The organism is Mesorhizobium monacense, from assembly GCF_056781675.1.
The window spans coordinates 2,988,545-3,430,230 of record NZ_CM165567.1; the positions used below are offsets into that span (position 1 = coordinate 2,988,545).

Consider the following 441,686-nt stretch of genomic DNA (forward strand, 5'->3'; position numbering starts at 1 on the left):
GGCCAACCGAACACGGCAAGTTGAGCCGTCGGTCGCAAATTCCGCCCGATTGGCTTGTTGACTAATGTAATAACATCACATATCGACATGGCCGCCTGCAGCAGCGCGGATTTCCGCGCCACGGATCGCTTTATGACAAATGCCTGCCTGACCTTTCGCGACCTGACGCTCGGCTATGGCAGCCACCCGGCGATCCATCATCTCGACGGCACGATCCGCCGGGGATCGCTGACCGCGGTCGTCGGCGCCAATGGTTCGGGCAAGTCGACGCTGATGAAGGGCATTGTCGGGGTTCTCAAGCCGATGGCCGGCAGCGTGATCCGCGCGCCCGGCGTGCGCGCCGCCTATCTGCCGCAGCAATCGGAGCTCGACCGCTCCTTTCCGGCGCGGGTGGTCGACCTGGTTTCGCTGGGCCTCTGGCCCAAGCGCGGCATGCTTGGCCGCTATACAAAAGAAGACCGCGACTCCGTCAGCCAGGCGCTGATGGCTGTCGGGTTGGGCGGCTTCGAGAAGCGCCCGATCGATACGTTGTCGGGCGGTCAGTTGCAGCGCACGCTGTTTGCCCGGGTGCTGTTGCAGGATGCCGACCTCATCCTGCTCGACGAGCCGTTCAACGCCGTCGATGCCAAGACGGTCGGCGACCTCATCGCGCTGATCAAGCGCTGGCATGGCGAGGAACGCACCATCATGGTCGTCGTGCACGATCTCGAACTGGTGCGGCAGAATTTTCCGGAGACGCTGCTGCTTGCCCGCCAGCCCGTCGCCTGGGGCGAGACCAAGGAAACGCTGCGGCCGGAGAACCTTTTGCGGGCGCGCCGCTTCCATGAAGCCTGGGAAGAGAATGCGCCGTGGTGCGAGCCGGAAGGCCATGATCACGGGCATGACCATGACCACCAACATGGCGCCGGACCGAGGGCTGCCTGATGGACGCGCTCTACGGCCTCTTCATCGCGCCTTTCGCCGATTTCGGCTTCATGCAGCGGGCTCTGATCGGCTCGCTGATGCTGTCGCTCGGTGCCTGCCCGGTCGGCGTCTTCCTGATGCTGCGGCGCATGAGCCTGTCAGGCGACGCCATGGCGCACGCCATCCTGCCGGGCGCGGCCGCCGGCTTCCTGTTCTATGGGCTGGAAATCCTGCCGATGACCATTGGCGGGCTGATCGCCGGCATCATCGTGGCGCTCGGTGCCGGCGCCGTCTCGCGCTTCACCATCCAGCGCGAGGACGCCTCGATGGCGGCCTTCTATCTGATTTCGCTGGCCATCGGCGTGCTGATGGTGTCGATCCGCGGCTCCAGCGTCGATCTCATGCATGTGCTGTTCGGTACCGTGCTGGCGCTCAACAACGAGGCGCTGGCGCTGATCGGCGGCATTGTCGCAGTGACGTTGGTCAGTCTCGCCATCTTCTGGCGGGCGCTGGTCGCGGAATGCCTCGACCCGCTGTTCCTGCGTTCGGTCAGCCGTCTCGGCAGCCCGGTGCATTTCATCTTCCTCGGCCTCGTCGTGCTCAACCTCGTCGGCGGCTTCCAGGCGCTCGGCACGCTGCTCTCGGTCGGGCTGATGATGCTGCCGGCCGCTGCTGCCCGCTTCTGGAGCGTGCGCGTCGAGCCTATGTGCATGCTGGCGGTGCTGATCGGCTTTGCCTCCTGCATTGCCGGGCTGCTTTTGTCCTATCATGCGTCGCTGCCTTCGGGGCCTGCCATCATCCTGTCGGCGGGCGTCGTCTATTTCGCCTCGATCCTGTTCGGTACCCGCGGCGTGCTGCGCGCCCGCATCGTGCATCACCGCCACCGAACCGCCTGATCCCCATCCCCGCCCCCTAAGGAGACCTTCCCAATGCTGAAATCGTTCCGTGCCGTTCTGACGATGAGCGTTATAACATTAAGCGCCTTTGGAGCCTCCCCGGCCTTCGCGGCGCCGCTGAAAGTGGTCGCCAGCTTCACGGTCATTGCCGATTTCGCGAAAAATGTCGGCGGCGACCGGGTCAACATCACCACCATCGTCGGGCCCGATGGCGACGCGCATGTCTACGAGCCGAGCCCGGCCGATGCGGTAGCGATGGCCGGCGCCGATGTGGTGCTGGTCAACGGCCTGCATTTCGAAGGTTTCCTGCAGCGCCTGGTCGACGCCAGCGCCACCAAGGCGACGATCACGGTGCTGACCAAGGGTGTGACGTCGATCGATTTCAAGCCTGAGTTCGCCGATGCCGACGCTGCCGAAGGCGCCGGCGCGGGTGGCGGCAAGACGGTCACCGACCCGCATGCCTTCCAGTCGATCGCCAACGCAAAAATCTATGTGAAGAACATCGCCGATGCCTTCTGCGCCGCCGATTCCGCGGGCTGCGTCAGCTACCAGAGCAATGCCGCCGCCTACACCAAGAAGCTCGATGCGGTCGAAGGCGAAGTGAAAGCGGCGATCCAGTCGATCCCCGAGGAAAAGCGGGTCGTCATCACCTCGCATGATGCCTTCGGCTATTTCGAACACGAATACGGCCTGACCTTCCTGGCGCCGCAGGGCGTGTCGACCGATTCTGAGCCTTCGGCCGCCGACGTCGCCAAACTGGTCCAACAGGTCAAGCAGGACAAGGCGGCGGCGATCTTCGTCGAGAACATCACCAATCCGCGCCTGATCGAGCAGATCGCCAGCGAGACCGGCATCAAGGTGGGCGGCACGCTCTACTCGGACGCGCTGTCGCAGCCCGACGGCCCGGCCTCGACCTATATCGACATGATGCACAACAATATCGCCCAGATCAAAGGCGCGATCCTCGGCAGTTGAGCGAGGCCGGTTGGATTCCTCGCCGGAAATGTCTATCTGCGCAGGGAGATTTCTTCCCTGCGCGGATTGTCGGTCCGACCGGGGAGTGGCAAGACTGCCGCCAAATCGGATTGCGAGGACACCATGGAATACCGCCAGATCAGCGAAGACTATTCGGTCGCGGGGCAGATCCAGCCCGACGATATCGTCGCCATCAAGGAAGCCGGCTTCAAGAGCGTCATCTGCAACCGGCCCGATGATGAGCAGCCCGGCCAACCTTCGGCCGACAGCGTCAAGGCAGCGGTCGAAGCGGCGGGGCTCACCTTCCGCTTCATCCCGGTTATCAGCGGCCAGATCACCATGGAGAATGTCGAGGACCAGGCCAAAGCGCTCGACGAACTTGAAGGCCCCGTCTTCGCCTATTGCCGCTCCGGCGCGCGCTGCACCAACCTTTATGGACTGATCCAGCAGCAGAAGGGTTAAATCGGCAGCGCACCGGTTTCCTTCAGTGTTTCGAGCACGATCGCCGTCTTCACGTGCTGCACGGATTCGTGCGGCAACAGCACGTCGTTGACGAATTCCGACAGCGACTTCAGGTCCGGCGTCACGACTTTCAAGATGTAGTCCATCTCGCCGGTCAGCGCGTGCGCCTCCTGCACTTCCGGCAGCCGCGCCAGCAATTCGCCGAAGCGCCTGGCATTGTCGCGGTTGTGGGTGGCCAAGGTCACCGAGATGACGTTGACCAGTGAAAAGCCCAGCCGATCGCGATCGAGCACGGCGCGGTAGCCCTTGATATAGCCGTCCTCCTCCAGTCGCTGACGGCGGCGCGAGCATTGCGACGGCGATAGATTCACCCGGTCCGACAAATCGCTGTTGGTCAGCCGCGCATCAGCCTGCAACAGCGCCAGTATCTTGCGATCAAATTGATCAATGCGCACATCATCCACGGTCGCATCTCCTCCTGTGCACGCTTTGCGCATCAGATCAGCATTTCAAGCGTTTGAATGCAAGCTCTGTGCGGTTGGTTGGCGCTATAATGGGCAAGGATGGCCAAGAGCGGCCAGAACAGCTTTTGGAGAATTGCCATGGGCCCCTTCCCGCACGACGCACCGCCCGCCAAGATCAGCAAGACCAATCCCGCCGGCACCGACGGGTTCGAGTTCGTCGAATTCGCGCATCCGGAGCCGGAGAAGCTCGCCGAGCTTTTCACCCGCATGGGCTATGTCGCGGTGGCCAAGCACCGCACCAAGGCGATCACCGTCTGGCGCCAAGGCGACATCAACTATGTCGTCAACGCCGAGCCCGGCTCGCATGCGATGAAGTTCGTCGACAAGCACGGACCATGCGCGGCCTCGATGGCGTGGCGGGTGGTCGATGCCAAGCACGCTTTCGACCATGCCGTGGCCAAGGGCGCCACGCCTTACGAAGGCAAGGACAAGGCGCTGGACGTGCCGGCCATCGTCGGCATCGGCGGATCGCTGCTTTATTTCATCGACAGCTACGGCAAGAAGGGTTCGGCCTATGACGCCGAGTTCGAATGGCTGGGCGCGCGCGACCCGCGGCCGCAAGGCGTCGGCTTCTATTATCTCGATCACCTCACCCACAATGTCTATCGCGGCCAGATGGACAAGTGGTGGGATTTCTACCGCGAACTGTTCGGCTTCAAGCAGATCCATTTCTTCGACATTGACGGTAAGATCACCGGCTTGGTCAGTCGGGCGATTACCTCGCCCTGCGGCAAGATCCGCATCCCACTCAACGAGTCCAAGGACGAGACCAGCCAGATCGCCGAGTATCTGAAGAAGTACAATGGCGAAGGCATCCAGCACATCGCGGTCGGCACAGACGAGATCTACGGCGCCACCGACAGGCTGGCGGCCAACGGGCTGAAATTCATGCCGGGACCACCGGAAACCTATTACGACATGTCCTATGACCGCGTGAACGGCCATGACGAGCCGATCGAGCGGATGAAGAAGCACGGCATCCTGATCGACGGCGAAGGCGTGGTCGATGGCGGCACGACCAAGATCCTGCTGCAGATCTTTTCGAAAACCGTGATCGGGCCGATCTTCTTCGAGTTCATCCAGAGGAAGGGCGACGAAGGCTTTGGCGAGGGCAATTTCCGCGCGCTGTTCGAGTCGATCGAGCAGGACCAGATCAAGCGCGGCGTCATCAAGGTGGATGGCAAGGCGGCGTAAGGCAGCCGCACGGCACGACGTTTATTTGGCGAGGCCAGCGGCCTTACGCAGAATGTCGTTGATCCGGCTCTGCCAGCCGTGGCCGCCGGCGCGAAAGCGGGCGACTACGTCACTGTCGAGCCGCAGCGTCACCTGCTTCTTCGGATTGTCGAGTGCCGGCCGGCCGCGCGAGCGGCGAATGCTTTCGGCAAGATCCGGAAACACTTCGGCGAAGGGACGGGCGTTTCTGAAATCCTGCTCGGTCCATTCGGGGTTGTCCGAAACGGCATCCCAATCTTCTTTGGTAAAGCCTTTGCCTGGCTGAAACTCCCTGTCAGGCTTCGTAGCGTTCAGCTTAGGTTTTGCCATCGATGCCAAGCCGCTCAACCTCCGCCCGCCTGAGCTTCAGATCATAGTCGAGCAGGAATTCGTCGAGTTGTGGCGGCGCGACCGAGGTGCCCGAAAGCATGGCGTGCACCTGGCCGCGGTGATGGATGTCGTGCAGGAAGACGTGGGCGAGGATGTCGCCGATCTTCTCCGGGATCATACCGTCCTCGCGCCGGTCGGTGATGACACGGCGATCGAGATCGGCCTCTGACAGGGCGTCGCAGAAAGCGATGAGCCTTCGGTCGGCCGCGACCTGGGCGGCAAACAGCGCCCGCGCCTCTTCGAACGGCACGTAATCGTCATAGGCCGCGGCGCCAATCCCGCCCTCCTCCAGGAAATCGAGATAGAGATAGTCGACCGCCAGTATGTGGTTGAGCGTCGCCTTGATCGATGGGAAGAAGCTGGTGCGTTCGGCTTCGAAGTCACCCGGCCCAAGCTGCAGCACGGCCCGATAAAGCCGGTCGTTCGACCAGAGATTGTTGCTGGCCATGCGGTGGAGATGATCGAGCAGGGTCACGAATTTATCCGCCTGACCAGACCGATGGCCGCCCACATGACCACGAATCCAGCGAGAACGATCAGCAGCAGCCGGTTCATGCGCCGCCGCATGGCTTGGGTTTCCGCGTCGCGCGCGACGTTCGTGTTGGTGACGGTGTGGAACATCATCGCGTTGCGCGGAAAGCCGCTGCGGTTGGTGAGGTCAGGCGAGCGCGCCTCGATGCGATAGCTCAGCCGGATCGCTTGGATGAAGATCGCCAGCATCACTAGCGCCCAGACGCCGCACAGAAGATAGAATGCCCCGCCCGCCACTCCCTTACCTCTCATATTTCTCGAGCTTCTGCTCGATGGCGCCGAAGATCGAACTTCCCGCCTTGTTCTTCATCTCGATGCGCACCGTGTCGCCGAAGCGCAGGAACGGCGTTTTGGGTTCGCCAGCTTCGATGGTCTCGATCATGCGCAGTTCGGCGATGCAGGAATAGCCGGCGCCACCTGCTGAGACAGGCTTGCCCGGCCCGCCGCCCTGCTTGTTTGACACGGTGCCGGAGCCGATGATGGTGCCGGCGACCAGCGGTCTGGTCCTGGCGGCATGGACGATCAGCGACGGAAAATCGAAGGTCATGTCGATGCCGGCGTTCGCCCGGCCGAACGGCTTGCCGTTGAGATCGGCGAGCAGCGGCAGACTGACCTTGCCGCCATCCCAGGCATCGCCCAATTCGTCCGGCGTCACCGCCACGGGCGAAAAGGCCGATGACGGTTTCGACTGGAAGAAGCCAAAACCCTTGGCGAGTTCAGGCCCCGTGAGGCCACGCAGCGTCACGTCGTTGACCAGCATGACCAGCCGGATTGCGGCTTTTGCCTCGTCGAGGCCGGCACCCATCGGCACGTCATCGACGATGACGGCGACCTCCGCCTCCATGTCGATGCCGAATTCCTCATCCGCCATGCGGATCGGATCGCGCGGGGGAACGAAGCTGTCGGAGCCACCCTGGTAGATCAGCGGATCGGTCCAGAAACTTGCCGGCATCTCGACGCCACGCGCTTTCCGCACCAGTTCGACATGGTTCACATAGGCCGAACCGTCGGCCCATTGATAGGCGCGCGGCAGCGGCGAATGGGCGTCATGCTCGTGGAAACGCGCCGATGGCACCGCATTGTTCTCCAGCGATTCCGCCATGGCGGCAAGATGCGGCGCGATGCGGCTCCAGTCGTCGAGCGCGGCCTGCAGCGTCCGCACCAGAAACGAGGCATCGGTAAAGCGCGTCAGGTCACGCGAGACGACGACAAGTTTCCCGTCGCGCGTCCCGTCCTTCAATGTGGCAAGCTTCATGCGGTTTCCTCTCCTACTGCGGCTTCGGCGCAGCTTAAGCCCACAACAAGGCCGTCGCGGGCAATCGTCAAGTCGCCAGACCAAGTTTTCCTGACGGCGGCGATCCAATCGGCTTCGCCGATCTCCGGATCGTCGGCCGGAATGAGGTGGTTGAGCACAAGTCTTTTCACACCGGCGTCGGTGGCGATGCGCCCTGCTTCCTCGGCAAACGAATGACTTGCGAGCAGGTGTTCCCTCAGCCGCGCGCCGTTGCCGGTCCTCGCGACAAGGCGCTCGACCCCTTGCTCCAGCATGGCTTCATGGACCAGGATGTCGGCTCCCCTGGCGAAACCGGCCAGCGGCGGGAAGAACGCCGTGTCGGCGGAGAAGACGACGCTTCCGCCGCCATGCTCGAAGCGCAACGCAAAACAGTCGGTCACCGGCGGATGGTCGACACGCAGCGCCGTGACCTTCAGTCCGTAGTCCTCGATAACCTTGCCCTCGCCGAACTCGACGACCGAAACCAGCTCGCGGATATCCGGCCGGCCTTCGTCGGCGATACGGATCTCGATATCGAATTCCATCGCCTGGCAGAAGCGCCGCCAGTAATGGCCGGTGCCGGGTGGTCCGAAGACGCTGACCGGGCTCGCCAGACCGGCTGTCCAGGCGGTGTGGACGAGCGGCCCGAGTTCCAGAACATGGTCGGAATGCAGATGCGTGATGAAGATCAGGTCGAGCGCCTTCAGGCTGACTCCTGCATCAACATGCGCCCGCGTCACGCCCAGCCCGCAGTCGACGACAATGGTGCGGCCGCCGAGCTCCAGCAGCGACGAACTCGGCCATGGTCCGCCCGGCCGCAGCGCCGGTCCGCCCTTCGAACCGAGAAGCACCAGCCGGTCGCTCATCGGACGAGCCTCAAGACCAGTCGCCCTCCGGCGTGCCATTGAAACGTTTCTTCAGATCGGCCCAGCAGTCGATGTAATTGTCCTGCCGGGTTTCCAGTTCGGCGCCGTAGCGGGTCAGCATCTGCGGGAATCGGGTCTCGAACATGAAGGCCATGGTGCTGTCGAGCTTGACCGGTTTCAGTTCGGTACGCGAGGCCTTTTCGAAGCCAGGGGCGTCAGGGCCGTGGGCCAGCATCAGATTGTGCAGGCTGATGCCGCCAGGGACAAAGCCTTCCTCCTTGGCGTCGTACTGGCCGTGGATCAGGCCCATGAACTCGCTCATGATGTTACGGTGGTACCAGGGCGGCCGGAACGTGTCCTCCGCCACCAGCCAGCGCGGCGGGAAGATGACGAAGTCGATGTTGGCGGTGCCCTCCTCACCGCTCGGCGCCGTCAGTACAGTGAAGATCGACGGGTCGGGGTGGTCGAACAGGATGGCGCCGACAGGCGAAAACGTCGCAAGATCATATTTATAGGGCGCGTAATTGCCGTGCCACGCCACCACGTCGAGCGGCGAGTGGCCGATCTCGGTGACATGGAAGTTTCCGCACCATTTGACGATCAGCCGGCACGGCGTCTCCTTCTCCTCGAACCAGGCGCAGGGCGTCTTGAAATCGCGTGGATTGGCCAGGCAATTGGCGCCGATCGGGCCGCGGTCGGGCATCGTCAGCTTGGCGCCGTAATTCTCGCAGACATAGCCGCGGACTTCCTTGTCGACCAGCTCGACCTTGAACACCAGACCGCGCGGCAGAACGGCGATTTCGCCCGGCCGGAGCTCGATGACGCCCATTTCGGTGACGAAGCGCAGCGCACCCACCTGCGGCACAATCAGCAATTCGCCATCGGCGTTGAAGAAATGGTCATCGACCATCGATTGGTTGGCGACATAGACGTGTGCAGCCATGCCGGTCTGGCCCAGCACGTCGCCGGCCGTGGTCATGCTGCGCATGCCCTGAATGAAATCGGTCGGCTCCTTCGGCATCGGCACCGGGTTCCAGCGATACTGGCCGAGCGCCAGTTCATGGTCGCCGACATTGGGGGCGGTCTTCCAGAGCGGATAGCTGGCCGGTTTGAAGCGCCCGGTGTGCCTGACGCTCGGCCGGATGCGATAGAGCCACGATCGCTCGTTGGTGCCGCGCGGCGCGGTGAAGGGCGAGCCCGAAAGCTGTTCGGCATAGAGACCGTAAGCCGGCCGCTGCGGAGAATTGCGTCCCTGCGGCAGCGAGCCGGGCAGTGTCTCGGTTTCAAAATCGTTGCCGAAGCCCGGCATGTAGGAAAAGGCCATCGCTTCCTCCCGGATTGACCAAATTGGTTTCATTTGTAACCATTGAAAATGTAACTATCAATGCCGCGCAGGCGCTGCCTCGGATTGTGAACCATGGAACAGGAAATACTCGAGCTCGAAAGCTTCCTGCCCTACCGGCTCTACCGTCTTGCCAATGCGGTCAGCCACGAATTCTCGAAAATCTACAAGGACCGCCACGGCCTGACCCGGCCCGAATGGCGCACGCTGGCCGGGCTCGGGCAGCGCGGCACGATGACCGCGACGGCGCTCGGCGAACAATCGGCCATGCACAAGACCAAGGTGTCGCGCGCCGTCGCCGAACTCGAACGGCGGCGCTGGCTGACGCGGAAGGCTGATGAGGGTGACCGTCGAGTCGAGCATCTGACCCTGACAAAGGCCGGGCTTGCTGCTTATCGCGAAATGGTGCCGCTGGCCAAGGCGTTCGAACGTGATTTGCTGGCGAGGTTGAGTGCGGACGAGCGCGCTGCGATTGTCACGGGCGTGGCAGCGTTGGAGTCAAAACTCACCTTGGGTTGAAATCCTCCCACAGGCTCGATCGTCGCAGAAATCAGATGGCTATGGCGGCAGGCAACGCTCCTAAACCGTAGTACGCGCGTTCGGCTTCAATGAAGCCTCTGACACGGCTTCGAAATGCTACCGGATCATCGATGTAGGCCAGGAGCGCCTGCGCTTGCGAAGCCGCGTGTCTTTGAACGCTTTTAAACAGCCGCCTTGCCGTTTCAAAATTACCAGCCAAACCAGCCGCCACCCCGGCATGAAAGGCGGCCCACTCGCCGTAGGCGCCCGGCTGCAATTCATTCACGAGGATTGTCGCTGTCGCCTGCACGGAAGGGAACATCGATCGGTGAACCTGATCGATTTCGATTGCCTTCTTGGCCATTTGATCAACCGCGAGCAGAAACTGTTCGGGGTTCTGGAACGGAACGAACCCTCCAATGCGCTCAGCACGATCGAAGGTAACTGTTTCCGGGAGCGAACCCCAAAGCCAGTGAACTGCTACGTTCAGGTAAGTGCCTTTCGACCAAGAGCTAGGTTGGAACTCGACTACACTTAGCCAGAAACCGCGATCGGCGATCCAGACTCGGGACTGCCCTTTGCGCCGAAATCCGGCGGGCTGCAATACGATCCTTGCCTGCGAGGCAATGATACGTCCGTGCTCGTTATCGGCCATCTTGAACCCACATGAACGTGCGGCGCTCCGCCTACCAATCCATCACCACCTTGCCGGAACTGCCGCTGCGCATCGCATCAAAACCCGTCTGGAAATCGTCGATGCCGATGCGGTGGGTGATCAGGCCGGAGACGTCGAGCGGGCCTTGCACCAGGGCGATCATCTTGTACCAGGTCTCGAACATCTCGCGGCCGTAGATGCCTTTGAGATGGAGCATCTTGAAGATGACCTTGTTCCAGTCGATCTCGAAGCCGGTCGGCGCGATGCCCAGAATGGCGATCTTGCCGCCATTGTTCATGGTGTCGATCATGTCGCGGAAGGCGGGAGCCGCGCCCGACATTTCGAGGCCGATGTCAAAGCCCTCGGTCATGCCGAGCGCCGGCATGACGTCGCGCAGCTTTTCCTTGGACGCATCGACGACATACTGGACACCGAGTTCTTTCGCCAGCGCCAGCCGCACCGGGTTGATGTCGGTGATGACGACTTTCCTGGCACCGACGCATTGTGCGACAAGCGCGCCCATGATGCCGATCGGCCCGGCGCCGGTGACCAGCACATCCTCGCCGACCAGGTCGAAGGACAGTGCGGTGTGGACGGCATTGCCTAGTGGATCGAAGATAGCGGCGATCTCGTCCGGCACGTCATCCGGGATCGGCACGACATTGTGCTGCGGGATCGCCAGATACTCGCCGAAGGCGCCGGGGCGATTGACGCCGACGCCGAGCGTGTTGCGGCAGAGATGCCCCCTGCCCGCCCGGCAATTGCGGCAATGGCCGCAGACGATGTGGCCTTCGCCCGACACGCGCTGGCCCACCCTGTACTCGGTGACCGCCGCACCGAAATCGGCGACGGTGCCGACGAATTCATGGCCGGTCACCATCGGCACCGGCACGGTCTTTTGCGCCCACTGGTCCCAATTGTAGATGTGGACGTCGGTGCCGCAGATCGCCGTCTTCCTGACCTTGATCAGCACGTCGTTGGGGCCGATCTCCGGCACCGGCACCTCTTCCATCCAGATGCCTGGTTCGGCCTTGGCCTTCACCAGCGCCTTCATCATGTTCGACATTCTTTGTCCCTCGAAACCCTTGATCCGGAATCGCTTTCGGCGGCTCAGGAGATGACACCCAGCTCCTTGCCGACGGCGCCGAAGGCTTCCACCGCGCGGTCGATGTCGGCGCTGGAATGGGCGGCCGATATCTGCGTGCGGATGCGCGCCTGGCCCTTCGGCACCACCGGGAACGAAAAGCCGATGACATAGATGCCGCGCTTCAGCATGCGTGCCGCCATCTCTTGCGCCAATGCTGCATCGCCCAGCATCACCGGAATGATCGGATGATCAGCGCCGGCCAGCGTGAAACCGAGCTTGCCCATCTCGGAGCGAAAGCGCGCGGCATTGTCGTAGAGGCGCCGGCGCAGCGCATCGCCGTGGCGGATCATGTCGAACACACGGATCGAGGCACCGGCGATCGCCGGCATCAGCGTGTTGGAGAATAGATAGGGCCGCGAGCGCTGGCGCAGCCAGTCGACCACTTGCCTCTTGCCCGAGGTATAGCCGCCGGAAGCGCCGCCCAGCGCCTTGCCGAGCGTGCCGGTGATGATGTCCACCCTGCCCTCGACGCCGCAATGTTCGGCCGAGCCGCGGCCGTTCTTGCCGACGAAACCGACCGCGTGGCTGTCGTCGACCATCACCATGGCGTCGTATTTGTCGGCGAGGTCACAAACGCCCTTCAGATTGGCTATGATGCCGTCCATGGAAAACACGCCGTCGGTGGCGATCAGCCGGAAACGGCAATCCTTCGCCTCCTTCAGTCGCGCCTCCAACTCGCCCATGTCGTTGTTGGCGTAGCGGAAGCGCTTTGCCTTGGACAGCCGCACGCCGTCGATGATCGAGGCGTGGTTGAGCGCATCGGAGATGATGGCATCCTCCTCGCCGAGCAGCGTCTCGAACAGGCCGCCATTGGCGTCGAAGCAGGAACCGTAGAGGATGGTGTCGTCCATGCCGAGGAAGGCGGAAATCGTGGCCTCCAGCTCCTTGTGCTCTTCCTGCGTGCCGCAGATGAAGCGCACCGAGGCCATGCCGTAGCCATAGCGGTCGAGCGCCTGCTTTGCCGCCTCGCGCAGTTCGGGACTGTCGGCGAGACCGAGATAGTTGTTGGCGCAGAAATTCAGCACCTTGTCGCCGCCGACCTCGATCTCGGCCGATTGCGTCGAGGCAATCACCCGCTCGGATTTGTAGAGGCCAGCCGATTTCAGGCCTTGAAGCTCGCTGTCGATGTGGGAAAGGAATGCCGCGCTCATGGTCAGGCCCTGTTGAGATCGATCGGGACTGTCGCCCCGCGCGGCTGAAAAATCCATCGCAAAAGCGACGGCTTCGGTGGCGCCGCGCAAGCGCGACGGCAATCCACTGTGACAATCAGGCGACGATGAACTCAAATGCAGGGCTGCCGCTAAAGAACATGATAACCATTTTGGCAGCTTTCTATCCCTGCCCTTTTGGTCAGCGTCATCGTTTCCGGACCTGTTAACCCTTTCAAGCCAATGGTCTTCTCGCCAGGTATTCACGGCAGGAATCCGTCGACCGGAGGGGGTCACCTAGAAATGTCGCAGCAGCCAGTGCATAGCGTGTCGCGCAAGCTGATACTGCTGATCAAGAGCGGCTATTGGCTGGCGCTGCTGATCATCGCCACCATGGTGATGGCCTCCTTCATCCTGCTGCAGCAGATGATGGCGGCCCAGCAGCACAACGACGCACTGCTGAACATCGTCAGCACGCAGAAGGCCCTGTCGCAGCGGATCGTCTTCCTTGCCGGCGCAACGGGCGCCGCCTCGCGCGACAAGCAGCCGGCCCTGGTCGCCGCACTCAAGCAGGCGACCGCCGAGTTCGAGACGAACTACGACCTCCTGCTTGACCAGACGGGCGCCGATCCGATGTCGCCGGCCCGCTTCGATCCGAAATCGATCGAGAATGTGCTGTTCGCCAAACCCTTCCACCTCGACTATTTCTCGGTCGGGCTGATCGCCAACGGCGAACGCCTGATCTCATCCTTCGAATCGAAGCTGGCAATCAGCGGCGAGGGCTACAAGGGCGGCGCCGAGCGCGTCAATCTCGACGCCTCCGTCGCCAATGCCACGCTGTCGGGCTATGCGGCCCTTGGCCAGCGCATCAGCGCCTATGCCAACGAGCGCTCGGGACAACTGCTCGATCTCCACCGCACCCTGTTTTTCGCCACCATCGGCGTCATCGTGCTGGTGGCGCTGTTCATCTTCCGGCCGATGTCGAACGCAATCCTGCGCAAGACGCGTGAGCTGGTCGACGCGCGCAACTCCATGGCCTTCATCGCCGTGCATGACGGGCTGACCGGCCTGCACAACCGCACTTTTCTCACCGACCATTTCGACACGCTGATCAAGGGCGCGCACCGCCGGCGCGAGCGGCTGGCCGTGATCCAGCTCGACCTCGACCGGTTCAAGCAGATCAACGACACGCTCGGCCACGCTGCTGGCGACTATGTGCTGGTGATCACCGCGCAGCGCATGCGCGATTCCTGCCGGGCATCGGATCTGTGCGCGCGCCTCGGCGGCGACGAGTTCGTGATGATCCTCAACGGCGCCGGCAGCACCGAGGACATCCATATGCTGGGCAGGCGCATCCTAGAGCAGATCAACGAGCCGATCATGTTCCAGGGCACGACCATCCTGCCGGGCGCCAGCGGCGGCATCGCCGTCTATCCCGTCGACGCCGACAATGCCGAGGACCTGCTTGTCCATGCGGATCTGGCGCTCTACTCCGCCAAGAAGCTCGGCGGCGGCAACTTCTCGTTCTTCTCCGAGGAGCTCAGGCGCGAACTCGACTACCGCAAGCAGCTCGAGCAAGATATCCGCACGGCGATTGCCGACAAGGCGTTCGAGGTCTATTTCCAGCCGCAGGTGTCGCTGACCAACGGCACGATCAGCGGCATCGAGGCGCTGGTGCGTTGGAAACACGCAGATCGAGGCATGATCTCGCCCGGCGAATTCATTCCGGTCGCGGAGAAATGTGGCTTCATGCCCGAGATCGGCCGTATCGTCATCAGCAAGGCAATCAACGAAGCGGCGGAATGGGACCGCGCCGGCATCGCCTTCGGGCGGCTTGCCGTCAACGTCTCCGGCACCGAGCTGCGCGAGCCGGACTTCGACAAGTTCCTGTTCGGCACGCTGGAGAAGGCCGGCCTGGCGCCGCAGAAACTGTCGCTGGAGATCGTCGAATCCGTCATCCTCGACGACGAGAAGACGGGCATCGCGGCGAAGCTCAGGCACATCCGCGCCGCCGGCGTCCATCTCGAGCTCGACGATTTCGGCACCGGCTATGCCTCGCTCAGCCACGTCAACCCGAACGAGATCGACCGGCTGAAGATCGACCGCCGCTTCGTCCAGAACATCAACGAGAACGGCGACAACTCCAAGATCGTGCGCGCCATCACCGAGCTGGCGCGTGGCCTCGGCATTTCGATCGTCGCCGAGGGTGCGGAGACCGAAGCCGAGCTCGACTCGCTGATGGCGATCGGCTGCGACCAGGTGCAGGGCTATTCCATCGCCTTCCCGATGCCGCAGGACAAGGCGCGCGAATGGCTGATGGCGCGCCGCCCGAAGAAGGCCCGGCTGAAGGTGCTGCAGGGCAGTCTTGCTTAGGACGCTGATGTTCCACGCTTGACAAGCCGACGTGGGCATGGCGGCCAAGGCGAAGCTGACGGCACTGATCACGGCACCGAAACTACGCCACTATGCTTTCGGCGCGATCGCCGGCTATGACGGCTGAGGCGGCAACCGGAGCGCGCTAGCCGGCTGCGTCAGCAACATTTGCCCTGAGAGCCGCCAACACCTCAGCAAACTCTGCCAGCCTGTCGTCCGGCAATCCCACTCTCAGTTGCTTGTCGAAGGCAAGTGCTGCTGTGCGCAATGTCTCGAACAGCGCTTCGCCGGCCGCGGTCAGCGCCACCTGGTGAACCCGGCGGTTCTCCGGATCGCGGCGGCGCGTCAGCAACCCTTGCGCTTCCATGGCGTTGAGATGGTGGGTCAGCGTCGCACCCTGGATGCCGATCATGCCGGCAAGCTCGCGCTGGTTGGCAAGTTCGCGCGACTTGACCGACAGTAGAGTGACCCAGACCGGCAGCGTGCCGCCGGCCTCGACAAGCGCTGCGTCAAAGGCCTGCGCCACAACCTTGGCGGTGCGGGCGAGGTTCATTCCGACGGGCGGGCGGTCAAAAGGCGTCATGATTCGACACTAGTGCATCAAACGGATAGGTGAAACTCGACTCATGCATTGACATCGAATCGTTCGATCTCTAACGTTTTGTCGACCGGCGGGGCAAAAAGAGGAAATGCGGTCATGCAATATATCTACATTGTCGTCCTCGGCCTTCACCCTGACAGCGCTGGGCGGCCGACGCATAGTCGGCGACGATGCGCTCGATGTCCCAGTCCTCGATGGTCTTGGGGAAGGCGCGATGCGCCGGCTCGCGTACCGGCGAAGCCGACAGCACCGGCAGCCAGTCGGCCTTGTTCCAGCCGGTGCGGCGGCCGAGATGGGTGATCTGGATCATCACCTTGCAATCATGCTGGTGGCAGGCATCCGCCAGCTCGGCGAGCCAGGGCACGATGCGGTCGTCATAGACATGCAAATTGCCGAAGGCGGCCGGGCTGTCGCGCGAGACGATCGCCGAACCGGCGGTCATGGTCAGCGCCATGCCTCCCTTGGCCTTTTCGGCATGGTAGAGCCGGTAGCGCTCTTTCGGCATGCCGTCCTCGGAATAGGCCGGCTCATGGCTGGTCGACATGACCCGGTTCTTCAGCGTCAGGTGCTTGAGCTGGTAGGGCTGGAGAAGCGGATCGTTGCTGGTCATCGTCTTCCTACTGATTCATTTTGTGCTAATGAGCGGCAAAATCCAACGAGGCAACCGCATGACCATCACCAAAGACCTTACCCAGCTCGGCGCGCACGTCGAGACGCCACAGAGCCCCGAAGCAGCGGTGCTGGAGACCGTGCCGTTTTCGCGCGGCGACGGCCCGCCGGCCATCGTGCGATTCGTCTGCCCGGAATTCACCTCGCTCTGTCCGGTCACCGGACAGCCGGATTTCGCCCATATCGTCATCGACTACGCACCCGATACGCTCCTGGTGGAATCGAAATCGCTGAAACTGTTCATGACCTCGTTTCGCAACCATGGCGCCTTCCATGAAGAATGCACCGTCATGATCGGCCGCCGCATTGTGGCCGCGACAAAGCCCCTGTGGTTGCGTATTGGCGGCTATTGGTATCCGCGTGGCGGCATTCCGATCGACGTGTTCTGGCAAACCGGCGCACCGCCAGAAGGCAGCTGGCTGCCCGACACGGGTGTCGCGCCCTATCGCGGGCGGGGATGAACCTGGATCAGTGCGAGGAAGCACGCCGCATCAATTCAAGGGCAAGGCGCCGGTAGCGGCCGGGATTGTTGGGGCGCCGCCATGGAGACCGGTCGTCCACCAGAATGGCGCGTCGCGGGGCGTTGACGCTGATGTTAGTGATCTTCATCGGTCCCTATTCGCACTGATACTGGCTGAGCGCCCATTCGCCGGTCACCGACAAAAGGTCCGAGATCTTCCAGCCGCCGTCGACCTTTTTCAGTTTCCATTCCAACCGATGCGCATTGCCTTCGACGACGAAGGCGACCACCACCTTGGCTTCGTCGCCTTTGACCGCCTCGATAGTCTTCAGGCTCTTGTCGATCGCCAGCTTGTCGTAATTCGCATTGTCGAGCGCCATGTTGGGATCGAGGCATTCGCCCTGCCCGGATTTGCGCAGTGCATCGCTCTTGTCGAGCACGGTCTTGGCCGGGTCGATGAAATTCTTGCGCTCGGCCGGATCGAGCTCCAGCCCGACATGCTCGTAGAAAGGCTTGACCACTGCCGTTGGCGAGCCCGGCAGCACGGGCGCCGATGCGGCCGGCGGATTTGCGGGCGATGTGTCAGCGGGCGCATTGGCAGAGTCGCCGGAAGAAGCGTTCGGCGGTGGTGCGCCGAACAGGTCCTGGGCGCAGGCGCCACCGTTCAACCCGGCAGCCAGCATCGAAATCATCGGGAATATCCGGACAAGGCGACGCAGCACGGCATCACTCCGCTGTCGAACCCGGCATGCATTCCAGCGCGCTGAGCGTCCAGCCGCTGGATTTGGAAGCGATGTCGGCTACCTTCCACTTGCCGTCGACCTTTTTCAGAGACCAGACCATTTCACGCTTGGACTCATCGCCTTCCGGGAAAAGGCTGAACGTCGCCGTCACCACGGCGCTGTCGCCATCCACCTGTTCCGACAGTTTGAGCGTCTTGGAGACGGTCTTTTCGTCATAGTCCTGTGCGTCGAGACCGGGAGCGAAGTCGATGCAAGGCACCTCGTCCGGCTTGTTCTTCTGCGCTTGGTCGTTGAGGTCAAACAGCCTGGTCACCGGCTCGGTGAAACGGTCGCGGTATTTGGCGTCGGCCTCGAATTTGACCTCGGGCATATAGAAGAACTTCACCGCATTGGATGCCGGCCCGGCCAGGGCCGCAGCGGGCGTGGCGATCGAAAGGACGGCAACGAGCACTGTCGGTCTCATGCAGAATCTCCGGATATCGGTAGCCCCAAGCTATCAATATCACGCATCCTGCGTACTGGCTTTCTTGCGGTCCATAAATCTTGCAGCGCCTCGTCCGACGGCACAGGTTACCGACCCGGCAGATCACTCTTTGTGGTTCCGTCAGGTCTTCGCCTGTCCCTATCAACTAACGCTGTCCGGCAGCGTCTCCTCGCGCCGCGCAATGAAATCCGTCAGCCCCTCGGCGATGCCCTCGTCGAGCTTCGGCTCCTCATAGTCCGCCAGCATGTTGCGCGCCTTCTCGCGACCGCGCGTGTCATGGTCTTTTGCGCCTTCAGCCTTCCACTGTTCGTACGAATTGAAGTCCATGATGCTGGGTATGAAGAAGGCCGACTCGAAATGTTCGAGCGTGTGCTGGGTGCCGAGGAAATGACCCTGCGGCCCCACCTCGCGGACGGCCGCCATGGCCTCCTTGAAATCGTCGAACGGCAGCCCGCCGGCATATTTGTACCAGCCAACGAGCTGCTCGCAGTCCGTCGCGAATTTCGAATAGCCGCAGCTCAAGCCGGCCTCGAGCCATCCGGCGGAATGCCAGATGTAGTTGGCGCCGGAAAGGATAGCGGCATGCATCAGCATGTTCGCCTCGTAGCCCGCCTGGGCGTCGTTCAGCTTCGACCCGACATGGAATCCGGACGTGCGCCACGGCAGCCGGTATTTCCGCGCCAGCGCCCCCATCAGATACATCATCTGGGCAGCTTCCGGCGTGCCGCCCATCGGCGCGCCGGTCTTCATGTCGACCGTCACCATGAACTGTCCGTAGATCTGCGGCGAACCGGGACGCAGCAGCTGCGTGAACGCGACGCCGGCCAGCGCTTCGGCATTGACCTGCGCCACCGCGCCAACGGCTGAGGCCGAAGTCGAGGCGCCGCACAGCGCGAACGGGGCCAGAATCAGCGGCTGGTTGTGGCGCGCATAGACCTTCATCGCGTCCAGCATGGTGGCGTCCCAGACCAGCGGCGAGTTGCAATTGGTGATCGACACCAGAACCGAATTATCGCGGACATAATCCTCGCCGAACACGATGCCTGCCATCGCCATCGTGTCTTCGGCTCGTTCCCTGGACGTGACGATACCCATGAACGGCTTGTCGGAATGCTTCAGCGCTGAATGGATAATGTGGAGGTGACGCTTCGGCACCGCAATTTCCATCGGCTCGCAGATGACCGAGCTCGACGTGTGCAGCGCCGGCGCCATGTAAGCGAGCTTGTGGAAATTATTGAGGTCGGCGAGCGTGCCGTAGCGCCTGTTGTTGTCGAGGTCGCGCACGTAAGGCGCGCCGTACATCGGCACGAAGATGGAGTTGTCGCCGCCAACCCGCACCGTACGCTGCGGATTCCTCGCATTGAGCGTAAACTCCGACGGGACCTTCGAGACGAGCTCCATCAGAAGCGCGCGATCGATCCGGACCCTTGTCTCCGAGACGTCCGCGCCCGCTGCCTTCCAGAGTGCAATGGCCTCGTCATCACGGAACTCGCAGCCGACCTCTTCGAGGATCGCGAGCGACTCCTGATGGATCAGCTCCACCGCCTCGTCCGGAACCATTTGATACACCGGAATTTTACGGACCAGGGTCGGAAAAGACGCCATGGGAATTCCCCGCAGCACCTTGCGCCCCAGGCGGCCACCCGCTCGACGGCTGGCAGGTTCGGTCACTTCAACGGCCGGTGAGTTCATGGCAAGTCCATCCTCCCTGAGCCCGTCAACTTAGCGAGACGAAATATGACTGTGACGCTGGAAAAACCTGATCGCTTGTATAAGCTCTGCTTATGCGAAGCCTGCGCCACCTCCTGCCCTCGGCCGGCAGCCTGATCGTCTTCGAGGCGGCCGGGCGGCTGTCGAGCTTCACCGCCGCCGGGCGCGAGCTCGGCATGACCCAAGCCGCCGTCTCCTACGCGGTGCGCGGGTTGGAGGAACAGCTCGGCGCCAAGCTGTTCCAGCGCCGCCACCGGCAGGTCAGCCTGACCGAGGCCGGCGAGCGCTTCCATGCCGACGTCTCGCTCGGCCTGTCTCACATCCGCAAATCGGCGGAAGATCTGCGCCTGCAGGCGACGGGCGGCCATGTGACGCTTGCCGCGTCGACCGCCTTCGGCTCGTTCTGGATGATGCCGCGCCTGCAGCAGTTCCGCGACGAATTGCCGGGCATCGATCTGCGCATCCAGACCGCTGACCGCGACCTCGACATCATCGCCGAGGGCATCCCGCTCGGCGTGCGCGGCGGCGAACCCAAGGAATGGCCGGAGTACCATTCGCTGCCGCTGGCCGACGAGGAGATCTTCCCGGTGGCCGGCGCCAGCTATGTGGCGAAGTTCGGCCTGCCGAGGACCGTCGCAGACCTGGCAACGCACCGTCTCATCCACCTGGAGGAGCCATATCGGGAGGCGGCGAGCTGGGACGAATGGTTCCAGTCGGCCGGCGCCAGGCTCAGCGATGCCGGGCGGGGCCTGCGCATCAACGACCACGCGTTGGTGATCCAGGCGGTCATGGAGGGGCAAGGCATCGCGCTGGGATGGCGGCACTTGGTCGAGCGGCTCCTGGCATCCGGACTGCTGGTGCCGGTGACGGATCATGTGATGAAGACCGGCACGAGCTTCCACATCATCTGGCCGAAGAACCGCGAGCTCAGCGACAACGCCCGCAAGGTAAGGGACTGGCTGGCCGCGCAGGCTTGAGGTGTATGCTGGTCCACCCAATCGCGTGAATCTCCCCTCCCGCAAGCCCCACGAATCCGCCTATAGTGCTCTGATGCCCATTCGCCAGCTCTCCGAAACGATGATCAACCAGATCGCCGCCGGCGAAGTCATCGAGCGTCCGGCGAGTGTGGTCAAGGAGCTGGTCGAGAATGCGCTCGATGCCGGTGCTTCCCGCGTCGAGATCGTCACCGCCGGCGGCGGGCTGAACCTGATCCGCGTCACCGACGACGGTTCGGGCATCCCCGAGCAGGAACTGGCGCTGGCGATCGCGCGCCACTGCACCTCCAAGCTCTCAGAAAATATCCACGACATCCGCTCGCTCGGCTTCCGCGGCGAGGCGCTGCCCTCGATCGGTTCGGTGGCGCGGCTGTCGATCCGCTCGCGCACGGCATCAGGCGACAGTGCCGCCGAGATCGGCATCGAAGGGGGCCGCGTCTCGACGGTCAGGCCGGCGGCGGCCAATCGCGGCACCACGGTCGAGGTGCGCGACCTGTTCTTCGCCACGCCCGCCCGGCTCAAATTCATGAAGGGCGAACGCGCCGAAAGCTCGGCCACCAGCGACGTGGTCAAACGCATCGCCATTGCCTTCCCGTCCGTGCGCTTCACGCTGGCCGGCTCCGACCGCTCGACACTGGAATTGCCGGCGACCGACGACAGCCCCGAGGGCCGGCTTGCCCGTGTCGCGCAAGTGATGGGCGCGGATTTTCCCGACAATGCGATCGCCATCGACGCCGAGCGGGAAGGCGTGCAGCTTTCCGGCCATGTCTCGATCCCGTCCTTCAGCCGCGCCAACGCGCTGCAGCAATATGCCTATGTCAACGGCCGGCCGGTGCGCGACAAGCTGATCGCCGGCGCCATTCGCGGCGCTTTCGCCGACGTGCTGCCGCGCGACCGCCATGCGGTGACCGTGCTGTTCCTGACGCTCGATCCGGGAACCGTCGACGTCAATGTCCACCCGGCCAAGGCCGATGTGCGCTTCCGCGATCCAGGTCTGGTGCGCGGGCTGATCGTCGGCGGCATCCGTGAGGCGCTGGCCAATGCCGGCATCCGCGCCGCGACCACCGGGGCGGCCGGCATGATGGCAGCGTTCCGGCCGGGCGCTGCCAGCTATTCGCATCCCGGCCCGGCCAACGGCCACCGCAGCTACGATGCAGCCTACCGCGCCTCGGGCTTTTCCGGTTTCGACCGCTCTGCGCAGCGGCCGCTCGACATGGGGGTTGAGGACGGTGGAAATGGGGGGTTCCGCGAGAACGATCAGGCTGCGTTCGATGCCGGGCCGCTCGCCAGCGCCGACGCGCGCGCCGGCCTGGACGAAGCGGCAGAGACGCTGCTCGGCACGGCGCTGGGGGCGGCGCGGGCGCAGGTGCATGAGAACTACATCGTCGCCCAGACCAGGGATTCACTCGTCATCGTCGACCAGCACGCCGCGCATGAGCGGCTGGTCTACGAAGCTTTGAAGAATGCGCTGCATTCGCGCGCCGTGCCGTCGCAGATGCTGCTCCTGCCGGAGATTGTCGACCTGCCGGAAGAAGATGCCGAGCGGCTGGCCATGCATTCCGAGACGCTTGCCCGCTTCGGCCTCGGCGTCGAACGCTTCGGGCCGGGCGCTGTCGCGGTGCGCGAGACGCCGTCGATGCTGGGCGAGACCAATGTCCAGCAGTTGGTGCGCGACCTTGCCGACGAGATCGCCGACAACGACACGGTGGAGACGCTGAAAGGCCGGCTGGACAGGATCGCCGCGACCATGGCCTGCCACGGCTCGGTGCGCTCCGGCCGCCTGCTGAAGCCCGAAGAGATGAATGCACTGCTGCGCCAGATGGAGGCGACGCCCGGCTCCGGTACCTGCAACCATGGCCGGCCGACCTATATCGAGCTCAAGCTTGCCGACATCGAGCGGCTGTTCGGCAGGCGGTGACGGATCAAGCTTGTGCCGCCGGCGCAGCCCCCTCTCTCGCCGCTTCGCGGCCACCCCTTCCCCTCACATCGTAGGGTGAAGAACCCAAGCTCTCCGAGGTCGCCTCGTGCAGCGGATCGTCATTCTCGGAAATGCTCGAAGCGGCAAATCAACCCTGGCAAGGGAAGTGGGCGAACGGTTGAAATTGCCGGTCGTGCATTTGGACAGGTTGTTCTGGGGGCCGGGCTGGAGCAAACCTCAAAATGAAGTCTTTCGTGAACGCGTCAGCGAGGCCATCTCTGGTGACGGCTGGGTGTGCGAGGGAAACTATTATCGGCAGACTTTCGATCTGAGGCTGCCCCGCGCCGATCTCGTCGTCTGGCTCGACACCCCACGCATGACCTGCCTGAGCCGAGTCATATTGCGTAGCGCATTGAACCAGCCTCGGCCTGACCTTGCGGCCGGATGTCGTGAGAGGCTGGACAAAGAGTTTTTGGCGTTTCTGCGCTACATCTGGAATTTCGACCGTGACAGTCGACCGCTCATCGAGCAGGAACGTCTGGCGAGGGGGCACTGGTGCCGGTGATCAACTTGCGTAGCAGCCGTCAGATATCCGACTTCGTAAGCTCACTTGCTCGCCAGCCCTAGTACAGCAACCTTCTACAACCCTCTGATTTACCTCTTCAAATTCACCACGATCACACCGCCGAGCGCTAGCACACCGCCGATGATGCCGAGCAGGGTCGGCACTTCGCCGAGCCAGAAGAAGCCGATCAGGGTCGCCACCGGCGAGACCAGATAGAGGAAGTTCGAGGCGCGGGCGGCGGGCAGACGCGACAGCGCTGTCGCCCAGGCGGCGTAGGCGATCAGGCTCGGCACGATGCCGAGGAAGATGACGGCGCCAAGACCGGCAGTGTCGGCGACCGCGGCCTGCGAGAGCGCGTTGGGCAGGAAGGGCGCCAGGCAGAGCGCGCCGAGCACCATGTTGGAGGCGGCGATGGTCAGTGGATGGTGACGGGCAAAGAGTGGCTTCTGGACGATGGTGTTGACGGCCGAGCACAGGGCCGAGCCCAGAACCAGCAGCGCGCCGGTGTTGAAATGCAGGCCCTGCCCCTCGCCCATGGCGATGATGCCGATGCCGGCGAAAGAGATCGCCGTGCCGAGCCAGGCCAGGCCGGAGAAGCGCTCGCCAAGCAGCGCCATCGCCATGATGGCGGTGAAGATCGGGCTGACATTGATGATGAAGCCGGCGGCGCCGGCCGAAACCGTCAGCTCACCGAAATTGAGCATCGCCGTATAGAGCGCGACGAAGATGGCGCCGCCAAAGCCGAAGCGCCACAATTCGTCGACCTTCGGCAGCGCCGGGCGCTTGACGGCGAGGAAGATAGCGGCCGGCACGGCGGCAATGGCGAAGCGCAGCGCGCCGAGTTCGAGCGGGTCGAAGGCGGCAAGGCCGGCGCGGATGGCCGGAAAGGCGGAGGCCCAACCCACCACGGTGAGGGCCACCGCGATGACCGCCGTGGTGTCCATGCGCTGTGTCGAATTCAACGTGCCGGTATAAGCGCTCATCTGACCGTCCTCGCGATTCAATTGCATGATGTACAGAAACGCTATTGCCGGCCGGTTGACAAACGAGCAAATCGAGGGTCACCTGTGAGCATGGATCACAGCTCAGAACCGATGCTGCCGCTCGAGACCTTGCGCGCCTTCGACGCGGCGGCGCGCACCGGGAGTTTTTCAGCCGCCGCCGAAAAACTCAACCTCACCCATGGTGCCGTCAGCCGGCAGATCGCCAAGCTGGAGGACTGGCTGGGGCTGAAAGTGTTCGATCGCGGCGCGCGCGGCGTGTCGCTGACGATCGAGGGCAATCGTCTGCATCTCAGGACCACCGAGGCCTTCGCGCTGATCGCCAGCAATTCGGACCGCTGGGTCGAACCGCGCGGCACCGCCGTGGTGCGGCTGACCTCGATCCCCTCGGTCAGCGGCCTGTGGCTGATGCCGCGCATGGCCGCGCTTGAGAGCCACCCGACCAAACTGCGCATCGTGCTCGATGTCGACAACCGCCAGGCAGATCTCGCCGACGAGGGCATCGATCTGTCGGTGCGCTGCGGGCGCGGCCGCATTCCGGGCCGTGTCTCGGTGCAGTTGTTCGAGGAGCATGTGTTCCCGGTCGCCTCGCCGGATCTGGCTAAGGAGATCGGCAGCGGCGACCCTGCCCGGCTGCTCAAATTCCCGCTGATCAACGATTCCGACGCGTCCACATGGCGCGCCTGGTTCGCGGCGCAAGGCGTCGACTATCGCCCGCGCCCGCACGACCGCCGCTTCGAGGATTACAATCTGGTGCTCGATGCCGCCGCGCATGGGCTGGGCATCGCACTGGCGCGGCCGCCGCTAACGCAGGACCAGCTGAAGTCGGGCCGTATCGTCGCGGTTGACGACCGCGTCGCGCTCAATCCGATTTCCTACTGGCTCGACCGGCCTGTCGGCCGCCCGCGCGCCGCCGCCGCCGACCTTGCCCGGCGCATCGCGGCGCAGGCCGGACTGGCGCTGGAAAAGATCGAGGCGTTCATCGAGACCGAGGGCTAGCGAAGCACCATCAGCACAAAACTGACGACAGCGCGGCCGCTACCGGCTGCGATGGCCCGGGCGCGCCGGTGCCGGCGGTGCGACCAATGCCTTGACCAGCGCTGTCCTCACCGGATCTGCCTTCGCCGACGGCAGAGCCTCCGGAGTCAAGACTTCCCGCAACAACGATGTCAGGTGGGCAGAGGAAATGTCCATGCCGGTCCCCGCTAGAGCGGTTCATCGTTTAACGGAAACGCAGAACCGCACTATCTCTTCGTTTTGACGCAATTCCGGACGGAAAACCCGTTTCACACTTTTCCTGGAATTGCTCTGGCAGTATCCGGTCGGACAATAGGGCATCAGCATTGCGTCAAGCTTGACCTTGCCGGCAATTTATGGCGATGACATCCTCATGAACCTTGGCGCCACCCCATGATGAACCGTTTCGAAGGCCCTGGTGGCAAGGAAGCCCGGATTCGCTATCTCGATGGCGACTTCCAGGTCACCAGCCCCGGCGCGTTCGTGCGCTGCTCGGTGACCGGCGAGAGCATCCCGCTCGACGAACTCAAATATTGGAGCGTCGCCAGGCAGGAGCCTTACGCAAACGCCACCGCCTCGCTGCGGCGTGAGATCGAAGCGAATCCGGATCTGCGCACCCGGCGGTAACGCTCTTAGTCGAACTCACCCTCTCAACTTCCGCTGCCGCCATGCATCCAGCGTCTCGTCGATGATGCGCTCGGGCACGTGGTCGAGCTCGAACACGGTGTCGATCTCCAGCACGTCGAGCTGATCCAGGAACCCAGCAGGCGCGGTGCCGTGGCGCAACCTTGCGGCGTCCTTGGCGGTGGTGACGAGGCGAAGCCCTTCGCGGCGTGCGGTCGCCGCCAGTTCGGCAAGCTCGTCCTCGCCATAGAAATGATGATCCGGAAAGGCCCTCGAGAGCACCGCCTCGCCGCTGGCGGCGCGAAGCGTGTCGAAGAATTTTTCGGGATGGCCGATACCGGCGAAGGCCAGGAAGCGCCCGCCGGCAAAGCGGTCCTTACCCCGAGGCTCGGTATGCGCCTCGAAGATTGGGCGGCCGGCGCGCGCTGCCTGGCGCACCACCGCATCGGCCGCTATGCCCTCGCCCATCTTGAGCAGCGCGCTGGTGAAGACCAGCTGGTCGACGATGTTTGCCCTCAGCGGCCCGCCGGGAATGACGCGGCCATTGCCGATACCGTAGCGCGTGTCGACGACGACCAGCGCAAAGTCGATATGGATGCGCGCGCTCTGGAAGCCGTCGTCCATGATGAGGAAGTTACAGCCGTGCTTCTCGATGAGCAGCCTGGCGCCCGCCGCACGGTTCGGCGTCACTGCGACCGGCGCATGTTCGGCCAGAAGCAGCGGCTCGTCACCGACATGCTTGGCAGCGTCGTGATGCGGATCGACGACATGCGGCTGCGCGAACGAGCCGCCATGGCCGCGCGACAGGAAACCGGGATTGAGCTGCATGCGTTTGGCCTGCCTGGCCAGCGCGATCGCCACCGGCGTCTTGCCGGTACCGCCGACTGTGAAATTGCCGACGCACAGCACGGGTGCCTCGACCTTTTCGCGCGGCGCACGGCGCATGCGGCGGCCGGCGACAACGGCATAGGCGGCCGACAGCGGCGACAGCGCCAGCACGCGCCAGTCCGGCTTTTCCCACCAGAAGGGCGGCGCCTCGGAGGTCACGCTACCTCCCGTTGGCGCCCTTCAGGCGCGACTTGACGACCAGCGGCTGGATGTAGGGCTCCAGCGACTTCAGCGTGCGCGCAAGCGCGCCGCGCATCTCGTCGACGGTCGCCACACCGGCCGCCATCATCTCATAGCGCGCCGCCTCGTTGGTCAGAAGGAAATTGACCGCGCCGGCCAGCATGTCGCGGTCGCGCACGAGTCTCGCGCCGCCGCTGTCGAGCAGCCGCTGATACGCCTCGCGGAAATTCTGGACGTTGCGGCCGGCGAGCACCGCCGTCTCCAGCATCGCCGGTTCCAGCGGGTTCTGGCCGCCCTCGGAGGTCAGAGAACGGCCGACGAAGGCGATCTCCGTCAGCCTGAGGTAAAGCCCCATCTCGCCGATCGTGTCGCCGAGCAGGATGTCGGTGTCGGCGGTGATCCTGTCGCCCTTGCTGCGCCGGGCGAGCTTCAGGCCCATGCCGGAAATCTGCGTGGCCAGCGCCTCGGCGCGGTCGGGATGGCGCGGAACGATAATCGTCAGCAGGCCGTGATGGCGCCTGTGCAGCATGGCGTGGACTTCGGCCGCCACCACTTCCTCGCCGTCATGGGTCGAAATCGCCGCCCAGGTCGGCCGCTCGCCGATCTGGCGCTTCAGCGAGGACAGCGCCCGTTCGTCGAACGGCGGCGGCGCGGTGTCGACCTTGAGGTTGCCCGACACGGTGACCGGCCGGGCGCCCAGCGAGCGGAAGCGCTCGCCGTCGACATCCGACTGGGCGACGACATGGGCAAGGTTCTCGAACAAGGCCTCGGCGATGTTGGCGCGTTTCTTCCAGGAGGTGAAGGAGCGGTCGGACAGCCTGCCGTTGACCAGCACCTGCGGCACGCGCCGCGCGCCGAGCTCGAGCATGGTCATCGGCCAGATTTCCGATTCGGCGATGATCGCCAGATCCGGTCGCCAATGGTCGAGGAAACGGCTGACCGCCGGCTTGAGATCGAGCGGCACATATTGGTGGATGATGCGGTCACCAAGCCGCTCGTCGGCAACTTGCGCGGAGGTGACGGTGCCGGTGGTCAGGACGATGTTGACGCCGTAGTCGAGGATGCTCTCGACCAGGGGAATGACGGCGAGGGTCTCGCCGACGCTCGCCGCGTGGATCCAGATCATCGGCCCTTCCGGACGCGAACGACCGGCGACGCCGTAGCGCTCGCGCCGGCGGACACGATCTTCCTTGCCACGGGAGGTGCGCCAGGCGACGTAGGGCCCGATCAGCGGATAGGCGGCGGCGCCCGCATAGCGGTAGGCCGACAGCATGGCGCGCGCCCAGCGCTCGCTCACTTCGGGCCGTCCACGAGGCGGTAGGCCTCGGCGGTGGCGGCGTTGAGCGAGGCGGTCAGGTCCTGGCGCTTGCGCTCCATCTCGGCATCATCGGCATTGGCCGGCACCTGTACCGGCGTGCCGAGCACGATCGCGCAACGACCGAACGGCAGGTTGATGGTGGTCTTGTCCCAGCTCTTCTCCAGCACCTTGCGGCGGCTGGTGGCGATGGCCGCAGGCATGATCGGGCGGCCCGAGAGCCGCGCCAGCAGAACGATGCCGAGCCCCGCGTCGCGCGGCGTGCCGTGGGGTATGTCTGCGATCATGGCGACGTTCTTGCCGGCCGTGAGCGACTTTTTCAGGGCAATCAGCGCCTTGGCGCCACCCTTGTCGAGATGCCTGGTGCTGTCACGTCCGCCGGAGCCGCGCACGGCCTCGATGCCAAATCTCTCGAGCATCAGCGCGTTGAGCTCGGCATCGGCACTGCGCGAGACCATGGCGACCAGCCGCCGGCCCTTGGGATAGTAGGCCGGGGTGAGCAGATGCTGGCCGTGCCAAAGCGCGATGATGCCGGGTTCCAGATGCGCATAGGCGCCCCCGGCGACATGCGCCGATCCGTCAACCATGCGATTGGTCAGGCGTACAAAGCGCACGAACTGCGCGAGCAGGCCGACAATGACGCTCTTGACGAATCGCGACTGCGCCAGCGGTTCGCGGACCCTGCGCCAGAAGGCTTTGGTGGCTCGGCTGCCGCCACGGCCCGCCTGCGCGGCCTCGGTGGCCGGCGCTTTCGCCGCATCATGGTCCATGGAAATCAACCGACGACCTTGCTGTCTGGGTCGAGCAGCCGATGCAGGTGAACGACGAAATAGCGCATATGGGCGTTATCGACACTGGCTTGCGCCTTGGCCTTCCAGGCCGTGTGCGCGGATTGATAGTCGGGGTAGATGCCGACGATGTCGAGCCCATCGAGGTCGCGGAATTCGGTTCCGCCCAGCTTTTTCAGCTCGCCGCCGAAAACCAGGTGCAAAAGCTGTTTCTTTCCGTCTTCCGCGGCCATGTCGGTCCTTCACATATCGTGAGTTTGCAGAGGTCTAGACCAAAGCCGCCGACTTTGGAACCTTTGATGATGGTTAACTGTCCAGCCCGGCAATGACACCGGCAAGCACGGCAAGCAGCGCGCCGCTGCCGGCGGCGAGCGCGCCGTGGCGAATCACCTCGCCGGCATAGCGCGGCCGCTCGCCATGCCGGTCGAGCAAGGCGCCACCCGCCTCGTGCAGGATGAGATCGGCGGCGGCGATGTCCCAGTCATGCGCGCTCGGCTTGACGAAGGTTGCATCGAGGCGGCCATTGGCGACCATCGCCAGGCGGTAGGCGAGCGACGGAATGTAGGTCACGCGGTTCAGCCGGTCCTGCCACTCCGCCGGCATCAGGTCGACCAACGGCTTCGGCCCGCCAATCTCTACCTTTGCCGCCGGCTGGCGCACGGCAATGCGACGGCCATTCAGAAACGCGCCTTCGCCAGGCAGCGCCCAATAGGTTTCTTCCATGGCCGGGCATTTGAGCACGCCGGCAAGCGTGCGGCCGTCCTCGACCACGGCAACGCTGACGCACCAGGAGCGCAGGCCTTCGAGGAAGCCCCGCGTGCCGTCGATGGGATCGACGACGAAGGTGCGGCGCGCGAGAAGCCGTGCCGGATCGTCGGCGGTTTCTTCCGACAGCCAGCCATAGTCAGGCCGTGCCGCAAGCAAGGTCTTGCGCAGATAGGCATCCGCTGCATGGTCGGCTTCGCTGACCGGCGACGTGCCGCCCTTCATCCAGACCTGCGGGTTGTTGCCGAAATAGCGCATGGCAATGAGGCCGGCCTCGCGGGCGGCGTCGCGCAGCAGGGCCAGGTCCTCGCGAGCCCCGGCCGATGTGACCGTATCAGGCGCCGGCAAGGGTCATCCCTTCGATCATCAGCGTCGGGGCCGCGGTGCCGAAATTGCGATCGAGATCGCTGGCCGGGACCATGTTGAGGAACATCGTCTTCAAATTGGAGGCGATGGTCACCTCAGCGACGGGATAGGAAAGTTCGCCATTCTCGATCCAGAATCCGGACGCGCCGCGGCTGTATTCGCCGGTGATCATATCGACGCCCTGGCCGAACACTTCGGTGACATAGAAGCCGCTTTTCAGCGACTTGATCAAATCTTCCGGCGTGCGTTCGCCCGGCTCGATGGCGAGATTGGTCGAGGATGGCGAGACGGAGGAGCCGCTGCGCGATCCGCGTCCATTGGTGGTCAGGCCGAGCTCACGCGCGGCCGAGGTCGACAGGAACCAGTGGTTGAGCACGCCCTTTTCGACCATCAGCAGCATCTTTCCCTCGACGCCTTCACCATCGAAGGGGCGCGAGGCCTGGCCGCGCCGCCGCAACGGCTCGTCGCTGACGGTGATCGCGGCCGAGGCCACCTGCTTGCCCATCATGTCGCGGAGGAAGCTGGTCTTGCGCGCCACGGCGGCGCCATTGATGGCGCCGCCGAGATGGCCAGCGATCCCGCGCGCGACGCGCGGATCGAACACGACATCGACCGGCCCGGTTGCCGCCTTGCGCGCGCCGATGCGGCGTACGGCGCGCTCACCGGCCTTGCGGCCGATATCTTCGGGTGCGTCGAGATCGGAAAAATGCTGGTGCGAGGAGTACTCGTAGTCGCGCTCCATGCCTGTGCCCTCGCCGGCAATGACGCTGGCCGAGCGCGAAAAGCGCGAGGCGACATACTGGCCGACGAACCCATGCGAGGTAGCGAGCACCAGCCCGCCGAGCCCAGCGCCGGCGCTGCTGCCGGACGAGTTGGTGACGCCCTTGACGGCAAGGGCTGCCGCTTCCGCCGCAAGCGCCGCCTCCTTCAGTTCATCGGCCGAAACCTCGGTCGGGTCGAACAGATCGAGGTCGCGCGGCTTGCCTGCCAGCAGGGCCGGATCGGCGAGCCCCTGATAGGGATCCTCCGGCGACACCTTGGCCATGGCGACCGCGCGCTCGGCCAGCGCCTTCGGATCGGACGCTGCGGTCGCCGACACGCTAGCAACCCGCTGGCCGACGAACACGCGCAGCGAGACATCCTCGCTTTCGGACAATTCGGTGGCCTCGACCTTGCCCAGCCGCACCGACACGCCGGCCGAGCGGCCGCGCACCGCGACCGCATCCGCGGCATCGGCGCCGGCGCGTTTGGCGGCCTCGACCAGGGCCGCGACGCGGTCAGTCAATTTCGCTGCGTCGAGCGTATTGGTCATGCGTATCAATCCTGCTTTTTCTGCCGGCCTGGGAGGAAGCCACTGGCCACCATCTATTGGTCCGCCGTGGCTTGTACAATGGGAAACGCGGCAATCAAAAGGCAAGGCAGCCGGTTCAGAGCGCCAGCCACGCCGATCTCGCCTTTCCGGTCTCGCCGAAAAGGTTTCGCGTCCTAGGAAGAAAGGACTATCAGAAGCGATCCGCCGCAAAAGGAGCAACGCGCGCCGCATCGCCGCGTCCGGCGATCAGATCGGCGACCAGCCGTGCCGTGATCGGCGCCAATGTCAGCCCGAGATGGCCATGGCCGAACGCGTGGACGACGCCAGGGCTGCGGCGCGAGAGCCCGATGACCGGACGCGAATCGGGTAGTGACGGCCGGAAGCCGAGCCATTCGGATGAAGGCTTGCCAAGTTCTGGAAAGAACTGGCGGACACCGCGGTCGAGCAGCGCCAGCCGGCGCGGATTTGGCGGCGCGGCAAGGCCGCCAAGCTCGACGGTGCCGGCAACACGCAGGCGGCCGGCCATCGGCGTCATGTAGAAGCCGAGATCGACGGGGCAGACTGGCCGGTTGAGCAGCGGCGCATCGGTCGAAAATTCCAGGTGATAGCCGCGCTCGGTCTCGAGCGGAACGCTGTCACCGGCTTGTGCGGCCAAGCGCGCGAGCGTGCGCCGGCGGCGATGACCACCGTCTTTGCCTTGCTCCGGAAACCCGGACCGCTGAGTTCGACGCCGCCGGCGCCGACCCGCAGGCCGGTCACTTCGGCCCTGGCCAGCGATGCGCCGCGAGCGGTTGCCGCGTCGAACAGCCGGCGCATCACGATGCTCGGATCAGTGACATTCAGCGAGTCCGGAAAGTACAGGCCACGGGCCTCGAGCGCCTGCAGGCGGGGCTCCAGCACGGCTACCTGTTGTGGTGTCAGCACCTCCTGATGGACACCAAGCTCAGCGCGCAAGGCGAGGCCCCCGGCGGCAGCGGCAAAGTCGCTCTCGCGGCGGTAGAGATAGAGGCAGCCATTGCGGCGCATAAGGTCCTGCAGGCCGGCCTCCTGCACCATCTCTCCCCAGGCCGGCAAAGCCTCGGACAGCAAACCGGCCAGAGCCAGCGCATTGGCGCGGGTGGCTCGGGGCAGCGACTGCCTTACAAAGCGGACCAGCCATGGCGCCAGCTGGAAAAGTGCGGTCCAGCGCAGCGCAAACGGGCTGTCGGGATCGAGCAGCAGTTTCGGCAAGGCGCGCAGCACGGCCGGGTTGCCGACCGGCATGCAGGCATATTCGGCGATCGTCCCGGCATTGCCGAAGGAAGCGCCGGAGCCCGGTTCGTTGGGATCGATGAGCAGGACCTCGCGCCCTTCGCCAGCAAGCCGCAGCGCCGTCGCCAACCCGACAATTCCGGCGCCGACGATGGCGATCTCGACTGTTTCGGATGCGGCCACGACCGACCCCTCAGACGAAGCCAGGCAGTTGCAGATGACCCGCCGCAAGCAGCTCAGCCATCGTGCTCAGCGCCATGCGCAAATCGTCAAGCGAGCGTGCGGCGCCAACATTGATGCGCACCCCATGCTGTACCGGCTCGCGGCCGACGGCGAAGGCATCGCCGGGCAGCACGGCAACGCCCCGCTGCAGGCAGGTGCGGGCAAAGCCGGCGCCGCGCCAGGGTTCGGGGAGCCGCAGCCAGGCATGGGTCGAGGTCGGATGGGTCTGGACATCGAAGCCGCCGAGGATATCGCCCAGCACCGCCTGACGCTGGCGCAGCTCCTGCTTCTGCGCCTCGATGATGCGCGTCGCCGTCCCCTCCTCCAGCAATTGCGTGCCGATCAGGGCCGCCATCGGGCTGATGCTCCAGCAATTGATGCGCAATGCGGCCGCAACCTGGCCGGCGATAGCGCGCGGCGCAATGACGAAGCCGAGCCTCAGCCCCGGCGCGATGCATTTCGACAGGCCGCCAATATGGACCGTCAGCTCCGGCTCGAGGCTGGCCAGCGACGGCGGCGGATTGTCGGCCAGCGGACGATAGACGTCGTCCTCGATGATCAGCACGTTGTGGCGGCGGGCGACTGCGACCAGTTCGTTGCGGCGTTCGGCGCTGAGCGTGATGGTGGTCGGGTTGTGCAGTGTCGGCACCAGGAAGACCGCGCGGGGCCGAAGTTGCCCGCAGGCGGCATCAAAGGCGTCCGGCCGCATACCGCCGCGATCCATGGCGACGCCCCTGAGATCGAGCCCATGCACCCGGCAGAGCGCATTGATGCCCTGATAGGTGACCTCGTCGGCGAGCACGACCTCGCCCTGCTTGGTCACGGCGCCAAGCACGCAGTCCAGCCCGTGCTGGGCGCCCGCCGCCAGCACGACCCGACCGGGGTCGCCGTCGCCGGCCACCGGCCGCATCCATTCGGCAATCGCCGCTCTCGCCCACAACGGTCCTTCCGGCGGATGGTAGTCCTGCAGCGTGGCGTAGTGCCGATCTTTCGGCAGGCGCGGTAGGAGCTGCGCCAGCGCGTCGAGATAGGCTGTCGTCGCCGGCCGGTTGACCGACAGATCGACGACGCCGCTGTCGTCGCTCGGGGCCGAGACAAAGCCCGGCCTTTCGCCGGCATCGCGAGCGGCGACGGTCGTGCCGCGCCCCGGCCGCGCCTCGAGCAGACCGCGTTCCTGCAGGGTCGACAGCGCCCGCGTCACCGTGGTGACGTTGATGCCCAGCGCCCGCGCGATTTCGCGCTGCGGCGGCAGCCGGTCGCCCACGGCAAGCGTGCCGGCAGCGATCCGTTCGGCGATCGCATCGGCAAGGCGGCGATAGACCGGACCTTCATCCGAGGCGAGTTGCAGGTCTTGAAGCATGCGGATTGGCGGATTCGGAATGTTTGAGACGATTGGCATCTAGCATAAGACAATGCGCCGGACAATAGCACTTGTCTGATGCAAAAATCAAAATCCGGCAGCCGAAATCTCACACAATTGCGAAAAAAGCCGCTTGACGGGGAAACTTGTCTGCATCTATGGTTCATTAACCACCAATTGTGTGAGCATACAAGTTTGGTTCGCCGCCCTTATGCGGCCAGCGCCCCGCGAGACCGAGACATGCAGCGCAAGCACCATTTCGCATCGACCAGCGGCCCTGGCGGCTACACCGCGGATTTCCGCCGGTGACCGCCGCCGCGACAACCCGGCCAGCCGGCAGCACCGCCTCGGCACCAGCAGCCAATGCCGACACCAAGGGCTTTGTCGAATTCACCGACGTCGAAAAATCCTATGACGGTCGCACCTTTGCGGTAACGCGGCTGAACCTCAGCGTGGCGCGCGGCGAATTCCTCACTTTGCTCGGCCCCTCCGGCTCGGGCAAGACGACGACACTCAACATGCTTGCCGGTTTCGAGCGCCCGACCAGGGGCGTCATCACGCTGGAAGGCCGTTCGGTCGACCGGCTGCCGCCCTATGAACGCAACATCGGCATGGTGTTCCAGAATTACGCGCTGTTCCCGCACATGACGGTGGAGGAGAACGTCGCCTTCCCGCTCTCGGTGCGCAAGATCGAGAAGGCCGACATCACCACCCGCGTCAGCCGCGCGCTGGACATGGTGCGGCTCAAGCAGTTCGGCGACCGGCGGCCGACGCAGTTGTCCGGCGGCCAGCAGCAGCGCGTGGCGCTGGCGCGCGCGCTGGTGTTCGAGCCGAGCCTGGTGCTGATGGACGAACCGCTCGGCGCGCTCGACAAGAAGCTGCGCGAGCACATGCAGCTCGAGATCAAGCAGCTGCACACGATGCTTGGCGTCACCATCGTCTATGTCACGCACGACCAGAGTGAGGCGTTGACGATGTCGGACCGCGTCGCCGTGTTCAACAATGGCGGCATCGCCCAGCTCGGCTCGCCCGACGACCTCTACAACACACCGCAAAGCTCGTTCGTGGCGAGCTTCATCGGCGAGAACAACACGCTGGCCGGCAAGGTCGAGCGCGTGGTCGGCAAGGAATGCCGCGTCGTGCTGGACGGCGGCGGCGCGATCACCGCTTTAGGCATCGGCGTCGCCGAGGGTGGCGCATGCCATGTCGCCATCCGCCCCGAGCGGCTCGGCCTGGCGGCCGCAGCGCAGGCCGGTAACAGGCTGACTGCCACGGTCGACGGCCGCATCTATCTCGGCGACCACCAGCGCCTGCTGGCCAGGCTCGAAAACGGACAGGTGCTGACCGTCAAGGTCGGCCCCGAAGCGACCATGGCGAATGGGGAGACGGTGGTGGTTTCCTGCGCGCCCGGTGATTGCCGCGCCTTTCCGGCCGATGCCGGAAAGGGCGGATCGATATCAAAAACAACAGGGGAGTAAGATCACATGAAAATCACCAAGACCTGGCTGCTCGCGCTCGCGGCGGCCACTGCCTGGATGGCGATCGGCCATGCCGCCGTCGCCGACGAGCTATCGATCATGGCCAGCGGCGGCGCCTGGCAGGACGCGCAGCGCAAGGCGTGGTTCGAGCCGTTCACCAAGGAGACCGGCACCAAGATCGTCGAGCAGGAGTATCTCGGCGATCTCGGCAAGGTCAAAGCCATGGTCGACACCGGCAACGTACCGATCGACCTGGTGACGGTGGAAACCGCAACCGTGCTGCAGGGCTGCGACGCAGGCATCCTCGAGCGGCTCGACTATTCCAAGATCGCCCCACGCGACAAATTCCTCGAGGGCTCCGCGCTCGACTGCGGCGTTGGCCTTGACGCCTATGGCGACGTGCTGGCCTATGACCCAACGGTTTTGAAGGAAGCGCCGACCTCGGTGCTCGACCTCTTCGACACCGCCAAATTCCCGGGCAAGCGCGCCATGCGCAAGTTCCCGGCGCAGAACCTCGAATGGGCGCTGATGGCCGATGGCGTCGCGCCCGCCGACGTCTACAAGGTGCTGGGCACGCCCGAGGGCGTCGATCGCGCCTTCAAGAAGCTCGACACGATCAAGAAGGACATCGTCTGGTGGGATGCCGGCGCACAGCCGCCGCAGCTCCTGGCTTCCAAGGAAGTGGTGATGACCACCGCCTGGAACGGCCGCATCCAGAACGCCATCGACAAGGACGGCGCGCCATTCAAGATCGTCTGGAACAACCAGATCTTGGAATACGACATGATCGCCATTCCGAAGGGCGCCAAAAGCCCGGATCTCGCCTACAAATACCTTGCCTATATCAGCCAGCCGGAGAACAACGCCAAGCTCGCCAGCTACATCACCTACGGACCGGTGCGCATCGATGCGGCGTCCTTTGTGGCCGCCGATGCCTTGCCGAAGCTGCCGAACGCTCCCGACCATCTGAAGGGTGCCTACCTCGTCGCCGACACCGAGTTCTGGGGCGACTATGGCGAGGACCTGGTCAAGCGCTTCAACGCCTGGCTTGCGCAGTAGAAGGCGATGACGGCGATCCCGCCCAGCGAACTTGACCGGCCCGCGCTGGCCCGCGGCCGGTCAGCCGCCGATGCCGACCTCAGGTCGGTGTCGGCGGCGATCCGGCGGGCCGAGTTCGGCGACCGGCTGCGCTCGCTGGCGCTGGCCGCACCGCTGCTGGTGCTGCTGGCACTGAGCTTCGGCATCCCGATCGTGCTGTTGCTGTCGCGCGCCGTCTATGACCCGACGATCGCCAATGCCCTGCCGCAGACGTCCCAGGCGCTCAGCGGCTGGAGCGGCAGCGGCCTGCCCGACGATGCCGCGTTCCTGGCTCTGGCCGCCGACCTCAGGGACAACCAGGCCAAGGGCACGGCCTATGAGCTTGCCAAGAGCCTGAACGCCCGCCTGCCCGGCGCGCGCAGCCAGGTGCTGAAGACGGTGCGCCAGCTCGAAGGCGCCGGCGACAAACCGCCGCTTGAGGTGGTGAAATCCGTGCCGTTCTGGTCGCAGCCGGGTACATGGCCGGCGATCGCCAACGGCACCCACGCCGTGACCTCGTTCTATCTGCTCAGCGCGCTCGACCTGCGCTGGAATGCCGATGGCTCGATCGAACGCGTGCCACGCGAACAGGCGATCTTCCTGCAGGTGTTCATGCGCACCTTCTTCGTCGCGGCGGCGGTGACGCTGGCGACACTCTTGCTGGGCTTTCCACTGGCCTACCTAATCGCCAGCGCGCCGAAGGGGCTGGCCGCCATCCTGATCGTCGCGGTGCTGCTGCCGTTCTGGACTTCAATCCTGGTGCGCACGGCGGCCTGGACGGTGCTGCTGCAGAAATTCGGCCTGGTCAACGACCTGCTCCTGTGGCTCGGCGTCGCCGACGACCGGCTCGACCTGATGTACAGCCGCATCGGCCTGATCATCGCCATGACGCATATCCAGCTGCCGTTCACGCTGCTGCCGATCTACAGCGTCATGCGCACCATCCCGCCCTCGCAGATGAAGGCCGCCTATTCGCTGGGCGGGCGGCCGTTCACCGCGTTTCGCCGCATCTACCTTCCGCAGGTCTTTCCGGGCGTCATGGCAGGATGCCTGCTCACCTTCATCCTCTGCCTCGGCTACTACATCACGCCGGCGCTGATCGGCGGCGCCAGCGACCAGCTGATCAGCAACTTCATCGCCAACTACGTCAATGTCGAGCTGAACTGGGAGATGGCGGCTGCGCTCAGCTTCATCCTGCTGGTGTTCACGCTGGCGCTGTTCGGCATCTTTGCCCGCATCCTCGGCCTCGACCGGCTGAAACTCGTATAGGAGCCTAGGCCATGATGCTGTCTCCCTATCCGACCACCGGCGAGCGCATCCGCATCGGCCTGCTTTGGCTGTGGTGCGGGCTGGTGATCCTGTTCCTGCTGGTGCCGATCCTCATCCCGGTGCCGTTGTCGTTCAACAGCGGCTCCTTCTTCATCTTCCCGCTCGAAGGGATTTCGACGCGCTGGTACGAGGTCGTGCTCGGCACGCAGCGTTGGCAGTCGGCGATCGGCAACAGCCTGCTGATCGCCTTCGGCACGACGCTGATCGCTACCATACTGGGCACGATGACGGCGATCGCACTCGCCGACGAAAAATTTCCCGGACGCCGCATCGTCATGCCGCTGCTGTTGTCGCCGCTGATCGTGCCGGTGGTGATCACCGCCGTCGGCTCGTATCTGTTCTACGCGCGTGTCGGCCTTGCAAGCACCTATGCCGGCATCATCCTGGCGCATACTGCCCTTGCCAGCCCCTTCGTCGTCGTCACCGTGGCGGCGAGCCTAACCGGCTTCGACCGCAATCTGATGCGCGCCGCCGCCATCTCGGGAGCCAAGCCGGTGCGGTCGTTCTTCAAGGTGATGCTGCCGCTGATCCTGCCTGGCGTGCTGTCAGGCGCAGCGTTCGCCTTCGTCACCTCGTTCGACGAGGTTGTGGTCGTGCAGTTCCTGGCCAGCGCCAACCAGCGCACGATGCCGCTCGAAATGTTCATTGGCTTGCGCGAAAAACTCTCCCCGGCAATCACCGCCGCCGCGACGCTGATGATGGGGCTGTCGATCGTCCTGCTGGTCGTCGCCAATATTCTGGCGCGGCGTGGCCAGAAGCGGCCAGGCTGAGGGGCGCCTAAGCTGCTAGGGCGTGGACTTATGAACCGCAGCCCGCCGAGGCACAACCTGCGGCTCTCACCGAGTAGGACCCAGACGGGTCCGCCAACCCTTCTACTCTCCGACTATGGACACGCCGGTGGGCGAGCTGAGGTGATCGGATCGGCATGACGAAGGACGATCCTCCACGCGCCTTGCTCCCGTCGGAATATGGTGGTGACCCGAAGCGCAATCGGCACCAGTTTGTCGTCACTACCGACCTTGGATCGGAACCGCTCTACCTCGATGATGTACCCCAACTCCGCCGTCGCGTACTCGGAGATGCGCTCAAAGCCGGTGGCCTCACCGCCCCGAAAATTGGTGGCAGCCCGTTCCATGGTCGTGGCGACCTTTTCCCAACCCTTCGCCGGCGGGCCGAACGGATTAGCGATAATGACGTCATCCCGTCGCGAGTAGAGATCCTTCAGAGGTTCAGGATCGCCCTTCACGAAAGCATCCAAAGCCAGATGATCCTGCTCGATAAATTTCGTTAGGTCAGAGGCTAACATCTTAGCGCCCTCAGGTGATCGGAAAGAGAAAACTTTATCCGAAAAGTCGGGTCCCCGCTCGCGCTATCTCGCTTCTTGGCGCTTCCGCCAGCCGTTGATGAGTTCACGCCCTAGCAGAACGACGCCGAACCTGCGGCGTTCTTCAGGCGACCGGAGTCCAGATCACGTCGTCGATCCTGAGCGCGCCGGTGGCGAGCATGACCAGCCGGTCGAAACCAAGTGCCGAGCCGCTCGCCTGCGGCATGATGGCGAGAGCCGCGAGAAAATCCTCGTCCAGCGGGTAGCGTTCGCCATAGACGCGCTCCTTCTCGTCCATTTCGGCGGCAAAGCGCCGCCGCTGCTCGGCCGGATCGGTGAGTTCACCAAAAGCGTTGGCGAGTTCAACGCCACAGCAATAGAGCTCGAAGCGCTCGGCAACGCGAGGGTCGGCGACGCTCGGCCGGGCGAGCGCGGCCTCCGAGATCGGATAGCCGTAAAGAATGGTGGCCCGCCCCTGCCCCAACGCCGGCTCGACCTTTTCCACCATCACCCGGCTGAACAGGTCGGCCCAGTTGTCGTCGGGCGCGGTGCGCAAGCCTGCCTTGACCAGGGCGTCATGCAGGGCGGCGCGGTCGGTGCTGCCGTCCGCGGCGACCGTGGCGAGCAGGTCGATGCCGGCATAGCGCGAAAACGCGTCGGCGACGCTCAGCCGCTCCGGCTCGGCAAATGGGTCGGCCTCGCGGCCACGAAAGCGAAAGGCTTTGGCACCAGCACGCTCGGCCGCCAGCGCCAGCAGCGCGGCGCAGTCGGCCATCAGGCTCTCATAGGTCTCGCCGACCCTGTACCATTCGAGCATGGTGAATTCGGGATGGTGCAAGGGCCCGCGCTCGCGGTTGCGCCAGACAGAGCCGAGGCTGAAGATGCGCTGCTCGCCAGCGGCCAACAACTTCTTGCAGGCGAATTCCGGCGAGGTGTGGAGGTAGAGCGGCGAGCGTACGGCGTCCGGCCCGATCGCCTGCGTGGCGAAGGCCGACAGATGCGCCTCGTTGCCGGGCGAAACCTGCAGCGCCGCGGTGGTGACTTCGATGAATTCGCGCCCGGCGAACCAGTCGCGCACGGAGGCAGCGATCGCATTGCGCTGGATCAGCCGTGGCCGGCGGTCGGCGTGGACATCTAGCGTCCACCAGGGCGAAGCTTGCGTCATCGGGATCAGGTCATGAGCGAAATTGCAGAGAAGACTGGCGGTTGCGGCCAAGATGCGCTAGGGCGCAGCGGACGGCTGCTTCAGCCGATTTTGCATCAGGCAACGCTTTCGGGCCAACGAACCCGAACGGGCCAAGAACTCGAATAGGATTGTCCCCCGTGGTGAAGGTCATCGCCAGTTCCCTACGCAAAGGCAACGTCGTCGATAAGGACGGCAAGCTTTATGTGATCCTCTTTGCCGAAAACATCCACCCTGGCAAGGGCACGCCCGTGACCCAGCTCGACATGCGCCGCATCGGCGATGGGGTGAAGGTTTCGGAGCGCTATCGCACCACCGAGCAGGTCGAGCGCGCCTATGTCGAAGAGCGCGAGCACACCTTCCTCTACAGCGACGGCGAAGGCTTCCATTTCATGAACCCCGAGAGCTACGACCAGGTCGCGGTTTCGGAAAGCGTGGTCGGCGACATGGCGCCCTACCTGCTGGAAGGCATGGCGGTGCAGATCTCGCAGTTCAACGGCATCGCGATCTCGCTGGTGCTGCCGCAGCGCGCCGCCTTCGAGGTTGTCGAGACCGAACCGGTGACCAAGGGCCAGACGGCATCCTCATCCTACAAGCCAGCCTTGCTTTCCAATGGCGTGCGCACGACCGTGCCACCGCACATCAGCGCCGGCACCCGCGTGGTGGTGATGACGGCCGACGGCGCGTATGTCGAGCGCGCCAAGGACTGAGGCGCGAGGCCACCCTTAAAGCGCGTCGCGTTGAAGCGGATTCAGTCCACGCGCTTTAGGTTATGCATGTCGTTATCCCAAAACCGCTGCGCACTTTTGGGCGACATGCATCAGGAACTCGGAAGGCCAGCTCTCGACAGCATTTCAAGGAACCTCGAGTGATGATGGTCCTTCACATAGCGTGGCACAAAGCCGGGGCAGACATTGCCCAGATTGAGATGTGGAAGTTGTGACAGGCAATGATGGATGGCCCGTGACGCTTCCTCGTTGTTTCCGGTTGCCGACGCGGCCGCGGCCCAATAAAGCGCGCCGCGAACGAACCCCGGCTTTGTCCTGACCACCCGGCGGGCGACTTCGAGCGCCCGCCGATCGTCTCCGCCGGCGAACAGTGCAACAACCAAGCCATGGTGACGCCAGAAGTCGATGACGTCATGCGCTCCGAGCCGGATTGCCTCGTTGGCCTCACGCACAGCTTCGCTGACCTGTCCGCGCAACGCAAAGAGCATCGAAATGTCGCCGTGGCCGCTCGGATAGCCTGGGTTGAGGCTGATCGCATGTTGGCATTCGGCGATCGCCTCGTCGATGCGGCCGGAACTTTCGAGAGCGAATGACAGGACGCAGCGGGCAATTTCGTCGTCAGGCACTGCCCGTACCGCTACTTGCGCAAGCTCGACCGCACGCTCGATCTGCCCCTGCTCCCGGGGCAGCGAACCAAACGCCACGCACATGGAAATTATGATCGACAGCGTCCGCTTCGCACGAGCGTTGTCGGGACCTATCGATACAGCCTTCTCGGCAAGCTCTATCCCGACCAACAGCGAGTCCCGGGTCATCTCAAAATACTTCATGAGAGCCTCGTTCACCAACCTGCGCACTTCAGGAGGACCAGGCGGGCTCTTGTCGCGGACTTTCCAGTCGGTCAGTTGAAGGTCGAGGATCACTCCCAGAACAACAGACTGTGCGATCCTGTCCTGGAATTCGAGCGCGTTCTCGGCGTGGCCGTCGAACTTCTGGGCCCAGACGTTGTGGCCGCCGGTGGCATCGACAAGCTGGATGTTCACCCTCAGTCCATTGCCGGATCTCTGGACGCTGCCGCTGAGCACATATCGCGCCCGGAGCATTCCCGGCGTTTTGGTTTCTTCGGCAGCGCCGTTCTTCTCCACGGGAGGAGGCGCAGAGAGCACGACATAGTCGGCCACCTCTGAGAGGGCCGTGGTGATGTCCTGGACGAGCCCCCTGGCAAAAAAGTCGTCGCCTCGCTTTCCCGTCAGGTTGACGAAGTCGGCGACACTGATCGATGGGCGCCCCAGGCGCTGACCGGCGGCACCATTTGCCGATGCGGTATCGGCGACAGCCAGCAGGGATTGCCAAAGCGCCCGCGTCTCGGGGCTGGCTTCGACACCAAACTCCTTTTTTAGCACGCTTTTGCAAGTCTCGTATGTTCGCAACGCCCGGTCGCGTTGGCCGCACGCAACGAGCAGTTCCATCTTCAGCCGATAGGATTCCTCGCGCGTCGGTTCCATGGCCAGAATTCGATCGGCCAGGACGAGCCCCGTTTCAGCGTCCACGACACGAGCAAGCTTTTCGAACAACTCAAGCGCTCGGTTCAGCAGCCTTTCGCGTTCCGATGCGGCCCAGTCATCGAAAGCACTGCTCCCCAGATAAAGGCCATCGAGAAAAGGCCCGGTGTAAAGTGCCAGAACCGTTTCGAGCTCCTGCGAGGAACGGGCTGAGAGGCCGGATTCGAACTCCCCGACGTCGACGCGAACCGCATCCGGCCTGAGGCCGATCAACTCCTTGCGGGAATGAATGAGATCCACCCCCGCTCGTGACAAATCCCGGCGCAGGACGCTGAGGGTTTGCCGCAGGCTGTTGCGTGAGTGCTCGCTATCGCTGTCGCCCCATAGCAGGTCAGCAAGCCTTTCCCTTGTCGCCGACATACCCGGACAGCGGGCCAGATAGGCAATGATCGCGGGGCCTCGCTTCCCGGTCAGCCAGAGTGGGCCGACAGCCTCCTTTTCAATCCGGAAACCGCCGAAAAGCGAGATTCTACTTGCAGTGACGTCATCCGCATCTTGCATTTGCTTAACAGCTTCTTCCCTCGTGACGAAATTCTAACTCAAAACTAACGCTTCGCAAACAGTAGAGCCGCGCCTCAAGCGCTCTCGTGACGGCCGGTCGATTAGACTTCGCTGAATTAGGGGTGACTGAGCCTGCGGCAGGCTTTGGCCCGAGGGGGCGGCGGATGTCAAAGCTTAGAGCCAATTTGCTGCTCCTGTTTGCCGCCGCCTTGTGGGGCTTCGGCAATGTCGCGCAAAAGACGGTGCTCGACCACCTCGATGCACTGAGTGCCGTTGGTCTGCGCTGCCTGATCGGCGGGCTGCTTGTGCTGCCCTTTGTCCTGACTGAAAGGCGACTGCCGGCCGGGGCGGGCCATCTTGCCAGCCTGGCCAGAGTGGGGGCGCTGTTTGCCATCTCCATCATGCTTCAGCAGCTTTGCTATCTCGGCGCCACCGTCACGAATGCAAGCTTTCTGATAAGCACGGCAACGGTGATGACGCCGCTGGCTGCGTGGCTGCTTATCGGCGAACGTCCGACAGCCAGTCTGACATTCGCCGCCGGGTTGACCGTAGTCGGTGCCCTGCTCTTGTCCGGTGGGATCGCCGGTTTCAGCGCTGGCGATCTCACCGCTATCCTGTCGGCTGCCTGTTATGCGCTCTGGACGGTCGAGCTTGGCCGGCATATGCAAACCCACGGGCGGCCATTCACCGCCGCGGCGACACAGTTCCTCGGCGCCGCCGCCTTCGCCCTGCCGCTCGGGGCAATGCACGGCAATTTGTCGATGGCCGCTGCATTTGCAGCCGGCCCGGAACTGGCGGTCCTCGGTATATTCTCCACCGCATTTGCTTTCGGCATACAGATTGTCGCCCTGCGCTACACCTCGGCCAGCCATGCCGCCGTGATCGTCAGTGCCGAAAGCGTCTTCGGCGCGCTGGGCGCGGCGATCTTCCTCGGCGAGCAGGCCTCGCCAGCAGGCGCATTGGGGGGCGCGATCATTCTCAGTGCGATCCTGTCGGTCGCAATGTCGAACCGAACGCCGCAGGCACATGCGCCCCTGCAGACCAATCCGATTCAACCCTTCGACGCTCCGGTGCCAGCCTTCGCCGCCGCCAATCCCGGTCAAGAGGAGGTACGCCATGCTCCTTACCGAGACCCTTCCTCGCTGCGCTCGTCTTGATTGCCGCGCATTGACCACCTCGAAAAACAGCCCGTTGTTGAAATGGAGAGTACCATGTTCGAACATGTGTCCGAGGAAGCCGGTCCCTCATTCCTGAGACTGGCAACGATGCTTGCGGCGTCGTTGTTTTGGGGGCTGCCGGCACATGCCGCCAATGTCGATGTGGCGATCGTGTTCGCCGTCGATTTCTCGTCCTCGATTGACCCGAAGATTGCCGACCTGCAGCGCGAGGGACATGCCGCGGCACTGACTTCGCCCGAGATCATTGCCGCCATCACCCGAAATTATCTTGGCTGCATCGGCGTGGCCTATTTTGAATGGTCGAGCCCCGGGCACACGCGCGTTGTGCTGCCGTGGACAAGGATCTGCGGGCTCGAGGATGCCAAGGCAGCGGCGGCGGTGATCAGCAAGAAGGGCGATACCGGCTATGCCCGCAGAGGCCGAGGCGGAACATCGGTTTCCTCGGCCATCGACGTCGGAAGTCTTCTGCTCGATCAGTTTCCTGGAAACGCGATGAAGAAAGTGATCGACATCTCTTCCAATGGCGAGAACAACGACGGGCTTCCGGTTCAGCCGAGCAGGCTGAACGCCATCACCAAGGGATACACGATCAATGCAATCGCCATTCCAACGGAAGGCGAGAACCCGGAGCAACCGTTGGCATCCTACTTTGCCCGATCGGTCATTGGCGGCTCCCAAGCCTTCGTCATGTCGCCGACGGGGCCAAACGACTACATCAGGGCCCTTCGCCGGAAGCTGGTGACGGAAGTAAGCATGAACGCACCCCTTGCCGCCACAAGTGGATGGGGACTCATCACACCCGTGGTTCCGCATATGCAAGACTAGGTCTACTCCCTCATCGGTCCGGGAGCCGGATTTGATCCTCTGCATTGCCTTCTGCGACCGCTCGCTCAATAGTCCTGCCGATGTTGCAGACCATAGCGAGTCACTGGCCTCAGCTTATCTTGATCATTTCGGTGGCGATGGCGACCGTCGGCATCGCTCATGCCATCATGACAAAGGAAGACGTGCGCGCGGCCACCGGCTGGGTGGGCGTAATGCTGCTTTCGCCATTCCTTGGCGCGATCATCTACACCGTTGCCGGCATAAACCGGATCCGCCGTGCAACGATCAGCGCGCAGCGGCCGCCCGCCGGCGAGACGGCAACTGCAAAGCGCGAGCGCGACATCGCCAGCGAAGAGCTGATCTTCGAGCGCTACGGCCAGCGTTTCGCTGGCCTGAAGACATTGGGCGACAGGGTGGCGCGGCGCGCCCTGACGCCGGGAAACGCAATTGCAATCCTGAAGACCGGTGACGAGGCCTATGCCGCGATGTGCCGGGCGATCGACGATGCTCAACGCAGCATCCTGCTCGAGACCTACATCTTCGACAATGACGATGTCGGGCGGCTTTTCGCCGAATCGCTGGCCGGAGCGGTCCGACGGGGCGTCAGCGTTCGCGTGCTGATCGATGCCGTTGGCGTCCGCTACTCGGTCCCCAGCATCCTGAAGCTCCTGCGAGAGGCCAACGTCACCGTCGATCTCTTCAACGGCAACATCGTCATAGGCTTGCGACTTCCCTATGCAAACCTGAGAACGCACAGGAAAATCCTGGTTGTCGACGGCATGGTGGCGTTCACGGGAGGCATGAACATCCGAAAGGGATTCTCAGCCGAATTCGCGGGCTCGACCAGCGCTGGGGATACGCACTTCCAGGTCACCGGACCGGTCGTGGCCGACCTCTTTTCGGTTGCCGCCGAGGATTGGCGCTTCGCCGGCAACGAGGCGCTGAAGGGCGATGCCTGGCAGGTGGACAAGCCCTTGCCGCCTCCCGATCAGCCGATGCTGGTGCGGGCGGTGGCGTCGGGGCCGGATGCCAGTATCGAGACGAACCACAAATTGCTGATGGGGGCATTTTCCGTCGCCCGCAAATCGATCCGTATCATGTCGCCCTATTTCCTGCCGGACCGGGAGCTGATCAGCGCGCTGACCACGGCGGCCAGGCGCGGCGTCGAGATCGACATCGTCGTGCCGGCGGTGAACAACCTCTTCCTCGTCGACCGCGCCATGATGGCGCAGTTCGACCAGGTGCTGAAGCACTATTGCCGCGTGTGGCGCCACTCGGGGGCGTTCGATCATTCGAAGCTGCTGTCGGTCGATGGGGTGTGGGCCTATATAGGCTCCTCCAACCTCGACGCCCGGTCGCTCAGGCTGAACTTCGAGATCGACATGGAGGTGCTCGATGCAGGCTTTGCCGCCGAGATCGAAGCGCGTATCGGATCGGCAATTCAATCCGCGACACAAGTGACGCTCGAAACCTTGAAGGCCCGGCCATTCATCGTTCGCCTGTTCGACCGGGTGCTGTGGTTGGGATCGCCTTATCTCTAGCCGGACCTATATCTGGGGAAGACGAGCAGCAGACACGATGCAGAGAACCGGACGCAACCTTCCTGAGAACATGCTCCTGTCCATTCGCCGCCGAAAATCCCGGACGACGAGGACCGAGCCGCGCGAGCCTGTGGACGGCGCCAGTGCGCTGGTCGCGTCCTACAACGTCCACAAATGTGTTGGCGTCGACAGAAAATTCGACCCCGAACGAATTGTCCGCGTCATCCGGGAAATCGCACCCGATGTCATGGCGCTGCAGGAGGCCGACAATCGTTTCGGCGACCGCGCCGGGCTTCTCGATCTTGGGCGTCTCGAAATGGAGACGGGCCTGGTGCCCGTGCCGGTGTCCGGAAACGGCAAGGGGCACGGCTGGCACGGCAATGTGCTCCTATTCAAACGCGGCACCGTTCGCGATGTCCACCAGATAAAGCTGCCGGGACTGGAGCCGCGCGGGGCGCTGGTTGCCGAAATCGACATGGACGAGAAACGGACGCTGCGGGTCATCGCCGCGCATCTCGGCCTGCTGCGCCGCTCACGCTCCGAACAGGCGCGCGTCGTGCTCGATATCATGAACAGCCCGGACGAAAAGCCGACGCTGCTGCTCGGCGACCTCAACGAATGGCGGCTTGGCAACCGGTCCGCGCTGAACACGCTGCATGCGACTTTCGGTCCTTCGCCGCCGGCGGTTCCCACCTTTCCGTCGAGCCTGCCGCTGCTCGCGCTCGACCGGATCATGGCCAATCGGCACGGGATGATCTCGTCGGTGGAAGCCCATGACACGCCGCTTTCGCGGGTCGCCTCCGATCATCTGCCGCTTACGGCTTTCGTGCACCTGTAGCTCACCCGTCCCGCAGCCAGACCAGCATCTCGCCGGGTTCTCGGTTGTTCCAGGCGAAATAAGGCACCGCCTTCAGCTTCGTCTCCTCGATTCTGGGCGCATCGGTGTGGTAGAGGCCGCTGTTCCAGTTCTCCGCCGCCTCTTTCGTGCCAATGGCCGAGAGCGTGACGACACCGCCAAGCAGGTTCGGCTCGGCATGCGCCTCGATCTCGGCCGTGCGCGGCAAGGTGATGCGGTGCAATTGGCCGGCATTGTCGGTCGCCTCGACGCAGTAGATCAGCGGACCACGGGCCAGTGCGACGCGGCCGATGTCCTGGCGCACTTCGGGGTTGGCGAAGAGCCGGGCGATCGACATGTCGAGCTCGAGCTCGACCCGGTCGCCGCGCTGCCATTCGCGCTGGATCGCGGCATAGCCGTCGCTGGTCACGCTCTCCAGATCGACAGTGGCGCCGTTGACCTTGAGCGCCGCCTTGCGGGACCAGGACGGTATGCGCAGGTGCAAGGTGAATTCGACCGGCGCCTCCGGCTCGACGCGGATCGAGATCGCGCCGTCCCAGGGACAGTTGCTGGTCTGGACCAGCTCGACCTGTCGGCCCTTGATCTCGAAACGGGCCGTCGAGTCACCATAGAGGTGGACGGCTAAGGCGTCGTCCGAGAGGCCGTAGAAATAGCTGCCGATCGACGCAACCATGCGGCCGATATTGGGCGGGCAGCACGGGCAGCGGTGCCATTTCCAGCGGTTGTGCTTGCCGCGGCTTTCCAGCGGGTTCTCGTAGAAGAACAGCGAACCGTCGAGCGACAGGCCGGAGATCGAGCCGTTGTAGAGCGCCCGCTCCATCATGTCGGCATAGCGCGCGTTCGGCCCCATGCCGAGCATGCGGCTCGCCCAGAACACCAGCCCGACCGAGGCGCAGGTCTCGGCATAGGCGGTCTCGTTGGGCAGGTCGTAGTCGGCGGTAAAACCCTCATTGTGCGCCGACGGCCCGATGCCGCCGGTAATGTAGAGGTTCTTGGTCGTCAGGTCGTCCCAGAGACGGTCGAGCGCCACCCTCAGCGTGTCGTCGCCATATTCGGTGGCGATGTCGGCCATGCCGGAAAACAGGTACATCGCCCGCACCGCATGGCCGACGACCTTGTCCTGCTCGCGCACGGGTCTGTGCGACTGATTGTATTCGTAGGTCTTGAAATGATAGGCCTTCGGATCGGCGCCGCGGGCGCGCGCCTCCTCGTCGAAATAATGCGGCTGCTGGCCGCGCTGGTCGATGAAGTACTTTGCCAAGTCCATGTATTTCTGCTGGCCGGTGACCCGCGAAAGCTTGACCAGCGCCAGCTCGATCTCCTCATGGCCGCAATAGCCCTTCTTCTTGCCCGGCTCGGGACCGAAATTGTCGGCAATATGGTCGACATAGCGGCACATGATGTCGAGCAGCTTGCGCTTGCCCGTGGCCTGGTAGTAGGCGACGGCGCCTTCGATCAGATGGCCGGCGCAATAGAGTTCGTGGCAGTCGCGCAGATTGGTCCAGCGCAGGCCGGGCTGGATGCGCTGGTACCAGCTGGACAGATAACCGTCGGGCTGCTGCAGCTTGCCGTACATGTCGATGACGGCGTCGATCTTGGCCTCAAGCGCATCATTGCGGCGGCGGTAGAGCGAATAGGCCGCGGTCTCGATCGTCTTGCCCCAGTCGGAGTCCCAGAACATCTGCGTGGTCACCGTCGAGCCGGTGAACTCGTTGCCGGTGAAGGAGACTTCGTCGGGCGACGGCGAATGGAACGGGATGACGACACCCGGCGAGGCCCGGTCTGGATCGATCTGCTCCAGCATGCGGGCCGCGACGCAGCGCTCGTAGAGGATGTCGGCGGTGCGCGAGGCCACCGCATCGACGCGGTCGCCCCAGAAGCCGCGCACATCGACCTGCGGCACCGGCAGCGGCCGGAAGGCGAGCATCGGCTTGCCCGATGTGACGGTCTGGCTGGCGGGTTGTTTGGCGGATTGCGTTGCGGTCATCAATTCAACTCCGTTCGAATGCGATTGGTCATTTCACGGCCCCTGCCATCAGGCCGCGGATGTAGAAGCGCTGCAGAGCCAAGAAGAGGATCAGGCACGGCACCATCATCACGGTGACGCCCGCCTGCACCGCGCCCCAGTCGATGGCGCCGAAGCGGCCGGACTGCAGCGCGGTCATCATGATCGGCAGCGTGAACTTCGACTGGTCGGTCATCAGCACCAGGGCGGCAAGGAATTCGTTCCAGGCGCCGAGGAAGGCGAATAGCGCGATGGTGACGATGCCCGGCCAGACCAGCGGCAGCATCACCCTGACGAGCATGGTGATGTTGTTGGCGCCGTCCATGCGCGCGGCCTCCTCGATCTCGCGCGGCACCGCGTCGAAGGCGTTGCGCATCATGAAGATCGAGAACGGCAATTGCAGCGTGACATAGACGCAGACCAGCCCGGTCAGCGTGTTGTGCAGGCCGATCTTGGTCAGCACCAGGAAGATCGGCGTCAGGATCGACTGGAACGGGATCATGATCGTCGACAGGATGACGACGAAGAGCAGGTCCTTGAAGGGAAAGCGGAAGCGCGAGAAACCGTAGCCGGCAAGCACGCTGACGATGACGGAAAACACCACCGTCATCACCGAGACGTAGATGCTGTTTTGCGCCGGCAGCCAGAGCCCGTCGCCGAAGGTGTTGAGCGTGCCGTAGTTCTCGACCGAGAAGCCAGTGGTCGGCCAGGGCGGCAGCGGCGGCAGGCGCGCCTCCTGCGAGGGCTTGAAGGCCGACAGCACCGTCCAGACAATCGGCGCCAGGAACAGCACCGAGGCGATCATGCCGGTTGCGTGCTCGGCGATGCCGAGGCGCAAGCGGCTGCTGCGGCTGCGTGCCTGCGCCATCAGTCGACCCCCTCGGGTTTGCGCAGCAGCCACAGCTGGACCATCGAGAGCGCGACCAGGATGGCGAGCAGGATCATCGACAAGGCCGCGCCGTAGCCGAGCTTGAACGACACGAAGGACTGGTTGAAGATCCAGTACACGGCGGTCAGCGTCTGGTTGCGCGGACCACCGCGCAGGATGATGTAGAACTGGTCGAAGGCAAGGATGGAGCCCGCGACCGACAGGATCAGCGCCAGCGCCAGCGTGCGGCGCATCAGCGGCAGCGTGATCGCCCGGAAGCGCGCGAACGGCCCTGCCCCGTCGATCATCGCCGCCTCCTGCAATTCGGACGGGATCGACTGCAGGCCGGTCATCAGGATGATCATGGTGAAGCCGGCGACCTTCCACACGACCATGGCGATGATCGACCAGAAGGCCGGCTGGAAGGTGGCCAGAAGGTTGACCTTCTTCTCGGTCAGGCCGAGATCGAAGGCGGCCGGGCTGAACAGGCCGGAATCGACATTCAACAGCCACGACCAGAGCAGGCTCGCCGATGCGAAGCCGATGACGGCCGGCATGAAGAAGGACGTGCGGTAGAAGCCGGTGAGCCGCCTCGGGCGCTCGATGAACAGCGCCAGCGGAAAGGCGACGGCGAAGATCGCGATCGTCACCACCAGCGTGTACCAGCCGGTGAAGCGCAGCGCGTTCCAGAACCTGGTGTCGCGCAGGATCGCCCAGTAGTTGGCGAGGCCGATATAGGAGTGCTCGCCCATCAGCGGCCAGTTGTGCAGCGACATCCACGCCGTCATGCCGAGGGGGATGATGAAGAACACGACGACCAGCGCCACCGCCGGCGCGACATAGAGCAGGCCGACCCACTGCCGGCGGCCGGCGCCGACCAGTTTCCTGGGGCGCGCGGGAGCGGAGGTTGCTGCGATGGCGGTCATGCGTGCTCTTCCGTTGGATCCAGCGAGGCGGCCCCACCTCCCCACGAGGGGGAGGGTAAGGAGCGCTCCGGCCGCCCGGCCAGGGAGACGGGGCGGGCGGCCGGGTCAGGACCTTGGACGGCAGGGCGTTGCGCCGCTCCTGCCGTCCAGCCAGTCCTTATTTCTGCGGCGCCTGGTCGATGATCGACTGCATGGTCTCCTGCGCGTTCGAAATCGCGCCGTCGACATCGTCGCCGAAGAAGACCTCGTTGACCATCTGCGTCCACGGGCCGTTGGCGGAGTTGATCAAATCGTTGAACACCACCGTATAGGGCGTGCGGCCCTTGGCCATGGCCTCGGCGGCGATCTGGTAGCGCGGGTCGAGGTCCTTCAGCGCTTCCTTGGCGATGTCGCCACGTACCGGCAGGCTGCCGTATTTGGCCAAAATAGTCTGGCCCTCGAGCGAATAGGCGAAGTCCAGGAACTCCTTCACCACGGCGAGTTTCTTGGTGCCCTTGGTGACGACGAAATTGTCGCCGCCGGCGAAGGACGACCAGCCGCCATCCTTGCCCGGCAGGAAGGTGACGCCATAGTCGACATTCGGATATTGCGTGTTCAACGCACCGATGGCGAAGGCGCCGGACGGCGTGATGCCGATGTTGCCGGCGGCAAAGGCGGCGAAGAAGTTGGAGCCGGTGTCGGTCTGCGCGCCCGCCGGCACCAGATCCTTCTTGACCATCGAGCGGTAGAGGTCGATGGCGCCGCGCAGCTGCGGGCTGTCCAGCGTTGCCTTGGAGCCGTCCTCGGAGAGGATATCGCCGCCCGAGGCCCAGATCAGCGGCGTGAAGGTGAAGATGTTGCAGCCGCCGCAATTGCCGGAGAAATAGAAGCCCTTGATGTCGCCGCCGAGCGCGTTGACCTTTTCGGCGTCGGCTTCGATCTCGGCCCAGTTGGCCGGACCCTTTTCGGGGTCAAGCCCGGCCTGCTTGAACAGTTTTTTGTTCCAGATCAGCACCGAGCTGTCGGCCGAGAACGGCAGGCCGTAGATGCGGCCCTTGTAGGTGCCGGTCTTGACATGCGCCGGCGACAGGCTGGCGAAATAGGGCAGCGACTTCGCCCAGTCGGTGATGTCTTCCAGCTGGCCGGCGGCGGAAAAAGCCGGCGTGTAGATCAGGTCGAGCGAGAGCGCGTCGGGCGCGGTGCCGCCGGCGGCCGCCGCGCCATATTTCGGAATGATCTCGGCATTGGGGATGATGTCGAGCTTGATCTGGTTCTCATGCGCCTTGTTGAAGGCATCGACGATGCGCGGCATGAAGTTCGAGCCGTCGGCGCGCACCCAGATGTTGGCGGTGTCGGCGGCCATTGCGGGCAAGGCAAAGATGCTCGCGGCGAGCGTGAGCCCGGCAATCATGGTCTTCATGGTTTTCCTCCTCATAGGTTCTCCTCCCTGTTCGGCCGCCGCCGCCCGGTTGACCGGGCCAGCCGCGGCTTTTTTGCTTCATGCATGTCGTAGTCCCAAAACCGCTGCGCACTTTTGGGCGACATGCATTGGTCTCAGCCGCCTGGCGGACGGCCGCATGACTGACGCACCACCAGCCGGCACGGCAGTTTTCGTATGCCCGGCGCGGCCGGTTGGCCGCCGACGAGCGAAAGCAGAGCAAGCCCTGCCTCGCGGCCAAGCGCTGAAAGGTTCATGTCGACCGAGGTCAGCGGCGGGCGCGTCGCCTCGGCCACGATCTCCCAATTGTCGAAGCCGATGACGCCGACATCGTCGGGCACGCGAATGCCGCGCTCGCGCAGCGCATCGATGACGCCGCGCGCGATCTGGTCGTTACCGCAGAAGACGGCATCGGGGGCTTCTCCCCTGCCCGCCTTTGCGTCGAACAGTTTGCCGACCGCCTCATGCCCCCAGGCTTCCGACCAGGCGCCGAGCAGCGGCTCAGCAACCGGCAGGCTGTGCTCGGCCAGCACCGCGCGATAGGCCTCGGCGCGGGCATGCACCACGGCAAAGCTCGCCGGACCGGTGACATGGGCAATGCGCTTGCGCCCGAGCCGGCAGAAATGCTCGACCGCCAGCCGCGCGCCGCCGGCATCGTCGGAGACGAAAGCGATGGCGTCGGGATCGGGCTGGGTGAAGGCATAGATGACGGGAATGCGCAGATTGGCGAGATCGACCGGCAGATGGCGGTCGATGCGCTTGCCGGTGGCGATGATGCCGTCGACGCGCTTGTCGAGCATCGCCTCGACATGCAGCTGCGCGAGCCGCGTGTCGTCCTCGACATTGCACAGGAACACCGAGACGCCGGCATCGACCAGCGCATCGGAAACGCCGGCCATCAGCGGCAGCGAAAAGCGGCCATAGGTATCGTTGGTGAGCAGCCCGACGGTGAAGGAGCGCTTGCGCAGCAGGCTCTGCGCCAGGCTGTTCGGCCTAAACCCCAGCCGCTGCGCCGTCTCGCGGATACGCTCGCGCGTCTCCGCCGTCATCCGCCCCTGCCCGTTCAGCGCTTTTGAGGCCGTCGCCACACTGACGCCGGCGGCCGAAGCCACCTCACGCAAGGTGACCGGGGCGGGCGCTGGCGAGGCGTCGGAAACCATGGTGCGCGGCGAATTCCCTTAGCTGGGAAAAGGTTTTCTCTTGTCGCCCTGCGAGGTGTTGATTGGTGACGTCAGCGGATGCGGGGCAATTTGGGAAAAGGTTTTCTCAGAGGAGATTAGGGGAAGGATGATGGGATGGCAAGGGGGATTGCTTTGCTTTGTGGCGTGTCCGAGGTTTCTTGCGAAGTGCCGTCATGTACGACCGCTTTTGCGTCAGAAGCAGCCTTCGGATTTGCGTTTGGAACGGCGGGAAAGGGCCACGAACCGACTGGCAGGTTTCGGGTCAGCGGATCGTCCAGAGCGGACATTTAGGTTGGGCGCGGGCATCGTCGTGACTTGACCCATAGCAGTCGTCGCGAATACGCTACCTGAACGTCGCGAAAGGATGGGAATGCGGTCGTTTGGCAGCCGGTACCTGCCAGGCCGGCACCTGTAACCCCGGCCGCACCACCGTCTGAAGGTCTAGCTCGCATCCACGGCGCTGTTTCTTCTTTGCAACAGGTCAGCCAATTCCGCGCAGCGGCGCCTCACGGCGTAAGCTTTGTGCTTTGTCTTTTGGATCTATTTGATGGAAATAATACCTGATCTGCAAGCGGGGAGGCGCCAGCATCATGTTTGATGAGGAGCGCCAAAATGAAGATCGAAGAAGCAGTTGCAGCAGCGACAGCCGAAGCGAGCGCGCTGCTGTCTTGCCTCGGCCAGCCTGTTGTCGCCTACCACGTCACGGCAATAATGAGAGAGGCAGACCTAGAACACGCTCGGGAGATGCAGCTCGCGTTGATGCGACGAAGCATTGAGGCTCTAGTCGATGATGGCCTGGAGGACGTCGCTGCCGAACATTTTGCATCTCTGTTCCACGGTCGTGTTGGCTTGACCTGGAGACTTCTGCACCTACCCGACGGCGCGTCGCACTGATATCGACCGAACCGGCCTCGCTCAGGCAGAGACATTTCTAATGTCTGCTTCTGATGCTGTGGACGGCTCTCCGACAACCGTTCAGCCTGTTTGGGCTGAAGAGGATGGAGGAGAGCCATGGAAGCAGCAGTTACGATCGGATTGGAGAACAAGGTATGGCGGTAATGAAGAAAACCTTGGATTGGGTGTCTAGGGTAGCTCCTATGCTAAGGACGCGGGGCCGAGCACCGCTCGAAGCCCTGGATCGTTCTGGCGGAGACGTTCCTCAATCCATTGCGTCGTCTGGTCGTAAGCGTCCGAAAACAACTCGGAATGCCGACTCCAATCCATGAAGCCGATCGTGCTCGAAACCTGCGGACAGACCAAGACATCCTCGTCGCCGGCGGCAATGTCCTGCGGCCCGTGTGCCAGCATACTCGCGGCAATAACCTGAAGCATGCTTGGAACCTGCGGCAAGCGGGCACGGCCGAAAGGGTTCAGCAGGGCGACCGCCAGTTCCGATCTTCCGGGGAGGCGGTCATAGTCGATGTGGTATTTTTGCGGTCCACTGGACCCAAAGCTTACGATGACATTGGGGCCGGTCTTGAGTTCCCTCATCTGTTCCAGCGGCAAATTGTTCATGATGGCGCCGTCCACCAGCATATCGCCGTCAGCCGTAAAGAACGGCGGCAGGACACCCGGGAGCGAGCCGGATGCCCGAACGGCTTGCCAGAGTTTTCCACGACGGTGGACATGGGGTTGACGGCTGCTCAGATTGGTCGAAAGCGCAAAGAACGGAAGCCAAAGATCTTCGATCAGAACGTCGCCGTATTCCTCCTGAAGGGCACGATCGAAGGCTTTGTGATCTAGAAGCGCGAAACGCGGCAAGGTGGGGCGCCGAAACGCCCAACTCTTGACAAATACGTTGTGCGTGCCGCGGTCGATCTGCTCCGCGTCCAACCCTCTTGCGAAGCCGGCCATCATCGCCGCTCCGGAACTCGTCCCGCCGAGATAGTCGAAGCGCCCGCCCGCCTCGACGAACGCCTTGTAGACGCCCAGATGGGCGCTGCCCAGGGACCCACCCCCGCCGCCACGAAGCCACGTGCCTTGCAGGAAATAAATCGGACCAGGCGCTGGATATCGGACCCGTCCTCCAGCGCAACATGATGATGCTGGCCGACATGGGGACGCTCATCGAGCCACGCAGAGGTGCCGGAGACCGCAGCCGAGCGATTGTCGTGAATTAGGACAAGCCGACCGGTCGATGGTGGATGGACCGATAGCGCCAATTCCTCGGACGTGTTCAAGCGAGGCGAGCAGGACGCGTTCGCTAGCAACAGGACGGTATCGGCCTGGCGAATGCAAACTCGTGTCCATTCATTAGGTTCTTCATCGGCGACGTAGACAACGAATTCAGCTTGCGCCTCCAGTTCGTTCAACCAGTTAAGGACCGGCTGGTCGTCGATCGGACGACCTGCGAACTTCGCGTGGACGTCAAGCCGGGAAACGAACTGAGCGCGCGTGACCGCGCCGAACTCTTGCTGTAGGTGCCCGATGAAAACCGGTGAGATGCGACTTCCGCCGGCTGCAATGATGGCAAGCGTTCGGATCTTGGCAGGTTTCTGGAGACGTGACAAAATTGGAGATTGCCTGGCGAACCGGCGCGCCAGAGATATTGTGACCGCCTCTCTCAGGTTCGGCAAAGCCTCGGCCGCCTTCTCGAAATGATTACGACTGATTTCAAGGACGATCGAATCGCGCGCTGCAAGGACAGTGGCCGTACGGGGCAGCCCTGCAAAGAAACCAATTTCGCCGACTAGTTCGCCCTGTGCGATCTCGGCGACCGAGCCAATCGGATCTCCTTTGTGTACCGTAAAGCGACCGGACAGCACGATGAAAAATGTGTCCGAGGGATCGCCTTCGCGAACCAGAACCTCACCGCGTCTCAGGACCCGACGGTCGGATTCGGCAGCCAAAGCCTCGAGCGCCAGCAACGACGCCCGATCGAACATCAATGTCGCCGACAATAATCTCGCCGCGACAGAATCGGCTGAGGACATCTAAGTCACCACTTCGCTCTCACTGTAACCTTTGCCGATTGTGTTTGCAGCTTCGCGGCGTTTGGCAAACTGTTGCGCATTGCGACCGCCGAACCCGGCTGACGCGAGGTTTGGAGCTCCAATGCGTCGCTTCAACCAGCGGCGTCAGAGTCCGTGTTCCGGTACGGTGAACAGGCTCACAGGGTCAGGGATACCTCGGATGGGGAAGTCGCCCAGTTCCTCGACGGGCTCTCCGATCAATTCAGCAACCTTGTCGGACAGGAGCAAGCGCCGCCCGGTCGTTTTCGATAGCGGTTCGATCCGCGCCGCCAGATTGACAGTGCGCCCAATGGCGGTGAAGTCGAGCCGATCCCTGGATCCGATATTGCCGAAGAATACGGGACCGCGATGCAGCGCAATTCCCATGCTGAGCGGCCGCCAGGAAAGGTCGCGCGACGGCTCGTCGGACTGAGCCTCGTTCAGGCTGTCCACCGCAACCAAACCGTTCCGAGCAGCGGCGAGTGCCGCAGCGGCGGCGGCCGGTGCCGACTGCGTGCCGAAAATGGGGAAGGCCGCCAGCATGCCGTCACCGACAAATTTCAGGACCTCACCGCCTTGTTCATGCACCGCATCCACGAGACCTTCGAAAAAGGCGTTCAGCAGCCGGATCATCTCGGCGCTATCGATGCGATCCGAGAGGCTGGTGAAGTTGCGCATGTCGGATACCCAGATGACCGCCTCGATGGTCTCGCCAAATCCGCGCCTTATGTCACCGGCGAGGACCCGCTTGCCAATGCGTCGGCCGAGATACGCATCGAGCACGTGCTCCGCAATCTTGCCACGCGAGACGATCTCGACATTGAGCGCCAGAGCCGGGCGCAACGCCTCAACGGCTTCGATGGTGGCGCGAGAAAAGCCCCCTGCTTGCCGTGTGGCAAGCGTCATCAGCGTAAACTGGCGGTCGTCCCGCTTCAGCGCGAAGCCCCAATAGTCCGTGTATCCAGCCGCCGCGAGGGTCTGCATGATCGGGTATGTCGACTGCGCCACTGGATCCTGGGGGTTCACCCGAATTGACCGGCCCTCCTCGATGATCGGCCTGAGGGGGCTGGTCAGGTAGTCGGTTGTTTCGCGGACATGCGCGTTGACTTCCACCTCATCACAGACACCGAGATCTCCGCGCCAGTTCGCCGTGATGCCCAGAAGCTGCGGATGCAGCGTCGACATGAGCAGCGTTGCCCGCTCGATCGGCTGGCCTGCCGCAACCAGTCGGGCGATGACGCCGTCCAGCAGCTCTGCCGGTCCGGCGGATGCTGCCGTCCCCGACATCAGCCAGTCGAGCGCCGTGCCGTCATCTATCGTTAATCGCGAAACAGGCCGGCGCTGAACCAGCCGGACATCAGGCGGGTATTCCAAGCCCACCGGACCAGTCGACAGCGATGCTTCAGCGAGTTCGGATCGTTGAGCCGGCATCATTCCTCGCGGCGTCATTCAAACGACGAATAGGCTTCCGAGGGGCAATCGCCAAGCTCCTATCATACGGCCTTTGAGCCCATCACTGTCTGTACAGGGTCAGGAGCTACGTCAAATCCTCACTATGGAATCTCCCTCCTGATCTACGCGGTAGCAATACATCTAATCTTCGCGATCGAGGGTTGGACCGTATGGCGGCCTTTCCTCAGTTCGTGGGCTGGCGACCGTTGGGAACACAAAAACGTTCTCGAAACGATCGTCACAATGATGCTGACGTTCATAGTGTTCACCTTTGGCTCGCTTCTCGTGGCCGTTCAGATCGCCGGAGGACAAATGACGCCGCGGATCATGGCGGCCACGCTTCTGCGCGACAACGCGATCCGATTTTCAGTTGGCGCTCGATCAGCTTCAGCGTCTGCTGAGCATGGTCGGCCAGCGGCATCTTCACCGTGAGGAGAACTGAACAAATCCGGCGAGCTGCGGGTGGTTTTCCACACACCGAACTGGAATGATTTTGTGCAAGTGATTTTTAGCGAAATCCGCCTTTATGGCGCGGAGAACTTCCAGATAGCGCGGCGTCTGCGTGCTGTGATTGAGCATCTTGCCCGGACTCTTCCGGAGCGTCGTCGCCCGGCCTTGCACGCAGAGCTTGGCCTACTTGATCGCACGATCGTGAAGCTCCATGCCCTCGCAGAAGACATTGCGTTTGCCCGTGTTCCCGATACTCAGGGGCTCGGAGGTTCATCCCCTCGATAGGCGGCTACCAAATCGGACGCCGATGTGAGCACCAGCACGCAGCACTCCACCGCAACTACGAGCAGAGTTTCGAGGTCCCCACGCGTGGGAGGGAGGATCGGCGTCAAGACGACCTGGTAGGGCGATTGGCCGGAGCTGACTGAAGGGCCGCTTCTTCAGCAAGAACCGGTCATTGCCCTCGTATTTCCTGATGGTCCTTTGATGGCGCAACCACGACCTCCACCGTGGTCGCCGGCAACGTCTGCTATCGGGCAACAGCGAAGAGCACCTCAACGGCCGACATGAGGCGCAAAGCAGCTGTTCGATCAGCGCCTCAGGAAGGTCGCCTATCGGGTCTAAGCGGCCATCGCGAACAAGCAAGCACCGACCGCCAACGTTCTCCCATGCGCTTCTCATGCCAAGTGGAGGTGACGCCAAGCATCAGGTCGACTGAGGTCGACGCTTGCCTCTGACATCGGCTGAAAACAACAATGCGCCGCGCTATCTTTCACGCCGCATGTCGCAAAAGCCCCGCGCCGCCCGTCCTCTGATCAAAGGAGAGCCCCATGCGAAAACTCATCGTCACCGAATTCATCAGCGTCGATGGCATCGCCGAGGTCGAGAAGCTGCCGGGCGTGACCTGGAACGATGAGATGCAAAGGTTCAAGGAGGACGAGCTTGCCGATAGCGGCGCCATGCTTTTGGGGCGCAAGACCTATGAGATCTTTGCCGGCTCATGGCCGAGCGAAACCGGAGATTTTGCCGAGCGGTTCAACGCACTGCCGAAATATGTCGCATGCACCAGCCTGAAGGCGCTCGACTGGAAGCCGGCCGAGTTGCTGCAAGGTCCGCTGTCGGAAGCGGTTAGGACACTGAAGCAAGGCAGCGGCGGCAACATCTATGTGCATGGCAGCCTCAGCGTCGCACAGGAATTGCTGCGCCACGGCCTGGTCGACCGCGTCAGGCTGCTCCTCTATCCCGGCGCCGTCGGCCAGGGCAAAGGGCTGTTCCCGTCCGGCGAGAAAGTGCAGCTCGAACTGATCTCGGCCACGCCCTTCAGCAACGGCGTGGTGGCGCTGGAGTATGCGCCTATGACGGAGAAGGCGTGATGCGCTGCGACTGCAGCCTCGCACCAAGGGGCGGCCGGCTGGTGTTTCAACCCGTCCGGATTTCTGTTTGAATGCGGCATTGCGGCGTGGAGTAGCGTCCCATCTCAAACGATCCATTTGGCCCTTTGCGGCTTCGTTTCCTGACCCGATGCGCCGATCAGCTCGCTGAGCTGAAGGCCATGGCGCATGAACCCCTATCAAGACGAAGTGCCGACGATCCTCTGCTCAGGATCGCTCACTCGCTGGCGGGCGCCGGCGGCACTTTCGGATTTCCTGACATCAGCGCACGCGCGTCCGAACTGGAGAGGCTGCTGATCGCGCAAGCGGATGCCACTGAGACAGGTCCTGCGCTCGATGCGCTCATCGCGGAGCTTGAGCGGGCGGTGAACTGAAGCTGGCAGCGCTGTTACTTTTTCGGGCCGGTCAGGCCGGTTCTGGTCATCTCGCCCCAGCTCTGGTCGGCCCGCAGATACTGCCACCAGCCCTTCACGCGCCAGAAATTGTTGAGCTGGCGATAGCCGAAATTCTCGAACACGGCGACCGCCGTCAGCACGGCCAGGTCCCGCGCGCGCGGAAAGCGCCGCAACTCGGCCTCTTCGAGGACCAGCGAACACACGCTCACGCAAACGCCATAGGTGAAAACCAGCGACGTGAAAGCCAGCAGATATTCGGTCGACAGGATGCCGAGCAGCCAGAAGGCCGGGATCAGCACATAGCCCAGCACCTCCGATATCGGCCCAAGCACGTCGACGACCAGTATGTGGCCAAAGCCGAGGAAGCCGACACGCCCATAGCGGGGGTTGAAGAGCATGGAGCGGTAACGGAAGAAGCATTCGAGCGCGCCGCGCTGCCAGCGCGTGCGCTGCCTTGCCAGAACGCGGAGCGTTTCCGGCGCTTCGGTCCAGCACACCGGCTCCGGAATGAACTGGATGCTGTATTTGCGCCTGGTGTCCATCATGTGGCGGTGCAGCTTGATCACGAGGTCCAAATCCTCGCCCATCGAACCACTGGTGAAGCCGCCAACCGCCACCACTTCCGCGCGCCGGAACAAACCGAAGGCGCCGGACACCAGCATCAGCGTGTTGATGCGGCTCCAGGCTAGCCGCGCCATGAGAAAGGCGCGCAGGTACTCGACCACCTGCAGCAGCGGCAGCAGCCGGTGCGGCAGCCGGACCTCGCGCACCCTGCCGCCTTCGATCCTGGAGCCATTGGCGATGCGGATCGTGCCGCCCACGGCGATGGTGCGCTCGGGATCGTCGATGAAGGGCTGGGCGGCGCGCATCAGCGCATCGGGTTCGAGGATGGAATCGCCGTCGATCACGCAGAACAGCGGCGCGCGGCAGACATTGATGCCGGCATTCTGGGCATCGGCCTTGCCGCCATTTTCCTTGTCGACCACGAACAGCCGTTCGGTCATCGGCGAGGAATAGAGGCCGCGGATCGGCTTGTGCGTGAGAGTCTCCTCATAGGGCCGGTGGAACTTCACCAGCTTGAAGCCTTCGATAAGGCGCTGCAGCGTCTGATCCTTCGAGCCGTCGTTGATGACGATCACTTCGAAATTCGGATATTCGAGCGCCAGCATCGAGTGCACGCTCTCGACCACGTTCACTTCCTCATTGTAGGCGGGCACGAGCAGCGCGATCGGCGGCGCGACGTCGCCATAACGGTGCCACAGCAGAGCCGAACGCGCGACCGGCGGGCGCTTGGACAGCGCGTAGCCGGCGATGACGAGCTGCAGCAGGTAAACGGCCGTCTGCGCCAGTCCTGTCACGATGATGAACCAGGACAGGATGGAGGCAACCAGGACGATCTCTTGGCTCCAGTCGAACATCAGGCGGCCGGCCCCTCGGCAAGGATCAGGGAGGCTGTGCGCTGGCTGCGCGAGACCTCGCTGGCGGCGATCTCGCGCAGCACCTGCTCTCCCGTTTGGCCGAACGAGCGCAGCGCGTTGGCGGCGGCATAGCGCACGGTCCATGCCTCGTCGTCCATCAGCTGCGCGAGCGGTGCGGCAAGTTCGGACAGGCCGAGGCGGCCGGCGGCGTCGGCAGCGTCGGCACGCACATCCCAGCCGCTGTTTTCCATCGCCTTGACCAGAATGGCCGGCGCGTTGGCATGCCCGGTCAGGCCGAGCCCCCGCAATGCCGCGGCGGCAACCTCCGGCGACGGATCGCCGGCCGCGCGGGCAAAGAACTCGCCGAACTGGAAGCCGCCGGCGCGGGCCAGCGCATCGATCGCGGCCGCCCTTATGAAAGGCACCGCGTCCTGACGCCCGGCATGATCCCGGAGCTCGTCGAACCGCTTCGGCGGAAAGCGCCTGAACAGCTCGATCAGGCGCCGCGAGCGCTGCCCCGCCACGCCGATCTTGCGCAGCGTTATGACGAGCGGCGGCAAGGCGCCGACATCGCAGAGCGCGATGGCGACGGCGATCCTGACCTCGCGCGAGAGGTCGCGGTCGAGCGCCGAAAGAAGGCTTGCCACCGCGTTTTCCGAACGCAGCGCCGCCAGCATCTCGGCCGCATGGATGCGTTCGGCGCCATTGCCTTTTTCCAGCTGGGTGCCGACAAGCGCCGGCAGCCCGCAGTCGTTGAAGGCGGAAATGAGCTCGTCGTGCTCCTCGCCGCGCAACAGGGAAATGAACTCGAAGCCGGCGTCGATCGCCACCCTCGCCGGCACCGAGAGCAGCGCTGCCTTCAATGCCTCGCGGTCCCGGTTTTCCGTGAAGGCGATCAGCGCCGTCAGAAGAAAGCGCCGTTGATCGGCGTCCGCCGTGCCCCGACGCTCGTGCAGCACCCGGCGCACGATCAAGAGAAGCATGATCGCCAGGGAAAGGACGCTGAGCAGGATGGACAGGTGCCAGATGTACAACATGATCAGAACCGCGTGGTTAGGCCGAGCCCGAATATGGTTCGGTCGAATGTCGGGCGTTGCTCATGGGCGAGGCTGGCGCGCAGCGTCAGCGGATCGGTGACGTCCCAGGAGATGCCGCCAAAGACGGTGCGCGTCGGCACCAGCGTGCCGTCGGAGATTTCGGGGGCATCGGCGTAGCCGCCAAACACATTGACGCTCGGCGTGACCGCAAGATCGGCCCGCAGCACATAGCCATCCGCGCGCGTGCCGGTATCGTCGGCCGCGTGCACCCATCGGACTGAAAGCCCCAGCCGGCCATCCAGGACATAGGCCTGTACCCAGGGTGAGATGGTGGTGATCTCGGCGTTGGCGAAATCGTCGTAGCGGGTATCGATGTTGAGCGAGAACGGGCCGAACGCCTTGGCGGGCGCCACGATCTGCCACGAAGCGCCGGCGCCGACCGAATAGCGCGCCAGGAAATCGGCATCCGGCGTCGCCGCCGCCAGCGCATAAGCGGAAATCGTGGGTGAAAAGGCCTGGTCGATGCGGCCTTCGATCTGAAGGTCGGTGCGGCCGAAACGGGTCGCCACGCGGGTGCGGCCCGAAATGGTCGTCTGCGGGGTCAGGCGATAGGCAAGGCCGGCCAAACTGTCGGTCCAGTCGCCAAGCCCGTCGGTCAGCGTGCTCACTTCGCTGCCGAGATCGAACCGCCATTTGCGCGGCGGCGGCGCGGCCAGCCGTTGCTCGATGTCGCGCGAGCCGGGTTCGAGGGCAAGCGCCTGCCGGTAGGCGTCGCGCGCGGCGTCGTCGTCGCCACCGGCGCGGCGGACGTCACCGATCCCCACCAGCGCCTCGGCATTGTGCGGATCGATCGCCAGCACCCGCTGAAGCGACTGCTCGGCCCGCGTGTAATTCTGCTCAAGCAGGGAAATCCGCGCGTCGAGGCCGAGCGCCTCGGCATTATCAGGCGCGGTGCCAAGCAAATCATCGATCATCGCGCGGGCGCGCGGCACGTCGCCCTGCCAGATCGCCAGGCGGACCTTGCCGACGCGGGCGTCGAGAAGGCCGGGCCTGATGGCCAGCGCCTGATCGAAGAAATGCCCGGCCTCGTCGAATTTCTGCTGGGAACCCACGACAAGGCCAAGGGCGACCAGGATGTCGGTGTTTTTCGGCGCCAGGCGGAGCGCGCGGCGATAGGCCTTTTCCGCCTCGGGCAATTGTCCCGATGCCCGCAATCTCCGGCCTTCCTCCATCAGGCCGGCCACGGGATCCGGCCGCGGAGGGCGCGGCTTCTTCCTCGCGGTCGCAGACTTCGCCTTGCTGCTACTGGCCTGCTGGGCCTTGCGGATGTTGGCGACAAGCGTGGCCGCGTCGGCATTGCCGGGCTCGGCGCGCGAGACCTTTTCGGCCAGCGGCAGCGCGGCGTCCAGATTGCCGGAGCGGAACTCGACCTGGGCCATGCCGAAGCTGGCATCCAGATAGGCTGGCGCGAGTGAAAGCGCCCCGGAAAAGGCTTCGCGCGCCGCCGGCAGATCGTTGCGGCCAAGCTCGGCGAAAGCGAGTTGCACCAGGGCGTCGGCATTGTCGGGCTTGAGCGCCAGCGCCCGCCGAAGCAGGTTCACCGCCTCGTCGAAATGCTGGGCTTGCCTGGCCTTGACGCCGGAGGCGTACAGTTCGTCAACCGTCTGGGCCAGCGTCGCGGCAGGCGCTGCGGCAACCGCCAGGAACATGCATGCGGCAATGATGGCGCGCCGGCCGCGCCGCATCAGCGTCTCCCGCTCTTCCGCGCGAGCAAACGCGCAAGCCGGGCCAGCAGCTCCTCGGGAATGAATGGCTTCACTAGGTAGTCGTCAGCTCCCTTCTCAAGGGCCGAGACGATGTCCCTTTCGCCCTTGCGGGCGGTCAGCATGACGACCGGGGTTTCGGACAGGGCCGGATCGCCCTTGATGCGGGCAAGCACCTCCAGGCCGTCGGCCTTGGGCATCATCGCGTCGAGCACGATGATGTCCGGTGCCTCCTTCTCCGCCTTCGAGAGCGCTTCCGCCCCGTCTACCGCCTTGATGACCTCGTATCCCTTTGCCCTGAGCCTGAATTCCATCAGTTCGAGCAACAAGGGATCGTCATCGCAAATCAGGACTCTTGCCTTCGCTCCGTTCACCAGCCTTGCTCCGGTTCGCGCCTCGTTTGCCGCTAGCCCCCCGGAGTGATTGATCCCATGAACCGACATCCGCCAACGCGGTTCATGCAGACAGGCAAATTCCGCTCGAATCTCTCGCCGACGTCCGCCGATGCCGCGCGGTTATGGATAACCTGATTCGAGACGGCTGCACTTCAGCACAATCAGTAGATGAATAAGGCGGCATGGTATAGGAGCCGTGAACGGCATCGCACAGGCTGCGGACAACCTACGCTCCGCCGATCGCTCGGTGCCTAAGTCGGCCTGTTATCTCCGGCGCTGAGCGCAAGCAGGTGCTTGACTTCACCGGCAAGCGCAAGCGGGTCGAACGGCTTGGCGATCACCCCTACCGCCCCCATCGTCAGATAGCGTTCGACCTCATGCGTCTGGGTGCGCGCGGTGATGAACACCACGGGTATCGACGCCGTCGGCCCGGATTCGGCCAGCCGCTTCAGCGTCTCCGGCCCGTCCATGTCCGGCATCATCACGTCGAGCAGAATGAGGTCGGGTTGCCATTCGGCGGCATCGGCCAGCGCCTGCATGCCCGAAGAACAGGACCGCACCTCGAATTCCGGCTCGAGCTCCAACGACATCTGGGCGATTTCGCGGATATCGTCCTCATCATCCACATAAAGGATCCTTGCGGGCATCAGCGTCACTCCTTGGCGTACGCGGCAGGTCGGGCGCGGGACGAAACCAACATGTTCCGGACCAGCTTTGCCACGTCGATCTCCGAAGCCCTGGTCTTGGTCATCATCGCCTGCACCCGGTCGCCGAGTTTCTCGTCTGCCTCCGCCGCCGAGAACACGATGACCCCGGTCTCCAGCGGCAGATCGATGAGCAGATCCAGCCCCGATCCGTCGGGAAGCGCGATGTCCAGGATGACCAGGTCGAAGCGATACTTCGCGACCGCCCGCCGTGCCTCCTGCAGCGTTTTCGCCGAGGTGAACGAGACGCTCGGACCCAGCCCCGCCGACATCACGGCAAGCACACCCTCGTCGTCCTCGACATGGAGTATCCTCGGCTTCCGCTCGACCTTGCCGTCAACGATCTTGGCAAGAGCGGCGTGAAGCCGCCTCGTATCCACCGGCTTCTCCAGCCAGTCGACGATGCCGACGGCGGTGCCATTCAGCGAGCGCTTGGCCTCATCGGCGACGGCGGAGATGACGATCACCGAAATGTCGGAATTCACCGGTGACGCCCTGATGTCGTGGAAGAGCTTGATGCCGGATTCCCCCGCCAGCTTGATGTCGAGCGTCAGCGCCACGTAGTCGCGAGAGCGCAGCAGCGCCTTGGCGGTGTCGATGTCGGGGGCGACGTCGCTGGAAAAGCCTTTCGCATCAAGAAGCGCCGCGATCACCGCCGCGACGTCGGCCTCGTCCTCGCAGATGAGAACACGCAGGCGGCCGTCGCGTGGCCGCGACCGGCGCTCTGGCGAAACTGGCTTCTCGGCCTGCCTGTGCGCTTCGGCAAGGTCGACGTGAAACGAGGTTCCCTTGCCTTCCTCGGTTTCGAAGGAAACGGCGCCGCCCAGCTTTTCCGCAATGGTCTTGACAATGCTCAAGCCCAGGCCAGTCCCGCCTTTCCTGCGGGTGCTGGACGCGTCCGCCTGTTCGAACTTGCCGAATATGCGGCTGCGGAAGGCCTCGGGGATACCGGCGCCCTGATCGATCACCGAGATGCGCAGCATGTCGCGATCGCGACGCTCGAGTTTCACCGTCACGGTTCCGTCGGCGTCAGAGAACTTGATCGCATTCGACAGCAGGTTCGCCATCACCTGATGCAGGCGGTCCGGGTCGATGTTGGCCTCGGCGCGCGGGGCATCGTCGACCAGGACGATGCGGATCCGGCTATCGGCCATGTAGTTGGAACTGGCGGCAATGGCCTGCTCCAGGACCTGGCGGACAGGCATCTGCTTGATCTTGAAGGCGATCACGCCCGATTCGATCTTCTCCATGTCGAGGATGTCGTTGATGAGGAGAACCAGCCTCTCGCTGTTTTTGTGGGCGATGTTGACGAGGTTGGCGGCCTTGGGCGGCAGTTCGCCGGCCACGCCGGCCGCGATCAGGCCGAGCGAGCCGCGGATGGAGGTCAAGGGGGTGCGCAATTCGTGGCTGACCGTGGAAATGAAATCGTTCTTGAGCTGGGCGGTGAGCTTCTGTTCGGTGATGTCGCGATTGTAGGTGATGACACCGGCGATCTTGCCGGACTCGTCGCGGAACGGGGCCTTGAGCGTGTAGAGCCAGCCCTGCCTGCCATCCGGTAAAAGCGCCGGCTGATCGATCCGCAGCGTCCGCCCGGCCTCCAGCGCGTCCATCTCATCCTGCCGGAAGCGCTCTGCCACCTCCTTCGGATAGAAATCGAAATCCGTCTTGCCGATGAGCTCCTCCACCGAAGCGGCGCGAATCATTTCGGCGGTGGCGGGATTGGCGGCGATGAAGCGGCCATCCACATCCTTTATGTTCAGGCAGTCCGGCAGCTCGCGAACCATGGCCCGGTAGATCATGTTGGACATCAAGAGATCGCGCCGCCGCTGCTGGCGGTCGAGCAGCACGCCGATGATGATTGTGCTGAGAAAGCGGAACACGAGGGACGGGAACGTGCTCTGTTGCACCAGACCGGCGACTTGCGCGGGGATCACCACGAGCGTGATCAGCCCGGCAAGGGCAACCGATACGCCGAGACCGAATATGTCGTACATGGTGCGCGATCGGGCCGCGACGATGTGGTGCCACGCAATGCCGACGACAGCGGTGATGAGGATGCCCATGACCCCGACGCTCGCGCCCTGCCCGCCGAGATGGATGCGATAGGCAATGGAGCCGATTGTGGCGATGAGCATTGCCGGCCATCCGCCGAAGAACGCGGCCGCAGCAATGAAGGCGGCGCGCAGATCGACGACGAAGCCGGAGACGGACAGGGCCGTCGCCATGGATATGATCGAGCCTACGCACATGACCACGCCGAGAAGCAGCGACTGCATCCGCCGCGAGAGACGCCCGGTGAAATCCGCCACAAGGTCCCAGGCGACCACGAGGATGGAGACCAGGGCAAGATTGGCGAAGAGTGAATGCCAGATCTCGGTCATGACTTTCCGGCTCCTTTTTCCGGATAGATACCGGCAAAATCTATCCCAGGTCTAAAAGAGCCGGCGCTCTGCGGCAACGGCGTACGTCGAAACTACGCAGAAACGGTGCCGACCGGCCTGGCTTCGTGACGGCTGAAACGCCAGTCGCAATGCGCTGCGATGCGTGGATCGCCTGGTGTCGATCTCGCGGGTGCTGGCCGCGTGGTGGTGGATGAAGTGGTGATGATGTCGACCTCGCGGGGCGTCGAAGGCGCTGATCCAACACAGCGATTCGTTGGTGCCGAACAGCGCCAGTGCCGACAAGGGCGCGCAGGTGGTTGCGCGGGTGCAACGAGCCTTTGCGGCTGACTTTTCCTGGGGGCAGTTCCGGAAAATGCCCATGGTTTGGGCAGTTTGCCAACCGCTGTGGCATTTATACAACCACCAATTTAGTTGCCCCCTGCTAAGACACGCTGGGCTTATTCATTGGGGGTACGGGCGATGTTCTCGCGCTTTTCTGCGAAATCTATTCTTTTGTGCGCCGTTTCGACGGTGGCTTTGATCTCTGCCGCGCATGCGGCCGATGTCGCTCAGCCGGTCGAGGCGTCCGGGTTCAACTGGAGCGGGCTCTATGTCGGCTTCGGCGTCGGCGCCGGCGCCAACGTTCATGAGATCAGCAGTGACTTCATCCCGGGGCTGTCGCTGAACGGCATCGGCGGCGAAGGCGTCTACGGCGAAGCGACCGTCGGCTACGACTATATGGTTTCGCAGCGCTTCCTGCTGGGCGGACTGATCGACGCCCATTTCGGCAATATCGAGACCTCGCTTGATGCATTCGGGCTCAGCGCCTCGATCCAGGAAACCTACGGCTTCGATGCCGGCCTGCGCGCAGGCTATCTCTTCACGCCGAACACGCTGGGCTATGTGCTGGGCGGCTATTCCTGGCAGAAGTACAAGCTGGACACGAACGCGGGCTTTGATCTCGATTGGGACCAGAGCGGTTACTTCGTCGGCGCCGGTGTCGAGACTGTTGTCGTCGGCAACTGGACGATCAAGGGCGAGTATCGCTACACGCGCTTCGGCACCAATGACGATCTGCTCTCCCAGTTCGGCGCGCCGGATGGCGCTCTCAATCTCGACACCTCGCGGCATACGTTCCAGGTGGCCGCCAACTATCGCTTTGGCGCCCAGAACGGCGGCGGCGCCGCCTTCGAGGCTCCCGCCTACAGCTGGACCGGCTTCTACGCCGGCGGCGCCTTCGGCGCGGGTGCGTCCGTGCATCAGCTCGACGTTCCGCCGGCCGGTGTGACGTTGAACGGGATCGGCGGCGAAGGCGTGTTCGGCGAGGCGAGCATCGGCTACGACCAGGATTTCGGCAGCTGGGTGGCAGGCGTCATGGTCGACGCGCGCTACTCCGGCATGACGTCGAAGGTGGAAGTCCCCGGCGGCCAGATCAACCTCGACACCGACTACGGCTTCGACGTGCTCGGCCGCCTCGGCATGAAGGTCAACGAATCGACGCTCGCCTACGCGCTCGCCGGCTACAGCTGGCAGCATTTCGACCTGAATGCTTCGGCGCCCATCGGCGATATCCTCGACTGGGGTTCCAGCGGCTTCTCGGTGGGTGGCGGCGTGGAAACGGCCGTATCGAGCAACATGACGGTCGGCCTGGAATATCGCTACTCGCAATTCGCCGAGAAGGATTTTTCTGCGGATCTGGGCGCGCCGGACGGCAGCCTCACCTCGACGCCCTCCTTCCACACCGTGCGGATCGACGCCAAGTACAAGTTCAACTAAAAGCCTTTTCAACCAAAGGCCCTCCAGGCAAACAGCTAAGCCCGCCGGCATACCGGCGGGCTTTTTTCTTTGTCGCGTAGCCATGTCGCCACGGACCGGTTACCGCCGCGGATACAAATACCCCACGCCGCGGATCGTCTTGATCAGTTCCGGTTTGGCCGGGTCCTTCTCGGTCCGGCGGCGCAGCCTGGTTATGCGGCTGTCGATGCTGCGGTCGAAGGGCTCGTCGCCTCTCGGCGGCGCAAGGTCGAGCAGTTCGTCGCGGCCAATGACCTGGCCCGGCCGCGTGGCGAAAGCCGCCACCAGGTCGAGCTCCATCGGGGTCAGCGACATGGGTCGGCCCTCGGCGTCGCTGAGTGTCCGCGCGACTGCATCGAAGACATAGGCGCCGAACGCGAAATGCCCGGCCGGCAAGGGATCGGCGCCATCAGGTCCCTTCGGCCTGCGGCGGCGCAGCACCGTGGCGATGCGCGCCACCAGTTCGGTCGGAGCGAAGGGTTTTACGAGGTAGTCGTCGGCGCCGACCTCAAGGCCCGCCACCTTGTCGAAAACCGAATCGGCGCTGGTCAGCATGACGATGCCTGCATCGTGATGCTCGCGCAGCCAGCGGGCGAGGCTGAAGCCGTTCTCGCCAGGCATGTTGAGGTCGAGAACGACAAGGTCGGCCTTTGCCGCCGTGATCGCCGCGCGCAGTTCGGCGCCGCCGGATGCGGTGCGGACGCCATAACCCTTTGCCTGCAGATAGTCGGCGATCATGAACGCCACGTCGGTCTCGTCGTCCACGACAATGATGTCGGCCATGCGTTCCCCCGATGCCGCGAGCCACCACCGGAAACGTACAGGGCATTCGCCCGGGGTCAACCGCAGGGGTTGCCCTGCCCCGCCGGCGATGTGCGGCTCCGGCTCGACCGATTGAAACAATGGCACTCTGGAAAGACCGGCGCGGCGGCATCGTCGTGAAACGTCGCCACGCCAAGGTTCGCGGCAACGCCATGAGCGATACCTAGCCACCGCGGATGGCCGGCTTGACAGGTCGAGAGCCATTCCATCCTCTGGCCATAAGGGAACGGCGCCATCGGCGCATCAGTGGAGATCTCGCCTTGCCGACCTCCTCGAACCTGCCCCGGCGCTATGCGCTGGCGATGGCCGCCTGCAGCCTGCCACTGGTGCTGCTCGTCGCCGGTCTCGGCCTGCATCAATCCTACAGCTGGCAAGCGCCGCTCCTGCCCTATGCGCTCATCCTGGCCGGCCTGCTGGTCTTCCTCGCTGCCATGCACAGGACGCTGGTGCGTGACCTTGCCCGTCCGGCAGGCTTTCAGAGCGGCGCCGATGCCGAGCAGCGGCTTGCCCTCGAGGCGCTGGAGGCCAGCGAGCAGCGCTATCGCAGCGTGGTCGAACTGCAGACCGAATTCGTCGTTCGCATGTCTCCCGACGGCTACCTGACCTTCGTCAACGATGCGTATTGCCGGGCATGCCGCAAGACCCGGGAAGAGCTTCTCAGCCCATCCTGGTGTGAACTCGACGTGCTTCCGCCTGACGAGCGGCGCCGGTTTGTCGAGTATCTCGGCCGGCTCACCCCTGAGGCCCCGAACGCCAGCATCGAATTGATCAATGCGATGCCGGGTAATATCAACCGATGGCTGGCCTGGAACGATCACGGCATCTTCGATGACGAAGGCCGGCTGATCGAGGTGCAGTCGGTCGGCCGCGACATCTCCGACCGCGTGTACGCCGAACAGGCGCGCATCGAGGCCGAGAAACTGTCGAGAGAAAGGGAGACGCAGTTTCGTGCCATCGCCGAGGGCGTGCCGTTGCCGATCACCATCTCGGCAATCGACGGCCCCGAAATCCTGTTCGTCAACGAGCCGGCGCGCAAGATACTCGGCATCGAGGTCGGCCAGGTCGGCGCGGAAGCGATATCGACCTGGGAAAGCCGCGCCCGACGCGACGATCTCATGCGGCTTTTGCTGAAAGACGGCCTCGTCGACGCATTCGAAGCCGGCATGACCACCATGCAGGGGAAGCGGATCGACACACTGGTTTCGGCTCGGCTGATCACGCAGGACGGCCGCCCGGCCATGCTTGCCGCCGTCACCGACATCACGCGTCAGCGCGAAGCCGAGGCGGAGATCGCCCGTCAGCGCGAAACGCTCTATCAGTCCGAAAAGCTCTCCGCGCTTGGTTCGCTGTTGGCGGGGGTGGCGCATGAGCTCAACAATCCGCTGTCGGTCGTCATCGGCTACAGCTCGATGCTGAAGGAGTTTTCGACCGACAGCGCGACCGTAGGGCGGGCCGACAAGATCCATGCGGCGGCCGAAAGGTGCTCGCGCATCGTGCGGACGTTCCTGGCCATGGCGCGCAAGAAGCCGCCGACGAGAGGCGCCGTCGACATCAACGAAGTCGTCATCGCCTCGCTCGAACTTGCCGCTTACAGCCTGCGCTCGGCCGGGATCGAGATCCGTACCGAACTGGAGGATGGGCTTGCCGCCATCTGGGGCGACCGGGACCAACTGCATCAGGTCATCACCAACCTGGCGGTGAATGCACAGCAGGCCTTGCTGCAGGTGCCGCATCCGCGGCGGCTGACGATCATAACCACCGGTGAAGACGGCGCCATCGAGATCGTGGTGGCCGACAACGGTCCGGGCATGCCGGAGACAGTCCGGGCGCGCGCCTTCGAACCTTTCTACACGACCAAATCGGCCGGCGAAGGCACCGGCGTCGGCCTGTCCGTCTGCCACGGCATCGTGACCGCCCATGACGGCAGCATAGAGCTGGATTCGACCGAGGGCGGCGGGGCGCGCTTCACGATCCGGCTTCCGACCGGAAAGGCCGAGGCGGTTTCGGCGCCGGCGACGGCCGGCAAGGTCCCGCCCGCGCCATCGGCCGCGCGCATTCTGGTGGTCGACGACGATGCCGATATCGCCGCGATGATCGCCGAGTTGCTCAGGCGCGATGGCCATGACGTGACCATCGCGGACGACGCCCATGCCGCCGTGAGGGCCGTGCGCCACGAAAGGGTTGACCTGCTGATCAGCGACATACGCATGCCCGGCCTCGACGGACCCGGCCTCTATCGCGCATTGGAGGAGGTGCGCCCCGGGCTCGCCAGCCGGCTGCTGTTCGTGACCGGCGACACGCTGGCCCCCGAAATCGATCGCTTCATCGGCGAGACGGGCGCGCCCGTGGTCGAAAAGCCGCTCGATCCGCAAAGTTTTCGCAGGCTGGTGACGGAGCGCCTCAGCGCAATGGAAGAGGCCAGACCGTGACCAGGCAGAAATTGCTCATCGTCGACGACGAAACGCCCTTGCGCGAGATGCTGTGCGACTACCTGCCGGTGCACGGCTTCGACGTCCGCGCCGTTGCGGATGGAGCGGGCATGCGTGCCGAAATCGACCGCTTCGGCCCCGATCTGGTCATTCTCGACGTCAATCTCATCGGCGAAAGCGGCTACGACCTCGCCCGCGAAATCACCAGACGGAGCAGCATTGGGATCCTGATGCTGACCGCCGTCGGAGATCTGCCGCACCGGCTCGAAGGCCTCGCCGCCGGTGCCGACGACTATATGGCCAAACCCTTCGAACCGCGTGAACTTCTGGCGCGAATCAGGAGCGTTATAAGGCGCCTGGGCGAGGAAGAGCGGGCGCCGGCAAACCGCATCCGTTTCGGCCGCTGCGTGCTCGATATGGATGGCCGTACGATGGTCGATCCGCACGGCGCCGACGTGGAACTCTCGCCCATGGAATTCGACCTGCTCTGCGTGTTCGCGCGCCATCCCCGGCAGATCCTGTCCCGCGACCAGCTGTGCAGGCTGGCGCACAACCGCGACCTCGAGCCGGGCGACCGCAGCATCGACATCCGCATCACGCGATTGCGCAAGAAGGTCGAGGCCGAACCCGAGGCGCCGGCGGTTCTAGTGACAGTGCGCGGCGAAGGCTATGTCTTCGAGCCCGCCCGCGATGAGGTAGGACGGCGCTAGACCGACGACTTGCGACCAGATGCAGGCGTCTGTTGCAGTGCCTCACGCCGTCCCACCCGCTTGCGAACTTCCCGGCGCAGGCTGCGCGAGGTATCGCGCACGACGGGAATGGTCCAGCGCGCGGTTGCGGTCGCGATCAGCAGCCCGGCAACCGGATCGATGAAACGGGCAATTATCGTGCCTTCCCAGACCATGGCTGTTGCCAGCGACGCGGCGATCAACAGGTTCGACGAGAGCTTGTCGGAGAACAGGCAAATCTGCGCGCGCGCCAGCGCGGACGCAGCAAGGGCGTTGCGGGCCTTCCAGCGCCGCAGGATCCAGAAATTGACCGCGACATAGACGAGATTGAGGTTCATGGCGAGGAGCACGCCGGAACCGTGCGGTTCGACGCCGCCGGCCGTGATGCGCTGGACCGCGATGCCGGCGACGACAGCCATGGAAAGACACATGCCGAGGGCAGCAAGGGCGTTAGCGAGGGTTTCGGCCAGGGCTGCCCGGCGCTTGCCGATGCCCGATTTCGTGCCACCGGCCACGACCGCGACAACGACCAGCACCAGCATGTCCATCAGCGTCAGCGCGAGATCGGCGCGGATGGTCAGTGACGTTGACGTGGCGGCCGCGTAGGCCGTCAGCAGCAGGCCAGGCGTGCCCGCCAGGACGGCCAGACGCGCCGTGCGGGCAGCGGTCGCGTCGCCATCCGATCCGCCATTGTTTGCTTGCAAGGTTTGCATCGCCAGAACCTCCTCGTTCTGGCGCCACGGATGACGCAGCGATGTTGCCTGGATTTGCCGATTTGCCGGGTGAAGGTTTCGTTTGTGTCGCCGGGAGGCTCGCGCACCACCATCGTCATCGTTTGCGGACAACAGGCGGACGTTCGGCGCAGGCGGATCGCAACAATCGAAACAAATCGGACGAATTCGGCATTCGCCTGAAACAGCCGGCAGCGAAAAGCCTGCCCATGGAGCGCACCCGGCGGGATGGCTCCCCCAAGAGAAGGAAATCAAGATGAACAGTTTTAGGATTTACGTGGCCGCTGCCTCGGCAATGGCCTGCCTCGTGGCCCCGGCCGGCGCTGCAAGCGGCAGTTCCATCGCTGGCTCGAACCTGGGCAATCTGCCTGCCGTCCAGCATAGCGGCGGCACCACCAACCTGCCGGCTGTCCAAAAGGGGGGCGTCCAGCTCTCGACCAGCGGCAAGAACATCACCGGCCTTCCGGCCGTTCAGCACGGCGGCGGCGGTGGGACCGGCCATGACCGGTCCAAATCCTCGACAAGGCGTTAAAGCGTCCCGCATCAGACTGGACGCGCAAAGGCCGCTCTAACCCTTGAATTCGCGCATGATCCTGGAACCAGTTTCCTGGGGTCATGCGCGATGGCCGTTGGCCGTCATGGCGAAATCAAACGCGGCCGACGCTCCTGGTGCGCTTCGTCTTGCCGGCCTTGCCCAGCCCCTCGACCGCCTTCTCGATCTCGCGCTTCAACTCGTCCTTGATACCGACGGTTTCGCTCATCAGGGCGTCGATCTTCATGAAGTCGAGCACGCGGTATTTCGACACTGCCGGGCGGACCAGAATGTCGGGCCGGCATTGCTTCAGCTTGTTGGCGATGATCGACTGCATCATCAATTGCGTGGCGCCGAACATCAGGTCGACCGTGGTCGGATGCTTGCGCTCGATCTCACTCGGAGCGCCGACGACGTCGATGGCGATGATGATGTCGGCTGCCTTTTCGATGAGATCGAACGGCACGGGGTTGTAGATACCGCCGTCGATCAACACCCTTCCGTCGCGTGTCACCGGGCGGAACACGGCGGGAATGGCGGCCGAGGCTGCCAATGCCGAATGCAGGTCGCCATCGTGGAACACGGCGAGTTTGTGGCCGAAATAGTCGGTCGCCGTCACCTGCAGCGGGATCTTCAGCTCGGCAAAGGTTTCGGGGATGGCGTCGGGCAGGAAGGCTTTCAGGATGCGCTCGATGTTGAACTGGCTGACGCGGATGCCGCCCTGCATCGCCTCGGCGAGGCTGCCCGGGCGCGCGCGCCACATGCGCGTCGCCACCTCGGCGCGGCGGCTGAGGATCGAGCGCGCATAATCGTGGATGTCCTTGCCGGTCATGCCCGAGGCCATGCCGGCGCCCATGATGGCGCCGATCGAGGAGCCGGCGATGGCGACCGGCTTGATGCCCAGTTCGTCCAGTGCCTCGATGGCATGGATATGCGCCAGCCCGCGCGCGCCGCCGCCGCCAAAGGCAACACCGAAGGTGGGGCTCATCCCTTGCCCCCCAAAGCCGGCCCGACGATCATGATCGCCGGCTCGGCAGACAGCAGCTTCTTCGCCGCCGCCTTGACCTGATCGAGCGTCACCGCATTGATCAGCGCCGCGCGGCGCTGCATGTAATCGATGCCGAGCTTGTCCAGTTGCAGCTCGACCAGCGTCGCGGCGATGGCGCTGGAGGAATCCAGATTGTTGATCGCATAGGCGCCGATCATGTATTTCTTGGTTGCCTCCAGCTCGGCCTCGGTCGGCCCCTGCTCCGCCATCTCCTTCACCACCTTGCGCACGATGTCGAGGGTCTCGGAAGCGCGGTCCGAACGCGTCGCCGTAGTGACGATCAGCGCGTTGGAATGCTGGTGGTCGACGAGGTTGGAATCGACGCCATAGGCCAGCCCCCGCTTCTCGCGCACCTCGTCGTGGAGGCGCGAAGTGAAGGTGCCGCCGCCGAGGATCTGGTTCATCAGCACCGCGGCGAAGAAATCCGGCGCGTTGCGCTGCACGCCGGGAAAAGCGAGCTGCAGCGAGGTCTGCGGGAGGTCGTAATTCACCTCGACCTGCTGGCCGAGTTTTAGGGCGGTGTCGGCGACTGGGGCGAGCGCCTGTTTTTGCGGCAGGTCGCCGAAGACCTGGTCGAGCTTGCCTTTCAAAGTCGCGGCATCGATGTCGCCGACCACGGCGACATGCAGGCCGTCGCGAGCGAAACTGGCCTTGTAGAAAGCCCTGATATCGTCGGGCGTGATGGTGGCGATGCTCTGCCTGGTGCCCTCGTCGGGCCGGGCATAGGGATGCTCGCCATAGATCGCGCCCAGCCATTTGCGCTGAGCGATGGCGTTGGGGTCGCGCTCATTGGCGATGATGCCGGACAGGATCTGGGCGCGGATGCGGTCGATCGGCGCCTGGTCGAAGCGCGGCCTGTTGATCGCGAGCGTGAGCAGGTCGAAGGCGGCGTCCTTCTGTTCGGAAAGCATGCGCATCGAGCCATAGGTGCCGTCGCGCTGCGCATCGAAACCCATTTCGGCGCCGGCATCATCGAGCTTCACCTGGAAAGCGTCGCTGTCGAAATCGCCGGCGCCCTCGTCGAACAGGCCGGTCATCAGATTGGCAAGCCCCTCCTTGCCGGCCGGATCCTGTGTGGACCCGCCGTCGAAGACGAAGCGGATGGTGACGATCGGCACCGAATGATCCTCGACCAGCCAGGCGGTGATACCCTTGGGCGACGTCACCTCCTGGATGTCCATCGCCCGCGCGGCGAGCGCTGGCAGGATGAGGAAGAGAATGGAGAGGAAGAGGGTGGAGAGGGCGTGCCGGGCTCTTCCTTCTCCCCGCCAGGCGCCCCCTTCTCCCCTTATGGGAGAAGGAAAGAGGCCGCTGTGCTGCATCGTCATCAAATCAATTCCCCGCCTGTTGCTGCGGCAAGAGATACCCTGTCGTCGAATGGTCCAGCACCAGATAGCGCGCCGCGACTTCCTTGACCTCGTCGGCGGTGACCTTGCGAATGCGGTCCGGCCATTCCTCGATATCCTTGACATTGCCGCCGGTGGCGAGCGTCGAGCCATACATGTTGGCCATGTCGTCCTGCTTGTCGCGGGCGAAGATCACCGAGCGGACATAGCGGTCCTTGGCCTTCTCCAACTCGTCCGGCGTGACGCCGTCCTTGGCGATGCGGGCGATCTCGGCGTCGACCGCCGCTTCCACATCGCCGAGCTTGGCGTCGCCGCGCGGCGAGCCGTAGACGGTGAAGTTGGTGGCGTCTAACATGGTGCCCTGGAACCAGGCGCCGGCTTCCCCGGCGATGCCCTGCTTCACCACGAGTTGCTGGTAGAGCCGGCTGCGGTTGCCGCCGCCAAGGATCTCGGCCAGCAGATCGAGCGCCTCGGCCTCGCCGGGCTTGGCGGTGCGATAGGACGGCACCACCCATTGCGTCGAAAAGCTCGGCACGGAAACGCGCGCGTCGGTCAGCGTCACCGTGCGCTTGGTGTTCTGCTCCGGCTCGACCGGGCGGATGCGCGGGGGTAAATCCGGGCCCCGCGCGATTTTGCCATAGGTCTTCTCGGCCAGCGCCTTCACGGTGTCCGGCTCGACATCGCCGGCCACGATCAGTACGGCGTTGTTGGGCCGGTAGTATTTGTCATAGAAGCCAATGGCGTCGGTGCGGTTCAGCTTTTCCATCTCCTGCATCCAGCCGATCACCGGGATGCGGTAGGGCTGGTTCTGCCAGAGCGTGGCGTCGACCTCCTCGTCGAGCACCGCCTGCGGGCTGTTGTCGATGCGCGAGCGGCGCTCTTCCAGGATGACATCGCGCTCGGTCTTGATGACATCGTCGGTGAGGATGAGGTTGCGCATACGGTCTGCCTCGAAGCTCATCATCTCGCCAAGGGCCGACGGCGCCACCGTCTCGTGGAAGGCGGTGTAGTCGTATGAGGTGAAGGCGTTGTTGGAACCGCCGATGGTTGAGACGGCGCGGTCGAACTCACCGGCGCCGTGGTTGGATGTCGCCTTGAACATCAAATGCTCGAAGAAATGCGCGATGCCAGATTTGCCGGGCGGCTCATCGGCGCTGCCGATCTTGTACCACACCATATGGGTGACGATCGGGGCGCGGTGATCCGGAATGACGATCACCTCCATGCCGTTGTTAAGCAGGAAGTTGGTGACCTTGCCATCGTCGGCGGCGAGCGCGGGGCCGGCCACGGCCAGCGCCGTGATGAGCACCGCACTCCGCAGCCATTCAGTATGAGGTGTCATCGACGGCTCCGGTTGTCATGTCGGGACGATAGGCGGGGTTTATAGACGAGGCAAAGTGAATTGTTCGTCATTTTCGAGGCGGCGCTTCTTCCTTCTCCCCTTGTTGTGGGAGAAGGGAGAGCCTCACTCACCCCACCTCGATAAACCGGATCACCGTCTCGCCATAGCCACGCTCGTCGACCACCGAAAATCCCGGTCCTGGCTCGAAGGACACCGAGGCCACCTCCTCGACCACGCAGAGCGCGCCAGGCAAAAGCCAGCCGCCTACCTTGGCCGAGCGCAGCGCGCGCTCGCCAAGGCCCTTGCCGTAGGGCGGGTCGGCGAAGACCAGGCCGAAAGCCGAAAGCGTGCCCGCCTCGCCCAAAGCCGTGGCATCGCGTCGAAAAATCTTGGTGCGTCCGGTCAGGCCGAAGGTCTCGACATTGGTGCGGATCAGGCCACGCCCTTCGGCTGATTCCTCGATGAAGACGCCGTAGGACGCACCGCGCGACAGCGCCTCGAGGCCGAGTGCCCCGGTACCGGCGAACAGGTCCAGCACGCGCGCGCCTTCGAGCTTTTCGGCAAAGCGGTGCGCCAGCACGTTGAACACCGCCTCGCGGGTGCGGTCGGTGGTTGGGCGGATGGCATGATCGCGCGGCGTCGCCAGCGGACGCCCGCGAAACTCACCACCGACGATTCTCATTTAGGTCTGGGCCTCATCTGGTCCTGGGACCCTTGGGACCGCCGCGCGGCCGGTCACCGCCCTTGCCGACGTCCGGACGCTCGCCACGTGGCTTGCCGAACGGCTTTGCGCCAGCCGGTTTGCCATAGGCCGGCTTGAACGAGGCCTTGCGCGCCTTGGCCTCAGCCGCCTTGGCGGCATCGGCATCCGCCCTGCCCTTGCCGATGGGACGCGCGCCCGGCGCCATCCAGACATTGGCCTTGCGCTGGCCCGGCGGCTCGATCGGCCGCTGTTCGCGCTCGGATTTCTTGCCGCCCCCCGGCTTGCCTCCAAATGCACCGCGAGGCTTGTCGCCAAAACCGCCACGCGGTTTGTCGCCGAAGCCGCCGCGCGGTTTGCCGCCAAAATCGCTGCGCTCAGGCCTGGGACCGCGCTCGCCAAAACTCTTTTCCGGCTCGGAGCCTCTCTCGGGCCTTGTCGACAGCTTGCCCAGCGCCTCGTCGCGGCTGCCTTCGCGGCGCTTGCGGTTCTTGATCAGGCCGCCCTCGCCGATCGGCCGGCGATCGACCCCGTCGCGCGCAAATTTCGGCCGCTCGGTTTCCTCATGGCGCGGCTCGGTCCGCCGCACCGGCTTGTTGGAAAACGGCTTGGTGATCTCGGCGTCGAAATTGGCGCCCAACTCTTCGACCAGCCGCTCGCCGAGCTGGTCGCGCAGCACGCGGCCCTTGATCTCCAGCACATGGCCCTCCGGCAGATCCTCGAGCTGGAACGGCCCGTAGGAAATGCGGATCAGCCGGGTCACGTCGAGGCCGAGCGAACCGAGGATGTTCTTGACCTCGCGGTTCTTGCCTTCGCGCAAGCCGATGGTCAGCCAGGCATTCGAGCCCTGCTCGCGGTCGAGGCTCGCCTCGATGGCGCCATAGAAGACGCCGTCTACGGCGATGCCTTCGCGCAAGCCGGCGAGCGCGCTTTCCTCGACCTTGCCGTGGACGCGCACGCGGTAGCGCCGCAGCCAGCCGGTGGCCGGCAGTTCGAGCACGCGCGACAGGCCGCCATCATTGGTGAGCAGCAGCAGGCCTTCCGTGTTGATGTCGAGCCGGCCGATGGTCATCAGCCTGGGCAGGTCGGCCGGCAGCACGTCGAACACGGTCTTCCGCCCCTCGGGGTCGCGGTTGGTGGTGACGACGCCGGCCGGCTTGTGGAACAGGAACAGTCTTGTGCGCTCGATCGGCGGGATCTCCATGCCGTCGAGATGGATGATGTCGCCGGGCATGACGTTGAAGGCCGGCGAGGTCAGAGCCCGGCCATTGACCTTGACGCGTCCGGCAGCGATCAGTTCCTCGGCGTCACGGCGCGAGGCAAGGCCGGCACGGGCCAGCCTCTTTGCGATGCGCTCGCCGGCTTCTTCCGCCGCCTCGGCAGGACGCGGGCGCGGCTTGAAGCCGCCACCCGACGAGCCAGCCCCCGACGCGCGCGGCCGATCGCCACCGAAATCGCGGTTGGGGCGATCGGCGAAGTCGCGCTTGGGGCGATCACTGAAGTCGCGCTTTGGACGATCACCGAAACTCGGGCGCTCGAAGCGGCGCTCGCTGCCCTCGGCCTCGGCGGCCATCGGCCGGTCGCCGCGCGGCGCGTAGGGCTTGCGCGGACCTTCGCGCTTCTCATACGGCTTGCCTTCGGGGCGTGCCCCCTTGCTGAACGGCCGGTCGCCGCTTTTGAAATCGCGCTTCGGCCGCTCGCCGTCGGCGGCCATCGGCCGATCGCCACGCGGCGCGTACGGCTTGCGCGGACCTTCACGCTTCTCATAGGGCTTGCCTTCGGGGCGCGGACCCTTGCTGAACGGCCGCTCGCCGCTCTTGAAATCGCGCTTCGGCCGCTCGCCATCGGCGGCCACCGGCCGGTCGCCACGCGGTGCGTAGGGCTTGCGCGGGCCTTCGCGCTTCTCATAGGGCTTGCCTTCGGGACGCGGACCCTTGCTGAACGGCCGGTCGCCGCTCTTGAAATCGCGCTTCGGCCGTTCGCCGTCGGCGGCCATCGGCCGGTCGCCACGCGGTGCGTAAGGTTTCTTGGCACCGAAGGACGGCTTGCCGCCCTTGCCGGCAGCGCCATCGCGGCCGCGCGGTGCCGCGGCTCTCGGGCCGCTTTTGCCCGGACCTTTTTTGGGCCGGAATTTCTTGTCGTTGTCGTCCATGTGGCCTTTGCCTGTTTGCGCTGCTACAGCGTGGCGCATCCTTTCGGACGCGCAAAGGACGCTGTAGCACTTTGATTTGGCGCATGATCGTTTCCGAAAACCTGAGTCCGATTTTCGAGGTTAGGCGCTAGATAACAGGATCACCGTCAGGTGGCGAGGAGATAATCGGAATGGAAACCGCGTGAAGCGGCTGGATTTCATGGCGCTGGCTCTGAAGGAGGCCGAGGCTGCCGCGCTGCGTGGCGAAGTGCCGGTCGGCGCGGTCATCGCCAGCGGCGGCACGGTCGTGGCAAAAGCCGGCAACCGCACCCGCGAGCTTGCCGACCCCACTGCGCACGCCGAGATGCTGGCAATCCGCGCGGCCTGCCAGGCGCTCGCGAGCGAGCGGCTGACCGGCCATGATCTTTATGTCACGCTGGAGCCCTGCGCGATGTGCGCCGGGGCCATTTCCTTCGCCAGGCTGCGGCGGCTCTATTTCGGTGCCGCCGACGAGAAGGGCGGCGCGGTGGTCAACGGCGTGCGCTTCTTCGCTTCACCCACCTGCCATCACACGCCCGACATCTACCCGGGCATGGGCGAAAGCGAAGCTTCCCTCATTCTCAAGGATTTTTTCCGGGAGCGGCGCGAAGCCTGAACAGATGCGCGCCGGAACGCTTCTTCGTGGCTTACAGGCCCATCCAGTCGAACCAGCCGCCACTCTTCTTGCCTTGCGCCTCCTTCTTGAGGCGGCGTTCCTTCTTGTATTCGTCCTCGCCGAGTTCGCCCTGTGGCGCGGTGCCGGAGGCGACGCGATAGTCCAGAGGCGGCTCGCTGAGATATTTGCGGGTGTTGGGATCGCCCTGCTTGCCTTCGGCCATGCGGCGCTGGATCTCGGCGGCGCGGCCCTTGTCCGAATCCGCCGGCGACCAGCGCGGCGGGTGGCTCGAGCCCGAATCCGCCAGCGCCTTCTTCACCGCCACCGGATCGGTCTGCACGTCGTCGACGATCTGCGACTGGTAGGCCGGATCGTCCTGGTGGGCGGTAGCGTCGGCACGCAGGCGGGCACGGCGCGCCTCGGGCGATTCGGGCCAGTCGGCGCTCGCCGTTTCGATGCTCTCCTGCGGCGGCGGCAGGTTTTCCTTCTGTCCCGGTGCCGGCTTCACCAACTCGGCACGCGGCTTGTAGTCGATCTTTTCTCCCCGCTTCGGCGAGATCGAAAAGGCGCTGGACAGGTCGCCGGCAAGCTGTTCGCCCGCGGTCTTGTCGGTTCCGTAGGTGGGCGAGCCCATGCAGCCGGACAGAGCGAGGCCTGATACGACAAGCGGCGCCAGCAGCGCAACGCGCGCAGAAGTTCTCTCGGTCATGCCAAAAAGTCCCACTTAGACAGCCTCTCGATCGCCGCCGGCCAAAGGTCCGGTCCCCATCGCTCAAGCACTTGCGACGGAAATCCGGCGACAATTTGTCGTCCGGAGTTTCGCGTGTTTATCTCAACCGGTCGTTAAGGGCAACGCGCGGGCAGCAAAGCGCTGCCCGGCGTGGTATTTCTGCACCGGCTTATAAACGGCCAAGCGCTTTCAGCTCATGCAGGACGGCCGCATCGCGCGCCGAGACATCGGGGAATGCCCGGTCCTGCCCGACATCGGCGGTGTAGCGCCATGAACGCGCGCATTTCACCAGGCCACGGTCCTCGGCCTTCTCCACCACCACGGCCACGCCCTTGACGTCGTCCAGCGTGAACGCGCCGTCAGTCGCCTTGCCATGCGTAATAACAAGGTCGCTGGTGATCGCCATCTCGGCCATGTCGACGTCCGATATCGCCGCTTCGAGCGCCGCGTCGTCGATGGTGACGACCGGAACCGCCTCGAGCGACGAGCCGATTACCTTCTGGGCACGCGCGATCTCAAGCGCGCCGGTGACGACGCGGCGAACCTGCCGCACCTTGCGCCACTTTTCCGCCAGCGCCTCGTTCCTCCAGTTTCCCGGGATCTGCGGGAACTGGTCGAGATGCACCGAAACGGCGTCGGGGTGACGGTCGAGCCAGGCCTCTTCCATGGTGAAGGGCAGCATCGGCGCCAGCCACCTGACCAGGCAGTCGAACAAATGGCGCACGACCTGTACCGAGGCTTTGCGCTTCACGCTGGACGGCGCGTCGCAGTAAAGCGCGTCCTTGCGGATGTCGAAATAGAAGGCCGACAGTTCGACCACCATGAAGTCGAGCAGCGTGCGGGTGACGCGCTTGAACTCGAAGGCGTCGTAGCCGGAGCGTACGACATCATCCAGTTCGGCCAGCCGGTGCAGCATCAGCCGCTCCAACTCCGGCATCTTCTCCAGGGCGACCTCCTCGCCATCGTCATGGGCGAGCGTACCCAGCATCCAGCGGATGGTGTTCCTGAGCTTGCGGTAGGCGTCGATGTTGGTCTGCAGCACGTTCTTGCCGAGCCGCTGGTCTTCCCAGTAGTCGGTCGTCACCACCCAGAGCCGCAAGATGTCGGCGCCGGACTGCTTGATCACGTCCTGCGGCACGACGGTGTTGCCGAGCGATTTCGACATTTTTCGCCCCTCCTCATCCATGGTGAAGCCATGGGTGACGACGGTGTCATAGGGCGCCCTGCCCCTGGTGCCGCAGCTTTCGAGCAGCGAGGAGTGGAACCAGCCGCGATGCTGGTCGGAGCCTTCGAGATAGACGTCGGCCGGCCATTTCAGGTCCGGGCGGTCCTCGAGCGTGAAGACATGGGTCGAACCCGAATCGAACCAGACGTCGAGGATGTCCATGACCTGCTTCCATTTAGAAGCGTCATGATTGCCGAGGAAACGCTCCTTGGCGCCGGCCGCGAACCAGGCGTCGGCGCCCTCGGTCTCGAAGGCCTCCATGATGCGCTGGTTGACCGCTTCGTCCTTCAGCACATTGCCGTCCTCGTCGGCGAAGACGGCGATCGGCACACCCCAGGCGCGCTGGCGCGACAGCACCCAATCCGGGCGCTCCTCGATCATGGCGCGGATGCGGTTCTGGCCGGCCGCCGGCACGAAGCGGGTGTCGTCGATCGCCTTCAGCGCGCGGCTGCGCAGCGTCGTGCCGTCGCCGAGTTCCTTGTCCATATAGACGAACCATTGCGGCGTGTTGCGGAAGATGATCGGCTTCTTCGACCGCCACGAATGCGGGTAGCTGTGCTTCAGCCGGCCGCGCGCGAACAGCTCGTTGCGCTTGATCAGTTCGTCGATAACGGCCTGGTTGGCGTTGCCCTTCTTGCCATTGTCGTCAATGACGCGCGCGGCACCGCCCTCGCGGTCCGGCCCGAAGCCCGGCGCGTCCTTGGTGAAGAAGCCGGCATCGTCGACGGGGAACGGGATCGCCGTGTCGATGCCACGCTTGAGCAACTCAGCCACCGCATCCGTCCAGGCGTCGAAGTCCTCGCGGCCGTGGCTGGGCGCGGTATGCACGAAGCCGGTGCCGGCATCGTCGGTGACATGTTCGCCGGCGATCATCGGCACGGGGTATTCATACCCGCCATCGAGTCCCCTGAACGGGTGCGAAAGCGTAAGGCTGCCAAGCTGTTCGACCGAAACGTTGTGAAGGCGGTTCAAGGCGATCTTGGCCTTGGCCGCCGAGTCTTCGGCGAGCGCGTCGGCGAAGATCAGCTTCTCGCCCGGCTGCGGGCCGAATGCGTTCTCCGCTGCCGTGACGTCATAGAGCCCATAGGCTACGCGCGGCGAATAGCTGACGGCGCGGTTGCCGGGGATGGTCCAAGGTGTCGTCGTCCAGATGACGACATGGGCTTCGAGCAGGTCCAGCGAGGATTCGGACAATGCCGCCGGCTGTTCGCCTTCGGCGCCGGACACGGGGCGGGCAAGGCTTGCGACAGGGAATTTCACCCAGATCATATCGCTCTCATAGTCCTGGTACTCGACCTCGGCCTCGGCCAGCGCGGTGCGCTCGACCACGCTCCACATCACCGGCTTGGAGCCGCGGTAGAGCTGGCCCGACATGGCGAACTTCAGCAATTCGCCGGCGATGCGCGCCTCGGCATGGAAGGCCATCGTCGTATAGGGGTTCTTGAAATCGCCGACGACGCCGAGCCGCTGGAACTCGCCGCCCTGCACCGAGATCCAGTGCGCGGCGAATTCCCGGCATTCCTTGCGGAATTCGTTGACCGGCACCTCGTCCTTGTTCTTGCCCTTGGCGCGGTACTGCTCCTCGATCTTCCATTCGATGGGCAGGCCGTGGCAGTCCCAGCCGGGCACGTAGTTGGAGTCGTAGCCGCGCATCTGGAACGAGCGGGTGATGACGTCCTTGAGGATCTTGTTCAGCGCATGGCCGATATGGATGTTGCCGTTGGCGTAGGGTGGGCCGTCGTGCAGCACGTATTTGGTGCGGCCGGCGGCGTCCTGCCTGAGCTTGCTGTAGAGGTCCATGTCCTGCCAGCGCTTGACCAGCAGCGGCTCCTTCTCGGGCAAGCCGGCGCGCATCGGGAAATCCGTCTGCGGCAGGTAAAGCGTCTTGGAGTAGTCGATCGTTTCAGCGGTATCGGTCATTGGGGTGTCGGTCATCGGTCTGCCATGTGCACTGCCCGGCGGCAAAAGAGCTCGGGCGTTGAAGTCTTTGCTTTGACGCATATCGTTTCCCCAAAACCGGAGCCACTTTTGGGCGATATGCGTTGATGATCTGGAAAAAGCGCGAGAGGCGCACGCCAAGGTTCCCGGCGGCTCCGGCGGCTCTCAGGCCACCCGGAACACCGGGCTCGTAATTCGTATCGCAATCGCAAAAAGGCGCGAAAAGCTCGTCATGGCCGGGCTTTTAGCGGATTAGGCGTCAGGAATAAAGCACGCAGTTCAAATCGCTACATCGAAAAGTCGAAGCGATAGGTGGTCGACACGCCGACCGTCAACTGGTTGCGGTCGCCGCGCTCCTTGACCAGGCTGGAATCGGCCGCCGGGCCCATCAGGCGCGAATATTCGCCGAACAGGCTGGCTGTCATCGGCTCGGTCACCTTCCAGGTCACCGCGCCGCCAAGCCCGGTCGACTTCAGCCCGCCGCCGGGATGGTATTCGCTGAGGCCGGACGCCGCCGCCTCCGTAGCGTTGACGCCGTAGTAGACGTCGAAATAGTCCGCCGAGGCGAAGGAAATGCGCGGGCCGCCCGAAATGCGGATCGTGGGCGTCACGTCGTAAAAGGCATCCGCCGCGATGTCGGCGACAAAGCCGTTGTGGGCGCGGATGCCGTGCCTGAGCTCGGCCCGGGCGCGTACCCAGTCCATCGGATAGAATTCGAAGAAGCCGCCGGCCTCGCCGCCCAGCGCACGGGGTCGAGGCCCTTCAGCTCATCGTCGCTGTCGCGGGAAAACAGGATTTTTCCGGTCAGGCCGGCCCGCACGCTGCCGTCGTCGATCAGCGCCAGCGAGATATTGTCGTTGCGCGAGGTGAAGCGCGCCTGAGGACCGGCCTTGCCGAGCGAGATGATCGGCTGGGCGCTGAGCATGTACCTCTTGCCGCCCTCGAAATCCGGCGCGACCAGACCCGTGGCTCCGAGCGTCAGATACCAGTCGCCGGAGAGCCAGCTCCCCTTGCCGGCATTCGCGGCGGACACGGTGAGCAGCCCGGAGGCGAGAAGCAGCGGAATCGTCCTGACAATACGCATCATCACCCTTTGCGCGAAACGCACTGGAGAGAACGGCCGGCAGGGCTCAAGCCATGGCGCCGGTTCAGTAAAATTTGACTTAAGATCTGTAACATCGCGGCCGAACTGTTTGACATTGTAGCCAATTGATCGAGGCGCCGTGATCGCAGCACGCATTGGCAGCAGGCGGACAAGCGCCGAACTCGATCAACCGCTCCGGTGACGCAGGACGTCTATCAGCAGGGATAGAGCCGGCGACGTGTGACGCCGGCTTGGGTAGTACAGGTGATAGCCGGGGAAGTATGGACACCATTCCTCCAGCACCCGCACGAGCCGCCCCTGCGCAACGTGCGGAAGCACCTGGTCCTCAGGCATGTAGGCGACCCCCAACCCGTCCAATGCTGAACTCAGGCGCATGCCAAGATTGTTGAAGACCAGTTGGCCGTCGCCCCGCACCTTCACCTCGCGGCCGTCCTTCTCGAGACCCCACGGGAACAGTCCCCCGTAAGTCGGCAGCCGCATGTTGATGCATTTGTGCGCGGTTAGGTCCTGCGGGGTTTGCGGGGCTGGGAAGCGCTTGAAGTATTGCGGCGAACCGACCACGGCCATGCGGATGTCCGGCCCGATACGGACAGCCACCATGTCCTTCGCCACCTGCTCGCCCATGCGGACGCCGGCATCATAACCCTCGGCGACGATATCCGTCAGGCCGTAGTCGACGATGATCTCAACCTGGACGTCGGGATAGCCCGGCAAGAACCGCTTGAGCGCGGGCTGCAGTACGGAAATCGCCGGGTGCTCACCGGTGGTGATGCGGACCGTTCCGGCCGGTTTCTCGCGCAGCGCGTTCAAGGTGGCCAGTTCTGCCTCGATCTCCTCGAACCTCGGGCCAACGGTGCGCAAAAGGCGATCACCGGCTTCGGTCGGTGCCACGCTCCGCGTGGTCCGGGTCAGAAGCCTGAGCCCGACCCGCTCCTCAAGGTTGCGGATGGTCTGACTGAGTGCCGAGGGCGACACCCCCAACCTGGCTGCCGCGCGCGTGAAGCTCCGCTCTCGGGCGACGGCCGCAAATGCGGCGAGATCGTTGAAGTTCTGCATGGTGTATTTGTTAGTCCAGCTAACAGGCTCATGTGGATTATAGCAGGTTATCGCATGATGCCGCAGCCCCTATCTTCTTCGCAGCATTAACGGAGAAGGAGAGCAGGCATGGCAAACGAACGCAGTCTAAGCATGGGGCGGCGTGGCTTTCTGAGCGCGGCGGGAAGTTTCGCGGCGACGCCGCTTCTCTTGGCCACCGGTTCCCAGGCGCCAGCCCAGGAGACGGCTCAAGCGACAGGCGTCAACAGCGCTGCGGCACTGGGCGGGCGGCGGAAGCTGGGCTCGCTGGAAGTCTCCAGCCTCGGCATCGGCGTCCAGAACATGAGCCGGACCTATCAGACGACAATCCCAACCCGGTCCGAGATGATCAACATCATCCGGACCGCCTTCGATCGAGGCGTGACTTTCTTCGACGCCGCCGAGGCCTACGGCCCGCATGAGGTCGAGCGGATCCTTGGCGAGGGAGTGGCGCCGTTTCGCGACCGCGTCGTGATCACCTCGAAGTTCGGTTGGAACATCGACCTGGAGACCGGCGAGCGGCGCCCGGGGCGAAACAGCCGCCCGGACCGCATAAAGCTGGCGGTCGAGGGCATGCTCAAGCGCCTGCGCACCGATCGCGTTGACCTGCTCTACCAGCATCGGGTCGACCCGGATGTGCCGATCGAGGACGTCGCCGGCGCGGTCAAGGATCTCATGGACCAGGGCAAGGTCCTGCACTGGGGGCTGTCCGAGATGGGACTGAACACCCTCCGCCGCGCTCACACCGCGCTGCCGGTCACCGTCGTCCAGAGTGAATACTCAATGCTATGGCGCGGGCCGGAAAGCGAAGTGCTTCCGCTTTGCGCGGAGCTCGGCATCGGCTTCGTCCCATGGAGCCCGCTTGGCGTAGGCTTCCTCACCGGTGCCCTCGACGCCAGAACCCGGTTCGCCGACGGTGATATCCGCAAGATCGAGGGCCGGTTCTCGGCGGAGAACCTGCCGCACAATCTAGCGCTCGTCGAGCTGATCAAGAACTGGGCCAAGCGCAAGCAAGCTACCGCCGCGCAGATCGCGCTCGCCTGGCTGATGGCGCAGAAGCCGTGGATCGTTCCCATACCCGGGACAACCCAGATGCCGCACCTGCTCGAAAATATCGGCGCGGCTTCGGTCCGGTTCACGGCGGAGGAACTTGCGGAACTCAATGCCGCGGTCGGCGCAATCCAGGTTCAGGGCGCGCGCCTGCCCGACGCCGTGCTGGTCTATTCAGGCGTCGAAGCGGCGGAAAAGAGCTGAGCCGGTCGTCCCACAACGATCGCATAGGAGTTCGTTATGAAAATCAGAAAGCTTGGCAACCTTCGCGTCTCTGCCCTTGGCCTGGGTTGCATGAGCATGACCTCCGCTTACGGACCGCCAGCCAACAAGGCGGAGATGGTCGGGCTCGTCCGCCTCGCGCACGAGCGCGGCGTGACGCTCTTCGACACCGCCGAGGCCTATGGACCTTTCGCCAACGAGGAGCTACTCGGCGAGGCGCTCGCGCCGATCCGCGATCAGGTCGTCATTGCCACGAAATTCGGCTTTGATATCGATCTTGAGACCGGTGCCCGCAGCGGCGGTACCAACAGCCGGCCCGAGCATATCAAGCGTGTCGCGGACGCAAGCCTCAAGCGCCTGAAAACCGATCGTATCGACCTGTTCTACCAGCACAGGGTCGATCCGAACGTTCCGATCGAAGACGTCGCCGGCGCCATCAAGGACCTGATCGCCGAAGGCAAGGTCAACCATTGGGGGCTTTCTGAAGCGGGCGTCCAGACCATCCGCCGCGCACACGCCGTCCAGCCTGTCACGGCGGTGCAGAACGAGTACTCGCTATTCTACCGGGGCGTCGAAGCGGACGTATTGCCGGTCTGTGATGAGCTTGGCATCGGCTTCGTGCCATTCAGCCCATTGGGCGCGGGGTTCCTGACCGGCAAGATCGACGAGAACACCAAGTTCGACCCGACCGACTTCCGCAACAATGTGCCTCGCTTCTCGCCGGAGGCGCGCAAGGCCAACATGGCCCTGGTCGATGTCGTGAAGAGCGTGGCCGGGCGCAAAGGCGTTACGCTCGCCCAGGTCGCGCTCGCCTGGCTGCTCGCCCTGAAGCCCTGGATCGTGCCGATTCCGGGCACCACCAAGCGTGACCGTCTTGAGGAGAACCTTGGCGCGGTCGACGTGACGCTGACCGTGCAAGATCTGCAGGAACTCGCCGACGCCCTGGCGAAGATCGAAGTCCAGGGCGAACGCCTACCCGAAGCCGCACTCAAGATGACCGGGCTCTGATTGGGATCCGCACCGTGACCGATGCTCAAAAGCCGACCAGGCGCAAGATCCTCATGTCATCCATGCTGCTGCCGCTCGCTGCCAGAAGCGCATCGGTCACGCCGGCCGATGCCGCCCCGCGCGCGGACGGCAAGTCACTGGTGGCGTTCTTTTCGCGGAGCGGCAACACCCGCGTCATCGCCGGGCAGCTCAGCCGGGCGCTGCCGGCCGATCTCTTCGAGATCGTGCCGGCGACACCTTACCCGGCCGACTACTTCGAAACCGTCGAGCAGGCGCGGCAGGAGCGCGATCGCGGCGACCGACCGCCACTCAAAGCCCAGCTTCCAAGCACCGCCCCTTATGCGACGGTGTTTCTGGGATTCCCCATCTGGGGTGAAACCGCGCCGCCCGTAATCCGCACTTTCCTCACGCTCCACGACCTTGCGGGCAAGGCCATCATTCCGTTTATCACGCATGGCGGCTTCGGACCCAGCAACAGCCAGGCCGTTCTGGCCAACCACGCCCCTCAGGCGCGCCTGATGGAAGGGTTTTCGATGCAGGCGCCACAAGAGCGCCAGACCATCGAACGGGTCACCCAGTGGTTGGACACGCTAAAGGTCAAATAGTCGGTTATTCGTCACGGGACTACGACGGTCCCTTTGGAGTCAATTCCTACGCCGCCTGAACGATTTCAACCAGTTCGACGTCGAACACCAGATCCTTTCCAGCCAACGGATGATTGCCGTCGAGCTTGACGCTGGCGTCGTTCACGCCGACGACCGTTACCGGCATGGGGCGCCCCTCGCGGGTTCTGACCTGCAATCGAGTATCGATATCGACGTTGATGTTATCAGGCACGCGAGCGCGGTCGATGGTCATGACCGCTTCGGGGCGGTGGGGGCCATAGGCGGCTTCGGCGGGAACGGTGACGGTGCTTTTCGCACCGACCTCCATGCCCTCGACATGCGTTTCGAGGCCGGGGATCACCTGCCCTTCACCCAGCGTGAATTGCAGCGGCTCGCCGCCGGAAGAGTCGAATTGAGTGCCGTCAGCCAGACGTCCAGTATAATTGATGCGCACGGTGTCGCCATTCTTGGCCTGTGTCATAGCGTCATCCTTTGGGAGTTTTTGAGGGACCGGCCAGAGTTCACGGTCCCGTTTTCGATCATCCACGCACTAAGGTGCACGGTGCGAAACCCTAAAACTAGGGCCTTGGCTGCCGATGTAAACCCACAGATTGAGCGATGAGGGCATGACCCGCCCGGCCTCGCGTTCCAGCGGCTGGACTGCACCCGGTCAACGTAGCTGTAGATATGGAGCTTGAGCGGTACGGAGGGTGGTACGCCGGCCGGCCCGTGTTCGCCGGCATCGCGCCGGCTGTGGGCTCAAAAAGCGATCGCGCCATCCAGCTCCGACAGCGGCCTGACGCCGGCCAAGAGCGCCCTCGCCTCGGCCTCGTCGCGCTTCATCTGTGCGACCAGCGCGTCGAGCCCGTCGAACTTCACCTCCGTGCGCAGGAAGCCGAAGAACGACACCTCGCAGGTCTCGCCATACAGATCGCCGGAGAAATCGAAGACGAAGGTTTCCAGCAGCGGCGCGCCGTTGTCGTCGACCGTCGGCCGGCGCCCGAAGCTGGCGACGCCATCATGCAGCGTGCCGTCGGCGCGGCGGAAGCGGACGGCATAAATCCCTTCCTTCAGAGTGGCTTCCGGCGAAAGCCTCATATTGGCGGTTGGGAAGCCCAGCGTCCGGCCAAGCCGCTGGCCGCCGATCACTTCGCTTTCGACGGTGAAGCGATAGCCGAGCAGGCCGGCGGCCTCGGCCACCTCGCCTTCGCAAAGGAGCGCGCGGATGCGGCTCGACGACACCACCTCGGCGCCCTCGTCGCGAAAGGCATCGACCAGGGTAACGCCGAAGCCATGGCGCTCGCCTGCGGCCATCAGGAAGGCGGGGCCGCCCTGGCGGTCCTTGCCGAAGTGGAAGTCGAAGCCGGTGACGGCATGGGTTATGCCGAGGTTTTCTTCCAGGATACCGGTCACGAAGGCTTCTGCTGACAGTGAAGCAAACTCGCGCGTAAAGGGCTGTTCGACCAGAGCGGCGAAGCCCAGATGCGACAGGAGCCGCGCTTTCATCGGCGGCGGCGTCAGCACGAACAGCGGGATATCGGGCCTGAACACCTTTCGCGGATGGGGCTCGAAGCTCAGCACCAGTGGCGGCGCGCCGCGACGCCGCGCTTCGGCAAGAGCGCGGTCGAGCACCGCCTGGTGGCCGCGATGGACGCCGTCGAAATTGCCGATCGCCACCACGCCGCCACGCAAATGGGCCGGCAGCGGCGATGTTGCGGTAATACGTTCGAAGGCTTCGGTCATTCTGAGGCTTCCGTCATCGGGGCGATCCTACTCCCCTATTGCAGTCTCGGAATGACCGCGACCGGCCGATAGCCATGCTTTTCGAGAAAGGCCGCGAGCCTGGCAGGGTCGGGCTGCAGCGCATCGCCATAGTCGCGCGCATGGATGCCGCCGGAGACATAGAGCACGTCGAAGCCGTTGTCGGCCGCGCCCTTTATGTCGGTCATCATGCCGTCGCCGATGGCCAGCACCTTTGAGCGCTCGACCGAACGGCCGAGCAGCAGGGCGACCTCGCGCATCGCGACCTCATAGACCGGCGCGTAGGGTTTGCCGGCGATCAGCGTGCGTCCGCCGAGCTGGGCATAGTCGCGGGCCAGCGCACCCGCACACCAGATCATGCGCTCGCCGCGCTCGACCATGATGTCGGGATTGGCGCAGATGAAGGGCAGGTTCCTGGCCCGCAGCCGCCGCAGCAACTCGGCGTAGTCCTCAGGCTTCTCCACCTCGTCGTCGAACAGGCCGGTGCAGACCACGCCGGAGGCCTCGAACTCCTCGACAAGATCGACGTCGAGGCCGTCATAGAGGGTGAAATCGCGGTCGGCGCCGATATGGAAGATCTTTCTGGGACCCTCGGCGATCAGGTCGCGGGTGACGTCGCCCGAGGTTACGACGCGGTCATAGGCGGTCTGCGGGACACCTATCGCGTTCATCTGCGCCACCACGTCGGCGCTGCGGCGCGGCGAATTGGTGATCAGGACGACCGGCAGCTTCGCCGCGCGCGCCGTGGCCAGCGCCGCGGCCGCCGCTGGGAAATGCCATTCGCCATTGTGCACCACGCCCCAGACATCGCAGAGGATGGCCGCATAGGCCGCCGTCAAATCCGCGAGCGAGCCGATAATGTCGGGCGAATCCGCCATGCCGTTTCCCAAATCGTGTTCGTTGCGAAGCTGCCGCCGACGGTCCGCCGCAGCCGGTCCCGCATTAGCGGAAGCGCTCCGTCCTGTCACCAGCTTTTGCCATCGGCGGCGGGACTGGCGGCCAAGGGCGCGGCATCCCCCCCTCGAAGGCTGATCCGGCACCACAGGGTTAACGCGCAGTCAAAAAGGCGGTGCGACCTTGATGCTTTCGAGCAACGTGAAATTTAACGGTCTGTGACCATGGTCGTAGATCGACTGCGACTATGGTCGTACATTGGTGGGGGCTAAAGACGATGATCCGCAGGTTTGCGCGCGACAGGCGCGGCAATTATGCCTTGATGACCGTTATCACCATGGTGCCGCTGATGGGCGGCGTGGCGCTCGCCATCGATTATTCGGAACTGGTGCGGCAGCGGCAGGAAACGCTGAACGCGCTCGACGCGGCCGGCCTAGCCACGGCCCAGCAGATTGTCTCCGGCGCGACCGATGACGCAGCCAAGGCCTACGCCAAGGACTTCTTCGAAGCCAATCTGAACCACGTCAAGCCTGCCAATACGACGCTGACCGTCACGCTGCCCAAGAACAATACCGGTGGCGGCACGCTGGTGCTCCAGGCTGCGCTGAAATATCAGCCATACTTCCTGCCGGCTGCGGCCAGTTTGCTCGGCAAGACCGCCGGCGCCAGCGAAATCGACTTCAGCGCCAGATCGGAGATCCGCCTCAGGAACTCACTGGAAGTCGCGCTTGTGCTCGACAATTCCGGCTCGATGGCGGAACTCGGCAACGGTTCGAGCACCGTCAGGTTCGACCTTCTCAAGAGCGCCGCCAAGCAGTTGGTCGACCAGCTTGCCGCCCACGCCCAGGCGATGAAGCAGGTCACCAAACCGGTCCAGTTCAGCCTGGTGCCTTTCGCCGCCTCGGTCAATGTCGGCTCGGCAAACGCTGGCGCGACGTGGATGGACACGACAGGCGTCTCGCCCGTCGACCAGGAGAACCTCGATTGGTCGACGCTTACCCAGGCTGTCAGCTCGACCCAATATGCCCAGAAGGTTGGCAGCATCTATTACGCCCGAGGCACGGCCTGGGACGCGACGCAGAAAGATCAGCCGCTGACGCGCTTTTCGCTCTACAAATGGATGAAGCGCATTTCGGCATGCACGGCCTCGAACGGCACCTGCACGTCCAACATAACCTATGCGCCTATCGCGAGCTGGGGCGGCTGCGTGGAATCCCGCCCCTATCCCTACAACATCCAGGATACGGCTGCTTCGACCTCGACACCGGCAACCATGTTCGTGCCGATGTTCGCGCCCGACGAGACCGACAGAACCGACACCAACAATCCAGCGCGCCCGGCCAACAACAACTGGCATCTTGATGTCTCCAGCGGCACCGACGCGGTACGCCAGAAATTCATGCCGAAATACTTTAACTACGGCACCAAGGTGACCCCAGCCTACGGCTCGAATGCGGGGCCGAACGCAGGCTGAAGCACAACCGCGATCACGCCGCTGACCGACGTGTCGGACCCGGACGGCGCAACGGCCGTCAAGAAGGCCATCGACGACATGGTTGACGTCGGCGCCACCAACGTGCCGGAAGGCATGGCCTGGGGCTGGAGAACGCTTTCCAACGCGGCGCCGTTCACTGGGGGCAGGCCCGAGACCGAAAGGGGCAACGACAAGATCCTGATCGTGCTGACGGATGGCGCCAACACCTACTACACGCCGACATCAGTGGTAGCGCAGACTTACTCGGGCACCAACTACAAGTATGGCGGCAACGACCTTGCCGGCGCCAAGTCGATCTACTCGGCCTTGGGATATCTTGCCTACCCCAATCAGACCAAGCCGTTTAACAGCCCCTACACCTATGGCCGCCCGTTCCTGGGCACCAGCGACAAGGTCGCCAAGGACGACTACTCGAACGCCAACTACACCAAGGCGATGAACGAGCATTTCGCCACGCTATGCAACAATGCAAAAGCGGCCGGGGTGATCGTCATGACGATCGCGCTTGACCTGGACGCGCGTGATCGTCATGACGATCGCGCTTGACCTGGACGCGGCCAATACGACCGAGGCGGCACAGATGACCGCCTTGAAGACCTGCTCGTCGGACTCGCGCTTCCGCACGGATCCGACCGACCCGAGCAAGGCCGCCAAGCTGTTCTGGAATTCGACCGGCGCAACGCTGTCGGACGATTTCAAGGAAATCGGCAACGAACTGTCAAACATGCGCATCGTCAGCTGATCGACTGGCAATCATGGAGCGCCATCCTTGCCCCCTTCCCAGTTGGTTAGAAACGCCAAGCCCGCAATCGAGCGGTTTCCCAAATCCGTCCTTCAGCGTTTTGTGAAACTTGTGGCCGCATTGAAGAATCCGCAGGCGAGCCCCTTACATAAAATGCGTGAACTCTGGCGTGACTTCTGCCGCGACCGGCGCGGCAACTATGCCCTCATGACCGTGCTCGCCATGGTGCCGCTGATGGGCGGCGTGGCGCTAGCCGTCGACTTCGCGGGAATGACCAACGAGAAGCAGAGGGTGGTGAACGCGCTCGACGCCGCCAACTTCGCCACCGCCCGCCGCCTGGCCGAAGGCGCAACCGACGACCAGTTGAGGGCCTATGCGCTGGACTTCTTCAAGGCCAATCTCGACAGTGTCGATCAGGCCAACACGACGCTCGATGTGACGCTGCCCAGCAGCACGACGGGTGGCGGCCTGGTGAAGCTCTGCGCGGCGCTGGTGTACAAACCCCATTTCCTGCCGGCGGCGGCGATGCTGATCGGCAAGACCTCCACCGATGTCGACTCTTCCGTCTGCTCGGAAGTCCGGCTGAAGAACACGCTGGAAGTCGCCATGGTGCTCGACAATTCCGGCTCGATGAGCACAGCCGGCACTGGCTCGGGGCAAAAGCGCATCGACCTGCTCAAGCAGGCCGCCAAGCAGCTTGTCGATACGCTGGCCTTGCAGGCGGCGGCGATCAAGCAGATCGACAAGCCGGTCCAGTTCAGCCTCGTGCCCTTCGCCGCCTCGGTCAATGTCGGGCCGGACAACGACAATGCCTCCTGGATCGACGCCTATGGTCTGTCGCCGGTCCACAACGAGAATTTCGACTGGTCGACGCTCAATGCCGCCGACAAATATGCCGAGAAGATCAACGGCATCTGGTACAAGAAGGGCGCCGGCTGGGGCGAGGAAGAAGGTCAGATGCTGACCCGGTTCTCGCTCTATCGCGACATGAAGGTGGTGACCAGCCACGAGCGCATTGTCGGCAGCAAGCGCGTCGTCTGCGACGAGTACCGCGACAACCACACCTGCAAGCGCAGCCACGATGAATACGATTACAACGACACCTATGGCCCGTTCGCCAGTTGGCAAGGCTGCGTCGAGGTCCGGCCCTACCCTTACAACGTGAACGACGAACCGGCCTCCGGCGGCCCCAACAACACCGGCACCAGCGTCGGCGACCCGGCCACCATGTTCGTGCCGATGTTCGCTCCGGACGAGCCGGGTAACCATTGGTACCTGACGCAGGATCCCGATGAGGCGAAGCCTGTTACCTATGGGGCGGCAAACAGCTGGTGGAACGACGACCCGACAAGCACGACCGGCAAGACGCGGCAGTCCAACATGGCCAAGTATTTCCAGCCGCGGCCGATCGATGCGCCGGTGCTGTCGAAGGGCGCCGGCCCCAATTACAGCTGCACCACAACGCCGATCACGCCGCTGACCGATGTCACCAAGCTGGAAGGGCTGACCGCGATCAAGGCGGCGATCGACCTGATGGCACCCAACGGCAACACCAACGTGCCGGAAGGCATGGCCTGGGGCTGGCGCACCGTGTCGAGCACCGAACCCTTCACCGAAGGGCGGCTGGAGACGGAGCGCGGCAACGACAAGGTCGTCATCGTGCTGACCGACGGCGAGAACACCTATTCGACGGTAAGCAGCGACCCGGCCGGCAACAAATCGACCTATGCCGCCTATGGCTATACCAGCCTCGCCTATTACGGCACGGCGGTGACCCGGCTGTTCGGCGGCACGTCGAGCGACGTTGGCGAGTTCAACTACACTTCGAGCAACTACACCAAAGCGCTCAACGAGCAGATGGCAACGCTGTGCAACAACGCCAAGGCGGCCAACATCATGGTGATGACTGTCGCGCTCGACATGTCGGCGACCGATGCCGGCGACAAGAAGGCGATGGACGCGCTGAAGACCTGCTCTTCCGACTCGCGCTTCCGCAAGGACCCGACTGACGCCAGCAAGCCGGCCAAGCTGTCCTGGAATGCGACCGGCGCCACGCTGTCGGACAATTTCAAGGAAATCGCCAACGAGCTGTCGAACCTGCGCGTGGTGAGCTGAGGCAGCTTCGATCCCTTCGCCAATTGTCAGCGCTGGCGCAACCGCTCCCTCTCATCATGCCCTTGCGGTTGTTGAATGCACATGGTGAGTGTTCCCGCCACCACCCGGAGACTCCCTGATGCCCGACGCCGCCAACCATCTTGCCTTTGCGCTGGTCTGCCTCGGCATGGTGCTGACGCCTGGGCCGAATATGATCTACCTGATCTCGCGCTCGCTCTCGCAAGGTCCGAAGGCCGGGCTGATCTCGCTCGGCGGCGCGGCGCTGGGCTTCCTGTTCTACGTGCTTTCGGCGGCCCTCGGTATCACCGCATTGTTGCTTGCGGTGCCCTTCGCCTATGACGCGCTGCGTCTTGCCGGCGCGCTCTATCTGCTGTGGCTTGCCTGGCAGGCTGTGAGGCCCGGCGGACGCTCGCCGTTCCAGGTCCGCGAATTGCCCAAGGACAGGCCGCGCAAGCTGTTCGCCATGGGTCTGATGACCAATCTGCTCAACCCGAAAGTGGCGGTGCTTTACCTGTCGCTGCTGCCGCAGTTCATCAGTCCCGGCAAGGGTCATGTGCTGTCGCAGCTTCTGGTGCTCGGCGTGACGCAGATATCGATCAGCCTTACCGTCAACGCCATCATCGCGGTGACGGCAGGGTCGATCGCCACCTTCCTCGCCGGACGGCCGTTATGGCTGGTCGTCCAGCGCTGGATGATGGGCACCGTACTGACGGCACTGGCGTTCAGGATGGCGACCGACGCCCAGCGCTAGGGTGCGTTGATATCCAGGTGATGCCGACCTGCGAGCGGCGGCTTCCTGCGCTTCCGGTGCTCACGTACTTTAAGTACGCTCCGCTCCGGTTCTCGGAAGCCACCATTCTCGGCTCGGCCTGACCTGGATCTCAACACACCCTACAGCTGAGCGCCCGCTACATCGGCCGGCGGACCGGCCGGATCTGCTGCGGCTCGACCACCCTGCGGTAGAGATGCCAGGTCGCATGGCCGAGGATCGGCATGACGACGGCGAGCCCGGCAAACAGCGGGATCGAGCCGACGACCAGAAGCACGGCGACGATCAGGCCCCACAGCGCCATCTGCAGCGGATTGGCCATCACCGCGCGCGCCGAGGTCTCGATGGCCGAGACGGCGCCGACATCGCGATCGAGCAGCAACGGAAAGGCGATCACGGTGGTTGCCAGCACGATCACGGCAAAGACGAAGCCCGCCGCATTGCCCAGCAGGATCAGCGTCCAGCCCTTGCTGGTCGTGAGAACCTCGCGGATGAAGGCGCCGATCGAGGCCGGCGGCTGGTCGCCGAACAGGCCGGTGTAGATCGCCTGCGCGGTGTATAGCCACAGCAGGAACAGCGCCAGCAGCATGAAGCCGATCACCGTGATCGCGGGCAGCGCCGGCGAGCGGCGCACGTCGAGCGCATGCCGCCAGGAGGTGTTCATGCCGAGCTCGCGCCGGCGGCTGATCTCATAGAGGCCGATGGCGGCAAACGGCCCGACCAGGGCGAAGCCCGACATCAGGGGATAGACGAGCTGGATGGCGTTGGAACCGGACGACCATTGCGTCAGGATCAGGCCGACGATCGGATAGATCAGGCACAGGAACACGTAGTGCGAAGGCTTGGCCCAGAAATCGTCGACGCCGAGCCGCAGCGCATCCAGAAGATCGGCATTGGTGATGCGGCGCACCGTTGGCTGTACGTGCATTCCACGTGCGTCCGCCATGACATGAAAGCCGGCCATAACCTTCCTCCCGTGTGTCGGGGCGGCCACCGCCTGGATGGCCACCCGCAGCTGCCACGTCAAGAACGAAATCACGGTAACAAATCTGGTGGCGATTGTCGCCGCGTCAATGGCTTGGAGCGGCTGTCGTCATGTACATTCCTTGGCTCATGTGACCGTGCTGGCAGGCCTTTTTTTTGGTCAACATTGAGCGGCATTTTAGCATTCGGCCTTTTAGTGTTTTCTTAAATGGCCCGTAGATTCCCCTCGCGTACCACGTAAGCCTGACAAACTTTGGCATGGGGCAATGTTCACGTTCAAAGCCTTCTGGTTATCGGAGCGCGGCAACTTTGCCATAGCGACCGCCATAGCGATGCTGCCGGTAATGATTGGCGTGGCCAGCGCCATCGATCTGGTGGGCACGAGCGACGACGCCGCGCAATTGCAGAATTCGCTGGACGCGGCTGGGCTGGCCGTCGGCACGAAGTATTCTCCCGACATGACGGCTGGCGAAGTCCAGGAGCTTGGGCTGACATTCTTCGCGGCCAACCTGCGCGACGTCGACCAGGAAAAGTATTCGGGCAGCGTCTCGGCCTTTTCGGCAACCGCCAGCGGAGTCTCGGGCGCCTATTACATCTCGCTTTCGTCCAACATCAGCCGACCTGGCTTCATCAGCGGCTCAGCCCCCTGGCGGGCGCACCGCTCGGCCTCGGTCAAGATTGAGCCCGGAGCGCAGGCCTGCGTGCTGGCGCTTGATCCGCATGCATCCGCCGCCGTGAACCTGCAGGGCTCGACCAATGTCTCGATGAGCAGCTGCGTGATCGCGTCAAACTCGGATGCGTCCGATTCCGTCAACAGAGGCGGTTCCGCGCTTGTTTCTGCGGGCTGCGTCTCGACCGTCGGCGGCACTTCCGGGCTTTCGCTGCCCAACGCCAGTCTCACCTGCGGAACGCCACTCGAAGATCAATATGCATCCATCGATCCTCTGGCCGAAGTCGTCCCTCCCCCCTACACATTGTGTCTGCCCGTCCCGAACGGCAAAACCTACACGCTGTCGCCCGGCACCTATTGCGACAAGACATTGTCGGGAAAGATCACGCTGGATCCGGGCATCTACATCCTGCGCGGCACCACCATAAAGCCCGGGGGGAACGGCAGCCTGACCGGCCAGGGCGTGACCCTGTTCCTGATGGAGGGCGCGCAGATCTACCTAAATGCCAATGAGACGGTGAACCTCTCCCCGCCCACCAGCGGTCCCTATGCCGGTATCACCATTTTCCAGGACCACGGGAACACGTCCGCCTTGACGTTGAATGGCGGCGCAAATTCCGTGATCAGCGGTTTCGTTTACTCGCCCGACGCGCCCGTTTCCTACGCCGGCAACTCTGATATGAGCGGCCAGGGCGACTGTCTGAGGCTTGTCGGCAAGACCGTGCAGATGACGGGAAACTCCTCCGTCAGAACGGACTGTGCGGCCCTGCTTGGAGATCGCGAGATGTATGCCGGCCGCTTCATCACTCTCGCGAAATGAGCGAGTATTTCACGCCGCGCGGGTAGCGATTTTCATCGCTGCCCGGATGCCGATTTGTTGGCGGTTGTCGCCATCGGGCGGCGCCTGGCGCTGGCGCCGCCCAGCTAACAGTTCTAGGCCGCGAAGCGTTCGATCACCTCGGCCAGCGGGACGTGCCCCAGGGAGGCACCCAAGCCGACAGGCTTTTCGCCATCCTCGACGGCCTGGGCGTATCGCACAGCCGGATCGGCCTCGATGCGGCGGCGCAAGGCGGCGAGCTTCGGATAGGCGGCACCGTCGATCGCCTGGTGGTACTCGGCCCAGCGCGCCACGCCGATCAGCGTGGTGTCGGCCAGTGTCAGCCGGTCGCCGACCAGGAAGTCGGTATCGGTGATCATGGCCTCGAGCCGGTCGTGGCGCTCGGTCACCGCGTTGCGGCCGAAGTCGCGCAAGGTCGCCTGCAGCACCGGATCGGGCGACGCCATTTCCAACGCCACCCAGAGCGGGCTGAAGGCGGCGGTGAAGCCGGTGTTCACGAAAGCCATGAGCTGGTGCATCCGGTCGGCTTCCGGCGTGCGCGGCTCGAAGCTGATGCGACGCTCACTGTCGCGGGCTTCGAGCCATGCGGCGATGGCCATGGTCTCGGTGACCACTTTGCCTTCGTCAGTGATCAGCACCGGCGTTTCCTGACGGCCGTTGATGCTGGCGTAGGCATCGTTCTTCATCTCGGCCAGCATATCGACGCGACACAGGCGGTAGGGTTGCCCGACGCGCTCGAAGGCAGCGACGAGCCCCATCGAGCTTCCCGCCGGGAAGCCGTAAAGGAGGATAGGTTCCATTTTGTTGTCTCTTCCATGTTTAGGGGATCACGCCGCGCAGCGAAACTTGACCCTAAACGCTGGTCGCCCCATGTAAATTACGCACTATTCTGTAACCAGTCCGCCACAGGCCCCCCATGAAAGACGTCGTCTCGCGCTGCCCGATCGAAGAGACCATGCGCGTGCTCAGCGGTCGCTGGCCGACCTTGCTGCTCTACTATCTGAAGGACGGGACCAAGCGCTTCAGTGAGCTCAGGCGCGACAATCCGACCGTGTCGCACCGCATCCTGGCGCTGGAACTGCGCAAGCTGGAGGACGCCGGCATCGTGCGTCGGACAGCGCATCCGGGCTACCCGCTGCGCGTCGACTACGACCTCACTGCGCCCGGCCGCAGCTTGTGCCGCTGATCGATGCGCTCGGCGCCTGGTGGGTGCATACGGAAGACGATCGGACCGGCCGTTCTCCAATCTCGGAAACAAATCTCGATACGGCCGCCTAGGACTATCCGTTCGACCGGAGATTTTCGTCCCCCTGCCCGGCAAAAGCCATGATCGCGCTTATGTCAGGCAGGCATGACAATTGCAAAAATTGACAATCGACAAGCCCAATCGAAACTGAACAGGCGCCTGCTGCTAAAGGGAGCCGGCCTAGCTGCTTTGGTTGGGCTTGCGGCCTGCAGCACCGTTTCGCAGCCGACCGGCGAAGGCTCCGGCGTCTCCTCATCCGCCACTGGCACGCTGGCCGGCATCCGGGCTTCGGCCGGGCTCGGCCCGCTGGTTCCCGATGGACAGCTCGAACAGGCGGCGCTGCAGCAGGCCGGCTATATGGCCGGGGCACGCCGCATGAGCCATGCAACCGGCTGGGGCAAGAGCTTTTCCTCGCGCGTCAGGGGCAATGGCATTGCCGGTGCGGCCGCCGAAAACATTGCCGAGGGTCGCTTCGACCAGCAGAAACTGTTCGACATCTGGGTGCATTCGCCCGGCCATCGCCGCAACATGCTCGACCCGCGTTTCACCCGCTTCGGCCTTGCCTATGTGCGCGACGGCCGCGACTCCAGCCTGCGCTACTGGAGCCTGGTGCTCGGCAGGTAACCGCGACCGATCAGTCGCGCCAATCTGCAGAGATTGCGCTCGCCGTCATCCATCACGCTTGCCGTCGAGCAATTTCTCGATGCCCTGAGCCGAGACCGGTTTGCTGAAATGATAGCCCTGCATTTCATCGCAATTGTTCTTGCGCAGGAAGGCCACCTGATCGTCTGTCTCGACACCTTCGGCAATGACCCTCAGATGCAGATTTGACCCAATGAAATCACGGCGCTGGCGACCGCCTGATCGTTCTCGTCGACGGCGAGATCTTTGATGAATGACTTGTCGATCTTCAGCCGTGCCACGGGAAAGGTCTTGAGTGCACTGAGGCTGGAATAGCCTGTTCCGAAATCGTCGATCGATATCTGGACGCCCAGGTTCTGCAATGCGTTCATCGTTGCGACCGCCAGTTCAACGTCCTGCATGATAAGGCTTTCGGTCACCTCAAGCTCGAGATACCTGGCCTCCAGACCGCTGTCCTTCAGTGCATTCACCACACGGCCAATCAGGTTCGGTTCCCTGAATTGCCGCGCCGAGACGTTTACGCAGACGGTCAGGGGTGGCACGCCGGCGTCCTGCCAGGCTTTGTTCTGCCGACACGCCTCGTGCAGAACCCAGTCGCCGATCGGCACGATCAGGCCGGTCTCCTCGGCGGTCGGAATGAATGTGTTCGGCACCACGATGCCTCGTGTCGGATGCTTCCAGCGCAGCAGCGCTTCGACCGCAAAGACCTCCCCTGAACGAAGATCGACCTGCGGCTGATAGAGCAGAATGAACTCCGAATGAGCGAGTGCGTTTCGCAACTCCTCCTGAAGCACGAATTTCTCATGCGCTCTGGTGTTGAATTCGGGAGCATAGAACTGGAAATTGTCGCGGCCGAATTCCTCCGCGCGGTACATGGCCGCATCGGCATTGGCCAGCAGGATATCCGGGCTCGTCCCGTCCTTGGGGTAGTTGGCGATGCCAATGCTGGCCGTCGCCCTCAGCCGATGCCTTCCCAGATGAACCGGCTCCGCCATCGCCGCCCGGATCTTTTGCAGCGTCTCGGAGATGAGATCGACGTTCGTCGGCTGGTCGAACAGAACTATGACAAACTCGTCGCCGCCAAGCCGCACGACGGTGTCGGTTGACCTTACGCATTCGACCATACGGTTGGCGACGGTCTTCAGCAGCACGTCACCGGCATTGTGGCCGAGCGTATCATTGACGAGTTTGAAATTGTCGAGGTCGATGAACACCACCGTGACCCAGCGATCGTATCGCTGTGCATACAGCAGCGCCTGCGAGAGCCGGTCCTCGAGCAGAGCGCGATTTGGAAGCCCGGTCAGCACATCATGGTTGGCCATGAAGTGAATCTGGTCTTCAGCCAATTTGCGCTCGATGGCGATCCCTGCAATGCGTGTCGTGAACTCGATCAGCCGTGTTTCGGCCTCGGTCGGTTCACGCACCGTCATCGAATACATCGCGAAGACGCCCAGCACAGCGCCTTGATGCGACAGGATCGGGGTCGACCAACAAGAACGATAGCCGAAAGGCGCCACCACCTCACGGTAATCCTCCCAAAGCGGATCCTGCATGATGTCTGCGACGATGACTGGCTCGCGCCGATAGACGGCGGTGCCACATGATCCAACCTTAGGGCCGACAGCGATCCCGTCGATTGCATTGGTATAGTCTTTCGCCAAGCTCGGCGCACCGCCGTGCCGCAGATGGCTGCCGTCCTTGTCCAGAAGCAAGACGGAACCGAATATGCCCGTCAACTGCAACTCGACGAGGCGCATCAGGCGGTCGAGCACGTCTTCGAGCAGGGCGCTCATCGCTATCATTTCCAGGATATGCGCCTGCCCCTCCCGAAGGATGTCCGCTTGCCTGCGGGCGGTGATATCGTGAGCGATGCCGACCAGACCGATGATGTCATTGCGGGCATTGCGCAGCGGCACCTTCGTCGATGAAAGCCACTTGCCGGCGCCCGACACATCGACAACATACTCTTCTTTGTCGATCATTGGTTGGCCGCTGCTGAGCACGTTCCGCTCCACCGCGAGAAATTTCTGCGCAAGTTCCGGAGCATGCAGATCGAAATCGGTCAGACCGATCATGTCACTGGTCTTTTCCCGTCCGCTATCGACCGCAACAGCCCTATTCGCCACGACGAAACGGCTTTCTGTGTCCTTGACCCAGAGATAATCGGGCACCCAGTCGATCAGCGTTTGCAGCGAGATGCGCTCGTCGACGATCTGTCGGTTGGCAGCGAGCGCCGTAATGTCCTCATGCGTGGCCACCCAGCTGCCGTCGGGCATCGGCTGATGGCAGACCTGAATTGTCCGACCGTCGGTGAGCTTGGCGGTCCAGACCTTTGGAGCCATGCCCGAATTGACCGATCGGGCCAATGCGAGATAGGCGTCGGCACCGGTCGCGGATGTCCCTGCAGCGACGCGACGTTCGACGATTTCCCGGAGCATCAGCCCCGGCTGCAATTGCTCGGGCGCAATGTGGTAGATTTCCGCATAGCGGCGGTTGCACAGGATCAGCCGTTCTCCGGCGTCGAAAAAGCAGATGCCCTGCGAAACATTGTCGATCGCCGTCTCAAATCGCAGCGCCTGCCCTTCGAGCGTCGCGATCTTGGCTCGAAGGTCGCGTTCGAGCGTTTCGTATGAAGCGATCGTCAGCTTTGCCAGCGCGGCCAGATTGGCCGACTCCGGTGCTTCGGCGGCTTTCCTGGATGATTTCGTGCCCAAACAGAGTTCCTCCGGTTTGGTGCCGGCGCAAAGCAACACGGCTGGCTTTCAACCCAAAAGCGACCGCATCGTGATCGATATATACTAATGGTAGGCGAACCAGCTCGAAGTCAGGAGCAGCCGGATGTGGATATCTGAAAATCCTGGCGCTGTTCCCGGGCCACGATTTTGAGTCCCGGATGCAGGCGCGACCGCTACGTCGCGCCAATCCACAAACCTCAGTCCATATGCGCGGCGGGTGCACCGCCGGCGGTCGGGCCAGCCTTTGGCTTGCGCAGCAGGAAAACAAACGGGACGGCAAGCAGCGTCATCATCATCAACAGCTTGAAGTCATTGACGTAAGAGATCATCATCGCTTGTATATTGACCAGCCCGTCCACCTCCGAAAGTGCCGTTGGATCGCCGCTCGCCGCAGCTGGCGAGAGCGCCCACAGATTGGGATTGAACGGGTTGATAAAGGCAGAGAGCTCGCTGTGGTTGACCTGAATGTTGCGCACCAGGAGAACCGACACGACCGACACGCCGATCGACGAGCCAAGATTGCGCACCAGGCTGAACAGCGACGTGGCATCGGTACGGTAGCGTGGGTCGAGCGTGGCGAAAGCCACGGTCGACAGCGGCACGAACACCATTCCCATTCCCAGGCCCTGGATGATACCGGAGCTGAGGATCAGCCAGTTGTCCATCTGCGGCGTGAAATTCGCCATGGTGTGGAGCGACTGCGCGGTCAAGAGGAAGCCGATGACGACGAGGATGCGGGCATCGATCCTGTGCATGATGCGGCCGACCAAAAGCATCGAAATCATCGTGCCGATACCGCGGGGACCTATGACGACACCGATGGTCATGGTCGGATAGCCGAAGATGGTCGCCAGCATTGGCGGCAGCAGCGACATGCTCGCCAGGATCAGCACGCCCATGACGAAGATGAACGCCAGCCCGGTCACGAAATTGCGGTCGAGGAAGATCTTGGGATCGATGAAGGGATGTTCCGCCGTCACCGTGTGAATGATGAACACCCAGAAGCCGGTCAGCGAAAGGCCGAGCTCGATCCAGATCTCGACCGAGGAAAACCAGTCGACCTCGCCGCCGCGATCGAGCATCAGCTGCAGCGCGCCGACGCCGAGCGAGATCATGGCGAAACCGAAGAAATCGAAGCTGCGTATCCGCCGGGCAACGGCCGGCAAATAGGCGGCCATGCCGAGGAAGGCGGCGATGCCGACCGGCAGGTTGATGAAGAACACCCAGCGCCAGTTGAAATTCTCGGTCAGCCAGCCACCCAGCGTCGGGCCCAGGATCGGCCCCAGCATGATGCCGGCGCCCCAGATGGCCATTGCCTGGCCGTGGCGTTCCTTCGGGTTGATGTCGAGCAGGAAGGTCTGCGACAGCGGCACGATCGCGGCGCCGAACACGCCCTGCATCAGCCGGAAGAACACCATCGTCTCCAGGCTCCACGCCAGGCCGCACAGCATGGAAAAGATGGTGAAGCCGACCACCGCCGTCAGGAACAGTTCCTTGCGGCCGAGCCTGTCGGCCAGCCAGCCGGTGACCGGTGTCATGATCGCGGCGGCAACGATGTAGGACGTCAGCACCCAGTTGATGTTGTCCGGGGAAGCGCCGAGATCGCCGGTCATGGTCGGCAGCGCCACGTTGGCGATCGTGGTGTCGAGCGCCTGCATGACCGTCGCCAGCATGAGCGCAACCGTGATCAGGCCGCGGTGCGGCACTTCCTTGAAGGGTTCTGGGGTGCTCATGATGCGGAACTTCCAGTGCGTAACAAAAACGTGTTAGACAGGGTTTCCGGGCGGCGAGGCCGTCCCGTGTGGAGAGACCCTCATCGCGGTGGGACGCGACCATCGATGTGGGGGTTACATCGACCAGAGCGTCTCGAATTTCGCGGGCGCCAGCCGCCCGGAACCCTGTGGACCGCGGGTCCGATGCCGAATGTCGAGGCTGGCCGGCAGTGCCGCCGCAATCCTCGTCCTTCGCATTTCTCCCGCCGGCCTGTCTCCTGTCTTTTGCTTGTCATGCCGGCAGTCCCGGCAGAGCTTTCACAACATTCGCGAGGCAGCTCCGCCGCCTCGCGCGAACCAGCTACTGCGCCTCGCCAGCCGTGGCGTGGCCGAAGATCTTCGGCAGCCCGCGCGCCACACCGGTGTCGACGGTGGCGGTCACGCTCATGCCTGTGCGCAGCGCCATCTTGGCGTCGGGGTCAGTCAGCTCGAGCCGCACCGGAATGCGCTGGGTGACCTTGACCCAGTTGCCGGTGGCGTTCTGGGCAGGCAGCAGCGAGAACTCCGCACCGGTGCCGGCGCCGATCGCCTTTACGGTCGCCTCGAAGGTCCTGCCCGGATAGGTGTCGACGACGATCTCGGCCTTCTGTCCCGGCTTCATGTGGGTAAGCTGGGTTTCCTTGAAATTGGCATCGATCCAGGTGTCGCCGGTCTCGACCAGCGAGAACAGCGGCGTGCCGGAGCCGACATACTGGCCGACCTTGAACGAGGAGGCCTGGCTGATGACGCCATCGGCGGGCGCCTTGACCGTGGTCTGCGCCAGATCGTAGGCGGCCTTGTCGCGCGCGGCGAGCGCCGCCATCACAGTCGGGTGCTTGTCGGTCTCGATGTCGGGATTGCCGCCAAGCGCTGCCTTGGCGCTGATGATGCCCTGTTCGGCGACCGCCAGCTGCTGCTTGGCCTTGTCGAGATCGTTCTTGGCCTGATCGAGCGACGACTTGGCGTTGATGCCCTTCTGGGCCAGATCGGCCGCACGGTCATACTGCGACTGCGCGAAATCGACCTCGCTGGTGTCGGACTTCTCCTGCGCCATCGACTGGCTGTAGGCAGCGCGCAACTGCTCGACATTGAGGCGTGCGCCGGCCACCGCCGCGTCCGCCTGGGCGAGCGCGATCCGGTAAGGCTCGGGATCGATGGCAAACAGCACGTCGCCCTGCTTGACGAGCTGGTTGTCGGCTATGTCGACCGTCACGATGCGGCCCGCAGTATCCGAGGCGATCGAAACCTTGGCCTGCTCCAGATTGGCGTTCTCGGTCTCCTGATAACGGCCGCCGGTCACCCAGACATAGCTGCCGCCGGCAATCAGCGCCGCGGGCAGCGCGATCATCAACAGCGAGCGGCCGAGGCGGCGCTTCTTCTTCGGGGCGACGGGCGCCGGCTGTACCGGTGGCGCGACTGCCACGGGCGCCGCCGCCGGCTGCGCCGGCGCTTCAGCGATCGGCTGCGCCGGCGCATCCAATTCCAGCTTGGTGATCTTTTCGTCTATCTTGGCTACCGCGTTCATGCTGCTGCGCCTTCCGTATTCCTGACTTTTTCCAGGGACGACGTCTCGCCGTCCGCAAGATTCTGCACGATCGCATCCAGCGCCCTGATCAGGACGCGGCGATCTTCCGGCGAAACGCCGACAAGCGATTCCTCATAGACCTCACCGGCGAGGCTCTTGACGTGGGCATAGGCCGCGCTCGCCTTGGCCGTCGGGAAGATCATGCGCACGCGGCGGTCGGTCGCGTCGGAACGGCGTTCGATCCAGCCGCCCTCCTCCATGCGGTCGACCAGGCGCGAGACGCTGATCGGCTCGATTTCGAGAAGCTCGGCGAGCCGCGCCTGCGCGACACCCTCTTCCTTGGCGACGCGGACCAGAAGCCGCCATTGCGCCGAGGAAAGGCCGAGGCCGCTGGCGCGCGCCTCGAAGCGCTTGCGCATCAGGCGCTGCACGTCGTGGATCAAAAAGCCCAATCTGTCGATGCCGTCGGAAACCATGAGCGGCATATATAATAAGCGTGCTTACTATTCAACGTGGGCAGCCATGCAAATACGGTCACGACGCCGTGATCGGGAGCGGAGACCATCGCTTGTGGCCGTCACAGTCGGTTGCGGATCAGCATGGTGACGACGAAGAAGGCGCCGAGCGAGCTGGTGATGATGCCGATCGGCAGCTCCTGCGGCGGCAGCAGCGTGCGGGCGAGAAGGTCGCTGGCCAAAAGCAGCACAGCCCCGAACAGTGCGGAGCTTGCGATCAGCCGCAGATGCAACGGACCGGCCAATGGCCGGCACAGATGCGGGATCATCAGGCCGACGAAGCCGATGACGCCGGCAACCGACACGAGGATCGCGGTCGACAGGGCGGCGACGAGAAAGGTCGTGCGGCGCATGCGCGCCACCAGCACGCCAAGACTTTCGGCAGCGTTTTCACCGGCGAGGAAAGCGTCGAACCTGCGGTGGTTCCACAGCCCATAGGCAAGGATGATGCCCGCGCCAAGTGCTGCCAGGCCGATATTGTCCCAGCGCGCCAGGCCGAGCCCGCCCATGGTCCAGAACAGCACCGAATGGGCGGCGCGCTGGTCGCCGGCGAAGACGAGATAATTGGTGAGCGCGGTGAACATGAAAGAGACGGCAAGCCCGGCGAGGATCAGCCGCTCGGGGCCCTGCCCCTTCACCCGCGACACCAGCAACGGCACCACGGCCGCAGCCAGCATGCCGCCGGTGAAAGCGGCGACCGGCAAGGTCCAGATGCCGAAACTGTCGCCGAAAACGGTGATGACGGAGACGGCGCCGGCGGCGGCACCCGAGGAGAGACCGAACAGGAACGGATCGGCGAGATCGTTGCGGGTCACGGTCTGCAGCAGCGTGCCGACGACGCCCAACCCGGCGCCGACCGCGATTGCCAGCAGCGTGCGCGGCAGCCGGAGGTCGACGACGATCTTGCCGACCGGGCCGGAGACCGAATGCGCATCGAGCCCGATTGCATGCGCCAGGGCGCCGACGACATCCGGCAGCGCGATCACCGTCGAGCCATAGGCGATCGACAGCAAGGCGAGCGCGGCGACCAGCGCTGCACCCGTTATCATCATCAAAGCAAAGGATTTTCGCTGCAAGCTCAGAACGCTTCCGGATGCATCGCCCTGGCGATCTTGCCGATCGCCTCGATGTTGGCGGGTCCGGGCGTCAGCTCGGCATAGCGCAGCGCGACGAAGCGCTCGTTCTTGACGGCGTCCGTTTCCTTCATCGCCGGATGCGCCTTGAGGAAGTCGAGCAGCTTCCTGTAGCCGCCGCCATCCTGGTAATCGAGCAGGATCAGGAATTGCGGGTTGCGCGCCGCCACCGTTTCCCAGTCCGTCGTGCCCCAGCTTGTCTCCATGTCAGCCATGACGTTGTCGCCGCCGGCAGCCGCGATCATGGCGTTCGGTATGGCGAACTTGCCGGCGGTGAAAGGCTTGTCCTCGCCGGAATCATAGAGGAACACCCGCGTGCCCTTGGCGCTGCCGACCTTGGCGGTGATCGCTGCCAGTTGCGCCCTCCAGGCCGATACGAGCTTGTCGGCCTCCGCCTCCTTGCCAAAGATCTTGCCCAGCTTCTCGACGTCGCCATAGAGCAGGTCCATCGAGGCGGCGGGACGGTTCTTGTCTAGATGGACGCAGCTTTCCGTCAGCACCAGCGTCTTGATGCCGTGCGGGGCGAGCGTGTCGGGGGTCACCTCGCCGCCCGGCTTCATGCCGTAGTACCAGCCGGCGAAGAAGAAATCCGGCTCGACGGCGACGAGGCTTTCCAGCGTCGGATACTTTGGCGCCAGTTCCGGGATCGAGCCTTGCTCGGCCTTGAATTCGGGGCCGACCTTGTACCAGCCGGTGATGCCGGTCAGGCCGACGATCGAGGGCTGCAGCTTCAGCGCGAAGGCCATCTCGGCCATGTTGAGATCTTGGATGACGGCGCGCTTCGGCGGCGCTTCGAAGGTGAGCTTCTTGCCGCAGCTGTCGACGGTGACCGGGAAGGCAAAGGACGCCGAAGCGACGAGCGACAAGGCAAGCGAGAGGGCGAGGCGTTTCACGAGGTATGGCTCCTTGGGTTGAGGGAATGTCGGTTCAGGACGGCGAGGCGGCGCGGTTGGGGACGTCGAAGACGGTGAGCTCGCGGTCTTCGGTCGGGTGGCGCAGGCGGAACACGTCGATGCCGAACACCTCCTGGACCAGTTGCTGGGTCAGCGCCTCGCGCGGTGCGCCCAGCGCATGCAGCCGGGCATCGTTCATCACCGCGACCCTGGTGGCGAAAGGCGCCACCAGCGCCAGGTCGTGCAGCACCGCGACCACGCTCATGCCGAAGCCGGCGACCAGTTCGAGAAGCTCGCCTCGGGCGCGCGGATCGAGGTGATTGGTCGGCTCGTCGAGGAACAGGATTTTTGGCTCCTGGGCGATGGCTCTGGCCAGTTGCGCGCGCTGGCGTTCGCCGCCGGAGAGCGAGCCGATGCTGCGGCCGAGCAAAGGCAGCAGCCCGGTCCGGCGCAGCGCCTCGACGACGATGTCGCGATCTTCGCGCATGCGCCTCATGCCGGCATGCGGGACGCGGCCAAGCTCGACATAGTCGATCAAGGCGAGCCGCGGATCCGGCTGGTCGGTCTGGCCGACGACGGCCATGTTGAGCGCCCGCTCGGCCGTCGTGATCCGGTCGAGACGGCGCCCCGACAGACGCACCTCGCCGGCGCTTGGCCGCAACGCGCCGCACAGCATGCGCAAGAGCGTGGTCTTGCCGGCGCCGTTGGGACCGATGATGGCCAGGCGATCGCCTGCTGCGACCGACAGGCTTACGCCATCCACCAGGCGGCGGCCATTCGCCGTCGCGCTCACGTCGCGGGCTTCGAGCAGCATCATCGGCCTCGCTCCGGCCTCGAAGCTGAGACGCGGGCCAAGCCCGTGGCGGCGCCGACGCAAAGCGCGCACGCGATGATGCGATGGATGGAGGCTTCCAAATTTCCGTCACTTTCCAAAACTGGCGACGGAAGGAAGCTGGCCGATCGGTCGACAGACCGACGGCTACGTCTCCTCCCGGCACACCCCGTCCGGTCAACTCATGCTGATGGCAGGTCTCCTGGCTCGCGGGTCTCGGCTTCATCCTGCCTTCCCAGCCTTGCCGGCCAGTGGCATTCGCGGATGTTGCTCGCCGCTTACAGTTGCGGGGGCAGCCACGGCCTCGACCCGAAAACGGTCTCACCGTGTTCCCTTTTCACCCCTCGCCTTTCGACTCGGGGACCATCATTTTTCTACCGTAGGTTTCCGCCGATCGCGCTGCAACGGTTTTTTGATTGCAGGCATCGGCTCGCCTTGGGCAGGCTGCATATGTAATAACATTACGTATCAAACGCAGCCATATGATGTCAACACCGGCGGCTGCGTGCGCACCAAGGTCAACGGCTTTGCCGTCTGGCGTTGCGGCGGCACCGGGCCTATCAGGGCGCTATATCGTCGTGGTCGTCGTTTGACCTGCCTGCTCGCCAAGCGCCAGCCGGATGCCGTCGGCCAGATGCGCGGCGTCGGCCGGGCTCTCGAACGGCATGGCCTTGGTCGCATAGTCGATCGGCGAGAAACCGGGGTCGCCCTCGTTGATGAGGGCGGCCTGCCGGCGCGCTTCGTCCATCGCGCCGAGCTGGGCGTAGCAGGCGGCCAGCCGCGTCCTGATCCACGGCGTCGGCCGTGTCGCAAGCTCAAGCGCCTCGGCCGCCGGCTTGTAGTCGCCCATCATGTAGAGCGCCATCGAGCGGTCGAACTGATACCAGTGCGGGACCATCGGATCGATGCGGATGGCGCGCGCCAGCCAACCCAGCGCCTCGAACGGGCGCCCGCGCATGGTCAGCACAAGGCCCATCTGCTCGATGCAGTCGGCATCGCATTGGTTGAGCTCGAGCGCGGTCCTCAGATGATGCTCGGCCGCGTCGTGCTCGCGCATATAGAGGCGCACCAGCGACTGGATGCGGTGGCCGGTCGCCTGGTCGGGCGACAGCGCCAGGCCCCGGGCGACGTGGTCGCGCGCCTCGACCAGATCGGCATGGCTGGATTCTTCGAACTCGCCCTTCAGCGCGCAGGTCAGGCCGACATAGATATGCGCGAGCCCATAGGCCGGGTCCTTGGCGACGGCGGCCTCGAAGAAGGCTCTGGCGCCCTCGATGTCGGTCTGGGCGGGGTCGCGCAGCAAAGCCACGCCGCGCAGCACCAGCTCATAGGCGGCAAGGCTGGTGACCAGTTTGCGCGACGCCTGCTGCAGGCCGGCATTCGAAACCCGCCTTGCCAGCCGCCCGACGATCTCCTCGACGATATCCTGCTGGACGGCGAAGAAGCCGCTGTCGGCCGCCTGGTAGCGGTCACCCCAGAGCTGGCTGGCATTGGCCGCGTCGACAAGGTTGACGGCGGCCAGGATCTGGTCGCCCTGGCGGCGCACCGAGCCTTCGACGAGATAGTCCGCACCGATGCGCGAGCGGATCTGCGGCCATTCCGAGCGCGCGAAGGACGCGAAGGAAAAGCTGGAATTGCGGGCCAGTACCGTGACCGTGCCGAAGCGCGCCAGGCCGTTGATGATATCCTCGGCAAAGCCGTCGACGATCGGATCGTCGGCCCCGCCTTCATTACGAAAGCGCAACACCGCCACGATCGGCTGCGAGCCGATTTCAGGCGCCGGCTCGACCTCGGCCGCCAGCATGTAGCCGCGCTTCGACACGGTGCGCACGAGATCGTCGCCCAGCACCTTGCGGATCTCGCGAACCGACTGCGTCAGCGAATCCTCGGTGACGTAGACACCCGGCCACACCGCATCCATGATCTCCGATTTGGGCACGACGCGGCCCATCTGCCGGGCCAGCAGCGTCAACAGCGCATAGGCCTTCGGCCGCAGGAACGCCGGCCCATCGGCATGGCGCAGCGTGCCCTTGCCGAGGTCGAGCGTGTAGCCGCCGAAGTGAAACACCTGATCGACTGTGGCGATCTCCACCGGGAGCCTCCCCTGAGGGGGGCATTGGACATGCGGGATGGAGGGGACGTCAAGGGGCGGGTGGGATGGGGTGGCAACAGCGCTTATCGTCATAGGGGGAATTCGAGCAGCTGTTTTAGAACGGCCGGACTCGGGCCGACAGCGGACTGGCAGCTTCAGGCTGCGGAAGCTTCAAGAGCGGACATTCAGGTCGGCGGGGGCATCGTCGTGAGCTGGCCCAATCCGGACCTCGCAGGCGCCATGGAAGAAAGTCCGAGTATCCGAAGAGCGACGGTATGACGGTAGGATTCTCATGCATCCATGAGGACGCAAACCCCGGCTATCTACAAGTGAGTTATGTCGTGAACAGCAGAACTCTCCTCCAGGGCGGAAGGGCGTACAACGGACCGAAATCGGAATGCCGCAGGACTCACGCTTTCGTTTCGTGGTTGGCTCGCGGCATCACCAACAGGACAATTGCTACTCGATCAGTTTCAACAGATCCTTGTAGCGCGGATGGCTGCGGATGGGATCGAAATCCGAATCGTTCTTGAACCATGATTTCATGTGGTCCCCTACCAGCCGCAAATAAGGCTCCAGCAGGTCGATGGCATGGTCGGCCTCGCCGAGCAGCGAATAGACGCAGGCGATATTGTACATGGCATTGTTGTCGTCCGGATCGATCGCCAGAGCGCGATCGGCCCATTCCTTGGCCCGGTCGTGCTGGCCGAGAGCGATGAGCGCGATGGCGCCCAGTTGCGCGGGATCGGAATTCTCCGGGTGCAGCTTCAGCGCCCGCTCCGCCCGCTCGAGTCCCACCTCGGCAAGCCTGGCCTCCTCGTCGCGACGTCCAAGGGAATGCAGGGCGTTCATGACCAGCAGCGGCGACCGGTAGTCGTCGGGATTGATCTCGGCGCAACGATCATAGAGCTCGACCGCCTTTTCAAAATCTCCTTCCGCAAACGAGTGGCGGGCGTAGAAATAGTGGCCTTCGTAGGAATTTGCATCGAGCGCGATCGCGCGTTCGAATTCAGCGACTGCCTCCGCGTGACGGCCATTGGTCGACAGGGCAAGGCCATGCGAGGCGTGCACTTCGGCGAGATTGGGATCAAGCGCCAGCGCCTTGGCGCAAGTCGAAAAAAGCGACTCCAGCGATATTTCGGCACCGTGCCAGGCGTGCAGAACCGAATCGCAATCAGCGATGCCGGCATAAGCGCGCGCATAGTTGGGATCGAGATCCGTCGCCCGAGAGAACAACCGTCGCGCAAGTTGCAATGAGCCCTTGGTGCGCGTGTGGAAAAATTCCCGTCCCCTCAAATAGTTGGTATAGGCCTCGACGTTTTCTGTTGGCACCTGCGCGATGGCCTCGCTTTCCTCCGGCAGCAGCTTGACCTTGAGCTGATCGACGATGGTGTTGGTGATCTCGTCCTGGATCGCAAAAATATCGGTGAGGTCGCGGTCATAGCGATCAGCCCAAAGATGGCCGCCGGTCGCGCCATCGATGAGCTGGCCGGTGATGCGCACGCGCTGGCCAGCCTTGCGGACGCTGCCTTCGAGAAGAAACTTCACGCCAAGCTCTTGTGCCGCCTGCTGCAGCTTCACCGACTTGCCCTTGTAGGTGAACACCGTGTTGCGGCCGACCACAAACAGGCCGGAGATTTTCGAGAGATCGGTGATGATGTCCTCGGTGATGCCGTCGGAGAAGTATTCCTGCTCAGGGTCGCCGCTCATGTTGTTGAACGGCAGCACAGCGATCGACGGCTTTTCCTTCGCCGGCGCTGGCTTGGGCGACGCCGCGCCGTTCGTCACGCACGGCGGCGGAACGCCGGCGAAGAGGTCGACATTGTAGACTCGAACCGGCCGGTCGATGTTCTTCAGCGTCTGCTCGCCGGTGTCCTCGAAGGAGAGGTCGAGCCGATTGCCGACATTGTCGCGGACGGAACCGGACACGGCGACGCCGCCAGGCTTGGCAATGCTCTCGATGCGCGCCGCGATGTTGACGCCGTCGCCATAGATGTCGTTGTCGTCGAAGATGATGTCGCCGAGATGGACGCCGATGCGGAACTCGATGCGGCGGTCCTCCGGCACGTCGACATTGCGTTCGCGCATCCGGCGCTGGATGTCGGCGGCACAGGCGACCGCGTTCACCACGCTTGGGAATTCGACCAGCATGCCATCTCCCGTGAGCTTGACGATGCGGCCCTGGTGCTCGGCGATCTTGCCGTCAGCCATTTCACGGCGATGGGTTTTCAACGCCGACAGCGTGCCGGCTTCGTCAAGCCCCATCAGCCTGGAATAGCCGACCACGTCGGCGGCAAGGATGGCGGTAAGCCGGCGTTCCATTGCTATCTCGCAAGCTCCAGCACCGTCTGCCAGCGCGGCAGGCTGTGCAGCAGATCAAAATCCGAGTCTTGCAGAACCCACGCTTTCATTTCGTGGTTGGCGCGCGGCATCACCCTTTCGAGCATGTCGAACACCCGGTCGAAATCACCGAGGAAGCAGTGGAAGCAGGCAAGGTTGTATTGGGTCAGGACATCGTCGGGGTCGATCGCGAAAGCGCGCGCGGCCCACTCCTTCGCCCGATCGAACTCGCCAAGTCCGGCGAGCGCATTGGCGCCGAGGTAGGCAGGGCGGGGATTTTCCGGATTCCTTGCAAACTCGCGCTCGGCTCGTTCAACACCCCTGCGAGCCGTCTCCCCTTGTTCCTCATGCCGTCCCAACGTGCGATAGATCTGAATCAGCAGAAGCAGGGATTGGTAGTCGTTGGGGTCTATCTCGGCGGCGCGCTCCCAGTGGACGGCGGCCTTTTCGAGCTTTCCCCGCGCATAACAGCTGCGGGCGTAGAAATAGTGGGCTTCGAACAGGTTGGGATTGCCCGCGATCGCCTGCTCGAATTCTCGGTCCGCTTCGTCGTACCGCTGGCCGACCGAGAGGGCCAGTCCGCGCGAGGCATGCGCTTCGGCCAGTCCGCTTTCGATCTCGAGCGCCTTGGCGGCGTTGGCCAGTATGCCGTCGAGCGACACCTCTTCGCTGTAGTCGAGGAACAGGAAGGAGTCGCAATCGGCGCTGCCCGCATAGGCGCGCGCATAGAGCGGGTCGAGCTCGATCGCCATCGTGAACATCCGTCTGGCGAGCCGGTAGTTCAGCTTTGTGCCGCGGTGGAAAAACTCACGGCCCCTCAGATAGTAGGTGTAAGCCTCGACACTCTCGGTCGGCGACGCCTCGATCGCCTTCTTTTCTTCCGGCAGCAGCCTGACCTTGAGCTGGTCGACGATCGTTTTTGTGATCTCGTCCTGAATAGCGAAGATGTCAGTCAGGTCGCGGTCGTAACGATCGGCCCACAGATGCGTGCCGTCCTTGCCGTCGATCAGCTGCGCGGTGATGCGCACGCGCTGGCCGGCCTTGCGGACGCTGCCTTCAAGCACCGTTGCGACATTGAAGCGCCGGCTGACCTCCTGCACGTCGACGGACTTGCTCTTGTAGGTGAACACCGAATTGCGGGCGATCACCGACAGGCCGGAGATCTTCGAGAGATCGGTGATGATGTCTTCGGTGATGCCGTCGGAGAAGTATTCCTGCTCGGGGTCGCCGCTCATGTTGTTGAACGGCAGCACAGCGATCGAAGGCTTTGCCTTGGCAGCAGGCTCAGCCTTGACCTGCACTGCCGTTGCAGCGGGCAGCGGCGGTCGCGCGCCTGCAAAGAGGTCGACGTTGTAGACTCTGACCGGCCGCTCGATGTTCTTCAGCGTCTGCTCGCCGGTGTCCTCGAAGGAGAGATCGAGCCGGTTGCCAACATTGTCGCGAACCGAGCCGGACACCGCGACGCCGCCGGGCTTGGCGATGGTTTCGATGCGCGCCGCGATGTTGACGCCGTCGCCATAGATGTCGTTGTCCTCGAAGATGATGTCACCGAGATGGACGCCGATGCGGAATTCGATGCGGCGCTCCTCCGGCACGTCGACATTGCGCTCGCGCATCCGGCGCTGGATGTCAGCGGCGCATGCCACTGCGTTCACCACGCTCGGGAACTCGACAAGCATGCCGTCGCCGGTGAGCTTGACGATGCGGCCCTGGTGTTCGGCGATCTTGCCGTCAGCCATTTCACGGCGATGGGTTTTCAACGCCGACAGCGTGCCGGCCTCGTCAAGGCCCATAAGGCGGCTGTAACCGACGACGTCGGCGGCCAATATTGCGGTCAGGCGGCGTTCCATAGTCGGTTGGCCCGCTTGTTTCGGAGATATACCTTAGCAGTTCTCCCGCGTCGCAAGCGGTTTTTCGTCGACCAGAGGAAGAATACCGGCTTCCGCACAAGGGCAAGCAGATCAAGCACAGCTCGAATGTCCGTTCATGCCGCGATCCGGCCTGTCGCGAACGCGAACTTTTGACCCCAAAGCCGCCATTTGGCGGCGAACCCATAGACGGCCGCTCCTGGCGAACATGACCTCCAGCATTGTCACCCACGATGTCCGCTTCCGCCGTATCACGAACGTTCTGGCAAGAGCTGAATATCGCGAGGCCGACCGGCGGCCGGTCTGCCGGCTGACCGACTTCGGCGACTCCTCGCTGAACTTCGTCCTGCGCTTCTGGATCCGCGACCCCCAGCAAGGTCTGACCAACGTGCGCGGCAAGGTGCTGCTGGCGCCATGCCTACCGGAAATCGGCGGCAGTCAAAGTGTAGGAACTGCGGCGGTCGCGGGAATAGGCTTTACCGGCAACCTTGTGGATGGATGATCGCAAGGTGTCGAAGGCCGACAGGTATTTTGTTTCCGACGCCGCTGTCCCGGCCAAGGCGCTGTCGGATTTTGCCAGCGCCTCGATCTCGACGAAGAAGCGCACTTCGAACATGCCGTCATGGCCAGTGAAGCGGACGGCGTTGCGGGCTTCGTCGAAGCTGCGGCTGGGGTTGGGGAATGAGAGCGTCATGACTGGCCCGCCGCTGTCTCGTGCGGGACAATTGGCGGCGCGGCAAGTCGCGCCCTGCGGCGCTCGGCATTGCGCAGGTTGAGGGACAACATGCCGTGCGTCGCGTCCGATCGGCTGAGGCCGGTCATGGCGCTGCCGTCGCTCTGCGCCGGAATTCCGGTGAAGACGTGATAGACCGTCCAGGAACGATCGGCTTCGACGCGGCGGCCATATTGACGGTCGGCGAAATCGCATCCCGACGCGCCAGCCTCGTTGTCCCAGGCCCCGGCGGCATTGCGGCGCCGATCGGCTTCGTTGCTATGGGCATTCATGATGCTGGCCTTTCCTCATTGACCGCTTGCGTGGCGAGAGCGCCGGAATAGAGCGCTGCGCCATTCGTGTCGGCGATCGTCATGGCGTCCGGCCGCTGCGGCATGTTCAGGGTCCTGGCCAGAAGCCTGGCGATTTCGATCGCATCGTCGAGGTCGGCCGCTTCCACGGTCTCGCGGCCGATCAGGGCATGCGCATCGTCCGCTTCCCGGGTGCGATAGAATTCGATCAGGATCTTCATCGTCATCAGAGCCCGTAGCGTCAGGTCTTGCCCTTGCCGCGCAGGGAACTGATGTTGGCGGCAAGCCTGGTCTGGGTGCCGAACACGCTTTCAGCTTTGGGCAGGACCTTTTCCTGCTTCGGCTTCCTGATCTCCCGGCTCGAGCGTTTTTGTCCCTTTGACATGGTCGAACGTCCTTTCGATGAGCGTTATGGTGTCACCGGGCGACGTGGCGACCGGTTCGAGACTGTCCTGCGTCGCCACCCTTTCATGAAGTTCGCCGTCGCTGCGGATGCGGTATTGCAGCGAATCTCCTCGGGGCGGCAGCGTGGCCGTGATGCGGTAGATTTCCGCGGTCTTTGGAAATGTGCCGAAGCCGCCCTTCAGCCGGACAGCCTGTCCGACGGCAAACAGATGCGTTGCGGCTTCGCGGCGGACCGGGCGTGCGTTGCGTTGCATCAGGGTGGTGGTTCTCATCATTGTCTCTGGTCCTGCTCCAGTGCGGCTTCAAGCGATGCCGGTTCGATCGGCACCATCTGCCGCGTGGCTCCGCTGGCGGAGATCGCCGGCAGGTGAATGAAGGTGGCGACGCGGCGCCATGCGGTCAGCGAAGCCCCTTCGAGGGCTTCCTCGTCATGATCGACGCGATACTCTCCGGGTGGTTGCGGCGTATCGAAGCCGGGCAGCGAAAACGCCGACCTGAAGCGAACGACTGATGGTGTGGTGCGGCTGGTCATGAATTGCGGCTTTCCGCGGAAACGCGCGGCTGCGCCTTTCCGTATCATTCCCACTCGAACCGCCAGGACGATGCCCGACGCTGCCAGTACATCCGTGGTCAGCGTCGGTTTCATTCCAGGGTTCGAACGGAACGAAATGTGCGCCGGACCGGCGCATGCACTCGTTTTCGAGAATTCGGTGGTGAATGGCGGGGCTCTGACACAAAGCCAACTCGACCAAATCAACGAGCTTTACATATGCGCCTCAATTGAGTTGCAAACAAGGTCGCGGCGCCCTTTTATTTATCCTTTTAAATAACAAATCAGCGTCCGCGAAAATCACGGCGGCAGAAAGTTTTCCTCCGATGCGAATGATTTTCTGCGCGCCTCGAATTATTTCATTCGATTTCTTGGGCATTCGCGAGAATTAATTCTGGCACTCCTATCTATCGAGTGCCAACGCGCCTATATCAGGGGTAGCGGCCGCCTATGCCGGCCCCAGAAGGAAGCTCCCCATGAAATTCCGGCCACTCCACGACCGCGTCGTCATTCGCCGCGCCGAAGGCGACACCAAATCCAAGGGCGGCATCATCATTCCCGACAATGCCAAGGAAAAACCCCAGGAAGGCGAAGTGATCGCCGTTGGCCCGGGCGCACGCGACGAAAGCGGCGCGCTGATCGTGCCCGATGTGAAAGCCGGCGACTTCATCCTGTTCGGCAAATGGTCGGGCACCGAGGTCAAGATCGACGGCGAAGACCTTCTGATCATGAAGGAAGCCGATATCATGGGCATTCTCGAGAAGATCGAGATCATCGACAAGAGCGAGATCGGGATCATCGACAAGACAGTGGCCGTCAAGAACGCCGCCTGACCAGTCTGGCTTCACGGCAAACCGCCCACTCCAATATTCGAACGGGATGAACAATCATGTCTGCCAAGGAAATCAAATTCTCCACCGATGCCCGCGACCGCATGCTGCGCGGCGTCGAACTCCTCAACAACGCCGTCAAGGTGACGCTCGGCCCCAAGGGCCGCAACGTCATCATCGACAAGGCCTATGGCGCGCCGCGCATCACCAAGGACGGGGTGACGGTGGCCAAGGAAATCGAACTCACCGACAAGTTCGAGAACATGGGCGCGCAGATGGTGCGCGAAGTGGCCTCGAAGACCAACGATCTTGCCGGTGACGGCACCACCACCGCCACGGTGCTGGCCGCCTCGATCCTGCGCGAAGGCGCCAAGCTGGTCGCCGCCGGCATGAACCCGATGGACCTCAAGCGCGGCATCGACCAGGCCGTTGCCGCCGTGGTCAAGGAAGTCAAGGCGCGGTCCAAGAAGGTCAAGTCCTCGGCCGAGATCGCGCAGGTCGGCACCATCGCCGCCAATGGCGACGCCACCGTCGGCGCGATGATCGCCAAGGCGATGGACAAGGTCGGCAATGACGGCGTCATCACCGTCGAGGAAGCCAAGACTGCCGACACCGAACTCGACGTCGTCGAGGGCATGCAGTTCGACCGCGGCTACCTCTCGCCCTATTTCGTCACCAATGCCGACAAGATGCGCGCCGAACTGGAGGACGCCTACGTCCTCATTCACGAAAAGAAACTCGGCAATCTGCAGGCGCTGCTGCCGATCCTCGAAGCCGTCGTGCAAAGCGGCAGGCCGCTGCTGATCATCTCGGAGGACGTCGAGGGCGAAGCGCTGGCGACGCTGGTCGTCAACAAGCTGCGCGGCGGCCTCAAGGTCGCGGCCGTCAAGGCGCCGGGCTTCGGCGACCGCCGCAAGGCGATGTTGGAAGACATCGCCGTGCTGACCGCCGGCCAGATGATTTCCGAGGATCTCGGCATCAAGCTCGACAACGTCACCATCGAGATGCTCGGCCGCGCCAAGCGCGTGCTGATCGAGAAGGACACCACCACAATCATCGACGGCGCCGGCACCAAGGCGACCATCCAGGCGCGCATCGCCCAGATCAAGGGCCAGATCGAGGAAACCACCTCCGACTATGACAAGGAAAAGCTGCAGGAGCGGCTGGCCAAGCTCGCCGGCGGTGTTGCGGTGATCCGCGTCGGCGGCGCCACCGAATCGGAAGTCAAGGAAAAGAAGGACCGCATCGACGATGCGCTGAACGCAACGCGCGCGGCTGTCGAAGAAGGCATCGTTCCGGGCGGCGGCGTGGCGCTGCTGCGCGCCAGGTCGGCGCTCAAGGGCCTGACCGGCGCCAATGCCGATGTGACGGCCGGCATTTCGATCGTGCTCAGGGCACTCGAGGCACCGATCCGCCAGATCGCCGAGAATTCCGGCGTCGAGGGTTCGATCGTCGTCGGCAAGCTCTCCGACAGCAAGGATCACAATCAGGGCTTCGATGCCCAGAACGAGGTTTATGTCGACATGATCAAGGCCGGCATCGTCGACCCGGCAAAGGTGGTGCGCACGGCACTGCAGGATGCCGGCTCAATCGCCGCGCTCTTGATCACCGCCGAAGCCATGATCACCGACATTCCGGCCAAGGATGCCGCGCCCTCACCCGGCGGCGGCGGCATGGGCGGAATGGGATACTGAGGCCTTGGAGCCAGGAGAAACCCGTGCGTGAACCGACACTGCTTCCGGTATTCGGCAGGCTTGGGGTCAAGCCGCCGGTCGCCGTTGCTGCGACGCCGACCACATCCAGGAGCATGAAGAACGTGGTTGCCAGCATGCGGGAGCGTCTCTCCTCACACGGGGGCCTGGCTTTGAAGCTGGGCGTGGTGCTGTGGACAGTCGTTGTCCTGGCGGCAGTGTTTTTCATTGTGCAGGCCTGAACCGGTCGGTGGCGGGCGAGAACGAAAGGACGCGGACTATGGCAAACCGCTACGCGCTTCGCATGGACCATCCGGACAGCTGGACCGTTTTCGACGTCTTCACCGGCCAGCCCGCCGAGTCCGATCACAAGGTCATGGTCGGCATCAATGCCGGCGAAGCGGACGAGATGGTCGGCCGGCTGAACGATCAGGACGCCAAGCGGCGGGAACAGGCCGGCCGCTGACTTGTGCCGGTGTGCCAGCGGGCAAATCTGCCGGAATGATTCGCTAACCACCTCTCGGGGGCGTACAGTCCCGCCGTCGCCGGCCAGAACAAGGGCACCGGCGCTTGAGAGCGTCCACCGTACTCCCGCCCCCTAAATGGGAGCTGCATCATGGACAATGATCATTCGGACGATGTGATCTCGACTTTCGACTGCAATATCCTGCGCGACGCCTTCAGGACATCTGTCATCGAAAATGGGATCCCCGAGGATCAGTGGCAAGGATACGCCGCGCTTTTGATCCGCGACTATACCGGCAATTCCGATTTTGAATCGGCGCTGCTGGCCTGGATCGTACGAAAGTAACTCTGTCGCCGTGCATAAGGTGCCGGAGCGGACAGCCGCTCCGCGCTTGCTTCTTATTTTTTGCCAGAAGGACAATAAGCATGAGGTTCATGAAAACCCCGGACGCCCCTGTCGTAACGGTCGAGCCGATCGTCGAAGCCGCAAAAGTCCTGTCGAAGCGACTGACGATCAGAAGCGACGAAGCCGCAAGACGAAAGCTCGCCGACACCGACGGCACGGTGCGCCGGGCGCGTCAACTTGCGGAAAGCAACCGCCTTATTTGATATGCCTGCGTCCCGCCGGCGGCGGGTCGTCGGATGATCTCGACGTCCCTGCCGGCGCCCTTGGCGGCCCGCCCGCCTCTCTCATGATGATCTCGCGATGCGGATAGGGGATGCTTATGCCGTTTGCCTTGAATGTGTCCCACAGCGCCAGCAACACCTTGCCGCGCACGTTGGTCAGGCCTTGCTGGGGGTCGCGGATCCAGAAGCGCAGGACGAAGTTCAGCGAGGAGTCGCCGAAGTCGGTCAGCCAGCAGACCGGCCGCCGGTCGGCCTCGACCCGGCCGACGCTGATGGCGGCCTCTATCGCCAGCTCGCTCACCTTGTGCGGATCGGCGTCGTAGGAGACGCCGAAGTTCACGTCGAGGCGCACGAGGTTGTCGCTGAACGACCAGTTGATGACCCGCTGGGTGATGAAGTCCTCGTTGGGGATCAGGAATTCGCGGCCGTCGCGCGTCACCACCGAGACGAAGCGCGCCCGCAATTCGCGGATCCAGCCGAAGGTGCCTTCGAGCGAAATGGTGTCGCCCGGCTTGATCGACTTGTCGAGCAGGATGATGACGCCGGAGACGAAATTCGAGACGACCTTCTGCAGCCCGAATGCGAGACCGACACCGACGGCGCCGGAAAACACCGTCAGCGCCGTCAGGTCGAGACCGACGGCGGAGAGTGCGACGGCGCCGGCCACCAGCACGAGGCCGATCTTGGCGACCTTGCCGACGAGGACGCGGATCGACGGCGTCAGCTCCTCCGAGATGCGGACGCGCTCATCGATGTAATTGCCGGTGACCACCGCAAGCCAGACAGTAGCGACCAGCAGCAGCGCCGCCTTCAGAACCATGAGCGCCGAAAGGCGCACCGCGCCCAGCGGGATTGCGAGGCTGTCGAGGAAAGCGGCTGCCTCGTCACCGACGCCCAGTATGACAAGGGCCGCGTAGATCCATGCTAGCCAGCCGAGCGTGCGCGCGACGAGGCGGTTGCGGATGATGCGCGACAGCACGGTCGCGAACAGCCACGCCAGCGAGAGCAATAACACGACGAGGAGGAGATGGGTGCGGCTCGGCCAGGTGATGGCGCGCAAGAGGTTGAGCGCGGCAAACAGCAGAACCGTGAACAGGATCCAGTCGGTGCGCCGCAACAGCGCGATGACGAGCCTCAGCAGTCCGGGATGGCCCTTGATCTGGCGCGCCTGGTTCTCGACGAGCGGCTCGACCCGCAGCGCCGCGAGCTTCGCCACCAGGAAGAGCGAGACGATAATGGCGGCCTGATAGACAAACCACGGCGTGGCGGCATAGTCGAACCATCCGCCGGCCCAGGCCAGCGATCTATCGATGGCGTCGCGAAAATCCATTGCCACACGACCACTTGGCTACGAACTGCAACTTCGCGGTCCACAATGTCGTCGGCCTTGTGATTGGTCAAGCCGACCTTCGGGGCGGCCTTGTGAGCGGCAGCGGCGGAACAAAAACGCAGCAAGGGCCACTGACGGCCGGCGACGAGGTTGGCAGGCCTTTCTGCAGCGCCACACCCGCATGTACAAGCGCATCGTCTTGCCCGACGCTTGCAGGTATCGCCGGCTCGCCGCCGCCCGACCAGTCTCGCGAAAAAATGTGTAAAATCATCCATCGAAGCGCTTGCGCAAGCGCTTCGATTGGATTAATTCAATCTCCGTGACGAATTTGGCGCTGCAGACCCGCATAGCCGTATTCGCCTTCGGAGGATCAGCAACAGCCCTTGCCGGCACACGTCGCGCCCCGCGCTTCGTGGCGGCCTGATGCTGCCTGTGAATTGTCAAACCGAACGGGAGGAACCGATGAACTTCAAGCAGAACGGACTGTCTCGCCGCACCTTCGTGAAGGCTTCGGCGGCACTTGGCGCCACCGCCGTGGCGGCTGCGTCAGGGGTCAAGATGGCGCGGGCAGCACCCGCCGAACTCAGGTATTTCTACCGGGCGCCATGGCCGTCTTCGGAGGTCTACGCCAATTGGCTGATCGACGAATGGAACAAGAAGAACGGCGACCGGGTTCATGTCACCGGCGCCAGCGTCGACGGCGAGACCTACAAGACCAAGCAGACCATCGAACTGTCCTCGAGCAATCCGCCGGATCTTTTCTATTCCTGGGAAGGCGGACGCGGCAAGGAGATCGTCGACAACGGTTTCTCCGCAGATCTGACCCCCTATTACGAGAAATATGGCTGGGACAAGAAACTGAATCCGGCCGGCGTGACGCTGTCGGTCTACAACGGCAAGAAGCATTTCGTCCCGACCGAGATGTGCGCCTCGGTGGTCTGGTACCGCAAGGACATCTACGAGAAGCTCGGCCTCAAGGTTCCGACCACATGGGACGAACTCATGGCCAATGCCCAGAAGGGCAAGGAAGCCGGCCTTGCCGCCTTCATGCTGGCCAACCAGAAGAAATGGCCCTCGCAGTTCATGTGGTCGGCGATCCTGGTCAACAAGCATGGTCTGGACGTCTATGACGGGCTGATCAACGGCACCATTCCGTGGACCGACCCGCGCGCCGTCGATGTCACCGCGATGATGCAGAAACTGGCCGAGGACGGGATGTTCGAGCCGTCGTTCAACTCGATCGATCTCGGGCCCGCCATGGTGCCGTGGACGCAAGGCCACGGCCTGCACTGGTATCAGGGCTCGTTCAATCTCGGCCGCTTCCGCGGCGACCAGCCGCAATGCTGCGTCGTGCCAATGGACTTCTTCCCGATGCCGGCCTTCCCGGGCAAGAAGCCGGTGATGTCGGTGTTCGCCGAGGACACAATCATGATCCATGCGAACAGCCCGAACAAGGATGCCGCGGCTGAGTTCCTCGACTGGATGGTGTCCGACGCAGCGATGAGCAAGAAGCTTGAGATCGACAAGCCTTTCCCGTCGAACGTCAATTCCGACCTGTCGCGGCTGAGCGAGATGGAGCAGCGCCTCGGCAAGGCGATGGCGGAGTCCGGCTCGTTCACCTTCATGCATGTCGACCATGCCACGCCGCCGGCGATCTCGGACAAGTTCCTCGACGGCGTCCAGGGGGTGCTGGCCGGCGCCATGTCGCCCGAAGACGCCATGAAGCTGACCGAGGACGAGGCGGCGCGCGTCAAGAAATCCTAGGCGATGACCGAGCGGGAGAGGTGCAACGCGCTTCTTCCGCGTCCTCCCCGGCGGCGGTGCGCTTCGGTGCGCCGCCGCAACGGCGGGAGCCCGCGTGCCGACGAAACGCGACGCGGACGCCACCCGTCCATTTCCGCAATCAATCGAAAGGCGTAACCATGGCCAGCAGCGCAAGCCGCTTCGATGACGGCACCTTCATCGGCTTCGCCCGCCGGCATGTGTTCGTGACCGTATTCGGGGTCGCCGTGCCCTTGCTGGTGTTCGCCTGCTTCATCGGCTACCCGATCGTCTACACGATCTGCCTCAGCTTCTTCGAATGGAACGGCATGGCGCCGCAGAAGAAATTCATCGGCCTGGCCAACTACGCCTACCTCCTCCACGACAAGTATTTCTACATAGCGCTGGTCAACAACGCCAAGTGGCTGGTCGTGTCGCTGGTGTTTCCGGTCTCGCTCGGCTTCCTGATCGCCTATGTGATGAAGGCGCGGCTGGTGTTTGCGCCATCGCTCCTGCGCACGATCGTCTTCTTTCCGGTGACCATGTCGCTGATCGCGGTCGGGCTGATGTTCCTGCTCATCCTCAATCCGGTGTTCGGCGCCTTCGACACCTTGCTGCGCTCGGTCGGGCTCGGCTTCCTGGTGCATGAATGGTTCGGCGACTACCGCATCGCACTTTACACGCTGGCGGTCATTTCGGGCTGGGCCTTCACCGGCATGCCAATGATCTTCTACTTCGCCGGCCTTGGCGATGTTCCGAAGGAAACCTTCGACGCCGCGCGCATCGAGGGCGCCGGACATTGGCGCATGATCCGCAGCGTCGCCCTGCCCCAGCTGCGCCCCGTCACCGCGATCATCGTCATGCTGACGCTGTTTGAATCGCTGCGCGCCTTCGACCTGATCGCCGTGCTGACCAAGGGCGCCCCTTTCGGCATGACCAACGTGCTCGGCTATCTCGTCTACATGGAGAGTTTCTGGAACTCCCGCTTCGGCTACGGCGCGGCACTCAGCGTCGTCATCCTGGTGATTGCCGGGTCGCTGGCAGCCGTCCTGCTCGGCAAGGTCCTGAAGGGTGCCTTCGATGTCTGACGCGACCCTGAACGCCGGCGCAACGCGCCGCGGCAACCTCGCCTCGGTCCTGCCCAAACTCGCCGCGACCCTGCTCATGCTGGTGCTGGCGGCGGTGTGGCTCGGACCGCTGCTTTTGATCGTGATGACGTCGATCAAGTCGAACGCCGAGTTCCTGGCCGGGCCGTTCGCCTTGCCCAGGTCGCCGACCATCCAGCCCTATATCGACGTCTGGTTCGGGCTCGGTTTCGGCACGCTTTTGAGGAACAGCCTGATCTATGCCACGGCCGGGTCGGCGCTGGCGGTGACACTGGCGCTGGTCCCGGCCTTTGCGCTCAGCCGCATGAACGTGCCTGGCCGCAAGTGGATCTTCGGCCTGCTGCTGACCGGCCTCATGCTGCCGCAGCAGACGGTGCTGATCCCGCTTTACGACACGCTGCGCACATTCCACCTGCTGGACACCAAGATCGGCCTGGTCATCGTCCACGGCGTCTATGGAATGCCGCTGCAAGTGCTGATCCTGCGCGGCTTCATGACGACCATCCCGCCGGAAATCGAGAAGGCCGCCTATGTCGAGGGCGCGACCGACTTCCAGGTTTTCTGGAAGGTGATCCTGCCGCTGTCGGTTCCCGGCATCCTGGTCGGCTACACGCTGAACTTCATCGCCATCTGGAAGGAGTTCGTGTTCGGGCTGGTGTTCCTCAACAGCGAGGAGAACTTTCCGGTGACGGTCGGCATGCTGAAGCTGAACAGCGACCGCTACCTTGCCGTCTTCAACCTGCCGGCCGCGGGCCTCGTCATCTCGCAACTGCCGATCGTCATCCTGTTCATCCTGACCTACCGGCAGATCTCGGGCGGCAATCTCTCCGGCGCCGTGAAGGGCTGATTTCGATGACTGTGGAACAAGGACTTTGTAATGGCTGAAGTGTCCCTGAAGGACGTCGAGAAGCGCTATGCGATGGTGCCGGTTCTGTCCGGGCTGAACCTGGACATTGCCGATGGCGAATTCACCGTGCTGGTGGGACCGTCCGGCTGCGGCAAGACGACGACGCTGAACATGATCGCAGGTCTTGAATCGATCACCGGCGGCACGCTGCGCATCGGCGCGCGCGACGTGACCACGCTGCCGCCGAAGGACCGCGACATCGCCATGGTGTTCCAGTCCTACGCGCTGTTTCCGCACATGACGGTGCGCGACAACATCGCGTTCGGCATGAAGATCCGGAAAACCCCGAAAGCCGAGATCGAAACGCAGATACGGCAGGTGGCGCAGCGGCTGCGCATCGATGACCTGCTCGACAGACTGCCCAAGGCGCTGTCCGGCGGCCAGCGGCAGCGCGTCGCGCTCGGGCGGGCGCTGGTGCGCCGGCCCGGCGTGTTCCTCATGGACGAGCCGCTGTCCAACCTCGACGCAAAGATGCGCATCGAGGCGCGCAGTTTCCTGACCAAGATGCATCAGGAGGTCGGAACCACGACCGTCTATGTCACGCACGATCAGGCCGAGGCGATGACCATGGGCAGCAAGATCGTGGTCATGAACGGCGGCAAGATCCAGCAGGCGGCGGCCCCGCTCGAGGTCTACAACCGGCCGGCCAACCAGTTCGTCGCCGGCTTCATCGGATCGCCCGCCATGAACTTCCTGCGCCTGGTCTACGACGGCAAAGCCCTCCTGGACCAGGCTTGCCGGTTGCGGATAGAGGTTCCGGAGTGCCGGCGCGCGGCGCTTGCCGGCCAGCAGGGAAAAACGGTCACGCTGGGGGTGCGGCCGGAGCATTTCAGGATCCTGCAGCCCGGCGCCACCCCGGGGGCCGATTCGATCGCGTTCAATGTCGACGTGGTCCAGCATCTCGGCCACGAAATTCTTCTCGACCTCAGCGCCGGCGATCACAGATGCATCGCGCGGCTGCCGCCCAGCGACCGTTCAAAGCTTGGGGAAAGCCGGCTGTTTTCCATCGATATGGACCACGTCCATTACTTCAACGGCGACAGCGGCGAAAACCTCATTGATTATGCCCGGCAACAATGAATAGTCGGCTGCGGACCGGCGATTGGGGACCGGTTCCCGGCAGGCGGGTGCCGCATCGAGGGTAAAGGGATGGCGAGAGCGACTGCAACGATCAGCGACGTCGCCCGCCGCGCCGGAGTGTCCACCTCCACCGTGTCGCACGTCATCAACGGCACGCGCCTCGTCAGCCCCGAGAAAACCGCTCTCGTCAACGAGGCGATCACTGCGACGGGATATCAGCCGAACGCGCTGGCGCGCTCGCTGGCACGCAAGGTCAGCAACTATGTCGGCATCGCCATATCGGCGATCACCAATCCCTATTTCAGCGACATCATCTGCGCCATCGAGAACGAGTGCGCCCGGCTTGGCCTGCTGGTTTTCCTCGCCGACACGCGCGACGAGCCTGGCCATGAGCTGGCCGTCGTCCAGGCGCTGCAGGAACGACGGGTGGACGGCATCATCCTGGCCCCGTGCGGCGATCCTGAAAGCACGACCGTGCGCTATCTGGAAAGGAGCGGCATCCCGACCGTACTCGTCGACAGGTACACGGCGTCGGCCTTCGACCATGTCGGCGTCGAGAACAAGCAGGCCGTCGCCAATCTGGTTTCGCATATGGCCGAATTCGGCCACAGGCGGATCGGCATGATCGGCGGCCATGCCGGTTTCAGTACCACCACCGAGCGCATCGAAGGCTACAGGCTCGGCCTGAAGCGTCACGGGATCGCCTTCGATCCGGCGTTGGTGCAACCATCGAACCAGACTTTCGAAGCCGCCCAAAGTTCGACCGCTGCCCTGCTGGCGCTGGCAAACCGGCCGACCGGCATCATTACCGGAAACAACCAGACGACGATCGGCGCCGTGGCCGCGATCCGCAATGCGGGCCTCAGAATACCGCAGGACATATCGCTTGCGGGCTTCGACGACTTCGAGTGGGCGAACTACTTCGACCCGCGGCTGACCCTGGTGGCGCAGCCCTGCGACGAGATTGGCCGCAGGGCCGCGCAGATGCTTGTCGAGCGGATCGGCGGATTGCACACGGCACCCCGTTCCGTCAGGTTGAAATCGACCCTCGTCACAAGGAACTCTTGCGCGGCTCCGGCTGTTTCCTGAACCGCCTGGCGGATCGCGCCGAGATGCGAGCGCGATTTTGCGCGCTGCGCAATTTCGATCAAACTGGCCGCGCCAGGAAACGGCAGCATCATCCGGCCAATGCGAGGAGAAACATGAACCCGACCGAGAAGGCGCTGTGGTTCGTCGAAAGCCATCTGCCGGAAGCGGTCTCGCTCGACGATGTCGCGCAAAGCAGCGGCGTGTCGCGCTTCCACGTGACGCGCGCTTTCGGCGCTGCGACCGGCCGCTCGGTGATGGGCTACATGCGGGCGCGCCGGCTGAGCGAAGCGGCGCGCAAGCTAGCCTCCGGCGCGCCCGACATCCTCTCGGTCGCGCTCGACGCCGGCTATAACTCGCATGAGGCCTTCACCCGCGCCTTCCGCGACCAGTTCGCCACCACACCGGAACTGGTGCGCGCAAAAGGCAGCCTCGACAATCTCGATCTCGTGGAGCCGATCCTGATGGACCAGTCCCTGCTTGCCAGCCTCGAGCCGCCGCGCTTCGAGACCAGCCGCCCCTTCCTCATCGCCGGCCTCGGCGAACGCTACAGCTGCGAGAGCAGCGCGGCGATCCCGATGCAGTGGCAGCGTTTCGGCCCCTTTATCGGCAACATTCCGGGTGAGATCCGCGACGTCGCCTACGGCGTCTGCGTCAACGGCGACGATGCCGGCAATTTCGATTACATTGCAGGCGTCGAGGTGACCGATTTCTCCGACCTGCCGAAGGACTTCTTCCGCGTCCGCGTGCCGGCGCAGAAGTACGCGGTATTTTCGCATCGCGAGCACATCTCGACTATCCGCCGCACCGTCAACACGATCTGGAACAAATGGCTGCCGGTCTCCGGCCACGAGATCGCGGATGCGTCGGAGTTCGAGCGCTACGGCCCCGAATTCGATCCGCGCAGCGGCAATGGCGGGCTGGAGATCTGGATCCCTGTGAAGGGGTGAGGAGCGGTCGGCCGTAGGCCGATCAATCGACAACGTTTTGTCGATTGAAGCGACGAACGCCCGAAGCCATAGCGAAGGGCCGGACCAACGCTAAAACTCCAAATTCCAGTCCTAGTCGACTAGATCCTTGCCGAAGGAATGGTGTGCACGCATCCACCAGCCGCTTGGCTACGCCGAGGCCGCGCGCCGACGCGTCCAGTCAAGGCGAATTCACAAAAACCGAATGCGCTCGTCATCTGGCAAGAAACGTTTCTGGGCGAGAGTCTGAAGGCCTAGGTCCCGAGGGTCAAAGAAATCGAAGAGAGGATACTATGTCGAATCTGGTAAACTCTTTAAATGCAAGTTACTTAATAGAAATGGCTCGGAAATTGAAGTCCAGGAGATTATCGCTGCAATGACGCAGTCTCAAAACGCACGGGTCTGGGCCAGCCGCGCCTTCATGGACTCGTCACGCATCAAGGGATTCACCGCTGATCCGTTGCCGACGGGAATGAACCTCGGCCAGATGGCTGAATTGAACGAAACAGGCGAACGAATGTCGGCAGAGCATTTCCCGAAGGAGATATTCGCCAAGTACCCGGACAAGAAAGAAAAGAAGCAGGCGGATCTCGTGCTTGCTGCGGGCGCAGTGGTGGTCTCGGCGGCCTGCGCCGATGTGCTGCGGCAATTCGATCTCGGCCATTCGTCGCTCTACCCGATCAAGCTTTTCCAGCATGACCGCAACACGCCGGTCGAAGGTGAGTATTTTTGCCTCAACATCGGCGAGCGCAAGGATGCTTTCCTGCGCGAACATTCAAAGAGGGTCATTGAGTACGGTATCGGCGGTTTCAGAATGTGGCCAAATCTTCTTGACGACGAGGTGGCCGTTGGGCGGGCTGCCCTTGAAGGCCCCGATCTGTGGGTGAGTCCGCCGTTGAAACGCATTTTCTTCCTGAGCGACCGGCTGACCCAAGCGCTACGGGCGGCAAAGATGAGCAGGGTCTTTGGTTTCCGCGCCTGCCGCATTGTCGAAGCTGACTAGGAACGGCTCGGAGTCGAAGACGGCGCGAAGCGAGCAAGCAGGTGGTTTCCGAGCCGGCCTCTCCTGAACATCAGCGGGCTTTACAGGTCCAGGTTCCAGTTCTGGCCGACCAGATCCTTGCCGAAGGAATGGTGGCGCTCTTCCTCGGCGAGCTTGAAGCCTGCCGCCTCGTAGATGCGGCGCGCCGAGACGAGGATGTCGTTGGTCCACAGCGTCAGCGTCTTGTAGCCCTTCGCACGAGCAAAACTCACGCACTCATCGACCAGCCGCCTGCCGATGCCGAGACCACGCGCCGAGGGCTCGACATAGAGCAGGCGAAGCTTCGCCACCTCGTCCGACTTGCGCACGACAAAGACCGAGCCGACAACCTCGCCTTCCCGCTCGGCGACCCAGCCGCGCTCCCATTTCGGATCGAAGGATTTGACGAAGGCCGCGAGGATCTCGGCGACCAAGGCCTCGTAGGTCTCGTCCCAGCCATAATCCTGCGCGTAGAGCATGCCCTGGCGTCTGACGATCCAGCCGATATCGCCGACCTGCAGCGGCCGCAGCATGTAGGGAATTTTAGGCTCGGCACCGTCGCCGCCCAGCAGGCGCTGCACCGTCTGCATGGCCTTGACCAGTCTGTCCTGGTCGGATGCCGGCAGCCGATCGAGCAAGGCCGCGACCTGATCGTGCGAATCCCAATTCAGCGGCGCGAAGGCCTGCCTTCCGGCCGGCGTCAGCGCGATCGACGAGCGCCGCGCATCGGCCTCGGTGGCGGCGCGCTCGACCAGGCCGCGCTCCTCGAACTTCTTCAGCAGCCGGCTGAGATAGCCGGGGTCAAGCGCAAGGTCGCGGACAAGGTCGGTGGCGGTCAGGCCGTCGCGATGCGCCAGCTCGTAGAGCACCCGCGCTTCGGTCAGCGAGAACGCGCTTTTTAGGAGCCCTTCTTCGAGCAGCCCGATCTGGCGGGTGTAGAAGCGATTGAAGGCCCGCACCGCGTCGATCCGTTCCTTACCGGGTTGGTGATGAAGGGTCATGGCGTTTCTCCTGTCGGGGACAGGATCGATCATTTAGTTGACTTAGTCAAGTAAATAGCTGCTGCCTATCTGACGGCCTGGCGGATCAGCCCCTCGAAGCCATCGGCCAGATTCGCCGTGCCGGCGGCGATGATCTTCGACAGGGCCCTCGCCCGGCCGGGGGTCTTGTTGGCGTCGAGCAGCACCGCCCTGCCCTCATGCATGACGAAGTCGAACTTGCCGTAGTCGAAGCCGAGCTTCTGGCGCAACGCCCGCAATTCGTCGGGGACCGGAACCGGCTCGCGGCGAATGGTGTCGTCGCCCTTGACCAGACTTTGCGGCGAGACGTAGCGGGTGCAGCGCTCGCGCTCGCCGCAGAAGATCCAGAACCGCGCCGCGAAGCCGTCCGGCTCCGCTTCGGGGATGAATTTCTCGACGACCAGATTGGTGCGCGCAAAAACTTCCGCAGGAACATCCGCCAGCGAAGCACGGATCTGGTACTGTTCGAAGGCCTCGCTACCCGGAAAGGGAATTGCCTTGCCGGCGCGCACGGAGTGCCGGTTGAGCTGTTGCTCGGGCGTTCCCTGGTGGTTGAGATTGCTCTTGACGATGACCGGACCGGACCAGTCGTCATCCTGATCGATGACAGCGCCGCTGATGCGGCGCTTGGAGATGTCGCTTGCACCGAGATTGAGGCAAAAGGGAAAGCCTCGCGCATAGTCGACATAGTCGGCCGGCGTCAACGTCGCGTCGACATGGAGAACGGCGATATCGGCATCATGTCTGGTCGAAGGCCCGGGCAGGATGCGAACGGAATGGCCGCGCCTTTTCAGCTCCGCCAGTATGTCGAACAGCATATAGGGGCTGCCCCAACGCCGCAGCATGCCGCGCCGGTGCTGGAACCGGTCGTATTCATGCGTTATCACCGCGATGCGGACCACGATCTCTCCAACCGCGCGAAGCAGGCATTCAGCGGGACCTATCCAGTGCACCACCAGCCAACGAGCCGTTTTGCATGACTAGCCACTGGGATGCAATTCGCCGCCACTGGCAGTTGCTCGGCCCGCCGCTGCGGCCGCCGCCGGTGGCGGTCGAGACCTATGAGCGCGAACTCCAACTGCAATCGGCGGATGTGCTGCTTTTGGGCGTGACGCCGGAATTGGCCGGCCTCGGCAAGACGATGCTGGCTGTCGATGAATCCGCAGCCATGATCTCCGGCATCTGGCCCGGCGACACCGACACGCGCAAGGCGGTGATCGGCAACTGGCTGGACCTGCCGATTGCCTCCAATAGCGTCGATGCCGTCATTGGCGACGGCTGCCTGTCGGCGCTTGATTCATCTACCGCGAGACTTCACCTGCTTGCCGAAATCGGGCGCGTGCTGAAACCGGGCGGACGGGCCGGGCTGCGCCTGTTCGCCGGCCCCGAGGCGCCGGACGATCTAGGGGCCGTGCGGGAACTCACCATGGCCGGCGGCGTCGCCACCTTCCACGAACTCAAATGGCGGATCGCCATGAGTTGCACCGGCGGCGACCCGGACCGCGCCATCAAGGTGAAGGCGATCCTCGAGGCGTTCGACACACTGTTTGCCGACCGCGAGGAGCTTGCCCTGGCCACCGGCTGGGACATGGCCGTCATCGGCACCATCGATGTCTATACGACGTCGCAGGCCAGCTACAGCTTCGCCACCGCGGCAATGCTGGTTGAGGAGGCAAGCCGCCATTTCAGCCGTGTCCGCCTCGCCCCGACCGGGACCTACGGCATGGCCGAACGCTGCCCGCTGCTGGTGCTGGAGCAGCCGCGCCGATAGATACTCACCCCATCGGCAAAGCCTGCCAGCGGTCGACAATCTTGCCGCCGGAAAGCACGGCAATAGAACCGAAATGCTGCAGTACCGCCTCGCTCTGCGTCGGCCTCAGAAACGCGTAGTCGCCCGGTTTGACCATTGCATCCCCGGGCAGGCCCATGAACTGCTGGTTGGAGGACAGGCCGATCAGGCCGTTGGTCTTCATGCCGTCGGGAAACACCGGCTCGGCCATCCATTTGCCGCCATAGAGGTAGCAGCCCTTGCGCGGAAACAGGCCGAGCGTTTGCAGTATCCGCGACAGGGCTGCCGGGCCGGGCAGCACCGGCTCGACCGCCTTCAGGATCGGCGTCGCGATGAAGGCGGCCGGTTGGAAGCCGGAGAGCCCCGGCTTGTCGAAATCGCTGGGCAGCACGAAGGCGGAGCCGATCGACACTTCATTGGCCACCCCGCCATTATGCAGCAGCGCCGTCTTCGAACCGCCGATGTTGAGGATGCGGCGCTGGTCCTCGCCAAGGCAATCGGCGAACTCCTTGGTCAGTGCCGAGGCCTTTTTCAGCGCTCCGTCCTGGCCTCCGAACAGGCCGGGAATCTCGGGCGCATGCGCCTCATAAGCCATGATGCCCTGACAATGCAGCCGTTCGGGAATCGATAGCCCCTTCAAGGCTTCCGGGCTCGCGAACCCACCACGGTGCAGCCCGACATCGACCTCGTAAGCGAAGCGCAGTTCGATGCCGAGTTCGGCCGCCTGCGCGCCGTATTCGGCCAGCCGCTCTTTCGTATCGATCAGCCAGCAGACGCGCGACCACTCCACTCGGCCTTTCGTCAGCATGGCTCTCGCCGCACCGACCGGCATCGGCTTGCCATAGAGCATGTCGGCGTCCGGAAAGGCATCGAGCACGGCCTGCGTCACCGGCGGATGAAAGGTCATGAAGCGGTTCGTGCCGAGCGCCCTGGCGATGTGCGACAGCAACGGCACGCAAGCCAGCGATTTGTCGACCAGCCGCACGGCAAGGCCAGGGTCCAGTCTCTCCTTCACCAGAGCGATATTGCGGTCCAGCCTGTCGCGGTCGAGCAGCAGGCAGGGCTGGAAGATGCCGGCCTCCTTCAACGCCTGCGACAGCGCGGCGAAATAGGCGCTCATGTCTCGATGCCGAACAGGCCGGCCATATAGGGCGACACGAAACGGTTTTGCGGATCGATGTCGCGGCGCACCGCCATCGCCTCGTCCCAGCGCGGATAGAGTTTCTTCAAATCCGCCGCCTTCAGGCTGTGCATCTTGCCCCAATGCGGCCTGCCGCCATATTTGCGGAAGATCGGTTCGGCCGCGCGCATGAACGGCAATGGATCGTTCGCCGCATCGTGGTGGATGGCGATCGAGCAGGTGGGCCTTTTGTAGAACGGCGAGAGCCAGAATTCGTCTGCTGCCACCGAGCGCACCTCCATCGGGAAATAGACTGCGGGAAAGTGCGTCTCGGTCAGCGCGATGATTTCGGCCAGCGCCTTCGGCCCCTCCTCGAAGGGCAGATGATATTCCATCTCGTTGAAGCGGGTTTGTCGGTCGCTGGCATAGACGTTGAGCCAGTCCTGCACGTAATCCTCGGCCGGCAGTTTGGCGATGGCGCCCAGGATCAGCCGGCGGCGCAGCGACGGCAGCCAGCGGAGTGCGGTGCGCAGCCGGCGTAGCGTCTGCAGCCCCGCCTCGTCGCCCTCGGTCGGCCGCAGCGTCGTCGCTGCATCGCTCAGGTCACTGGCGATGAACTGCGCGTAGCCGGAAAACGGAATGTAGTAGAACTCGGCCGAGCGATGCGCGCTCATCATCTTTTCGAAGTCGCGCAGCATGTCGGCGATCGGCAGCACCCATTTGCGGCGGCGCAGCCGATAGGTCGGCATGTTGTTCACTGTCACTTCGGTCAGGAGGCCGAAGGCGCCGAGCGCGACGCCGATGGCATGGATCGTCTCTTGATCCCCTGCCTTGGAGTATTCGCGCAGCTTGCCCAGCCCGTCGACGATCTGCACCGTCTCCAGCTGCGTGTGATAGGCGCCAAGCGTCGGACCGGAGCCATGGGTGGCGGTGCCGAGCGCGCCGCCGATTGCCTGGCGGTCGATGTCGCCCATGTTGGGCAGGCCCTGGCCGATGCCTTGCAGCAGCTGCATCAGCGGGCCGAGCCTGGTCCCTGCCCGCACACGCGCCTGATGTTTCTGCGCGTCGTGCGACACCAGCCCCTCGATCTTCTCCAGCGAGACGATCGTGCCTTCGGATTTCACCAGCGGCGTGAAGGAATGGCCGGCACCGACGACGCGCAGCGGGCCGGGTGCGCCGCGCACCAGATCGGCAAGCTCATTGGTGTCGGCCGGGCTGGCGATCAGTTTCGGCTCGGCGCGAACGAAGCCGGACCAGTTGCTCCAGGTGGTCGACAAGGCGCCCTCCTCCCGCTTAGGCGACGGCGCGGCGCCGCCGCGACACGAGGATGAACAGGCCGAGCAGCATAACGCTGGCAAGCGCGCTGGCGGCGGCGAATTCCGGCACCGGCCGGAAGTCCTTGCCGTCGATGAGCAGCGATGCCGCGATCGGGCCGATGGCCAGGCCGAAGAGCTGGGCGGCCGGCACCAGCAGCACGGCGGTGCGCGTCTCGTCAGCGGTGATGGCCAGCCGGATCTGGTAGGGCACGATGAATAAGAGGATAAAACCCATGACCAAGGCTGAGACCCAGAATGTCGTCAGGCCCGGTCCGCCGGCGAGAACCAGGGAACTGACAAGCGCGACAGTACCGATCGCCGCGATGGCGTGGCGATAATCGATGCGCGCCTCGAACACGGTCGCCGTCATCGCGCCCAGAACCTGAACCGCGAGGCTGGCCGAGACGATCAGGCCGACGGTGCGCCCGTCGATGCCGTACTGCACGCCAAGCGGCTCCAGAAAAGCCCAGACCGCGCCGAAGAACATGAAGTAGCAGAAGACCGACAACAGCGCGCTCATCGAAGGGAGCGTCAGCACATTGGCCAGGTTCTCTTCCTTGGGCAGGTCGGCATAGTTGCCCGGCACCTTCCAGGCGACCACCAGGGACGCCAGGCAAACCAAGGCGAGCGCAATGAAGCCGCCGGCCGACCCGGCTGCCGGAATCACATAGAGGGCGAGCACCAGCGCCAACGCGCATTGCATCAGCGTCTGGATGGTGACGAAATAGCCGCCGATGCGCTCGGCCCGCCGCGAGCGGGCGATGAGCTCGGTGGCGATCGCGACCAGGCCGCCCTCGGCGAGCCCGGCCATGGCGCGTGCGGCGATCAGCGTATTCGCGGAGGCGGCATAGGCCGTCCACCAATTGGCCAGCGCAAGCAGGATCAGCAGGACAGCACTTTTCCAGCGCATGTTGCGGGCTGCAAGCAGCATCGCCACGACGCCTGAGCCGACGGCAATGGCGATCATCTCCGCCGTCGCGACCAAAGCAAGTTCGTCGCCGCTGACATGGCCCTCGGTGTAGAGGGCGCCGAGGAGCACCGGCTGCAGGCCGAGGATGAGCAGGCCAACCGAACCGATCCACAGGGCCGAGGCAAGCTCGGCGCCGGTCGGATTGCCAACCAGCCAATCGCCATTCCCCTGATGTCCGGCATTCGATGCCAAAGGCGCCTCCCCCAACGTCCTTGCCGCACGGCGAAAAAACTGACAATCTGTCAGCAATTCTGGAAACTGATACTTGATCATATTTATTGTCAACCGGGAATTTGGACTTTCTGGCGAGAGATCCGACGCATGACGGAAGCAAGGCGATTGGCGACCGAGCCGCGGCGCAGACCCAAGCAGGAGCGCAGCCGCGAGCGCATCGACGCGATCCTGTCGACGACCATGCGGCTGATCGGCGAGAAGGGCATCGACGCCGTCACGATGAAGGAAGTGGGCGCGCTGGCCGGCGGGCCGATCGCCACCGTCTATCACTATTTTCCCAACAAATCGGCGATCCTGGCGATGCTCTATGAGCGCTTCTCCGAGGTCAGCCGCACCCGCTTCGGCGCGATCATCGCTGAAATCCGTGGCCTGGACGACGTGACGGCAGCGGCTGATCGCCTGCTCGACGACTATTATGAGCGCGTTGCCGAAGACCCGGCCATTCAGGATCTGCAGAACGCGATCCAGGCCGACAAGGCGCTGCAGAATCTCGACATCGCCGAGACAAGACAGCAGGCGAGCACGTTCTGCGAGCATGTCGGCCCGCTCATCGATCCGGAGCGGCGCGAGCAGTTCGCCCGCGTGGTCTTCCTGATCTTCCAGCTTGCCGGCGGGGTGGTGCGGCTTGCGCTGACGCAGGACGAGGAAGAAGGCCGACGGACGATCGATGACTACAGGTCGATTATTCACGCGCAGCTGCGGTTGTTTCTTTAATCGACCTCAGGGATCCAGCTTCGGCGCCAAGATGTCGACCAGCCAGTCGACGAACACCCGCACCCGCGGCGACAGTTGCCGGCTGCGTGGATAGAGCACCGAGATCGGCGTCGCGGTCGGCGGATAGTCGCCCAGCAGCTCGACCAGCCGGCCGGCGGCAAGATCATCGGTAAAACGAAGCCGCGGTGCCTGGTAGAGGCCGAAGCCGAGCCGTACCAGAGTGGCGCTGGTGTCGGAATTGGCCACGGTGACCAGCGACGGCAGGACGATCTCGCGGACCTTGCCGTCGACCATGAACTCCAGCGGCATCACCTGTCCGGTGCGCGAGGAGACGAAGCCGATCATCATATGCCCGGCAAGATCGTCGAGAGAGCGCGGCAGGCCGTGGCGCTCGAGATAGGCAGGGCTGGCGACGGTGATTTCGCGCGCCGTGCCCAGCCGGCGCACGATCATGTCGCTGTCGGGAAGCACGCCGGCGCGGATGACGCAGTCGACACCTTCGCGCACGAGGTCGACCAGCCGGTCCCCCTCGCCTATGTGCACGCTCAGACCCGGATGGCGGGCGAGCAGCGCCGGCAGTTCCGGCAGGATGAAGGTGCGCGCCATGTGGCCGTTGACGTCGATGCGCAACCGCCCGCGAACCTCATTGGCGGCAAAGCTGCCTTCGGCATCCTCGATGTCGGCCAGGATGCCGGTGCAGCGCTGATAATAGGCCTCGCCGTCGAGTGTCGTCGTGACGTGGCGGGTGGTCCGCCGCAGGAGTTGCGCGCCCAGCCGTTCCTCGAGCTGCTTGATCGCGGAGGTGGCGCTGGAGCGCGGCAGTCCGAGATCGGCGGCGGCCGCAGTGAAACTGCGCCGCTCCACGACGCGGGCGAAGAGGCGCATGCTGTCGAGCCTGTCCATGTTCCGATTGTTCGTCTTTCCTGAATAGAGAAGGCAATTTTTGCCTGATTATATCCGCCAGGCGGGAGAATAAATAGAGGCCATCGCAAATCGATGGAGACGACCATGACCAAGACCAATCGCCCGATAGCCCTGATCACCGGCGGCAGCCGTGGATTGGGACGCAACACCGCGCTCAGCCTCACCCGCAGGGGCGTCGACCTGGTGATTACCTACCGGTCCCGCGCGGACGAGGCCCAGGCGGCCATCGCGGAGATCGAGGCGGCGGGCGGCCGCGCCGCGGCGCTGCAACTCGATACGGGCGCGGTCGCGACCTTCCCGGCCTTCGTCGAGGCATTGAAGCGGACGCTCAGCGAGACCTGGCAGCGCGACCAGTTCGACTTCCTCGTCAACAATGCCGGTACCGGCCTGCGCAAGACCATCGCCGAGACGACCGAAGAGGAATTCGACACGCTGATGAACATCCACCTCAAGGGCGTGTTCTTCCTGACCCAGGCGCTGCTGCCGCTGATCGCCGATGACGGCCGCATCATCAATATTTCGAGCGGACTGGCGCGCTTCTCGGTCCCGGGCTCGGCGGCCTATGCGATGATGAAGGGCGGCATCGAGGTGTTTACGCGCTATCTGGCCAAGGAACTCGGCTCCCGCCGCATCACCGCCAACACGGTGGCACCCGGCGCGATCGCGACCGACTTCAATGGCGGCCATGTGCGCGACGACGCCGACATCAACCGCATGGTGGCAGGCGTCACCGCGCTCGGCCGCGCCGGCGTGCCCGACGATATCGGCCCGATGATCGCCTCGCTGCTGTCGGACGACAGCCGCTGGGTCAACGCCCAACGCATCGAGGTGTCGGGCGGCATGAACATCTAGCCTCCAAGCGTCTCGACTTTCCCGCTGCGCCGTGTTTCACAGCTCCCACCCGGCGCAGCGGATGCATTTCGCGGCCGATACCGGCGGCGATCATCGCGTTCCATGAACGGGCGATCGCGAAAAACAAAATTTCGCGCGACCAGGTGGCTCGGCGCGCCTTGACTCCGACAGACCAGCAGCCTATTTCACCGGCACGTTAGCACTCGCCATTGGTGAGTGCTAACCAAGTCCGGCATCACCGGGCTGCATTGGTTGTCCGGCTTCGCCGGGCAGCATTGGTTTGTCCGGCTTCGCCGGACGGAGGAACAGTTCTCACCGTTCTCATTCGAGGAAGAAAAAATGGCAAAGTCGAAGTTCCGCCCGCTTCATGACCGCGTGGTCGTTCGCCGGGTTGAATCCGAATCCAAGACCGCCGGCGGGATCATCATCCCGGATACGGCGAAGGAAAAGCCGCAGGAAGGCGAGATCATCGCCGTCGGTTCCGGCGCCCGCGACGAAGCCGGCAAGCTCGTCCCCCTGGACGTCAAGGCTGGCGACCGCATCCTGTTCGGCAAGTGGTCGGGCACCGAAGTCAAGCTCAATGGCGAAGACCTTCTGATCATGAAGGAATCCGACATCATGGGCATCATCGGCTGAATATCGGCCTCACCGTCATCTAAATCTGCGGGCTCGATCAAAGCCCCTGCCAGGAGCTAAACATGGCTGCCAAAGAAGTAAAATTCTCCCGCGACGCCCGTGAGCGCATGCTGCGCGGCGTCAACATCCTCGCCGACGCGGTGAAGGTCACGCTCGGCCCCAAGGGCCGCAACGTCGTCATCGACAAGTCGTTCGGCGCCCCGCGCATCACCAAGGACGGCGTCACCGTCGCCAAGGAAATCGAGCTTGAAGACAAGTTCGAGAACATGGGCGCGCAGATGGTCCGCGAAGTTGCTTCGAAGACCAACGACATCGCCGGCGACGGCACCACGACCGCGACGGTTCTGGCGCAGTCGATCGTCCAGGAAGGCCACAAGGCGGTTGCCGCCGGCATGAACCCGATGGACCTGAAGCGCGGTATCGATCTGGCCGTGACCGAAGTCGTCGTGGCGCTCGGTAAGGCCGCCAAGAAGATCAAGACCTCCGAGGAAGTCGCCCAGGTCGGCACGATCTCGGCCAATGGCGACGAGTCGGTCGGCGCCATGATCGCGGAAGCGATGCAGAAGGTCGGCAACGAGGGCGTCATCACGGTCGAGGAAGCCAAGACCGCCGAGACCGAACTCGAAGTCGTCGAAGGCATGCAGTTCGACCGCGGCTACCTGTCGCCCTACTTCGTCACCAACGCCGACAAGATGGTTGCCGATCTCGAGGACGCCTACATCCTGCTCCACGAGAAGAAGCTCTCCAACCTGCAGGCCATGCTGCCGGTCCTCGAGGCCGTCGTGCAGACTTCGAAGCCGCTGCTCATCATCTCGGAAGACGTCGAAGGCGAGGCCCTGGCCACGCTGGTCGTCAACAAGCTGCGTGGCGGCCTGAAGATCGCCGCCGTCAAGGCGCCGGGCTTCGGTGATCGCCGCAAGGCCATGCTGGAAGACATCGCCATCCTGACCGGTGGCCAGGTCATCTCCGAAGACCTCGGCATCAAGCTCGAGAACGTCGGCCTCAACATGCTCGGCCGCGCCAAGAAGGTGTCGATCTCCAAGGAGAACACCACCATCGTCGACGGCGCCGGCAAGAAGGCCGAGATCCAGGGCCGCGTTGCCCAGATCAAGCAGCAGATCGAGGAGACCACCTCGGACTACGACAAGGAGAAGCTGCAGGAGCGTCTCGCCAAGCTGGCGGGCGGCGTTGCGGTGATCCGCGTCGGCGGTGCGACGGAAGTCGAAGTCAAGGAAAAGAAGGACCGCGTCGATGACGCCCTCAACGCGACCCGCGCGGCCGTGGAAGAAGGCATTGTCGCTGGCGGTGGCGTGGCCCTGCTGCGCGCTTCGGCCAACCTCAAGGCCACCGGCGCCAACTCCGACCAGGCCGCCGGCATCAACATCGTGCGTCGCGCGCTGCAGGCTCCGGCCCGCCAGATCGCGGCCAACGCCGGTGCGGAAGCTTCGATCGTTGCCGGCAAGATCCTCGACAACAAGGGCGCGACCTTCGGCTACAACGCCCAGACCGGCGAATATGGCGACATGATCGCCATGGGTATCGTCGATCCGGTCAAGGTCGTGCGCACGGCTCTGCAGGACGCGGCCTCGGTCGCCGGCCTGCTCGTCACCACCGAAGCCATGATCGCCGAGGCTCCGAAGAAGGAGTCGGCTGGCGGCGGCATGCCTGGCGGCATGGGCGGCGGCGGCATGGGCGGCATGGGCGGCATGGATTTCTAATTGCCGAATGATCCCGAAAAGTTGCAGACTTTTCGGACAAGATCATTCGCAATGGGAACTCCATAAAGCACGCCCATGAATCCAAGTTACTCAAGCCCGCAAGCGGGCTTGAGTGGCGGCATGGACTTCTAATTGCCGAATGATCCCGAAAAGTTGCAGACTTTTCGGACAAGATCATTCGCAATGGGAACTCCATAAAGCACGCCCATCAACCAAGAATGCTCAAGCCCGCAAGCGGGCTTGAGTGGCGGCATGGACTTCTAATCCAGCGCCTATCAGCCTTCAGATACGAAAAGGGCGGCAGCAATGCCGCCCTTTTTCATGGCCCATTGGCTCTGCTGCACCGACCGGCTCTGAGCGCGCGACCATGCGCACCTGGCCAAAAACCCAACAGATGTCGGCCTTTAGCCGCAGCCACCTTTCGCAGCTGACCTTTCCCAGGCAATTTGCCAACAAAATTCCGGTCGGGAAACCGACGCCCTGGACTCGCGCCTCAGACGGCTATCTCCGCGCGTTGCCGCACTTCGCCGGCCAGCACGGCCGACTCGACCAGCGCCGCGACTTCGTCGGCCACGGCCAGCAGCGGGGCGCGATCACGGGTGGCGCGCGCAATCACCATCAGCCCTTCCAGCGAGGATTCGACCAGCAGCGCCAAGGCATGTGCACGGCGTTCGGGCACCCCTGCCCTGACGAAGGCCTGTCGCAGCAGGCCGATCCACTGCTCGAAGGCCGAGCGGCACAGTTCGGCCAGTTCCGGCACGTTCGCCGGTGAATCCAGCACCACGGGCGCGATCGGGCAGCCGAGCGTGAATTCATTGTCCTCCAGCATGCGGGCAACCGACTGGTAGATGTGGTGGACGGCCACCGCCGGGTTCGTTTCGGCGGCAAGGTCCTCGCCCAACCTTTCGGTCACCTTGGCGACGCTGTCGCGCGTCACCTCGATGACCAGTTGGTCCTTGCCGCCCGGAAAATGGAAATACAGCGAACCGCGCGGTGCGCCGCTGGCGCTCAATATGTCGTTGAGCGAGGTGCCGTGATAGCCGCGCTGCCCAATCAGCAGCGCCGTCGCCTCGATCATGCGGGTGCGGGTGTCGTTCGCCATGTCAGCCTCTGTCAGGAGAGAGCCATTATAGGCCTTGCCGGCAATATGACAATCGGTCTACATAATATGTAGATCGGTCTACATATTATGTAGGCTGATAGAAAGCTGTCGATACCCGTTCCAACACCCATCGAACCCATGGAGGAACCCAATGACAATTCGTGAGGCTTCGGCCGAGTGGCAAGGTGCGCTGAAGGAAGGTTCGGGCCGGCTTCGGCTGGGCAGCGGCGTCTTCGAAGGCGCCTACTCCTTCCCGTCGCGTTTCGACAACGGTCCGGGCACCAATCCGGAAGAACTGATCGCGGCGGCCCATGCCGGCTGCTTCTCGATGGCCCTGACCGCCATCCTCGGCCAGCACGGCCACGTCCCCCGGAACATCCGCACCACGGCGAAAGTGCATCTCGGCGCGACCGCGGCCGGACCGACGATCACCCGCATCGAACTCGAAACGCAGGCGGAGGTCGCGGAACTCGGGGCAGAGGAATTCGAGCGGCTTGCGCAGTCCGCCAAGGCGAGTTGCCTGGTCTCGCGCGCGCTTGCCGGCGTGGCCAACATCACCCTCAAGGCCGTGCTCGTCGACGCCGTCGATGACCGATGAAACCAGGAGAATGACGATGACACAGGAGCTTATCATGGACATCGCCGCGAAAGATTTGTCCCGCCAGACGGCCGAGATCATGCGGCGCTTCAACGACGTGTTCCAACGGCATGATCCGATGCCGCTTGCCGAACTGGTGGCCGAGGATTGCGTGATCGAAAACACGGTGCCGGCGCCGGACGGCGCGCGCCATGCCGGCAAGGCGGCGTGCGTCGGGCTGTGGTCGGCGATCGCCACCCAGCCAGGCACCCGCTTCGAGATCGAGGAGACCTTCGTCGCCGGCGAGCGGGCGACGATCCGCTGGCGCTACTTCATGGCCGACGGCAATTCGCTGCGCGGCGTCAATTTGATGCGTGTAGACGGCGGGCGGATCGTCGAGGCGATGGGCTACGTCAAGGGGTAGCGCCGAGGGGCGCTACCGGTCCGCCAGCGCCAGCTTGGCGCCGAGCATGACGAAGGCGCCGGCGAAGGTGCGGCGCATCCAGGTCAGCACCCTCGGCCGCGACACGACGTGGCTGCGGATCGAGGCGGCGAAGATGCCATAGCCGACGAAGACGACGAAGGTGAGCAGCATGAAGACGCTCGACAGTTCCAGCATCTTCGACAGCGCGTGCGGTTCGGTGGTGCTGACGAATTGCGGCAGGAAGGCGAAGAAGAAGATCGACAGTTTCGGGTTGAGGATGTTGACCAGGATGCCGGAGGTGATCACCTTGCCGGCCGAGCGCGGCGCGACGTCCTGGTCGACGCTCAGGCCGCCCTTCTCCTTCAGCGTGTTCCAGGCCATGTAAAGCAGATAGGCGACGCCGAGATATTTCAGCGTCTCGAAGGCGACGGCGCTGGTGTGCAGCAGCGCCGCCAGTCCGGTGATGGCCGCGGCCATATGCGGGATGATGCCCAGCGTGCAGCCGAAGGCGGCGATGATCGAGGCACGCGCGCCGCGCGACAGGCCGGCACTCAGCGTGTAGAGAACGCCGGTGCCGGGCGAGGCCACGACGATCAGCGACGTCAACAGGAATTCGATGCTCACGACTTGCTCCTCCGGCACCCGGCCCGCCGGCAAGGTATCCAGCAAGGGGCCGGGGCACAAGCCGGGGCGATGAGCGAAGGCGGAGGCAGGCTTGCCAGAGTCCGCTATGCCCCGATAGCGACCAAATTTCGCTGCGCAGCGAAATGACGCGACGGGCCATGGGCGAAGGTCGCTGCGTTTATGCTCGGACTTCTGGCCGTCGGGGCCAACATGCGCGGTTCCTACAGGAAGCGAGCCTAACTAGCGGCGATCAGCTTCTGGACTTGGTCCCGGTCCTCTTTCGACCATTGCTTTGGGTCCTCGCCGTGGGCAACTTCGGCGTGAAGCTCGGCGTGTTTCATGACCTCTGACGCGCGCTCTGCCGTGAAGCTCGCGGGACAAGCCTCCATCCCCGGAAAGTCCCTGCACCGATACGTGTAAGCCATCACTGCCTCCATTTTTTAGAAACCCCTCATGCAGGCGAGTGACGGCAATCTTTGTCAACTAGATTTCAAACTGACCCACCACCCGGGCCACTGCGGGATCCGGCACCCCACGGCGATGTTCTTGCAGCTCTGGAGCAGGCGGGGCTAGTCACTGAAGTGCTGCGGCCGCAGCGGGAACCCGTCTTGCTGCTTGCTCGAAAGCCTTAGCCCAACTGTCGGGCAGATCCTTCAACCGGATATCCAGGAGCTCGCCACTCCGGAAGGCCTTAATCCTTGCGCACGCAGCAGGGCCGCGGCTCGAATGACATAACGCAATGGCCCCGCTGCAGTAGGCCACGACCTCGCGGTTGAGATCGAATTCGGAGAGTCGCGCTTCCAGTTCGCTGAGCGGCACGCTAATCGCGCCTCCGCGCAATGACCAGAAACTCCCTGAACTTCCCAAGCTCGCCGATGATGTCTTCGGTAATCCCGTCACTGAAATAGTCTGCTCCGGGTCGCCGCTCATGTTGTCGAAGGGTAGAACGGCGAGGGAGGGTTTTTCGTTATGTGCGCGGCCCCCTCCGGCAGGCCGGCCTTGCGGAGATTCTTGCGAAAATGCTCAAGGTAAGCGGCATCACCATAGGGCGCGAGCTTCGGATCGGTCCATTGTTCCAGCGTGGCGCCGGCATCGAGTTCGAGAGCGCGTTTCACCGATTTCTGGGCCTGCTGCAGGTTCCCGGCGGCAGCGAAGCTGGCGGCCTGATAGATACGCATGATGGCGCTATCTAGCGAACGTAGGCTGGCGAAGGCGGCGATGGCCTTGTCATATTGGCGGGCATCGAAATAGATCTGGCCCAGTTGGGAAGTGTACCATTCGTAGTGAAACGGATTGAGGCGCATGGCCTTTCGTGCGTGCTCGATGGCCTCTTCCGCCCTGCCCGCATAGCTCAGGCAAAGAGCGTAGTCGGTCGTCACGTCGGCGTCGTTGGGATTGCATTCGAGGGCCTTCCGGAAGGCCTCAAGTGCCGCGCCATGATTCAATGTATACAAATGATAGTTAGCGAAAGCCCAATAGGACCAGGAATCGCCGTCGTCGCAGGCAATCGCCTCCACTGCCCATCGGCGGGCCAGCTCCATCGAGACGTCATAGTCATCGGCCCAGCCGCAACAGGCGTCAACCGTGTGACTCAATGCCATTTTGCTATAGGCCTTGGCAAGTCTCGGATCACATTCGATTGCCCTGGTCAGATGCTCCCTGGCAAGGCTCTCTCCTTCCTTGGTGAGACGGCACGCATCAATGGCGCGCTGGAGATGGTCCAGGGCGACGAAACTCTCGAGTCCGGCGGACTTGCTTCGGTCACGCCAGGCCTTGCCGAGCCTGCCGCCATAGCCGGACGCAAGCGTGCCGATGATCGTCCCGGTGATTTCGTCCTGGACCGAGAAGATATCCGTCAGTTGCCGGTCGTAGGTCTCGCTCCAAAGCTGCCGGCTCTCGGCTCCGTCGACAAGTTGGACCGAGACGCGGATGCGATCCCCAGCTTTCTGAACACTTCCCTCCAGAATATAGCGGACCGAAAGTTCACGCGCGGCCTCAGCCGATGTCACCGGCCGGTTCCGGTAGGCCAGAGTCGAAAGCCTGTCGATGACGAACAACTCGTGAAAGCGCCCCAGGCTGGCGACGATGTTGAGCGCCAATCCTTCGCAGAAAATGTCCTGCTCCGGGTCGCCGCTCATGTTGTCGAAGGGAAGAACGGCTATGGAGGGTCTGGGCGGCGCCGGAGCTTCTGTGGCAGCCACGAAGGGCTTGGGGCCGGCATATTTATAGCCGCGACCATGCACGGTTACGATCATCTCGGCGGGCAGCAGTTTTCGCAGCGCCGAAATGTGGACCTGCAGCGTGTTCTCCTCCACCACCAGGCCGGGCCAGACCGCATCGAAGAGTTCGGTCTTGCCGATCACCTCGTCCGGCCTCTCCAGCAACATGGCGAGGATGTCGAAGGATCGCGCCGAAAGCACCATCGGCCCCTTGGGCCCAAGCAGCAGCCGTTCGGCGCGTTTCAGGCGATAGTTCCCGAACTCCAAGTCCATTTGCCAAGAACCCTTCCCTCGGGGGCTAGGATAACCCAAGACGGTCCTGAAGGCGAACTTCAGGGCTGTTCAGGACTATTCAGGTCCGAGCCAAGGACCTGAGTGGGAAGCGGTGTCATTCTCACCGTCGCAGGAGGACACCATGACCGACATCTCCACCGCCGCCCCGATCACCATCCGCCGCCTTGACCTGCCACGGCTAAGCTTCCCGAGGTTCGAAATCGGCGCATCGCTTGCCGCCATATCCGGTTTGGTGGCTGATGCGCTCAACATGACCTACGTGGCCCCCTACACCAGTCTCCGTCGCCAGCCGCAGGTCGTCCCGGACGATGATCTCGAAGGTCGGGATCCCACCTGGTGAGCTGCTCTATTTGAGGGTTCGAAACTTGCTCTAGCGCGTCTTGGATACTGGTTCATAGCCTGGCGGGACAGCGCCGCGCTCTGGCCTGCCGGGCCATCGTCATTCGAAAGCCAAGCAAAAGGCTTTCCGTCCGCTACGCGTACCACTCCTCAGCCCCCACATTGGGCATTGGGGGGAGATCGGCAGTTACAGCGGCAGCCCGTGCGCCTTGCGCGCCATCAGGCAATCGTCGCCGCCGGGCATGCAGGCGCGGCAGACATCGGGGCGGACGTCATAGATGCCGCAAGCAGTATGCTTGCCGACCTCGCCGGACAGAGCAGAACAGCGCACGCCGTCGCAGCGCATGCCGGATTCGTCGGTCGCGACGAATTTCTGCGGGATGCGGTCGAGCTGCGCGTCGTCCTCGGTGGAAAAGCGCGGCCATTCTGCCGAATAGGAACAGCAGGCGCCGCAGGCCTGGCAGTCGAACAGGGCCGGACCGGTCCCTTCCTCGGCCGCGGCAAAGCCCGCGGCAGCCGCCAGGGCAAGCAGGCCCGGCGCGACGGGATTGCGGTCGGTGTCGTGCGGCAAGACGCTATTTCTTCTTGGCCGTCTTCCGGGGCGCATCCGCTGGCGATTTGAACAGATCGGTTGCGACCGGTTCGTCGGTCTTCGGCGCTGCAGCCGGCTTGGCCGGCTTGGCGGTGGCGGCCGGCGCTGCCGGCTGGTCCTTGGCGGAAAATTTTATGGCCATGTCAGTCCTCGTCAGAGAAACGCGATGACGGCGCGCGCGGATTGCGCAGGCGGCCGATCAGCGCCGAAACCGCCGTGATGTTCATTTCCTCGGGCGACCAGTTCCTGGCCTCCTCGATGTGATGCGGCGCCAATTCGCGATGCGTGCTGCCGCTATAGGCTGCGTCCTGATAAGTCACCCGTTCGCGCGTCTTGCTGTCCTCGCGCACATATTCGATCAGATAGTTCGGGGCTTCGGCGCGGCCACGCACACCGACGCGCACCTGGGCATCGCCATGGGCGCGCTTGCAGCGTTCCAGCTTTTCCAGCACGCGCCGGACAAATTCGACCGGCTTGTCGAGGAGTTCGACCATGTCGGCAATGGTCGCGTCGCCGGCGATCGGCGTTGGCGGCACGCGCTTAGTGGCCATCAGCGCTTGCCCGCCCGCTTCGGCATGGCGGCCAGAACGAGGGCAGCCGCCCTGTCGTCGGCCTCCTTTTCCAGGCGCAGTTCGCGCAGCCGCGCGGTCTTGGCCTCCCGGGCCTCGCTGACTGCATCCCGTTCGGAGATGATGCGATTGAGTGACATCGACTGCGTCCGGGTCTTGCTGAAAAGCTGCTCGGCCTCGTCGCCGGATGCCTTCGGAGTAAGGGACATCTTCTTCTTCCTGGTTCGGGGGATCCACCTTGGCGCGTGCTTTAGCACATACCAAGGGACCTGCGGCGCACAATTAACTGCCAGAAACGAAAAAGGTCAGGCATGCGCCTGACCCTCCTCTCGCCATCTACCGATGCCAGTACATCCGTGGTCACCGGGAAGGCTGAATTCCGTTTTTACGCAGCCTTGAGCTGATCGGCGGACATCTTGCCCGACTTGTTGTCACGAACCATCTCGTAGCCAAGCTTCTGGCCTTCGACGATGGTGCGCATTCCGGCACGCTCGACGGCCGAAACATGGACGAAAACGTCGGCCGAACCGTCGTCAGGCTGAATAAAGCCAAAGCCCTTGGTGGCGTTGAACCATTTTACTGTGCCAGTGCTCATAACGAACCCTTTCCATGGCAAATATTCGTTCACCGTCATGCGAATGCACAACAGCGTTTGTCTCGATTTTTGATGGGAGGAAGTTCGTCAAAGGCGCGCTTGGCGCGCGGATAACAAAAGTCGGGCAAACAAATATCGACGAACTTCTAGTAGACTTCTTTTGCCGCCATGTCAAATTTCTTGTTCTGGTGACGGCAGCCGCAAGGTCGTCGGTCGGTCGCAATCCGAAGTCAAGGCCCGAGCGCCGGCTAAAAAAAATCGCAAGAAGGTGGGAACCATCCTGGCCCTCACGCATTTTGATACGGTCAGCAGTTCATAAGAGCAATCTTGGAAAGGCTGGCAAAAAAGGACGCCTCCCGCGCGATAAAAGGCGCGAGGGGCGTTCATGTATTTTGGGCCTTCACATTGCCGTGCGACGTCACATTATCGCTGACATCAGCGGCAGGATCTCATAGCGAAAGCCCTGCCCCGAACGCACGGTCGGGTCGGCATCGGTCAACGCCCTTGCCTCGGCCTCGGTGCCGACGCGCAGGATGGCGAGTCCCCAGGGGCCGGCCGGGTCGGCGACCGGACCAGCCAGCATCATGGTGCCCTCCTCCAGCTTGCCGCGCAGATAGTCGGCATGCCGGTCCATCAGCGCCCGCTCCTCGTGCGTCAGGGTAAAGGCGAAATCCGGGCGCGGCGGGATCAGCCGGCAGTGGAACACGCTTGGCGGCTTGCTGCCCGCCTCGCCGGCAAGGAACGCGCCCAGCCAGCCGAGCACACGCTCCCAGCCGGAGCCGTGATCGCGGCAGGAGTCATGGCGCGCGCCAAAGCCCTCGTGGCGCAGCGTCAGCCGCGTTCCAGTCTCGACGGCTTCAAGCGTGTAGGTGACGGTGGTGACATTGTCGCCGTCCCACGGCGCCTTCCAGGTCATCACCAGACGATGCGGCGGCTCGACCTCGAGATATTCGCCCTGGACATGAAATTCATTGCCATCGGCGCCCTTGCCTTCCGAGTACCAGGCGCCACCCGGCCTGACGTCGGCAGTGTGTTTCGTCGTCCGGTAAAGCGCGTCCGAGCCCCACCAGAGCGGGATCTGGTCCTCGGCGGTAAGCGCCCGAAACACACGCTCGGGCGGCACCGCAATCGTCACCGTGGCAAGGATGGTGCCCACCGAGACGTCGGCGATCGCACGCGCTCTGTCGTTGCTGGCCATCATTCGTTCTCCAGATAGGATTTCAGATTGCCGAGGCTTGCCTGCCAGAAATCGCGATAGGGCAGAATCCAGTCGGCGACGTCCTTCAGTTCCGCCGGCTCCAGCCTGTAGAGCCGCTCGCGGCCATGCTTCTGCTCGGAGACGACGCGCAATTCGCGCAGGATCCTGAGGTGCTTGGAGATCGCCGGCCGGCTCTGCGAAAAGGCCGAGGCCAGTTCGTTGACCGGCGCCGGCCCTTGCCGCAAGCGGTCGAGGATGGCGCGGCGCGTCGGATCGGCGATGGCGCGGAAAACGGAACGATCGGGATCAGCCTGCGGCATAATGCGTATCCATTTGGTTACGTATTTATGCCGATCGCGAGTGCTCGTCAACAACTCCGCAGCGGGATGGGGATCAGTGCTCCTGCTGCGGCGATGTTCTGTTGGTCAGTCCTGTTCGTGGGGACCTGGCTCCGGCCATGTTTCCTTGGCCGCTTCCGCGTACCAGTGCCGCATCGCCGGGGTCGCCAGCACGGCGTCGACATAAGCGCGCGTATCGGGCGCCAGCTCGCCGCCATAGGTGTCGAAGCGGGCGACGATGGGTGCGTACATCGCATCGGCCGCGGTGAAGTGGCCGAACAGGAACGGGCCGCCCTTGCCATGTTCGGAGCGGCACTGCCGCCAGATCGCCTCGATGCGTGCCCGCTGCAGCTCGCCCTCGGCGTCGAGCGATTTGTGGCCCTTGGGCCGGCGCAAATTCATCGGCCAGCCATAGCGAACCTCGCGAAAGCCGGAATGCATCTCGGTCGCCACGGACCGGGCCAGCGCGCGGGCGCCGATATCATCGGGCCAGAGTTTTTTCTCCGGGAAGAGGTCGGCCAGATACTCAAGGATGGCAAGGGTTTCCCAGACGATCCTGCCACCTCCCTTCAACGGCTTGTGATTCAGGACCGGTACCAGGCCGGTCGGCGACACCTTGGCCAGGCTGGCGGCGGTTTCCGGCGTGCGCAGGCGCACAAAACCCTCCTCGAACGGGATCTCCAGATGCCGCATCGCCACCCAGGGCCGGAGCGACCAGGACGAAAAGCATTTGTTGCCGATGAAGAGCGTGAATTCAGCCATGGTTTCTCCCGCGGAGCCCGCACAAATAGAGGCGCACCCTAGCTTGCCTGTTTAGCCCCGGAGAAGCCGGGCCGATCCCGAAAAAACGACCACGGCCGCCGTCAGCGCCTCAGAAGCTCAGGCTCTTCGAAAAGGCGTTGGTGAACATCACTTCGCCATGGTCGCCGGCCGCCTCGCCCAGCACGGCATCCATGCCGCCACTGGTCACTCGCACCAGCGCGAAGCCGCCCATATAGGCGGCCTTGGGCTTGATGAGGTCGAGACCGTCGCGCTGGTAGATCATCGGCACCTCGTGCTGGTGGCCATGGAAGACGGCGATGACATTGTAGCCTTTCAGCGCCGACAGCAGCGCCTGGCGGTCGGCCTCGCTCCACCAGTGCGGCGCGCCGATGCCGTCATCGTCATAGGTACGCCTGGCCGGATCCCATTTCTCGGTCGAAAAAGTATCCCAGCCATAGTGCTGAAACAGGATGACCGGGCGGCCGTCGCCGGCATAGGTCGCCAGATCCTGCTTCAGCCACGGCAGGCTGGAGATGGCGCCGTGGCCCGTATCGCCGGCGAAACGATGGGTCTGGACGAGATGCAGGCCGCCCCAATCCCAAGAGTAGCAGTCTGTGTCGACATCATATTCGGTGGCCGGCACCGGCGGCTTGAAGAACACGCCGGGGCGGTGATTGGCCTCGACATAGTCGCGCATCTCGCGGCGGTACCAGTCGACATGATGCGGCGGCCCGTTCTGGTCGAGGTCGTGATTGCCGAGCCCGACATAGACGGGCATGTGGACGCGGTCGGGGCCGATCCCTTGCTGGTAGCGCTGGCTGAACTGCAGAAGCTGCGTGCCTTCGCTGGGCTCGGTGATCTGGCCGCCGCCGTCGTCGGTGATGTCGCCACCGACGACGAGACCGAGCGGCGTGCCGATGCGGCTGCCGGCCGAGCGCAGGCCGGTGGCGACGCCGTCGATCTCGGTCGGCCAATCCTTGTCACCAATGCCGTTCAGCGCAGCAACGTTGCGCAGCAAGGCGGCGTCGGTCTTGCCTTCCTGCTGGCAGTTGGGGCTGAGGCCACTCGCCATGCGGCAGGCATGGACGTCGGCGATGAACAGGAAGGTGGCGTCGATGGGCTGGATACGCTGCCCGGTCTGGCCGAGCGCCGGACGCGCAAGGGCACCAGCGGCAGCAACCCCCAGCGCCTGCGCCAAAAAGTTGCGCCGGGACAGCAGGCGGGGCGGAAGGCGATTCATCATGCGCCGAAATTCAGCACAGCCGGCGCCCGGCCGTCCAGTTCTCCGGCAACACTTCTCGTCCAAACCATCCATCGACATGTTGCCGCAGGTCTGGCATGTCTTGCCCCTTCAACTTGCGCGAGCAGAGGAGGACGCCATGAAAGCTGCACCGATCGTCATGATGCTGGCCGCGTTGCTGCCGGCGGGTGTTGCCCATGCTGCCGATTGCATCGACGCGAAATCCGCCAAGGCCGGTTTCGCGCTGGAAAAGCCCGGCATCCACAGCGAGTTTCGCCCAGTGGCCGGCGGCATGGTTTCCGTCGTCAACAAATACGAATCCGAATCGCCGCAGACACAGTTCCTGTTCGGCGGCTTGATCGAGGTGTTTCGCGACAGCGATACCGGTCGGCTGGCGATAATCCCGTTTTCCGATCTGCGAAAACTGTTTCCGCTGAAGACGGGCGCAAAGAGCACGATCGAATTCGTCGAGCTATCGCCGAACAAGCAGCCGAAGAGCACCAAGACGCTGACTTTGGTCGTCAAGGGCAAGGAGACGTTCAGCCTGGGCGACTGCAAATACAGCGTACTGGCGGTCAAAGAGACCTTCAAGAATGGGGCCGGCGAGACACTGGATGCGTTCACTGCGCTCTACGCACCCGATCTGCAGGCAGCTCTCGCCCGGCGCTACGACGAAGGCACCAGCACGGAATCGGTGAACGGTTACAAGGCTATCAAACCGCTGGCGAATTAGAGCGGCTCCTTCTGCCCCTCCGGCTTTAGGGCTTAACCGGCCGCAGCAGCACCCTGCGGCGTCGCTTCACCGCCAGTCGGCTCTGCGATGACGACGGCGCAGCCCCCTGTAGCGCCTCAAGGCAATCGCGCAGTGGGCCGACATCCTGCGCTGCCTTGGCCATCGACATGGCGCCGGAATAAGCGGCGACCGCGAGCGCCGCGAAGCGATCCGGGTCGGTGCCCTCTTCCCTGCCCGTTTGCTGGTCGGCCCTGATCCTGTCGGCGATCGCCTGGCGCCAAGCGGCAAAGATGCCGGCAAGGGCAGCGCGGAAATCCGGATCGGCAAGCGAAAGCTCATGCGCCAGATTGTTGAGCGGGCAGCCGCGCACGAAGCCCTGCTGCTCGAGTTCGGCCGCCACCGCCTCGAACACGGCGCGTATGCCCTCGCGGGCCGAGCCCGCCGCCTGCACCGGCGCGATCCAGGTCTCTCCGACAGCGGCGGCGACCCGCTCCTCGATCACCGCCAGGGCCAGTGCCTTCTTGGTCGGGAAATGGTGATGCAGCGCGCCGCCGGTGACGCCGGCCGCCGCCATCAGGTCGCCGATGCTGGAAGCCTGATAGCCGCGCTCCTGAAACGACGCTTCGGCGACATCGAGCACGCGTTTGCGCATGCCTTCGGGGTCGTTGGTGCGTTTGCTAGACCGTGATCTTGGGCGAGCGGAAATCTCTGCCGACATTTTCAAACGATAGCAGATTGACAAAACAGGACAACCGGTCTGTTTTACAAACAGGACGATCATCCTGTTTTGGAGAGTGCGCGATGAACCTGCCCGTGAATGCCCCTGCAACAGCCGGCCTGCTCGCCTCGCCCGTGGTCGAACTGCGGCAGTACACACTAAAATCCGGCCGGCGTGACACGCTGATCGAAATCTTCGACAGCCATCTGATCGAGGGCCAGGAAGCGGCTGGGATGACCATCATCGGCCAGTTCCGCGACCTCGACCGGCCCGACATGTTCGTCTGGATGCGCGGCTTTGACGGCATGGCCGCGAGGAAAGAAGCGCTCACCGCCTTCTATGACGGACCGGTATGGGCCGCATGGCGCGACGCCGCCAACGCCACGATGATCGATTCCGACGACGTGTTGCTGCTGAAACCGGCATGGCCGGGTGCCGGCTTCGACCTATCGGGCTCGCGAAGAGCTGATGCGGCGGATCAGGAAAAGCCAAGCGATGACAGTCGCTTGAAGGAAATCGTTGTGATTGAGATTCATCATCTGCGGCCCGGCAGCGAGGCTGGCTTTGCCGAAAACTTCGAAACCGGAGCCGTTCCGCTGCTCAAGACGCTCGGCGCAAGACTGCTCGGCGCCTTCATCACCGAACACGCCGAAAACAGCTTTCCGCGCTTGCCGGTGCGATCAGGCCAAAACGTCTTCATCGGCGTCATCGGGTTCGACAGCGACGAGGCGCATGACCGCCACAAAACAGCGCTCGCCGGTTCGCCGGCATGGCAGGCGTTCCAACAGGCAGCGGAGCCGAACCGCGCCAGACCGACACAGACCCTGCGGCTTTCACCAACCGCGCAATCGTTGCTGAGGTAACTCTCGTCAGGCCGCTGCCCCGAATTTTCCGACGATGGCCGAAGCAACAAGTGCCGGATCCTCCCAGTGCGGATTGTGGCCGCAGCCCTCCGCCTGAACAAAGGAGGCATAAGGAAGGGTACGCAGCAGCGCCTGCTGGTGCGCCTCGCCGAACAGCGGGTCGCAGGCACCGGCGATGATCTGCGTTGGGATTCGCACGGTCCGCGCCGCTTCGGTCAGATCGGCCGAGCGGATCTCTTCCAGAACCGCGCGCCAGCGCGCGGCAGGCATCGCCGAAGCGTCCTTCGCCAGGCCGGCGAGAAAGGGGTGGGGCACGCCAGGCCGGCAGGCATGCCACCAGTCATAGAACGGATCGGCCGGCGAGATCGGATCGCGCAGTGCCTCAACACCAGCGACCAGTGGATGATCCCGCCCGAAACCAGGCCTCAACGTGCCGGCGAGGACGACCAGCCCGCCGATGAGCTCCGGGTGCCGAGCGGCCAGTTCCATGGCCACCATGGCGCCGAGCGAATGGCCGACGACGACCGGCCGGTCGAGCCGCAAGCGCTGGATCAGTCCGGCCATATCACCGGCGAAATCAGCGACGCCGCAGCCCCTGCCCGCTTGCGAGGCGCCGTGGCCGCGCAGGTCCGGAATGACCAGGTGCCGGCAGGCCAGATGCGGCGCCAGCAGCGAAAAGCTGCGGCTGGTGTCGGTGAAGCCGTGGACCAGCAGTAGCGCCGGCCCGTCTCCGGCGATCTCGACATAGGCGATCTCGATGCCGCCAATGTCGACGAACTGCTTGCGACCGGCCCAGGCGTCCTGTTCCTTGAGCGTGTCCTGCTCCGCCAAGGCATCCATTGTGGTCACAGGCCGAGCTTTTCCTTCACCGCGGCGAGCCCGGGCTTGCCGTCAAAGGTGGTGACGCCGGCGAGCCAGGCGTCGAGACGGTCCTTGTTCAGCGTGATCGCCTTCAGTCCCGCCTCTTCAGGCTTCATGCCGTCATTGATCAGATAGCTCATGCCGACATTCTCGAAATCGATGTCGAAGGCGAGGTTCTTCAACAGTTGCCCGGCATTCGGGCACTGTGCGAGATAGCCCTTGCGGACCTGCGTGGTCACCGTGGCTGCGCCGAGGTTCGGGCCGTAGAACTTGTCGCCGCCGGTCAGATATTTGAAGTCGTACATCGTGTTCATCGGATGCGGCGCCCAGCCCTGGAAGACGATGAACTGCTTTTCCTTTATCTCGTAACCAACCTCGGAGAGCATGCCGGCTTCGCTCGATTCGACGACCTGCCAGCCATCGAGGCCGAGCGACGGATCGGCGATGGCGTCCATCATCAGCTGGTTCGAGCCGGGCTCGATGCCGTACATCTTCTTGCCGAACTTGTCGGCGAACTTGTGCAGGTCGGCGAAATCCTTGACGCCAGCCTCCCAGACATAAGTCGGAACCGCAAAGGTGTATTTGGCGCCTTCCAGATTGACGCGCACGTCCTCGACCGATCCGTCCTTCTTGTAGGGTTCGTAGTAGGTGACCATGGCCGGGTCCCAGTAGCCGAGGAACAGGTCGAGATCGTTGTTCTTCATGCCTTCGTAGATGACGTTGATGCCCAGCACCGAACTCTGCGGCTGGTAGCCGAGCGCGCCGAACAGGACATTGGCGACGCCGGTGGTGAAGGCCAGATCGTTCCATCCGGGTTCGGCCATGCGGACAGCTTTGCACTGCTCGGCCTCGGCGGCGCGAGCGCCATTCGCGGCCAGCGCCAGCGCGGCCATGCAGACCCCGGTTGCCAGAATGCGATGCATGCGATGTCTCCTCTTGTCCGCTTGGACTAATAATTGTCCCATGGGTCAATTCTTGATCTGAATGGATAAGAATGTCAATCTGCAATCGTGAACAGGTGGATTCTCCGGTGAAGCTCAGCCGCATAAGCGATATCAGGCGCAGGGAATTGCGGCAGGCGGCCTTCGCGGTCCTGGAGCGCGAAGGCATAGCCGGCGCGACGCTGGAAAAGGTTGCCGCCCAAGCCGGCGCCTCCAAAGGCATCGTGCTGCACTATTTCCGCAACAAGCAGGAGTTGTTCGAGCACGCAATGCGCGAGGCGAACGCAGTCCTGTGCCACGCAGTGGTCGCGCGGCTTCGGCGGGCGCGCACGCCAATGGAGCGCCTGGATGCGGTTATCGAAGGCAATTTCGAGGAGCATCTGTTCCTGCCGCCTCTCTGCCACGCCTGGCTTTCGCTCTGCGCGGAGGTGCCGCGCGACGACAAGCTCGCCCGCATCCAGAAGGTCATACATGCACGCATGCGCTCGAACCTGTTGTCCGGTCTGCGCGGTCTTGCATCGCCCGAAGAGGCCGACGATATCGCGCTTGGCGTCACCGCCCTGATCGACGGGCTGTGGCTGCGACTTGGCCTGCAGCCGGGCAGCGTCTCGCGCGAGCAGGCCGTCCGTCAGGTCAAGGACTATGTCGCCGGGCAACTCGCCATGCCGCGGCCTGCGCCGGTCGGGTTGGTTTCGGCCGGATAAAGTTCATACTGCGGGATAGGCTTTTGGGTTGACCAACAAAGCCGATCGGCGTGCTCTCTGCCGATGGCATAGGCAGGATCATTCCCATGCGACTTCACGGCAAGCGGGCGCTGGTGACGGGCGGTTCGGACGGGATCGGCCTGGCGATGTCGGAGGCATTTGCAAGCGAGGGCGCCGATGTGCTGATCGTCGGCCGCGACGCCGGCAAGCTGGAGGCAGCGCGCCAGACGCTGGCCTCCGAGGCGAAAGGCAGCGCCGGCGTCGAAACCCTGTCGGCCGATCTTTCGGCTTCAGCCGGCATCGATGCCGTCGCCGCCCATGTGAAACAGGGCCGGCCGCTCGACATCCTCGTCAACAATGCCGGCGTCGCCTTCCTGGTGCCGTTCGAGAGCGTCACAGAAGAGCAGTTCCAGCAATCCTTCGCGCTCAATGTGACGGCGGCGTTCTTCCTGACACAGCGCCTGCTGCCGCATCTCGGCGTCAACGCCTCTGTCATCAACATCTCGTCCTACTTCGCCAACAAGATGATCCCGAAGCGGCCGTCGAGCCTCTATTCGCTGTCGAAGGGCGCCCTCAATTCGCTGACCAAGTCGCTGGCCTTCGAGCTTGGCCCGCGCGGCATCAGGGTCAACGCGATCGCGCCCGGCACGGTCGACACCGCCATGCGGCGCAAATCCATCGTCAACCTGCCGGCGGAAGCGCAGGCGGAGCTGAAAGCCTATGTCGAGCGCAGCTATCCGCTCGGCCGCATCGGCCAGACCAGCGATCTCGCCGGCATCGCCGTCTATCTCGCCAGCGACGAGGCCGCCTGGACCAGCGGTGGTATCTTTGCCATCGATGGCGGATACACCGCTGGATGAAACGCCGACGTGTGCCCCACCCTCTCCCCTTGTGGAGAAAAGCGGGACGAGCCTGCATCAGCCGTGTTGTGACTTCCTGGCTCTGAAGATCAAACGCAGCAGAAACATGAGACCGAGATAGAGGGCGATGAACAGGAAGAACCCGCGCGCCACTGTGACCGCGCTATTATCGGGTTGCCAGATCGCTATTGTCAGCCAACACGAAAGCAAGAGGGCATCCAGAAACTGCCTTTCCCAAAACGCCAGATTCAATTGATTGCCGTTTGGCAGCGGGCAAAGCATCGAAATGGCCCGGCCAGCCAACAGATAAAGCGGAACCGCGGTCAATTTCAAAAAGAGCAGGTTGGGTGCGTCGCCCAGGAAATACGAGAAGGCAGCCGTGGCAGCGACGAGCAGAACAAGCGGGCCAAATACGAGCCTACGTGTTTCCATGAAAAACTGATCAGCCATAGGATTCTCCCCAGGGTTGCATCAAGGTTATCACGACAAGCAGTCATCGCAAGTCAAAACCGGCAGGCGTGCCAACTTCCAGTTTTTGGGCGCCCACGCCTTCAACCGATTTGCATCCTCACCGGCTGCAATCTCCGCTTGAAGCGATTTGTGCAACGCGATACGCCGTTGCCGAATTTCGAAAACCGGAGACCTCCAGTGAGCGCTGAGACGACCAGAACCGAAACCGACACGTTTGGTCCCATCGAGGTCGCCACGGACCGTTACTGGGGGGCGCAGGCGCAGCGTTCGCTTGGCAATTTCAAGATCGGCTGGGAAAAGCAGCCGGCTTCGATCGTCCGGGCGCTGGGCATCGTCAAGCGGGCGGCGGCCGAAGCCAATATGGATTTGAAGCGGCTCGACCCGGCGATCGGCAAGGCGATCATCGAAGCGGCGCAAGAGGTCATCGACGGCAAGCTCAACGACCACTTCCCGCTGGTCGTCTGGCAGACCGGCTCGGGCACGCAGTCCAACATGAACGCCAATGAGGTGATCTCCAACCGGGCGATCGAACTTCTGGGCGGCGTCATGGGCTCGAAGAAGCCGGTGCACCCGAACGACCACGTCAATATGAGCCAGTCGTCGAACGACACCTATCCGACGGCCATGCATATCGCCTGCGCCGAGCGCATCGTCCACGATCTGCTGCCGGCGCTGAAGCACCTGCATGCAGCGCTGGAAGCCAAGACCAAGGCGTTCGCCCATATCATTAAGATCGGCCGCACCCATACCCAGGATGCGACCCCGCTGACGCTGGGTCAGGAATTCTCCGGCTATGCGGCGCAGGTCGCCTCGTCGATCAAGCGCATCGAGATGACCCTGCCCGGCCTGCAGGAGCTGGCGCAAGGCGGCACCGCCGTCGGCACCGGCCTCAACGCCCCGGTCGGCTTCGCCGAAAAGGTGGCCGAACGCATCGCTGATATCACCGACATCGGCTTCGTCACCGCGCCGAACAAGTTCGAGGCGCTGGCGGCCCACGATTCCATGGTGTTCTCGCACGGCGCCATCAACGCGGCGGCTGCGGCGCTGTTCAAGATCGCCAACGACATCCGCTTCCTCGGCTCCGGCCCGCGTTCGGGCCTCGGCGAACTGTCGCTGCCCGAGAACGAGCCGGGTTCCTCGATCATGCCGGGCAAGGTCAACCCGACCCAGTGCGAGGCGCTGACGCAGGTCTGCGTGCAGGTGTTCGGCAACAACGCCGCACTGACCTTCGCCGGCAGCCAGGGCCATTTCGAGCTCAATGTCTACAACCCGCTGATGGCCTATAATTTCCTGCAATCGGTGCAGTTGCTCGCCGATGCCTCGGTCTCCTTCACCGACAATTGCGTGGTCGGCATCGAGGCGCGCGAGGACAACATCAAGGCGGCGCTCGACCGGTCGCTGATGCTGGTGACGGCGCTCGCCCCCACCATCGGCTACGACAATGCCGCCAAGATCGCCAAGACCGCGCACAAGAAGGGCACCACGCTGCGCGAGGAAGCCCTGGCCACCGGGCTGGTCAGCGAGGCCGACTACGACCGGCTGGTGCGGCCGGAAGACATGACGCATCCTGGCTGAAGCCACGCTCGATCACAAAAACGTTATCCTGGTGAACGAACTGTCGCCGAATAGGCATCTTTGGTGAACAGTCGGTGTGGACTATCTGATCAGGTATTCCAACCCCGGAGAGTCCGCCATGTCCATCAACACTTCCGCCGCCGGTTCCGGCGCTGCTTCCAACGCCTCTGCCTCGATCCTCCTCGGCCGCGTTCTGCTCGCGGCAATCTTCCTCCTGTCCGGTTTCGGCAAGCTGACCGCGATCGCAGGTACCGCCGGCTATTTCGGCAGCCTCGGCCTGCCGCTGCCGACCGTAACCGCCATTGTCGTTGGCCTCATCGAACTGCTCGGCGGCCTTGCCATCCTCGTCGGTTTCCAGACCCGCATCGTCGCCTGGGTGCTGGCGGTCTTCACCGTCGCCACCGGGCTGGTCGCCCATATGAATTGGGCCGATCAGATGCAGATGATCAGCTTCCTGAAGAATCTGGCGATTGCCGGCGGCTTCATTGCGCTGGCTTCCTCGGGCGCCGGCGCCTATTCGGTCGACGCCAAGCGCGGCTGAACCTCCTACCGGATGCGCATGAAAGAAGCGGCGCGGAATTTTCCGCGCCGCTTTTTCGTTGTCGATCCAGGCGCCCCGATTTGCCGATTTCTGCTAGGATCAGGACATCGGGCGACCAACCGGCCGCCGACGACGGAGGTGACCATGCCCCGCAACGCGCTGCTTCTCTTGTCCCGATTGTTGCTCGCCGCTTTGTTCGTGCCATCCGGCTTCCAGGCGCTGGCCAACATTTCCGGCACAACAGACTATTTCGCCAGTCTCGGCCTGCCGTTGCCGTCGCTCGCCGCCTGGGGCACGGGCCTGTTCGAACTGATCGCTGGGCTCGCGATCCTCATCGGCTTGCAGACGCGGATCGCGGCACTGCTGCTCGCCGCTTTTTGCATCGCGGCCGGCTTCATCGGCCACTACGGCCAGGGTGGCGACGATCCGATGCTCGCTTTCCTGCACCAGCAGATGCTGATGAAGGACATTGCGATTGCTGGCGGCTTCCTGGCGCTGGCGATGGCCGGCGCAGGCGCCTGGGCGATCGACGGGAGGAGCTTCGGGATCGGCGCTGACGCCACCTGAGCCTATTGTTCAGACCGGAGCAGGCTATTTCACCGATACACTCGGCCCGCCTTCGACCGCCAGCACCAGCCGGCGGCCGGTGACCCTTGCCAGTTGTGCCAGCCGCCCGGCCGGCCGTTCGCCATAGAGATCGGCGAGCGCGGCCGGCAGCATCAGCGCCAGCGAGCCGTTGGGGCGGGGTTCCCATTTTAGCCTGGGCATGACGCCCGGCATCGCCGCCGTCAGCAAATAGACGACGCGCAGCATCGCCGCCAGCACGCGGGCGCGCTCGAGATAGCGGGGCGTCGCCAGCCCGCGGATTTCCGGGACAGCCTCGTTGAACACGCCCTCGTGGCGGAACAGGCCGACCAGCGCCAGAAAGGCGCGGCCGGGATGATCGACGCCGATGAAGGAGGCGTGCGCGATGATGTTGAGCGACTGCTTGCCGCGATACTCGGGATGGGCGCGCCAGCCGATGTCGGCCAGCAGGCAGGCGGCCTGGCGATAGCGCGCCTCGTCCTCGGTTTCATCGATGCCGAAGGCGGCGAAGGCCTTGCCGGTCCATTCGACCAGCTCATGCGCGTGGGTGACCGAGCGCGAGCGCAGCCGGGCAAGTTCCTCGGCCGCTGAGATCAGCGGATCGGCCTTCTTCTCGGCCTCGTCCAGCAGCGAATAGAGAAACCCCTCGCGCACGCCGAGCGCCGAGACGACGATCTTCGAGGGCTGCATCGCCGCCATGATCTCCTGCAGCACGATGGCGCCATAGGGCAGCAGCGAGCGGCGGTTCTTGGAGACGCCCTCGATGCCCCTGACCTTCTCGATCTCGGCCTTCGTCACCTGCTTGAGGAAGTTCTGGGCGCTGTCGGCGCTGATCTCGTAGTGATGCATGACGCCGAGCGGGTAGTTGGTCATCTCCATGTGCAGCCGGGCGAGGTTTCGCCAGGTGCCGCCGACCGCATAGAAGGCCCTGCCCTGTCCGCCCTTGAGCAGCTTTGCCCGTGCCAGGTGCTCGCGCACGATCTTTGCTGCCTGGGCAAGCGAGTTCTTCGCCATGTCCTGCAGGCGCAGGCCGCCGAGCGGCAGCGTGATGCCATCGCCGATCGCCTCGCCATTGATGTCGATCAGCTCCAGGCTGCCGCCGCCAAGGTCCCCGGCAACACCATTGGCCGGATGGAAGCCGCAGATGACGCCTAGCGCCGAATAATGCGCCTCCTGGCGGCCGGAGAGCACCCGGATCTCGGTCTTCAGCACGTCCTCGGCGCGGTGGATGAAGTCGGGGCCGTTTATCGCCTCGCGGGCGGCGGCGGTCGCCAGCACATACATGTGCTCGGCGCCGGCCTGGTTCGAGAGCGCGCGGAAGCGGCGGAATTCCTCCATCGAGCGGGTGACCGCCTCGGGGTCGAGCTTGCCGGTCGAAACGATGCCGCGGCCGAGGCCGGCCAGCATCTTTTCGTTGAACAGCAAGGTCGGCGAGCGTGCCAGCCCTTCATAGACGACAAGACGGATCGAGTTCGAGCCGATGTCGATGATGGATAGCGGTCGGCGATCCTGGAGCCGGCCCTGGGATGTAGAAATCATCCGCCGGTCGCTGCGTTCTTCTTGCGGCGCTTGAACTGTGCGATGCGCTTGGGCGCGTGCGACTTCAGCGCGTCACCCCGTCCGGAAAGGCTCGGATTGGTCATGAAATATTCCTGCGCGTTGAACGGTTCCTCGCCCTCCTCCAGCACGACGCGCCGGGAGGTTCCGTCAGCCAATACGTCGAAACTTTGCTGGTTGTCCATAATGTTGCCCAGCATGATCTGGCCAAGAATCTGTTCATGCACAGTTGGATTGGTAATCGGCACCATGGTCTCGACGCGGCGGTCGAGATTGCGCGGCATCAGGTCGGCCGAGGAGATGTAGATGACCGCCCCGTCCGAGGGCAGACCATGGCCGTTGCCGAAGCAGTAGATGCGGCTGTGTTCGAGGAAGCGGCCGACGATCGACTTCACCCTGATGTTCTCGGAAAGGCCGGGCACCTGCGGCCGCAGGCAGCAGATGCCGCGCACGACGAGATCGATCTCGACGCCGGCACGGCTGGCATCGTAGAGCGCGTCGATGATGATCGGGTCGACGAGCGAATTCATCTTCATCCAGATGCGGGCCGGACGGCCCTCCAGCGCATGCTGAACCTCGTCCGAGATGTGTTTCAAGATGCGCTTGCGCAGCGTGAAGGGCGAGATCGCCAGCCGCATCTCCTCGGCGGGCTCGGCATAGCCGGTGATGAAATTGAACAGCTGGGCGACATCGCGGGCGATCGTCGGGTCGGTGGTGAAGAAGGACAGGTCGGTGTAGATGCGCGCGGTGACCGGATGGTAATTGCCGGTGCCGAGATGCACGTAGTTGCGCAGCTTGCCGTCCTCGCGCCGCACCACCAGCGACATCTTGGCGTGGGTCTTCAGCTCGAGGAAGCCGAACACCACCTGGACGCCGGCGCGCTCCAGGTCGCGGGCCCAGCGGATATTGGCTTCCTCGTCGAAGCGCGCCTTGAGCTCGACAAGTGCGGTCACCGACTTGCCGGCCTCGGCCGCGTCGACCAGCGCGCGCACGATCGGGCTGTCGTTGGAGGTGCGGTAGAGCGTCTGCTTGATCGCCACCACTTCCGGGTCGGCCATCGCCTGGCGCAGGAACTGCACCACCACGTCGAAGGATTCATAAGGATGGTGGACGACGATGTCCTTCTCGCGAATGGCGGCGAAACAGTCGCCGCCATGTTCGCGGATGCGCTCGGGAAAGCGCGGATTGTAGGGCATGAATTTGAGATCGTCGCGGGCCACCGCCACGATCTCTGAGATCTGGCTGAGCGCCAGCGGCCCGGTAAGCACGCTGATGCGGCTCGACGAGACGCCAAGCTCGCCGGCGACGAAGTCGCGCAGCGCCGGCGGCATCGACATGTCGAACTCGATGCGGATGACCGAGCCGCGGCGGCGGCGCTTCAGCGCCGTCTCGAACAGGCGCACCAGATCTTCGGACTCCTCCTCAACCTCGATATCGCTGTCGCGGATGAGGCGGAACGTACCGGAGCCCTTGACCTCGTAGCCGGGGAATAGCTTGCCGATATAGAGGCCGACCGCCTCTTCCAGCGGAATGAAGCGGACATGGTTCTTGCGGTCCGGCAGGCGGATGAAGCGCTTCAGCGCCACCGGCAGGCGCAGCAGCGCGCTCATCTCCTCGCCATTCTTGCGGTGGCGCAATTGCAGCGCCATCGAGAAGCCGAGGTTGGGGATGAACGGGAACGGGTGCGCCGGGTCGATCGATAGCGGGGTGAGCACCGGAAACACCTGGTCCTGGAAATGCTCTTCCAGCCAGGTCCTCTCGTCCTTGGTCAGGGCGTCGCGGGTGATGCTCTCGATGCCTTCCTTGTTGAGCAGAAGCATCAGCGCCGAAAGGCTCTTCTGCTGGTCCTCCTGCAGGCGCTCGACCTCGCGCAGCAGCTGTTCGAGCTGCTGCTCAGGCGTGCGGCCGTCAGGGCTCTTCAGCGCGATGCCCTCGCGCACCTGGCCGGCGAGGCCGGCGACGCGGACCATGAAGAACTCGTCGAGATTGGCGGCCGAGATCGACAGGAAGCGAACCCGCTCGAGCAGCGGGTGATGCACATTCAGCGATTCCTCGAGGACGCGCCGGTTGAACTGCAGCCAGGAGAACTCGCGGTTGACGAAACGGTCCGGGTTGCCACCCTGGGGGCTGGCCTTTTCCACCGTGGTGAATTCGCTCTGCACCGGCTTCAGTTCGTTCATGGTTCCTGCTCTTCCCGTGCCACATTGTTTTAGTCGCATTTGTGCGACGCCAAGCGATTCCGCTTGACTGCAAAAGGCTCAAGCCGGTTAACCGGCTTAACTTATCCTCTGACAGGCTTTTACGACAGTTTCATTTCATCGATCTTGCAAACAGGCGGGTTATGATCCAGATGCAGACGAGACCGAGTTAAGGAGACGACGATGGCAGGCGGTTCCATTCCCCATTTCCAGAACGATGCGGGCCATTCGGCGATCGACATCGGGGTCCGGGAATTCATGTGCACCGGCGCCAATCCGCCTTTCGACCATCCGCATGTGTTCCTCGACATGGGCGACGACAATGAAAAAGTCTGCCCCTATTGCTCGACGCTCTACCGCTATTCGCCGAAGCTGAAGGCAACGGAAACGCAGCCCGCCGGCTGCTTCTATATCGACCAGGCTGCCTGATTCCCTCGCCGCCATGAGTGACACGCGGTCCCGGCAAATTGTCATCGCCGGGGCTGGCATCGCCGGGCTGACCGCAGCCCTTGCCTTTGCCGCACGCGGCTATCCGGTAAAGCTGTTCGAACAGGCCAGACAGCTCGAAGCGACCGGCGCCGGCATCCAGCTTTCCCCCAACGCAACACGCATCCTGCGCCAGCTTGGCGTGCTCGACCGGCTCTCGCCACACGCGGTGCGGCCGGAAGCGGTCGTGCTGAAGGATGCCGCGACGCTCAGCGAACTTGCCCGCGTGCCGCTCGGGCAGGCAGCCGAGAGCCGCTGGGGCGCGCCCTATCTCGTCGCTCATCGCGCCGACCTGCAGGCCGCGCTGACGGCGCAGGTGGCGGAGCGGCCGGGGATCGATCTCGTCACCGGCGCCCGCGTCAGCAGCGTCGCCACCGGACCGCACGGCATCGCCGTGACGGCCGAAGCCGACGGCAAGACCGTCGAAGTCGAAGGATCGCTGTTGGTCGGCGCCGACGGCGTCTGGTCGCGGGTCCGGGAGCGGTTCTCTGACCAAAGGGCAATTTCCGGCAAAAGCCGTTTTTCGGGCGAGCTGGCCTGGCGTACCACGGTTCCAGCCGACTGTGCCGCCGGCAAGGCTTTTGCCGCCGTCGGCGTCGTGAACGCAGTCACCACCTTCCTGCATCCCGGTTTCCACATGGTCGCGTATCCGGTCAGCCGGGGTACTGCCTTCAACCTCGCCGCCTTCACCAAAGGCGAGCGCATCGCCGAGGCGTGGTCGGGCCATGCCGATACCAGCATCCTCACCGAGGCCATGCGCGGCACCGCGCCTGCACTTGCCCGCCTGGCCGAGGAAGCCAGCCCGTGGATGGCCTGGCCGATCCATACGGTCGACCCGAAGCAGCCCTGGACGACGCCGGACGGCATCGCGCTGATCGGCGACGCCGCGCATGCGATGACGCCCTTCGCGGCACAGGGCGCGGCGATGGCGATCGAAGACGCAGCGACACTTGCCGACGTCATTGCCGCCTCCCCTGCCGACCTGGCCGGAAGTCTTCAAATCTGGGAAGGCTTGCGACGGCCGCGTGTCGCCAAGGCCGCACGTCGCGGCGCCGTCAACCGCCTTGCCTGGCATGCTGCAGGTCCGGTGGCGTTGGCGCGCAACCTGTTCCTGAAGATGCGGGCGCCGGAGAAGCTCGCGGCGGATTTGGACTGGCTTTATGGGTGGCGGGCTGACGAAACGTGAAACCCGCGACAGGCCGGCGAGCGAAACCCTCAGCTCTCAGTTGTAAAGCCGCATCGACAGGCTGAGCGTGGCTGGCAGCGGGTTCCACCAGCCGGTGCGCAGGCCGGCGGTGCGCAAGGCTGCCGCCGTCCAGGTGTTGCAGCCGACCAGCGCATTGAAATGGCCGTTGGCCGCATAGAAACGATCGAAGCGGGAATAGGCGGCGTTCTCGATTGCGATGGGGCCGTTCGGCCCTTGCTGGAAACTCGTGGCAATGTAATCGAGCAGCGCGGAAAAACGCTCCGCGCTGATGTCGAAGCCGGCGACGTCAGGATGCGGCTCCGCGATGTTGCCTGCGATATCGACATGCATCACGGATGCGTCCAGCGTCAGCGCCTTGAGCACCGGCACCGCCTTCAGCTCGGACCAGGTCGGCGTCTCCAGGTAGAAGGCGCGGCCGCCCCAGCCGAAGACGATGTAGCGCACCTCCGGAGCGTCGGCCGGAATGCCGCCATCGGCCAGGAAACGGAAGCGCTGGCGCACATCGTCGTCGACCGGAATGGCGATGTCCGTGTGGATCGGGCTGCTCAGCACCAGGATGTGGCGCGTGCCGGCGGGCGCGGCGGCCGCCGCTCTCCACAGTGGCCGAGGCACCAGAGTGCCGAGCGCCGCGGCGAGCACAACCGCGGCAACCAACATGGCCAGAAAGCGCTGGAGGTTTCTCATCGGGCTTTGCGGTCCCGTCGCGTTTCAACGCAGGCGATCGCTACCTGCCCGCCCAAACGCAAAAAAAGCCCGGCCGCGATGCGGCCGGGCTCTCTTGATCTGTGTCGGACCGGTCAGTGCAGGATCTGCGACAGGAACAGCTTCGTGCGCTCATGGCGCGGATGGTCGAAGAATTCGGCCGGCGTGTTCTGCTCGACGATCTGGCCCTGGTCCATGAAGATCACCCGGTTGGCGACCTTGCGGGCAAAGCCCATCTCGTGGGTGACGCATAGCATGGTCATGCCTTCTTCGGCCAAGCCCACCATTGTCTCCAGCACTTCCTTGATCATTTCGGGATCCAGCGCCGAGGTCGGCTCGTCGAACAGCATGATGCGCGGGTTCATGCACAGCGAGCGCGCGATCGCCACGCGCTGCTGCTGGCCGCCGGAAAGCTGGCCAGGATATTTGTTGGCCTGCTCGGGAATTTTCACGCGCTTGAGGAAGTGCATGGCGATTTCCTCGGCCTGCTTCTTCGGCGTCTTGCGCACCCAGATCGGCGCCAGCGTGCAGTTTTCCAGGATGGTCAGATGCGGGAACAGGTTGAAGTGCTGGAACACCATGCCGACCTCGCGGCGCACCTCGTCGATCTTCTTGAGATCGTTGGTCAGTTCCTTGCCGTCGACGATGATCTTGCCCTTCTGGTGCTCCTCCAGCCGGTTGATGCAGCGGATCATGGTCGACTTGCCGGAGCCGGACGGACCGCAGATGACGATGCGCTCGCCGCGCATCACCTTGAGGTTGATGTCCTTCAGCACATGGAATTCGCCGTACCATTTGTGCATGCCGATGATGTCGATGGCGACATCGGTGTCCGAGATATGCATCTTGGCGGCATTGACCTTGATTTCTTCCGCGCTAACGGCGTTTTCGGTGGTCATGGCAGGTTCCCTTTTTTGTTCTTAGCGTTTGTGGCCGGTGTCGAGCCGGCGTTCGGTGTACATTGAATAGCGCGACATGCCGAAGCAGAACAGCCAGAACACGAAGGCGGCAAACACCAGGCCGGACCGAGCGGTCTGTGGCGTTGCCCAGTTGGCGTCCGAGAAGTTCTGCTTCACCACGCCGAGCAGGTCGAACATCGAGATGATCGAGACCAGGCTGGTGTCCTTGAACATGCCGATGAAGGTGTTGACGATGCCCGGAATGACCAGCTTCAACGCCTGCGGCAGCACGATCAGCCCCATCTTCTGCCAGTAGCCGAGGCCGAGCGAATCGGCGCCCTCATACTGACCCTTCGGGATCGCCTGCAGGCCGCCGCGCACCACTTCGGCCATATAGGCTGCGGCAAACAGCGACACGCCGATCAGCGCCCTCAGGAACTTGTCGAAGGTGACCCCCTCCGGCAAGAACAGCGGTAGCATGACGCTGGCCATGAACAGCACGGTGATCAGCGGAATGCCGCGCACCGTCTCGATGAAGATCACGCACAGCATCTTGACGATCGGCATCTTCGAGCGCCGCCCAAGCGCGAGCACGATGCCGAGCGGCAGCGACACGGCAATACCGACGAAGGAGAGGCTGAGCGTCACCAGCAACCCGCCCCACAGCGTGGTTTCGACATGCGGCAGGCCGAACATGCCGCCGATGAGCAGGATGAACGCAACGACCGGCAAGGCGCCGAAGAAAAGAAGGGCGTTCAGCCCCTTGCGCGGCACGCGCGGGATGAGCAGCGGCACCAGCAGCGCCACGAACAAGATAGCGACCAGGATCGGCCGCCAGCGCTCTTCGATCGGATAGCGGCCGAACATGAACTGGCCGAACTTGGCATTGACGAAGGCCCAGCAGGCACCGGACCAGCCGTCCGGCTGGATGCCGCCTTGCGCAACCGTCGCGCAGACAGTGCGGTCAGGTCCGGTCCACTGGGCACTGAGGAAGGCCCAGTTGATGACCTGCGGCAGGATCATGACCACCAGTGCGATGCCGACGACGGTCAAGATGGCGTCGCCAGCTGAACCTATAAGGTTCTTGCGCACCCAGGCACCGGGTCCGCGCACGCCGGCTGGCGCCGGCTGCGCCAACGTCATTTCCGTCCTGACCCAAGAGGTGTCGTGTTCCTGCATGGCCCTACCTCTCCACCAGCGCCATCCTGGCGTTGACCACGTTCATGACCGCTGAGGTGACCAGACTGAGCACAAGGTAAACCACCATCATGATCAGCACGCATTCGATCGCCTGACCGGTCTGATTGAGCACCGTGCCGGTAGTCGCCGTCAGGTCCGGATAGCCGATGGCGATGGCCAGCGAGGAGTTCTTGGTCAGGTTGAGATACTGGCTGGTCAGCGGCGGAATGACGATGCGCATGGCTTGCGGAACGACGACGAGCCGCAGGATCGACCCTGGCCTTACGCCCAGCGCGCCGGCCGCCTCTGTCTGGCCCTTGCTGACGCCCATAATGCCGGCGCGCACGATCTCGGCGATGAAGGCCGCCGTATAGCAGGACAGCGCCAGATAGAGCGACAGGAACTCCGGCTTGACCTGGAAGCCACCGGTCAGGTTGAAGGTCGATTGCTTTGGAAAATCAAATGTCAGCGGAAAGCCGCTCAGCGCGTAGGCGAGTAGCGGCAAGCCAACGATCAGCGCCAGCGATGTCCAGAACACCGGAAATTGCTGGCCGGTCGCCATCTGCCGCTGACGCGCCTTGTGGGCGACGAACCACGCCATGGCAATGCCGACAACGAGCGCAACCAGGATCAGCCAGGAGCCATCGCCCCACACGGGGCGCGGGAAATAGAAGCCGCGCTGGTTGAGGAAGGAACCGAATGGCAGGTTGTAGCTGTCACGCGGCGCCGGCAGCACGGCCAGCACGCCGGAATACCAGAAGAAGATGACCAGCAGTGGCGGGATGTTGCGGAAGACCTCGACGTAGACCATGCAGATCTTGCGGATCAGCCAATTGCGCGATAGCCGGCCGATACCGACGATGAAGCCGATGATGGTTGCCGTGACGATGCCTGCTGCGGCCACGATAAGCGTGTTTATGAAGCCGACGACGATCGCCCGGCCATAGGTCGAATCCGACGTATAGGCGATGGCGCTGTCGGAGATGTCGAAGCCGGCGCGTCCCCTGAGGAAGCCGAAGCCGGATGCAATGTGCAGGCGCTGCAGATTGTCGATGGTATTCTGGACGATCCACCAGACAAGCGCACCCAGTACGACGACCACCACAGCCTGGAAGACAAGACTGCGGACTTTCGGATCATTGATGAAGGAAGCCCGACTTGGCTCCTCGCGAAGAATTTCCTGCGATGCCATGCGACCCGTCCCCTGGAAAGAGAAACCGGAAGGCAGAGGATCTGCCTTCCGGATCACATTTCGATCAGCGGATCGGCGGAGCGTATTGCAGGCCGCCCTTGGTCCACAGCGCGTTGATGCCGCGCGCGATCTTGAGCGGGCTGCCCGAGCCGACATTGTGCTCGAACATTTCGCCGTAATTGCCAACCGCCTTAACGATGTTGACGACCCAATCGTTGGACACGCCGAGATCGGTACCGATCTTGGTGTCGGCTTCCTGGCCGAGGACACGCTTGATCTCGGGATTGTCCGAGGTCTTCATCTCCTCGACATTGGCCTTGGTGATGCCGAGTTCCTCTGCCTGCAGGAGCGCGAAATAGGTCCACTTGACGATGTGGTACCACTGGTCGTCGCCCTGGCGCACGGCCGGTCCGAGCGGCTCCTTGGAGATGATCTCGGGCAGCACGACATGGTCGGCCGGCGCGCCCAGCGTCAGGCGGATGCCGTAGAGGCCCGACTGGTCCGTGGTGTAGACGTCGCAACGGCCGGCGTCATAGGCAGCGTTGACCTCTTCCAGCTTCTCGAAGACGACCGGGTTGTACTCCATCTTGTTCGACTTGAAGTAGTCGGCAAGGTTGAGCTCGGTCGTGGTGCCGCTCTGCACGCAGACGGCGGCGCCCGAAAGCTGCAGCGCCGAATTGACGCCCGGCAGCTTCTTGGCGTTGATCATGAAACCCTGGCCGTCATAGTAGGTGACGCCGATGAAGTTCAGGCCGAGCGCCGTATCGCGGTTGATGGTCCAGGTGGTGTTGCGCGACAGGATGTCGACTTCGCCCGACTGCAGCGCGGTGAAGCGTTCCTTGGCGCTGAGCGGCGTGAACTTCACCTTGGTGCCGTCACCGAAGACAGCCCCCGCGACGGCGCGGCAGAAGTCCGCGTCGATGCCTTGCCAGTCACCCTTGTCGTCGGGCGCCGAGAAGCCGGCCAGGCCGGTCGACACGCCGCACTGGATGAAGCCCTTCTGCTTGACGGTGTCGAGCGTGCCGGCCGAAGCGGCCGTAGCCGTCAATCCAAGCGCGGCGGCGCCGAGAATGCCGATTGCAATGTGTTTCATAACCCACAGACCCTTTTCTGTTTTACAGGTGCCCCTGTTTCTCAGGCAAATCCTGAATCTTTTTCCCGTGCGTGAATACAGCTCCCATTCCGGCCCACTACCGGAACCCCGCGTCGCAACCGACGCGCTGCCTCCCATTCACGAACTGCATCGAAGGCGATTATTCCTGTGAGGTCAAGGGAAATGACCGAATCCGAATGCGTTTGAAAACCAATTGCCGGAAATGCCTGAATTGCATACAAGGCCGCCCGCAAATTAGTCAGCACCGCAAACAAAGTCGGCAAAGGTCGATCCGCGCAAGTCCGCGCCGCAACAGCGAAATCCGAGGTCTGGATTTACCTTGCGTCGCTGGCTCGATCACGCGATGAACCGGAGGACGGGAAACGCCTGTTCAAAGCGCCCGTACGAGCAGCCACGCACCGATTGCCGCCATCAGCGCGCCGGAGATGCGCGGAATCAATTGCCCGGTGGGCATGGTCTTTTCGAGAAGGACGAGGATTGCGATGCCGGCAATCCACAGGACGTTCATGACACCGCCGACGAAGAGGAGCGCCATCAGCGCCCAGCAGCAGCCGAGGCAATAGGCGCCGTGCTCGACGCCGAGCCGAAGCGCGCCGAGCGGATAGGAGCGGAACCCGCCATGGCTGCTCAAAAACGCGATAGGCGCCTGGCATTGCCGCAGGCAGACGCCCTTCATCGGCGTCCATTGATAGAGGCCGGCAGCGATGAGAATCACGCCGCCGAAAACCGCACTGTTGGCTTCCATCATCGGACTGAGCAATGCGAGGCGAGCAAGCAGCCATTGCGCACCGGTCGCGGCAACGCTGAAGGCAATCCAGACGAGAAGGTAGCCGGTAAAGAACCATGCGGTCGATGCGATCGGCCGGCCATCCGCCTCAGCCTTGCGGCCGACACCGGCGTAGAGCAGCAACATCGGCGCAACCGACGGCGTCATCATGCCGACCATCATCACGGCCCACATGGTGAAGATGAAGGCGAAGTCGGCCGGCGCCCAGGCGCGGAAGCCCGGTGCCACCGTGGCGCCGATATCCATGCCCGACATATCCATGCCAGACATGTCCATACCGGCCATGTCGCCACCCTCGGCCGGCGCAGTCGCGGCAGGCATAGCCATATCGGCGGCAAGCCACAAGACGTAAGCCCAGGCGAGCCCGGCGACCAGGACGAGCGCGATCGTCACCACCGCACGATCACGCCGCAGCACCGCCTCGAGGGCCGTATCGCTCATTGGATCAGATCAATGCACGATGCCGCTTTGCGAGAGATGCAGATTGGCGAAATGGCTGTGGGAATCGGCCAACTCGAACTTGATCGGGCCGGTTGCCTTGGTCCAGCCGCGCCCGACTTCGGCGAGCGAATATTCGAAACCGTGCGTGAGGTCGATGCGCGCACGATGCTCCTTGCCGGTGACGGGATTCTTGATCGGTTCGCCATGGCCCTTGGTTACGCCAGGCACATGTAATTGGCCGGTCCGGGCATCGACGTCGACCTCGAAGTCTATTGCCGCGAAGATCGGATCGTGGACCGTCTCCAGCGTGGTCGAAAAGACCTGGAATATGGTCGCGCCGGGTTCGGTGTCCTCACCGCTGAGAATGCGAAGCAGCGCTCTGCGTTGCGCCTCTGTGGCCCGCTCGTCGATGACCACCGCCGCCTCGCCCTTGCCGTGGTGGATCGCACCAGGCCAGCGGAAGACCCCGGCAAAGCGCAAGCCATCGAGCTTGGTGTCGCCGTGATAGCCGCTTTCGATTTCCACGCCGACCACCGCCTGGCAGGATCCATGCGTCGGCAAGGCGTTGAACTGACAGGGGCAGCCATAGGCGCAGTTGCAGTTGACGAATTCGCGCGCCTTGATCATCCATTTGATGTCGGCCATGACATTCCTCCCCTGTTGCCGCGCTCACGCTCTGTGAGCGCGATGTCCGGATTGGGGACCAGGAAAGTAACCGGCTACGTCCGGCAGCTCTGATCGAGGCAATCCGGCGATAAATGTTAGAATTCAAGTATATGCCTTTCGCGGTCACCGACAATAGGCCGATCGACGGAGGCCGGCGCAGCAACCAGCGAGGCACTGGCACCTGCAGGAATCGCGCGCGGGATCTGTCTTGCCACTTTTGCCGCCCTGAATTGGCATATTCGAAGACTGCCGGCTGGCGGGTCTAGGCCGGTTGCACCGCCAGTGCAGCCGCACTATGGCTAGCGCCTCCTCACGAGACCAAGGACGGCAAGAACAATGGCGAAGGACGGCAGCGAAATGGGCATCAACACGCGGCTTGCCCATTCGGGCAACAACCCGCGCGACTATTTCGGCTTCGTCAATCCGCCGGTCGTGCATGCCTCGACGGTGCTTTATCCCGATGCCGCCTCGATGGCGGCGCGCAGCCAGAAATACACCTATGGCCTACGCGGCACACCGACCACCGACGCGTTGGCGCTGGCCGTCGATGCGCTGGAAGGCTCGGCCGGCACGATCGCCGTGCCGTCGGGATTGGCGGCCGTGACGATACCGCTGCTCACCTTCGTCTCGGCGGGCGATCACCTCCTGATCGTCGATTCGGTCTATCACCCGACCCGCAATTTTGCCGACACGATGCTGAAGCGGCTGGGCGTCGAGGTCGAGTATTACGATCCGCATATCGGCGCCGGCATCGCCGCGCTGATCAAGCCCAACACAAAAGTGGTGTTCACGGAATCGCCTGCCTCCAACACGTTCGAGGTGCAGGACATCCCGGCGATCGCCAAGGCGGCGCGGGCGGCCGGCGCCATCGTCATGATGGACAACACCTGGGCGACGCCTCTGTATTTCAAGCCGCTCGACCACGGCGTCGACATCTCGATCCACGCGGCGACCAAATACCCGGCCGGCCATTCCGACGTGCTGCTCGGCACCGTCTCGGCCAACGAGGCGTGCTGGAAACAGCTCTATGAAGGCTTCTGCACGCTGGGTTGCTGTTCCGGACCGGACGACGTCTACCAGGTGCTGCGCGGCCTGCGCACGATGGGGGTCAGGCTGGAGCATCACCAGAAAAGCGCGCTTGCCATCGCCGCCTGGCTGGAGGGCCAGCCAGGAGTCGCGCGGGTGCTGCATCCGGCGCTGCCCAGCCATCCCGACTACGCTCTGTGGAAGCGCGACTTTTGCGGCTCGAGCGGCATCTTCTCCGTCGTGCTCAAAGGTGGCGGCCAGAGGCAGCAGCACGCCTTCCTCGACGCGCTCAAGATTTTCGGCCTCGGCTATTCCTGGGGCGGCTATGAGAGCCTTGCCGTGCCGGTGTTCCTCGGCGACCGCAAGATCGCCAAGGGCCCCTATGACGGGCCGCTGATCCGGCTGCAGATCGGGCTCGAGGATGTCGAGGACCTCAAGGCCGATATTATGCGCGGGCTGGAGGCGGCTGCCGCTGCCTGATCCCCCACCTGCTACGGTGAATCGGAAAACCGGCGCAACATCCTGAAAGGAATGGGGAAGGCTTTGGCGAGATGGTCCATGTCGCAAAGCCGCGGTTTGCGGACCTTGCGCAATGCTATTTCCCGAATCCGTGATTTTTCGGATTGATTTGGCTTCCAACTTCACCTGCCAGGCACCATTGCGGGCATTTCGAGCAGTGCCGCACCCTTTCCAGAGCTTGCCATGGCCTTTCGCCTCTTCGTTCCCATTCTCGCCGGCGCGACGCTGCGCGAACGCCTCATCGCCTGTATCGGCGCGACGATCGGCATTGCTCTGACCGGCGCTATCGGCGGCCTGGTGCTCGGCAACGGTCCGCATGTGCCGCTGCTGGTGGCGCCGATGGGCGCTTCCGCCGTGCTTTTGTTCGCAGTGCCGGCAAGCCCGCTCGCGCAGCCCTGGTCGATCATCGGTGGCAACACCATTTCGGCGCTGGTCGGCGTCATCGTGGCGCATTTCATCCATGAACCGGCGCTTGCTACCGGCATTGCAGTGGCGCTGGCCATCGCCGCCATGTCGTTCGCGCGCTGCCTGCATCCGCCGGGCGGGGCCGCTGCGCTGACCGCGGTGTTCGGCGGACCAGCGGTCACCGCCGCCGGTTTTCTGTTCCCCTTCGTTCCGGTGGCGCTGAACTCGATCGTGCTGGTGGCGCTCGGCTACGGCTTCCACAAGCTGTCGCGGCGCAGCTATCCGCATGTGCCGGCCCCTGCCCCGAAAAGCGCGCATGGGACCGTTGATCCGCCGCCGCAGGAGCGTGTCGGCTTTTGATGCGGTGGACGGCTCTCCACCCCCTTGCGGCTATAGTCGCGGGGTTAGAGCTGGAGGAGAGCTGCCATGGGCATTGCTACGACGATTGGTCTGGATATCGCGAAGTCGGTCTTTCAAGTGCACGGCGTGGATGCGGCTGGCGAGGTTGTCATCCGCAGGAAACTGACCCGTGGGCGGGTCCTGGGGTTCTTCGAGAATCTGCCCCGATGCCTCGTCGGGATCGAGGCATGCAGCTCCTCGCACTATTGGGCTAGAGAACTGATTGCACGAGGCCATGATGTGCGGCTGCTTCCTGCGCAGTATGTGAAGCCCTACTTGAAGCGGCAGAAGAACGATGCGGCCGATGCTGAGGCCATCTGCGAGGCCGTGACCCGGCCGACCATGCGCTTCGTGCCGGTGAAGACGCCCGAGCAGCAGAGTGTGATGATGTTGCACCGCGTTCGGTTGATGCTCAACCGCCAGCGCACCCAGCTATCGAACGCGTTGCGGGCGCATCTCTCGGAGTTCGGTATCGTGGCGCCGATCGGGCGGGGCGGCATCGAGCAACTGCTTGCCGTCATCAACGACGAGAACGACCCGAGGGTGCCAGCTGACGCACGGCTCTGCCTGCAGATGCTCGAGGCGCAGCTCAGGGTCGTGAAGGCGCAGATACTCGAGAATGATCGAAGGGTCCGGGCGAGTGCGAGAGAGACCGAGCTTGGTCGCAGGTTGATGGAGATACCAGGCGTGGGCCCGTTGCTGGCGAGTGCGTTCGTGGCGACCGTCGCCGATGCGCACGCTTTCAAGTCGGGGCGCTGCCTCTCGGCCTGGATCGGGCTCGTGCCGAAGCAAAACTCAAGCGGGGGCAAGGAGAAGCTCGGCAGCATCTCCAAAGCCGGCAATCGTTACTTGCGCCAGATGCTCGTGGTCGGCGCGATGGCGGTCATCCGATATGCCGAGCGGAACGGGACTAGGCGGCCATGGCTCGTGCAACTGATGACCCGGCGAACGGCCAAGGTTGCAGCGGTAGCGCTCGCCAACAAGACCGCCCGGATGGTCTGGGCGTTGATGACAAGCGGCGAGCGCTACAGGGAGCCGGTCATCGCATAGAACGAGACAAGGCGAGCGAACGCCGACGAGGTTGGAAAGGGCGGACAGGAGCTAATGCACAAAGCCGGTTGATACCGCCGGATCAGGAGAACCCAATTGGGCCGTGCACCTTCGAGTGCGAGCTTTCGATCGGGACCTGAGCCGCGCGAATGGCATTATGGCCAGCGGCATATGAAGAGCCGCACCTACAGGTCGGATACATGGCCGCACCAACCAGCAACTGCAGAGCGCTCAAATAGAACCCTTGCCAACGGAGAGCCGTCCATACACGGCCCGAAGACATCGACGCCGCGCTGGGCGCGCTCCACGAGACCTTCGACATCGACCGCAACGACCTCGAAAGGCTGCTGCGGCAGGTCGAACTGCAGGCGATGGTGCGCACGCACCGGACCTTGCTGTGCGAGGACATCATGTCGCGCGACGTGGTCTCGGTGCATGAGCATGACACCGCCGATCAGGCGCGTCAGCAGCTGCTGGACCACAACATCCGCACCTTGCCGGTGGTCGACGCCGAGACAAGGCTGGTCGGCGCTGTCGGCCTGCGCGAGCTGACAAAAGACACCGATTCGGTGAAGGGCGTGATGTCCAGCGCCGGCACGGCTTCGCCCGATACACCGGCGATGAGCCTGCTTCCCGTGCTCACCGACGGCCGCAGCCATGCCGTGGTCATCGTCGACGGCGAACGGCATATTCTCGGCCTGATCACGCAGACCGACCTGCTGGCGGCGGCCGCGCGGGTGCAGCCGGCAGACAAGGCGCAGGCGGCAGCATAAAATAGCGATGCCGTTGAAAGTCCGGGAACCTTTTGCCGGCAGCAGCATCCAATGTCCCGATCAAGCGTTGGAGATCGGGGCCGATGAGGAAATTCGCAATGCCAGCTGCCGCGGCTTCCGCGCCTGACGTCCTGTCCAGCGACATGCAATTGGTGCGCCGGTCGCTGGCGCGCGAGGCGGATGCGTTCCGCACCATCATCAAGACGCATAACCAGAAGCTCTACCGGATCGCGCGCGGCGTGGTGCGCAACGATGCCGAGGCGGAGGACATCGTCCAGGAGGCCTATGTCAGCGCCTTTGCCAGTCTCGGCGCGTTTCGCGGCGACGCCTCTTTAGCCACCTGGCTGTCGCGCATCGTCATCAACGAGGCGCTCGGACGCCTGCGCAAAAGGCGGCGCACCGTGGCGATGCCGGAAAACCTGGAAGCACAGATCATCCGGTTTCCTCTCAACCCAAGCGACGATCCGGAGCGGACGATGGCGCAGCGGCAGATCCTCGGGCTTGTCGAACGGGCGACCGACAGCCTGCCCGACGTCTATCGCACCGTCTTCGTGGCGCGCGTCATCGAGGGACTGAGCATCGAGGAAACAGCCGATCTGCTCGGCGTGCGACCCGAGACCGTCAAGACCAGGCTGCACCGGGCGCGTGCTTTGGTGCGCAAGGCGCTGGACGACGAAATCGGCCCGGTGCTGCTCGACGCTTTCCCCTTCGCCGGCCGACGCTGCGAGCGGCTGACCGAGGCGGTGATGAGAAGGCTCGGCCTGGAAGGCTGAGCCTGCTCGCCTGACCTGGGCCGGCTGATTTTCGCCTGTTTCGCGGGAACGTTTGCCACTGCCCCGCATCCAATCAGCGTCAACTGAAAACGAAGTCCGATGCGAATGCGCACCCGGGCAAAAGGAGATGCCATGTCTATCAAACACACTGCCGCCCTGGCCGCGCTGCTTCTGGTTTCCGCAACCCCGTTCGCAGGGGCCGCCGACAAGCCGACCGACCCGCAGATCGCCCACATCGCCTACACGGCCGGCGTGATCGACGTCGAGGCGGCCAAGCAGGCGATCGAGAAGTCGAAGACCAAGGAGGTCGTCGATTTCGCCAACGACATGGTGCGCGACCATGAAGCGGTGAACGTGCAGGCACTCGACCTGGTCAAGAAGCTCAACGTCACCCCCGAAGACAACGCCACCAGCCAGACGCTGAGCAAGGCAGCGGAAGAGGAACGCGCCAAGCTCGCCAAGCTTGAGGGAGCTGCCTTCGACAAGGCCTATGTCGCCAACGAGATTGCCTACCACAAGCAGGTCAACGGCGCGCTCGAAACCCTGCTGATCCCCTCGGCCGAGAATGCCGAACTAAAGAGCCTGCTGGAGACCGGCCTGAAGATTTTCCAGGGCCATCAGCAGCATGCCGAGCACGTCGCCGGCATGCTGAAATGAAGGCCGGCATGCTGATACGATCGCTCGCGGGTGCTCTGGCTCTGGCGCTGGCGCTCGTCGCCAGCCCAGCTCTGACTGCCACAATCGAGGTGACGATCGACAAGCTCGTCTTCACGCCGGCAAGCATTGAGGCGAAGGTCGGCGACACGATCGAATGGCTGAACAAGGATGCGTTCGCCCACACGGCCACGGTTAAGGGCGGCTGGGAGGTGATGATCCCGCCAAAATCGAATGGGCGGATCACCCTCAAGAAGGCGGAAGCAGTCGACTATTTCTGCCGATTCCACCCCAACATGAAGGGCCATCTGGACGTGACGCCCTGATGAGTTTGGAACCGGCGGCGAAGCCATCGCTTGTTGCCGCCGGTTGCCATCAAATCAGCCGTGGCTTGCAGCGCCCTGCGCAAGCAGCCAGTCGATCATTTGCGCGACCTGCGCGGGTGGTCGGTCCGGCGCAAGGATCGAGAGGCTGAGGCCGGTGGGCACGCGCCGCTCCGGGAACGGCGCCACCAGCGAACCGGCAGAAAGCGCGCGCGACACCAGGGCTTCATGCCCCATCAGCACTCCGGCGCCATCGATGGCCGCCTGCAGCGCCATGCTGTAGAGCGAAAACTCGGAGCCTGACTCGATCGACGGACCCTTCAGCCCGGCAGCCTCGAACCACAGGCTCCAGTCGCCGGTCCAGGTGGTGTCCCACAGCAGAAGCTGCGATGAGAGATCGGCCGGTGTTTTCAGCAACCCGGCCAATGCGGGCGCGCAGACCGGAAAGATGACATCGTCGCAGAGCTTGAACGCACGGCTGCCGGCTGGGGCATTCCTGGTCAGGAAGATGGCGAGGTCGAAGGGCTCGCGCCTGAAATCCGGCGGCTCCTCCAGCGCATGGATGGATGGACGCAGCGCTGGATGTGCGGCACGCAGCGCCGGCAGGCGCGGCGCCAGCCAAAGCTGGGCGATCGACGGCAATGCGGCGATGCTGACCTGGGGCCTCGGCGCCGAGATGCGTAGCTCCTGGACGGCAAGGCCCATGGCGTCGAAAGCGGTGGAGAAGGCCGGCAGGGCGGCGCGGCCGGCTTCGGTCAGATGCAGCCCCTGGGGGTGGCGGACAAACAGCGTCGAGCCCAGCCACACCTCCAGCGCCTTGACCTGATGCGACACCGCCGCCGGTGTCACGCCAAGCTCGTCCGCCGCCTTGGCGAAGCTTTCGTGGCGGGCGGCCGCCTCGAAGGCCCGCAAGGCGTTGAGCGGCGGCATTCGAGGTCGCGGCGGATTGACGGCCATCGTCCGTTCCCGGAAAACGTCGGCGGCCGTGTGCGGCCGCCGACGCGGTGTTTCTATTTGAGGGCCACCGGGGTCAGCCTGCCGTCGACCTTCTGCCACTCAAATACGACGAACCCCGGCTGCTTGATATCCCCCTTGTCGTCATAGGAAATCGAACCGAGCACCGTCGAGATGCTGGCACCGGAATGAAGGTAATCGGACACCGCCTTGGGATCGTCGGGCTTGGCCTTGGCGATGGCCTCGGTAAGGATCTGCGTTGCCGCGTAAGCGTAGAGGGTCACCGCCTCGGTGGGCACATTCTTGGCCTTCAGATCGGCGACGGCATCCTTGGCTTCCGCGAACGTTGCCGGGTCGGGGAACGATGTCATCAGGGTTCCAGCGGCACCGTCACCGCCGATGGCGCCGAATTCGCTGTTGGAGATGCCGTCGCCACCCATCAGGATCGTGGTGACGCCCTGGTCGTGCATCTGCCGCACGATCAGGCCGGCCTCGGTGTGCTGGCCGCCGTAATAGACGAGGTCGGCGCCTGACTGTTTGATCTTGGCGACGAGCGGGCTGTAGTCCTTCTCGCCGGGGTTGATCTCCTCGTGTAGCACTTCCTTGCCGCCGCCGGCATTGTAGGCCTTGGCCATCTCGTCAGCGAGGCCCTTGCCCGCCGTCGACTTGTCGTCGACGATCGCGATCTTCTTGTCCTTGAAGCGGGCGAGGATGAATTTGGCGGCAATGATGCCTTGCTGGTCATCGCGGCCGCAGGCGCGGAAGGCATTCCACAGGCCACGCTCCGTCACCATCGGGTTGGTAGCCGTCGGCGTGACGAACAGGACCCCGTTCTCGGCATAGACCTCGGAAGCCGGAATGGTGACGCCGGAATTATAGTGGCCGACGACATAGCGTACGCCGTCGGCGACGAATTTGTTGGCGACCGAGACGCCCTGTTTCGGGTCCGAGACATCGTCACCGACCGACACGGCAAGCTTTTGTCCGAGGACGCCGCCATTGGCGTTGATGCGTTCAACCGCGGTTTCGACACCGACGCGGTACTGTTCTCCATAAGCGGCATTCGGTCCCGACATCGGACCGGCGACGCCGAACACGATATCCGCCCTCGCGACATCGACAGTCGCGGCAGTCACTAGGGCAGCAGTCATCATCTGCACGATCATGCGCATTTTCATTCCCCTGTTTTTTAGAGAAAGGCGGGCTTTTCCCGCCGCTTCAGGCGTCAGTTCACAAAATGAAGCTTGTTGAACCGGCGCCGGAATGCCGTGACATCCGCCGCGACCTGTTCGCTGGCGTCATTGCCGCGCAGCGCTCTAGCAATGAGGGCCGCGAGTTCCGACATGTCGTCTTCGGTCATGCCCCAGCGGACGATCTCGGGCGTGCCGAGGCGCAACCCGTTCATGTCGCCGTCGACAGCGTCGATGGGCAGGCCGATGCCGCAGGTCAGAATGTTGGCCTGCCGCAGCTTCTTCGCCGCCGCCTGGCCGCCGCCGAACTCGGCCGCCTTAATGGCGAATTGATGCGATGTCGTGTAGCCCTTGCCGGTCGAAAACACCGGCAGGCCGCGATCGGCAAGACCATCCGCCAGCGCTCTGGCGGTTCGTGCCATCGTCGCGGCGTAGGCCCTGCCGTGGTCCTTCCAGTCCAGAAGCGTGATCGCCAGGGCGGCCGACTTGGCGGCATCGAAATTGGCGGTCATGCCGGGAAAGGCGATCCTGTCGAGCTTTTCGGCGATATCGGCGTCATTGGTGACGATCAGGCCCGAAGGCGGTCCACCAAGGCTCTTGTAGGTGCTCATCGTCATCAGATGGGCGCCTTCCTGGAGGGGTTGCTGCCAGGCGTTTCCGGCAATCATGCCGCACAGATGCGCCGCATCGAAGAGAACCAGCGCGCCGACCTCGTCGGCTATCGCCCGAATCTCGCGAATGGGATGCGGCAAAAGATTGAGGCTGCTGCCGATGGTTATCATCTTCGGCCTCACCGATCTGGCCATGTCGCGCAACTTGCCGACGTCGACGGTGTAGCCGTCGGCATCGACCGGAGCGGTGTGGATGTCGAGCCCGTAAAGCCCGGCGCAGCCGGCCATATGGTGGGTTATATGGCCGCCGATCGCCGGCGACGGAACGATGATCCTGTCGCCCGGCCGAGCCGCAACCATGAAGGCATAAAGATTGGCGATGGCGCCGGACGGCACCCTGATCTCGGCATAGCTGGCGCCGAAAACTTCGGCCGCCAGTTCGGCGGCGATCACCTCGATCTGCTCGACACCCTCCAATCCCATTTCATATTTGTCGCCGGGATAGCCCAGTGACGGGCGCGACCCCAGGCCGGAAGCGAGTGCGGCTTCGGCCTTCGGGTTCATCACATTGGTCGCCGGGTTGAGGTTGATGCAGACCGCATCGTGGATCGAACGGTTCAGCTCGATCCCCCTGTTGATTGTCGCCATCACGGCATCGGTCTTCTGGCCGCTCGTCTTCTGCGCCAGCTGCTGGGCAAATTCGTCGCAATGCGATGGAACCCAGGGCCTGCGAGCGAGAGCGACCATCGATGCCTCCTTTGCCGCCGCCGATAACCCGGCTGCGAATGGAGCCTAAGGTGGAGCCGTCGGTCGCCCTGACGCAAGCGAGTAGTTCTAGCGCCTAGGCTTAGGAAAATTAGGTCTACCACGCCTATTTGACGGCCGGCTGTTTTTACCGTTTCCGTCCCCACGTGAAAGGCCACGTGCCGGCGACGCTACCCTGATCCTGTTCCGCCGCCTCATCCAGTTGCCGTGATGCCCTCCTTGCTTCGTCCGGCCGCGTGACATGGGTCCACGAACCGCCATAGGCCGGCGTGCGGCGGGCGATCCAGGCGTCCAGCCCTTCGCGCAGGTCAGCGGTCGGGACCATGCGCGCGAACTGTTCGGCCTCAACCAGCAAGCCTTCCGCGATGCTCTGGTTAAGGCCGCGCGTCACTGCGGCCAGGATGCTGGCGACCGCCAGTGGCGAATGCCGCATCACACGCTGAGCGAGATCGAAGGCGGCCGGCATCAGGTCGCCATGCGGCACCACCTGGTTGACGAGGCCGAGTTCGAGCGCGCGTTGCGGCGAGAACGTTTCGCCGGTCAGCAGCAGTTCGAGTGCCCGCTTGCGCCCGGCCAGCCTCGGCAGGCGCTGCGTTCCACCGAAGGTCGGCGGCATTGCGAGATTGATTTCGGGCTTGGCGAACAAGGCGCGCTCGCTGGCGATGGCGAGCGGCACGGCCTCGGTGATTTCGCAACCGCCGCCAAAGGCAATGCCGTTGACGGCGGCGATGACCGGCTTGCGGAATGCTTCCAGCCTCGCCGTCAATCGCTGCCCGCGCATGACGAAATCGCGAATGGCGACATCGGCGCCCTGCGCCACGCTTGCCGAGAATTCGTGGATGTCGCCACCCGCCGAGAAGGCGCGGTCGCCCGCGCCAGTAAGAATGACCGCGCGGACGGAGCCATCGATCTCGAAGGCGTCGAGAATCCCCAGCAGGCGGTCGATCAGGGCGTAGTTCAGCGCATTGAGTTTTTCGGGTCGATTGAGAGTGAGGACGGCGACCCCGTTGCGGGTCTCGGTCAGGACAAGATCGGTCATTTGGCTTCCTTTCCAGAATGCACCGGCGGGAAAGGATCAGGCTTTCGATTGCTTGTATATTCACTAGGCGGTATACTTGGCGTCATGCCTGAAGCATCCAGCCCCACCCGCAAACGCATTGTCGATGCCGCGACAAAGCTCTTTTATGCCGAAGGGATCGGCCGCGTCAGCGTCGACGCCGTCGCCGAAAAAGCGGGGCTGACCAAGCGGACGCTCTACTATCACTTCAAAAGCAAGGACGACCTGATCGCCGCCTATCTCGATGGCCGCGACCAGCCGAACATCAAGCAGATGGCCGGCTGGTTCGAGGCGGCGGAAGGCGGCGTTGAGCGCAAGGTCGAAGCGATCTTCACCAATCTGGCGCGCGTCGCCCGCCACCCCAAATGGAAGGGATGCGGGTTCCTGCGCACGGCAGCGGAACTTGCCGCGATGCCCGGACACCCGGCGGTCAAGGCCGGATCGCGGCACAAGACAAAGTTCGAAAAATGGCTCGCCGCCGAACTGTCGGCCCACAACGTCGCAGCGCCGCATATGCTGGCGCGCGAGATCGTGCTGCTCATGGACGGCGCCTTCTCGAGCATGCTGATCCACCACAACCCCGATTATATCAAGGCGGCAGGGCACGCGGCCGCAACGCTCGTTCGGGCGCGATCGGGAGCGGGAACTAGCTGTTAGAACCCGAACGCCAGCCAGGCGGTGCCGGCAACAAGCGTGAGCAGCGTCAGGGGCAGGCCAACCCTGAAGAAGGCGCCGAACGACAGAGGCGTGCCGGCGCGCCGCGCCTGTTCGGCAACAATCAGATTGGCGACGGATCCAAGCAGCGTGAAATTGCCGGCCAGCGTCGAGCTCATCGCGACCACCAGCCAGGCGCGCTCGGGGTTTTCCAGGCCCGGGATGAACGGCCGCAGTGCCAGAACGGCCGGCACATTGCTCATGATGTTGGACAGCACCGCGGTGAAGCCGGAGAGCCGCCAGACGTCGTCCAGACCAAGGTCTTTGGCCGAGGCGATCATGTCTGATGTCAGCAGCGTCTTTTCGGCACCGGCAACGACGATGAACAGGCCAGCGAACATGAACAGCAGCGGCCCGTCGATCTCGCGGTAGATGCGGGCCGGCTTGATGGCGCGGGTGAGCAGCAGGATGGCGCCGCCGATCAGTGCCGCTTTGGCAACGGGCACGCCGGCGAAGAAGGCGATCGCCAGGCCGATGCAGACGATCACCGCCTTCAGCACCTGCCCCGGCAGCATGCGGCCACGATAGACTTCGGGGCTGAGTTCGGCCGTGCGTGCGAATTCGGCCCGGTAGACTATGCGTACGATAACGATGACGGCGACAAGGCCGAACAGGGCGACCGGCGCCAGTGCAGCCGAAAAGGCCGGGTAGGAAATGCCCGACAGCGCGCCGATGACCATGTTCTGTGGATTGCCGGTGATGGTGGCGACGCTGCCGCAGTTGGAGGCCGTTGCGGTGGCGATCAAATAGGGGATCGGATTGCGGTTGATGACGCGGGTGACGTGGACGACGATCGGCGCCATCACCAGGCAGATCGCGTCATTAACCAGGAACGCCGAGAGCACACCGGTCAGAAGCGTCAGAATCACCAGGAGCATGAACGGCGCGTGCGCGTGCTCGATGGCGAAGCCGCCGAGAGCGCGAAAGGCACCCGAGACCTTCAGATGCGCCACCACGATCATCATGCCGAGCAGCAGCGTGATGGTGTCGAAATTGATGGCGCGATAGGCGTCCTCCATGCTGAGCGCGCCGACGGCGATCATCGCCGCGCCGCCAAGCAGCGCGATCCCTGCCCGGTCGAGGCGAAGGCCGGGGATGCGGCCTATGGCGACGCCGGCATAGGTCAGGACCAGGATCAAAAGTGCCGCCGCGCCCGTCAATGTCATTGGCAGAAGTTCCGTCCAACTCGTCAGTCCCCTGCCTCGACAAACTCGGCCCGACAGACATCTCGCTCCACCTTTAGCAAGCATCCGGCAAAGCGAAAGCGCCGGACGCGCTTTGCGCCCTTGAAACTTGCACGCGCCAGCGCCGGACGACGCAGGCTCGGCCAATCCCGGCCCGATACGGGCGTCCACGACGCCTTTCGAGCCCATTTTCATCACGCAAGGGGGAAAATTGTGAGGGAAGCTTCGTCAGCGGGAGCGGTTCCCCCATCAGTCGCCAAGCGACGAATTTCACAAGGAATGGAGACAAATCATGATCATGAAGATCCTCGCAGCTTCCGTGCTTGTGCTTGGCCTGGGTGCATCGGCGATGGCCCAGAATGCCGACGACGGCATGGCCGGATCAGGCGTCAGTGACGGTAGCGGCAAGTCGATCGTTGTCGACCCCAACGTTCCCAACGCCGTCGACCCGAACGCCACCTACAGCATAGACGGCATGTCCAATCCGTATGGGACGAGTTCGACCCCCGATCAGAACTGCGCGGCCAGCCCGCAGGGCGGCCAACCGGACGCCAACGGCACGTCGCCGGGGACGATCTCGCCGACGGTGAACGACAACCACTGTGGCAAGTAGCCAGCCTGTGGCCGATCAGAGACCCCGAAGCATCGCTTTGCGGCCTCTGCCGTTCTCGAACAGCGCGCATTTCCAGCGACTGCAAGGCGCCCGACGACCACATCGCAGGCTCGAGTTGAATTGTCCGAGAGGAACCAACCGGACAGCCGCGGCGTTTTCCACCACGTATTTGATTTTGATTTACTTTAGAGGCGTGGGAGAGAAGACGTGGCGTCATCGGCCCTTATCGGCATTCTGATCACCTTCCTGGTGATCATTCTGGTGCTCTATCTCGTCCAGCGGCTGCCTCTCGATGGCCGCACCCGGCAGATCGCACAGATCGTCGTCATTCTCATCGGCATCATTTCGCTGTTGAACTATCTTGCGGTTTTCTAGGACCGATCCATATTCATGGATCGGGAGTTCATGTGTTGGCCATGAAAAGTCTGTCGATCGCCTTTCTTGCCGGGATGGCAGTCTGTGCCACGAGCGTCGCCGATGCGCGACCGGACACGCGCGCGATGACCTGCGCGGCCACGCAGGCCCTGATCCAGAGTAATCACGCCGCAGTGCTGACCACGGGTCCCAACACCTATGACCGGTATGTGCGCCAGTTCGGCAATGAGTGCGACTGGCCCGACGTGCCGATGTCCGTCGCCGTTCCAACCCGCGACGGCCGATGCCGCGTCTATCACTGTGAGGAACCGCCCTTCAATCGATCGCCTTGAGGATCGCTTCGCCCTCGTGCATGGCGTGGAACCGTAGTGCCCCTGTGTGAATTGTAACCGGCAGCGGTCCGCAGCGATCTTGTGTCGAGACTTTGGCTGCGGCGCAGAGGCAGGAGGAACAGCATGTCCAGCGATATCAAGCGAAGCGGCAGCTGCCTGTGCGGCGGCGTCCAGTTCTCGGTGACCGGAGAGCCGCTGCGGGTTGGCCTTTGCCATTGCAAGGACTGCCGCAAGACCAGCGGATCGGCCTATTCGGCTTTCGCGGTGTGGCCGCTCGAAGCGTTCGAGACGGCCGGGATCGTCGGCACTTACGGCGGCAGGAGCTTTTGTCCGACCTGCGGCGGGCGCGTCACCTCGGTCGGCGAGGACGAGGTCGAAGTGATGATCGGCAGCCTCGACATAGCGCCGACCGAACTGCAGCCGGACTACGAACTCTGGATCAGCCGGCGCGAGCACTGGTTGCAGCCCCTGCCCGACGCCCCGCAGTTCGAGCATGACCGCATCGACGAGGAGAGCGGCGTTGACGGCCCGACGGGCAGGCCGGACGCCGGCGAGCCGCTGTCAGGCGGCATCCAGCTGCTCAAGTCGGCCTAGCGTGCAGCAGCTCTAACCGAGCACCGCAGGCCGATGCCGTATTTTGCAACCGGCGGTCGCTTTGCCGAGGTGGCGATGGTCAGCTAAGACTCATCTTGCGGTGGACCTTTTGGAACCCGCTTTGGCCGGCGCGGTTCAGGCAACACTCGCAACATTGCCGCGTCGGCCTCGCAAAACCGAAGAATGCTCGAACCTATTCTTGACGGACGATCGATACAACTTTTAGTATTATTTTGCGACTCAAGCGTTTTAGTTATCTGGTGAAGTACCAAGTTATGGTTGCACTACCAGATCATATATTCTTTAATGAAAGAAAATTCTCCCGCGTTCATATTTCTGATTATGTCAACTATCCATCCAAGTACGCGGTCAAATTTGGCGGAAGTCTTGCTGGTCTTGTACAAAAGGCCACCTTTGTTTCTTCCGGCTTTTGCTACATAGTGTTGCGAATCTTGAAACCCGAACGGGGCGGTTTCATGGAGTCGGCACGTGAACGTGGTCGCGGTATTCATCTGCGATATCCACCGATCGACGGGTTCTGGACCTGGGACATCAAGCGTGACCGGGTTTACGGTGACGCCAATCTTTCCGACTATTTCGGGCTGACGCTTGAGGAATTTTCCCATGGCACATCCCTCGAAAGATGCATGCAAAGCATCGAGGCTGGAGCCCGTCTGAGGGTCCATACGGCGATCCGCAGGGCGGTGGAGCGGAGATCGAGCTTCCGGGAGGTCTATATGGTGCGCTCGGAAAAGATGGGCCTCCGCAAGATCCTCCTGGACAATGCCCAGGACGAAGTGCAGCAACGCCTTGGCGGTGGCGGATCCAGGAGGCGCAAATCGTCCTAGCGCAAACCTTGCTAGCTTCTGGGCGGGACCTTGCCGTGCCTGCTGACTTCGGCGGTCACCATGCGCGCGAAATGGGACAGGGGCGAGCGGCTCTCCAGCAGCCTGGCACGTTCCAGGGCCGTGTCGCCGTAAAATTCGACCAACACCGCGGCCGCTGTAGCGGCATCCGCCTTCAGCCTGCCGACGTCGGCCTGCGCACTCTGATTCGAGTGACCGCTTCTGGCGATCACATCGAGCATGGCCTGCAACTTATCGGGAGTACTACCCTCGTCTTCGTGCATGGTCGCGGTCCGATTGGTCGCGCAAAATATCGACATTTCCGAAAAATGTCCAACAGCTTCGCTGATCAGCCGCCGTTGCAACCGAGTGGAGCTTCACCGTGAGTTCTGCTACAATCTTCATGCAAGCACAGTCAGCCAGAATTCATTTGCAGACTTTGGGGGCACCGATGGACCAGCCTAGCAAAATGGAAAACCTGCAGTTCGCGCAGGGAATATTGCGGGAATTGCGCCAGAAGGCCGAGGCCGACGGCGAGAAGCTGCTGACCTATCTGATCGACATGGCTTACCTCGAAACCAGCGACCGCATCCGCGCGCACTGGATCGGCAGCCACGAGACCGAAGGCCGCCGAGCCAAAGGCTGAGGCCAACAGCGCATCCAATGCATGTCGCGCAAAGGTGCGCAGCGGTTTTGCGACAACGACATGCATAAAACAAAGAACCTAAAGCGCGTCGCATGAATCCCGTTTGGATGCGACGCGCTTTAGGCGAGCAGTCCGCGGCCGCCGCGGAGCGTTGCCGAAACCCTTGAAACGCAAAAAGCCCGCCGTGCCTTTCAGCACGACGGGCGGGATCCTGGTGGTATCGGCGGTCGGAATCTGATCGTCGACACAGAGCAAGCCCGCGCCTCTCGCAGTAGACGCGGGCCGACCGGGATGCCGGTCCCGATAAGGCAGCATACCGTTGCGCGCTGCCGAAAAAAGAACTCTTAGCATCGTCTAATGTTCCCGCGCGGGCGGGAAAATTCGCCGCGCACCGATCGGACCTATGAAGCGGCCTTTTCACGAACCGGAAGCTTCCAGCCCGGCCTGACGAAATGGCAGGTGTAGCCGCTGGGATATTTCACCAGATAGTCCTGATGCTCTGGCTCGGCCTCCCAGAAGTCACCCACGGGAGCGAGTTCGGTGACGACCTTGCCCGGCCACAGCCCCGAGGCCTCGACGTCGGCGATGGTGTCCTCGGCGATCCGCTTCTGATCGTCGCTGGTGTAGTAGATCGCCGAACGGTAGCTCATGCCGGCATCATTGCCCTGGCGGTTCCTGGTCGTCGGATCATGGATCTGGAAGAAGAATTCGAGCAGGGTCCGGAAGTCGATTCGGGCGGGATCGAAAATGATCTCGATCGCCTCGGCATGGCTGCCGTGGTTGCGGTAGGTGGCGTTGGGCACGTCGCCGCCGCTGTAGCCGACGCGGGTCGAGATGACGCCCGGATAGCGCCGTATCAGGTCCTGCATGCCCCAGAAGCAGCCGCCGGCAAGGACTGCGCGTTCGGTGGAAGTCGCCATAGCATGTCTCCTTAGAATTTTCCTAAGGTGGGCACTGTCGCGGCTTTCGTCCAGTCGCGAATGTCGGGGTACCATCGACGCGCGTGTCACTCCTCCCTGGTCGCCGCCTTGAACCTTCGCACGATGACCTCGAAAAGGATGTCGGAGATCCACATCGCCGAGACGCCGATGAGGAAGGCGGCGGCCAGCGTGGTGGTGTCGTCGGCCGGATCGGGGATCGGCAGGCCGGTGGCCTTGAAATACGATACGACCGGCAGCGTGAGATAGGCTGCCGCCAGCGCGCCGCAGATCGGCGAGGCGACCATCTCGCGCAGCTTGTAGCGATGGCGCGACAGTGCCCTGAGCGCGCCGCCAGCGAGGCCGGCGGCCACGACCGGGCCCTTGATCCCGAGGAGATCGAACAGATCGTGCATCACGGCCTCCAGTCGCAGAGCTTCTGGCCCTTGCGGTTGTGCGAAAGCAGCGCCCTCGCCTCCTCGTCCGACAACGCATCGACGGCCTTGGCCGACAGGCGCAGCGGCGAGGAGACTGCGCAGAAGCCGCCCGAGGCGGTCGTGCAGCCGGCGGCGACAAGCGCGACAAGCACCGGCAGTGCGAGGCTCAGTCCCTTGCCCATGATTTCAGCTCCTTTCGGGCCGTATCGGCGCTCAGCGCACCGATATCGTTGTCGACCTGGTCGGCGATGTCGCGCGCCGCAGCCTCCTTGGCCGACTGCCGGGCGCGCTCGGCACTGGCGCCGGCCAGGCGTTGGTGGAAACCCCAGCCAAGTGCCGCAACCACCGACGCCAGCAGAGCAGATATCGTCGGGTTGCCGAGGAAGAAGGAGAGCAACGCCGTCATGACAGCCACCACACGACAAGCGCGCCGGCGACGAGCAACGCGCCGATAGCCCAGGGCAGCGCCTGGCGGATGAGCTCGGTGAAGATCTCGACCATTTTCGCGTCTCCTCACTTCGACCAGTGGAATTTTCGCGCCAGCACGTACCAGGCTTCGGCGGCAATGCTCAGCGCCAGGCCGACGCCGGTCTCGAGCGCCATCTGGATGTCGGGATCGCTGGACAGGGCGGCGGCATCGCCGGCGCCAAGCAGGCCGCGTGCGACGAGGACGCCGGCGCCGTAGCGCAGCGCAATGCGGATGATGACGGCAATCATGCGGGTTTGCCTCCAAGAATGATTTTGAAAATCGCCGTCAACAGGCGCCAAAACGCATTGCGCCGGGCAGCCACGCCTGGAACGGCCGGAGCAGCGGCGGGTGCTGGCGACGCGGCGGACGGCGCGGCCCGCTTGGGTGCCGGAGGCGGATCATCTGAGGCGGGCGCGGCCGCCGACAGCAACAGCGCCTGCGCGCGGACCGAGCCGACCCGCTCGCTCCAGCCCCTGCCGAAGGTCGGCCAGGTCGGCAGCCGCTTCAGGAAGGCAAGCCGGGCATCGCAGAGCGCGTCGATGACCGCGCCGGCGGGCCTCGCCTTCACGGCGCTCAGCGTCGCCGGACCGATCCTGCCGTCCTGGTCGGCACCGACGATCGCCTGCAGGTATTTCGCCGCCCTGCCCGGCCCGCTGTTCACGGCAAAATCGAACACCGCGTAGTCGAGACCGCCCGGAAGCTCGGCACCGGCAACGGCATCCCAGTAGAAGCGGCGATAGACGGTCCCGATCTGCTCGTCGCTGATCTTCCTGAGGTCGGCCTTGGTGGCGTCCGCCTTCACGTAGCGGCGGAAATTGGCAAGCGTGACGCCTTTCATGGTGGCGCCGCCCGGATCGGCCGGATTGTCCGACCAGCCGCCTTCGGATTTCAAGACGAGCGCGAGCGCCCGCGCAAAGTTGCGGTCCATGGGAAAACCTCTTGAGGTTGTGGGGGGAGAAATGGCCGCTCAGTGGTGGCCGAAAATTGTTGGCAAACGGGCTGTTCGATAGGCCGCGCCGCGCCAGCCGGTGGATGGATCTCCCGGCCCCGGAAAAGGGCGTTTTAGAAAAGCCTTAACTGCCTTATACTAAGCTTGCCGAACGGCGAGTGGGGCTCGTCGCACTATCGGCTTGGGGTTTGGCGCTTGGGAGACGGCGCCGGGGTTGGGCGAAATGCGTTTGTTATCTTCCGAGGCGCGTGAGTGCCAGGGCTGCGGCGGCACCGGCAGGGCCTTCGAGTGTCCGCGATGGCGCGCCTCGAACGGCCATTGCTGCCCCGCAGGCACGCATCGCCATATATGCCCTGGTGCGACCGTCCACTGTTCGGAGTGCGCAGGCACCGGCGGGACAGTCCGCAGGCAGCCGCTTGAAGCGCGTGGTCTGGATCCCTTCAGCCGCGACGCGCCCTAGCGGTATCGGCCTGACATAAGAGTCCGGCTTGGAATTCCCTTTTGGCGAAAGTGCATGCGAGTCTGGCGCATGCGCACGGGAATATCCTTCATTGCGCGAATTACGCAGACAGCTCGTCAGACGGTCGGCTATTAAGGCTTGACACTGGCGGCTTTCATCAGTCGCGCCGCGCCTTCACTCTCGCTCTGCACGAAGCGCACGAACTTGGGCTGCGTCATGCTCATTGGCTCGCCCCCGTGTTTAGCGATCCATTCGCGCAAATCCGGCCCGGCGAGCACGCGCCCGATGTCATTCGCAAGCTGGTCAACCACGCCGGTCGGAGAGCCGGCCGGCACCCATATTCCATACCAGATCGGGAAGTCGAATCCGGCGATGCTCGCCTCCGCGATTGTCGGTACCTCCGGGAGCAAGGTCGAGCGCCGCGCGGTACTCACGCCCAGCGCAACGAGTGTGCCGTCGCGAATGTGCGGTAGGGCAAGAGAGATTGGCACCAAATAGTAAGTGAAGCGCGCCGCTATCGCGCTGGCGATCGTATCGGCGTTCGAATCGTTCGGCGAGGGAGGCACATGCAGCGCCTTGATTCCCGCCGCTTGATTGAATTTCTCGACTCCAACATGTGTGCCGGTGCCTATACCGGTGGATCCAAACTTGAGCTCACCTGGCTTCGCCTTCGCCGCCGCAATGAGCCCGCCGACGGTGGTGACACCAGTCGCCTTGGCTGCCACGAGTACGTAGGCTTGCCTCGTGAGCGGAATGATCGGAATGAAATCCTTCAACGGGTCATACGGGAGGTCCTTCAAGAGCGCCGCACTGTACGCCTGAGCGTTGGTGTTTATCAGCAGCGTGTAGCCGTCAGCTGGTGACTTCGCGACCTGGGCAGGGCCGGCAGTAGCTCCCGCACCTGAGATATTCTCCACTGCCACGGGTTGGCCCCACAGCTCAGAAAGCTTCGGGGCCAGGGCACGGGCTAACAGATCGGGCCCGCCGCCCGCCCCGAACGGGTCAATTATGCGTACCGGCTTGGCCGGATAGTCTCGTGCGGACGCGGCCAGATTTGTTGCGCTTTTCATCGTGTCCTCATGCGCCGTCAAACGTGGGCACCAAGTGTTAGATCCCATCCACTAGCGGACAAGTCGCCGCCAAAGCGAAACCTTCGCCGAGATTCCCGCCGCTTTCAGGCCGTAACCTTCTTCCTCCATTTGCGCAGCCGCGTCCTGACGTAGGACTGCAGGCCGAAGGGAAGCCGCGGCCGCCCCGCTTGTGACGCGGGATGGCGCTCCATCTGTTCATGCACGAGCTTCATCAGCCGTTGGAACGCCGATGTTTCCGCCTCTTCCAGGCGCGCGACAAGGCGGTCGGGCAGCGGCTTCGAGCGCCAGGCGAAATAGGCCTCGTAGGCGTCCGGCGTTTCGACCAGATGGCGCAGGTAGGCAGCCAGATCGGCCACATCGCTGAACGCGGCCGCGTTGATGTAGGAATTCGGCGGCACGTATTCGTCGACATTCGGGGCGCCCAGATAGACCGGCACCGTGCCGGCCCTGAAGGCATCGAAAATCTTTTCGGTGACGTAATCCGCCTCGCTCGAGTTCTCCAGCGCCAGGCAGAATCTGTAGCGCGCAACGGTCTCGATCTTCGTCTGCAGGCCGAGATCGGGGCCTTCGATCGTCCGGTTGCGGAAATGCCGTCCGTAGGAATCGACGCCGATGTGCCGGGCAAGCTCGCTTACCAGGTCGACGCGCCCGCTATGGTTCAGCGGCGCCGATTGGAAAAGCACGAGCGGAGCCGCTTCGGTCTTGGCCGCGACTGGCGTTGCCCGAACCTCCTCCCACCAGCGCGCGTGGGGGAGATAGGGCATCCAGACATCCGATCGGCGCTCATGCGTCATGGTGAAGTCGAAATGGCGCATGTAGTTCGGGTCGGCGAAGCGCTTGTAGTTCTGCCGGCTTTCCATCGTCCAGCCGATCCAAGACTGGCCGGGATATTTCCAGGCGTCGCCGATCTCACGATGGTCCGGGATGTGGAAGACGACCGCCGCCGCCTCGGCAATGCGACGCTTGTCCAGTGTCCAGCGCCCGGGGAGGTCGCACTGGATGGAGGCGATGTCGACGGGCTTGCCGAAGACCGTCGTATAAAAAAGGATCAGCGGCTCTGTGGCGTCATGGTCGGCGGGCATCTTAGATTCCGCAGCCGAAATTGCCGCGCCGGACCCGGGACAGCTGCCCGGCTGTCGGCAAGTCCCGGCCGTGCGCGATGACATGGCAGACCGCGGCGAAGCCTCGCGGCATGTCTATCATCGGGAATGTCCGCCGGGGCTCCATGGCCGTCGGAGTTACCCGTTCGTCTCTGCGGCATCAAGCAACATTTCAGCCGGGCCGCGGACTTCGAGCGACCAGCGGCCAGCTCAGCGGATTCAGTGGATCGGTCTTCGGAGCCACCGCCTTTGGATTTGACGACGAGCGCAAGCAAGCGCGCGACGTTGCGGTCCATGCGGAGCCGCTCGGTGGCGGCCGGGAGATTTGCTAGGTGAGTGACGGCTGATTACTGGGGAGCCGACGGCACGGTGCCGCCAATTCCTTTGTCTCTCGCCCGACGCGCGACACCGGTCGTTGTTGAGATGGTGACGATCTGATATCCGTCAGCGCATTGCGGCTTTTTATAACGGTAACTGTCGAGGTCTACGATTTCGCTAATGAACGGACAGCGGCATTGGGGCTCAGGATCGAGCCCATCGTGAAGGACGCTCTAGAGAACGCCGCCAAGGCAGACAGGCGCACGGTCGCTGCCTACGTCGAGAAACTCATCGTGGACGATTTGGAGGCCAAGGGCTTCCTACCGAAGGGCGCGGCGGAGTAGTTTGCGCCCTTGCGGGCAGATCTTGAGGTTGTGGGGATTGCGACGGCTGGTTGCCGCTATTGCAGTTCTCGGCTAACGGTTGTGAACTCCGGGAGTGAACTGATCATGATAAGAGCGATCGCGCGAAACACTCTGCCGCTTGGACTAAGAATTGCCGTGCGAAAATATTTCCCCGCCACACCGCCAGAAATAGCTTCTTTCCCATACTTCGTAGAAAAACCGTGGCCGGTTCCGATGGCCGATCGATGCACGTTTTACCACGCGATTGATCTTCCCGACGGCGAGACTCTTCAGGGTGTATGGGACATTCGAGGCGGCTTCGATCAATACATCGGCAACTATCCGATCGCTGGGAAATCTGTCCTCGATGTTGGCACGGCGTCAGGTTTTCTTGCGTTTGAAGCGGAAAAGGCTGGTGCCATTGTCACCGCGACAGATGCAAACTCTGCCATCGATTTCCGCCAAATACAGTTCAGCGATACGGCGTTTCATAGTCAGCGCGACGAATGGGTAACCGCATACGATGATTATATCGTCACACTCAAGAATTCATTTTGGTACGCACACCGCAAACTAGGTAGCAAGGTCGAAGTCGTCTATGCGCCCATCGAAAAATACCCCTATTGGGGCAGGCGTTTTGACGTTGTTATCGCAGGCGCGATCATAGAACACCTGTCCGATCCGGTCACCGCAATCGGGAATATGGCCTGCCTCGCCAAGGAAGCGGTCATTTTGCCGTTTACGCTAATCGAAATGACGGACGAACAGATCATGAGAACGGCCAACGATTGGGGAACCCGTCAATATTGCTATACTTGGTGGGTTCTTTCGCGAGGCCTTTTTAAGCGCATTTTCGACAATCTTGGGTTTTCCGTCGAGTTTGTCCCGGCGACCGCAAAAGTGCGCACGGCAGACGGGCAGTGGATTACTGAAGAACGTCAAACCATCATTGCAGTGCGTAGTTAGGCTCGCAGCGGCTATCTGATCCGATACCGGAGGCTGAACCGCCCTGCAAAGCCATCACCACCCGGATAGGTGCCATCACTTTTCACGAGGGTGATGCTGTTAGTTCCCGGTATGGTGGCGAGAAGCATATTAGACGCGCCGCCCGTCTGCCGCCCAACGCCGTAGGCTGTTCCCGCCGCCGCGATGGGTGCGGTCATCAATAGGACCGTAGCGCGTTCTACGCGGCTCTTCGCGCGCGCCGTTCCTTTGCGACGGTGCTGAACATCAACGACCGGCACCATGGGGAGCCCTCTTGAGGTTGTGGGTAAGAAAAAGGCCGCTCAGTGGCGGCCGGGAGAATTCTGATAGGCGGAAACGTTCAGTGCTTGCGGATCACTGCATAGTGTGGCGCGTAGACGACATCGTAGCCGGGCATCGCGTCGATCTGGCGCGCTATCGGCTCCAAATCGTTCTTATCGTCATCGGCGACTGGCCAGTAGTGCGGCGCCCACAGCATGTCGATGTACGGGAACACGACAGCATCAACCTTCCCACTGTCGAGTAGGGCTTGCACATTCTTGGCGAAGTCCTGCCCCTGCTGCCCAAAAGGGAAGGCATTCATTTCGGCAGGCCACGATCTCTGTGCCGCCTGCTGGTTCTTGTCGCCGCCAATATTGTAGGTGCGGATGTCGATCTCGTTCGCCGCCACGTTGGCCAAGAAGTCGTTGCCGTAGGGCAAGAATGCCACCAACTCCCCACGGTGGAAGTCAGATTGCCAGGACGAAACTTCCGCTACCATCACCTCGACGATGTCCTTTGACGCCCTGTAGATCACAAACTGTGACGGCGCCGGAATGTTGAAGGCAAACAGAGCGATCAGCAATCCGGCTCGTGCCCTCATGGAAACTCTGCCGCTGGCGATCATCGAGACCACGAGCGCCCAGCATGCAAAGAAGGCCAGCGCTGACCACCGGTACGCTGCACGCATACTTTTAAAACCGGGCAAGTTTATCAGCCAACTGTTGCCGGTAGGGAACCATCCATACCCAGCCGGCATCATAACATCGAGACCTTGGGGGCGATGCGTGAACAGTTTGACGGTCGGTCCCAAGGCCATCCAGAATGCGAAGACGGCGACTAGCGCGAGCAATGCCCTGTGCTCAGGTTTAACTCTTCCTGTGCCATAGGCAAAAACCGCAAGCACGACGAGCGCGCCGGCGAATGTCGCCGTGTACACGGACGGATCGCCGAAATACATTGACGCCGCACGATCCTTGCCCCAGCCGATCAGGTCGGGAGCCGCCAGCATCCCCTTTGTTGGAGTGAAGAAGAATTCGATGTTTGCGCCAAATGCCCGAAAGAACTCGATCGGGGCACCGCCAAAGTCCGCTCTGCCTTCATACAAGGCGTACGCGAGGTAGGCAGCGCCGAGCCCGAGGCCTATCGCCATAAAGCGCAGGAGCGTCTGGCGCCAATTCCTCCGATCACGGACGCCTTGCCAAGCCAATGCTATGGCGGAGGCTGCGGCCATCATCATGAAGGAGTAGCCATCCATGAAGACCTCGATCAGGCAGGCCCCCACAAAGCTGGCGCAAGTGACTAAACGATTGTCCCCGTGGATGATTCGAAACGCAAAGAGCAACGTGAACGGCAGAAGGACCATGCCTGACGCTACCGCCGAAAAACCCTGATGAAACCAGATGACCGGCAAGGTGCACCAAACGACAGCGCTCATGATCGATGAGGGGCGACCTGCCCCTAGCCATCTGGCAAACTGATATGCGCCCCAATAGCCGACAGCGAGCCAGGCGGCGACAATGACCACATAAGCGGTCGTAGGTCTGATTCCGAGGTCAATCAGGATTGCCTGTGGAAAGGCAATGGACAGCCCGAACGCCATCGCCGCCGGCTCCGGCAGGCCGAAGTTATGAACGTAAAGCGACGTATCTCTTGCAAACGATTGAGCGAATCCGGTTACCCAAAGCAGTTGGCCGGTCGTTGGGGCCATAAATCCAGGCACTGCCCCATTGATCAGGAGCACGATAGGAAACAGGCAGGCGGCCCATACAAAAGTTAGCGATCGCATAGGGCCGCTTAACACTTAAAAGTCTGGGCAGGCAGCAGACGGAACCACAGCCGGCGGCGCACTCTTGAGCGCAGAGGCCATGCAGGCCGTCACCCCGTGGATCGGGGCGCCTGAGACGTCGATTGAAAGCTTTTTGGTCATGCCCTTCTCTACAAAAACCCCGAAGGGAACGCAACGCGCCTATGAGTAGTTTCCAACAGCGGCGTCAGTATCCGCCATGACTTCCTCAACTTCGAAAAAGCTGTTGATCGCAGTTTCGCACGTTCCGGCCGGCCCGGCCGAGAAGGTGATTTGAGGGATGACCGTGCCGCCTGCATTCGTGCGAATGATGCCCTCTAGGGAAATGTCGGACGTGACGCCAGTCCCAGCCGGGAGAATGGTCGATGCCGTGGCGACTTCCGAGCGGCGCAGAACTGGCGCTGTTGGCGTCCCTGCCGGACCTTGCGCCGAAACGGCCTTGTACCCCACGGAAGTAAACGTGGCCGTGCCGCCAAGGCTGAACTGCGTTGTATGCGAGGTCGCCCCGGTGTTGAGACTGATCTTAGCCCGGAAACGATAAGTCCGATTTGCCCGCAAAGTCAGCGTGTCATTAGCGGCGGCGAAGATCGCTTGGGCCGCTGTCGAACTGTTCGACAAGGCCACGGCCGCACCGGCAACAGTCAATATCTGCTTGTCGACCACAACACCGCGCGGGGAAATGGTGCCTGTCGAGCTATAGACAACAGCGGCCGACGTAATTGGCTTAGAACCAAGCGTCAGCGAATTGCCGGCTGCGACGCTGAACTCTGGTGACCCGCTTGCGTCATGGTCGATGCCAAAACTGCGCGAATGACCAATGAACAGGTCATTGCCTCCACCGCCGATGCTAACCAGGCTCCCGTCCGTATTGGCCCCGTACAGGGTCTTGATGGACGCACGCATATTGTTAGCTGCAAAACTAAGCATGTGGCCCGCAGCGTAGACGGTGTTCGTCGCGTACATGTGATCGATGTCAAACGTCGTGCCGTCCGCGCCGGCTTCGACAACAAGGCCGGCTTCGCAGTTATCAACACCGAGGCTTCCCAGCGACATCGCGGTTGTAGTGCCACCCGGCAGGCCGCCAACCGTGACCTGATTGACGATGCGCAATCCGAACTTGAGGCCCCACGAGAAGATGCGTCCGATCATCGGCCAGTCAACACGGCCCAGTAGAATAGCGGTCGCATTGGCCTTCATGTACGCAAGAACGTTGGCATCGAAGGACCAGTAGGGCCACCAATGCACGTCATCTATGTAGATCACATCGTACACGTTGCCGATATTGAGGCCGTACAGCATCGGTTGCCCGCGAATGTGGCGGATCGTAACACGGCTGCTTCCGATATTGTTGGAGGTGTCGCCGGTCAGCTGGATTGCGCGATTGGCGTTGTAGAAGAACAAATCCTCTAGCGTCACGTCGATTGCACCAGTCAGGATCACATCCGCCGCCGCAGCGGCAGGCACCCAACCGGGGCCGAAAGCAGGGTGATCGCGGTATGTGCCGAAACCGGCCAGCCTCCGAGACCCGCCAGAGCTAGACGGACCTGCTATGCCCGTGAGGTTAAAGCCCGCACCGAGGTGCGCGAGGTGGAAATAGGCGTTGAACGCACTGAATGCGCTATTGCGGTCAGTAGGCAAGCCGGGGCCTTCTATGTTGGCACCTTCTGGAACTGTGATCGTCGAGCCAAGTTTGATGATGCCTGCCGGTATGTTGAGTGTGACGCCGGCCGCAGCGGTCGCGTTGATTGCTGATTGCACCAGCGCCGCCATGTCGGCCGCACCGGTCAGATCGAGCCCAGCCCAATCACGCAGATCAACAACGTCCGCTGCCTTGTTATTCCATGTCCTGGTGGCAGGGCTGGCGCTGGTTGGCTGTGAAAATCCGCTCCATGTAGGATCGGTGCCGGCCCCGTTGGTCTGGAGGTGGTAGCCAGCAGTCGAAGCGGCGAGGCGCGCGGCCGTCGTTGCATTGCGGAAAATGATATCGCCCCGCGTCGTCAGCGGTGAGATGATATCGAACGTCTCCGCTGGCGTCTTGGCGACATAGGCAATATTGCCGGAATTGCGCTGCAGGAAGGTATTCGCAACCGCTGGGTTCGGCAGACCTGCCGCTGCAATCCTTACGTCGATCTCGGTAAGACCGGCCGCGACGGCGTCGTTTACATCGCCGACAACATCGTCCGAGATATAGAAATTGATTACGATATCGCTGTCGCCAATCACTGGGTCGAGCGTACTGAACACGAAGGTCTTGCCGGCGTGAACGGTGCCCTCCTGAACATGAACCGTCGTCCCCTTCTGCATGGTGCGGGCGGTGCGAGCGTCGGCGGCGCGGTACCATTGGGCCTCGGAGGCCGTGCGGATGCCGTTTTCGGAACCATCGGTCTGGGCGATGAGCAGGATGCGGTCGCCAACTTCGGTCTGGATGCCGTCGACCATAACAAGGCCGCCTGCATCGACATCGATGTTGGACGTGGCACAAAGGCGCACGGGTTCGCGTTCGCCGGTCAACAGGCGAACGGCGGCAGTTGCAGGTCGGGCCATAAGGCTTGCTCCATGAAAAAAGCCCCGCGAAAGCGAGGCTTGGGATTTTCGATCCAGCGCGAGGGCCGGCAGAGTGTTTATGAGGAACGAGCGCTCAGGCCGCTTTGCCTAGTGCGCCGCGGCAGCACTGGCAGCGGCGGCGCTATCCGCGCCCACCGCGTCGCCCAGCGTGTTGTCTAAGAGGTAGAAAGCGAGCGCGATGGCATCGGCGCCGATCACAAGATCAAATGTTTCGAAGACATAGACGAAATGGGCCGAGACCGAGCCTTCCTGCACGTGCACCGTGGTGCCCCTCTGCAAGGTGCGCGCGCTGCGCGCGTCGGCGGCGCGATACCAATGGCCTTCGCTCGCCGTATAGATGCCGTTCTGCGTGGCATCCGTCTGGTCCTTGACCAGCACCCGGTCGCCTACTTCGACCGGCACGCCGTCGATGGTCTGCAGTCCATAGAGCGCGATGCTGCCCGTGGTCGCCAGGCGCACGGGTTCTCGTTCGCCGGCCAACAGACGAGCGGCGGCAGTTGCAGGTCGAGCCATGAGGCTTGCTCCATGAAAAAAGCCCGCGAAGCGAGGCTTGAAAGGTCGGGCTTTTGGCATTCGCAGCGCCATCAGGCGACGTAAGCGCTGTACTTATCCAGCCAGATATAGGAGTATTGTCCTAAGTGGGGCGATTTCTCAAACGGAGGTCGCAATGGCTAGGCACAAACATCCCAAGCAGCTTTCACAGGCGGACCTAGACCGCTTTCTGGCGGATGCGGAACGGCTGCATAAGAGCATCGTAGGCCCGCTGATATCGCATACCTGCGATCACTATCGGTCGCTCCAGGTACTGCATGAAACCTTGCTGAAGACGGTGAAGGAAATCACCGGCAAGGATCCAGCCTTCACTAGATGGCACCTAACAGGGCCGGTGAACTAGGCTCCATCTGGACTCCAAACGGCAAGAGTCGCATTCTGACCTTGGGGAAGAGGATTATGGGCCTCCAAGGGCAGAAGGGATCACCTAGAAGGCGGCGCAAACGCTCGCTGTTGGAACAGCGCGCGCTAATTCCTGTCTTGCTATGCAGCGTTGCCGCAGCCAGCTATTTCATCCCGCAGAATGATCGGCATGCGCTTCCGGTTGTGCATCGGCACAGCTCTGACAATTCCAGCGTGAGAGCAGTCGGGTCGTCCGGCAGCTGCGACATCAAGGGCAACATTAGCGTCGAAACCGGCGAGCGTATTTATCACATTCCAGGCCAAAAATATTACAGCCAAACGGTCGTCAATCCAGCAAAGGGCGAGCGCTGGTTCTGCTCTCAATGGGAGGCATGGTTGGCCGGTTGGCGCAAATCCAAGGTGTGAGCCGCCTATCGGTCCGCATTATCCTTTGTATTGCCGAGGGCGCGGGTCTTGTCTCGGGCGATCACCGCCCGGTCAAGCGCTTTGGCCGTGTTGCTGCGCCAGGCAGCTTCGGCCGCTTGCCTGGCAAGTGGGTTGCCCATCTTGGCGATCAAATCGAACCCGTCCTGACGGATCGCTTCGAACGTTTCGGTGTCCGCCGGATCGCTCTGGGCAATGACGCTCAGCGAAGCGTCCTGCACTTCACTCCACTGGGTCAGCTCATAGTCATCGCGACGCGCCTGCTGCCTGACGGCCATACGGGCCGAGCCGGCCGCGCGCAGGGCTTCCTTTTGGCTCATGAAATTGGCGCGTTGGCTCTCGGGCACCTTCTGCAGAATGCCGCCGAACAGCGTGTCGAACAGGCCGGGCTTGACCATCTGGCCGGTGCGCGGATCGACCTGGCCATACATGGTGTCGTGCAGGCCGCTGCCGTCGGCCGGCGCGTTCGCCACCGCGTCGTCTTCGGTCTTCGCGATCTGACCGTTGAGTTGCCGGCGGATGATCTCGGCGTCGAAGGCTTCCTGCTGCTCTTTCTGCTGCCGGTAGCGCTCGGCGACGGCCGAAAGCTCGTTGCCAAGGTTCTGCATGGCGCTGCCGACGGGTGAGCCGTTGGGATATTGCACCCCATTGCCGGTATCGAGCCGGCGCTGGGCAAGCTGGAGGGGAATGGTCGCCATTCTAATTGTTCCCTGCCCACGAAGCTCTGAAGATGGGGGAAGCCCGGAAGGGTGAGGTGCCGAACAACACGGCATTGCCCGAGGCGCTCGAGGCCGGGCCTTTGCTCGGGTCGTAGATTTTGGAGAGGCCGCCAACCAGGGCATTGCCGGCGTTGAAGATCGAGGCGGTTGCTGCCTGCCTGCCGGAAAAGCGCGCGATGGCGGCCTGCGTGGCCAGGTTGTTCTGGCGCAGCTGCGAGCCGTACTGGATCGCCTTGATGTCGAGCTGGCCCTGCCTGGCATTGGCCGCCAGCACCTCGGTCGGCGAGCCGGCGATGCCGACGCCGGAAGCGCCGGCCTGGGCGCGCGCCTGCGCCTGCAGGAGATCCTGCTTGTGGCGTTCCTGGCCTTGTTCGAAGGCGGCACTTTGCGCGTCGGCCTGCGCCTGCTGCTCATAGGCCCTGGCCTGATGGTCGGCCATCTGCTTCTGCTGCTGGCCCTCGGCCAGCGCGCCGCCGACGGAAAGAACGGTGCCGAGAAGAGCAAGTGTGCACATGGTCAGCCTCGCGCGCCGGCAAAGGGGATGAACTTGCTCTTGATGCCGTCGACCGGCGCGCCAAGCGCCGGGCGCGGGTCGAGCGCGCCGCCGGGGCTGAGGAACGACAGAAGCCTCCTGTCGGCCTGGATCGCCGGGCGGCTGAGGCGGGCGGGTGCGGCCGCCCGCGCGCCGGCCATGGCGACGCGACGGGTGGTGGTCAGGTTGACCTTCAGGTCGGGCACGCCGGCGGCGTCGAACAGGCCGTTGGCGGTGGCAATGGCGCGGGCGAGCGCATCGGCCTCGAACAGCTCCTGGCGCAGCAGTTCGACCAGGCGGGCAACATTGCGCCAGCGCGCGGCGAGCGCTTCGGCCTTCGCGCTGATCTCTTCGCCGAGCGCCGCGATGTCGGCGCGGGCCTCGCCCTCGGCGGCGGCGGCGCGGCGCTTGTCGGCCGCCCCCATGGTCTTTTCGATGAGCGCGATTGTCGCGTTGCAGGCGTCGAGCGCGGCGCGTGCCTCGCTGAGGACGCCATCGCCGAAGATGGCGCGGTCCTCGGCCTGCTGCAGCTCGCGCCTGCGGGCGAGCGCGTCGTTGAGGTCAGTGTCGAGCAAGGCGATGACAGCCGCGAAATCGGCAGCCGTCCGCGCCCTGCCGAGGGCATCGGCAAGGATGTGGGTCACAGGTGGGTCCTTCTTCGGAGAACGAGAATGATTTGCGCAGAGGAGCGAGGCGGCGAAGTTGCCAATCTCCCTCCTCGTGGGGGTTGAGGAGTGGTCCGCGAAGCGGATGGAAAGCCAATTGCTTGGCTTTCCGAACGACGAGCGCCCGGCAGGGCAGAGGGGGGCGCGAAGGATCGCTGCGGTGAGTTAACTCAGATGTGCCGGCGACCTGCCGGAGGGATTTCGATCGTCCGAGAGGCCGGCGGGACAGCGCCCCGCCCTAGGCCGTAGTGACGATTCTCTTCCTGAAAAAGGCAGGTATCCAACCTATCCCTGCCCCTAGGAAGAATCCGTACTCACCGATCGCGTAGATCCAGCCGATGATGAATGCGATGGTACTTATGAATGAGGCCAAATTCCCCGCCTCATGACAAAGATGACGGGGCCAAAACGCCCCAGAACAAACCCGCCGACATCAAGCCGCCAAACCCAACATCCAGATCCAACCGCCACCTCATGAGCGAGCCTATCGTCATGCCCGAAACGCGCTCCCCACAACCGTTGGACCACAACAACCGGCACGGCCGTTATCGGCGTGAATTAAGCGGGCTAATTGCTTCCAGCCCAGGACGCGCGGCGTGGTATACCATCACTATCCGGGGAAACATTGGATACGCAGCCGCTCAGCGCTATCAAAATCAACACCAAAAATAGTCGCATCTTTCCCTCCGAATTGGGGGCACTTAGCGCGGATGTCATGCTGGTGCCTGGCCGCCGACCGAAAGCGAGGCCCGTTCAGAAACTTATGGAGGCCGACATTCCGCGGATAAACCCGGTTTCTGGCGACACAGTAGGCCTCACGGCCGCCCCAGGCAAGGTTGAGCGCGGTGCGGGAGGGTATTCGCCTTGCTGTGCTGCCAAATCCGCCTGAGCCAAGCCTTCCCAGGCCGTTGATGGCGCCGATTCTCGTCCTCAAGGCGCACCTCTCCCGTTGTCTGTCTGCGGCATCGACCTTGCTCCTCAAGCTGGAGCCGGTGGCGCCCGGAGTTGAGCTGTCAGCCGCAGAATTTCCTCGAACAGGCCACGAGACACCGCGACCTCAGCCATCTGGAACGTGACGTATCGGCCGTGCGTGACGATCCTGGCGCCGATCTTGACGAGCTTCTCCTGGAGGCTGGTCAGCGACCAGTGTTTGACCGCCTCCGGCAGTGCCAGCGTCCGCATGAAGTTACCGAGATTGTAGGCGAGCGCATGAAGCTGAAGCTGCACGGCATTGTTCTGGAATTTCCGGCATGACAGCCGGGTCCATAGAATCGCGTTCTTGCCTTCCTTGATGTGCTGCTCGGCTGTGCCGCGCTGGTTGTAGAACGCGACCACGCGCTTGGCCGGCCGGGTCAGGTTGGTGACGATGAAGCCGACGCGGGGACAGAGTTCCCCCGGATGCCATTCCACCTTGGCGACCACGCGGCGCTTCGGATCAGCGACATTCTTTAGCTGCCGCCAGCGCCATTATTAGATACCGAGCGAAACAGGCTACTATGAGAATCAATAGCTTATGAGGTTCCCAGAGACACTCTTAAGTGCCGTTCCCACGATTTAACTATTTGAGCCAGATAGCGATAGCGGCGAGTTTGACGAAGCCCATGAAGTTGGCGAGCAGCTTGTCGTAGCGTGTTGCGACACGGCGGAACTGCTTGAGCTTGTTGAAGAAGCGCTCGATGACATTGCGCTCCTTGTAGAGGTGAGTGTTGTAGGGCCGCTGGACCTTGCGGTTGCGCTTCGGCGGGATGATGATTTCGGCTCCCATTCCAGCGATCTTTTCGTGCAGATGGTCGGCGTCATAGCCCTTGTCGGCGATCATGACGCCAGCCTCGAAGCCATCGACGAGATCATGAGCAAAGGCGATGTCGTTGCGTTGTCCGGGGCTGGCGATCAGGCGGACCGGGTTGCCGAGCGCATCGCCGGCGGCATGGATCTTGGTGCTGAGCCCGCCCAGGCCTTGGGCATCCGCCCCCCCTTTTCCTTGCGGGCGCCGGCGGCATGCTGATGCGCCCGCACGATGGTCGAGTTGATCATCAGCCATTCCAGATCGGCTTCGCGGGCCAGGACCGCCAACATGTCGTCGAGCACGCCCCTCTCGATCCAGCGATAATAGCGTCGCTTCACGATAGTGTGGTCGCCAAGCCTTTCTGGCAGGTCGCGCCAGCGGCCACCCGAACGGGCCATCCACAACAGCGCATCCAAAAATAGCCGGTTGTTCGTCCGAGGACCCCGCTTGCCTTTCGTTCCTCCCGGAACAAATCCTTTGATCCGATCCCATTGATCGTCTCGAAGTGCATCACAATCCATCGCTGACCTCCAAAAGTCAGCGTTGAATCTGATTTGCAACCAAAGGGGAATCCCTAAACCTTAAATCGTCACCACGCCCCAGGGTCAAAACTCAATCACTCTGAACGACCGAGTTCCACCCATGGCGGCCATCCGAACTTATCCGGCCGCATAACTCACGCAATGCCTCTGGTAATGTGGTTCTCATTCTGCCGCACTTGTCTATGATCGGGGATGGACGCAAGTTTCGAAGCCTTTGCCAGAGCAACACTTTTGACAGTCATCCTTACCGTTGGCGGACCGGCGGTCGCGAGCGAACGGGCCGCGACGGCTTCCAAGCGGATCTCCATATGCCACGGCTATGGTTGCAACTATCGCACCATGCTTGTGCTTGGGTCCGGCGACTACGTTCGTTTCCGCTCCATCTTGCATGCGGGCGCGGGTTCAGCCCGTGCCGAACGTTCCGCCATTTCGAAGGCTGTCCGCTATTTCGACCAGCGCATTTTCCGGGCCACCGGTGTCCGCGACCTGCCGCAGTCGGAATTCGGTGCATCGCGTATCAGGGGCCAGATGGATTGTGTCGACGAATCGACCAATACGCATACGCTGCTGGTCTATCTTGCCGAGCGAAAACTGCTCAGGTTTCACAAGGTCGAGGACAAGGCCTCGCGCGGCCTGTTTGTCGACGGGCGCTATCCCCATTGGACGGCGGTGATAAGCGATCACGGCGGAACCCAATGGGTGGTGGACTCCTGGTATGCGGCGATGGGCGGCGCACCGGACATTTTTCCTCTGAGCCAGTGGAAGGAACGTGGCGTGTTGAAAAGCGGTGCGCTGGACTGACGACGGGGCGCCTTAACTCAGGTCGGAAAAAAGTTAGCGGGCGTGCAGAGTGCATTACCGCTCTCATTAGCTGCGGGGGCCGATCAGATGAACAATCATGGAGTAAGTCCGAGATCGCTGGCGCATACCATTGCCACTTACAATTCCCGTCAGTTTTTTGCTTAAAGGCAATGTCTGTCTTCCACCCATCCCGGCCATTGGCGACCGCCTGCTGATTGAGTTTTGACCCTACGGCTCGCCATCAAACACCGGCGTGAACGCCCTGATCGTACAGGGTGTCGGGTTGACGTGGCGGATCCTGACCCTGCCCTGCCCCTCCCAGCTGTCGTCGATCGGCACCTCGACATTGCCGGTGTAAAGCGTCGCCTTGCCGTCCGGCGCGACGATGCTCGGCATGCGCACGCTCTCCCAGCGGCCGCGGATCAGCGACTGCACTTCGAGCCCGGTGGTGTCGGTCTCGAGCAGCGACAGGATCACTTTCGCCACCTTCTTGCGGCGGCCGATGATCGAGCCGTCCCGGCCGCCGACATCGAGCTCCAGCGTGTCGGCCTGCGCCTGGCAGGGAAGCCCGACCTGCCATTTCGTTGCGGTGGCGCCGCCGGGCAGCGTCACCTGGCCGGCGGTCACGGTGAGGCTCCTGTAGACCTTTCCCGACGCCAGCACGTCGACCGACTGGCCGTTGAGATGGCCGAGGCCCGAGACGACGTTGACGGCGGTGCCCGAATAGGTCAGCCCGCAATCGACCTGGAAGGCGTCTTCCAGCGCGCCATATTCGAAGGGCGGCGTCATGATCTCGATGTAGCGTCTGGTCACGCCCGCGATGGTGCGCTTGACGAACAGCCAGATGTCGTCGACGCCGTTCTGGCCGGGCGTCACCACGGCGCTTTCAACCACCGCCCAAGTGGAGTCACCGGGGCTGGAGCCGGCGGAGGCGCCGCCGAAGCGGTGGCGGTGCATGCCGCGCACCTCCTGGCTTGGCTGGTGCGTGTAGCCGCCAAGCTCGCCATTCTCGAGCGGAAACCACAGCATCGGGTCGGGGTCGGTCTGGAAGGCGAGTTCGACCACGCCCTGCTTGGCGATATGCTCGGAGATCTGGCCGATGTCGTCGGACGAGAACCTGCCGGCCGAGGTCTGCACCAGCTCGGCGATCGATTTGCGGCTGCGGGTGACATAGAGGAACGACTGGCCGGCATCGACCGGACGGATGCGGGCGCAGCCGAAGGTGCGCGAGCGCCGATTCTTGAAGGATGATGGCGTCAAGGCCTCGTCGATGCCGGAGCCGGATAGAGCACGCACCCCGCCCAACGTCCCGATCAGCAGCGCACCATCGGACTCCGCGATCCAGACGATGTCGTTGGCCTGGCCGCCGCCGGCCTGAATGAACTCGAGCGCGTCGTCGTCTTCCTCGCCAAGCGCGAAGTTGTCGAAGTCACCGGTGGCCGAGGCATAGACCGAGAATTTCCGGCTGAAAGCCAGCCGCTCCTCGTAGAGCGAGCCGCTCTCGACATATTTGCCCGGCACAAAGGTGCCGAGGCGCCAGCGCGTGATCGGGCTGAGATCCGGCAGAGCGAAGCCGTAGAGTTGGATCGTGACGACAGTCGTGCTGGTTCGCGTAATGATCTTGGCCCAACGCCAGCGGCCATCAGAGCCCAGCAAGCGAATGGCGCGGCCGACATCGGAGGTCTGAAACCCGGTGTCGTTGTTGATGCCGGTTGTCGATGATGCGGTCAGATCGAATGGCGTCTGACTGACGGCAGCCTTGTTCATCGTCAATTCGGCAAAGGAACTGTCGACCGCGCCATTGACGCCTGTCCAGCTGAGCCGGTGATATTCGAACGGCGATTTGTTGAAGAATTCGTAGTAGCGGGTTTCGCCGGCAGTCCACCCGCCCTGCCCCGTCTGGCTGTCCAGGGTTGTCCATGACGAGCCGTTGTTTGACCCCTCGAGCTTCCATGAGACAGGTATCTTGTCGAGACCACCCGCGGTGATTGCTGTGAAATAATAGTTCTCGACAATAGCCTGGGCGCCGCCAGGCAGCCGGTACTGGACCGATCCCGTTGTCCCGCCGCTGCCTACACCGGTGCCGACCTCTTTATCAAAGACTCGCCATGCATCCGCCGCGCCACCGAAACCTGACACCGTGCCCGATGGCGCCGTGTTCGAAGTCATCTCTGGCGTAAGCGAGCCATAATCCGCGGGGGTCAGCGTCGTGCTGGTGTCGTTGATGTCATCGTAGGGACCATCCTCGAAAGGATAGTCCTCCAGCGTCCACGTCGCGTGCGCGGTGCGGGTGAGAACCTTGAGTGGATAATCCTTGTGGCTGATCCACATCTGGTCGGCCGACTGCACATAGGCAAGGTCGAACAGGTCGGCCTCGAGGTAGGGCGAGGCCACCTCCACCGTGCCGACGCGGACGCCATAGGCATAGACGCGGATATAGAGGTCGCCGAACTCCAGGCAGTAGGCCTGGTCGGCGCTGAAGATGAACGGGATGGCACGCGTCCTGCCGGCCGAATTCTTCACCTCGCCGACGAAATAGCTGCCGCCGCGCTTACGGATGCCGCCATGCGGCAAGGTGACGAAGTTTTCGCACTTCGACAGTGCGGCCCGATAGAGATCGAGCGAGGCGCGCGCGTGCAGGCGCGGCGAGATCTCGCCGCGGGTGAAGACGTCCTGGACCGGAAAGAGCGTCGCCATCAGCGCACATACCTGTTGTCGCCGCGCTGGATCGCCCAGGACGCGCTGTAGGTGCGGCCGCCGCGCTGGATGGCGTTGGCCGAGAAGGCAGCGTCGAGCGCCCGGTCATAGGCCGCGCGGGCGATGTCGATCATGCCGGTCTTGTGGGTCAGCGGATGCGCGATCTTGACGGCAAGGGCCGCCACCAGCACTTCGGTGAACAGCGCGTCCCAATCGTTCGGGTCGGTGAGGTTGGCGATGTAGCGGATGGCGAGCGGGCCGCGCCGATCGGAATAGATGATCCCAGCCTCCTGGCGCCAGGAGACCGGCACGCCGTCCGGCTGGCCATTGCGGGTCGGCGGCAGCGGGCGCAGGCAATCGGCCGGCAGTTCATAAGCAAAGTTCAAGGTGCAGCCGCCGCTGCCGATGTCAGACCCGGGAACGCTTGCCGACAGGATGGCGAACACCCAGGCGTGCTTGCTTAGTTCGGCTTCGCGCGTCAGGTCGAAATGCAAATTGAGCAGGCGCGCCGCCTTGATGTCCTGGTCGAGTGAATCGATCGGCGCCTCGTCGAGCACGGCGACCGCCATGTTGGCGATGTCGAGCGGGGTGATGGCCATGGGTCAGCGCCCCCTCGGGGAGATGGGTCGAGCAAGGGTCATGGTGTCTCCGGGCATGAAAAAGGCCGCTGCGAAGCGGCTGGGGACTTTTGGGGCGGGCGGGCAAGCGGAGCCGGCGGCAAAGCTGCCAATCCTTCTTGGAGGGCCGGCAGGACAAGGGTGCGCGAAGACGTGCCCGAGAGGCCGGGCGCGAATGACGGCGATGGATTCCTAGGTCGGAATTGGTAGTACCCTATCGACCTATCGGATCAGCACACCGCTCGCTTCACGAACGTCGCGGTTTCGCCATTCCCAGCCCTTTATCCAGAGCTTCCTCCAAGCTTGTCGTGTAGAGCGCGGTGTCTTCCAGTCCACCAAAGAAGTTTATGCGGTGGACTTCACCTTTCTTGCTCATGACAATTCCTGCTTCTCTGAGCAGTTCCTGAACTGATTTGTAAGTCATCTCCACGATTACCTCTGCCACCACAGGTATATGCTCGCTCCTTTGTGTAACCGATTGGTGCCGTTGACTGTGAAGCCCGCAACATTGGCCGCAACCTGATCCTAGGCCTATCGAGCTAAGGCCTATCGGACTAATTGTGCGGAACGCGAAACGCGCTCACACTCCATTTTCCGAAGCCCAGTAAGCCTCCAAAGCGTGCTGATCCAGCTATCGGAATGTTTGCCGGCACCCAACTTCCCCCCGAAGCCCGTCGGCAGGCAAAGGCGGACCCACTGTCCCCCGGGTCCGCCTTTTTCTTGTGCAAAACGATAGAGCTGTCCGGAGCGATCGCGTCAGCCGTCGAACACGGCTTCGGTGTTCAGCTGTGGGCAGCAGCCTCCGGCTTGTCAGAATACCCACTTGCGCCAGATGGGACTGGAGAACATCGCCAAGACCATCAGCATACCCAGTACGAGCCCGAGGCCGGCCGAAAGGAGCGACCACCAAGCAAGACGGTCACCTTGATCTGCACGGCGCTTCAAGGCGTCGTATTTCGCGAAATTGGAGTTGGCATAGAGCGAGGAACGCTTGACGCGTCCAGCTTTTATGTCCGCATCCAGCAGATTGCCTCCATACCAGTTGAAGGGCAACGAAAGTGAACCGATGGTCATGATGACCAGGAACAACCAGCTGAAAGTATTCATTGTCGTGCTACCCGAAAACTTCCAGTTCTCTATCCGCCTCGATAGCAAGGAACAGTTACCCAACCAAATACAATTCGACGCTTTTGGTCGTGGGGCGGGCGCTGAGCCCCCGCCCCCCTCCTCAGCGCGCTCAGGCCTCGCTGGTCTTCAGCGCGATGAAGGTCATGTTCTTGACGCTCGACGCGGTGCGGTCCCAGTTCGCCGCCAGCGCCAGTTCGGCATCGGTGGCGAATTCGCCGGCCGAGGAGGCGTCGAGGAAGCGGGTGCCGGGCACGTGCGGCACGAAGTGCCGGCGGCCGACCATTTCGGTGACGCCGCCGCCATGGCCCTGGCGCGGCTTGCGGTCGAACTCCAGCGGCCCGCCCTCGGTGTTGACCGGCAGCTCGTTCCACAGGATCGCCTTGTCCTTGAACATGAAGGCGGTGTAGACGCCGGTCGCGACCGGGATGTCGTCGTCGACCACGCAGCGCAGCCCCATGTAGTAGGGGATGAGCGGCCCGCCCTGCTCGGAGGACGGCACGTAGTCGATGAGGTCGGCGAGCTTCAGCGCCTTCATCTGCTTGGAATGCATCCAGATCGTCTTGAACTTGTCGGCGCGGTCGCCCATCAGATAGGCGGCCTCGATGATGTCGGTGTCGACGATGGAAGCGCCGGTGACGCGCACCAGATCGCCGGCGTCATTGGCGATGTTGTCGGCGACGACGCCTTTCAGCATGCCGAGCAAGGTCAGCTTGTTGGCGCGCTGCCAGTATTCGGTCTGGCGCTTGACGATCAGCTTCTGCGGATCGTCGCCGGCCAGGATCGAGGTCAGGTCCGGAACGCCCCACGCCTGGGCGCGGACATTGCGGGCGGCGACCTCGCGGCGCGAGCCAATCTTCTTCATCTCGATCGAATCGGCCGGATCGTCATTGACCGGCTCGGACGGATCGTTGCCGAGATCCTTCCAGCCGGGCATGTCGACGGAGCGGCCGCCCATCGACAGTTTCGAGGCGATCGACGGGTCGGAAAACAGGATCCCGGCCTGGTAGATCTCGAGCGACTGGACATGCTCCTCGAACGAGTATTGCGCATAGACGGACGGAACGATCGCGTCCGCGATACGGGTATAGGCGTCTGCCATTTTTTCTCTTCCTTCAGGGGTTGATTGGCGGCGAACTCTTGGAGGCCGTTTCGAAACTCGCTCCGGCGAGCCAGGTGGTGGGGGTTTCGAGAACCGGAGCGCAGCGGACATTCAGGTCCGTGAGCACCGGAAGCGCAGAAAACGCCGCCAGATGGCCGCCGGAGTAGAGTTTCCAAACGGACTAGAGAGGGTTGTTCGGCATCCAGAGATCCGGGTTCTCGCCGGCCTCGCGTGCCAGCCGCCGGGCGCGGGCCGGGTCGCTTTTGACGAGGGCTGAAATCGCCGAGATGTTGCGGTCGCCGGCGGCGCTGCGCCTGAAGGGATTGCCTCCCCTCAAGGCCGCGCCGCCGTCGATCGTGTCTTCGGTAAACATCGCTTCGCCGATGGCCTGGAAGGCCCTGGCGATCTGCGGATCGGTCAACGCCCCGTCAGGCAGAAGGATGCCCTTCGCCTTGTAGGCGTCGACCAGGCCGAGCTTCTTCATCGCCCGGTTGGCGACCTCGAGTTTCTGGTGAAAGCCGTCGCTGTCGGTCGGCCCCCAGTCACGCACCAGTTCGTCATGGGTGGCCTCGACCGAGCGGGCAAGCGCGATCTCCTGGCGCACCGCCTGCTCGGCCATGTAGCCGACGAACCTGTCGTGATAGGCCTGCGCGATCTTCGGCGAAGCACCGGCTTCGACCGCCCAGGCCTTGGACGCATTGGCGAGTTCGTCCGAATAGGCGAAGTTTTCGGGCAACCCTTCCGGGCGCCTGTATTCGACCTTCTCGGACGAGGTGAGCGGACGCATCGCTTCGGGCAGCCGGGCATGGAACCTGTCCCAGTCTTCCCTCGAGGCGTCGGCGGCCGGAACGCGCAGGCTTTCACCCTGCTGCCGCTCCAGCTCCGCATAGGATGTGAAAACCCGATCGAGGCTTTCAGGCTTGGTCCAGCCCTTGGTTTCAGCGAGCTTGCGGTTGCCTTCGGAAAGACCGTCAAACCAACTTTTGGCCGTAAGCGGGGCGGACCCGTTGTCCCCGCTTGCCGGTGGCCGTACTGGGTTGCCCGCCGACTGCACCTGTGCAGCCACGGACCCGGCGTCTGCCAGATCTGTCATGAGAGATTCCTTTGTGTTGTTTGCAAGAAGAAAGGCGCCGGCTGGTTCAACCGGACTTGGAGCTTGTCTGTCCGAAGCCTTCGAGCGAAAAGAAGCGCATGACCGGAAAGAACGAGGCTACAGATTTCACATTCAATCGCTCGAACATGTTCGAGCCGCTCCTGCTGGCCGATCCCGCGTTTCGCGGGGAATGGGACAAATTCCTGGGCGAATGGCGCGACAACGGCGAGGAACTCCCGCTGCACCTGGCCTTGTCAGAGTTGGCGCTCCACCTGATCCGTAATCTCGAAGCCGGGGAAACAGACCGCTTCGGCGACATTTTCGACGTCGCCGAGCGCTGAATCGTCGAAGGCAATCGCTACGTGCGGGAAGCGGCCATCGTCGGGCTGCTCGAGGACATGCAGAACAAGGCCCTGCATCGCACCACCAATCCCGACGACTTCACGCCATGGCTGCGGCCACAGTCCGCCCTCTGGTGGACGAAACTCTACGCATTCTGGTCCGTCGGAACGCCATTGATCTGATGCCAATCGGCTCAGACATTGTCGCCCCAGTTCTCCCACAGCAGCGTGATCGTGCCGGTCACCGCGATGGTGCCGTCGGCGTCGATGTCGGTGCCCGTTGCGAGAGCGAGGTTGAGATAGAGGTCGACCGGCGTCGCCGTGCCGTCGAGCGTCAGCGCCGAGGCGATATCGGCGGTCGAGGCGCTGGACAAAGCAGCGCCCGCCCCGTCCAGCGTGCGGCCGGTCGAGGCCAGCACGTTGATCATGGTGCCGGCCAGCGTCGCGCTCGATGCCGCCACTGAGCCCAGCGACCAGGTGAGCGCGGCATTGTCGTTGATGGTCGCCGCACGGGTGGTCAGCACGGCGAACTGCAGCCGCGCCGTGCCGCCCTTGATGCGCACTTTGCCGTCGGAAAAGTCGAAGATCTTCTGGCTGGCATAGGCGAGCGCATCGGTGACCGGCACCTGCATGCCGGCGAAGGTGAAGACTGTGCGGTACGAGCCGCCCTGCCCCGTGGTGACGGCTTTCAGGCCGAGCCTGGGCGGGGCAAGGCCGGCCTCGCGGGCAGCGGCGCGGACAAGCGTCCGCTGAAGACCTCGGGTCATGGCATTTCTCCATTCTTGGGGGGAATTCAGGACGGGAAGACTGTCGACATGCCTATGGACGCGCTCTTGAATTGTGTGTATCAATACACAACATGAAGAGTGCCGATGTCATCGACAGACTGTTGGCTGATGGCTGGTTCGAGGTGGCTCGGAAGGGCAGTCACGCTCAGTTCAAGCACAGGTCGAAACCCGGCCGAGTGACGGTCCCGCATCCCAAGCGCGACATCCCGATCGGCACGCAAAATCAAAGTGTTACAGCGTCCTTTGCGCGCCTGTAGGCGCGCGGCGCTGTAATGAGTATAGAAAAGCAATCCGGTCTGAAGCTGAGGTAGAGAAATGCGTCACTATATCGGACTGATCCACAAGGAAGCGGACAGCGATTTCGGCGTGTCCTTCCCCGATTTCCCGGGCGTGGTCACGGCCGGCACCAGCCTCGACGATGCACGCGGCATGGCGGAGGAGGCTTTGGCCTTTCACGTCGACGGCCTTGTCGAGGATGGTGAAGCCATTCCCGAACCGTCTTCCCTCGAAGAGGTGATGGCCGACAAGGACAATCTGACGGGCGTCGCCATACTTGTCGCCTTGAAAACCGACTCGACGAAGGTGGTGCGCGTCAACGTCACCATTCCGGAAGACGTCCTTCACCAGATCGATCAGTACGCGGAACGCCACGGCTACAGCCGCTCCGGATTTCTGACCGCGGCCGCAAAAAAGGCGATGCGGACCGAAGCGGCGTAGTGGGCTCGCAACCTGATTCAAGCCAAGGCGTTATCGTGCTGTTCGTTCAGGTCTTTCCGGTTTGGCGACCATGATCTTCAAGAGCCGAGAAACCATGTCTCATTTCGTGAGGTACGGCGCCTACCTTCCGCCGCAATGCGCCAGCACTTGGCACCCATTCGCCCCTTTCTTCAGTCTCGGGGCTTCAAAGGAGGTTCTCCAGATGATCATCAAGAAAGCCATTTTGGCCGTGCTCATGACTGCAGCACTTGCAGGCTGCGAGACGCAGACCGAGGGGCAGCAGAGAGCCACCACGGGTGCGCTGCTCGGCGGCGCCGGCGGCGCTCTCGTCGGCCAGGCGATCGGCGGCAACACCGAGAGCACGGTGATCGGTGCGGCCGGCGGCGCCCTGCTCGGCGCGGTCGTCGGCAGCGCCACCACGCCGCAGCGGCGCGGCGAACAGCTCTGCCGCTACCAGGACCGCTACGGCCGCATCTACACCGCACCCTGCGACGACCGGTATTACAACGGCGATTATTGATCGTTAGCCCCCTTCTCCCCGTTCACGGGGAGAAGGTCCCGGCAGGGGATGAGGGGCAGTGCGACTTTCCGAGATGCTGGCGCCGCCCCTCACCTGCCTGCCGGCATCCTCTCCCCGTAAACGGGGCGAGGGACGCAGCTTCGGCCTCGGCGCGATCTCATCTTACCCGATGGTTTGATCCCTTACCCTGATCCGCGATCGACGCTATCGTCTGCCATCCAAGGGGGGCGACGATGCGACTTTTGATGACTTTGCTTCTGTTGGTTTGTTCGGTCTCTGCACACGCCAGCGAGGCTGGTCGTGTTGAAACGCAGATCGGAAGTTGCCTTCCGTTGCCGGTAGCCGCTGTCGACAATCACCTCAAAGCCATTTTCGAGGTGACATTGGACAAGGCCGGCAAGGTCAAGTCGGTTACTGTCGTATCCTACGAACCTCATTCGGAAGCGGCGGCGGAAGCCGCCCGGCAACTTTCGAAATTGGTCCAGAGGTGTTGGCCGCCGGGCGTCAAAACCAGCCCGATGCAGCTCACCGTGGATTTGAGCAAATTTTAGCTATAGGGCAACATCGCCGCCTCACCTACCCCTCCGCCCTTGCCGCCTTCTCCAGCGCCACCAACTGCGCCTCGTCCAGCGTCAGAAACCCCATGATGTGCTGCACCACCTCTGCCCGCGCATTGCTGAGCGCGCTGTGCAACTCGAAGCCGTTCGGCGTTTTGGTCCGTGCCATCCACTCGCCGTAGGACGGGCGCCGGTAGTAGCCGGTCACTGCCACGAGATCGGCCAGCACCATTTCGCCGTCCTCGCCGGAGAAGACCCTGAGATAGGCCTTGGCCAGCGCGTCTCGCGCCTTGGCCGGGCCGCCTGCCTGCATGGAATGGGCGAAGCGTTTGCGGTTCATGCGCCGCCTGCTCCGCCCGGGGCGCCAGAGCCAGGTCCGCCAGTACCAGCCGCCGCCAGGACCTGACCGCCCGTTGCGTCGACCGGTGCACCCTGCCCGCCCTGCAGCATGCCTTGCAGGCTGTCGAGCAGGCCACTGTCGCGCGCTTGCACCGCGGCGGGCACGGCGTCCTTGGCGACCTTGCCGGCGGTGGCGATCGCCGCCATGCCGGCCTGCGCTTGCTGCGCTTTCGCCCTGGCATCGCGCATGCCGGCGACCTCTTGCCTGCGGCGAAAAATGCGCTGCGGGCTGCGGCCAGCGCTCTGCACGACCTTCAGCGCTTCGTCGGCGTCGATATTGTCCATGATGCTCGCGTCGAACTGCGCCATCTGCATGGCCGTCGTCACCACCTGGATGGTGTCGCGGGCTTCCGCCGAGCGCCTCAGCACATCGAGCGGGCCGGTGAAGGTCGGCCGCACCGCCTTGCCGGCAAGGCTCGCCGGCGGCAAGAAGCGGCTGTCCTCGTCATAGAGGCCCTTGTCCTCCAGAATGCCGAGCTCACGGTCGAGATTGGTGGCAAAGCCGGCCTGGATGATCGAGCCGGAGGGGCCGAGCAGCGCGCCCTTCTCTTCTTGCCTTATCAGCGCCTCGGTCGCCGTCATCTGCGGGTTCTGCACCAGCGTCTGGAACAGATTGACGAACATCATGTCGCGGATTTCCTCGGCCCGGCTCGCCGCGTAGTTGAAAGCGTATGTCGGGTTCTGCCCGGTCGAGATCGGCGCGATCAACGGCCGGCCATTGTCGTCGATCAGGCCGGGATAGTTCTCGCCGGGATTGAGCACCGGCACATAGTCGAGCCGGGCTTTCGAGGCGGTCGCCGGATCGGTGATCTGCTGCAAAGCGCGCAGGCCGGAGCGGCGCACCGCATTCTCCTCGCGCACGGTCGTCAAGGCCTCGATGGTCGGCGAGATGCCGTAGGCGTCGCCCTCATAGCGGCGCCAGTTGAAGCACGAGACCGGGAAGGTGCGAAACCCGCTTTCCCTGACGATCGCCTCCTCGTCCTCGATGACGTGATAGGAAGCAAAGGCCGCGTCGAGATACTGGTAGGCGCCGCCGCTGCGGTACATGCGGCGCTCGTCGCGCGGCTTTATGCACTGGATCAGCGAGATTTTTTCGTCGCATTTGGCGGGATCGTCGACCAGCATCTTGATGCGCGCCGGCAGTTTTTCGTAGCCGAGCAGCTGCGCCGCCTGCCTTGCCGTGCGCTCGTAGCGGCGATGAAAAATGTCGACCTGGCCCCAGCGGTTGCGCGCGAGATAACCCTCGGCCACGGGAATGGAGGCATAGCGGATCAGGGTGCCGCCAAAACCTTCCTCGGCATAGAGATAGGCCGGGCCGTAGCGCACGACGTTGCGCAGGCAGGCCTGCGTTGCCGGCACGAAGTTGGAATTGGCGGAGTAGCGCAATGAGAACAGGAAATCGCGCAAAGCTTCCGCCCATTCCTTTTCCTCGTCGGTCTCCTCGTCGTTCATCTCAGCGGTCGACAGACCATGCCATTTTTCCGACTGCGGGATGATCAGGCTTTCCAACCCCGCGGCCAGCCGGTTGGCGGCCGAGTTGATGGTGTTGGCATAGACGCGGGCGCCGCGCCGCTCCTGCCGCTCGGCCTGCGAGGCCCGGCCGGATTGCCTGCGGCCACTCCAGACGTCGGGCGCGTCGGGATCGCAGAATTCCGAGACCGCCTCCCAGACGTGCTCGTATTCGGCGCGTTCGCTCTCGAGTTCGGCCTGGCGCGACAGGATATCGCGGGCGCGGGAATCGGTCATGGTGGGAATCTTTCTTCGCTGTCGTTCACTTGCGCGCGAGCGGTCAAATTTCTTGCGCTTTGCGATGTTAAGGAGGCAGCGCGGCGGGGCATTGGAGGAGGTCGATTGTGACGACTGTGACGACAAGCCTTGCCGGTACCCTGACAAACCAAAGCAAACGTGCCGTGAAGCGGCTGATCGGCTATGATTCGCGCAACTGGCTGCGCATCCGCCAGATCGAGGCGTTCACCGAGTTCCTGCAGGCGGGCGGCCGCAAATCCTCCGATGTGATCGAGATCTCGCCGGGCTGGAACCGCTACTGGAAGGCGCTGTGCCCCAACTATACCTCGGTCGATTTCCCCGACTTCGACATCTGCAAGGACCGCACCGACGAGCAGTATTCCATCGTCATCGCCGACCAGGTGCTGGAGCATGTGCAGCGGCCGCTGGCGGCAGCGGAGAACATCCACGCCATGACCCGGCCGGGCGGCTGGGCGATGGTGGCCACACCCTTCCTGTTCCGCGTGCATGCCAGGCCGCACGACTACAATCGCTGGACGCCGGCCGGCCTGAAGCAGCTGATGGTCGAGGGCGGTTTTCCCGAAGCGAACATCAAGGTCCAGGGCTGGGGCAACAAGGCGTGCGCCAAGGCCCATATTGGCGGGCCGGTGCGCGCCTACGGCCTGTGGCGCGACCTCAGCAACGACGAGGAATACCCGCTGATGGTCTGGGCCTTCGCCCGCAAACCAAGCTGATCCGGCTTTCGGGCGCGGCAGGCAGCCGCAGCCGGACAATCGACGTCGATCCTGTCCTCCTCAATCAGGCCGTGCTAATATTGGCGGGCTTGGGAGGACCGTCAGATCGACTTCATCGGAAACCTGTTCGCCGGCCTCTGGGCCGCCGGCGTGCTCGCCGCCCTCTGGTACGTCTGGAGGCGGCGCACCCCGCCTGTTGTCGAAAGCGAAGAGGACAAGGCCCTGCGCGAGTGGCTGGACGGGCAGATGTAGGGGCTTTTTTGACCTTCTCCCCCTGTGGGAGAAGGTGGATCGGCGCGATAGCGCCGAGACGGATGAGGGGTGCTGGAAGAAATGAGGCGATGGCGATTTCAAACAAATTGCCAAGCTGGAACACCCCTCATCCGACCGAGCTTCGCTCGGCCACCTTCTCCCACAGGGGGAGAAGGAAGAGCCTTCACCCGCCCCGCCGCTTCACCAACCGCGCATGCCTTCTCCAATACCACCACGCCAGCACGCGCTTCCTGAAACTGCGCTTCATCGCGGTCATCGCGTCACACGCCCAGCAGAACGCGGCGGCGGCTGGTGAGATCGCCGGGCGCAAGGTCGGTTTTCACCGTGCTCAAGCTTCCCTGGCGCTGTTCGAGCTCAGCCCGCAAGGCGGCTTCGCGCGCCTGCACGTCCTTGTCCTCGACCGTCGGTGTCGGCGGCAGCGGCTTCAGTTCCGGTGGCTTTTGAAACAGGCACATGGCTTTCCCCGAGTTGAGAGGTTCTTGTCCAGTCGTAGAGAAAAAAGTCCTCGCCGTTCCTGCCGTAGCCCGGCAGACGGCAGCGTTGCGTGGCGCCGAGCCGGCCGAGCCAGCCCAGCGCCAGATCGTTGGCGGCGAGCGCCCGCGCCTCGACCCGCCAGGCGCCGCGCGCCGCGACCTGGCGGGCGAGCACACCGTGGAAGAACCGCGTGATCTGGGGCACGCAGCGCCGCATGCGCCGAGTGCCCCAGCTCCAGGCAATCCACAACCCGCTACGTTGTTCGGCGGCACCGAAGCCGGCCTCCGGATTGCCGTCCAGCTCGGCGACATAGGCAAAGCCCTGCAGCGCCGTCAGCGCCAGCAGGGCCGGCGACCAGTGGTCCAACTGGCAGTCGATCTCGGCCCGGTCTTCGGGGCGCAGATTGGCGGCGATGTAGGAGAGATCGCGCAGGGTTGCGGGGATGATGCGAAGGGTCATGCAAGGGCCAGAGCCATAGGGATGCGCCTCGCCTTGGGATCGGAGCCCCGCGGCCTTGACCAGCGCAAGCGCTGGTGAACTAACTTCGGACGTCGAACGCGCGCGAACAGAACCATAATGCCGAGTGCCGGATTATGCCGCGCTGGAGAGCTGGAACCCGCAGTTTGCCGGGACTTTCCGGCGCGGTATGTCGGCATGAAATATGCCAATCTCGGATCGATCCATTGGAGGCAATGATGCCCCTGCCCAACGGCGCGATGAGCCGGGCAAATTTCCCGGAGATGTACGAGCGGTGGCTCGCAGGCCCTCTCTTCCAGCCGTGGGCCGAAATGACTCTCGAAGAGGTGGCGTTGTCTCCAGGCGATCGTGTCCTCGACATCGCTTGCGGAACAGGAATAGTGGCCCGCGTTGCAAGCGAGCGGCTCGGTGACGCCGGATACGTCGTCGGCATCGACGTCAGTTCGGGTATGCTTGCCGTTGCGCGCGCCGTGGCACCGGGCATCGACTGGCGCCAAGGCAATGCCAGCGCCCTGCCTCTCCATGACGGAGAGCAGTTCGACGTTGTCGTCTGCCAGCAGGGCCTGCAGTTCTTTCCTGACAAGCCCGCGGCGGCAGCGCAGATGCGGCGGGCGCTGGCGAAGGGCGGCAGGCTGGCGGTAGCCACATGGCGATCCGACGATGAAATCCCGTTCTTTCGGGACCTGCGCCGCGTGGCGGAGCGCCACCTTGGCGCCATCACGGATAAGCGGTACAGCTTTGGCGACGCGGCCCCCGTTGAGGCGCTGCTCCGGGACGCCGGCTTCCACGAAGTCCGGTCAACGACGATATCGCGCACAATACGCTTCCAGGACGGCGCACCCCTCCTGCGATTGAACACGATGGCGCTCGTCGGCATGAGTGGCAGGGAAATGGGCGATCAGGAACGCAAGCGCGTCGTGGAGGCCATCGTGAGTGAAAGTGCGCCCGCGCTGCACCCCTACGCCGATGGATCGGGACTCGCTTTCGAGCTCAGCACCAATTTGGCGACAGCCGAAGGCTAAGGTGTTCCGGCATAATGGTCATGCGACTGGACGGGGACGGGCGAATGGACATTCGATCGACACTGACCGAGCTATGCGAGGCCTTCAACGCGCACGATCTCGATCGCATCAAGGCGTGCTTTTCCGACGATTGCGTCCTGGAGATGCCGAGGGGAAGCAAACCCTGGGGTTCTCGTTTCGAGGGCAAAACAAGCGTACGAGAAGCGCTGGCAACACGCTTTGAGGGCTTGCCCGATGTCCACTACGGCAACGATGAGCATTTCGTGGATTCGGCTGCCAAAACCGGCATCTCGAAATGGACACTCACCGGCACCACCCGCGAGAGGGCGAAAAAGGAGGTCCGGGGTTGTGACTTCTACACGTTTCGTGACGGCAAGGTGATCCGCAAGGATTCGTATTGGAAAATCGTGGAGTAGGCGCTGCTCCATGGGGTCAATTCGCCGACATTGAGATCAGACTATTCCAGCTTGCCGCAACGCATCCGCTGCCTGCAAGGCCTTGCGTATGGAAGCACCCAGTTCGCCATGCTCGAGCCCAGCGGTGACCTGCACGCAGACGTCGCCATGAAGACTGCGGACGGGTGCGGCTTCCAACTGCAAGATGAGATTGATGGTCTGCACCGTCACTCTCGAGCTCTTGCTGTTGAAGCCGGAAACGGACCTGTCGCCCGATACCTTGAACACGGCCCAGTCGGTCAGCTTGGCATGGCGCTGATTGGGCGGCTCCCGGGTATCGTGCCTGAGCAAATGCTCGCAAACAATACGACCAAGGTCCTCATCGCTGGCATCGATTGGCAAGACCGAAGGCTGTCCCGCTTCAAGGGACAACGAGCCAGGAATCGACATCACCGAGGTCACCAAGAATTTGCGGTCAGCGTAACGGTAGATGACAGCTTCGAGTTCGCCGCCGTTCAAATTGCGTTGCCGCTTTATCGCCAGCAGCGATGAGCCTGGCAGGTCCAAAAGGTTCATTTGGGTCCTAGCCCTCTCAGATTACCCTCAAATGGCAAGGGGTCGCATCAGCTTAGAGTGTCTGGCCTTCGGGCCAGGCGGTTGTCCATGTCAGTCAGCTTAGCAAGAATGCCTTCTTGCGCCCGTACCATCGCCTGCTGAACGCGGATGAGCTTGAATGTGAGCCAGATCGAAACCAGGAGATAAATCAGGAATGGCAGCCAGGAAATGAAGTACCCGAGCAATGAGTTTTCCGATTCCATAATACCCCCAGACTATAGTGTTGCCGCGTTGTCCTTTATTGCCGCCGGGCACGCATGAAAGCAAGCTGCGGGGCTTCCAATATTTCCAATATTGACGTACTGGGCCGTCGCCTTGTTCAGGCGCTGTACGAATTCGCTCACCGGAACGCCCCCAGCGGATCGCTCTGCCCCGCCGACCGTTTTCGCCCCACCTTGAACTCCGCCGGATCCACCACTGCCTCCCGCAGCATCATCACACCGTAGCGGGTCGCGGCCATCAGATCATCGCGCAGCTTCACCACCTGGCCGTCCTTGCGGTGGTAGAGGCGGAATTCCTCGAACCAGGGCAGCAGCGTCGAAAACACCTTGAAGCGGCCGGACTGCATGCGGTCGAGCATCTCCATCAGCCCGGCCTCGACCGACACCGCGCCGTCTGCAAACTGGGCGTGGCGCGACAGCATGTTCAGCCCGTGCGCGGCATATTGCTTGGCCAGCGCCACGCCGGCGCCTTCCAGCGTTTCGCGGCGGCCGTCGCGCGGCCAGGCAAAGGGCAGCCACTCGCCCCAGGGTTTCAGGGTCAGCGCCTGCATGGCCGGCGTCTGCTGCGCGGCGCGGGCTGCCTTGGTGACATAGACGACATCGGCCTCGGTATCCCAGGCGAGCTCGACCGCGGCGGAGGGATGGTCCCAGCCGAAATCCAGCGCGCCGAGCCTCGGCCAATAGCGCGGCAGCCGGAACGGCTCGCAGGCAACCAGTTGCTCGGCCACCGGAAAGATGCGGCCGGAGCCCAGCACTGGAATGCCCTTTGCCCTGGCTTCGCGCTCGTGCGCGGGATAGGCGGCAACGACCGCGGCGCGTTCGCCGGGTGTGTAGTGCTCGGCATCGTCGATGGTCATGAAGGTGACGTGACGGGTCATGGGCTTTCCGGAGTGATTCAGGAAGCGGAGGCACCGCGTTGTTCGGGCGGGATTTTTCATGTCCAGAGTCGGCGCCGCCCCTCACCTGCCTGCCGGCATCCTCTCCCCGTACAATGACGGGGAGAGGGGCGCTCTCATCGGCGGTTTCGCCAATCACCAGCGTCGCAAACAGGGCGCGCCAAGATTGCGGCAAGCGCCCTTCTCCCCGTCACTATACGGGGAGAAGGTGCCGGCAGGCGGATGAGGGGCAGCGCAACCGCAGATGAATTGAGCTCAACTGCTTGATCTCATCTCCACTTCACCCGCCGACAAAAACAACAGCACCACATCCGACATGCCCAAGAGCGGCGCGCCATTGACTAATTCACTGGCGCCAGCCGTTGGATCGCTTTGATCCAGACCCAGAGCGACCCTGATCCGTAGCGGACGAGACCGAACGAGGCCTTGCTCTTGTAGCGGCGCGTAATGGCGTTGGTCGCCGGATCGATCTGCAATGCCGCGATGCTGCGAGGAATGGATAGCCAGACATAACCACCCCCGAAGGAAATTTCGCCGGTGTTGCTGAAAGCGCCTGTGTCGATCGTCGCCTGAATCCTGGGATTGTGTGCATCGATCCGCTGGACCGTGCCATCGCCGAGATTAACCACCCAGATCGAATTGGCGCCGGAGGTCAGCATTTTTGGAGACTGGTTAAGCTTCGTCGTCGACACGATCGCATTGGTCTTGGGGTCGATCTGGTAGAGTTCGCCTTTGACCGGGCCTGTCACCCAGACGCTGCCGTAGGCTACGACCACACCAGCCGAAGATGAAGGGAGCGATATTTTCGCTTCGACCGCACCGTTTCCTGCATTAAGCCGCGTCAGCGTCTTTTCCAGGTTCTCCGCCGTGACTGCCCAGACCGCACCCTCGCCTACACCGATAGTGCCCTGTGTCGAAAGCATTTGCGCCGAGAATGCCGCGACTGCAGCGTTGGTCGCGGGATCAACCTTGAAGATCACGCCCTTGCCGACGTCTGGAACCCAAACGGCACCTTCGCCCACGGCCATGCCGCGCTGTTTCGCAGTCCCGCCATCGAGGCTGATTTCAGTGATCGAATTGTCCGCTGCGTCTACTCGAAGCAGTGTGCTGCCGTGGGTCGCCCAAAATGAACCGAAGCCAAACTCCGTGGTGCTGGTGTAACTGGCCTGGAACGGGAATTCGGCTTCGACGGTCAGGGTTTCGATCGGCACATCTTCAAGGGCCCAGCACCCGCTCGACGAGAGCCAGTAGAACAGCGCCGCAGCGAAGAATCCGCCCGTTCTCATCTCCCTCTCATACATAACGGCCATGAGCACAACGGCAATATGATCAGTTCAGCGCTTCAGTTTTTCCCGAGTCAATCATCATTCGACACCGCTCATTTCCGAGCACCGCCTGGCTGCACAAAGGCGTGGCGCCATGCTTGCGAGTCGTAGCCGTTGCGTGAAGCGGGCCCAAGTCCCGAAAGGTCAACCCCTCGCCAGCATCTCCACCTCGCCCGCCGACAAAAACAGCAGCACCACATCCGACATGCCCAACAGCGGCGTAAACGTCACGATCGTAATGCCGCCTGTCGCGTTGGTGCGCGTCAGGCCTTCGGAGTAGACATCGAGCGGCGGCTCCTCGTCGAACCAGACGCCGTCAAGCGTTTCGCCCTGCCACTTCTCGCGGCCCTTTTCGTAGCTCTTGAACGACAGCACGCTCTCGTCGGCCTGGACATCGCCGCCGCCGCCCCAGCGCACCACGATGCTGTCAAGCGCGGCCAGCGCTTCACTTAGCCATACTACTGTTGAAAGACATCGGGCCAAGGTACTCCTCGGAAGGCAAGCACTTTACCTTGACACCAACGATATCGTCCCACCCGTTGGTTATGATGTCTCTCGCCTTCTCCTGGTCCTTGAGTGTCGGAAATACCGGGTCGACATCGTACTGTTTGTGGTCGAGCTGTTGGGGGCGCTCCTGCAATTCGGCAGGGACCTTGCCACTGCGCACGAGGTTCGCGAACCGGATCGGCAAATGGCCTTTCAACCAGGCGAGCTGTGCCTCGTCTGAACAAAGATACTCCATCCATAGCCGAGCAGCGTTTGGATGCGGCGCATTGGCGCTGATCGCCCGGGCATAGGCGCCCGCAACGACGCCGGTCTTTGGCCTGATGACTTCGATCCTCGTTGTCCCTCCAAGGCGGTCGCGGTCGCCGAGCGCGAGGTAATCCCAGCGAACGAGGATCGGCGTGCGGCCGTCAGCAAGCGAGTTGGCATCACCGATGATGGGAACGAAATTGCCCTTTTCATTGAGATTGGCGAAGAACTTCAGACCCTGATCAGCGGCTTCTTCGACGTTGCCCTTTGCCGCCGACAAGCCCGCGGCGTACACGCTCTGGATCGCCTGATTTGAAGAAATATTGCCGGCGAGGCCGACCGAGTTCCTATACTCCGGCGCAGCAAGATCCGCCCAATCCCGCGGCATTTTGGCTACCAGGTCAGCGTTGATCTCGAACGCAAGGACTCCGTAACAGCCGCCATACCAATACCCTTGCGCATCCTTGGCCGCTTCCGGAATTGTGTCCCACGTTGACACCTTGTACGGCTGCAACAAGCCATCCTTCCTTGCCGATGAAGCGAAGGACATGCCAACGTCGACTACGTCAGGGGTTTGAGCTTCGGCCTTGCCTCTGATCGCCTCAATCTGATCGGCTGAGCTGGCACTGGGCCGGAGTTCGTTGATTGCCAGACCGTATCTCGCCTTGAACCTGTCTATCACGACGCCGTATTCGCACCAGTCGTGAGGCAGCCCCATGACGGTAAGCTGCCCTTCTGCTTTGGCGGCCGCAACCAGGTCTTCCATTGGGCTGGCGGACGCCGCAACGGCGCAGACCGACACGGCACCCGTTGATAGGGCCGCGGCTCCAGCCAGACCTGCGGCCTTGAGCGCATCGCGGCGACTCATCGGTCGCTGACCAGCGGCAGGTTCAACCCTCACTGTGTGTTGGTCTGTTGATCCATGTTTCATGGTTCGTTTCCTCCGTTGGCCAGCGTTCGTGATCGCGGTCCTGAAGGTGGGAGCGAACAAAGCTGGTTCGCGACGTCCTCACTATGGCATGTTGGGGGCGTGGGCGATATGCGGATTGGTTTTGGCAAGCCCCTTCTCCCCGTTCACGGGAGATAGGCGGCGACAATCGCGGCGCGTTCGCCGGGTGTGTAGTGCTCGGCATCGTCGATGGTCATGAAGGTGACGTGACGGGTCATGGGCACCTTCTCCGAGTTTGATTCAGGATGCGGCAGTAGGGCCTTGTTCGGGCGGGATTTTTCATGTCCAGAGTCGGCGCCGCCCCTCACCTGCCTGCCGGCATCCTCTCCCCGTATAGTGACGGGGAGAGGGGACGCTCCCATCGGCGGTTTCGCCAATCACCAGCGTCGCAAACAGGGCGCGCCAAGATTGCGGCAAGCCCCCTTCTCCCCGTCACTATACGGGGAGAAGGTGCCGGCAGGCGGATGAGGGGCAGCGCAAACTTACGAGGATCAAACGTTACTGCCCGCCCGCATCTCCACTTCACCCGCCGACAGAAACAACAGCACCACATCCGACATGCCGAGCAGCGGTGTGAAGGTTACGATGGTGATGCCGCCTGTCGCGTTGGTGCGCGTCAGGCCTTCGGAATAGACATCGAGCGGCGGCTCCTCGTCGAACCAGACGCCGTCAAGCGTTTCGCCCTGCCATTTTTCGCGGCCCTTTTCGTAGCTCTTGAACGACAGCACGCTCTCGTCGGCCTGGACATCGCCGCCGCCGCCCCAGCGCACCACGACGCTGTCTAGCGCGCCCGGCGCGCCGCGTCCCATGGTGGTGTGGACGATGGCATCGGCCGGGATCATGCCGGTGCCCCAGGCCGCCTGTTGCTGCGGCGGGCCGACCAGCACGCGCTGCGGGTTGTCGCGCGTGCCTTCGCCGGTGACGCCAGCCGCCCACAGCCGCACCGCCCTGTCGAAAATCTTGCCCTGCCACCAGTCGGGGTAGCGGCCGGTGAGGTGCATCGCCCATTCCGCGCCGCCGGCCCGGGTCTTGCCGAGCTGGTTGCCGGCCATGAACAGGCGCTCGCGGTTGGCCGCGCCCGCGGCGTGGAACTCGGCCTGCCGGGGATAGGGCCGGTAGGCGGCCAGCTGGTTAGCGCGGCGCCTGCGGTCCAGCTCCTTCAGCAGCGCCAGATAGTCCTTGCGCGCCGCGCTCAGCGCTGCCCGGCTTTTCGAGGCCAAGTCTTTCGAGGCCCGGTCTGTCGAGGCCCGGTCTGTCGAGGAAAGGCTTGATGACGGCTTCGAGGCCGCGGATTCGGCTCCGGATCTCGTCATCGCTCAGTGCGTCCAGTTCATTGATGTTGACATGCAAATCCTTGGGCAGCACCGACAGCACGATCTTCAGATACTGGTCGGGCTTGTCAGCCCGCACCGCGGCGATGACGCCGGCGCCATGGGTCTTGAAATCGGCGCGCACGGCAGCCACGAAATCGTCGCCAAGTGTCTTCTTCGGCCGCTTCGGGCGGGGCGCATCGGGGCTGACCGGCGCCCTGGCGTTGCGGCGCCGACGCGGCATGGCATCAGCCATGCGTCGCCCCGTCGAGCCCCGCCCTGCCCGCCTGCCGCTTCACTGTGTTCGCCTGCCTTGCACGCGCCGCCTTGGCCTTGCCGGGCTTCCGGCGCCCCTTGGCTTTTGCGGCTTTGCGCGCGGGCCTGGCCGTCTCGGGTTTTGCCATCTCGGGTTTTGCGGGGGCCGATGTCGCCGCCGGTGCGGCCTCGGGCTGAACGGCATCGGCTCTTGCCAGGCCGGCCTTGGCCTTCTGGATCGCGGCGACGCCGATTGCCCTGTCGCCCGCGCCTTGCGAGCCCAGGGGAAAACCAAAGCCGCCGATAGCATCGACCGGACCGCCGCGAACCATGCCGATCAGCACGCCCGGGGCAATTTGCTCGAAGCGGCCGACGCGCGCCTGCGGCGCGGCTTCGAATTCGCCGATGGCACTGACGACGTCCTGGCCGTCATCGTCGGTGATGATGGTTGCGTAGCGTGGCATGGGGGTGTCTCTTGATGCTTGCAGATGAGAGGCGAGCCGTTGACTGCGAGGCCGCGTTCCTTCGCGCCCGGTATTATGGCGCAAGCGCCGACCTAGCGAATCCACATCATGTCGGGGAGCTGACGGCGCTTGCACCAATATGGCGGAGGAACATTTCAGCCGCATACGCCGCGCCGAATTTGGCCACCACCACCATATCGCTGGCGTCTATCTCCTCCGCTACGCTCAGGAAGCAGCATGGCGCGAAGACAACCGCCGCAACACCAACGGCGATCAGGTCCAACTCATCGCCGGGAAGCCTTGAGCGAAAGTCCTCAGTCGATTTTAACGGCTACAGGCAGCGTCGCAAGGTGGCTTAGTCGTCATCCTCGACACGAGCTATGACCCCTTTAAGCGTCGCGATCCTCCTAAGATTGTCAGCTATGATTTCCTCACTGAGGTTCACACACTTGTCGTTATCGATGGCGCGAATCTCGTCAGGATGTTCCTGCACGGATTGAATATCTTCGTGCAACCGGCCAATCTCGTCCTTGTGCCTTGCGATCAGGTCATCGCGCGTACTCATTGGACAATCTCCGCTATGTTGCTATAGCGCAGTACCTAGTTCCATTTTTGCGGTTGCCAAGGTCCAGGGGCGCGGACGGCCCTCATGCACGGTCACGTCACCGGCCAAGATGCACTTTCGTTCGAAGGGAAGCCGAAAACAAAAACCCGCCTCGGCGACGGGTCGTTGGCGCAAATCAGCACCATGGACAAGATACTAGCATAGCTGCCGTCACCTGGCAAGGTATTTTTTCCTATCTTCCTCCGTTGCGCTCGTTTCGCCGCGTCGCCGCAGCCCGCCGGCCCGGGTATTCACAACAAGCTTTTCCAGCCGTCTGGCCATTAGCCGGCGCCTATGGAATCATTCCGCCGGGGACTCGGGGAGAGCGGCATGGACAAACCTGCCATGGCATCCGTCTTCAGGATGCGGCATCTGCCAGCAACCATTTCGGGCATCCGCAGCCTTGGCAGGGGCCAGGCGGATCCGATCTTCCATTCAAGGCCGCTCGGCGAGGCGATCCGCTTCGTCGTCCAGGCCGACGGCCAGTACGACCTCAGCGCCGTCGCCATCTCCTACGGCGACCGCTCGACGCCGCCGCTTGGCGGCCGTGAGATCAAGACGCTATGGGCCGAATATGGCCAACGCTGGATGGAGGCGTAGGCGCGATACGCATTGTCCGCAGGCAGTCGATCCGCGCCGCCATCGGATCGTATCAGGCCTTCGCGCGTTGAACCCTGACCAATGGAGACAGAGCCATGAACGTCGCCAATCTGCAACTTGAGGGCCTGCTGATGGCCGTCGCGTCGATCAACCAGGTGCTGGTCCGCAAGGGGCTGCTTTCGGTCGAGGAGATCGACATCGCCTTGCGCAAGGCGGAAGCCTGCGAAACCGGCGAGGAACGCTCCGGGGGCATGTCGGCATCGAGCCGCGATGCCGTCAATTTTCCGATCCGGCTGCTGGAACTCGCCAACCAGTGCCAGCCGGAAGCCGACATGCCGTCCTTCTCAAAACTGGCGCGCATAGTCGGCCAGATGAAGGAACCTTACAACGACCAGATGTGAGGCCCTCACACCCTGCCGAGCTTCGACGCCAGCACGCTGCCCGCCCCATGCACCGCGGCAAACAGCAGGCCGGCGATGAAGGTGAAATGGTTGACGAAGGAGCCGAACTCGGCCTGGTTGCCGGCCCAGTGCGACGGCCCGTGGAAGGCAAAGGCCAGGAACAGCACATAGGCCGCGGCAATGAGAGCGGCCGGCGTGAAGAAGGCGCCGGTGAGGAAGGCGATGACCAGAAGCGTTTCGAGGATCGCCGCGCACCAGGCAAGGAACAGCGGGAACGGGAAGCCGACGCTGGCGATGTAGCCGGCGGTCGCGCCCATATCCATGAATTTGAAGGCCACCGCCATCAGGAAGGCGCCGGCGAAAATCAGCCGGCCAATGAGGATGGCAGCGGTCTGCCACGGCGCTTGAACGGTTTCCATGATGTCCTCCGGGTTTGCTGCGGTTCGCGTCCCAAGGACGGGCGAAGGGCGACGGTGCCGACATCACGGGTGAAATAGTTTTGATGGGGAGAGTGGCAAGGTTGGGCGCCTCCTTCTCCCCTTGTGGGAGAAGGTGGATCGGCGCGCAGCGCCGAGACGGATGAGGGGTGGCGGAAGGAACGGGGCGTAGAAAACATCGAAGGATTTGAGGCGCTTACGCCGCAGACGTAGCGATCCTTCCAACACCCCTCATCCGACCGAGCTTCGCTCGGCCACCTTCTCCCACAAGGGGAGAAGGGAAGACGCTGCATCTACCCCGCCTTCGCCTCCGGGTGGCTGATCGAGTCCCTCACCCTGCCGTACTCCGCCCCCCAGCGGTCGGTCATGTCGCAGCGTATGTCCCAGAGCTCGGGGAAGAAGCGGTGGCGGGCGCCGCCTTCCAGCATTTCCACCGGCCGGCCTTTCAGCGATTTCGAGCCGAGCCCGATCGAACGGTGTATGAGGTAGAGGTGGTTGGCGCGGAATTTCTGGAACAGTTCGTCGAACTCGATCAGCGCCTCGGCCACGACGTAAGAGTCGCCATGGTCGTACCGGGCATCGTAGACGTCCTCGACCGTCAGGCCGCGGCCGTCGAGGTATGAAGCCTTGAAGGCTCGCCACAGGTCCGGCGGCAGGCGCAAAAGAAGCTTGAAGCCCGGCGATTCCTGGCCGCTGCCATTGCCGAGCTGCAGGCGGATCTGCTGGTACTCCTTGGGCGACATGGTCTCGAGCAGGTCGAGCTGCGCCGTCATCATGCGCATGAGACGGTGCACCCTGCCCATCAGCGTGACGATGCGGTGGGTGTCCTGTTTCTCCAGATAGTCGAGGACATCGATCAGCGTGTAGGCGATCAGCTTCATCCACAGCTCCTCGACCTGGTGCACGATCTGGAACTGCAATTCGTCGGCGTTGACCATCTCGGCCAGCGGCTTCTGGCATTGCAGAAGCTTGTCGCATTTGAGGTAGACGCCATAGTCGCGCATCTCCGGCGCTTCGATACGGGCGTGATAATCGGGCTTGTGCATGGTGTTCTCCCCTGCCCGGCCTGTGGCTCGGGGCATCCATTCGGTTCAGGTCGCCATGATAGACGCTTTCGGCTCGAACATTGTTCCTTTCTGTTATCCGAATAAGAGGAAATGGAGTACGATGATCGTCTGTTTTGAAAATCAGGAGAACGATCTGTGCTGGATGCTCTCGACCGAAGGATCGTCGCGGCGCTGGAGCGCGATGCGCGAATCTCCTTTGCCGTGCTCGCCGACGAGGTGGGCTTAAGCAAGACGCCATGCTGGAAGCGGGTCAAGGCGCTGGAGGACGCCGGCATCATCCGCGGCTACACCACGCAGATCGACCCGGCGCGCATCGGCTTCGGCATCGAGGCCTTCATCCAGGTGTCGATTGACTTCGAGGTGTCGGACGCCTTCGAGGCGGCAGTGAAAAGACATCCGCTGATCCGCCGCTGCCACGCCACGACAGGCGAGGCCGACTATCTGCTGCAGATCGTCACCGTCGACATGATGGCGCTGGACAGGATGCTGCGCGAAGAGCTCAGCCGCCTGCCCGGCGTGCGCCGAACGATCACCTCGATGGCGATGCGCGAGATCAAGGGCGATATCTCGTTCGCCGATGCGGTGGGGCATGCGCTGAGGGGGTAGTGGCCGGCGGCGCCGACTGCATGGGACTAAGCGCTCAGTTCAGCGGAGATCTGCCATCGGCCGGCTGCGGTTCCCGCGGTGTCGGCACCTGCTTCTCGATGTCTGCCTTGCGCTTCGGGCAGTCCTCGTAATCGTGGTCTCGCCCGCCGCAGTAGGAGCAGCATTTTGCCGGGGTGTCGGAACGCAGCATCGAGGCCATTCCCAAGAATGCACGAGAAGCTTTCCGGTTGCAGCAATTCGTGAAGCCGCACCGGTCGCCCCTGTGCCCCGATAGTCCAATGAGCCCGCCGCTCCCGCGCCGGGCCCCGCCTAGCCTGCCGTCACCGCTCACGCATGCGCGTGCGGGTGGCGGAAGTCCCAGACCGCCCAGGCCGACGCGGCAACCACCAGCACGCCGAGGACGACATGCGTCGCCATCGTGTTGGTGCTGGCCATGAAGCCAAGCAGCCAGGGCGAAACGATCAGCCAAAGCCCGATAACGAGGTTCGCCCACTCTTCCCATTCGGCGAACGCCGAAAGCGTCGCGAGGGCCAGGGCGCCGAGCACGAAGCCGGCAACCCAGGCATTCCACGCAGGCGTGGTTTCAGCGGCAAAGCCGATGATCCAGGGTGAGATGAACAGGCAGATCGCAAGGACCAGATTGATCCAATCCTGGCCCTTTCTTCCTTCCATCAGTTTCATTGCCATGACAACCTCCATGAATGAAGCTTGACAAAAGCACTACGTTTCGCGTGCACCGCACGCTTAGTCATTGATATAATTACGCTTCAATGGGCCTTCAAGGATGGGCTGCCGGTGCCGGTGTCCGGCGGAGGTCCGGGCGGCGCGGGAACCGCCTGGCGCTGACCACCGGCAAGGCCCGCCGGATGGCGCTGCCCGCCATCGGGCATCACAATCTCCGCCTTTTGCATTGGTAAACAATGATACTATATTAGCTGACTAAAATGATTCAGCGTTGGCGATGCGATGCCCAAGAAGAAATCCAGGCCGGCAGCTTCCGGCATATCGGCGGTCTCCCAGGCGGAAGCCTATGAGGAGGCGAGCTATTTTGCGCGCAAATGCGGGCTGACCAGGGACGAAGCGCTGAAGATGATGCGCGAGGCCCAGGGCTCGCTAAGCATGGCGAAGGTGGCCGGCGGCCGGCGCAAGAAGTAGTTTCCGCGCGAGTGTTGCTCGCGCTGGAAGGGTCGCAGAAGCCCACAGCGTCCGCCAAAGCCGCAACCGTTTCCCGCCTTGGGAATTCACCCATTGTTCCCGTATTGGGAATTTGCTATATGCAGGCGTGCAGATCGTGGGTGCCGACGAATTTGATCAGCACCCGCTTGTAGGTATAGCTGACATGCACGATGACCCGATATTTGTTGCCGGCGATGTCGAAGATCGCGCGGTTGTCGCTCACGAAATCCACATTCGCCCCGAATTGGGCCTTGATGTCAGCGGGGGTCTTCCACTCGGCCTTGTCGACCACCTGATACCAGGCAGTCAGCGCCCCCTTCGACTGGGGATGTCTGGTCCAGAAGGCGACAAGGGTCTTTCTGCTGACGCCGAGTACGACAGGATCGATGCGGAGACAGTGTGATGGAAAACATTCGCCCTCTTAAAACCGAAGACGACTATGATTGGGCCATCGCAGAGATCACCAGATACTTCGAGAACGAGCCCAAGGTCGGTTCTCCCGATGGCGATCGCTTCGATGTGCTGGCCGATCTCATCGAGGCCTATGAGGCCAGGCACTACCCGATCGAGACACTCGACCCGGTTGCGGCCATTCGCGCCCACATGGAAATGGCGGGGCTCAAGCAACTGGCCCTTGCCGAGATCATCGGATCGGCTTCCCGGGCCTCGGAAATCCTGAACAGGAAGCGCTTGCTGACGATGGACATGGCGCACCGGATTCACAAGAACTGGCGCATCCCCGCGGAGGTGCTGATCCAGCCATACCACCTTGCAGGTGAGGGAGAGGCGAAAAAGGCCCGCGCGGCAGCAAGATCGCCGACTGCCTGACAATTGCGCTTGAACACCTCGCAGCCAATGACTCCTCGAAAGGGGCGCTCGTAACGCTGCGCGCGCGAGATCCTCAACGGAGTTTCGGGGAGCCCGCCTGATCGCGGACGGCGCACACTGCGCTTGCCATGCCTGCGGGCGATGGCTTCTCCCGGGTGGCGACGAGGCGGTCATGCACAGTCATGCCGACGACCATGGCGGTGACGAACAGGAAGACCGGCGCGAGGCCGAGCGTCAGGCTGGCCAGTGCGGGGCCGGGGCAGAAACCGGCGATGCCCCAGCCGATGCCGAACAGCGCCGAGCCGAGGACCAGCCGCCGGTCGATGCCGGTATCCGGCGGCAGATGGAATGCCCGGTCGAAGACCGGCCGCCTCATGCGCCTGGACAGCAACGTGCCCAGCATCGCCACCGCGACGGCCCCGGCGAGCACGAAGGCGAGGCTCGGGTCCCAGTCGCCCGCGACATCGAGGAAGCCCCTTACGCGGGCGGGATCGAGCATGCCGGAGAGCGACAGGCCGAAACCGAAGACCCCGCCGGAAACCAGGGCGGCAAGAAAACGCAATGTCTGGAGATTCACAGTCCGGCGATCCTCATCAGGGTAACGGTCGCGACGCCGGCCGACAGGAAGGTCAGCACGGCAACGAAGGAGCGCGGCGACAGGCGGGCGAGACCGGCAACGCCATGGCCGCTGGTGCAGCCGGAGCCCATGCGCGAGCCGAACCCGACCAGCAGGCCGGCGGCGGCGATCATCGGCAGCGAGGCGGTGATGGTCACCGACGGCCAGTGGCCGAAGCCGGCCAGGAACAGCAGCGGGCCGACAAGCAGGCCGATGACGAAGGCCGCGTTTGTCGCGGCGCGCGCCAGCAGCAGCCGGCCGACAATGCCGCTGATGCCGGCGACGCGGCCGTTGAGGAGCAGCAGCAGGCCGGCCGAAAGGCCGATCAGCATGCCGCCGAGAAGCGCAGCCCAGTAATGCGTCATGGCGTGACCGCCTCGGCGCAGAAGATCGTGTAAAGAGCCTCGACGAGGCGCGCGGCCCTGGCTTCCGTCAGGCGATAGAAGATCTGCTTGGCCTCGCGCCGCGTCTCGACGATGCCTGCGTCGCGCAGCACGGTGAGCTGCTGCGACAGCGACGGCTGGTGGATGCCGAGCTCCTCCTCGAGCTGGCCGACGGAGTATTCGCCTTCGACCAGCGTGCAGACGATCATCAGCCGGGCGGGATGGGACAGGGTCCGCAGCAGGCCGGCGACCTCTCCTGCCCTGTCTTCCATGTCGGCGCGAGTCATCGCGGCTTTGGCTGGCATCGTCATGATCAGCCCCAGGCCGTGCCGGCAAGCGCATCGAGCGGAAATTTCAGATAGCGCCGGCCATTGTCTTCCGGTTCCGGCAGGCACCCGCCGCGCAAGTTCACCTGCAGGGCGTGCAGGATGAGCTTGGGCATCGGCAGCGTGCGGTCGCGGGCCTGGCGAAGCGCGACGAAGGCCGCCTCGTCGATCCCGGCGATATGCGGGTTCGAGTGCTTCTGCTCGGCCACCGTGCTTTCCCAGCGCGGCTCGCGGCCGCCCGGCTGGTAGTCATGGCCGGTGAACAGGCGCGTCCCATCCGGCAGCGAAAGAATCCGCTGGACCGATGCCCACAGAACCTTCGCGCTGCCACCGGGAAAATCGGCCCGCGCCGTGCCGCTGTCCGGCATGAACAGCGTATCGTGCACGAAGGCCGCGTCACCGATCACATAGGTTATGGAGGCCAGCGTGTGGCCCGGGGAGAACAGCACATGCGCGCCGATCGAGCCGACCTTGAAGCGATCGCCGTCGGCAAACAGCCGGTCCCATTGCGAGCCGTCCGCCGGCAGCGTGGGCCAGTTGTAGATGCCTTTCCAGAGACGCTGGACATCGACGACGCGGGCGCCAATCGCGGTCGGCGCGCCCGTCCTGGCCTTCAGGTAGGAGGCCGCCGAGAAATGATCGGCGTGGGGATGGGTGTCGAGGATCCATTCGACCGTCAGGCCATTGTCCGTGACATAGGTAAGGATCGCATCGGCATTGCCGGTGTCCGTGGCGCCGGATTTCTCATCGAAGTCGAGAACCGGATCGACGATGGCGCAGCGCCTGGTCGCCGGGTCGGACACGACATACTGGATGCTCGAACTGCGCGGATCGAACAGGCCCCAGACAGTAGGTCGCGCAGGCGGCGCCCCATTGACCGAGTGCATATTGGTGATCCTGACTGGCTGCATCGCCGCGCTTCCTCTTTTCAATATACAATTGCATATAATGTATAATGACGAGGAGTCAACAGGCGCCGCCAACTACCCCGCGTTGCGGTGTCAGCGCTATGGAACGTTCGAAAAAGCAGACAAAAAGCGCTTACGCTTGCCGCCTCTTCGGCAAAACCACCGGAGCCGTCGCTCGCGAAACAATCGCTTCCAGCGGCTCCGGCCGGTGCAGCAAGAAGCCCTGGCCGTAGGCGACGCCCATGCTTTCGAGGATTTCGAGCGCGGCTTGCTGTTCGATCTTCTCGGCCACCACGGAGCAGCCGAGGCTTCTGGCAATGCCTGATATCGCCGAGACGATCTCGCGGTCAAAACTGTTCTGGGCGATGTTCTCGATGAAGGAGCCGTCGATCTTGATGGCGTCGACTGGAAAGCGCCGCAGATATTCGAACGAGCTCATGCCGGCGCCGAAATCGTCGAGGCTGACGCGGCAGCGGCGCTCGCGTGCCTTGCGCACGAACTGTTCGGCGGCGTCGAAATTGGTGACGGCGGCGGTCTCGGTGATCTCGAAGCCGATGCCCGAATGCGGCGCGCCGGTCTGCTCGATGGCGGTGTCGACGAAGTCCCACAGCTGCGGGTCGCTCAGCGTCTGCGCCGACAGGTTAAAGCCGAGCGAAATCGCGCCCGAGCGCATTGCCGGACCGTGCAGCGAAAGCGCCGTCCTGATGATCCAGCGGTCGAGCCGGGAAGCGAGGCCGAAGCGCTCGGCCACCGGGATGAATTCGCCCGGCGGGATCATCCGACCATTGCGCCCGATCAGCCGTGCCAGCACCTCGACATGGCGGCTCTCCTGCCAGGGTTTGCCGAGCAGATGGATCTGCTGGCCGAACAGCTTCAGCCTGCCGTCCTCCATGGCGTCGACCAGGTCGGCGGCGAGCCGTGCTGCGTTGAGGCCGCCGGAGCCCGACGCCGTCTCCGGCGAAAACACCGCGAAGCGGTTGCGCCCGGCGGCCTTGGCCGCGTAGCAGGCGTCGTCGGCGCAGGCCAGCGCGTCGGCCACGCGGGTGTTGTGGTCGGCGACAAAGGCAATGCCGACGCTGGCCGCCAGCTTGCGCGAAGTCATCGTGCCGAGATCGGCGTCGCGGACGGCGGCGAGAATGGCGGCGGCCAGCCGCTCCGCCTGCTTCGTTGCGCAATTCGGCACCAGCAGCGCGAACTCGTCGCCGCCCAGGCGCGCGGCATGCGCGGATGGCGGCAGGCTGCCGACGATGCCGGCGGCAACGCTTTTCAACGCGAGGTCGCCGGCGGCATGGCCGGCGTAATCGTTGAGCGCCTTGAAGTAGTCGAGATCGACATAGAACACCGCCAGCGGCAGCCGGCGCGCCGTGCCGATATGGTCGGCCAGCAGCCTGTCGAAGGCGGCGCGATTCAAGAGCCCGGTCAGCGCATCGTGGTTGGCGGCATAGGCCAGTTCCTGCGCGCGCTTCTTCTCCTCGGTGATGTCGCGCACGGTGCCGAGGATCTGGCCCGCTGAGCCGGTGGCGATGAAGCGCACCAGGGATTCCACATGGCGGATTTCGCCGTCGCGCTTGACGATGCGGTATTGCGAAGCAATGACGGTATCCGAGCCGACAGGCACCTGATGGGCGTGCTCGGTGGCAACCTTGTCGTCCGGATGCAGGTAGGTGTGCCAGAGATCGGCCGTCACCTCGTCGGTATCGGCGACAAGACCAAAAATCTCGCGGGTGCGGGCATCCCAATAGCTCTTGTGGGTGCCGATATCATGGTGCCAGATGCCGGTGCCGCTGGCGGCGAGCGCCAACCGGAAGCGGACATTGACCTGCTCGAGCGCGGCTTCCGCCTCTTTCTGCCTGGTGATGTCGGTCTGCACCCCCATCAGCCTGACGGGCCGGTCGTCCGCATCGTGCTCGACAATGCCGCCGCGATCCAGCACCCAGACCCAGTGGCCATCCTTGTGCTTGAGGCGCAATTCGGTCTCGATAGAGGGGGTCAGGCCGGCAATGTGGCGGTCGCCGCTGGCCTTCGCCCGCTCGCGATCGTCGGGATGCGTCAACTGCAGCCAGAGGTCGGCCGCGTCGGCAAGCTCGCCCTCGTCATAGCCGAGCATCTTCGACCAGATCGGCGAATAATAGCAGGCGCCACTCTTGAGATCCCAGTCCCAGACGCCGAGATGGGCGCGCTCGAGCGCCAGCGCCCAGAACTCCTCATTGCGTGTCTTGTCGTCTGCCATGCCCGGTTTTTGTCCACCCTGTCGCGGACAATGTGCACAAAAGCAGAGAAGAATCCGTTACTACGAGGTCAGCTCGGGCGCCGCCAGCGATAGGCTTCGTCGACGAGGCGCAGCGTGCCGAGATTGTCGGCGGGGCTGTTTTCGAGGATGCGGCCCGCCGCCAGACCGTCGATAAAGCACGCGATCGTGTCGCGATAGGATGCGGCGTAGTTCGCCGCCAGATCGATCGTCACCGCTTCAGACCGTTCGCCGTCGTGCGTCAGCCGGTCGCGCTCGAGCAGGATGCGGCCGCGCTCGCAGAAGATCTCCAGCCGGTCGAACACCTCGCCGGGATAGCCGCGGGTGGAGATTGCCTTGCAGGATCACTGATGTTCCATCGCTGGCGACCATCGACAGCAGCGCGTGGTCGTCACCGATCACCGCATCGCTCAGCCGGCCGACGGCGGCGGAGCGCAGGCTGAGCTCGCCGAACAGGAAGCGCAGCGTGTCGATGTGGTGTATCAGGATCTCCTTGACCAGCATCTGGTCGAGCGAAACAAGCATCGGCTGGCGCTTCAGTGCCGGAAGCTGACCCTCGATGCCCTTGTAATAGAAGGGCGGCAGAAGCAGTGCTCCCGCGAAACCCAGCTCCCGCGCCGCCCTGGTCAGCGCCACCGCGTCGGCCAGCGCCGAAGCGCCGGTGCCGACCATCATGCGCCGCAGCGGAATACCGGATTGCGCCACCGCCCGCATGGCGGCGATGCGCTGCTCGACCGAGAACGACGTCGCCTCGCCGGTGGTGCCGAGCAAATTGATGCCGTCGCAGCCGCCCTCGCCGAGCAGCCAGCGGCAGTGGCCGATCAGGCGGTCGGTGCCGATCGAAAGATCGGCGTTGAGCGGCGTGGGCGTGGCGGCGATGACGCCTTTCAGGGTCTTCATGCTGTGGGTCCAGCAGCTTTGGTTGAATCGGGCTCGCCATCGGCAAAGAACAGCCGGTGCGGGTTATCGACGAGCACCTGCCGGCGCAATTCCTCCGAAGGCAGCCAATCCCAGACGAGGTCGAGAATGGCGTCGTCGTCGGGCACCGCCTCGAAGCATTCGGTGTGCGGCCAGTCGAGCGCCCAGATCAGCGAGGCGGGTGCGCGTTCGACGAGGCGTTCGACGAAAGGCTTGAGCGCAGCGTAGCGATCCGGGGCGACGCGATAGGGCGCCGACATCTTGACCATGCATTGGCCGGCGGCCGCCAGTTCGACCAGTTCGGCGAGGGCGCGGCCATCGGGGCCGCGCGCCAGGTCGGGGAAACCGAAATGGTCGATGATGACCGGCACGTCCGCAGCGGCGACGACGTGGCCCAGATCGGAAAAGTCCTCGATATCGACCTGCAGCTGGATGTGCCAGCCAAACGGCTTGATGCGCTCGGCGACGCCTGGAAAATCCTTCATCGTCAGGCCGGCCGGGTTGCGCGGGTTGATGCGCAGGCCGCGCACGCCGAGCCGATGCGCCCAGGCGAACAGGGTCTGCGGCGCCCTGGGCGAAATCACCGCCACGCCGCGCAGCCTGTCGGGCATCGTCTCCAGCGCTTCGAACAGCACGCTGTTGTCGAAGCCGTAGACGCTCGGATGCACCAGCACAGCGCGCTCGATGCCATAGGCATCCATGACCCGGCGGTAGTCGATGATGGTGACCAGCGACGGCGTGTAGCCGCGGCCAGGGTCGAGCGGGAAGCGCGCGACCGGCCCGAAGACATGGGCGTGCGTGTCGCAGGTTCCTGGCGGCAGGCGGTTGGCATTGCGCCGCACCGCCGCATTGGGCGGCAGGCAGAGCCGTGGTTCTGTGCTGATCGGCTGTGCTGCGTTCATTCGCCGGCCTCCTCGCGGTGCGCCGGCCCGGCGACGAGGAAATCGAAGTCGCAGCCCTGGTCGGCCTGCAGCACATGGTCGTGGTAGAGCTGGGCATAGCCGCGTTCGGGTCGCTCGACGGTGGGCCGTGCCGCGGCGGCGCGCCTGACCAGTTCCGCGTCGTCGACGAGAACGTCGATCCGCCGCCCGGCGACGTCCAGCTTGATCCGGTCGCCGTTGCGCACCAGGGCGAGCGGACCACCGGCAGCGGCTTCCGGCGATACATGCAGGATGACGGTGCCGAAGGCGGTGCCGCTCATGCGCGCGTCCGACAGGCGGACCATGTCCTTGACGCCTTCGGCGGCGAGCTTCTTCGGGATCGGAATGTAGCCGGCCTCCGGCATGCCGGGCGCGCCCTTCGGCCCCGCATTGCGCAGCACCAGCACATCGTCGGCCGCGACGTCGAGATCGGGATCGTCGATGCGCTCGGCAAGATCGGCGACCGATTCGAAGACCACGGCGCGGCCGGTGTGCTGCATCAGCGCCGGCGACGCCGCCGAATGCTTGATGACGGCGCCGCGCGGGCAGAGATTGCCCGACAGCACGGCCATGGCGCCTTGCGCTTTCAACGGCCGGCCGAGCGGCCGGATGACATGCTGGTCGTGCATGTGCTCGCGCTTCATCACCCTGTCGGCCAGCGTGCCGCCGCCAATGACGGGAACGTTGAGATCGAGGAAGCCGGTGAGTTCGGCGAGCAGCTGCGGCACGCCGCCCGCCTCGTGGAAATGCTCCATGTAGTGCTCGCCGGACGGCTTCAGGTCGACCAGCACCGGCACCTCGCGGCCGATCCGGTCGAACTCGGCGAGATCGATCGCGTGCCCTGCCCGGCCGGCGATCGCGGCAAGGTGGATGATGCCGTTGGTCGAGCCGCCGATCGCCTGCAAGACGACCATGGCGTTGCGCAGCGCTGCCGGGGCGACGAGTTCGCTGGGAAACGGCCTGCCGCTGACGGCAAGCGCGGCGGCGACCCGGCCCGACGCTTCGGCCGAACGAACCCGTTCGGCCAGCGGCGCCGGAATGGAAGCGGCAAAGGGCACGGTGAGGCCAATCGTCTCGGCGATGATGGCCATGGTGCTGGCGGTGCCCATCACCATGCAGGTGCCGACGGACGGGGCCAGCCGGCCGTTGACCAGCTCGATCTCGGCAGCGTCGATCTCGCCGGCGCGATGCCCCGACCAGAGCCGGCGGCAGTCGGTGCAGGCGCCGAGCGTCTCGCCCTTGTGGTGGCCGACCACCATCGGCCCGACCGGAACCACGACCGTCGGCAGGTCGGCGCTGATCGCGCCCATGATCTGCGCCGGCAACGTCTTGTCACAGCCGCCGACGACGACGACCGCATCCATCGGCTGCGCCCGGATCATCTCCTCGGTGTCCATCGCCATCAGATTGCGCAGCACCATGCTGGTCGGGTGGGCGAAGGATTCGTGGATCGAGATGGTCGGGAACACCATCGGCAGCGCGCCTGAAAGCATGACGCCGCGCTTGACCGCCTCGATCAGCTGCGGCGCGTTGCCGTGGCAGGGATTGTAGTCGCTGGTCGTGTTGACGACGCCAACGATCGGCCGGTCCAGCGCATCGTCGGAGTAGCCGGCGGCCTTGATGAAGGCCTTGCGCAAAAACAGCGAAAAGGTCGCGTCGCCGTAGCTGGTCACTCCCTTTCTGAGGCCGCGATAGACCAATCGACACCTGTGGACTCAATTTGCGCTGACATCGGGACCGCGTCGCCGGAGCGAGGGCCACCGCTGACGTCGCACCATAGGCGCGCGGTTAAGATTGTCAATAATCCTCGCTTCCGATTTCTACAAGATGCGCAAAATCAGGCAATCTCTTTGCTTACGCACGCCATATTATCGATTATATTGGGCGTTTGCTCCAGTTGCGGGAAGGCTCGGTCTGCGGCTAGATTGGCCCACAAGACGGCGCGAGGACGACACAATGCTCAACATGGCAGACTATGGCGGCAAGGAAGCTGACGTCGTTAAGGCGCTGGAGGAAGACATCATCTTCGGAAAGCTGGCGCCGGGCACGCGGCTGGTCGAGGACGTCCTGCTCGCCCGCTTCCCGGTCTCGCGCCACACCATCCGCCAGGCGCTCTACCAGCTGGAAAAGCTCGGCGTCGTCACCCGCGAGCGCAACAAAGGCGCGATGGTGCGGCGGCTTTCACCGGACGAGGTGCGGCAGATCTACGAAGTGCGCGAACTCTTGCAGCGGCAGGCGGCGCTGATGATCCCGCTGCCGGCGAGCGACGCATTGATCGCCGAGCTGATGGAAATCCATCGCGTCTATAGCGCCCATGTCGACGCCCATTATCTGCGCGGCATCCATGAGGCCAATGACCGCTTCCACCTGACCATGTTCTCGGCCTGCGGCAACGACTATCTGGTGTCGTCGATCGACCACTACATGCGGCTCAGCCTGCCGGTGCGGGCGAATTCGCTTGCCGACCGCGACAAGCTCGAAGTCTCGCGCCAGCACCACTGGTTCATGATCGAGGCGATGAAGCGCAAGGACAATTGGGTGCTGGCGCAGCTCTGTGTCGACCATCTGCAGCCAAGCAAGATCTTCTACCTGCAGGAGATCGAGAAGGTCGGCGACGGGGTCGAGACTAGGTAAGACGCTTCACTGGTATTTCCTACCTTGTAGCCACGGCAAGAAACGAGGCGACCGGATTTGAAATTCGGGCCTGCTTTCCTTTGCCAATCCTTCGCTCGCTGGGAGGAGATCACCCCGGCAGTCGCCGCCGCACAACCGCCGCATGAAAACGGGCGCCGTGCAGCAGGCCCTCGTCGTTGAAGTCGTAGGCCGGATTGTGCAGCGGGGCGGAATTGCCGTTGCCGAGGAAGACGAAGCATCCCGGCACGTGCTCGAGGAAACGGGCGAAATCTTCCGAGCCGGTCATCGGCTCCGCCGCCACCCCGACAGCGTCGTTTTCCATCACGCTCCTGGCCGCCACGAAGGCCTCGTCGACCAGTGCGGCATCGTTGACCAGCGGCACGAATTCGCGCGTGTAGGTCACCTCGGCCGAGACATTGTGCGCCAGCGCCGTGCCTTCGGCGATCCTGCGCATCTGCTTTTCGATCGCCGCGCTGACCTCCGGCCGAAAACTCCTGGCGTCGCCGAGGATGCGGGCGAGGCCCGGCAGTGCGTTGCGGGTGCCGTCGGTGATCAGCTCGGTGACAGAGACGACGCCGATGTCGGCCGGGCTCAGCCGGCGCGAGACGATGGTCTGCAGGGCGGTGACCAAAGCGCAGGCGGCGACCAGCGTCTCGCTGCCCGAATGCGGCCGCGCCGCATGGCCGCCGACGCCTTTCAGCACGATCTCGAAATTGTCCTCGGCCGACATGATCGGCCCGGCGCGGGTCTCGAAATGGCCGACCGGGAGGCCCGGCATGTTGTGCAGGCCAAAAATCTCCTCGAAGGGGAAGCGCTCGAGCAGGCCGTCGTTCAGCATGGCGAGCGCGCCCCTGCCCCATTCCTCGGCCGGCTGGAAGATGAAGCGGACCGTGCCGTCGAAGCCGCCTTCGCCGGCCAGCAGCTTGGCAGCACCGAGCAGCATCGAGGTGTGCCCGTCATGACCGCAGGCGTGCATGGTGCCAGGCGCCTGCGAGCGGTAGGTCATCGTGCCCTGTTCGGCGATGCGCAAGGCATCCATGTCGGCACGCAGCGCGATCGCGCGGTTGCCGCTGCCTTTGGTCAGCGTGCCGACGACGCCGGTGCCGCCGATGCCCTCGGCAACCTCGAGGCCGAATTCGCGCAGCTTTTGCGCGACGAAGGCGGAGGTGCGCTTCTCCTCGAAGCCGAATTCGGGATGGGCGTGCAATTCATGCCGCCATGCGGTCATGTCACGGTGAAGGCTTTCCTGATCGAGCTCGGCCATCGTCGTCTCCCTATGCAGTTTGCAGCAGGACATCCTTTGGCGCCATGCCGACCAGCTCGGCATAGCGGCCGGGATCGGTGGCGCCCTCGGTGTTGACGACGAGCACGCGGGAGCCCGCATCGAGGCCGAGGGCTGCTCGCGTATCCGGCGATGCCGCGGCACGGATCAGCCCCGCCAGCCCGGCGCCGCCGCTTTCGCCGGAGACGATGGCCGGATCGTCGCCCGCCGGCCGCGCCAGCCGGTTCATCACCGCTACTGCGTCTTCCTCCTCGACCGTCATGAAGGCATCGCCGACCCTGGACAGCACGCGCCAGGCCACCGGCGAGGCCTCGTAGCATTCGAGCATCGCCATCACCGTCGGCTCCTCATGCGGGATTTTCACCGGACGCCCGGCTGCGGCGGTGGCGTAGATGCAGGAAGCCCGCGCGGGCTCGACCACCGTCACCGTCGGCCTGTCCTCGCCGAGCACGATGGCGAGATGGCCTGCTATGGCCGCAGCGAAACCGCCGACGCCGGCCTGCAGGAAGACATGGGTGGGTGGCTTGGGCAGGTGTCGCAGCGCCTCGCGCACGATCACCGTGTAGCCTTGCATGACCAGGCCGGGGATGCGCTCATAGCCCGGCCAGGACGTGTCGGAGACAACCGTCCAGCCACGCTCGGCGGCGACGCGGGCGGCTTCCCGCACCGAATGGTCATAGCCGCCGTCGACCCGCACCATCTCGGCGCCAAAGCGGGCGATCGCCGCCACGCGCTCGTCACTGACGCCGGAATGGACGAAGACCACCGAGCGGGCGCCGACCAGGCCGGCGCCCTGCGCCACCGAGCGGCCGTGATTGCCGTCCGTGGCGCAGACGAAGGTCATGCCGGCGGCAATGGCGCGCACCCCGGCTTCATCCATTTCCGTGACATCGACGCTCCGGCCGAGCCGTTTTGCAGCCTCCTCCAGCACCAGCCGGATGACGGCATAGGAGCCGCCCAGCGCCTTGAAACTGCCGAGCCCGAGCCGCAAACCTTCATCCTTGACGTGCAGCGAGCCGATGTCGAGCTCGCTCGCCAGCGCCGGCAGGGCATGCAGCGGCGTTTCGGCATGGTTCTCGCGCAAGCCGAGGAAGCGCTCGGCCTCGGTGGCCCCGGCCACGCCAAGCGATACCGCATCGGCCGGGACCAGCGGATGGCGGTGTTCGGGGTGACAGTTGAGCAGCACCATGGTTCTTTTCCCTTGAATGGCTGAAATCTATTGCAAGGCGGATGAGAATTGCGCTCTGTTTCGACCATCTGATTGCAAGTTTGTTTCGTCTGGATGTCGCGATGCCCGTTTCGCAAAACCTCGACGCCTTCGACCGCGCCATCCTCGCCATCCTGCAAAAGGACAACACGACGCCGCAGCGTGTTATCGGTGAAGCGGTCAACCTGTCGGCGCCGGCCGTGCAGCGGCGCATCAGGCGCATGGAGGAGACCGGCACCATCCGCGCCAATGTCGCGCTGGTCGATCCGGCCAAGCTCGGCCACCCGATCACGCTGTTCGTCGAGGTGGAGGTGGAAAGCGAGCGGGCCGAATTGATCGACGCCGCCAAGCGCAGCTTCATCGCCGTGCCCGAGGTGCAGCAATGCTACTATGTCACGGGAGATGCCGACTTCATCCTCGTCGTCACGGTCGCCACGATGGCCGACTACGAGGCGCTGACCAGGCGGCTGTTCTTCGAGAACAACAACGTCAAACGCTTCCGCACCTTCGTCGCCATGGACCGGGTGAAAGTCGGGCTGGAAGTGCCGGTGTGAGGTGACGGAGCGTCGGAGCTGCCAATCTCCCCCCGTGTGGGGGAGATGGCCGGCAGGCCAGAGGGGGGCGCGAAGGATCGCCAGCTTTCCTGATTTAGCCCGCCAGCCGATACCTGCCGGATGGCGCGGCTGCGACTTGCCGATAGGCCGGCGGGACAGCGCCCCCCTCTGTCCTGCCGGACATCTCCCCCACAAGGGGGGAGATCGGATGTCGCCTCGGTTTTCGCCAATCCCCGAGTGATCCCAATGCGATGGATGCCGATCATCCCTTCGGCAGATACGAAATCGTGCCGGCCAGGTCGGTGTTGTCGATCAGCTGGAAACGGCTGTCGCTGCCGCCCTGACGGGCCGAGACGAAAGGCGCGTAGGCCGGATCGTTGGCGAAGGCGCGCGCCGCCGCTTCCGACGGGAACGCCATCAGCGCAATCAGCGTAGTGTCGAGCGGCTTGCCCTCAAGCGTCTTCACATTGCCGCTGCGCGCCAGATATCTGCCGCCATGCTTGTGGACGAGGTCGTGGACCGAAGCGGCATAGTCCGGTATCCACTTCGGGTCCTTCACCTTGATGTCTGCGATAACGTAAGCGGTCATGGACAGTCTCCTGGTTGCGGCGCACAGGGGTATCCCGTGCATCGGCCTAAGAGCTCGCATGGCAAGGCACTCGCCAACCAGTCCGCGATCTGTACTGGGCCGGTACAGTTTCTGTACTCGCCGCTTCAATCATGAAGGGCTAATGTTCGCCTCGGGTTCGAGGGAGAGGCACCATTCATGACCCAGCACGGATACAAGCAGTTCTGCCCGCTATCGATGGCCGCCGAGGTGCTGTGCACCCGTTGGACGATGGTGCTGATGCGCGAATTGGTGGCGGGTTCGACGCGCTTCAACGATTTGCGCCGCGGCGTCCCCAAAATGTCGCCAACCCTTCTGTCGCAACGGCTGAAGGAGCTCGAGCTGGCGGGGATCGTCGAGCGCAAGGAGATCCGGGGCGAGAAGGGTATCTTCGACTATCAGCTGACGGAAGCCGGCCGAGATTTGCGTCCCGTCGTCGAAGCGATGGGGTTCTGGGGACAGAAATGGGTCGAGTCCCGGCTGTCGTTGAAGAACCTCGATCCGTCGCTCCTGATGTGGGACATGCGGCGCAATCTGAACCCCTCGCCGCTGCCCGAGGGACGCACGGTGATACAGTTTCTGTATCAGGAGCTACCGGTCTCCAAGCGCTCCTGGTGGCTGATCGTCGAGAAGCATGGCGAGGTCGACCTGTGCTGGTACGATCCGGGCTTCGAGGTCGACCTCTATGTCTCGACCGACCTGCACACGATGACGGCGATCTGGATGGGGCTGACGACGGTCGAGAAGGCCGGCGCGAAGGTCGCACTGACCGGCGACAAAGCCATCGGCAGGAAGATGCAGACCTGGCTCGGTCTCAGCCCGTTCGCGGTCGAGCCCAAGCGCGCGGCTTAGAACCTGCTCACCGCACCGGCGCGCCGGCCTCCTGGTCGGCGTCGGTCAGCGTCTGCAGGAAGGCAACGATGCCTTCGATCCCGGCGATGATCATCTCGCCCTATGCGAAGATGGGCACCGTCGACCACACGCAATATGACACGACGTCGATCCTGCGCTTCATCACGGCGCGCTACGAATTGCCGGTGCTTCCGGGCATCGTCGCCCGCGACAAGGCGTTGCGCAACAATGACCAGCCGCCGATGGGCGACCTGACGGCGGCGCTCGATCTCAGCCGGTAGAGCCTCATTCCTGTTGCGGGCGGGCTCGGTCGAGGCCGCCCGCGATTATTTCTTCCCCTGCGGATAGATCGCCTCGCCGCGCTTCAGCATCTCGACGAAGGTCTCGATCTTCTTCCTGCGGCCGGCTTCGGTCTTCATGTTGTGGGTGCGGAAGGCCAGCGCGAAGCGGTTCTGGGCGCTGAGCTTGGCCAGCATTTCTTTCGCCTTGGGCTCGGCATCGATCGCGGCCTGCAGATCGTCGGGGATTTTCATGTCCTTGCCGCTTCCATAGGCGCGGTCCCAGCGGCCGTCGGCCTTGGCTGCCGCGACCTCCCGCAGCCCATGCTCAGTCATCCGGCCCTCCGCGATCAGGCGGGCGACGTTGTCGACATTGATCTGGCTCCAGATGCTCTTCTTGCCGCGCGGCGTGTAGCGCTGCAGGTAACTCCTGTCGTCGAGGCTCTTGCGCACCGCGTCGATCCAGCCGAAGCACAGCACGGCGTCAATGGCCTGCTTGGGCGTGATCGACGGCAGGCCTGACCCCACCTTGTGGACCTTGATCCAGATTTCCGTCTCGGTGGTGTGGTGCTTGCCAAGCCAGGCATGGAAGCTCTCCGGATCCGGGAATTCGCGTACCTTGGCGGGATCGACCTTGACCGGCGCCATCAGGCGGATTTTCCTGTTGCGACTGTCAAATGGCGTTCCTCCTCATCCTCGAATAAAGCAGCAGCGGGACCTCATAGCAAACCCTGCGAAGGTGGCTTGCGCCTCTGCCAACGCCCGTGGCAGGTTCCAGCGCGAAAGTTCGCAAAGCGCGCTGCGTTCCCGTTTGGTCGAGCTGGGCAGGCAGACTGCAATTCGGGGGGATGCCATGCGATCGCTGTTGTTCGGGCTTGCGCTGTTGCTGTCGACCTCGGCCATGGCCGAACCGATCGAAAGCCAGAAGATCATCACCGCCGCCACAGGCGACTTCAACCGCGATGGCGCCACCGACCTGGTGATGATCGTCGAGACCCAGCCCAGCGACCCGATGGACGTGCATTTCTTCCTTGGGGACAAGGAGCACAATTATCTCAAGCCGGCTGGCGTGGTGCGCGAGCAGGTCTACGGCGAATGGAACGGCTACGACCGGCCGGGCTACAAGAACTCCGACACCGAGCCGCAACTGACCGCGCTGGCGAACGGCTCGATCAAGTTCTATCTGCCGGCGATGCCGGAAGGCAGCGAGCGCACCAACCAGACGCTGACCATCGCTTGGCGCGAAGGCGCTTTCATTGTCGCCGGCTTTGCCTACGACCATGACGACGCCCTGAAGGACAATTCCAAAAGCAGCTGCGACTACAATGTGCTGACCGGCAAGGGCAAAAGCAGCAAGCAGCAGCCAGACGGCAAGACGGTGCGCAAGAAAGTGTCGGTCGAGGGCGCGATCATCCCGTTCGCCGAGTGGAACACAGGCACGGGGTTTTCGGCTTGCGGGGAGTGAGAGCGGAGCGCGGCGCCGCCAATCTCCCCCCAGCAGATCGGCTAGTCACTGCAGATGCGGCTTCTTCAGAAAACTGTTGCGATCCGCGGATTTCACCCGCAGCCAGGTTTCACGCCCGTCGCGCACCACCCTGAGCGGGATCTCGGCGCCGGCCGGGTTTTCCCATAGCTTGCGGTAAAAGTCGGCGAGACCATCCACTTCGCCGTCGCGCACGTCCGAGATGATGTCGCCCTGGCGCAGGCCGGCCTTGGCGGCGGGGCCGCCTTCGGTGACGCTCATTACCATGACGACGCCGTTCGACTCGGCCGAGAAGGCGCCGAGCCACGGGCGCGGCGGCTTGGCCACCTGGCCGCGCGTCAGGAGGTCGTCGAGGATCGGCGGCAGGAGGTCGATCGGCACGATCATGTTGATGTCGGCGACCTCGCCGGCGCGGCTCATCTGCAGGCGCAGCGATCCGACGCCAAGCAGCCGGCCATCCTCGTCGAACAGGGCCGCCCCGCCCCAGGACGGATGGGCCGGCGCGATGAAAATCGCCTCGTCCAGCAGATATTCCCAATAGCCGGCGAATTCCTGCTTGCTGACGATATGCGCATGGACCTGCTGGCCAATGCCGTCGGCGAGCACCACGGCATCGCCGGGTTTGGCCTTGTGGGCATCGCCGAGCGCCACCGCCGGCAAGCCGAGCGGCGACAGCGCCTGCACCAGGCCGAAGCCGGATTCCTGGTCGTAGGCAAGCGCATGCGCGGGGACGACGCGGCCATCCTGGTCGGTCAGCCAGACCTCCTCGGCCTCGGTGATGAGATAGCCGATGGTGAGCACCAGCCCGTCATCGCGGATGACGACACCGCTGCCTTCGCGGCGGGTTCCCAGCGCGTTGGCGGTAAAGGCGTCGTCGGGGATCGTGGCGCGGACGGCCACGACGGAGCGCGAAAGGGTATCGATGTTCATCCGTTCATCCTGGCAAGGTCGGTCTTTTCCATAGGTATGGCGGATTGAGTGAGACGCAAGGGCTGACGCCCTTCTTGCCCCCTTGTGCTTGCCCCCTTGTGGGAAGGTGGATCGGCGTCGACATCGATAGTAGTTCAACACAAGTTGAACTTTCTGCAGCCCGCGCTATCTATATCCGGGTGTAGACCGAACCCGCCCCATCCAACCTGGCGCAAGCTGACCCCTCCCCGTCGAAAACCACAAGGCCTCCCGCGATGAACCAATACACACCGCCGAAAGTATGGACCTGGAACAAGGCGAATGGCGGCACGTTCGCCAGCATCAACCGGCCGATCGCCGGCCCGACGCATGACAAGGAATTGCCGGTCGGCAAGCACCCGCTGCAGCTCTATTCGCTGGGCACGCCGAACGGCGTCAAAGTGACGATCATGCTGGAGGAGCTTCTGGCGCGTGGCCACAAGGGCGCCGAATACGACGCCTGGCTGATCCGCATCAACGATGGCGACCAGTTCGGCAGTGGCTTTGTCGAGGTCAATCCCAACTCCAAGATCCCGGCGCTGATGGACTACAGCGAACCGAAGCCGGTCCGGGTGTTCGAATCCGGCTCGATCCTGGTCTATCTCGCCGAAAAGTTCGGCGAATTCCTGCCGACCGAACGGGCGGCGCGCACCGAGGCGCTGTCCTGGCTGTTCTGGCAGATGGGCTCGGCCCCCTATCTTGGCGGCGGCTTCGGCCATTTCTACGCCTATGCGCCGGAAAAGATCGAATACGCCATCGACCGCTTCGCCATGGAGACCAAGCGGCAGATGGACGTGCTCGACCGCCGTCTGGCGGAAAGCGAATATCTCGGCGGCCCCGACTACACGATTGCCGACATGGCGGTGTGGCCCTGGTATGGCGGGCTCGCCAAGGGCCGCATGTACAATGATTCCGGCGAGTTCCTGGCCGTGCAGGAATACAAGCACGTGCAGCGCTGGGCCGACGCCATCGACGCCCGCCCGGCAGTGAAGCGCGGGCGCATGGTCAACCGCGCCTTCGGCGACCCGGCCATGCAGTTGCACGAACGCCACGACGCCAGCGACTTTGAGACGAAGACGCAGGATAGACTCGCGGCGGAATAGTGCCCGCGTTGTAGTCCTAAACTTCAACGTTGGAGATTAGCGAAGCCGGAGGCGATATCCGATCTCCCCCCTTGTGGGGGAGATGTCTGGCAAGACAGAGGGGGGCGCTGTCCCGCCAGCCTTTCAGCCTACCTTAACCGCCCTGGCTCGGTTTTCGTATCTTGAAATCTAGAGGATGGCGATCCTTCGCGCCCCCCTCTGGCCTGCCGGCCATCTCCCCCACAAGGGGGGAGATCGGCGCGTCATCCGCTCAGCCTTACTCCGCGGCGCTGCATTCCTCAGCCGGCCGAGCCGTGAGTTCCCCGACAGCTGACATCCAAAGCCGATCTATATCGGCCAGACGCGTCTCGTCGATTTCGTCGAGGTGTTTCCAGTACATGCCGTCCTCGTAGAAATAGCCGAGGTCCTGTTCGACCTTCTCGGCTTTGTCGGCTGCGTCGAGCTCGATGCCGGCCAGGATCTCGGCCTGCATCCGGGCGACGCCGGCCTGCGACAGGCCCTGCAATTCCTCGAATGTCAGGCGCGGAAAGATCAGCCGGCTCTGCGGCAGGTCGGACAGGTTGATGCACAGGCATTGCCGCTTCAGCGCCTGGACCAGCAGGCGCGCCGACTTGGCCTTGAGATCGCGCAGTGTCGGGTCGTCGCGCAGCGGGTCGGCACGGCCGATGCCGTAGAAATGCGTCCTGCCCGGCTGGTCGTAGATCATGTCGCAGCCGAGGAAAGCGAGCACGTCGGGTTTCTGGCTGTGGATGGTCCAGTAGGCCGCCGTCATCGCCATGGTGCCGCCGGCATAGACGAAGCCGCCAAAGCTGTTCTGCGCCGGCACGTAATGCGCTGCGCTGAAGATCTGCGCCTGGCGCAGCATCTGCGGCGGCGGCAGCCGGTCCGGCGGAAAATCGCCGGCATGGACGAGGAAATCCCAGTCGGGGCGCACGCGCCAGGCATTGTTGATGGCTACGATCCGGCTGAAGGCCGCCTTCGGCCAGGCCTCGCAGCGCACCACATCGGGCGCGCTGCCGATGAGCAGGATGATGCGGGGCGATGTCGACGCGGCGGCCATGGGGCGCCAACCTGTCACCTCCGGGCGGAGCGCTCAAGAGGTTCAATGGTATCGAGACAGCGTCAGCGCCGCGCTGCCCTACCCCTTCAGCAGCGCCGCCAGCCTGGGAATCCCCTCACTCACGGCGCGCTTGTCGGCGAGCGTAAAGCTCAGCCGCAGCGTGTTGCGGCCCGAACCGTCGGCGAAAAAGGCGTTGCCCGGCACGAAGGCGACGCGGGCCTCCTTGACCGAGCGGGCGAGCAGCGCGGTGGCGTCGGTGCCTTCGGGCAGCGTCACCCAGACGAACATGCCGCCATCCGGCCGGTTCCAGCTGACGCCTTTGGGCATGTGCGCGGCGAGCGCGGCAAGCAGGCCGTCGCGGCGTTCGCGGTAGGCGCCGATGAGCTTGTCCACCTGGCGGTCGAAGACGGCTTCGGCGGCGCGGTGCATGGCCACCTGGTTGATCGAGGGGCTGTGCAGGTCCGACGCCTGCTTCATCAGCACCAGCCGCTCCACGACGCGGCGCGGCGCGCAGACCCAGCCAACGCGCATGCCCGGCGACAGGATCTTGGAGAACGAGCCGCAATAGAGCGTGCGGGCGTTTTCGATGCCGCCGGAGCGGGCGCAGTCGATCGCCAGGATCGGCGACACGCCTTCGCCGTCATAGCGCAGCGCGCGATAGGCGGCGTCCTCGATGACGGCGATGTCGAGCTCGCCGGCGAGATCGAGCACCGCCTCGCGCTGCCTGAACTCAGCGTCTCGCCGGTCGGGTTGGCGAAATCCGGCACCAGATAGGCGAATTTTACCTTGCCGCCGGCGGCAGCAGCGGCTGCATGGTAGGCCGCCGGCGTCATGTTGCCGCCGTCCGGCGTCAGCCGGTCGTAGCGCGGCTCATAGGCGTTGAAAGCCTGCAGCGCGCCGAGATAGGTCGGCCAGGTGACCAAAGCGGTGTCGCCGGGCGAGAGGAACAGCTTGCCGAGATAGTCCAGCGCCTGCTGCGAGCCAGAGGTGATGAAGATGTTGTGCTCGTCGCAGGCGACGCCGAGCTTGCCCATCTGACCGGCCAGCCATTTTCTGAGCGGCAAATAGCCCTCGCTGACCTGATACTGGAGTGCCGATCCCGCTTCGGCGCCGCCGAGCACCGAAGCATAGGCTTCGGATATGGCCTCGATCGGGAACAGCGCCGGGTCGGGGATGCCGCCGGCGAAGGAGATGATGTCGGGCTGGTCGAGCAGTTTCAGCAGCTCGCGGATTTCCGACGCCTTCATGCGCGACGAACGCGACGCCAAGAGGTCCATCAATGTCACAGCCCACCTCCCCGTGGATTTTTTGAGATTTCTTCGAGCATGACCCCAATACCGGGGTCATGTTTTGGCTGGAGCATGATCTTATCCAAAAACCGGTTCCCACTTTTTGGGATCATGCTCGTATATAGGTCAATCTCACTGACCTATTATCAGGCTCTCCCTGCCGCGGGAATAGCCAGAAGGTCCTTCCGCGTGGCCCAAAGCAAAAATTCACGTTTTAGCGTTTGCGCATGGAAATTTGTTGCGCGCTTGCCGGGGTCGATGCAACCTCGTTTCGGTGGATCCGCATAAAAAGAACAGCGGTCCAGAAAATGGGGGCACGGGGAATGACGCTCAAGCTCATCGGGGCCGGATTCGGCCGCACCGGCACGTGGTCTACCTTTGCCGCGCTGAACAAGCTCGGCTTTCCGAGCTACCACATGCAGGAAGTCATCCTCAACAAGGCCAACAAGGGCCATCTCGACTTCTGGCGCAAGGTGGCGAACAGCCCACCCGGCAGCCAGCACGACTGGAACCAGGTGTTCGCCAACTACACGGCCACCGTCGACAATCCCGGCTGCTGCGTGTGGAAGGAATTGCTGGCCGCCTATCCCGACGCCAAGGTGCTGTTGACGCTGCATCCGCGCGGCGCCGAGGCCTGGTACGAGAGCACGATCGACACGATCTACTTCACCAAAAATGTCTGGCAGTTCAAGATCCTGGAATGGCTGACGCCGTTCGGCCGAAAATTCGGCGACATGTCGAGCAAGCTGGTGTGGGGCCGCACCTTGGCCGGCGTGATGGACGACCGCGCCAAGGCGATCGCGCGCTACGATGCCTACACCGAGGAGGTGAAGGCGGCGGTGCCGCCGGACAAGCTTCTGGTGTTCACGGTGACCGACGGCTGGGCGCCGCTCTGCCGCTTCCTCGGCGTCGCCGAACCGGCCGAGCCGTTCCCCAACCTCAACGACCGCGCCAGCCTCAAGAAGGTTATCAAAAGCGTGATCATCGGCTCGTACATCATGCTGGGATTGTCGATCGCCGGGGTGGTGGCGGTGATCGCGGCGCTGTGGTGGTGGCTGGGATAGAGCGCGCGGCGGGATTGTCGTTATATTAGATTAAGCGCATATTACAGTAGACCGAAGCGTAGCTCCGGTCATGAACTGCCGTTGGCCATGGCTGCCCAGGCGGTCCACAGGCCACGTCAAATGTCAGTGAAAAGACAAGCCCCTCTGTGCTGCTCAAACACTTGAGCAGCCCGAGACAACGATGTTTGGAGGAGACAGCCATGAAGGTTACCATATTGGCAAACTATGCACCTCACGCCGCCAAGGGCCTGATGCAGGGATCAGACCGGGAGGCTGCGATCAAGGCGCTGTTCGAAAGCGTTGGCGGCAAGATGGCCAGCCTGATGTTTACGCGCGGCGCTTATGATGTCGTCGTCAATGGTGAGGTACCGGACCAGACTGCCGGGATGGGCATGGCCCTCGCCGTGCGGGCAAGCGGTTCGGTGAGCGACCTCGTCATCCTCGAAGAACTCGACATGCAGGGGGTGCTCGCCGCCGCCAAAAAGGCTGCCGGCTCCTACAAGCCTGCCGGCTGATCGCCTGACCAACCAGGCAGCACGGCTCGATTGAACGCACCCGTGCTGCCGGGTCCCGAAATGAACCGCGATGAACGCTCCGGCCAGCCTGGCCTGTCAAGCTAGGCGACCCGGCCATCAACCGCGCTGGGTCTTGCCTTCATTGGCCAGATACTGGTGGACGAAGGCGATGGCCATGCTGCCCTCGCCGACCGCCGAGGCGACGCGCTTGACCGGGCTCAGCCGCACGTCGCCGCAGGCGAAGACACCGGGCGCGCTGGTCTCGAGCAGATAGGGGTCGCGGCCATGCGACCAGTGCCCGGCCTTCTTCACGTCGTCGCCGGTCAGCACATAGCCGCGCGCATCGCGCGCGACGTCTGCCGGCAGCCACTCGGTCTCGGCATTGGCGCCGATGAACACGAACAGCCCGCCGCATTCGTGCCGGCTCACTCCGTTGCCGGCCTTGTCGAGAATGTCGATCGCCGTCAGGTGCATCTCGCCGTGCACGGCCTGGACTTCGGAGCGAAGCTGGACCTTTACGTTGGATTTCGCCCTGAGCTGCTCGATCAGGTAGTGGGACATGCTGTCGGCAAGCGACGGCCCGCGCACCAGCAGCGTCACGCTGCGCGCATGGCCGGAAAAATGCATCGCCGCCTGGCCGGCCGAATTGCCGGCGCCGATCAGGTAGACATCCTGCCCATGGGTGCTGCTCGCCTCGCTGCGCGCCGCGCCATAATAGACGCCCTTGCCGATCAGCCGGTCGAACCCGTCGATGGCGAGACGGCGCCAGGCCACGCCGGTGGCAAGAATGAGGCTGCGGGCGCGCACGACATCGGCGCCGTCGAGCACCACCTCATGCATTGCCGGGTCGATGCCGGCGACCGAGCGGGTGACCAGTATTTCGGCGCCGAGCCGCTTCGCCTGCTGCAGCGCGCGGCTGGCAAGCTCGTCGCCGGAGATGCCGCTCGGAAAGCCAAGATAGTTCTCGATGCGCGACGAGGTGCCCGCCTGGCCGCCCGGCGCCTCGCGCTCGACGACGATGGTGCGCAGGCCCTCGGAAGCGCCGTAGACGGCCGCGGCAAGACCGGCCGGCCCGCCGCCGATGATCGCGACATCGTATTCGGCGCCGCGCGGGCGCGTCTGCAGCCCCAGGCGGATGGCCAGATCGCGCACGGCGGGTCTTTCGATGATCGCTCCGTCCGCCAGAAGGGCAACGGGACCATCTTGAGCCGGCCTGCCCTGGGCGGACCAGAAAGCCTCGGCATCCGACGTGTCGGGCAAAAGCCAGGTGAACGAGATCTGGTTGCGGGCGAGAAACCGGCGGAGCTCCCCGCACATTGTATCCCAGCGGTGGCCGACCAGTGTCACGCGAGGCTTCTGCGGCTCGGCGGTGACGCTCTGCAGCCCGCCCATCCGCTCGCGGGCAAGCGCGCTGACCGTCTGGGCCACGTCTTTCGAGACCGCGGCGATGGAATAGTATTGCTGGACCTCGATGCGCATGACGCGGGAGGGTTCGGCGGCGCGATAGCCGCCCGGAAAACCCGAGCCAAGCGCGATCGGCACCTCGCCGAAGATCGTTCCCGGCAGCCGCCAACCGAGCGTCCGCTCGACGCCGTCGAAGGTTTTTACCACTTCGATCTTGCCGGCGAGAACCGCAAAAAGTGCTGCCTCTCCACCCTCGTGGACCGCGAACTCTCCAGGGCTGAGATGAAGGTCGGCCGCCATCTGCGCCAGCCGCTTCAGCTCGGCCGCCGGCAGACCCGAAAACAACGGGATCGCTCCCACTTCATCAACTGTCAGCATGGCCCCTCGCAGGCATCAATTAGCGTTGTTTTTTGGCCGCGATCAACAGAAAAAGGCGGAGAGCGTTGCCCCTGGCGCAAGGATACCGACCGATGCCGATCAGCCTCTACGAGTTCGCGGTCCTGGAGGATCAGGAATGGGTTCTGCCGGTTGATGAAAGCGATTTCGAATTCTTCTTCGGCCTGGATGGACGGGTTCTCGACACATGGCATCCGCCGGTCATGCAGCGTATCGCCGACGACGACCGCGTCTATGCCTATTCGGACTTCCCCTGGCTTGGCGAGCACGCACCGCTGCTGCGCAAGCCGGCCGTCGATGTGCTGGGGGCATCACTGCAGCCGTACGGCCAGCTGCTGCCGCTTCGCGGCGAAGAGGTCTGGCTCTTCAACGTCACCAATGTGATCGACGCGCTGGACAAGGAGCGGTCGCAGATCGTCGCATTCGAGGATGGCAGCATCCTCGCAATCGAACGCTACGCGTTCCATGCGGACCGGATCGGCAACGCCGAGATCTTCAAGCTGCCGATGCGCGCGTCTTCCGTGTTCGTCAACGAGGAGTTCGTCGAGCGTGTCCGAAACGCCGGGCTGAGAACGGTGTCGTTCAAGCCGGTGTGGACATCGGATGAAGCCAGGCGGCCCTGATCCGTGGTCGCGGCGCGGCGGTGGTGGCTGGGTGAGAGGCGACCGGACTCCGCTGGCCGGATGCGTTCGACAGAGCAAGGCGTCCGGCTCGCCCGTTTAGAACGGCAGCCGAATCTCGTCGGATGCGGCCGTCTCCGACCAGCCGACGTCCTTCTGGATTTCTGGCGACAGATTGTCCAATGCGTGCTTCGTCTCCTTGCGTTTGCCGGCTCGCTTGAGAGCAGCCGCAATTCGGCCAAGGGTTTTTAACATCGACATCCTCCATATCGTAGCGGCGGAAAGAGCAGTGCTGCCCTCTCACACGGCACCCGTTTTGCGACCCGTCTGTATCCGATCGATTGCGCGGGAACGGTGAAGGGCTTCACGAAACCGTGCCAGTTCGAAACATTTGCATGCAAATCAATTTGGGAGGGGCGTGCGCCAGCGCCGAGCATGCTGCCTGCGATATCCGACACTTAGCCTTGTTGGCTGACGCGCTGATTCACCGTCCCGTTCCAGGGACAGCCTGCCAGAACATTGTCCGGAAGTGACGATCAAGACTCCAGGCGAACGGGCATCGCCCCACCAGCCAGCGAATCGCGCTCGGCCGGTGTGATCTGGCGCGGCATGGAGAGCGGCATGTTCGTGTGCTGGTCGAAGAGCGGGTTCGGCCGGCCGAGGCCGCGCAGCCACCAGAAGAGAAGTTTTGAGACGCGCAGCGCAAAGAGGCTGAACGCGGGTGGCGGCGGTGCGTTGAGCGGCAACGGGCCGACGGCGGAGAGTTCATGGATCCGGCAATGCGGCGCGCCGAGCACCGCGTCGCGGGGCTCGGCATCGTGGCACATGAAGGAATGAATAATGGCGACCACCGGGAAGCGCGGACCGGCTGAGTTGCCGATCGGGGTCCGGCAACACTCCGTGTACCAGCGCAGCACCTTGTCTGAGAATTGCAGGCAGCGCACGGCGTCCTGGCCGGTGGTAAGCGTCACGCGGCCCGCCGGCATCTGGAAGATGTCCGTTCCGCCGGCGACGTCGAGCATGTCCGGCCGCTCGAGGAAGCGCGCGAAGGCCTGGCAGTCCCGGCAGTAGCAGGTGAAGCGGAAGCCGGTGTGCGGCGCAACGGCCTTGGCGACGCCGCTGACACGGCGGCAACGGCAACGAAGCGGAATATCCTTTGCGGCCAATGCCATGCGACAAGCTCCCTGAGCCGGCGCGTCATGATTTCGGGGGCGAGGCTTGCTCCAGCGCGCCGTGTGGAATGATGTCCTCGCACATCTCTCCTGCGGGCCGAACCGGGCCGTTCATGGGCATCGTTGTTCACATTGACGGCATTGGGCTGCCGCCAGCTGTGGCGACAGCGCCGTGCTTCCGCGTCAGGACCGCATCGAAATGGCCCGTCGGTAGGGCTTGCTGCCCAGCACCTCAGAACTTGTAGTTGATCTTTCCGACGACGACATTTTCTGTGTCGCGATTGTCTACGAAGAAGCCCGTATTCACGTCGCTTTCGCCAGACTTGGTGCCAAAATCATAGTAGTTCCATTCGACGCCCGCGGTCCAATGGTCGGTAAAGGCGTATTCGGCGCCCAGGCCGGCGGTCCAGCCAACCCGAGACCCGCCCCCAAACGATTGTTGAAAGCTGTCGACTTCCGCAAATTTGTAGTTGGTGAAGGCAACACCGCCGTCGCCATAGACCAGGAACCGATCGACAGCATAACCGAGACGCCCGCGCACCGAGCCCAGATAGTCCTGCTTGGTTTCGCAGACCGTGCCGGTAACATCTGAACATTGGTTGTCGCCCTTCACAGTCGAGCCTGCAAGGTCGCCTTCAATGCCGATGACGAACTGGTTGATCTGGTAGTTGTAGCCTATCTGGCCGCCGAAAACACCGCCGGACCCATTTGTATCGAAGGGAACGAAGGTGCCCGACCAACGGCTGTCATTCCAGCCGCCGCCCGCTTGAGCGCCAACGTAGAAGCCGGTCCACGAAAAAGGCATGGCGGCGACGGGCTGGACAAGGTCCGCTGCCAGAACTGGAGAAGTGGCTGCCAGAAATGCAACCGAACAGAGCAATACCAGTTTCATGAAGCCCTCCGCGTGAATCGCCTAAGGTTGATATCGCTCGGCAAATCAGCCGCTTCAACCAAAAGTTTCAACTCTCGAAATTGTGATCGAACGCAGTTGCAAAGTAGCAACAGGCCAGTCGTGGAGAGCGAAGGCTGCAACGCGCAAATGTCTCCACGAAAGTCCTGGCGCCGCTTTCGCGTCGGCACAAGTCACCACGCCGAAGCTCGCAGCCTGTTCCCAGGCCCTCGTAGAAGCCCGGAGCGATAGCCTCAAGTCCGCGATCACAGCGACCTTTGGTGCAGACCATGGTCCGCCTTGCGGCACCAGCCGGCACAGGCGCATTGTTGCTGTCGAACCCGACGGCAAGGGCCTGGCACCACACTACCCCCCGGTGTCAGGCCCTTTGTCTATCCGCCCAAATTACGGCGGCGGGCAATTTTCTTTGCAACTTAATGTGTTGCCGCAGCGTATCTGCCGAAGACGGCAGGCCGCTTGGGTTGGGGTAGGTGCGGCGGCGCTGGCCTGCCGTCGCCAGGCGCGCTGAGCTCGGCACTTCCGAACCGAAAGGTCAGCGCGGCAAAAACCAGCGGCGCTATTTGCGCGTGATCCAGTCCAGCATGTCGGGGTCGACGTCTTCGTGGCCGGTCAAGTGGCGGATGAGGGACGCGGCGAGCATGCGCCACCGGGCTTCCGGGACATGGCCTTCCGATTTGATGAATGCGGTTCGCGGGATGTCGCAGTCGAAGGCGGATACATCCAAATGGCCGTCTGCCATGTCTGTCTCCCGTTCACAGGGGCGGGAGCTTTGCGAACTCTCAAGCACCGCGCCCGAGACATACCGGTGACACAGGATTCATATGCCGTTCAAGCCAGGGTTCAATCGGAATCTGATTGTACGAATTTAACCAAGCGGCGGTGGTCGTTGCCCGCACTTTGCCAGATGCTAGAGATGACGCGCGGTGCACCCCAAAGTAAGCCGCAGTGGCCGACGCGACTCAGGCAACGTGCCTCAACCGGGCACCCGCGTCGGTCACATCCAACACAGATGCCCTAAAGGGCTACTCAAACAGCCGGCCATAGTCGGCCTCCGCCTGGCCGTAGAACCCGTCGGCGACGCTGACCAGACCATCCCTGTCGCGAATGGTGATCTCGCCGCGTCGGGACCGGATAAGACCGCGTCCCTCCAGCATTTGAAGACCGATCGTCACGCCAGGGCGCCTGACGCCAAGCATGATCGCCAGGAATTCGTGGGTGATCAAAATTTGCTCGCCGGTTGTCCGGTCGTCACACATCAGCAGCCATCGGGCCAGCCGATCCTCCAGCTTCGCACGGGCATTGCTCAACGCCGTGGATCTGGACTGGATATGCAGATAGTGGACATAGCGCAGCAGGAAGGGGCGAAGCGTCGGGCTGTTTTGGAGCGCGTCGTTGAACGGTGCCGCGTCCATGCAGACCGCCTCGCTCGTCATCTGGATGTAGCAATCGTGAGGCGCCCAGTCGGCGCCCATCACCAAAGCAGAGCCGGACATGCCTTCGCGGCCGATGATGCCGACCTCGGTATCGAGGCCCGGCCGGTTCCTGGCCACCACCGAGGCGATGCCGCTTTCGAGGAAGCAAACCGACCTGATCGGCTCGCCCGCCGTTTCAAGCAAAACCTTCAGGTCGAGGAAACGATTGTGCAAATGAGGCGCGAGCAACGCAAAGTCGGCCGGATTCATACGGCGCAAAAGGTCGCTCCTATCCTTGCTGACTGTCTGGTCCACCGCTCTCTCCCGCGAAGGGCAAGAGCGCTTGTCATCTCCCAGCCGTCTGCGCCCAGGGTGCATGCAAACGGTCGTTGGAGGATAGCCCACTCTGTTTCAACAATCGAGCTTGGTACGAAACCGACAATTTGGGGCCGTGCCCACAAATCCATCCAACAGCTTTTTCCGGATCAACGCTACGAGCGATCGCGAGCCACGAGGCGCGCTTCCCTCAGGATGGACGCGCGATCGGTGCCGATCAGCGAAGCGATCTCTCGTATTTGCTGCTCAGTGGCCCCGGATTCGCGCGCCAGCGTCGCTACGGCCTCAGCGCCCAGACCGGACTGTCCCGGTTGCTCTGCCATTGCTCCGATGCCTCCGGTTGGGGCAGGAGTGCGATGGTCGCTCCCAAGCGTCAGCGCCCGTGAATGTGACTGGCGATCTGGTCAGTGTACGCTTTCGAACAATCTTTAGCGAGAGATATATTAGCCGGCCAACATCAAGCGCCGAGAGCGCGCACCGTGTATCGCCGGGGCAGGGTAGCGGCGAAGGATGGGAAGACGCCCAGTCGGCCTTCGCCGAATCCACCTTTTACCGCCCGCCTATTCCGCTTTCGCGGAAGTTTCGGCGGACGGGCAATGTGCGATGCTGTTATTGCGGCGGTACGAGCCGCCCTGGTCGGCGCGAGCTCAGAGCACACCCCAACATGCGCCCCCGCAGCCGCGTCGACCACGGCAGGCCCGCGCGCCCATCAAGCAATATGTGGTGGCAACCACCCCTGCTCCGTCGGCACCGGCGCGACCAAACGCGGTCAGCCGGCGGAGCCGCCCGCCGCGAAGCTTCGGGCAAACTCGGCCGTCAGCGCCTCATACTCCTCCATCGCCGGCAGCGCCGCGTAGCTGTGCACGGCCGGCGTCGTCGCCCAGGGCAGCTTCTCGCTGGTCCAGGTCTCGATGAAGGGCATGAACCAGCCTGGATCGTCGAGCATGGTCGGGCGCAGGTTGCAAGGGCGGCGCGGAAATCGTCAACCGAACGCGCCCGCAACGGCATCCGCCTTCGGCCGGCAGGGTCAGGTGTGACAAGGTGGGCCTCCTCGGGTTGGCCTCAGCCGCCCGTCAGCGCCATCGTCGTCACCAGCGTGACGCCCGCCTCCGTGAAAGCGGCGTTGTGGCGGGCGACGATCTCGGCGGCGGTCTCGCCGGGCGTGTCCACTGTCGAGTGGGCGTCGGAAACCACGGTGACGCCGAGCCCTTCGGCGAAAGCACCCTTCACCGTCGCGGCAACGCAAAAATCGGTCTGCGCGCCGACAAGCACGACCTCGCCCGCACCCTGCCCGGCCACCCATTCGCCAAGTGCTGAATTGCTGAAGGCATTGCCGACGCTCTTGGCAAAGGTCGGCTCGTCCCCGGCCTGGCCGAGCGCCGGCCACACCGGCCAGCCAGGCTCACCCGGCGCCAGCGGATCGCCCGCCGGCCCATCATGCCTGACAAAGGCCACCTTGCGCCCGCTCCGCCTCGCCCAGTCGATCAGCGCGCGCGTGCGGGCGACCATGCCGTCGGCATCATGGATCGGCGGCTCGAAGCGGCCGTCGAACATGCCGGTCTGGAGATCAATGACGATGAGGGGGGCGGTGGCGGAAGGGCTGGTGTTTGGCATGGGCGCGAAGATAGCGTGGGTGGCGGGTGGGTCAAGGTAGCTTCGGCGCTGCGCCCGGCAGTACCGTTTGCAGGCATCTGCTAACGGTTGCTCAGAACATAGAAGTTGCCAAATGAACCTGCGCAAAGGACGCACACCGCCAGCGCGAACAAGAAGAGCGCGGCGGCAATCCGCGAGACGACTGCCATCGGGTGGCGACCCTCTAGCGAGTTGCCAGGTCCGCGGAGCATTCGGCCGGCCGCTTTGAGAATTGCTACGGCAAGAATGGCTGCAATCAGCAAAGGAAGGAGGCCCAGCAACATCTTCGGTGTTGGCGGATAACTGTATAGGCCAATGATCGCCTTACCGAACTGGTAGAGAAAGATCGGTATGCCCACGAAAAATCCGCCTAGCACAAAGTACATCGCCAGACGCCAAGGCCAGTCTGAAAGCCATCGCTTGCCAGCCTGTTTGCAAGCCTGATGATCAAGCGCCGCAAAACAAAGGGTGCCAACCACCCAGCAGGATCCGATCCACCAATTCATCCGTGAATTCTATCGTTCTGCCGGTTAGCTTGGGATTAAGCTCCCAAGGCGGCGCCATCATCTCGCCCGTTGGATAAGGCGTCGGAGCGCTCGACCTCCCCCCATGTGGGGGAGATCGCCAGCCCCTCACCCGATCCCGCCCGTCACCGCATAAGCGCCGGCGGTGCGGCCGTCTGCCCGACGCACAATGGCGGTGACGATCGAACCGTAGGACCCGCGCCAGACGCTGTGGAAGCCTTGATGGGTTGAAGCAGGCACCACGATCCGGCCGACGCAGCGGTTGCCGCTTCGTTGTAACGGGACCGGCTCGCCATTGACATGAACGCTCGCGTCCTCCGCATTAGCAATATCGATGTCCAGTGTGACGACGATCTCATCATCGTTGCCAGCGCTAACCGTCTCGACGGTCAGCGCAATGGCGAGCGGTGCGTCGATGGATAGAGCGGTGGCACCCCTCCCGCGCGGCGCAAACACATCGTCCGGCAATGCCGGCGTACGCGGCGGGCTTGTCCGGCGGGCACCTGAGCGCTCGAAGTCGCCGGCCATGCGAAGCAGTTCCACATCGCAGTAAGCCTTGCCGGCGAAGGTGAGGCCGACCGGCATGCCGATATCGGCCATGGTGCCCATCGGCACGGTGACGGTCGGGATGCCCAGGTGACGCCAGACCAGATTGCCGTTGGCGACCCAGGTGCCGTTGCGCCAGGCAAGGGCTGCCGAAGCCTCGTCGACATCGGCATCGGCCGGCCCGACATCGGCCACGGCCGGCAGCACCACCGCGTCGAGGCCTTGCTCGTCGAGCCACTCCTCGAAGTCGATCCGCCGCGTCGCCTCCAGGCCCTTCAGGCCCGCTTCCAGCGTCGGGATATCGGCGAAGGGCGCGACGCCTAGCTTCGCGCGCTCGACATACTCCGCCAGATCGAAACCGTCATCGCCATAGCGATCCGGCAGCGCGCCCGGCGGCTGCGGGAAGATCTTCGGGCCGTCGACCGAGACAAGATCGGGAATGGCCGGATCGGCATTGGCGCGCAAAAAGTCGTCCCAGGCAAAGATGCAGAGATCCCAGATCTCGCGCCCGGCGAACTCTTGCGGCACCAGCCCGCGCTCGACCATGGTTTTCGCACCCGGGTGGTCGCGCTCGTAGTTGGAGACGACGGGAAAATCGACCTCGACAATCTTTGCGCCGAGCCGCTCCAGATCGCGCGCCGCCTGCTGCCACAGGTCCAGCACCGAGGCGCGTGTTTCGATCGGCTTGGTGGCCTGCGTATCGCGGCCGACATACATCTTGGGCACGCCGAGCCGCTTGCCGCGCAGTGCGCCCTCCAGCTCGAGCGCTGTGTAACTTTGCGGCCGCACGTCACTGGTCTTCGGCAGCGCCACCCAGGGCTGCGCGCGCCAGAAATCGCCGCGCGACTCCGCGTCGTCGGCGACGATCACATCGAGCAGCTCCAGCATGTCCGGCACGCTGCGTGTATGCGGCACCACCACATCCATGGTCGGCACCAAGGGCCAGTTGCCGCGCACCGAAATGACGCCGCGCGACGGCGTGTAGGCGACCAGCGCGTTGTTGGAGGCCGGCGCCCGGCCGGACGACCACGTCTCCTCGCCGAGCCCGAAAGCAGCGAAGCTCGCGGCCGTCGCCGTGCCCGAGCCGTTGGACGAACCGGAGGCGAAGGCGGCGGTCAGGTAGTCGGCATTGTAGGGGCTTTCGGCGCGGCCATAGACGCCGCGCTGCATGCCGCCATTGGCCATCGGCGGCATGTTGGTCAGCCCGATAAGCACCGCGCCGCCGGCGCGCAGCCTGGCAATGGTGAAGGCGTCCTCGCTGGCGACGAGACGCTCGAAGGCCGGCGAGCCGGCAGCCACGGTCAGGCCGGCGACCTTGTAGCTGTCCTTGGCGGTATAGGGGATGCCGTCCAGAGGGCCTAGCGTAGTGCCCTCGCGGCGGCGGCGGTCGGACGCGGCGGCTTCCTCGAACATTGCTGGGTTGAGGACAGGCACGGCGTTGAGCGCGATGCCGTGGCGATCGTAGTGCGCAATGCGCCTCAGATAGGCGCCAACCAGTTCGACGCTGGTGACGGTGCCGTCCTCCAACGCGCGGCGCAGGTCGGCGATCGAGACTTCGACGATGTGGAAATCGGACATGGGGTGGCCCAGTTGGCGTTTCTTCACACCCCTCTGGCCGGCAGGCCACAGGGGGTGTGAAAGCTCCGGCGGCGAATGTCCGATCTCACTCCGGTGCGCCGGCGAACAGCACCACGCCGTCGCCACCTGCCGCTGGCCAGTCCCTGATGGTGCGGTCGTAGCCGCCGGTGAGCAGCGTGCCGTCGGCGGCGAAGGCGACCGAATAAAGCGGCCCGGTGCCTGGATCGAACTCGGCAATCTCAACGCCGGTGTCCATGTTCCACAGCCGCGCCGTGCCGTCGAGCGAGACCGAAGCCAGCCGCTTGCCGTCGGAGGACAGTGCGATTTCATAGACGGTGCCGGAATGGCCCTCGAAGCGGCGCACTTCCTTGAAGGTGTCGAGATCCCAGAGCTTGATCGTGTAGTCGCCGCTGCCGGTCACCGCATGGCGGCCGTCGGCGGTGAAGACGGCGCCATAGGTGCCCTGCTCGTGGCCGTGCCAGCTGCGCAGCTGCTTGCCTGAAACGATGTCCCAGAGCTTCAACTCGCCGTCGATGCTGCCCGAGATGGCGCGCATGCCGTCAGGCGAGACGGCGACGGCGCTGACCGACCAGTCGTGGCCCGGCAGCACATGCAGGACACTGCCCTTGTCGATGTCCCAGACGATGACGCTGCCGGTGTCGTGGCCGCTGACGGCCAATCTGCCGTCCGGGCTGATCGCCAGGTTCCTGACGCCGCCATTCGTCCCTGAGGAAAAGACGTGCAGCACTGCCCCATCCGAAAGCTGGCGCAGCACGATCTCGCCGTCGTCGCCGGCAGTCAGTGCCCGCTTTCCGTCGGGCATGAACAGAGCCGTGCGCGCCATGTCCTTGTGGACGCCGAGATCGCGGATCAGCCGCTTGCCGTCGATGTCCCAGAGCTTGATCATGCGGTCGGTGCTGGCGCTCATGATCTCGTGCCCGTCAGTCGACACCGCCACCCAAACCACTGCGTCGCGATGGCCGTCGGGCTGGGTGGGTTGCGACGGCGCGGATGGTGGCGGGGGCGCCACGGTCTGTGGCGGCGGGGCAGCCTGCGGCGGCGCAGGTGCCAGTGCCGTCTTTGGCGGTTCTTCCGGAGCTACTGCCGGCGCAAGAGCTGGTGGCGGCGTGACCGGCGCCGGCTCTGCTGGAGGCGGTGTCTTGACGGCCTGCTCTGGTGGCGGAGTGACTGGTGCTGGAGCGACTGGCGCCGGAGCGGGCGTGGCCGGCGGCGGGTTCACCGGCTGCGGCGGAGCGCTGGCGACGTCCTTTGGCTCGCCGGGTGCCGGCACCTCCCCGCCCGTCCGCCACGGGCCGAACTGGTCGGCCAGCAGCGCCAGCACGACGAGCATCGGCAGGACAAGAAAAACCAGGCGCAGGCGCGGCCTGCCCGAGACCTGCACTTCCGCTGCCCGCCCGAACAGCGGCGCGCCGCGCTGGTGGCCCGGCCGGCCCGGCAACCGGCCTTGCCAGAACAGCAGCGCGCCGAGCGCGCAGACCAGGGCCGCCGCCAGGAATGCCGCGAGCCGCAGGGACGCCGCATCCGCCAGCGGATGCGCCAGGCGGCTCAAGACGAAAGTGCCCGGCAGCAGGTACGCATGCGCCAGGCAGGCCAAGGAAACGGCCAGCACAAGAAACGCCAGCAGCCTATCGACAGACCTGTTCATCGGTTCCCCCCGCTGCGGCGGCTTGCCTCCCCCGCGGGAAGAAAGCGGCATCACCATCCTAGCCGAGCTCGGCACGAAGGCTAAGTGCCCGAAATTGCAAGATCGGGGATAAATATGTCTCGATCAGGGATGTCCCTGTTTCGGAGAGGCTCGAATCACAGATTTATGCGGCCAGGGCGCGAATATCCGGATGCTTAGAGGGCAGCGGTGGAGCCTTTCGGGTGGCGTAAGATCGGCGGCCGCAGCACAAACACTGACTTCCCCAAGAATAAACAACAACATAGGCCAGCATGGTTGACAGGAAACAGGAGTCTGACATTATCCGGGTGGGATATTCTGGAGAGTTCGAGCGTGAAAAAGACCTATGAGAGGCCGGTGCTTGTAAAAAAGGGCAGGCTTTCCGCGATCACGGCCGCCAACGGCGCTCCCGGCCCCACCGGGCCCGCAGGCTGATTTCGACGGCCAGACGGCATGCTTGATTGAACAAAGATGGCAACCTGACTGCATAAGACCTTGGAGGACTTGGACGTGAAAAAGACCTATGAGAAGCCGGCGCTTGTCAAGAAGGGCAGACTTTCCGCGATCACGGCCGTCAACGGTGCTTCCGGCCCAACGCCACAATAATCCAAGCACACAACAAACTGAGCAGCCGTGACTAACGAAGACGGCAAGCCGATGTCGTCGGCACAAGATTTTTGGAGAGGTCAGGCATGAAAAAGACCTATGAGAAGCCAACGCTTGTCAAGAAGGACAGGCTTTCGGCGATCACCGCCAACGGCGCGCTCTCGAACCCAACGCCCTGATTGATCTCAGAAGACCAGAACCAGGTCATCCACGACAAGCTGCCAATGGTGCCTGGTCGACAGGCGAACCCGCGTCACCGCTTTGAGCAGCGGAGCATAGTGGCACGGCGCCAGCGCCGACAGGACGATCTCGTCGCTGCGCAGCAATTCCTCCCCTAGCCAGCTTTCGACCAGCGCAATCTCTCCCTCGCATGCCAGCCACGCGGCGGTCAGCATCACCGAGTGAAAACCGAAGGGGTGATCGCGGCCGAATTCGGCCGGATGGCCGCTGCTGGTGTAGGCGATGTGGTCTCCCGATACATTGCCGTTGACGTAACCCTCGCTGTTCCTGGTGTTGTCACGCGACATGGCGTTGAGATTGCGCCAGTCGAGCCCGGCATGGCCGCAGGGGACCTTGCGCAGGCTGCGCTTGGTGACGTCGTCGAAGCCGATCGTCCGCAGCGGTGCGTCCGGCGCGACGGAGCCGGGCGACAGCAGACCGAGATCGGTCGGATAGGACGATAGCGCCAGCCGCCGGTCGAGGCCGCCGCCGGAGATCTCCACCGCATCAGCCTCGCCGGCGAGATCGACGCGAAAGGACGAGCCTGGGGCCAGCGTCCGGCTTTCGAGAGCCTCGCCCTTGCCCATCACCGAAAGTGTCGCTTCTGCTGCCACCGGCATCCTGCCCGCCAGGTGTCGGCCGGGCACAAGGCCGACCGGCGTCGGCAGGCTATCGCCGGCGAGGCCAACAAGGGATTCGGGCGCGGCGTGCAGGCGTATCGACTGGTTCTCGTTGGCACCGCTGGCACGCCAGCCCGGCGGCACGGAAACCGAAAACCGGTAGAGACCTGGCGCACGCAGTGCGGTCCGGCGCCGCTTCGTCGACATGGTGAAGTTGGCGAAGCCGCCATTGTTGCTGCGCGCCGCCTTGACGAAGGCGCCCCGCTCGTCGAACAGCCGCACCATGATGCCAGCCATCGGCCGGTCCGCGAGGCCGTATTTGCCGTCGCCATCGACATCCATATAGACGAAGGACGAGAAGTTGAGCGTGCTGGTGGTGCTGGGGCTCCAGCGTGTGCGCACCGCATAGTCGTTGGCGGGATCTGCCCGGGGCCGGGCGATCTTGCGCTCACGCGCCTGCCGCAGCAGCAAGGCAAGCAGCGCGGCAGCGGTGAGGATAACGCAGGAGGTGACGAGGATTGCGGTCAGGCCGATGTCAAGCAAGCCCGGCACCTCTCGGCGGGGATGTGTCGGATTTGGCGAATAGGCTAGGCATCGTTGCGATCCGTGGTGGTGCTTTGCCCGCAACCTAACTTGGGATGTGGCTGCTGGACAGATGGCGCCTCCCCTTCTCTCCTTGTTGTGGGACAAGGGAGGCGTCTCCCTTACCGCACCTCCACCCACACCGGGGCGTGGTCGCTGGCGCCGTCTTCGCCTCGCACATCGCGGTCGATGCCGGCGGCGGTGAGCCGGCGCGCCAGCTTCTTGGAGAGCAGTATGTGATCCAGCCTGAGCCCCGCGTCGCGGGGCCAGCGGTTGCGGCGGTAATCCCAGAATGTGTAAAGCGTCTCCTTCGGATGCTTCTTGCGCAGCGCATCGAGCCAACCCTGGTCGAGCAGCCGCTGGAACGACGCCCGGCTTTCCGGCTGCACCAGCGCGTTGTCGTCATAGGAGCGGGTCGGGTAGATGTCGCGCGGTTCCGGCACGATGTTGTAGTCGCCGATCAGCGCCACGGGCAGGCCGGTGTCGAACAGCTGCTCGGCGTGCGCCTCCAGCCTTTCGTGCCAGGCCAGTTTGTACTGGAATTTCGGGCCGGGCTGCGGGTTGCCGTTCGGCGCATAGAGGCAGGCGATGACGATGCCGCCGACAGCCGCCTCGATGTAGCGGCTCTGCTTGTCGGCCTCGTCGCCGGGCAGGACATCGCGGGTCAGCACTGGTTCGGAACCGCGCGCGAGAATGGCAACGCCGTTCCAGGTCGGCTCGCCCTTCCACACCGCGCCATAGCCGGCCGCGGCAAGCGCCGAGCGCGGAAACTGCGTGTCGCGCGCTTTCAGCTCCTGCAGGCAGACTATGTCGGGTTTTGCCGCGGCGAGCCAGGCCAGCAGGTTTTCCAGCCGGCTGTTGACGTTGTTGATGTTGAAGCTGGCGAGCTTCATTGCGCGGCCAACAGCAAAGGTCGGCGCCGCCCCTCATCCGCCTGCCGGCACCTTCTCCCCGTATAAGGACGGGGAGAAGAGGGCTGACCGCGACCTCGGCGCAAGGTTTGTGGCTGGCGAAACCGGAGATGACGGCCCTTTCTCCCCGTCACTATACGGGGAGAAATGTCCGGCAGGACAATGAGGGGCAGCGCGACATCCAAAAAGAGAGCTAGGACGACGCTCACCCTACACCCTGCCCGCCCACACCTTCACCGTCTCCGCCAGCGTCTTCAGATGGTCGGCGGTGGAGAATCCGGAAATGCCCTTGCGCGGCTTGAGGTCGTGGTCGCCGTCCTCCAGCCAGATCACCTCAATTGCATCGGAAAGGCCATAGGTGGCGACCTCGTCCGGTGTGCCGAACTCATCGCGCGTGCCCTGGAAGACCAGCGTCGGCGTTTTCAGGTCCGCGAGATGCTTTGTCCGCAACTGCGTCGGCCTGGCCGGCGGATGGAAGGGATAGCCGAGGCAGACGAGGCCCGAGATCTCGCCCTTGGCAAACATCTCGTCGGCGATCATCGACGCGACGCGTCCACCCATCGACTTGCCGCCGATGATCAGCGGACCGGTCACGCCCTTTGCCCTGAGGTCGGCGATCGCCTTGACGTATTCCGGGTTCACCGTCTCGGCGCGCGGCGGCGGCTTGCGATGGCCGTAGCGGCGGGCCGCCATATAATGGAATTCGAAACGCGCAACCTGGAAGCCGGCGGCGGCCAGCGCCTTGGCGGTGGCGGTCATCGAGGGCGAGTCCATCGACGCGCCGGCGCCATGCGCGAGCAGGATGGTGACTGGGGCGGTGTCGTCGCCGTCGAAGAGAAAGTATGTCATGGGGCGCTCCAGCGTTGGTTACCCCTTCTCCCCTTGTGGGAGAAGGTGGCCGAGCGAAGCTCGGTCGGATGAGGGGTGTTCCAGCTTGGCGGAAACGCCCGTCCAGGTCCGGCGCGTGGTGACAGGTCTGCCACGCCTCATTCCTTCCAGCACCCCTCATCCGTCTCGGCGCCAACGCGCCGATCCACCTTCTCCCACAAGGGGAGAAGGGAAGAACTCACCCCGCCGTCCGCGCCAGCTGCAGATCGACGAACTGGATGCCCTTTGCTGCCATGCGCGCCCATTCGGAGTCGGCGTCGAGTTCGAGATAGCGCACCCAGCGGCGGCGGGCCTCAGTGAGATTGCCGGCGTCGAATTCCAGCCTTGCGAGATTGAACACCGGATCGGCATAATTCCTGTCGAGCGCGATCGCCTTGACGAGATGCCGGCGTGCCGAGGCCACGCGCCCCTCATCGCTCATCAGGCCCGCGAGGTTGAACCAGGCCTCGACGAAAGCCGGGTCGAGTTTTATGGCGCGGGCGTAGTCGTGTGCTGCTTCCGCCGTGCGGCCGGCACCGCGCAGGCAGTTGGCGCGGTTGAAGGCGGCGATGGCGTCGGTCGGGTCGATGGCCAGGCAGCGCTGGTAGAGGGCTGCAGCATCGTCGTGCCAGCCCTCATCTTCCGCCGCTTCGGCACCCGCAAAAAGCTCCTCAAGCGTGTCATCATCAGGAGACCCGAGATCGAACAGCAGCTGGCCGTCGAGCTCGCTTTGGCCATCCTCCAGATAGATCGCATCCGAGCGTCCGTGCTGCGAGCCGACATTGAGCGACTTGGCGGTGAGCGAGGCGACCGGGCCGGAGCGGTGCACCGAGCGCGCGATCGCGCCCCAGGACGCGCCGCCCGATATCAGCCCGGCATATTTGCGGGCGAGGATGAGGTCGCGGAAGGAATAGGGTTCGCCATCGTGCTCGAAGGCATCGAAGAGCGAAAGCAGGTCGAGATCGGCCGTGCCGAGCCTGGACTGGTCGAGGAGCGACTGCCTTGAAAGCGCGGACGCTTCCGGCGCCTTCATCAGGCCGAGCAGGCGCAAAAAGCCGTTTTCGCTGGTGAGCGCGCGGCCGGCGGCGCGCTCGGCCAGGACACGGCGCTCGATCTCGGCGTCGCCGTTCTTGGTGATCGCGGCCTTGGCGAGCAGCGCGCGGCCGAACACGACATGGGTTGTGCGCCGGGTGACGCCGCGCCGCAACTGGCCCTGCCGGCGCCCGACCTCGCGCGCGGCGAGCCTGAGCGGAAACGCCGCCAGCGCGCCGACGACGCCGAAGACGGCGCCGGGAGCGATGACAGGCGCGTTGCTTCCCGTCACGCCTTGCTCTTGCCGACGGCCTTCAGCAAATTGGCCTTCAACGGATTTTCCTTGGCAGCACCGGCCTTGGCCTTGGCCGCCGGTTTCGCCTCGTCATCGGCCTTGCTTTTCGACTTGGCCGGGGGCTTGGCCGCCTGCGAGAGGCTGGCCTTCAGCGCATCCATGAGGTTGATGACGTTGCCGCGCTCGGGGGCCGCCGCGATGATCGGCTTGTGGCCCTTCAGCTTCTCGCGGATCATCGTCATCAGCGCGACCTCATAGCGGTCCTCATAGTTCTTCGGATCGAAGGTGGTTTCCTTCTGCTTGATCAGCGCTTCGGCGAGCTGCAGCATTTCGGCATCCGGCTTGCCGGCGGGGATGTTGCCGAAATATTCAGCCGTGCCACGCACTTCGTTCGGGTTCCTCAAGGTGCAGACGAACATGCCGTTCTCGCGCGCGCCGATCGTCACCACGCGCTCGCGGCTGGACAGGACAAGGCGGGCGATCGCCAACTTGCCGGATTTGCGCATGGCTTCGCGCAGCACGGCGAAGGTTTCCTCGGCCATGGCGCCATCCGGCGCCAAATAATAGGGCGCGTCCTGGTAGATGACATCCACCTCGCCCTCGTCGACGAAGGCCTCGATGTTCATCGTGTGGTTGGATTCGATCCTGACCGCGTCGAGGTCGGCATCATCGATGATGATGTACTGCTTGTCCTCGTATTCGTAGCCCTTGACCAGGTCCGAGCGCTCGACCAGGCCGAGCTCGGGGTCGACCGGCTTCATGTTGATGCGGTTGTGGGTCTTCTTATGCAGCTGGTTGAAGCTGATGCGTTCGCTCGCGCTGGTGGCGGGGTATAGCCGCACCGGACAGCTGACGAGGCTGAGCTTGAGGTAACCTTTCCAACTTGCCCTGGGCGCCATGAAACACTCCTACGCGGCCATGCACTGACAAACTTCTTGCAGCGCTTCGTCCGAAGGACGAAGGAGGCTGCGGAAATCCTACATCGAGCCTCAAGATACCGGCAAATCCCTAGCGAAATGTTTTAGCGCGGGTTGGGTTGCCGTGTATGGGGCTGGAGGCGGAGAATAATTCAAATTGTAGGAAGCGTCGACGCCCATCCCTTCACCCCAGGATGACGAAAGACGAGAACGCTCCGCACTCACGCGTAAGCTACTTCCCCGCCATCACCGGCAAATCCCGCGCAAACTCATCAATCTCCGCCCAGGGATCACCCGACGTCGCCAGCAGGCCCGGCAGCGAGGCATAATTCAGGTCCTGCGGCGCATCGATCGACTCCAGATCGGTCCAGCTCACCGGGGTCGAGGCCGGCAGGTTGGTGCGCGCGCGTAGCGAATAGGGTGCCGCCGAAGTGTGGCCGCGGGCGTTGCGGTGGTAGTCGATGAAGATGCGGCGCTTGCGGTTTTCCTTGCCCATGGTGGTGGTGAAGGTGTCGGGCGCGGTGGCCGCCAGATGGGTGGAGATGGCGCTGGTTGCCTGGTGCAGCTTCTTCCAGTTCTGCTTTTGCGTCACCGGCACGGTGATGTGAATGCCGCTGCCGCCGGACGTCTTGGCGAAGGGCACCAGCCCCAGCGCCTCCAATCCGGCCCTTATGTGAACTGCGGCCTCGACCACCTCGCGCCACGAAATCCCCTCGCCCGGATCGAGGTCGAAGACGATCTGGTCGGGCTTGTCGAGTTTCGTGCGATGCGTGCCCCAGGTGTGGAACTCGACGACGCCGAACTGGGCGAGCGCCAGATAGCCTTTTGCATCCTCCACCGACAGGTAGGTTTTGGTCTCGCCCTCGGAATTGGTCGACTCGAAGACAGCGACCGAAGGCGGCATGCCGGTGAAGGCGTGGCGCTGGAAGAAACAGTCCTTTGGCAGGCCGGTCGGGCAGCGCACCAGCGACACCGGGCGCCCGATGATGTGCGGCAGCATGAAGTCGCCGACCAGCGCGTAGTAGACGGCGATGTCGAGCTTGGTCGGCCCGGTCTTGCCGAACAGCCGGCGTTCGGGGTTGGTCACCCAGATGGTGGCGAGGTCGGCCTCCGAAATCAGCCGCTTGCGCTTGGCCGAAACCGGCGTCGACAGGCCGACATCCCTAAGGCCACGGAAGACACCGTGGCGCAGCGCGTTATCGGCGGTGCGATTGGCATAGTGGATGCGGGCCGACAGCAGCGGACGCACCCAGTGCATTTCGCGCATGATTTCGCGCGGCACGCCCTCCGGCGGCGTGGCGCCTGCAGTGAGCGGCTCCAGCCGGGCGAGCAATTCGCGTGCGGTCTCGGCATCGAAGCCGGTACCGACCTTGCCGCGATAGTGCAGTTCGCCACCTTCGAATTCGGCCATGCCGAGCGCCGCCAAGCCTTCGGCCGCGTCGGAGACGGTGTAGCCAGCGATGACGAAATCGTCCTTCTGCAGCGCCTTGACCTTGGTCCAGCTCTTGGTGCGGCCGCTCTGATAGGTGGCGCTGGCGCGCTTGGAGACGACGCCTTCCAGCCCAAGTTCGGAGGCCTGGTCATAGAGCCCCTGCCCGTCGCCCTCGACATGGTCTGAGAACTGGATGGCGGAATTGGCGGCGAGGCCGGCAAGTAGTTGCGACAGCAGCGCCTTGCGCCTGGCGAGCGGTGCTTTCCTGAGATCCCAGCCGTCGAGATAGAGTAGATCGAAGGCGTAGAAATGCAGCTTGTTGCCGGCGCCTTCGGCCAGCGCATCCTGCAACAACGCAAAACGGCTGATGCCCTTGGCGTCGAGCACGACGATCTCGCCGTCGATGATGGCATCGCGGCACGGCAGCTTTGCGAAGGCATGCGGCAGATCGCCGTAACGCTTGGTCCAGTCGATGCCGCCGCGGGTGATCAGCCTGACCTCTCCGTCCGCCACCAGATGGGCAGCCGTGCGGTAGCCGTCGAACTTGATCTCGTGCAGCCAGGCCTCGCCGGTGCGCTCGGCGGGATCGTCGCTGCCCGGCGGTTTTGCCACCTGCGTCGCCAGCTGCGGCTCGATGCGCGATGGCGGCGGTGCTTGCACGGCGCCGGGCAGCGCGCCGGGCTTGAGTACAAGCGGCTTGGCAGGTTTTGCGGCAGGCTTCGGCGCTGCTACCAGCTCCTCGATGCGACGGCCGGATTTGACGCTTTCCGGCCGCTCGCTGAGGATGTCGAGCTTGGTGTCGGCGGCGAGGTCGCGCTCCTTGAACAGCAGCCAGTTTTTCTTGCCCTCGTCCTCGCCGGGCTTCGGCTTCAGCCTGGTCAGCATCCAGCCGCCATTGAGCTTGTCGCCGGCCAACCGGAATTTGAAGGCGCCGGTGCGCAGGCTCTTCTCGACATCATCCATCGGCGCCCAGGTGCCGGTGTCCCAGACGATTATCGGCCCGCCGCCATATTCGCCTTCGGGGATGACACCCTCGAAGTCGATATATTCGAGCGGATGGTCCTCGGTCTCGATCGCCAAGCGCTTGTCGGCGGGATTGAGCGAGGGCCCGCGCGGCACCGCCCAGCTCTTCAGGACATCGCCGACCTGCAGGCGCAGATCGTAGTGATCGGCTGTCGCATGGTGCTTGTGGACGACGAAGCGGTTGCCTTCGCCCGCGACAAGCCCGCCCGCCGGCTCCGGCGTTTTGGTGAATTCGCGCTTGGCGCGATAGGCTTTGAGTTTCGGCGGGGTGGTCATCCGAGCATGCTAGGCGGGATGCAACGGCTGCTCAATCGTCGGTGGCTCAATCGTCGGTGGCCGGCGTCAGTTCGAGTTCGGCAGGTGACAAGCCCCTTTGCAGCTGGCTCAGCCGGAACTCGTCGACCCAATAGGCCTCGCCGTCGACCAGCACGCGCGCCTGATAGGTGCCGCCGGAAAAGCTCTGCGCGGTGACGTAGACCTTGTGGCGATCGAGCGCCTTGCGCACCGCGGCGCGCTTGGATTTCTGGGCAGTGACAGGACTGGCCATCGGCTCACTCTTCACACATGGCCGCCATGGGCGGCCAGCCATAAGGATGGCGGAGAGCGGCGATTGAGTCAATTTCCGAGACGGCGACGCGCGATCTCCCCCTCGCCGCGCCTTCGGCCGGCTGGACGCCAGGCAGGCGGCCCCTATAGTTTTCATCGAGATACTTTTCTCCGGAGACAAGCAGATGACCCTCGGTACACACAAACTCGGCAGCCACGGGCTGCAGGTATCGGCGATCGGGCTCGGCTGCATGGGCATGAGCCAGTCCTACGGGCCGGCCGACGAGGCGGAGTCGATCGCGACGCTGCACCGTGCCATCGAGCTCGGCTGCACCTTCCTCGACACAGCGGAAGTCTACGGCCCCTACATCAATGAGGAGTTGCTCGGCCGCGCGCTGAAGGGCCGACGCGGCGAAGTGACGATTGCCACCAAATTCGGCTTCCGCATCGAGAACGGCAAGCAGGTCGGCACCGACCGCAACAGCCGGCCCGAACATATCCGCGAGGCGGTGGAAGGCTCGCTCGGCCGGCTCGCCACCGACCATATCGACCTGCTCTACCAGCACCGCGTCGACCCCGATGTGCCGATGGAGGATGTGGCCGGTACGATCGGCGAGCTGGTCGCCGAGGGCAAGGTGCGCTTCTTCGGCCTGTCGGAAGCGGGTGCGGCCAACATAAGCCGCGCGCACGCCGTGCATCCGGTGTCGGCGGTGCAGAGCGAGTATTCGCTGTGGGAGCGCAACCTGGAGCCGGAGATCATGCCGCTGCTCAAGGAATTCGGCATCGGCCTGGTGCCGTTCGCGCCGCTCGGCCGCGGCTTCCTGGCCGGCGACGTCAGGCGCGCCGAAGACTATCCGGAGGGTGATTTCCGGCGCGGCGACCCGCGCTACCAGGGCGCCAATTACGACGCCAACGTCGCGGCGGCCTCAACGGTGCGCGGCATCGCCGGCGTCAAAGGGGTCAAGCCCGGCCAGATCGCACTGGCCTGGCTGCTGCACAAGGGCGATGATTTCGGCATCGACATCGTGCCGATCCCCGGCACCAAGCGTCGACAATATCTGGAGGAAAACGTTGCGGCGGCGGCGATCGAACTCGATGCCACCGAAATGCTGGCACTCGATGTGGCGCTCGCGCCAGGCAAGGTCGCGGGCCCGCGCTACGGCGAGCGGACGATGTCGATGATCGATCGGTGAGGATCGGGCTGCAGTTCAAGACAGGAGTTTGCGATGGCCCAGATCAGGGCGATGAGCGGGGAGGACGTGACGCCGGTGTCGCGACTGCTGGGCGAATCCTGGCGGCGGACCTATGCGCCGATCCTGGGCGCCGAGACCACGGCACGGCTATCGGATGACAAGCACGCGCCGGAGCGGCTGGCGGCGGAACTCGAAGACGACAACAAGATGTCCTTCGTGGCGGAAATGCCCGACCGCTCGATCGCCGGCTACGCGATGGCGGCGATGGACGACAAGGGCGACGTCATGCTCGACCGGCTGCACGTCGACAAGAGCGAGTTCGGTACAGGCTTGGCGACAGACATGCTGCATGCGGTGCTTGCCGCCCATCCGGGCATTGCGAGCATTGCGCTGGAGGTGATCGAAGGCAACGACCGGGCCATCGCCTTCTACCGCAAGCACGGCTTCGAAGTGGTCGAGAAGCGGGAAGCTGCGCATGGCGTGGGCGGCCACGCCTCGCTGATCATGCGCAGGGTGCTGTCGAGAGCGTAGGGGAAAGGGGAATAGGCAGTAGGGGAGTAGGGCAGTAGGGGAGTAGGGAAAGGTGGCGCGGACCCGTGCATGCCTACTGCCCTACTGCCCTACTGCCCTACTGCCCTACTCTCCGAACCCCTGCGCCGCCGGCGCCGTCGGCCCATCCTCATCCTCCGGCACCTCGAGAATTTCGATCAGCTGCGCCACCTTGGCGCCTGGCAAGGGATGGCCCTCATTGACCAGCGCCTCGTCGGCGCCGATCCAAGCGAAGGCTTCGCGCAATTCCTCGAGGCTGGCGCCGGTCAGCGCGACGTCGGCGATGACTGTGTCGTCCACGGGCCCCAGAACCGAAATGATGTCGTTGCGTGTCATGGTGTCCTCCGTGCCCGATGCAAGGGTGCCGGTGCGACGCCATGGGGCGGTCAGCCGGAGACCGGCATCGGTAAAATCTGCCGCGGGATGGAATCTGGGTCTTGACTTCGGGCCGGCAACCTCCAGTTCGACATTTGCCGGTTTGCCGAACGGAACCGGCGCAGGGAGCGTCGGCTCTTTGGCCGCCTGCCTCGAACCCGGGGCGGCGGCACGGTTCGACTTGAGAGTCTGCGGATCCAGGCTGAACACAGGATGCGGGCCGGCATCGCCTGATGTGACCAGTCGAGAAAAGGAGACCAATGAAATGGCTATTCGTGATCTCATGCCCTGGAGCCGGGAAGGCAGTCAGGCTCCGAACTTCTATCGCGAGGGCGAGCGCGATCCCTTCATGATGCTGCATCGCGAGATGAACCGCCTGTTCGACGACGCAATGCGCGGCTTCGAAACGCGGCTGCCGTCCTTCGTCGGGGGTTTTGGCGCTCGGGCCAACTGGCCGAGCGTGGAAATCTCCGATGGCGAGACGGAGATCCGCGTCACGGCGGACATCCCAGGCATGGAGGAAAAGGATGTCGAGGTGATGCTCGACGACGGCATGCTGACGCTACGCGGCGAAAAGCGCGCCGAGACCGAGGACAAGGACAAGCAGTTCTCCGAGCGCTTCTACGGCCGCTTCGAGCGGCGCATCCCGCTCGGCACCGAGGTCGAGGAGGACAAGGTCCGCGCCGCCTTCCACAATGGCGTGCTCACCGTGACGCTGCCGAAGACCCAGCGCGCCCTGGCCAAATCCAGGCGCATTCCGATCGGTGGCAGCAACGTCGGAACCGGCAAGAGCAAACACTGACGATACTGGAACCGGGCGCCTCGCGCGCCCGGCCACTCAGCCGCCGGAATGCGGGTCGATGCTGTAAGGATGCACGGGGTAGCCGGGGCCGATGGCCTCCTGTACGCGGTCGGCCCAGGCAAGCACCGCCGGATAGTCCGTCAGCAGGAAGCCGCAGTCCTGCGCACGGTGGCTGTAGGCATAGACCGCGATGTCGGCGATGGTGAGATCGTCGCCGACAAGAAATGGAGTTGCGGGGAGGCTGCGCTCCAGTACTGCGAGCGTGCGGGCGCCGGCTTCGCGCTTGCTTGAAACCATCGCCTGGTTGCGCTCGAGCCGTCCGGTCAGCGTCCAGTAGCGCAGCGAGCCAATGACCGGCTCGACATGATATTGCTCGAAGAACAGCCACTGCATGACCTTGGCGCGCTGGTAGCGATCCTGCGGCAGAAAGGCCGTGCCCTCGGCGAGATAGCAGAGGATCGCATTCGATTCCGCGATCGCGCTGCCATCTTCGAGTTCGAGCACCGGCACGGCGCCGGCCGGGTTGAGCTTCAGGAACGCATCGGTGTGACTCTCGCCCTCGAAGATCGACACGATGCGGCTGTCATAGGCAATGCCGAGCAGCCCGAGCAGGACCCGGGCCTTCCAGCCATTTTGCGACGGCAGATAATCGTGAAGCGTGAGCATGGCGGTCCCTCGTGCAGCCGGACCGGATTTTTCACGCTGCCCGCGACACACGCCACCCGATTCCTGCAACCCGCGGGCTTCAGATCGCGCGGATGATGCCGCCGTCGACGCGGATGTTCTGGCCGGTGATGTAGCCGGCGCCGTCCGAGGCGAGGAAGGCAATCGTCGCGGCGACCTCCTCCGAAGTGCCGTAGCGCTGCATCGGCACGCTGTCGCGCCGCTCCTCGGTGGCGGGCAGGCTGTCGATCCAGCCGGGCAGCACATTGTTCATGCGCACATTGTCGGCGGCGTAGGTGTTGGCGAATATCTTGGTGTAGGCGGCAAGGCCGGCCCGGAACACGGCCGAGGTCGGGAACATCGGGCTCGGCTCGACGACCCATGCTGTCGAGATGTTGATGATGGCGCCGGCCTTCTGCTTGACCATCTGCGGCGCCACGATGCGCACCGGCCGGATGACGTTGAGAAGGTAGACGTCCATGCCGGTATGCCATTGCTCGTCGGTTATTTCGAGGATCGGCGCACGCGGCCCATGGCCGCCGCTGTTGACCAGCACGTCGATGCGGCCGAAGCGCTCGAGCGTCAGGTCGACGAGGCGCTGCAGATCGTCGTTCGACTGGTTGGACCCGGTGACGCCGAGGCCGCCAAGTTCCTTCGCCAGCGCCTCGCCCTTGCCGGAGGAGGACAGGATGGCAACCTTGAAGCCGTCACTCGCCAGGCGCTTTGCCGCCGCCGCGCCCATGCCGCTGCCGCCGGCAACGACCACTGCCACTTTTTCTACACTCATTTTTCCGTCCTTCCGGTGCGGCAAGCCACGATATCCTCGGTGTTCTTGCCATGATATATCCAGTTTTCGCCACTGATTCGAACCAGAAAGCCTGAAATCAGACTGTAGAAAAACTGCTCGATGCCCGAAGCCTTCCTCCGCCTGCCACCGCTCAATGCGCTTCGTGCCTTCGAGGCGTCGGCGCGGCACCTCAACTTCCGCCTCGCCGCGCATGAGCTCAACGTGACGCAGGGCGCGGTGGCGCAGCACATTCGCGGGCTGGAGGCCAGCCTCGGCGCAAAGCTGTTCGAGCGGCTGCCGCGCGGCCTGGCGCTGACCGACGAGGGTCGCGCCTATGTGCCCAACATCCGCCGCGCCTTCGAGCTGATCTCGGAGGCGACGGCGTTGCTGCGCCCCGAACCGGCACGGCTGACGATCAGCGTCACGCCGAGCTTCGCCACCAAATGGCTGATCCCGAAGCTGCCGGAATTCGTGGCGCACAATCCGCTGGTCGACCTGCGCATCCTCGCCAGCGAAAGCCTGTCGAGTTTTCAGGCCGACGGCGTCGACATCGCGGTGCGGCAGGGACAGCCGCCGTTCGGTCCCGGCCTCATCGTCGACCTTTTGTTCCCGCAGCAGATCGTCGCCGTGTGCAGCCCTGCCCTGCTGCCACCCGGTGTCGGCGGGATCGCGCCGGCCGACATCCAGCACCATGTCCTGATGCACGACGCGCACAATCTGTGGCCGGAATTCATGGAGCGGGCGCTCGGCCTCAAGATGACGGTCGAGGCCAAGCGCATGCGCTTCAACCAGACCGCGTTGGCGATCGACGCGGCCATCGCCGGCCAGGGCATCGCACTGGCCAGCCGCTTCCTCGTCGCGCCCGACATCGCCGCCGGCCGGCTGGTCCAGCCGGTCAGCGCGGAAATGCGCGGCACCTATGATTTCCACGTCGTGGTGCCGAGGAAGCAGCGTCACCCCGAGCCGACGCAAGCCGTGCGGCAGTGGCTGCTGAATGAAAGTGGCGAAGCGCCTTGAGGGTCTCCGCTGAAGCCGCGTCAAGACTTAAGCCGAGCTTCGCTGCATCAAATCGGCGTTGAGCAGGATGCGGCCGCTTGCCTGTCTCGCCGCCAGCGGCTTTTCATCCAGCCGCTCCAGCAGGAGTTCGATCGCGAGGCGGCCGATCTCGTTGTAGTTCTGCGCCACGGTCGTGATCGGCGGGCAGGCGTAGCGCGACAGCGGACGGTCGTCGTGTCCGGCGACCCGTATGTCGCAGTCCGCGCATGGCCGACCTTCAGGCCGAGCTGATAGGCGGCGATCACGCCGAAGGCGATGCGGCAGGGCTTACCGGCGCCGCCTCAGCCCCGCCGCTCAATGTCGGCCACCACCGCGGTCGCCTCCATCCCGATTTCCCTGAGCAGGCCGGTGACCGGATTGTGAAAGCCGACCAGATAGAGGCCGAGTTCGGAAGCGCGGGGATTGACGCCGCTTTTGGCCGGCCGCAGCTCCGCCGGCAGGAATTTGTCGTAGGCCGGCCGATAGCCGGTGGCGAGGATGACGGCCTCGAACGCCTCTTGCCGGCCGCCGGTGAAGGCGGCGCCGTGCTCGGTGAAGCCGGCGATGTCTGGCGCTACGCTGATCTTGCCGGACTTGATCGCGGCCACCGTGCCGACATCGATGACCGGGATGCGCCCGGCGTCGACCTGCTTGAGGATGCCCTCTCTCGGCCTGACGATGCCGTATTTCTCGAGCTTGCCCAGCGCAAAGTCGAGAATGATCGGGAACATCCAGTCGTTCAGCGCCTGCGGCATCGGCCGGCTGGCAATGCCGACCATCTGGATCGGCACGCCGAACAATTGCCGCGGCACAATATGGACGCCCTTGCGCACCGACAGCGTCGGATGAGCGCCGGACTCGGCAAGGTCGAGCGCGATCTCGGCGCCGGTGTTGCCCATGCCGACGATGAGCACCTTCTGACCGACAAAGGGTACTGCTTCGGTATAGTCGGCGCTGTGCAGGACCTTGCCCTTGAACGCCTCGATGCCGGCAAGGCTGGGGACGATCGGCTCGGCATTGTTGCCGGTGGCGATGACGACGTGGCGCGATGTCAGCCTGTCCGATCCGGTCTCGACGACAAAGCCGCCATTGTCGCGCCGGATCGCCGTCACCGTCTCGCCGAAGCGCGGCCGGAGCTCGAAGCGCTCGGCATAGGCGTCGAGATAGGCGACCACTTTTTCGCGTGGCACGTAGCGCGGATGATCGCGCGGGAACGGCACGAAGGGCAGCGAGGAGAACGACTTCACCGTGTGCAGATGCAGCCGCCGGTAGTGGCGGCGCCAGGCCGACGCTACCTCATGGGCCTTTTCGAGAATGATGAAGTCCACCCCCGCCCGCCTCAGGCAGGCGCCGACGGCAAGACCCGCCGGCCCGGCGCCGACAATGACGACATTGGTGTCCAAGCGATTCTCCTCCCGCCAGGCTCGGCTAGGCTATGCTGAGAGGCGCGCGCGGTACAAGTGGGGGTGGTGGTGGCCTTCCCTTCTCCCCCTGTGGGAACGGGGCTGCGGCCGCAGCGGTTTGCGGGCTGGGTGTAGTTCCCTCAACTTTCAGCTGAGCTTCGTCAGCCTCGCAGCATCGCGAATAGCCCGCACGGCGTCCGGGTTGGTCACGGGATAGCCAGAGATGAAGCCCTCGACGGAAAAGTCGGGAAACTCGGCACGCAGCCGGGCCACGAATCCGGCCGCCTCGGCGCCCTCACCCGCCGCCGCATGCGCCAACGCCAGGAACATCAGCACATTGGGGGAATCCGGCGAGCTTCTGCGCAATGCCGCAATGGCTTCCCGGTGCCTGCCGGCGCAGAACAGGACGCGGCCCTGCATGCCGAAATACCAGGGCGGGGCGAGCGGGTTGAGGCGCATGGCGCGCTCGATGAGCGGGATCGCCTCGGCCGGATCGCCGGCGACCAGCGCCTTGCTGCCGGAAAGCAACGCCAGCGTGTCGGCATGGTTGGAGCCGTACTCGTAGGCTCGTTTGTAGGCGCGCTCCGCCGCCTCGAGGTCACCGAAGCATCCCATGAGATCGCCAAGGCAGTTGCAGGCGCAGCTGTCGAACGGGTCGAGCCGGATCGCATTTTCGACCGCCGCGCGCCATTTCTCGATCGATCCCCTGGGATCGCGACCAAAACAGTTGCCGGCTTCGATCGAATAGGCGTAGGCGAGCTCGGTCCAGGCCCTGACCAGGGTCGGGTCGAGCTCCAGCGCGCGCGAAAACAGCCGGATCGCTTCCGCGTTGCCGGCGCGGCTAAAGGTGTTGTGCTGCTCGACGCCCAGCAGATAAAGATCAAAGGCGCGCAGGCTGGCCGGCGGCTTGCGGCGAACCGCGTTGCGCCCGATCGTGGCGATCGCTCCGAAACAACCGGCGAGCACATTGATGACGCTTTCGGTCAGGCTGTCCTGCAGCGCGAAGATGTCCTCGACCGGGCGGTCGTAGCGCTCGCTCCACAGGCTGACGCCATTCCTCGCATCAGCGAGCTCGATGGTCAGCCGGATGCGGGTGTCGTCGGCACGCAGCTGGCCCGACACGATATAGGTGGCGCCCAGCGCCTTGCCGTCGGCCACGAAATCGGCGGGCTTGCTGCCCAGCGACTTCATGGTGTGAAAAGCGATCACCGGTAGATCCGCGTACCGTGCGAGGTCAATGCTGATGTCCGACGACAAGCCGTCGGCGAAGCGACGCCAGCGCTCTTCGGAATTCAGGCATTCGATCGGAAATATGGCCAGCACCGGCAGGGCGTCGGGCAAGGGCGACGGCTCGTCCGGCGCTACGCCCGGGGCGCGGTTGATATACGCGGCAAGTGCTACCTTGTTGCGGACGCCGAGCTTTTCATAGATCGCGGCGAGATGGGTGCGCACCGTCGACGGCGCAATGAACAGCGCCTCGCCTATCTCGCGATAGGTCAGGCCTGCCGCAAACTTCTCCGCCACCGCGCGCTCACGCTCGGTCAGAGCCGGCAAGGACGGTGAAGACGTAGCCGGTGTCGCGTTGTGGTTCATGCTGGTCCCCTGCCCGCGGACAGGCACATTATCAACGCCTGCCGCAGCAAAATACTACAAATGCAGGACCCAAAACACCGCATCTGGCCGATCCCACCGCAGGCGCACAGGGCGCAAGCTCCCCTTGCAGCAACAGGCTGCAATCAAGGGAGGTTTCCATGCGACGTGTTTCCATAGTGCTGGTATCCGCGATCCTGAGTTTGTCCGCTGCACCGCCGCCGTCTTTCGCAAGCGGGTGCAGGCAATTGGTGGAATCGGACGTGAAAATCGCCAGCATGCGCCTCTATGCCGACATCCTGGCAAGTGCAGCCCGCAATGGCTGGGACTACACGCCTGACGCGATCGTCAGCGGCTCCAAGCGGCATTTCGATGAGATGAAATTCCAGCTGATCGCCGCCGGCTATGAGATCGTTCCCGTCGGCCCCCGACCGCATTGCCCCTCGTTGGAAAAGCTGGCGAGCGACTAGCAACCAGCGATCCATCCCTGCGACAGGCTTTGCCGAGACATCGATATGACGAAGGTGCAGGCTAACTGTCTGCCGGTGAGAGCGCGGGCCGAACCGCGATTTCAGCAAAAAATCAGCAGCCTTTCAGGACGCGGAGGTGCCGGTTCGGCGATGCTCACACAAGACAAAGCCGACGAGCATTGCCCCTGGCGCCCTTGCCGCCAACCTTGGAGGTCGATCATGCATCTAAAGGCTGACGAACCCTTTTCGCCGTCGACCATGGCGCGGGAAGAAATGCACCGGATCCTGTCGACCGGCAGCGTCGAATTCTGCGGCGGCGAGGCCACACAGATGCTGGCCTATCTCGACGGGCTGACGGCGCACGAAGCAGCCATGGCCGAGGCCGGCATGCGATCGGGACCGTGGCAACGCCTTTCGCTTATCTTTCGCACTTGACCTTGCCGGATTTCTGCCGCTCGGATGATTGCTGCGCAATGACGCGCGGCGATGGTGCAGGGGCTTGGAACTGCGGATCGGCAACTCGGTGCTCGATATCGAGCGCGGCACGCTGCGGCGCGACGGCGAGATTGTGCCGGTCAGACCGAAGACCTTCGAGCTGCTCGCCTTCCTGGTGCGCAATCCGGGCCGCGTGCTGAGCAAGGACGAACTGTTCGAGGCGGTGTGGCCGAACACCATCGTCAGCGAGGATTCGCTGACCCAGTGCATTCGCGACGTGCGCAAATGCATCGGCGACGAGACGCAGTCGCTGGTCCTCACGGTGCCCCGGCGCGGCTACATGTTGCAGGCCGCTGAAACCGGCCTGCCCCTTCCCCAACCGCCAGCCGCCGTCGCGGCGGAAGCCCGGCGCGCGGCCGAGCCGATGGTCGCCATCCTGCCGTTTCGCGTCGATCCTGCCGATGCGAAGGCAAAGCCGCTCTTTGACGGCGCGGTCGAGGAGATCACCAACGCGCTCTCCTACTTCAAGACCATCGCGGTGCTGGCGCGTCACTCGGCCTTCGCGCTTGCCGAACATTCTGCGCAGGACATTTCGGCGACCGCCGGGCGTCTCGGCGCGGACTATGTAGCGGAAGGCAGCGTCGAGAGCGCCGAGGATGGCTATAGTGCGCACGTTATGCTCACCGAGACGGCGTCCGGCTGCCGCGTCTGGGCGCAGACATATTCGTTCAGGACGAGCGAGATCTTCGCCTTTCAGAAAACGGTGGCGCAGCGGATCGCGACGGCGCTGGTCGCCAACATCGAGAGCGCGGCCATGCGGCGCGCACCGCCCGCGCCTGCCGCCAATGTCGAGGCCTATTTCCACATATTGCGCGGCATGGCGCTGCTGCGCAGCTATGGCGAGGGCGTCAACGAGCAGGCGCGCCAGCATTTCCTCAAGGCGCTGGAACGCGATCCGGGCTCGGGGCTGGCGCACGCCTATCTTGCGCTCGCCGATGTGATCATCGGCGGCTATGCCGCGGCGCCGCGCGCGGTGCTCGACGAGGCGCGCGACAGGGCGTTGCACGCAACCGCACTCAGCCCCGACGAGGCACGCTGCCACAGGATTCTCGCCGTTACTCTGCTCTACCGGGGTCGCGGCGAATACGTCGCCGCGGAAAAGCATTTCGCGCGCGCGCTCGACCTCAACCCCTATGATGCCGACACACTTGCCCAGACAGGCTTCTTCCAGGTATTGCAAGGCAATAGCGAGGCCGGGCTGGCGCTGCTCGATCAGGCCGTCCAACTCAACCCGATGCACCCCGCGTGGTACTATTTCGACCGGGGCGAGGCATTGCTTGTCCTTGGACGCTACCGGGAAGCAGCGGCCTCCTTTTCCTGCCTGCCGCGCAAGAATGTCTGGCATTGGGCGCGGCTGGCGGCATGCCATGCGCTTGATGGCGACATCGACAGGGCCAGGGCCTGCGTCAGGGAGGGGCGTCAACTGGATCCAGCTTTGACCGCGGAGGATATCGTGACGGACTTTCACATCAGACGTGCGGAGGACGGGGAGCGCCTGCGCTCCGGCCTCGAACGCGCTGGCTGGGACGATGCGGGCATTGTGGGCCCGTGAAGCCGACGCTTTTGCTCTGTTTTATCTCGGCTTTGCTCTTGTCATCGCCGGCGCGTGCCGACTGGAAACCTGTCGAGAAGGTCGAAAACTATGCCATCACCGGACAGACCGCGCCCGAACTCTACGCCTCGATCGGCGAGCGCGGACCTCTCATCGGCAAGGACGTCGTCGGCAACAAGGTCCGCGTCATCGCGCACACCAATTTCAAGCTGACCTGGACCAGGGACTACCGGCCCGAGGGCGGTGCCTGCGTGCTCAAAACGGCGCGGCCAAAGCTTATCATCACCTACACGTTGCCCAAGCCCGCCGGCCTTCTGCCGGCGGTCGAGAGCAAGGGCTGGGCGGTGTTCATCGCCGGCCTGGCAGCACACGAAAGGGTGCATGGCGACCAGATCGTCGACATGGTGCGCAAGATCGAGGCGATCAGCGTCGGCCTCACCGTCGCCGGCGACCCCGGCTGCAAGAAGATCCGTACCGAGTTGACGAACAGGCTTTCCGAACTCTCACAGGCGCAGCGGCAGGCCAGCCGCGACTTCGACCGCGTCGAATTCGGCCCCGGCGGCAATTTGCAGAGGCTGGTGCTGGCATTTGTGAACGGGGAATAGTGCAGTCGGATTCACCACATGGGGGCCGAAGTTAAGCACTTGCCACAGCGCGGGTTTACAGGCTGGTTTGGTAGCGCTACCGTCGCTGAGTCTGTCGCGTGACCAGAGGGGACTGGAGGGCTGTCGCGGCGGGACTGGAGCGGTTTCCTCGGGGGCGTCGGGAAACCGTTGGGAGGAGAATAAATGGCGTCTGTCGCAATTGGCGAAGTCTATAAGTCGTTCGGAACCGTCGAGATCCTGCACGGCGTCAGCGTCGATATAGACGACGGCGAGTTCGTCACCCTGGTCGGGCCGTCCGGTTGCGGAAAATCGACCCTTCTCAGGATGATCGCCGGCCTCGAGAAGATTTCGCGCGGCCAGATCGCGATCGGCAAGCGTGTCGTCAACAACGTCGCGCCCAAGGAACGCGACGTCGCGATGGTGTTCCAGAACTACGCGCTTTACCCGCACATGACGGTCGCCGAGAACATGGCATTCTCGCTGATGCTCAAGGGTGTCGCGAAAGCTGAGAGCGACGCCGGCGTCCAGCGTGCGGCCGAAATCCTGGGGCTGGTGCCGTTGCTGGCACGCTATCCGCGCCAGCTTTCCGGCGGCCAGCGCCAGCGTGTCGCCATGGGCCGGGCAATCGTGCGCGATCCCGCGGTTTTCCTGTTCGACGAGCCGCTCTCGAATCTCGACGCCAAGCTGAGGGTCCAGATGCGCGCCGAGATCAAGGAACTGCACCAGCGCCTGAAGACGACGACGGTCTATGTCACCCACGACCAGATCGAGGCCATGACCATGGCCGACAAGATCGTGGTCATGCATGACGGCATCGTCGAGCAGATCGGGCCGCCGCTGGAACTCTACGACCGGCCGAACAATCTGTTCGTCGCCAGTTTCATCGGGTCGCCAGCCATGAACATGCTCAAGGGCGAAATCGCGTTGGACGGCACGCCGTCCTTTCGCGGTGCCGGCGGGATTTCAGTGCCGTTGGCAAGGCTGCCTTCCACCGTCAAGGGCGAACCGGTGGTGCTGGGCATACGGCCCGAGCATCTCAGGCTGTCCGACCAGGGCATTCCGGTCACCGTCGTGGTCGTCGAGCCGACCGGCTCGGAGGTGCAGCTCATCGGCCGCACGCCCGGCGGCGAGGAGATCGTCGCGAATTTCCGGGAGCGTCATTCCTTCACGCCGGGCGAGACCGTGCGGCTCACCGCCGAGCCTGGCCTCATCCACCTGTTTCACGGCGAAACCGGGCAGCGACTGGAAACCCGCGCTGGGCAGTAGGACTTATACATCGAGGAAACATTAGAGGAGGAAACGACCATGAAATTCACCAGACGCGACGTGATCCGCACGACCGCCGGCGTGGCGGCGGGAGCCTTGGGAAGCCGGTTCGTCGGCTCGCCCGCCTTCGCCCAGGAGGGGCTGAAGTACAAGCCCGAGGACGGCGCCAAGCTCAGGCTGCTGCGCTGGTCGCCCTTCGTCCAGGGCGACGAGGACCAATGGCTGAAAAACACCAAGCGCTTCACCGAGGCGACGGGCGTCGAGGTCCGCGTCGACAAGGAAAGCTGGGAGGACATTCGCCCCAAGGCGGCGGTGGCCGCCAATGTCGGCTCCGGCCCGGACCTGATGTTCGTCTGGTTCGACGACCCGCACCAGTATCCCGACAAGCTGCACGACGTGACGGAACTGGGTGAACATCTGGGCACAAAATACGGCGGCTGGTACGACGGACCGAAGCAGTATGCGACGCGGGGAGGCAAGTTCATCGGCCTGCCGCTGGCCACCATCGGCAACGCGATCGTCTACCGGGAAAGCTGGGTGAAGGAAGCCGGCTTCTCGGAGTTTCCGAAGGACACGGCAAGCTTCCTCGAGCTTTGCAAGGCGCTGCAGGCGAAGGGCCATCCGGCCGGCTTCACGCATGGCCATGGCGTCGGCGACGGCAACAACTACGCGCATTGGCTGCTATGGAGCCATGGCGGCCAGATGGTCGACGAGAGCGGCAAGGTGACCATCAACAGCCCCGAGACGCTGAAGGCGATCGAGTACGCGCAGGCGCTCTACAAGACCTTCATTCCCGGCACCGAAAGCTGGCTCGACGTGAACAACAACCGTGCCTTCCTGGCCGGCGAACTCGGCGTCATCGCCAATGGCATTTCCGCCTACAACACCGCCAAGACCAACAAGGACAATGATCCGAAACTGGCTGAAATCGCCAAGGACATCCGCACCACCAACCTGCCGATCGGCCCGGTCGGAAAATCGGTCGAGCTGTTCCAGGTGACCACCGCCGTCATCTTCGACTACACGCCCTACCCCAACGCGGCCAAGGCCTATTTGCAGTTCATGTTCGAGGATCCGCAAATGACGGACTGGATCACCTCGTCGGCCGGCTATTGCTGCCAGACGCTCAAGGCGTTCGACAACAATCCGGTGTGGACGGCCGATCCGAACAATGCCGCCTACGCGAAAGCCTCGGCGACGCTGCGTCCCAACGGCTATGCCGGACCGCTCGGCTATGCCTCGGCGGCGACCATGGCCGACTATGTGCTGGTGGACATGTTCGCCAAGGCCGTGACCGGCCAGGCGACGCCGCAGGAGGCGATGGAGGAGGCGGAAAAGCGCGCCAACCGCTACTACCGCGTTTGAGCGCACAGCCGAGCCGGGCAGCACGATTGCTGCCCGGTCCGGTTCCTGAAATCGCTTGGCGGCCGCCCGGGCCGACCAAGGAGACCTCCCGAGGAACCTTCCCATGGCCGTGTCGTCCGTCGCCGTCCAGCCGCGTCCGTCGATCCTTTCTCGCCTGTCCGAGAGCCACAACGCGCTTGGCTTCGGCTTCATGCTGCCGGCGGCGGCGCTGCTTTTGGTTTTCCTGACCTATCCGCTCGGCCTCGGCGTCTGGCTCGGCTTCACCGACGCCCGCATCGGCCGCCCCGGCATCTTCATCGGCGTCGAGAACTACGAGTATCTGTGGAGCGACAGCGTCTTCTGGCTCTCCGTCTTCAACACGCTGCTCTACACGATCAGCGCCTCGCTGCTGAAGTTCGTGCTCGGCCTCTGGCTGGCGCTCATCCTCAACCAGAACCTGCCGTTCAAATCATTCTTCCGCGCGATCGTCCTGCTGCCATGGGTGGTGCCGACGGTGCTGTCGGCCATCGCCTTCTGGTGGATCTACGATTCGCAATTCTCGATCCTGTCCTGGGCGCTGCAGCAGATGGGCCTGATCGACCACCGCATCAATTTCCTCGGCGACCCGACAAACGCGCGTGCCTCGGTCATCGCCGCCAATGTCTGGCGCGGCATTCCTTTCGTCGCCATCACCTTGCTCGCCGGCCTGCAGACCATACCCCAGTCCCTCTACGAGGCGGCCACGCTCGACGGCGCCAGCCGCTGGCAATTGTTCCGCTATGTGACGCTGCCGCTGCTGACGCCGATCATCGCCATCACCATGACGTTTTCGGTGCTGTTCACCTTCACCGATTTCCAGCTGATCTATGTGCTGACTCGCGGTGGGCCGGTGAATGCCACCCATCTGATGGCGACGCTATCCTTCCAGCGCGGCATTTCGGGAGGCCAGCTTGGCGAGGGCGCCGCGATCGCGGTCGCCATGATCCCGTTCCTGCTGGCGGCGATCCTATTCAGCTATTTCGGCCTGCAACGCCGCAAATGGCAGCAAGGCGGTGGAGACTGACATGGCCACCAAAGCGAAACGCCCGGAAATCGACGAAGGCGGCATGGGCTACCTGCAGAGCCTGCCGCGCCGCGTCGTGACGGTCTATCTGCCGTTGCTGGTGTTCGTCATCGTGCTTTTGTTCCCGTTCTACTGGATGACGATCACCGCGGTTAAGCCCAATCTGGAGATGACCGACTATCAGAATTTCAACCCGTTCTGGGTCGTGCATCCGACACTGGAGCACATCCGCTACCTGCTTTTCGAGACATCCTATCCGGGCTGGCTGCTCAACACGATCATCATCTCGACGGCTGCCACTTTCCTGTCGCTGCTGGCATCGGTGTTTGCCGCCTACGCGATCGAAAGGCTGCGGTTCTCCGGGGCGCGGCAGGTTGGCCTGGCGGTGTTCCTCGCCTATCTGGTGCCGCCGTCGATCCTGTTCATTCCGCTGTCGGTGATGGTGTTCAACCTTGGGCTCTACGACACGCCCTTTGCGCTCATCCTCACCTACCCGACCTTCCTGGTCCCGTTCTGCACGTGGCTCCTGATGGGCTACTTCCGCTCCATTCCGTTCGAGCTGGAAGAATGCGCGCTGATCGACGGGGCGAGCCGGTGGCAGATCCTCACCAAGATCGTGCTGCCGCTATCGGTGCCGGGCCTGATTTCCGCCGGCATATTCGCGTTCACGCTGTCCTGGAACGAGTTCATCTATGCGCTGACGTTCATCCAGTCGTCGGAAAACAAGACCGTGCCGGTCGGGGTGCTCACCGAACTCGTCCGCTCCGACGTCTATGAATGGGGGGCGCTGATGGCGGGAGCGCTGATCGGCTCGCTGCCGGTCGTCGTGCTCTATTCCTTCTTCGTCGAGCACTACGTTTCCTCGATGACGGGCGCGGTGAAGGAATAAGCCTGCAAGCATGCCGCGCGACGGCGGCGACAATGGCCGCCTTGTGCCAAGATCACCGGTGGCACGGCCTAGAAATTGATCTCCACCGAAGCGGCGCTGCGCTTCGCCGGTCCATGGAAGACGGCCTCGATGTTGTTGCCGTCCGGGTCGAGCAGGAAAGCGGCGTAGTAGCCGGGGTGGTAGGGACGTTCGCCCGGCGCGCCATTGTCCCGGCCGCCGGCCGCAAGCCCGGCCTTGTAGAAGGCGTCGACCACGGCCCGGTCCTTCGCCTGGAAGGCGAGATGGTGGCGGCCGGTCAGAACTCCGCTTGCCGCACGGCTGTCGGCGCTGGAGACGAACAACTCGTCGGCCCAGAAGTAATCCTCGGCCTCGCCGCCGACCGGGATGTCCAGCACATCGAGGACCGCGCCGTAGAAACGCCGGCTCGCTTTCACGTCGCGCACAACCAGATGGACGTGGTCGATAAGACGGCCTCGATACAGCTCCATTGCCTCGCTCCTCCTGATCGCAATGGCTTGAATCTAGGTTAGCATGACGTGCGGTCAATTCGCGGAAGGCTGCGGCACCGACTGGATAAAAAATGCAACCGGATTGTAGGATCGGCACTCGCGCCGACGTCCTTCGGACGCAAGCGGCGCGACAAGGCACGAAAAACGTCGCGCCGCATCGAACTGATTTCGGGAGCAAATCATGAAGCCTTCCTATCGTTGGGTCATCGTCGCGGCCGGCGCGCTGATGAGTTGTGTCGCCATCGGCGTGATGTTTTCGCTTGCGATCTTCCTGGAGCCGATGGCGCTCGACACGCAGTGGTCGCGCGCCGGCATCTCGAGCGCGATGACGCTGAATTTTCTGGTTATGGGCCTCGGCGGCTTTGCCTGGGGCGCCATCTACGACCGCGTCGGCGCCCGCCCCGTGGTCTTCGCCGGCACGCTGCTGCTCGGGCTGGCGATGGTGCTGGCCAGCCGCGTTGGCTCGCTGCTGGCGTTCCAGATCACCTATGGCGTGTTGGTCGGGCTTGCGGCCAGCGCCTTCTTCGCGCCGATGATCGCGCTGACCACCACCTGGTTCGACACCAACCGCAGCCTTGCGGTGTCGCTGGTCTCGGCCGGCATGGGCGTGGCGCCGATGACGATCTCGCCCTTCGCGCGCTGGCTGATCACCGCCTATGACTGGCGCACCGCCATGTTCGACATTGGCGTCATGGCCTGGGTGCTGCTGTTGCCGGTCGCCTTCTTGGTGCGCCAGCCGCCTGTCCCCGTTCCTGCCGCCGACGGCGCCGCTGCCGGTCCTGCCGCCGACGATCCCGGCATGTCGGTCGGCCAGGCGCTGCGCTCGCCGCAGTTCATCGTGCTCGGCCTCACCTTCTTTGCCTGCTGCGCCGCTCACTCCGGACCGATCTTCCACATGGTGAGCTATGCCATGCTGTGCGGCGTCGCGCCGATGGCGGCGGTCACCATCTACAGCGTCGAGGGTCTTGCCGGCCTGGGCGGCAGGCTGCTCTACGGCGTGCTCGCCGACCGCCTCGGCGTCAAGCCGGTGCTGGTCGCCGGACTGGCGATCCAGGCCGTGGTGATCGCCGGCTATCTCGCCGTCAGGCAGCTTGAGCAGTTCTATGTGCTGGCCGTCATCTTCGGCGCCACCTATGGCGGCGTGATGCCGCTCTACGCGGTGCTCGCGCGCGAATATTTCGGAGGGCGCATCATCGGCACGGTGCTCGGCGCCGCCACCATGCTCTCCAGCCTCGGCATGGCCTTCGGCCCTCTCGCCGGCGGCATGGTGTTCGATGCCTATGCCAGCTATTCTTGGCTGTTCATCGGCTCGGCCCTTGTCGGGCTGGGTGCGGCGGGAATTGCCATCGCCTTCCCGCCCTTGCCGCGCAGGGCAGCGCTGCAGCCGGCGTAAGCCTGTGCCAAAACAATGGCCGCTCGCGGGAGCGGCCATTGCACTAGGATTTGTCGTCGATACCGTTGCCGGACGCCATCGAAACCGGCACGATGTGTGGTATTCTGGCCAGGCGCATCGGGAGCCACCGCATTGACCAAAAGCTTGGAAGCCGAAGACGCCAGGGGGTGGTCGAGCCTGCTGGTCGCCGCCGAGAAAGGCGATGCGGAGGCCGTTCAATCCGAGCTGGCGGCCGGCGCGGATATCAACCAGGCGGATGAAGGCGGCTGGTCGGCGCTGCATCTTTCGGCCCTCAATGCCCACACGGCGACGGTCGAAGCGTTGATCGAGCACCCCGAAATCGACGTGAACTCCAGAAACAAATGGAAAAGCACGCCGTTGAGCCTGGCGGCGGCCAAGGGCCATTACGCTTCCATCTCAGCCCTGGTGAAACATCGCGCAATCGACATCAATGCACGCGCCGACTATTACGGCCGCACTGCACTGATCGAAGCCGCCAAGAACGGGCATCTGGACATCGTGAAGCTGCTCGTGGAGCATGGCGCCGACGTCAATCTGATGGACAAGACGGGGCGCAACAATGCGCTGATCGAGGCCATCAAGGGACGGCATTTCGACATCGCCGAATATCTGCTTGAGACCAGGAAGGTGAACTTCCTCAACCGGGATATGCGACTGAACGCCATGATCTGGGCGGGAAGCTGCCACAACCCTCGCTTCATCGAAAGACTGGAAGCCGCGATCCGCAGTTTCTTCGACGGCAAGTGAGCGCGAGGCAGAGCCGCTCCGCCACCCTTCCCACAGCGCGACAGATCACAGCCTAGGTAGGCGACAAAGCGATGCCTTCGACTGCCAGGATGCGTGTCCTGGCGCTGCGAAAGCGGATCTCCTTCAAACGCTCGTATTCCGGCGAGTCATACCAGGCCGAAAGCGACGCCATGTCGGGAAATTCGATGATGACCAAGCGATGCGGGTGCCAGTCGCCCTCGAACACCTTGGTCGCGCCGCCGCGCGCGAGATAGCTTCCGCCGTAGCGCTCTTCGGTTGCCGGAACCTCACGCCTGTATTGTTCGAATACGGCCGCGTCGGTGACATCGACATCGGCAATAAGATAGGCCGCCATCTGTGTGTCCTCCCTGTTTGCCAATCGCCCCTTCTCAAATTGCCTTCATCATCAGCACCGGCACCGGCGTGCCGCCGCTGTCGTCGAAATCTTCTGATGCAGCAATCATATTAGCATGTACTCATTCAAGCAAATCCGAGGAGATAGGCCCAGTGGAACCAGGCTTTCAAACGCCGCATGCCTGCACCGTTCCTTGCGACCACCCGGCGATGCTTGCCGATCTGGCGACTGCGCGCAAAGCCCTGGCGCACGAGGGGGGAGCGGCCGTACCCGCCGTCAGTTCCTGAGCGCAATCGTCGCCGCGGCGCCGCCCATGCAGACGGCGGCGCCGCGGTTGAACAGGCGCGTGGCACGCGACGACTGCAAGGTGTGGCGGGTCCTCGCCCCGGCAATGGCGAACGGGAACTGCACCGCCGTCAGGATGATCGCGGTGACGGCTAGCAGAACAGGCACGTCGAGCGGCGACAGCGCGCCGATGTCGACAACCGTCGGCAGGATGGAAATGTAGAACAGCACGGATTTGGGATTGCCGAGCGTGACCAGGATGCCTGAGACGAACGCGCTTTTGCCACCGCCGGCCTTGCCAGCGTCAGCCACATTGAAGGTCTCGCCCGAGGTCCAGAACTGCACCGCCAGATAGCAGAGATAGGCGACACCCGCCCATTTGATGGCAATCAGCAGAAAGCTGAAAGTCTCGGCGATGACGGCCAGGCCGGCGAGCACGGCGGCGAGATAGAGCACGTCGCCCAGCACCATGCCGGCGGTCATCCAGGCCGCCTGCCGATAGCCGCTTTTCAGCGCCTGCGCGACGATGGCGACGATCTGCGGACCCGGAATGATGGCGGCGATCGCCAGCGCGCCGGAATAGGCGGCAAAGCCCGACAAAGTCATTCTTGGCTGCCTTTCGATGATCAGATGCGGAATGGAGGCACCGACAATCGGATCACCGCCCTGCCCTGTCAACCAGTGGCGGAGCGCGATGCCGCGCGGGCGGCGTCGTCGCGGGGCAGCCGCTCGTCGGAGATGAGCACCACCGGGCAGCGACAGCGCTGCAGCACGTCGCTCGTCGTCTCGCCGAACATCAGCTCCTCGCCCGGGCGCCGCGCCACGCCCATGACGATCAACGCCACCCTCCTGCCGGCCTGGCGGGCAATGGCATCGGCGGCGGCGGCCCTGCTGCGGATGGCGGTCTCGACCTCGACGCCGTAGCGGTCGGCAAGCGCGACAATGTCCTTCAGCACCGCCTCCCTGCGGCGATGCGAGACGGCGTCGCGTGGCTCGTCGCGGCCGACCCGCGCAACATAGAGCATCTTGACCGGCGCGCCGGTGACGGCGGCAACGGCAAGCGCCAGCTCGGCGCCACGGCGGGCGACCGACGTGCCGTTGACCGGCACAAGGATCCGGCCCGACTCGGGGCCGAGCCTCGGCATCTGCCGGCCGGCGGCGGCGGGTTTCAGCACCAGGCAGAGCGGACCGTCGAAGGCGCCGGCGATCTCGTCGATGCGGCGGGTGAAGCCGCCCTTGGCGGTGAGTGCGCGGCCAAGCCCGACAATCAGCATGCCGTAACCCTTGCGCGCCTCCTTCGCCACGGTCTCGGCCGAAACGGGCGTGCCATGCCGGCGGGTGACGGGAGCCCTGGCGGCGGGCTGCTCGTCGGCCACCTTCGCCGCCTCGCGGTTGTCCTCGGCGCCCTTCTCGATCTCCTCCAGATTCGGCTCCGCTCCCGGCTCGGCCTCGTTCTCGCCGCCGGCATGCAGCACCGTCATCGGCTTGCCGGCGCCGATCACGCCGGCCATGTAGGCGGCGAAGCGGCCGACGACACCTTCGTCGGCCACCACCAGCAGCCGCTCCAGATTGGCGACGAAGCCGCGCTGGTCGATCTCCTCGCGCTCCAGCCTTTTCTTCTCGGCGTCGCCGATCGACAGCCGGCCAAGCGCCCAGCGCAGCGTGGGCGGCATTGCCAGCGTGGTGACGACGGCCATGGTAACGATCATGGTGAAGAGGTTGTGCGAGAGCACGCCGACCGACAGGCCGATCGAGGCGACGATGACCTCGGTCGAGCCGCGCGCATTCATGCCGCAGCCGACAGCGATACCCTCGCTGCGGCTCATGCCGGCGATTTCGGCGCCGATGAAGGCACCGGCGAATTTGCCGAGGCTGGCAATTGCAACCAGCGCGACGGTGAGCAGTGCAAGCTGCGGATCGAGGAGCACGGTGAGGTCCGCCGAGAGACCAGCGACGCCGAAGAAGACCGGCATGAACAGCGCCGTGATGACGCCGCGCAGTTGGCCCTCGATGTGGCGCGACAGGATCGGCGACTCGCCGACAAGGATGCCGGCGACAAACGCGCCGAGTACGGTGTGGACGCCGATCAGGTCGGTGATCAAGGCCATCGTGCCCATGATGGCGAGGATCACGGTGACGACGGCGTATTCGCTGCTGAAGTTGTCGTTGGTCCAGCGGATGGCGTCGAAGACGATGCGGCGGCCAAGGGTGAAGGAAAAGGCCATGAAGGCGGCGACGCCGGCAAGCGTAAAGGCGAGGCTGCCGAGCTCGATGCGGCCCTTGGTCGCGATGCCGATGGTGATGGCGATGATGACCCAGCCGATCGTGTCCTCGATGATCGCCGAGGAGACGATGATCTGGCCGAGGTCGCGGCGCATGAAGTTCATCTCGCGCACGACCATGGCGACGATCTTGACCGAAGAGATGGAGAGCGCGGTGCCGAGGAAGAGGCCGGCGACGACGCGCTCGCTGCCTTCGGCGAGCAGCGAGGCCGGCATAGCCTGCGCCGCCGCGAAGCCGAGCACGAAGGGGATCGCTACGCCGGCGGCGGAGATGGAAAAGCACGCGCGGCCGACCCTGCGCACCAGTCTGAGGTCGGTCTCCATGCCGGTGAGCAGGAGCAGCATCAGCACGCCGAGCTGGGCGATGGCGTTGATCATGCTCTTTTGCGAGGCGTCGCCGGAGAAGATCGCCCGCTCCGCCTCCGGCCACAGCCAGCCGAGCAGCGAGGGCCCGAGCAGGATGCCGCCGATGAGCTGACCCATGACGGCCGGCTGCCCGATGCGTTCGAGCAGCTCGCCGAGACCGCGCCCGACGACCAGCAGGAGGATGATCTCGAGAACGAAGATGCCTTCGCTCGAGATTATGACGCTGGATGGGCCAGTCTTTTCCGCCGGCCAGGCCGCAGCCGGGGCCAGGAACAGGGCCGCTGCCGCGATCCCGAGTGGCCAGCGCCATTTGTGCAGGAACGAAAGAATCATGCACCCCTCATTCTGTCGGAAACAACGGTTGCGGGCGACATCGGTTGCACAGGTTGCTCGCCGTGCGGCGCGTCCGGCGACGTCAGGACAATTCGATTCAAATGCGGCTGTGGATGTTTGCTTTCGGGTAAAGCGAGTCGCGCATGTTCGTTGCACGGCGGGCAATAAGGAGAAGCTAATGAAAAGCGACTTTGCTGCCGCTCGCCTGCATCTGGAGCGGGCCTGCCACTATCTGCGCGGCGACGACGAAACGAGCAGCGAGGCCCTTTCGGCGCTCGACCTGTTGATCGAGGCGATCGTTGCCGCCCAGTACACACGGCCGGCGGCGGAAGTGGTGGATTTTCCACGGTCGGCAAGGCTGCGGTAGTCCCGCGAAGCCCGGGCGACGATACGGTCGGTGACCGGGCACTCCCAAGGCCGTCCCACACGGCTACAAGCGACATGGCAGAGTCAGGGAGGCCGCTTCGGGCGGAAGCGGCCTCGGCATGTCATAGGCTGGCTAGCTTGCATTCGCTTGTCGCATCCGACCCACGTCTCTTATATGCTTGGCGGAAAGCTTTGGAGCGGCAATGAAGCTTGAGAGCACCATTACTTGCCCTGAGTGCGGGCATCAGTCTGCGGAATCGATGCCGACCGACGCCTGCGTTCATTTCTACGAATGCAAAAACTGCAGGGTACTCTTGAAGCCTTTGGCGGGCGATTGCTGCGTTTTCTGTTCATATGCCGATCTGCCGTGCCCGCCGCTTCAGGAGAGCAGTCGTGCAAACTCTCTGGTCGGTGGATGATCGTTGCGAGAACGTCGCTCGCGGTGAAGCTCGTTCCGGCCAACCTCATGGCAGAGTTCCGAGAAGAAGCCGCTCAGCGCACAAAGCCAAACTTAGGCACTACCCCTGTTAGTACGTTAATAAGCATTTGGTAATAAAACACCGACAATGAAACACAGGCTCGATCCAGCGCATTGGATGCCGGCATTCCCGGCGGATTCGTGCCATGCGCATTAGGAGCCAGATCATCCTCAGCATGGTGAGCGCCGCGGCCCTGATCGGGCTGGTTGGCGGCGTCGCCATCTTCACGCAGATCGCGGCGACAAAATATCTGGGACTGACCGAAGCGACCAATGTCGCGCAGGAACTGGCCGACACGATTGTCTTCAAATCATCCGACGGGACGCCTTCGCTGTTCGAGCGGCCCGAGGCGCTCAAGCAATTCATGCAGCACCAGCACCGCCGCATGCATCGGGATTTCCTGGTCCTCGACCGCAACAAGATCATCGTCGCCCATGCCGCCGACGAAGAGCACCATGTCGGCGGCAAATTCGAGCACGACCCCGGCAACGAAATCGGCCAGACGCTGGAGGACGGCATCCCGCGCAGGTTTGTCGACCCGGAGGAAGTCATCGCCATACTGGCCGTGCCGATCGAATATCCCGCCGATACGATCATCGGCGCCGTGCTGCTGGAATATGACCCTGTCCTGCATGCCGCGGAGCAACGCACCAACAGCCTGCTCTGGCTGGTTGGTCTCAGCGCGGCGGCGGCCGTGCTGGCTGCGGTGGGATTTGCATGGATGCTGCTCAGCCGTTTCGGCGCCGGCCTCAACGACATGATACGCGGCATGGAAGCGCTGGCGAAAGGCAATGCCATGACGCGTATCAGCCATGCCCGCAAGGATGAATTCGGGCAGCTGGCCGATGGGTTCAACACGATGGCGGACCAGCTTGCATCGGCGCGGGCGCATGTCGAGGATATCGTCGAGACGGCGGCCGAAGGCATCGCGGTGCTGGACGGCGACGGCCGTATCGCCAGCGCCAATCCGGCGGCGGCAAGGATGGTCGGACGGCGCGCCGACAAGATCGTCGGGCAGCAATGGGATGCGGTGCTGACGGTGCGCGACCCGAGAGGCGGTGCGTTCGCGGCCGGTGCTTCTCCCGTCGAAATGGCTTTGGCCACCGGCCGCCAGCACCAGGGCGAGGTGCGCCTGACCAAATCGGACGGTTCGCATCTGCCTGTGATCGCCAGTTGCAGTCCGCTCAGCCGATCCGGCGGCGGTCTGGTCCTCACGCTCAACGACATCAGCGAGTTGCGCCGCGCCGAAGGGGTCGTCAACGAGCGTGCCGATCAGCTGGCAATCCTCAACCGCGAGCTGCACGAGAAGTCGGAAACCACGACCCGCCTGGTGAAGCTTGGCGAGCTGCTGCAGGCCTGCGTGACCTTCCCGGAAGCCTTCGCAGTGGTCGGCACCGCCATGACCGAGTTCCTGGGCGGCTTGAGCGGAACCGTGCATTTGACCAGCGCCTCGCGCAACCTGGTCGAGGAGATGGCGCATTGGGGCGACGTCCGGTCGAGCGTTACCCAGTTTGCCCCGGAGGATTGCTGGGCGCTGCGCCGCGGCCAGGAGCATGTCGCCGGCCCTGGCATGCTGACGCCGCGCTGCGCGCATATCACCGAGAACGGCAAGAAGGGCTATGTCTGCATGCCGCTGGCGGCGCAAGGCGAGACGCTGGGCATTCTGCATCTGTGCGAGCCGAATGCAGCCGACAAGCCGCAATGGCTGGCTGAAAGGCAGCAGATCCTGCGCGGTGTCGTCGACACGCTGGCATTGGCGCTGGCCAATCTGCGCCTGCGCGAGACGCTGCGGCAGCAGTCGATCCGCGATCCGAACACCGGCCTGTTCAACCGGCGCTATCTCGAGGAAACCAGCAGCCGCGAACTGCGCCGGATGGAGCGCTCGGCGCAGCCGCTGACGATCCTCATGCTCGACGTCGATCATTTCAAGCAGTTCAACGACACGTTCGGCCACGAAGCCGGCGACCTCGTGCTCAAGCAGGTCGCCGCCACATTGATCGAGCACGCCAGGGACAGTGACGTGGTGTCGCGCTACGGCGGCGAGGAATTCGCCATCGTCATGCCTGGATGCTCGCTCGAGGAAGGTGCCGAGCGGGCAGAAGCACTGCGCCAGGCCATCAGGCAGCTTCACCTGACGCATCGCGGCCGCACGCTGGGCACCGTGACGGTTTCTTTCGGGGTCGCCGCCTACCCCGAGCATGGAGCCGGCTGGGCCGAGATCACCAATGCCGCCGATCATGCGCTGTACGATGCCAAGGGCGAAGGACGCGACCGGGTCGTCGTCGCCAAGACCAGCATCCCCGGTGAGCGGCCCTCGATCCAGCTGGTATCGGCCGCCAAAGCGGGTGCGGACGTCAAGGGCTGACGCGCTCCGCCTAAGCGAGAGCGACACGAGGAAGACAAGCAGCGACTCCGAGCGGCGGCGAGCCGCGTTCAGGCGTTTTGGAACTGACCAACAGAGAAGGCTGTTCTCACAGCCATGCCAATGGCATAATGGGGTCAGGGCCTACGCTATCTTTATTCATGGCCCCCCGTCCTGGGTGACCGGCGAAACCCACCCCCGCCCCCCGATCGTCGGTCGCCTACTTTTCCACGCCAGACATTCTGAGCCGCGCTGGAACGTTTCAGCCACCCTTTGCGTTGTGGTTTTTGGGGTGTGGGTGGCGTCGTTTCGCCGAACGGGCGGATGCGTTGCGCCAGTAGATCAGAGCAGTTGCACCTGACGCATCGCGGCCGCACACTGGACACCGTGACGGTCTCGTTCGGGTCGCCGCCTACCTTGGGTCGGGCTGGGGCCGAAATCACCAATGCCACCGATCACGCGCTCCATGATGCCAGGGCGAAGGACGCACCGCGTCGTCGTCGCCAAGAGCAGCGCCCCCGGCGAACGGCCCTCGATCCAGCTGGTATCGGCCGCGAAAGCAAGTGCGGACGTCAAGGGCTGAAGGACGCGCAACGCGACCGCGCCAGCTCGGTCCAGAGCCAGAACAGCCAGATCAGCCAAGCCGCCAAGGCCAGCACGACAGGCTTGGAATATCAATCTTGCGAACCCCGGTCTGGGCAGTTGTAGCGGTAGAATGGCGTGATGGTGGCATCGCGACGGCTCTCGAACATGAATGTGCGCAATTCGACCGTCACGTGCCGCAATCCATTCATATCCTCAGTACGAACAAAGAAAATACTGGCGTCGATAGCGCATTCGCAACATCCTGCTCGCGATACGGACTAGCCACAGTGAACACAGCTGAACATCCGATCAAGCGCTCGCTCGTCTTCTTCCTGGTGCCCGATTTCACCATGGTCGCCTTTGCGACCGCGCTGGAGCCGATCCGCATCGCCAACCGGATGCTCGGCTACGAAGCCTACAGGTGGCGGCTAGCCAGTATCGACGGGCAGCCCGTGTCCGCTTCGAACGGCGTGTTGTGTGCCGTAAACACGTCGTTGGAGGACGAGCGGCGTAAGATGGCCGGCCCCGACAGGCTATCGATGGTCATCGTCTGCACCGGCATCAACATCGAACGTTATTCGAACAAGTCGGCCTTTGCCTGGTTGCGCGAGGAACATAATCGCGGCGTTGCGATCGGCGGCCTCTGCACCGGTGCGCACGTGCTTGCGGCTGCCGGATTGCTCTCGGGCAAACGCTGCGCCATCCACTGGGAAAACCTGCCGGGCTTCGCCGAGGCATTTCCGGAGGCCAAGGTTTTTGCCGACCTTTTTGAGGTCGACCAGGATATTTATACATGCGCCGGCGGCACGGCTGCTCTCGACATGATGTTGAAGCTGATCGGCGATGATTTCGACGATTCTCTGGTCAGGCACGTATGTGAGCAGGTGCTGACCGATCGAGTACGCAGCCCGAGCGATCGCCAGCGGCTTCCTCTGCGAGCACGGCTCGGCATTCAGAACTCCAAGGTGCTGACAATCATAGAACTTATGGACGCCAATCCGTCCGAACCGATATCGATTGGTGATATTGCCGACCAAGTCGGACTGTCGCGACGGCAGATCGAGCGTCTGTTCCACGTCGAGATGGGTCGCTCCCCCGCCCGCTATTATTTGGATATCCGCCTCGAGCGCGCGCGGAACCTGCTGATCCAGTCATCCTTGCCCATAGTCGAAGTGGCCGCCACGTGCGGCTTCGTTTCGGCGTCGCATTTTTCAAAATGCTACCGCGAGCTCTACGCACATACGCCGCAGCAGGAACGACTGGACAGGAAACACCCCGCCGCGGCATAAACGTCACCAGTTTTGTGACTTTCACGGCCAGTTAGCCAAGCAGTTTGCGCGCCCATGAACGTCGCGCCGCGCAAGCACAGCGACCAAATCCGGCTGACTCGACACAGGCTTCGCAAAGGACGTTTAGCCGCTCCGCAGCATGCACGGCTTGTTGCGATACCTGATACCCGCTTCTGATTGGGGAGGCTTGCCTTGCCCGGGTAGGCTTAGCCCTACCCGAGATCTACCGGGCTCCCTACTCACCTGCCGGCTTCTCCTATCCCCTCTGCTTGCCCATTCTACCCTCATGGGTGTGGTGGGAGAGCGCCAAATCCGACACTTCCAAAACGACGCCAATTGCAGAAGTTCCAAGTGCGCCGTGCGCGACCTTGGCCTCGCAAGAGGTCGGTCTTTGTCGTCCAGGGGAAGTTTTCACGAAATAGTTCCGAAATATATCTGGGAGGTCAAGCATGTCGACTGCAAGCAGACTACGAGGCGTAGACCCGGCGGTATTCTGGCCGGCCATAGCGATAACGGCCGCGTTCATCTCATGGGGAGCGGTGGCCCCAGATAGTCTCGCCTCTGTCACCCAAGCTATTCTTTCGGCGATCATCAATGGTTTCGGATGGGGCTTTGTTGTCTCGACCGCGTTATTCCTGGTCTTTGCCGGGTTCCTGGCGGTCAGCCGTTTCGGCAAGATCAGACTTGGGGCCGATGGCGAACTTCCCGAATTCCGGACGGTTTCGTGGGTATGCATGATGTTCAGCGTCGGCATGGGCATCGGCCTGATGTTCTGGGGCGTTGCCGAGCCAGTCTTCCATTTTGGCGCACCGCCTCACGGGCTGGCGGCCGCGCAAAGCAAGGAAGCTGCGCTGGTCGCGATGAAATATTCCTATTTTCATTGGGCGCTGCACCCTTGGGCGATCTACGCCATTGTCGGTCTGGCGATCGCCTACTTCACCCACCGCAAGGGCTTGCCAATCCTGATCTCGAGCGCATTCACACCCTTGCTCGGCAACGCGGTCAACGGCCCGATCGGCAAGACGATCGATATTCTCGCCGTCATCGCCACACTGTTCGGCACGGCGACATCGCTCGGCCTTGGCGCACAGCAGATCAACAGCGGGCTGAATTTTCTCTGGGGAACCGGCGAGGGGACAGCCATTGCCCTTACGATCATCGCGGTGCTGTCGGTGCTGTTCATCCTTTCGGCGGTGTCCGGAGTGGGCAAGGGCGTTCAGTTCCTGAGCAACATGAACATGGTGGTCGCCGCCGCGTTGCTGCTGTTCCTGGCCGTCGTCGGTCCGACCATCTTTATCCTCAACACCTTCACCGAAGCGCTTGGCGACTACCTGGCCGATCTCGTCACCATGTCGTTCCGCACCGCTGCCTTCAGCGACGGCAAATGGCTGGGCAGCTGGACGATCTTCTACTGGGCCTGGTGGGTTTCGTGGGCGCCTTTCGTCGGCGTCTTCATTGCGCGCATCTCCAAGGGGCGGACGATCCGCGAGTTCATCACCGGCGTTCTGCTCATTCCGAGCGGCGTGACCTTCCTCTGGTTCACCATCATGGGCGGCACCGCGTTGCACTCCGAACTGATGGGGGTCGGCGGTCTTGTCGAGGCGGTCAACAATCAGGGTGCTGCCATCTCGCTGTTTGCTTTGCTCGAACAATATCCAGCAACCGCGCTCACCTCGTTCGTCGCGATCTTCCTGGTCGCCATCTTCTTCATCTCGGGAGCGGATGCCGCCTCGATCGTGATGGGCATGCTGTCGTCGCGCGGCACGCTCGAGCCCGCGCGCATCGTCGTCGTCCTCTGGGGCGTCCTTGCGGGAGCGTCGGCCTGCGTGTTGCTGGTGATGGGAGGCCTGGAGGGTCTGCAGACCGCGTCGATCATCGCCGCAGCACCCTTCCTCGTCGTGATGCTCGGGCTGTGCATCTCGCTGTGGATGGCGCTGCTGGACGACCTCGAAGGACGGCGCGAACCCGCCTCTCCCCTGCCCGAAGCCCCGCTTCTGACCGCAGGAGTCGCGGCAGAGTAGGCTACGGTTGCCATCCAGGCGGCCAACAAGCCGCACCTGAAAATCGAACTTCAGGTGCGGCTTTGCCGGTAGTCGCCCCGCCGCGATCGTCGCTCCTCATCGCCGCCGGCAGCGCGACAAGGATCAAGCCAGAACCAAAATCCAACTGAGCGCTCGAAGGGAGCCAAGATGACAACCGACCCGCAAGTTTGGCTCAGCCTGCTGACGCTCACAGCACTCGAAATCGTCCTGAGTGTCGACAATCTGGTCGTAATCTCGGTTCTGGTCGGCAAACTTGCTCCCGAGTTGCGGCCGAAAGCGCGATTTCTCGGAATGGCGCTGGCCCTGGTTCCGCGGCTTGTCCTGCTGCTGTTCATCGGGTGGATCATCGGCTTGACCGAACCTCTGTTCGAGGTATTCGGCCACGGCTTTTCCGGAAAGGATATGATCCTGGCAGGCGGCGGTCTGTTCCTCATCTACAAGGCCACCCAAGAGATACATGCAAGTCTCGAGGGCGAAGAGGGCCACATAGGAGCCACCGTGCGCGCAGGCTTCGTAGCCGTCGTATCGCAGATTGCCCTGATCAACCTGGTATTTTCCATTGACTCGATCGTGACCGCCGTCGGCATGGCCAACGAAATCTGGGTGATGGCCGTCGCTGTCATCGCGTCGATGGTCGTCCTGATCGCAGCCGCCGGACCGGTTGGAAAATTCGTCGATCGTCACCCTACCGTGAAGATGCTGGCGCTCGGCTTCCTCATCATGATCGGCATGACATTGGTCGCGGATGCCTTCGGTGTCCATATTCCCAAAGGCTATGTCTATTCGGCGATGATTTTCTCGGTGGCTGTCGAAGGCGTGAACATGCTGCACCGCCGAAAGGCCAGGCCGGTTCATTTGCACAATCAATATGGGCCAGAGGTTGCGATTGCAGCCAACGACGGATACGCACAATCCGCGCCAGTTTCCCAAACAAGCAGACAGGCAAATGAAGCCTGACGCGCCGCGGACGGAAAGTTTGGCAGCTGATCCGCTGCCCGCATGTTTAGGGCGGTACGTTTTCTGACGCGACCTCGTGCTCAAGCAGGTCGCCGCCACATTGATCGAGCACGCCAGGGACAGCGACGTCGTGTCACGCTACGGCGGCGAGGAATTCGCCATCGTCATGCCGGGATGCTCGCTCGAGGAAGGTGCCGAGCGGGCAGAAGCACTGCGCCAGGCCATCAGGCAGCTTCACCTGACGCATCGCGGCCGCACGCTGGGCACCGTGACGGTTTCTTTCGGGGTCGCCGCCTACCCCGAGCATGGAGCCGGCTGGGCCGAGATCACAAATGCTGCCGATCATGCGCTGTACGATGCCAAGGGCGAAGGACGCGACCGGGTCGTCGTCGCCAAGAGCAGCGCTCCCGGTGAGCGACCCTCGATCCAGCTGGTATCGGCCGCCAAAGCGGGTGCGGACGTCAAGGGCTGACGCGCTCCGCCTAAGCGAGAGCGACACGACGAAGACAAGCAGCGACTCCGAGCGGCGGCGAGCCGCGTTCAGGCGTTCTGGAACTGACCAACAGAGAAGGCTGTTCTCACAGCCATCCCAATGGCATAATGGGGTCAGGGCCTACGCTTTCTTTATTCATGGCCCCCCGTCCTGGGTGACCGGCGAAACCCACCCCCGCCCCCCGATCGTCGGTCGCCTACTTTTCCACGCCAGACATTCTGAGCCGCGCTGGAACGTTTCAGCCGACCGCGCGTTGTGATCTTTGGGGTGTGACCGGTGTCTTTTCGGCCGGCCACTGCGTTCGGGAGGCGCATGGCAGGGGATGTCCCAGGTCCAGACCGTGAAGTCCACCGAGGCGGCAGCAGCGCCGCGGGCGTCGGATGCGTTCGCGATGAAGCTCACCTCATCGGAACTGGCAACGACGATGTCGCATTTCCATCGCGCCGAAATCGGCCGCATGGCTGGCTGGCGTGACAGGCTCGACCGGACCAGCAACTGGGCGATCACGGTTGTCGCCGCGATGCTGTCGGTATCGCTGTCGACGCCAAGTGCCCATCACGGCGTGCTGCTCTTCGCCATGCTTTTGATTACGCTGCTGTTGTGGATCGAGGCGCGGCGCTATCGCTTTTTCGACGTCTACCGGGCCAGGGTGCGCCAGTTCGAGCGCTACTACTTCGCGCAGATCTTCTCGCCGCAGCCGGATTACGCTTCAAACTGGCTGGCCATCGTCGGCGAAGGCCTGCGCTCGCCACGCTTCCTGATCTCGCAGCGGGCGGCGCTGGTGCGGCGGCTGCGCCGCAACTACCTCTTCATGTACACGATCCTGATCCTGGCCTGGGTGCTGAAGATCACGACGCCCAGCCTGCAACGCGACGGATCGCCGATCGGTTTCGGCGCCTCGTTCCTCGACGCGATGCGGGTAGCATCGCTCGGTCCGGTGCCCGGCATCGTCGTCGCGTGCATCGTGGGATTCTGCTATGCCGCTCTGCTCGCCGCGGCCTTCCTCCTCAGCAGCGAGGAAGGCGAACTTTCGCACGGCACCGTGCATGTCTGAGCATGATCCCGAACCGAAGGTCCGCGAAGGCAAAAAGTGGAACCCGGTTTCTGGTTTCTATTTCAGCGACAGCCATGTCGAGCGGAAGTCCTTCGTGTTGTTGCGGTTGGGATAGGGCTGGTCTGGTATGGGAACGCCGAGATGGGCGCAGAGCGGATCCCAGCCATCGCCAAGCCTGTGGACCAGCAGGCGCTCGGCCGGCACGGTGGCGATGACCGCCTCGACATTGGCCTCGTAGGCGGCGATCGCGGCCGCGCGATCCTGCGGCTGGCCGGCGAAGACCTGCTTCGCGATCAGCGCGACGCCAAGGGAATCCGGATCCAGGCTGGTGGCGATGCCGGCGACGATCGTCTTTTCGAAACTCTCCCACCAGCTTTCAGGCGAACGCCAGGTGAGGATGACGCGGGCATCGGGATAGATGCCGATCAGCTCCCGCCAGTAGTATGCCGACGGCCAGTCCATGCAGGAGACATAGCCGGAGAACAGCCTGTCCCAGTCGGGCGCCTCGCCCTTCGCCAGGGCGCGCCACAGCCGCTTCTGCTCCTCGTTGGTGTTGACCGCGACCATGTGGTGGCAGGGGCCGAAGCCGAGGATCGCCAGCGCTTCGCGCATCGAATCCGTACCGGTACGGCCGAAGCCGGTTCCTATTACCTTGATCGCCATGCCACCCCTCCCCTTGATCGAAGAAGATCAGTCTCCTGCCACCACGACCCGCAGGCGGTTGCTCTCGGGATCAGCGAGGTGCAGTGCCCCATCCGTTTGCGTCGAAGGCAGGTGCGCGTTGTCGAGTCGCCGCGTGACCGCAGCGAGATCCTCGGCCGATGGAACCACCACGGTGAAATGGTCGAGGCCGGCGGCACCGGGCGGCGGCTCGCGCAGGTCGTCGCGGGCCCAGATGTTGAAGGCGACCATGTGCGGGCGCCGGTCGGTGCCGCAGTCGAACAGGCCGAACGAGTGGGACTGGATGTGCGGCCTGAAGCCGAGTACGCCGAGATAGAATGCCATCAGCGCTTCCGGCGAGCGGGCGCGCATATGGATGTGGCCGATGAAGGCATCGGCCGCCAGCATGGGTTCGACATGGCCGGAATTACCGAGTTCGCGCAACAACAAGCCCGCGATATCCAACGGCTCGAGACCGGAATGCGCGCTGCCATCCCTGGCGAGCAGCGAGACGCGGCCGTCCGCCGCCTCCTCTCGCGAGGCATAGCGCTCGGGCGTGTCGAGGCAGATCTCGATACCGTTGCCGGACGGGTCGGAGACATAGAGGGATTCCGAGATCAGGTGATCCTGGGCGCTGTATCTCAGGCCCGATGCCTTGAGCCGGGCGGCAACGCGCGCCAACTCCTTGCGCGTCGTTACATGCACGGCGACATGGAAGAGATCGCGCGCCTTCGGCGGCAGGACCAAATCCGCCCCGGCGTGCAGCACGATCAGCGCCTTGCCGACGACGCCGAGTTCGACTGCTGCGCCATCGTCGCCAAGCACCGCCAGGCCGACCGCGTCGACCCAGACCGGCAAGGCCGCCGCGATATCGACGACACGCAGATGAACCGGACCGAGATGGGTGGCGCCGGCCAGCAATTCTTCGCTCATCGCCATTGTCCGGATTGCAGCCTCCGAACATTAGCTTTGAACGATATAGCTGTCTCGCGCAAAGTGGCCCACCGTGCGTGCCACTGGTCCTGCGAGGGAGGCGGGCGTATCCTGGGTCCAAGGGTCTGAAAATATCTCGCTAGGGAGATTGCGATGGCTCAGGCAACGCGTCACGACGCCTGGCAGGCCGGAGACAGCTACGACCTCTATATGGGGCGATGGAGCCGTCAGATCGCTCCCCTCTTCCTGGATTGGCTCGATCCGCCCGAGGGGCTGGATTGGCTGGAGGCGGGGTGCGGAACCGGAGCGCTGTCCGCGGCGATCCTTGCGCGCTGCAACCCCGCGAGCCTGGTCTCGATAGACCCATCAGAGGGCTTTCTCGCCAAGGCGCGCGCCAACGTGCCGGACGGGCGTGTCGAGTTTGTCCAGGGCGATGCGCAGGCGCTATCGGTCAAATCGGACAGCAAGGACGTGGTCGTGTCCGCGCTGGTTCTCAACTTCATTCAAGACAAGCAGAAGGCGCTCGCGGAGATGCGGCGGGTCGCCCGCGGCGGAGCGACGATCGGATTCTATGTTTGGGATTATCCCGGCGGCGGCGTGGAATTCATGCGGGCCTTCTGGACGGCAGCGACGGCCCTCGACCCCGCTGCCATCGACCTTACCGAGGACCGGCGCTTCCCATTCTGCACACCGGACGGATTGACCGACCTCGCGAGCAGGGCTGGGTTGGTTTCCGTCGACTGCACCCAGATCGAAATGCCGGCTGTGTTCAAGGACTTTGACGACTACTGGCGTCCCTTCACGCTGGGCGCAGGGCCGGCGCCGGGCTATTGCATGAGCCTCGAGCCGCACGCACGCCAGCGCCTGATGGAGAAGCTGCGCGACAGCCTGCCGCGCGGCGAGGACGGATCAATCCCCATGAAAACCAGGGCCTGGGCGGTGCAAGCCAAGGCAAGCTGACGGTTCGCTGCGCCAGACCAGGAACGATATCGCTCCCGAGCGCAAAGTTCGGGTTGACCGCTCCCGGGCACGAAGCGACTATCGGGTTCAGCCAGCCGGCGCAGACTGCAGGGAGGAAATGCAATGGACGAACCCGATCAGTGGCGTCACATGTCGAGCGCGCCACGGGACGGCAGCCGCATCCTGGTCACGGTGCGCCCATCCGAACAGGGACCGGCGGAAGTCGACATGGCCTATTGGTCGCGCGCCGACCAGTTCGGCGCCGAGGGCTGGCGCGCCTCCGACTCCTCGCCGGGACGCGTGGTCGAATATGCCGATCCGGAGCTGAAATGCTGGATGCCGCTGCCAAGGGCCAATCCGGGCCGGGCCTCGATGCCGGCGCCCTGGGAAGGCGAAGACGTGCCGCTGCTGGACGGCTCCGGCATATAAGCGGGAGCGGTCGGCGACAGCCAGGGCAACCGCATCAGGTTTGACCCTTCGGTCGTTACCTCGGCCGGCGCACCGCCCGCACCACCCCGCCGGGTCCACCGCCGCAGAAGAAGCAGTCGCTGCCGTCGGATTCGAGCCCGGACACGCCGGTGCCGGCCGGCATGTCCAGCTTCTCCAGGACCTTTCCCGTCTGCGGGTCGACGCGCCGCACGTCGCTTTGGTCGCCTTCCCAAGTGCCGTGCCACAATTCGCCGTCGACCCATGTCACGCCGGTGACAAAGCGGTTGGATTCGATGGTGCGCAGGACTGCCCCTGTCTCGGGATCGATCTGGTGGATCTTACGCTCCCGGTTCTGCCCCACCCAGAGCGTGCCCTCGGCCCAGGTGAGACCGGAATCGCCGCCGCCACCGGGTGCCGGGATGGTGGCCAGCACCTGGCCGGTGTCGGGGTCGATCTTCTGGATCCGGTCCTTGGCAAGCTGGAACAGGTGCTTGCCGTCATAGGCGGTGCCGGCATGGGCGGCGACATCGATCGAGCGCAGCGTCTCACCGCTCGCCGGGTCGAAGGCGGTCAGCTTCTCGCCCGAGGCAAACCAGACATTTTTTCCGTCAAAGCTCACCCCGTGTACGGCGTCGACGCCCGGAAAGGGTCCGTATTCGCGCAGGATTTCAGCGGCCGCATGTTTCATGTCTTTGTCCTCGCCATGTCTGGTCGTACCTTCCTAGCCGTTCGGCAGCGGCGCCGGGAGTAACAAGGTGGTCGTGAATCCCGCCACCGGCGGCGTCATCCAGCGGCGCGCCCGCCCGTGCCCGAACGACTGCACCTTGCCGGTCAAGGCGAGTTGCTCAAGAGCCCGCTGCACGCTGCGCTGTCCGGCGCCAAGCGCCAGCGCCAGCGCCGAGCTTGCCCAGGATTCGCCATCGGCAAGGAAGGCCAGCACCGCCGCGTGCCGCTCCTCGATCGGTCGCGCCAGCACCAGCACCTCGCCGGCCTGGCGCGGCGCCAACGCAAAGCCTCGCTTGGTCGCGCCGATGTCGGCCAGCATGCGCAGCTCAGCGCGCAGCCGGCCGATTTCGACCCGCAGCCTGGCGCGATGCGATTCATCGGCGTGCTTGCCGCCGAAAGCCCGCGCCACGAGTTCCTCTCTCGACACATCCGCCGGCCACGCTTCGGCGAGCGCCCGCGCCAGCGCAAACAACACCGGGCGCGTGGCCAGCGAGATTGTCGTTTCGTGCTTGCGCACCAGATAGCGCAAGGCGTCGACGACCAGGGCCGGCGAAGCCTGCAACGCCTCGACCTCCTCGAGCAGCAGCGGGCGCTCGTCACCCTGCGCGATCAGCCGCGCCGCGGGCGTCTCCAGCGCCAGGAAGGCACTGTCGACCTCCGCCATCAGCCCGGCAATGCCGGCCCGGTTCGCGGCCAGCCTCGCCCACTCCAGCGCCTCGCGCGCGGCTTTCGTCCTGAGGCGCCGCATCGCGATCCCGGCGACGGCGAGCTCGTGCGCGGCCCGCGAGGCCGGCGGAAGCGGCGCCGGGTCGAGCCCGGCCAGCACGCGCTCGGCCTCGTCGAGGCGGCCGATCAGCAGCAGGCGCCGCACCGTGAGGTGCCCGGCGTGCGCCGCATTCAGCCGGTCGCCATGCTTTTCCAGCGTTGCCCGCGCCGCGTCTAGCGTCTTCGCCGGCCAGCCGAGATCGCGCGAGACCAGCGCGATCTCGGCTTCCGCAACAACGCATCTGGCGCGCGCCACGGCCTCTTTCGGACCAAAGCCGCGCACCGCCCGCCGCAGCAGAAGCTTGGCGCGATCGAGGTCGCCGAGCTGCGCCATGGCGATACCGCGCAGCGCCAGGGCCGGCGCATCCTCGCGCAAGGCGACGCGATCGAGCGCGCCGAGCGGGTCACCGGCCGCCAGCGCCAGCCCTGCCGCGGTGATCAGCGAGTCCATTCAAATCCCGTCACACTTGTAACTCCCACCTTCCGGCGCAGCGCCCCTACTCTATCTCACCATCAGCAAGCAACAACACGTCGCAACGGCGCGACAACAGACTGGCAAAGGAGAAGACCATGACCAAGCACACCGCAATGAAGACACCACCTGTTGTTTCGCAGCAGGAATGGGAGGCCGCGCGCGAAAAACTGCTGGTGAAGGAGAAGGCCACGCTCCGCGCCAAGGACACGCTGGCCGCCGAACGCCGGCGGATGCCATGGATGAGCGTGGACAAGACATATGCGTTCGAGGGGCCTGAGGGAAAGGCCAGCCTGCTCGATTTGTTCCACGGCCGCCGTCAACTGATAGTCTACCGCGCCTTCTTCGAGCCCGGCGTTTATGGCTGGCCCGATCACGCCTGCCGCGGCTGTTCGCTGGGCGCCGACCAGGTCGGCAACCTTGCCCATCTCAACGCCCGCGACACCACGCTCGTCTACGCCTCGCGCGCCCCGCAGGCCGACATTGCGCGGCTGAAGAAGCGGATGGGCTGGGAGATGCCCTGGTACACCATCACCGACAGCTTCGACAAAGACTTCGGCGTCGACGAATGGCACGGCCACAATGTGTTCATCCGCGACGGCGAGCGCATTTTCCGCACCTACCTCATCAACAGCCGCGGCGATGAGGCGATGGGCACCGTCTGGAGCTACCTCGACGCCACGCCGCTCGGTCGGCAGGAGGTCTGGGAGGACTCGCCACAAGGCTATCCGCAAACCCCGACTTACAAATGGTGGAACTGGCACGACAATTACGACGCCGCGCCCGACAAGAAATGGGCCGAAGTGTCTGCTGCCGGAGAGGCAGCGTTCCGGGACAACGCCTAGCAGGTGGATTTGGCAGGACGCCCGATGCCGTCGGCAAGCGGGCGTCCTCCCCTGGCATGTGCCAGTGGCGCAACAGCGCTCTATCAAGGGAAAGAGACCATGAGCGAGATCCATGCAGGCGCCGGCGACGCGATCCCCGGTGAACGAGCAAACGCCCTTGGCACCGCCGGCTGGCTGTGCCTCGCCGCGGCACCGACCTTTGCGCTGATGGCGCTGCTCACCTGTGTTCAGGGCGGCGATGCGGCCATGCTGTGCATGGGCGCGAATGCCTCGCCGCTCACCGGAATGCCGGCGATGTATCTATTGATGAGCGCCTTCCACCTGGCGCCCTGGCTGCGGGTGATTTCCGGCCGGCAGGCACGCCCGGGCCCGGGAATGACCGATCTCAGCCATTTGAACCCTTTTGATCGCTGACAAGCAGACCCATCACGAAGCAGGAGACAGTCATGACCAATCGCAATTTCACCACCGCTTTCACGGTGGACCAGACTCCGGAAGCAGCCTTCGCGGCCATCAACAATGTCCGCGGATGGTGGTCGGAAGAAATCCAAGGCCGAACCGACAAATCCGGCGAAGACTTCGACTATCACTATAGCGATCTCCACCGCTGCAAGATCAAGGTGACGGAGCTCGTCCCCGGCAAGAAGGTCGCCTGGGGCGTGCTGGACAATTATTTCAGTTTTACCGAGGACAAGACCGAATGGACGGGCACGGAGATGATCTTCGATATCTCCGGCAAGGACGGCAAGACCGAGGTCCGCTTCACCCACCAGGGCCTGGTTCCGGACTATGAGTGCTACGACGCCTGCTCCGACGGATGGCGCACCTATATCAACGGCAGTCTGCGCAGCCTGATTGCATCAGGCAAAGGGCAGCCCAATGCCGGCGACCCCATGACCGACAGCGAACGGACGCTCGTTGCTTAGATGGATTCCTGAGGGGGTGGATTCGCGGCATCAATCCATCTGGTTCCTCGCCCCCACGAAAGTGGGGGCACCTCACCCCACCTCCACCATCACAGCCCCCGCCTCTACCCTGGCCGGATAGGTCCGCAAATTGATACAGGGCGGCAGGCGCTTGGCTTCGCCGGTGCGGTAGTCGAAAGCGCCGGAATGTTTCGGGCATTCGATCTCGTAGTCCATGACCAGACCGTCGGCGATGTGGACCGCTTCGTGTGTGCACAGGCCGTCGGTGCAGAACACCTCGTCATCGGGCGAGCGGAAGACGGCGTAGGTGCGGCCCTCATGATCGAAGCGGCGCGCGCCTTCCTGTTCGATGTCGTCGAGGCCGCAGGCCCTGATCCAGCAGGTCATTTTCTCTCCGGTCAATTCCGATCGGACCTCCGGAGCGGCCATGATGGCCGCCCCGGAGGCCCCAGTCTTGGGACTATTGTTGTTTGCGCATGATCTTTCCGAAAACCGGTTCCCGCTTTTTGCTTTCGCTGACCTTCGGTTCGGGATCATGCTTAGTTCTTGTTGAGATACTCAGCCGCGTTCGCCGGCGTCACCAGCTCGAATGGCACGTAGACAACGCGGTCGACCTTCTCGCCCTTGGCCAGCGCAAGGGCCGCGTCGACACCGCCACCGCCCTGCCCTTTGGCGTTCTGGAACACGGTGACCGAAAGATCGCCGGCCTTCATCGCCTGCAGGCCGTCCTGGGTGGCGTCGATGCCGCCGACGACGACGTTCTTCATGTCGACGCCGTTGGCCTTCAGCGCCAGGATGGCGCCGATGGCGGATTCGTCATTGTTGGCGATGACGGCGTCCGGCGCTCCGCCGGCGGTCAGCCAGTTGGTCATCAGATTCTGCGCATTGTCGCGCGACCATTCGGACGACTGCTTGTCGACGATCTTGATGAAGTTGCACATGTCGGTGCCGAAGATCTGCTCGACATCCTTGGTCCGCTGCAGAGCCGCCTGGTGAACCAGGCTGCCCATGACGATGTAGGCGTTGGCACCTGCCGACTTGCCTTTGGCGCGCAGAATCTTGCACACCTCGAACGCTTCCAGCGTGCCTGACTCCACCTCGTTGGAGCCGACATAGACCTGTTTCTCCGGCAGGTTCGCCATGTCTGACGGTTCGAGGTTGACGAAGACCAGTGGGATACCGGCCTTGGCAGCTTCCTCGCTGAGCGTCCTTGACGCATTGGTGTCGACCAGCGTGACGATGATGGCGTCGACGCCGCTGGCGATGAAGTTCTTCACCTGGTCGAGCTGCTTGGCGACGTCGTTCTGCGCGTCCTCGACCTGGATGCCGGCGCCCTTCTCCTTGGCGCGGGCCTGCATGCCGTCCCTTAGCAACGTCTGAAAATTGTTGTCGAAGTTGACGATGCTGACGCCGATTTTTGCAGCCATCGCATTGGTCGACATCAACGCCGCCAACGCGGTCGAAATGAAAAGTTTCTTCACGGTTTTCCTCCCTTGCGGATGGAGTGCCGGTTCACTCCTCCTTGGACTTCCGGCCCTTGCGGGATGGCTTGCGAGGACGGCCGGAACCGCCTCGCCTGGCTGTCTGGTCGGGCTTTCACTGGGCGGCGTTGGCGCGCGCCTTCTTCTTCTCGTAGCGGGCCTGCATGCGGGCTTCGCCTTCCTTGCTGCCATCGTGGAAAGTGCCCAACCATCGGTCGAACGGGATGAGCCCGTCGCCGTAGTTCACTTCGAAATATTTGTGATGGAGGTAATGGATGTAGGCGTGGCTATCGATGCTGGTGTCTTCGCCGAGCTCGACCTTGTCGAAGCCGACATGGCCGGGGATAGCGCCGAAGCCGGCATAGTGGAGTTGGTAGAGCGCGAGCAGCGGGTTCGACGGGATGATCAGGTGCCAGAATGCAACGCCGAGATAGCCGAACTGCTCGACGGGGTGCATCGACAGCGACGACCACGGCGACGGGTTGACGGAGTTGTGGTGCACCGAATGCACCCATTTGTAGAGCGGCGGCCAGTGGATCGCCCGATGCAGCAGGAAGAAATGCGTCTCGTGGATGATTGGCACCACCAGAGCCAGGCAAAACAGATAGACGGGGTGCTCGGCGACGGTCAGCCACGGCACATAGCCATTGGCATAGGCGTAGAGGATCAAGACCTCGATCGCCGTCCAGATCGGCATGCCGGTGCCAAAAGTGCGCAGCATATTGTCGAGGTTCTGGCTCTCGAAGAAGAACGCCTTGCTCTTCTGCTCCGACGGCCATTTGCCGTTGTATTTGAAGCGGTTGCCCTGGGTTCTCAAGATGTAGAGTCGGAGCTCGAAGGCGCCGAAAAACAGATGCAGCGCCGCGCAATTGACGAGGAACAGTTTTACGATCCAGCCGACGGACAGCGTCTTCATCACCTCGACGTCGGGCAGCACGTAGTGCCACCACGCGACCGCCGAAAGCGCGAACAGCAGATTGTAGGGCAGGAAATAGTGCGGCAGCCATTTCAGCAGCGCCAGCGGGCGCGGCGGCATGACGAACAGCGGCGCGGTGCCGGCCGGCTCGTCCGGTGCCCAGTCGCCGCGCTTGTTGCGTTTGCCGTATTTCAGGTCGTCCATTCTAATCTCACAGGGATTGGGAAAGGGTCAAAAAACGGTCGTAGGCGGCATCGTCCATGTCGACCTGGTGCTTCGCTTCGGGGTAGTTGCCCGCGGCCACGTCGCGCCCGAAGGCGCGGAAGGCGACGACGCGTTTTTCCTGCAGCTCCGCCTCCAGTGTGACGAAGTCGGCGTAGCGCTTGGCATGGCGCGGATAGTGGCCGGAATGGGTGCCCAGCACGTCGCTGGAAAACAAATACTGCGTGTCGCAGGCCGAACCGCAGCCCATGCCCATGGTGATCAGCGGCGTCGAGCGGGTAATGTGCTCGGCAAGCCGCACCGGCACGACTTCGACCTCGATGCAGGCGGCGCCCGCATTCTCCAGATCCTTGACGGCGCGCAGCACCTTGAGGGCTTCCTCCGCCGTGCGGCCAATGGCGCGGAAATTGGTCCAGGTGGCGCGGTTCGGCACCAGGCCGACGTGGCCGGTGACCGGGATACCCTCCGCCGCCATCGCCTCGATGAAGCGCGGCGAATGCGAGCAATAGACGGCGTCGGCGCCACGATGCATCATGGCGAAGCCGAGACGCACCGCCTCTTCCGGCGAAGCGACAGCGCCGTGCGCCATGCCTACCGAGAGGAAGGCGAAAGGCACCGCCTGGCGGATCAATTCCAGATTGTGGTCCGGCTCGCAGGAGAGGATCACGATATCGCAGGCGATGGCGGCGGCCGCCTCGGCCGGCGTGTCGACGTGAAGCTGCAGCCATTTGCGGCTGCCCTTGGCGCTCCTGAGATCGTAAGCCGTCGGCCGCCTCGTCAATGGTTGTCCTCCCCTTCGCGGAGCGCCATCGCATTTGGAAGAATGCCCCCTCACCCGGATTGCCATCCAACTTTTGGCAATCCGACCTTTCCCCGAGGGGAAAGGGAGATCGTCTGCGCTTGGCGCCAGCCTCTTCTCCCAAGGGGAAAGGCGGATGCGAAGCGGCCGGATGAGGGGGCGAACTTCATATGCGATCGCCGTCCGTTCGCAGCGAGTTAGCACCGCGACGAATGCGAAAGCTCGCTATACCTTGATCAAATCAGATCAAAGGTTCTCAGCGGTGAAGGTGACGAAGCGGATCGGCGGGTTTTCGACCGGCAGGTCGTGCAGGTTCAATCCAGCCAGCACGAGGTCGATGGCGCGCCTGGCCTGCGCCTCTGGCGCCTGGTCGAGCACGACATCCATGGTGCCCTGGCGCAGTGCCGTGGCGCTGCGCTCGGTGAGTTCATGGCCGACGAAGAACACTTCGCGCCCGCGCGAGTGGCGTAGCAGCACCTCGTTCAGCGCCGAGTTGGCGCCGCCGGCGTTGTAGAGGCCGGCAAGGTCCGGCCAGCGCTTCAGCGCCTCGTGCAGCTGTTCCGCGTTGCGGTCGCCGTCGTCATAACCGAACAGCGCGGCGACTGGTTCAAAATCACCGCCGCCGACCTCGATCAGATAATCGAAGAAGCCGCGCACGCGGTCCTGGTGGACGCGGTAGATCTGGCTGTGGCAGATCGCCGCCACCTTGCCCGGCCGCCGTTGCATGCGCGCCATCAACAGGCCAGCCATGCGGCCCGCCGCATAATTGTCGATGCCGACATAGGCGCCGCTGGTGCCGGTGATCTGGGTGACGATCTGCACCGTCGGGATCTTCTCGCCTTCGAGTTTGCGCAAAGCCGCACCGACCAGCGGATGGTCGGGAACCGCGAGGATAAGGCCGGCGCGGCGCATGTCGGGATCGAGAATGCGCCTGGCGATTGCCGCCGGGTCTGCCTCGTCAAGAAAGGTGCGGTGGACGGCAATCGTGCGGTCGAGCGTGGCGGCGATGCGCTCGAACGCGCGGGAGAGACGGGCGAAGAAGGTCGCGTCCGGACGCACCAGGATGACCTCGATGCGGATAACGCCGCGATGCGCCTCGGGGAGCCGGCGCGGATAGTCGAGCGAACGCGCCGCGGCGACGACCTTCTCGACAGTGGCGGGCCGCACCCCGCCCCTGCCGTTCAGCACGCGCTCGACGGTTGCGGTGCCGACGCCGGCGCGGCGGGCGATCTCGAGGAAAGTCGGCTTTGGAATGATGACGCTCCGCGGTGACGATGCCGGAGCCTAGACAGCGGCGGAGGGTTTTCCAAGGCGGGTAAAACAGCCAATCTCCTCCCTCGAGGGAGGAGATTGGCGCTTCGGCGCTGGCGCCCGCCTCAGTGCACTTCCGCGACAACCGTCCCCGAGACCGGGTCCGTAACGCCGAGATTGCCGCCGAGGTCTTCCAGCATATCGCGGAATGTGTCGAGAAGGCCGATCATCGATGGCCGCGCGGCGGCGAGGCTGTCCATGTCGTTCCACTCGCCGACAAAGCAGAATATTCCCTCGCCGGTCTTGATCAGGGCGCCCTTGCGAAAGCCGGCGGCGTTGAGCGCGATTTTCTCATGCGCTTCGATGAAAGCCTTTTCCTTGCCTGGCTTGGTGCGAAAACGGACGACATTGTAGGCGGTCATAACTTCCTCCCATCGGTTCAAGTCATGTGCTCCGGTCCTCATGGAACCGAAAGCTGCTCTAACCATCTGTTTTTCCATTTTTATGCGAACACCCGAAAATAGCATTCGGCTGCAGAATACTCTAGGGACGAGCACGACTGGCAAACGGCGGAATCCTGAGCCAGGCCTCACGGCCAGGCGCGCACCATTGCGTTCGTCGAAAGCCAGGCCATCAACGGCAGCGCCAGTAGGAGCGCCAGCCGCAGCCCCGCCGATCGTGCCTCACCCAGGTCGGCACGCCGGAGCCGTCGCCAAGTCTGCATGGCTGCCACAAGGGCGAACAGCGCGTAGAGGCCGGCCAGAGCCCAAACGATTTGCACGCCTGTTACCGGGACGCCGGCGTGTTTCAGCGCGTCGCCGATGGCTGCGCCAGGTATTGCCACGAAGAAGGCTACTGTGACCCCGAACAGGAAGCCGATCATCGAACCCGGAAACGCTGTCGCCGACAGGGCGACTGCCGCGGCCAGCGAGATGAGCAAGGCTATGAAGGTTCGCTGGGTCACCTGCTTGGGCCCCTGATGGACTGGGGCGTGAATAGCATCAAAGACTTAGAAATCCGTTCCCGCTCCTTGCCCGCCCTTCGCCGACCAAGGCCCAATTGACGATCCATTGGAAACGGCGCTCAATGGCTGAGTAGGTGGATCGCAGCAAGCCGGGCGATTTCGACCCGCCGGCGTCACCTCGGGAGGATGCCAATGCCAACAATTATCGGCCATCACAACATCACAAAAGACACCCAGCACTGGCTCACATCGCCGAAGCGCAAGGAGCTGTTCGGCGCGCTCGGGATCACCAACATCCGGACCTTCGTCGATCCGCAAAACCCGAAGCGGGTGGCGGTGATGATGGACGTTCCGGACATGGATGCCATGGCGGCGATGATGCAGAGCAAGGCAGCCGCCGACGCGATGGAATTCGATGGCGTGGTGCCGGAGTCGCTGGTGATCCTGGTGGAAGAGGAGGGGTAGCCGCTTCCGGCTTCTTCAAAGTTTGCACGATTTGCAGCGACGCCGGCCGGCGAGAGCGGTTGCGCCGGTATTTGGCGTTGCGCGCCAAAGGATATCGACTTTGGCGCAATGAACGCGCGCCATGCCTCAGCGCCCGACTTTCCCCCGCATCCTCTTTAATTGTCGCGAAATCTAAGCCTTTTGGAGAGCTAGTGCCCTTATACAGAAACGCTAAAGTAAATGTGTTGAAAATGAGGGTTTTAACATGGCAACGGAAAGCCCAAAACGTTCGGAGCCCGAGAGTTCTGGTTTCAGAAGCTCAGGCGCGCCGCGATTTTCTTAAGAAGGCCGGACGCTTCGCGGCAGTGACACCGCCGTCCGTAACGCTCCTGCTCGGCACAAGCCTGAGCTCGGCGGCGATCGCCAAATCAGGCGGATCGCGGCCTGGCAAAGGTGGATCGCGCCCGGGCAATGGATGGGGGGACAAGAACCACATCCACCGCGGCCCTCCCGGTCAGGTCCGCAAGGCCGATCGAGGTCGCTCCGACAACTCCGGCGGCGGGTCCCACGGGGGTTCGAGGTCCGGCGATCCTAACTAGCAGGGGTACTGGCCATTTCATTTGATGGCCCGGACTGCTGCGGCATCGCCTTCTCCCCTTGTGGAGAAGGGTGAGCCCAGCTCAACCGACTCACCCCTTCCCCGGTCCGAACCGCAGTCCATCCATCAGCGGCTTGACCAGACGGCGCGAGCGGTCGCGCCAGTCCTGTCGGGTCCGGGATCCATGCCCACACTTGGTGGCGATGCCGTCGACGAAGCGCTGTGTCCGCGGCGCGGGACGAGGATGCTTCCGATCCGCGCTGCAAGCGCCCGCAGACGGCTTGCGGTTTCCGTGAGATCGATCCCGGCGGGTCTCGTTTCCCGGCAGGCCCGTTGTTTTTCAACATAGCGCGCAAGTTCGATGTCGTGGCGTTGTGGCAGGGGCTCGTGACGCCAATAATCGTTCCGCCGGGAATCGCCATGCCAGATGGGCCATTCGACTGTGTTCGGGGGCAGCATGGCATCGCTCCTTGGCTGATCGTATCGACCAACTGTCGTCCGCAGCCGTGATGAAGGCGGTGAAGCCAGCGTGATGGAATCGTGAAAAACAGCGCTGCGGGCAGATCGCGGTTGAATAAAAGCCCGCTACACGAAAGAATTGCCGCCGAGCCATGGCTGGGGCGGAATCCAATGACGGGGCCTCATCTTCATCTGCTGGGTGGTTTCGACTTTGCCGGTGTCGGGGCCGCGGCCCCGGTCTTTAGCCGCAAGGCGCGCGCCATGGTGGCTTACCTCGCGCTGCAATCCGGGCATTCGCAATCACGCGAGAAGCTCGCGACCCTGCTTTGGGGCATCAACAGCGAGACCCAGGCCCGGATGAGCCTCAGGCAGGCAGTGTCTTCCGTCAGGAAGGCCATGCACGCATCCGGCGGGCGCTTCATGACGGACGGCGACAACGTCGCCCTCCATCTCGATGGCCTTGATTTCGACGTCGCGCGGTTCGAGGCGCTGGCCGCCAGTCCGGCGCCTGAAGACCTCGAACAGGCGCTTCTCGTCTACCGCGGCGACCTGCTCGACGGCTTCGGCCTGAAGGCGGAGCCTTTCGAGGACTGGCTGCGGGTCGAACGCGAGCGCCTGCGGGCGATGGCAATCGCGGCGCTGGACAAGCTCGTCGCACACTACTCCGCCACCAACGATCCTGCCTCCTGCGTGCTCGCGGCAACGCGGCTGCTGGCTATGGAGCCGCTGAGGGAGGATATACACCGCGCCCTGATGCGAGCCTATGCGGCCCAGGGCCGGCTCAATCTCGCGCTCAGGCAATATGAGCATTGCCGCGATGCGCTGCAGCGCGAACTCAAGCTCCAGCCCGAGCCGGAAACCCGGCATCTCCACGAAGAGCTGCGCACGCGACGCATGACGCCGCAAGCCACCTCCCGCACGGCCGCTCCGGCGTCGTCAACGTCGCCAGCCCGAGCCGGCGAACGGCCGGCGTTCGGGAGCGAGCCCACGCGCCCGCCGACCCACTATGTCAAATCGGCCGGGATCAACATCGCCTATCAGGTGACCGGCGACGGGCCGATCGACATGATCTATGTGCCGGGATGGGTCTCCAACCTCGACCATGCCTGGCAATCACCGCGGCTTTCGCATGTGCTGCAGCGTCTCGGCACCTTCTCGCGCCTGATCGGCATGGACAAGCGCGGCACCGGGCTGTCCGACCGCAATGTCGGTCTGCCGGCGCTGGAAGAGCGGATGGAAGACGTGCGGGCGGTGCTCCATGCGGTCGGTTCGAAGCGCACGGTTCTGTTCGGCAGCTCCGAGGGCGGCCCGATGTGCATGCTGTTCGCGGCGACCTATCCCGAGCGCACGGCGGCTCTCGTGCTCAACGGAGCCTATGCCAGCGGCAGATGGTCGAAAGACTATCCCTGGGCGAAGACAAGCGAGCAGGTGGAAGAAGATCTGGCGATCGTCGAGAGAGACTGGGGAGCGGCGGCGGATATGAGCAACGCGGCACCCAGCCTGATGAGCGACACGTTCGAGAGGGAATGGTTCGCCGCCTATCTCAGGAATTCGGCCTCGCCCGCCGACGCGATCGCGCTCTGGCGCTGGGGGACCGAAATCGACGTTCGCGACATTCTGCCTGCCATCCATGTTCCGACGCTGATCGTGCAGACGACGGGCGACCGCTGGGTAAAGCGGGAAGAAGGACGCTACCTGGCGACGCATATCGAGGGCGCCAGGTATGTCGAGCTTGCCGGCCGGGACCACGTCATCTGGGGCGAGAATTCCGATCGCCTCGTCGACGAGATCCAGGCTTTCGTCACCGGCGCCTTGCCGGCGGCGCCGGGCGAACGGATCCTGGTGTCGGTGCTGTCCGTGGAGATCGAGGGCTCTGGTGCCGGCGCGGATCCGATCGAGCGGCATGCCGAGGATATCCGGGCCGAACTGCTGGTTGCCGAAGGCAGGCTGATCAGGCGTTCCGCAAGCGGCTTTCTCGCCGTGTTCCAGCGGCCGACGCGGTCGATCCAGTGTGCGATCGCGATCCGTCATCGCCTGAGGCAATCCGGTCTCGACGTCCGCGCCGCAGTCCACACCGGCGAATGCGAGGAGCGTGGCGATGACTTTTCCGGCATCGCGATCGACCTGTCATCGCGGCTGCTCGACCATGCGCGGCCGGGCGAGATCATCGCGTCGCGAACCGTGCGCGATCTCGTGGTCGGCTCCGGCCTGACATTCGAGGAGCACGGTGAGATGGAAGCCAGCGGCCTGCCCGGCGTGCTTGCGTTCTTTACGGTCGACGGCGGATGATCTCCCTCCTCCCACAAGGGAGAAGGGAGAGTGCAGCTCAGAACAAAAACGCGGCCGTCGCCGGATTCGCCCCGTTGCGGCCGTCGGGTGAATCCATGCCGCCGATCGTCTCGAGGTCTTTCGCGTCGAGCTCGAAATCGAAGACGTCGAAGTTGGCGGCGATGCGGTCCTGGTGGTTCGACTTCGGAATGACGATCAACCCTTCCTGAAGGTGCCATCGGATGATGATTTGCGCCACCGACTTGCCATGCTTCCTGGCAATGCCCGTAAGCGTCGGGTCGCTCAACAGCCGGCCGCTGCCCAGCGGGCTCCAGCTTTCGATGCGGATGTTGCGCCTGGCGTGAAAATCCCTGGCGTCGCGCTGCTGGAAGCGGGGATGCAGCTCGATCTGGTTGACGACCGGGGTCACTCCGGTCTCGCCGATGATGCGCTCCAGATGGTCCTGGTTGAAATTCGAAACGCCGATCGATTTGACCCGGCCGGCCTGCCTGAGTTCGACCAGCGTCTTCCAGGCCTCGACATATTTGCCCTGGCTGGGCACCGGCCAGTGGATCAGGAACAGGTCGAGCTGCTCGATGCCGAGCTTCTCCATCGTCTCGTCGAAAGCACGCAACGCCGCGTCGCGCTGATGCGCGCCATTGCGCAGCTTCGAGGTGATGAACAGCTCGCTTCTCGGCACGCCAGTCTTGCGGATCGCCTGCCCGACCCCTTGCTCGTTCTGGTAACCTTCGGCGGTGTCGATCAGCCTGTAGCCGGCCTCGATCCCCCAGCCCACCACCTCAGCGGTGACGGACGGATCGACCTGCCACACGCCGAGGCCGAGTTGGGGAATGGCGAAGCCGTCATTGAGCGTAATCAGGTCAGGTCTATTCAGGGTCATCTGTTCAGGCATCATCAGGTCCTTCTGCAACCGCCCAGCGCAGGCCTTATCTAGGCACTGCGGCCGCCAAGGCCAGTCGCCATCAACGGAAAGTGCGGTGGACCGCCGCCGGAAGGCCGCTGCTCCCCCAGTGCCTTCCATTTCGACCGCAGCGGAACTTTTTGCATGGCTAATGTTTTCTTAACCACGCACCCGACGTTTCCACCGGGCGCGCGCTGCAATATCGTTGCGAAAATGTCCGCTTGGGAGGCGTCATGGCGATTCGCCGAAAAGCTCAGGAAGCCGGTATTTTCGATCCGTCCGAATTGGCTTTGCTGGCGAGGGTCTTCGAACGGCTGAAACTCGAAAGCGATGCGCCCGATCGTCTCGAGGGGCTGGCGTCGCGCATTCTAGCCAACTACATAGCCGGCATCCTCGACGAGGCGGAACTCGTCTCGCTGTCGAGGCAGCCGCTGGGACGATAGGCGGATCGAGCCGCATTCAACGCCCGAATGTCAGGCAGGCTCGATGCCTCTCCCTTTCGCCCCGAACCTCAGTCCATCCATCAAGAGCTTGACCAGACGGCGCGAGCGGTCGCGCCAATCCTTGGTGTCGGGGGCGGAATAGATGCCGCCGAGTGCGTGCAGCACGTCGGAGGCGTCGACGTCGCCGCGGATCGAGCCGTCGGCGACCGCTGCCTCGACCAGCCGGCGCAGGGCCAGAGTCACCCGGCCTGACATGTCGGAGAACAGAGTGGAATTGGTGGTGAGCAGGATGCGCAGGCTGGTCGAGAGCCCGCGCTTGGTGGCGATGTAGTCGACGAAGCGCTGCATCCATTGTTCGAGCGCGACATCGGGCGGATGGTGAAGCGCAAGCTCGTCGGCGGCATGGCAGAGCCCCTCCACCTCGCGGCGGTAGACGATTTCGACCAGATGCTCGCGGGTCGGGAAATGCCGGTAGAGCGTGCCGATGCCGACGCCGGCCTGGCGGGCGATCTCCTCCAGCGAGGCATCGACGCCATTTTGGGCAAAGGCGGCCGCCGCCACCTCGACCAGCCGGTCGCGGTTGCGCTGCGCATCGGCACGCAGCGGCTTTTGCGCTGCGGCGGATGCCTTGTCCTCGGCGGTTTCTGGCGGCTCTAAAGCCAATTTTGTCTCCACATGCAATTCGGGGCTTGAACCCAGGCGGGTCAGCCCCCACGTAATAAACGGAGGTGCCTCCGTTTTAGTGGAGCACCTTTATCATATAATCAGGGGAACCGGTATGTCACGTCTTTCCAACTTGCCAGCCAGATCGTCCCCTGACCGCGGGAGAGTGGCGAAGGTCGAGGATTTGCCAATCGCCAACCTCTGCCGGCTGCCAGCAATTGCAGTCGCCCCTAGCCATCTGACGCCCTTGCCGTCCCCCCGGTAGGGCGCCATTTCAATCCCCGCAGCGTCAAGCAACTGGAGCCAGACGCCATGACAAGCCAAACCACCATTCCCATCCACCTCACCATCAACGGCCATGATCATTCGCTGGAAATCGAGCCGCGCGTCACCCTGCTCGATGCATTACGTGACCGCCTCGACCTGACCGGCACCAAGAAGGGCTGCGACCAGGGCCAGTGCGGCGCCTGCACCGTGCATGTCGACGGCGAGCGCGTGCTCGCCTGCCTCACCCTCGCCGCGCAAGTCGAAGGCCGCGCGATCATCACCATCGAGGGGCTGGCGGCGGAAGACGGCACGCTCTCTGCCGTGCAGGCCGCTTTCCTTGAACAGGACGCCTTCCAGTGCGGCTATTGCACGCCGGGCCAGATCATGTCGGCGGTGGCCTGCATCCGCGAGGGCCATGCCGGCTCGGACGAGGAAATCCGCGAATACATGGCCGGCAATCTCTGCCGCTGCGGCGCCTATCCGCACATCGTCGCCGCCGTTCGCCAGGCCGCTATGGAGGTCCAGTCATGAGGGATTTTTCCTATCTTCGCGCCACGTCGCCCGACGCCGCGCGTGAAGCGGCCGCGCTGCCTGGCGCCATGCTGCTTGCCGGCGGCACGACGCTGGTCGACCTCGCCAAATGCGGCGTCGCCGAACCCGATACGCTGGTCGACATCAGCCATCTCAAGGGACTGGATGCGATCGAGGTCGACGAGCACGGCGCCAGGCTGGGCGCGCTGGCAAAAATGAGCCAGGTCGCCGGCCATGACGGCATCAAGAGCCGTTTCCCCGCCGTCTCGGAGGCGCTGTGGCAAGCTGCGTCGGCGCAGATCCGCAACATGGCGAGCATCGGCGGCAACCTGATGCAGCGCACGCGCTGCCCCTATTTCCGCGACCCGGCCAATTTTTCCGCCTGCAACAAGCGGGAGCCGGGCAGCGGCTGTTCGGCGATCGGCGGCGTCACCCGTGGCCATGCCGTGCTCGGCACCAGCGAGGCCTGCATCGCCATGTATCCCGGCGATCTCGCGGTGGCCCTCGTCGCCTTGGACGCGACCGTCCATCTCGGCGAGCGCCAGCTCTCCGTCGACGACTTTTTTCTCCTGCCGGGCAGCACCCCCGACAAGGAGCACGCGATCCAACCCGGCGAGATGATCACCGCGATCAGCATTCCGGCATTCGCCGCCGCGCGGCGTTCGACCTATCTGAAGGTCCGCGACCGCCAGTCCTACGAGTTTGCCGCGGCCAGCGCCGCCGTCGGCATCGATTTCGAGGCCGACGGCCGCACCATCAGGGATCTGCGCGTCGCGCTCGGCGGGGTAGCCACCAAACCGTGGCGGGCGCGGGCCGTGGAAGAAGCGCTCAAAGGCAAGGTGCTGGAGGAGGACGCGGTCCGCCGCGCCAGCCTGCTCGCCGTCGAGGGCGCCGTAGACCATGGCGCCAACCACTACAAGATCGAACTCGCGCCGCGCGTCGTCGCCCGCGCCATCCTCAAGACGGGAGCCATGGCATGACCATTCACGACCTCAGAACCCGGCACGGCGACGCTTCGGACGGCAGTGCCGATCAGGTCGGCGGGCGGCTGTCGCGCGTCGACGGCCCGGCCAAGATCACCGGTGCGGCAAAATACGCGGTCGAGCAGCAGCTCGAAGGGCTTGCGCATGCCGTGCTGGTCGAAAGCACGATTCCCGCCGGCAAGGTGCGCGCGATCGACACGGCAGCGGCGGAAAGCATGCCCGGCGTGCTTCTGGTGCTGACGCCGGACATCATCCCGCCGCTGAAGACGGCATCGGACTGGTTCGGCACGCCGCCGCCGGATGTGCCCTATTGCCCGCTGGCGCGCGACATTTCGTTCAGCGGCCAGCATGTCGCGGCGGTGGTCGCCGAAAGCTTCGAGCAGGCGGTTGCGGCGGCGGCATTGGTCAAGGTCAGCTATGACGAAGCACCGGCCGTGGCCGACCTCAGCGACGCCATGGCCGGCGACGGCATTCCGATCGACATGATGACCAAGGAATGGGGCGAGGCCGAAGCCGCCTTCGCGGCGGCACCCGTCCGCATCTGCGCCGCCTACAACACGCCGCGCGAATACCAGGCGCCGATGGAGCCGCATGGGCTGATCGCCGCCTGGCAAGGCGACCGGCTGACCGTCTGGGAGCCCAGCCAGTGGCTGGACGGCATGGCGCGCACCTATGCCGAATGGTTCGCCATCCCGTTCGAGAATGTGCGGCTGGTCTCGCCCTATATCGGCGGCGGTTTCGGCTCCAAGGCGTTGGCACTGTCACATGGCGCGGTGGCGGCGAGTGCCGCAAAGATGCTCGGACGGCCGGTGAGGCTTGTCATGAGCCGGCCGCAGACCTTCACCGGCTATGGCGGTCGGGCGGCGACGCGGCAGACTGTGACGCTCGGCGCCGACCGCGACGGAAAAATCCAGTCGATCGTGCATCGCGGCGTCAACGAAACCTCGATGGACGGCATGTGGGTCGAGCCGCTCGGCTCCGTCACCTCGATCATGTACGCGACGCCGAACTTTTCCTCGAAGCAGAATGTCGTGCGGGTGAATTCGGTGGTGCCAGGCGCGATGCGCGCGCCGGGCGAAAACCCAAGCGCCTTCGGCATCGAAAGCGCCATCGACGAGCTCGCCTACGAGGTCGGCATCGATCCGCTGGAGATCCGGCTCAGGAACTATGCCGAGCAGGATCCGCATGCCAGGAAGGCCTGGTCGACAAGGCAGTTGCGTGAGGCCTTCGCGGTCGGCGCAGAAGCCTTCGGCTGGTCGAAGCGCAGCGCTCAACCGCGCTCGATGCGCGACGGCAACCAGCTGATCGGCTGGGGCGTCGCCGCCGGCACCTATCCGGTGCGGCGCGCCTATGGCGAGGCTTTGGTGCGCATCCTTGCCGACGGTACGGTCGAGGTCGAAAGCTCGTCGATCGACATGGGCCAGGGCACTTACACGATCCTGGCGCAGACGGCTGCCGAGACGCTCGGCGTGCCGGCGGACAGTGTTGTGGTCAAGCTCGGCGATTCGCGCTTTGCCCGCGCCGGGGTCACCGGCGGCTCGCGGCTCGCCGGCATCATGACCGGCGCCGTGCACAAGGCGGCCGGTGCAGCACTCGACCAGTTGGTGGGCCTGGCCATCTCCGATCCGCGCTCGCCTTTCCATGCGCTGCAGGCCAACACGCTGGTGGTCAAGGGCGGTCGCATCGCCTCGCCGCGCGGCGACGGACCGGAGGTTTCGATCGCCGACCTGCTGGCCAGCGTCGGGGCCGACCAGATCGAGGCCAAGGGTGACACCATGCCGGCCAATTCGACAGCCGAGGATCGCTACAACGCCTACACCACCATCGCCACGCCGCTGTCGCACACCGATGGCGACTATTCCCGGCACAGCTGGTGCGCGCATTTCATCGAGGTGCGCGTCGACGAGGATTTCGGCACGGTGCGGGTGTCACGCGTGGTGTCGGCGCTGGATTCGGGCCGGCTCTACAATCCGAAGCTGGCGGAAAGCCAGTGGAAGGGCGGCATCATCATGGGCATCGGTCAGGCGCTGCTGGAAGAAGGCATCGTCGACCGCCGCCATGGCCGCATCGTCAACAACAACCTTGCCGACTATCTGGTGCCGACCAATGCCGACATCCCCGAAATCGAGGTGATCTCGGTCGGCATCCCCGACCTGCATTCGTCAGTGCTCGGCGGCAAGGGCGTCGGCGAGCTGGCCATTGTCGGGGTGGCGCCGGCGATCGCAAATGCGGTGTTCCACGCCACGGGGAAAAGGGTGCGGGATTTGCCGATCACGCTGGAGAAGCTGATCTAGAGGCGATGGAGCAGCCGATCTCCCCGTTGCGGGGAGATCGGCTGCCGTCTTGGCCTTCCCCAATCTTGACTACTTTGCCCCACCCTGCCCCTTCAAAAACTGGCTGAGCAAATCCACTGGCAGCGGGAACACCACCGTCGACGAGCGCTCGCCGGCGATGTCGTGCAGGGCTTCGAAATAGCGCAGCTGCATGGCTTGCGGTTCGGCGGCCAGCATCCGGCCGGCCTCGACCAGCTTGGCCGCCGCCTGCTGCTCGCCATCGGCATTGATCACCTTGGCGCGGCGCAGCCGCTCGGCCTCGGCCTGCTTGGCGATGGCGCGGACCATGCTTTCGTTCAGGTCGACATGCTTGATCTCGACATTGGAGACCTTGATGCCCCAGGCATCGGTGCGCTGGTCGAGTATCTCCTGGACGTCGTTGTTGAGCTTGTCGCGCTCGGCCAGCATTTCGTCCAGCTCGTGCTTGCCGAGCACGGAGCGCAGGGTGGTCTGCGCCAACTGGTTGGTGGCGGCCATGAAGTCCTCGACCTGGATGATCGCCCGCTCGGCATCGACGATGCGGAAATAGAGCACCGCGTTGACCTTCACCGAAACATTGTCACGCGAGATGACATCCTGCGGCGGCACGTCCTGGACCACGACGCGCAGGTCGACCCGCACCATCTGCTGGATGAAGGGGACGAGGATGATGAGGCCGGGCCCCTTGACCCCGGTGAAGCGGCCGAGCGTGAAGACCACGCCCCGCTGATATTCCCTGAGAATGCGGATGGCCGCGGACAGGAACATGACCACGACCAGAGCGAGTACCAGGTAGGCCACGTAACCAACCATCATTGTCTTGCTCCATTCTGTCCCGCATCGCGGCGCCGCACCGTCAGCACGAGGTCGCTGACACCGGTCACCTCGACGCTGTCGCCCGGTGCGATGGGCTCATTGGCCTTCGCCCGCCAGCGCTCGCCTAAAGCCAGCACATGGCCCTCACCGCCCTGCCAGTCGAGGATCTCGACGGGGAGTCCGCGCATGGCCTCGCCGCCGACACGCGGCAGGCTCCGGCGCGCCGCCCACAGATAGCTGCCGGTGAGCAGCGCAAGGCCAAGCGTCAGGGCGGCGGCGGCGCCGATGACCGCCCATGACATCTCGAAGCCGGGACCTTCGACCTTGAGCAGCATGGCGGCGCCAAGCAGAAAGGCGCTCACGCCACCCAGCCCAAGCACCACGGTGGGGTTGAAGGCCTCGACGGCAAGGAAGGCAATGCCGAGCAGCATCAGGGCAAGGCCGGCATAGTTGATCGGCAGGAGATTGAGCGCGTAGAGCCCGAGCACGAGGCAGATCGTGCCGACCACACCGGGCGCCACCGCGCCGGGGCTGGTGAACTCGAAGACGATGCCGTAGATGCCGACCAGCATCAGGATGACGGCGACGTTCGGATCGGTGATGACGGAGAGAAGCCGGATGAACCAGCCGGGCTCCAGCGTCTCGACCGGCAGCCCTTTCGTCGCCAGTGTCCTTTTGGCGCCGGCCGCCTCTACGGTGCGCCCATCCGCCAGTTGCAGCAGCTCGGTCGTGTCGCGGGCGACGAAATCGATGACATGCTCCTGCAATGCTCCGTTGGCCGACAGGCTGGCGGCTTCGCGCACGGCCTTTTCGCCCCAGTCGCCATTGCGCCCGCGCAGTTCGGCGAGCGAGCGGATCAAGGCGACCGCGTCATTGGTCACCTTGGTCGTCATCGCGTCGGTGGCCGGCGGCCCGGTGCTCTTGTCGTCCTTCTCCTTGTCGCCGCCCGGCAGCGACGGCAGCCCGCCCATCTCTACCGGTGTCGCGGCACCCAGATTGGTTCCGGGCGCCATCGCCGCCACATGGGTGGCATACAGGATATAGGTGCCAGCACTCGCCGCATGGCCGCCGGCCGGCGCGACATAGCCGATGACGGGGACCGGTGAAGCCAGGATGTCGGCGATCATCTCGCGCATCGAGGTGACCAGTCCGCCCGGCGTATCGAGCTGAAGGATGAGGACTTCGGCGTCCCGCTTGGCGGCGACGTCGAGCGCCTCCTCGAGCTGCCTTGTGCTTGCCGGCCCGATGGCGCCGTCGATCGCAACGCTCAGCGCGACTTCCTCGCTCCCGGCCGATGAGAAGGGAGAAACGACAGAAGCGGCGACGAAGGCCGCAGCAAAAAGGGCCACCCGCGCGAAGGTCACGCTCAAAGCTCCATGGATTCAATATGGGTTGTATTCTGGCGAAGTCCATGAGGGCGGTTGTGATTGGCGAAGGCGGCTGAGCAAGTGATCTCCCCCTTCGTGAGGGAGATCGGCTGTCGCTTCGGCTTTCGCCAATCTCCTTTGCGAATAATGCCAGTTCTGTATGATCGCCATGTGGCCGCAGATGCCTGCACGGCCTGGGAGGGGATCATGCGAAGCGGATTGGCGATAGTCATCGCGGCGGTCGCGCTGCAAATCGCGCAGCCGGCGTTTGCAGCACCTTGCGGCTGGACAGCGAAGATGGAGGAAGACGAGGGCGGCAGCGTGCTGACGGCGTCGGTGTGCGGCGGACCGAATGCCAGCGCGCATCTGATGCTCACCTGTTTCGGCAAGCCGACATTAAGCTATGATCTGGGCGAGAATGGTCCGCAGCTGGAACCCGGCATCAGCGCTTCGTTCGTGTTCCGGGCCGACGGCAAGGCCGTGACCAAGACGCTCGTACTCGAGGCGATGTACAATTACTTCACCGTGCAGATAGACCGCGCCGACCCGCTGCTGGCCCTGTTGCGCGCCAAGGGCGAAGTGGCCGTCGCCTCGGACAAATATGGCGAGAACAGGTTTCCGCTTACGGGCTCAACCGCCGCCATTGGCACGGTGTTGGCCGAGTGCGGCAATGCTTCTTCTGATGGAGACTGAAGCCGGCAAAACCTGGCCGCCCCGCGCCTCCTACGAGGCAACCAGCGGCACGGTGACGGTTGTCGTGTAGTTGATGGGGTACTGGTCGAAGTAGGGAAATTCGATGACGAAGGCATAGCTGGCGTTGACATGCGCCATCTTGAAGCCGCCGCTCGCCGGATCGGTGGTGATCGTGACGCTGACGTTCTTCAGGCCGAGCGCCTCAAGCTTCTGTTTCGCGATCGCCTGGATCTGGGACTCGGTCATCGTGTTGTTGAGCTGCAGGGAGCGCGCGGACGCCTCGAGCGCGTAGCGCACGCTGGACATGTTGTTCATCGACCAGCCGAAGGCGAAGATGCCGAACAGGAGCATGATCAGGAAAGGCGCGATCAGCGCGAATTCGAAAGCGGCGCCGCCCGAGGCATCGCCGGCAAACGCCCTGGCTCTCTGTTTAGCGGACACGGACCACCTGCTGATGGGAAATCGCGCTGTTGCCCGGGAAGACGCCGAAGGTGAAAGGCGGAACCCAGGTGCCCGACGCCTGGATCTGGACGAAGACCGAAGACACCTTCGGGCCCGCGCAGGTGGTCGTCGAAGTGACCACGGTCGTTCCGCACTTGTAGCTGCGGGTAACCGTGACCGCCGCATCGTCCGGTTTCTTTTCCCAGCTTGCCACCGCCGCGGCCTGGATGGCGTTGTCGTCGGTGGCGCCGGCCATCACCAGGTTCGCCGCCGTCTTCACGCCGGCCCGCATTGCCAGCGAACTGGTGACGTAGGACCAGCCGTCGGCGATGCCGAAGAGCACGGTGCACAGCACCGGCAGCACGATCGCGAATTCCACCGCGGCGGCGCCGGAGCGGTTCTTGCGGAAGCGGATCGCGAATGGCCCCATGCCGCTACTCGACGATCTGCACGGCTTGGGCAGCCGGAATATTCTTCATTCCAAGGCTCGAACAGTCCTGCTTGATGGTCGTACTGCCGGACCACTGGATCGTGTCCGCAACCACCTGGGTGCAGCCATTAATGCCCGAGAAATTGCCGAGATAGTTGACCTGCTGCCTGGGGAAATAGATGGCCCCGGTCAAAAGCGAATTCGCGGTGCCGTTGAAGGTGCTCTGCGCCGCGGTCCCCGTCCTGTCACCGTAGAACAGCATGCCGGAATAGGTGCCCGAGGTCGGCGCGCTCAGCGTCACCGTGGCATTGCCGTTCATGCTGACGGTGTTGCTGCCGGACATGAAGATGGTCACGCCGGTTCCGGAGACGACCGCGTTGGCGTTGACCTTCAAACTGCCCTCCACGACATAGACACCCGGAGAAAGCGTGACGTCGCCGTTGAGGGTCATGCCGCTGCAATAGGTGCCAGGCTGGAGCGTTTGCGAGGTTTTGTTGCCGTTGACGTTCTTGCACGGGTTCGAGGCCGTGGGCGTCGGCAGGCTGGAGAAGGGATCGGCCGCAGGCAAGGCCTGGGTAATCGGGGCCTTGCAGACCATCGTGGGTGTGTTGCCAAGCGAAACGCCGCCAACCGATATCAGGCAGTCAGTCTGGAGGGTCGCCGAGCCCTGAAGCTTGATGGCATCGCTGGCGATCGAATTCGACATGGTGACGCAGCCGGTCTGCTTGGGGCTGGTGTTGCCGGAAAAGAGCACCGCCTGCGAGGCCGACGCATTGAGCGCTATGTTGCAGGCATAGGCGCCATCGGTGATGAGCGCCACCGCCCTCGCCTTTTCGGGAACCTGCCCCTGAACGAAGATCGAGGTGAAGATCCGGTCAAGGTTCCGGTTGAGGATCACCTCGACCGCCTTGTTGGCGGTGTTCGGCCCCGAGGTGGGCGGCGTGTGGACGACGATGGTGCCGGTGCCTAGTCCGTTCGAGGTGGCCGACTGGGTGGCGGCCGTCGTGATCGCCGCGGTGTCGGATCCCGTGATCTTCTCGAGCGCACCGGCATAGGCGGCGGCGTCCGCCGTCGCCTGCAGCTTCAGGCTCGAATAGTACCAGTAGGACGTCTCGACGCCGAGCCCCGCCCCGCCGACAACGACCGGCAAAGTCAGCGCGAAAACGACGGCGACGTTGCCGCCTGCGTCGGCGCGCAGGCAGCGGGAGACAAAGGTCGAAAAGGTATGCAGAAGCAGCAGCATGGCCATATAAGCAATCATGAATAAGCTAACTTATTCCTAAGGATTTGCCTCGATTTTCGTTCATCACCCAAAATCGTCAGAGGACGACCACCCGCCATCGGGTCGGCGTTGCCGCACTTAAGCTGGCTGGCTTTTTGCCCCGCGCATCGTTTTGGTGACGTGAGAGGCTGTTATTTGCGCCTCCCCGCAGCATCGCGAGAAATTTATTCCCGCCCGTCTCGTTTATGTTGTGAAGGATCGCCGCCAGTCTGCTTCAGGTCTCCCCGACCCTGAGAGCGGCTCAGTCCAGCAATAACTATTGTTATCTCCACCTATCTATTTTATATATACCATATTCTAGAGCGCATACATTTGCAAAAATCTCCATAATATTCGAAACTTCTCTTCATACAACTCGCTTCTTCCCTGCGATCGCAACCTGGACGATCCTTTTCAAACCGGAGGAATTTACCATGAACATAAAGATGCTTTGCATGGGCGCGATGGCGCTTTCGATGGTGAGCGGCGCGGCGCTGGTCGGCGCGCTCGACAGCCCGGAGAGGATGACCCCCTTCTTCACGGATAGCGGCATGAAGACCATGAAGCCGGAAGCCGAGTTCAAGGCGGCCTGGATGGCCATGAGCGAGGAAGACCGTACCGCCATGTCGAAGGAATGCAGCGACGAGGGAATCGCCAAGGAGCACAACGACTTCTGCGCCATGACCAAGAAGCTGGGCGGCGCCAACTGAGCGCTTGTCGCAGCGGGACATTGTTCGGAAATGGCGGGCTCCGGACCGCCATTTCTGTCTTCGGTGCGCCAGCGCAGGGGCTTTGCGGCAGTGGCAACCCAAGGTCCCGGCGGCGAAGGACGCCAAAGGGAGCCGCCGGGAAAATACACCCAAAAAAAGTCAGGTTGAAAAGCCCGGCGCGGAGCGCGCCGGCCAGCGAAAAGTAAACCGGTTCAAGCGCCTGGATCAGGGCTGACGCAACGTTCCTTGCAACCGCCGAAAGGCCCGGAAAACCGGCTTTTCCAGGTCCTCAATGCCAGCAATAGCGCAATCGCGCGGCGCCCCAGGCGGATGCCTAGAGACCGAAAATCCTCTGTTTCAGCCCCCACCAGGCGGCGTTGACAGGCGGCACCGCCAATGGATATTCGCACGGTTACGGGTCACGCCATATCCGTGGCTGTTGGGGACGGACGGGGTTTCAACAGCATTGGCGGCGGCGCCGGACGGGCGGGCACTTGCGCAGTGTTCCGCCCGCTCCTGGCCAGCCTTCTCCCTCGCGGGAAACTCAAGCCTCGATCAAGCCTTAGGGTTGGCGCCTGAAACGGGCGCGCCTGCCGTCACAGCGGACAGCTTTTCGCGCCGGGCCAGCGTCGGCTTGCTGTAGGCCTTTTTCATCGGCATCCCCTCTGCCAGAAACGATCGGCGAAAGTGACGCCGCGGCGCCCGCTTTGTCAAGCATTCGCTAAAGTACGAGCATGCTTGCATTTGCGCCGCCGCGATGCTCGACAGCCACGGCGCCGTGATTTCCGGCGCCGCAACGGTACAGAAGACAGCGCACCTCCGCCCCTTGCGTCTTGTCCGCCGATTGACCATCTTCGCCGGATTGAGGCACGGGTTGGGGAATCGCAGATGCCGACGCTCTATGCGTTGAAACCGGCCTTCCAGGCGAGGCTGAGGCCGTTTGCCGACTGGCTGGCAAGAGCCAGCGTTACCGCCAACCAGATTACGCTTCTTGCCGCAGCACTCTCGCTCGCCACCGGCGTCGTGGTCGCCGTGTTTGCCGATCATCGCGCGGTCTTCCTGCTGATGCCGGCGGTGCTGTTCGCGCGCATGGCGCTCAACGCTATCGACGGCATGCTCGCCCGGGAGCATGGGCAAGCCTCCAGGCTCGGCATGTATCTCAACGAACTCTGCGACGTTGTTTCGGACCTGGCGTTGATCCTCGCCTTCGCCGTCGCCTTCCCTGTCTGGGGCGTCGTCGCTTTTGCGATTGCCGCGATCATCGTTGAATATGCCGGCGTGCTCGGCGTCGCGGCCGGCACGGGCCGCAACTATGCCGGCCCGTTCGGCAAGAGCGACCGGGCGCTGGCACTCGGTGTTATCGGCGTCCTCATCGCCTGCGGGCTGTGGGTGCAAGTCCTTACACCCTTTGTGTTTCCGGCCATGGCTACACTGTCGCTGGCGACCGCCATCAACCGGATACGCAGCGGCCTTAGAGGCGACCGATGACCAGCATCGAGGGGACCGCCATGCTTCACGAACAGAACATCACTGTCGCCGACGGGAAGCGGGTGGCCGAGGAGCGGACTTTCAGGACCCATGACGGCACGGAGATCTTCTATCGCTACTGGCCGGCCGTCGGGGAACCCGCCAAGGGCGCTATCCTGCTGTTCCATCGCGGCCACGAGCATGGCGGACGCATGGCGCATCTGGTCGACGAACTGGCCATGCCCGGCCATGCCTTCTACGCCTGGGACGCGCGCGGCAATGGCCGCTCGGCCGGCGAGCGCGGCTATGCGCCGTCCTTTGCCGCACTGGTGCGAGACATCGACTGTTTCGTGCGCGAGATCGGCAGGGATGGCTTTACCCAGCGCGACATCGCGCTGATCGCGCAATCCTTCGGCGCCGTGCTGACCGCCGCCTGGGTGCATGACTATGCACCCGACATCCGCGCGATGGTGGTGGCCTCGCCGGCCTTTTCGGTCAAGCTCTACGTGCCCTTCGCCAAGGAGGGCATCGCGCTGTGGCAGAAGCTCAAGGGCCGCTTCTTCGTCAATTCCTACGTCAAGGCGAAGTTGCTGACGCATGATGCCGAGCGCATCGCCTCCTTCGAAGCCGATCCGCTGATCACGCGGCCGATCGCCTCCAACATCCTGGTAGAGCTTTACACCCATGCCGCGCGCATCGTTTCCGACGCCAGCGCCATCACCGTGCCGACGCAGCTCCTGATCTCCGGCGCCGACTGGGTGGTACGGCACGGACCGCAGCACGAGTTCTTCGTCAACCTGGCGAGCCCCGCCAAGGAGCGGCATGTGCTGCCCGGCTTCTTCCACGACACGCTGGGCGAGCGCGACCGCAAGATGGCGCTCGACCTGATCCGGCCGTTCCTGGAAAAACAGTTCGCGGCGCCGGAGAAGGCGATAGACCTGACCGGCGCCGACCGCGCCGGCTACACGCGCGACGAGGCCGACCACCTTGCTTCGCCGCTGCCCTTGCTGTCGCCCAAGGGTCTCTACTGGGCCATGAGCCGCGCCTCGATCCGCATGGGCGCCTGGCTGTCGCCCGGCATGAAGACAGGCATCGCCACCGGCTTCGATTCCGGCTCGACGCTCGACTATGTCTATGAGAACGAGGCGCGCGGCATCGGCTTCATCGGCCGCATGATCGACCGCACCTTCCTCGACGCCATCGGCTGGCGCGGCATCCGCCAGCGCAAGCTCCACCTGGAAGAGCTGATCGGTAATGCTGTCGCAGCGCTCAAGGCGGCCGGCCGCCCTGTCAACATCGTCGACATCGCCGCCGGCCATGGCCGCTACGTGCTCGACGCCGTCGCCAAATGCGCCGAGCCGCCGGCGAGCGTGCGGCTGCAGGATTATTCCGACATCAATGTCGGGCTGGGCTCGAAGCTGATCGCCGACCGGAACTTGCCAACCAGCGTCTCTTTCCGCAAGGCCGACGCCTTCGACGCAAAAATGCTGGCCTCCCTCAAGCCGGCGCCGGACCTTGCCATCGTCTCCGGGCTCTACGAGCTGTTTGCCGACAATGCGATGATCGCGCGTTCGCTCGGCGGACTGGCCAGCGCCATGCAGCCCGGCGGCCTGCTGATCTACACCAACCAGCCCTGGCACCCGCAGTTGGAGATGATCGCGCGCAGCCTGACTTCGCATCGCGGCGGCCAGGCGTGGGTGATGCGGCGGCGCACGCAGGGCGAGATGGACCAGTTGGTGGCGGCTGCCGGCTTCGAGAAGATCGACCAACGCATCGACCAATGGGGCATCTTCACCGTCTCGGTCGCGCGGCGCGTCTGAGCATGGCCGTGCCTGCCGCAGACCCTGCCCCTGCCCCCATTGCGGCCGAGCGGCTGAAAGATCCCTTCAGCGCTATCCTGCTCAGGGCCGCGCTTTGGCTGGCACTGCTGGCGCCGCTGTTCTACTCAACCTATGGCTTCGCCAACTGGCTGGCGTCGCGGCGCGACGATGTCGGCAGCATCGTCTTCTGGTGGGAGCGCGACATCCCGTTCATGGCCTGGACGATCGTGCCTTACTGGTCGATCAATCTGTTCTACGGCCTGTCACTGCTGCTCAACGATACGAAGAACGGCGTCGACCGCCTTGCCGGCCGCTATCTGACGGCGCAAGCCGTCGCGGTCACCTGCTTCATCCTGTTCCCGCTGAAGGCGACCTTCGTGCGGCCGGAAACCTCTGGCCTGCCCGGTTTCCTGTTTGCGGTGCTCGGCGGCTTCGACAAGCCGTTCAACCAGGCGCCGTCGCTGCACATCGCGCTGCTGGTGATCATCTGGGACCACTGGCGTCAAAGATTGAGCGGCATCACCAGCGTCGTCTGGCACGTCTGGTGCTTCCTGATCGGCGCTTCGGTGCTGACAACCTGGCAGCATCATTTCATCGACATCCCGACCGGGGCGCTGCTCGGCTTTTTTGCGCTGTGGCTGTTCCCGGCCAAGGGCGAATTGCCTTTCGCCGGCTTCCGCCTGACCGCCGACCCGAAGGCCAGGCGGCTGGCGCGGTTCTATGCGCTGGGCGCGGCTCTGGCACTGGCGGGTGCTGCTTTGGGTGCTTTCGTCTCGGCCGTCGCGCTGATCCTTTTGTGGCCGGCTTTGACGTTGGCCATCGTCGCTTTCGCCTATGCCGGAGCCGGGGTCAAAGTGTTCCAGAAGGCCACCGACGGCACTGTGCCGCTGGCCAGCCGCATCGTGCTCTGGCCTTACCGGCTCGGCGCCCGGATCAATCTGTGGGCGTGGACACGAAAACTGCCGGCGCATGTGGCGGTCAGCGACGGCGTGTTCCTCGGCCGCTTTCCGACGGCCAGCGAAGCCGGTGGCTTCGGCACGGTCGTTGACCTTGCCGCCGAACTGGAACGACCGCGCGGCAGTTCCTGCCTCTGGACCAGCCTTGCCATGCTTGACCTCGTGGCGCCGCCTGCAGACAGGCTTGCCGAAGCCATGCCTGCGATCGAGGCGGCGCGCAAGCGCGGCACGGTGCTGGTCTGCTGCGCGCTCGGTTTCCAGCGTAGCGCCGGCGTCGTCGCCGAATGGCTGGTCGCCACCGGCCGCACGCACACGGCAGCACAAGCACGGAAATTGCTCGCGGCATCCGGCCGTCCGGTGCACATTCACACCGGGGTGGACGAAGCGGCATGACCAGCAATGCCTATCAGGACAAGGCCGGCGCCTTCGCCGCTGGGCTGATGGTGCAGGCGGCGTGGCCGCTGCTGGCGATCGCGGCTTGCCTGCTTGCCGCGCCCGTTATCGGGTCGACGACCGGGCCGCAGGCGATGCCGCTGTCGGCAGCGGCTTGGTTCGTGGCGGCGGTGGGCGCCCTGGCCACCCTCGCCTTCTCCATGCTCATCCTGTTCGATGCGCTGCTGTTCCGACTGATGGCGAGCCACGACAGCGAGACCGAAGGCGGAGCGGCGATCGACGATGTGCTGGCGCGCATGCGGCTGAAGCCGGCGCCTGCCGCCACCCGCTCGCTCGACCAGCGCATCGCGGGCACGCGCCGCCTGCTGATGAAGCAGCGCCTCGCCTTTGCCCTGTTTGCGGCGGCGTCGCTCGTGGCGGCATTCCTATGAGCCCTTCGATGACCAAGCTCCACCTCCGCGCCAACACGTTTACTCTGCTGCAGACGGTGACCTCGGTCGGCCTGTCGGCGCTGGCCTGGGTGGCGACGGGGGTGCGGCCGATCTGGAACGGCAGCCAGCCGTCGGAGCGGCAGCGCATCTACTTCGCCAACCATGCCAGCCATGGCGACTTCATCCTGCTCTCGGCCTGCCTCAGCGAAAAGGTGCGGGCCCGCACCCATGCGGTGGCGGCGGCGGAATACTGGGGCAAGTCGCGGCTGCGCCGCTACATCGCCGAGGACATGCTGTCGTCCGTGCTGATCCACCGGCAGTGGACCGACGAGGCGCAGAATCCGATCTCGATCATGCTCTCGGTGCTCGACCAGGGCCATTCGCTGATCCTGTTTCCCGAAGGCACCCGCAACACGTCGGACGAGAAGCTGCTGCCGTTCCGCTCCGGCCTCTACAATCTGTCGATGGCGCGACCGGAGGTCGAGTTGATCCCGTGCTGGATCGAAAACATGTCGCGCGTGCTGCCCAAGGGCCAGTTCCTGCCGGTGCCGCTGCTCTGCCGTGTCGTCTTCGGCCCGGCGGTGACCATCGCGCCTGGCGAGGACCGCCGCGCCTTCCTCGAGCGCGCCCGCCAGACGCTGCTTGCGCTCAACCCCCGCCCGGATCGAGACGATTGATGCCACTTCCGCCGATGCATGAAACCATGATCCTGGTGATCGGCCTGGTCGGCGTGCTGACCACGGCCAGCCTCGTCGCCGGCATCCTGTCGTGGCGGGCGCCGAAGCCGCTGTCCTCGACGCTGGTCAACCTCACCCAGCGCATCAATGCCTGGTGGGTGATGGTGGTGGCGATCACCGTCGCCTTCTTCTTCGGCCGCACCGGCATGACCATCCTGTTCGCGCTGATCTCGTTTGCCGCACTGCGCGAGTTCGTGACGCTGACGCACAGCCGGCGCAGCGACCACTGGGTGCTGCTCGGCATGTTCGGCATCATCATCCCGTTCCAGTACTGGCTGGTGTGGACCGCTTGGTACGGGCTCTTCACCATCTTCATCCCGGTCTACTGCTTCCTGCTGATGCCGGCGATCACCGCGCTTAACGGCGACACCGAGCGCTTCCTCGAGCGCGTCTCGGCGCAGCAATGGGCGGTGATGATCTCCGTCTACTGCGTCAGCCACGTGCCGGCGCTGCTGACGCTCAACGTACCCGGCTTCGAGGGCCGCAGCCTCTTGCTGATCGCCTTCCTGATCATCACCGTGCAAGGCAGCGACGTGCTGCAGTACATTTTCGGCAAGCTGTTCGGAAAACACCTGCTGTCGCCGGCCGTCTCGCCCTCAAAAACCTGGGAAGGGCTGCTCGGCGGGCTCGCGGCATCGAGCCTGCTCGGCGCGCTGCTGTCGTTCCTGACGCCGTTCTCGCCGCTGCAGGCGGCGGCCGTTGCCCTCGTCGCCTGCCTGATGGGATTTCTCGGCGGGCTGGTCGCCTCGGCTATCAAGCGCGACCAGGGCGTTAAGGACTGGGGGCATCTGATCGAGGGCCATGGCGGCATGATGGACCGCGCCGACAGCCTGGTCTTCGCCGCCCCGGTGTTTTTTCACACGGTACGGTATTTCTGGACGTGAGGCGCCTCTAGCCGGCGTGGCTCAGCCAATGGCGATCGAAGACGTCGAGGATGGCGCGGAACTCGATCGGCGGGATCTGGTGGACGCCGCCGTCGCTGCCCCCAACCAGGAACCGCGTGAGCTGCCGGTCGACCTGCTCCGGCTGCTCTATTGCCATGCCGAGCAATGCCAGATCCCCGGTGATCGACTGGTCGGGCAGCAGGTATCCGCCCCACGAAGCGGTGCCGGGCGCCAGGTCGCGCAGATGCACGAGGAGGATTCTTGTCAGCGACGGCTGCGCCTCCGGGCCGATGATGGCGGTGCCGCACATATAGCCGCCAAGCGCGCTTCCCGGCCGCGACTGCGGGAACAGGCTGAGGAAGAACTGGGCATCGCCGCCAACTTCCCTCAGATGCACGTAGAGACCGCGCTTGGCCGGCGTGACCGGGCCGCCAAGCACCAGCTGGCCGGTCGGCAAGGCCTCACGATAGGTGGCGGTCAGGCCATGCAGGCCAGGCCCTGCCTCGATCGACAGGATGCCTTTGATGAAGTGGCCGCGATAATAGGGCGACCAGGCGCGCGAATAGCATGCGTAGGTTCCGGCGAGCGCGAAGACGAGGCTGCGCTCTTCATGGGTGGACGAGGTCTCGAACTGAGCGCCGGCGTGGCGCTCTAGCTCCGCCCTGTCGACGCCGTGCTGGGTGCAGATTTCGGCGGTGAAGCTCGCCAGGTCGCTCTCGGCGATCCAGACGCCTGGCTGTGCCAGCCGCAGGAGCTTGGCCCAATCGTCATAGACGCTGTGATCACGCGGCTGCGCGCGGCCCTGCAGCCATTTGTCGGCGCGGCCGAGATCGAAGGCCGTCTTCGGATTGACGCGCCGGAATGCCGCCGCCAGATCCTTGCGGCTGACGGTCCCGAGCAATGCAGACGTGAGGCGCAGCTTCTGCGCGATATGCTGTGCCATACAACTGCCCCTCAATGCCCGCTGCACGCATAACACGGATGGCCAATTCCTGCCGCCGTATTTTTCCACATGCTAATATGCCTGGAATTCCAAAGAATTCCACGAAGTTCCGCACACCCGACCTGTTCGGCGCCGCGGCCAGCGCTAAGCTGATCGAGGGCAAGGGAACCATCATCAAACTCGCATTTGCGCGGGCGGGCACGCCATCCCTTCCTTCGTCGAACCCGTGACACGCTCAGTTGGAGCAATCGGCGAAAACTGAGCTTTCACGGCACTCAACAAGGAAGGAACGGATCGATGTCCCGGACTGCTTTTCCCACAATGCCCTCTATCGCGGCTGCGGCTGGATGCGCCGCGATAGTGCTGTTCCTGACCTTCGGGCCGAACGGACCATCGCGAGCAGCTGCGGGGATCAGCTCGCGCGCGGCAGCGACCTATGTCAAGCCTGCTCCTGGCATCCAGCCGACGCGCATCGAAGTCGACGGCGACGCGCATTCGATACGCTTTTACATCGACGGAAAGCAGGTCGTCCTGCTCGACGCCGCCGGTTTCAAGGAATGAATTCGGCAACCCGGTACCCGGGTCGCGGACACAAGGAGGGGAACCTGTCATGAAACGCGCGCTATCCGCACTCTTCGTCGTGCTTGCACTGTCGCAAACGGTGGAGGCCAAGACAAAGGCGCCAGTCGCCGCCGCGACGGCGCCCACGACCGAGGAAAGCCGGCCGCCGCTCGACAACACGCCGACGGGCGGCATCACGCCCGCAGGCACAAGGGCGCCGGCCACCGACGGATCGCAGTATCCGCCGGCACTGTATCTCAATTTCCAGTAGGTCGCCTGCGACGGGCGTCACGCCGCCTGTCCGCCAGGAAGGTCGGGCTCTCGATGCCCGGCAGCCTCAAGCGCGAGCTTGGCAGCCTCGACCGGATCACCGGCTCGAGGCCGAAGGTGCTGATATCGGAGTGAGGTGGTGCGCTTGACCGCACCGCCATCCGCGCGATAGGCCGGACGCCTCCACTGAACCCGATGAAAGACCAGACATGACCGACGCGATCGCCAGAGACAGCAACGGCACGCCGCTGAACGAGGGCGATTCCGTCACCCTGATCAAGGACCTCAAGGTCAAGGGCACGTCGGAAACGATCAAGCGCGGCACGCTGGTGAAGAACATCCGCCTCAACGGCAATCCCGGCGAGATCGAGTGCAACACCAAGCAAGTAAAGGGCCTGGTGTTGAAGACCGAGTTCTTGAAGAAGGCCTGATTGCCCGCGGGGCGATTTTCGCGCAGACATTCGCTCGCCTCCCGGCAATAACTCCGAGGGAGCCTCAGCTCGCTACCGCGAGCGCCGCCTTCTTCCGCGCCGGCGGGCGTCGCCGCAAGCGACGCTTGGCGGCGAGCTTGAGCTTGACCGGCGGCGCGTCGGTCAACGCGCCCAGCCCGGCATCGACCATGCCATAGGCGACGAAATCGGCGTTGAGATCGCCGGCCAGCTTGGCTGCTGCCTCGCTGTCGTTGTTGCCGGCCTCCGACCAGAACACGATGCCGACCCGCAGCGCCGGCCTGGCGCGCTTCAGCCGGCGCACGAGGAAACGAGCGTGCTTGACGGAATCGCGGTTGAGGAAGCCGACCACGACGCTGTCGACGGCGTCGAGTTCGAGGCGGCGAATGCCGGCGGGCTCCATATCGGCAAAGCTTGCCTTCGACACCGTCGCGCCCTGGACTTCCAGCACCTGCGCCAGCATGGCGGCGGCGGAATCGTCGAGCTCGCCGCGCCCGCCGGCACACAGCACCGACATGCCGGTGCCGTCGGGCAGTTCGGCCTCGGCCTCGCCGGCGGTGTCTTTGCCCCCGTTCGCAGCGGCCTCGTCGGCCACGGCCGGCTCATCGACCTCCTCGGCTTCCTCGCGTGCGCTGTCGTCGAGATTGGCGACAAGCATCAACGCGCTGGCCGCCACCTGCTGCCGCTGCTGCTCGTCCATGACGCCACGGACACGATCCTGCTCGCCGAGCAGCAAGGCGGGAATGGCGACCTTGTCGTAGAAGTCGACCAGATATTTCTCCTCCAGCATTTCCTCGGCATGGTCGGTGGCCTCGTCGGGATCGCCCGCCAGCAGCCGCTGGTAGAGCCGGGCATGCGGCTCGAGCACCGGCTCGTTGCCGAACAGGACGTCGAGAAATTCGAACTGCGGCACGTGCCGGCCGAGCACGACCAGGCAGACGGTGAGCGGCGTCGACAGGACCAGGCCGAGCGGTCCCCAGAGCCAGGTCCAGAAGATCGCCGCGACGATGATGGCGAGCGGCGACAGCCCGGTGCGCGAGCCATACAGCCAGGGTTCGATGACGTTGCCGGTGACAAGCTCCATCACCACGAACAGGCCGGCAGTCCACAAGAGCAGCGACCAGCCGGGCGCCACGGCCAGCGCCAGGAACAAAGGCAGCAGCGCGCCGATGACCGGGCCGATATAGGGAACGAAGCGCAACGCCAGCGCCAGCAGGCCCCACAGGAGCGCATTGGGTATGCCCAGGACCCAGAGGCCGATGGCGATAGGCACGGCGTAGACGATGTTCACCACCAGCTGCATCAGCAGATACTGGCCGACCCTGGTGCCGGCATCCTGCAGTGCCTGCGTCGTTCGGTGCAGGTCGCCATAGCCGACAAGGCGGATGAAGCGGTCGCGCAGGTCCTCCCGCTCCAAAAGCATGAAGATGACGACGACGACGATCAGGCCGGCCGAGGCCAGCGGGCTGATCAGCGGGCCGACCAGGTTCTGCAGCACTTCGAGCGGCCTTTCGCGGGCGACGATCTCGACCGGCAGGGGTTCGCGTTTCGGTGTCTCGGCCGCGGATGGCAGTTGCGGCTCCTGGCGCTCGATCTCCTGGCCGACGCGCTCGATCACGCGGCTCAGTCTGGAAACGATGCCGCCGCCGACCCCGGTCTCCTTGAGCGAGCGGACCTTGGTCAGGATGTTGATCTGGTAGGTCGGAATGTTCTGGGCCAGTTCGCTGACCTGGGTGGCGACGATGACGGAGAACAGAGCGAGTGCCGCGAAGGCGCCGAGCACGCTGACGATGACGGCAGGCAGGCGCGGAATGCCAATGCGCTTCAGCACCGAGACCATCGGGGCAAGCGCAAAGGTGAGCAGCAGCGCGATGGCGATCGGCAGGAAGACCTCACGCCCGAAATAGAGGGCGGCGACCGCCGTCACCACGGAAGCGACCGTGGGCAAGGCGGTGCGCGGATGCACGCTGGCCGCCGACAGGATGCCCGCCAGCCCGGAACCCGCCGGGTGTACGCCGTTTCGCCGATTGACCGCCACTCGATGCCTCCGCCCTGCGGGCACATGATCCGGCATAATTAGTTGGCGTGCAACTTGTCCTGATGGGGCATAACGAGCCGGGCGGAACGATCAGGCGTCGTCGTCAAATAAAGGCGCTGCAGCCATGGTGCGGCAGCCGTTTCTACCCGCTTGCGGGGAGAAGGCTGGCGCAGACGGACAAGGGGCGGCGCGGTCTTGGCTCAATCAACCCTGACGACGAAATGCTTGGTCACCGGCTCGACGATCTTCCAGGTGCCCTTGAAATCGGCCTCGACGACGAAGGCATCGCCGGGACCGACCTCGACCGGCGCGCCGCCGTCGGGCGTGATGATGATGCGGCCCGCGATCATGTGCACGAATTCATAGTCGGTGTAGGTGGCGTGGTAGGTGCCGGGGGTGGCCTGCCAGGTGCCCGACATCACCTTGCCGTCGGCGGTGGTGTGCTGGACGGCGGTCCTCATCGTCGGCTTGCCCTCGACCACCACCCAGCCCGCGAGATCGCCGGCCTCGGCATTGTCGACGGCGCCGAATTTGAGGATGGTGGGGTTGGTCATGGTCAGGATCCATTTTGCGCCGGCATTGGCTGGCGGGTGCATAGCCGATGCGGCGGGCGCGGGCAACGCGGGGGCCGACCGCAAATGTCGGAGATTGGCGAAAGCGGTGGTGAGAGCGTCCTTCTCCCCGTGAACGGGGGGAAGGGAGCAAACCTCCAATTATGTTGCACTGCGTTAAATATGTTGCATTGCGGTATCGGGCCATAGGCGCGAGTCTTTGACACGGGCGGGCTGTCAACGGCTGTGGCGCCGCGCGTTCGATGCGCGCGGAGGCGCTGCAGCACGTGTGATCCCCGGCGAGCTGTCTCTCGCCGGTGCGGACCATCGGTTCGGGGTCATGCACCAGCGCGAGGTTCAACAATCGTGTCAGCATCGTTCCGGCCTGATATCGAAGGCTTGCGCGCCGTGGCGGTGGTGGGCGTGATCGCCTTCCATTTCGGCCTCACGTCGCTCCCCGGCGGCTTCACCGGCGTCGACATCTTCTTCGTCATCTCCGGCTATCTGATCACAAAACACCTGCTGACCGAGATTACCGAGACCGGGCGGCTGAACCTGTGGCGCTTCTACGCGCGGCGCGCCCGGCAACTCTTGCCGGCATCGCTGTTCGTCATCCTCGCCACGCTGGTGGCCGGCGCCTTCGTGCTCTCGCCGGAGGAGCAGTCGCTCTATTCCAAGGGCGCGATGTTCGCCTCGGCCTACATGATCAATCTGTGGCTGATCCGCTGGTCGTTCGACTATTTCGCCGCGGACGCGACCAGCAACCCATTCATCCATTTCTGGTCGCTGTCGGTGGAGGAGCAGTTTTATCTGGCCTGGCCGGCGCTGCTGATGCTGGCGGCGTGGCTCGCCCCCGGCAAGCGCGCGGCGATGCTGGTGATCGGCCTTGCCGGCCTCGTCTCGTTCGCCGTCTGCGCCTGGCTGACCACGGTGGCGCAGCCCTGGGCGTTCTATTTCTCGCCGCTGCGCGCCTGGGAATTCGCCGCCGGCGGTCTCGCCACCATGGTGCCGGCCTCGTTCTGGCGTGAGCGCCCGCGGCTTGGCGCGCCGCTGGCGTGGCTGGGTCTGGCACTGATCGCCGGCGCCTATCTCAACTTCACCGAGGAGGCGCCCTTCCCCGGCTTCATGGCGCTGCTGCCGGTGGCCGGCACGGTGATGCTGCTGCTGGCAGGTGCCGCCAATGCCGAGCTGCGCGCCAACAGCGGACCGAGTGCCGCCCTGGCGCTGCCGCCGCTGCAATGGGTCGGCAAGCTGTCCTATTCGCTCTATCTCTGGCACTGGCCGGTGATCGTCTATGCAGCGATGCTGGTGCCCGAGCTGACGCCGCTGCAACGCCTCGGCTGCATGGCGCTGACCTTGGCGCTGTCCCTCTTCACCTATCATGTCATCGAGAACCCGATCCGCCGCAATGGCTGGCTTATGGCCAATGCGGCGCGGGCGCTGGTGCCGGCCGTCCTCCTGACCGGCACCGGCGTCGCAGCCGCTTATGCCAATGCGCAGCTCGCCGTCAGCGACCTCGACCCGGTGCAGCGCAACATCGCCGAGAGTGCGGCGCGCCCCTCCACCGCGCGCGCCAAGGTCGGCTGCGTGCTCGACTACGAGACGGTGACGCCAAAGCCCTGCGAGTTCGGCGACAAGAATGCGCCGCGCACGATCGCGCTGTTCGGCGATTCACATGCCGACCACTGGTCGACGCCACTGATCGCGGCGGCGAGGAAGAACGACACCAAGGTGGTCACCTTCCTCAAATCCTCCTGCCGGGCCTCGCGGCTGACGGTGTGGGTGACCAAGCTGAAGCGCGACTACACCGAGTGCGATCAATGGCGCGCGCAGTCGATCAAGGAGATCATCGCGGCGCGGCCGAGCCTGGTGGTGATCTCGGAAATCGCGCTGGCGAGTTCGCGCAAGATGTCGCCCGACGCCCAGATCCCGCCCGACCAGGACGCTCGGTGGCGCGATGGCCTGCGCGCGACGCTTTCAGCCTTCAGCCAGGCCGGGCTGAAAGTCGCCTTCATCCGCGACGTGCCGTTCAACGAGGAGCATGTCGACACCTGCGTGGCCAGAGCGCTGTGGCGGGGCGAAGCGCCCTCGCTCTGCGACCAGAAGCGGACCGACGCCGCCAACGACGCGGCAGCCGCGGTGGAGCGCGACATCGTACGCTCGGTGCCCAATGCCAACTATATCGACATGACCGACCAGTTCTGCGATCGCACCACCTGCCACGTGTACATCAACGGCAAGCTGGCCTACCGCGACCGGCATCATCTCGCGACGCCGTTTGCGGAGTCGCTGGAGCCGGAGGTGGAGAAGGCGGTGTTCAGGCAGGTGGTGGCGCAGAGGTAGGAGTGGCGGAAGGTCTTCCAACGACCCCTTCCAGACATTCGCGGAAAGCGAGAAATGCTTGCCAAAAGCGTGGGGTAGAGGCAGTTGGTTCACGGTCTCAGCAGGATCGAGCCGACGGTCGCGCCCATCTCGAGCTGCGCTTGGGCCTTGGCCGCTTCGACGAGCGGGAGCTCGATGCCGATCTTGATCTTCAGGCCTCGTCCAAGCTCCTCGAACAGGCCCGTCGCGGCGAGAGCGTAGGATTTAGGGTCGTTGGCATAGGCAAAAGAACTGGGCCGTGCAATCGACAATGACCGTCGGGGTCCCAACTCGCCAAGTGCGATCGCGGGCAGCGTTCCGCTGGCCTGGCCGACGCTCGCGATCATTCCGAAAGGCTTCACGGCATCGAGCGTGCGGGTCAGCGTTTCGCCGCCCACGCCGTCGTAAGCCACATCGACGCCGGCGCCGTCGGTCAGACGCCGCACCTGGGCGACGAAATCGGTTTCGCGATATAGGAGCGCGTGATCGAGACCATGGCTCACCGCGATTTCGGCCTTTTCGTGCGAGCCGACCGTGCCGATCACTGTTGCGCCGAGACGCTTTGCCCATTGGGTTAGAATCAATCCCAATCCACCTGCGGCGGCATGCACAAGCACCACCATACCCGGCCGCACCGGGCAAACGCGATGCAGCAACATGTGCGCGGTCACGCCGCGCAACATGGCGGCCGCCGCGACATCGTCGTCGATGCCGTCGGGAATGTGCACCAGCCTGTTCGCCGGCAAGTTGCGGGCCTCCGCATAGCTGCCCAGCGGCAGGCCTGCATAAGCGACACGGTCGCCCTTGCGAAGCATTTTCACATCGGCCCCGACGGCTTCCACAACGCCGGCGCCCTCCACGCCGAGAACGGCGGGCATGGCAGGCACGGGGTAGAGGCCCATGCGTTGGTAGATGTCGACGAAGTTAACGCCGATCGCGGTCTGGCGCAGCCGAACCTCGCCCGCAGATGGTGGCGGAAGATCCGCGCGTACCGGCTTGAGAACCTCGACGCCGCCGATGGCGGTCATGGCAATGCTGAGGGTCATGATTGATCTCCTGTAAGGTGACCCATTAGGCGCGCAGTCTCTCCGCCCGAAAATTCCTTATCCGTGCGCAGATTCTGTGCAAAAATTCGCATATGGATTGGGATGACCTTCGCTTCTTTGCCGAGCTGGTGCGCCAGGGCAATCTTTCGGCGACCGCCCGCCGGCTTCGCATCGACCACTCGACAGTTGCAAGGCGGATCGACAGCCTTGAGCGGGCGCTCAACATGAAGCTGTTCGATCGCCTGCCACGCGGTTATGTCCTCACCGTCGAAGGCGAGCGCATTGCCGAGCGCGTGGGCGTGCTCGAAGAGGCCGTTTCCTCAATTCAGCGCCTTCAAGGTGGCGAAGCAGCGATCGAAGGTCGGGTGAGGATCAGTGCGCCGCCTGCCTTCGCCAGCCTCTGGCTTGTCCCGCGGTTTGCCGCTTTGCGGAGGGATCATCCAGGTATTGTGCTCGACGTGGTCGGTGCCACCGCCTACGCAAGCCTGGTCCGGCATGAGGCCGACATCGCGTTGCGGCTCTTACGGCCACCAAACGGGGCCCTGAAGGCGCGAAAGTTGGGGCGTCTGCGCTACGGAATCTATGGTGCGTGCACCTATCTGGACGAGGTCGTTGAGGAGGATCGGGTCTTCCTCGCCTATGATGAAGCGCTTGAAGCCTCGCCGCAGCAGCGCTGGCTGCGCAAAATCACGCAAGGACGCCCGATTGTAATGCTTGCCAACGATCTGGTGTCGTTGATTTCGGCCGCCCGGGCCGGGATGGGGCTGGCGGCGCTGCCCCATCTGCTGGTCGAGGAGGCAAAAGATCTGCGATGCGTGGCTGAGAGCGAGGAAGCCACGCGCGAAATGTGGCTCATCTATCATCCCGACATCGGCCGTTCCGCCCGCATTCGTGTCGTCATTGACCATCTCATAGCCATCACCCAGTGTCTGCGGTGATTTGGCAGACTTGTCGGGGGGAACATTGGTACCGGACTAGAATTTCAGCTAAGCTCCTGATTTTTATTGAATTGTCTGCTACCGCCGTCAGGTCATCTGACGCTCCATTTCCAGCTCGGCCTCCAGGCTCTCGATGTCGCGGAAGATCGACGCGACAGCCAGCGTCCGCCCTTCGCGTTTGAAGCGCAAAAGGCAATCCCTGGCTGTGATGTCTCCATCGACCGCGATCTCGTCCCATTGCCCGGCATGGCCGACATAATTGATGGGAACATCGTAATGCTGGCTCCAAAAGAACGGCACGGCGACGAATTTCTCGCGATGGCCGAGCATGTTGAGCGCCGCTGTTTGCCCCTGCCTCTCGGCAACGATCCAATGCTCGACCCGAATGTTCCCGCCACTGTACGGATCTGGCCAGCGCGCAATGTCGCCGGCCGCGAAGATCCCCGGTGCGCTCGTTTCCAGAAACGCGTTCACCACGACACCGCGGTCGATGCCAAGCCCAGCCTGTTCGGCGAGCCCGACCCGTGGTTTCACGCCGATGCCGGCGACAACAAGGTCCGCCGGCAATGTTTTGCCGCTGTTGAGTTTCACCGTGCTGCCGTCAATGCTGCTCGCGGCGTCCTCGAGATGGAACACGACACCATGCTCCTCATGGAGGGCGCGGATGAAGTCGCCCATTTGCGGGCCCAGGATCCGCTCCATGGGCCGTTTTTCCGGCGCCACGACAAGAACTTCGATATCGCGCGAGCGCAGGGCCGCGGCAACTTCCAGGCCAATGAAACTGGCGCCAAGAACGATGATGCGGCGCGCAGTCGTGGCTTGTGCGATGATCGCCTTGCAATCTGCGAACGAGCGCAGCGTGTGAACATGAGGCTGGTCGGCGCCGGGGATGGTCAGGCGGACCGGTTCGGCTCCGGTCGCAAGCAGCAGCTTGTCGAAGGGAGCCCGCCCCCCGTCGGCGAGTACAACTTCGCCAGAGCGCGCATCGATGCTGGCGACATTCGCATTGAGACGCAGGTCGATGTCGTTCTTTGAGTAAAAGCTTTCTCCGCGAAGTGGAATCCAGTCCTCGGGTGCTTTGCCGGCGAGGTAGTCCTTGGAAAGATTGGGCCGATCAACCGGCGGCGCTGCATCGCTGCTGAACATGACGATGCTGCCTTGAAAATGCTCGCGCCGCAGCTTTTCGGCCGCTGCGAAACCCGCCGCGCCGCCGCCGACAATGACGATTTTCTCCGGTATGTGGCCGGTGCTGCCACCGCGCGGCGTCGGTGCCGCCCGCTTGCGCTTCTCGCCCACGAATATCCGATCATCGCGCAGTTCCACCGACCAGCAGGCGAGTTGATTGAAGGCAGGGGCGCGCAGGGCCTCGCCCGTGCGCAAATCGAAGCATGCGTGATGCCAGGGACACCGAACGGTATCCTCCACCACAAGACCGTCGACGAGCGGCCCGCCATAATGTGTGCAGGTCGCCGCGATGGCGAAGACCTCGGTCCCACGGCGCACCAGCAGCACCTGCTCGTCGCCGCAATGGCCTACCAGCTTTCCGCCATCGGGAAGCTCGGAGAATGCGATGCCCTGCACCAGATCCGGCCCGCTTGGTTTGGTATGACCTTCAGCCATTTCCTTCTCCCTGGCGATCCAATCGCCTGTAGAGCCAAGACGCGGGAAATCCTCTGGGTTCACCAACCTCGGACTATCTTCTGGCTCACGCGCCTTCGGGTTCTCGGTGCCACTTCTGCCCAACGTTCGGCCACATCATTCGTTGCCAATGAGCAGCATGCAGACTTCAATTTTCCGCCCTCAAGCCAGCCGCCACGACGAAACGCTCGACGCGTTCCGGCATCTGCTGGCGGAGCGGAACGCGCATCAGTCAGACTCGCCCTGCGCCAGAGGCAACCTTTCGGTCCCACCGAGGGATCGTGTGCGCTCCCGGCGGACATCTTTCGGTTGGACCGCCATATCGAGGAGGCTGCCATCTGGTCCTGCCGCTTGCTCTACGATATCGGCTGCAATCCGTCACATGAGTGAAGCCGTGAAGATTTCCAGCCAGACAGGCGCCGTTTCCCCGATGATCCCGGTGCTTGTATGCGCGCTGGCGATCTTCCTCCTGTCCGTGATGGATGCTGCGATGAAGACCCTGGTTATCGCCATAGGCGTCTACAATACGGTGCTGTGGCGCAGCATGCTCGCCACTGCAGTCGCGGGCGCAGGGTGGTCGGCAGGGCCGCGCTCGCAGCCAACCATTTCGGTGCTGAGGCTGCATGCGCTGCGCGCCGCGATTATCTGTATCGTTCTGATATCATTCTTCTGGGGGCTTGCGAGGCTGCCGCTCGCGGAGGCGATCGGACTTAGCTTCGTTGCGCCCTTGTTCGCGCTTTTCCTCGCCGCGCTATTGCTGGGCGAACGAATCCGGCGGCAGGCCATCTGGGCATCGATGGCCGGCATCGCGGGCGTCGTGATCATAATGGCCGGCCAGTTTGGGCAAGAAAGCTATTCGCAAGATGCGCTGCTTGGCACGGCAGCGGTGCTGATGTCGACGGTGTTCTACGGCTACAATCTGGTTCTCGCCCGGCAACAGGCGCTATTGGCCAAACCAAGCGAGATCATGTTCTTCCAGAGCCTTGCAATTGCAGTCGTCCTCGGCTGCGCCGCACCGTGGCTCGCCGTCGCCTTGCCGACCAATCTCTGGCTACCCTTGGCCGGCGTGACCGTCCTGTCGCTTGGCGGCCAATTCCTGATGAGCTGGTCCTACGCCCGCGCCGAAGCGCAATATCTGATCCCAACGGAATACTCGGCCTTCATCTGGGCGATCGCACTTGGCTGGTTCTTCTTCGGCGAGACGGCATCCTGGACCACGCTGGCAGGAGCATGCCTGATCGTCGCCGGCTGCCTGATCGCTGCGCGCACAAACCCGAAGCTTGCCGAGCCGATCGAGGCAGCAGTTTGAGGAAGCAAGTCTTCCTAGGCTAGAGCTCTGGCTGCGCCGTAGCGATGCTGAACGCCGCTGGCTTGGACCGAAAAGGATGTGCGCTTCAACAGATGTACGCTGCGCGCTTCACCGGCCACCGCGGCCGTAGCGCCAACGGCAAGCATGCACTAACATTCCTGCTTGCCCCCTTGGGGCTGGCCAGTGATCTGTTCAAAGGGAAGTACCCATGACCAATCATTGCTGTGGACCGGGCTATGCTTCTCCAGCCGAGGCGATGACGGCACCTCGCGAAAAGCTGCTCTATACGATTGCCATCTACACCGGCACGGGCATCCAGAAGCCGGACTATTTGTGCACCATCGATGTCGACCCGGAGAGTTCGACCTACAGCCAGGTGATTTCACGTTTGCAAATGCCGGGTATCGGCGATGAGCTTCATCACTCGGGCTGGAATGCCTGTTCGTCGTGCCATGGCGATGCGAGCATGGAGCGGAAATATCTGATTGTGCCGGGTGTGCGCTCGTCCAATCTGCATATTGTCGATTGCGGTACCGATCCGCGCAATCCGACACTGTTCAAGGTCATAGACGGCGCTGAAATCAAAGCCAGGACCAACCTGTCGGCACCACACACAGTGCATTGCCTCGGCTCGGACATCATCGTTTCCATGCTAGGCGACGCTCAAGGCAATGCCCCCGGCGGCTATTTGCAACTCAGCAAGGAGTTCGAGATTGTCGGCCGTTGGGAAAACTCCATGGGCAGTATCAAGTTTGGTTATGATTTCTGGTACCAGCCGCGACACAACGTAATGGTCAGCTCGGAGTGGGCCGCGCCTAATACCTTCATGCCTGGCTTTGACCTGGAAGAGGTTGGCCATCTGAAATATGGCCGGGAGATCCATTTCTGGGATTTTGAAAAGAAGGAGCCAAAGCATACATTCTATCTCGGTGAAGATGGCTTGATCCCGCTGGAAGTGCGGTTCCATCATAATCCCGACAGCAGCCACGGCTTTGTTGGCGCGGCCCTTTCTGCAAACATCATCCATTGGTGGAAGGATGCGGCGGGTGACTGGCAATGGGAAAAAATCGTCGATGTCGGCAATGAGCCGCATCCCGAATGGCCGATACCAATACCGGGCGTAATCTCAGTCATTCTGCTCAGCATGGACGATAGATACCTCTATCTGTGCAACTGGCTGCATGGCGACATCCGTCAGTATGATATCTCGGACCCTCACAACGCCAAGCTTACCGGACAAGTGTGGATGGGCGGACTTCTCGGCCGTGCGCCCGAGGTCAATGGCGTGAAAGTCACTGGCGGGCCGCAGATGATACAGCTCAGCCTCGACGGCAAGCGCCTCTACGTGACGACCTCATTGTTCTCGACCTGGGACAATCAGTTCTATCCGGAAATCCGCACCAATGGCGGATGCATGCTGATGGTCAATTGCGATACGGAAAAAGGCGGCATGGAAATCGATCCGCTGTTCGTCGTTGATTTTGGCAAGGAACCAAATGGACCAAGCCGCTGCCACGAAACCCGTTATCCCGGCGGTGATTGCACGAGTGACATCTGGGTATGACCAGCTTCACCATCACCCTCGCCAATCAAGGCGGCGCGACCTTTGACGTCGATCACCGCACGCCCCTCTTGCAAAGCTTGCGCGAGCAGGGCGTGGACCTGCCCTACGGGTGCAAGTATGGCGGCTGCATAAGCTGTGCGGCCAAGATGATCAGCGGCAAAGTCAATCAGAAGGCGCAGCGGGCGCTGAACAACCGCCAGATCAACAATGGCTACATAATCCTCTGCGTCGCCCGCCCGATGAGCGACTGCACGCTGGAGGTCGGCGTTGAAAGCCACGACAAGCTCTATCGCAACCCCTTCCTTGACCCCTTGGCCCCGCATGAATTGAAAGCCGATATCGCGACCCCGTTGGAAGACAAGAAATGACCCATATGAACCATGATGAGCCCTATTCGGAGGCTTATCTGCAAGACATTCTGAAATCGGTCAAAACCATCGCCATGGTGGGGGCGAGCCCCGACAAGACCAAGTTTTCCTATGGCGTTCTCAGGGTGCTGCACGAAACCGGCTATGACATGATCCCGGTCAACCCGAGTTCCGGCCTGGATGAAATTCGAGGGCTCAAGGTGTACCCGTCACTGGCGGCCATCGACCGGCCTGTCGATATGGTTGAGGTTTTTCGCCGCTCCGAAGATCTGCTGGAAGTTGCACAGGAGGCCATTGCAATCAATGCCAAGGTTCTGTGGGGTCAGATTGGGGTGCGCGATGACGCTGCCGCCCGTTTGGCGGAGGAAGCGGGCTTGAAAGTGGTGATGAACCGCTGTCCCAAGATAGAGTTGTTCCGCCCCTTCTGGAAGCCGAAGTTGCACTTGGGAATATGATTGCAGGGTCGCGGGAATTCGCCGTTGCTGGGGCAACCAGCAGGTAGTGTCTCAGTTTGAAATTCGAGAACGATCAGTCTATCAGAACGCATGAAGTCGTATTTCCTAGTGGGAACCGCAGGGAAGGCCCAGACTGAAGCGGAGCTGGATCGACTACTTCCTGGCCAGCGGCATCCCTGGCTGCTCCCAGCAATAGGTGGGCGCGATGCTATCGCCTACGTCAATTTAGAAGCAAACGGGGATGTTCAGGTTGATATCAGCGGACGCCACCTCACGAAGGATGAAGTCGTACTCAGCCTGCTGAGATTGCTGCGAGATGAGGTCGGCGGCACTATCGAAGATGACGGCTAAGGGGCGACACGCTTTCAAACTGAGACACTACCAACCAATCTGTTCCCTTGGTCTTAGATTGTTGATTCTGCTAGCCGATTGAATTTTGCCTGAGGTACGACGCCAGATGGTCGCTGAGATCACGCGCGTCGTCGCCGGCGCCGTCGATCAGCGCAGACTTGCGGCGGCGCAGAAACTGCATCCCCATCAGGTACATGCCCGGATGTTCCGCAACACCGCCGTCGTGGCGGACGTGGCCCTTGCGGTCGAGGACCGGCAGCTCCAGCCAGGAATAGTCCGGCCGGTAGCCGGTGGCCCAGATGATCGTCCTGATCGCGCCTCCGGCGAGGTCGAGGCCGAGCGGCGGGTTGTCCTCGACACGGGTCGGCGGCAGGCGATCCGGCGGGCCGACCGTAGCGTCGAGGCCGTTGGCGCGCGCCCATTCGTCAAGGAGGTCGAGCAGCCGGGCCATCTTGAGATCGGAAAGCGCGCACATGTTGCGCAACGACCCCGCAAACTGGGCCTTGCCGTCTTCGGTGATGCCAGCGAGACGGCCGACGAGCCTGACGCCGAGGTCGACCAGCGCATTGAGGTCGAGGGTGGTGCGGCCGGGGGTGCCGGCAAGCTGCAGCGAAGGAACCCGTCGCGCCCGCCTGATGTCGTCTACCTCGTCGTAGCGCTCGTCGAGCACGCCGGCGGCGTCCATCCACCATTCCAGGTCCTTGCCGCGATAGACGCGGGGCGCCCGGATGTGCTCGCCCACCGACAGGGTCACTTGGCGCCCCGAACGCTGCAGCTCCTGTGCGATCTGGGTGCCGCTGGCCGACGCGCCGGCCACCAGCACTCCACCGTCGGCGACCTGACCCGGATTGCGGTAGGACTGCGCCGTCAGCATTGCGACCGACGGCGGTACGCGCACGGCGAAATCGGGCAGGCGCGCGACGTTGCACGCGCCCGACGCCAGCACCACGGTCCGGCACCGCCACTCGCCGCGGTCGGTGCGCACGAGATATCCCGCCCCGTCGCTGCGAACCGAGGTAACGGTCGTGTTTGTCCTGACCGGAGCCGAGATCGCCTTGGCATAGTTCCCGAGGAAGTCGATCACCTCCGGCATCGTCCGGTAGCCGTCGGGGTCGTCGCCATCATAGCGGAAGCCCGGCAGCCGGCTCTGCCAGTTCGGGGTGAGCAACCGCAGCGAATCCCATCGCTCGGTGCGCCAGGTATGGGCGATCTCGCCGCGCTCCAGCAGCACATGGTCGATAGAGCGCTCCGCGAGGCAGCGGCTCATCGCGAGCCCCGCGTGCCCTGCGCCGACGATCACTGTGGTGACGGAACTAATCGCGCCCTCTTATCGGGAGAGTCTACGGCTCGAAGCGCCTTTCAATTCACCACGACCGTGACGTTCGTCGGATTGGTGACAATGTCATAGACCGCCGATCGCTTCTGCGACTGAGCGACGAGAGCCACGATGTCCTCGCGCTTGGCATCGGCGTCGATGTTGTACTTCACCGTGATACCGCTGAAGCCGTTGCGGACGTCGCTGTCGATGCCGAGTATGCCGGCGATATCCATGTCGCCTTCGATGGTCGCCTTCACCGACTTCAACTGGATGTTCCGGTTCTGGGCAACCGCGGCGATGCCGGCGGTCAGGCAACTCGCCAGCCCGACCAGCACGTATTCGACAGGCGTGGCGCCCTGATCCAAGGACGCGAAGACCTCCGGGTGGTCGGCATCGAATGCGAAGGTGGTCTTGCGATGCTGGTCCTGGCCGAGACCGTAGAAGCTCTCGACCGTCGAGTGGCTGTGGGTGCCATCCTTCCATTCGCAAGCCGCGCGCCACTTGAACTGCGCGGCCTCCGGGGCGTTGGTAAGCGCTTCGCGCGCGTCGAGCAGCGCCGCTACGTTAACGCCATTGTTTGCCTGTACTTCGGAAGCCATAATTATCCTCCCTACCTTGCACTGGCTCAAAAATCTGACCGGTTCCACTGACCTCCTGATCAGACTTCACCATGACCTGGCATGGTATGGGTCGCGAAGCGTTTCTTCAAGTTGTTTCCGCCGCGGCATGGTCGTCCCTCGTGTGCCTTTTCGAGCTAAACCGGGCAGCCTGAACAGTTCCGGAATGCATCGGACGCAGCTAATCTTTGTTGCCGTCGGTTTCCTTCGCCACCTTCACCTCAACGGTCATCCCCTGAAAACTCGAGGCGTTGCCGGAGTAGCTTCCCGAAAGTGGGATGGCCTGCCGGGGATGGCGAGCCACGGCTATCCTGATCAGATCCCGGTTGCCGACGATGCCATTGGTTGGATCGAACTCGATCCAACCGGCTCCGGGCAAATAGACCTGGCACCAGGCATGCGTGGAGCCTCCGCCGCGGATAGCATCACTGTCGCGGCTCGGCACATAGACATAGCCGGTCACGAAGCGGGCCGCAAAGCCGAGCGAGCGGACCGCTTCCATCATGAAAAGCGCGAAGTCCCGGCATGTGCCTTTGCGCAGATGCAAGGTCATGAGCGGCGGCTGCGTTCCGGTTTCGATGCGACGGGAATACACGAAGCTCTCGTGGATGGCGTAGCAGAGCGTCATCAGCAGTTTGCCGGTCTCGGTGCGCCCCGCGGCACTGACGAACTGTCGCGCCCATTTGCCGACCTCGTCGCCGTCGTCGCGATGATGGCGCTCCATTGTTTGCGCGAGGTCGGCCGCCTCGTCGGGATCGTAAGAGAACGGATAATTCAGCGCGGCCTCATCGATGCGGAAGTCTGGCGCATGCTGCGGCGTGTGATCGAGCCGAATGTCTGTCGCGAAATGGAGTTCATTGGCCGAACCCTCGAAATCGATCACCGCAACGCAGTTGCCAAAAACGTCATGGATCCAGCGAACCTCCTTCGGCTCGGGGGCCACGGACAGAGCGTGGTCGATTAGCCGCTGATCGAAACTGTCGCGCGGCCTGAACATCAGCCGGTGCTCGCCAAAGCTCACCTTCCGGCTATAGCGATAGACGGTTGTGTGCTTGACTGAAAAAATCGGCATCGGCGTCCGTCGGAAAATTGGCTCGCGGCGCAATCATACAGTGTTTTCGACGTGCATCCGAAGGGCCATGTTTGGAGGCCTGCGCGAACTGTTTGCGATGCGAGCGACCCTTCGCAATGCCGAACACCACCCCTGACTGCTCGTTTCCCCTTTGCCAGTTCCTCTGGCTACCCACGATGAGCCCTATGTCGAGAGTCTGGCGCGTGCCGTTGCCTCTTGGCGGCGAAACCTGACTGCCTCCAGCAACGCGCGCTCGCTGGTATGAGCATTCCTGAAAATCCCCACAACCATCGACGCCACCAATGCGGCTTCCTGGCCTAGAGGATCGATGAGTTCATCCGCGCAAACCCGATCGAAGACGCGTTCACAAATGGCCATATCGTGAGGGCTAAGGCAGGTGCGATTGATGCGCTGGTCCAGCATCTGTGCAGACCCTTTCCAGGCCCGCCGCCCTGCGATGCGCGGGCCTCCGGCCGGAGGAAGAAGAAACCGGCCGCGCGCAAGAAACGCCGGGCCAGGGTGTTTGTTCCCGGATGCCGGCACGCCTCGCGCAGGATTTCAGGGAGAGCGAGATGAAACCGTTTCTGGAACGCAACCGGAGCTCGCGCGTTCAATGTCTCGGCCAGCACAGTAGCCAGCGGATCTCGGAACATCGCTATGAAAAAGACCTACGAAAAGCCGACGCTCGTGAAGCGCGAGAAACTTACCGCGTTGACCGCCCAGATCGTCGCTTCGGGTGTGGTACTGGGCCAGTGATGCTGAGGTGATCTACGAGCAATCGCGGCGTTCACCGGCGGACGCTAATGGCCAGATTCAGTGCGGTTCGACCCCCTCTGTACGAAAATAACCATTGATGCGGTCGGCGGAACAAATTTCCGGCAGCCGCCGTTTAATGCGCTGGCCGGATGCCCGTAACCCATCCTGACCGGCCAATCTCTGTGTCAGAAGCCCGCCGCCACGCCTTGGCAGCGGGCTTTTTTGCTGGCACTGCCGGCAAAGGGACTGCGATAGACTACGATGCGGGCGCTGTCCGTTGCGTCATGGACAGTCGACTGCCCGCTCCCTCCTGGCGCCCTCGCGCATATCGGCCCGGCGACTGGCCCACATGGCGATTGAACGCGGTGCTGAATGTGCTGGCCGAGCCATAGCCCACTCGCCTGGCAACCTCATCGAGTGCGACGCTGTTGCTGCGCAGAAGGTCCTTCGCAATGGCCATTCGCCAGCCCAGCAGGTATTCCATCGGCCGGAGCCCGACGGAGCGGATGAAGCGGTCGAAGAAGGCCGATCGCGACATGCCCGCCTCACGCGCCAGGTCAGCCACCGTCCACGGCCGCTCGGGATCGGCATGCATCTGCCGCAACGCCCCGGCACAGCGCGCATCGGCCAGGCCTCGCAGCAATCCCGGCGGTGTGTCCTTTCCCCGGGTTGCCCGCAGCGCTTCGATCAGCAGCACCTCGACCAGACGCGCGAGCACGAGATCGCGGCCCATGCTTTGGGCGCTCGCCTCCTCGCCAACGAGCCGCACCAGAACGGAAAGCCGCGGAATGTCGCGCACGTGAAGCATTGCCGGCAAGAGCGATACCAGCAGTCCCGCATCTGGCGAGTCGAACACGAAGTAACCGCCGAGCAGCCGCACATCCGCGGGATCGTCGGGACGGCCGTGACGGACCTCGTCCGTGGGCGCAGGCGTCACCTTGGGATCGATGTGCCTCGGCGTCACATGGTCGAAGCTGGACATGGTGAAGGCCGGCGTCGCCGGCAGCAGGACAAAATCGCCTGCTTCGAGACTGATCGGCGCCTGCCCGTCGACGGCCAGCCGGCATCGTCCTTCTATCACCGCGCAAAAGCCCGGCTGGCCGAATTCGGAGTAGCGCACGCCCCAGCGCCCGGCGCCACTGATCCCCTTCGAGAACACCGTGCGCGGGCGCAGAAGCTGGATCACTTGCGAGAGTGGATCGGTCATTTCCGGACTTAAGCAGATGAAATTGAGACTCTTGATCGATGATAGTCCTGATATTGGCGGCTATTTGTCCTGCGTCAACACGAAATAGGATATCGTCATGAAAACCGTACTGATTACCGGCAGCTCATCCGGCTACGGCCTGGAGACCGCACGTCACTTCCATGCGCAGGGGTGGACCGTCGTCGCCACGATGCGAACCCCGCGCGAGGGCATACTGCCCGCTTCCGATCGCATCCGCGTGCTGCCGCTCGACGTCACCGATGCCAGCAGCATCGCGGCCGCGCTCGAGGCGAGCGGGCCTGTCGACGTGCTCGTCAACAATGCCGGCATCGGTGTCGCCGGTGTGTTCGAAGCGACGCCGATGTCGCACATCCGCAAGGTGTTCGAGACCAACACATTCGGCGTGATGGCGATGACACAGGCCATCATCCCGCAATTCCGCATCAGGGGATCAGGCGTGGTGGTCAACGTGACCTCGAGCGCGACGCTGGTCCCGATGCCTTTGGCCGCGGCTTACACGGCCAGCAAGATGGCCATCGAGGGTTTCACCGGATCGCTGGCGCACGAGCTTCAGGCATTCGGCGTGCGTGTCAAGCTGGTGGAACCCGGCTATGCGCCGAGCACCCGTTTTGCGCACAATACGGAATTGCGCGTCGAGGATATGATCCCCGAGGCCTATGCATCGTTCGCGCAGCCGATCTTTGCCGGGTTCGCCAACCCTGCCATGGTCACGAAGGAGACCGACGTTGCCGAGGCCGTCTGGCATGCCGCCAACGACACCTCCGCCCAGCTACGCTACCCGGCAGGAGCCGATGCGGTGGCATTGGCCCGCGCATGCTGAGAACTGCCGGCGCGATCAATCCAGCCGGCCTCTGCCGGCCGGGTCGACTGCGCCCTATCAGTGCAACCCGAACTCGCGCAAAAGCTCTTGGCGATAGCTGACAAACCGGCTCTCGCTGCGGTCGCGGGGGCGTGGCAGGTCGACTTCGATCAGCCGCGCCGCGCCGCCTTTTTCCTTGGGCAGGATCAGCACTCGGTCGGCAAGGTAGATTGCCTCTTCGAGGTCATGGGTGACCATGACCATGGTGACGTTCTCCTCGCTCCAGATGCGCGCCAGTTCCTCCTGCATGCCGATCTTGGTCATGGCGTCGAGCGCGCCGAGCGGCTCGTCGAGCAGCAGGATCTCGGGCTGCACGGTGAGCGCCCGGGCGATGCCGACGCGCTGCGCCATGCCGCCGGAAAGCTGGCGGGGCCAGGCATCGGCGAATTCGGCGAGGCCGACGAGCGCGATGTAGAAACGCGCCCTCTCCTCGGCTTGCTGCCTGGGCACGCCGCGCACCTCGAGGCCGAAGGCGACGTTGCCGAGCACGGTCAGCCAGGGCAGCAGGCGCGGCTCCTGGAAGATCACGGCGCGTTCGGCGCCGACGCCGTCGACAGGCTTGCCGTCGATGGCCACGCCGCCGCTGTCGGCGGCCTCCAGCCCGGCAAGGATGCGCAGCAGCGTGGTCTTGCCCGAGCCGCTGGCGCCGACGATGACCAGGCATTCGCCCGAGCGGATGTCGAGGTTGAGCGTCCTCAGCACCTGAAGCGGACGCCCGCCAAGCGTAAAGGACTTCGACAGGTCGCGTATCGAGACCTCGGCGCCGCTTGTGCTGGCCATCGCCTTCGTCTCCCTGCTCAGTTGGTCTTGGTTTCGCCCGGCCGGTAGAGGATATCCGCGGCCTTCAGCCTGCCCTTGGCGAGGCGGCCGTCGCGCTCCAGCACGGCGACCCAGAAGTCGATGTCGCGGTCGGTCGCCTCAGCGCCGTCGCGCAGGCCAAAGCCGGTCCAGTAGCGGGCGAGATCGCCATTTTCGCCGCGCTTGTTGAGGACGCTGGCCAGCACCTTGCGCGCTTCGTCAGGATTCTGCTGCGACCAATCGGCGGCGCGCGCCGATTGTTCGACGAAATTGCGGGCGGCGTCCGGATGGGCTGCGATGAAGTCGCGCCTCAGCACGACGAAGCCGCCGGCCAGTTCGCCCAGCACGTCGGTGTCGTTGAAGACGCCGCGCACGCCGCCATTGGCGACCAGCGCGCCGGCAAAGGTCGCCTGCCAGTAGCCGAGGCCGGCAATATCGACCTGGCGCGAGCGCAAGGTCTGCTCGAGCTGCGGACCGGGCACCACGACGAGGTTGGCGGCATCCGGCGGCAGGCCGACGCCGTGCAGCGCCTCGCGCACCGTATAGTCGAGATGGGCGCCGAGCGTGTTGACCGAGATGGTCTTGCCGGCAATGTCGGCGATCGATTTGATCGGGCTGTCTTCCAGCACGTAGAAGACGCTTTTGACGTCCTTGTTGATGCCGTTGCTCGGATAGGCGGCGACGAAGTCGTTGCCTCCCGAGATCGAGTTGATCACCGCGGCGGTGGCGGCCGAGCCGATGTCGACGCTGCCGGAGGACAGCGCAAACAGCGATTCCGGGCCGCCGGCGGCGTAGCCGGCATTCTCCAGTTCGACGCCGAGCCCCTTGAAGTAGCCGAGCTCGTCGGCCAGCTCATGCGCGGAGATGCTGCCACGGCTGGCGAGGTAGCGGAACTTGACGGGTGCGTCTTCGGCAAAGGCGAAGCGCGGCAGGCCGGCGGCGACGATGCCAGCGGCAAGCGGTGCGCCGGCAAGCAGGGTACGGCGGGTGATTTTCATGATCCGGTCTTTCCTTGTTCGTGAAGAAGAGCGAGAGGCGTCAATGTTCAGTTGATGCGGGTCAGTTGACGGGCTGGCTCCAGCGGCAGAGGCGCCGCTGCAGGCTGACCAGCGCCTGGTTGGCGATCAGGCCGAGGCCGGCGAGGATGACGATCGCCGCGAACATCAGCGGGATCTGGAAATTGTACTGGGCGTTCATCACCTGGAAGCCGATGCCCTTGTTGGCGCCGATCATTTCGGAGGCGATCAGCAACAGCAGTGCGGTGGTCGCGCTCAGCCGCAAGCCAACGAAGATCGAGGGCACGGCGCCCGGAAGCACGACGCGGCGAAACACGGTGAGCCGCGTGGCGCCATAGACGCGCGCCATCTCGAGCAGTTTCGGGTCGACCTCCTTGACGCCGCTGATGGTGTTGAGCAGCAGCGGAAACAGCGTCGCCCAGAAGATGACGAAGACTTTCGATGCCTCGCCCAGTCCGAGCAGCAGGATGAACACCGGATAGAGCGCCAGCGCCGAGGTCTGGCGGAACACCTGCAGGATCGGATCGAGCGCTGTTTCGACCGATCGCACCTGGCCCATGAACAGGCCGAGCGGGATCGCCACCACCACCGCCGCGACGAAGGCGATGCCGGCGCGCTGCAGGCTGATGGCGATGTCGCCGAGCAAGGTGCCGCCGGCGAGCCCCTTCCAGAGGGCTGCGACGATCATGTCGATCGGCGGCAGCACCGCGGCATTGACCCATCCGGCGCTGCTCGCGACCTGCCAGAGCGTGAGGAAGGCGATCAGGATGCCGTAGCGCGACACAAGGCGCACGGATGCCGCCTTGGCCAGGCGCCCGACATCGGCGCCGAGCCTGGTTGCGCCGTCGCCGAGGATGACCGGCTGTTCGATGTGCTGCAAACTCATCGTCTTTGCCCTTTGCTTTAGGATTGTCGGGAGCTTCGAGTGGCGTCCGGCGCTTCAGCCGATCATTCGGCCGCCAGCACCTTCGTGCGCGCGGCGGTCCAGGGGTTTTCCGGCCGCCTGAGGCCGAGGTTCTCGCGCAGCGTCCGGCCTTCGTAAGTGGTGCGGAACAGGCCGCGACGCTGCAGCTCGGGAATCACCAGGTCGACGAAATCGTCGAGCGCGCCGGGCAGCCAGGGCGGCAGGATGTTGAAGCCGTCGGCAGCCTCGTTGGCGAACCATTCCTCCAGCTGGTCGGCGACCTGGGTGGCGCTGCCGATGATGGTGTAATGGCCGCGCGCCGTTGCCACCCACTGGTAGAGCTGGCGGATGGTGAAGTTGTGCTCGTCGGCAATCTGGCGGATCAGCGCCTGGCGGCTCTTCATGCCTTCGGTTTCCTTGCTGGGCGGCAGCGGGCCGTCGAGCGGATAACCCCTGATGTCGAGCGTCTGGCCGGCCAGCCCGTTGAGCAGGGCGACGCCGTCCTCGGGCAGGATCAGGTCATTGAGCTTCCGGTACTTGGCCTGCGCTTCCTCTTCGGTGCGGCCGACGAAGGGTGCCACGCCCGGCATGATCAGCACCTGGTCGGGATCGCGGCCGACAGCGGCCACACGCGCCTTGATGTCGCGGTAGAATTCCTGCGCCGTCTCCAGCTTCTGATGGGCGGTGAAGATGACCTCGGCCGAGTGCGCGGCCAGCCCGCGTCCGTCTTCCGACTGCCCGGCCTGCACCACCACCGGGTGCCCCTGCACCGGGCGCGGCACGTTGAGCGGACCCTTGACGCTGAAATGCGCACCCTTGTGGTCGACGTCGTGCAGTCTGTCCTTGTCGTAGAAGCGGCCCGACTTCTTGTCGCGGATGAAGGCGTCGTCCTCCCAGCTGTCCCACAGCGCCTTGACGGTCTCGACATGCTCCTGCGCCCGGGCATAGCGCTCGGCGTGGTTCGGCTGGACATCGCGATTGAAATTGCGCGCCGTGTCGTCGCCGGCCGAGGTGACGACGTTCCAGCCGGCCCGGCCGTTGGACAAAAGATCGAGCGAGGCGAATTTGCGCGCCAGTGTATAGGGCTCCTCATAGGTGGTGGACGCCGTGGCGATGAAGCCGAGATGCGTGGTCAGCGGCGCAAGCGCGGCAAACAGCGTCACCGGCTCGAAGCCGGCGATCTTGGCATTGCCACCTTCGCGGGCGCCGAGGCCGACCGTCAGATTGTCGGCCAGGAAATAGGCATCGAACAGGCCGCGCTCGGCGGTCAGCGCCAGTTGCTTGTGGAACTCGAAATTGGTGGCGCCGTCGGCCGGCGCATCGGGATGCCGCCAGGCGGCGATATGCTGTCCGCCGCCGGGCAGGAAGGCGCCCAGTTTGATTTTTCGCGACTTGCTCTGACGGGATTTGCTGGTCATTTGCAGGCTTCCTTGTGGCGCTGTGCGGAAAGGGGAATCCGGTGTTTCAGGCGGCAAGGCCGACGCTGTAGGGCACACCCGCCGCCCGGCATGCTTCGGCGACGGCCTGCCGGGCACGCGCGTGGACGGCTTCGGACACCAGTTGGCCGTTGGCGAAATCCTTGTCGGAGGCGTAGATCGCGGTCGGCACGGTCAGCGCCTCGAAGAAGCCGAACAGCGGCCGCAGCTGATGTTCGACGATCAAGGCGTGCCGCTCTCCACCGCCGGTCGCCGCCAGGACGACTGGCTTGCCGCGCAGCGATGACGGGTCGAGCAGATCGAAGAAATGCTTGAAAAGCCCGGTGTAGCTGCCCTTGAAGGTCGGCGAACCGACCACGACGATATCCGCGTTGAGCAATTGCTCGACAAGATTGCGCGCCGACGGATCGAGATCGCCGATGCGCCTCGCCTGCGGGAAAGAGGGACCGAGATCCTCGATATCGAAAACGCTCGAGGCAGCGCCCGTCCTGCCGGCGATATCGCCAACGATATGGCTGATGAACGCCTTGGTCTTGGACGGACGAGTCAAGTTACCCGACACCCCCACCACCAGCTTCTTCGACATGCCAGGCTCCTTCTCGCAAAAACCGCTATCTGCATTAAGCCTACCGATTTTATAGAATTAAATGAGCGAGAAGATTTCAAAACCAGCCCGGCAAGCGGATTGAGTTTGCCGAATGCGGCCTTCGATTGGTTCATTCGACGCGGGATGTGGCCGTGGGCGATGTCAAGGAACGAGCGGCTGTCGGGGTCGATGCGCCGCCCGGAGACGGCCTTGCGATGATGAAGCAAATGCCGCTGCTCCGGCATTTTGCGACCGAGCGGGGTGGGTTTGCCCGTGATCACTTCTTGCAAAATTGTGGAACAGGGCCGCGCCTTAGGGGTTTTGTGAGATCAACTTGAAAAGGAGGTAGCTATGAAAAAGCTCCTGCTCGCCTCCGTCATCGCTATTGCGTCGGCGGCGGCCATGATCGGCCCGGCCAGTGCCGACAGCCTGCGGCTCGGCATCGGCATCGGTCCCGCCTATAACGATGATTATTATGGCGGCCCGTACTACGACGATCCTTACGACTATCGCCCGCACTATCGGTACAATGTCTACGACGATGGTTACAGGCCGCGCTACTCCATGCGCCACCACCGCAATTGCTGGACCGAGTACCGCAAGCACTGGCGCCACCACCACCGCGTGATCGAGAAGATCCGGATTTGTGAGCGGTGATGTGAGGATTGATCCCGGCCGGTGGGACCGGCCGGATCGTCCCTCGGAGGCGTCTGCAGCTGTCGCCGTTCGCGGATGGTGGCCGAAAGGCCCGGAATAAGCGCCCGGGCGCTGGTTCTCTGCAATCCCTGCCCTTCGGCTGCTGACGGCGGCTTTCGCGGGCGACTCGGCCCGGGGTTGACGACCTAATCGTGCTCAGCGAGAACGCAGCCGACCGTGGAGGGATGGACCTCGAACAGGCGGGTCGGCCTCGGACGCGCTCGCTGACATTGGTCATTCTTCGTCATTTGCCTTCGTATTGCGCTCAGCTGATTTCCTGGGCGAGTCCGATGAGAAGCCCTTCAGGCCCACGGATGTAGCAGAGCCGATACGCGTCTTTATACTGGACTACTTCGCCTACGAGCTGCGCGCCGCGCGTGCGGAGCCTTTCAAGCGTCTCGTCGATGTCGTCCACGGCGAACATGACGCGGAGGTAGCCTAGGGCGTTGACCGGGGCGTTCCGGTGATCTGCGACGACAGGCGGTGTGAGGAAGCGGGAGAGCTCGAGCCGGCTGTGGCCGTCCGGTGTGCGCATCATGGCAATCTCGACACGCTGATCGCCCAGTCCAGTGACACGTCCGGCCCATTCTCCTTCGATCGTGGCCCGCCCTTCGAGCTCGAGGCCGAGTTCGCGAAAGAAATCAATCGTCCCTCCGAGGTCTTCGACGACAATTCCTACGTTGTCCATCCGCTTGAGCGCCATGTTTCCAATCTCCAAGGTGTCGTTCCAATCTACAAGGTGTCGCCTAGTCCAACAACGGACGCTTGAGGTGCCCCAACACCATAGATGATGACATGTGGACGTGCGGTCGTGTCCACATGCCTACAATTCTGCGAGCCGTGATAGCCACCGGCCGGACAGCATCGTGACCCTGGGCGGTAGGGTTCTGATTGAGGCATGTCTACATGTGGGTATGACCGCATTACTACTCTTCTTCTCGATGGCGGCCATCCGGGCCCGAATCGCTGCTGTCCACATCTTCACCCTGCCCTCCGCCCCATCATCCCATAGTGCACGGCCAGCAGGTCCAGGCCGATCTTGAGCATTTTGCTCACTACGTCGCGCGCCTCGCCGGTCTGCTCGGCTAGACTCTTTACCGAGTCGCCAGCGCAGCAGATCTTTTGCACCACAGTTGACACCTCCCAATGTGCCAGCGCGCGGGTGGCTTCGGCATGGGCGCGGCCGGCCGACAGGATACGGTCCGGAATGCCGCCATCGCGCCGGCCGCCGTCGACGCGCTCTTCCCAGGCCATCGGCCTCAGCCCTTCGCGCGAGGCGCGCTCGAAATCCCCGCGAAAGCGCATGCCCGCCTCGCGCTGCTGACGCGACAGCGAGGTAATGCCCACCAGCGGGTCGACATTGCGCACCCGCACGATGCCGCCGGTCGAGGTATAGCCGCCGTTCGAGACTTCGTAGATGCGCGCCGCCTCCTGCGTGCCAGCCGCCAGCCGCTTGCGGCCGAAGCGGTCGTCCCTCAGCGCGAAATCATGGCCAATCTCCCTGCGGATGCGCACCTGCTCGGCCTCGCCCTTCGGCAGCTTCGGGGGCTTTGGTTTGGCCTTCTGGGCGGTTTTCTTGCTCATGGGTGTTCCTCGTGAATTGGTTGCGGGGCGGCTGGCGAAGTTGGCGATCCTTCGCGCTCTCCTCTGTCCTGGCCGGACGTCTCCCCCTGGCATCCGCGCTGCCTTCCTGCGACTTTGGTGATTGGCGAAAACCGTGGCGACATCCAATCTCCCCCTTGCGAGGGAGATTGGCAGCTCCAGCGATCGCACAATCCTCATGCTGCCCCCACTCGCCGGCCGTGGAAACGGGCGTGGTGGTGGCTGCAATAGGAGCGCGTCGCCGAGGTGCGCACGCCGCAGCACAGCATCTCCGGCCCCGGCTTGGCGCCGGGCGCGTCCTTGTCCGGGTCTTCCTCCAGCGTGAGATCGAGCGGGGCGCGGCAGCGGCCGAACAGGCAATCGACGAAGCGCATGGCGGCGACATGCGGCTGACGGCCGGGCGGCACCGGCGGCGGTGGCGCCGGCAGCTTGTAGCGAAGAGCGTCGAGCTTGTCCTCGTCGCGCAAGCCTCCGGACAGCCAGGCCGGGGGTAGAACGCGCGCCGGCTTCCTTGCGTTGCCCTGTTTTGACTTCGCTTGCGTGGGGACGCCAGCATGGCCGGCAGGGGCCAAAGGCGTACCAGCCCCGCCCCGCCCACCAGCTTGCTCGGAAGCCTTCGCCTGTCCAGCCGGCTCTGCCTGTCTGGGCTGCTCGGAATGTCCGGACAGTTTTGTCTGTCCGGACCGCTTCGCCTGTCCCGCAGCATGCCTTCCCGACGGCCTAGCTGGCCTTGCTGCATTCTTCCGGGGCCGACCACCGGCGCGGCTGCCCCTGGGGTTGGCGAAGCCGATGGCGCGCAGGCCGGTGTTGCGATGGACGATGCCGATGATGGCGTTGCGCGAGACCGGGCTGCAGCGCAGGGCGGAAAAGCGCAGAGCGATCTTGGTCGCCGACAGGCCATCCTTCAGCCAGAGCGCGATCGCGTTGAGTTCGGTGTCGGTGTAGGCAGCGGCCATAACGGAGATCCATCAATTGCGAAGGCCTCGCCCGGGGCGAGCGCCAGGGTTCGGCCCGCAGGCCGTTGCGAAATCGTTCGAAGGGGTGGTTCAGGCGGCGCCGGGCAGACACCGAAGCGCAGCTTCGGCGGCGTCGCGCGTCAGGGCGGACACCGCCCTGCCCGTCTGCCTGTCGAACAGGATGACGGTGCCGTCCTCGGTGCGGATGCAGGAGGTGGCGGCCAGTTCGCCAGTTCCTGACGGGCCGGCGAGTTGGCGCGAAAAGGGGGCCGGAACCGGGGGAGGAACGGTTCCGGCCGATCCGGCGGCCTGCGGTGATGGCAGGCGGGCCGGATCCGGGGCAGAAGCCCCGGTCTTCGTCCGGGCCGGGGAGGAGGACAGCCCGGACGATTCGAAATGGTTGGACAGGCGCAGGGTCATGCCGCCTCCCCTTGCGCGGTATCAGTGGCGGTCGCACCGGCCAGCCATTCGTAGCTGACGCCGGCGATGCCGCGCCGGCGGCTGGCGACGACGACCTGCGCCCAGTGCTGCGGCGCGATGCGCTGGCGCCGGCGCATCTGGCGCGCCGCCTCGTAGCCGCAGCCGACGTCGGCGGCGAAGTCTGTGGCGGGCCAGCGGTCGATTAGCCCCGAGATGCTCGTGGGCAGTGCGGAAATGCTTGCGGGATGCTCGATCATGCGCTAAGCGTACGATATGTACGAAAGAGTCGCAAGCAAAATCGTACACCTTGGACGATAAATTTCAGGCATTTTGTACGATGATGGATCCTCGACACAGATTGCAGCAGGCGCGGGCCGAGGCGGGCTATGCCTCGCCGAGCGATGCCGCACGGGCGTTGCGCGACATCAACAAGAACACGCTGATAAGCCACGAGAACGGCAACCGGCCGCTGTCGCGCAAGGCGGCGGAAAAGTATGGCCGCCTGTTCGGCGTCGATCCCGGCTGGCTGCTGTTCGACGGCAGTCCCGCGGGAAGCGGCGGCTTCCACGAGGCGGGTTCGGCCGCGCTTGTCCTCTCGCCGCTCACCGTCGACGTGCCGATCGTCTCGTGGATCAGCGCCGGCGAGCTCGGCAGCCAGGACAGCGTCGTCAACCTGTCGGACTATCCGACCATTCCCGCCGCCGATCTCGAGCAGGGCGAATGGATCGCGCTGCGCGTCGACGGCCCGTCGATGAACAAGATCTCGCCGCCGGATTCGATCATCTTCGTCAATCTGCGCGACAAGCGGCTGGTGACCAATGGCTGCTATGTGATCTCCGATGAAAGCGGCCGCGCTACCTACAAGCGCTACCGCCCGAACGACAAGCCACCGTTCCAGCCGGCCTCCTACATGGAAATCCCGCCGCCGGAACTGGAAGGCGCGATTACCATCATCGGCCGGGTGAAGCGGTCGATGATCGATATGTGAGGGGGTGCTTGGGTGATCTCCCTCCTTGAGGGGAGATTAGCTACCCAGATACGCATTCGTGAAATAGCCCTCGAAATCCGGACGTTGCTTCAACACCTTGCCGTCGCCGTCCAGCAGAATCCCGGCGGCGAAGAGATATTCCCCCATCGCGTCACCTTGGCCTGGTCGATGGTGCCGATGGCGCCGGCTTCGCTCCTCAGGAAATGGCCGTCGTTCAGCGCCTTCAGCGAGGCATGGACCAGCGCCGGGTTGGTGAGCGCGTCCTTGTTGGCGGCTATCACGCGCTCGACCACCTAGTTATAAGATTTTCACCGTCTTCTTATAACTCACTTGAAATTCAGTTCGGCAGCGTGCAGTTATAAGAAAAATACAGAATTCTTATAACACAAGAACTGCGGACCAGAGCGAGCCATGAAAACGATCGATCTCGCCTATCGCACGATGTATGCAGAGCTGGTGCAGCGCAGCCTGGATGCCTCGTTCGAAACCGATTTCTCGACGACGGGCAATTTCGTGCGCGTTCCCGTGAAGGGCCGCGACTACTGGTATTTCGAGGAAACCCGCCCGAGGAAGACGAGACGATATGTCGGCCCGGCCGAAGATCCCGAGATCGCAAAACGGGTGGCGGCCTTCAAGGAGATCAAGAGCGACCTCAGGAGCCGCCGCAAGCTGGTTTCCAGCCTCGTGCGCGATGCCGGCTTGACCGCGCCTGACACATTCACCGGCGCAGTGGTCGAAGCCCTGGAGAAGGCTGGACTCTTTCGCCTGCGCGCTGTTTTGGTCGGAACGGTCGCCTTCCAGACCTATGCCGGCCATCTGGGCGTGCGGCTGCCTGGCGCCTCGCTGCAGACAGGCGACGTAGACTTCGCTCAATTTCATTCCGTCTCGGCCGAAGTGGACGACAGTCTGCCGCCGGTCATTGAGGTGCTCAAGGCAATCGACCCGACATTTCGTGAAATTCCGCACCGAACGGATGCCGGACGGACCACGCAGTTCGAGAATGCTTCTCGCTACAAGGTCGAATTCCTCACTCCGAACCGGGGCAGCGACGACCATGACGATCACGCAAGCCCCATGCCGTCGTTGGGAGGCGCCTCCGCGCAGCCGCTGCGTTTTTTGGATTTTCTGATCCGTGACCCCATGAGAACGGTGCTCCTGCACCGCTCGGGCGTGCCCGTGCTGGTCCCCTCGCCTGAGCGATATGCCGTCCACAAGCTGATCGTCGCCTCTCGCCGGCAGCAAAGCGCCGCCGCCAAGCGGGAAAAGGATCTCCACCAGGCAGCCCTGCTGGTCGAAGCGCTTGACGCCACGCGCCGGCAGGACGACCTCGCCTTCGCGTTTTCGGAAGCGTGGAACAGGGGCGACAGCTGGCGCGACTCGCTCCGGAAAGGCTTGCACCTGCTCGGCCCCGACAGGGGCGACATGGTCGACCTGATCCTGGGAAAAGCGCTCGACGAAGCTCGCATAAATCTCGAAGGCTTTACGATGCGGCTCAGGTGAAGCCACCCAAATATCGTTCGAATTGTACGAAACTCGATTGACGAGATTTCGTACATAAAGTACTATCATCGATCCCACGGGAGATCCGGATGAACACCGCCAATCACGCCGCCTTCACCGATCTCTCCCGCCCGCTCATTTCTCCCGCAACGACCGACCAGAGGCAGCGCCTCGCCGCCGCCTGGCGCATGGCCAGCCAGGACATCGCCGAGGACATCCGCTTCATCCGCCAGTATCTGAAGGTCATCGCCGGGAAGGAGGAGCGGCTGTCGACCGGCACGCTGGTCCACAGCCGCGCCTATGTCGAGGCCTGTGCCGGCTGGCTGCCGCAAACCGTGGCGCGCTATCTGCGCAACCTGCGGGCAATCACCGAATGCGAACTTGCGATGACGGCGGCCGGCATCCGCTTCGCGCTCTCCAGCGATGCCTGGGACGCGTGAGATGCCACGCTTATCGCTGGCCTTGCGGAAATCCGGAACTCTATCCACAAGGAGCCCGCGCCACGGAGGGACCGATGACGCGGGCCGGCCGATGTTTGCCCACCAGCCTGCGCCGGATGCCAAGCAGCGACATCGGACGCAGGATCTCAACCATTCGAATGGGCTAATGTTCCATCCGATCGCCACCCTAGCAACAGCTAAAGGTTCCGGCGGCCGGGCCGGCGAGCTGGAAACAGCGGCCATCGGCAGCCAGCCATAGGCCCTGCCCTCTACATACTAAACCGCAGCCCGGTGTTGCCAACGCTCGGCAGAGCGCTGGGCATGGAACGCAACCGAGGCTTCACCCGACGCACGGGTGCTGTCCTTTGATGATGAAAGGAGGGCAGCTAGCCGCCGGCGCTCAGCCCTTGGCTTTTGCCTTGGCGGCCTTGGCGGGTGCCTTGGCCTTGGCGGCTGCCGGTTTGGCTGACTTGGCGGGCGCAGCCTTCTTCGGCGCAGCCTTGGCTTTCGGCTTCGCCGCTCCGTCGATCTCGGCGGTCGCCTGGTCCCAATGTTGCATGTCCGAGCCCTCGGGCCGCCCGGCCTGTTCCCAGATTTCGTGCGCCCGCTGGCGAATGCGTTCCTGCCTGTCGTCCGTCACTGTCACCTCCGTGGTTGGGTCCAAATCGGATGGGTCCAATTCCCGGCAAACATTAGCCGATATTTCGGCCGGCGTCTTGGGGCGTAGGCGCGCTCGACGCCGCGATTTCCTTTAGTGGTCGTTGGACAGGACCGCGACACCCAGCAACGCCGCCTTCTTGGTAATCAGCCCGGCGAGATCCGCGTCGGAGCGCTCTGTGCCGGTGCGCCGGCGCAGTTCGGTGATCGCCTCCTTCATCGACAGCAAGCCGGTGCTTCGCTCGGCCAGCAGCTTGTCGCAACAGGCCGCGACATTGGTTGAGTTTGGGGTCTCGACATGCGGCAACATGGGAATGCTCCTTTGAACAAACCCGTTGCCCGCCGTCTCCTCTCGAAGACGGCGGGACAGGTATCATGCATCACTCGATGACTTCGACGACCCGGCGCGTGCCGGGGTCGACCAGCACGGTGTGGTCGCCGACGACCGTGTATCTGTATCGAGTGTCGGGAATCTCCCGCAGCTCTACGGTGTCAGGCAGAGTGGAGCCGAGATTAAGCTCGACGCCTAGAAGGTTTATCGAAGCCAGCGGATGCCGGTGCACATATTTGCGGATGACCGTCCTTTCTTCGGGCGTGATCACGACCGCCTGCGGCTGAGTTGTTACAATCACGTCCTCCGCGGCAGAGACACCGACGCCTGCAAGAAGAAGCAGCGCGGCGGCGGAAGGAATCAGGATTTTCATCGTTCTCTCCTGTTTCGTGTTGGCGAGCTTCGCCCTCGCCTCCGCCTTGGCGGAAACATCCACAGGTCGATAAGTGGCGAGCTCTGAAGGCAAACGCCGCCACAACGCTGTTGTTCCGCAAGTCGGGACTAATTGATCGACCGCCATCGGCGCGGGAACCGCACCGGCATCGTCCGCATTGAATTGCCTTGAAACTCTATCCGGGAGGTTTTTCACATGAGCGACATGCCGTTCCATCCGCCTGTGGCGATCGCGGTCGGCGCCGGCTTTCGGCGCAACGTCGGATCGGTGGCCGAGATGCAGAATTTCCTGAAGGAGTGGCCGGAACCGTTGCGTGGCAAAGCTTACGCCGCTGCCATGAAGGCGTGCGATATGGCACGGAACGGGCATTTGACGGCCGACCAGGTCCGGTGCGCCTTCGTCGGCTTTGTCGAGGCAACAGGTATTGCATGGAGCGGCGTCGATCCTGTCACGGCCCTTCGCCGAGCCAAGGTGCTTCGCCGAGCAACCCGCTCTCGAGGCGCCGGCAACGGCTCCGGCACGGCGACCCCATAAAATCGGGTTACTGCTTCGGCGGTTGCGCAGGCACTTCGCCGGGCTTGATCACGGGCGTCCTGCCCTCATTCGGCGCCGGCTGGGCCATGCCCTGGTCGCCGGTGGGCGGCGGCTGCAGCACGCCGCCGCAAGGTTCGAGCTTGCCGGTCAGGCCGCCATTGCCGCCACTGGCCATCGACGGCTTCTGGCCGTCGTTCTGACCTTGTGGCTCGGCCTGGCACGGTCCGCCCGGCGCCGGGGCGTTCATCTGGTCGTCGGTCTGCGCGGCCGCCGGTCCGGCGAGCGCCAGCAGCAAGGCGCATGACAAGAGTGGTTTCATGGTCCAACTCCTTTCCTGCAAGGCTTGTCCTTCGGGAAAGGATGTCGGCGGCGATTGGTTCCGGCCTGCGGCAAAAGCGAACATAACCGAGCGCGGCCAGATCGGCCCTGACGGCCGCCCTGGTGAGGGACGGCATGCGTCCCGGCCTTTGTCGGCCACAGCTGACGGCACGCGTGCGGACGTCGGGCATCAGCGCCCTTACCTGCGCTGATACTCGACAGACCGTATGCGCGATTTTTTCGGCCGATTCAGACCGGCGGATTGTCAATTCAGGGAGTGATCGCCCGTCCCTTGGGTAACGAAGGACGCCGCAATCAGGTCGTCGGCATCGATGCGTAGGGAGCCTTCGCCATCACCCATGATGGCCGCGACCTTCTGGAAAGTTCTCATCTCATGCTCGGTGATGCTTGCGCTGCGCATCCTGGCCCTCAGGTCAGCGACCCGCATCCCCAATGCGGGGGACGTTCCTATTTCACGTTTCGACATAATGCCTTGCCTCCTCCCCAGCCCGTGCCTGTTTGCCGCCTCGCCGCTTCGCTGGCCCATGCTGCCTACTAATAAGGCAGCACGAAGTCAGACGCGTGATTCCAAGGAAGGTTCCTGCTTATACCTGCTTATATTAGTCACGAAATAATACGGCGCGGACCGGCCCACCACTCCGGCAAGCGGCGGGCCGTTCGATGCGGGTCACTGAATGATCTTCACGATCTTGCGTGTGCCGGGATCGACAAGCACGGTCTGGTTGTCGACGACGACATAGTGGTATTTCACATTGGGGACTTCATGCGAACACCACGAAAAGGCCCGCCGCGCGTTGGGCACGGCGGGCCTTCTTGCGTCCGGGCAGGCTTCTCGAAGGAAAGGCCGCGCAAACCGAAACCCGCCGCCTTTCACGGGAAAAGGCGGCGGGGTCGGCCTTCCGCCGATGAAGGGACGTTCTCGGCGGGTCGCTGGCTATTGTTCCCGGCCACTAGCCGAACAGGATTCCGGCAGTGACAAAGACGACGCCGAGCGCGAAGACAGGCGCAAGTATCCACCGCGCCTCGTGGACGCTGCGTTCCATAAGCTCCTCCTGATTGATGTGGTTGGGGAACGGTCAGGCCTGTGCTTGGTTCCTGAATTCAGAAGTCCTTGGCCAAAGGTCCCATGGCATCGACCAAAAGACCCAAAGGCCATGCACGCGCCCGATGAGGCGACCAACCTGCCCCCGCAAAGGCAGGCACGGGCCAGGGCCGTTAATCCGATGGCAATCGTTCCATATTAGCGTTGCCGCATATTTCGGAAAATTGCTGAGGGGGTCAGCGGCCGATGCCGAAGGTGTCACGTATCTTAGCGAATGCGTTCGAGGTCGCCCAGCCGTCAGGGGTCGGCCTGCCGGGCCTGGCCGAAGCGATCGGGCGGATGGGCCAGTTGATCGAGCATTCGCGCGAGCGGATCCGGCTGCTGGAGGCCGTGATCGACAATTTCCCGGGCGGCGTTTCGCTGTTCGACCAGGATCTCAACATGGTCGTCTGCAATCAGCGGCAACGCGCGCTGCTTGACTATCCCGACGACCTTTTCGCCAATGGCTACCCCTCGATGGAGACGCTGTTTCGCTTCAACGCCGAGCGTGGCGAGTATGGGCCGGGCGATATCGAGATGCATGTCGCGCGCCGCCTCGCCCTCGTCAGGCAGCGCGAGGCGCATGTCTACGAACGCACGCGGCCCAACGGAACCATCGTCGAGGTGCGCGGCATGCCGATCGAGGGTGGCGGCTTCGTCACCACCTATTTCGACGTCACCGAACAGCGCCGCAACCAGGCCACGATCGCGCATATGGCGCATCACGACGCGCTGACCGACCTGCCCAACCGCATGCTGTTTTCCGACCGGCTGCACGGCGCGCTTGCCCTTGCCAAGCGAGGCGCCCTGATGGCCGTGCACTACCTCGACCTCGACAACTTCAAACCGGTCAACGACAATTTCGGCCACAAGGCCGGCGACAGATTGCTGATCGACGTGGCTGGCCGGCTGCGTGCCGCGGTACGCAACAACGATACCGTCGCGCGTCTCGGCGGCGACGAATTCGCCATCATCCAGACCGGGATTACCGGACAGACGGATGTGTCGGCGCTTGCCCGGCGCATTATCGAGCGCTTCCAGTCGCCCTTCTCGGTCACCGACAGCCCGGTCGTCGTCGGCGTCAGCATCGGCATCGCGCTGGCGCCTGGTGATGCCCTGGGCAGCGACGAGCTGCTCCAGAAAGCCGATACCGCGCTCTACCGCAGCAAGTCCGGCGGGCGTGGACAATTCAGCTTCTTTGGGGAACCGCATCCTTCTTTGGGTGGATAGGTCAAAATATTCGCAAACGCTAATATGTCTTGCGCAAGCGAAGCACCCAACCCTTGCGCCGAGCGCCGGCGGAGTTTCCTTTAGCTGCCTCGGCCGGCGCTCGTCATCGAGTGCCGCCTTGATCGCGATCAGATGGTGAGAAGCGCGATCGCTGCGGAAACGCCGGCGCTCGCGAACTTTCGCGCATCGAGCCGACAGCGAAGCCAGCGCCGACGACCTTGCGCTGATTTCGCCCGCGGCAGAAACAATTCAGCAAAGCGCGCGATGCTCCAACGCCACACTTGCACCGAAAGGCGTATGGTCCTAAGTCCTAAGACATAGGTCGCATGCCGTAGGCCGAAAGCCCTCCGAGAGCGCGGCACAGTGCCAACTTGCGACCGCACATGAAAGGTGCAACGCTCGATCTGGGTAGAGACATGGGCGGACTTCCCGGGTTTCAATCGGTCCGGGATGTTCGATTGGGCAAATGTATTTTCCGCAATTTCTTGTGGGAATGTCAGTAACGCTTCTCGTAATCCTTGGCTGGATTTACGCGGCAACCGGATCGTTTTGGCAGTCGCTGGGCTGGACATTTGTCGCCGCCCTGGTGCTGCAGGCGGGCTACTTCATCGCCGTGCTTTTGCTCATCTATGGCCGCACCTCATCGGCGGCCAGGGCCGACAAATCGCTCCCGGCCAAGGTGCCCGGGCCGTTCGAACGCGACGGCATCATCCACACCTTGCTGTCGCGGCTTTTTTAACCGGCGGCACGGCGCACTCGTCCAAAGCTTGACTTGTTGCGCCCGCCAGCGAGGGCAGGCGCCCTGGCGTCCGTTCCGGACGCCAGGGCAAGCCTTTTCAGCCCGCGAACCAGCAGCCTGCGCCAGGGGACCCGCTACGCCATGGCATAGCAACCCACCCGGCAGCGTACCATGACTCCGGTCAGCGAGGCGCCGACTTCAAGCCGGAGACGGTAGCCACCGGTTCGGACGAGAAGACCACGAAGCCGAAAACCAGAACGGCGGCGGCGACGATCATGGAACCCGCGGCGACGAGCGGCTCGATCGCCGTGTTGCCCTTCGCCAGCATCAGGTAGAGCGCCGGCAGCATCACCACCAGGCCGAGCGTATAGAGGCCGTAGTGGACCATCGCGATTCGACGAGCGGCCTTGGCCGGATTGAGCGCGTAGTAACCACCGAATATCGCGGAGGTGACCCAGCCAAGAAGGTTGATGTGGGCATGCGCCGGGAAAGCGGCGTGATCTTCCGAGATCGCCATATGCAGGCCGACGGCGATACCCACGATGAGAAAGACGAGGGCCGTCTTGAAGAAAAGTTCCGAAACCCTAGGCATGCTGTTGTTCTCCCCAATGCCGTTTGAACCCGACTCCGGGAAGGTACACCCGCCAACGAGTATTAGCTATGCCGCACTTGAGGTTAGCAACCGTTCTGGCCTCGTTGCGTAGGTGCGCGCCGGGGCGAACCTGCCGGCGGCGAAGTTGCCGTTCTCTCCCTAAGTCGAAGATGTCCGGCAGCACAGGGGCGGGCGTGGACGGCACGGCTTTGTTCTACGTCGCGATACGCTCAAAACAATGCCGCCGGGCAAAGCCCGGCGGCATATTTCGTTTTTGCTTCGACTTCGATCGGCCTTACGGCGTTGCCGGAGTCTCCTCCGCCAGCTTGGCGGCTACCTGGTCGATCTTGTCGGCAAGCACACCCGTGGCCCAGTCCTTGACCTCGGTGTCGACGGGTTTGTTGGCCATGTCGGCAAGCGCGTCGTCGAGCGATGGGACGTCGGTAACGGCTGCGTCTGCCTCCGCCTGGGCCGTGTCAGCCGCTGTCTGGGCATCCGTGACTTTGCCCTCCAACTCAGCGATTGTTGCGGCTTGGGCATCCAGCTCCTCCTGCGTCGGAGGTGTAACCAAATTCGCCGCGTCGAACTCCGCCTGCTTGTCCAGCACCGCGTTTTGGGCGTCGACCACCGCGGCAGCGGCCGCGTCGGCCGCGGCCTGGGCGTTCTGGGCAATCGCGGATCCCATCACATAAGCCTGAATGCCAGCGAACTTCTTGCTCTTGGAGTTCATATAGGCGTTGATGTTGCGCTGCAGCGAGTTCAGCCGGCCGAGCTTGGCGTGGATGTTCTTCTCCTTGGGAACGGCGGCGACCTCCACCTCATCCACGGAGACCTGCGTCGTGGCCTTCTTGCCCGACTTTGCCGATGCCGACTTGCCGTGCGTGGTCTTGCCTGACTTGCCGTGCGTGCCGCTCTTGCCGGAATTGCCCTGCGAGCCGCTTTTGCCTGAGTTGCCGCCGCTATTCCCGTGGCCACCGCCATTGCCGTGGCCACCGCCATTGCCGCCGGCGGCGGCCAGCGCGGGAGACGCCAGAAGCGCGAATGCCGCAACCGCGGCAAAGAGAGTCTTTCGGGATGTCATGGGTATTTTCCTCCGAGAATCGCCACCACGCCCAACCGCTAAAGAGGGCAATATGAGAAATTCCTAATGGCGTCAGTAAACTTTAGATAAATGTGGTTTCAATGCGAGAGCGAAGCCGCTCGCCAGCGAACAGTTCCGATCAAAAAACCTACACAACCCATTGATATTCTTAGGTTAGGTGAAAGCCGGAAACGGGCTTGCGCCATTTGGACCGCAGAGGGCCCATGCTGGTCGGACTATGGTCCCACTACCGCCGATTCGCGCGAAAAACGGTCGTCGCGTCGTTGATGGAAGGCGCCTGAAACGACAGAATTCGACGAAGGCAGAGAGGGCGATGCAGCCGCCTGGTATAGCCGTCAAATAAGCGGGGCCGCCTCTTGGCGACGCGCTATGGTGCCCGCAAAATGTCGGCGCCTGGCTGCTCGTCGAACAGCACCGCGCAGCCGCGCTCCAGCGCCACCGCGGATAGCGCGTTGGCTACGGTCTCATCCGGCGAGACGAAATCCCCGGTGAGCACGCGCAACTCTTCGACGGCCCTCGCCATCGATACGAGCCGCCCGGCGGCGCGGTCGGTGGTGCAGGCGTCAACGACACAAACGAGATCGATGATATCGAAGCGGTCCATCTCAGGCCTCCGCAAAACAGGGTCCCTTCGAGCCAATCAACGCCGTGGCGCGCGACTATGTTCCGGTGCAGATCATGGACCTTCGTCGATGGTGCGCTGCCCGCTGACGGCGAGTAAAAAAAACGAGATTCCATCTTGAATCCCCCCTTCATCGAAAGACTTTCCACCCGCCCCCTCCGACGGCTCAAACGCAGCTTGACAAGAGACCCTGTTTGTTCTCTTTTTGTTCGGCAAAAAAGTCCTTAAAACAGGCATGGCTAATGCTGCAATGCCGTAGGGTGGAACGGGATGGAAACCAGCGCCACCATCCTGCATGCCGACCTCGATGCCTTCTATGCTTCGGTCGAGCAGTTGCTCGATCCGTCGCTACGCGGCAAGCCGATCGCCGTCGGCGGCGGTGTGGTGCTGGCCGCCTCTTATGAGGCTCGAGCCTTCGGCGTGCGCGGCGGCATGCCCGGACGCAAGGCCCGCGAACTCTGTCCGCAGCTGATCTTCGTCGGCGGCCATTTCGGCGACTATCAGCGGCTCGGCGACGCCGCCATAGAAGTGCTCGACGATTTCACGCCGCTGGTCGAGCGCATCTCCATCGACGAGGCCTTTGCCGACGTCGCCGGCTGCACGCATCTGTTCGGGCCGCCGGCCGAGATCGCCGCCATTGTACGGCGCCGCGTGCGGGCCGAGCTCGGCCTGCCGATCTCGATCGGCGTGGCGCGCACCAAGCACCTGGCCAAGATCGCCTCGCAGGTGGCCAAGCCCGACGGGCTGGTTGTGGTCGATCCCGCCGGCGAACTTGCCTTCCTGCACGATTTGCCGGTCTCCCTGATGTGGGGCGTCGGCCCGGCGACCAAGGCGCGGCTGGCCGAGATCGGCGTCGAGACCATCGGCCAGTTGGCGCAAACCCATAGCGGCGCGCTGGAGCGGCTGATCGGGCCGGCCGCCGGGCAAAAGCTTGCCGCACTGGCGTGGAACCGCGACCCCCGCCGGCTCGAGACGCATCGGCGCGCGCATTCGGCGGGCGCGCAATCGGCGTTGGGCCGCAAGCCCGCCGTGGCGGATGTGTTCGTGCCTACCTTGCTGCATCTGGCCGACCGGGTGGCGAGCCGGCTGAGGGCCAAGCACCGTCCCGGCCGCACGGTGACGGTGCGCGTGCGCTTTGCCGATCTGCGCGCGGTGAGCCGCTCGATCACGCTCGACCAGCCGATCTCGGCAACGGCGACGCTGGCCGAGACCGCCGAAGAACTTGTGCGCGGCGTGCTTGCCGCCCATCCCGGCGAGAAGGTGATTTCGCTGCTGGCGATCTCGGTCTCGCATCTCGAGGAAAGTGCCGAATTGCAGCTGGAGCTGCCGCTCGGGCTTGCCGACGAGAAGCGGAGGCCCGGCAGCAAAAGGGGACTGGCGCGCTTCGGCGCCGACCGCGCCATCGACAAGATCCGCCAGCGCTTCGGCAAGCAGGCGGTCGGCTATGGCGCCGTGGCGCTGGAGGCGGCGCGTTCGGTGCCGGACGAGTTCCGCGAGCTGGCCGAGAAGGAACTGTGAAGCGGCGGTCGCGGTTTAAGAATGTTCGGCACGGTCGGAACAGCCAAGACCCGTTCGTCCTTGGAACATAGACCGGCAATCATAGGAGAAACGATATGCCCAGCACCGTACGCTTGCACCGCGTTCTGACAACCAGCCCGGAGAAGGTCTATCGCGCATTCATCGAGGCGGACGCGCTGGCTAAATGGCTCCCGCCCAACGGTTTCACCTGCACGGTCCATCATCTGGAAGCAAAGGTCGGCGGTACATTCAAAATGTCCTTCCGAAACTTCACGACCGGCAACAGCCACTCATTTGGCGGCGATTATGTCGAGCTCGTTCCGGGTGAACGCCTTCGCTACACGGACACGTTCGATGATCCCAACCTGCCCGGCGAGATACAGGTGACGGTGATATTGAAGAAAGTCTCGGTCGGCACGGAACTGGACATCACGCAGGCAGGCATACCGGACGCCATTCCGGCCGAGGCCTGTTACCTCGGCTGGCAGGAGTCGCTGCGAAACCTGGCAAGGCTCGTCGAACCCGAGATCAATCAATAGAGGTTGATCGCCTCCATGCGGCCCGAGACTGCCAATCTCTCCCCTCGTGGAGGGGGATGTCCGGTAGGAGAGAGGGGGGCGCGAAGGGCCCCAGCATAGGTGGAAATTGGACCGATTGATACGCTGGCGGGACAGCGCCTCCCTGCCGGACCCGGCCCTTCGCTGTCGCTCCGGGCGTTCGTTGTTCGCAAAGCCAAGCAATTGGCTTTGCGTCCGCTGCGCGGACCACGCCTCACCCCATCGCCTGGCGGATGGATTTGGAAAAGCGGGCCAGGAAGGCCGGCCTCGACGAGGCGTCGAGCTTCCACGACAGCACCGCCGTCGCCATTTTGCGCGGCAGCATGCCGACGGACAGAAACCAGGCAGCAAGGATGGCGCGCCGCCTGAGCGACGCCGTTATCTGGAGGCTGGCGACGGCGCCAGCCGCACCCAGGACCAGCCTGGAATCATTGGCCACCGGGTGCCGACCCCTGTCGGCGCAGAGCGAGGCCAGCCGTTCTTCGAGGTGAACGGGATCGTGCAGGAAGGTTTTCGACGGCTCCACGGTCAGGCCGACACCGGAGACCTGGTCGGAAAGCGCCTCCAGGCGGTGGAAATCGTGCGTCACCCGCCAGCGCGCCCGCTCGGCGAGCTTTTCGCCGAAGACGGAATGGTTGGCGCCGTGGATGCGGTAGGCGCCGACGCACTCGTCGATCGACTGAACATGACCATAAAGGGGCGCCAGCGTCGCAAGATAGCCATCGGCGCCCTGGCGGAAATCCGCTTCGGGGATCGGCATGATGGTTTCCAGCGTCGTGCGGTCGAAGGCCAGCCCGCTTGTCACCGTCGTCTGGTAGCGCCCCTTGTGCAGGAGCTTCGGCATGACATCGCCGTCATCGAACGGCAGTTCCGGCGGCGGGAAGACATCCTTGATGCGCTGCCGTTCGTCGACGATGTGGAGCCTCGATTGGACCTGGGCGGTTGCCGAATCCCAAGTGTCGACGATCCTGGAGATGGCGTCCGGATAGAGATAGTCGTCGGCGTCGAGAAACAGCACGATCTTGCCCGAGCTTGCCGCAAAGCCGGTGTTGAAGGCCGCGGCATGACCGCCGTTCTTCGGCCTGAGACAAGCGCGAATCCTGTCGCCATAAGACTTTATGATCGCCGCCGACTCGTCGCTCGACCGATCGTCGACGACGATGACCTCGACATCCGCGTGGTCCTGGCCGAGCGCGCTGTCGACGGCGCGTTTCAGGAAGCGCGCGTAATTGTAGTTCGGAATGATGATGGACACCGGAATTCGGCTCGGAACGGGATGCATCGCGTTTGACCTCGCATCTTGCTTTGGTTTCGGCGGAACCCACCCCCCTTAAGGTCCGCTGGTCTCCCAGGAAAAAGCTTCCTTGAGAGAAAAAGCTTGCGCCTTCCTCGGGAAGACGAGTTGGGTCTTCCGTTGCGACTTCATCTGAGCGGCCGCTTTTTGCCTTCGAGTATCCACGCCGCCGGGATCGAACCGGCGGCGGCAAGGGTGCTGGAGTTCCCGGTCGCGGATGATGCCGCGGCTGGGCCGACGGAGCGGCGCTTCGTCAATTTGGTGTCGAAGCGGCCCGTCGCCTTGAAGGCACAACCGATAGTGACCTCGAAACGTGGCCGGCACAACCCCCGCCGCCAAGGATCCGCTCCCGCGGCCGCGGCGCTGCCGTGCTTCAAAGGCTCCGAGAGCCGCAGAAAATCCGCCCGGCGGAAGAATCCTGCGTGCACAACACGAAGGTCGATGTCGCAAATGCCGCGCTCACTCTATAATCTTCGCCAACAGGGGGAGATTGCGCGATTGCCTGGGACCTTCTTGGGGGATTATTTACAGTACTGGCGCAAGCTGTCGCTGGCCTTGCAGTTCTTCATCGCGGGCGGCATCGGGCTTCTGCTGGTGATGCTGGTGGTCGGCCTGTGGGTGACCTCGCAGATTCGGGAAGGCGTGATGCGCAATTCCGCCGCAACCACGGCACTTTACGTCGACAGCGTGATTGCGCCGCTGTTGCCCGACATGCGCACCAGCCGCGAGCTCAGCGACACGGTCAAGCGGGCACTGGACGAGACGCTCGGCCAGGGTGCGCTCGGCAAGCGGCTGGTCTCGTTCAAGCTGTGGCGGCGCGACGGCATGATCCTCTACGCCAAGGACACTACGCTGATCGGCAAGCGGTTCGAACCGAACGCCAATCTGGTCGCCGCCTTTGGCGGCAATGTCGTTGCCGAGTACAATGACCTCGACGACGATCCCGAAAGCCACGAGGAGCAAGCGGTGAACGCGCCGCTGTTCGAGATCTACAATCCGGTGCGCGAACCGTGGTCGGGCGAAGTGGTCGCGGTTTCGGAATTCTACGAGATCGCCGACGATTTCCAGTCGACGCTGAACGCCGCCTTGTGGTCGAGCTGGCTGGTGGTGGCCGGCGCCACGGCAACGGCACTGGCGCTGCTGTCCGGCATCGTCTTTCGCGGCAGCCACACCATCCAGACCCAGCGCACCGCGCTGGAGGCAAAGGTCTCCGAATTGCAGGCCGCCTTGTCGCAGAACTCGTCGCTGCGCCAGCGCGTGCAGCGTGCCTCGCGCCGCGCCACCGCAATCAACGAACGCTATCTCAGGCGCATCGGCGCCGACCTGCATGACGGGCCGGCGCAGCTCGTCGCGCTGGCGGCGCTGCGGATGGACAGCCCCGTGCTGCTCGACCCCGGCTCGTCCGGCGAGCAGCGCGAAGCCGAGATCGCCGGCATCCACAGGACGCTTGGCGAGGCGATGCGCGAGATACGCGGCATCTGCAACGGCCTGGTGCTGCCGCAGATCGAGACGCAGGCCGTGATCGACATCCTGCGGCTCGCGGTGAGCGAGCACGAACGGCGGACCTCCAGCTCGGTGGCGCTGACACTTCCGGCCCGCTTGCCGGAACTCGGCACTTCCGAGAAGATCAGCATCTACCGTTTCGTCCAGGAAGGGCTGAACAATGCCTGGCGGCATGGAAAAGGCAGGAACCAGGCGGTGAAAGCCGGGGTGAAGGGTGGCAGGTTGATGGTTGAAGTGATGGACGACGGCCCCGGCTTCGACCCCGGCAGGAGCGAAGGCCTCGGGCTTGCCGGCCTCAGAGAGCGCATCGAGAGCATCGGCGGGCAGTTCGAAACCCTGTCCGGCCCGCAAGGTACACGATTGGTGATTTCACTCTCAGTCGAGGAGCAGCCGTGACCGGCATCATCCGCATCGCCATTGTCGACGACCATCCGCTGTTTCGCGAGGGCGTGGCGCGCAGCCTCGGCGAGATCGGCGGCTTCGAGCTGGTCGGGGAAGGCGCCAGCGCCGAGGACGCCGAAAGGCTGGCCCACACGATCGCGCCCGACATATTGCTGCTCGACATCAGCATGCCCGGCGGCGGGCTCAACGCCGCGGCCAGCATCCTGTCGGGGCACCCCGGCCAGAAGATCGTCATGCTGACCGTGTCGGAAACCAATGCCGACGTTGCCCAGGCGCTCAATGCCGGCGTGCGCGGCTATGTGCTGAAGGGCGTCGGTTCGAAGACGCTGGCCGAGATCCTCGGCGACGTCGCGGCCGGCCAGAGCTATGTATCGCCGACGCTGTCGGCCAAGCTCCTGTCGAACCTGTTGCAGCCGGCGAACCGCAAGCCCGACCCGCTCAGCCAACTCACCGGCCGCGAGGCCGAGATCCTGCGGCTGGTGGCGGAAGGCTTGAGCAACAAGGAGGTCGCGGCCCGGCTGTCGCTGCAGGAAAAGACGGTCAAGCACCACATGACCAGGGTGCTGGCCAAGCTCAACGTGCGCAACCGAACGGAGGCGGCGCTGCTGATGCATGAGGCGAAGGAGCGAGGGCAATAAGGGAATAGGGCAGTAAGGCAGTAGGGGAATGGGAAACTGCCGCCCTACTGCCCTACTGCCCTACTGCCCTACTGCCCTACTGCCTTGCCAAAACGTGCCACCCCCGCCCCCGGGGGCGGGGACGGGGGTGAAGTGAGAAACAGAGAGGGGGGGTTCCCTGCCCTCACAAGGCCTGCAGGCGCGCCACATCCTCCGGCGTCGCCTCGCGTTCGATGATGGTGCGGCCGAGTGCATCCTGCATTTTGAAGCGGCCGTTCTCGATCTCCTCCTGCATGCCGTCGGGATGGATGACCGTGATTTTGTCGCCGTCGACCTCGACCGTGTCGCCGGTCACCGCATTGACGTGGGTGCCATGGTTGCCCTGGTTACCCTTGGCCTTGCCGGAGTTGCCCTGGCCGACGTTTCCGGAGCCGGAATTAGCGCCGCCGCCAGCCGAGGATGAATTGCCACCGCCGTTACCGTTGCCACCGCCATTGCCGCCGCCATGGCCGCCGCTGTTCCCGCCGGCGGCGTACGCCATCGAGGGAGCGATGCCGGTGGCGCCGTGGAGCTTGACGTGGGATAGGGCGAGCGTCATCACCAATGCCGTCGAAGTCAGCAAAGCGAGCCATCCCAAGCGGGTCAACGACAGTCTGCGCATCCTCTCCCCGTGTCGGCCTTTGGCTGTCTGGCCGAAACCGGCATGATCGAGAGGAGCATCCATGCATCGGCGCGCGCGCGAAAGCGGCCCACGACCCTTGCCTTGCCCGTTCGGACTTTTTTTGCTGCCGGTGCCGGACTTATGTCGCAACGCCGGCGCCAGGACCGGTCATCGGTCGGCACCATGCACGCGATGAAAACAACCGCAAACGAGGCCGGTTACTGGGCGTTAACCAAGCCTCTTGGAAAACAGACAGCAATTCTTTAAGATTGAAGCGCGCGAAAAAGCCGGACAGCAGCAACAAACCGCGATGCGCCAAGAGTTTCGTTTGCGGAAATGCAGCCGGAACCCCAAAAAAATACCCCCGCCAAAAGGCGGGGGCAAGGTGATAGCGGGAGTTCTGTCATACGATGATCAAGAACCGAAGAGACGAAGCAAAAGGTGGCAACCTGATTTTGCAGCGCTGACCTACGGTCCCGAAAAGATCACTTCCAGATAGAACCTCGCTCTCACAAACTCTTCAAACGCGCCATATCGGCTGCGGTTGCCGCTCTGTCGACGATGGTACGCCCAAGCGCATCCTCCATCCTGAAGCGGCCGTTTTCGATCTCTTCTTTCATCCCGTTTGGATGAGTAACCTTGATGCTCTTGCCGTTGACCTCGACCTTGTCGCCGGTCACGGTATTCACATGGTCGACAGTGGCCTTGTTCGCGCTGTTGCCCTTGCCCTTGCCGTTGCCACCGCTATTGCTGTTTCCGCTGCTGTTCCCGTTGCCGTTGCCGCCGCTGTTGCCGCCGCCGTTTCCGTTTCCGCCATTCCCATTGCCGCCCTTGCCGGCATAGGCCTTGGTGGCGACTGGGCCATCGATGGAGAGTTGAAAAGGCGCGACAACAAGGGCAAGCGCCGTTAGCGCTCGCAAGACACACCTGCTGCCCATGCGCGGATCGCGCATCCCACTCTCCCCATGCCGGTCACCCGGCCCGACTCCTAGCCGAAAACCCCAACGGCATTGTCGAAGTGAAATCATTCACAAATCGGAGCGCCTTGCGGAAGTGGCCCACGACCCTTGTCTTGTCGATTCAGACTTTTGCGGAAGTGGATTCAGACTTAAGTCCCAATTCAACCTCCGGATGTGGCCCTGCGTGCGGGCACGCGGGCGCTCTGCTATGTCTATTCCGTGCGCGGTCGGCCCCGGCCATGCCTAGCCGGCTAAGCCATTCATGGCCGTCCAGGCGATTTAAGAACAGGCCAAGGCACGGCCTAGGCCGGCAGGGCACGGTTTGAAAAACGGCCCGGGGCATGGCCAAAGCCAGCCCGGGATTACGCCGGCCCGTAGCGGCTGACCACGATGCCGCAGGCATAGGCCTTCGATCCCAGGAGGCGGAGCCTTCCGAAGCCGCCCTGATCGAAGATCCTGGTCCCCTCGCCCAGCGCCGCCGGATTGATGAACAGCTGGAACTCGTCGACCAGCCCGGCCGCGATCAGCGCCGAGGCAAAGCCCGCCCCACCAAACACGGCGATGTCGCCTCTCCCAGCCGCCTTCAGCGCCTCGACCTCGCTCGGCAGGTTGCCGCTCACGACCGTGGTGCGTTCCCACCGCGAAGCCTGCAGTCTGTCGCTCGCCACCACCTTGCGGACATCGACGATGCGCTGCGCAAACGCATAGAAGGGGTCGCGCGGATAATTCTTCGCGGCGTTGCCCCAATGGGTCAGGTACCCCTCCTCGGCCATCTTGCTGCTGAGCAGGATGGTGTCGATGCCGGCGAAGACGGCGCTGAAATCCTGTTTCAACGCCTCGTCCCAGGGGCAATCGCCGCCCCAGTTCCAGAGCTGCCAGTCATGATCCGCGTTGGTGCCGACAAAACCGTCGACCGACATCTGCATCTGCAGGATAAGCCTTCGCATCGTCATTCTCCTCGCCAACGGTTTACTTCTGGAACCATTGACGGAATGCGAAAATAGTGTCAATAGTAAAGCGATTTAAAAATGGAACCATTGAGATGTCGACCAAGGGAAAATCCGGTTGCCCGATCAATCTGTCGCTCGAACTGCTCGGCGACCGCTGGACCCTGCTGATCGTGCGCGACCTGATTTTCGCCGGAAAGAAGCACTTCCGAGAGTTCCTGCAATCCGACGAAGGCATCTCGTCGCGCACACTGGCCGAGCGGCTGCAGACACTGCAGGACGAGGGCATCCTGACCAGAAGCGATGATCCCACGCATGGGCTGAAGGCAATCTATCGGCTGACAGAGGCTGGCATCGATCTGCTGCCGGTGCTGGCAACGCTGGGCGGCTGGGGCAGCAGGCACCGCGCCGCCGACAGCGATCTGGCCAGGATCGCCGAAGAGCTTTCGGCGGGCGGAGAAGCGGCGCTGGAAGCCATGAAGGCAAGGCTGCGCGCCGAGCACATCGTGGCGGCGTCGCGCCAGACGCAAAAACCTATTGGGGCGACGGCACCGGCGGCTTTGACGTGACGGCGGCGCCGAAGGCAGCGGCAATGACCGCAGCAATGCCGAGGCACTGCAGCGCCGTCAGGTTCTCGTGCAGGAACAGGAAGCCCATCAGCGCGCCAAGCGCCGGTTCCAGGCATGTGAGCGTGCCATAGACCCTGGCCTTCATCCTGGTCAGCGCCACCATTTCCAGCCAGAACGGCAGCGCGCTGGAGAGCAGGCCGACGATGGCGGCGCTCAACAGAATCGACGGATTGCCCAGTGCCGGCGCCGCGCCGGCAAGCCCGAAGGGCAGCGACAGCACGGCGGCGATCGCCATGCCATAGGCGACGGTGCGCCCGCCGAGCTCGGCGCCGGCCTTCTGCGCAAAGACGATGTAGAGCGCCCAGCAGCCACCGGCGGCCAGCGCGAGCACCACGCCCCCAGGATCGAGCGCTTGGCGCACATCGGCAAAAGGCGACAACAGCACGATGCCGGCCACCGCCAGCGCCACCCATACAAAGTCCATTGCGCGCCGTGACGAGAGCGTGGCGACCAGCAGCGGGCCGGTGAACTCGAGTGCCACGCAAATGCCCAGCGGAATCCTGGTGATCGCGGCATAGAAGAGGAGATTCATGACGCAGAGCGTCACCCCATAAGCGGCGAGCCACGGCCAGACGGCACGCGACGGCCTGACCCGCCAGGGCCTGAGCACGGCCGCCAGCATGAGCGCGCCGGCGACAAGCCTGAGCATCGTCGTGCCCTCGGCGCCGACCAGCGGAAACAGCCCCTTGGCGAAGGCGGCGCCGATCTGCACCGACATCATGGCGCCGAGCAGCGCCACAAGAGGGATCGTGCCGGCTTCAGCCGCAGACTTGGCAATCGGTGTCAACGTCACCTTGCTTTGTTCCTCCCGTGCCCCTTGGTTCGCGCGACGGCGTACGAAGGGCATGGCTGGAGATAGGGCCAACCAGCCGGCCTGTCGTGAGGCACGGCAACCACGGTTGATGGGGCAAGGGCAAACGATTTCACGCTTGCGAAACCTCCAATTTCGGCGGGACAGAGGGGGACGAATGAACGCTACAGCTTCATTTTGCGCCATACTTCGCTGCATCGCACAATCTTGCCGTGCCTTGCTCGCTTGCTGCAGAGTAGCTCAAAATCGAAAGCTAGAAAATTTCTACTTAAATATCATATGCACATTTGCAAATATTTCTAAGCACCTGCACAGAATACACCATGATCAGTACTTTAAAACAACCAGAGCGAGCACTGGATCATTCACAAGCAGCTCCGATGCCCGGGGGCGCAGTTACCGAAAATGTCAAAATATGGGCGGTCTTTAGCCATTTTTTCGACATCGACATCACAGATGTGTTTCAACATGGTAAACATTTTGTGTTGCGCTGCAGCATAGCGTGAGACAATCGTTGCCCGATTGGACAGGCGCGGAGGAGGTTCCGGTATATTGACCAGAGTGGGCTTTCCGCTGACCGGTTTCGAGGCCGCCCCGGGCGCAAGGCGCGGGCCACCGGCGGGCGATAGCGGAGCGCTGTTGCATTCCACCGCTCGCTGGCCTGGCGCGACATTGTTTCATCGGAGACATCGCACCGGCGGACGCGGTTGATGTCAAATCAGCGCGACATACAGCTCGATGCGTTGCGCGCCATTGCCGTGATGATGGTACTGTACTCGCATTTCTTCGCCGCGGGCGGCTCCTCCTTCCTCGGTCATCTCGGCGTGCGGCTGTTCTTCGTGCTCTCCGGCTTCCTGATCACGCGGCTTCTGCTGGAAGCCCGTGCGGCCGCCGAGTTCGAAGCCGGGCCGGCGCTGCGCTCCTTCTACATCAGACGGGCGCTGCGCATATTCCCGCCCTATTTCGCCGTGCTGGGTCTCGTCTGGCTGACCGATCTCGAACAGTCGCGTGGATCGCTTCTGTGGCACGCGCTCTATCTCTCCAATTTCTGGTACGCGCTACGCAACGAGTGGACGCCCTGGCTGCTCTGCCATTTCTGGAGCCTGAGCATCGAGGAGCAGTTTTATATCGCCTGGCCGCTGATCGTGCTTCTGGCGCCGCGCCGGCGCATCGAGGCGATCACCATCGGCGTCATCGCGGTCTCGCTGGCCTACCGCTTCTACTGGCCGGTGACCGCCAACACGGCGCTCGCCCGCGACATGCTGCCGCCGGCCTCGATGGACGCGCTGGCTTGCGGCGCGCTGCTCGCCACGCGAGCGGCCAGAGGCGCCACCCTGCCACAATGGATGCAGCGCGGCTGGCCGGCCTTCGCGGCCGCGTTCCTGGCGATCCAGTGGTTTATCCCGGCGCCGGCCAATCCCATGCTGGAATGGGTCCATTGGTTGCTGCTGCAGGTGCTGCCGCTGGTGCCGCTGGTGGCCATCGTAGCCGCCTGTTCGGCCGGGTTTGGCGGCATCCTGGGCAAGCTTGCCGAACTGCCGCCGCTGCTTGTCCTGGGCCGCATCAGCTACGGCGTCTATCTCTATCACCCGATCCTTCTGGCCTATGTCGTCAAGGCGCAGCCCTGGATCCCGCTCAACGTCTCCGAGCAAGGGCCGGGGCGGTTGCTGGTCGCGGGCACCGCCACGATCGTCTTGGCGTCGATCTCCTGGCAGTTTTTCGAAAAGCCGCTCAACGGCCTCAAGCGCCATTTCCCCTATGTCGCCCGCCGTGCCGCCCACGAACGCGCAAGCGAGGCCGGCTGGTTCGGCAGGCCGGCCTATCCCACAGGATCGCCCGACGGCCGCGAGCCGCCACGCAATCTCCGACGAACGGGTGCCAGCCAATGACCGCCGCCCCGCTCGTTTCCGTTCTGCTGCCGGTCTACAATGCCGGGCCTTATCTCGCTGCTGCCGTCGGCTCGATCCTGCGGCAGGACTACGATCGCCTCGAGGTCATCGCCATCGATGACGGATCGACCGACAACTCGCTGGAGATCCTCGAGCGACACCGCCGGGCCGACAACCGCGTTACGATCATCTCGCGCGAAAACCGCGGCCTCGTCGCCACCCTGAACGAGGGCCTGGCCATTGCCCGGGGCGAGTTGGTCGCCAGGATGGATGCCGACGACATCGCCTATCCCTGGCGCCTGTCGCGCCAGGTGGCGCTGTTCGACCAGCGGCCCGAGCTCGGCTTCTGCGGCGCCGGCTTCGATACCTTGCTGCGCGGCCGTATCGCCAAGGGCAGGCTCGATCCGGTGTTCCAGTTCAGCCTGCCCATATTGTCGATGTTCTTCACGGCCTTCATGCATCCGACGGTGGTCTACAACAGGAAGGTCATCGACGAGGGCAGTCTTCACTACGATCCCGAATACAGGCACGCCGAGGATTTCGAACTCTTCGGGCGGCTTGCCCGCCGTTTCCCTGTGGCGATGATGCCGGAAAACCTGCTCGTCTACCGCATCCACCCAGGGAGCGTGACCAACCGGCATACCAGGGACATGCGCCGGACGCATTTGCGGATCGTGGCCGAGAACCTCCAGCGCGAGGGCCTGGTGGACCGCACCGAGGACCTGCGGGCCATCGGCGATGCCGTCTCGTTCGACACGGTTGCGCGCGCCGCCCAGGTCATCGTTGCGCTGGAAGAAAGGATTTCCGCGCTGCCCGATGACACGCGGCCGAGCTTCGCGGCCGGCGCGCTCAACCTGTTCTATTTCCTATACCAGCTCGTCGGCGACGAAGGGGAGCCTGCTCTGACACATGAATTGCTGACGCGGACCGCGAAGTGGAACGCCATCCGCCGCCGCGAACAATACGCGCTGCGCCCCGGACCCTGGGCGCCCCGGCTCAGCCTCGCCTCGATCGCTGCCAGCAAGAAGGCGGACCAGATGGCGCATTATTTCAGGACCAGGCCGGCCCGCGCAGTACTTGCGCCTTTTCAGCGGGGGTTGGCATGAACGACCAGCCGCATCCGCTCCTGCGATTCGATCGCCCGGCTCCTCCCCAGCCGGGACAGAGGCCGGCGTTCGCGGTCAGCTTCATCATCTGCACGCGCGACCGCCTCGCCGTGCTCGAAGCCTGCATCAAGTCGGTCCAGGCCGCCTGCCGGGCGCATCCCGGCTTCGCCGCCGAGATGGTGGTGGTCGACAATGGCTCGATCGACCGTACGGCGGAGCGCCTCGCCTGCCTGGCCAAGACCTCGGACATTCCGCTGACCGCCGTTTCGGAGCCGCGGCCCGGGCTGGCGGCGGCGCGCAACGCCGGCCTGGCGCGGGCGCGGGGCCGCATTCTGGTATTCGTCGACGATGATTGCGCGGTCGATCGCGACTACCTGCGCGACCTGATCCGCCATTATGCGAGCGGCGAGAAATGGCTGGTCCGCGGCGGCCGCGTCGAACTCGGCGATGCCAGGGACCTGCCCTTCACCATCAAGCGCTGCGAACAGCGCGAGCGGCTGACGCCTGCCGTTCATCCGGGCGGCTTCGTGCTTGGCTGTAACATGACCATGCACCGCGACGTCGCGGCCCGCATCGGACCGTTCGACGAACGCTTTGGCGCCGGCGGCCCGCTGCGCTCGGCGGAGGATACGGATTACCTCGTGCGGGCGATGCTCCTGGGCATTCCGGTCGAATACGTGCCCGACATGACGATCTTCCATCATCACGGCCGGCGCGATCGCAAGTCGATCGACAGGCTGCACCGCGACTATCATTTCGGCAATGGCGCGCTGTGCCTCAAGCATGTGCGGCGCGCGCCCTGGCTGCTGCGCCATTTCTACTGGGCGGCGCGGGCAGCCATGCGCGAGCTTGCCGGCGGCCCGCGCTTCGACCACGATCTCGGCCTGTCGCATTGGCCTGTCGTCGTCATGAACCTTGCAGGTGCCGCCAGATTTGCGCTGCTTTTGACAGTCGGACGGCGCAAGCAGCCGCGGCTGCAACCGGATCGGCAGGCCAATGAAGCCGGCGCGGAGGCCAGGGCACGACAATGAAGCTGATGCCGCCAGCCTTGCCGATGCTGCGCCGCGCGCTTGGCGGCGGGCTGCTGCGGCTTGTTCCCGCCGTGGTGGTGCTCGGCCTGGCGGGCGCGGCCCTCGAAGGCCTCGGCATCGGCCTGATCATTCCGCTGCTCGGCATCATCATGGGGCATGGCGACACGGCCGGCATGGCCGGCTTCTCCGCCCTGCTCCAGCAGGTTGGAGCGAGCCTCGGCGAACGCGAGCGGCTGATCGCCATCTCGGCCGCCATCCTCGGCTCGATCGTGCTGAAGAACGTCCTTGCCTTTGCCAACACGCTGCTCACCGCGCATATTTACGGCAAGGCAAGCTATGCGATCCGCAGCGCGCTGTCGGAGCGGCTGCTCAAGGTCGGCTACCCGTTCTTCCTGCAGCAGAGCCCCGGACGGCTGCTCAACATCATCTCCAACGAATCCTGGCGGGCCTCGGATGCGATCCAGGCCCTGCTCGGCGCGATCGTCAGCGCCTCGGCCGCCATCATCCTGCTCGCCTTCCTGCTGCTTTTATCCTGGCAGATGACGCTGCTGGTGACGCTCGGGCTGGCGCTGGTGCAGCTGGCGCACGCCCTGCTGTCGGCCAATCTGAAGGCGCCGAGCCGCGGCGTCGCCGCGCGCAACAGCGCGCTTGCCTCGCAGATGCTGCATCTGGTGCATGCCGGCCGCCTGATCCGCATCTTCGGCCAGGAAGACCGCGAGAAGGCGGTCTTCGACAGGGCGTCCGACGGGGTGCGGCGCGCCGCTTTCGTGCTCTCGACCCGCCAGGGCGTCCTGCCGCCGCTGACCGAGGTTCTGCACGCGATGCTGTTCCTGATGGTGGTGATCGGCGCCTGGCTCGCCAGTGTCAGCTTCTCGCTGACCGCCGCATTCCTCATCCTGCTCTACCGGCTGCAGCCGCATATGCGCGCCTTGCAGATGTCGTGGAGCCAGTTGCAAGGCCTCTCCGGCTCACTGGAAGAGGTGCAATGGCTGCTTGATCCCGCGGGCAAGCCGGCGCCGCCGCAAGGCAGCCGTCCCTTCGACGGGCTGCGCCAGGCGATCAGCTTCGACGATGTCAGCTTCACCTATGCGGGATCGGCCGCGACCCCCGGTCCGGACGCGCGCGGGGCGGTGCTGCACCAGGCCACGTTCACCATCCGCAGCGGCCGCTCGACGGCGCTGATCGGCCGCTCGGGCGCCGGCAAGACGACGATCGTCAACCTGCTCTGCCGCTTCGTCGAGCCCGACGGCGGCAGCATCCTGGTCGACGGGACCTCGCTTGGCGAGATCGACCCCGGCCAATGGCGCAAGAACATCGCTTTGGCCAGCCAGGAGCTGGAGCTGGTGGACGGCACGATTTTCGACAACATCGTCTACGGCCACGACACCGCTTCGGCCGATGACGCCGAACGCGCCGCGCGGCTGGCCGAGGCGCATGAATTCATCGAGCATTTGCCGCAAGGCTACAAGACGCTGGTCGGCTACCGGGGTGTCAACCTGTCGGCCGGGCAAAGGCAGCGCATCGCGCTGGCGCGCGCGCTGGTGCGCGATCCCGACATACTGATCCTCGACGAAGCCACCAATGCCGTGGACGGGCTTTCGGAAGCGGCCATCGTCGAGACGCTGAAGTCGCGCGCCGGACGCCGCACCACCATCGTCATCAGCCACCACCACAGCACCATCTCGTTCTGCGACGACGTGGTGATCCTGAGCCGCGGCCGGGTGAAGCAACAGGCGCCCTTCGCGCAACTGGCAAAGCTCAGCATGGACGAGCTTTATCGGCATGAAGCCGGGAGTGAGGGGGTTTAGGCTGCGCCCCTACCTCCTCCTTGTGGGGAGGTCGGACCGAAGGTCCGGGTGGGGTACTGGTGCCGCCGCCCCCACCCCGCTGCTTCGCAGCGACCCTCCCCACAAGGGGGAGGGTAAGAGCGAACCTACGAAGTAGCGCGCAGGTTGCGGTGGGCGCGGCGCCGGTGCGTGGCGCGCGCCTTTTCGGCGACCACGCCCTTGATCTCGACCACCACCCCGTCGTCGCGCGGCCTGGCGCCAACCGCGTCGTCGCGCGCCCTGGCCTCGGTGACCCGATGCAGCCGTTCATAGGGCAACAGCTCCTGGATGCGGGCATTGAGCGACGCGATCTCGGCGCGCAGGTCCTCGCATTCCTGCTTCTGGATATCGAGCTGTATCTGCTCGGACGCCTGTTGCAGCGTCAGCTGCGAAAGGTCCGCGCTCACGGTCGAAAGGTTCATCTTGTCGTTCTCGCTCTCGTTCATGAGGGCTGACAGTCTTTCATCGGCGATCCGCTTTTCGGCCACGGCGTCGCTCAGTTCGGTCTTGAGCCTGGCGACCTCGCCGGCGGCCCCGCCGTTCTCGTTCGCGGCAAGCTCCAGGCGTGACTGGAGGCCCTGGATCTCGGAACGCAGGCCGTTCATCTCGGCCTGGGCGCGCTCCTGCTCGGCTTGCCTGTCGGCTTCGACGATGCGGGCCGCTTCGGTCATTTCCGACAGCTTTGCCTGTGCCATCTCGAGCGCGGTCTGCAGCCGCATTTCCTCTTTCTCGCTTTTGACGAACGCGGCCACGAGGTCGGCAATCCGCGCCGCTTCGCTGCGGTGCGTGGTCAACAGTTCGTCGAGCCTGTGGCGCGCCTCGGCTTCACGTTTCTGCGCCCTGTCGAGATCGATCGACAGGTTGACCTGCTTTTCCCGCAAGGTCTTGATCTCGCGCGAGCGTCGGTTGGCCTCGACCGTCCTGTCGGAAAGCGACTTGACGGCATCGCCGAACTCCGCCTCGCGCCTGGCGCTGGCATTGGCCGCCTCGACGAGTTCCAGCCTTGCCGCGGCCAAGGCGGTGCGAAGCAACTCGCGCTCCTGGACCAGGCTTGTCTCGCGCTGCTGCAACAGCTCGACGGCGCTGTCGCGCTCGCGCTGCTTTTTGACCGCATCGTGGAGCTGTTGCGAAAGCACGCGTTGTTCCGCGGCCAGGCCGGTATTTGCAAGTTCAAGCTCGTTGGCGCGAAGGATGTCGCCGTGCAGAATGGTGAGGAATTCGCGCGTCAAATGGTGCGAGGTGCCGATCTCCGACAGTTTGGCGGTGATCTCCTCCAGATAGTCCTGCGCCTCGTGGAACAGCCCATCGACAGCACCCAATGCAGCCAGCCGGGTTTGCGTGTGGGACGTCAGCCGTTGCACGGGCTGTCCTGTGCTGTCCTCGGGCGGCCCGGCCTCGGCCACCTCGCCCTCGGCCACCTCGCCCTCGGTCACCTCGCCCTTGGCGCCCTCGATTTGCAGACTGTCGCCCTTTGCCTGGAGATCCTCATCCGGAACGTCCTCCAGCGACTCGAGACTCATTGATGGCTTCCGCCAGTTCCGTCTGCAGCTCCTGGAATACCTTGTCTACATCTTCAGCACGCTTGATCAGGCTCTTGAGGTTCATGTCATACACCTCTTACTCTGCCGCTTACGCAAATCCCTCGTACTTAATGAATTGCTAATGTTTCCCCTTTTACATCCTATGCTTTCGTAGGGGAAGCCCCTGGGCGATCTAGCACATTTGGGGGATGGAAGCTCCGAGGCAGCCATGGAAAGGCTTGGGCTTCCTCGCCCCCACGGAGTGGGGGAGAGGTGGCTCGGCGAAGCCGAGACGGAGAGGGGGAATGGCTCGGCTTTCAAAAGAATTCAGAGGGAACCCGCCGGCGTGGCGAAGCCCCTCTCCGGCCGCTTCGCGGCCACCGTTCCGGGGCGAGCCACGGATCTCGCCCGTCCTTTGGACCCTCGCCTTGCGGGGCGAGGAACTCAAGTTCTAGGTCAGCCCCTCACCCCGCCATGGCCAGCGGCACGGCGCTCTTGTTGGGGATCTGGATGTCGATCTCCAGCGTCGACATGGTCTCGCCGCGGTCCATCGAGACCTGCAGATAGTCCTGGTCGATCTGCACATGCTTGGCGATGACCGCCATGATCTCCTCGCGCAGGATGGAGACCAGATCGGGCTGGCTGCGGTTGCGGCGCTCATAGGCGAGCAGCACCTGCAGCCGCTCGCGCGCCACCGGCGCGCTGGAGCGCCGCTTGAAGAGGTCGAAAATGTTCATGCCGCCCTCCTTCCGAGCAGACGGTCGAGGAAGCCCTTGCGCTCGAAGGGCACCACGACGGGCAATTCCTCGCCTTCGAGCCGCCGTGCCGCGTCAAGATAGGCTTTGGCGGCGGCGGTCAGCGGATCGGCCAATGTCACCGGCGAGCCGAGGTTCGAGGCCCTGAGCACATCCTGGCTTTCGGGGATGATGCCCAAGAGCGGCGTCGACAGGATTTCCAGCACGTCGTCGATGGAAAGCATTTCGCCGCGCGCCGCGCGGGCCGCATCGTAGCGCGTGACCAGCACGTGCTTGGCGATCTGCTCGCCCTGCTCGGCCTTCATGGTGCGAGCGTCGAGCAGGCCGATGATGCGATCGGAATCGCGCACCGAGCTCACTTCCGGGTTGGTGACGATGACCGCCTCGTCGGCAAAGCGCATGGCCAGCTGGGCGCCGCGCTCGATGCCGGCCGGGCTGTCGCAGAAGACATAGTCGAACACCGAGCGCAGCCGCTCGATGACCTCGCCGACGCCCTCCTCGGTCAGCGCATCCTTGTCGCGCGTCTGCGAGGCCGGCAGCAGGAACAGCGTCTCGACCCGCTTGTCGCGGATCAGCGCCTGCGACAGCTTTGCCGAGCCCTGGATGACGTTGACCAGGTCGAACACGACGCGCCGCTCGGCGCCCATGATCAGGTCGAGATTCCTTAAGCCCACATCGAAGTCGACGAGCGCCACCTTCTTGCCGGTCTTGGCGACCGCCGCACCCAGTGCCGCCGTCGAGGTCGTCTTGCCGACGCCCCCCTTGCCCGACGTGACCACCACTACCTTGCCCATGAAAAGTGCCTCCGTTTTTGTTTCGTTGTCTTGTCGGTCGATCGGCGCCGCAGCCCAGCGGCAGCCGAGCGTCTGTCAGCTGAACGGCGCGATGCGCAGCATGCCGTTGTCGAGAAAGGCCTGGACCGCCTTGCCGCGCACCGACGGGTCCATCTCCTCGGCGGTGCAGTACCAGCCGTCGACCGAGAGCAGTTCGGCCTCGTTCCTGCGGCAGAAGATGCGCGCCGCGGAATTGCCGAGCCCGCCGGCCGAAGCGCGTCCGCGCAGCGTGCCGTAGACGTGGATGGAGCCGGCGGCGACGATCTCGGACCCGGAAGCGACGGAGCCCAGCACGATGACGTCGCCATGCGGATGAAAGACAAGCTGGCCCGAGCGGATCGGCGTGCGGATCATCAGCGTGCCGTCGGCCGGCAGCGCCTGCGCCGGCTTCGCCTGGGCGACTGCCCTGCCCTCGTCGACCTTGCCCTCTTCCGCCTTGCCTTCTTCCGGCTTGCTTGGGGCTGCCTTGCGGCCGGGCTGCAACAGCCCGTCGGCAGTGGCCTCCTTGGCGCCGACCAGCGCCGGCGGCAGATGCGAGCCGAGCTCACCGCTGCCGTCGAGCTCGATGGCATAGACGCGGATGCCGCGTTGACCAAGCACGCCGACCAGCGATTCGATCGCAACGACATCGGGCTTGAGCGTGTTCAAATCAAGCACCACCGGGCGGCCGGCAAAATAGCCCGGCGAATTGCCGATCCAGCGATCGAGGCTCTCCAGCCATTCGTCCAAAGGCGCCTCCGGCGTCAGCGTGAAGGCGACGAAGGAGCGGGCACGAAAGCGAATGGATTTGGCCTCGAGGGGGGCGGCAAAGGTCACTGGCGGCGATTCCTTACTGATAGGTAAACGCTAGGCCAGCCATGGTTAATGAAAGGTTAATTTTGGGCATGAAGAGGGTTAAGAACCGCCTCAGTTGCCTTGCAGCGACATGCTTAACGGGATCGGCCACGCCGGAGAAACAAACCCTGTTCTCTTTGCCACCTGGTCCGGTTGACGCGGTCCGCATGGAAAAGCCCGGCATGGGGCATCATGGTTCCAGGCAGCGACCAGAAAGCTCTTCTTCAAGGCAATTCGGAATTCTCCGCGAAACAAAGCCCGCCACCGCGCGTTGATCTTCCGCCAGTTCACTCTGGCTACTCCAGAAACTCGAGCCCGCTGGCTCAACGCCGGCGGGTTTTTTTGGCATCGCCGGAGCAATTCGGCCGGAGCGCCGGAACAATTCGTCAACAATCCGGTTCCTTCCCTGCAGCGGTCCCCTCAACTGCTGCCGATCAGGTATTCCTGATCAACCCGCGTCTCCCCATCCAGGAAGACGCGGGTGCGGTTTGGTGCAATTTCTCAAACTGCGGCGCGCAGCCGAGATGCAGACAGAGGATCGAAGCCATGAGCGTGCTCTACCGCGCGGCAAAGATCGCCGAACAGGCCCATGCCGGGCAGACGGACAAAACGGGGCAGCCCTATATCGAGCATTGCCGCCGCGTCGCCGACGCCGTCGAAACGCTGGAGCAGAAGGCTGTTGCCTACCTGCATGACGTTCTTGAGAAGAGCGAGGGTTGGAGCCGCGACCGGCTCGAACAGGCAGGCTTCGGATCATCGATCGCATCCGCGGTTGACGCGCTTACGCGACGACCCGAAGAGGACGATCTCGCTTTCGTGCGCAGGGCGGCCGCCAACCCGCTGGCACTGCCGGTCAAGCGCGCAGACCTTGCCGACAATCTCTTGCAGGCACGCCAGATTGGTGCCTCGACATCAAAATACGAGGACGGCTTGCGCGTCCTCGATGAAGAGTTCGGCGGTTGAATGCCTGCTGCATTGGAGCGGGCGGCCAAGCCGCCTTCGGCCGCGGCCCGTCACGTCACGCCGCGAGCTGGTCCTCGCGGGCGGCCGCGATCATCACACTCGCGAGCAGACCGTAGGCTGCTTCCCAGGCCTCGCGCACTGGCGGCGTAAAGGCGGTGCCGAGGCCGGCCGCCAGCGTCTCGATCAGCGCCTGCCCGACGATCGGGTAGTGATGCTCCTCGACGCCGTAGGTGACGTGCCGTTTGGCGAGTTCGCGCACGGTCGGCAGGATGGTCTCGGCACGGTCCAGCCCGTGCACGACGAAGCCCAGGCTTGCCATCAGCTTGGCGCCCTGCTTGGTCATGTCGCGCACCGGAAACAATGCCCGAAGGCTCCCGTCGATCGCAAACAGGCGTTCATAGAAAATGGCGGCGGCGGCCGTGCGGATCGGCACGACCTCGCGAAAACTCTCCTGCACAAGTCGGATCTGGTCGGGTGTCATCGGCGCGCTCCTCTGGTTTCTGGTCTGGGCGACAATCCCCCCAAGGCGTTTCGCAGGCATGTCGCCTATCGGCGTCGATGTTTCAGTCTGGTTTCAGGTTGCACTCGGTTGTTTTCAAATTGCTTGCTGTCCAGACGACCTCTTCCAAACCACCCGCCTCGCAGGCAGCCAGTCGGGTCAGCGCCGTGGCGGGTTTGCACCTCGCTGGATGACGACACGATAATCCGGGGATCGGGACCGCCGGCGTCCTACTCTGCAAACGGTGCGTGATGGAGCAGGTCGACGGCTGAAGATCGCACATAGCCTTGCACGTATTTCGTGCCGAAGTCGGCGATGAAATTGTCCCGTGTGGTAGCCGGTTGACTTCTTGCCAGATTGGACAGGCAAGTCGTCATCATTTCCTTCATTTGAAGCCGAGGATAGGCTAATAGGATGGCTTCCTTGTCCCCATCGCCGAGCTCTTGGTAGCCGAAGCCGCCGTAATCGCACCCAATGCCCATTCCGGAACAGGCGACGTCGACGCCCTTGTGCCGCCCGATCGACGCCGTGGTATGCAGTGCGATCGCGTCCCATATTGTCCCAGCGCGCCGTTCGCCCATGTCATGGGCGAGGGCGAATGCCCGGCCGGCATCCGCTCCGACAACCTCGAAACGACGGTCGGGAACACTATCTCGCGCAAGGCCTATATCGTGCAGGAGCACCGCCACCGCGACCAGCTCGGCGTCCGGGGTCAGCGCGCGAGTCCGTGCCAGCTTGGCGCCAAAGAGCCACGAGCGAACTACATGGTTGAAAAGCCAGGGCGACGATTCAGCTTGTGCTTCCGCATAGGCGTCCTGAACAGCGCGGCTGTCGGGCAAATCTAGATCCAACTTTCGGCCGACTGCCAAAGCGTGGGTAAAGGCCGGATAGTCGCTTTCACTCATATTGCGCTCCATGGACAGGGTTAGATCGGCGGCGAATGGTATCCGTCAGGCGGCGATCTGCTGAAGCGCAGCCGTCCAATTCTCGATATGGTAGGCTTTCGCCAGTTTTCCGTCGCGAACGGTGAACAGGTCGATCGCCATGGTCCGAAAGGACTTTCCGGTCGGTGCGGCACCGAAGAAACTGGCTACTGGCGTTCCCGTCGCTTCGCCTCGCACGATGATCTGATCGTCCACCACGCGGATGTCGGTAATTTCCCATGCCAGGTCGGGAACGGCGGACCCAACCCCGCGGAACACTCCGGCCAGCTGGTCCCGTGTCAGATAATCCTGATTGGTGTGATAGGACTGGTAGTCGTCATGGCAGGCCTGAGCCAGCAGCGCCGACACATCCTTTTCGCCGGGGCGATTGAGCGCGTCATAGAGAGGCGCGACGATCCGGCGCGCTTCCTCCACCGTCAAGATGGCTCCATCGGCAACAGACATGTTCCTTCCTTTCATGCGTTCACGGCCGCCGAGCGACAGGCCAGGCAAGGCCCGTCATCGCCCGCTCAGACGAGAATGGGGTTGGCGACGAGAAACTCGTTCAGCTGTTGAACCAGCGCGTGCTCGTTCGGGCCCGGATTGTCGCGCATCTGGCGGCTTGCCTCTACGACGAGTTCCGGTTCGTCGGTCGATAGCTGTTCCATGAGCTGGGCGATGAATTCGTCGAGCGGCATCGCCCGAGGATCGTCCGTTTTCTTGAACAGGTCGGTATTGACCCACGGCGGCACGATCTCCTGGACGCGCACCGACGTATCGCGAAGCATGAACCGCTGGGACAGGGAATAGCTGTGCAAGCCGGCCTTGCTGGCTGAATAGACGGCCGTCTGCGCAATGGGAGTGTAGGCCACTACCGAACTGTTGTGGATGATGGTTGCGCTCGGCTGGGCCTTCAGGTGCTCGACAAGACCCGATGTAAGTCGGATCGGCCCCAGCAGGTTGGTCGAGATGATCGCCTGCGCCTGTTCGTCGTCGATCGCTGCTGCGGCATCGTCGAACGGCATGACGCCAGCGTTGTTGATAAGGACGTTGAGATCGGGATGCTCGGCGATGAGGCGGGCTGCGGCCGCATCGATGCTGGCCGGGTCGGTGATGTCGAGCTCAATCGCCTCCATCCCGGGATTGGCGGCAACCACTTCGTCCAGGTTGGCGCGCCGGCGGCCCGAAATGATGACCTTGTTGCCGAGCTTGTGAAATGCCTCGGCGAGGCCGCGCCCGATGCCCGAACCGCCGCCCGTGATGAAAATGGTGTTGCCGGAGAGCTTCATGCTCATTCTCCCGAATTGGGTTTTGGGGAAGGATCAGGCTGGAAACTCGTCACCGAACATCGGCAGTCCGCTCTTCGACTGCTCGCGCCTTGCCTCGTCCTGGATGACGTCCCAATGCTCGGCAAGCCGGCCGTTCTCCATCCGCACGATGTCGACGACGACCCATGCCGGGTCGAGCCCGCCTCCGCTGAAACGCCCATGCAGGAGCACGTGGTCGCCCTCGGCCACGATCAGTGCATTTTCGTAGCGCAGCGAGTCCGGTGTCGACTTGACCAGGTTGAACAGGCCGTCGCGGCCCGGCTCGATATGCGCGCTATGCTGGATATAGTCGGGCGACCAGAAGGTCGCGGCCTTCTCGAAGTCCCGTCGGTTGAACAGCGTGTCGAACGCTTCCAGCACGATCCTCTTGTTTTCGTTCAGTGCGTTGCCTGTTGTCATTCCCTCGTCTCCACGATCCGAACATGCGACTTGATCGCGCCACGTCATGCGCTATTTTGTACAGCACTGCACAAAATAGGATGATCTAGGTTTTATGCAAGTCCGTACAAAACAAAAAAATCAGGGGGGTCGCCCGCGCAAGTTCGACGAGGGCGAAGCGCTCGGCAAGATGCGGCGGCAGCTGTGGACGACGGGGCTTTCCGGTACTTCGATCGAAGGGATTGCCCGCTCGGCCGGGCTCAATCGGCCTAGCCTCGCCGCGGCCTTCGGCGACAAGGACGCCATCTACGCGAAGGCTGCGGCGCAATATGGCATGATGATGGACCATCGGATGCGGGAGGCGATGGCCGATGAGGATCTGGCAACCGCGCTGATGAATGCCTTTGCGACTGCGATCGACATCTACACGGAAAACGGACCGAACGGCTGCTTCATCACCTCGACGGCCCCGGCCGAGACGCTGACCAACTCCGTCGTCCGGGACATTCTCAATCGAACGCTCCACGACATCGACGCCCTGTTCCTCGAGCGGCTGGATAAGGAAAAAGGCAGAGGGCCCGCCGATCTTCCGCTGCTCGCCGCGCAGCTTGGGGCTACGCTGCACAGCCTGTCGCTGCGTGCGCGTGCCGGCTGGACGCGTGACAAACTGCATAGTCTCGCGGAAGGGACGATACGCACAGTCCTCGCCTTTTATGGGAATCCGGATCGGCGCAGCTCTGAAGCGTCGGCCCCGTAACGCACACTCGACGCGGGTCACCAGCATGGCCTGTCATCGTCAGCCTGACGGCAAAGGGACGGTCGCCGAAAAGCAGCGCTTGGCTCGAGGCGCCGCACTAAGCCGATGGCAACGCCTACCCTTGCTTGGTGTCAAAGCACGCTATCGTGCTAAGATCGCCGGTCGGCATCCTGCTGCTAAGGGCAACGGGGGCCGGTTCGTACGCACACTACCAGGCTGACGGCAGGAAGCACTGCCAGGATTTTCTTGCCGCGGATTTTCGCAAATGCAGAGAGGCGTTCATGAGCGCACGGGGCCAATATTTCCTTAGCGTGCTTGCCGCTGTTTTTTGGGTGGATACCGCCCTGGCGCAGTCGAGCGAGGCGGGGTGCAGGTTCGAGCCGGTGGCGGGAACCTCTCGCCAGATCCTGCGGTGCCAGGAAGGCCTTACCATCATCGTCGAAGGCGGCGCCCGCTTTTCACTGGTGGACCGCGATCGGAACGGCAATGCCGATGCGGTGAGACTGCGACGCAAGGCGCTGCTGATCGAGGCTCCTGCCGGCGGGGTCCATGGCGGTGTCGTGGTCGTCACCCCGCAGGCGATCGCCGCGGTGCGCGGCACAAAATGGACGGTCGACGTCGGCCAGGGCAAGACGTCCGTCTTCGTCCTCAGAGGCCGCGTCGCCGTGCAACGGCCGGCGTCCACCGCCGGCGTGGTGCTGGCGCCGGGCGAAGGCGTCGACGTCGAGGCAGGGACAGGCAAACTAACCGTCAAGCGCTGGCCGGCCAAGCGCGTTTCCGCATTGATGGCTCGTCTGGGTCAGTGAGCGGCGATGAGCGGTCGGGCGCTTGCGACGCTGATCGCGCTCATTCTGGCCGGTCTTTGGGGCGCCGGCTTGGGATTCGCCCACTGGCGCGGCAATCTGGGGTTTCTCGATCGCGTCGAAGCGACGATGACCGATCTTCGAACGCTTGCCCGAGGACCAGCAAAGCCACCGGAGCTGATCACCATTGTCGCGATCGACGACGAAGTCGTGCGAGTTGAGGGCAGCTATCCGCTCAGCCGCGCCACGCTTGCCCGGCTTGTCGATGCGATCGCGCGCTTTCAGCCGAAAGCCATTGCGCTCGACGTTCTGCTGGTCGATCCCGGGGCAGCAGATGGAGATGAGGCGCTCGCGCGTTCGCTGAGCGGGAGTGCCAGCGTCATCGCTGCCGCGGCGGTCTACCCGGGAGGCAGACAATGGGCCGTGGCCGAGGGTGAAGGCCCCCTCGCCCGCGTGCCGAATGCCGAGCGGTTTCTGTGGCCGCTGAAGGCGTTCTCGGATGCCGCCGCCGTCGGCGTCGTCAACGTGGTCACCGACCGGACGGGAACGCCCCGGTTCGTCCCGTTGCTGTTTCGGGCAGGAGATCAGCTGGAAGCGTCCTTCTCCCTGCGTGTTGCTGCCCTGGCTGCGGGCGAGGATCCAGCCATAGCGCCCGATCATCTGTCGCTGGGCAGCCGGTGGATCAGGACGGACATCGGTCACATCCTGCCGCTGACATTCTACGGCCCGCGCGGCACCATCCGCACGATCAGTGCCGCGACGGTGCTGGAGGGCCAGCTCGACCGCCTCCTTGTCCGGGATCGAATTGTCGTGATCGGAGCGACGGCAACCGGCGCCGGCGATGTTTTCCCGACACCGTTCGATCCAGTGCTCCCGGGTGTCGAAGTCATGTCGACGGCGATCGCCCATCTGATGACCAGCGACGGAATCGTGCGGGACCAGTCCGTTCGCCTTGCGGATGCCGGCTTTGCTGTGGTGCTGCCAATGGTTCTCGTGGGGCTGCTGGCATGGCGGCGAAACGCCATCGGCCTGGCGGCGGTCGCCGGCGTGGTGTTGATCTGGTTCGTGGTCAATATGACCGCCTTCTCACACCATATCTGGCTGAGTGCAGCGCTGCCGATGGCCGCTGCCGTTCCGCCGGCTCTCCTGTTCGGGTCGGCACAACTTTGGCTGGGCAGGAACCGGGCGCAATATTTCGCCACGCAGAGCGAATTGCTGCAACGCGTCGAAGCCCCGGGCCTGGGCGAGTGGCTCGCCGGGCATAGCGACTTCCTCAAGGAACCGGTCCGCCGAGACGCCGCGATCCTGTTTATCGACCTGTCCGGCTTCACCGGACTGAGTGAAGCCCTGGGGCCGAGCGCCACCCGCGAACTTCTAAACGCGTTTCATGGGTTGGTGAACGAGGAGGTGGCAGACTGCGGTGGCGTCGTCATTGCCTTCATGGGTGACGGAGCCATGATCCTGTTCGGCCTGCCGGAACCAGCGACGGATGACGCCTTCAACGCGGCTCGCTGTTGTGTCGGGCTCGCCAGCCGCACCAACGACTGGCTCGCCTCGTTGCCGGCATCGACCGCATCCCGGCTCGGCTTCAAGATCGGGGCGCACCACGGAACGATCGTTGCCTCCCGACTCGGCGGCGAAGGCCGTCAGCACATCGCGGCCACCGGTGACACGGTCAACGTTACCAGTCGCCTGATGGAGATCGCGGCCGAGCAGAATGCCGAAGTCGCGGTGAGCGACAAGATGCTGCAAGCCGCCGGTCGCGACTGCGCACTGTTCAAATCCGGTGTTCTGAGAGGACCTGCGGAAACACCAATCCGTGGGCGATCCGGCGCGCTGGCAATCTGGTTTTGGCAGAGTACGCGGACGCTGCAGTAGGGGTTCCTCGCCCCGCCCAGGCGGAGGCGAACCCAGCCTTTTCAAGGCTGCCCTACTCGCCCACAACCTCCCGATACGTCCGCACCTCGCCATCCTGCCCGCGAATGCGCCAGGTGTCTCCGTCCCGCGCCTCGACATAGCACGGCCCGAGCGGCACCTTGCCGCCGCCGTCCGGCAGGTCCAGCACGTAGACGGGACTGCAGATGCCCGACAGGCGCCGGCGTAATGCTTCGGCCAGCGCCTGGCCCTCGGCAATGGTGGTGCGCCGGTGCGCCATGCCGCGCGCGAGGTCGCCGTGGTGCAGGTAATAGGGTTTTACGCCGAGGCGGTACATCAGCTCGCGGCAGAGCTCCTCCAGCACCTCGATCGTGTCGTTGACGCCCTTGAGCAGAACGCTCTGGTTGAGCAGCATGAAGCCTGCCTGGCGCAAGGTGCGGCAGGCCGCTTCAGTGGCTTCCGTGATCTCGCGCGGATGGTTGAAATGGGTGACGACGGTGACCATCAGCCGGCCCTGCAAGGCCTCGACCAGCCCGCCGGTGATACGCGAAGGCAGCGCGACCGGCACGCGGGTGTGGATGCGCAGCAGCCGCACATGCGGGATGGCCTCGATGCGGGCGCGGATTTCGGCCAGCGCCTTGTCCGGCAGCGAGAGCGGGTCGCCGCCGGTCAGGATCACCTCGCGGATTTCGGGGTGGGCTGCGATGTAGGCGAAAGCCGGCTCGAGCGCTTCGCGCGTGTAGCCGCGGCCGATCGAGGTCAGCGACTCCTTGCGGAAGCAGAAGCGGCAATAGACCGCGCATTGATAGGTCGGGAACAACAGCACCCGGTCAGCATGACGATGCGTCAGCCGCGGCACCGGGCTGAATTCATGGTCGCCGATCGGATCGTCGAGCTCGCCTTCCTGCTCCATCAGTTCCTGCGGCGACGGGATGACCTGCGCCCGGATGGGATCTTGCGGGTCGTTCCAGTCGATCAGGTCGAGATAGGCTTTTGGGATGCGAACCTTGTGGTTCGCGGCCGCGCTTTGAGCCGCAGCACGCTCGGCCGGCGACAACGGCAGCGACTCCAGATCGCGCACATGGCGTACGCCTGTCCGGACAGCGTCCTGCCAGGCGGCGTTGGCAGCCGCCGCATACGCGTTGCCGTCATCGGCCGTGCCCGAGGCTGCTTCCGTCGCTCCGCCGCTTGTGCCCGTCGGCGCGGCATCGTTGAAAGTCATCGAAGGCTCCTTGAATTCTTGCTGCTCGATACAGCATTGCGGCCAGCGCGCAAAAGCCTTCGATGCATGACTGAGACAAACGCCATGCCCCTGGCAACCGCGCGGGATCGGCCTTGCACATCCTACGAAACCATAAGTTTTTTACGGAATGGAAAACGATGGGTCGAAAGTCAGTACCGCGATGGTCCGTGCCGGAAGCGGAAGTGGCCGCTGCTTCCCCCGGCAAGTACGGTGGATCGACAGGAGAGATCAAGTACCGTGTATCTAAAGAGAAATTCAGCAGAATTTCAGAAATCCTCCGGTACGCGCCCGGTCTTTGGCTTCATTGTTCTTAAGAACGAACCGGATGAGGTCTAACATGTCAATGGATGAGAACACGCGCCGAGCCGCCCGGCAGGAACTCCTGGAATTTGCATCCACCGTCATGGCTGGGTCCCCTTGTGCGCCCATGCCTGGAACAATGTTCGAAATGCTGGAGATCATGGCCGTGGAGAGGCGCATGACTTCCAGCCAAGGTGAAGGCGGATCAAATTCTCCTGATCCCTTGACGTCCGCGCCGATTGAGACCCCAATCAGGCAGCGTTTGGTCGAGCTGGTCAGATCGGCATTCAATGTCGCGAGAAAACCCAGGGCACGTACCACTGGCACTTGGCAGTTGCGAGCTTGATCTTGCCCGCGGGCTGCTGTTGTGCGACGGGAAACCTGTCGCACTGCGCTCCAAGGCGTTTGACCTGTTGACCTACCTCAGCAGGAATGTCGGGCGTGTCGCGACCAAGTCTGAACTGATGTCAGCGGTGTGGCCCGATGTCTTTGTGACCGAGGATTCACTGACGCAGGCGGTCAGGGAGTTGCGAAAGGCGCTGCAGGACGAAAGCCAAACCATTATCCGCACGGTCGCCAAGCGCGGCTACGTCTTCTCTCCCCCCGACGCGCCAAAGCAGGAGCGCGCCGGACAGCCGCGCGTTGCGGTGCTGCGTTTCAGCAATGAAGGTGCGCCGGAAGACACCCCCTTGGTCGACGGTTTCGCCGAGGACATTGTCAATGCGTTGGCTCGCTTCGGAACGGTCGTCGTGCTGGCGCGCAATTCCGGATTTGCCTTTGTCTCGGATTCCGCGTCCGATTGGCGTGCCGTTGGCGACAGCCTTGGCGCAACCTACCTGGTCCGCGGCAGGGCGACGACCCGGGCAGACGGCATGCGGGTCACCGTCAGTCTCATTACTGCCTCGACGGGTGAAGTCCTCTGGAGCGATACCTTTTCCGCGTCTGGCGGCCAGATCTTCGACATGCAGGAAGAAATCGCCCGCCGTGTGGTGAACCGGCTGGTCGCTCGGCTCGACGATGCAGATCTCAAGCAGGCAAGCCCAAAGCCTCCCGAAAGCCTGGCCGCATACGAGCTTCTCCTGCGTGGACTGGCCCGGCTGCGCGGTTATGGTGATGATGACAATCAGGCTGCGCGCGGTCTCTTCCAGGCTGCGGTCGAAAAGGACCCGACCTATGCCTTGGCGCATGCCTACATCGCGCTCGCCGATCTCATTATCGGTGGTTATGCCGAGGCATCCCCGGCGTTGCTTGGTTCGGTGATCGACCGCGCGGAGTGTGCGGTGACCCTGGCGCCGGAAGAGCCACGCTGCCATCGCGTACTCGCCCAGGCTTTCATCTCCGCCCGTCGGTTCGATGCGGCTGAACATCACCTACAACGCGCGCTCGACCTCAATCCATATGACGCCGATACGATTGCGCAAATGGGGTTCTTGCTCACAATGAGAGGCAGGCCTCTTGAAGCACTCGCGGCGGTTGACAGTGCGATACGGATCAACCCGATCCATCCAGACTGGTACCACTATGATCGCGCCATCGCGCAATACTCAGTTGGAGATTACAAGGCCGCGCTTGTCAGCATGTCCAAGGTCCCCCCGAAGACCCCCTGGCGACTGACAAGGCTGGCGGGGTGCCACGCCCAACTCGGCAATCTCGGGGAAGCCCAGCGCATCATGGCAGAGGTCAAGCGGATAGCGCCTGACTATTCGCCGCTGGAGTTTGCGCAAACCGGGATCGCCTTCGAACATGCGAGCGATGTCGAACATCTCGTTGCCGGCGTCGCCAAGGCACTCGCAGCGTATGAGCAGCAACCCTAGGCGGCGCCAGCGGCGCCGTTTTCGTCCTTGGAAACAGCTTCTTGCACGGCGCGCTGGCCCAGGCTCCCGATCGTCTCTCTGCCAAGCGCGGCAGTAGGAAGGTCAGATGTTGCGATGCCCCACGCGCCCATAGGTATTTAAGCAAAATGGCATTAATCTGCGCAGCCTGGGGTTCAGGGCAGGCGAATGGATTTCGGCACGGGCCATGGCTACCTCCTCATCGGCGGCCTCATCCTGGTCGGTGCCGGGCTGCTGATTCTGTCGCTGATCGTCAATCTTCGCGTGGCGCACAGTGTGCGCGACGACGTGCGGCATCGCGAAAAGCTGCTGGAATATTATCGCAACATCTTTTCGCAGCTCGGCGTCATCCTGATCGGCATCGGCGTGTCCCTGTTCATCTTCTTCTTCCAGCAGAATTATCAGGACCAGAAAAGACGCGAGACGGAGCTGCAGCAGGTGATGGCCAAACTGGCGGCGCGCATTGCCCGCGGCGCCCCTGTCGTCGCATCGCTTGGCGAATTCGACGCACTGCTGGACAAGGGCGGGGCCTATGTCAGTCCGGACCTTGGGGGAACGAACGCCGCGGTCAGCGCCCAAGGTGCGGAACTCGGCAAGCAGGTCGCCGAGATCCTTCTGGTCGAGCGCGACGTCGACGTTCAGGCGTTCGAGACCCTCAACCTGTCGCGCGATTTCGAAACCTCGTTCGTCGTCAACGAGCTCGATCCGAGGCTGTGGTTCAACATCGTGCGGGACGAGAACGACATCAAATATGCCACCACCCAGCTCGCCCTCGACTACAAGGATTTGCTGGATGCGATCGGCGGCGAGCCGGTCGAGGCTGCGGTCGCCAATCCTGAAAAGCAGCGCAAGATCAAGCAGGAGGTGCTCGACATCTTCTACGATGCCGACCTCCTGCGCCAGCGCAGCAGGAGACATCTCGGCCGCGCCTGCTGGCTGTTCAGCAAGGGGAGCGGCTTCGTCAGCCTTGTACCGGCCGATGCGATCGAAGCCGATGCCAGATCGCACCAGGAATGGATCGACCGATCCGAACCTCTGCTGGCGCAATCGAAGTCAGGCAGCGGCGATTGCTTCAAATTGCTCCACTACGGCCAGGCATCCTGAGCCGGGAACGAGCCGGTCGCGAAAGTCCGCCGCTCCAGGGTCAAAACCCAATCACTCCCAACGACCGGTTCGACCTGTTCCCGTCGTCAATGGCACGCACGATGGATGACTGGATTGAGACCCAATGCGGCGTTTCAGCTGCGAGCCTCGCTTGCGGGAGCTGCGTTGGTCGTTGGAGACCAATGGTATTTTTAGCGGGATGCTAATATACATAGACGCCCGAACCAGCAGCGCCTGCCCAATATTTGAGGAATGTCATGCGACGGTTCATCTTCACGGCAATGTGTATCGCCGCAGCAACGGGTGCTAGCGCCCATGATTGGTACGAAGACAGGATTGACCCACTGACGAAATTCAAGTGCTGCGGTGGTTCTGATTGCCGCGCCATACCTCGGTCTTCGGTGCGGTCCAGGATTGACGGTGGTTACATTTATTTGCCGCATAATTTCATCATCCCAAAGGACCGCGTGCAGGACTCTCCAGACGACCAATACCACATCTGCGAGAATACATACGTCATAACCAATCAGCTGTATTTGCGTTGCTTTTTCGCGCCTCGGGTCAAGATCTCTCTACTTCTCCCACGTTAGCGTAAATACTGCGCGTCGCTGCCGGGATCGGCACCGGCAAGGTGCGCAGCCGTGGCAAATTCGGTCGCGCCGCTCGCTGCCCTGACCGGACGCTCGCGTTGCTGTCTACCGGCCATTCTAGTCGCCGACGCGCCGCAGCGTGCCGAGATGGTTGTCGTCGAGAAATTCTACGGTCATGGCCGACGCCTTGCCGTCGGGGCCGACGGCAAAGCTTACACCGGTGGGCCTGTCCGGCGTCTCGGCATCGGGGAAGGTCAGGAACAGGTCGCCGTCGAAATGCGTCAATGAATAGGACCGGGCGCCGGCCGGGCCGACCTTGAGCACAAGGCCGTCTCCCGCACTCGACACGACCGCGTCGCCGATGAAGTCGTTGGCGTAGCGACCGGCATAGGCGCTGGCCGGCGCGGCCGGCCGTGCCGGAGATGGCGGCGTTGCATAGGCGGCCTTGGCCGCTTCGACCGCCGGACCGAACATACCGGCATAGATCCCGTCCCATGCTTTGACCCAATCCTTCTCGATCGTGCCGTCGAAGACGAGATCGGCGAAGCTGTCGGACAGCCCCTCCGGCACGCCTGTCGGAAAGGCGTTGGCGATGATGACGATGCCAAGCTTCTCCTTGGGGAAGATCGTCACCAGGGTGCGTGCGCCGACGCTGAAGGCGCCCGCATGGCCCCAGCTCAGACCGTGGCGGCCGAATTCGACATTCCAGCCAAGGCCGTAGAAACTCTCGCCGCCGGAGACGGGGTTCTTGCCACGCGTCATCAGCGGCACATGCGTCTGGTCCAGTGCATCGGCGGCAATCAGCGTCTTGCCGGCAAAGACCCCGTTGCCGAGTATGAGGCGCGCCCATTGCGAGAGATCGCGTGCGGTGGAACTGACCCCGCCCGCGGGCGCCTGCGCATCCGGTTCGCGCTTTATCTTCGCGGCCCAGGCGCCATCGACCTTGACGTGGAGCGCGGCGCGATTGGCGTGCCTGACGAAGTCGGAATGCCGGGAGCTGGTCGAGGCCATGCCAAGCGGACGGTAGAGTTTTTCCTCGGCGACGTCCTCCCAGGGCTTGCCTGTCGGATTGGCGGCAGCAATGGCACCCTCGGTCAGTCCGAAATTGCTGTAGGAGTAGCCGGCACGAAAGCTCGACGATGGCGGCACGAACCGCAGACGATGCAGGATCTCGGCGCGGTCGTAGCCGATGTCCTCGAGGTCGTCTCCGGCGGTGCCGGGAAGCCCGCTGCGGTGCGCAAACAGGTCGCGGACGGTAAGTTGGCTGGTCGGATAGGGATCGGCCAGCCGGAAGGCCGGATCGAGATCGGCGATCTTCGAATCCCAGGACACGATCCCGTCACTGACCAGCGCCGCCACGACGGTGGCGGAGACCGGCTTGGAGAGCGAGGCGATCTGGAACACCGTTTCGGCGTCGACGGCCTCAGGCTTGCCGGCCTCGCGATGGCCGAAACCTTTGAGGAAGATCACTTCGTCGCCATGCACGACCCCGATGGCGAGACCGGGCACGGCACCGTCGGCGACGGCGGCTTCGGCGAGCGCTTCCAGCTTCGACAGGGCGGCAGCGATGCGCTCGGGCGCAATGGTGTCGGCCGACGCCATGCACGGCCAAAGCGCCATGACGGCGATGCAGGCCCAAATCCTCAAATCGCAGAGTTTTCGATCCAGCCGCACGCTCGAGCCCCCTCCCCTGCATTCACCTGGCCATAGTACAGGCCGGCGCATGCGAGGCCAATCCTCGCTCCGGCAATCGACGTTCGCCACAATCGACCGCCGCCACGATTTCAGGCAATCTGGCCGATGATGGCGCGCCATGGGGAAAAGGCGCGCCGCCGAGGGGGGACTGCCATGACCAAGGCTTCGGCCGGCTTGCCGCGCTATGAGGATGCCGTTCAGCGCTTTCGCATCGAGGATGAAGTCGCCCGGCTGCACGGCGACCTTGCGACCGGCATCAACGCCTATGTCGAATGCTGCGGCCGCTATACCGGCGAGGACCGGCTGGCGCTGCGCGCGATCTCCGCCACAGGCGATCTCAGCGAGTTCAGCTTCGACGATCTCGCCGACATGTCGGGCCGCGCCGGCAATCTGCTGAAGGACCTGGGCGTGCGTCCCGGTGATGTCGTCGCCGGCATGCTGCCGCGCATTCCCGAACTGGTGGCGCTCGTCCTCGGCACCTGGCGTATCGGCGCAGTCTACCAGCCGCTGTTCACCGCCTTCGGCCCGAAGGCCATCGAACATCGGCTGGGTTACAGCGGCGCCAGGCTGGTGGTGACCAACCCGGCCAATCGCGGCAAGCTCGACGAGGTAGAGAAGCGCCCGCAAGTCGCTACCATCCTTGGCGCCGGCGAGGCCTTGCCTGCAGGCGATATCGATTTTCGCGCGGCGATTGCCGCCGCCTCGCCCGACTGCCCGCCAATCTTACGCAAGGGCGACGACCTGTTCATGATGATGTCGACCTCGGGCACGACGGGCCTGCCGAAGGGCGTGCCGGTGCCGCTCAACGCGCTGATGGCCTTCGGCGTCTATATGCGCGACGCCATCGGGCTAAGGCCTGACGATGTGTTCTGGAACATCGCCGATCCCGGCTGGGCCTACGGCCTCTTCTACGCCATCACCGGCCCCTTGCAGCTCGGCATCGCCACGACCTTCTACGAAGGTGCCTTCAACGCCAGGAGCACCTACGACATCGTCGAACGCCTCGGCGTCACCAGCATCGCCGGCTCGCCGACCGCCTATCGGCTGCTGATGGCCGAAGGGGCGGAAGCGGCCGCCCGCATCAAGGGCTGCCTGCGCGTGGCGAGCAGCGCGGGCGAGCCGCTCAACCCTGAAGTGATCCGCTGGTTCGACGCCCATCTCGCGGCACCCATCCATGACCATTACGGCCAGACCGAGAACGGCATGATGGTGAACAACCATCATGGCCTGTCGCATGCCGTGCGGCCGGGCTCGGCGGGCTTTGCCATGCCCGGCTATCGCATGGTCGTGCTGGACGAAGCCGACCGCGAGCTTGGCCCCAACCAGCCCGGCATCCTCGCCGTCGACATCGCGAAGTCGCCGCTGCTCTGGTTCGACGGCTACCACCAGGCCGACACGCCGGCGATATCAGGCGGCTACTACCGCACCGGCGACACGGTCGAATACGAGCCGGATGGCTCGGTGAGCTTCATTGGCCGGGCCGACGAAGTTATCACCTCGGCCGGCTATCGCATCGGCCCGTTCGACGTCGAAAGCGCACTGATCGAACATCCGGCGGTCAACGAGGCAGCAGTCGTCGGCGTGCCCGATCCGCAGCGCACCGAGATCGTCAAGGCCTTCGTGGTGCTGGCGCCCGCCTATCGCGGCAGCACCGAACTCGCCGAGGAACTGGCGCAACACGTCAAGAAGCGGCTCTCGGCGCATGCCTATCCGCGCGAGGTCGATTTTGTAACCGAGCTGCCGAAGACACCGAGCGGCAAGATCCAACGCTTCCTGCTGCGCAAGGCGGAGGTGGAGAGGCGGAAGGGCGGGTGAGTGGAACCGGTGGCGCCGAGCGGCCGGGCGCGTCTCAGACCGAGCGGAGATAAAATCCAGCATGGCGGCAAGGGGCGCCGGGCTTCTCTTAAGCCGGCTGCGAAGGGCCGCACCCTCCCAGCAATCCACCAGCAGGCTCGCCATCCTGGTCGTATCGACGTCAGACGCAATGGCGCCCTTCTTGCTTCGTTGCGTCGAGGCGAGCCGACATTCAGTCTGCGGGCTGAAATGCCGACAGCAATGGGCCCGATGCTGAAACTTGCGGCCGGCCTGGAAGGTTAAATTTAAGCACTATCTACTAGGTTCGCCCAATGGGCTATTGTCCAGGAAAGGTATTCGGGTCGAATTGGCCAGAACGAGATTCAATCTCGGCCGCGTGAGACAGGCCGTTTTTTCTGCCGCCAACTTGCCGGCGGCGATAGCCTTCGTCGTGCTTCTGATCTGCGCCGTGTTTGCCGACCAGCAGAACAGAAAAGTCTCCGATCAACTGGCGCGCGCCGATGTCCTGGCCAAGGTCAACATCATCCGCGCCAAGCTCGAGGGCAACATTAACGGCAATCTTCAGCTCGTGCGCGGCCTGGTATCGGCCATCGTCACCGAGCCCTATATGGGCCAGCAGAGATTTGCCGCGCTCGCCGGCAACCTGTTCGAGCAGAAATCGCAATTGCGCAACATCGCCGGCGCGCCGGATCTCGTCATCTCGCTGATGTACCCGATGGAAGGCAACGAGAAGGCGATCGGGCTCGATTACCGCAAGAACGAGGCGCAGCGCACGGCAGCGCTTCGGGCGCGCGACGGGCGCACGCTGGTGTTCGCCGGTCCGGTCGACCTGGCGCAAGGCGGACGCGGCTTCATAGGCCGCATCCCGGTCTTCGTGCCGACGGCGGGCGGCGGCGACCGCTTCTGGGGCATCGTCTCGGCGGTGGTCGATGTCGAGCGGCTCTACACGGCGAGCGGTCTCACCGACCCCCAACTCGACATCGATGTCGCGCTGACCGGCAAGGATGCGCTGGGCGGGAGCGGCGAACGTTTCTTCGGCGGCGACAATGTCGTCGCCGGCAAACCCGTGACGGCCGAAGTGCAGCTGCCTTCAGGCTCCTGGCGGATTTCGGCCATTCCCAAGGGCGGCTGGCCAGCGGGGCCGAAGAATGAGCGGACCTTGCAGGCGCTCATGGCGCTCGCCGGCGCGCTGGTGGTGCTGCCGATCCTGGTGGCCGGGCGGCTGTTCGGCGAAAGGCAGGAAAACTATGCCGAGCTGAGACGCCTGTCGGGGCGGCTGGAACTGGCGCTGGAGGCGTCGGGCATCGGCGTGTGGGAGCACGACCTCGCTACCAACGAACTGGTGTGGGACGACCGCGTCAACGAGATCTACGGCAGGCCCGCCGACGGCAGGCCGCGCGCCTATGATGACTGGTCGGGGACGATCCATCCCGACGATATCGAGCGTGCCCGGCAGGATTTCGACCAGGCCGCGGCGACCAAGGGTCTCTACTCCTCGCAATACCGCCTCGTCCATGCTGACGGCCATATCCGTCATGTCCGCACGCGCGCGACCTTCTTCCAGGACGCAGGCGGCACGCCGAAGATGATCGGCGCCGAATGGGACGTGACCAGCGACGTGCTGCTCAACGAGAACCTCGTGCGCGAGCGGCAGCTGTCGGAATCGAAGAACGCCGAGCTGGAGGCCGCCAAGGCGCGCATCGAGCATGTGGCGCTTCACGATTCGCTGACCGGCCTGCCCAATCGCCGCTATCTCGACGAGATGCTGGCCGAGAGCGGCGAAGCCGGCCGGCGCACGGCGCTGCTGCATCTCGACCTCGACCGCTTCAAGCAGATTAACGACACGCTCGGCCACGCAGCGGGCGATGCCATGCTGTTGCATGCCTCGAAGGTGATCAACGCGAACGCCGGGGCTGCCGATTTCGTGGCGCGCATCGGCGGCGACGAGTTCGTGGTGGTGAGCCATGGACGCGGCGACGACAAGCTTGCCGAACTCGCCGACCGCATCATCGAGGAGATGCGCCAGCCGATCACCTACCAGGGCCACCAGTGCCGGTTCGGCGTCAGCATCGGCATTGCCGCCAATAGCGGCGTCGACGCCAAGCAGCTGCTCGTCAATGCCGATCTCGCGCTTTACCGGGCGAAAAGCCATGGCCGCAATCGCTACGAATTCTTCAACGAAGAGCTGCAGAGCGAGATCGTTCGGACCAAGCAGACCGCCGATGAAATCCTGGGCGGGCTGGAACGGAACGAATTCATCGCTTACTACCAGCCGCAGTTCGACGCCAAGACGCTCGAGATCGTCGGCGTCGAGGCGTTGTCGCGCTGGAAGCATCCGCGGCGCGGCATCCTCGCCCCCGCCGCCTATCTCAAGGTGGCCGAAGAGCTCAATGTCGTGGCGCTGATCGACCGCACCACCCTCAAACAGGCGCTGGAGAATTTCGAGCGCTGGTCGCACCTCAACATCCCGCGCGTGTCGGTCAACGTCTCGGCCAGGCGCCTGGAGGACCGGGACCTGATCAAGGGTTTGCGCGAGCTCGCCATCAAGGAAGGGACCGTGTCGTTCGAGCTGGTGGAGTCGATCTTCCTCGACGAGAACGACGACTTCGTTTCCTGGAACATCGAGCAGATCAAGGAACTCGGCATCGACATCGAGATCGACGATTTCGGCACCGGCCACGCCTCGATCGTCAGCCTGCTCAAGCTGCAGCCGCGCCGGCTGAAGATCGACCGCCAGTTGATCACGCCGATCATCGACTCAAAGGCGCAGCGGCGGCTGGTGTCGTCAATCATCGAGATCGGCAAGTCGCTCGGCATTGAAGTGGTGGCCGAAGGCGTCGAAACGATGGAACACGCGCGCATCCTGAAGGAATTGGGCTGCGACATCCTGCAAGGCTACGCCTTCGGCCGTCCGATGGACGCCAAGGCCTTCAAGGTGTTCGCCCAGTCGCGCAAATGGCTGGCGGCCGGGTAGCGGGCACCCTACGCCCTCAGCTCACGGCGGCTATGCGCCGCATGGCAGTCATTCCCACGGGGATCGGTGGAGTGACAGTCGATGCAGGTCCGGTTCCAGCGATAGAAGGGTCCGGTCCAGTGGTAGGTCGTGCCGGGTTTCGCCGGCGTGCCTACGCCAAGCCAGAACCATTCCCGCTTGTTCGTGTCCCAGGCGATATCGAGGGCCTGCAGCCTGCCGCGCCAATATGGACGAGATATTGCTGCAGCGGCTCGTAGGCGAAGGTGTATTTGACCTGGAACTCACCCTCCTTGCCGTCGAGCCCCTCGGTTCGGACGAAGTACTGGCTACCGCGCCTGAAGAAGGTCGTCAGTGTGCCGTCATGCTCGAAGCGGACGCCGTTGAAATTCCCACGCACCGTGCTGTCGTCAGCGACAGCCATCGCCTTCGCATGGTTCGACTTCGCGAAGGCGGCCGCCTGGTCCGCGTGGCAGGCCGCGCATTTTTTCTCGTCTACGAATCCATCGTGAATGACGACCTGCGGATCGGCCGTGGAAAGACCTGCCTCCGCCGCCGAGACGTGCCCGGGGATGGCAAATACAAGTAAAAAGCCCAGTGCCGCCAGCAAATGGCCGGCTCTGTGAGGTTCAATCATGATGGTCATGCTCGCTCAAAGCAATTCTTATGTCCTGAAGGAAACGCAGCAGTGAGCCTACCAGCAGGACCAAGGCCACGACGAACAGCACGCCTGCGCCCGGCTCGTGCCTGTAGCGAAGAAGACTTGCCACAAAACCGAAAAGAAGAAGTGCCGTGATGGCAATACCGCTCATCACCACGAGATGCAGCGACTGATTGAGAAGGAACTCTCGGCGCTTCAGCCTGGCAATGTCTGCTTTCAGCCAGACACGCGCCTCGTCGTCGTGGGCGATCTGGTTCAGGCGACGCAGCCGGTCGGTTATGCGCGTCATGCGGGCTATCAGGATGGACAACAGAGCGGCGATTGCGGTGAGCAGAAACGACGGCGCCAACGCGTGCGAGATCATGGTCGAAATCTGATCGGCGTCGAGACTTGGCATTTGCGACCTCGTGTCTGCCAGCGTTAGCGCACCTGTTACCTACCGACCACACCATCGGATCGCTATAGCATGGCCATAGGTTCGCGTTCTATGGGAGGACATTCACGGCACGCGCTGCGACGATGACAAGGGTCAGCAACGAAATCCCGCTCTCGATGATCATCAGCATCTTGGCGCGTCGGCTAAGCGGCAGGACATCTGTAGGACTGAAAGCTGTCGCTGTATTGTAGGCGAGAGAGAAGTAATCGAGAAACAGCGGCCGCCAGTCCGGCAAAGCGACATCCGGCGTCGCGACTTGCGGAAAGAGCCAGTCTGGCAGGTTTTCGCCACTCTTCCTCGCGGCAGGGCCGCCGCGATCGATCTGCCAATAAAGCAACGCGAAAGCTAACACGTTGGTGACCCAGATCGCGAGCGAGGATGAAAGCAGGGAAACCGCGCGCGTTTCCGGCGGGTGCAGCGTGATGATGCCGATCATGTCCGCAAGCTCCAGCGTCGTGTTGGCGACATAAGCCAAAGCAAACAGAATTATTACTGACCTCTCGGCGCGCAGCCAGAAGAGGACATTGCTGGTGGAGAACGTGACTGCCGCCATCGGCACGAGGATCGCCAGCGCAACGACATACGAAACCCACGCTGGCATGATCTGGACATGGTGCGGCAATGCCGCGAGTAGCCCCAGCACCAGAATTATGGCGAGCGCCGGCACCCAGCGTGGTTCATACCGAGGCGGGAGGGTCACATTGTTCATGTTAATTGCCTAGCCGCCGCTGGCACGGAGGGATCGGCATCCTCCTATTATTCCGGAAATATCTTCTTCCAGTCGTTTTTCATGTCCACGACCGTCCAATTGTTGACCTCGGCGGCGTCGAGTGCCTTCTCCAGGTGACCGAAATCACTCTTCCGGTCGTAGGCATATTCGCGTTCGGCGTCGGTGTGGTGAACGATCAGTTCGAACTGCAGGCCTTCGGCGAGGGTCGTCCATTTCAGCATTTCGAGATCGCCGTCGGAATTGCCGAAAGCGGCGATGGGCTTGCGGCCGATATGCTCATTGATGCCGACCGGCCATTGTATCGAACACCTCATCAGCAATCTTGGCCAACGTCTCGTCGGATACACTCATGAAGCCACTGTGCACTCATTTCGATCAAGCGACAACGGTCTCAGGTCATGAGTGTGAGGTGTCCCGCCGAAGAACACGCTCCTATCCTCCGTTAGTGGAGCAAGGCAGTCTGCGATATCACGCGAGGGCTCGGTCTTCTAGGCCCATCATCTCGGGAGCGGAACTTCCGGTTCCGGTCCCAGAAAGCCCTGTTCCGAAAAGCGCCGCATGGCAGCCGTAATGACCAGTTTTGCGACTTCCTGAAAGCAGACGTTCGGATTTGGGGGGCGTGCCAAATCGCCTCGCCCAGGAGGGCAGCAGCCTCCGGAGCAAGCGAATATTCACCGGACATTCCGATTGCCTGCAAAGGCAAGAGTGGTCAGAGCGGGGCGGTCATGATGCATTTGCACATTCGGCGGGACGGGCGTCAGTTTGGTCGGCGACGCCCGCCCGTTCGATTTTAAGCCAGTCCTATTTGACCAGTTCGATCTCGCTGGGCCGCCACTCCTTGGTGAAGAACGACTCAAGCGGGCTGTAGAGGCGCAGAAGCGTAAACCAGCCTTTCTTCGGGTCGGTCTGGATCCAGTTGCCGCGCGGCACGCTGTCGGGCTGGGTCGGGCCGAAGTAGATGGTCGTGGAGCCGTCCGCCGCTGCCTCGGCAGCGGGCGATGGATAGCTCTGGCTGCCGGCGCGCGGGTAGCCTTGCGGCGTGTCGAGCATCGAGCGGGTCATGTTGTCGTAGAGCGTAAATGACCAGAAGTTCGCTTCCGGAATGTCCTTCGGCAACGTCACCTTGTAGGTCTTGGCGCCGTCAAAGTAGTTCTTATCGGCATCCATCATGGCAAATAGATACTGCGATCCGATGCCGGTCAGGCGCATAGCCATGCCCGGTGTGATGCCCGTAACTCCGTAGAAGAAATTGGAGCGCGCATCCATCGTCCTGTAGCCGGTAGCTGGATGAGGCTTGACGCCCTCAGGCGTTATTTCAGGGATCGGCGTCTCGAACTCGTAACCGGTTTGGAACAAGTAATTCATCCAGGCTGAGTTCGGGATAATAGAACCAGCTCGGATCGCGCGGACTCATGAAGAGGCTGCGCGAAGTCGCGTTGGCGACCGCGAGCGCATCGGTCATGATCTTTTTCATCCGCTCGTCTGGCGCGAAAGGCTTGCCCTTGACGATGCCGATGGCGGCGACCGGACCCATCAGCTCCGGATCGAGTGAGGTGGCCGGCTCGTTCTGCACGATCTCGTTGAGAGTCTCGTAAAAGCTCCAGTCATTCGGCGGAAGGGTGTTCATGACCTTGCCGCTTCCATTGTGAAACACGGTCGGCGGAGGTGGGGTGACTTTCCCGAGCTTGACTTTCCCGGCCAGGAAGTCGGCGACGGGAGTGCCGACACCGCCGACTTCGTATGGGTACACCTTCATGAACTTCTTGATCACCTCGACCGCCGGCTTGGGATCGTTATTTTCAAGGAACGACCGACCGAACCACAGGATGGTGTTGGTGCGGGCGCGCGCGACAAAGAATCCTCCCGTTGGCAACTCTCCGGTGTAGTCCGGCCCCACGATCAGATACTTGCCGCCCTCTCCGCGGTCGGGTCCTGGCGCGCCCACGTCGATCACCCAGCGGAACCAGGCGTCCTGCACCGCGCCAAGAAACTTGGGCGGTGTCTCCATCACCACCGGTCCCTTGCTGAGATCGAGGAAACCCATGACGTAGATCGTGTCGGCGTTCGCGGTCAGGAACAGCGACTTGGCGTCCATCAACTGTTCGAAAACAACAACCTCGTTGTCCTTCATCCCAATACTCATCATGCCCCTGCGCAGAGAGGCGATGCTGACGCCTCGCATGTTGTCCATGAACGCGCGGAAAGCATAGGTGAAGTCGAGGTTGTCGTAGAGCCTCTCTGCGGTGTCCTTGCTCGGCACGCCGTCCTTGAACTCGAACTTGCCGATATTGGTCTCGACGATATCGGGCGTTACGAGCATTGGAGGGATTTCAGCCGATTGCGCGATTGCCTGGATGCTGCCGGCTAGGAAAGTGGATGCGGCGAGGAGCACCATCAATCCGGCGCGTCTGCAATAGATCGGTTTCATTGTCAGTCCCTTTCGTCTGATTGATAAGTTTGATTGTGCTTGTTGTAGGCCGGCGAGGCGGCTACGGCTTGCCGCCGAGCTGCCGGATGAAATCGATGATGTAGGACGCAGCCGTTTCGGGCTGCTCCAGTGGCAAGAGATGGGCTGCTGCGGGCACGTTGATGAGCGTCGCACGATCGCCTAGCTCCTTTTGGAGCACTTCGCCGTTTTCGGGAGGCGCGATTTGATCCTCCGCACCCTGCAGGATCAAATATTTGGTCGTCCCGGGAGGCGCCCACCAGGCTTCGAGCGGCGTAGCTTCGGCGGCCTGCTTTTCGATCGGCCCCGCTTCGGGAGCACGAGAGGGCTTGAACACCTCCCATATCTTTGCGGAATCTTCCGGCTTGGAAACAAAAAACGGCATGATCGCCAGGACCTCGGCATCGCTGGACGTCGGGTTGAGGAGAATCGCCAACGCGTGGCCGGCTGCCGGTTTGGGTTGTACCTTTCCACCCGCCGCCAGCAGGATGACACTCCGCGTCACCTCAGGATGGGACGCGGCCAACATGCGGGCCACACGATTGCCGAAGTCGTTACCGGCTGCATTGACCGGTCCTAGCTTCAGGGCCTGAATGACGCCCGCGACATCGTCCGCCAACGTCTGGAGCGTGATGCCGGTGCTTGAACCGGTACTTTTGCCCGATCCTCGGAAGTTGATGCCGACTACACGGTAGCCAGCCTTGGCAAGGGCCTCCGCCACACCATCCAGATAGCCGACTGTGAGGGTTGCGCCCGGTAGAAGCACGATCGCTTCGCCCTCGCCTCGGGTGACGTACTCGATGCTGGCGTCGGCCAGCTTGACGATACCAGTCTCGACAGTTTGCGCTTGCGCGATTGTCAGGGACGTCATCAACATAAGGACGGCGGCAGACATCGCACCAATCAAGCTTGCTGAAAGCCGCTGCCAGGGTCGAAACGGTGAGGCGTGCGCGACCTTGACCCTGGTCGATGCGACAGCAGCGGCAAAGGCGGAAGCGGTCAGGAGCAAGTTCCGTCTGGTGGTCATTTTGCGATACCCCTCTCAAAGGATGACCGGCGGCGGCCGAGCCGCTATCAGCAACGCGAGCGTCAAACCTCCGCAGTTGCAGAGATTGGCTTTATGCTACGCTGGCGCGCACTGGGCCGTCCTGTCATTTCACGACACGGCGGCCCTGGGAGAAGGCCAGCCGCGGCGTGGCGGCTTACTGGCGGCGCTCCTGCCGCAGCCGACGGAAGTCCGACGGCGAGACGCCGGTCCAGTGCCGGAATGCCCGCGTGAAGTTGGCAGAGTCGCTGTAGCCGATCTCAAAGGCGATATCGATGATCCGTCGCTTGGGGTCCTCCAGCAATCTCACCGCGGCTTCGAAACGAACTTCAGCGAGAAGCTCGGAATAGTCGTTGTGACATTCCGAGAGATTCCGCTGTAGGGTTCGAGGGTGCATTCCGAGAGATTCCGCTGTAGGGTTCGAGGGTGCATTCCGAGCGCCTCGGATATGAGGTTCAAGTGACAACGACCTTCGCCGGTCAGCGCGGCGATGATCTGCTTGACCGAGCCAACGAAATCCACTGACGGCGCGGAGGCCTCGAACGTCATCAGATCGCCATCGTGTGCGCACGCGTCGCCTCGAAACCGCTCAAGGGGCAGGCTCATTAGCTCAGCGGGAAAGACGAAGCCGCAAAACTCCGACGGACGCACATTCTCCGTTGCGAACGCTAGCTGCGCTGCGGAGACGTTGTGGTTCGGAGTCATCAGGACCTCGCTGGGCTGCCAGTCAGGTCCCGCGGCGAGCCTGATGAGGTCCCGCATCAGCAGCAGGGCGCATTGCTGGGCGACACGACTGCCCGGTCCGGTCTCGTACATGTGGCGATGAAAGAACTGGACGTTCGACCCGGAGAAGGTCCACCAAAGTTGCTCCGCTGAACTGTAGAGGCCGAACGTCGAACGGATCTTGCCCAGCGCATCATGAAGCGTAAGCGATCGCAATAGGCTGCGCCCGAAAGCACCGAGGCCCTCTACTCGCGCATCGCGGCCAACGATGTAGCCGAGATTCGGAATGCCGGAGGACCGGGCGCTTTTGTCGAGGAAAGCGTGCGCGAGATGGGTAGGAACCAGTGCTTCATAGTCCCTGCCCGTCACCGCAGGGATCAATCCATCATCCATCTCGCGCGCATATGGCGCGCCGAGCCCCTCCATGAATTGGACAAACGGAAGGTAGGCACTGGCGCGCACTTGCGGAACTGGAGTCACCGCGGGCCCTCTCGACTTTGCTAATGTATCCTATGAAAGTATTACAGGCAAACGACAGAGCAGTGTGATCGTCGCCAGCAAAGTCAAAGCGCGTCGCGCAAAACTATACCTTAACAATCAACTTCGCGGTCGCGACGATCAGTGATACGACTTCAGATTACTCCTCCGGTCCAACTGCTAGGGGCGACGCGAGTGGGTGCTGCACATCGCTGAGTTCGCATCCGGGTTGGAACGAGCCGATGGTTGAATCCAAACCCAACGGCAACCGATGGGGCGCAAAGCGGTCCGCACTGCGCTGGACGCAATGGTCAACTTATTAGCCACTTATCCCGAAAGCGGACTGTCCGCATTCGGCCAAGTCCGGCCGTTCTAAAATAGCCGCTTCGCGCCATTTTGAGACCTTCGCCGACGGAAGGGTTTCAGGTCGTTCGCCGGCAAGGCCGCGCGCAGAAGATTCGGACTGCGAATCCCATGGCCAAAGAAAACGCGGTCAGTTGTCGGGAGCCGCGCCGGTCGTTCGTCCTCTGGATGCAAAGCGCAAGAACCGGATACCCAACCATGAGAGAGATCGTCGGCGTCGAGGCGTTGTCGCGCTGGAAGCATCCGCGGCGCGGCATCCTCGCCCCCGCCGCCTATCTCAAGGTGGCCGAAGAGCTCAATGTCGTGGCGCTGATCGACCGCACCACCCTCAAACAGGCGCTGGAGAATTTCGAGCGCTGGTCGCACCTCAACATCCCGCGCGTGTCGGTCAACGTCTCGGCCAGGCGCCTGGAGGACCGGGACCTGATCAAGGGTTTGCGCGAGCTCGCCATCAAGGAAGGGACCGTATCGTTCGAGCTGGTGGAGTCGATCTTCCTCGACGAGAACGACGACTTCGTTTCCTGGAACATCGAGCAGATCAAGGAACTCGGCATCGACATCGAGATCGACGATTTCGGCACCGGCCACGCCTCGATCGTCAGCCTGCTCAAGCTGCAGCCGCGCCGGCTGAAGATCGACCGCCAGTTGATCACGCCGATCATCGACTCAAAGGCGCAGCGGCGGCTGGTGTCGTCAATCATCGAGATCGGCAAGTCGCTCGGCATCGAAGTGGTGGCCGAAGGCGTCGAAACGATGGAACACGCGCGCATCCTGAAGGAATTGGGCTGCGACATCCTGCAAGGCTACGCCTTCGGCCGTCCGATGGACGCCAAGGCCTTCAAGGTGTTCGCCCAGTCGCGCAAATGGCTGGCGGCGGGGTAGCTGGCACCCCTGCGCCCTCTGCCCACGGCGGCTTGCGCCGCATGGACGCCGTAGAGACTGTATTAAGCCTTGCTCAATAGCAGACATTCGACAACCGGATTCGGAAGTCGCCGATGCGCCAATCTCGGACGGAGTCAGTGATCGGGATGAACGTCCTTAGATGGGATCAACGCGTCATTGTCCGTTTCCCTAAAGGGCAATATCGCGGTTCGACGATCCCTGCTTAATCTTGACACCAGAGTAATGCCCAGAAAGACTGTCGTCAGGGCGTCACCGAACGACGCGTATCAATATTTTGGCTCACGCAATGACGGCGACAGATTGGTGGCAACTCGTTGGCAGCGGGTGGTAACGCCAAAAAAACACCACAGGAGAGAGCATTGAAACACGCTCGGGGGCTTTGGTTAATTCTGCTCGCACTTGGCACCATGATGGTGGTGGCTATCGCGCCGGCGTCCGCACAGCAGCTCGAAGGTCAGGTCCTCGGCGCGGGTGCCCCAATCGCCAACGCGACGGTCACGCTTTGGGCTGCAAGTGCCGACGCCCCCAAGCAGCTCGCCAGGACGGAAAGCGATGCGGATGGCCGTTTCACGCTGAACTCCGCCCAGGCGCCCAGCGGCGACAGCAACCTGTATCTCGTCGCCACCGGCGGTGAACCGACGGCCAACAAGGGAAGCGGAAACAACCCGGCCATCGCGCTCATGGCAGCGGTGGGTCCGACAGTGCCAGCCAAAGTGACTATCAACGAGATGACGACAATCGCCTCGGTGTGGACGCACGCCCAGTTTCTCGACGGCGCTGCAATCAAGGGCCATGCGCTCGGCCTCAGGATCGCTGCGGGCAACGTGCCCAATTTCGTCGATCTTGAGACGGGCGGCTGGGGCGGGCCGATCCAGGACCCTCTCAACAGTGGCCAGACGCCGACGATGGCCAACTTCGCGACGCTGGCCGACGTGCTGTCAGGGTGTGTGACGACCGTGACGCCCGACGCTTGCAGCAAGCTCTTCGCGGCCGCCACGCCTCAGCAAGGAGGCGCTCCGACCGACACGCTGGCGGCGGCGGAGAACGTGGCCCGTTATCCCTGGTATCAACCGAACCGGCTGTTCGCCCTGCTGGATGCGTTCTATCCGGTCCCCGAGGGCAAGAACCTGCGGCCGGTGCCGTACATGCCATATCTCAACCTGTCGCCCAGCGCGTGGGTTCTGCCGCTCAAGTTCGATGGCGGGGGGTATCGGGCGGGCGGCAAGGCAATGTTCGATAGTGAGGGCAACCTTTGGGTGGGCGACAACTTCAGCGTCGGCTGGCAGGCGTCGGATGCCCTTTGGCAAGGCAGCGCCACCAAGTTCGCTCCCAACGGTCGTGCGCTCTCCCCGATCACCACGGGCTTTACCGGCGGCGGCATGGAGGGTGGCACCTTTGGCGCGGCCGTCGATGCCAAAGACAATGCCTGGCTGACGAACTACGGCAGCAAGTCCATCACAGTATTTGACAAGAACGGCAAGCCGCTGACGCCGCCCGAAGGCATCACGTTCGATGGCAAACTTGGTCTTATGCAGGGTGTCATCGTCGCGCCAAGCGGAGACGTTTGGGTTCTCGGCGTCGAGAAGAGCCAGCTCGTTTACTTTCCCAAGGGGGATCTGGCTGCGGGCCGGATCGTTTGCGAGGGCGATAGCGCGGAGCCGTGCAAGTCATTCAAGGCACCGTTTTTCCTTGCCATAGACCAGCAGGACCGGATCTGGGTATCCAATAGCGCGCTCGACCACGTTACACGCTTTCCCGCCGCCGATCCTACCAAGGCGGAGAAATTCAAAACCGGATTTAACAATAGCGGCCTTGCCATCGACAGCCTGGGCAACGTTTGGATCACCGAACGGTTCGGCAGCGGGCTGCTGGGCATGGCCCATCTGTTTGACTTCGATGCACGCGTGAAGCTCGAGGGTGTTGCAAAGGCGTCTGACTACCTGACGAAGACTATGTCGGAGCAGGAGGGAGGTAGTGGCAGCGTTACGGTGCTGCGGCCGGATGGCACGCCATACCCCGGTTCGCCCTTCAAGGGCGGCGGTCTTCCCGGTCCATGGGCTGCGGTCGTGGACGGCAACGACAACGTTTGGATTTCCAACTTTGCGATGCCTAGCAGTCCAATCGTGCAGCTGTGCGGTGCTCGCACCGAGAACTGCCCTCCCGGTATGAAGACCGGCGATCAGATTTCGCCGCCTGGAGGATATGTCGGTGGGGGCCTGCAATTGCAAACCGATCTCGCCGTCGATCCGGCGGGCAACGTATGGGTGATGAACAACTGGCAGGATATCGACAGCTGTTACGCCAACCCTAGCGAGGCGCTTTCGACCCGCTGCGGGGGCCAGGGCGTTGTCATTTTCTATGGAGTAGCCAAGCCCGTCCGCGCACCGCAAATCGGGCCGGCACACGGGTACGAGTGACGAACCGGTGGCGTCTCAGGCGCTTCGTCCCAACAGCCGGAGCGACTGCACTTTGAGCAACATGCGACATTCAATGTGCGGTAGCGAACGTCTGGGTTGGGTCAGATAACGACGATGCCCACGTCTACCTGAATGTCCGGTTTTGACTGGTCCGCACCGTGAAGCTGCCAGTCCGCTGTCGGCCCCACTTTCCCGGCGATCCTTTGGCGGGCTCTGATCCATTCAGAAATCGCGGTTTGATGGACATCGCTACTGCTCACCAGTACAATCTCGGCTACTGCACTCTCTGGGACAATCGCGCCCCATGGCCGAAGAACGTGCCCAGCGCCGCCTCGCCGCCATCCTTGCGGCAGATGTGGTCGGCTACGGCCGACTCATGGAACAGGACGAGGCCGGCACGCTCGCGTCTCTGAGGGAACGTCGCAAGAGCATACTGGTACCGTTGGTCGCGGAACATCACGGCCGGATCGTCAAGTTGATGGGCGATGGCGTGCTCGTCGAGTTCGCCAGCGCGGTGAACGCGGTCGCCTGCGCAGTCGAATTGCAGAAGCGGATGGCGCTCGCAAACGAGGGGGTTGCCGAGGACCGCTGCGTCGTGCTCCGCGTCGGTGTCAATTTGGGCGATGTCGTCGTCGACGGCGGCGACCTCTTTGGCGATGGTGTCATAATCGCAGTGCGACTGCAGTCAATCGCGGAGCCAGGCGATGTCTACCTCGCGGGAAGCGTGCATGAGCAAATTGGTAGCAAGCTGGCGGTCGCGTTCGACGATCTCGGTCCCTGCAACATAAAAAACATTGCCAGACCGATCCGTGTACTACGCGTAAAATTGGGGAGCGAGAGGCCGTCACGACCTGCTGCGCAACAGCCCCCTCACGCCAAACCATCCATCGCGGTTCTACCCTTCGCCAACTTGAGCGGCGACGCTGCACAGGACTACTTTATCGACGGCATTACGGAAGACATCATAACCGAATTATCGCGCTTCAACGGCTTGCTGGTCATTGCCCGGCAGTCTTCCTTTGCTTATCGGGGCAGGTCGATCGATGCTCGGCAAGTCGGTCGAGAACTTGGCGTTCAATATCTTCTCGAGGGGAGCATCCGCATCGCGGGAGCACACGTCCGCGTAACAGCCCAGCTAATCGACACTATTGGTGGCAGCCATCTCTGGGCTGAGCGCTACGATCGGGATTTTGGCGACATTTTCGCCATTCAGGACGATATTTCCCGAGCGATCGTCAGCATGGCAGTGTTGCGCTTGCAGGACGATCGGCTTGAGCGTGTCGCCAGCAAGCCGCCACAGAGTGTCACGGCGTACGAATGGTGGCTGCGAGGCAAACGCGCTTTTTCATTACATACCATAGAGGGAATGCTTGAGGCCCGACGCCTATTCGAAAAAGCCGTCGAGGTCGATCCCAATTATGCCCGTGGCGTCGCCGGGCTCGCCTTCGTACATAATATGGCTACGTCATACATGGATTGGGGCGTCCCTTTTGATAAACCGCACGAATTGGCTCTGAATCTAGCGCGCAAGGCGGCTCAACTGGATCCAACCGACCATGTTGCGGAAATCATCCTGGGCTGGTGCCACATGTTTCCCCGCAAGTACAGCGAGGCGAAATGGCACTTTGATAGGGCGCATGCGCTCAACCCCAATGATGCAGATGGATTGATATATCGATCGAGCTACCTCGCTTACACCGCGCAATGCGAGGAGGCGGCTGAGACGCTGGGGCAAGCATTTCGTCTCAACCCCAGTTATCCCGATTGGTACCTGGCTTTCGGGATCATAGTTCACGTTCTTTGCCGCCGCTATGACCGTGCTCTTGAGCTCGGAGCCCAGGCTTCAAGAGACGTGTGGCCCGAGTTTCCAGGGTGGCTGGCAGTGGCTAACGCACATTTGGGAAACCTCGACGAGGCTCGATCTCTCGGGACGGCATTCTTGCGCAATGTCCGCGGCATTTGGCGCGGAGATCCAGGCGCTGACGACAAAGAGCTGATGCGCTGGTTCTTTTTTGACAATCCCATCCAGCACCAGGCTGACGTCGATCGTCTTCTTACGGGCTTTCGGCTAGCCGGGCTGCAAGTATTAACCGAGACGCCGCCACGACGGCCAGTTTCGGGCGTTCGGCCGTTGCGCGAGTAGATTGTCCGGCCGCCTTGCCCAACCTGATTTCTTCGATTTTGATGCCGGCGCCGCGACGTGGAACTATCGGCTCCGAAAGCGGAGGAAATAGCGATGACCAAAGACTTCGACAGCGGCGGTATCGCACGGCTAGCAGGCCGGCTTAAGGGCGAGTTGGTGCTGCCGGGCGATGCGGCCTACGAGCAGTCGCGCCGCGTCTGGAACGGAGCGGTCGACAAGCACCCCGCAGCCATCGCGTATTGCCTCTGCACTCCGGACGTCGTGACGTCCCTGTGCGAGGCACGGGAGGCGAACCTGCCCGTCTCGGTCCGCAGTGGCGGACACAACGTCGCTGGGAAAGCGGTCGCCGAGGGCGGCCTTGTGATCGACCTGTCGCGCATGAAGGGCCGCGTGATCGACGAACGGCGCCGCACGATCCGGTCCGATGCGGGCCTAACCCTGGCCGAGTTCGACGGCGCGACGCAGACCTTAGGGCTGGCCACCACCATGGGGGTGAATGGAACCACCGGGATCGCCGGGCTGACGCTGGGCGGAGGTTTCGGCAAGCTGGGGCGACGGTTCGGGTTGGCCTGTGACAACCTGATCTCGGCCGAGGTCGTCACCGCCGGCGGGCAGGTACTGCGCGTTTCCGCCGAAGAGAATCCGGACCTCTTCTGGGGTCTCAGAGGCGGCGGCGGCAACTTTGGAATCGTTACCGCATTTGAGTACCAGCTGCACCCGATCGGCACGGAGGTGGTGTCGGGTTCGATCGCTTTTCCATGGCTCCGCGCGCGCGAGGCGGTCCGATTGTTCTGGAATTTCGCGGTCACCGCGCCGGACGATTTGAACATAGACGGGGCACTATTCACATTGAACGGCGAGCGTATGTTCGGCATCTCGGTCTTCCATGTCGGACCCACGGAACGGGCGCGGCGGATGCTGGCACCGCTTCTCAGCGGGGCCGAGAAGCTGGGCGCGCAGCCGCGTCTGGCAAGGCTGCCCTACCGGCAGGTGCAGACAGGAGGCGATGCCACCTTTCCCAAGGGGCGGCGCTACTTCTGGAAGGCGCAGTTCATGCGCGCCCTCCCGGACGAGGCGATCGACGTGCTGCTAGACCACTACCCGCGAGCGTTCTCATCCGATGCCTTGACGGTGTTCCAGCAGGTTGGCGGCGCCATCTCCCGCGTGCCGGTCGGCGCGACAGCCTATGTAAACCGCGACGCACAGTTCGACTGCTTCCCGGTCGCAATTTGGGACGATCCCGCAGAAGATGCTGCGCATGCCGCCTGGGTCCGCGACATGTGCGCAGCACTTGCGCCATTCTCGACCGGGGGCGTCTATGTCAACAACCTCGGAGACGAGGGGCCGGCCCGAGTTCGCGCCGCCTATGGCGTGAACTGGACGCGGCTGTCAGAATTGAAGGCGGCTTACGATCCCGACAACGTATTCTCGGGGAACCAGAACATCCCGGCGGCGCATTTGTAACGGCCGGCGCATCTCGCCCCTGTTTGTCACCCACCCGGCATTTGCGGCGTCAGCGGACTGCGGGATTGTCGCCACGCTGCTCAATGCCCCCAACAGCGCAAGGTCAGGTTTGGGTCAGGCCACGACATCGCGCTTGGTCGGTTCAACGTCCGCTTTCGTTTTCCCTTACTCCGCAACCTAACCGACCGCTTTTGATGCGGTGGACGGCTCTCCACCCCCTTGCGGCTATAGTCGCGGGGTTAGAGCTGGAGGAGAGCTGCCATGGGCATTGCTACGACGATTGGTCTGGATATCGCGAAGTCGGTCTTTCAAGTGCACGGCGTGGATGCGGCTGGCGAGGTTGTCATCCGCAGGAAACTGACCCGTGGGCGGGTCCTGGGGTTCTTCGAGAATATGCCCCGATGCCTCGTCGGGATCGAGGCATGCAGCTCCTCGCACTATTGGGCTAGAGAACTGATTGCACGAGGCCATGATGTGCGGCTACTTCCTGCGCAGTATGTGAAACCCTACTTGAAGCGGCAGAAGAACGATGCGGCCGATGCTGAGGCCATTTGCGAGGCCGTGACCCGGCCGACCATGCGCTTCGTGCCGGTAAAGACGCCCGAGCAGCAGAGTGTGATGATGTTGCACCGCGTTCGGTTGATGCTCAACCGCCAGCGCACCCAGCTATCGAACGCGTTGCGGGCGCATCTCTCGGAGTTCGGTATCGTGGCGCCGATCGGGCGGGGCGGCATCGAGCAACTGCTTGCCGTCATCAACGACGAGAAC

Annotated in this window: 448 protein-coding genes, 22 pseudogenes and 1 riboswitch (1 of these 471 cut by a window edge); of the genes and pseudogenes, 202 read left to right on the forward strand and 268 right to left on the reverse strand. The window is 63.6% G+C overall.

Features of this window, described 5'->3' with window-relative positions:
* Positions 1–132: 132 nt before the first annotated feature.
* From aztA to AC1RUK_RS14385, 4 genes are all read left to right on the forward strand, one after another.
* A complete protein-coding gene (gene aztA / locus AC1RUK_RS14370; protein ID WP_481835095.1) occupies positions 133–924 on the forward strand; it encodes a zinc ABC transporter ATP-binding protein AztA in 792 nt (263 codons plus the stop codon).
* Positions 924–1,799 carry a zinc ABC transporter permease AztB gene (aztB, locus tag AC1RUK_RS14375; protein ID WP_481835094.1) on the forward strand — a complete coding sequence of 292 codons (876 nt, stop codon included), beginning with the start codon at positions 924–926 and terminating at the stop codon, positions 1,797–1,799. The genes aztA and aztB overlap by 1 nt, the downstream gene beginning before the upstream one ends.
* 33 nt (positions 1,800–1,832) lie before the next feature.
* Positions 1,833–2,774, forward strand: coding sequence for a zinc ABC transporter substrate-binding protein AztC (gene aztC / locus AC1RUK_RS14380; RefSeq protein WP_481835093.1), 942 nt, complete (start codon positions 1,833–1,835; stop codon positions 2,772–2,774).
* 123 nt (positions 2,775–2,897) lie between these two features.
* Positions 2,898–3,236, forward strand: coding sequence for a protein tyrosine phosphatase family protein (locus AC1RUK_RS14385; RefSeq protein WP_481835092.1), 339 nt, complete (start codon positions 2,898–2,900; stop codon positions 3,234–3,236).
* Here the strand turns inward: AC1RUK_RS14385 and AC1RUK_RS14390 are convergent.
* Complete coding sequence (locus AC1RUK_RS14390; protein ID WP_006205881.1) at positions 3,233–3,700, reverse strand: Lrp/AsnC family transcriptional regulator; 468 nt, start codon at positions 3,698–3,700, stop codon at positions 3,233–3,235. The genes AC1RUK_RS14385 and AC1RUK_RS14390 overlap by 4 nt on opposite strands.
* A 138-nt stretch (positions 3,701–3,838) precedes the next feature.
* Between AC1RUK_RS14390 and hppD the strand changes: the two genes are divergently transcribed.
* Positions 3,839–4,954 carry a 4-hydroxyphenylpyruvate dioxygenase gene (gene hppD / locus AC1RUK_RS14395; protein WP_481835091.1) on the forward strand — a complete coding sequence of 372 codons (1,116 nt, stop codon included), beginning with the start codon at positions 3,839–3,841 and terminating at the stop codon, positions 4,952–4,954.
* 21 nt (positions 4,955–4,975) lie between these two features.
* Here the strand turns inward: hppD and AC1RUK_RS14400 are convergent, their stop codons facing one another.
* The 6 genes from AC1RUK_RS14400 to hmgA are packed head-to-tail and all read right to left on the reverse strand — an operon-like array spanning position 4,976 to position 9,356.
* A complete protein-coding gene (locus AC1RUK_RS14400) occupies positions 4,976–5,302 on the reverse strand; it encodes a BrnA antitoxin family protein (RefSeq protein WP_481835090.1) in 327 nt (108 codons plus the stop codon).
* Positions 5,289–5,837, reverse strand: a complete 549-nt coding sequence (locus AC1RUK_RS14405) for a DinB family protein (protein WP_481835089.1) — start codon at positions 5,835–5,837, stop codon at positions 5,289–5,291. The genes AC1RUK_RS14400 and AC1RUK_RS14405 overlap by 14 nt, the downstream gene beginning before the upstream one ends.
* On the reverse strand, positions 5,834–6,130 hold the full coding sequence (locus tag AC1RUK_RS14410) for a hypothetical protein (RefSeq protein ID WP_481835088.1): 297 nt from the start codon (positions 6,128–6,130) through the stop codon (positions 5,834–5,836). The genes AC1RUK_RS14405 and AC1RUK_RS14410 overlap by 4 nt, the downstream gene beginning before the upstream one ends.
* A 4-nt stretch (positions 6,131–6,134) precedes the next feature.
* The gene (locus AC1RUK_RS14415) at positions 6,135–7,148 is read right to left on the reverse strand and encodes a fumarylacetoacetate hydrolase family protein (RefSeq protein WP_481835087.1); all 1,014 of its coding nucleotides are present in this window, start codon (positions 7,146–7,148) and stop codon (positions 6,135–6,137) included.
* Complete coding sequence (locus AC1RUK_RS14420) at positions 7,145–8,032, reverse strand: MBL fold metallo-hydrolase (RefSeq protein ID WP_481835086.1); 888 nt, start codon at positions 8,030–8,032, stop codon at positions 7,145–7,147. The genes AC1RUK_RS14415 and AC1RUK_RS14420 overlap by 4 nt, the downstream gene beginning before the upstream one ends.
* Before the next feature lie 10 nt (positions 8,033–8,042).
* Positions 8,043–9,356 (reverse strand): homogentisate 1,2-dioxygenase, encoded by a 1,314-nt coding sequence (hmgA, locus tag AC1RUK_RS14425; RefSeq protein ID WP_436174452.1) that lies wholly within the window; start codon positions 9,354–9,356, stop codon positions 8,043–8,045.
* Positions 9,357–9,449: 93 nt separating this feature from the next.
* Here hmgA and AC1RUK_RS14430 point away from each other — a divergent pair, with 93 nt between their 5' ends.
* Positions 9,450–9,893 (forward strand): MarR family winged helix-turn-helix transcriptional regulator, encoded by a 444-nt coding sequence (locus AC1RUK_RS14430; protein WP_481835085.1) that lies wholly within the window; start codon positions 9,450–9,452, stop codon positions 9,891–9,893.
* Positions 9,894–9,924: 31 nt separating this feature from the next.
* Here the strand turns inward: AC1RUK_RS14430 and AC1RUK_RS14435 are convergent, their stop codons facing one another.
* The 3 genes from AC1RUK_RS14435 to AC1RUK_RS14445 are packed head-to-tail and all read right to left on the reverse strand — an operon-like array spanning position 9,925 to position 12,846.
* Positions 9,925–10,548, reverse strand: a complete 624-nt coding sequence (locus AC1RUK_RS14435) for a DUF4304 domain-containing protein (RefSeq protein ID WP_481835084.1) — start codon at positions 10,546–10,548, stop codon at positions 9,925–9,927.
* Positions 10,549–10,579: 31 nt separating this feature from the next.
* Positions 10,580–11,614 (reverse strand): L-threonine 3-dehydrogenase, encoded by a 1,035-nt coding sequence (gene tdh, locus AC1RUK_RS14440; RefSeq protein WP_481835083.1) that lies wholly within the window; start codon positions 11,612–11,614, stop codon positions 10,580–10,582.
* 44 nt (positions 11,615–11,658) lie between these two features.
* On the reverse strand, positions 11,659–12,846 hold the full coding sequence (locus AC1RUK_RS14445; protein WP_481835082.1) for a glycine C-acetyltransferase: 1,188 nt from the start codon (positions 12,844–12,846) through the stop codon (positions 11,659–11,661).
* Between the two features lie 300 nt (positions 12,847–13,146).
* On the opposite strand from AC1RUK_RS14445, the gene AC1RUK_RS14450 reads away from it, so the two are divergent.
* Positions 13,147–15,216, forward strand: a complete 2,070-nt coding sequence (locus tag AC1RUK_RS14450; protein ID WP_481835081.1) for a putative bifunctional diguanylate cyclase/phosphodiesterase — start codon at positions 13,147–13,149, stop codon at positions 15,214–15,216.
* Between the two features lie 145 nt (positions 15,217–15,361).
* Here the strand turns inward: AC1RUK_RS14450 and AC1RUK_RS14455 are convergent, their stop codons facing one another.
* Together AC1RUK_RS14455 and AC1RUK_RS14460 are read right to left on the reverse strand one after the other, a co-directional pair.
* On the reverse strand, positions 15,362–15,799 hold the full coding sequence (locus tag AC1RUK_RS14455) for a MarR family winged helix-turn-helix transcriptional regulator (protein WP_481835080.1): 438 nt from the start codon (positions 15,797–15,799) through the stop codon (positions 15,362–15,364).
* 142 nt (positions 15,800–15,941) lie between these two features.
* A pseudogene (locus tag AC1RUK_RS14460) lies at positions 15,942–16,427 on the reverse strand (oxidoreductase); the annotation flags it as partial.
* A gap of 58 nt (positions 16,428–16,485) precedes the next feature.
* Between AC1RUK_RS14460 and queF the strand changes: the two are divergent.
* Positions 16,486–16,947, forward strand: a complete 462-nt coding sequence (gene queF / locus AC1RUK_RS14465; protein ID WP_436174445.1) for a preQ(1) synthase — start codon at positions 16,486–16,488, stop codon at positions 16,945–16,947.
* A gap of 154 nt (positions 16,948–17,101) precedes the next feature.
* Here queF and AC1RUK_RS14470 read toward each other — a convergent pair whose 3' ends face one another.
* The 3 genes from AC1RUK_RS14470 to AC1RUK_RS14480 form a co-directional block, all read right to left on the reverse strand.
* Positions 17,102–17,668 (reverse strand): YqhG/Tai3 family protein, encoded by a 567-nt coding sequence (locus tag AC1RUK_RS14470; protein WP_481835079.1) that lies wholly within the window; start codon positions 17,666–17,668, stop codon positions 17,102–17,104.
* A gap of 4 nt (positions 17,669–17,672) precedes the next feature.
* Positions 17,673–18,152, reverse strand: coding sequence for a DUF3828 domain-containing protein (locus tag AC1RUK_RS14475; RefSeq protein ID WP_481835078.1), 480 nt, complete (start codon positions 18,150–18,152; stop codon positions 17,673–17,675).
* Positions 18,153–18,314: 162 nt separating this feature from the next.
* Complete coding sequence (locus AC1RUK_RS14480; protein WP_481835077.1) at positions 18,315–19,865, reverse strand: trimethylamine methyltransferase family protein; 1,551 nt, start codon at positions 19,863–19,865, stop codon at positions 18,315–18,317.
* 92 nt (positions 19,866–19,957) lie between these two features.
* On the opposite strand from AC1RUK_RS14480, the gene AC1RUK_RS14485 reads away from it, so the two are divergent.
* The 3 genes from AC1RUK_RS14485 to AC1RUK_RS14495 all read left to right on the forward strand — a co-directional run bounded on the left by AC1RUK_RS14485 (position 19,958) and on the right by AC1RUK_RS14495 (position 23,361).
* On the forward strand, positions 19,958–20,860 hold the full coding sequence (locus AC1RUK_RS14485) for a LysR substrate-binding domain-containing protein (RefSeq protein WP_481835076.1): 903 nt from the start codon (positions 19,958–19,960) through the stop codon (positions 20,858–20,860).
* A gap of 73 nt (positions 20,861–20,933) precedes the next feature.
* Positions 20,934–22,796 (forward strand): DNA mismatch repair endonuclease MutL, encoded by a 1,863-nt coding sequence (mutL, locus tag AC1RUK_RS14490; RefSeq protein WP_481835075.1) that lies wholly within the window; start codon positions 20,934–20,936, stop codon positions 22,794–22,796.
* 106 nt (positions 22,797–22,902) lie between these two features.
* Entirely contained in the window at positions 22,903–23,361 is a 459-nt protein-coding gene (locus tag AC1RUK_RS14495; RefSeq protein ID WP_481835074.1) for a P-loop NTPase family protein, read from the forward strand.
* Positions 23,362–23,450: 89 nt separating this feature from the next.
* Here AC1RUK_RS14495 and AC1RUK_RS14500 read toward each other — a convergent pair whose 3' ends face one another.
* Positions 23,451–24,344, reverse strand: a complete 894-nt coding sequence (locus AC1RUK_RS14500) for a DMT family transporter (RefSeq protein ID WP_481835073.1) — start codon at positions 24,342–24,344, stop codon at positions 23,451–23,453.
* A 90-nt stretch (positions 24,345–24,434) separates the two neighbouring features.
* Here AC1RUK_RS14500 and AC1RUK_RS14505 point away from each other — a divergent pair, with 90 nt between their 5' ends.
* Positions 24,435–25,361: a LysR substrate-binding domain-containing protein gene (locus tag AC1RUK_RS14505; protein WP_481835072.1), complete on the forward strand. Its 927-nt coding sequence runs from the start codon at positions 24,435–24,437 to the stop codon at positions 25,359–25,361.
* 411 nt (positions 25,362–25,772) lie between these two features.
* Positions 25,773–26,006: a DUF2093 domain-containing protein gene (locus AC1RUK_RS14510; RefSeq protein ID WP_481835071.1), complete on the forward strand. Its 234-nt coding sequence runs from the start codon at positions 25,773–25,775 to the stop codon at positions 26,004–26,006.
* A gap of 15 nt (positions 26,007–26,021) precedes the next feature.
* Here the strand turns inward: AC1RUK_RS14510 and lpxK are convergent, their stop codons facing one another.
* The 8 genes and pseudogenes from lpxK to AC1RUK_RS14550 all read right to left on the reverse strand — a co-directional run bounded on the left by lpxK (position 26,022) and on the right by AC1RUK_RS14550 (position 34,450).
* Positions 26,022–27,050 (reverse strand): tetraacyldisaccharide 4'-kinase, encoded by a 1,029-nt coding sequence (lpxK, locus tag AC1RUK_RS14515; RefSeq protein WP_436174434.1) that lies wholly within the window; start codon positions 27,048–27,050, stop codon positions 26,022–26,024.
* 1 nt (position 27,051) lies between these two features.
* Positions 27,052–28,368 (reverse strand): lipid IV(A) 3-deoxy-D-manno-octulosonic acid transferase, encoded by a 1,317-nt coding sequence (gene waaA, locus AC1RUK_RS14520; RefSeq protein ID WP_481835070.1) that lies wholly within the window; start codon positions 28,366–28,368, stop codon positions 27,052–27,054.
* Positions 28,365–29,156, reverse strand: a complete 792-nt coding sequence (locus AC1RUK_RS14525) for a lysophospholipid acyltransferase family protein (protein WP_481835069.1) — start codon at positions 29,154–29,156, stop codon at positions 28,365–28,367. The genes waaA and AC1RUK_RS14525 overlap by 4 nt, the downstream gene beginning before the upstream one ends.
* Positions 29,157–29,161: 5 nt before the next feature.
* On the reverse strand, positions 29,162–29,407 hold the full coding sequence (locus AC1RUK_RS14530; protein ID WP_436174431.1) for a DUF4170 domain-containing protein: 246 nt from the start codon (positions 29,405–29,407) through the stop codon (positions 29,162–29,164).
* A gap of 73 nt (positions 29,408–29,480) precedes the next feature.
* Positions 29,481–30,287, reverse strand: coding sequence for a 3'(2'),5'-bisphosphate nucleotidase CysQ (locus AC1RUK_RS14535; RefSeq protein WP_436174430.1), 807 nt, complete (start codon positions 30,285–30,287; stop codon positions 29,481–29,483).
* Entirely contained in the window at positions 30,274–31,617 is a 1,344-nt protein-coding gene (locus tag AC1RUK_RS14540) for a TldD/PmbA family protein (RefSeq protein ID WP_481840282.1), read from the reverse strand. The genes AC1RUK_RS14535 and AC1RUK_RS14540 overlap by 14 nt, the downstream gene beginning before the upstream one ends.
* Positions 31,618–31,807: 190 nt before the next feature.
* Positions 31,808–33,051, reverse strand: a pseudogene (locus AC1RUK_RS14545) (NAD(P)/FAD-dependent oxidoreductase).
* A 10-nt stretch (positions 33,052–33,061) separates the two neighbouring features.
* The gene (locus tag AC1RUK_RS14550; RefSeq protein ID WP_481835067.1) at positions 33,062–34,450 is read right to left on the reverse strand and encodes an aminotransferase-like domain-containing protein; all 1,389 of its coding nucleotides are present in this window, start codon (positions 34,448–34,450) and stop codon (positions 33,062–33,064) included.
* Between the two features lie 305 nt (positions 34,451–34,755).
* Between AC1RUK_RS14550 and AC1RUK_RS14555 the strand changes: the two genes are divergently transcribed.
* The 4 genes from AC1RUK_RS14555 to AC1RUK_RS14570 are packed head-to-tail and all read left to right on the forward strand — an operon-like array spanning position 34,756 to position 39,104.
* The gene (locus tag AC1RUK_RS14555; RefSeq protein ID WP_481835066.1) at positions 34,756–35,928 is read left to right on the forward strand and encodes an ABC transporter ATP-binding protein; all 1,173 of its coding nucleotides are present in this window, start codon (positions 34,756–34,758) and stop codon (positions 35,926–35,928) included.
* A 6-nt stretch (positions 35,929–35,934) separates the two neighbouring features.
* Entirely contained in the window at positions 35,935–36,987 is a 1,053-nt protein-coding gene (locus AC1RUK_RS14560) for an ABC transporter substrate-binding protein (RefSeq protein WP_481835065.1), read from the forward strand.
* A 6-nt stretch (positions 36,988–36,993) separates the two neighbouring features.
* Positions 36,994–38,274 carry an ABC transporter permease gene (locus tag AC1RUK_RS14565; protein ID WP_481835064.1) on the forward strand — a complete coding sequence of 427 codons (1,281 nt, stop codon included), beginning with the start codon at positions 36,994–36,996 and terminating at the stop codon, positions 38,272–38,274.
* Between the two features lie 11 nt (positions 38,275–38,285).
* Positions 38,286–39,104: an ABC transporter permease gene (locus tag AC1RUK_RS14570; protein ID WP_481835063.1), complete on the forward strand. Its 819-nt coding sequence runs from the start codon at positions 38,286–38,288 to the stop codon at positions 39,102–39,104.
* Between the two features lie 113 nt (positions 39,105–39,217).
* Here AC1RUK_RS14570 and AC1RUK_RS14575 read toward each other — a convergent pair whose 3' ends face one another.
* Together AC1RUK_RS14575 and epmA are read right to left on the reverse strand one after the other, a co-directional pair.
* The gene (locus tag AC1RUK_RS14575) at positions 39,218–39,640 is read right to left on the reverse strand and encodes a YybH family protein (RefSeq protein ID WP_481835062.1); all 423 of its coding nucleotides are present in this window, start codon (positions 39,638–39,640) and stop codon (positions 39,218–39,220) included.
* 142 nt (positions 39,641–39,782) lie between these two features.
* The gene (gene epmA, locus AC1RUK_RS14580) at positions 39,783–40,823 is read right to left on the reverse strand and encodes an EF-P lysine aminoacylase EpmA (RefSeq protein WP_481835061.1); all 1,041 of its coding nucleotides are present in this window, start codon (positions 40,821–40,823) and stop codon (positions 39,783–39,785) included.
* A gap of 158 nt (positions 40,824–40,981) precedes the next feature.
* On the opposite strand from epmA, the gene efp reads away from it, so the two are divergent.
* Positions 40,982–41,551: an elongation factor P gene (gene efp, locus AC1RUK_RS14585; protein ID WP_436174426.1), complete on the forward strand. Its 570-nt coding sequence runs from the start codon at positions 40,982–40,984 to the stop codon at positions 41,549–41,551.
* Between the two features lie 110 nt (positions 41,552–41,661).
* On the opposite strand, the gene AC1RUK_RS14590 is transcribed toward efp, so the two are convergent.
* Positions 41,662–43,632 (reverse strand): BTAD domain-containing putative transcriptional regulator, encoded by a 1,971-nt coding sequence (locus tag AC1RUK_RS14590; RefSeq protein WP_481840283.1) that lies wholly within the window; start codon positions 43,630–43,632, stop codon positions 41,662–41,664.
* Positions 43,633–43,796: 164 nt separating this feature from the next.
* On the opposite strand from AC1RUK_RS14590, the gene AC1RUK_RS14595 reads away from it, so the two are divergent.
* The 4 genes from AC1RUK_RS14595 (at position 43,797) to AC1RUK_RS14610 (ending at position 48,014) form a co-directional block, all read left to right on the forward strand.
* Positions 43,797–44,789, forward strand: a complete 993-nt coding sequence (locus tag AC1RUK_RS14595) for a DMT family transporter (RefSeq protein WP_481839501.1) — start codon at positions 43,797–43,799, stop codon at positions 44,787–44,789.
* 54 nt (positions 44,790–44,843) lie between these two features.
* A complete protein-coding gene (locus tag AC1RUK_RS14600; protein WP_481839500.1) occupies positions 44,844–45,635 on the forward strand; it encodes a DUF1194 domain-containing protein in 792 nt (263 codons plus the stop codon).
* Positions 45,636–45,715: 80 nt separating this feature from the next.
* Positions 45,716–47,176: a phospholipase D-like domain-containing protein gene (locus AC1RUK_RS14605; protein ID WP_481835059.1), complete on the forward strand. Its 1,461-nt coding sequence runs from the start codon at positions 45,716–45,718 to the stop codon at positions 47,174–47,176.
* A gap of 37 nt (positions 47,177–47,213) precedes the next feature.
* Positions 47,214–48,014: an endonuclease/exonuclease/phosphatase family protein gene (locus tag AC1RUK_RS14610; RefSeq protein ID WP_481835058.1), complete on the forward strand. Its 801-nt coding sequence runs from the start codon at positions 47,214–47,216 to the stop codon at positions 48,012–48,014.
* 1 nt (position 48,015) lies between these two features.
* Here the strand turns inward: AC1RUK_RS14610 and AC1RUK_RS14615 are convergent, their stop codons facing one another.
* The 5 genes from AC1RUK_RS14615 to AC1RUK_RS14635 form a co-directional block, all read right to left on the reverse strand.
* Entirely contained in the window at positions 48,016–50,019 is a 2,004-nt protein-coding gene (locus AC1RUK_RS14615) for a glycoside hydrolase family 127 protein (protein WP_481835057.1), read from the reverse strand.
* A gap of 28 nt (positions 50,020–50,047) precedes the next feature.
* The gene (locus AC1RUK_RS14620) at positions 50,048–50,905 is read right to left on the reverse strand and encodes a carbohydrate ABC transporter permease (RefSeq protein WP_481835056.1); all 858 of its coding nucleotides are present in this window, start codon (positions 50,903–50,905) and stop codon (positions 50,048–50,050) included.
* Positions 50,905–51,831 (reverse strand): carbohydrate ABC transporter permease, encoded by a 927-nt coding sequence (locus tag AC1RUK_RS14625; protein ID WP_481835055.1) that lies wholly within the window; start codon positions 51,829–51,831, stop codon positions 50,905–50,907. The genes AC1RUK_RS14620 and AC1RUK_RS14625 overlap by 1 nt, the downstream gene beginning before the upstream one ends.
* 157 nt (positions 51,832–51,988) lie before the next feature.
* Positions 51,989–53,230 (reverse strand): ABC transporter substrate-binding protein, encoded by a 1,242-nt coding sequence (locus AC1RUK_RS14630; protein ID WP_481835054.1) that lies wholly within the window; start codon positions 53,228–53,230, stop codon positions 51,989–51,991.
* 134 nt (positions 53,231–53,364) lie between these two features.
* On the reverse strand, positions 53,365–54,408 hold the full coding sequence (locus AC1RUK_RS14635; protein WP_481835053.1) for a LacI family DNA-binding transcriptional regulator: 1,044 nt from the start codon (positions 54,406–54,408) through the stop codon (positions 53,365–53,367).
* Positions 54,409–55,041: 633 nt separating this feature from the next.
* Here AC1RUK_RS14635 and AC1RUK_RS14640 point away from each other — a divergent pair.
* Entirely contained in the window at positions 55,042–55,323 is a 282-nt protein-coding gene (locus AC1RUK_RS14640; RefSeq protein ID WP_436173460.1) for a hypothetical protein, read from the forward strand.
* 201 nt (positions 55,324–55,524) lie between these two features.
* On the opposite strand, the gene AC1RUK_RS14645 is transcribed toward AC1RUK_RS14640, so the two are convergent.
* The 3 genes from AC1RUK_RS14645 to AC1RUK_RS14655 all read right to left on the reverse strand — a co-directional run bounded on the left by AC1RUK_RS14645 (position 55,525) and on the right by AC1RUK_RS14655 (position 58,814).
* Complete coding sequence (locus AC1RUK_RS14645) at positions 55,525–56,376, reverse strand: patatin-like phospholipase family protein (RefSeq protein ID WP_481840308.1); 852 nt, start codon at positions 56,374–56,376, stop codon at positions 55,525–55,527.
* Positions 56,283–57,362 (reverse strand): cyclic nucleotide-binding domain-containing protein, encoded by a 1,080-nt coding sequence (locus AC1RUK_RS14650; RefSeq protein WP_481840284.1) that lies wholly within the window; start codon positions 57,360–57,362, stop codon positions 56,283–56,285. The genes AC1RUK_RS14645 and AC1RUK_RS14650 overlap by 94 nt, the downstream gene beginning before the upstream one ends.
* A 144-nt stretch (positions 57,363–57,506) precedes the next feature.
* Positions 57,507–58,814, reverse strand: coding sequence for an adenylate/guanylate cyclase domain-containing protein (locus tag AC1RUK_RS14655; protein WP_436173458.1), 1,308 nt, complete (start codon positions 58,812–58,814; stop codon positions 57,507–57,509).
* 252 nt (positions 58,815–59,066) lie between these two features.
* Between AC1RUK_RS14655 and AC1RUK_RS14660 the strand changes: the two genes are divergently transcribed.
* The 4 genes from AC1RUK_RS14660 (at position 59,067) to AC1RUK_RS14675 (ending at position 61,047) form a co-directional block, all read left to right on the forward strand.
* On the forward strand, positions 59,067–59,264 hold the full coding sequence (locus tag AC1RUK_RS14660) for a hypothetical protein (RefSeq protein ID WP_481840309.1): 198 nt from the start codon (positions 59,067–59,069) through the stop codon (positions 59,262–59,264).
* Positions 59,265–59,333: 69 nt separating this feature from the next.
* Positions 59,334–59,567, forward strand: coding sequence for a hypothetical protein (locus tag AC1RUK_RS14665; RefSeq protein ID WP_481840310.1), 234 nt, complete (start codon positions 59,334–59,336; stop codon positions 59,565–59,567).
* 545 nt (positions 59,568–60,112) lie between these two features.
* Positions 60,113–60,655, forward strand: coding sequence for a dihydrofolate reductase family protein (locus AC1RUK_RS14670; protein ID WP_481835050.1), 543 nt, complete (start codon positions 60,113–60,115; stop codon positions 60,653–60,655).
* A gap of 179 nt (positions 60,656–60,834) precedes the next feature.
* Positions 60,835–61,047: an Hpt domain-containing protein gene (locus tag AC1RUK_RS14675; RefSeq protein ID WP_481835049.1), complete on the forward strand. Its 213-nt coding sequence runs from the start codon at positions 60,835–60,837 to the stop codon at positions 61,045–61,047.
* 14 nt (positions 61,048–61,061) lie between these two features.
* Here AC1RUK_RS14675 and AC1RUK_RS14680 read toward each other — a convergent pair whose 3' ends face one another.
* The 6 genes from AC1RUK_RS14680 to AC1RUK_RS14705 form a co-directional block, all read right to left on the reverse strand.
* Positions 61,062–62,486, reverse strand: a complete 1,425-nt coding sequence (locus AC1RUK_RS14680; RefSeq protein ID WP_481835048.1) for a glycosyltransferase family 2 protein — start codon at positions 62,484–62,486, stop codon at positions 61,062–61,064.
* On the reverse strand, positions 62,486–63,523 hold the full coding sequence (locus AC1RUK_RS14685) for a HEAT repeat domain-containing protein (RefSeq protein WP_481835047.1): 1,038 nt from the start codon (positions 63,521–63,523) through the stop codon (positions 62,486–62,488). Before AC1RUK_RS14685 ends, AC1RUK_RS14680 begins: the two co-directional genes overlap by 1 nt.
* A 2-nt stretch (positions 63,524–63,525) precedes the next feature.
* A complete protein-coding gene (locus AC1RUK_RS14690) occupies positions 63,526–65,268 on the reverse strand; it encodes a YaiO family outer membrane beta-barrel protein (RefSeq protein WP_481840285.1) in 1,743 nt (580 codons plus the stop codon).
* Positions 65,268–65,660: a response regulator transcription factor gene (locus AC1RUK_RS14695; protein ID WP_481835045.1), complete on the reverse strand. Its 393-nt coding sequence runs from the start codon at positions 65,658–65,660 to the stop codon at positions 65,268–65,270. Before AC1RUK_RS14695 ends, AC1RUK_RS14690 begins: the two co-directional genes overlap by 1 nt.
* A gap of 272 nt (positions 65,661–65,932) precedes the next feature.
* Entirely contained in the window at positions 65,933–66,328 is a 396-nt protein-coding gene (locus tag AC1RUK_RS14700; protein ID WP_481835044.1) for a response regulator, read from the reverse strand.
* Positions 66,329–66,333: 5 nt separating this feature from the next.
* Positions 66,334–68,766, reverse strand: a complete 2,433-nt coding sequence (locus tag AC1RUK_RS14705; protein WP_481835043.1) for a hybrid sensor histidine kinase/response regulator — start codon at positions 68,764–68,766, stop codon at positions 66,334–66,336.
* 480 nt (positions 68,767–69,246) lie between these two features.
* Between AC1RUK_RS14705 and AC1RUK_RS14710 the strand changes: the two genes are divergently transcribed.
* A complete protein-coding gene (locus AC1RUK_RS14710; protein WP_481835042.1) occupies positions 69,247–70,542 on the forward strand; it encodes an outer membrane protein in 1,296 nt (431 codons plus the stop codon).
* A 99-nt stretch (positions 70,543–70,641) separates the two neighbouring features.
* Here the strand turns inward: AC1RUK_RS14710 and AC1RUK_RS14715 are convergent, their stop codons facing one another.
* A complete protein-coding gene (locus AC1RUK_RS14715) occupies positions 70,642–71,343 on the reverse strand; it encodes a response regulator (protein ID WP_481835041.1) in 702 nt (233 codons plus the stop codon).
* 299 nt (positions 71,344–71,642) lie between these two features.
* On the opposite strand from AC1RUK_RS14715, the gene AC1RUK_RS14720 reads away from it, so the two are divergent.
* Together AC1RUK_RS14720 and AC1RUK_RS14725 are read left to right on the forward strand one after the other, a co-directional pair.
* Positions 71,643–73,811 (forward strand): hybrid sensor histidine kinase/response regulator, encoded by a 2,169-nt coding sequence (locus tag AC1RUK_RS14720; RefSeq protein ID WP_481835040.1) that lies wholly within the window; start codon positions 71,643–71,645, stop codon positions 73,809–73,811.
* Positions 73,808–74,521 carry a response regulator gene (locus AC1RUK_RS14725; RefSeq protein ID WP_481835039.1) on the forward strand — a complete coding sequence of 238 codons (714 nt, stop codon included), beginning with the start codon at positions 73,808–73,810 and terminating at the stop codon, positions 74,519–74,521. The genes AC1RUK_RS14720 and AC1RUK_RS14725 overlap by 4 nt, the downstream gene beginning before the upstream one ends.
* Here AC1RUK_RS14725 and AC1RUK_RS14730 read toward each other — a convergent pair.
* Positions 74,518–75,252, reverse strand: coding sequence for a cation diffusion facilitator family transporter (locus AC1RUK_RS14730; RefSeq protein ID WP_481835038.1), 735 nt, complete (start codon positions 75,250–75,252; stop codon positions 74,518–74,520). The two genes, AC1RUK_RS14725 and AC1RUK_RS14730, sit on opposite strands and share 4 nt — an antisense overlap.
* A 274-nt stretch (positions 75,253–75,526) precedes the next feature.
* Here AC1RUK_RS14730 and AC1RUK_RS14735 point away from each other — a divergent pair, with 274 nt between their 5' ends.
* On the forward strand, positions 75,527–75,802 hold the full coding sequence (locus AC1RUK_RS14735) for a hypothetical protein (protein WP_481835037.1): 276 nt from the start codon (positions 75,527–75,529) through the stop codon (positions 75,800–75,802).
* 115 nt (positions 75,803–75,917) lie between these two features.
* Here AC1RUK_RS14735 and AC1RUK_RS14740 read toward each other — a convergent pair whose 3' ends face one another.
* The 5 genes from AC1RUK_RS14740 to AC1RUK_RS14760 form a co-directional block, all read right to left on the reverse strand.
* Positions 75,918–76,790: a patatin-like phospholipase family protein gene (locus tag AC1RUK_RS14740; protein WP_481835036.1), complete on the reverse strand. Its 873-nt coding sequence runs from the start codon at positions 76,788–76,790 to the stop codon at positions 75,918–75,920.
* A complete protein-coding gene (locus AC1RUK_RS14745; protein WP_481835035.1) occupies positions 76,787–78,178 on the reverse strand; it encodes a M16 family metallopeptidase in 1,392 nt (463 codons plus the stop codon). Before AC1RUK_RS14745 ends, AC1RUK_RS14740 begins: the two co-directional genes overlap by 4 nt.
* A 4-nt stretch (positions 78,179–78,182) precedes the next feature.
* Positions 78,183–79,538 (reverse strand): M16 family metallopeptidase, encoded by a 1,356-nt coding sequence (locus tag AC1RUK_RS14750; RefSeq protein WP_481835034.1) that lies wholly within the window; start codon positions 79,536–79,538, stop codon positions 78,183–78,185.
* A gap of 127 nt (positions 79,539–79,665) precedes the next feature.
* Entirely contained in the window at positions 79,666–80,220 is a 555-nt protein-coding gene (gene rsmD / locus AC1RUK_RS14755) for a 16S rRNA (guanine(966)-N(2))-methyltransferase RsmD (RefSeq protein WP_436174410.1), read from the reverse strand.
* 13 nt (positions 80,221–80,233) lie between these two features.
* Positions 80,234–82,390, reverse strand: coding sequence for a pseudouridine synthase (locus AC1RUK_RS14760; RefSeq protein ID WP_481840286.1), 2,157 nt, complete (start codon positions 82,388–82,390; stop codon positions 80,234–80,236).
* Between the two features lie 181 nt (positions 82,391–82,571).
* Between AC1RUK_RS14760 and AC1RUK_RS14765 the strand changes: the two genes are divergently transcribed.
* The gene (locus AC1RUK_RS14765; protein WP_481835032.1) at positions 82,572–83,024 is read left to right on the forward strand and encodes a nucleoside deaminase; all 453 of its coding nucleotides are present in this window, start codon (positions 82,572–82,574) and stop codon (positions 83,022–83,024) included.
* Positions 83,025–83,055: 31 nt separating this feature from the next.
* On the opposite strand, the gene AC1RUK_RS14770 is transcribed toward AC1RUK_RS14765, so the two are convergent.
* The 4 genes and pseudogenes from AC1RUK_RS14770 to AC1RUK_RS14785 all read right to left on the reverse strand — a co-directional run bounded on the left by AC1RUK_RS14770 (position 83,056) and on the right by AC1RUK_RS14785 (position 89,078).
* Positions 83,056–83,733 carry a hypothetical protein gene (locus tag AC1RUK_RS14770; protein WP_481835031.1) on the reverse strand — a complete coding sequence of 226 codons (678 nt, stop codon included), beginning with the start codon at positions 83,731–83,733 and terminating at the stop codon, positions 83,056–83,058.
* A 190-nt stretch (positions 83,734–83,923) separates the two neighbouring features.
* The gene (gene ileS, locus AC1RUK_RS14775; RefSeq protein ID WP_481839497.1) at positions 83,924–86,899 is read right to left on the reverse strand and encodes an isoleucine--tRNA ligase; all 2,976 of its coding nucleotides are present in this window, start codon (positions 86,897–86,899) and stop codon (positions 83,924–83,926) included.
* 305 nt (positions 86,900–87,204) lie between these two features.
* A pseudogene (locus tag AC1RUK_RS14780) lies at positions 87,205–88,001 on the reverse strand (MipA/OmpV family protein).
* Between the two features lie 186 nt (positions 88,002–88,187).
* Complete coding sequence (locus AC1RUK_RS14785) at positions 88,188–89,078, reverse strand: LysR family transcriptional regulator (protein ID WP_481835030.1); 891 nt, start codon at positions 89,076–89,078, stop codon at positions 88,188–88,190.
* 108 nt (positions 89,079–89,186) lie between these two features.
* Here AC1RUK_RS14785 and AC1RUK_RS14790 point away from each other — a divergent pair, with 108 nt between their 5' ends.
* The 3 genes from AC1RUK_RS14790 to AC1RUK_RS14800 are packed head-to-tail and all read left to right on the forward strand — an operon-like array spanning position 89,187 to position 91,981.
* Complete coding sequence (locus tag AC1RUK_RS14790; protein WP_481835029.1) at positions 89,187–90,350, forward strand: aldo/keto reductase; 1,164 nt, start codon at positions 89,187–89,189, stop codon at positions 90,348–90,350.
* A 36-nt stretch (positions 90,351–90,386) separates the two neighbouring features.
* Positions 90,387–91,376 (forward strand): aldo/keto reductase, encoded by a 990-nt coding sequence (locus tag AC1RUK_RS14795; RefSeq protein WP_481835028.1) that lies wholly within the window; start codon positions 90,387–90,389, stop codon positions 91,374–91,376.
* A gap of 14 nt (positions 91,377–91,390) precedes the next feature.
* Complete coding sequence (locus tag AC1RUK_RS14800; protein WP_481835027.1) at positions 91,391–91,981, forward strand: flavodoxin; 591 nt, start codon at positions 91,391–91,393, stop codon at positions 91,979–91,981.
* Between the two features lie 46 nt (positions 91,982–92,027).
* Here AC1RUK_RS14800 and AC1RUK_RS14805 read toward each other — a convergent pair whose 3' ends face one another.
* From AC1RUK_RS14805 to AC1RUK_RS14815, 3 genes are all read right to left on the reverse strand, one after another.
* Positions 92,028–92,462 carry an FKBP-type peptidyl-prolyl cis-trans isomerase gene (locus tag AC1RUK_RS14805; RefSeq protein WP_481835026.1) on the reverse strand — a complete coding sequence of 145 codons (435 nt, stop codon included), beginning with the start codon at positions 92,460–92,462 and terminating at the stop codon, positions 92,028–92,030.
* Between the two features lie 278 nt (positions 92,463–92,740).
* Positions 92,741–93,724, reverse strand: coding sequence for a bifunctional riboflavin kinase/FAD synthetase (locus AC1RUK_RS14810; protein ID WP_481835025.1), 984 nt, complete (start codon positions 93,722–93,724; stop codon positions 92,741–92,743).
* Positions 93,725–93,759: 35 nt separating this feature from the next.
* Positions 93,760–94,620, reverse strand: coding sequence for a TIGR01459 family HAD-type hydrolase (locus AC1RUK_RS14815; protein ID WP_481835024.1), 861 nt, complete (start codon positions 94,618–94,620; stop codon positions 93,760–93,762).
* A 293-nt stretch (positions 94,621–94,913) separates the two neighbouring features.
* On the opposite strand from AC1RUK_RS14815, the gene AC1RUK_RS14820 reads away from it, so the two are divergent.
* The 5 genes from AC1RUK_RS14820 (at position 94,914) to AC1RUK_RS14840 (ending at position 99,739) form a co-directional block, all read left to right on the forward strand.
* Entirely contained in the window at positions 94,914–96,110 is a 1,197-nt protein-coding gene (locus tag AC1RUK_RS14820) for a TadE/TadG family type IV pilus assembly protein (protein ID WP_481835023.1), read from the forward strand.
* A 30-nt stretch (positions 96,111–96,140) separates the two neighbouring features.
* The gene (locus AC1RUK_RS14825) at positions 96,141–96,677 is read left to right on the forward strand and encodes a hypothetical protein (protein WP_481835022.1); all 537 of its coding nucleotides are present in this window, start codon (positions 96,141–96,143) and stop codon (positions 96,675–96,677) included.
* Complete coding sequence (locus tag AC1RUK_RS14830) at positions 96,661–96,873, forward strand: hypothetical protein (RefSeq protein WP_481835021.1); 213 nt, start codon at positions 96,661–96,663, stop codon at positions 96,871–96,873. Before AC1RUK_RS14825 ends, AC1RUK_RS14830 begins: the two co-directional genes overlap by 17 nt.
* Before the next feature lie 153 nt (positions 96,874–97,026).
* The gene (locus AC1RUK_RS14835) at positions 97,027–98,988 is read left to right on the forward strand and encodes a TadE/TadG family type IV pilus assembly protein (RefSeq protein ID WP_481835020.1); all 1,962 of its coding nucleotides are present in this window, start codon (positions 97,027–97,029) and stop codon (positions 98,986–98,988) included.
* A 118-nt stretch (positions 98,989–99,106) separates the two neighbouring features.
* Complete coding sequence (locus tag AC1RUK_RS14840; protein WP_481835019.1) at positions 99,107–99,739, forward strand: LysE family translocator; 633 nt, start codon at positions 99,107–99,109, stop codon at positions 99,737–99,739.
* Between the two features lie 157 nt (positions 99,740–99,896).
* On the opposite strand, the gene AC1RUK_RS14845 is transcribed toward AC1RUK_RS14840, so the two are convergent.
* A complete protein-coding gene (locus tag AC1RUK_RS14845) occupies positions 99,897–100,721 on the reverse strand; it encodes a DUF2189 domain-containing protein (RefSeq protein WP_481835018.1) in 825 nt (274 codons plus the stop codon).
* Between the two features lie 286 nt (positions 100,722–101,007).
* Between AC1RUK_RS14845 and AC1RUK_RS14850 the strand changes: the two genes are divergently transcribed.
* A complete protein-coding gene (locus tag AC1RUK_RS14850) occupies positions 101,008–102,231 on the forward strand; it encodes a TadE/TadG family type IV pilus assembly protein (protein WP_481835017.1) in 1,224 nt (407 codons plus the stop codon).
* A 113-nt stretch (positions 102,232–102,344) separates the two neighbouring features.
* Here the strand turns inward: AC1RUK_RS14850 and AC1RUK_RS14855 are convergent, their stop codons facing one another.
* On the reverse strand, positions 102,345–103,049 hold the full coding sequence (locus AC1RUK_RS14855) for a glutathione S-transferase family protein (RefSeq protein ID WP_481835016.1): 705 nt from the start codon (positions 103,047–103,049) through the stop codon (positions 102,345–102,347).
* Positions 103,050–103,165: 116 nt separating this feature from the next.
* Here AC1RUK_RS14855 and AC1RUK_RS14860 point away from each other — a divergent pair.
* Positions 103,166–103,527: pseudogene (locus AC1RUK_RS14860) on the forward strand (winged helix-turn-helix transcriptional regulator).
* Between the two features lie 73 nt (positions 103,528–103,600).
* Entirely contained in the window at positions 103,601–104,119 is a 519-nt protein-coding gene (locus AC1RUK_RS14865) for a CAP domain-containing protein (protein ID WP_481835015.1), read from the forward strand.
* A gap of 45 nt (positions 104,120–104,164) precedes the next feature.
* Here AC1RUK_RS14865 and AC1RUK_RS14870 read toward each other — a convergent pair.
* From AC1RUK_RS14870 to AC1RUK_RS14915, 10 genes and pseudogenes are all read right to left on the reverse strand, one after another.
* Positions 104,165–106,890 (reverse strand): annotated as a pseudogene (locus AC1RUK_RS14870) (EAL domain-containing protein).
* A gap of 179 nt (positions 106,891–107,069) precedes the next feature.
* Entirely contained in the window at positions 107,070–108,605 is a 1,536-nt protein-coding gene (locus AC1RUK_RS14875) for a DHA2 family efflux MFS transporter permease subunit (protein WP_481835014.1), read from the reverse strand.
* Positions 108,606–108,945: 340 nt separating this feature from the next.
* Positions 108,946–110,148: an HlyD family secretion protein gene (locus AC1RUK_RS14880; protein WP_481835013.1), complete on the reverse strand. Its 1,203-nt coding sequence runs from the start codon at positions 110,146–110,148 to the stop codon at positions 108,946–108,948.
* A complete protein-coding gene (locus AC1RUK_RS14885; protein WP_481839496.1) occupies positions 110,145–110,624 on the reverse strand; it encodes a MarR family winged helix-turn-helix transcriptional regulator in 480 nt (159 codons plus the stop codon). The genes AC1RUK_RS14880 and AC1RUK_RS14885 overlap by 4 nt, the downstream gene beginning before the upstream one ends.
* 101 nt (positions 110,625–110,725) lie before the next feature.
* On the reverse strand, positions 110,726–111,712 hold the full coding sequence (locus tag AC1RUK_RS14890; RefSeq protein ID WP_481839495.1) for a FecCD family ABC transporter permease: 987 nt from the start codon (positions 111,710–111,712) through the stop codon (positions 110,726–110,728).
* Positions 111,713–111,741: 29 nt separating this feature from the next.
* Positions 111,742–112,689, reverse strand: a complete 948-nt coding sequence (locus tag AC1RUK_RS14895) for an ABC transporter substrate-binding protein (RefSeq protein WP_481835012.1) — start codon at positions 112,687–112,689, stop codon at positions 111,742–111,744.
* 34 nt (positions 112,690–112,723) lie between these two features.
* Positions 112,724–113,506, reverse strand: coding sequence for an ABC transporter ATP-binding protein (locus AC1RUK_RS14900; protein WP_481835011.1), 783 nt, complete (start codon positions 113,504–113,506; stop codon positions 112,724–112,726).
* A gap of 190 nt (positions 113,507–113,696) precedes the next feature.
* A riboswitch (cobalamin riboswitch) is annotated at positions 113,697–113,904 on the reverse strand.
* Positions 113,905–114,089: 185 nt separating this feature from the next.
* Positions 114,090–115,613, reverse strand: a complete 1,524-nt coding sequence (locus tag AC1RUK_RS14905; protein ID WP_481835010.1) for a winged helix-turn-helix domain-containing tetratricopeptide repeat protein — start codon at positions 115,611–115,613, stop codon at positions 114,090–114,092.
* Between the two features lie 459 nt (positions 115,614–116,072).
* Positions 116,073–117,935, reverse strand: a complete 1,863-nt coding sequence (locus tag AC1RUK_RS14910) for a TPR end-of-group domain-containing protein (protein WP_481835009.1) — start codon at positions 117,933–117,935, stop codon at positions 116,073–116,075.
* A gap of 2 nt (positions 117,936–117,937) precedes the next feature.
* Complete coding sequence (locus AC1RUK_RS14915; RefSeq protein ID WP_481840287.1) at positions 117,938–119,803, reverse strand: tetratricopeptide repeat protein; 1,866 nt, start codon at positions 119,801–119,803, stop codon at positions 117,938–117,940.
* Between the two features lie 301 nt (positions 119,804–120,104).
* Between AC1RUK_RS14915 and AC1RUK_RS14920 the strand changes: the two are divergent.
* A pseudogene (locus AC1RUK_RS14920) lies at positions 120,105–120,233 on the forward strand (mechanosensitive ion channel family protein); the annotation flags it as partial.
* 6 nt (positions 120,234–120,239) lie between these two features.
* Here AC1RUK_RS14920 and AC1RUK_RS14925 read toward each other — a convergent pair.
* The 5 genes from AC1RUK_RS14925 to AC1RUK_RS14945 all read right to left on the reverse strand — a co-directional run bounded on the left by AC1RUK_RS14925 (position 120,240) and on the right by AC1RUK_RS14945 (position 121,781).
* On the reverse strand, positions 120,240–120,515 hold the full coding sequence (locus AC1RUK_RS14925) for a DUF1488 family protein (protein WP_436174386.1): 276 nt from the start codon (positions 120,513–120,515) through the stop codon (positions 120,240–120,242).
* A complete protein-coding gene (locus AC1RUK_RS14930) occupies positions 120,512–120,826 on the reverse strand; it encodes a hypothetical protein (RefSeq protein ID WP_481835007.1) in 315 nt (104 codons plus the stop codon). The genes AC1RUK_RS14925 and AC1RUK_RS14930 overlap by 4 nt, the downstream gene beginning before the upstream one ends.
* A complete protein-coding gene (locus AC1RUK_RS14935; RefSeq protein WP_481839494.1) occupies positions 120,823–121,065 on the reverse strand; it encodes a hypothetical protein in 243 nt (80 codons plus the stop codon). The genes AC1RUK_RS14930 and AC1RUK_RS14935 overlap by 4 nt, the downstream gene beginning before the upstream one ends.
* Positions 121,066–121,155: 90 nt before the next feature.
* The gene (locus AC1RUK_RS14940; RefSeq protein WP_481839493.1) at positions 121,156–121,521 is read right to left on the reverse strand and encodes a hypothetical protein; all 366 of its coding nucleotides are present in this window, start codon (positions 121,519–121,521) and stop codon (positions 121,156–121,158) included.
* Complete coding sequence (locus tag AC1RUK_RS14945; protein WP_481835006.1) at positions 121,521–121,781, reverse strand: hypothetical protein; 261 nt, start codon at positions 121,779–121,781, stop codon at positions 121,521–121,523. The genes AC1RUK_RS14940 and AC1RUK_RS14945 overlap by 1 nt, the downstream gene beginning before the upstream one ends.
* 494 nt (positions 121,782–122,275) lie before the next feature.
* Here AC1RUK_RS14945 and AC1RUK_RS14950 point away from each other — a divergent pair, with 494 nt between their 5' ends.
* The 6 genes from AC1RUK_RS14950 to AC1RUK_RS14975 all read left to right on the forward strand — a co-directional run bounded on the left by AC1RUK_RS14950 (position 122,276) and on the right by AC1RUK_RS14975 (position 125,394).
* Positions 122,276–122,632, forward strand: a complete 357-nt coding sequence (locus tag AC1RUK_RS14950; RefSeq protein WP_481835005.1) for a co-chaperone GroES — start codon at positions 122,276–122,278, stop codon at positions 122,630–122,632.
* Positions 122,633–122,688: 56 nt separating this feature from the next.
* Entirely contained in the window at positions 122,689–124,323 is a 1,635-nt protein-coding gene (gene groL / locus AC1RUK_RS14955) for a chaperonin GroEL (protein ID WP_436174382.1), read from the forward strand.
* A gap of 23 nt (positions 124,324–124,346) precedes the next feature.
* The gene (locus AC1RUK_RS14960; protein ID WP_481835004.1) at positions 124,347–124,562 is read left to right on the forward strand and encodes a hypothetical protein; all 216 of its coding nucleotides are present in this window, start codon (positions 124,347–124,349) and stop codon (positions 124,560–124,562) included.
* A gap of 38 nt (positions 124,563–124,600) precedes the next feature.
* On the forward strand, positions 124,601–124,786 hold the full coding sequence (locus AC1RUK_RS14965) for a hypothetical protein (protein WP_481835003.1): 186 nt from the start codon (positions 124,601–124,603) through the stop codon (positions 124,784–124,786).
* Between the two features lie 150 nt (positions 124,787–124,936).
* Positions 124,937–125,131, forward strand: a complete 195-nt coding sequence (locus AC1RUK_RS14970) for a hypothetical protein (RefSeq protein WP_436174379.1) — start codon at positions 124,937–124,939, stop codon at positions 125,129–125,131.
* A gap of 80 nt (positions 125,132–125,211) precedes the next feature.
* Positions 125,212–125,394, forward strand: a complete 183-nt coding sequence (locus AC1RUK_RS14975; RefSeq protein WP_481835002.1) for a hypothetical protein — start codon at positions 125,212–125,214, stop codon at positions 125,392–125,394.
* Here AC1RUK_RS14975 and AC1RUK_RS14980 read toward each other — a convergent pair.
* Complete coding sequence (locus AC1RUK_RS14980; RefSeq protein ID WP_481835001.1) at positions 125,387–126,742, reverse strand: mechanosensitive ion channel family protein; 1,356 nt, start codon at positions 126,740–126,742, stop codon at positions 125,387–125,389. The two genes, AC1RUK_RS14975 and AC1RUK_RS14980, sit on opposite strands and share 8 nt — an antisense overlap.
* A gap of 462 nt (positions 126,743–127,204) precedes the next feature.
* Between AC1RUK_RS14980 and AC1RUK_RS14985 the strand changes: the two genes are divergently transcribed.
* The 7 genes from AC1RUK_RS14985 (at position 127,205) to AC1RUK_RS15015 (ending at position 134,653) form a co-directional block, all read left to right on the forward strand.
* Positions 127,205–128,506 (forward strand): ABC transporter substrate-binding protein, encoded by a 1,302-nt coding sequence (locus AC1RUK_RS14985; protein ID WP_436174377.1) that lies wholly within the window; start codon positions 127,205–127,207, stop codon positions 128,504–128,506.
* A gap of 158 nt (positions 128,507–128,664) precedes the next feature.
* Complete coding sequence (locus AC1RUK_RS14990; RefSeq protein ID WP_481835000.1) at positions 128,665–129,591, forward strand: carbohydrate ABC transporter permease; 927 nt, start codon at positions 128,665–128,667, stop codon at positions 129,589–129,591.
* Positions 129,584–130,456, forward strand: a complete 873-nt coding sequence (locus AC1RUK_RS14995; RefSeq protein ID WP_481834999.1) for a carbohydrate ABC transporter permease — start codon at positions 129,584–129,586, stop codon at positions 130,454–130,456. Before AC1RUK_RS14990 ends, AC1RUK_RS14995 begins: the two co-directional genes overlap by 8 nt.
* A gap of 30 nt (positions 130,457–130,486) precedes the next feature.
* Positions 130,487–131,596, forward strand: coding sequence for an ABC transporter ATP-binding protein (locus tag AC1RUK_RS15000; RefSeq protein ID WP_436174374.1), 1,110 nt, complete (start codon positions 130,487–130,489; stop codon positions 131,594–131,596).
* Between the two features lie 69 nt (positions 131,597–131,665).
* Positions 131,666–132,685: a LacI family DNA-binding transcriptional regulator gene (locus AC1RUK_RS15005; RefSeq protein WP_481834998.1), complete on the forward strand. Its 1,020-nt coding sequence runs from the start codon at positions 131,666–131,668 to the stop codon at positions 132,683–132,685.
* Between the two features lie 113 nt (positions 132,686–132,798).
* A complete protein-coding gene (locus AC1RUK_RS15010; RefSeq protein ID WP_481834997.1) occupies positions 132,799–133,632 on the forward strand; it encodes a GyrI-like domain-containing protein in 834 nt (277 codons plus the stop codon).
* A gap of 394 nt (positions 133,633–134,026) precedes the next feature.
* On the forward strand, positions 134,027–134,653 hold the full coding sequence (locus tag AC1RUK_RS15015) for an imm11 family protein (protein WP_481834996.1): 627 nt from the start codon (positions 134,027–134,029) through the stop codon (positions 134,651–134,653).
* Positions 134,654–134,733: 80 nt separating this feature from the next.
* Here AC1RUK_RS15015 and AC1RUK_RS15020 read toward each other — a convergent pair whose 3' ends face one another.
* Positions 134,734–135,672: a bifunctional helix-turn-helix transcriptional regulator/GNAT family N-acetyltransferase gene (locus AC1RUK_RS15020; protein ID WP_481840288.1), complete on the reverse strand. Its 939-nt coding sequence runs from the start codon at positions 135,670–135,672 to the stop codon at positions 134,734–134,736.
* A gap of 65 nt (positions 135,673–135,737) precedes the next feature.
* Entirely contained in the window at positions 135,738–136,592 is an 855-nt protein-coding gene (locus tag AC1RUK_RS15025; RefSeq protein WP_481834994.1) for an ATP-grasp domain-containing protein, read from the reverse strand.
* Between the two features lie 74 nt (positions 136,593–136,666).
* Between AC1RUK_RS15025 and AC1RUK_RS15030 the strand changes: the two genes are divergently transcribed.
* Positions 136,667–137,461: a class I SAM-dependent methyltransferase gene (locus AC1RUK_RS15030; RefSeq protein ID WP_481834993.1), complete on the forward strand. Its 795-nt coding sequence runs from the start codon at positions 136,667–136,669 to the stop codon at positions 137,459–137,461.
* Positions 137,462–137,465: 4 nt separating this feature from the next.
* Here the strand turns inward: AC1RUK_RS15030 and AC1RUK_RS15035 are convergent, their stop codons facing one another.
* Genes AC1RUK_RS15035 through AC1RUK_RS15045 form a run of 3 tightly spaced genes read right to left on the reverse strand, consistent with a single transcriptional unit; the run spans position 137,466 to position 141,077 of the window.
* A complete protein-coding gene (locus AC1RUK_RS15035; protein WP_481834992.1) occupies positions 137,466–138,599 on the reverse strand; it encodes an alanine racemase in 1,134 nt (377 codons plus the stop codon).
* Positions 138,596–139,876 carry a D-arabinono-1,4-lactone oxidase gene (locus AC1RUK_RS15040; RefSeq protein WP_481834991.1) on the reverse strand — a complete coding sequence of 427 codons (1,281 nt, stop codon included), beginning with the start codon at positions 139,874–139,876 and terminating at the stop codon, positions 138,596–138,598. The genes AC1RUK_RS15035 and AC1RUK_RS15040 overlap by 4 nt, the downstream gene beginning before the upstream one ends.
* Before the next feature lie 16 nt (positions 139,877–139,892).
* Positions 139,893–141,077 (reverse strand): MFS transporter, encoded by a 1,185-nt coding sequence (locus tag AC1RUK_RS15045; protein ID WP_481834990.1) that lies wholly within the window; start codon positions 141,075–141,077, stop codon positions 139,893–139,895.
* 129 nt (positions 141,078–141,206) lie between these two features.
* Here AC1RUK_RS15045 and AC1RUK_RS15050 point away from each other — a divergent pair, with 129 nt between their 5' ends.
* Positions 141,207–141,833, forward strand: coding sequence for a TetR/AcrR family transcriptional regulator (locus AC1RUK_RS15050; RefSeq protein WP_481834989.1), 627 nt, complete (start codon positions 141,207–141,209; stop codon positions 141,831–141,833).
* A gap of 6 nt (positions 141,834–141,839) precedes the next feature.
* Here AC1RUK_RS15050 and AC1RUK_RS15055 read toward each other — a convergent pair whose 3' ends face one another.
* On the reverse strand, positions 141,840–142,736 hold the full coding sequence (locus AC1RUK_RS15055) for a LysR family transcriptional regulator (RefSeq protein ID WP_481834988.1): 897 nt from the start codon (positions 142,734–142,736) through the stop codon (positions 141,840–141,842).
* 93 nt (positions 142,737–142,829) lie between these two features.
* On the opposite strand from AC1RUK_RS15055, the gene AC1RUK_RS15060 reads away from it, so the two are divergent.
* The 3 genes from AC1RUK_RS15060 to groL (AC1RUK_RS15070) all read left to right on the forward strand — a co-directional run bounded on the left by AC1RUK_RS15060 (position 142,830) and on the right by groL (AC1RUK_RS15070) (position 145,963).
* On the forward strand, positions 142,830–143,609 hold the full coding sequence (locus tag AC1RUK_RS15060; protein ID WP_481834987.1) for an SDR family NAD(P)-dependent oxidoreductase: 780 nt from the start codon (positions 142,830–142,832) through the stop codon (positions 143,607–143,609).
* A 339-nt stretch (positions 143,610–143,948) separates the two neighbouring features.
* A complete protein-coding gene (gene groES, locus AC1RUK_RS15065; protein ID WP_006203049.1) occupies positions 143,949–144,245 on the forward strand; it encodes a co-chaperone GroES in 297 nt (98 codons plus the stop codon).
* A 62-nt stretch (positions 144,246–144,307) separates the two neighbouring features.
* Positions 144,308–145,963, forward strand: coding sequence for a chaperonin GroEL (gene groL / locus AC1RUK_RS15070; protein ID WP_006203047.1), 1,656 nt, complete (start codon positions 144,308–144,310; stop codon positions 145,961–145,963).
* A 493-nt stretch (positions 145,964–146,456) separates the two neighbouring features.
* Here the strand turns inward: groL (AC1RUK_RS15070) and AC1RUK_RS15075 are convergent, their stop codons facing one another.
* Positions 146,457–147,065, reverse strand: coding sequence for a TetR/AcrR family transcriptional regulator (locus AC1RUK_RS15075; RefSeq protein ID WP_481834986.1), 609 nt, complete (start codon positions 147,063–147,065; stop codon positions 146,457–146,459).
* Positions 147,066–147,216: 151 nt separating this feature from the next.
* Here AC1RUK_RS15075 and AC1RUK_RS15080 point away from each other — a divergent pair, with 151 nt between their 5' ends.
* Together AC1RUK_RS15080 and AC1RUK_RS15085 are read left to right on the forward strand one after the other, a co-directional pair.
* Positions 147,217–147,663 (forward strand): OsmC family protein, encoded by a 447-nt coding sequence (locus AC1RUK_RS15080; protein ID WP_481834985.1) that lies wholly within the window; start codon positions 147,217–147,219, stop codon positions 147,661–147,663.
* A 16-nt stretch (positions 147,664–147,679) separates the two neighbouring features.
* The gene (locus tag AC1RUK_RS15085; RefSeq protein WP_481834984.1) at positions 147,680–148,066 is read left to right on the forward strand and encodes a nuclear transport factor 2 family protein; all 387 of its coding nucleotides are present in this window, start codon (positions 147,680–147,682) and stop codon (positions 148,064–148,066) included.
* A 12-nt stretch (positions 148,067–148,078) separates the two neighbouring features.
* Here AC1RUK_RS15085 and AC1RUK_RS15090 read toward each other — a convergent pair whose 3' ends face one another.
* The 3 genes from AC1RUK_RS15090 to AC1RUK_RS15100 all read right to left on the reverse strand — a co-directional run bounded on the left by AC1RUK_RS15090 (position 148,079) and on the right by AC1RUK_RS15100 (position 151,053).
* On the reverse strand, positions 148,079–148,690 hold the full coding sequence (locus AC1RUK_RS15090) for a LysE family translocator (RefSeq protein ID WP_481834983.1): 612 nt from the start codon (positions 148,688–148,690) through the stop codon (positions 148,079–148,081).
* A gap of 236 nt (positions 148,691–148,926) precedes the next feature.
* Positions 148,927–149,127, reverse strand: a complete 201-nt coding sequence (locus AC1RUK_RS15095; protein ID WP_481840289.1) for a DUF1059 domain-containing protein — start codon at positions 149,125–149,127, stop codon at positions 148,927–148,929.
* A 489-nt stretch (positions 149,128–149,616) separates the two neighbouring features.
* Positions 149,617–151,053, reverse strand: a complete 1,437-nt coding sequence (locus AC1RUK_RS15100; RefSeq protein WP_481834982.1) for a winged helix-turn-helix domain-containing tetratricopeptide repeat protein — start codon at positions 151,051–151,053, stop codon at positions 149,617–149,619.
* Positions 151,054–151,324: 271 nt separating this feature from the next.
* Here AC1RUK_RS15100 and AC1RUK_RS15105 point away from each other — a divergent pair, with 271 nt between their 5' ends.
* Positions 151,325–151,543 carry a hypothetical protein gene (locus tag AC1RUK_RS15105; protein WP_481834981.1) on the forward strand — a complete coding sequence of 73 codons (219 nt, stop codon included), beginning with the start codon at positions 151,325–151,327 and terminating at the stop codon, positions 151,541–151,543.
* 186 nt (positions 151,544–151,729) lie between these two features.
* Here AC1RUK_RS15105 and AC1RUK_RS15110 read toward each other — a convergent pair whose 3' ends face one another.
* From AC1RUK_RS15110 to AC1RUK_RS15150, 9 genes are all read right to left on the reverse strand, one after another.
* The gene (locus AC1RUK_RS15110; protein WP_436174353.1) at positions 151,730–152,113 is read right to left on the reverse strand and encodes a YkgJ family cysteine cluster protein; all 384 of its coding nucleotides are present in this window, start codon (positions 152,111–152,113) and stop codon (positions 151,730–151,732) included.
* Between the two features lie 4 nt (positions 152,114–152,117).
* Positions 152,118–152,276 (reverse strand): hypothetical protein, encoded by a 159-nt coding sequence (locus AC1RUK_RS15115; RefSeq protein WP_436174352.1) that lies wholly within the window; start codon positions 152,274–152,276, stop codon positions 152,118–152,120.
* Position 152,277: 1 nt separating this feature from the next.
* Complete coding sequence (locus AC1RUK_RS15120) at positions 152,278–152,685, reverse strand: hypothetical protein (RefSeq protein ID WP_436174351.1); 408 nt, start codon at positions 152,683–152,685, stop codon at positions 152,278–152,280.
* The gene (locus tag AC1RUK_RS15125; protein WP_120016079.1) at positions 152,685–152,912 is read right to left on the reverse strand and encodes a hypothetical protein; all 228 of its coding nucleotides are present in this window, start codon (positions 152,910–152,912) and stop codon (positions 152,685–152,687) included. Before AC1RUK_RS15125 ends, AC1RUK_RS15120 begins: the two co-directional genes overlap by 1 nt.
* 176 nt (positions 152,913–153,088) lie before the next feature.
* Complete coding sequence (locus tag AC1RUK_RS15130; protein WP_006203031.1) at positions 153,089–153,298, reverse strand: cold-shock protein; 210 nt, start codon at positions 153,296–153,298, stop codon at positions 153,089–153,091.
* Between the two features lie 418 nt (positions 153,299–153,716).
* The gene (locus AC1RUK_RS15135; RefSeq protein ID WP_481834980.1) at positions 153,717–154,499 is read right to left on the reverse strand and encodes an SRPBCC domain-containing protein; all 783 of its coding nucleotides are present in this window, start codon (positions 154,497–154,499) and stop codon (positions 153,717–153,719) included.
* Complete coding sequence (locus AC1RUK_RS15140) at positions 154,496–154,816, reverse strand: ArsR/SmtB family transcription factor (protein ID WP_006203028.1); 321 nt, start codon at positions 154,814–154,816, stop codon at positions 154,496–154,498. The genes AC1RUK_RS15135 and AC1RUK_RS15140 overlap by 4 nt, the downstream gene beginning before the upstream one ends.
* Before the next feature lie 105 nt (positions 154,817–154,921).
* Positions 154,922–155,596: a glutathione S-transferase family protein gene (locus AC1RUK_RS15145; RefSeq protein ID WP_481834979.1), complete on the reverse strand. Its 675-nt coding sequence runs from the start codon at positions 155,594–155,596 to the stop codon at positions 154,922–154,924.
* A 109-nt stretch (positions 155,597–155,705) separates the two neighbouring features.
* Positions 155,706–156,839 carry a metallophosphoesterase gene (locus AC1RUK_RS15150; RefSeq protein WP_481834978.1) on the reverse strand — a complete coding sequence of 378 codons (1,134 nt, stop codon included), beginning with the start codon at positions 156,837–156,839 and terminating at the stop codon, positions 155,706–155,708.
* Between the two features lie 136 nt (positions 156,840–156,975).
* On the opposite strand from AC1RUK_RS15150, the gene AC1RUK_RS15155 reads away from it, so the two are divergent.
* The gene (locus AC1RUK_RS15155; protein ID WP_481834977.1) at positions 156,976–157,569 is read left to right on the forward strand and encodes a hypothetical protein; all 594 of its coding nucleotides are present in this window, start codon (positions 156,976–156,978) and stop codon (positions 157,567–157,569) included.
* A 25-nt stretch (positions 157,570–157,594) separates the two neighbouring features.
* Here the strand turns inward: AC1RUK_RS15155 and AC1RUK_RS15160 are convergent, their stop codons facing one another.
* Positions 157,595–158,221 (reverse strand): LmrA/YxaF family transcription factor, encoded by a 627-nt coding sequence (locus AC1RUK_RS15160; RefSeq protein ID WP_481834976.1) that lies wholly within the window; start codon positions 158,219–158,221, stop codon positions 157,595–157,597.
* A gap of 149 nt (positions 158,222–158,370) precedes the next feature.
* On the opposite strand from AC1RUK_RS15160, the gene AC1RUK_RS15165 reads away from it, so the two are divergent.
* The gene (locus AC1RUK_RS15165) at positions 158,371–159,150 is read left to right on the forward strand and encodes an NIPSNAP family protein (protein WP_481839491.1); all 780 of its coding nucleotides are present in this window, start codon (positions 158,371–158,373) and stop codon (positions 159,148–159,150) included.
* A 6-nt stretch (positions 159,151–159,156) separates the two neighbouring features.
* Here the strand turns inward: AC1RUK_RS15165 and AC1RUK_RS15170 are convergent, their stop codons facing one another.
* A complete protein-coding gene (locus AC1RUK_RS15170; protein ID WP_481839490.1) occupies positions 159,157–159,990 on the reverse strand; it encodes an alpha/beta fold hydrolase in 834 nt (277 codons plus the stop codon).
* A gap of 5 nt (positions 159,991–159,995) precedes the next feature.
* Positions 159,996–160,934 (reverse strand): choline ABC transporter substrate-binding protein, encoded by a 939-nt coding sequence (choX, locus tag AC1RUK_RS15175; RefSeq protein ID WP_481834975.1) that lies wholly within the window; start codon positions 160,932–160,934, stop codon positions 159,996–159,998.
* Positions 160,935–161,041: 107 nt separating this feature from the next.
* On the opposite strand from choX, the gene betI reads away from it, so the two are divergent.
* Together betI and AC1RUK_RS15185 are read left to right on the forward strand one after the other, a co-directional pair.
* Positions 161,042–161,656 (forward strand): choline-binding transcriptional repressor BetI, encoded by a 615-nt coding sequence (betI, locus tag AC1RUK_RS15180; protein WP_481834974.1) that lies wholly within the window; start codon positions 161,042–161,044, stop codon positions 161,654–161,656.
* An 86-nt stretch (positions 161,657–161,742) separates the two neighbouring features.
* Entirely contained in the window at positions 161,743–162,516 is a 774-nt protein-coding gene (locus tag AC1RUK_RS15185; RefSeq protein WP_481834973.1) for an SDR family NAD(P)-dependent oxidoreductase, read from the forward strand.
* Between the two features lie 57 nt (positions 162,517–162,573).
* On the opposite strand, the gene AC1RUK_RS15190 is transcribed toward AC1RUK_RS15185, so the two are convergent.
* The gene (locus tag AC1RUK_RS15190) at positions 162,574–162,966 is read right to left on the reverse strand and encodes a hypothetical protein (RefSeq protein ID WP_481834972.1); all 393 of its coding nucleotides are present in this window, start codon (positions 162,964–162,966) and stop codon (positions 162,574–162,576) included.
* Between the two features lie 198 nt (positions 162,967–163,164).
* Between AC1RUK_RS15190 and fumC the strand changes: the two genes are divergently transcribed.
* The 3 genes from fumC (at position 163,165) to AC1RUK_RS15205 (ending at position 165,670) form a co-directional block, all read left to right on the forward strand.
* Complete coding sequence (fumC, locus tag AC1RUK_RS15195; protein WP_481834971.1) at positions 163,165–164,562, forward strand: class II fumarate hydratase; 1,398 nt, start codon at positions 163,165–163,167, stop codon at positions 164,560–164,562.
* A gap of 118 nt (positions 164,563–164,680) precedes the next feature.
* Positions 164,681–165,103: a DoxX family protein gene (locus tag AC1RUK_RS15200; RefSeq protein WP_436174337.1), complete on the forward strand. Its 423-nt coding sequence runs from the start codon at positions 164,681–164,683 to the stop codon at positions 165,101–165,103.
* A 144-nt stretch (positions 165,104–165,247) separates the two neighbouring features.
* A complete protein-coding gene (locus AC1RUK_RS15205) occupies positions 165,248–165,670 on the forward strand; it encodes a DoxX family protein (protein ID WP_481834970.1) in 423 nt (140 codons plus the stop codon).
* Between the two features lie 24 nt (positions 165,671–165,694).
* Here the strand turns inward: AC1RUK_RS15205 and ppx are convergent, their stop codons facing one another.
* Together ppx and AC1RUK_RS15215 are read right to left on the reverse strand one after the other, a co-directional pair.
* Positions 165,695–167,227: an exopolyphosphatase gene (ppx, locus tag AC1RUK_RS15210; RefSeq protein ID WP_481834969.1), complete on the reverse strand. Its 1,533-nt coding sequence runs from the start codon at positions 167,225–167,227 to the stop codon at positions 165,695–165,697.
* Positions 167,224–169,425: an RNA degradosome polyphosphate kinase gene (locus AC1RUK_RS15215; protein ID WP_481834968.1), complete on the reverse strand. Its 2,202-nt coding sequence runs from the start codon at positions 169,423–169,425 to the stop codon at positions 167,224–167,226. Before AC1RUK_RS15215 ends, ppx begins: the two co-directional genes overlap by 4 nt.
* 201 nt (positions 169,426–169,626) lie before the next feature.
* On the opposite strand from AC1RUK_RS15215, the gene AC1RUK_RS15220 reads away from it, so the two are divergent.
* Together AC1RUK_RS15220 and AC1RUK_RS15225 are read left to right on the forward strand one after the other, a co-directional pair.
* Positions 169,627–169,872, forward strand: a complete 246-nt coding sequence (locus AC1RUK_RS15220) for a zinc-finger domain-containing protein (protein ID WP_481834967.1) — start codon at positions 169,627–169,629, stop codon at positions 169,870–169,872.
* Between the two features lie 13 nt (positions 169,873–169,885).
* Positions 169,886–171,115, forward strand: a complete 1,230-nt coding sequence (locus tag AC1RUK_RS15225; protein ID WP_481834966.1) for an FAD-dependent monooxygenase — start codon at positions 169,886–169,888, stop codon at positions 171,113–171,115.
* A gap of 36 nt (positions 171,116–171,151) precedes the next feature.
* Here AC1RUK_RS15225 and AC1RUK_RS15230 read toward each other — a convergent pair whose 3' ends face one another.
* The 7 genes from AC1RUK_RS15230 to AC1RUK_RS15260 all read right to left on the reverse strand — a co-directional run bounded on the left by AC1RUK_RS15230 (position 171,152) and on the right by AC1RUK_RS15260 (position 178,095).
* Positions 171,152–171,820 (reverse strand): TIGR02117 family protein, encoded by a 669-nt coding sequence (locus tag AC1RUK_RS15230; RefSeq protein WP_481834965.1) that lies wholly within the window; start codon positions 171,818–171,820, stop codon positions 171,152–171,154.
* A gap of 113 nt (positions 171,821–171,933) precedes the next feature.
* Complete coding sequence (locus tag AC1RUK_RS15235; protein ID WP_436175156.1) at positions 171,934–172,683, reverse strand: amino acid ABC transporter ATP-binding protein; 750 nt, start codon at positions 172,681–172,683, stop codon at positions 171,934–171,936.
* A gap of 75 nt (positions 172,684–172,758) precedes the next feature.
* Entirely contained in the window at positions 172,759–173,916 is a 1,158-nt protein-coding gene (locus tag AC1RUK_RS15240; RefSeq protein ID WP_481834964.1) for an amino acid ABC transporter permease, read from the reverse strand.
* A 4-nt stretch (positions 173,917–173,920) separates the two neighbouring features.
* Positions 173,921–175,108, reverse strand: coding sequence for an amino acid ABC transporter permease (locus AC1RUK_RS15245; protein ID WP_436174329.1), 1,188 nt, complete (start codon positions 175,106–175,108; stop codon positions 173,921–173,923).
* Positions 175,109–175,172: 64 nt separating this feature from the next.
* Positions 175,173–176,201 carry an amino acid ABC transporter substrate-binding protein gene (locus tag AC1RUK_RS15250; protein ID WP_481834963.1) on the reverse strand — a complete coding sequence of 343 codons (1,029 nt, stop codon included), beginning with the start codon at positions 176,199–176,201 and terminating at the stop codon, positions 175,173–175,175.
* A 391-nt stretch (positions 176,202–176,592) separates the two neighbouring features.
* The gene (locus AC1RUK_RS15255; protein WP_481834962.1) at positions 176,593–177,450 is read right to left on the reverse strand and encodes a DUF2182 domain-containing protein; all 858 of its coding nucleotides are present in this window, start codon (positions 177,448–177,450) and stop codon (positions 176,593–176,595) included.
* A 9-nt stretch (positions 177,451–177,459) separates the two neighbouring features.
* Complete coding sequence (locus AC1RUK_RS15260) at positions 177,460–178,095, reverse strand: DUF1326 domain-containing protein (protein WP_481834961.1); 636 nt, start codon at positions 178,093–178,095, stop codon at positions 177,460–177,462.
* A 357-nt stretch (positions 178,096–178,452) separates the two neighbouring features.
* On the opposite strand from AC1RUK_RS15260, the gene AC1RUK_RS15265 reads away from it, so the two are divergent.
* The 7 genes and pseudogenes from AC1RUK_RS15265 (at position 178,453) to AC1RUK_RS15295 (ending at position 184,041) form a co-directional block, all read left to right on the forward strand.
* Positions 178,453–179,622 carry a cystathionine beta-lyase gene (locus AC1RUK_RS15265; protein ID WP_481834960.1) on the forward strand — a complete coding sequence of 390 codons (1,170 nt, stop codon included), beginning with the start codon at positions 178,453–178,455 and terminating at the stop codon, positions 179,620–179,622.
* 222 nt (positions 179,623–179,844) lie between these two features.
* Positions 179,845–180,423, forward strand: a pseudogene (locus AC1RUK_RS15270) (HPP family protein); the annotation flags it as partial.
* 69 nt (positions 180,424–180,492) lie between these two features.
* Positions 180,493–181,515: an IS110 family RNA-guided transposase gene (locus AC1RUK_RS15275; RefSeq protein WP_481834959.1), complete on the forward strand. Its 1,023-nt coding sequence runs from the start codon at positions 180,493–180,495 to the stop codon at positions 181,513–181,515.
* A gap of 260 nt (positions 181,516–181,775) precedes the next feature.
* Positions 181,776–182,288 (forward strand): annotated as a pseudogene (locus AC1RUK_RS15280) (CBS domain-containing protein); the annotation flags it as partial.
* Between the two features lie 98 nt (positions 182,289–182,386).
* Positions 182,387–183,061, forward strand: a complete 675-nt coding sequence (locus AC1RUK_RS15285) for an RNA polymerase sigma factor (RefSeq protein ID WP_481834958.1) — start codon at positions 182,387–182,389, stop codon at positions 183,059–183,061.
* Positions 183,062–183,193: 132 nt separating this feature from the next.
* Complete coding sequence (locus AC1RUK_RS15290; protein ID WP_481834957.1) at positions 183,194–183,718, forward strand: DUF4142 domain-containing protein; 525 nt, start codon at positions 183,194–183,196, stop codon at positions 183,716–183,718.
* Positions 183,715–184,041, forward strand: a complete 327-nt coding sequence (locus AC1RUK_RS15295; RefSeq protein WP_481834956.1) for a cupredoxin domain-containing protein — start codon at positions 183,715–183,717, stop codon at positions 184,039–184,041. The genes AC1RUK_RS15290 and AC1RUK_RS15295 overlap by 4 nt, the downstream gene beginning before the upstream one ends.
* Before the next feature lie 54 nt (positions 184,042–184,095).
* Here AC1RUK_RS15295 and AC1RUK_RS15300 read toward each other — a convergent pair whose 3' ends face one another.
* The 4 genes from AC1RUK_RS15300 to AC1RUK_RS15315 all read right to left on the reverse strand — a co-directional run bounded on the left by AC1RUK_RS15300 (position 184,096) and on the right by AC1RUK_RS15315 (position 188,597).
* Entirely contained in the window at positions 184,096–184,995 is a 900-nt protein-coding gene (locus AC1RUK_RS15300; protein WP_481834955.1) for a LysR substrate-binding domain-containing protein, read from the reverse strand.
* A 53-nt stretch (positions 184,996–185,048) separates the two neighbouring features.
* Complete coding sequence (locus AC1RUK_RS15305) at positions 185,049–186,170, reverse strand: branched-chain amino acid ABC transporter substrate-binding protein (protein WP_481834954.1); 1,122 nt, start codon at positions 186,168–186,170, stop codon at positions 185,049–185,051.
* Positions 186,171–186,217: 47 nt separating this feature from the next.
* Positions 186,218–187,540: a serine hydroxymethyltransferase gene (locus AC1RUK_RS15310; protein ID WP_481834953.1), complete on the reverse strand. Its 1,323-nt coding sequence runs from the start codon at positions 187,538–187,540 to the stop codon at positions 186,218–186,220.
* 145 nt (positions 187,541–187,685) lie between these two features.
* Positions 187,686–188,597 carry a crotonase/enoyl-CoA hydratase family protein gene (locus AC1RUK_RS15315; RefSeq protein WP_481834952.1) on the reverse strand — a complete coding sequence of 304 codons (912 nt, stop codon included), beginning with the start codon at positions 188,595–188,597 and terminating at the stop codon, positions 187,686–187,688.
* A gap of 84 nt (positions 188,598–188,681) precedes the next feature.
* Here AC1RUK_RS15315 and AC1RUK_RS15320 point away from each other — a divergent pair, with 84 nt between their 5' ends.
* Positions 188,682–189,272, forward strand: coding sequence for a TetR/AcrR family transcriptional regulator (locus AC1RUK_RS15320; protein WP_481834951.1), 591 nt, complete (start codon positions 188,682–188,684; stop codon positions 189,270–189,272).
* On the opposite strand, the gene AC1RUK_RS15325 is transcribed toward AC1RUK_RS15320, so the two are convergent.
* A complete protein-coding gene (locus AC1RUK_RS15325) occupies positions 189,269–190,495 on the reverse strand; it encodes an anion transporter (RefSeq protein WP_436174315.1) in 1,227 nt (408 codons plus the stop codon). The genes AC1RUK_RS15320 and AC1RUK_RS15325 overlap by 4 nt on opposite strands.
* A 310-nt stretch (positions 190,496–190,805) precedes the next feature.
* On the opposite strand from AC1RUK_RS15325, the gene AC1RUK_RS15330 reads away from it, so the two are divergent.
* The 5 genes from AC1RUK_RS15330 to AC1RUK_RS15350 all read left to right on the forward strand — a co-directional run bounded on the left by AC1RUK_RS15330 (position 190,806) and on the right by AC1RUK_RS15350 (position 193,275).
* Entirely contained in the window at positions 190,806–191,126 is a 321-nt protein-coding gene (locus tag AC1RUK_RS15330; RefSeq protein WP_481834950.1) for a hypothetical protein, read from the forward strand.
* A 207-nt stretch (positions 191,127–191,333) separates the two neighbouring features.
* Positions 191,334–191,501, forward strand: coding sequence for a Thivi_2564 family membrane protein (locus tag AC1RUK_RS15335; protein WP_436174313.1), 168 nt, complete (start codon positions 191,334–191,336; stop codon positions 191,499–191,501).
* Positions 191,502–191,542: 41 nt separating this feature from the next.
* Entirely contained in the window at positions 191,543–191,833 is a 291-nt protein-coding gene (locus tag AC1RUK_RS15340; protein WP_436175155.1) for a hypothetical protein, read from the forward strand.
* Positions 191,834–191,956: 123 nt separating this feature from the next.
* A complete protein-coding gene (locus tag AC1RUK_RS15345; protein WP_436174312.1) occupies positions 191,957–192,427 on the forward strand; it encodes a GFA family protein in 471 nt (156 codons plus the stop codon).
* A 275-nt stretch (positions 192,428–192,702) separates the two neighbouring features.
* Entirely contained in the window at positions 192,703–193,275 is a 573-nt protein-coding gene (locus AC1RUK_RS15350; RefSeq protein WP_481840290.1) for a hypothetical protein, read from the forward strand.
* Positions 193,276–193,286: 11 nt separating this feature from the next.
* Here AC1RUK_RS15350 and AC1RUK_RS15355 read toward each other — a convergent pair whose 3' ends face one another.
* A complete protein-coding gene (locus AC1RUK_RS15355) occupies positions 193,287–193,556 on the reverse strand; it encodes a hypothetical protein (RefSeq protein ID WP_436174310.1) in 270 nt (89 codons plus the stop codon).
* Between the two features lie 167 nt (positions 193,557–193,723).
* On the opposite strand from AC1RUK_RS15355, the gene AC1RUK_RS15360 reads away from it, so the two are divergent.
* Positions 193,724–193,918: a hypothetical protein gene (locus AC1RUK_RS15360; protein ID WP_436174309.1), complete on the forward strand. Its 195-nt coding sequence runs from the start codon at positions 193,724–193,726 to the stop codon at positions 193,916–193,918.
* Between the two features lie 401 nt (positions 193,919–194,319).
* Here AC1RUK_RS15360 and msrA read toward each other — a convergent pair whose 3' ends face one another.
* From msrA to AC1RUK_RS15400, 8 genes are all read right to left on the reverse strand, one after another.
* The gene (gene msrA / locus AC1RUK_RS15365; protein WP_481834948.1) at positions 194,320–194,838 is read right to left on the reverse strand and encodes a peptide-methionine (S)-S-oxide reductase MsrA; all 519 of its coding nucleotides are present in this window, start codon (positions 194,836–194,838) and stop codon (positions 194,320–194,322) included.
* An 86-nt stretch (positions 194,839–194,924) separates the two neighbouring features.
* Positions 194,925–195,251, reverse strand: a complete 327-nt coding sequence (locus AC1RUK_RS15370; RefSeq protein WP_436174307.1) for a hypothetical protein — start codon at positions 195,249–195,251, stop codon at positions 194,925–194,927.
* On the reverse strand, positions 195,251–195,454 hold the full coding sequence (locus tag AC1RUK_RS15375) for a hypothetical protein (RefSeq protein ID WP_436174306.1): 204 nt from the start codon (positions 195,452–195,454) through the stop codon (positions 195,251–195,253). The genes AC1RUK_RS15370 and AC1RUK_RS15375 overlap by 1 nt, the downstream gene beginning before the upstream one ends.
* Positions 195,439–195,678 carry an ABC transporter permease gene (locus tag AC1RUK_RS15380; RefSeq protein WP_481834947.1) on the reverse strand — a complete coding sequence of 80 codons (240 nt, stop codon included), beginning with the start codon at positions 195,676–195,678 and terminating at the stop codon, positions 195,439–195,441. The genes AC1RUK_RS15375 and AC1RUK_RS15380 overlap by 16 nt, the downstream gene beginning before the upstream one ends.
* 107 nt (positions 195,679–195,785) lie before the next feature.
* Positions 195,786–195,989, reverse strand: coding sequence for a Pam3-gp28 family putative phage holin (locus AC1RUK_RS15385; protein WP_481834946.1), 204 nt, complete (start codon positions 195,987–195,989; stop codon positions 195,786–195,788).
* Entirely contained in the window at positions 195,986–196,669 is a 684-nt protein-coding gene (locus AC1RUK_RS15390) for a glycoside hydrolase family 108 protein (protein ID WP_481834945.1), read from the reverse strand. Before AC1RUK_RS15390 ends, AC1RUK_RS15385 begins: the two co-directional genes overlap by 4 nt.
* Positions 196,670–197,281: 612 nt before the next feature.
* On the reverse strand, positions 197,282–198,220 hold the full coding sequence (locus tag AC1RUK_RS15395; protein ID WP_481834944.1) for a Bug family tripartite tricarboxylate transporter substrate binding protein: 939 nt from the start codon (positions 198,218–198,220) through the stop codon (positions 197,282–197,284).
* A gap of 104 nt (positions 198,221–198,324) precedes the next feature.
* Entirely contained in the window at positions 198,325–199,323 is a 999-nt protein-coding gene (locus AC1RUK_RS15400; RefSeq protein ID WP_481834943.1) for a glycosyltransferase family 10 domain-containing protein, read from the reverse strand.
* 557 nt (positions 199,324–199,880) lie between these two features.
* Here AC1RUK_RS15400 and AC1RUK_RS15405 point away from each other — a divergent pair.
* Together AC1RUK_RS15405 and AC1RUK_RS15410 are read left to right on the forward strand one after the other, a co-directional pair.
* Positions 199,881–200,003 carry a hypothetical protein gene (locus AC1RUK_RS15405; RefSeq protein ID WP_481834942.1) on the forward strand — a complete coding sequence of 41 codons (123 nt, stop codon included), beginning with the start codon at positions 199,881–199,883 and terminating at the stop codon, positions 200,001–200,003.
* A gap of 105 nt (positions 200,004–200,108) precedes the next feature.
* Positions 200,109–200,969: a class I SAM-dependent methyltransferase gene (locus AC1RUK_RS15410; protein WP_481834941.1), complete on the forward strand. Its 861-nt coding sequence runs from the start codon at positions 200,109–200,111 to the stop codon at positions 200,967–200,969.
* A gap of 358 nt (positions 200,970–201,327) precedes the next feature.
* Here the strand turns inward: AC1RUK_RS15410 and AC1RUK_RS15415 are convergent, their stop codons facing one another.
* The 3 genes from AC1RUK_RS15415 to AC1RUK_RS15425 form a co-directional block, all read right to left on the reverse strand.
* Positions 201,328–202,956, reverse strand: a complete 1,629-nt coding sequence (locus tag AC1RUK_RS15415) for a hypothetical protein (protein ID WP_481834940.1) — start codon at positions 202,954–202,956, stop codon at positions 201,328–201,330.
* A 258-nt stretch (positions 202,957–203,214) separates the two neighbouring features.
* A complete protein-coding gene (locus tag AC1RUK_RS15420; RefSeq protein ID WP_481834939.1) occupies positions 203,215–205,596 on the reverse strand; it encodes a hypothetical protein in 2,382 nt (793 codons plus the stop codon).
* 108 nt (positions 205,597–205,704) lie between these two features.
* The gene (locus AC1RUK_RS15425; protein WP_481834938.1) at positions 205,705–206,130 is read right to left on the reverse strand and encodes a hypothetical protein; all 426 of its coding nucleotides are present in this window, start codon (positions 206,128–206,130) and stop codon (positions 205,705–205,707) included.
* A gap of 154 nt (positions 206,131–206,284) precedes the next feature.
* On the opposite strand from AC1RUK_RS15425, the gene AC1RUK_RS15430 reads away from it, so the two are divergent.
* The gene (locus tag AC1RUK_RS15430) at positions 206,285–206,512 is read left to right on the forward strand and encodes a hypothetical protein (RefSeq protein ID WP_481834937.1); all 228 of its coding nucleotides are present in this window, start codon (positions 206,285–206,287) and stop codon (positions 206,510–206,512) included.
* 56 nt (positions 206,513–206,568) lie between these two features.
* Positions 206,569–206,937, forward strand: coding sequence for a sunset domain-containing protein (locus tag AC1RUK_RS15435; protein ID WP_481834936.1), 369 nt, complete (start codon positions 206,569–206,571; stop codon positions 206,935–206,937).
* A 5-nt stretch (positions 206,938–206,942) separates the two neighbouring features.
* Here the strand turns inward: AC1RUK_RS15435 and AC1RUK_RS15440 are convergent, their stop codons facing one another.
* From AC1RUK_RS15440 to AC1RUK_RS15460, 5 genes and pseudogenes are all read right to left on the reverse strand, one after another.
* A complete protein-coding gene (locus AC1RUK_RS15440; RefSeq protein ID WP_481834935.1) occupies positions 206,943–207,653 on the reverse strand; it encodes a hypothetical protein in 711 nt (236 codons plus the stop codon).
* Position 207,654: 1 nt separating this feature from the next.
* Positions 207,655–208,188: a hypothetical protein gene (locus AC1RUK_RS15445; RefSeq protein ID WP_481834934.1), complete on the reverse strand. Its 534-nt coding sequence runs from the start codon at positions 208,186–208,188 to the stop codon at positions 207,655–207,657.
* A 2-nt stretch (positions 208,189–208,190) separates the two neighbouring features.
* Positions 208,191–208,850: a hypothetical protein gene (locus AC1RUK_RS15450; protein ID WP_481834933.1), complete on the reverse strand. Its 660-nt coding sequence runs from the start codon at positions 208,848–208,850 to the stop codon at positions 208,191–208,193.
* A 999-nt stretch (positions 208,851–209,849) separates the two neighbouring features.
* Positions 209,850–210,308: pseudogene (locus AC1RUK_RS15455) on the reverse strand (transposase); the annotation flags it as partial.
* Between the two features lie 121 nt (positions 210,309–210,429).
* Positions 210,430–211,178, reverse strand: a protein-coding gene (locus AC1RUK_RS15460) for an IS5 family transposase (protein ID WP_481840291.1) whose coding sequence is annotated in 2 segments (ribosomal slippage) — positions 210,430–210,851 and positions 210,851–211,178 — 750 coding nt in all. Because the reading frame shifts where the segments join, the coding sequence is not laid out codon by codon here.
* A gap of 360 nt (positions 211,179–211,538) precedes the next feature.
* Between AC1RUK_RS15460 and AC1RUK_RS15465 the strand changes: the two genes are divergently transcribed.
* Complete coding sequence (locus tag AC1RUK_RS15465) at positions 211,539–212,000, forward strand: hypothetical protein (protein WP_436175154.1); 462 nt, start codon at positions 211,539–211,541, stop codon at positions 211,998–212,000.
* Between the two features lie 228 nt (positions 212,001–212,228).
* On the opposite strand, the gene AC1RUK_RS15470 is transcribed toward AC1RUK_RS15465, so the two are convergent.
* From AC1RUK_RS15470 to AC1RUK_RS15495, 6 genes are all read right to left on the reverse strand, one after another.
* Positions 212,229–214,697, reverse strand: coding sequence for a phage tail protein (locus AC1RUK_RS15470; protein ID WP_481834931.1), 2,469 nt, complete (start codon positions 214,695–214,697; stop codon positions 212,229–212,231).
* Positions 214,697–215,296 (reverse strand): phage connector family protein, encoded by a 600-nt coding sequence (locus tag AC1RUK_RS15475; protein WP_481840292.1) that lies wholly within the window; start codon positions 215,294–215,296, stop codon positions 214,697–214,699. The genes AC1RUK_RS15470 and AC1RUK_RS15475 overlap by 1 nt, the downstream gene beginning before the upstream one ends.
* A gap of 265 nt (positions 215,297–215,561) precedes the next feature.
* Complete coding sequence (locus tag AC1RUK_RS15480) at positions 215,562–215,744, reverse strand: hypothetical protein (RefSeq protein ID WP_436175197.1); 183 nt, start codon at positions 215,742–215,744, stop codon at positions 215,562–215,564.
* A 380-nt stretch (positions 215,745–216,124) separates the two neighbouring features.
* A complete protein-coding gene (locus tag AC1RUK_RS15485) occupies positions 216,125–216,421 on the reverse strand; it encodes a hypothetical protein (RefSeq protein WP_481834929.1) in 297 nt (98 codons plus the stop codon).
* Between the two features lie 130 nt (positions 216,422–216,551).
* On the reverse strand, positions 216,552–217,541 hold the full coding sequence (locus AC1RUK_RS15490) for a Coat protein (RefSeq protein ID WP_481834928.1): 990 nt from the start codon (positions 217,539–217,541) through the stop codon (positions 216,552–216,554).
* A gap of 181 nt (positions 217,542–217,722) precedes the next feature.
* The gene (locus tag AC1RUK_RS15495; RefSeq protein WP_481834927.1) at positions 217,723–218,634 is read right to left on the reverse strand and encodes a hypothetical protein; all 912 of its coding nucleotides are present in this window, start codon (positions 218,632–218,634) and stop codon (positions 217,723–217,725) included.
* Positions 218,635–218,780: 146 nt separating this feature from the next.
* Between AC1RUK_RS15495 and AC1RUK_RS15500 the strand changes: the two are divergent.
* Positions 218,781–219,158, forward strand: a pseudogene (locus AC1RUK_RS15500) (DUF7674 family protein).
* A gap of 11 nt (positions 219,159–219,169) precedes the next feature.
* Here AC1RUK_RS15500 and AC1RUK_RS15505 read toward each other — a convergent pair.
* On the reverse strand, positions 219,170–219,742 hold the full coding sequence (locus AC1RUK_RS15505) for a hypothetical protein (protein ID WP_481834926.1): 573 nt from the start codon (positions 219,740–219,742) through the stop codon (positions 219,170–219,172).
* Positions 219,743–219,834: 92 nt separating this feature from the next.
* On the opposite strand from AC1RUK_RS15505, the gene AC1RUK_RS15510 reads away from it, so the two are divergent.
* The 4 genes from AC1RUK_RS15510 (at position 219,835) to AC1RUK_RS15525 (ending at position 221,551) form a co-directional block, all read left to right on the forward strand.
* On the forward strand, positions 219,835–220,020 hold the full coding sequence (locus AC1RUK_RS15510) for a type II toxin-antitoxin system HicA family toxin (protein WP_481834925.1): 186 nt from the start codon (positions 219,835–219,837) through the stop codon (positions 220,018–220,020).
* Positions 220,021–220,078: 58 nt separating this feature from the next.
* On the forward strand, positions 220,079–220,480 hold the full coding sequence (locus tag AC1RUK_RS15515; protein ID WP_481834924.1) for a type II toxin-antitoxin system HicB family antitoxin: 402 nt from the start codon (positions 220,079–220,081) through the stop codon (positions 220,478–220,480).
* A gap of 202 nt (positions 220,481–220,682) precedes the next feature.
* Positions 220,683–221,000, forward strand: a complete 318-nt coding sequence (locus AC1RUK_RS15520) for a YMGG-like glycine zipper-containing protein (protein ID WP_436174285.1) — start codon at positions 220,683–220,685, stop codon at positions 220,998–221,000.
* 245 nt (positions 221,001–221,245) lie between these two features.
* Positions 221,246–221,551, forward strand: a complete 306-nt coding sequence (locus AC1RUK_RS15525) for an energy transducer TonB (protein ID WP_481834923.1) — start codon at positions 221,246–221,248, stop codon at positions 221,549–221,551.
* Between the two features lie 25 nt (positions 221,552–221,576).
* On the opposite strand, the gene AC1RUK_RS15530 is transcribed toward AC1RUK_RS15525, so the two are convergent.
* Both AC1RUK_RS15530 and AC1RUK_RS15535 read right to left on the reverse strand, forming a co-directional pair.
* Complete coding sequence (locus AC1RUK_RS15530) at positions 221,577–221,897, reverse strand: Bbp19 family protein (RefSeq protein ID WP_481834922.1); 321 nt, start codon at positions 221,895–221,897, stop codon at positions 221,577–221,579.
* Positions 221,894–223,702: a portal protein gene (locus AC1RUK_RS15535; protein WP_481834921.1), complete on the reverse strand. Its 1,809-nt coding sequence runs from the start codon at positions 223,700–223,702 to the stop codon at positions 221,894–221,896. The genes AC1RUK_RS15530 and AC1RUK_RS15535 overlap by 4 nt, the downstream gene beginning before the upstream one ends.
* Before the next feature lie 116 nt (positions 223,703–223,818).
* Between AC1RUK_RS15535 and AC1RUK_RS15540 the strand changes: the two genes are divergently transcribed.
* Positions 223,819–224,436: a methyltransferase domain-containing protein gene (locus AC1RUK_RS15540; RefSeq protein WP_481839489.1), complete on the forward strand. Its 618-nt coding sequence runs from the start codon at positions 223,819–223,821 to the stop codon at positions 224,434–224,436.
* Between the two features lie 627 nt (positions 224,437–225,063).
* On the opposite strand, the gene AC1RUK_RS15545 is transcribed toward AC1RUK_RS15540, so the two are convergent.
* Positions 225,064–225,642, reverse strand: coding sequence for a hypothetical protein (locus AC1RUK_RS15545; protein ID WP_481834920.1), 579 nt, complete (start codon positions 225,640–225,642; stop codon positions 225,064–225,066).
* Positions 225,643–225,875: 233 nt separating this feature from the next.
* Between AC1RUK_RS15545 and AC1RUK_RS15550 the strand changes: the two genes are divergently transcribed.
* Positions 225,876–226,682: a class I SAM-dependent methyltransferase gene (locus tag AC1RUK_RS15550; protein ID WP_481834919.1), complete on the forward strand. Its 807-nt coding sequence runs from the start codon at positions 225,876–225,878 to the stop codon at positions 226,680–226,682.
* A gap of 44 nt (positions 226,683–226,726) precedes the next feature.
* The gene (locus AC1RUK_RS15555; protein WP_481834918.1) at positions 226,727–227,098 is read left to right on the forward strand and encodes a nuclear transport factor 2 family protein; all 372 of its coding nucleotides are present in this window, start codon (positions 226,727–226,729) and stop codon (positions 227,096–227,098) included.
* A gap of 36 nt (positions 227,099–227,134) precedes the next feature.
* Here the strand turns inward: AC1RUK_RS15555 and AC1RUK_RS15560 are convergent, their stop codons facing one another.
* From AC1RUK_RS15560 to AC1RUK_RS15595, 8 genes and pseudogenes are all read right to left on the reverse strand, one after another.
* Positions 227,135–227,653 (reverse strand): hypothetical protein, encoded by a 519-nt coding sequence (locus AC1RUK_RS15560; RefSeq protein WP_481834917.1) that lies wholly within the window; start codon positions 227,651–227,653, stop codon positions 227,135–227,137.
* Positions 227,654–228,032: 379 nt separating this feature from the next.
* Positions 228,033–228,791: a phage terminase large subunit family protein gene (locus AC1RUK_RS15565; protein WP_481834915.1), complete on the reverse strand. Its 759-nt coding sequence runs from the start codon at positions 228,789–228,791 to the stop codon at positions 228,033–228,035.
* Positions 228,792–229,150: 359 nt separating this feature from the next.
* Complete coding sequence (locus AC1RUK_RS15570; RefSeq protein ID WP_481834914.1) at positions 229,151–230,095, reverse strand: Vgb family protein; 945 nt, start codon at positions 230,093–230,095, stop codon at positions 229,151–229,153.
* A 183-nt stretch (positions 230,096–230,278) separates the two neighbouring features.
* Positions 230,279–230,554 carry a terminase large subunit domain-containing protein gene (locus tag AC1RUK_RS15575; RefSeq protein ID WP_481834913.1) on the reverse strand — a complete coding sequence of 92 codons (276 nt, stop codon included), beginning with the start codon at positions 230,552–230,554 and terminating at the stop codon, positions 230,279–230,281.
* A 25-nt stretch (positions 230,555–230,579) separates the two neighbouring features.
* Complete coding sequence (locus AC1RUK_RS15580; RefSeq protein WP_481834912.1) at positions 230,580–231,755, reverse strand: ABC transporter substrate-binding protein; 1,176 nt, start codon at positions 231,753–231,755, stop codon at positions 230,580–230,582.
* Between the two features lie 614 nt (positions 231,756–232,369).
* Positions 232,370–233,056 (reverse strand): annotated as a pseudogene (locus AC1RUK_RS15585) (terminase large subunit domain-containing protein); the annotation flags it as partial.
* Positions 232,968–233,402, reverse strand: coding sequence for a hypothetical protein (locus AC1RUK_RS15590; protein ID WP_481834911.1), 435 nt, complete (start codon positions 233,400–233,402; stop codon positions 232,968–232,970). The pseudogene AC1RUK_RS15585 and the gene AC1RUK_RS15590, both read right to left, overlap by 89 nt.
* Entirely contained in the window at positions 233,395–233,865 is a 471-nt protein-coding gene (locus AC1RUK_RS15595) for a hypothetical protein (RefSeq protein ID WP_481834910.1), read from the reverse strand. The genes AC1RUK_RS15590 and AC1RUK_RS15595 overlap by 8 nt, the downstream gene beginning before the upstream one ends.
* A 139-nt stretch (positions 233,866–234,004) precedes the next feature.
* Between AC1RUK_RS15595 and AC1RUK_RS15600 the strand changes: the two genes are divergently transcribed.
* The gene (locus tag AC1RUK_RS15600) at positions 234,005–234,169 is read left to right on the forward strand and encodes a transposase (protein WP_481834909.1); all 165 of its coding nucleotides are present in this window, start codon (positions 234,005–234,007) and stop codon (positions 234,167–234,169) included.
* Positions 234,170–234,220: 51 nt separating this feature from the next.
* Here the strand turns inward: AC1RUK_RS15600 and AC1RUK_RS15605 are convergent, their stop codons facing one another.
* On the reverse strand, positions 234,221–234,430 hold the full coding sequence (locus AC1RUK_RS15605) for a hypothetical protein (protein ID WP_481834908.1): 210 nt from the start codon (positions 234,428–234,430) through the stop codon (positions 234,221–234,223).
* A 369-nt stretch (positions 234,431–234,799) separates the two neighbouring features.
* Here AC1RUK_RS15605 and AC1RUK_RS15610 point away from each other — a divergent pair, with 369 nt between their 5' ends.
* Together AC1RUK_RS15610 and AC1RUK_RS15615 are read left to right on the forward strand one after the other, a co-directional pair.
* The gene (locus AC1RUK_RS15610; protein ID WP_481834907.1) at positions 234,800–235,069 is read left to right on the forward strand and encodes a hypothetical protein; all 270 of its coding nucleotides are present in this window, start codon (positions 234,800–234,802) and stop codon (positions 235,067–235,069) included.
* A 95-nt stretch (positions 235,070–235,164) separates the two neighbouring features.
* Positions 235,165–235,470 carry a hypothetical protein gene (locus AC1RUK_RS15615; RefSeq protein WP_481840293.1) on the forward strand — a complete coding sequence of 102 codons (306 nt, stop codon included), beginning with the start codon at positions 235,165–235,167 and terminating at the stop codon, positions 235,468–235,470.
* A 5-nt stretch (positions 235,471–235,475) separates the two neighbouring features.
* Here the strand turns inward: AC1RUK_RS15615 and AC1RUK_RS15620 are convergent, their stop codons facing one another.
* The gene (locus AC1RUK_RS15620; protein ID WP_481834906.1) at positions 235,476–235,889 is read right to left on the reverse strand and encodes a DoxX family protein; all 414 of its coding nucleotides are present in this window, start codon (positions 235,887–235,889) and stop codon (positions 235,476–235,478) included.
* A gap of 311 nt (positions 235,890–236,200) precedes the next feature.
* The gene (locus tag AC1RUK_RS15625; protein WP_481834905.1) at positions 236,201–236,953 is read right to left on the reverse strand and encodes a tryptophan 2,3-dioxygenase family protein; all 753 of its coding nucleotides are present in this window, start codon (positions 236,951–236,953) and stop codon (positions 236,201–236,203) included.
* A 156-nt stretch (positions 236,954–237,109) separates the two neighbouring features.
* Between AC1RUK_RS15625 and AC1RUK_RS15630 the strand changes: the two genes are divergently transcribed.
* Positions 237,110–237,580 carry an Lrp/AsnC family transcriptional regulator gene (locus AC1RUK_RS15630; protein WP_481834904.1) on the forward strand — a complete coding sequence of 157 codons (471 nt, stop codon included), beginning with the start codon at positions 237,110–237,112 and terminating at the stop codon, positions 237,578–237,580.
* Positions 237,581–237,907: 327 nt separating this feature from the next.
* Here the strand turns inward: AC1RUK_RS15630 and AC1RUK_RS15635 are convergent, their stop codons facing one another.
* A complete protein-coding gene (locus AC1RUK_RS15635) occupies positions 237,908–238,267 on the reverse strand; it encodes an SPW repeat protein (protein WP_436174268.1) in 360 nt (119 codons plus the stop codon).
* Between the two features lie 279 nt (positions 238,268–238,546).
* Between AC1RUK_RS15635 and AC1RUK_RS15640 the strand changes: the two genes are divergently transcribed.
* Positions 238,547–238,735: a hypothetical protein gene (locus tag AC1RUK_RS15640; protein ID WP_481834903.1), complete on the forward strand. Its 189-nt coding sequence runs from the start codon at positions 238,547–238,549 to the stop codon at positions 238,733–238,735.
* Positions 238,736–238,850: 115 nt separating this feature from the next.
* Here AC1RUK_RS15640 and AC1RUK_RS15645 read toward each other — a convergent pair whose 3' ends face one another.
* Entirely contained in the window at positions 238,851–239,144 is a 294-nt protein-coding gene (locus AC1RUK_RS15645; protein WP_481839488.1) for a type II toxin-antitoxin system HigB family toxin, read from the reverse strand.
* A gap of 14 nt (positions 239,145–239,158) precedes the next feature.
* On the opposite strand from AC1RUK_RS15645, the gene AC1RUK_RS15650 reads away from it, so the two are divergent.
* A complete protein-coding gene (locus AC1RUK_RS15650; protein WP_481834902.1) occupies positions 239,159–239,584 on the forward strand; it encodes a helix-turn-helix domain-containing protein in 426 nt (141 codons plus the stop codon).
* A 73-nt stretch (positions 239,585–239,657) separates the two neighbouring features.
* Here the strand turns inward: AC1RUK_RS15650 and AC1RUK_RS15655 are convergent, their stop codons facing one another.
* The 9 genes and pseudogenes from AC1RUK_RS15655 to AC1RUK_RS15695 all read right to left on the reverse strand — a co-directional run bounded on the left by AC1RUK_RS15655 (position 239,658) and on the right by AC1RUK_RS15695 (position 247,576).
* A complete protein-coding gene (locus tag AC1RUK_RS15655; RefSeq protein WP_481834901.1) occupies positions 239,658–240,161 on the reverse strand; it encodes a DUF6691 family protein in 504 nt (167 codons plus the stop codon).
* A complete protein-coding gene (locus AC1RUK_RS15660; RefSeq protein ID WP_481834900.1) occupies positions 240,158–240,565 on the reverse strand; it encodes a YeeE/YedE family protein in 408 nt (135 codons plus the stop codon). Before AC1RUK_RS15660 ends, AC1RUK_RS15655 begins: the two co-directional genes overlap by 4 nt.
* Complete coding sequence (bigR, locus tag AC1RUK_RS15665; RefSeq protein ID WP_481834899.1) at positions 240,562–240,894, reverse strand: sulfite-sensing transcriptional repressor BigR; 333 nt, start codon at positions 240,892–240,894, stop codon at positions 240,562–240,564. Before bigR ends, AC1RUK_RS15660 begins: the two co-directional genes overlap by 4 nt.
* Before the next feature lie 2 nt (positions 240,895–240,896).
* Positions 240,897–241,766 (reverse strand): annotated as a pseudogene (locus AC1RUK_RS15670) (MBL fold metallo-hydrolase); the annotation flags it as partial.
* A gap of 184 nt (positions 241,767–241,950) precedes the next feature.
* The gene (locus AC1RUK_RS15675) at positions 241,951–244,047 is read right to left on the reverse strand and encodes an EAL domain-containing protein (RefSeq protein ID WP_481834898.1); all 2,097 of its coding nucleotides are present in this window, start codon (positions 244,045–244,047) and stop codon (positions 241,951–241,953) included.
* Between the two features lie 68 nt (positions 244,048–244,115).
* Entirely contained in the window at positions 244,116–244,280 is a 165-nt protein-coding gene (locus AC1RUK_RS15680; protein ID WP_481834897.1) for a hypothetical protein, read from the reverse strand.
* A gap of 4 nt (positions 244,281–244,284) precedes the next feature.
* Positions 244,285–244,965: a dihydrodipicolinate synthase family protein gene (locus AC1RUK_RS15685; RefSeq protein WP_481834896.1), complete on the reverse strand. Its 681-nt coding sequence runs from the start codon at positions 244,963–244,965 to the stop codon at positions 244,285–244,287.
* Positions 244,962–245,885 carry an amidohydrolase family protein gene (locus tag AC1RUK_RS15690; protein ID WP_481834895.1) on the reverse strand — a complete coding sequence of 308 codons (924 nt, stop codon included), beginning with the start codon at positions 245,883–245,885 and terminating at the stop codon, positions 244,962–244,964. Before AC1RUK_RS15690 ends, AC1RUK_RS15685 begins: the two co-directional genes overlap by 4 nt.
* Positions 245,882–247,576: an IlvD/Edd family dehydratase gene (locus AC1RUK_RS15695; protein ID WP_481834894.1), complete on the reverse strand. Its 1,695-nt coding sequence runs from the start codon at positions 247,574–247,576 to the stop codon at positions 245,882–245,884. The genes AC1RUK_RS15690 and AC1RUK_RS15695 overlap by 4 nt, the downstream gene beginning before the upstream one ends.
* A 283-nt stretch (positions 247,577–247,859) precedes the next feature.
* Here AC1RUK_RS15695 and AC1RUK_RS15700 point away from each other — a divergent pair, with 283 nt between their 5' ends.
* Complete coding sequence (locus AC1RUK_RS15700; RefSeq protein ID WP_436174252.1) at positions 247,860–248,537, forward strand: GntR family transcriptional regulator; 678 nt, start codon at positions 247,860–247,862, stop codon at positions 248,535–248,537.
* A gap of 109 nt (positions 248,538–248,646) precedes the next feature.
* Here AC1RUK_RS15700 and AC1RUK_RS15705 read toward each other — a convergent pair whose 3' ends face one another.
* Together AC1RUK_RS15705 and AC1RUK_RS15710 are read right to left on the reverse strand one after the other, a co-directional pair.
* Positions 248,647–249,801: a M20 aminoacylase family protein gene (locus AC1RUK_RS15705; protein WP_481834893.1), complete on the reverse strand. Its 1,155-nt coding sequence runs from the start codon at positions 249,799–249,801 to the stop codon at positions 248,647–248,649.
* 10 nt (positions 249,802–249,811) lie between these two features.
* Positions 249,812–251,008: a diaminopropionate ammonia-lyase gene (locus tag AC1RUK_RS15710; RefSeq protein ID WP_481834892.1), complete on the reverse strand. Its 1,197-nt coding sequence runs from the start codon at positions 251,006–251,008 to the stop codon at positions 249,812–249,814.
* Positions 251,009–251,109: 101 nt separating this feature from the next.
* On the opposite strand from AC1RUK_RS15710, the gene AC1RUK_RS15715 reads away from it, so the two are divergent.
* Positions 251,110–251,580 carry an Lrp/AsnC family transcriptional regulator gene (locus tag AC1RUK_RS15715; RefSeq protein WP_481834891.1) on the forward strand — a complete coding sequence of 157 codons (471 nt, stop codon included), beginning with the start codon at positions 251,110–251,112 and terminating at the stop codon, positions 251,578–251,580.
* Between the two features lie 262 nt (positions 251,581–251,842).
* On the opposite strand, the gene AC1RUK_RS15720 is transcribed toward AC1RUK_RS15715, so the two are convergent.
* Positions 251,843–252,169, reverse strand: coding sequence for a DUF1330 domain-containing protein (locus AC1RUK_RS15720; RefSeq protein WP_481834890.1), 327 nt, complete (start codon positions 252,167–252,169; stop codon positions 251,843–251,845).
* 177 nt (positions 252,170–252,346) lie between these two features.
* Here AC1RUK_RS15720 and AC1RUK_RS15725 point away from each other — a divergent pair, with 177 nt between their 5' ends.
* Both AC1RUK_RS15725 and AC1RUK_RS15730 read left to right on the forward strand, forming a co-directional pair.
* Positions 252,347–253,039 carry a winged helix-turn-helix transcriptional regulator gene (locus tag AC1RUK_RS15725; RefSeq protein WP_481834889.1) on the forward strand — a complete coding sequence of 231 codons (693 nt, stop codon included), beginning with the start codon at positions 252,347–252,349 and terminating at the stop codon, positions 253,037–253,039.
* A gap of 77 nt (positions 253,040–253,116) precedes the next feature.
* Positions 253,117–253,320: pseudogene (locus tag AC1RUK_RS15730) on the forward strand (alkaline phosphatase family protein); the annotation flags it as partial.
* 45 nt (positions 253,321–253,365) lie between these two features.
* On the opposite strand, the gene AC1RUK_RS15735 reads toward AC1RUK_RS15730, so the two are convergent.
* Complete coding sequence (locus AC1RUK_RS15735) at positions 253,366–253,965, reverse strand: YdeI/OmpD-associated family protein (protein ID WP_481834888.1); 600 nt, start codon at positions 253,963–253,965, stop codon at positions 253,366–253,368.
* Positions 253,966–254,170: 205 nt separating this feature from the next.
* Here AC1RUK_RS15735 and AC1RUK_RS15740 point away from each other — a divergent pair, with 205 nt between their 5' ends.
* A complete protein-coding gene (locus tag AC1RUK_RS15740) occupies positions 254,171–254,782 on the forward strand; it encodes a hypothetical protein (RefSeq protein ID WP_481834887.1) in 612 nt (203 codons plus the stop codon).
* A 45-nt stretch (positions 254,783–254,827) separates the two neighbouring features.
* On the opposite strand, the gene AC1RUK_RS15745 is transcribed toward AC1RUK_RS15740, so the two are convergent.
* Positions 254,828–255,730, reverse strand: a complete 903-nt coding sequence (locus AC1RUK_RS15745) for a S1C family serine protease (RefSeq protein ID WP_436174244.1) — start codon at positions 255,728–255,730, stop codon at positions 254,828–254,830.
* Positions 255,731–255,984: 254 nt separating this feature from the next.
* On the opposite strand from AC1RUK_RS15745, the gene yghU reads away from it, so the two are divergent.
* Complete coding sequence (gene yghU / locus AC1RUK_RS15750; RefSeq protein ID WP_481834886.1) at positions 255,985–256,851, forward strand: glutathione-dependent disulfide-bond oxidoreductase; 867 nt, start codon at positions 255,985–255,987, stop codon at positions 256,849–256,851.
* A 256-nt stretch (positions 256,852–257,107) separates the two neighbouring features.
* On the opposite strand, the gene AC1RUK_RS15755 is transcribed toward yghU, so the two are convergent.
* On the reverse strand, positions 257,108–257,911 hold the full coding sequence (locus AC1RUK_RS15755) for a hypothetical protein (RefSeq protein ID WP_481834885.1): 804 nt from the start codon (positions 257,909–257,911) through the stop codon (positions 257,108–257,110).
* A 78-nt stretch (positions 257,912–257,989) separates the two neighbouring features.
* Positions 257,990–259,188: pseudogene (locus AC1RUK_RS15760) on the reverse strand (aminotransferase-like domain-containing protein).
* Positions 259,189–259,523: 335 nt separating this feature from the next.
* Here AC1RUK_RS15760 and AC1RUK_RS15765 point away from each other — a divergent pair.
* Complete coding sequence (locus AC1RUK_RS15765) at positions 259,524–260,264, forward strand: sulfotransferase family protein (RefSeq protein ID WP_436174241.1); 741 nt, start codon at positions 259,524–259,526, stop codon at positions 260,262–260,264.
* 200 nt (positions 260,265–260,464) lie between these two features.
* Positions 260,465–260,779: a GYD domain-containing protein gene (locus AC1RUK_RS15770; RefSeq protein ID WP_481834884.1), complete on the forward strand. Its 315-nt coding sequence runs from the start codon at positions 260,465–260,467 to the stop codon at positions 260,777–260,779.
* A gap of 117 nt (positions 260,780–260,896) precedes the next feature.
* Here the strand turns inward: AC1RUK_RS15770 and AC1RUK_RS15775 are convergent, their stop codons facing one another.
* Positions 260,897–262,561, reverse strand: a complete 1,665-nt coding sequence (locus AC1RUK_RS15775; protein ID WP_481834883.1) for an FAD-dependent oxidoreductase — start codon at positions 262,559–262,561, stop codon at positions 260,897–260,899.
* Between the two features lie 92 nt (positions 262,562–262,653).
* Here AC1RUK_RS15775 and AC1RUK_RS15780 point away from each other — a divergent pair, with 92 nt between their 5' ends.
* On the forward strand, positions 262,654–263,202 hold the full coding sequence (locus AC1RUK_RS15780) for an imm11 family protein (protein WP_481834882.1): 549 nt from the start codon (positions 262,654–262,656) through the stop codon (positions 263,200–263,202).
* A gap of 96 nt (positions 263,203–263,298) precedes the next feature.
* Here the strand turns inward: AC1RUK_RS15780 and AC1RUK_RS15785 are convergent, their stop codons facing one another.
* The 10 genes and pseudogenes from AC1RUK_RS15785 to AC1RUK_RS15830 all read right to left on the reverse strand — a co-directional run bounded on the left by AC1RUK_RS15785 (position 263,299) and on the right by AC1RUK_RS15830 (position 272,975).
* Positions 263,299–263,454 (reverse strand): hypothetical protein, encoded by a 156-nt coding sequence (locus AC1RUK_RS15785; RefSeq protein ID WP_481834881.1) that lies wholly within the window; start codon positions 263,452–263,454, stop codon positions 263,299–263,301.
* A 281-nt stretch (positions 263,455–263,735) separates the two neighbouring features.
* Positions 263,736–264,371 carry a DUF6151 family protein gene (locus AC1RUK_RS15790; protein WP_481834880.1) on the reverse strand — a complete coding sequence of 212 codons (636 nt, stop codon included), beginning with the start codon at positions 264,369–264,371 and terminating at the stop codon, positions 263,736–263,738.
* A 232-nt stretch (positions 264,372–264,603) separates the two neighbouring features.
* Positions 264,604–265,263 (reverse strand): outer membrane protein, encoded by a 660-nt coding sequence (locus AC1RUK_RS15795; RefSeq protein WP_481834879.1) that lies wholly within the window; start codon positions 265,261–265,263, stop codon positions 264,604–264,606.
* A gap of 574 nt (positions 265,264–265,837) precedes the next feature.
* Positions 265,838–266,020, reverse strand: coding sequence for a hypothetical protein (locus AC1RUK_RS15800; RefSeq protein WP_481834878.1), 183 nt, complete (start codon positions 266,018–266,020; stop codon positions 265,838–265,840).
* A 283-nt stretch (positions 266,021–266,303) separates the two neighbouring features.
* Positions 266,304–267,008: a Crp/Fnr family transcriptional regulator gene (locus AC1RUK_RS15805; protein WP_481834877.1), complete on the reverse strand. Its 705-nt coding sequence runs from the start codon at positions 267,006–267,008 to the stop codon at positions 266,304–266,306.
* Positions 267,009–267,798: 790 nt separating this feature from the next.
* Positions 267,799–267,990 (reverse strand): annotated as a pseudogene (locus tag AC1RUK_RS15810) (GFA family protein); the annotation flags it as partial.
* A gap of 101 nt (positions 267,991–268,091) precedes the next feature.
* The gene (locus tag AC1RUK_RS15815) at positions 268,092–268,643 is read right to left on the reverse strand and encodes a cysteine hydrolase family protein (protein ID WP_481834876.1); all 552 of its coding nucleotides are present in this window, start codon (positions 268,641–268,643) and stop codon (positions 268,092–268,094) included.
* A gap of 80 nt (positions 268,644–268,723) precedes the next feature.
* A complete protein-coding gene (locus tag AC1RUK_RS15820) occupies positions 268,724–269,140 on the reverse strand; it encodes a hypothetical protein (protein WP_481834875.1) in 417 nt (138 codons plus the stop codon).
* A 153-nt stretch (positions 269,141–269,293) separates the two neighbouring features.
* Positions 269,294–271,309 (reverse strand): amidase, encoded by a 2,016-nt coding sequence (locus tag AC1RUK_RS15825; protein ID WP_481834874.1) that lies wholly within the window; start codon positions 271,307–271,309, stop codon positions 269,294–269,296.
* A gap of 85 nt (positions 271,310–271,394) precedes the next feature.
* Positions 271,395–272,975 (reverse strand): WD40 repeat domain-containing protein, encoded by a 1,581-nt coding sequence (locus AC1RUK_RS15830; protein ID WP_481834873.1) that lies wholly within the window; start codon positions 272,973–272,975, stop codon positions 271,395–271,397.
* 528 nt (positions 272,976–273,503) lie between these two features.
* Here AC1RUK_RS15830 and AC1RUK_RS15835 point away from each other — a divergent pair.
* Both AC1RUK_RS15835 and AC1RUK_RS15840 read left to right on the forward strand, forming a co-directional pair.
* Positions 273,504–273,599 (forward strand): lasso RiPP family leader peptide-containing protein, encoded by a 96-nt coding sequence (locus AC1RUK_RS15835; protein ID WP_481834872.1) that lies wholly within the window; start codon positions 273,504–273,506, stop codon positions 273,597–273,599.
* 86 nt (positions 273,600–273,685) lie between these two features.
* Positions 273,686–273,778 (forward strand): putative RiPP precursor, encoded by a 93-nt coding sequence (locus tag AC1RUK_RS15840; protein WP_120016031.1) that lies wholly within the window; start codon positions 273,686–273,688, stop codon positions 273,776–273,778.
* A 6-nt stretch (positions 273,779–273,784) separates the two neighbouring features.
* Here AC1RUK_RS15840 and AC1RUK_RS15845 read toward each other — a convergent pair whose 3' ends face one another.
* The 7 genes from AC1RUK_RS15845 to AC1RUK_RS15875 form a co-directional block, all read right to left on the reverse strand.
* On the reverse strand, positions 273,785–274,981 hold the full coding sequence (locus tag AC1RUK_RS15845; RefSeq protein WP_481840294.1) for a hypothetical protein: 1,197 nt from the start codon (positions 274,979–274,981) through the stop codon (positions 273,785–273,787).
* A gap of 161 nt (positions 274,982–275,142) precedes the next feature.
* Entirely contained in the window at positions 275,143–275,913 is a 771-nt protein-coding gene (locus AC1RUK_RS15850; protein WP_481834870.1) for an exodeoxyribonuclease III, read from the reverse strand.
* A 228-nt stretch (positions 275,914–276,141) separates the two neighbouring features.
* Positions 276,142–276,780, reverse strand: a complete 639-nt coding sequence (locus tag AC1RUK_RS15855) for an alpha/beta hydrolase family protein (protein ID WP_481834869.1) — start codon at positions 276,778–276,780, stop codon at positions 276,142–276,144.
* A 217-nt stretch (positions 276,781–276,997) separates the two neighbouring features.
* Positions 276,998–278,122: a tetratricopeptide repeat protein gene (locus AC1RUK_RS15860; protein WP_481834868.1), complete on the reverse strand. Its 1,125-nt coding sequence runs from the start codon at positions 278,120–278,122 to the stop codon at positions 276,998–277,000.
* Positions 278,119–279,024 (reverse strand): non-homologous end joining protein Ku, encoded by a 906-nt coding sequence (gene ku, locus AC1RUK_RS15865; protein ID WP_481834867.1) that lies wholly within the window; start codon positions 279,022–279,024, stop codon positions 278,119–278,121. The genes AC1RUK_RS15860 and ku overlap by 4 nt, the downstream gene beginning before the upstream one ends.
* Before the next feature lie 250 nt (positions 279,025–279,274).
* On the reverse strand, positions 279,275–281,773 hold the full coding sequence (gene ligD, locus AC1RUK_RS15870; protein ID WP_481834866.1) for a DNA ligase D: 2,499 nt from the start codon (positions 281,771–281,773) through the stop codon (positions 279,275–279,277).
* 46 nt (positions 281,774–281,819) lie between these two features.
* On the reverse strand, positions 281,820–282,044 hold the full coding sequence (locus AC1RUK_RS15875) for a hypothetical protein (protein WP_120016037.1): 225 nt from the start codon (positions 282,042–282,044) through the stop codon (positions 281,820–281,822).
* A 184-nt stretch (positions 282,045–282,228) separates the two neighbouring features.
* Between AC1RUK_RS15875 and AC1RUK_RS15880 the strand changes: the two genes are divergently transcribed.
* Both AC1RUK_RS15880 and AC1RUK_RS15885 read left to right on the forward strand, forming a co-directional pair.
* Positions 282,229–283,236, forward strand: coding sequence for an aldo/keto reductase (locus AC1RUK_RS15880; protein ID WP_481834865.1), 1,008 nt, complete (start codon positions 282,229–282,231; stop codon positions 283,234–283,236).
* Between the two features lie 33 nt (positions 283,237–283,269).
* Positions 283,270–283,767: a GNAT family N-acetyltransferase gene (locus tag AC1RUK_RS15885; protein ID WP_481834864.1), complete on the forward strand. Its 498-nt coding sequence runs from the start codon at positions 283,270–283,272 to the stop codon at positions 283,765–283,767.
* Between the two features lie 105 nt (positions 283,768–283,872).
* Here the strand turns inward: AC1RUK_RS15885 and AC1RUK_RS15890 are convergent, their stop codons facing one another.
* Positions 283,873–284,121 carry a hypothetical protein gene (locus AC1RUK_RS15890; protein WP_481834863.1) on the reverse strand — a complete coding sequence of 83 codons (249 nt, stop codon included), beginning with the start codon at positions 284,119–284,121 and terminating at the stop codon, positions 283,873–283,875.
* Between the two features lie 304 nt (positions 284,122–284,425).
* Here AC1RUK_RS15890 and AC1RUK_RS15895 point away from each other — a divergent pair, with 304 nt between their 5' ends.
* Positions 284,426–284,962, forward strand: coding sequence for an Hsp20/alpha crystallin family protein (locus AC1RUK_RS15895; RefSeq protein WP_481834862.1), 537 nt, complete (start codon positions 284,426–284,428; stop codon positions 284,960–284,962).
* Positions 284,963–284,998: 36 nt separating this feature from the next.
* On the opposite strand, the gene AC1RUK_RS15900 is transcribed toward AC1RUK_RS15895, so the two are convergent.
* Positions 284,999–285,628 carry a glutathione S-transferase family protein gene (locus tag AC1RUK_RS15900; RefSeq protein ID WP_481834861.1) on the reverse strand — a complete coding sequence of 210 codons (630 nt, stop codon included), beginning with the start codon at positions 285,626–285,628 and terminating at the stop codon, positions 284,999–285,001.
* A gap of 79 nt (positions 285,629–285,707) precedes the next feature.
* Positions 285,708–286,412 carry an SDR family oxidoreductase gene (locus AC1RUK_RS15905; RefSeq protein WP_481834860.1) on the reverse strand — a complete coding sequence of 235 codons (705 nt, stop codon included), beginning with the start codon at positions 286,410–286,412 and terminating at the stop codon, positions 285,708–285,710.
* 120 nt (positions 286,413–286,532) lie between these two features.
* Between AC1RUK_RS15905 and gcvA the strand changes: the two genes are divergently transcribed.
* Positions 286,533–287,429 (forward strand): transcriptional regulator GcvA, encoded by an 897-nt coding sequence (gene gcvA / locus AC1RUK_RS15910; RefSeq protein ID WP_481834859.1) that lies wholly within the window; start codon positions 286,533–286,535, stop codon positions 287,427–287,429.
* A 27-nt stretch (positions 287,430–287,456) separates the two neighbouring features.
* Here the strand turns inward: gcvA and AC1RUK_RS15915 are convergent.
* The 3 genes and pseudogenes from AC1RUK_RS15915 to AC1RUK_RS15925 form a co-directional block, all read right to left on the reverse strand.
* Positions 287,457–287,728 (reverse strand): annotated as a pseudogene (locus AC1RUK_RS15915) (substrate-binding domain-containing protein); the annotation flags it as partial.
* Between the two features lie 21 nt (positions 287,729–287,749).
* The gene (locus AC1RUK_RS15920; RefSeq protein ID WP_481834858.1) at positions 287,750–288,850 is read right to left on the reverse strand and encodes a flavin-containing monooxygenase; all 1,101 of its coding nucleotides are present in this window, start codon (positions 288,848–288,850) and stop codon (positions 287,750–287,752) included.
* A 147-nt stretch (positions 288,851–288,997) separates the two neighbouring features.
* Positions 288,998–290,443, reverse strand: a complete 1,446-nt coding sequence (locus tag AC1RUK_RS15925) for a LuxR C-terminal-related transcriptional regulator (RefSeq protein ID WP_481834857.1) — start codon at positions 290,441–290,443, stop codon at positions 288,998–289,000.
* Positions 290,444–290,703: 260 nt separating this feature from the next.
* On the opposite strand from AC1RUK_RS15925, the gene AC1RUK_RS15930 reads away from it, so the two are divergent.
* The 8 genes from AC1RUK_RS15930 to AC1RUK_RS15965 all read left to right on the forward strand — a co-directional run bounded on the left by AC1RUK_RS15930 (position 290,704) and on the right by AC1RUK_RS15965 (position 298,124).
* Positions 290,704–290,910 carry a hypothetical protein gene (locus AC1RUK_RS15930; protein ID WP_436174207.1) on the forward strand — a complete coding sequence of 69 codons (207 nt, stop codon included), beginning with the start codon at positions 290,704–290,706 and terminating at the stop codon, positions 290,908–290,910.
* A gap of 45 nt (positions 290,911–290,955) precedes the next feature.
* On the forward strand, positions 290,956–291,345 hold the full coding sequence (locus AC1RUK_RS15935; RefSeq protein WP_481834856.1) for a hypothetical protein: 390 nt from the start codon (positions 290,956–290,958) through the stop codon (positions 291,343–291,345).
* 64 nt (positions 291,346–291,409) lie between these two features.
* Positions 291,410–292,957, forward strand: coding sequence for a winged helix-turn-helix domain-containing tetratricopeptide repeat protein (locus AC1RUK_RS15940; protein ID WP_481834855.1), 1,548 nt, complete (start codon positions 291,410–291,412; stop codon positions 292,955–292,957).
* Positions 292,954–293,562 (forward strand): DUF922 domain-containing Zn-dependent protease, encoded by a 609-nt coding sequence (locus AC1RUK_RS15945; protein ID WP_481834854.1) that lies wholly within the window; start codon positions 292,954–292,956, stop codon positions 293,560–293,562. Before AC1RUK_RS15940 ends, AC1RUK_RS15945 begins: the two co-directional genes overlap by 4 nt.
* Before the next feature lie 183 nt (positions 293,563–293,745).
* The gene (locus AC1RUK_RS15950) at positions 293,746–294,828 is read left to right on the forward strand and encodes an ABC transporter ATP-binding protein (RefSeq protein ID WP_481834853.1); all 1,083 of its coding nucleotides are present in this window, start codon (positions 293,746–293,748) and stop codon (positions 294,826–294,828) included.
* Between the two features lie 39 nt (positions 294,829–294,867).
* Positions 294,868–296,193 (forward strand): ABC transporter substrate-binding protein, encoded by a 1,326-nt coding sequence (locus AC1RUK_RS15955; protein ID WP_481834852.1) that lies wholly within the window; start codon positions 294,868–294,870, stop codon positions 296,191–296,193.
* 190 nt (positions 296,194–296,383) lie between these two features.
* Entirely contained in the window at positions 296,384–297,235 is an 852-nt protein-coding gene (locus AC1RUK_RS15960) for a carbohydrate ABC transporter permease (RefSeq protein ID WP_436175146.1), read from the forward strand.
* 1 nt (position 297,236) lies between these two features.
* On the forward strand, positions 297,237–298,124 hold the full coding sequence (locus AC1RUK_RS15965; protein ID WP_120016059.1) for a carbohydrate ABC transporter permease: 888 nt from the start codon (positions 297,237–297,239) through the stop codon (positions 298,122–298,124).
* A 68-nt stretch (positions 298,125–298,192) separates the two neighbouring features.
* Here AC1RUK_RS15965 and AC1RUK_RS15970 read toward each other — a convergent pair whose 3' ends face one another.
* The gene (locus AC1RUK_RS15970) at positions 298,193–298,612 is read right to left on the reverse strand and encodes a VOC family protein (protein WP_481834851.1); all 420 of its coding nucleotides are present in this window, start codon (positions 298,610–298,612) and stop codon (positions 298,193–298,195) included.
* Between the two features lie 202 nt (positions 298,613–298,814).
* Between AC1RUK_RS15970 and AC1RUK_RS15975 the strand changes: the two genes are divergently transcribed.
* Together AC1RUK_RS15975 and AC1RUK_RS15980 are read left to right on the forward strand one after the other, a co-directional pair.
* Positions 298,815–300,026 carry an MFS transporter gene (locus AC1RUK_RS15975; protein ID WP_481834850.1) on the forward strand — a complete coding sequence of 404 codons (1,212 nt, stop codon included), beginning with the start codon at positions 298,815–298,817 and terminating at the stop codon, positions 300,024–300,026.
* Between the two features lie 132 nt (positions 300,027–300,158).
* Positions 300,159–300,794: an ankyrin repeat domain-containing protein gene (locus AC1RUK_RS15980; RefSeq protein ID WP_436174198.1), complete on the forward strand. Its 636-nt coding sequence runs from the start codon at positions 300,159–300,161 to the stop codon at positions 300,792–300,794.
* Positions 300,795–300,846: 52 nt separating this feature from the next.
* Here the strand turns inward: AC1RUK_RS15980 and AC1RUK_RS15985 are convergent, their stop codons facing one another.
* The 3 genes from AC1RUK_RS15985 to AC1RUK_RS15995 all read right to left on the reverse strand — a co-directional run bounded on the left by AC1RUK_RS15985 (position 300,847) and on the right by AC1RUK_RS15995 (position 304,415).
* Positions 300,847–301,149 carry a DUF1330 domain-containing protein gene (locus tag AC1RUK_RS15985; protein WP_481834849.1) on the reverse strand — a complete coding sequence of 101 codons (303 nt, stop codon included), beginning with the start codon at positions 301,147–301,149 and terminating at the stop codon, positions 300,847–300,849.
* 276 nt (positions 301,150–301,425) lie between these two features.
* Positions 301,426–302,040: a LysE family translocator gene (locus tag AC1RUK_RS15990; RefSeq protein WP_481834848.1), complete on the reverse strand. Its 615-nt coding sequence runs from the start codon at positions 302,038–302,040 to the stop codon at positions 301,426–301,428.
* Between the two features lie 68 nt (positions 302,041–302,108).
* Entirely contained in the window at positions 302,109–304,415 is a 2,307-nt protein-coding gene (locus AC1RUK_RS15995; protein ID WP_481834847.1) for a cation:proton antiporter domain-containing protein, read from the reverse strand.
* A 178-nt stretch (positions 304,416–304,593) separates the two neighbouring features.
* Here AC1RUK_RS15995 and AC1RUK_RS16000 point away from each other — a divergent pair, with 178 nt between their 5' ends.
* The 8 genes from AC1RUK_RS16000 to AC1RUK_RS16035 all read left to right on the forward strand — a co-directional run bounded on the left by AC1RUK_RS16000 (position 304,594) and on the right by AC1RUK_RS16035 (position 314,042).
* Complete coding sequence (locus tag AC1RUK_RS16000; protein ID WP_192181579.1) at positions 304,594–304,782, forward strand: hypothetical protein; 189 nt, start codon at positions 304,594–304,596, stop codon at positions 304,780–304,782.
* A 259-nt stretch (positions 304,783–305,041) separates the two neighbouring features.
* Positions 305,042–305,200: a GDCCVxC domain-containing (seleno)protein gene (locus tag AC1RUK_RS16005; protein ID WP_481840311.1), complete on the forward strand. Its 159-nt coding sequence runs from the start codon at positions 305,042–305,044 to the stop codon at positions 305,198–305,200.
* Positions 305,201–305,405: 205 nt separating this feature from the next.
* Positions 305,406–307,625 carry a sensor domain-containing diguanylate cyclase gene (locus AC1RUK_RS16010; RefSeq protein ID WP_481834845.1) on the forward strand — a complete coding sequence of 740 codons (2,220 nt, stop codon included), beginning with the start codon at positions 305,406–305,408 and terminating at the stop codon, positions 307,623–307,625.
* Between the two features lie 932 nt (positions 307,626–308,557).
* Positions 308,558–309,496, forward strand: coding sequence for a GlxA family transcriptional regulator (locus AC1RUK_RS16015; RefSeq protein ID WP_481839487.1), 939 nt, complete (start codon positions 308,558–308,560; stop codon positions 309,494–309,496).
* A 449-nt stretch (positions 309,497–309,945) separates the two neighbouring features.
* Positions 309,946–311,517 (forward strand): BCCT family transporter, encoded by a 1,572-nt coding sequence (locus AC1RUK_RS16020; protein WP_481834844.1) that lies wholly within the window; start codon positions 309,946–309,948, stop codon positions 311,515–311,517.
* A gap of 168 nt (positions 311,518–311,685) precedes the next feature.
* Positions 311,686–312,495: a TerC family protein gene (locus AC1RUK_RS16025; protein WP_481834843.1), complete on the forward strand. Its 810-nt coding sequence runs from the start codon at positions 311,686–311,688 to the stop codon at positions 312,493–312,495.
* A gap of 76 nt (positions 312,496–312,571) precedes the next feature.
* Positions 312,572–312,967: a GGDEF domain-containing protein gene (locus AC1RUK_RS16030; protein WP_481834842.1), complete on the forward strand. Its 396-nt coding sequence runs from the start codon at positions 312,572–312,574 to the stop codon at positions 312,965–312,967.
* Between the two features lie 412 nt (positions 312,968–313,379).
* Positions 313,380–314,042: a DUF2270 domain-containing protein gene (locus AC1RUK_RS16035; RefSeq protein WP_481839486.1), complete on the forward strand. Its 663-nt coding sequence runs from the start codon at positions 313,380–313,382 to the stop codon at positions 314,040–314,042.
* Positions 314,043–314,099: 57 nt separating this feature from the next.
* Here AC1RUK_RS16035 and AC1RUK_RS16040 read toward each other — a convergent pair whose 3' ends face one another.
* Positions 314,100–314,705 carry a sulfotransferase family protein gene (locus tag AC1RUK_RS16040; protein WP_481834841.1) on the reverse strand — a complete coding sequence of 202 codons (606 nt, stop codon included), beginning with the start codon at positions 314,703–314,705 and terminating at the stop codon, positions 314,100–314,102.
* A gap of 27 nt (positions 314,706–314,732) precedes the next feature.
* A complete protein-coding gene (locus AC1RUK_RS16045; RefSeq protein WP_481834840.1) occupies positions 314,733–315,635 on the reverse strand; it encodes a VOC family protein in 903 nt (300 codons plus the stop codon).
* A gap of 153 nt (positions 315,636–315,788) precedes the next feature.
* Here AC1RUK_RS16045 and AC1RUK_RS16050 point away from each other — a divergent pair, with 153 nt between their 5' ends.
* Both AC1RUK_RS16050 and AC1RUK_RS16055 read left to right on the forward strand, forming a co-directional pair.
* Entirely contained in the window at positions 315,789–316,595 is an 807-nt protein-coding gene (locus AC1RUK_RS16050) for a class I SAM-dependent methyltransferase (protein ID WP_481834839.1), read from the forward strand.
* Positions 316,596–316,718: 123 nt separating this feature from the next.
* Positions 316,719–317,024 carry a hypothetical protein gene (locus tag AC1RUK_RS16055; protein WP_192181564.1) on the forward strand — a complete coding sequence of 102 codons (306 nt, stop codon included), beginning with the start codon at positions 316,719–316,721 and terminating at the stop codon, positions 317,022–317,024.
* Positions 317,025–317,079: 55 nt separating this feature from the next.
* Here AC1RUK_RS16055 and AC1RUK_RS16060 read toward each other — a convergent pair whose 3' ends face one another.
* Together AC1RUK_RS16060 and AC1RUK_RS16065 are read right to left on the reverse strand one after the other, a co-directional pair.
* Positions 317,080–317,712, reverse strand: a complete 633-nt coding sequence (locus tag AC1RUK_RS16060) for a Vgb family protein (protein ID WP_481834838.1) — start codon at positions 317,710–317,712, stop codon at positions 317,080–317,082.
* A 33-nt stretch (positions 317,713–317,745) separates the two neighbouring features.
* Entirely contained in the window at positions 317,746–318,966 is a 1,221-nt protein-coding gene (locus AC1RUK_RS16065) for a helix-turn-helix domain-containing protein (protein ID WP_481834837.1), read from the reverse strand.
* 119 nt (positions 318,967–319,085) lie between these two features.
* Here AC1RUK_RS16065 and AC1RUK_RS16070 point away from each other — a divergent pair, with 119 nt between their 5' ends.
* From AC1RUK_RS16070 to AC1RUK_RS16080, 3 genes are all read left to right on the forward strand, one after another.
* A complete protein-coding gene (locus AC1RUK_RS16070) occupies positions 319,086–319,832 on the forward strand; it encodes a DUF899 domain-containing protein (protein WP_481834836.1) in 747 nt (248 codons plus the stop codon).
* Between the two features lie 99 nt (positions 319,833–319,931).
* On the forward strand, positions 319,932–320,246 hold the full coding sequence (locus tag AC1RUK_RS16075; protein WP_481834835.1) for a hypothetical protein: 315 nt from the start codon (positions 319,932–319,934) through the stop codon (positions 320,244–320,246).
* A 32-nt stretch (positions 320,247–320,278) separates the two neighbouring features.
* Positions 320,279–320,758, forward strand: a complete 480-nt coding sequence (locus AC1RUK_RS16080; protein ID WP_481834834.1) for an SRPBCC family protein — start codon at positions 320,279–320,281, stop codon at positions 320,756–320,758.
* Positions 320,759–320,830: 72 nt separating this feature from the next.
* Here AC1RUK_RS16080 and AC1RUK_RS16085 read toward each other — a convergent pair whose 3' ends face one another.
* From AC1RUK_RS16085 to AC1RUK_RS16115, 7 genes are all read right to left on the reverse strand, one after another.
* Positions 320,831–321,145 (reverse strand): MocE family 2Fe-2S type ferredoxin, encoded by a 315-nt coding sequence (locus AC1RUK_RS16085; protein WP_481834833.1) that lies wholly within the window; start codon positions 321,143–321,145, stop codon positions 320,831–320,833.
* 152 nt (positions 321,146–321,297) lie between these two features.
* Positions 321,298–322,239, reverse strand: a complete 942-nt coding sequence (locus AC1RUK_RS16090; protein WP_436174179.1) for a sugar ABC transporter substrate-binding protein — start codon at positions 322,237–322,239, stop codon at positions 321,298–321,300.
* 115 nt (positions 322,240–322,354) lie between these two features.
* On the reverse strand, positions 322,355–323,359 hold the full coding sequence (locus AC1RUK_RS16095) for a sterol desaturase family protein (protein ID WP_481834832.1): 1,005 nt from the start codon (positions 323,357–323,359) through the stop codon (positions 322,355–322,357).
* Between the two features lie 7 nt (positions 323,360–323,366).
* Entirely contained in the window at positions 323,367–324,158 is a 792-nt protein-coding gene (locus tag AC1RUK_RS16100; protein WP_481834831.1) for a 3-methyl-2-oxobutanoate hydroxymethyltransferase, read from the reverse strand.
* A 264-nt stretch (positions 324,159–324,422) separates the two neighbouring features.
* Positions 324,423–325,430, reverse strand: coding sequence for a LacI family DNA-binding transcriptional regulator (locus AC1RUK_RS16105; protein ID WP_481839485.1), 1,008 nt, complete (start codon positions 325,428–325,430; stop codon positions 324,423–324,425).
* A 122-nt stretch (positions 325,431–325,552) separates the two neighbouring features.
* Positions 325,553–325,849 (reverse strand): putative quinol monooxygenase, encoded by a 297-nt coding sequence (locus AC1RUK_RS16110; RefSeq protein WP_481834830.1) that lies wholly within the window; start codon positions 325,847–325,849, stop codon positions 325,553–325,555.
* Positions 325,850–326,016: 167 nt separating this feature from the next.
* The gene (locus AC1RUK_RS16115; protein WP_481834829.1) at positions 326,017–326,391 is read right to left on the reverse strand and encodes a hypothetical protein; all 375 of its coding nucleotides are present in this window, start codon (positions 326,389–326,391) and stop codon (positions 326,017–326,019) included.
* A 192-nt stretch (positions 326,392–326,583) separates the two neighbouring features.
* On the opposite strand from AC1RUK_RS16115, the gene AC1RUK_RS16120 reads away from it, so the two are divergent.
* The 3 genes from AC1RUK_RS16120 to AC1RUK_RS16130 all read left to right on the forward strand — a co-directional run bounded on the left by AC1RUK_RS16120 (position 326,584) and on the right by AC1RUK_RS16130 (position 330,181).
* On the forward strand, positions 326,584–326,856 hold the full coding sequence (locus AC1RUK_RS16120; RefSeq protein ID WP_481834828.1) for a hypothetical protein: 273 nt from the start codon (positions 326,584–326,586) through the stop codon (positions 326,854–326,856).
* 230 nt (positions 326,857–327,086) lie between these two features.
* Complete coding sequence (locus AC1RUK_RS16125; protein WP_481840312.1) at positions 327,087–327,434, forward strand: hypothetical protein; 348 nt, start codon at positions 327,087–327,089, stop codon at positions 327,432–327,434.
* A 629-nt stretch (positions 327,435–328,063) separates the two neighbouring features.
* Positions 328,064–330,181 (forward strand): alpha/beta fold hydrolase, encoded by a 2,118-nt coding sequence (locus AC1RUK_RS16130; protein WP_481834826.1) that lies wholly within the window; start codon positions 328,064–328,066, stop codon positions 330,179–330,181.
* Between the two features lie 37 nt (positions 330,182–330,218).
* Here AC1RUK_RS16130 and AC1RUK_RS16135 read toward each other — a convergent pair whose 3' ends face one another.
* The gene (locus tag AC1RUK_RS16135) at positions 330,219–331,073 is read right to left on the reverse strand and encodes an aldo/keto reductase (RefSeq protein WP_481839484.1); all 855 of its coding nucleotides are present in this window, start codon (positions 331,071–331,073) and stop codon (positions 330,219–330,221) included.
* 242 nt (positions 331,074–331,315) lie between these two features.
* Between AC1RUK_RS16135 and AC1RUK_RS16140 the strand changes: the two genes are divergently transcribed.
* Positions 331,316–331,525, forward strand: coding sequence for a hypothetical protein (locus tag AC1RUK_RS16140; protein WP_481834825.1), 210 nt, complete (start codon positions 331,316–331,318; stop codon positions 331,523–331,525).
* A 30-nt stretch (positions 331,526–331,555) separates the two neighbouring features.
* Here the strand turns inward: AC1RUK_RS16140 and AC1RUK_RS16145 are convergent, their stop codons facing one another.
* On the reverse strand, positions 331,556–332,188 hold the full coding sequence (locus tag AC1RUK_RS16145) for a TetR/AcrR family transcriptional regulator (RefSeq protein ID WP_481834824.1): 633 nt from the start codon (positions 332,186–332,188) through the stop codon (positions 331,556–331,558).
* A gap of 312 nt (positions 332,189–332,500) precedes the next feature.
* On the opposite strand from AC1RUK_RS16145, the gene AC1RUK_RS16150 reads away from it, so the two are divergent.
* Genes AC1RUK_RS16150 through AC1RUK_RS16160 form a run of 3 tightly spaced genes read left to right on the forward strand, consistent with a single transcriptional unit; the run spans position 332,501 to position 336,263 of the window.
* Entirely contained in the window at positions 332,501–332,986 is a 486-nt protein-coding gene (locus AC1RUK_RS16150) for a (2Fe-2S)-binding protein (RefSeq protein WP_481834823.1), read from the forward strand.
* Entirely contained in the window at positions 332,983–333,966 is a 984-nt protein-coding gene (locus tag AC1RUK_RS16155) for an FAD binding domain-containing protein (protein WP_481834822.1), read from the forward strand. The genes AC1RUK_RS16150 and AC1RUK_RS16155 overlap by 4 nt, the downstream gene beginning before the upstream one ends.
* Positions 333,963–336,263, forward strand: a complete 2,301-nt coding sequence (locus tag AC1RUK_RS16160; protein WP_481834821.1) for a xanthine dehydrogenase family protein molybdopterin-binding subunit — start codon at positions 333,963–333,965, stop codon at positions 336,261–336,263. The genes AC1RUK_RS16155 and AC1RUK_RS16160 overlap by 4 nt, the downstream gene beginning before the upstream one ends.
* A 69-nt stretch (positions 336,264–336,332) precedes the next feature.
* On the opposite strand, the gene AC1RUK_RS16165 is transcribed toward AC1RUK_RS16160, so the two are convergent.
* Both AC1RUK_RS16165 and AC1RUK_RS16170 read right to left on the reverse strand, forming a co-directional pair.
* Positions 336,333–337,097, reverse strand: coding sequence for a slipin family protein (locus AC1RUK_RS16165; RefSeq protein WP_481834820.1), 765 nt, complete (start codon positions 337,095–337,097; stop codon positions 336,333–336,335).
* Entirely contained in the window at positions 337,094–338,461 is a 1,368-nt protein-coding gene (locus AC1RUK_RS16170; RefSeq protein WP_481834819.1) for an NfeD family protein, read from the reverse strand. The genes AC1RUK_RS16165 and AC1RUK_RS16170 overlap by 4 nt, the downstream gene beginning before the upstream one ends.
* 63 nt (positions 338,462–338,524) lie before the next feature.
* Between AC1RUK_RS16170 and AC1RUK_RS16175 the strand changes: the two genes are divergently transcribed.
* Positions 338,525–339,157: a hypothetical protein gene (locus tag AC1RUK_RS16175; protein ID WP_481834818.1), complete on the forward strand. Its 633-nt coding sequence runs from the start codon at positions 338,525–338,527 to the stop codon at positions 339,155–339,157.
* Positions 339,158–339,187: 30 nt separating this feature from the next.
* Here AC1RUK_RS16175 and AC1RUK_RS16180 read toward each other — a convergent pair whose 3' ends face one another.
* From AC1RUK_RS16180 to AC1RUK_RS16190, 3 genes are read right to left on the reverse strand one after another with little or no spacing between them, the layout of a single operon-like run.
* Positions 339,188–339,598, reverse strand: a complete 411-nt coding sequence (locus tag AC1RUK_RS16180; protein ID WP_481834817.1) for a TadE/TadG family type IV pilus assembly protein — start codon at positions 339,596–339,598, stop codon at positions 339,188–339,190.
* Positions 339,588–340,028 carry a TadE/TadG family type IV pilus assembly protein gene (locus tag AC1RUK_RS16185; protein ID WP_436174159.1) on the reverse strand — a complete coding sequence of 147 codons (441 nt, stop codon included), beginning with the start codon at positions 340,026–340,028 and terminating at the stop codon, positions 339,588–339,590. Before AC1RUK_RS16185 ends, AC1RUK_RS16180 begins: the two co-directional genes overlap by 11 nt.
* Positions 340,029–340,032: 4 nt before the next feature.
* Positions 340,033–341,289, reverse strand: a complete 1,257-nt coding sequence (locus AC1RUK_RS16190; RefSeq protein ID WP_481834816.1) for a pilus assembly protein TadG-related protein — start codon at positions 341,287–341,289, stop codon at positions 340,033–340,035.
* A 434-nt stretch (positions 341,290–341,723) separates the two neighbouring features.
* Between AC1RUK_RS16190 and AC1RUK_RS16195 the strand changes: the two genes are divergently transcribed.
* Complete coding sequence (locus AC1RUK_RS16195; RefSeq protein WP_481834815.1) at positions 341,724–341,999, forward strand: hypothetical protein; 276 nt, start codon at positions 341,724–341,726, stop codon at positions 341,997–341,999.
* A gap of 555 nt (positions 342,000–342,554) precedes the next feature.
* Here AC1RUK_RS16195 and AC1RUK_RS16200 read toward each other — a convergent pair.
* On the reverse strand, positions 342,555–342,653 hold the full coding sequence (locus AC1RUK_RS16200) for a putative RiPP precursor (RefSeq protein ID WP_481834814.1): 99 nt from the start codon (positions 342,651–342,653) through the stop codon (positions 342,555–342,557).
* Positions 342,654–342,887: 234 nt separating this feature from the next.
* On the opposite strand from AC1RUK_RS16200, the gene AC1RUK_RS16205 reads away from it, so the two are divergent.
* The 6 genes from AC1RUK_RS16205 to AC1RUK_RS16230 are packed head-to-tail and all read left to right on the forward strand — an operon-like array spanning position 342,888 to position 348,687.
* A complete protein-coding gene (locus tag AC1RUK_RS16205) occupies positions 342,888–343,487 on the forward strand; it encodes a CDP-alcohol phosphatidyltransferase family protein (RefSeq protein WP_481834813.1) in 600 nt (199 codons plus the stop codon).
* A 20-nt stretch (positions 343,488–343,507) separates the two neighbouring features.
* Positions 343,508–345,286, forward strand: coding sequence for a bifunctional alpha/beta hydrolase/class I SAM-dependent methyltransferase (locus AC1RUK_RS16210; RefSeq protein WP_481839483.1), 1,779 nt, complete (start codon positions 343,508–343,510; stop codon positions 345,284–345,286).
* 2 nt (positions 345,287–345,288) lie between these two features.
* Complete coding sequence (locus tag AC1RUK_RS16215; RefSeq protein ID WP_481834812.1) at positions 345,289–346,635, forward strand: phosphatase PAP2/dual specificity phosphatase family protein; 1,347 nt, start codon at positions 345,289–345,291, stop codon at positions 346,633–346,635.
* Complete coding sequence (locus tag AC1RUK_RS16220) at positions 346,632–347,066, forward strand: hypothetical protein (RefSeq protein ID WP_481834811.1); 435 nt, start codon at positions 346,632–346,634, stop codon at positions 347,064–347,066. The genes AC1RUK_RS16215 and AC1RUK_RS16220 overlap by 4 nt, the downstream gene beginning before the upstream one ends.
* Before the next feature lie 8 nt (positions 347,067–347,074).
* A complete protein-coding gene (locus tag AC1RUK_RS16225; protein ID WP_481834810.1) occupies positions 347,075–347,743 on the forward strand; it encodes a lysophospholipid acyltransferase family protein in 669 nt (222 codons plus the stop codon).
* Positions 347,744–347,757: 14 nt separating this feature from the next.
* Positions 347,758–348,687, forward strand: coding sequence for a phosphatidate cytidylyltransferase (locus tag AC1RUK_RS16230; protein WP_436175141.1), 930 nt, complete (start codon positions 347,758–347,760; stop codon positions 348,685–348,687).
* A 7-nt stretch (positions 348,688–348,694) separates the two neighbouring features.
* Here the strand turns inward: AC1RUK_RS16230 and AC1RUK_RS16235 are convergent, their stop codons facing one another.
* Positions 348,695–349,630 carry a hypothetical protein gene (locus AC1RUK_RS16235; RefSeq protein WP_481840295.1) on the reverse strand — a complete coding sequence of 312 codons (936 nt, stop codon included), beginning with the start codon at positions 349,628–349,630 and terminating at the stop codon, positions 348,695–348,697.
* 38 nt (positions 349,631–349,668) lie between these two features.
* Between AC1RUK_RS16235 and AC1RUK_RS16240 the strand changes: the two genes are divergently transcribed.
* The 4 genes from AC1RUK_RS16240 (at position 349,669) to AC1RUK_RS16255 (ending at position 350,892) form a co-directional block, all read left to right on the forward strand.
* Entirely contained in the window at positions 349,669–349,860 is a 192-nt protein-coding gene (locus AC1RUK_RS16240; protein ID WP_436174151.1) for a hypothetical protein, read from the forward strand.
* Positions 349,861–349,927: 67 nt separating this feature from the next.
* Positions 349,928–350,191, forward strand: coding sequence for a hypothetical protein (locus AC1RUK_RS16245; protein WP_436174150.1), 264 nt, complete (start codon positions 349,928–349,930; stop codon positions 350,189–350,191).
* 49 nt (positions 350,192–350,240) lie between these two features.
* Positions 350,241–350,462, forward strand: a complete 222-nt coding sequence (locus AC1RUK_RS16250; protein ID WP_481834809.1) for a hypothetical protein — start codon at positions 350,241–350,243, stop codon at positions 350,460–350,462.
* A gap of 208 nt (positions 350,463–350,670) precedes the next feature.
* Positions 350,671–350,892: an alkylphosphonate utilization protein gene (locus AC1RUK_RS16255; protein WP_436174148.1), complete on the forward strand. Its 222-nt coding sequence runs from the start codon at positions 350,671–350,673 to the stop codon at positions 350,890–350,892.
* 64 nt (positions 350,893–350,956) lie between these two features.
* Here the strand turns inward: AC1RUK_RS16255 and AC1RUK_RS16260 are convergent, their stop codons facing one another.
* Together AC1RUK_RS16260 and AC1RUK_RS16265 are read right to left on the reverse strand one after the other, a co-directional pair.
* Complete coding sequence (locus AC1RUK_RS16260) at positions 350,957–352,948, reverse strand: AI-2E family transporter (RefSeq protein ID WP_481834808.1); 1,992 nt, start codon at positions 352,946–352,948, stop codon at positions 350,957–350,959.
* A gap of 200 nt (positions 352,949–353,148) precedes the next feature.
* Positions 353,149–353,502, reverse strand: a complete 354-nt coding sequence (locus tag AC1RUK_RS16265) for a cupin domain-containing protein (protein ID WP_481834807.1) — start codon at positions 353,500–353,502, stop codon at positions 353,149–353,151.
* A gap of 363 nt (positions 353,503–353,865) precedes the next feature.
* Here AC1RUK_RS16265 and AC1RUK_RS16270 point away from each other — a divergent pair, with 363 nt between their 5' ends.
* Complete coding sequence (locus AC1RUK_RS16270; protein ID WP_481840296.1) at positions 353,866–355,842, forward strand: acyltransferase family protein; 1,977 nt, start codon at positions 353,866–353,868, stop codon at positions 355,840–355,842.
* An 89-nt stretch (positions 355,843–355,931) separates the two neighbouring features.
* Here AC1RUK_RS16270 and AC1RUK_RS16275 read toward each other — a convergent pair whose 3' ends face one another.
* Complete coding sequence (locus AC1RUK_RS16275) at positions 355,932–356,888, reverse strand: quinone oxidoreductase family protein (RefSeq protein WP_481834805.1); 957 nt, start codon at positions 356,886–356,888, stop codon at positions 355,932–355,934.
* 110 nt (positions 356,889–356,998) lie between these two features.
* Between AC1RUK_RS16275 and AC1RUK_RS16280 the strand changes: the two genes are divergently transcribed.
* Entirely contained in the window at positions 356,999–357,844 is an 846-nt protein-coding gene (locus AC1RUK_RS16280; protein ID WP_481834804.1) for a LysR family transcriptional regulator, read from the forward strand.
* An 87-nt stretch (positions 357,845–357,931) separates the two neighbouring features.
* Here AC1RUK_RS16280 and AC1RUK_RS16285 read toward each other — a convergent pair whose 3' ends face one another.
* Entirely contained in the window at positions 357,932–359,464 is a 1,533-nt protein-coding gene (locus tag AC1RUK_RS16285; protein WP_481834803.1) for an FAD-dependent oxidoreductase, read from the reverse strand.
* A 400-nt stretch (positions 359,465–359,864) separates the two neighbouring features.
* On the opposite strand from AC1RUK_RS16285, the gene AC1RUK_RS16290 reads away from it, so the two are divergent.
* The 5 genes from AC1RUK_RS16290 to AC1RUK_RS16310 all read left to right on the forward strand — a co-directional run bounded on the left by AC1RUK_RS16290 (position 359,865) and on the right by AC1RUK_RS16310 (position 363,529).
* A complete protein-coding gene (locus tag AC1RUK_RS16290; RefSeq protein WP_481834802.1) occupies positions 359,865–360,791 on the forward strand; it encodes a DMT family transporter in 927 nt (308 codons plus the stop codon).
* Positions 360,792–360,999: 208 nt separating this feature from the next.
* Positions 361,000–362,355 carry a selenium-binding family protein gene (locus AC1RUK_RS16295; RefSeq protein ID WP_481834801.1) on the forward strand — a complete coding sequence of 452 codons (1,356 nt, stop codon included), beginning with the start codon at positions 361,000–361,002 and terminating at the stop codon, positions 362,353–362,355.
* Positions 362,352–362,723, forward strand: coding sequence for a 2Fe-2S iron-sulfur cluster-binding protein (locus tag AC1RUK_RS16300; RefSeq protein WP_481834800.1), 372 nt, complete (start codon positions 362,352–362,354; stop codon positions 362,721–362,723). The genes AC1RUK_RS16295 and AC1RUK_RS16300 overlap by 4 nt, the downstream gene beginning before the upstream one ends.
* A gap of 5 nt (positions 362,724–362,728) precedes the next feature.
* Positions 362,729–363,178: a CoA-binding protein gene (locus AC1RUK_RS16305; protein WP_181060517.1), complete on the forward strand. Its 450-nt coding sequence runs from the start codon at positions 362,729–362,731 to the stop codon at positions 363,176–363,178.
* Between the two features lie 90 nt (positions 363,179–363,268).
* Positions 363,269–363,529: a hypothetical protein gene (locus AC1RUK_RS16310; RefSeq protein ID WP_481834799.1), complete on the forward strand. Its 261-nt coding sequence runs from the start codon at positions 363,269–363,271 to the stop codon at positions 363,527–363,529.
* A 70-nt stretch (positions 363,530–363,599) separates the two neighbouring features.
* Here the strand turns inward: AC1RUK_RS16310 and AC1RUK_RS16315 are convergent, their stop codons facing one another.
* The 4 genes from AC1RUK_RS16315 to AC1RUK_RS16330 form a co-directional block, all read right to left on the reverse strand.
* Positions 363,600–364,829: an NAD(P)-binding domain-containing protein gene (locus AC1RUK_RS16315; protein WP_481840297.1), complete on the reverse strand. Its 1,230-nt coding sequence runs from the start codon at positions 364,827–364,829 to the stop codon at positions 363,600–363,602.
* Positions 364,830–364,888: 59 nt separating this feature from the next.
* Positions 364,889–365,446: an OsmC family protein gene (locus AC1RUK_RS16320; RefSeq protein WP_481834797.1), complete on the reverse strand. Its 558-nt coding sequence runs from the start codon at positions 365,444–365,446 to the stop codon at positions 364,889–364,891.
* 199 nt (positions 365,447–365,645) lie between these two features.
* Positions 365,646–366,536 (reverse strand): transglutaminase family protein, encoded by an 891-nt coding sequence (locus AC1RUK_RS16325; RefSeq protein ID WP_481839482.1) that lies wholly within the window; start codon positions 366,534–366,536, stop codon positions 365,646–365,648.
* 183 nt (positions 366,537–366,719) lie between these two features.
* Positions 366,720–366,959 (reverse strand): hypothetical protein, encoded by a 240-nt coding sequence (locus AC1RUK_RS16330; protein WP_481834796.1) that lies wholly within the window; start codon positions 366,957–366,959, stop codon positions 366,720–366,722.
* Between the two features lie 234 nt (positions 366,960–367,193).
* Here AC1RUK_RS16330 and AC1RUK_RS16335 point away from each other — a divergent pair, with 234 nt between their 5' ends.
* Positions 367,194–367,292 carry a putative RiPP precursor gene (locus AC1RUK_RS16335; RefSeq protein ID WP_481834795.1) on the forward strand — a complete coding sequence of 33 codons (99 nt, stop codon included), beginning with the start codon at positions 367,194–367,196 and terminating at the stop codon, positions 367,290–367,292.
* Positions 367,293–367,548: 256 nt separating this feature from the next.
* On the opposite strand, the gene AC1RUK_RS16340 is transcribed toward AC1RUK_RS16335, so the two are convergent.
* Positions 367,549–368,499 (reverse strand): AraC family transcriptional regulator, encoded by a 951-nt coding sequence (locus tag AC1RUK_RS16340; protein WP_481834794.1) that lies wholly within the window; start codon positions 368,497–368,499, stop codon positions 367,549–367,551.
* A gap of 97 nt (positions 368,500–368,596) precedes the next feature.
* Between AC1RUK_RS16340 and AC1RUK_RS16345 the strand changes: the two genes are divergently transcribed.
* Complete coding sequence (locus tag AC1RUK_RS16345; protein WP_481834793.1) at positions 368,597–369,340, forward strand: SDR family oxidoreductase; 744 nt, start codon at positions 368,597–368,599, stop codon at positions 369,338–369,340.
* Positions 369,341–369,397: 57 nt separating this feature from the next.
* Here the strand turns inward: AC1RUK_RS16345 and AC1RUK_RS16350 are convergent, their stop codons facing one another.
* The 5 genes from AC1RUK_RS16350 to msuE form a co-directional block, all read right to left on the reverse strand.
* Positions 369,398–370,159, reverse strand: a complete 762-nt coding sequence (locus AC1RUK_RS16350) for an ABC transporter ATP-binding protein (RefSeq protein WP_481834792.1) — start codon at positions 370,157–370,159, stop codon at positions 369,398–369,400.
* A 17-nt stretch (positions 370,160–370,176) separates the two neighbouring features.
* Positions 370,177–371,175, reverse strand: coding sequence for an ABC transporter substrate-binding protein (locus AC1RUK_RS16355; RefSeq protein WP_481834791.1), 999 nt, complete (start codon positions 371,173–371,175; stop codon positions 370,177–370,179).
* A 61-nt stretch (positions 371,176–371,236) separates the two neighbouring features.
* Positions 371,237–372,079 carry an ABC transporter permease gene (locus AC1RUK_RS16360; RefSeq protein ID WP_481834790.1) on the reverse strand — a complete coding sequence of 281 codons (843 nt, stop codon included), beginning with the start codon at positions 372,077–372,079 and terminating at the stop codon, positions 371,237–371,239.
* A 62-nt stretch (positions 372,080–372,141) separates the two neighbouring features.
* Entirely contained in the window at positions 372,142–373,515 is a 1,374-nt protein-coding gene (locus tag AC1RUK_RS16365; RefSeq protein ID WP_481834789.1) for an LLM class flavin-dependent oxidoreductase, read from the reverse strand.
* Between the two features lie 46 nt (positions 373,516–373,561).
* The gene (gene msuE, locus AC1RUK_RS16370; RefSeq protein ID WP_481834788.1) at positions 373,562–374,119 is read right to left on the reverse strand and encodes an FMN reductase; all 558 of its coding nucleotides are present in this window, start codon (positions 374,117–374,119) and stop codon (positions 373,562–373,564) included.
* 351 nt (positions 374,120–374,470) lie between these two features.
* On the opposite strand from msuE, the gene AC1RUK_RS16375 reads away from it, so the two are divergent.
* Entirely contained in the window at positions 374,471–374,776 is a 306-nt protein-coding gene (locus AC1RUK_RS16375) for a hypothetical protein (RefSeq protein WP_481834787.1), read from the forward strand.
* Positions 374,777–375,080: 304 nt separating this feature from the next.
* Here AC1RUK_RS16375 and AC1RUK_RS16380 read toward each other — a convergent pair whose 3' ends face one another.
* From AC1RUK_RS16380 to AC1RUK_RS16400, 5 genes are all read right to left on the reverse strand, one after another.
* Entirely contained in the window at positions 375,081–375,518 is a 438-nt protein-coding gene (locus AC1RUK_RS16380; RefSeq protein WP_481834786.1) for a VOC family protein, read from the reverse strand.
* 278 nt (positions 375,519–375,796) lie between these two features.
* A complete protein-coding gene (locus AC1RUK_RS16385) occupies positions 375,797–376,399 on the reverse strand; it encodes a DUF6456 domain-containing protein (RefSeq protein ID WP_481834785.1) in 603 nt (200 codons plus the stop codon).
* Positions 376,400–376,593: 194 nt separating this feature from the next.
* Positions 376,594–377,373, reverse strand: a complete 780-nt coding sequence (locus AC1RUK_RS16390) for a GcrA cell cycle regulator (protein WP_481834784.1) — start codon at positions 377,371–377,373, stop codon at positions 376,594–376,596.
* Between the two features lie 90 nt (positions 377,374–377,463).
* A complete protein-coding gene (locus AC1RUK_RS16395) occupies positions 377,464–377,793 on the reverse strand; it encodes a hypothetical protein (protein WP_481834783.1) in 330 nt (109 codons plus the stop codon).
* The gene (locus AC1RUK_RS16400; RefSeq protein WP_481834782.1) at positions 377,790–378,050 is read right to left on the reverse strand and encodes a hypothetical protein; all 261 of its coding nucleotides are present in this window, start codon (positions 378,048–378,050) and stop codon (positions 377,790–377,792) included. The genes AC1RUK_RS16395 and AC1RUK_RS16400 overlap by 4 nt, the downstream gene beginning before the upstream one ends.
* Positions 378,051–378,130: 80 nt before the next feature.
* Here AC1RUK_RS16400 and AC1RUK_RS16405 point away from each other — a divergent pair, with 80 nt between their 5' ends.
* Positions 378,131–378,781, forward strand: coding sequence for a LexA family transcriptional regulator (locus AC1RUK_RS16405; RefSeq protein WP_481834781.1), 651 nt, complete (start codon positions 378,131–378,133; stop codon positions 378,779–378,781).
* 36 nt (positions 378,782–378,817) lie between these two features.
* On the opposite strand, the pseudogene AC1RUK_RS16410 reads toward AC1RUK_RS16405, so the two are convergent.
* A pseudogene (locus AC1RUK_RS16410) lies at positions 378,818–379,062 on the reverse strand (ABC transporter substrate-binding protein); the annotation flags it as partial.
* A 130-nt stretch (positions 379,063–379,192) separates the two neighbouring features.
* On the opposite strand from AC1RUK_RS16410, the gene AC1RUK_RS16415 reads away from it, so the two are divergent.
* Entirely contained in the window at positions 379,193–380,281 is a 1,089-nt protein-coding gene (locus AC1RUK_RS16415; protein WP_481834780.1) for a nucleotidyltransferase family protein, read from the forward strand.
* Between the two features lie 89 nt (positions 380,282–380,370).
* On the forward strand, positions 380,371–380,721 hold the full coding sequence (locus AC1RUK_RS16420; protein WP_481834779.1) for a hypothetical protein: 351 nt from the start codon (positions 380,371–380,373) through the stop codon (positions 380,719–380,721).
* Between the two features lie 400 nt (positions 380,722–381,121).
* On the opposite strand, the gene AC1RUK_RS16425 is transcribed toward AC1RUK_RS16420, so the two are convergent.
* The 3 genes from AC1RUK_RS16425 to AC1RUK_RS16435 form a co-directional block, all read right to left on the reverse strand.
* The gene (locus AC1RUK_RS16425) at positions 381,122–381,361 is read right to left on the reverse strand and encodes a DUF2934 domain-containing protein (RefSeq protein ID WP_436174113.1); all 240 of its coding nucleotides are present in this window, start codon (positions 381,359–381,361) and stop codon (positions 381,122–381,124) included.
* Between the two features lie 111 nt (positions 381,362–381,472).
* Positions 381,473–381,688: a hypothetical protein gene (locus AC1RUK_RS16430; RefSeq protein ID WP_436174112.1), complete on the reverse strand. Its 216-nt coding sequence runs from the start codon at positions 381,686–381,688 to the stop codon at positions 381,473–381,475.
* A 70-nt stretch (positions 381,689–381,758) separates the two neighbouring features.
* Positions 381,759–382,082 (reverse strand): DUF1236 domain-containing protein, encoded by a 324-nt coding sequence (locus AC1RUK_RS16435; protein WP_436174111.1) that lies wholly within the window; start codon positions 382,080–382,082, stop codon positions 381,759–381,761.
* A 216-nt stretch (positions 382,083–382,298) separates the two neighbouring features.
* Between AC1RUK_RS16435 and AC1RUK_RS16440 the strand changes: the two genes are divergently transcribed.
* Positions 382,299–382,637 carry a DUF982 domain-containing protein gene (locus AC1RUK_RS16440; protein WP_481834778.1) on the forward strand — a complete coding sequence of 113 codons (339 nt, stop codon included), beginning with the start codon at positions 382,299–382,301 and terminating at the stop codon, positions 382,635–382,637.
* Positions 382,638–382,644: 7 nt separating this feature from the next.
* Here AC1RUK_RS16440 and AC1RUK_RS16445 read toward each other — a convergent pair whose 3' ends face one another.
* From AC1RUK_RS16445 to AC1RUK_RS16455, 3 genes and pseudogenes are all read right to left on the reverse strand, one after another.
* Positions 382,645–382,956 (reverse strand): hypothetical protein, encoded by a 312-nt coding sequence (locus tag AC1RUK_RS16445; protein WP_481834777.1) that lies wholly within the window; start codon positions 382,954–382,956, stop codon positions 382,645–382,647.
* 264 nt (positions 382,957–383,220) lie between these two features.
* A complete protein-coding gene (locus tag AC1RUK_RS16450; RefSeq protein ID WP_481834776.1) occupies positions 383,221–383,442 on the reverse strand; it encodes a hypothetical protein in 222 nt (73 codons plus the stop codon).
* 201 nt (positions 383,443–383,643) lie between these two features.
* A pseudogene (locus tag AC1RUK_RS16455) lies at positions 383,644–383,742 on the reverse strand (DUF1236 domain-containing protein); the annotation flags it as partial.
* A gap of 531 nt (positions 383,743–384,273) precedes the next feature.
* Between AC1RUK_RS16455 and AC1RUK_RS16460 the strand changes: the two are divergent.
* Complete coding sequence (locus AC1RUK_RS16460; protein WP_481840298.1) at positions 384,274–385,287, forward strand: diguanylate cyclase domain-containing protein; 1,014 nt, start codon at positions 384,274–384,276, stop codon at positions 385,285–385,287.
* Between the two features lie 493 nt (positions 385,288–385,780).
* The gene (locus AC1RUK_RS16465) at positions 385,781–386,026 is read left to right on the forward strand and encodes an exopolysaccharide production repressor protein (protein WP_481834774.1); all 246 of its coding nucleotides are present in this window, start codon (positions 385,781–385,783) and stop codon (positions 386,024–386,026) included.
* A gap of 181 nt (positions 386,027–386,207) precedes the next feature.
* Here the strand turns inward: AC1RUK_RS16465 and AC1RUK_RS16470 are convergent, their stop codons facing one another.
* From AC1RUK_RS16470 to AC1RUK_RS16480, 3 genes are all read right to left on the reverse strand, one after another.
* Positions 386,208–386,618, reverse strand: a complete 411-nt coding sequence (locus tag AC1RUK_RS16470; protein WP_436174105.1) for a hypothetical protein — start codon at positions 386,616–386,618, stop codon at positions 386,208–386,210.
* A 295-nt stretch (positions 386,619–386,913) separates the two neighbouring features.
* Complete coding sequence (locus tag AC1RUK_RS16475) at positions 386,914–387,699, reverse strand: hypothetical protein (RefSeq protein WP_436174104.1); 786 nt, start codon at positions 387,697–387,699, stop codon at positions 386,914–386,916.
* Positions 387,700–388,087: 388 nt separating this feature from the next.
* Positions 388,088–388,324, reverse strand: coding sequence for a hypothetical protein (locus AC1RUK_RS16480; RefSeq protein ID WP_481834773.1), 237 nt, complete (start codon positions 388,322–388,324; stop codon positions 388,088–388,090).
* Positions 388,325–388,612: 288 nt separating this feature from the next.
* Here AC1RUK_RS16480 and dinB point away from each other — a divergent pair, with 288 nt between their 5' ends.
* Positions 388,613–389,860, forward strand: coding sequence for a DNA polymerase IV (gene dinB / locus AC1RUK_RS16485; RefSeq protein WP_481834772.1), 1,248 nt, complete (start codon positions 388,613–388,615; stop codon positions 389,858–389,860).
* Between the two features lie 95 nt (positions 389,861–389,955).
* Positions 389,956–390,399, forward strand: a complete 444-nt coding sequence (locus AC1RUK_RS16490) for an SRPBCC family protein (protein ID WP_192181491.1) — start codon at positions 389,956–389,958, stop codon at positions 390,397–390,399.
* A 232-nt stretch (positions 390,400–390,631) separates the two neighbouring features.
* Here AC1RUK_RS16490 and AC1RUK_RS16495 read toward each other — a convergent pair whose 3' ends face one another.
* A complete protein-coding gene (locus AC1RUK_RS16495; RefSeq protein ID WP_481834771.1) occupies positions 390,632–391,699 on the reverse strand; it encodes a glycosyltransferase family 2 protein in 1,068 nt (355 codons plus the stop codon).
* A gap of 555 nt (positions 391,700–392,254) precedes the next feature.
* On the opposite strand from AC1RUK_RS16495, the gene AC1RUK_RS16500 reads away from it, so the two are divergent.
* Together AC1RUK_RS16500 and AC1RUK_RS16505 are read left to right on the forward strand one after the other, a co-directional pair.
* Positions 392,255–393,610 carry a sensor histidine kinase gene (locus tag AC1RUK_RS16500; RefSeq protein ID WP_481839481.1) on the forward strand — a complete coding sequence of 452 codons (1,356 nt, stop codon included), beginning with the start codon at positions 392,255–392,257 and terminating at the stop codon, positions 393,608–393,610.
* Entirely contained in the window at positions 393,607–394,254 is a 648-nt protein-coding gene (locus AC1RUK_RS16505) for a LuxR C-terminal-related transcriptional regulator (RefSeq protein WP_481834770.1), read from the forward strand. Before AC1RUK_RS16500 ends, AC1RUK_RS16505 begins: the two co-directional genes overlap by 4 nt.
* Before the next feature lie 163 nt (positions 394,255–394,417).
* On the opposite strand, the gene AC1RUK_RS16510 is transcribed toward AC1RUK_RS16505, so the two are convergent.
* From AC1RUK_RS16510 to AC1RUK_RS16520, 3 genes are all read right to left on the reverse strand, one after another.
* Positions 394,418–394,894 carry a hypothetical protein gene (locus tag AC1RUK_RS16510; RefSeq protein ID WP_481834769.1) on the reverse strand — a complete coding sequence of 159 codons (477 nt, stop codon included), beginning with the start codon at positions 394,892–394,894 and terminating at the stop codon, positions 394,418–394,420.
* Between the two features lie 509 nt (positions 394,895–395,403).
* On the reverse strand, positions 395,404–395,847 hold the full coding sequence (locus AC1RUK_RS16515; RefSeq protein WP_481834768.1) for a hypothetical protein: 444 nt from the start codon (positions 395,845–395,847) through the stop codon (positions 395,404–395,406).
* A gap of 368 nt (positions 395,848–396,215) precedes the next feature.
* Positions 396,216–396,800, reverse strand: a complete 585-nt coding sequence (locus tag AC1RUK_RS16520; protein ID WP_481834767.1) for a dihydrofolate reductase family protein — start codon at positions 396,798–396,800, stop codon at positions 396,216–396,218.
* A 95-nt stretch (positions 396,801–396,895) separates the two neighbouring features.
* On the opposite strand from AC1RUK_RS16520, the gene AC1RUK_RS16525 reads away from it, so the two are divergent.
* Positions 396,896–397,369, forward strand: coding sequence for a winged helix-turn-helix transcriptional regulator (locus AC1RUK_RS16525; protein ID WP_481834766.1), 474 nt, complete (start codon positions 396,896–396,898; stop codon positions 397,367–397,369).
* Here AC1RUK_RS16525 and AC1RUK_RS16530 read toward each other — a convergent pair.
* Positions 397,335–398,222 (reverse strand): EamA family transporter, encoded by an 888-nt coding sequence (locus AC1RUK_RS16530; RefSeq protein WP_481834765.1) that lies wholly within the window; start codon positions 398,220–398,222, stop codon positions 397,335–397,337. The genes AC1RUK_RS16525 and AC1RUK_RS16530 overlap by 35 nt on opposite strands.
* 728 nt (positions 398,223–398,950) lie before the next feature.
* Here AC1RUK_RS16530 and AC1RUK_RS16535 point away from each other — a divergent pair.
* Genes AC1RUK_RS16535 through AC1RUK_RS16550 form a run of 4 tightly spaced genes read left to right on the forward strand, consistent with a single transcriptional unit; the run spans position 398,951 to position 404,074 of the window.
* Entirely contained in the window at positions 398,951–400,129 is a 1,179-nt protein-coding gene (locus tag AC1RUK_RS16535) for an acyltransferase family protein (protein ID WP_481834764.1), read from the forward strand.
* Positions 400,126–401,235, forward strand: a complete 1,110-nt coding sequence (locus AC1RUK_RS16540; RefSeq protein ID WP_481834763.1) for a glycosyltransferase family 2 protein — start codon at positions 400,126–400,128, stop codon at positions 401,233–401,235. Before AC1RUK_RS16535 ends, AC1RUK_RS16540 begins: the two co-directional genes overlap by 4 nt.
* On the forward strand, positions 401,232–402,266 hold the full coding sequence (locus tag AC1RUK_RS16545) for a glycosyltransferase family 2 protein (RefSeq protein ID WP_481834762.1): 1,035 nt from the start codon (positions 401,232–401,234) through the stop codon (positions 402,264–402,266). The genes AC1RUK_RS16540 and AC1RUK_RS16545 overlap by 4 nt, the downstream gene beginning before the upstream one ends.
* On the forward strand, positions 402,263–404,074 hold the full coding sequence (locus AC1RUK_RS16550; RefSeq protein ID WP_481834761.1) for an ABC transporter ATP-binding protein: 1,812 nt from the start codon (positions 402,263–402,265) through the stop codon (positions 404,072–404,074). Before AC1RUK_RS16545 ends, AC1RUK_RS16550 begins: the two co-directional genes overlap by 4 nt.
* Before the next feature lie 125 nt (positions 404,075–404,199).
* Here the strand turns inward: AC1RUK_RS16550 and AC1RUK_RS16555 are convergent, their stop codons facing one another.
* The 4 genes from AC1RUK_RS16555 to minC all read right to left on the reverse strand — a co-directional run bounded on the left by AC1RUK_RS16555 (position 404,200) and on the right by minC (position 408,016).
* A complete protein-coding gene (locus AC1RUK_RS16555; protein WP_481840299.1) occupies positions 404,200–405,612 on the reverse strand; it encodes a coiled-coil domain-containing protein in 1,413 nt (470 codons plus the stop codon).
* A 464-nt stretch (positions 405,613–406,076) separates the two neighbouring features.
* Positions 406,077–406,349 carry a cell division topological specificity factor MinE gene (gene minE / locus AC1RUK_RS16560; RefSeq protein ID WP_006201441.1) on the reverse strand — a complete coding sequence of 91 codons (273 nt, stop codon included), beginning with the start codon at positions 406,347–406,349 and terminating at the stop codon, positions 406,077–406,079.
* Positions 406,346–407,161: a septum site-determining protein MinD gene (gene minD / locus AC1RUK_RS16565; RefSeq protein WP_006201442.1), complete on the reverse strand. Its 816-nt coding sequence runs from the start codon at positions 407,159–407,161 to the stop codon at positions 406,346–406,348. The genes minE and minD overlap by 4 nt, the downstream gene beginning before the upstream one ends.
* 75 nt (positions 407,162–407,236) lie before the next feature.
* Positions 407,237–408,016: a septum site-determining protein MinC gene (minC, locus tag AC1RUK_RS16570; RefSeq protein WP_481834759.1), complete on the reverse strand. Its 780-nt coding sequence runs from the start codon at positions 408,014–408,016 to the stop codon at positions 407,237–407,239.
* A gap of 564 nt (positions 408,017–408,580) precedes the next feature.
* On the opposite strand from minC, the gene AC1RUK_RS16575 reads away from it, so the two are divergent.
* On the forward strand, positions 408,581–408,997 hold the full coding sequence (locus AC1RUK_RS16575) for an HD domain-containing protein (protein ID WP_481839480.1): 417 nt from the start codon (positions 408,581–408,583) through the stop codon (positions 408,995–408,997).
* Between the two features lie 55 nt (positions 408,998–409,052).
* On the opposite strand, the gene AC1RUK_RS16580 is transcribed toward AC1RUK_RS16575, so the two are convergent.
* From AC1RUK_RS16580 to AC1RUK_RS16600, 5 genes are all read right to left on the reverse strand, one after another.
* Positions 409,053–409,478, reverse strand: a complete 426-nt coding sequence (locus AC1RUK_RS16580; protein ID WP_481834758.1) for a globin family protein — start codon at positions 409,476–409,478, stop codon at positions 409,053–409,055.
* Positions 409,479–409,726: 248 nt separating this feature from the next.
* Positions 409,727–410,401 carry an HD domain-containing protein gene (locus AC1RUK_RS16585; RefSeq protein WP_481834757.1) on the reverse strand — a complete coding sequence of 225 codons (675 nt, stop codon included), beginning with the start codon at positions 410,399–410,401 and terminating at the stop codon, positions 409,727–409,729.
* 45 nt (positions 410,402–410,446) lie between these two features.
* Positions 410,447–410,884 (reverse strand): ester cyclase, encoded by a 438-nt coding sequence (locus tag AC1RUK_RS16590; protein ID WP_481834756.1) that lies wholly within the window; start codon positions 410,882–410,884, stop codon positions 410,447–410,449.
* Positions 410,885–410,949: 65 nt separating this feature from the next.
* Complete coding sequence (locus tag AC1RUK_RS16595; protein WP_481834755.1) at positions 410,950–411,708, reverse strand: SDR family oxidoreductase; 759 nt, start codon at positions 411,706–411,708, stop codon at positions 410,950–410,952.
* Positions 411,709–411,741: 33 nt separating this feature from the next.
* On the reverse strand, positions 411,742–412,146 hold the full coding sequence (locus AC1RUK_RS16600; protein WP_481834754.1) for a nuclear transport factor 2 family protein: 405 nt from the start codon (positions 412,144–412,146) through the stop codon (positions 411,742–411,744).
* Between the two features lie 94 nt (positions 412,147–412,240).
* Between AC1RUK_RS16600 and AC1RUK_RS16605 the strand changes: the two genes are divergently transcribed.
* From AC1RUK_RS16605 to AC1RUK_RS16615, 3 genes are all read left to right on the forward strand, one after another.
* A complete protein-coding gene (locus AC1RUK_RS16605) occupies positions 412,241–412,882 on the forward strand; it encodes a TetR/AcrR family transcriptional regulator (protein ID WP_481834753.1) in 642 nt (213 codons plus the stop codon).
* Between the two features lie 281 nt (positions 412,883–413,163).
* A complete protein-coding gene (locus AC1RUK_RS16610; protein WP_481834752.1) occupies positions 413,164–413,688 on the forward strand; it encodes a FecR domain-containing protein in 525 nt (174 codons plus the stop codon).
* A gap of 6 nt (positions 413,689–413,694) precedes the next feature.
* A complete protein-coding gene (locus AC1RUK_RS16615) occupies positions 413,695–415,563 on the forward strand; it encodes a CHASE2 domain-containing protein (protein ID WP_481834751.1) in 1,869 nt (622 codons plus the stop codon).
* 52 nt (positions 415,564–415,615) lie between these two features.
* On the opposite strand, the gene AC1RUK_RS16620 is transcribed toward AC1RUK_RS16615, so the two are convergent.
* Both AC1RUK_RS16620 and AC1RUK_RS16625 read right to left on the reverse strand, forming a co-directional pair.
* Positions 415,616–416,782 (reverse strand): KamA family radical SAM protein, encoded by a 1,167-nt coding sequence (locus tag AC1RUK_RS16620; RefSeq protein ID WP_481834750.1) that lies wholly within the window; start codon positions 416,780–416,782, stop codon positions 415,616–415,618.
* A 276-nt stretch (positions 416,783–417,058) separates the two neighbouring features.
* Complete coding sequence (locus tag AC1RUK_RS16625) at positions 417,059–417,424, reverse strand: hypothetical protein (RefSeq protein ID WP_481840300.1); 366 nt, start codon at positions 417,422–417,424, stop codon at positions 417,059–417,061.
* 92 nt (positions 417,425–417,516) lie between these two features.
* Here AC1RUK_RS16625 and AC1RUK_RS16630 point away from each other — a divergent pair, with 92 nt between their 5' ends.
* A complete protein-coding gene (locus tag AC1RUK_RS16630; protein WP_481834749.1) occupies positions 417,517–418,917 on the forward strand; it encodes a winged helix-turn-helix domain-containing tetratricopeptide repeat protein in 1,401 nt (466 codons plus the stop codon).
* Positions 418,918–419,103: 186 nt separating this feature from the next.
* Positions 419,104–420,039, forward strand: coding sequence for a hypothetical protein (locus tag AC1RUK_RS16635; RefSeq protein ID WP_481834748.1), 936 nt, complete (start codon positions 419,104–419,106; stop codon positions 420,037–420,039).
* A 707-nt stretch (positions 420,040–420,746) separates the two neighbouring features.
* Here AC1RUK_RS16635 and AC1RUK_RS16640 read toward each other — a convergent pair.
* Positions 420,747–422,249: a serine hydrolase gene (locus AC1RUK_RS16640; protein ID WP_481834747.1), complete on the reverse strand. Its 1,503-nt coding sequence runs from the start codon at positions 422,247–422,249 to the stop codon at positions 420,747–420,749.
* A 228-nt stretch (positions 422,250–422,477) separates the two neighbouring features.
* Here AC1RUK_RS16640 and AC1RUK_RS16645 point away from each other — a divergent pair, with 228 nt between their 5' ends.
* Positions 422,478–424,139, forward strand: a complete 1,662-nt coding sequence (locus AC1RUK_RS16645) for an acyl-CoA synthetase (RefSeq protein WP_481834746.1) — start codon at positions 422,478–422,480, stop codon at positions 424,137–424,139.
* Between the two features lie 376 nt (positions 424,140–424,515).
* Positions 424,516–427,113: a bifunctional diguanylate cyclase/phosphodiesterase gene (locus tag AC1RUK_RS16650; protein ID WP_481834745.1), complete on the forward strand. Its 2,598-nt coding sequence runs from the start codon at positions 424,516–424,518 to the stop codon at positions 427,111–427,113.
* A gap of 56 nt (positions 427,114–427,169) precedes the next feature.
* Here the strand turns inward: AC1RUK_RS16650 and AC1RUK_RS16655 are convergent.
* The 8 genes and pseudogenes from AC1RUK_RS16655 to AC1RUK_RS16690 all read right to left on the reverse strand — a co-directional run.
* Positions 427,170–427,747, reverse strand: a pseudogene (locus AC1RUK_RS16655) (multiheme c-type cytochrome); the annotation flags it as partial.
* Entirely contained in the window at positions 427,740–428,168 is a 429-nt protein-coding gene (locus tag AC1RUK_RS16660; protein ID WP_481834744.1) for a DUF2721 domain-containing protein, read from the reverse strand. The pseudogene AC1RUK_RS16655 and the gene AC1RUK_RS16660, both read right to left, overlap by 8 nt.
* Positions 428,169–428,256: 88 nt before the next feature.
* The gene (locus AC1RUK_RS16665) at positions 428,257–428,916 is read right to left on the reverse strand and encodes a hypothetical protein (RefSeq protein ID WP_481834743.1); all 660 of its coding nucleotides are present in this window, start codon (positions 428,914–428,916) and stop codon (positions 428,257–428,259) included.
* 47 nt (positions 428,917–428,963) lie between these two features.
* A pseudogene (locus AC1RUK_RS16670) lies at positions 428,964–429,230 on the reverse strand (haloacid dehalogenase-like hydrolase); the annotation flags it as partial.
* A 508-nt stretch (positions 429,231–429,738) separates the two neighbouring features.
* Positions 429,739–431,332: pseudogene (locus tag AC1RUK_RS16675) on the reverse strand (DUF1254 domain-containing protein).
* 94 nt (positions 431,333–431,426) lie between these two features.
* Entirely contained in the window at positions 431,427–432,410 is a 984-nt protein-coding gene (locus tag AC1RUK_RS16680; RefSeq protein ID WP_481834741.1) for an alpha/beta fold hydrolase, read from the reverse strand.
* A gap of 175 nt (positions 432,411–432,585) precedes the next feature.
* Positions 432,586–432,825 (reverse strand): helix-turn-helix transcriptional regulator, encoded by a 240-nt coding sequence (locus tag AC1RUK_RS16685; RefSeq protein ID WP_481834740.1) that lies wholly within the window; start codon positions 432,823–432,825, stop codon positions 432,586–432,588.
* Positions 432,735–433,631 (reverse strand): AraC family transcriptional regulator ligand-binding domain-containing protein, encoded by an 897-nt coding sequence (locus tag AC1RUK_RS16690; RefSeq protein WP_481834739.1) that lies wholly within the window; start codon positions 433,629–433,631, stop codon positions 432,735–432,737. Before AC1RUK_RS16690 ends, AC1RUK_RS16685 begins: the two co-directional genes overlap by 91 nt.
* Before the next feature lie 564 nt (positions 433,632–434,195).
* Between AC1RUK_RS16690 and AC1RUK_RS16695 the strand changes: the two are divergent.
* The 5 genes and pseudogenes from AC1RUK_RS16695 to AC1RUK_RS16715 form a co-directional block, all read left to right on the forward strand.
* Positions 434,196–434,873, forward strand: a pseudogene (locus AC1RUK_RS16695) (EAL domain-containing protein); the annotation flags it as partial.
* Between the two features lie 380 nt (positions 434,874–435,253).
* Positions 435,254–437,311: a hypothetical protein gene (locus AC1RUK_RS16700; protein WP_481834738.1), complete on the forward strand. Its 2,058-nt coding sequence runs from the start codon at positions 435,254–435,256 to the stop codon at positions 437,309–437,311.
* Positions 437,312–437,615: 304 nt separating this feature from the next.
* Positions 437,616–439,454 (forward strand): adenylate/guanylate cyclase domain-containing protein, encoded by a 1,839-nt coding sequence (locus AC1RUK_RS16705; RefSeq protein ID WP_481834737.1) that lies wholly within the window; start codon positions 437,616–437,618, stop codon positions 439,452–439,454.
* Between the two features lie 93 nt (positions 439,455–439,547).
* Entirely contained in the window at positions 439,548–440,918 is a 1,371-nt protein-coding gene (locus AC1RUK_RS16710; RefSeq protein WP_481834736.1) for an FAD-binding oxidoreductase, read from the forward strand.
* 261 nt (positions 440,919–441,179) lie between these two features.
* Positions 441,180–441,686, forward strand: the 5' end (the start) of a protein-coding gene (locus tag AC1RUK_RS16715) for an IS110 family RNA-guided transposase (RefSeq protein WP_481834735.1). It continues 516 nt past the right edge of the window; the window shows 507 of its 1,023 coding nt (coding positions 1–507); its start codon is at positions 441,180–441,182; its stop codon lies beyond the right edge, outside the window.

What these genes read in the sequence shown, in the direction of transcription:
- AC1RUK_RS15140 (WP_006203028.1), bottom strand. Translation starts at nt 154,816, where the DNA reads ATGCCGCAGGCTGATCCCGATCGTTCCGTTTTCCGCGCCATCGCCGAT.
- AC1RUK_RS15115 (WP_436174352.1), bottom strand. Translation starts at nt 152,276, where the DNA reads ATGGCCATAAAATTTTCCGCCAAGGACCAGCCGGCAGCGCCGGCCGCC.
- AC1RUK_RS15990 (WP_481834848.1), bottom strand. Translation starts at nt 302,040, where the DNA reads ATGACTTTGTCGGGCTTTGCCGCCTATTCCGGCGCGCTGGCGATCGCC.
- AC1RUK_RS16605 (WP_481834753.1), top strand. Translation starts at nt 412,241, where the DNA reads ATGCAAGTCCGTACAAAACAAAAAAATCAGGGGGGTCGCCCGCGCAAG.
- AC1RUK_RS14875 (WP_481835014.1), bottom strand. Translation starts at nt 108,605, where the DNA reads ATGAGCACCCCAGAACCCTTCAAGGAAGTGCCGCACCGCGGCCTGATC.
- AC1RUK_RS16070 (WP_481834836.1), top strand. Translation starts at nt 319,086, where the DNA reads ATGACCAAGCACACCGCAATGAAGACACCACCTGTTGTTTCGCAGCAG.
- AC1RUK_RS14650 (WP_481840284.1), bottom strand. Translation starts at nt 57,362, where the DNA reads ATGTCCTCAGCCGATTCTGTCGCGGCGAGATTATTGTCGGCGACATTG.
- AC1RUK_RS15850 (WP_481834870.1), bottom strand. Translation starts at nt 275,913, where the DNA reads ATGAAGCTCGCCAGCTTCAACATCAACAACGTCAACAGCCGGCTGGAA.
- AC1RUK_RS15445 (WP_481834934.1), bottom strand. Translation starts at nt 208,188, where the DNA reads ATGTGCACACTTGCTCTTCTCGGCACCGTTCTTTCCGTCGGCGGCGCG.
- AC1RUK_RS15020 (WP_481840288.1), bottom strand. Translation starts at nt 135,672, where the DNA reads ATGACCCTTCATCACCAACCCGGTAAGGAACGGATCGACGCGGTGCGG.
- AC1RUK_RS15255 (WP_481834962.1), bottom strand. Translation starts at nt 177,450, where the DNA reads ATGAGCGATACGGCCCTCGAGGCGGTGCTGCGGCGTGATCGTGCGGTG.
- AC1RUK_RS15290 (WP_481834957.1), top strand. Translation starts at nt 183,194, where the DNA reads ATGTCTATCAAACACACTGCCGCCCTGGCCGCGCTGCTTCTGGTTTCC.
- AC1RUK_RS15830 (WP_481834873.1), bottom strand. Translation starts at nt 272,975, where the DNA reads ATGAACAGGTCTGTCGATAGGCTGCTGGCGTTTCTTGTGCTGGCCGTT.
- AC1RUK_RS15160 (WP_481834976.1), bottom strand. Translation starts at nt 158,221, where the DNA reads ATGCGCAAACGCGTGCTCGATGTCGCCGAAGCGTCGTTTCAGGAGCGC.
- AC1RUK_RS14880 (WP_481835013.1), bottom strand. Translation starts at nt 110,148, where the DNA reads ATGAACGCGGTAGCCAAGATAGACGAAAAGATCACCAAGCTGGAATTG.
- AC1RUK_RS15300 (WP_481834955.1), bottom strand. Translation starts at nt 184,995, where the DNA reads ATGGCCGTCAATCCGCCGCGACCTCGAATGCCGCCGCTCAACGCCTTG.
- AC1RUK_RS16160 (WP_481834821.1), top strand. Translation starts at nt 333,963, where the DNA reads ATGACCATTCACGACCTCAGAACCCGGCACGGCGACGCTTCGGACGGC.
- ku (WP_481834867.1), bottom strand. Translation starts at nt 279,024, where the DNA reads ATGGCGCCCAGGGCAAGTTGGAAAGGTTACCTCAAGCTCAGCCTCGTC.
- AC1RUK_RS15260 (WP_481834961.1), bottom strand. Translation starts at nt 178,095, where the DNA reads ATGGCCGACATCAAATGGATGATCAAGGCGCGCGAATTCGTCAACTGC.
- AC1RUK_RS14540 (WP_481840282.1), bottom strand. Translation starts at nt 31,617, where the DNA reads ATGACCAATACGCTCGACGCAGCGAAATTGACTGACCGCGTCGCGGCC.
- AC1RUK_RS15580 (WP_481834912.1), bottom strand. Translation starts at nt 231,755, where the DNA reads ATGAGTCGCCGCGATGCGCTCAAGGCCGCAGGTCTGGCTGGAGCCGCG.
- AC1RUK_RS15155 (WP_481834977.1), top strand. Translation starts at nt 156,976, where the DNA reads ATGAAAGCTGCACCGATCGTCATGATGCTGGCCGCGTTGCTGCCGGCG.
- AC1RUK_RS14565 (WP_481835064.1), top strand. Translation starts at nt 36,994, where the DNA reads ATGACGGCGATCCCGCCCAGCGAACTTGACCGGCCCGCGCTGGCCCGC.
- AC1RUK_RS16680 (WP_481834741.1), bottom strand. Translation starts at nt 432,410, where the DNA reads ATGACCACCAGACGGAACTTGCTCCTGACCGCTTCCGCCTTTGCCGCT.
- AC1RUK_RS15320 (WP_481834951.1), top strand. Translation starts at nt 188,682, where the DNA reads ATGCCTGAAGCATCCAGCCCCACCCGCAAACGCATTGTCGATGCCGCG.
- AC1RUK_RS15505 (WP_481834926.1), bottom strand. Translation starts at nt 219,742, where the DNA reads ATGACCCGAGGTCTTCAGCGGACGCTTGTCCGCGCCGCTGCCCGCGAG.
- AC1RUK_RS15380 (WP_481834947.1), bottom strand. Translation starts at nt 195,678, where the DNA reads ATGACGGCGTTGCTCTCCTTCTTCCTCGGCAACCCGACGATATCTGCT.
- AC1RUK_RS14935 (WP_481839494.1), bottom strand. Translation starts at nt 121,065, where the DNA reads ATGAAGATCCTGATCGAATTCTATCGCACCCGGGAAGCGGACGATGCG.
- AC1RUK_RS15250 (WP_481834963.1), bottom strand. Translation starts at nt 176,201, where the DNA reads ATGAAACACATTGCAATCGGCATTCTCGGCGCCGCCGCGCTTGGATTG.
- groES (WP_006203049.1), top strand. Translation starts at nt 143,949, where the DNA reads ATGGCAAAGTCGAAGTTCCGCCCGCTTCATGACCGCGTGGTCGTTCGC.
- AC1RUK_RS16065 (WP_481834837.1), bottom strand. Translation starts at nt 318,966, where the DNA reads ATGGACTCGCTGATCACCGCGGCAGGGCTGGCGCTGGCGGCCGGTGAC.
- AC1RUK_RS16020 (WP_481834844.1), top strand. Translation starts at nt 309,946, where the DNA reads ATGTCGACTGCAAGCAGACTACGAGGCGTAGACCCGGCGGTATTCTGG.
- AC1RUK_RS16330 (WP_481834796.1), bottom strand. Translation starts at nt 366,959, where the DNA reads ATGCTGGACCAGCGCATCAATCGCACCTGCCTTAGCCCTCACGATATG.
- AC1RUK_RS14550 (WP_481835067.1), bottom strand. Translation starts at nt 34,450, where the DNA reads ATGCTTCAAGACCTGCAACTCGCCTCGGATGAAGGTCCGGTCTATCGC.
- minE (WP_006201441.1), bottom strand. Translation starts at nt 406,349, where the DNA reads ATGAACATTTTCGACCTCTTCAAGCGGCGCTCCAGCGCGCCGGTGGCG.
- AC1RUK_RS15700 (WP_436174252.1), top strand. Translation starts at nt 247,860, where the DNA reads ATGCTCAACATGGCAGACTATGGCGGCAAGGAAGCTGACGTCGTTAAG.
- AC1RUK_RS16475 (WP_436174104.1), bottom strand. Translation starts at nt 387,699, where the DNA reads ATGACATCCCGAAAGACTCTCTTTGCCGCGGTTGCGGCATTCGCGCTT.
- AC1RUK_RS14985 (WP_436174377.1), top strand. Translation starts at nt 127,205, where the DNA reads ATGAACTTCAAGCAGAACGGACTGTCTCGCCGCACCTTCGTGAAGGCT.
- AC1RUK_RS16240 (WP_436174151.1), top strand. Translation starts at nt 349,669, where the DNA reads ATGGCCAATTCCTGCCGCCGTATTTTTCCACATGCTAATATGCCTGGA.
- AC1RUK_RS15125 (WP_120016079.1), bottom strand. Translation starts at nt 152,912, where the DNA reads ATGTCCCTTACTCCGAAGGCATCCGGCGACGAGGCCGAGCAGCTTTTC.
- AC1RUK_RS15360 (WP_436174309.1), top strand. Translation starts at nt 193,724, where the DNA reads ATGGACCAGCCTAGCAAAATGGAAAACCTGCAGTTCGCGCAGGGAATA.
- AC1RUK_RS14760 (WP_481840286.1), bottom strand. Translation starts at nt 82,390, where the DNA reads ATGGACGACAACGACAAGAAATTCCGGCCCAAAAAAGGTCCGGGCAAA.
- AC1RUK_RS14835 (WP_481835020.1), top strand. Translation starts at nt 97,027, where the DNA reads ATGCGTGAACTCTGGCGTGACTTCTGCCGCGACCGGCGCGGCAACTAT.
- AC1RUK_RS16245 (WP_436174150.1), top strand. Translation starts at nt 349,928, where the DNA reads ATGTCCCGGACTGCTTTTCCCACAATGCCCTCTATCGCGGCTGCGGCT.
- AC1RUK_RS16305 (WP_181060517.1), top strand. Translation starts at nt 362,729, where the DNA reads ATGAACCATGATGAGCCCTATTCGGAGGCTTATCTGCAAGACATTCTG.
- AC1RUK_RS14430 (WP_481835085.1), top strand. Translation starts at nt 9,450, where the DNA reads ATGGAACAGGAAATACTCGAGCTCGAAAGCTTCCTGCCCTACCGGCTC.
- AC1RUK_RS15740 (WP_481834887.1), top strand. Translation starts at nt 254,171, where the DNA reads ATGCGATCGCTGTTGTTCGGGCTTGCGCTGTTGCTGTCGACCTCGGCC.
- AC1RUK_RS15220 (WP_481834967.1), top strand. Translation starts at nt 169,627, where the DNA reads ATGGCAGGCGGTTCCATTCCCCATTTCCAGAACGATGCGGGCCATTCG.
- AC1RUK_RS15970 (WP_481834851.1), bottom strand. Translation starts at nt 298,612, where the DNA reads ATGGAGCTGTATCGAGGCCGTCTTATCGACCACGTCCATCTGGTTGTG.
- AC1RUK_RS16415 (WP_481834780.1), top strand. Translation starts at nt 379,193, where the DNA reads ATGAAAACGATCGATCTCGCCTATCGCACGATGTATGCAGAGCTGGTG.
- AC1RUK_RS16120 (WP_481834828.1), top strand. Translation starts at nt 326,584, where the DNA reads ATGCCAACAATTATCGGCCATCACAACATCACAAAAGACACCCAGCAC.
- AC1RUK_RS14400 (WP_481835090.1), bottom strand. Translation starts at nt 5,302, where the DNA reads ATGGCAAAACCTAAGCTGAACGCTACGAAGCCTGACAGGGAGTTTCAG.
- ileS (WP_481839497.1), bottom strand. Translation starts at nt 86,899, where the DNA reads ATGACCGATACCGCTGAAACGATCGACTACTCCAAGACGCTTTACCTG.
- AC1RUK_RS15895 (WP_481834862.1), top strand. Translation starts at nt 284,426, where the DNA reads ATGGCTATTCGTGATCTCATGCCCTGGAGCCGGGAAGGCAGTCAGGCT.
- AC1RUK_RS14785 (WP_481835030.1), bottom strand. Translation starts at nt 89,078, where the DNA reads ATGCAGAACTTCAACGATCTCGCCGCATTTGCGGCCGTCGCCCGAGAG.
- AC1RUK_RS14930 (WP_481835007.1), bottom strand. Translation starts at nt 120,826, where the DNA reads ATGAATGCCCATAGCAACGAAGCCGATCGGCGCCGCAATGCCGCCGGG.
- AC1RUK_RS16575 (WP_481839480.1), top strand. Translation starts at nt 408,581, where the DNA reads ATGAGCGTGCTCTACCGCGCGGCAAAGATCGCCGAACAGGCCCATGCC.
- AC1RUK_RS14840 (WP_481835019.1), top strand. Translation starts at nt 99,107, where the DNA reads ATGCCCGACGCCGCCAACCATCTTGCCTTTGCGCTGGTCTGCCTCGGC.
- AC1RUK_RS15520 (WP_436174285.1), top strand. Translation starts at nt 220,683, where the DNA reads ATGATCATCAAGAAAGCCATTTTGGCCGTGCTCATGACTGCAGCACTT.
- AC1RUK_RS15055 (WP_481834988.1), bottom strand. Translation starts at nt 142,736, where the DNA reads ATGGACAGGCTCGACAGCATGCGCCTCTTCGCCCGCGTCGTGGAGCGG.
- AC1RUK_RS14900 (WP_481835011.1), bottom strand. Translation starts at nt 113,506, where the DNA reads ATGATGCTGCTCGAAGCCCGCGACGTGAGCGCGACGGCGAATGGCCGC.
- AC1RUK_RS14480 (WP_481835077.1), bottom strand. Translation starts at nt 19,865, where the DNA reads ATGAACTCACCGGCCGTTGAAGTGACCGAACCTGCCAGCCGTCGAGCG.
- AC1RUK_RS16545 (WP_481834762.1), top strand. Translation starts at nt 401,232, where the DNA reads ATGAACGACCAGCCGCATCCGCTCCTGCGATTCGATCGCCCGGCTCCT.
- AC1RUK_RS16125 (WP_481840312.1), top strand. Translation starts at nt 327,087, where the DNA reads ATGAGGGTTTTAACATGGCAACGGAAAGCCCAAAACGTTCGGAGCCCG.
- AC1RUK_RS15765 (WP_436174241.1), top strand. Translation starts at nt 259,524, where the DNA reads ATGACGCTCAAGCTCATCGGGGCCGGATTCGGCCGCACCGGCACGTGG.
- AC1RUK_RS15625 (WP_481834905.1), bottom strand. Translation starts at nt 236,953, where the DNA reads ATGCACAAGCCCGATTATCACGCCCGTATCGAAGCGCCGGAGATGCGC.
- AC1RUK_RS15795 (WP_481834879.1), bottom strand. Translation starts at nt 265,263, where the DNA reads ATGAAACTGGTATTGCTCTGTTCGGTTGCATTTCTGGCAGCCACTTCT.
- AC1RUK_RS14890 (WP_481839495.1), bottom strand. Translation starts at nt 111,712, where the DNA reads ATGATAACGGGTGCAGCGCTGGTCGCCGCGCTCGCCTTGCTGTCGATC.
- msuE (WP_481834788.1), bottom strand. Translation starts at nt 374,119, where the DNA reads ATGTCGAAGAAGCTGGTGGTGGGGGTGTCGGGTAACTTGACTCGTCCG.
- AC1RUK_RS15995 (WP_481834847.1), bottom strand. Translation starts at nt 304,415, where the DNA reads ATGATTCTTTCGTTCCTGCACAAATGGCGCTGGCCACTCGGGATCGCG.
- AC1RUK_RS16295 (WP_481834801.1), top strand. Translation starts at nt 361,000, where the DNA reads ATGACCAATCATTGCTGTGGACCGGGCTATGCTTCTCCAGCCGAGGCG.
- groL (WP_006203047.1), top strand. Translation starts at nt 144,308, where the DNA reads ATGGCTGCCAAAGAAGTAAAATTCTCCCGCGACGCCCGTGAGCGCATG.
- AC1RUK_RS14525 (WP_481835069.1), bottom strand. Translation starts at nt 29,156, where the DNA reads ATGGACCATGATGCGGCGAAAGCGCCGGCCACCGAGGCCGCGCAGGCG.
- AC1RUK_RS14690 (WP_481840285.1), bottom strand. Translation starts at nt 65,268, where the DNA reads ATGCGGCGCGGCCGGCGCGCCATCATTGCCGCATGCATGTTCCTGGCG.
- AC1RUK_RS16050 (WP_481834839.1), top strand. Translation starts at nt 315,789, where the DNA reads ATGGCTCAGGCAACGCGTCACGACGCCTGGCAGGCCGGAGACAGCTAC.
- AC1RUK_RS15060 (WP_481834987.1), top strand. Translation starts at nt 142,830, where the DNA reads ATGGAGACGACCATGACCAAGACCAATCGCCCGATAGCCCTGATCACC.
- AC1RUK_RS16280 (WP_481834804.1), top strand. Translation starts at nt 356,999, where the DNA reads ATGGATTGGGATGACCTTCGCTTCTTTGCCGAGCTGGTGCGCCAGGGC.
- AC1RUK_RS15375 (WP_436174306.1), bottom strand. Translation starts at nt 195,454, where the DNA reads ATGGGCAAGGGACTGAGCCTCGCACTGCCGGTGCTTGTCGCGCTTGTC.
- AC1RUK_RS16275 (WP_481834805.1), bottom strand. Translation starts at nt 356,888, where the DNA reads ATGACCGCCATCGGCGGCGTCGAGGTTCTCAAGCCGGTACGCGCGGAT.
- AC1RUK_RS16640 (WP_481834747.1), bottom strand. Translation starts at nt 422,249, where the DNA reads ATGGCGCTTTGGCCGTGCATGGCGTCGGCCGACACCATTGCGCCCGAG.
- AC1RUK_RS16095 (WP_481834832.1), bottom strand. Translation starts at nt 323,359, where the DNA reads ATGGACGACCTGAAATACGGCAAACGCAACAAGCGCGGCGACTGGGCA.
- AC1RUK_RS16705 (WP_481834737.1), top strand. Translation starts at nt 437,616, where the DNA reads ATGGCCGAAGAACGTGCCCAGCGCCGCCTCGCCGCCATCCTTGCGGCA.
- AC1RUK_RS15010 (WP_481834997.1), top strand. Translation starts at nt 132,799, where the DNA reads ATGAACCCGACCGAGAAGGCGCTGTGGTTCGTCGAAAGCCATCTGCCG.
- AC1RUK_RS16015 (WP_481839487.1), top strand. Translation starts at nt 308,558, where the DNA reads ATGGTCGCCTTTGCGACCGCGCTGGAGCCGATCCGCATCGCCAACCGG.
- AC1RUK_RS16345 (WP_481834793.1), top strand. Translation starts at nt 368,597, where the DNA reads ATGAAAACCGTACTGATTACCGGCAGCTCATCCGGCTACGGCCTGGAG.
- AC1RUK_RS16250 (WP_481834809.1), top strand. Translation starts at nt 350,241, where the DNA reads ATGAAACGCGCGCTATCCGCACTCTTCGTCGTGCTTGCACTGTCGCAA.
- AC1RUK_RS16200 (WP_481834814.1), bottom strand. Translation starts at nt 342,653, where the DNA reads ATGAAAAAGGCCTACAGCAAGCCGACGCTGGCCCGGCGCGAAAAGCTG.
- AC1RUK_RS15690 (WP_481834895.1), bottom strand. Translation starts at nt 245,885, where the DNA reads ATGAACGCAGCACAGCCGATCAGCACAGAACCACGGCTCTGCCTGCCG.
- AC1RUK_RS15390 (WP_481834945.1), bottom strand. Translation starts at nt 196,669, where the DNA reads ATGGACCGCAACTTTGCGCGGGCGCTCGCGCTCGTCTTGAAATCCGAA.
- AC1RUK_RS14670 (WP_481835050.1), top strand. Translation starts at nt 60,113, where the DNA reads ATGCGAAAACTCATCGTCACCGAATTCATCAGCGTCGATGGCATCGCC.
- choX (WP_481834975.1), bottom strand. Translation starts at nt 160,934, where the DNA reads ATGCATCGCATTCTGGCAACCGGGGTCTGCATGGCCGCGCTGGCGCTG.
- AC1RUK_RS16000 (WP_192181579.1), top strand. Translation starts at nt 304,594, where the DNA reads ATGAAAAGCGACTTTGCTGCCGCTCGCCTGCATCTGGAGCGGGCCTGC.
- AC1RUK_RS14620 (WP_481835056.1), bottom strand. Translation starts at nt 50,905, where the DNA reads ATGGCGCAGGCACGCAGCCGCAGCAGCCGCTTGCGCCTCGGCATCGCC.
- AC1RUK_RS15605 (WP_481834908.1), bottom strand. Translation starts at nt 234,430, where the DNA reads ATGAGTACGCGCGATGACCTGATCGCAAGGCACAAGGACGAGATTGGC.
- AC1RUK_RS14995 (WP_481834999.1), top strand. Translation starts at nt 129,584, where the DNA reads ATGTCTGACGCGACCCTGAACGCCGGCGCAACGCGCCGCGGCAACCTC.
- aztC (WP_481835093.1), top strand. Translation starts at nt 1,833, where the DNA reads ATGCTGAAATCGTTCCGTGCCGTTCTGACGATGAGCGTTATAACATTA.
- AC1RUK_RS15165 (WP_481839491.1), top strand. Translation starts at nt 158,371, where the DNA reads ATGAACCTGCCCGTGAATGCCCCTGCAACAGCCGGCCTGCTCGCCTCG.
- aztB (WP_481835094.1), top strand. Translation starts at nt 924, where the DNA reads ATGGACGCGCTCTACGGCCTCTTCATCGCGCCTTTCGCCGATTTCGGC.
- AC1RUK_RS15985 (WP_481834849.1), bottom strand. Translation starts at nt 301,149, where the DNA reads ATGGCGGCCTATCTTATTGCCGATGTCGATGTCACCGACGCGGCCGTA.
- AC1RUK_RS14700 (WP_481835044.1), bottom strand. Translation starts at nt 66,328, where the DNA reads ATGCCCGCAAGGATCCTTTATGTGGATGATGAGGACGATATCCGCGAA.
- AC1RUK_RS14510 (WP_481835071.1), top strand. Translation starts at nt 25,773, where the DNA reads ATGATGAACCGTTTCGAAGGCCCTGGTGGCAAGGAAGCCCGGATTCGC.
- AC1RUK_RS14610 (WP_481835058.1), top strand. Translation starts at nt 47,214, where the DNA reads ATGCAGAGAACCGGACGCAACCTTCCTGAGAACATGCTCCTGTCCATT.
- AC1RUK_RS15685 (WP_481834896.1), bottom strand. Translation starts at nt 244,965, where the DNA reads ATGAAGACCCTGAAAGGCGTCATCGCCGCCACGCCCACGCCGCTCAAC.
- AC1RUK_RS16140 (WP_481834825.1), top strand. Translation starts at nt 331,316, where the DNA reads ATGGCGATTCGCCGAAAAGCTCAGGAAGCCGGTATTTTCGATCCGTCC.
- AC1RUK_RS15285 (WP_481834958.1), top strand. Translation starts at nt 182,387, where the DNA reads ATGCCAGCTGCCGCGGCTTCCGCGCCTGACGTCCTGTCCAGCGACATG.
- AC1RUK_RS15955 (WP_481834852.1), top strand. Translation starts at nt 294,868, where the DNA reads ATGAAATTCACCAGACGCGACGTGATCCGCACGACCGCCGGCGTGGCG.
- AC1RUK_RS16515 (WP_481834768.1), bottom strand. Translation starts at nt 395,847, where the DNA reads ATGCGCGATCCGCGCATGGGCAGCAGGTGTGTCTTGCGAGCGCTAACG.
- AC1RUK_RS14740 (WP_481835036.1), bottom strand. Translation starts at nt 76,790, where the DNA reads ATGAGCCCCACCTTCGGTGTTGCCTTTGGCGGCGGCGGCGCGCGCGGG.
- AC1RUK_RS14445 (WP_481835082.1), bottom strand. Translation starts at nt 12,846, where the DNA reads ATGAGCGCGGCATTCCTTTCCCACATCGACAGCGAGCTTCAAGGCCTG.
- AC1RUK_RS15785 (WP_481834881.1), bottom strand. Translation starts at nt 263,454, where the DNA reads ATGTTAAAAACCCTTGGCCGAATTGCGGCTGCTCTCAAGCGAGCCGGC.
- AC1RUK_RS16285 (WP_481834803.1), bottom strand. Translation starts at nt 359,464, where the DNA reads ATGGCTGAAGGTCATACCAAACCAAGCGGGCCGGATCTGGTGCAGGGC.
- hppD (WP_481835091.1), top strand. Translation starts at nt 3,839, where the DNA reads ATGGGCCCCTTCCCGCACGACGCACCGCCCGCCAAGATCAGCAAGACC.
- AC1RUK_RS14950 (WP_481835005.1), top strand. Translation starts at nt 122,276, where the DNA reads ATGAAATTCCGGCCACTCCACGACCGCGTCGTCATTCGCCGCGCCGAA.
- AC1RUK_RS16080 (WP_481834834.1), top strand. Translation starts at nt 320,279, where the DNA reads ATGACCAATCGCAATTTCACCACCGCTTTCACGGTGGACCAGACTCCG.
- AC1RUK_RS14640 (WP_436173460.1), top strand. Translation starts at nt 55,042, where the DNA reads ATGAAGATCGAAGAAGCAGTTGCAGCAGCGACAGCCGAAGCGAGCGCG.
- AC1RUK_RS16600 (WP_481834754.1), bottom strand. Translation starts at nt 412,146, where the DNA reads ATGACAACAGGCAACGCACTGAACGAAAACAAGAGGATCGTGCTGGAA.
- AC1RUK_RS15050 (WP_481834989.1), top strand. Translation starts at nt 141,207, where the DNA reads ATGACGGAAGCAAGGCGATTGGCGACCGAGCCGCGGCGCAGACCCAAG.
- AC1RUK_RS15780 (WP_481834882.1), top strand. Translation starts at nt 262,654, where the DNA reads ATGCCGATCAGCCTCTACGAGTTCGCGGTCCTGGAGGATCAGGAATGG.
- AC1RUK_RS15035 (WP_481834992.1), bottom strand. Translation starts at nt 138,599, where the DNA reads ATGAGCGCCTATTTCGCCGCGCTGTCGCAGGCGTTGAAGGAGGCCGGC.
- AC1RUK_RS16290 (WP_481834802.1), top strand. Translation starts at nt 359,865, where the DNA reads ATGAGTGAAGCCGTGAAGATTTCCAGCCAGACAGGCGCCGTTTCCCCG.
- AC1RUK_RS15015 (WP_481834996.1), top strand. Translation starts at nt 134,027, where the DNA reads ATGACGCAGTCTCAAAACGCACGGGTCTGGGCCAGCCGCGCCTTCATG.
- AC1RUK_RS14560 (WP_481835065.1), top strand. Translation starts at nt 35,935, where the DNA reads ATGAAAATCACCAAGACCTGGCTGCTCGCGCTCGCGGCGGCCACTGCC.
- tdh (WP_481835083.1), bottom strand. Translation starts at nt 11,614, where the DNA reads ATGTCGAACATGATGAAGGCGCTGGTGAAGGCCAAGGCCGAACCAGGC.
- AC1RUK_RS14865 (WP_481835015.1), top strand. Translation starts at nt 103,601, where the DNA reads ATGACAATTGCAAAAATTGACAATCGACAAGCCCAATCGAAACTGAAC.
- AC1RUK_RS15905 (WP_481834860.1), bottom strand. Translation starts at nt 286,412, where the DNA reads ATGAGTGTAGAAAAAGTGGCAGTGGTCGTTGCCGGCGGCAGCGGCATG.
- AC1RUK_RS14850 (WP_481835017.1), top strand. Translation starts at nt 101,008, where the DNA reads ATGTTCACGTTCAAAGCCTTCTGGTTATCGGAGCGCGGCAACTTTGCC.
- AC1RUK_RS15705 (WP_481834893.1), bottom strand. Translation starts at nt 249,801, where the DNA reads ATGGCCGAGCTCGATCAGGAAAGCCTTCACCGTGACATGACCGCATGG.
- AC1RUK_RS16325 (WP_481839482.1), bottom strand. Translation starts at nt 366,536, where the DNA reads ATGCCGATTTTTTCAGTCAAGCACACAACCGTCTATCGCTATAGCCGG.
- AC1RUK_RS16035 (WP_481839486.1), top strand. Translation starts at nt 313,380, where the DNA reads ATGAAGCTCACCTCATCGGAACTGGCAACGACGATGTCGCATTTCCAT.
- AC1RUK_RS15145 (WP_481834979.1), bottom strand. Translation starts at nt 155,596, where the DNA reads ATGGCTGAATTCACGCTCTTCATCGGCAACAAATGCTTTTCGTCCTGG.
- AC1RUK_RS16110 (WP_481834830.1), bottom strand. Translation starts at nt 325,849, where the DNA reads ATGACCGCCTACAATGTCGTCCGTTTTCGCACCAAGCCAGGCAAGGAA.
- AC1RUK_RS15080 (WP_481834985.1), top strand. Translation starts at nt 147,217, where the DNA reads ATGACAATTCGTGAGGCTTCGGCCGAGTGGCAAGGTGCGCTGAAGGAA.
- AC1RUK_RS14505 (WP_481835072.1), top strand. Translation starts at nt 24,435, where the DNA reads ATGGATCACAGCTCAGAACCGATGCTGCCGCTCGAGACCTTGCGCGCC.
- AC1RUK_RS16340 (WP_481834794.1), bottom strand. Translation starts at nt 368,499, where the DNA reads ATGACCGATCCACTCTCGCAAGTGATCCAGCTTCTGCGCCCGCGCACG.
- AC1RUK_RS16350 (WP_481834792.1), bottom strand. Translation starts at nt 370,159, where the DNA reads ATGGCCAGCACAAGCGGCGCCGAGGTCTCGATACGCGACCTGTCGAAG.
- AC1RUK_RS15105 (WP_481834981.1), top strand. Translation starts at nt 151,325, where the DNA reads ATGACCGACATCTCCACCGCCGCCCCGATCACCATCCGCCGCCTTGAC.
- AC1RUK_RS16385 (WP_481834785.1), bottom strand. Translation starts at nt 376,399, where the DNA reads ATGAGCAAGAAAACCGCCCAGAAGGCCAAACCAAAGCCCCCGAAGCTG.
- AC1RUK_RS14575 (WP_481835062.1), bottom strand. Translation starts at nt 39,640, where the DNA reads ATGTTAGCCTCTGACCTAACGAAATTTATCGAGCAGGATCATCTGGCT.
- AC1RUK_RS16710 (WP_481834736.1), top strand. Translation starts at nt 439,548, where the DNA reads ATGACCAAAGACTTCGACAGCGGCGGTATCGCACGGCTAGCAGGCCGG.
- AC1RUK_RS15885 (WP_481834864.1), top strand. Translation starts at nt 283,270, where the DNA reads ATGGCCCAGATCAGGGCGATGAGCGGGGAGGACGTGACGCCGGTGTCG.
- AC1RUK_RS14500 (WP_481835073.1), bottom strand. Translation starts at nt 24,344, where the DNA reads ATGAGCGCTTATACCGGCACGTTGAATTCGACACAGCGCATGGACACC.
- AC1RUK_RS14630 (WP_481835054.1), bottom strand. Translation starts at nt 53,230, where the DNA reads ATGAAGACCATGATTGCCGGGCTCACGCTCGCCGCGAGCATCTTTGCC.
- AC1RUK_RS16635 (WP_481834748.1), top strand. Translation starts at nt 419,104, where the DNA reads ATGGATTTCGGCACGGGCCATGGCTACCTCCTCATCGGCGGCCTCATC.
- AC1RUK_RS15790 (WP_481834880.1), bottom strand. Translation starts at nt 264,371, where the DNA reads ATGGCATTGGCCGCAAAGGATATTCCGCTTCGTTGCCGTTGCCGCCGT.
- AC1RUK_RS14680 (WP_481835048.1), bottom strand. Translation starts at nt 62,486, where the DNA reads ATGTTCGACTGGAGCCAAGAGATCGTCCTGGTTGCCTCCATCCTGTCC.
- AC1RUK_RS16165 (WP_481834820.1), bottom strand. Translation starts at nt 337,097, where the DNA reads ATGATGGTTGGTTACGTGGCCTACCTGGTACTCGCTCTGGTCGTGGTC.
- AC1RUK_RS15745 (WP_436174244.1), bottom strand. Translation starts at nt 255,730, where the DNA reads ATGAACATCGATACCCTTTCGCGCTCCGTCGTGGCCGTCCGCGCCACG.
- AC1RUK_RS15965 (WP_120016059.1), top strand. Translation starts at nt 297,237, where the DNA reads ATGGCCACCAAAGCGAAACGCCCGGAAATCGACGAAGGCGGCATGGGC.
- AC1RUK_RS15890 (WP_481834863.1), bottom strand. Translation starts at nt 284,121, where the DNA reads ATGACACGCAACGACATCATTTCGGTTCTGGGGCCCGTGGACGACACA.
- AC1RUK_RS14855 (WP_481835016.1), bottom strand. Translation starts at nt 103,049, where the DNA reads ATGGAACCTATCCTCCTTTACGGCTTCCCGGCGGGAAGCTCGATGGGG.
- AC1RUK_RS16580 (WP_481834758.1), bottom strand. Translation starts at nt 409,478, where the DNA reads ATGACACCCGACCAGATCCGACTTGTGCAGGAGAGTTTTCGCGAGGTC.
- AC1RUK_RS14925 (WP_436174386.1), bottom strand. Translation starts at nt 120,515, where the DNA reads ATGACGCTCTCATTCCCCAACCCCAGCCGCAGCTTCGACGAAGCCCGC.
- AC1RUK_RS15675 (WP_481834898.1), bottom strand. Translation starts at nt 244,047, where the DNA reads ATGGCAGACGACAAGACACGCAATGAGGAGTTCTGGGCGCTGGCGCTC.
- AC1RUK_RS15205 (WP_481834970.1), top strand. Translation starts at nt 165,248, where the DNA reads ATGCCCCGCAACGCGCTGCTTCTCTTGTCCCGATTGTTGCTCGCCGCT.
- AC1RUK_RS15880 (WP_481834865.1), top strand. Translation starts at nt 282,229, where the DNA reads ATGACCCTCGGTACACACAAACTCGGCAGCCACGGGCTGCAGGTATCG.
- AC1RUK_RS15560 (WP_481834917.1), bottom strand. Translation starts at nt 227,653, where the DNA reads ATGAACCTTTTGGACCTGCCAGGCTCATCGCTGCTGGCGATAAAGCGG.
- AC1RUK_RS14600 (WP_481839500.1), top strand. Translation starts at nt 44,844, where the DNA reads ATGTTCGAACATGTGTCCGAGGAAGCCGGTCCCTCATTCCTGAGACTG.
- AC1RUK_RS14745 (WP_481835035.1), bottom strand. Translation starts at nt 78,178, where the DNA reads ATGACGATGCAGCACAGCGGCCTCTTTCCTTCTCCCATAAGGGGAGAA.
- AC1RUK_RS15465 (WP_436175154.1), top strand. Translation starts at nt 211,539, where the DNA reads ATGCTTGTGCTTGGGTCCGGCGACTACGTTCGTTTCCGCTCCATCTTG.
- AC1RUK_RS16320 (WP_481834797.1), bottom strand. Translation starts at nt 365,446, where the DNA reads ATGGCTTCCGAAGTACAGGCAAACAATGGCGTTAACGTAGCGGCGCTG.
- AC1RUK_RS14605 (WP_481835059.1), top strand. Translation starts at nt 45,716, where the DNA reads ATGTTGCAGACCATAGCGAGTCACTGGCCTCAGCTTATCTTGATCATT.
- AC1RUK_RS14965 (WP_481835003.1), top strand. Translation starts at nt 124,601, where the DNA reads ATGGCAAACCGCTACGCGCTTCGCATGGACCATCCGGACAGCTGGACC.
- AC1RUK_RS14980 (WP_481835001.1), bottom strand. Translation starts at nt 126,742, where the DNA reads ATGGATTTTCGCGACGCCATCGATAGATCGCTGGCCTGGGCCGGCGGA.
- AC1RUK_RS16405 (WP_481834781.1), top strand. Translation starts at nt 378,131, where the DNA reads ATGATGGATCCTCGACACAGATTGCAGCAGGCGCGGGCCGAGGCGGGC.
- AC1RUK_RS15735 (WP_481834888.1), bottom strand. Translation starts at nt 253,965, where the DNA reads ATGGCGCCGGTCAAGGTCGATCCCGCCAAGGTACGCGAATTCCCGGAT.
- AC1RUK_RS15240 (WP_481834964.1), bottom strand. Translation starts at nt 173,916, where the DNA reads ATGCAGGAACACGACACCTCTTGGGTCAGGACGGAAATGACGTTGGCG.
- AC1RUK_RS16520 (WP_481834767.1), bottom strand. Translation starts at nt 396,800, where the DNA reads ATGCGAAGGCTTATCCTGCAGATGCAGATGTCGGTCGACGGTTTTGTC.
- AC1RUK_RS15840 (WP_120016031.1), top strand. Translation starts at nt 273,686, where the DNA reads ATGAAAAAGACCTATGAGAAGCCAACGCTTGTCAAGAAGGACAGGCTT.
- AC1RUK_RS15555 (WP_481834918.1), top strand. Translation starts at nt 226,727, where the DNA reads ATGGACATTCGATCGACACTGACCGAGCTATGCGAGGCCTTCAACGCG.
- AC1RUK_RS14485 (WP_481835076.1), top strand. Translation starts at nt 19,958, where the DNA reads ATGCGAAGCCTGCGCCACCTCCTGCCCTCGGCCGGCAGCCTGATCGTC.
- AC1RUK_RS16005 (WP_481840311.1), top strand. Translation starts at nt 305,042, where the DNA reads ATGCCGACCGACGCCTGCGTTCATTTCTACGAATGCAAAAACTGCAGG.
- dinB (WP_481834772.1), top strand. Translation starts at nt 388,613, where the DNA reads ATGGAAACCAGCGCCACCATCCTGCATGCCGACCTCGATGCCTTCTAT.
- AC1RUK_RS16430 (WP_436174112.1), bottom strand. Translation starts at nt 381,688, where the DNA reads ATGTTGCCGCATGTCGAGACCCCAAACTCAACCAATGTCGCGGCCTGT.
- AC1RUK_RS16355 (WP_481834791.1), bottom strand. Translation starts at nt 371,175, where the DNA reads ATGAAAATCACCCGCCGTACCCTGCTTGCCGGCGCACCGCTTGCCGCT.
- AC1RUK_RS15135 (WP_481834980.1), bottom strand. Translation starts at nt 154,499, where the DNA reads ATGATGGCCAGCAACGACAGAGCGCGTGCGATCGCCGACGTCTCGGTG.
- AC1RUK_RS16490 (WP_192181491.1), top strand. Translation starts at nt 389,956, where the DNA reads ATGCCCAGCACCGTACGCTTGCACCGCGTTCTGACAACCAGCCCGGAG.
- AC1RUK_RS16435 (WP_436174111.1), bottom strand. Translation starts at nt 382,082, where the DNA reads ATGAAAATCCTGATTCCTTCCGCCGCCGCGCTGCTTCTTCTTGCAGGC.
- AC1RUK_RS16310 (WP_481834799.1), top strand. Translation starts at nt 363,269, where the DNA reads ATGAAGTCGTATTTCCTAGTGGGAACCGCAGGGAAGGCCCAGACTGAA.
- AC1RUK_RS16450 (WP_481834776.1), bottom strand. Translation starts at nt 383,442, where the DNA reads ATGTCGAAACGTGAAATAGGAACGTCCCCCGCATTGGGGATGCGGGTC.
- AC1RUK_RS15075 (WP_481834986.1), bottom strand. Translation starts at nt 147,065, where the DNA reads ATGGCGAACGACACCCGCACCCGCATGATCGAGGCGACGGCGCTGCTG.
- AC1RUK_RS15230 (WP_481834965.1), bottom strand. Translation starts at nt 171,820, where the DNA reads ATGAGAAACCTCCAGCGCTTTCTGGCCATGTTGGTTGCCGCGGTTGTG.
- AC1RUK_RS15435 (WP_481834936.1), top strand. Translation starts at nt 206,569, where the DNA reads ATGGGCCTCCAAGGGCAGAAGGGATCACCTAGAAGGCGGCGCAAACGC.
- AC1RUK_RS16195 (WP_481834815.1), top strand. Translation starts at nt 341,724, where the DNA reads ATGAACATAAAGATGCTTTGCATGGGCGCGATGGCGCTTTCGATGGTG.
- AC1RUK_RS15515 (WP_481834924.1), top strand. Translation starts at nt 220,079, where the DNA reads ATGCGTCACTATATCGGACTGATCCACAAGGAAGCGGACAGCGATTTC.
- AC1RUK_RS14705 (WP_481835043.1), bottom strand. Translation starts at nt 68,766, where the DNA reads ATGACCGAGATCTGGCATTCACTCTTCGCCAATCTTGCCCTGGTCTCC.
- AC1RUK_RS15775 (WP_481834883.1), bottom strand. Translation starts at nt 262,561, where the DNA reads ATGCTGACAGTTGATGAAGTGGGAGCGATCCCGTTGTTTTCGGGTCTG.
- AC1RUK_RS14655 (WP_436173458.1), bottom strand. Translation starts at nt 58,814, where the DNA reads ATGATGCCGGCTCAACGATCCGAACTCGCTGAAGCATCGCTGTCGACT.
- AC1RUK_RS16205 (WP_481834813.1), top strand. Translation starts at nt 342,888, where the DNA reads ATGCCGACGCTCTATGCGTTGAAACCGGCCTTCCAGGCGAGGCTGAGG.
- AC1RUK_RS16615 (WP_481834751.1), top strand. Translation starts at nt 413,695, where the DNA reads ATGAGCGGTCGGGCGCTTGCGACGCTGATCGCGCTCATTCTGGCCGGT.
- AC1RUK_RS16480 (WP_481834773.1), bottom strand. Translation starts at nt 388,324, where the DNA reads ATGGACCGCTTCGATATCATCGATCTCGTTTGTGTCGTTGACGCCTGC.
- AC1RUK_RS16075 (WP_481834835.1), top strand. Translation starts at nt 319,932, where the DNA reads ATGAGCGAGATCCATGCAGGCGCCGGCGACGCGATCCCCGGTGAACGA.
- yghU (WP_481834886.1), top strand. Translation starts at nt 255,985, where the DNA reads ATGAACCAATACACACCGCCGAAAGTATGGACCTGGAACAAGGCGAAT.
- AC1RUK_RS16265 (WP_481834807.1), bottom strand. Translation starts at nt 353,502, where the DNA reads ATGACCAACCCCACCATCCTCAAATTCGGCGCCGTCGACAATGCCGAG.
- AC1RUK_RS15330 (WP_481834950.1), top strand. Translation starts at nt 190,806, where the DNA reads ATGATCATGAAGATCCTCGCAGCTTCCGTGCTTGTGCTTGGCCTGGGT.
- AC1RUK_RS15720 (WP_481834890.1), bottom strand. Translation starts at nt 252,169, where the DNA reads ATGACCGCTTACGTTATCGCAGACATCAAGGTGAAGGACCCGAAGTGG.
- AC1RUK_RS16585 (WP_481834757.1), bottom strand. Translation starts at nt 410,401, where the DNA reads ATGAGTGAAAGCGACTATCCGGCCTTTACCCACGCTTTGGCAGTCGGC.
- aztA (WP_481835095.1), top strand. Translation starts at nt 133, where the DNA reads ATGACAAATGCCTGCCTGACCTTTCGCGACCTGACGCTCGGCTATGGC.
- AC1RUK_RS14710 (WP_481835042.1), top strand. Translation starts at nt 69,247, where the DNA reads ATGTTCTCGCGCTTTTCTGCGAAATCTATTCTTTTGTGCGCCGTTTCG.
- AC1RUK_RS16230 (WP_436175141.1), top strand. Translation starts at nt 347,758, where the DNA reads ATGCATGAAACCATGATCCTGGTGATCGGCCTGGTCGGCGTGCTGACC.
- AC1RUK_RS15030 (WP_481834993.1), top strand. Translation starts at nt 136,667, where the DNA reads ATGACTAGCCACTGGGATGCAATTCGCCGCCACTGGCAGTTGCTCGGC.
- AC1RUK_RS15315 (WP_481834952.1), bottom strand. Translation starts at nt 188,597, where the DNA reads ATGACCGATCTTGTCCTGACCGAGACCCGCAACGGGGTCGCCGTCCTC.
- AC1RUK_RS15535 (WP_481834921.1), bottom strand. Translation starts at nt 223,702, where the DNA reads ATGACCGATTCCCGCGCCCGCGATATCCTGTCGCGCCAGGCCGAACTC.
- AC1RUK_RS14415 (WP_481835087.1), bottom strand. Translation starts at nt 7,148, where the DNA reads ATGAAGCTTGCCACATTGAAGGACGGGACGCGCGACGGGAAACTTGTC.
- AC1RUK_RS14595 (WP_481839501.1), top strand. Translation starts at nt 43,797, where the DNA reads ATGTCAAAGCTTAGAGCCAATTTGCTGCTCCTGTTTGCCGCCGCCTTG.
- AC1RUK_RS16470 (WP_436174105.1), bottom strand. Translation starts at nt 386,618, where the DNA reads ATGCCTAGGGTTTCGGAACTTTTCTTCAAGACGGCCCTCGTCTTTCTC.
- AC1RUK_RS16190 (WP_481834816.1), bottom strand. Translation starts at nt 341,289, where the DNA reads ATGATTGCTTATATGGCCATGCTGCTGCTTCTGCATACCTTTTCGACC.
- AC1RUK_RS15295 (WP_481834956.1), top strand. Translation starts at nt 183,715, where the DNA reads ATGAAGGCCGGCATGCTGATACGATCGCTCGCGGGTGCTCTGGCTCTG.
- AC1RUK_RS16155 (WP_481834822.1), top strand. Translation starts at nt 332,983, where the DNA reads ATGAGGGATTTTTCCTATCTTCGCGCCACGTCGCCCGACGCCGCGCGT.
- AC1RUK_RS15225 (WP_481834966.1), top strand. Translation starts at nt 169,886, where the DNA reads ATGAGTGACACGCGGTCCCGGCAAATTGTCATCGCCGGGGCTGGCATC.
- AC1RUK_RS16025 (WP_481834843.1), top strand. Translation starts at nt 311,686, where the DNA reads ATGACAACCGACCCGCAAGTTTGGCTCAGCCTGCTGACGCTCACAGCA.
- AC1RUK_RS14615 (WP_481835057.1), bottom strand. Translation starts at nt 50,019, where the DNA reads ATGACCGCAACGCAATCCGCCAAACAACCCGCCAGCCAGACCGTCACA.
- AC1RUK_RS15095 (WP_481840289.1), bottom strand. Translation starts at nt 149,127, where the DNA reads ATGGAGGCAGTGATGGCTTACACGTATCGGTGCAGGGACTTTCCGGGG.
- AC1RUK_RS16135 (WP_481839484.1), bottom strand. Translation starts at nt 331,073, where the DNA reads ATGCCTGAACAGATGACCCTGAATAGACCTGACCTGATTACGCTCAAT.
- AC1RUK_RS15755 (WP_481834885.1), bottom strand. Translation starts at nt 257,911, where the DNA reads ATGGCCGCCGCGTCGACATCGCCCCGCATCATCCTGCTCATCGGCAGC.
- AC1RUK_RS15190 (WP_481834972.1), bottom strand. Translation starts at nt 162,966, where the DNA reads ATGGCTGATCAGTTTTTCATGGAAACACGTAGGCTCGTATTTGGCCCG.
- AC1RUK_RS15600 (WP_481834909.1), top strand. Translation starts at nt 234,005, where the DNA reads ATGGCGGAGGAACATTTCAGCCGCATACGCCGCGCCGAATTTGGCCAC.
- AC1RUK_RS15545 (WP_481834920.1), bottom strand. Translation starts at nt 225,642, where the DNA reads ATGACCCTTCGCATCATCCCCGCAACCCTGCGCGATCTCTCCTACATC.
- AC1RUK_RS15430 (WP_481834937.1), top strand. Translation starts at nt 206,285, where the DNA reads ATGGCTAGGCACAAACATCCCAAGCAGCTTTCACAGGCGGACCTAGAC.
- AC1RUK_RS14770 (WP_481835031.1), bottom strand. Translation starts at nt 83,733, where the DNA reads ATGACCGAGAGAACTTCTGCGCGCGTTGCGCTGCTGGCGCCGCTTGTC.
- AC1RUK_RS15235 (WP_436175156.1), bottom strand. Translation starts at nt 172,683, where the DNA reads ATGCATATCTCGGACACCGATGTCGCCATCGACATCATCGGCATGCAC.
- AC1RUK_RS16380 (WP_481834786.1), bottom strand. Translation starts at nt 375,518, where the DNA reads ATGGCGCTCAAGCGGATGGACAACGTAGGAATTGTCGTCGAAGACCTC.
- AC1RUK_RS14820 (WP_481835023.1), top strand. Translation starts at nt 94,914, where the DNA reads ATGATCCGCAGGTTTGCGCGCGACAGGCGCGGCAATTATGCCTTGATG.
- AC1RUK_RS14420 (WP_481835086.1), bottom strand. Translation starts at nt 8,032, where the DNA reads ATGAGCGACCGGCTGGTGCTTCTCGGTTCGAAGGGCGGACCGGCGCTG.
- AC1RUK_RS16335 (WP_481834795.1), top strand. Translation starts at nt 367,194, where the DNA reads ATGAAAAAGACCTACGAAAAGCCGACGCTCGTGAAGCGCGAGAAACTT.
- AC1RUK_RS14940 (WP_481839493.1), bottom strand. Translation starts at nt 121,521, where the DNA reads ATGAGAACCACCACCCTGATGCAACGCAACGCACGCCCGGTCCGCCGC.
- AC1RUK_RS15815 (WP_481834876.1), bottom strand. Translation starts at nt 268,643, where the DNA reads ATGCCAAACACCAGCCCTTCCGCCACCGCCCCCCTCATCGTCATTGAT.
- AC1RUK_RS14830 (WP_481835021.1), top strand. Translation starts at nt 96,661, where the DNA reads ATGACGATCGCGCTTGACCTGGACGCGGCCAATACGACCGAGGCGGCA.
- AC1RUK_RS14970 (WP_436174379.1), top strand. Translation starts at nt 124,937, where the DNA reads ATGGACAATGATCATTCGGACGATGTGATCTCGACTTTCGACTGCAAT.
- AC1RUK_RS15350 (WP_481840290.1), top strand. Translation starts at nt 192,703, where the DNA reads ATGGTTGCACTACCAGATCATATATTCTTTAATGAAAGAAAATTCTCC.
- AC1RUK_RS15345 (WP_436174312.1), top strand. Translation starts at nt 191,957, where the DNA reads ATGTCCAGCGATATCAAGCGAAGCGGCAGCTGCCTGTGCGGCGGCGTC.
- AC1RUK_RS14990 (WP_481835000.1), top strand. Translation starts at nt 128,665, where the DNA reads ATGGCCAGCAGCGCAAGCCGCTTCGATGACGGCACCTTCATCGGCTTC.
- AC1RUK_RS16255 (WP_436174148.1), top strand. Translation starts at nt 350,671, where the DNA reads ATGACCGACGCGATCGCCAGAGACAGCAACGGCACGCCGCTGAACGAG.
- AC1RUK_RS16590 (WP_481834756.1), bottom strand. Translation starts at nt 410,884, where the DNA reads ATGTCTGTTGCCGATGGAGCCATCTTGACGGTGGAGGAAGCGCGCCGG.
- AC1RUK_RS15170 (WP_481839490.1), bottom strand. Translation starts at nt 159,990, where the DNA reads ATGGATGCCTTGGCGGAGCAGGACACGCTCAAGGAACAGGACGCCTGG.
- rsmD (WP_436174410.1), bottom strand. Translation starts at nt 80,220, where the DNA reads ATGAGAATCGTCGGTGGTGAGTTTCGCGGGCGTCCGCTGGCGACGCCG.
- AC1RUK_RS15925 (WP_481834857.1), bottom strand. Translation starts at nt 290,443, where the DNA reads ATGAACCACAACGCGACACCGGCTACGTCTTCACCGTCCTTGCCGGCT.
- AC1RUK_RS16235 (WP_481840295.1), bottom strand. Translation starts at nt 349,630, where the DNA reads ATGGCACAGCATATCGCGCAGAAGCTGCGCCTCACGTCTGCATTGCTC.
- AC1RUK_RS15420 (WP_481834939.1), bottom strand. Translation starts at nt 205,596, where the DNA reads ATGGCCCGACCTGCAACTGCCGCCGTTCGCCTGTTGACCGGCGAACGC.
- AC1RUK_RS14455 (WP_481835080.1), bottom strand. Translation starts at nt 15,799, where the DNA reads ATGACGCCTTTTGACCGCCCGCCCGTCGGAATGAACCTCGCCCGCACC.
- AC1RUK_RS14635 (WP_481835053.1), bottom strand. Translation starts at nt 54,408, where the DNA reads ATGGTTTCCGACGCCTCGCCAGCGCCCGCCCCGGTCACCTTGCGTGAG.
- AC1RUK_RS14530 (WP_436174431.1), bottom strand. Translation starts at nt 29,407, where the DNA reads ATGGCCGCGGAAGACGGAAAGAAACAGCTTTTGCACCTGGTTTTCGGC.
- AC1RUK_RS14795 (WP_481835028.1), top strand. Translation starts at nt 90,387, where the DNA reads ATGAAAATCAGAAAGCTTGGCAACCTTCGCGTCTCTGCCCTTGGCCTG.
- AC1RUK_RS15185 (WP_481834973.1), top strand. Translation starts at nt 161,743, where the DNA reads ATGCGACTTCACGGCAAGCGGGCGCTGGTGACGGGCGGTTCGGACGGG.
- AC1RUK_RS15770 (WP_481834884.1), top strand. Translation starts at nt 260,465, where the DNA reads ATGAAGGTTACCATATTGGCAAACTATGCACCTCACGCCGCCAAGGGC.
- AC1RUK_RS15495 (WP_481834927.1), bottom strand. Translation starts at nt 218,634, where the DNA reads ATGACAGATCTGGCAGACGCCGGGTCCGTGGCTGCACAGGTGCAGTCG.
- AC1RUK_RS15590 (WP_481834911.1), bottom strand. Translation starts at nt 233,402, where the DNA reads ATGGCTGATGCCATGCCGCGTCGGCGCCGCAACGCCAGGGCGCCGGTC.
- AC1RUK_RS15935 (WP_481834856.1), top strand. Translation starts at nt 290,956, where the DNA reads ATGACGAAGGTGCAGGCTAACTGTCTGCCGGTGAGAGCGCGGGCCGAA.
- AC1RUK_RS14730 (WP_481835038.1), bottom strand. Translation starts at nt 75,252, where the DNA reads ATGCAAACCTTGCAAGCAAACAATGGCGGATCGGATGGCGACGCGACC.
- AC1RUK_RS15950 (WP_481834853.1), top strand. Translation starts at nt 293,746, where the DNA reads ATGGCGTCTGTCGCAATTGGCGAAGTCTATAAGTCGTTCGGAACCGTC.
- ligD (WP_481834866.1), bottom strand. Translation starts at nt 281,773, where the DNA reads ATGACCACCCCGCCGAAACTCAAAGCCTATCGCGCCAAGCGCGAATTC.
- AC1RUK_RS15565 (WP_481834915.1), bottom strand. Translation starts at nt 228,791, where the DNA reads ATGACCCGTCACGTCACCTTCATGACCATCGACGATGCCGAGCACTAC.
- AC1RUK_RS16400 (WP_481834782.1), bottom strand. Translation starts at nt 378,050, where the DNA reads ATGATCGAGCATCCCGCAAGCATTTCCGCACTGCCCACGAGCATCTCG.
- AC1RUK_RS14675 (WP_481835049.1), top strand. Translation starts at nt 60,835, where the DNA reads ATGGCGCATGAACCCCTATCAAGACGAAGTGCCGACGATCCTCTGCTC.
- AC1RUK_RS16220 (WP_481834811.1), top strand. Translation starts at nt 346,632, where the DNA reads ATGACCAGCAATGCCTATCAGGACAAGGCCGGCGCCTTCGCCGCTGGG.
- AC1RUK_RS16225 (WP_481834810.1), top strand. Translation starts at nt 347,075, where the DNA reads ATGACCAAGCTCCACCTCCGCGCCAACACGTTTACTCTGCTGCAGACG.
- AC1RUK_RS16055 (WP_192181564.1), top strand. Translation starts at nt 316,719, where the DNA reads ATGGACGAACCCGATCAGTGGCGTCACATGTCGAGCGCGCCACGGGAC.
- AC1RUK_RS16525 (WP_481834766.1), top strand. Translation starts at nt 396,896, where the DNA reads ATGTCGACCAAGGGAAAATCCGGTTGCCCGATCAATCTGTCGCTCGAA.
- AC1RUK_RS16300 (WP_481834800.1), top strand. Translation starts at nt 362,352, where the DNA reads ATGACCAGCTTCACCATCACCCTCGCCAATCAAGGCGGCGCGACCTTT.
- AC1RUK_RS15475 (WP_481840292.1), bottom strand. Translation starts at nt 215,296, where the DNA reads ATGGCCATCACCCCGCTCGACATCGCCAACATGGCGGTCGCCGTGCTC.
- msrA (WP_481834948.1), bottom strand. Translation starts at nt 194,838, where the DNA reads ATGGCGACTTCCACCGAACGCGCAGTCCTTGCCGGCGGCTGCTTCTGG.
- AC1RUK_RS16535 (WP_481834764.1), top strand. Translation starts at nt 398,951, where the DNA reads ATGTCAAATCAGCGCGACATACAGCTCGATGCGTTGCGCGCCATTGCC.
- AC1RUK_RS14715 (WP_481835041.1), bottom strand. Translation starts at nt 71,343, where the DNA reads ATGGCCGACATCATTGTCGTGGACGACGAGACCGACGTGGCGTTCATG.
- AC1RUK_RS16215 (WP_481834812.1), top strand. Translation starts at nt 345,289, where the DNA reads ATGGCCGTGCCTGCCGCAGACCCTGCCCCTGCCCCCATTGCGGCCGAG.
- AC1RUK_RS15710 (WP_481834892.1), bottom strand. Translation starts at nt 251,008, where the DNA reads ATGGTGCTGCTCAACTGTCACCCCGAACACCGCCATCCGCTGGTCCCG.
- AC1RUK_RS15440 (WP_481834935.1), bottom strand. Translation starts at nt 207,653, where the DNA reads ATGGCGACCATTCCCCTCCAGCTTGCCCAGCGCCGGCTCGATACCGGC.
- AC1RUK_RS16085 (WP_481834833.1), bottom strand. Translation starts at nt 321,145, where the DNA reads ATGACCTGCTGGATCAGGGCCTGCGGCCTCGACGACATCGAACAGGAA.
- AC1RUK_RS15620 (WP_481834906.1), bottom strand. Translation starts at nt 235,889, where the DNA reads ATGGAAACCGTTCAAGCGCCGTGGCAGACCGCTGCCATCCTCATTGGC.
- AC1RUK_RS14975 (WP_481835002.1), top strand. Translation starts at nt 125,212, where the DNA reads ATGAGGTTCATGAAAACCCCGGACGCCCCTGTCGTAACGGTCGAGCCG.
- AC1RUK_RS15130 (WP_006203031.1), bottom strand. Translation starts at nt 153,298, where the DNA reads ATGAGCACTGGCACAGTAAAATGGTTCAACGCCACCAAGGGCTTTGGC.
- AC1RUK_RS15325 (WP_436174315.1), bottom strand. Translation starts at nt 190,495, where the DNA reads ATGACATTGACGGGCGCGGCGGCACTTTTGATCCTGGTCCTGACCTAT.
- AC1RUK_RS16060 (WP_481834838.1), bottom strand. Translation starts at nt 317,712, where the DNA reads ATGAAACATGCGGCCGCTGAAATCCTGCGCGAATACGGACCCTTTCCG.
- AC1RUK_RS16045 (WP_481834840.1), bottom strand. Translation starts at nt 315,635, where the DNA reads ATGAGCGAAGAATTGCTGGCCGGCGCCACCCATCTCGGTCCGGTTCAT.
- mutL (WP_481835075.1), top strand. Translation starts at nt 20,934, where the DNA reads ATGCCCATTCGCCAGCTCTCCGAAACGATGATCAACCAGATCGCCGCC.
- AC1RUK_RS14845 (WP_481835018.1), bottom strand. Translation starts at nt 100,721, where the DNA reads ATGGCCGGCTTTCATGTCATGGCGGACGCACGTGGAATGCACGTACAG.
- queF (WP_436174445.1), top strand. Translation starts at nt 16,486, where the DNA reads ATGACCATCACCAAAGACCTTACCCAGCTCGGCGCGCACGTCGAGACG.
- AC1RUK_RS15310 (WP_481834953.1), bottom strand. Translation starts at nt 187,540, where the DNA reads ATGGTCGCTCTCGCTCGCAGGCCCTGGGTTCCATCGCATTGCGACGAA.
- AC1RUK_RS16660 (WP_481834744.1), bottom strand. Translation starts at nt 428,168, where the DNA reads ATGCCAAGTCTCGACGCCGATCAGATTTCGACCATGATCTCGCACGCG.
- AC1RUK_RS15640 (WP_481834903.1), top strand. Translation starts at nt 238,547, where the DNA reads ATGCCCAAGAAGAAATCCAGGCCGGCAGCTTCCGGCATATCGGCGGTC.
- AC1RUK_RS16210 (WP_481839483.1), top strand. Translation starts at nt 343,508, where the DNA reads ATGCTTCACGAACAGAACATCACTGTCGCCGACGGGAAGCGGGTGGCC.
- AC1RUK_RS14885 (WP_481839496.1), bottom strand. Translation starts at nt 110,624, where the DNA reads ATGGTTTCCGACGGCATCGACAGATTGGGCTTTTTGATCCACGACGTG.
- AC1RUK_RS15975 (WP_481834850.1), top strand. Translation starts at nt 298,815, where the DNA reads ATGAAGCCTTCCTATCGTTGGGTCATCGTCGCGGCCGGCGCGCTGATG.
- AC1RUK_RS15960 (WP_436175146.1), top strand. Translation starts at nt 296,384, where the DNA reads ATGCTGCCGGCGGCGGCGCTGCTTTTGGTTTTCCTGACCTATCCGCTC.
- AC1RUK_RS15245 (WP_436174329.1), bottom strand. Translation starts at nt 175,108, where the DNA reads ATGGCATCGCAGGAAATTCTTCGCGAGGAGCCAAGTCGGGCTTCCTTC.
- AC1RUK_RS16395 (WP_481834783.1), bottom strand. Translation starts at nt 377,793, where the DNA reads ATGACCCTGCGCCTGTCCAACCATTTCGAATCGTCCGGGCTGTCCTCC.
- AC1RUK_RS14790 (WP_481835029.1), top strand. Translation starts at nt 89,187, where the DNA reads ATGGCAAACGAACGCAGTCTAAGCATGGGGCGGCGTGGCTTTCTGAGC.
- AC1RUK_RS15215 (WP_481834968.1), bottom strand. Translation starts at nt 169,425, where the DNA reads ATGAACGAACTGAAGCCGGTGCAGAGCGAATTCACCACGGTGGAAAAG.
- AC1RUK_RS14450 (WP_481835081.1), top strand. Translation starts at nt 13,147, where the DNA reads ATGTCGCAGCAGCCAGTGCATAGCGTGTCGCGCAAGCTGATACTGCTG.
- AC1RUK_RS15355 (WP_436174310.1), bottom strand. Translation starts at nt 193,556, where the DNA reads ATGCACGAAGACGAGGGTAGTACTCCCGATAAGTTGCAGGCCATGCTC.
- AC1RUK_RS16540 (WP_481834763.1), top strand. Translation starts at nt 400,126, where the DNA reads ATGACCGCCGCCCCGCTCGTTTCCGTTCTGCTGCCGGTCTACAATGCC.
- AC1RUK_RS14625 (WP_481835055.1), bottom strand. Translation starts at nt 51,831, where the DNA reads ATGACCGCCATCGCAGCAACCTCCGCTCCCGCGCGCCCCAGGAAACTG.
- AC1RUK_RS14570 (WP_481835063.1), top strand. Translation starts at nt 38,286, where the DNA reads ATGATGCTGTCTCCCTATCCGACCACCGGCGAGCGCATCCGCATCGGC.
- AC1RUK_RS15200 (WP_436174337.1), top strand. Translation starts at nt 164,681, where the DNA reads ATGTCCATCAACACTTCCGCCGCCGGTTCCGGCGCTGCTTCCAACGCC.
- AC1RUK_RS16610 (WP_481834752.1), top strand. Translation starts at nt 413,164, where the DNA reads ATGAGCGCACGGGGCCAATATTTCCTTAGCGTGCTTGCCGCTGTTTTT.
- AC1RUK_RS15570 (WP_481834914.1), bottom strand. Translation starts at nt 230,095, where the DNA reads ATGAGAACGGGCGGATTCTTCGCTGCGGCGCTGTTCTACTGGCTCTCG.
- AC1RUK_RS14385 (WP_481835092.1), top strand. Translation starts at nt 2,898, where the DNA reads ATGGAATACCGCCAGATCAGCGAAGACTATTCGGTCGCGGGGCAGATC.
- AC1RUK_RS16390 (WP_481834784.1), bottom strand. Translation starts at nt 377,373, where the DNA reads ATGGCCGCTGCCTACACCGACACCGAACTCAACGCGATCGCGCTCTGG.
- AC1RUK_RS16495 (WP_481834771.1), bottom strand. Translation starts at nt 391,699, where the DNA reads ATGCATCCCGTTCCGAGCCGAATTCCGGTGTCCATCATCATTCCGAAC.
- AC1RUK_RS15085 (WP_481834984.1), top strand. Translation starts at nt 147,680, where the DNA reads ATGACACAGGAGCTTATCATGGACATCGCCGCGAAAGATTTGTCCCGC.
- AC1RUK_RS14735 (WP_481835037.1), top strand. Translation starts at nt 75,527, where the DNA reads ATGAACAGTTTTAGGATTTACGTGGCCGCTGCCTCGGCAATGGCCTGC.
- AC1RUK_RS15425 (WP_481834938.1), bottom strand. Translation starts at nt 206,130, where the DNA reads ATGGCTCGACCTGCAACTGCCGCCGCTCGTCTGTTGGCCGGCGAACGA.
- AC1RUK_RS15490 (WP_481834928.1), bottom strand. Translation starts at nt 217,541, where the DNA reads ATGGCAGACGCCTATACCCGTATCGCGGACGCGATCGTTCCGTCCGTC.
- AC1RUK_RS15635 (WP_436174268.1), bottom strand. Translation starts at nt 238,267, where the DNA reads ATGGCAATGAAACTGATGGAAGGAAGAAAGGGCCAGGATTGGATCAAT.
- AC1RUK_RS16685 (WP_481834740.1), bottom strand. Translation starts at nt 432,825, where the DNA reads ATGCACCCTCGAACCCTACAGCGGAATCTCTCGGAATGTCACAACGAC.
- groL (WP_436174382.1), top strand. Translation starts at nt 122,689, where the DNA reads ATGTCTGCCAAGGAAATCAAATTCTCCACCGATGCCCGCGACCGCATG.
- ppx (WP_481834969.1), bottom strand. Translation starts at nt 167,227, where the DNA reads ATGATTTCTACATCCCAGGGCCGGCTCCAGGATCGCCGACCGCTATCC.
- AC1RUK_RS15595 (WP_481834910.1), bottom strand. Translation starts at nt 233,865, where the DNA reads ATGCCACGCTACGCAACCATCATCACCGACGATGACGGCCAGGACGTC.
- AC1RUK_RS15485 (WP_481834929.1), bottom strand. Translation starts at nt 216,421, where the DNA reads ATGAATACTTTCAGCTGGTTGTTCCTGGTCATCATGACCATCGGTTCA.
- AC1RUK_RS15900 (WP_481834861.1), bottom strand. Translation starts at nt 285,628, where the DNA reads ATGCTCACGCTTCACGATTATCTGCCGTCGCAAAATGGCTGGAAGGCC.
- AC1RUK_RS15000 (WP_436174374.1), top strand. Translation starts at nt 130,487, where the DNA reads ATGGCTGAAGTGTCCCTGAAGGACGTCGAGAAGCGCTATGCGATGGTG.
- AC1RUK_RS15525 (WP_481834923.1), top strand. Translation starts at nt 221,246, where the DNA reads ATGACTTTGCTTCTGTTGGTTTGTTCGGTCTCTGCACACGCCAGCGAG.
- AC1RUK_RS15305 (WP_481834954.1), bottom strand. Translation starts at nt 186,170, where the DNA reads ATGAAAATGCGCATGATCGTGCAGATGATGACTGCTGCCCTAGTGACT.
- AC1RUK_RS16130 (WP_481834826.1), top strand. Translation starts at nt 328,064, where the DNA reads ATGACGGGGCCTCATCTTCATCTGCTGGGTGGTTTCGACTTTGCCGGT.
- AC1RUK_RS15005 (WP_481834998.1), top strand. Translation starts at nt 131,666, where the DNA reads ATGGCGAGAGCGACTGCAACGATCAGCGACGTCGCCCGCCGCGCCGGA.
- AC1RUK_RS16665 (WP_481834743.1), bottom strand. Translation starts at nt 428,916, where the DNA reads ATGAACAATGTGACCCTCCCGCCTCGGTATGAACCACGCTGGGTGCCG.
- AC1RUK_RS16010 (WP_481834845.1), top strand. Translation starts at nt 305,406, where the DNA reads ATGCGCATTAGGAGCCAGATCATCCTCAGCATGGTGAGCGCCGCGGCC.
- AC1RUK_RS14805 (WP_481835026.1), bottom strand. Translation starts at nt 92,462, where the DNA reads ATGACACAGGCCAAGAATGGCGACACCGTGCGCATCAATTATACTGGA.
- epmA (WP_481835061.1), bottom strand. Translation starts at nt 40,823, where the DNA reads ATGACGCAAGCTTCGCCCTGGTGGACGCTAGATGTCCACGCCGACCGC.
- AC1RUK_RS16550 (WP_481834761.1), top strand. Translation starts at nt 402,263, where the DNA reads ATGAAGCTGATGCCGCCAGCCTTGCCGATGCTGCGCCGCGCGCTTGGC.
- AC1RUK_RS15415 (WP_481834940.1), bottom strand. Translation starts at nt 202,956, where the DNA reads ATGGCCCCAACGACCGGCCAACTGCTTTGGGTAACCGGATTCGCTCAA.
- AC1RUK_RS16595 (WP_481834755.1), bottom strand. Translation starts at nt 411,708, where the DNA reads ATGAAGCTCTCCGGCAACACCATTTTCATCACGGGCGGCGGTTCGGGC.
- AC1RUK_RS14910 (WP_481835009.1), bottom strand. Translation starts at nt 117,935, where the DNA reads ATGGAACGCCGGCTTACCGCCATCCTTGCCGCCGACGTGGTCGGCTAT.
- AC1RUK_RS14945 (WP_481835006.1), bottom strand. Translation starts at nt 121,781, where the DNA reads ATGACCAGCCGCACCACACCATCAGTCGTTCGCTTCAGGTCGGCGTTT.
- AC1RUK_RS15400 (WP_481834943.1), bottom strand. Translation starts at nt 199,323, where the DNA reads ATGCCCGCCGACCATGACGCCACAGAGCCGCTGATCCTTTTTTATACG.
- AC1RUK_RS15530 (WP_481834922.1), bottom strand. Translation starts at nt 221,897, where the DNA reads ATGAACCGCAAACGCTTCGCCCATTCCATGCAGGCAGGCGGCCCGGCC.
- AC1RUK_RS15395 (WP_481834944.1), bottom strand. Translation starts at nt 198,220, where the DNA reads ATGAAAAGCGCAACAAATCTGGCCGCGTCCGCACGAGACTATCCGGCC.
- AC1RUK_RS15615 (WP_481840293.1), top strand. Translation starts at nt 235,165, where the DNA reads ATGAACGTCGCCAATCTGCAACTTGAGGGCCTGCTGATGGCCGTCGCG.
- AC1RUK_RS14435 (WP_481835084.1), bottom strand. Translation starts at nt 10,548, where the DNA reads ATGGCCGATAACGAGCACGGACGTATCATTGCCTCGCAGGCAAGGATC.
- AC1RUK_RS14915 (WP_481840287.1), bottom strand. Translation starts at nt 119,803, where the DNA reads ATGGAACGCCGCCTGACCGCAATATTGGCCGCCGACGTCGTCGGTTAC.
- AC1RUK_RS15855 (WP_481834869.1), bottom strand. Translation starts at nt 276,780, where the DNA reads ATGACATACTTTCTCTTCGACGGCGACGACACCGCCCCAGTCACCATC.
- AC1RUK_RS15650 (WP_481834902.1), top strand. Translation starts at nt 239,159, where the DNA reads ATGGAAAACATTCGCCCTCTTAAAACCGAAGACGACTATGATTGGGCC.
- AC1RUK_RS16620 (WP_481834750.1), bottom strand. Translation starts at nt 416,782, where the DNA reads ATGACTTTCAACGATGCCGCGCCGACGGGCACAAGCGGCGGAGCGACG.
- AC1RUK_RS16510 (WP_481834769.1), bottom strand. Translation starts at nt 394,894, where the DNA reads ATGCGCAGACTGTCGTTGACCCGCTTGGGATGGCTCGCTTTGCTGACT.
- AC1RUK_RS16375 (WP_481834787.1), top strand. Translation starts at nt 374,471, where the DNA reads ATGAAAAAGCTCCTGCTCGCCTCCGTCATCGCTATTGCGTCGGCGGCG.
- AC1RUK_RS15800 (WP_481834878.1), bottom strand. Translation starts at nt 266,020, where the DNA reads ATGGCAGACGGCCATTTGGATGTATCCGCCTTCGACTGCGACATCCCG.
- AC1RUK_RS16445 (WP_481834777.1), bottom strand. Translation starts at nt 382,956, where the DNA reads ATGAAACCACTCTTGTCATGCGCCTTGCTGCTGGCGCTCGCCGGACCG.
- AC1RUK_RS15610 (WP_481834907.1), top strand. Translation starts at nt 234,800, where the DNA reads ATGGACAAACCTGCCATGGCATCCGTCTTCAGGATGCGGCATCTGCCA.
- AC1RUK_RS15875 (WP_120016037.1), bottom strand. Translation starts at nt 282,044, where the DNA reads ATGGCCAGTCCTGTCACTGCCCAGAAATCCAAGCGCGCCGCGGTGCGC.
- AC1RUK_RS16150 (WP_481834823.1), top strand. Translation starts at nt 332,501, where the DNA reads ATGACAAGCCAAACCACCATTCCCATCCACCTCACCATCAACGGCCAT.
- AC1RUK_RS15470 (WP_481834931.1), bottom strand. Translation starts at nt 214,697, where the DNA reads ATGGCGACGCTCTTTCCGGTCCAGGACGTCTTCACCCGCGGCGAGATC.
- hmgA (WP_436174452.1), bottom strand. Translation starts at nt 9,356, where the DNA reads ATGGCCTTTTCCTACATGCCGGGCTTCGGCAACGATTTTGAAACCGAG.
- AC1RUK_RS15340 (WP_436175155.1), top strand. Translation starts at nt 191,543, where the DNA reads ATGAAAAGTCTGTCGATCGCCTTTCTTGCCGGGATGGCAGTCTGTGCC.
- AC1RUK_RS16555 (WP_481840299.1), bottom strand. Translation starts at nt 405,612, where the DNA reads ATGAGTCTCGAGTCGCTGGAGGACGTTCCGGATGAGGATCTCCAGGCA.
- bigR (WP_481834899.1), bottom strand. Translation starts at nt 240,894, where the DNA reads ATGACGATGCCAGCCAAAGCCGCGATGACTCGCGCCGACATGGAAGAC.
- AC1RUK_RS15275 (WP_481834959.1), top strand. Translation starts at nt 180,493, where the DNA reads ATGGGCATTGCTACGACGATTGGTCTGGATATCGCGAAGTCGGTCTTT.
- AC1RUK_RS15265 (WP_481834960.1), top strand. Translation starts at nt 178,453, where the DNA reads ATGGCGAAGGACGGCAGCGAAATGGGCATCAACACGCGGCTTGCCCAT.
- AC1RUK_RS14750 (WP_481835034.1), bottom strand. Translation starts at nt 79,538, where the DNA reads ATGACACCTCATACTGAATGGCTGCGGAGTGCGGTGCTCATCACGGCG.
- gcvA (WP_481834859.1), top strand. Translation starts at nt 286,533, where the DNA reads ATGCCCGAAGCCTTCCTCCGCCTGCCACCGCTCAATGCGCTTCGTGCC.
- AC1RUK_RS15725 (WP_481834889.1), top strand. Translation starts at nt 252,347, where the DNA reads ATGACCCAGCACGGATACAAGCAGTTCTGCCCGCTATCGATGGCCGCC.
- AC1RUK_RS16645 (WP_481834746.1), top strand. Translation starts at nt 422,478, where the DNA reads ATGACCAAGGCTTCGGCCGGCTTGCCGCGCTATGAGGATGCCGTTCAG.
- AC1RUK_RS15825 (WP_481834874.1), bottom strand. Translation starts at nt 271,309, where the DNA reads ATGTCCGATTTCCACATCGTCGAAGTCTCGATCGCCGACCTGCGCCGC.
- AC1RUK_RS15410 (WP_481834941.1), top strand. Translation starts at nt 200,109, where the DNA reads ATGATAAGAGCGATCGCGCGAAACACTCTGCCGCTTGGACTAAGAATT.
- AC1RUK_RS16420 (WP_481834779.1), top strand. Translation starts at nt 380,371, where the DNA reads ATGAACACCGCCAATCACGCCGCCTTCACCGATCTCTCCCGCCCGCTC.
- AC1RUK_RS14810 (WP_481835025.1), bottom strand. Translation starts at nt 93,724, where the DNA reads ATGACCGAAGCCTTCGAACGTATTACCGCAACATCGCCGCTGCCGGCC.
- minD (WP_006201442.1), bottom strand. Translation starts at nt 407,161, where the DNA reads ATGGGCAAGGTAGTGGTGGTCACGTCGGGCAAGGGGGGCGTCGGCAAG.
- AC1RUK_RS16040 (WP_481834841.1), bottom strand. Translation starts at nt 314,705, where the DNA reads ATGGCGATCAAGGTAATAGGAACCGGCTTCGGCCGTACCGGTACGGAT.
- AC1RUK_RS16360 (WP_481834790.1), bottom strand. Translation starts at nt 372,079, where the DNA reads ATGAGTTTGCAGCACATCGAACAGCCGGTCATCCTCGGCGACGGCGCA.
- AC1RUK_RS14815 (WP_481835024.1), bottom strand. Translation starts at nt 94,620, where the DNA reads ATGGCGGATTCGCCCGACATTATCGGCTCGCTCGCGGATTTGACGGCG.
- AC1RUK_RS15150 (WP_481834978.1), bottom strand. Translation starts at nt 156,839, where the DNA reads ATGATGAATCGCCTTCCGCCCCGCCTGCTGTCCCGGCGCAACTTTTTG.
- AC1RUK_RS15660 (WP_481834900.1), bottom strand. Translation starts at nt 240,565, where the DNA reads ATGACGCATTACTGGGCTGCGCTTCTCGGCGGCATGCTGATCGGCCTT.
- AC1RUK_RS15550 (WP_481834919.1), top strand. Translation starts at nt 225,876, where the DNA reads ATGATGCCCCTGCCCAACGGCGCGATGAGCCGGGCAAATTTCCCGGAG.
- AC1RUK_RS14685 (WP_481835047.1), bottom strand. Translation starts at nt 63,523, where the DNA reads ATGTTGTACATCTGGCACCTGTCCATCCTGCTCAGCGTCCTTTCCCTG.
- AC1RUK_RS15510 (WP_481834925.1), top strand. Translation starts at nt 219,835, where the DNA reads ATGAAGAGTGCCGATGTCATCGACAGACTGTTGGCTGATGGCTGGTTC.
- AC1RUK_RS14475 (WP_481835078.1), bottom strand. Translation starts at nt 18,152, where the DNA reads ATGAGACCGACAGTGCTCGTTGCCGTCCTTTCGATCGCCACGCCCGCT.
- AC1RUK_RS14590 (WP_481840283.1), bottom strand. Translation starts at nt 43,632, where the DNA reads ATGCAAGATGCGGATGACGTCACTGCAAGTAGAATCTCGCTTTTCGGC.
- AC1RUK_RS16440 (WP_481834778.1), top strand. Translation starts at nt 382,299, where the DNA reads ATGAGCGACATGCCGTTCCATCCGCCTGTGGCGATCGCGGTCGGCGCC.
- AC1RUK_RS15120 (WP_436174351.1), bottom strand. Translation starts at nt 152,685, where the DNA reads ATGGCCACTAAGCGCGTGCCGCCAACGCCGATCGCCGGCGACGCGACC.
- AC1RUK_RS15385 (WP_481834946.1), bottom strand. Translation starts at nt 195,989, where the DNA reads ATGATTGCCGTCATCATCCGCATTGCGCTGCGCTACGGCGCCGGCGTC.
- AC1RUK_RS15715 (WP_481834891.1), top strand. Translation starts at nt 251,110, where the DNA reads ATGCCCGTTTCGCAAAACCTCGACGCCTTCGACCGCGCCATCCTCGCC.
- AC1RUK_RS16185 (WP_436174159.1), bottom strand. Translation starts at nt 340,028, where the DNA reads ATGGGGCCATTCGCGATCCGCTTCCGCAAGAACCGCTCCGGCGCCGCC.
- AC1RUK_RS16465 (WP_481834774.1), top strand. Translation starts at nt 385,781, where the DNA reads ATGTCAGTAACGCTTCTCGTAATCCTTGGCTGGATTTACGCGGCAACC.
- AC1RUK_RS16365 (WP_481834789.1), bottom strand. Translation starts at nt 373,515, where the DNA reads ATGACCAGCAAATCCCGTCAGAGCAAGTCGCGAAAAATCAAACTGGGC.
- AC1RUK_RS15370 (WP_436174307.1), bottom strand. Translation starts at nt 195,251, where the DNA reads ATGCACGATCTGTTCGATCTCCTCGGGATCAAGGGCCCGGTCGTGGCC.